The organism is Ensifer oleiphilus (assembly GCF_013371465.1).
Classification (GTDB): domain Bacteria; phylum Pseudomonadota; class Alphaproteobacteria; order Rhizobiales; family Rhizobiaceae; genus Ensifer; species Ensifer oleiphilus.
Map to the genome: position 1 here is coordinate 1 of NZ_JABWDU010000005.1, position 361,399 is coordinate 361,399.

The following is a 361,399-nucleotide window of genomic DNA, read 5'->3' on the forward strand; positions in this document are numbered from 1 at the left end:
GAAAAGCTGCGCTTCGCTATCCGCGAAGGCGGCCGTACCGTCGGCGCCGGCATCGTCGCTTCGATCGTCGAGTAATCGACGACGGGCGGAGTGGGCGGGGCGCATCGGTATGCGCCCCGGACATAGCCGCCCAGCAAGATTTAGTTGGTCGCACGGCTTGCCGACGACGCCGAAATAGTGCAAATGGCGCGCAAGCGTGATTTGCACGGTGCGTCGGCATTGTGCGAACGCGAAAGTACAGGCCGGCCACGGCCGCTCAAATAGGAAGGGGCAGGGGAAACCTTGTCCTTCCGATCTTTGAAAAATTAGCGGACTGGCCGAACATTAAACGAAGTTCAATGCGCGTTTCTCCACGGAAACCGCAATTAACATGAACAAGGATAAGTCGTATGAACGGCCAGAACATCCGCATCCGCCTCAAGGCGTTTGATCACCGGATCCTCGATGCCTCGACGCGCGAAATCGTCTCGACGGCGAAGCGCACCGGTGCCAGCGTGCGCGGTCCAGTACCGCTGCCGACGCGCATTGAAAAATTTACGGTCAACCGTTCGCCGCACGTCGACAAGAAGAGCCGCGAACAGTTCGAAATGCGTACCCACAAGCGCCTTCTCGATATCGTAGATCCGACCCCGCAGACCGTTGACGCGCTGATGAAGCTCGACCTCGCTGCCGGCGTAGACGTGGAAATTAAGCTTTAATAACAAGGAAGGTACGTGGACTTCGGTCCAACGGCTTCCAGAAACGGGCGACCCGACGTTCCGCAAGGGGCAGAGGGAGACCTTAAACAAGAGATGCGAAGGGGTTCGCCCCGTCGTTAACTCTCAAGAGGAATGAACCGATGCGTTCAGGTGTGATTGCACAGAAAGTGGGAATGACGCGCGTCTACAACGACGCCGGCGAGCATATCCCGGTAACAGTACTGCGGCTGGAAAACTGCCAGGTGGTAGCCCAGCGCACGGACGACAAGAACGGCTATACCGCTGTCCAGTTGGGCGCCGGCACTGCCAAGGTTAAGAACACGCCGAAGGCGATGCGCGGCCACTTTGCTGCCGCCAACGTCGAACCGAAGGCGAAGCTCGTCGAATTCCGCGTTTCCGCGGACAATCTGATCGACATCGGCTCCGAACTGACCGCAAACCATTTCGTTGCGGGCCAGCTCGTCGACGTAACCGGTACCACGATCGGTAAGGGCTTTGCCGGCGCCATCAAGCGCCACAACTTCGGCGGCCTTCGTGCAACGCACGGCGTCTCCGTATCGCACCGCTCGCATGGTTCGACCGGCTCCAACCAGGATCCGGGTCGCGTCTGGAAGGGCAAGCGCATGGCTGGTCATATGGGCCAGACGCGCGTCACCACGCAGAACCTCGAAGTCGTATCGACCGACGAAGATCGTGGTCTGATCCTGGTCAAGGGCGCAGTCCCCGGCTCCAAGGGTGCCTGGATCGTCGTTCGTGACGCCATCAAGTCGGGCACCCCGGAAGGCGCACCGCGCCCCGCGGCCGTGCACGCCGAAGCATCGAAGTAAGGGAGCCGAATAATGGATCTCACCGTCAAAACCCTCGAGGGCAAGGACGCGGGAAAGGTTTCCCTTTCGGACGCCATTTTCGGTCTCGAACCCCGTGAAGACATCATTGCCCGCGTCGTTCGCTGGCAGCTCGCCAAGAAGCAGCAGGGCACACACAAGGCCAAGGGCCGCGCGGAAGTTTCGCGCACCGGCGCCAAGATGTACAAGCAGAAGGGTACGGGCCGCGCCCGCCACCACTCCGCTCGCGCTCCGCAGTTCCGTGGTGGTGGTAAGGCTCATGGCCCGGTTGTTCGCAGCCACGCCCATGACCTGCCGAAGAAGGTCCGTGCACTCGGTCTTCGCCACGCTCTGTCTGCCAAGCTGAAGGCTGAAAACATCATCGTTCTCGATGATCTCGTTGCCGCAGAAGCAAAGACCAAGACCCTGGCAGGCGTTTTCGCCTCGCTCGGTCTGACCAATGCTCTGATCATCGGCGGCGCCGAAATCGAGAACAACTTCAAGCTCGCCGCTCAGAACATTCCGAATGTGGACGTTCTGCCGGTTCAGGGCATCAACGTTTACGACATTCTGCGCCGTGGCAAGCTCGTGCTTTCCAAGGCTGCCGTGGAAGCTCTGGAGGAGCGGTTCAAATGACGGATCTTCGCCACTACGACGTGATCGTGTCCCCCTCGATCACTGAAAAGTCGACGCTGGTTTCCGAACAGAACCAGATCGTCTTCAACGTCGCCAAGGGCGCTTCGAAGCCTGAAATCAAGGCTGCTGTTGAAGCTCTGTTCGGCGTCAAGGTTACGGCCGTGAACACGCTCGTCCGCAAGGGCAAGACCAAGCGCTTCCGCGGCTTTACCGGGAAGCAGAAGGACGTGAAGAAGGCGATCATCACGCTCGCCGACGGTCAGTCCATCGACGTCTCCACCGGTCTCTAACGGATAGGCCCATTAGGGTAAAAACCCAAAAGGGAACAATAAAATGGCATTGAAAAGTTTCAATCCGACGACCCCGAGCCAGCGCCAGCTGGTCATCGTTGACCGGTCCGGCCTCTACAAGGGCAAGCCGGTTAAGGCGCTGACCGAAGGTCTGCACTCCAAGGGCGGTCGCAACAACCTCGGCCGTATCACCGTTCGCTTCCAGGGCGGCGGTCACAAGCGGACCTACCGTCTGGTCGACTTCAAGCGTCGCAAGTTCGACGTCGAAGGCACCGTTGAGCGTCTGGAATATGACCCGAACCGCACCGCGTTCATCGCGCTGGTAACCTACGCCGATGGCGAACAGGCCTACATCCTCGCTCCGCAGCGTCTCGCTGCCGGCGACAAGGTCATCGCTTCGGAGAAGGCAGCCGTCGACGTCAAGCCCGGCAACACCATGCCGCTGCAGTTCATCCCGGTCGGCTCCATCATCCACAACGTGGAAATGAAGCCGGGCAAGGGTGGTCAGCTCGCTCGCTCGGCAGGCACCTACGCTCAGCTCGTTGGTCGTGACCAGGGCATGGCGATCCTTCGCCTGAACTCGGGCGAACAGCGCCTCGTGCACGGCTCTTGCCTTGCATCCATCGGTGCTGTATCGAACCCCGATCACGGCAACATCAATGACGGTAAGGCTGGTCGTTCGCGCTGGCGCGGTAAGAAGCCGCACGTTCGCGGCGTCGTCATGAACCCGGTTGACCACCCGCACGGCGGTGGTGAAGGCCGTACGTCCGGTGGTCGCCACCCGGTTACCCCTTGGGGCAAGCCGACGAAGGGCAAGCGGACGCGCTCCAACAAGTCGACCGACAAGTTCATCATGCGGTCGCGTCACCAGCGCAAGAAGTAAGAGAGGAAGTCTCAAGTGGCTCGTTCAGTATGGAAAGGTCCGTTTGTTGACGGCTATCTTCTCAAGAAGGCTGAGAAGGTTCGTGACGGCGGTCGTAACGAAGTGATCAAGATGTGGAGCCGTCGCTCCACGATCCTTCCGCAGTTCGTGGGTCTCACCTTCGGCGTCTACAACGGCAACAAGCATGTTCCCGTTTCGGTGTCAGAAGAAATGGTCGGACACAAGTTCGGTGAATTCTCTCCGACCCGGACCTATTACGGTCATGGTGCGGACAAGAAGGCAAAGAGGAAGTAACAATGGGCAAGGCAAAAGCCGAACGCCGGCTGAAGGATAATGAAGCGCAGGCAATTGCGCGCACGATCCGCGTCAGCCCCCAGAAGCTCAATCTGGTTGCCGCGATGATCCGCGGCAAGAAGGTCGAGCGCGCTCTGGCCGAACTCGAGTTCTCGCGCAAGCGGATCTCGGAAACGGTCAAGAAGACGCTTGAATCCGCGATTGCAAACGCTGAAAACAACCACGACCTCGACGTTGATTCGCTCATCGTTGCCGAGGCGTATGTTGGCAAGTCGATTGTGATGAAGCGCTTCCACGCTCGTGGTCGCGGCCGTGCATCGCGTGTTGAAAAGCCGTTCTCTCACTTGACGATCGTCGTTCGTGAAGTGGAAGCCAAAGGGGAGGCTGCATAATGGGCCAGAAGATTAATCCGATCGGTTTCCGTCTCGGCATCAACCGGACCTGGGATAGCCGTTGGTTCGCTGATAACGCGGAATACGGTCAGCTTCTTCATGAAGACCTGAAGATCCGCGCCTACCTGATGGAAGAGCTTAAGGCCGCCGGCATTGCCAAGGTCGTGATCGAACGTCCGCACAAGAAGTGCCGCGTCACGATCCACTCGGCTCGTCCGGGCCTGATCATCGGCAAGAAGGGCGCAGACATCGAAAAGCTCCGCAAGAAGCTTTCCGAAATGACCAACTCCGAAACCCACCTCAACATCGTTGAAGTGCGCAAGCCGGAAGTTGACGCAACCCTCGTTGCCCAGTCTATCGCTCAGCAGCTCGAGCGCCGCGTGGCTTTCCGCCGTGCGATGAAGCGCGCTGTTCAGTCGGCCATGCGTCTTGGCGCCGAAGGCATCAAGATCACCTGCGCCGGTCGTCTCGGTGGTGCCGAAATCGCTCGTACCGAATGGTACCGCGAAGGTCGCGTTCCGCTGCACACCCTGCGTGCGGACATCGACTACGGCACGTCTGAAGCTGAAACCGCTTTCGGTATCTGCGGCATCAAGGTCTGGATCTTCAAGGGCGAAATCCTTGAGCACGACCCGATGGCTTCCGAGCGTCGCGCGATCGAGAGTGACAGTCAGGGCGGCAGCAGCAGAGAGCGTCGTCGCGAAAACGCCTAACACGCGTGTGGCAGCCAATATCGGAGAATTAAAAAAATGTTGCAGCCAAAGCGTACGAAGTATCGCAAGCAATTCAAGGGCCGCATCAAGGGCGTAGCCAAGGGCGGATCTGATCTCGCTTTTGGTGAATTCGGCCTGAAGGCTCAAGAACCAAACCGCGTCAATGCGCGCGAGATCGAAGCGGCCCGCCGCGCGATCACCCGCCATATGAAGCGCGCCGGTCGCGTCTGGATCCGTGTGTTCCCTGACGTTCCGGTCACCGCCAAGCCTACCGAAGTCCGTATGGGTAAGGGTAAGGGCTCGGTCGAATACTGGGCATGCAAGGTCAAGCCTGGTCGTATGATGTTCGAGATCGATGGTGTCAGCGAAGAACTCGCCCGTGAGGCACTTCGTCTTGGTGCTGCCAAGCTCTCTGTCAAGACGCGCTTCGTGCAGCGTATCGCAGAGTAAGGAGTGAATCTCATGAAAGCCGCAGATGTTCGCGCTCTGAGCGCCGATCAACTCAACGAAGAGCTTGCCAAGCTGAAGAAAGAGCAGTTCAATCTGCGTTTCCAGAAGGCAACCGGCCAGCTCGAAAAGTCGTCGCGTATCGACGAAGTCCGTAAGGACATCGCACGCGTCAAAACAATTGCCCGCCAGAAGGCGGCAGAAGCCAAGGCCTAAGGACCACAAAATATGCCGAAACGCATTCTGCAGGGCACAGTCGTCAGCGACAAGAACGACAAGACCGTCGTCGTCAGGGTCGAGCGCCGCTTTGCGCACCCGATTCTCCAGAAGACCGTTCGCCGTTCGAAGAAGTACAAGGCGCACGACGAAAGCAACCAGTACAAGGTTGGTGACGTTGTTTCCATCGAGGAATGCGCGCCGATCTCCAAGGATAAGCGCTGGACGGTGGTTGCCGCCCAGGCTTGATTTCTGCGGGATTTGACCGCGAGACCCTTGCGTCTTGGGCAAATACCTGTATGAAGCACGCAATTGAAGTAAAGGAACGCTCGAGTCCGGGCGTTCTTTTGCTTTGAGATAGGCACAATAAGCCGGGCGAGGGGGTCTAGACCCAACCGGCCCGGTAACAACAAGAAGGCGACCTGACATGATTCAGATGCAAACAAACCTCGACGTGGCGGATAATTCCGGCGCACGTCGTGTCATGTGCATCAAGGTGCTGGGCGGCTCCAAGCGTAAGTACGCGTCGATCGGCGACATCATCGTCGTTTCGATCAAGGAAGCCATTCCGCGCGGCCGCGTGAAGAAGGGTGATGTCATGAAGGCTGTTGTCGTTCGCACCGCGAAAGACATCCGCCGTGCGGATGGCAGCGTCATTCGTTTTGACACAAACGCAGCCGTTCTTATCGATAACAAGAAAGAGCCGATCGGCACCCGTATCTTCGGACCGGTTCCGCGCGAACTTCGCGCCAAGAACCACATGAAGATCATCTCGCTGGCTCCGGAAGTACTCTAAGGGAGCGTTGAGAGATGCAAAAGATTCGTAAAGGCGACAAGGTCGTCGTTCTCACCGGTAAGGACAAGGGTCGTACCGGCGAAGTCGTACAGGTAATGCCGAAGGAAGATCGGGCTGTAGTGCGTGGCGTAAACATGGTGAAGCGTCACCAGCGCCAGACCCAGAGCCAGGAAGCCGGCATTATCAACAAGGAAGCCTCGATCCATCTTTCGAACATCGCGATTGCCGATCCGAAGGACGGCAAGCCGACCCGCGTCGGCTTCAAGATCGATGGCGACAAGAAGGTCCGCGTGGCCAAGCGTTCGGGAGTAGTGATCGATGGCTAAGTCCGCTTATGAGCCCCGGCTCAAGAAGGAATATGTCGAGCGTATTCGTGCGGCTATGCAGGAGAAGTTCTCCTACGCCAACGAAATGCAGATCCCGCGCCTCGACAAGATCGTCATCAACATGGGTGTTGGCGAATCGACTGCCGACTCCAAGAAGCCGACCGTCGCAGCTGCCGACCTCGCTGCGATTGCTGGCCAGAAGCCGGTAATCACCCGCGCTCGCAACTCGATCGCTGGCTTCAAGCTGCGCGAAGGCATGCCGATTGGTGCCAAGGTTACCCTGCGCGGCGTTCGGATGTATGAGTTCCTGGATCGTCTCGTGAACATCGCTCTTCCGCGCGTTCGCGACTTCCGTGGCCTCAACCCGAAGTCCTTCGATGGCCGTGGCAACTTCGCCATGGGCGTGAAGGAGCACATTGTGTTCCCTGAGATCAACTACGACAAGGTTGATCAGATGTGGGGCATGGACATCATCGTTTGCACGACGGCTACTAACGACGACGAAGCACGCGCTCTGCTCACAGAGTTCAACTTCCCGTTCCGTCAGTAATCCGTAACGACAAGCGTAAAGAAGGATAACTGTTATGGCGAAAACGAGCGCAGTTGAAAAGAACAAGCGCCGCCGCAAACTGGTTGCCGGGCAAGCCTCTAAGCGCGCCGCTCTTAAGGCAATCATCATGAACCAGTCTCTGCCGATCGAAGAGCGGTTCAAGGCAACCATCAAGCTGGCCGAACTGCCGCGTGATGGATCCAAGACCCGCATCCGCAACCGTTGTGAAGTTACGGGCCGTCCGCGCGCCTACTATCGTAAACTTCGCATGTCGCGTATTGCGCTTCGCGAACTGGGCAACTCCGGCCGCGTGCCGGGTATTGTCAAGTCGAGCTGGTAAGGAGACGGGCACATGGCAATGACTGATCCGCTGGGCGATATGCTCACCCGTATCCGTAACGGCGCGGCACGCCGCAAGTCGAGCGTTTCCACGCCGGCTTCGAAGCTCCGCGCACGTGTTCTGGATGTCCTTCAGGCTGAAGGCTACATCCGTGGATACTCTGAAGTCGTATTTGGCAACGGCAAGGCCGAGCTGAACATCGAACTGAAGTACTACGAAGGCGCTTCCGTAATCCGTGAGATCGGACGCGTTTCCAAGCCGGGCCGCCGAGTTTATGTCTCGGTTAAGTCCATTCCGCAGGTCGCGAACGGCCTCGGCATCACCATCCTTTCGACTCCGAAGGGTGTGATGGCCGATCATCAGGCACGCGAACAGAATGTTGGTGGTGAGATTCTTTGCTCCGTCTTCTAAGACGTAACATGATCTCCATAGCGAACAGACAGGTATAAAAATGTCTCGTATCGGTAAGAAGCCCGTTCAAGTTCCTGCAGGCGTCACGGCAAGCGTGGATGGCCAGAAGGTAACGGCGAAGGGCCCTAAGGGCGAACTGTTCTTTGTTGCAAACGACGAAGTATCGGTAGCGCTCGAAGACAATGCGGTTGTTGTACAGCCGCTCAACCAGAGCAAGGATGCTCGTTCGAAGTGGGGCATGTCCCGCACGATGATCGAGAACATCCTGAAGGGCGTCAAGGACGGTTACGAGCGCAAGCTCGAAATCAACGGCGTTGGTTACCGCGCGTCGCTGCAGGGCAAGAACCTGCAGCTGGCACTCGGTTTCAGCCACGACGTCGTCTACCAGACGCCGGAAGGCATCACGATCGCTGTACCGAAGCCGACGGAAATCATCGTCTCCGGCATCAACAAGCAGCAGGTCGGCCAGGTTGCAGCGGAAATCCGCGAATACCGCGGCCCCGAGCCCTACAAGGGCAAGGGCGTCAAGTATGCCGAAGAGCGGATTGTCCGCAAAGAAGGCAAGAAGAAGTAAGGATCACGCGAAATGGCTAGCAGGAAAGATACTCTTGTGCGTCGCGCCAACCGCGTGCGCCGTCAAATCAAGGCGGTCGCGAATGGCCGTCCGCGCCTGTCGGTTCATCGCTCGTCGAAGAACATCTACGTACAGGTTATCGACGACGTGGCCGGCAAGACGCTTGCGTCTGCCTCCACGCTCGACACCGATCTGCGTTCGTCTTTGAAGACGGGCGCTGACGCGGCAGCTGCTGCTGCCGTCGGCAAGCTCATCGCTGAGCGCGCCGTAAAGGCTGGCGTCAAGGACGTTGTCTTTGATCGTGGCGCCTTCATCTATCATGGCCGCATCAAGGCTCTGGCCGAAGCTGCCCGTGAAGGTGGTCTGAACTTCTGATCGGTTGCCAGGCGGGCCTTGTGCCCGCCTCGCACCTTCAAAAGTTTCCGGTCGCTTCCGATCCATGTGACGGGGGCGACTTTTGTCAATCTGCCGATTGCACCCGGAAAAGAAAAAGGAAAAGGACAATGGCACAGGAAAGAAGGGGTTCTCGCGAAGATCGCCAGAACCGCGAAGAGCGCGACAGCGAATTTGTCGACAAGCTCGTAGCAATTAACCGCGTCGCCAAGGTGGTGAAGGGCGGTCGTCGTTTCGGTTTCGCAGCGCTCGTCGTCGTTGGCGACCAGAAGGGCCGCGTTGGCTTCGGTCATGGCAAGGCGCGCGAAGTGCCGGAAGCCATCCGCAAGGCAACGGAAGCCGCCAAGCGCGATCTGATCTTCGTCCCGCTGCGTGGTGGTCGTACCCTGCATCACGACGTTCACGGCCGTCACGGCGCCGGCAAGGTGCTGCTGCGTTCGGCTAAGGCCGGTACCGGTATCATCGCTGGTGGCCCGATGCGCGCCGTCTTCGAAACGCTCGGCGTTCATGACGTCGTTGCTAAGTCGACCGGCTCGTCGAACCCCTACAACATGGTTCGCGCAACGTTCGACGCCCTAAAGAACCAGATGCACCCGAAGGACATCGCAGCTCAGCGCGGCATGAAGTACGCCACGCTCCAGGCTCGTCGTGTTTCCTCCGGCGCTGCTTCCGAAGAATAAGGGAGCTGACAGATGGCTAAGAAAGAAAACGCTGCGAAGACGGTTACCGTCGAGCAGATCGGTAGCCCCATTCGCCGTCCGGCCGTACAGCGTCAGACGCTTATCGGCCTGGGCCTCAACAAGATGCACCGGGTTCGCACGCTGGAAGACACCCCAGCTGTTCGCGGCATGATCCGGTCGGTCCAGCACCTCGTTCGCGTCGTCGACGAGAAGTGAGGGGGATAAGCTCATGAAACTGAATGAAATCAAGGACAACGAAGGCTCGACCAAGAACCGCAAGCGTCTTGGTCGCGGCATCGGCTCCGGTTCCGGCAAGACTGCCGGTCGCGGTGTAAAGGGTCAGAAGGCTCGTTCGGGCGTTGCCATCAACGGCTTCGAAGGCGGCCAGATGCCAATCTACCGTCGTCTGCCGAAGCGCGGCTTCAACAACATCTTCGCTTCGGAGTTTGTTGTCGTGTCGCTCGGCCGCATCCAGACGGCAATCGACGCCAAGAAGCTTGACGCTTCGAAGTCCGTCGATGCAGCAGCTCTCAAGGCTGCTGGCGTGATCCGTCGCGAAAAGGACGGCGTTCGCGTGCTGGCCGATGGCGAACTGAAGGCGAAGATCTCGCTCGAAGTTGCAGGCGCTTCCAAGTCGGCGATCGAAAAGATCGAAAAGGCTGGCGGCTCCATCAAGCTGCTTTCGGCTGCTGCCGAATAATATTACTGATCAACCGCCCGGGGTGCTTCACTCCGGGCGGTTTTGCTCCCATATGTGAGCCTCACGTCCGCGATGGCGAATCGCTCGCCTCGGCGGACATAGCGGAAACCACGGTGAGGCATCCGATTGCAGACACAATCGCCTCGCGTCCGGTTTTCAAGACGAAAAGTTAGTCCTTCCGGAACGGACAGGGTACTCCCGCTGATTCCGAGATTTGGTACGCGGAGAATTGCATGGCTTCTGCAGCGGAACAGCTCGCCTCGAACCTGAATTTCTCGACTTTCGCCAAGGCGGAAGATCTGAAGAAACGACTGTGGTTCACGCTTGGTGCGCTTTTGGTCTACCGTCTTGGCACCTATATCCCGCTGCCCGGCCTCAATCCGGACGCGTTTGCGCAGGCCTTCCAGGGCCAGAGCGGCGGTATCCTCGGCCTCTTCAACATGTTTTCGGGCGGTGCAGTGGAGCGCATGGCGATCTTCGCGCTCGGCATCATGCCCTATATCTCTGCCTCGATCATCGTTCAGCTGATGACCTCCGTCGTGCCGGCGCTGGAACAGCTGAAGAAGGAAGGCGAGCAGGGTCGCAAGATCATCAACCAGTACACCCGTTACGGTACGGTGCTTCTCGGCGTCATGCAGGCCTACGGCATTGCAGTCGGCCTTGAGAGCGGCAACGGCCTCGTCAACGACCCGGGCTGGTTCTTCCGCATTTCCACGGTGATCTCGCTGCTCGGCGGCACGATGTTCCTGATGTGGCTCGGCGAGCAGATCACCTCGCGCGGTATCGGCAACGGCATCTCCCTGATCATCTTCGCCGGCATCGTCGCCCATCTGCCGACGGCTCTGGCCGGAACGCTCGAACTTGGCCGCACGGGCGCACTTTCGACCCCGCTCATCCTGGCGATCATCGTCATGATCGTTGCCGTCATCGCGCTCATCGTCTTCGTCGAACGCGCCCAGCGCCGGTTGCTGATCCAGTATCCGAAGCGTCAGGTTGGCAACCGTATGTTCCAGGGCGACACCTCGCACCTGCCGCTGAAGCTGAACACCGCGGGCGTTATCCCGGCGATCTTCGCGTCGTCGCTGTTGCTGCTGCCGGCAACGCTTGCTGGCTTTGCCAACACTGCGACGCTGCCTGGCTGGGCGACGTCGATCGTCAGCGCGCTTGGTCACGGCCAGCCGCTCTACATGGTGCTCTACGGCGGCATGATCGCGTTCTTCGCCTTCTTCTATACGGCTATCGTCTTCAATCCGAAGGACACGGCCGACAATCTGAAGAAGCATGGCGGCTTCATTCCGGGCGTTCGTCCGGGCGAGCGCACCGCCGAATACATCGATTACGTCCTGACGCGCATCACCGTGCTCGGCGCGATCTATCTGATTTTCGTCTGCATCCTGCCTGAAATTCTCATCGCGCAGACTGGTGTGCCGTTCTACCTTGGTGGTACGTCGCTTTTGATTGTTGTCAGCGTTACCCTTGATACGGTAGCACAGATCCAGGGTCACCTCATTGCTCAGCAATATGAGGGGCTGATCAAGAAGTCGAAGCTGCGCGGAGGGAAGAGGGGACGATGAGACTGATTTTTTTGGGACCGCCCGGAGCTGGCAAGGGGACGCAAGCCAAGCTTCTGACGGAGAGGTACGGTATTCCGCAGCTTTCCACAGGTGACATGTTGCGGGCGGCCGTCGCCCAGGCGACAGAAGTCGGCAAGCGGGCCAAGGCCGTCATGGACGCCGGCCAGCTCGTCTCTGATGCGATCGTCAACGAGATCGTGTCGGACCGGATCGATGCCCCGGATTGTGCCAACGGCTTTATCCTCGACGGATATCCGCGCACGGTTCCGCAGGCGGTCGCTCTCGGCGAGATGCTCAAGGGCAAGGGCTTGAAGCTCGACGCCGTTATCGAGCTCAAGGTCGACGAGACGGCGCTTGTAAAGCGCATGGAGAATCGCGTAGCGGAAACCATCGCTGCGGGCGGCTCGGTCAGATCGGACGACAATCCGGAAGCCTTCAAGCGTCGGCTGACGGAATATCGCGAAAAGACCGCACCTTTGTCGGAACACTATGCCGGCACCGGTGAGCTGAAGACGGTCGATGGCATGGCCGATGTGGATGCCGTGACTGCACAGATCGAGAAGATTCTGGCTTAGACCCTGGGTCTTTGCCGAAAAGGAACCGCCGGGGAGTTGACTTTTCCGGCTGATTCCGCCAAAGACAGCGCCAACTCGCGACATGGGAGCGATCGGCGCGGTCTTCAACGAAACGAAGTCCGGGTACGGTCGTTTTTGACGTGTCTCGAACCTCAATCAACGTGCGGCTCTTGAGGTCGCGTAACGAAGCACCTATTGCCGGATGGCAACTGGAACGCAAGGAGAATAGACGTGGCACGTATCGCTGGCGTCAACATCCCGACGGCAAAGCGCGTTGTTATCGCGCTGACCTACATTCACGGGATCGGACCGAAATTCGCACAGGAAATCGTCGAGAAGGTCGGTATTCCGGCTGATCGTCGTGTGCATCAGTTGACGGATGCTGAAGTTCTTCAGATCCGCGAAACGATCGACCGCGACTACCAGGTTGAAGGTGACCTGCGTCGCGATACGTCGATGAACATCAAGCGTCTGATGGATCTGGGCTGCTACCGCGGTCTGCGCCATCGTCGCAGCCTGCCGGTGCGCGGTCAGCGTACCCACACCAATGCCCGCACCCGCAAGGGTCCGGCAAAGGCGATCGCCGGTAAGAAGAAGTAATTTCCCGAATAGGGAGATTGGGAGGCTGGCGCACGCGCCGGCCTCCTTTTGCAGTTTGGGAAGGGCGATGCCCGACCGTTGCGAAGCCGGATCGGTTTCGTGAAATGCCTGCAGGGCCGGTTCCTCCGGTCCTGGATGAAACTGAAGAAGCAGGGCAGGGGACGAAAATTCCTTTCCCGGTGGAGCCGCTGGAATTACGGCGGTGCAGAGATCTAAGAAAGGGATCCTATGGCCAAGGAAGCCACCCGCGTTCGCCGTCGCGAACGCAAGAACATCACGTCTGGCGTCGCGCACGTCAATTCGTCGTTCAACAACACCATGATCACCATCACCGACGCACAGGGCAACGCAATTGCTTGGTCGTCTGCCGGTGCCAAGGGTTTCAAGGGCTCGCGTAAGTCGACCCCGTTTGCCGCACAGATCGCCGCTGAAGACTGCGCCAAGAAGGCCCAGGAACACGGCATGAAGTCGCTTGAAGTCGAAGTTTGCGGTCCGGGTTCCGGCCGTGAATCCGCGCTTCGCGCACTGCAGGCAGCGGGCTTCATGATCACCTCGATCCGCGATGTGACCCCGATCCCGCACAACGGTTGCCGCCCGCGCAAGAAGCGCCGCGTCTGATCATTTGCGTTCAAAATGCCGGTGAGGGCGCTTCGGCGCACTCCCGGACTTCGGGGCTCGGTTGTCACGATTGGATGGTGACAACGAACGGAAGGCACAAAACATGATCCAGAAAAATTGGCAGGAACTGATCAAGCCCAACAAGGTGGAGTTCATCTCCTCGGGCCGCACCAAGGCAACGTTGGTCGCGGAACCTCTTGAACGTGGCTTTGGTCTGACGCTCGGCAACGCGCTTCGTCGCGTGCTGTTGTCGTCGCTTCGCGGTGCTGCTGTCACCGCGGTGCAGATCGACGGCGTCCTGCACGAGTTCTCCTCTATCCCGGGCGTCCGGGAAGACGTGACGGACATCGTGCTCAACATCAAGGAAATCGCCATCAAGATGGATGGCGATGACGCAAAGCGCATGGTTGTGCGCAAGCAGGGTCCGGGCGTTGTAACCGCCGGTGACATCCAGACGGTTGGCGACATCGAAATCCTCAACCCGAACCATGTGATCTGCACCCTCGACGAGGGCGCTGAAATCCGCATGGAGTTCACCGTCAACAACGGCAAGGGCTACGTTCCGGCTGACCGCAACCGTTCGGAAGATGCACCGATCGGCCTCATCCCGGTCGACAGCCTGTACTCGCCGGTCAAGAAGGTCTCGTACAAGGTGGAAAACACCCGCGAAGGCCAGGTTCTTGACTATGACAAGCTGACGATGTCCATCGAGACGGACGGCTCTGTCACCGGTGAAGATGCGATCGCTTTTGCGGCCCGCATCCTTCAGGATCAGCTGTCGGTTTTCGTCAACTTCGACGAACCGCAGAAGGAAGCAGAGGAAGAAGCAGTCACCGAGCTGGCCTTCAACCCGGCGCTTCTCAAGAAGGTCGACGAACTGGAACTTTCCGTCCGTTCGGCCAACTGCCTGAAGAACGACAACATCGTCTACATCGGCGACCTCATTCAGAAGACCGAAGCAGAAATGCTTCGCACGCCGAATTTTGGTCGCAAGTCGCTGAACGAAATCAAGGAAGTTCTCGCTTCCATGGGCCTGCACCTCGGCATGGAAGTGCCGTCCTGGCCGCCTGAGAACATCGAAGATCTCGCCAAGCGTTACGAAGACCAATACTAACCATTAGACTGCGGGCAGATGCCTGCAAGTGAAGGAGAATAGCAATGCGCCACGGTAAAGCCGGCCGCAAGCTGAATAGAACCGCCAGCCACCGCAAGGCGATGTTTGCCAACATGGCAGCCTCGCTGATCGAGCACGAGCAGATCGTTACGACTCTGCCGAAGGCTAAGGAAATCCGCCCGATCGTTGAAAAGCTCGTCACCCTCGGCAAGCGCGGCGACCTGCATGCTCGTCGTCAGGCGATCTCGCAGATCCGCGACGCCGTTGTCGTTGCCAAGCTGTTCGACACGATCGCTTCGCGTTACGCCACCCGCAACGGCGGCTACCTGCGTATCATGAAGGCTGGCTTCCGCCAGGGCGACAACGCTGCTCTTGCTGTCATCGAATTCGTTGACCGCGACACCGATGCAAAGGGTGCGAAGGACCGCGCTCGCGTCGCAGCTGAAGCTGACGCCGCAGAAGCAGCCTGATCCTTTCAGGCAAGCTGAATTGAAAGCGGCCGGGTGTTCGTCACCCGGCCGCTTTTTTATTGTGCCGTTCGGATTGGGGGCGATCGCGTATTCCTCAAATCCGATCCGATTTAAGGCCCGAATTGCTCGGCGGACTTAAAGTGCTACAGCATCCTTTGCGCGCCCGCGCGGCGCCGTAGCCTGCCGTTTGCGCTTCAGATAGGGCTTGCGCACCAGCCGCCACGCCAAAAGCGACGCGACGAGCGCGATATAGGTCATCTGTTCGAGACCGATTACCTTGACCGACATCGCAAAATGCAACGCGCCCGCCGCGGCAATGATATAGGCGAGCTTGTGCAGCTGGTTCCAGCGGCTGCCGAGACGCCGGATCGACCAGTTGTTTGATGTCAGTGCCAGCGGGATGAGCATCACCAGCCCGGCCATCCCGATGGTGATGAACGGGCGCCGGGCGATGTCGGCGATGATGGCGGGGATGTTCAAGACCTGGTCGAGCAGGAAATAGGCCAGGAAGTGCATGACGACATAGTAGAAGGCGAGCAGCCCAAGGGCACGCCGATAGCGCAGCCAGTTGATCCCCAGGAGATCGCGGATCGGGGTGATCGCCAGCGTGGCGACCAGAAAGCGCAACGCCCAGATACCCAGCAGATGCTCGAATTCCTTGACAGGATTTCCCGGAAGTTGCCCGGTGGCGCCGAGATAGAAGGCAACGAGCGCCGGACAGAGACCGAGTCCGTACAGTGCCCAGACGGACGCGGAATGGAAGCGCTTCGGTAGGGCGGGCAGTTTGGACATGCTCAGAAATTCGCTTTCAGGTCCATGCCGGCATAAAGGCCGGCGACCTCGTCCGCATAACCGTTGAACGGCAGGGTGTCGCGCCGGTTTGCACCGAAGAAGCCGCCACCCCCGATCCTGTTTTCTGTCGCCTGGCTCCAGCGCGGGTGATCGACCGCTGGGTTCACATTAGCGTAAAAGCCGTATTCATTGGGCGCCGACAGGTTCCAGGTCGAGGGCGGTGGTGTTTCCGTCAGCGAGATCCGCACGATCGACTTGATGCCCTTGAAGCCGTATTTCCAGGGTGTGACGAGCCGGATCGGCGCTCCGTTCTGGTTGGGCAATGTCTTGCCATAAACGCCGACAGACAGAATCGTCAGCGGGTGGCGGGCCTCGTCGAGCCGCAGGCCTTCGCGGTAGGGCCAGGGCAGAGGCTGGAAGAAGCCGGATTGGCCGGGCATTTGTTCCGGGCGCACCACAGTCTCGAACGAGACATATTTGGCGTTGCCGAGCGGCTCGACCTTGTCGAGGAGTGCCGCGAGTGGAAATCCGGTCCAGGGAATAACCATGGACCAGGCCTCGACGCACCGCATCCGGTAGATACGTTCCTCGAGCGGAAGGGCGAGCAATTCCTCCAGCCCGAACTCCTTCGGCTTGGCGACAAGGCCATCGACCTTCACGGTCCAGGGCGTCGGTTTGAAGGCAGCCGAATTGGCAGCAGGGTCAGCCTTGCCAGTGCCGAATTCGTAAAAATTGTTGTAGCCCGTAACGTCGGCTTCGGGCGTCAGGTCTTCATCGACGGTGTACTTGCCCTTGGGCGCGGGAAGGGCGGCCGCTTGGGCGCCTGCTGCACCCGTGCCCACGGCCAAAAGGCCGCCAGCTGTCGTTGCCAGAAATGCTCGGCGTGACAGGAAGCAGCCCTCCGGTGTGATTTCGGATGATGCGATTCTCGGTGGACGATAGGCCGGCATGATCTTTTCCGCTTTGAACGTGTGGGATTTGTCTGCTCAAACTGACCAGAGTTTCGATCACTGTGAAAGAGGCCGATAACCACGTTTTCGTGCGTTGCGCGTGATGCTACCTGATTTGCGTATGTCTTGGCGACGTTTGCCTTTTTTCCTGCGAAATCCTATCTGAACGTAGCCGCGACGAATAGGAGAATGCTTCATATGATCTTCGGTCAAAGGGCGCTTGCGACGCTCGTTCTTGCTGTCTCTCTGTCCTGTCCGGCAATCGCCCAGGACACCAAAACCGTACCGCAATCGCGCTTGGAGATGCAGCTTTCCTTCTCGCCGCTGGTCAAGCAGACGGCGAATGCTGTGGTCAATGTCTATGCTGAGCGCGTGGTCGAGCGCCGGTCGATCTTCTCGGGCGATCCCTTCTTCGAGGAGTTCTTCGGGCAGCGCATGCCGAACCGCAGCGAGAAACAATCCTCGCTCGGTTCCGGGGTGATCGTCGGCAAGAACGGCATCGTCGTCACCAACAATCACGTCATCGAAGGTGCCGACGACATCAAGGTGGCGCTGGCCGATGGCCGAGAATATCCGTGCAAGATCATGCTCAAGGACGATCGCCTCGATCTCGCGGTGCTGAAGATCCAGTCCGATGGCCCGTTCGACGTCGTTCCGATTGGCGATTCCGACGCGGTCGAGGTCGGCGACATCGTGCTGGCGATCGGCAATCCCTTCGGCGTTGGCCAGACCGTAACCAGCGGCATCGTTTCGGCGCTCGCCCGCAATCAGGTGTCGTCGGGCGATTTCGGCTTCTTCATCCAGACGGACGCTGCCATCAACCCGGGCAATTCCGGCGGTGGCCTGATCGACATGAACGGCGCGCTGATTGGCATCAATACCGCAATTTTCTCGAAAGGCGGCGGCTCTAACGGCGTCGGCTTTGCCATCCCAGCCAATCTCGTCAAGGTCTTCGTCGCATCCGCCGAAGGCGGCAATGGCTCGTTCGTGCGTCCGTTTATTGGTGCGTCTTTCGAGCCCGTGACATCGGAAGTCGCAGAAGCGCTCGGCCTTGATCGTGCGCGTGGAGCGCTCGTGACTGCCGTTGTCAACGGTGGGCCGGCCGCCTCGGCCGGGATCAAGCCGGGGCAGGTGATCACGGCCGTCAACGGTATCGCCGTCGAACATCCCGATGCCCTCGGCTATCGCTTGACCACCGTCGGCATCGGCCATGAGGCACGCGTCACGATTACCGAAAACGGCAAGCCGCACGATGTCAGTCTGAAGCTGGACCGCGCACCCGAGACATCGCCCCGCGATGAGCGTCTTATAGAGGGCCGCAATCCGTTTGCCGGTGCGGTCGTTGCCAATCTCTCGCCTCGACTGGCCGAGGAGTTGCGCCTGTCGACCTCGTTGCAGGGTGTCGTCGTTACCGAGATTAACCGTGGCTCGCCTGCCGCACGCATCGGCCTGGCGCCGAAGGATATCATCCGCTCCGTCAACGGGGCTGCAATCGACAGTTCGAAGACGCTGGAAAGCGTCATGGCCGACGGAGCCTCCTTCTGGCGCGTCGAAATTGAGCGTGACGGCCAGATCATTCGTCAGTTCTTCCGATGAGTGACCTCTTCTCCTCCTCGGAACCACCGGAAATGACCTCGGCAAGGCCGCTTGCCGATCGTCTGCGTCCACGCACGTTGTCCGAAGTCACCGGCCAGGAGCACCTGACGGGCGAGGATGGCGTGTTGACGCGAATGATCGCATCGGGATCGCTCGGTTCGATGATCTTCTGGGGCCCTCCCGGTACCGGCAAGACGACGGTCGCCCGGCTGTTGTCGGGCGAGGCGGAGTTGGCCTTTGAGCAGATCTCGGCAATCTTCTCCGGCGTTGCCGACCTCAAGAAGGTATTCGAATCGGCGCGGGCACGGCGCATGTCCGGCCGGCAGACCTTGCTTTTCGTCGACGAGATCCATCGTTTCAATCGCGCGCAGCAGGATAGTTTCCTGCCAGTCATGGAAGACGGCACGGTCATCCTGGTTGGGGCAACGACGGAGAACCCATCCTTCGAACTCAACGCCGCTCTCCTCTCGCGCGCTCGCGTGCTGACGTTCAAGCCGCATGGTGAGGAGAGCCTGCAGGAATTGCTGAAGCGCGCGGAAGAAACGGAAGGCAAGCCGCTGCCGCTCGACGCGGACGCCCGGGCAAGCCTGATCCGCATGGCCGATGGCGATGGCCGGGCATCGCTGACACTGGCCGAAGAAGTCTGGCGCGCGGCGCGGCGCGACGAGATCTTCGACGTCGAAGCGCTGCAGCGGATCGTGCAGCGGCGAGCGCCGGTCTACGACAAGGGCCAGGACGGTCACTACAATCTGATCTCGGCACTGCACAAATCGGTGCGCGGCTCCGACCCGGACGCTGCACTCTATTATCTCTGCCGGATGTTCGATGCCGGCGAGGACCCACTCTATCTTGGAAGGCGCCTCGTTCGCATGGCGGTGGAGGATATCGGCCTGGCAGATCCCCAGGCGCTGGCAATCTGCAATGCCGCCAAGGACGCGTACGACTATCTCGGCTCGCCGGAAGGGGAGCTGGCGCTCGCTCAGGCCTGCGTCTATCTCGCGACAGCGCCGAAATCGAATGGCGTCTACATGGCCTATAAGGCCGCCATGCGGGCTGCCAAGGAAAACGGTTCTCTGCTGCCTCCGAAGCATATTCTCAACGCGCCGACCAAGCTGATGAAGGGCGAGGGCTACGGCGACGGATACCGCTACGACCACGACGAGCCGGATGCTTTCTCTGGCCAAGACTATTTCCCGGAAAAGATGGGGCGTAAGATCTTCTACGATCCGCCAGAGCGCGGCTTTGAGCGCGAGATCCGCAAACGATTGGAATGGTGGGCGAAGCTGCGTCGCGAGCGAAGCTAAGCGAGAAAGGCGATTCTGTCTGAAGTGGAACCTTGGAAGCGCTCCATCTGCGTTCGCAAATATCGCCGGGCCGGAAACCGCAACATTATTAGAAATACCCAAGCATTGCCGGTCGTGCAGGGCTGGTTTGCCACGGCATATCTTGCTGTCGCCCGCGAACCGTGAGATAGAAACCGCGTTGCAGACGGCTGCACGGTACTGGATACCGAACATCCGCGGGGACGGCCTCGCTCCACTCTCAAGGAGTTTGAAATGGCCTGGTTAATCCTCTTTCTTGCCGGCATCCTCGAAATCGGCTGGGCAATCGGTCTCAAATACACTGAAGGTTTTACTCGTGTGACGCCGACGATCCTCACCGTTGGCTCGATGATAGTTAGCATCGCGCTGCTGGGCCTGGCGGTCAGAACCTTGCCGCTCGGCACGGCCTATGCTGTCTGGACGGGCATCGGCACCGTCGGCACCGTCATCCTCGGCATCGTTCTTTTCGCCGAGCCAGCCACTTTCGTCCGCCTCGGCTGCATCGCGCTGATCGTCGCCGGTATTGCGGGACTGAAGCTCTCCGCCTAACGTTACGTTCGTTAGCTGTCGTAACCGCAACGTTGCGTTTGGATTCCGACGCGCTGCTATCGCAGCGCGTCGAGAACGGCTGCCGCCGCCTGCATTTCCTGCCAGCGCAGTTCGCGGCGCTTGAACGCCTCCTCGTCCGTGCCCCAATGCTCGATCTGCCAATCCTCGTCGACATGGGCAGCCGTCCAGGCCTGTTCGGCCGTCAGCCGGCCGGACGCGAAGGCAACTGCAAGCAGAGCCGAGCCGGTCAAGGTGGTGATCGTGTGCACGCAGGTGAGGCCAAGTGGCGTCGCGAAGGCGCGCAGGCCCTCGGCATAGGCGGTGATCGCCTCTTCAGGCTGTTCCTGGTGGATCACACCCTCGGCCAGAATGAAACGGGCGCCAAGGGATTGGGCAGCCCATTCGAGCACTGGATTCCACACGGCGTTCTGCCGTCCGACGAGCCCTTCCGGGCTGGACGCGCGGTAGCAGATGAGATCGGTTCCGGCAAACCGCAAAATGTCTTCGAAGACCGAGCGCTGGTCCTTTGCCACCCCGTCGAGCGCCGTGTTGGCGATACGGGTGACCGGCATCTTGGCGGGGTCGATGACCTCGGCTTGTGCGTCCCATTCGGCCGCCAGCATTTCGGCGAGCTTGAGGGTCGGCACGGCAAGGGGATGTTTGGCCGGCGTTCGAACCGGCCGGCCGTCGAGCAGGACGCTGTGGCCGCCGTCTTCTGCCGCGCCGATGCTGACGTCCTTGTAGAAGCGCTTGGGCAGCGGCTTCAGCATCTGGATCTGCGCGCGCCGGACCGGATCCTCGTGGCTGAGCGCACCGATGAGTTCATCGCGAATATCAGGCATGATAGTGTTCCATCCACTCAATGATGTCGGCCGGCGTGCGGGCAATGTAATCTGCGCCAGCCTCGACGAGGTCGGATACGCCGGCATAGCCCCATGCAACACCGATGGCAGCGGCGCCGGCAGCCTTTGCCATCTGCATATCATAAATCGCGTCGCCGATGACCACGGTATCACGCGGATCGATCCCGGCTTCTAAGCAGCATTCCGTCACCATGGCAGGGTGCGGTTTTGAAGGGCAGTCGTCGGCGGTGCGCGAGACGAAGAACATCCGGTCGAAGCCGTGGGTCTCGGCGATATGCGTCAGGCCGCGGCGCGATTTGCCGGTGACGGCGCCGATAAGCAGCTCGTCGCGACCCGAAAGCGTCTGCATCATCGCTGCGATGCCTGGAAACAAAAGCTCCTGAAAACCCGCTTCCGCGCGGACGCCGGCAAAAATCGCCTTGTAGTGCGCCGTCATTGCCAGTGCCTGGTCGTCGACATGGTCACGTCCGAGCAGGCGGGCAATGGCGATGTCGAGCGTCAGGCCGATGATGCCCTTGGTTGCGGACAGCGCGGGCCGGTTGAGGTCGAAGGCTTTGAAGGTTCGTGCCATCACTTCATGGATGAGACCGCCGCTGTCGACCAGCGTGCCGTCGCAATCGAAAAGTGCCAGTTTCATCAGTCGTCCTCGCCAGGCTCGTTCTCTTCGAAGCCCAGCAGGTTCCAGCTTTGGACCATGTGCGGCGGCAGCGGCGCGGTCACACGCAGGCGACCACCGTCCGGATGCGGAATGTCGATATGGCGCGCGTGCAGGTGCAGACGGTTCTGCATGCCTCCGGGCAGGCTCCAGTTGGTATCGGCGTCGAAATACTTGGGATCGCCAAGGATCGGATGACCGATGTGCAAGGCGTGCACGCGCAACTGATGGGTACGACCGGTATAGGGTTCCATTTCGAGCCAGGCGAGGTTCTGGGCTGCCTGCTCGCGGATGCGGTAGTAGGAAATGGCGTGGTCGGCGCCGTCCTCGCCGTGTTTGGCGATGCGCATGCGGTCGCCGTCCGGTGTCTGTTCCTTGACCAGCCAGGTCGAGATGCGGTCTTCGCGCTTGCGCGGCACGCCCTTTACCAGGGCCCAGTAGGTCTTCTTGGTGTCGCGCTCCCGGAAGGCAGCCGTCAGCTTCTGCGCCGCGCCACGTGTACGCGCGATAACAAGCACACCAGACGTGTCGCGGTCGAGGCGGTGCACCAGACGGGGCTTCTCGCCGCGCTGGTTGGTCCAGGCCTCGAGCATCTTGTCGATGTGACGGTTGACGCCGGAGCCACCCTGAACTGCCAGACCGGCCGGCTTGTTCAGCACGATAACCTTTGCATCCTCGTGCAGCACCATGCGCGACAGCAGCTCCCCGTCCGGCGAGTGGCGAAGGTCGCGCCCGGCGATCGGGCCCGTCTTCACTTCTTTCGCATCGACGTTAAGGGGAGGGATGCGGACCGTCTGGCCCGGCTGCAACCGCGTGTCGGATTTGACGCGGCCGCCATCGACACGAATCTGGCCCGAGCGCAGCAGCTTCTGCAGCGGACCGAAACCCAGCCCGGGAAAATGTACCTTGAACCAGCGATCGAGGCGCATGCCTGCCTCGTCACCGTCCACCTGCTTGTGTTCTATGCCTGCCATCTCAGCGAACCTGCTTCCTGTTCTTTAGAGGCAGCCTTTAGACCATTGCGCGCATCAGGGCCAGCCCGGCAAAGACCGCCACGATCGAAAGCACGACGCTTGCCGCGATATAGGTGATGGCAAGTGCGGCATCACCACGTTCAAACAGCGTGATCGTATCCAGCGAGAAGGCGGAAAACGTCGTGTAGCCGCCGAGCACGCCGGTGATCAGAAACAGTCGCATCTCCGCCGAAGCGCCGAACTTGCGCATGATCAACTCGGCCAAGAAGCCGATGAGGAAGGAGCCGGTGATGTTGACGCCGAGCGTTCCCCAGGGAAAGCCCGACCCCCAACGGTGAAGCGTCCAGAGGCCAACGAGATAACGGGCCATCGACCCGATGGCACCGCCGGCGCCTACAAGCAGAAGGTTGGACATTGGATACTCCCGCTATTGCCTCAGGTTTAGGCTAGCCGCTCGGCGTGCCATTTCAGATGATCGTCCATGAAGGTCGAGATGAAATAATAGGAGTGATCGTAGCGCTCGTGCATGCGCAACGTCAGGCCAATGTCGGTTCCCTTGATCGCCTCTTCGAAAAGCCACGGCCGCAGGCCGTTGTCGAGGAAACTGTCTGCCTTGCCCTGGTCGATGAGGAACTCCGGGAAACGAGCGCCGTCCCTGACAAGTGCGCAGGCATCGTATTGCCGCCAGGCGGCCTTGTCCTCGCCGAGATATTTTTCGAAGGCGCCAATGGACCAGTCGGCCGTCGACGGTTCGACGATCGGTGCAAAGGCCGAGCAGCTGCGGAAACGGTCGGGGTTCTTGAGCGCGATGGTCATGGCGCCGTGGCCGCCCATCGAATGGCCGAAAATGCCCTGCCGGCTCATGTCGATGCGGAAGTGCTGGCTGACGAAGGCCGGCAACTCCTCGGTGACGTAGCTATACATCTGATAGTGTTCGGCCCACGGCGTCTGCGTTGCATCGAGGTAGAAGCCGGCCCCCTTGCCCATCTGCCAGTTGGTGAGTTCGTCCGGAACTTCCGTTCCGCGCGGGCTGGTGTCAGGGCAGACGACAACAAGCCCAAGCTCGGCGGCCATCCGGCGGTATTCGCCTTTTTCCATCACGTTGGCATGGGTGCAGGTGAGGCCCGAGAGATACCAGAGAACCGGCCGCGGCTCCTTGATCGCCTGCGGCGGGACGAAGACAGCAAATGTCATCTCGCCCTTGCAGGCTTCGGACTCGTGCGAGAAGACGCCCTGCATGCCGCCGAATGCGGTGTTCTGGGATAGAACTTTCATCAAATGCTCCTTGGATATCGTGGGGTCAGCCGGCGAGTTGCACGGCCGCGTTGACCGCAGCGGCGACAAGCACGGTGTTGAAGAAGAAGGAAACGATGGCGTGCATCAGGTTGATGCGCCGCATCGCCGTGGTGGTGATGGCGACATCGGATGTCTGGGCGGTCATGCCGATCACGAAGGAAAAATAGAGGAAATCATAGCCGCCCGGTTCCGGCGTCTCGGGAAAATCGAGCCCTCGCTGAGGGGTGGGAGTCTTGCCGCTGTCATCGGGCACCCAGTAAATGTGGGCGTAGTGCATCGCTGCCATCACATGAATGGTTGCCCAGCCCAAGACGACGGAGGCAAAGGCCAGGGCAAGTTCGAGCGTCGGCCCCTTGCTTTCGCCGTTGAGCGCGAAGAACAGCGAGACCAATGCCGTGGCGGCCGCTGCGAAGGTGACCAGGAAGATGACCGACTCCGGTTCGTCCGTGTTTCGCGCGTGCGTCTTGAGATGTTTGCCTGTCATCATCCGCAGCCGCCGGGCGCTCATGATCAGGTAGACGCAGAAGAAGGTGACGGCTGACACTTCGAAACTGTAGCGCGGCGCGGCGACCCACATGACCGCCAGGCTGGCAAGGGCACACGGGAACGCGGTGTAGAACGGCCAGTGCCTGAGCCTTGTCGTCGCTGTCATCGAAATGCCCTTGCGATCTATCGCGGGGTGACGCCGCGTTTCACTTTTTCGTCTGGCGTGCGAGCCGGTCAAGTGTCTCGAGGAAGGTCGAACGGTCGCGCTGCGTGAAGGCGGCGTTGTAGCCCTTGCTTTCGCCGGTCTCGCGCAGGTGTTGACCGAGGTCGCGCATGGCGGACGCCATGCCGATATTGCTCTTGTCGAAGACGCGGCCGGAAGGCCCGGTGACAAAGGCGCCGGCGGCCACGCAACGGACTGCGAGCGGAACGTCGGCGGTCACGACGATATCGCCTTCATGGGCGCGTTCGGCGATCCAGTCGTCGGCAGCGTCGAAACTCGCCGACACGATGACGTTATGGACCATCGGGTCGCGCGACGGACGCAGGCCCGAATTGGCGACGAAGGTCACTTCGAAGCCGTGGCGCTCGGCCACCTTCAGCACTTCCGCCTTCACCGGGCAAGCATCGGCATCAACATAGATCATCTTGAATCAACTTCTCAACGGGACCGAAAAAGCGCCGGAATACAATCGATTCCGGCGCCTTCCTGAATCGGATTACTAAGCAATTCCAGGAAGAGTGCGAAACGGTTTTCCGTCCGGAATTGCTCAGTTGGCGCTTAGTAGAGAACGACTGAGCGGATGCTTTCGCCGGAGTGCATCAGCTCGAAGCCCTTGTTGATGTCTTCGAGGGGCATGGTGTGGGTGATCATCGGATCGATCTCGATCTTGCCCTCCATGTACCAGTCGACGATCTTGGGCACGTCGGTGCGGCCGCGTGCGCCGCCAAAGGCGGTGCCCATCCAGCTGCGGCCGGTGACGAGCTGGAACGGGCGGGTGGAGATTTCCTGGCCGGCGCCGGCAACGCCGATGACGACAGACTTGCCCCAGCCGCGATGCGAGGCTTCGAGCGCCTGGCGCATCACCTTCGTGTTGCCGGTGCAGTCGAAGGTGTAGTCGGCGCCGCCGATCTGGTCGTCACCGCGCTTCGTCATGTTGACGAGATAGGGCACGATGTCGTCGCCGACTTCCTTGGGGTTGACGAAGTGGGTCATGCCGAAGCGCTCGCCCCAGGCCTTCTTGTCGTTGTTGAGATCGACACCGATGATCATGTCTGCGCCGGCAAGGCGCAGGCCCTGGATGACATTGAGGCCGATGCCGCCGAGACCGAAGACGATCGCGGTTGCGCCCATCTCCACCTTGGCCGTGTTGATGACGGCACCAATGCCGGTGGTGACGCCACAGCCGATGTAGCAGATCTTGTCGAAGGGAGCGTCGGGGTTGACCTTGGCAACCGCGATCTCCGGCAGCACGGTGTAATTGGCGAAGGTCGAGCAGCCCATATAGTGATGGATCTTGTCCTTGCCGATCGAGAAGCGCGAGGTGCCGTCAGGCATCAGGCCTTGTCCTTGCGTCGAGCGGATGGCGGTGCACAGGTTGGTCTTGCGCGACAGGCAGGACGGGCAGGAGCGGCACTCGGGCGTATAGAGCGGGATGACATGATCGCCTTTCTTCACCGAGGTGACGCCCGGTCCGACGTCGACGACGATGCCGGCACCCTCATGGCCGAGGATTGCCGGGAACAGACCTTCGGGATCCGCGCCCGACAGCGTGAAATCGTCGGTGTGGCAGATGCCCGTTGCCTTGACTTCGATCAGCACTTCTCCGGCCCGCGGGCCTTCGAGCTGGACGGTCATCACTTCCAGCGGCTTGCCTGCCTGAACGGCGACGGCGGCGCGTACATCCATGAATTTTCTCCCTTGGACTAACAATGATTTCGGGCGGCATCGGCGCAGCGGCCAATGTCGCCCGTTGGAATCGGCAATGAACTATCGAATAGTCTGTTGGACGCGATTGAGTTCCATCTCAAGAGCGGCAATGGCCTTGCCGGTCTGTTCGTGCAATTTCTTGACGAGCGCAAGCTGCTCGCGAAGGCTATCGCCAGAAGCGATCTTCGTCTCGTCATCAGGCGCGCGGCCCATGCCGGCGATCAACCAGGCGGGCGTGACGCCCAATACGCCGGCAAGCATGAACAGGCGGTTGGTGCGTGGCTCGGCCCGGTCGCGCTCCCAGGCGGCAACGGTTTCCACTCGGACGCCGAGCTGATCGGCGAGATCCTTGGTCGAAAGATTGGCCGCGTCACGTGCGCGCCAGATGCGTCCGCCCAGCGTATCTCCGTCGCCGGGGTCGCGCAGGCGGGCAATCATCGTTTCGGTTGACAAGCGCATGGATATCTCCTTTGCCACGGTCACGTTCAAAGGTCCCGGTTTCTGATTGGAGAAGTGAGAAGCTTCTCCTCCGGGGCGGAAGATGAAGTGAGCTTATAGGCATTCGGACCGTCGCGGACCACCCCGAAGCGGCAAAAACACGGTCAAAAGCGGCTCCGGTGACGAAATGCGCCCTTTCGCGTCGTGCTCGCATGCGTTGAAAAGCGCCGCGAACGCTCTAAGGTGGCGCATTCAAATCGGAACAAGCCATGTCCGTGCCGGCATCGACAGCAACTCCTCCCCAGAACACCGTGATGCAGGGCGTAGCCATCATGCTCTTTGCCATGGTGATCCTGCCGGGCATGGACGTGATCGCGAAGTACATGGCCGTCGTCGAGGGCATGGCGCCGGCACAGGTGACATTCTATCGGTTCTTCTTCCAGCTTGTCGCGACGCTCCCATTGCTCCTGACGATCGGGGGCCTTCGGGCGCTGCGACCGAAACGGCTCTGGCTCAATCTGCTGCGCGGCGTGCTCCTGGCGGCGGCGGCCCTGTTCTTCTTCATTTCGGTGAAATACATGCCGCTCGCCGACGTGTTCGCGATCTATTTCGTCGAGCCTTTCATTCTGACCTGCCTCTCGGCGCTGATCCTTCGCGAGAGGGTAGACTGGCGCCGTTGGCTGGCGATCGGCATCGGTTTTGCCGGTGCGATGATCGTCATCCAGCCGAGTTTCGCAGCTTTCGGTGCAACATCGCTGTTGCCGGTCGCCTGCGCCACGGTCTTTGCTTTCTATCTGCTTTTGAACCGCGCGGTCGGAATGGCCGATAGCCCTCTGACGATGCAGACGATCGCCGGCATCGGCGGAACGCTGTTCATGGTGGGTGTGATCGCGATCGGCGACGGGATGGGCGTCGCAGACTTCGAGCCGTCCTTGCCGAAGACGACGCTCGGTTGGGTGCTCGTCGTCATCCTCGGCGCGCTTTCGGGCTATGGCCACCTTCTGGTGGTCAAGGCCTTCCAGGCCGCACCGGTTTCGCTGCTGGCGCCGTTTGCCTATTTCGAGATCGTCACCGCGACGGCGCTCGGCTACCTCATTTTCGGCGACTTTCCATCGCTCTCGAAATGGCTTGGCATCGCGATCATCGTCGTGTCGGGGCTGTTCATGATCTGGCGCGAGCGTCAGGCCGGCAATCGATCCATCGAAGCGACGTGATACGGGCCGGCCTGTAGCAATCTTTGATTCAAGGGGCGTCGTTGCGGGTCGGCCCGAACACGGTCTCGAACGCATCGCGCAGGCGAATGTCCACATCCGGCATCATCACCGGTAGACCGAGATCGACGAGGCTGGTCACGCCATAGCTGCGGATGCCGCACGGCACGATGCCGCCGAAATGGTCGAGGTCCGGATCGACGTTGAGCGAAAAACCGTGAAAACTCACCCAGCGGCGCAGGCGGATGCCGATCGCCGCAATCTTGTCTTCGGCCATCGATCCGTCGGGAAGCGAAGGCTTCTCCGGTCGGCGGACCCAGACGCCGACGCGGTCCTCGCGGCGCTCGCCTTTGACGTTCATCTGATCGAGCGTTGAGATGATGACGCTTTCGAGTGCGGCGACGAAGGCACGCACATCCTGCCGACGGCGCTTGAGATCCAGCATCACGTAGACCACCCGCTGGCCTGGCCCATGATAGGTGTATTCGCCGCCGCGACCGGTCGCAAACACCGGGAAGCGGTCGGGCATGACAAGGTCGGCCGCATCGGCGCTGGTGCCCGCAGTATAAAGTGGCGGATGTTCCACCAGCCAGACGAGTTCGTCGGCAGTGCCGGCGGCAATGGCGGCCGCTTCGCGCTCCATTGTCTCGACTGCCTGTGGATAATCGACGACGTGAGGGGCGATCCGCCAGCGAACCGGGGGTGATTCCGGGGGGGCGAACATGTCCTGGCTCAGATTTTCGCGCTGCATTTCCGTCTGCGTTCCTGTTTTTACGCCTTGTACATGGGACGGCGCGAGACAAGAGTCCAGCGTTTGCAGGGTTTCGCGAGGAGGCTGTTGAAATAGTTTCTTTTCCCGTCAAATTTCTGTCGTCATGCCCTTGTGCACCCCAGGGGCTTTTGCTACATGCAGCCCCGCCGGAGCAATTCGGCGCCTACCACGATGCGGTCGTGGCGGAATTGGTAGACGCGCAGCGTTGAGGTCGCTGTGGGGCAACCCGTGGAAGTTCGAGTCTTCTCGACCGCACCAAAGAAAACCTGCTTCGGCAGGTTTTTTTGTTTTTATCCATATGCTTAGCATTGTCGTTGAGACGCATCTGCACGCTGTGTGGGCCGGACTCGCTCCCGCGGGCCTGCAGGGTCAATTCGTCTTGAGTATACGCGCCTGAACGGGTTGCTCCAAGCCTTTCAGTGAAAGCAGCCTGGTCTCGGACGCGCTCAGGAAATCCAGCACCTGCGCAGCTGTCTCGGCTGACACGAGGATTTCTCCGGCGGCGGCTTGGGATTCGAGTCTTGCGGCGAGATTGACGGTGCCGCCGATCGCGGTGAAATCGCTGCGGAAGCTTGAAAACTCACCAATCTCGACATCGCCTGTATGTATGCCGACACCAACACCGAGCCGGTAATCACGGTATTCCTTCAGATCGGAGCTCAGTCCGTCGAGTGCGTCAGCGTAATGTCGCTGAATGTCCACCGCAGCCCTGACCGCAGCACGAGCGTGGTCTCTTATCGCGATCGGAAAATTGAAGATCGCCAACAGGCCGTCGCCCATCTGCTTGTTGACGATGCCATCATGGGCCCAGATCGCCTGCGCGCATCGATCATGAAACAGGCTGACAATCTCACTCAGCTCGATCGCCTCTGTTCGCTCGGAAAGGGACGTAAACCCTCGCATATCGGCAAACAGGATCGTGGCGTGGGCGGTGATGTGGCGCTGCTTCTTGACGTAGCGAAAGGAGCGTTCGCAGATCGTGCAGATATTCGGATTCATCTTGCTTCGGGTGATGCCGAATGCCCGAAAGGGAAGGGCAAACGCCCCGCGGATCGGGATCGGCACGCGCATCTGATCCCAGCAGCCCCGGCAGATGCTGGCACTGTTGTGGGTAGGCGCAAGGGAAGATGCAGCCGTCATGTCCTGCAGTCTCGCCGCGCCGAGAAGACTTTTTGGTGGCGCGCAAACAAACGTGTAATATTCAGTTGTCTTTGGCAACTCGGAGTTTGTCTCAGTCGACGACAACATAAGGCATGACAATACACGTCCCGCTGTCCGTCGGCCGCTGCAAAGGATGTTTGAGTGCTGCTGGCACACCTTCGCCCTTGTCAGTGCATCCACATGGTTGCGGGAGAGCGGCAAATATATGTTGCTGCGGCGCCTGCACTTAGCGCGCTGCACGGACAGAGCGTCTAACCGACAGCTCCGTTCGGCGCGCTCCTCTCCCCATCAGCTGGACCGCCTCTTGTCCAGTCTTCCAAGAATTGGGTCTATTGTGCTCCAACCGGTCTCGTTTCTGTTTCGATGACCGGCGCTCGGTGAGGCGCCTTCGTCAGGCAGCGAAACTCAAGAAGGCGAGTTGCTGCTATTTGGTGGTGCCGTCGGGCGGAGCCTGTTGCGTTTGATCGACGGCAGTCGGAGCGGCACCGTTCGGTGCCAGCACGCGATCCTGCTTGTTATCAATGCTGCCGGTCTGTTCCGGTGACGGCTGAACCTGGTCGACTGCCGTCGTCCGGTCGTTATCGTTGCTTTCGCCCCAGATCGCCGCGCCACCCCAGACCAGCAGCGCCAGAAACAGGCCGACTCCGAGGATTGCCAGAACACGCACGCCCAGAGGACCTTGGCGGCTTTCGCGCGCCGTGAAGTTTTCCCGGTCTGAGTCGTGCGTCGCTGTGATGGGATCGCCCCGTTCATCCAGATATTTTGTCATCGGATGACCTCCGTTGTTGCCATCCTAAACAACGGGTTTCGAACGACAATGTTCCACCGTGAGACAAATTCATCTCGTCATCGGGCTTAAGATGCGAGTACCGAAGCGCCAAGCAAGTTGGCGATCCGGCGTCATATGTCTGTTGGCGAGAAAGCCTGGTTTCAGTTCGACCAGGTATCGGCGACACTGCGCCGCACAAGCTTATACTTATGGTCGGGCTGAACTTCGTAGGTTTCGAAGACCATCGTGCCTTGATGCATGAAGCGGTTCTGGATCATCGTGCCTGGCGGGGAGATCGTCTTGCGGGTGGGGCCGGCCTCGCCATAGGTCAAGCTCCCCGGCAACGGTTCGAGATTGGGCGTTGTGCTGTTGCATCCCGCCAATGCGAGAAGGCTGACGATAGCGACATGCGTCGGTTTCATAGGCTGGTCCTTGATTGAAAACCTGAGTGTGAATTTAGGCATGCTGACTTATGACGGGAAGAGCAGGCTTTGATGATTGCCATGCCGCCTGCTTGAATTGCACCCGCGGGCCGGTTCAGCTTCGCGCCGTTTCCCTTGTGGCCTTCTCGAACTTCTTGACGGCGCGCTCCCGCTTCAGCCGCGACAGGCGCTGCGTCCAGAATATGCCGTCCAGCTGGTCGATTTCGTGTTGGAGGCAAATCGCCATCAGGCCATCCGCATCTTCCTCGACTGCGTTGCCGTCGAGCGTCTGGTACCGGACGCGCACCGTCGCGGGGCGCTCGACGTCCTCGGAAATTCCCGGCATCGAAACGCTTCCCTCTGTATGTCTGACCATGTGGGGCGAGCGCGAAACGATCTCGGGATTGACGAAAACGCGGACACCGCTTTCACGGGTCAGTTCGATCACCGTCAGACGTTGCAGGATGCCGATATGCGGCGCAGTGATGCCAATACCCGGCGCTGCGCGCATCGTGTCGAGTAGATCGTCGGCAAGAGCCTGCAAGGCGTCGTCGAACCGGTCGACTGTCTGTGCTTCCCGGTTCAGGATAGGATCGGGAAAACGAACAAGGGGGCGGATCGCCATCGGAAGCTCCTGGGCTGCGGCCGCATAGTGCTATCCGATCGCCTGGTCGATGTCGACTGTGCGCGCACATGTGCGTTTCCCATGTATTTGCAACAGCTTGAATAAATCTGTTACCACACGCGCGACGTTGGGCCTTGTGATGTGGACCTTGGCAAGGCTTTGCGCTAGCAGGGCTCTAAGGCCCATGTCCTTGAGGAGGATGGGGCGACAACACCGGCAGTGATGTACCCTTGCCCGATCGGCGCATGGCGGCCGGGAAGTTGGCAATCGTTTCGAGGGCGCGCTCATGAGCAATACCGGCGACGACGACCGCGGTTCCGAAGAAATACCCGTCTATGACGGAGCGGACATCTATGCCGATGATGGTTCGGTGCGCTCCGACTTCCTGATGCATGTCGGTGCGGCGATTGCCGACCGCGACACGATCTATCTGCGCCAGCATGTTGCTGGCCTGCATTCGTCAGAAATGGGCGACCTGCTTGAGGCGATCCAGCCGGAGCAGCGCCTGGCACTTGTCTCCCTGCTTGGCAAGGATTTCGACCTTTCGTCTCTGACCGAAGTCGACGAAGCCATACGCCTAGACATCGTTGAGCACCTGCCCAACGAGCAGATCGCCGAGGCGCTTGGCGAGATGGATTCGGACGATGCCGTCTACATTCTCGAAGACCTCGACCAGGAGGACCAGGACGAGATCCTGGCGAAGCTGCCCTTTACCGAGCGTGTGCGCTTGCGCCGCTCTCTGGACTATCCCGAGAGCACTGCCGGCCGCCGCATGCAGACGGAGTTCGTGGCGGTGCCGCCGTTCTGGACCATCGGGCAGACGATCGATTACATGCGCGAGGACGCGGAGCTTCCGGAAAGTTTTACGCAGATCTTCGTCATCGATCCGACCTTCAAGCTTCTGGGTGCCGTCGATCTCGACAAGGTTTTGCGCTCCAAGCGCTCGATCAAGGTCGACGCCATCATGCGCGATACCAGTCACGCCATTCCGGCTGAAATGGACCAGGAAGAGGCGGCGCAGCTCTTCGAGCAATACGACCTTCTCTCCGCCGCCGTGGTCGACGACAACGGTCGACTCGTCGGGGTTCTGACCATCGACGATGTCGTCGATGTCATCCAGGAAGAGGCCGAAGAAGACTTGCTGCGTCTGAGTGGCGTCGGTGACGAGGAACTGTCGGACTCTGTCGCCGAAGCATCGCGCTCACGCGTGCCTTGGCTGTTCATCAATTCGATGACCGCTTGCATTTCCGCTTCGGTCATTGGCCTTTTCGATGCGACAATCCAGCAGATCGTTGCGCTCGCCATTCTCATGCCGATTGTCGCCGGCATGGGTGGCAATGCCGGCTCTCAGACCATGACCGTGACGGTGCGCGCGCTTGCGACCCGCGGCCTCGACATTCACAACGCGCCGCGAATCATCCGGCGCGAAGCGGGGGTGGGCCTGCTGAACGGCATGATCTTCGGCACGCTGATCGGCCTTCTGGCCGGCCTCTGGTTTCAGGACCCGAACATCGGCGGTATTATCGCCACCGCGATGCTTATCAACATGATGGCCGCGGCCCTTGCCGGCATCATGGTTCCGCTGCTTCTGGAACGTTTTGGCGCTGACCCCGCGGTGTCTTCGGCTGTGTTTGTGACGGCGATTACCGATATCACCGGCTTCTCGAGTTTTCTCGGCATTGCCACCTGGTGGTTCCACGTCACCTGACATCGCCAGTTGTTTGACTTTTACGTCAAGGTCAACGATAGTGATGGTCAGGAAATCATGGAATGGCAGCGTGAATAAGTACTATAGCATTACCGAATTGACGCGGGAATTCGGCATTTCGACCCGGACGCTGCGGTTCTATGAGGACGAGGGCCTCATCCATCCGGAGCGCCGCGGTCGAACCCGTATGTTTCGCCCCGCCGACCGTCGGCTGATCCAGGAGATTCTCCGGGGCCGGCGCATCGGTTTCACGATCGCCGAAATCCGCGAGATCATTCAGGTTTACAAGGATCCGCCCGGTGAACTCGGTCAGTTGCAACTGCTGATGAGCCGTGTCGAGGCCAAGCGCGAAGAATTGCGCCAGAAGCGCAAGGATATCGAGGATACGCTGACCGAACTCGACAATGTTGAGGAGGCGTGTTTGACGCGTCTCGCCGAGATTGGCGTTGGGACCTGATCGCGAATCTGGACAGCGCACGACGAACAAAAGGGTGGCTTTGGCCGCCTTTTTTGTTGTCTGCGAGGAACTGCGGATCAGATCCAGCGGCTCGTATGCCGGCAGTAACGCTCGAACTCGAAGCCGAAACGTGAAAGCAGATGTCGTTCTTCGTTGCGGATGGCAAAGATGGTCGTCAACATCACGGCTGCAACCGCCATCACGAAAAACCATGGATTGAGCGTGATCAGACCGAAGCCGATCATCATCAGCGTGTAGCCGAGATAGATCGGGTTGCGGGTGAAGCGAAACGGTCCGTAAGTGACGAGGCACGTGGCGCACCGATGCGGAAGCACTGCGGTATGGCGATCCAGCAGCGTCTTGACGGCCCACAGGTCGAGCCAGATTGCCGCGGCGACAAGGATGCTGCCGGAAATCCAGGGCACCCAGCCGTGGCCGTGAGCCACCGGAATGGGCGAGTATCGTGCAAGCAACAAGGCTGCAAGGGTGGCGGTCCCGTAGAGCAGGGCCGGCCATGGGAAACTCAGCGGCTTGGCACGATAGGCATTCATGTCCTAGTCCCCTGATTGCACGTCCATTGTGCATTGACCGGCGATTCGCGCAATGCGTTCATCCGTGTTGACGTTGATCTTTCCCCTGTTCAGGTCGTCGAACAGGTTCTGCTCCACCAGCTTGTCGAGGGTACATCCGCAGAAGGCGTCGCAGGGCACGGCCGGATTGCCGCGGCTGCATGCCTCCACGCAGTTGGTGCGGTAGGCTTGCCTGGGATCCGGCAGTGTCGGTGGCGAGACCAGCGAGAAGAGGAAGACCAATCCGATGAGCAGCGGCTGGTGGAGGAGGTATATGGCCAGACTGTGACGCCCCCCGAATGCCAGTGCTTTCGTCCACAGGCGCGTCCTTTCGTCGTCGACCGGGCGCTTTGAAAGGGCTGTCACGAGACGCGCATGCACCAGTTTTGCGGTGCCGAGGCCAATCAGGAAGGGGGCGAGCCACGGCAGCAGCGGCACGTAGTCGTTCGAGCGAGGGATCGTTTCGGAAAGGCCGACCCACCAGAGATAGGGGGCGTCGAAGATCGCAGAGCGCAAATAGAGCGGGGCGGCGAAGGCCGCAGCCGCAGCCGCGAACGAAACAATCGCCGGAAGGGGCAGAAAAAGAAGACCGATGAGGCTTGCCGCGGCAATCGAATGCAGGATACCGAAGAATATGAAAGTGTTGGGGAACGCAAACCAGGTCGCTATACTGATGATCGTGGCCGCTCCGGCAATCTTTGCAAACCGGCGCATGAAGGCATCGAAGCGGATCTTCGGCCGTTGCCCGAGCACGAGGCTGTAGCCCGCCAGAAACAGGAAGCTGCTGGCAATCAGCCGTGCAAACATCTTCCACCCGCCGGCGCCGGCGGTCCCGGCTGCGACATAGCCGAAGAATTCCAGATCCCAGACGAAATGATAGAGCGCCATGGCCACCAGCGCCAGGCCGCGCAGCACATCGATAAAGATGAGCCGGCGTTTGCTTCCGGTGGGCGGCTGCGGCTCAACGAGTGAGGTCATGTTGGTGTCGGACATGGTGTTCGCCATCCTGTTGGCGCAAATGAGAGTGGCAGGCCTGGCTTGCGCCAGACCGGCCTTGATTGCTTTGAAAAGAGAAGATGCGGCCGGAATTCCGTTCGGCGATATCCGCGGCGTGGCGCGCCGGCTGCTAGCGGGCGGCTTCCTGTAAAAGGGCTGCCCGCGCTTCGGAGAAGAATTGCCGGCGTGTCAGGACGAAGATGACGAAGATTGTCAGGCCGACGAAGGCATAGGGACTGATGAACCAGCCGAGATAGCCGATCGACAGGAAGATCGCCCTGAGGCCGGCATTGAAGTGCTTGGCGGCGAGCACGTTCATGCGCACGGCCCGTTCGGCCGCAACCTCGGCCGCGTGCCGGTCGCGGATCATGTCTGCCGTCATCGGTATGCCGCCCATCAGGATCGAGCAGTAGTTGAACAGGCGGTAGGACCAGCCGAACTTGAAGAAGGAATAGCCGAAGAGGCAGGTGAGCCCGGCGACCTTCAGTTCGAAGGCCGTGCGCCCGCCGTGGAACACATAGGGCATGTCGGCGAAGATCATCTGCGCCTGCTCGGTCGCACCCAGGAGCGCGAAGCAACCGCCGAGCGCAAAGATGGTCGTCGAGGCGAAGAAGGCGGTGCCGGCCTGCAGCCCGGCAATGATCTGAGTGTCGATCATTTTCAGGTCGCGGTTGAGCGAGTTGCGAATCCACCGGCCACGATGGTCGTTCATCAGCCGCGTGAGACTGATGCGTTTGAAGCCGCGCGTGCCGTCTGTCGCCCAGCTGAAGCCGGCCCACAGTAGGATGAACACGGCAAGTGCTATGTAATCTTCGAAGGTCATACACGTGTTTTTGGCATGGCTTTTGGAAATTGCAAGGCCGGCACGCCTGTGGAGAATCGGCGCCCCATCAACTAGTGTGATGAAATTGCGGCGGAATTTCTTCCGACAAAAATGCGGGAACTCCAGCGTTTGGTGCGTTGACCGGAGCGCCGATGGGGCCATGACACCTTTCTGCCATATTTGACCGTTGCGTCTTTACACTTTCTTCAGTATGCATTGCGCCATGCGCGGGCCCTTGATGTGTGGCCCGCAGCCGTTGAGAGTTTTTCGGAGACATCATGGACAATACAATACAGAAGTCTTGCTGGGGCGTGACTGCTCGCGCCGTAGCCGGTTTCGCTGGCGTTCTTGTTCTTGCTTATCTTTTCGGCGGCCTTTGATACCAAAAGTCCTCTGATTGACAGCGCGGCTTCGCAAAAGCCGCGCTGTTTTGATTCCGGGCGGTCGCATCGCCGGACCCGACGGCTGCTGGACCAGCCACCGACGCGATGTCGCACCAACGGGATCGAATGTCGGTTGATCGCCTGATCGACAGGGATAGGATGGCTTAGGGTTTGATCCTATATCTAAAGGTGAGGGTACTGCTTCGGTCCTGAGGAGAGATCGAGGTTTGTATCGACTGTGCAATCATGCATATGACAGTATCCGGCGATCGGCCGGGCGACATATGTTCAGGCTCCGGGCAGGCAATTCATGTTTCTTTCCGTCTTCGACGTCTTCAAGATCGGTATTGGTCCTTCGAGTTCGCACACGATGGGGCCGATGTCGGCCGCCAATCGCTTTCTTGAGCTGATCCTGTCCGACGAATGGCCGCGGCCGGCGCATGCGTCCGTCGCGGCCATCAAGGTCAGCCTGCACGGTTCGCTCGCCCATACCGGCATCGGCCACGGTTCGGGCCGGGCGGTTGTGCTCGGGCTTGTCGGCGAGCGTCCCGATCGTGTCGATCCCGACCGCATGGACGCGCTGATCGACGAGGTGGAACGCACGGGCCGCATCACACCACCAGGCCACCCGCCTTACGAGTTTCAGCCGAAGACCGATCTTGTGTTCGACAAGAAGGTGCCCTTGCCGGGCCACGCCAACGGCATGTCCTTCTCGGCCTTCGACAAGGACGGCCGCCTTCTGCTCAAGCGCATCTACTATTCGATCGGCGGCGGTTTCGTCGTGACCGACACGGAACTCGAAGCCATGCGCGCCTCGAAGAACAAGCCTGCCGGCGTCAAGGTGCCTTTCCCCTTCAGCAGCGCCGTTGAAATGCTCGAGATGGCTGCCCGCTCCGGCATGACGATCGCGCAGATGAAGCGGGCAAACGAAGAATGCACCATGTCGCCTCAGGAGTTGAATGAGGGCCTCGATCGCATCTGGGGCGCTATGAGCAACTGCATTGATCGCGGGCTCAGTCAGGACGGTATCATGCCCGGCGGCCTCAAGGTGCGTCGTCGTGCTCGATCCATTCATGACAAGCTGCAGGAAGAGTGGCGCTCCAACAAGATCAATCCGCTGCTCGCCAACGACTGGCTGAGCGTCTACGCCATGGCGGTCAATGAAGAGAATGCGGCCGGCGGTCGCGTGGTGACGTCGCCAACGAACGGTGCTGCAGGCGTCGTTCCGGCGACCATCCGCTATTACATGCATTTCCATGACGATGCCGACCAGGACGGCGTTCGCGACTATCTGCTGACCGCTGCCGCCATCGGCGGCATCATCAAGCACAATGCGTCGATTTCCGGAGCCGAAGTCGGCTGTCAGGGCGAGGTGGGTTCCGCCTCGGCGATGGCGGCGGCGGGCCTTGCCGCCGTCATGGGCGGTTCACCCGAGCAGATCGAGAACGCGGCGGAAATCGCGCTCGAGCATCACCTCGGCATGACCTGCGATCCGGTCGCGGGCCTGGTGCAGGTGCCGTGCATCGAGCGCAACGCGCTCGGCGCCGTCAAGGCGGTGACCGCTGCGTCCCTGGCGCTCAAGGGCGACGGTCAGCATTTCGTGCCGCTCGACGCCTGCATCGAGACGATGCGGCAGACGGGCGTCGACATGAACGAGAAGTACAAGGAAACGTCCACCGGGGGCCTTGCGGTCAACGTCGTCGAATGTTGAGTGGCGCGCGGACGATTGTGGATGAGGCTGCGCAATTCGCTTGACCGTGACGGCCGGACGGGTGTTCAAAAACTGCCATGTCTCTTCATCTCATAAAGCTCTGCGTCGGGGCGGAATCGATCGAGGATCTGCGCGAATGGGTTTCGCGCAAGGCTCTGACTGCGATTGCCGCCGGCCTTGAACCGCATTCCTACCATACCACCCGCATGGTCCCGAAACGCATGGACGAGCTGCTCGAAGGCGGCTCGCTCTATTGGGTCATCAAGGGCCAGGTGCAGGCGCGCCAGCCGCTGATTGGTATCGAAACCTTTACCGACGGCGAGGGGATCGGCCGCTGCAATCTGTTGCTCGGCCCTGAAGTCGTTGAGACCGAGCTGCAGCCGCGCCGGGCCTTCCAGGGGTGGCGCTACCTCAAGGACAATGAAGCGCCGCGCGATCTGGCGTCGCTTTCCGGTGGCGGAGCCGAGATGCCGCTTGAGCTTCGACGCGAGCTCGCCGAACTCGGCCTTCTCTAAGGAGCGATCTTTCGCATCGCTTGCTGCGCTCTTTACCTTTTTGCCCATGTCCTTTATCACCGCTACGGTTTTGCGCGGCATGCTGGGCCCAACGAAAAAGGCGGACGAAGCCGCCTTTCGATCTCAGTCTGTTCAGAGAACGCGCATCTTCAGCGGCTGGCGACGGCCGGGTGCCGTTACGTGAAGATGAATGCCTGCGCGTGGCTGCGTCGAGCGCCAGGCTCTTGCACCATGTGTCAGCAGCATGCCCACCAGATCCTTGGTCTTCGCCTTCGGACGGTTCAGACCGAGATCGGCAATGCGCATCGCTGCCTCATGCAACGGATGCAGATTGATGCGCGACGGTTTGGTCCGTCGCCCCGGCAAGGGAGTAACACCCGGAACATTCTCGTTCATTGCCATAACTAACCTCGTACGCTTTACAAAACCGAGGAGGGCGTCCGGACAAATACAAACCGGACGCCGAAACTGAATACCCGTCTACTGCTGGGCAGCCCAGCAGGAAATGCCTTTCTTCTTCAACGTCTTGCATGCGTTGATCGCTGCATTCTGGTCATCGAAGCCGCCAAAGCGGGCGCGGTAGACCTGGGCGCCGCCGTTGCTGAAGGCAACCGTAAAGGGTGTTGCCTTGCTCAGCGCCTTGCCACCCTTGTCCTTGGCATTGCCAAGCAGCGTCATGGCCTGGTCCTTGTCCGGCGTTGCACCGATCTGGATGACCCAACCCTGAGGTTGCGGAACAGGCTGCGGCTCGGCTTCGGCCGCAACCGGCTCGCGCTTGGGAACGGAATTGGTGATCTGAGCGTCGACCATCCCGGCGGATACCGGCTGGCGCGATAGCTTGATGCTCTGGGCGTCAAGCGTATTGGGAACGATTTTCGGTGAAAGCACCGGGTTGTCCGAGGCGCGCTTGGTGCCGGCATAGGCCATCTGCACGCTGTTGGTGTTTTCGCCATTGTAGCGCACGGCTGGAACCGGTCCGGTGTTCGGCAGATCGAGGCCGGCTGCGGCTGCGACCGGGCTTGCAACCGGGGTTTCCGTGACCTGTGCGACAGCGATCGGTTCTTCGGCAACCGGTGCGACCGGCGTCGGTGCGGTTTCGGCAATCAGATTTCCACCGCCGCGGCGCGAAGCGGCCGGCATGTACTTTGCCACGAGGCGGCGCATTTGCGCGTCGCGGCTGGCGCCAGAGGTGCCGCCCATGACGACGGCGACGATGCTGCGGCCTTCGAGCTGCGCGGAGGTCACCAGATTGAATCCGGAAGCGCGGGTGTAGCCGGTCTTGATGCCGTCGACGCCGCGCACATTGCCGAGCAGGCGGTTATGATTGCCGATCGTCTGCTTGCCGAAGCGGAAGCTGCGGGTGGAGAAATAATCGTAATATTGCGGAAAATGCTGGCGAAGCGCGAGGCCGAGGCGGGCCTGGTCGCGCGCAGTGGTGCGCTGCTCCGTGTTCGGCAGGCCGTTGGCGTTGCGATAGGTGGTGCGCGTCATGCCGAGCGCCCGTGCCTTGTTGGTCATCATGCGAGCGAACCGCTGCTCCGAGCCACCCAGCAATTCGCCGAGCGCCGTCGAGGCGTCGTTGGCGGAACGGGTTACGAGCGACAGGATCGCCTGCTCGACGGTAATCGACTGCCCGGCGCGCACGCCAAGCTTCGATGGCGGTTCGGCGGACGCGTTCTTGGAGAAGGGAACGGGTGTCGACTTGCTGATCCGGCCGGCCTCAAGGGCCTCGAACGCCAGATAAAGCGTCATCATCTTGGTCAGCGAGGCGGGATAGCGCAATTCGTCGGCATCCTCGCCGTAAAGAACCTTGCCGGTCTTGGCGTCGACGACGATGCCCGAATATTTCGGGTTGGCCAAAGCGGGCGCTGCGAAGGCAACCGATGCAACGGTGCCCGCAAGGACGATCCGTCCTACCATCTTTGAAAAAGCGCCGAACGGGCGTTTCGCGAGATCAAGAAAACCTGATTGGGACACTACGCTACTCTTCATTCTCATGTCATGGGTGTTGTCCGGACGCCGCCTCCGGGAACGACCGTTCCTGAGACAGTATCGGCATAGCGTTACCAATCGGTTTATGATGAATGATTGGTTTCCGGGATCGAACGCATTTGTACGGGGGCGATACCGGTGTAGCGCAATGGTGCGGCGCTGAAGCCAGCACCACACCACTTGGACGAAATCAGGGCACGATATGGCTTTTCACAAAGCCACCCACAGCATTGTCGATTTCGCGCCACTGCGGCAGCAGATTGCGGGAGAAGCGGTAAAGCACGACCAGGTCCTTGCCGACATGGATATCGCGCTGGCAGTCTGCACTGGTTGATGTCTCGTTGGCGCCGGGCTCCAGGCAGCGCACGACATAGGGTGGCTCCTTCTCTCGTTGCGCAGTGAAGAAGGTCTCGCCGGCATAACTCGATGCCGCCTTGACGTCGTGTCGCGTCAGCCCGCCGGGACCCGAGCTTGCCGTCCCGTCGAAGACCTGGGTGTAGATCGGCTCTAGTCGGCCGGACATGTCACGCGACATGGTGCTTTGCGAGATCTGCAGGAAGATCAGGGCCTCGGGACGGTTGATGTCATTGAAGAGGTGCCGGTTGTCATCGCTGTAACCCTCGAGCGCAGGCCAGGTCAGGTAGAGATCGACGCGTTCGGCGATCGAAGTCGCGCGCTGGTTTTCAAAGCGAATCACATTGGCCGGCAGCCGAAGGTGATCTTGCCCGATGAATATATCGTAGGGCGTGAGGTTCGACGTGTGGCCCGCAAGCGCGAGGTTTTCGCCGAACCAGCGCCCCGTCAGAGAAAGCGCCGCGGTTGTGGCGGCAAGCAAGGTAACGAGCGCGGCAATTTTGTAGACGAGGCGTCCTGAAAGAAGCGGGCTGAGTTCCGGCTCAGAATTCCCTTTGGAAGAGGTACTCATCGATGGGGCGTCCCGTCGCGGTTGCCGCGCGAAATGTGGCGGCAGTGGACCCTGGCAGGGTTTGCTTGCTCGACGCTGGTCGAAGATGGTTAATTTTCGATGAAGTCGACGTGCGTTGCGGTGGTGCCTGCTTGATCATCTTTCGCCGGCAGCCCGAGAACGAAAAAGGCCGGTTCCGAGGGACACGGAACCGGCCAGGGCCTGGTCTGAAACGGGGATGGAACTGACCGAAGCCCGGCAAACTGAGCGTGGCGCGGGACATCACCCAACCGCGCCACAATTCATTTCAGCGCGGCTTACTGGGTGCGGACGCTGCCGACGGCGACCGTGCGGCCATCCTGCAGCTTGACCCAGCGACCGGCATGTTCGGTCGACTGCCGCTTGAGGTAGGTGTATTCGGTATCCGACCACAGCAGCACCTTGTTGCGCATATTGTCGAGAATGAAGTCGCCGCGATCGGTGCGCACGGTCAGGACCGCGTGGCCATCGCCATTCGGCTGAAGGACGACGGTGATCAAAAGATCAGAGGCGGAGAAACCGCTCTCGATCAGTTTGCGGCGCTTCAGGAGCACGTAGTCTTCACAGTCTCCGACGCTGTCCGGATACGACCACTTTTCTTCGACGCCATGGATTTCCATGTCGGTCATCGGCGTGATCGCCTGGTTGACGTCGTAGTTGACCTCGAGAATTTTCTGCCAGCCTTCGCGAGTGAGGACCATTGGGCCGCGATCGGCTCCGTTCGAGCGGCATTCGCCCGGATTGATCTTGCAAAACTCGTAGTGGCCGATCGGCGGGTTGGTAGAGCCGGTCACAGCCATATTCGCCGGCAGGGCCAGCGCGCCTTCGATCAGGCTGCCGGTGAAAAGTGCGGCGACAGCGATCATCTTGGTGATTGTCTTGAGCATGATTGTCTCCCCGTTATGGTTCGACAATGGCACGGACATTTTTATCGCTCGCGAATATGCGAGGTAAAACAAAGTACAAATGAAATTCGTATCAGAATAAAATAAGAATAGATTTTTAGATGTATTTAAATTGAATTTGATTCAATTTTTATCGATCTTGAAACTCCGGTGATCGGTCTGGCGGATTTCGTTAATCATCCAAGGGGTTGCGGGAAGGGCGTTTTTCGGGCGCGTATCGCCGGAGGCTAGGCTGATACGGAGGCGCGCGAGGGTGGTTGGAGGCGTCCGTGAGGCGCAAATTCGCCACTTCGTATCCGGCTCGAATGCTTGATTAGAGCGTGAAATCAACGTGGAGAGCGAAAATTCCGAGAAAAAATATTTGAAAAAAGTTGTGCCGAATATCGCCAAAGAGAACATGGGATGTACTGAAATGGAGCAACGGCGCACGCAGATCGAGGCGCGCATGCCAGTTCTCCTGGTCGATTGTCGGGGGAGGCTGGCCGGAGGAACACCTTCGCCAGGCCCCAGTCCTGTCTCGGACCTAGGAACGCGGGCGGCCGAATACGATGCCGCCGATGTTGGAGTATCAGAGGAAAAGAGTTGGCGATGTCGGTGAGGTCGCGACCGAGCCTGCCGACACAGGACGAGTCGAAGCGCGCAGCGGTTTTGCTAAAGCGGCATGCGCAAGAACACGAAATCAATGCGCGATCATCGAATCCGACTGGATGTTTCCTTGGATCGTATCCGGCTCAAGGATAAGAATCTGCAGCAATTCGAAGCGTTGTAGGGGTGCGTTCTAGAGGAATTCCGTCAAGGCTTCGCGGGACTGAACACCCGAGAATTCGATGGCAACGCCTTCCTGGAAATGACGGACGATCTTGCCCTTCATGTTGCCGAGCCTGATCTGTGTGCCGATCGGCGGGCGGTTTTCAATGTCGACGGCGGCGCCGGACAGCGAAAGGTCGATGATGCGGCAGGGATATTTCGCGCCGGTATCGAGCGTCAGCTCGGTCAGCGTCTTGCGCGGTGCAAGTCGGTCATGGCGACGGTCTTCCGGGAGGCCGAGTTCGTGCTTGTTGGCAATCCATGTCAATTGCGCCGCAAGCTTCTCGCGCTTGCGTTCCGTGGCATTGAGCTGGATGACGAAGGCGTTTTCGGCGAGCCGCGACACCGTGCCTTCGAGCCGACCGACGTGATCGATGTAGGCGATGATGCGTTCGCCGGCGCGTGGGCGGGCCGGCGACAACAGAAGCACGTCACCCGGCGACATGTCGACGGCGGTGCAGTCGTATTCGTCGTGATTGGCAAGCATCAGTCGCCCGGTGAGATTCACCGAGACGCGCTGGAACGCGCCTTCCTGGTGCGGCTTCGGACCGGTATTTTGCGCTTGCTGGAACGAGAACATGATCACTCTGCATCGACGTATCTTGGCACGCGAAAGCATAGTGTGATCCGGTTAATAGAAGGTTCGCCCTGCGGTTGGTGTCGGCATCGCTCTTGGTACAGGCCGGTAGCGCTACCCGTCGCGGCCACCTTCGAAGACGCGCAAATGCTGAACCTGCCGTGTGCCCGGCTGGGACGCATCGCGCTCAACCGGTTCCTTGAGGAAAGCTGCGGTTCGGTCCGGATCGAGTACCCTGATGCCCGTGACGTCGAGGCCGGAAACGGGGGTGGCATTCAACCAGTACGGGCGCGACAGCGGTGAGAGCGAGCCAAGAATGCGGTCGCTGTGACCTTCGTTGGAAGCGAGGGGAAGGAGCAATGTTTCGGTCTCCAGCTCTCTTCCGTCTTCCGTTCGTGCGGTCGCCGAAAGCACGACGGGAACATGCTGTGTCATGACCCGCCTGCCGATCTGGAGTACTTTGCCAGCCTGGCTTCCGAGCCAAAGCGTGGCGAATTGCCGGCCGCGAAAATCGTGATCGAAGAGGGCGCAGACATGCGTGCCGGCAAGGCGAAATTTCATGCCGCCGAAATGATCCCGCTCGAGGATGAAGAGCTGGGGAAGGAGCGTTCGAATTGCAGACGGATCGATCTCGTTGCGACGTGGTAGCTCACGCTCGCCCCGGATGACGTTCCAGTACTGAAACAGCTGCGTCGATGTCTTGTTGCGCATGATGTCGTTCATTCCACTTCTGCGGCCGCCTGTGTCGATCCGGCACAAGATCGACCGCTCATTCCTGTCGTGCAGATGACAGAGCGAAATTCGTGCCACCCGGAAATTAAGGTTAACAAACGGTTTCGATTGCTGCTGACGCGCAGGGATGGCACTTGGACGGACATCACTTCACGAAGGGTTGCCTTCGGCACAGAACTTGAGCTCGAGATATTGGGGCTCGCCGACCGTTCAGTTTTTACTGGACGGTCTTTTTTTGTTTGCTTATGGCTGGGCGCGCTGTCCGGCTATGCGCAATTGCCCGACCGACGGGGTCGGATCGAGACGGATATGCGGACGGAAGAGAGCATCAGCCATGGAACGAGATCAGGCGGCAACGCCACCGGAGGCGGAACGGGAAGGAGCCGTCAATCGCACGCGTGAGCCAGCTTTCAATTTGCCGGCGGGACTGACGTGCATTCTGGTGTTTCTCGTCGCCATTCACGCGTTGCGCACCTATGTTTTCTCGGAAAGTCTCGATCGGGAAATCATCCTGAACTTTGCCTTTCTTCCGGCACGTTATGATCATCCGCTTGCCGAGCAGAGCCTGGCCTGGCTCTGGAGCCCGGTGACCTATTCGTTCCTGCATGGAAGCTGGGAACACCTGATCTTCAACATTTTCTGGATGGTTGCCTTCGGCGCGCCGGTGGTGCGGCGCATCGGCATGATGCGGCTTGCGGTTTTCTGGGTTCTTTCAGCCGCCGCTGCCGTCGCACTTCACACGGTTTTCCACTGGGGCGAGATGATCGTCGTCGTCGGTGCCTCGGGGGTGGTTTCGGGCTTTATGGGGGGCGCAGCGCGGTTCGTGTTTTCACCCAGCGGCCGCATCAGTCGCCAGTTCGCCCATCTTAACCGCCGGCTTTCCGTTATGGAGGCACTGTCCAATCGTTCCGTCGTCGTTTTCAGCGGCATCTGGTTCCTGACGAATTTTCTCGTCGGATTTGGCATGTTCACGCCGGGCGGTGCCGGCAGCGTGGCATGGGAAGCGCATATCGGCGGTTTCCTCTTCGGCTTCCTCCTGTTCGCCCTCTTCGATCCGCGGGATTGATAGCGAACCGATCCTGTTGCGATCATTGTCAGAACGCTTGATTTCCCCGGAACGCTGGCGCACCATTTGAAACGGCCGTTTTCATTCAAGGGTGATGCGGTCCGTGAAGGCCGGGTGCCGGAAGATCGATCGCGTCCCTGAGGAGCGGCGCGTCGAGCTTGCCAGCATCGGAAAGGGTATAGGTTCCACTGCCCGATTGTGCCGCACACGACAGGCCGGAACCTTCCTCGCCGACCCGGCGTTGTCGCAACGGGGAGAAGTGCGCATGTCAGTAAAAGCGATACTCAATGAAAAGGGCCGGAACGTCGTGACCGTCGGTCCTCGCATGACGGTTCAAGAGGCCGCGGTCCTTCTACGTGACAATCATATCGGTGCGGTGATCATCATCGATGCGGATGACCAGATCGCCGGCATCCTGACAGAGCGCGATATCGTCGCCGCCATCGCGAAACACGGGGCAGCCTGTCTGGACAAACCGGTTTCGGCTGTCATGTGGCAGAACGTCTATTGCTGCACCGAGGATATGTCAGTCGATACGCTGATGGAGATGATGAGCAAGTTGCGGGCACGTCATCTCCCGGTTGAAACGAACGGGCACCTGGCCGGCATCATTTCGATTGGCGACGTGATCAAGCACCACATCCGCGCCATGGAGCAGGAGGCCGAGCACATCAAGGCCTACATCGCCGGGTAATGGTAAAGGGCGGTTGCCGCCGCCCTTTCGTCACCCGCCTGCGGCACAGCCTCGAACATTCGCGCCGAGCGCGCTTTGGCCTTTCGCGGAAGATGCGGCCGGTACGGCGATCCCTGGGTCAACGCAAGTGGCTGACGCAGTCCCAGTCGTCAACGAACCAGGACTTCCTGCATGCGGCGGATTTCAGCGAGCTTGGCCTTTGCTTCCTGATAGCCGCGATCGATCGCCTCTCCGGCGCGGTGGAATTCCGAAAGGCCGATATCGTTGAGCTTCGGATGGAGTGCGAGATCCGGCGGGTCGCCTGCAAGGCGTGCGCGCGAGATCCGATCCTGGATGATGTTGAAAGCCTGAACCATGACGCTGGTCATGCCCATGCGCGCAGAATGGTGCGTCGGCTCCTTGGTGGGGGGCGCTTCGTGGGTCTCTGAACCGGCGTTGTGCTTGACGACGGCAGAGCGCCCATAGAGGTCGTAGTTGAGGTTCACCGCGACGACGAGTTGTTGTTCGTGAGCACGGCAGACGGAAACAGGGACGGGATTGACGAGCGCGCCATCCATCAACATCCGACCATTGGCCTTGATCGGCTCGAAGATCCCAGGGAGGGCGTAGGAGGCGCGGATCGCGGTGATCAGCGAGCCCTTTTCCAGCCAGACTTCATGGCCGCTATGCACTTCGGTCGCAACTGCGATGAACGGCCGGTCGAGGCTTTCGATGCTCAAGCCCTGCAGATGCTCCTGCATGCGCTTGGTCAGGCGCAGCCCACCGAACAGGCCGCCGCCGCCGATTGCGAAGTCGAGCAAGCCGGCAATACGCCGGACGGTAAGGGAGCGGGCGAACGTTTCCAGTTCGTCGAGCTTGCCGGCGAGATAACAGCCGCCGACCAGGGCGCCGATCGAAGTTCCGGCAATCATGCCGACTTCGATGCCCTCTTCGTCAAGCGCCCGGAGCACACCGATATGCGCCCAGCCACGGGCGGCACCGCCGCCAAGCGCGATGGCGATCTTTGGTGGCTTTGGCGGCACGGTGGGTTCTGATGGTGTTGTCGAGAGCGATGACCCGTCCGGGTCGGTCAGGTCGGCAATCTGGCTGCTACGCGTAAAAGTCCAGTTCAACATCCGGCACCTCCAACACCGCCGAACACTTGGCAGCGCAACACGTCCTTCAGAATGCGCGAAGGGCGTTGTGGCGCTCCATGCATTGACTCAAACTTCCGAAGATCCGATTCGATCCTGGAACCACGCAATAATTTTGAGCGCGCTTGTCTGGAGGATACCCTGCCAAGCCGGCGCTGGTGCCGGCCTTGTCCTTATTCATCGCTGAAAGACTGGCACCGTTACTCAGATTACCATCGATCCTGTCGCCGGGTGCGGCGGGTTCGATAAACGTTCGCTACAGTCTGCAATACTGCTCGGCTTGTGGCCGTTCCCGGTGGAACTGCATCCCTGGCTTAGGATTAGGCGCCCGCTGGGTTACCAAAATATAAATGCAGTATGCACCCGCCCCAAAAAGGTGCGCAATGCTTAATTTTTGTCGTAGACCTTCGAGGGGTCGAAATGCCTGATATCGTCGGTGATCGTGACGATAGTACGCCCCTGCTCGACGCAGACCGTGCGATAGAAGCAGGAGCGGCGGCCGGTGTGGCAGGTCGCGTCGTGCCCAGCGACTGAAACCTTCAGCCAGATGGCGTCCTGGTCGCAATCGGTGCGGATTTCCTTCACGGCCTGCAGGTTGCCGGAACTCTCGCCCTTCTTCCAGAGGCTCTTGCGGGAGCGGCTGTAATAGTGGGCGACGCCGGTCTCGATCGTCAATGCCAGCGCTTCGGCGTTCATGTGCGCGACCATCAGCAACTCGCCGTCGCGCGCGTCGGTAACGACGGCGGTGATCAGACCCTTCTCGTCGAAACGGGGTGTGAAGGCCGGACCGGATTCCAGTTCGGCCTTGTTGGAAGAGGGGGCGTCGAAGGTGAGCGTCATAGAAGGCTCCGTTGATTGGAGCCTTACTTGAAGCCCCGCAGCATCGTCATGAAACGGGCCTGTTCGGCCGGTTCGGTCTGGAACGTACCCGTAAATGTGGTGGTCAGTGTTGTCGAGCCTTGCTTCTGAACGCCGCGCATCGCCATGCACATATGTTCGGCTTCGATCATCACCGCCACGCCGCGTGGGGCCAGAGTTTCGTCGATCGAACGGGCGATCTGAGCCGTCATCGATTCCTGCGTCTGCAGCCGGCGGCCGTAGATATCGACGACGCGAGCGATCTTCGAAAGACCAAGCACGCGTCCGTTCGGCAGGTAGGCAACATGCGCCTTGCCGATTATCGGCACCATATGGTGTTCGCAATGGGAATAGAACGGAATGTCCTTGACCAGCACCATGTCGTCGTAGCCCGCAACCTCTTCGAAGGTCCGGCCGAGCACGTCCTCGGCAGCAAGGTCATAACCGCTGAAAAGCTCGCGATAGGACTTGGCGACGCGTGCCGGCGTATCCAGAAGGCCTTCGCGGCTCGGATCGTCACCGGCCCAGCGCAGCAGCACGCGCACGGCGTCCTCGGCTTCTTTCTGCGTCGGACGGTCGCTCGCATTGTCGAGCACGGGGAAATTCTTCACTATGGCATCCATAATGGCCTCTTTGCGCAATACGGGGATTGCTTGACGTTTTATCTTTCGGACAACTCGCCACTGGCCATTCGCCTAACCCTGCAGGCTTGGGTTCCGTCGGCGGGCTCCGGGGCTTTCTGGTCCTTGCTTAGCAGTGCAATAGACCGTCCGGCACGGTTTCCCAAACAACAGGCGACATTTGATCCTCTTGCGGAACTGTCGCCCCAACACGACATAGCATATAGTATGGTGCCATAGAGATGAAAGAGGCCGAGGGGACTGCGTCGTGCTTTTTTCCTGCCTACAGGAGAAAATCATGCGCCGATTACCCAAAACCGCGAAAAATCAGCCGGAACGCGTCACATGATGGATGACATCTATAACAATCGTATTCTCGACTTCGCCGGCAATATCCCGCGCATCGGGATCCTTGAAGATGCCGATGCCGAAGCGGTTGCCCATTCGAAACTCTGCGGCTCGAAGGTGCGGATCTGGTTGAAGATGGACGGCGACGTGATCACGGATTTTGCCCACGACGTGAAGGCGTGCGCGCTCGGGCAGGCGTCGTCGTCGATCATGGCGCGCCATGTGGTCGGGGCGCAGGCGAGCGAAATCCGTCAGGCGCGCGAGGAGATGCTGGCGATGCTGAAGGCCGACGGCGAAGGCCCCGCTGGCCGTTTCGAGGACATGCGCTTCCTGAAGCCAGTAAAGGACTACAAGGCCCGGCACGCATCGACCATGCTCACCTTCGATGCGGTCGTCGATGCGATCGCACAGATCGAGGCCAGGCGTCTGGCAACGGCCGTTTGAGCCATGTGCCGGGATCCGCATTGTGAACATCCGACAGCGGCGGTCCCCATGTCTGCGCACAGGGGACGCAATTGGGCCGGTCCCTTCCGCAAGACGCCGGGGCGTCTCGTCGGCATGGCCCTCATTCGCGCCTACCAGCTGACCCTTTCCAGCTTCATCGGCAATGCCTGCCGGCACCTGCCGACCTGCTCGGAATATGGTTATGAAGCAATCGCGCGCCATGGTTTGTGGGCAGGAGGCTGGATGACGGTTTTCCGCGTGACGCGTTGCGGCCCGGGTGGCACCCATGGTTTCGACCCGGTGCCGGAACGCCTGAAGGCCAGGCATATCTGGTATGCGCCGTGGCGCTACTGGCAGCCGCGGCCGAAAGGTGAATAAGGCGACGTCACCCTGGGGCGCAAAGGCAAGTGTCGTCGGCTTGTCGACCGCTTCTGCGACGCCAGACCTTGGCAATGAGATCAGGAGTTCGTTGAATTGAACAGCTACATCGCGCTGCTTTACAGTATCGTTCTGAGCGAAGGGCGGCGGGTTGTCATGGGGGATCTCAGAGCCATGTCTGAGCGGCTCGGTCACCGGTCGCCGCGCACGCTGGTCGCCACCGGCAACCTGCTGTTCGAAACGGACAAGGCCACCGTCAGCGATCTGGAGATTGGGCTCGAAACGGCCTTTGCCGAGACATTCGGTCGCCATGTCGACATCATTGTTCGCTCCGGCTCCGATTGGCTGAAGCTCGCCGCAGTCAATCCATTCCACGCCGAAGGAGAGGAGGACGGCACCCGCGTTCATGTTCGTGTGATGCGCCAACCGTTGTCCGGCACGGTGTCTGCGGACTTCGAGCGCTACTGCACGGCGGGCGAGCGGCTGGCGGTCGTCGACGGCGACCTCTGGGTTCATTTCACCGGTCAGGCAAGCGAATCGAAACTGCTCGGCGCCTTGACCAAAAAGCGCCTTGGGGTCGGCACGTTTCGCAACTGGAACACAGTGAAGGGGTTGGCTGCGCTGCTCCGCAGCTAGGCTCGCCTTGCCTTTACTCGGCCTCGAAAAACCTCTATCAGGCCTGCGTCAAATAGCCGGCTGAGGCCGGTCAGTCATACCACACCATACCACCCGCATTCGTTGGCGGGACTGGATAGGAGATCATGATGTCGAATCCCGTTTCCCTTACATTTCCTGATGGCTCCGTCCGCGAATACGCCCCCGGCACGACCGGGCGCGATGTCGCCGAGTCGATTTCGAAGTCGCTGGCCAAGAAGGCTGTCGCCATTGCGCTCGATGGCGAGCTGCGCGACCTGTCCGATACCATTGCTGATGGCCGCATCGAAATCGTCACCCGCGACGACAAGCGTTCGCTTGAGCTGATCCGCCACGACGCGGCACACGTGATGGCGGAAGCCGTGCAGGAGCTTTGGCCCGGCACGCAGGTGACCATCGGCCCGGTGATCGACAACGGCTTCTACTACGACTTTGCCAAGAACGAGCCCTTCACGCCCGACGACCTTCCGGCCATCGAGAAGCGCATGAAGGAGATCATCGCACGCAACAAGCCGTTCACCCGGGAAGTCTGGTCGCGCGAGAAAGCCCGCCAGGTGTTCGCCGACAAGGGCGAAGCCTACAAGGTCGAACTCGTGGACGCGATCCCGGAAGGCCAGGATCTCAAGATCTATTATCAGGGCGACTGGTTCGACCTCTGCCGCGGCCCGCATTTGGCCTCGACCGGCCAGATCGGTACGGCGTTCAAGCTGATGAAGGTGGCCGGAGCCTATTGGCGCGGCGACAGCAACAACCCGATGCTGACCCGCATCTACGGCACGGCCTGGCATACGCAGGAAGAGCTCGACCAGTACCTGCACATCCTGGCCGAGGCGGAAAAGCGTGACCACCGTCGCCTTGGCCGCGAGATGGATCTCTTCCATTTCCAGGAAGAAGGTCCGGGCGTCGTCTTCTGGCACGGCAAGGGCTGGCGTCTGTTCCAGACGCTGACAGCCTACATGCGCCGTCGGCTCGCCAATAGCTACCAGGAAGTCAACGCGCCGCAGGTGCTCGACAAGTCGCTGTGGGAAACCTCGGGCCACTGGGGCTGGTACCGCGACAACATGTTCAAGGTGACCGTTGCCGGTGATGACACCGATGACGAACGCGTCTTCGCGTTGAAGCCGATGAACTGCCCGGGTCATATCCAGATCTTCAAGCATGGCCTGAAGTCCTATCGCGAACTGCCGGTGCGACTGGCCGAGTTCGGCAACGTTCACCGCTACGAGCCGTCGGGCGCGCTGCACGGGCTGATGCGCGTGCGCGGCTTCACCCAGGACGATGCGCACGTCTTCTGCACCGACGAGCAGATGGCGACCGAGTGCCTGCGCATCAACGACCTGATCCTGTCGGTCTATGAGGACTTCGGCTTCAAGGAAGTCGTCGTCAAGCTGTCGACCCGTCCGGACAAGCGCGTCGGTTCCGATGAGCTCTGGGATCGCGCCGAAAGCGTCATGACCGACGTGCTGAAGACGATCGAAGAGCAGTCCGAAGGCCGCATCAAGACCGGCATCCTGCCGGGCGAGGGCGCGTTCTACGGTCCGAAGTTCGAATACACCTTGAAGGACGCAATCGGCCGCGAATGGCAGTGCGGCACGACGCAGGTCGACTTCAATCTGCCGGAACGCTTTGGTGCCTTCTATATCGACAAGGATTCCGAGAAGCGTCAGCCAGTGATGATCCACCGGGCGATCTGCGGTTCGATGGAACGCTTCCTCGGCATCCTGATCGAAAACTTCGCCGGCCACATGCCGCTGTGGATCTCGCCGCTGCAGGTCGTCGTCGCAACAATTACCTCGGAAGCCGACGACTATGGTCGCGAGGTCGCCGAGCTTCTGCGTGACGCCGGGCTGACCGTCGAGACCGACTTCCGCAACGAGAAGATCAACTACAAGGTCCGCGAGCATTCTGTGACCAAGGTTCCGGTCATCGTCGTTTGTGGCAAGCGCGAAGCGGAAGAACGTTCGGTCAACATCCGTCGTCTCGGATCGCAGGCCCAGACGGCGATGTCGCTCGACGAGGCGATTGCTTCGCTTTCGGCCGAAGCGACAGCGCCCGATCTCAAGCGCAAGGCGGAAAAGAAAGCCCGGGGTTAAGACCCCGGGACCTTCGCTCTGTCAGCAAACTGTCATATTAGCGGAATATCCGGATACTACAGCGCCTTGTAGCAGGCCATCCATCGGAGACTTTCGTGCAGTTCAAGGAGCTGTCCTACGCAAACGAGAATGACCGGCGCCTGAAGCGCTGGTTCATCCGCTCGATGGAAGGCTTGGCGGGTCGCAACCGATACGCCAAGCTTTATGCCAGATGGCGCTCCGACATTGTCGGCAAGAGCGACCGCATTTTCGGCGAGATGCTGCAGCTGATCGACGTGCGCCTGCGTCTTCAGGGCGAATGGCCGCCGCGCCACCTGCCGGACACGCCTCTGGTCATCGTCGCAAATCACCCCTTCGGCATCGGCGACGGCATTGCCGTTCTGGCGCTCGCCGAACAACTCGGCCGGCCGTTTCGGGTACTGATCAACAACGAGCTGTTGAAGGTGCCGGAGATGGCGCCCTATTCGCTGCCGGTGTCTTTCGAGGAAACGAAGGGAGCGCTGGCGCTGAACATGGCCACACGCCATGAGGCCGTGCGGCTCCTGAAGGAAGGCGTGACGATCGTGATCTTTCCAGCTGGCGGGGTGGCAACGGCACGGTCGGGCTGGGGCAGGGCCGAGGATCTGCCGTGGAAGATCTTTCCGGCCAAGCTGATCCAGGCGGCGCGCGCCAGCGTCATACCGATCTATTTCGAAGGGCAGAACGGCCGCATCTTCCATCTCGCGAGCAAGCTGTCGCTCACGCTGCGGATCTCGCTGCTGATCCGCGAATTCCGAAGGTTGTCGGGCACGACGATCGCAGCCCGCATCGGGCATATCCTGACATGGGAAGAGCTTTGCACGCATGGCGACCGCAAGGATCTGCTCGGTCGCATTTATGAGGCGGTGTTTTCGATGGCGCCGCCACGTCGTCGCTTTCTCAGGCGTGCCGGCTAACGTAGCGTGAGGCAATTGCCTGAACGCCAACCCTCTACCGTAAGATCAATCCTGCGCTTCCGCTGCTGCTTCCGGGCTTGCGGCGGCGCCGCCATTGGTCAACAGCACCTCGATATCGGTGTTGACGCCGGCCTTCACCGTGAAGTCGCGCTGGTAGATCTTGTTCTTGTTTCTGGCAACAGCGGTGTAGTTGCCCTCGAGAAGAACGAGCGTCGGGAACGCGCCTTCCTCCTGGTCGACGATGTCGCCGGCCGAAGTGAGGATCGACCAGCCGGTATCGGCGATGGCTTCGCCACCCGCTTCGGACACCAGCTTCAGCGTCAACTTTGCCGCCTTGTGCTGGATCGTCGCCTCGGTGAGCTTGCCGGCTTCCACCTGGATGTCGGCCGTGATCACCGCGTTTGTCGTGCCGTAGTTGGAACTGACATGGTAGGTGCCGGCGCCAAGACGGATGACGGTGCTGGGTTTCACGTCGGCGGCAATCAGCGCCCGCTCGCCATCGCCCTGGGTTTCGGAGGAGTAGATGGAGAAGCTTAGTTCGGCCGGAGGAATGCTCACATCGCTGCCGGAGACAGCATTCAGCGTCATGCCGCCGGCATCGAGCACCAGCACCTGCTTGTCGAGCGCGCCGTTTTCCGGGATGCGGATCTTGCGCGTGGCGGCTGCGCGCCCGAATGCGACGTTGACAAAGTATTCGCCTGGCACCAGGCTGAAGGCCGTTGATCCGCCTTCCGACGTTGCCAGCAGCGGCAGCTTGCCGTCGCTTCCGGGGATGGGGCTGAACACCCGCCAGGTCAGGCCCGCCTCGACTGGTTGGCCCTTGCCGGTCAGAAGCGCCTCGAGCTTCACGTCCTTCAGCGTGCCTTCCTGCGTGGGGTCGGTGGTCATCGGGCTGAAGCCGGTCAGCTTCGGCATCTTGCGCGTTTCGGATATCGACGGAAAGCTCTCGAAAGCCTCGGTGGCGTCCTGCGCCAGCGCCGCGCCGGCGGTAATGCTTGCGAGTGCGACCGCCAAACCGGTTCTGATGAAAATACGAGGGCAGGTGCGCATGAGAGCAGTTGACTTCCTGACTGGGTGACTCCACTTGAGACGCCGGTATGGCATTTTCGTGGCTGCCGGTCGGCGGCAAAATAGTGGAATTCACCCAATATGAAAACCGAAATAAAGCTCGTTGATTATCTCGCGTCCCGGCGATCCATTCCCGCTTTTCAGATGGGCGAACCAGGGCCTGACAAGGCCGAAGTCGAGGAAATGCTGACGCTCGCCTCGCGCGTGCCGGACCACGGCAAGCTCGCTCCGTGGCGGTTCATCGTTTACCGCGGCGAAGAGAGGGTGCGCATCAGCGGCGAATTGAAGACAATGGCACTCGCCAAGAAACCAGATCTTTCGGAAGAGATGATCAAGGTGGAAGAGACGCGGTTGTCGCGGGCGCCCGTGGTCGTCGCAGTCGTCAGCAAGGCGGCCCCGCACTTCAAGATCCCGGAATGGGAGCAGCAGATGTCGGCCGGTGCCGTCTGCCTCAATCTGTTGATGGCTGCCAATGCACTCGGTTACGCATCCAACTGGCTGACCGAATGGTACGCTTTCGACGAAGCGGCGTATCCGTTGCTTGGTGTCGAGCCGGGTGAAAAGGTCGCCGGCTTCATTCACATCGGCACCGCAATGGTTCCGCCTACGGAGCGTCCGCGCCCGGAGTTGGCCGAGATCGTGACCTGGGTCGGAGAAGACGCCTGATGTTCTACGATACGGCCGAAAACAGGCATGGCCTGCCGCACGATCCGTTCAAGGCCATTGTCTCGCCGCGGCCGATCGGCTGGATTGGCACCCGCGCTGCGGACGGGTCGCTGAATGTCGCACCCTATTCTTTTTTCAACGCGATAAGCGACCGGCCAAAGCTCGTGATGTTCTCGTCGAGTGGCTACAAGGACTCCGTGCGCAACATCGAGGCAACGGGTGAATTCACCGCCAGCTTCGCCAGTCGCAATCTGAGCGAGGCCGTCAACAAGACCTCGATTGCAGCGCCTCACGGCGAGAGCGAGTTTGCGATCGCCGGACTGACCCCCGTTGACGGAACGCTGGTCAAGGCGCCGTTCGTCGGCGAGGCCTATGCGGCGCTTGAATGCCGGATGACCGAGATGTTCCAGCCAAAGGGGCTCGATGGCAAGCCCTCGGACAACTACGTCGTCATTGGCCAAGTCGTCGGCATACACATTCGCGACGAGGCGATCCGCGACGGTCGTTTCGACATGGCGACTGTGCGCCCGCTCGCCCGTCTCGGCTACATGGATTATTGCGACGGCGGTGATGTGTTCCAGATGGTGCGGCCGACGCGCTGAACCGTCTTCGGTTCGGTGACAGGCTGTCGCCGATGGCGTCAGGCGTCGATTTTCAGCCATGCCGCTTGCTCCGGCGAGCGGCACACCACGGATGAAAAGCCGTCGGCGCGGCTGGCAGCAAATGCCTGTCGGACGGCAATCTCCGTCATGGCCGTCTGCGGCAGCACGTCGTAACAGGCAAGACCCGCTTCATGGGCGCGAAGAACTGTGGCGGCGCGCCCGGCGGCAACCGGCGCGGCCGTGACCTGATCCTGCCGTACCGGCAGTGGCTCGCAGCCCGTTGCCGCCGCTAGCTTTTGACCATCGAAAACAAGTCCTTCGAGACGTGGCGAACTTTCGTGAAGGGAGCAGGGTGAAAGCACGCTTTCCGGGATCGCGCCATATTCGGCAAGGATAGCAATTTTTTGCGGACGAGAACCGGTGCTTGCCTCCGCGACACGCAACATGACGTCGAGCCTCTGCACGTCCGCACGGTTCCTGCATCCGGCGAGCACGACCCCGTCAATATCGTTGCGAAGGAGCGCGAAGAGTTCGTCCTCTGTCACGCGGTTGATCGGAGGGATTCGTGCGAAGATGCGACAGGCATTTTTCACCATTCTCGCTGGCCGCGCAAGCGCGTCGCCATCAAACACGTGATCGACAATGAGGCCATCGAAGGGTCCAAGGACGGCTGACTTGACAATGGGCGCTTCAGCGCTCTGCAGCAGCAGCGGCTTCATGGTTTTGAAGCGGTTAACGGACATGGTGAACCAATCTTAAACCTTTGCCGGCTAGGCTTCCAACATCAGGTGGCTTTGGGTGTCTAGTGGGGCGTCGGTGATCATACAAGCATTTCTTCGCTGGGTGGAAACGGCGAGAACGGGCGATCGGGCTCGCGCTGCGCGCGCCCTCGGCCGCGCTTACGTCGACGCGCAGATGAACGGCATCGATCGTCAGGCAGCCGAAATGGCCATGACCTTTCTGCTCGACGATCCCTCGCCAAAGGTGCGTTCCGCCCTGGCGGACGTGCTTGCCGCATCGTCCGATGTTCCGCGCGCCATCGTTCTCGGCCTTGCCGAAGACCAGCCGGAGATCGCCTATATTGTCATTTCCCGGTCGCCGGTTCTGACGGACGATGATCTTGTCGATCTGGCGGCCCGCGGCTCTGTCGAAACGCGGGCGTTAATCGCGGCGCGTACGTTTGTTTCCCGCTCGGTCTCAGCCGCTATCGCTGAAATCGGCGGTGAAGAAGAAATGCTGATCCTGCTGGAAAACACCGGCGCGCAACTGTCGCGCCGGTCGTTGAAGCGGATCGCCGACCGCCTCGGCCATTCCGCATCCGTCCGCGACCTTTTGCTTGATCGTGCTGATCTTCCAGGTGACGCGCGGCACGCGCTTGTCGAAGAGGTTGGGGCAGCCCTTGCCGCCTTCGGCCTGGTCCAGATGGCGATAGGGACGTCACGGGTAGAGCGCATCACGCGCGAGGCGTGTGATGTCGCAGCGGTCGGCATGGCTGGCGCGCTGGCCGTGAACGAATTGCCGAATCTCGTCGCCCATCTGCGCGAGACCGGCCGTCTGACACCGGCCTTCCTGTTGCACGCACTTGTGACGGGCCGGGCGGAGTTTTTCTCGGCCGCGATCGTCGACCTCTCCGGTGTTGCGGAAAAGCGCGTCCGCTCGATCCTTTCGGGCGGCCGTATTCATTTGATCCGCGCGTTGTTCGAGAGCGCCGGTCTCGGGCGCGACGTCAGCGAAGCGTTTGCCGAAGCGGTCCTTCTTTGGCGCAAGGACGGCACGACGGGTGCTGATGATTGCCGCGCCTCCGTCTGCTCCGCGCTGCTTGCAAGCCTGCGCGGCCAAGGTGCGTCTTCGCCGGCGTGCAATGCAATGGCAGAAATTCTTGAGCGACTGGCCTTTGCCGAGCAGCGGCAATCGGCTCGCGACTATGCTCAACTGGCCGCGCGCCAGGCGGCCTGAGGTCATCTCACGGACGCTGACACTGACCGCGCGCTACCTTCTCCGGGTCTCGACGACGACATATCCGTTAATGTCGATTTCGTCTTGCTACATCAGTCCGTGAACCGTCGCGCCACCCACGAGTAGCCGTCCTCGATGTAGTGAACTGGCTTGCTGACGAGGTTCTTCAGCTTCTTGCGGTCGGGGACGGCGCCTGAAAGAAATTCCAAAGCCCGTTTCGGCAGGCCCGATTGCGTCTCGGTCGCCTCAGGCGATGGCATCTCGGGCCGTGGAAGCGGAGCGGCCACCTCCTGCTGCGGTTCGTTGGTTGCAAGGCCGGGGCCGGAACTCTCGCACACGGCAACGACCACAGGATAGTTGGCGTTGGAGAAGCGTGGCAGTTGTTTCTGCGAATCCGTATCGCACTGCGCGATTGAGGGCCATGCCCCTTCCACGGTCGAAATATATTGGCACTGGTTCACGTCGTGGTCACAGCCAAGAATGGTCATGACGATCAGGGCGGCTTTCATGGTCTGGCTGTGTCCATCTGGGGTATGGTTGTGCGTTTTCCGACGTCAACTTATGCCTGTGTGATTCTTCCGGAAATGGGGCGGTGGCTTGACTGCGCAGAAACAATTTGTTTCGTCGTGTCATTCGGATTGATGGCGCAGGTCCGGTTGTTGCGCAATTTGACGTATTGGCTCCCGATACGCCCGACCGTAGTTTCTTTCGCGAACCGCAACAGAACTCATAAACAGCCATGGATCGAAAATTGCCTGAAGTCGCGATCGCCGAAGAACCGCCGCGCCAGCCGGAAATCCTGCGCCTCCTGGAGATGTCGGACGCCTATGCTGCCTCGCTCTATCCTGCTGAAAGCAATCATCTTGTCGATGTATCGACGCTGGAGCAGCCGACCGTATCATTCTTCGTCGCCCGCTTCGATGGGGTGATCGTCGGCTGCTGCGCGCTGGTCGAAGCCGGCGATGGCACGGCGGAGATGAAGCGCATGTTCGTCGATCCGCAAGCCCGGGGGCTGAAAGTCGGCAAGCGCCTTTTGCAGACACTCGAGCAGCACGCCGTGAGCCTAGGGCTTGACGTGATCCGTCTTGAAACCGGCATTCACCAACCGGAAGCAATCGGGCTTTACAGAGATAGCGGATATGTCGAGCGTCCACCTTTCGGCGGCTATCAGCCGGACCCGCTAAGCCTGTTCATGGAGAAGATGCTGCAGGCGCCTGCTGATCTCGACGTATAAGTCTTGTCGCTTCTGACGCCACATCAGGCGCCCTTCTGCCTGCAAGCAGATGGGCTCCGCGACCAATCGGTCGATCAGATGTCGAGATTGTCGGCGAACACGGCTCGCTCCTGGATAAAGCGAAAGCGTGCGTCGGCCTTCGTACCCATCAGGTTGTCGACGGCTTCGCGCGTGCCTTCGAAATCGACATCGTCGATCTGGACCTTGAGCAACGTACGGAACTTCGGATCCATCGTCGTTTCCTTGAGCTGCGCCGGCAGCATCTCGCCAAGACCCTTGAAACGGCCGACTTCCACCTTGCCGCGTCCGTTGAATTCGGTGCGCATCAGTTCTTCGCGATGGGCATCGTCGCGCGCGTAAAGCGTCTTTGAGCCCTGGCTCAGGCGATAAAGCGGCGGCACGGCGAGATAGAGGTGACCGCCGCGGATTAGCTCAGGCATCTCCTGATAGAAGAAGGTGATCAGCAGCGAGGCGATGTGCGCGCCGTCGACGTCGGCGTCGGTCATGACGACGATGCGCTCGTAGCGAAGATCTTCTTCGCGGTATTTGCTGCGGGTGCCGCAGCCGAGCGCCTGGATCAGATCGGCGATCTGCTGGTTGGCGCCCTGCTTTTCGCGACCGGCGCTGGCGACGTTCAGGATCTTGCCGCGCAGCGGCAGGATGGCCTGGTTCGCGCGATTGCGCGCCTGCTTGGCCGAGCCGCCAGCCGAATCCCCTTCGACGATGAAAAGTTCCGCACCTTCGGCGGTGTTCTGCGAGCAGTCGGCAAGCTTGCCGGGCAGGCGCAGCTTGCGCACGGCGGTCTTGCGGTTGACTTCCTTTTCCTTGCGGCGGCGAACGCGCTCGTCGGCGCGCTCGATAACCCATTCGAGCAGCTTTGCCGCTTCCGCCGGGTTATCGGCAAGATAGTGGTCGAAGGGATCGCGCAAGGCGTTTTCGACGATGCGTTGCGCCTCTACGGTCGCCAGCTTGTCCTTCGTCTGGCCGACGAATTCCGGTTCGCGGATGAAAACCGACAGCATGCCGGCCGCTGAAATCATCACGTCATCGGTGGTGATGATCGCGGCACGTTTGTTCTGGGTCAGTTCGGCGTAGTTCTTCAGACCCTTGGTGAGGGCGATGCGGAAACCCGCCTCGTGCGTGCCGCCTTCGGGTGTCGGAATGGTGTTGCAATAGGAATGGACCTGCTGGTCGCCGCCATACCAGGTGACAGCCCATTCGAGCGAACCGTGGCCGTTCGATTTCTCGGACTTGCCGGCAAAGATTTCGCGGGTGACCGTGAATTCCTTACCGAGCGTTGCCGCCAGATAATCCTTCAGGCCGCCCGGGAAGTGGAACACCGCCCGATCCGGAATTTCGGAGCCTTCCGGCAGCAACGACGGATCGCACGACCAGCGGATTTCGACGCCACCGAAAAGATAGGCCTTCGAGCGGGCCATGCGGAACAGCCGTGCCGGCTCGAAGCGGGCGTGCGGTCCGAAGATCTGCGGATCGGGATGAAAACGGACCCGCGTTCCGCGCCGATTGTGGACGTCACCCAGTTCTTCCAGCCCACCCTGCGGTACGCCGCGCGAAAAGCGCTGGCGATAGAGCTTGCGGTTTCTGGCGACCTCGACCTCCAGATCGTCCGAAAGCGCATTCACCACGGAAACGCCGACGCCGTGCAGACCGCCCGAGGTCTCGTACGCCTTGCCGTCGAACTTGCCGCCTGCATGCAGCACCGTCATGACGACTTCGAGCGTCGACTTGCCCGGGAACTTGGGATGGTTTTCGACCGGAATGCCGCGGCCGTTGTCGGTCACCGACAGATAGCCGTCAGCATCGAGATAGACTTCGATGAAATTGGCGTGACCCGCTACCGCTTCGTCCATCGAGTTATCGATGACTTCGGCGAAGAGATGGTGCAGCGCCTTTTCGTCGGTGCCGCCGATATACATGCCCGGACGCCGACGTACCGGCTCCAGCCCCTCCAGCACCTCGATTGCCGACGCGTCATAGTCGCCGCTGTCGCTGCCTTTGGGGGCAGGGCGCGGCTCTTCACGCGGCACCGGCGCTGCGCGCGCAACAGGCGTGGCGTCCGGCACAGCGGGCTTCGGTTGTTCGGGCATTGCGGAGAAGAGGTCGTTGCTGTCGTCCATGGGGCGTCTAGATCATTCCTGTCGTGCGGAGGTGGTCAAGGCCATAGCAAGACCGTGGTCTCGTCGCCATCCCCAGTCATTCGAATCACCCGAATTCTGCCAGACTCTTGCCGATTGCGCGAACAAAAGGAGAATGGTGGCGCCGAATGCCTGCAAAATAACGCCTGAGCGTTGGCACCTATCACCAACTGTTGCGTTGGTGCCGAGCCGATGGCAAGGCTTTACGACGAACCAGGGAGCCCTTCGTTGTCCGTGTCCACAGCTCATTTTTGCTTTCGTCCGCTTTGCGCCATCGCGCTGTCTCTCGGGCTTGTTGCCGCGGCCGCTGCTTCCGCCGCGGCGCAGGTCTTGAAGCCCTACAAGGACGATCTGTTTTCCTACGGAAAAGTGCTTGAGCAGAGCGACAACGGCGATTACCGCGTCGTTGATTACCAGGAGTTGCGCGACATAAACGGGCGTGACGAAATTCCGGAGCGGCGGGTCAAGCGCGCTTTCGTTTCTCTCGGCGTCAAGGGCGAGCAAGCCAATGAGACGCTCGATGTGGGCGGGCGGCCTCTCGACGTGACACGCGTTGGCCCGGATCGCGGTGCGGCATTCAGCGTGATCTTCATCCACGGGCGGGGTGGCGACCGGCGCCTCGGCGCCAACGACTTTTCCTTCGGTGGTAACTTCAATCGCCTGAAGAACCTGGCTGTTGCCAATGGCGGCGTTTACTATGCGCCGAGCGTTCGGTCGTTCGATACGGCCGGGGCAGCGGATGTTGCCGGCTTGGTCAAACTTGCTGCCGAGCGCTCCGGAGGCCGGCCGGTCGTGCTGGCTTGCGCCTCCATGGGCAGCTTCATCTGCTGGGGTGTGGCCCGAGACGCCGGCGCCGTTGCGGCCCTTGGCGGCATGATGATCATGGGCGGCGTCGCCGATCCCGATTTCACGAAGAGTGCCGCGTTCAAGGCAAGACTGCCGATGTTTTTCAGCCACGGCAGCACGGATAGCGTCTATCCGGCCGAGAGCCAGAAGGCCCTCTATGACGCGTTGAAAGGGCAGGGATACCCGACCCGATTCGTGCTGTTTAAGACCGGTTCGCATGGAACTCCGGTTCGCATGACCGATTGGCGCGATGCCCTGAACTGGATCGGCAGCCGCTGAAGCGTAGCGTTCAACGCTTGGCATTTGTTAACCAGGCCGACAATTTCCGGGTGCAATCTGGCCGTCTGTTTCCACCTTTGAAAGTGATCGGCGCGATGATCTTCGGCAGATATTGCTGGGGTATATTTCATGGATGCGCGTACCGAAACACGGCAGGTTCCGCTGTGTGTCGACCTGGACGGCACATTGCTGGCCGCCGATACGCTATGGGAAGGCGCCGCGATCATTCTGTTGCGCAACCCGCTGATGCTTGTGCCGATGCTCATGTGGCTGTGGCGGGGCAAGGCACGCCTGAAACATGAGGTCGCCCAGCGCTCGGGCCGAAAGGCGGCGGACTGGCCGTATCGCCAGGCTGTCCTGGACCGCCTGGCAGCCGAACGCGCCGACGGACGCGAGATCGTGCTGGTGACCGGCGCGGCAGCGTCCGTCGCCCAAGACGTCGCAGCGCATGTCGGCCTCTTTTCTTCGATCATGCATTCTTCAGAGACGCTCAACATGACGAGCAGCCGAAAGCGCGACGCGCTGGTCGAACGCTTCGGCAAAGGCGGTTTCGACTATATGGGCAACAGCTGCGACGATATCGCGGTTTTCGACGTTTCGCGCCGGGCGATCGTCGTGGCACCGGACGCGGCCGCCGAGAAATGGCGCCGCAACCACGACGCGGAGAAGCTCGACACCGGCAAGGTCAGCATGCTTGTGCCGCTGAAGTCGATCCGGATCCATCAGTGGGCGAAGAACGTGCTGATCGGCGTGCCGATGATCCTCAATCACGAAGTGCTGCACCTCGATGCGCTCGTGAGCGTTATCATCGCATTCTTCGCCTTCAGCTTCCTGGCCTCCGCCGTCTATGTCATCAACGATCTCTCCGACCTGGCGAACGACCGGCGGCACGCAAAGAAGCGCAACCGGCCGCTTGCCAGCGGTCAGATGTCGGTGCCGACAGCATTGATGCTGGTCACCAGCCTGATCCTCGCCTCGGTTTCGCTGACCTTTCTGCTTCCCTGGAAATTTGCCTGCGTACTCGCTTTTTATGCCTGCGCGACGACGGCTTACACCTTCGTGCTCAAACGCAAGCTTCTTGTCGACGTCTTCACGCTTGCCGGCCTTTATACCACTCGTATCGTTGCCGGCGCCGCTGCGACCGGAACGGAGCTCTCCTTCTGGCTGGTGTCCTTTGCGATCTTCTTCTTCCTCAGCCTGGCGTTGGTGAAGCGCTACGTTGAACTGCATGAATTCGACGACAAGGACGGTGGCGCCGTTCCTGGGCGTGGCTATCTCGCGGTCGATTTCGAAATGGTCGGGCAGGCAGGTGTTGCCTCCGCCTTCACCTCGGCCCTGGTGCTTGCGCTCTATGTGCACAGCCAAGAGCTGCAGGAAATGTACACGATACCATGGGCGCTGTGGCCGCTTTGCCCGCTGGTGCTTTATATGCTGTTGCGGATCTGGATGCTTGCGCGTCGTGGCATGCTGCACGAGGATCCCGTCGTTTTCATCATGCGCGATTGGCGCAGCCAGCTGACCATGATGGTCGGCGCGTTACTTATCCTCTTCGGAGCTGTCGGGCCGCAATGAATACGCATGACTACGAAAGCTGGGGTCGGCTCGATCGTCGGCCGCGGCAGGGCATTTCGCCTGATGATTACGAAGATCGCATCGGTTCGATCGAGCCGGACGCCTTCCTGCCGTTCGGCAACGGTCGCAGCTACGGCGACAGCTGCCACAACGATCTGGGCACCCTGATCGACAATCGCCGACACGCCCGCATCCTCGCGTTCGACCCCGGCACCGGTATGATGACCTGCGAAGCGGGCGTTACCCTCGGCGATGTGTTGGCCCGCGCCATTCCCCATCGCTTCTTTCTTGCGGTGACACCAGGCACGGCTTTTGTGACGATCGGCGGCGCGCTTGCCAACGATGTTCATGGCAAGAACCATCATGCTCGCGGCACGTTCGGCAATCATGTGACCGGCTTCACGCTGCTGCGGTCCAATGGCGAGCGGCTGACGTGCACGCCGCAGGAAAACCCGGAGCTCTTTTCGGCGACCATCGGCGGCATGGGACTGACCGGCCTGATCCTGACCGTCAGTCTTCGCCTCTCAAAGGTGCCGTCGCCGCACGTGCAGCAGCATGCGATCCGCTTCGGCAATCTCGACCAATACTTCGGTCTGGTCGATCGCGCCGACGAAGAGCACGAATACTCGGTCGCCTGGATCGACCAGCTGGCAACGGGAAGACGCATGGGGCGCGGCGTTCTGCTCGCCGGCGATCATGCGGATGGCTCTTGCGAGTTTCCCGACATGCCGAAAGGCATGAAACTCTCGGTGCCGTTCTCGCCACCCTTCAACCTTCTCAATTTCGCGACGCTCAAGGCGTTCAACGAATATTATTTCCGCAAGGAGAAGTCGGGCGAAACCGTTTCGACGGTGCCGTGGACATCCTATTTCTATCCGCTCGACGCCATCGGCGCCTGGAACAGGCTTTACGGTCCCAAGGGGCTCTATCAGCACCAGAGTGTCTACCCTGTCGAACACGCGCGGGAGATCACAGCGACGCTGATGGAGACGGCGCGCGGTGCCGGGCACGCGTCCTTTCTGACCGTCCTGAAGCGTTTCGGCAATGTCGCGTCGCGCGGCATCCTGTCGTTTCCGCGGGCAGGTTTTACTTTGACGCTGGACTTCGCCAATCAAGGTGAACGGACGGTAAAGCTCTTGGACCGCCTCGATGCGATCGTTGTCGAGGCGGGCGGTGCGATCAATCCTTACAAGGATGCGCGGATGAGCCCGCAAGTCTTTGAAAAATCTTTCCCTTCCTGGCGTTCCCTGGAGGCGCTGCGCGATCCGGCGCTGACGTCGAACTTCTGGCGCCGGACGGCATTGGCTTTGCCAAAATGAGACTGCAGACAATTTTATTAAATTAAATGCGCGAACTTCACGGAATATGCGTCTCTTGCGTGTAGTTCATTTCCCGGGACTGGGAGTAAAACTATGAAATATATTCCATTCATTCTCTTCACTGTGCTGACCAATGCGGCCGCGCAGCTGATGCTGAAGCAGGGCATGATGTCGCTAGGGCCGATCTCGATGACGGCGGAGACGGCCATCGTTCGTCTGTTCCAGATCGTTTTCAATCCATGGGTTTTCGCCGGTCTCGCGACCTTCGTCATCTCCATGGCCTCGCATCTTTACGTGCTGTCGAAGGTGGAGCTCTCCTTCGCCTATCCGTTCCTGAGCCTGGCCTATGTAGCGGTGGCATTCTTCGCATACTTCATCTTCCGCGAAGACCTCAATGCGTGGCGCATCGCCGGCATCGCATTCATTTGCGTCGGAACGGTGCTGATCGCCCAGTCGGGCATGTCTTCCCATAGCGACGAAAAGCCGGCCGATGCGGCTGGTGCAAGAACAGCAGATTTCGGGAGCAAGTCATGAAGCATATTATCTTTGGTGGCGACGGGTTCGTCGGGCGGCATCTGGCACAGCGCCTCGTTCAGGACGGCGAGGACGTCGTGGTCGCCGATATCGTCAAGTCCGATCTGCCGCACTACGGCCGCGCGCGCTTCGTCCATTGCGACGTGACGCAGATGAGCGACGTCTTGAAGGTCGGTATCGGTCCGGACGACATGGTCTACAACATGGCGGCCAAGATGCTGTCGCCGTTGCAGATCCGCTCGAAGCGTTGGGACTTCTTCTGGCCGGTCAATTACTACGGGGCCGAGAACATCATGAAGGCCATGGGCGTAGCGAATGCTTCGCGTCTCGTGCAATTCACCACCGACATGATCTACGGCCACACGGTTCAGTCGCCGCAGAGCGAGGACCATCCGGCTAAGCCGCTTGGCGAATACGGAAAATCGAAGTGGGCGACAGAACAACTGGCCGTGCAATGGCGCAAGCAGGGCATGAACATCTCGATCTTCCGCCCGCGCTTGATCATCGGGCCCGGCCGCCTCGGCATTCTCGAAAAGCTGTTCAAGCTGATCGACATGAACCTACCGGTGCCGATGATCGGCTCTGGCAAGGTGCCGTACCAGTTCATCTCGGTATTCGATTGCGCCGAAGCCGCAAGGCTTGCCTGGAAGGGCGGCGTGCCCAACGAGGCCTACAACCTCGGCTCGGACAGTCCGCCTTCCGTGCGGGAGCTGCTCGGCAACCTGATCAAGCATGCCGGTTCGAAGTCCTTCCTGCTGCCGACGCCTGCCTTCGCGGTGAAGCAGACGCTGGCGCTGTTCGACCTGATCAACAAGCCGATCATGGATCCGGAGCAGTACCTGATTGCCGACGAACTGTGCGTGCGCGAGACGGGCAAGCTGAAGCATCAGCTCGGCTGGCGGCCGGAGTTCAATGACGGCGATATGCTGATTGCCGCCTATGACGAATATCGGGCCAAAAAGTCCGGTGCCACGATACAAAACGCCGCTGCCGTACCGGCCGAGTGAGGGGAATGACCATGCTGGATAGACCGAACCGCACAGCCGTCTCGGCACCGTCGCAAGAAGGCGGCGTCGCAAGGCCAGACCTGCTCACGGTCGAGCAGGCGAAAGCCATGTCGATCGGCGACATCACCACTGCTTTCAAGGATCATCTCAATCCAGGCCAGCTGCACTTCATGAAGCTGCTCGGTTTTCACAAGGTGAAGATCGAAAGCGCCGAGGGCATGTATTACACCGACCAGAACGGCCGGAAGATCCTCGATTTCTTCGGTGGCTTCGGGTCGCTCGCCTTCGGCCACAACCACCCGCGTATCCTAGAGGCGCGTCAGAAATTCCAGGACGAAAAGCGCCACGAAATCGCCATCGCCTTCATGTCTCAATATGCGGCCGCGCTCGCCAAGAACATCGCCGCCTGCTCACCCGGCGACCTCGACATGGTCTTCCTCGGATCGTCGGGATCCGAGGCGATGGAGGCGGCGGTCAAGCTTGCCGAGCGTGCCGCCGGCCCGAAGCGTCCGAAGGTCGTCTATGCGGAGAACTCCTTCCACGGGAAGACCAAGGGTGTGCTTGCCATCACCGACGGCCAGCTCTACCGCGCCGATTTCAAGCTGACCGACAACACGGTCCGTGTTCCCTTTGCCGATATCGCGGCCGTCGAGAAAGCCTTCCAGTCCGATCCGGAAATCGGCGTCATCGTGCTGGAGACGATCCAGGGCGGCGGCGGCATCATCCAGGCGCCGGCCGAATACTGGCAGCAACTTCGTGCTCTCTGTGATCGTTATGGCGTTCTGTGGGTCGCGGACGAAGTGCAATGCGGTTATGGCCGCTCGGGCCGTTTCTATGCCTTCGAACATTATGGTGTCGTGCCCGACGTTACCGCACTCGCCAAGTCGCTCGGTGCCGGTAAGGCGGCGGTTGGCGCGATGATCGCGCGCCGCGAGGTCTACATGAAGGCCTATGGCACTTCAAAGACGGCGATGATCCACGCTATGGCGACGTTCGGCGGCATGGGCGAGGCTTGCGTCACCGCGATCGAGGGCATCAATGTACTCTACGACGATCACCTGATCGATCGCGCCGCCGACAGCGGCGACTATCTGCTTGAACGCCTGCAGGCGCTTAAGGAGAAGTATCCGAAGATCATCAAGGATGTGCGCGGCAAGGGGCTGATGGTCGGCCTGGAGTTCCAGGATTTCAGCCAGACGCTGCCGATGGTGCTGCGGCCGGTCGTGTCCGTGCTTGACGACAAGCTGAAGGGCTCGCTTTCCGGCTTCATCGGTGCCTTGCTTCTGCGTGACTACGACGTGCTCGTCGCCTTTACCGAATACAATCGCAACGTCATCCGCCTTGAGCCGCCGCTGATCTGCGAGCGCGCGCATGTCGACCAGTTCATCGCCGCGCTCGACGCGCTTCTGGGCCGTGGGATCGTGCGTATCGTCAAGGACTTTGTCGGCAGCCAGATCGGCAGCTGATCGCTTTCGCAATCGATTGAAAAGGGGGCAGGGCGCTCAGTGCTTCTGCCCCTTTATGTTCATGTCGAATTCGACGACGTTGGAATAGATCGGCGTGCCGACGTCCATGCCGTAGGGCGAGCGGAAGATGCTGCCGCGGATCTTGAATGAAATCTGCCGGTTGTTCCAATCCGTCAGCTTGACGGAAAACTGTTCCTTACGGGCCTTGCCACGCGCCGTCAGCGTGCCTTCGACAGCGGCCGTATCCGGGCCGGTCTGCTTGATGCTGGTCGAGCGGAAGGTGACGGTGCGATAGGTCGCGCTGTCGAAGACCGCACTGGATTTCAGGAAATCCTCGACGCGGCTTTCGCCCGTCTCGACGCTCTCGGGGTAAAGCGTGAACTCGACCGAGGAACGGCCGATATTGGCGCCGTCGATACGGAAATTGCCGGAGAATTTGCCGAAGTCGCCGACGATGCCGCCGCCGCCGACTTGTGCGACGGTGAAATGGATGCGTGAGGCACCGGTAATGCCGTAGTTGCCTGCGGCGTCCTGGAGTTGCGGCGCATTTGCGCCGGCAATGCTTGGGCTGAACGCGACGGAGAGCGCAACGCAAAGTGCCAAAGCTGATGCTGGCGATGGTTTCGAGTTTTGCCTGATCATGGGTATTTCCTCTTGGCAACCAGCCGGTCGCCGTTGGTTTTCTGGATGTGGCCGTGAAGCTGCGGCCGCTTGGCCAACATGCGAGCCAGCACGTCATCCCGCCTGACGACGTGGTGGTAGAGTGCGGCCATGGCATGGATGAGGACGAGAGCAAGCATCGCGTAGGCCAGGATCGCGTGGGCCGATGTCCAGAACGTCTCGGCCGCCTCTGATTTCGCCATCGGAAGATGCGGGATGACGAACCAGTCGAAATAGAAGCTCGGAATGTTCAAGGTCGACGTCGACGCGACCGCCCAGCCAGCAAGGGGCACCGCCAAGGTGAGGACAATCAGCACAACATGCGTCGTTGACGATGCATGCCGTTCAAGCGGCGAAAGGCCCGCGGTCGCCTCTGGTTTCCGGTCGAAGACATGCCAGGCGGCCCGAAATGCCGCGAGAGCAAGCACGGTAAAGCCGAACGATTTGTGCCATTGGTAGAGTGAGAATTGCAACGCCGGATCAAGCGATAGTCTGCGCATGGCGAAGCCGAGCGCGATCAGGCCAAGGATCAATGCGGCGATCATCCAATGAAGGACGATCGTCACCCAGCCGAATGTCGATCTGCTGTTCCGCAGCATGGCAAGCTCCCGCGATTCCAGACAAAGTCAAAGACTTCGCTCTGGTCGCTCGGATGTGACCCGCAGGCCCTCGCTTTTATTCGCCGACGATACCGTAAATCTGCGGGCCGTTTACGTTGATGGGCGCGAAAGACGACTCATTTGCTTGTGATCAGGCCGCGGGCTGGCTGGTCTGGTCTCTGCAAAAGTCCAACCTATCGCGGGATATCCATCATGACCGAGAATAACTCGACACACCAGTTGATCCCACTCGAAAACGTGGTGTTGGAACACGCAAGCGCGGGCATCGCGCTGGGGACGGTGCGCCGGTTCGAGGAGTCCCTCGAACAGTGGCGGCTGGCCGCGCAACTGGCGGACGCAAATTTCGAGGGAGACGATCTCTATTATTGGGTCAAGGGCGGTTATGGCGCGGCTCTTCACGACGTCGGCCGTCACCGCGACAGCATCGCCGTTTCGAAGCTTGTTCGCGCTTGGACGCTTTCGCTGCGCCAGCCGCTCGCATCGTTGACCATCGCGCGTTCTTACCTGGCACTCGGCGAGGCCGAGAATGCCTATCCCCATATCCAGGACGTCCACAGACTGGTAGGCGACGAGGTGTTCAATGTGTTCGACAGGCGGTATCTGGCAGATATCCGCAGGGCGCTTGCCGCAAAGGCGTAGGTCAGGGTGCCGCGGTCATCTCCGGAGGCGCGATGCCGAGGTCGTCGGCGACGGCCTGCATCATGAGATTGCGGACCGCTGGCGGCGACAGCAGGGGGACCGGCAGCACCGCCATGCTGGAAAGGCCAATGCCGAGACCGAGGATCCGCCACGCGATCGTTTCCGGCACGGCACCTGTGCGGAATTCGCCGCCTGCAACGCCATCGGCGATGATGCCGCAGAGCAGGCGATGCCAACAGGAAACGGCCTCAGTGTAAGCCCCGGCCAACGCGATGTCGGCCTGGGCCGCCCTCCATGCCTCCGCCCAGAAGCGCATGCCGCTCTCGCGCGCGTCGTCCGTGTGATCGCTGACGAAGAGCTTGAGTGCCGACGTCGCTCCAAGCGTCGGCCGCATCTTCACGAATTCCGCCCGCGCCGCAGCCTCGTAATATCGGAAGGCCGCACATTTGAGTTCGCTTGCGGTCTTGAAGTGATGGTGGATGATGCCGTTCGCCGCCCCCATTTCGGCGGCCACCCGACGAGTCGTCATTGCGTCGAAGCCGTCCTTCAGCATGACGGCGCTGGCGGCCGCGATGATCGCCTCGCGCCGGGCGAGGCGGGTCATGTACACCATATTCAGTCTCCGGTTGTGTGCGATTGACATAGCGCAGATTTGATCATATGTCCAATTTGAGCGTTGGCTCAAATCGTTGGCGGACGATCTAAAACCGCGGCCGGCCTTTTTGGTCTGGTCCTCGTTTTCATCCATTTTATTTTTAGGAAACGCTCATGAGCGAACATGCATTGCCGTCCGATGCCGAAATTACCTTCCGCCGTATCTCGGCACTGACCGTCTGCGACGTCTGCGAACTCAGCGAAACGCTGAACGAAGAACAGCGCAACATGGTGGCCGACAACGGCACGTCGATTGCCGAAGCACATTTCTCCGAGAATGCCTGGTTTCGCGCAATCTACGCCGAGGAGACGCTCGTCGGTTTCATCATGCTGCACCAGGGATCGGATTGGGACGATGGCATCGATTGCCCCGGCGTCTACCTGTGGCGCTTCATGATCGCCCGTCCTTTTCAGGGCAAGGGTATCGGCAAGAAGGCGATCGACCTTGTCGTGCGCGACCTCAAGGCGCGCGGCATTCGCGAGCTTTACACCAGCTACGGCCTGGGCGAGGCAAGCCCGGAAGGTTTCTACACGGGACTGGGCTTTGTTCGAACAGGTGACAGCTACGGCGAAGAGCCGGAGGCCGTGCTCAAGTTTGCGGCCTGAACGAGACATCATTGGCGGCACTCGACCCGGCGTCGCCCGAAATAATTTACGAGAGAGACATGCAAAACGACCTACACGAGGCCAATCGGCTCTCATGGAATGCGGCAACCGCCGCACACAACAGCCACAAGGGTGATCAAGGCGCGTTCTTGCGCAACGGAGGCTCGACGCTCTATCCCGAAGAGATCGAACTGCTCGGCGACTTGGCCGGCCTCGATCTCTTGCATCTGCAATGCAACTCCGGCCAGGACAGTTTGAGCCTTGTCCGCCTGGGCGCCAAGGTCACCGGCGTCGATATTTCCGACGAAGCGATCGCATTTGCCACACGGCTTTCGAGCGAAAGCGGCATTGCGGCGACTTTCGAGCGCGCCGATCTTTTTCACTGGTTCGAAGGCGCTCGAGCACGCGGTGCGGTGTTCGATCGCGTCTTTGCATCCTATGGCACGATATGCTGGTTATCCGACCTCGGCCTTTGGGCTCGAGGTATCGCGTCGGTATTGAAGCCGGGCGGCCGGTTTGCCCTCATCGAGTTTCACCCGTTTGCGATGGTCTTCGATGAAACGTGGACGCCGCGCTACGACTATGCACCCCGCGAGCCGGTCTGCGAAGCAGGTGTTGGCGACTATGTCGCGGCGTCAGGCGCAGGGTTGGCTCCGAACGGCTACGAGCAGGGTGTCGTGGATTTTCGCAACCCCCACCCCTCATTCGAGTTCAATTGGGGCATAGCAGACGTCGTCCAGGCGTTGATCGACGCTGGTCTCAAGATTGAGCACTTTAGGGAATATCCCTATGCCAACGGCTGGGTCGGCTTTGAGGGGATGCGTGATAGCGGCGGCGGACGGATGCTGCCACCAGAGACTATGCCCGGCATTCCGCTGATGTACGCGATTGCGGCGACCAAGCCTGAGACAACGGCTCCGGTCAGGGCACGGTCAGAACCAATCATACGGCCCTACCGTGCCGAGGATCGTGACAGGCTGGCCGCCATCTGGCTGTCTGCCTCGCGTATCGGGCATCCTTTCCTTGGCGAAGAGCGTCTGCTGACCCAACTCGAGATGGTCCGCGACACCTATCTGCCGATGGCCGACAATTGGGTCGCAGAGGTCGATGGCCGTCCGGCGGGCTTCATCGGTCTGATCGACAGTTTTGTCGGCGGGCTGTTCGTCGATCCGGAGATCCATGGCGCCGGTATCGGCCGGGGGCTGATTGAGCACGCAGCGGCGCGGCTCGGTCATCTTGACGTCAGCGTCTATGCCGACAACGCGAGCGCTGTCGAATTCTATCGCCGTCGCGGTTTTGTCGAGACGGGCCGACAGGAAACGGACGACGAAGGATTGCCGTTCGCGGTGATCCACATGTCCCGCGCCTCCTGAGGCAACAGATAACCGCCAGGGCCGACCGTTTCGGCCCTGGCGGATTATTCCGCAGGCGATGCTTTCTTTTGCCGGTGGCATTTGCTAGGCCGCTTTCCGGAGAAAATACCTGACCCGGAGGAAATTTCATGACGCCTGACATCCGCCCGCTCGTCGCCGGAAACTGGAAGATGAACGGAACGCGCGCCTCGCTCGATCAGATCAAGGCGATGGCCGAAGGGGTCAAGGGCGATCTGTCGGGTAAGGTCGAGACGCTGATCTGCCCGCCCGCCACGCTGCTCTATGTTGCGACGGCCCTGTGCGACGACAGCCCTCTGATGATCGGCGCCCAGGATTGCCATCAGAAGCAGTCCGGCGCACACACCGGCGACGTTTCGGCCGAGATGATCGCCGATTGCTTCGGCACCCATGTGATCGTTGGCCATTCCGAGCGTCGCACCGATCATGCCGAACAGGATGGGCTGGTTCGCGCCAAAGCGGACGCCGCACATGCCGCCGAACTCATCGCCATTGTCTGCATCGGCGAAACCGGTGACGAGCGCAAGGCGGGCAAGACACTCGATGTGCTCAAGCGTCAGCTCGGCGAAAGCCTGCCTGATACCGCCACGGCGGAAAACACCGTTATCGCCTATGAGCCTGTCTGGGCCATCGGCACTGGCCTCACGCCTACGACCGCCGACGTCGAAGAGGCGCATGCTTTCATGCGCAAGGAACTGGTGTCCCGTTTCGGTGCTTCCGGGGCAAAGATGCGCATTCTCTACGGCGGTTCGGTCAAGCCGTCCAATGCCCGCGAGCTGATGGGCGTTGCCAATGTCGATGGTGCACTGATCGGCGGCGCAAGCTTGAAAGCCGAAGACTTTCTCGCCATCTACCGGGCATATGAAGATTTGACGGCCTGATTGTCCGGCACAGGCCGGGCAGGGGGTTGGAATAGCGGACAGGTTGGTATAAAGAGGCGCGAAAATTGCGCCCAGGAAACCCCGTGTCCGCGCAAGATTTGATTCGTTTGCCCAAAGGGCAGGACTGGAAGCTGATGCAGACCGTACTACTCGTCATCTATCTCATGGTCGTCGTTGCCCTGATCGGCGTCGTTCTCATTCAGCGTTCCGAAGGCGGTGGCCTCGGCATCGGCGGCGGTTCGGGCTTCATGTCCGCGCGCGGCACTGCCAATGCGCTGACCCGCACGACCGCGATCCTTGCCGCGCTGTTCTTCGTTCTGGCCCTGGCGATGGGCATCCTCGCCCGTTACCAGCCGCAGGCGACCGATATCCTCGACCGTATTCCGGGCACCAGCTCGGGCGGCGGCGTCCTCGACTCGCTCGGCGGCGGCAGCACCCAGGCACCGGCCGGTGGCGCAACGCAGCAGCCGGCGACCGGCAACGGCGCCGCAGCGCCGGCTCCCGCAACGACTGGCGAAGCTCCGGCCGGCGGTGCTGCGACAACGCAGACGCCCGCAGGCGGCGCCAACAGCAATACGGGATCGCAAGTTCCCAGCGGCCAATAAGGTCGCAATTCAGAAGAACCCGCCGGCGGATGGCACCATCCGCCGGTTTTGTTTTGTGTGAAAATCAGATTCCCTTCGAAGACGGAAAAATTCGGATAGACGAATTTTTCTGTGGCGGAATCGTTTGTTAAAAGGTATCCGGTGACTCCCATGGCGCGATATGTATTCATCACTGGCGGCGTGGTTTCCTCCCTCGGAAAAGGCATTGCTGCGGCCGCTCTTGGAGCGTTGCTGCAGGCGCGTGGCTACCGGGTGAGACTGCGCAAGCTCGACCCCTACCTCAACGTTGATCCGGGCACCATGAGCCCGACCCAACACGGCGAGGTGTTCGTCACCGACGACGGCGCCGAGACCGATCTGGATCTCGGCCACTATGAACGCTTCACGGGGCGTTCGGCGACGAAGACCGACAACATCACCACTGGCCGGATCTACAAGAACATCATCGACAAGGAACGCCGCGGCGATTATCTCGGCGCAACCGTTCAGGTGATCCCGCACGTTACCAACGAGATCAAGAACTTCGTTACCGAAGGCAACGACGACTATGATTTCGTGCTGTGCGAGATTGGCGGCACCGTCGGCGACATCGAAGCGATGCCGTTCATGGAAGCGATCCGCCAGCTCGGCAACGATCTGCCGCGCGGCACCGCGGTCTACGTCCATCTGACGCTGATGCCCTATATCCCGGCGGCTGGCGAGCTGAAGACCAAGCCGACGCAGCATTCCGTCAAGGAACTGCAGGCGCTGGGTATTCATCCCGACATCCTGCTTGTGCGTGCCGATCGTGAAATCCCGGAAGCCGAACGCCGCAAGCTGTCGCTGTTCTGCAACGTCCGCCAGTCGGCGGTTATCCAGGCGCTCGATGTTGCCTCGATCTACGACGTGCCGATCGCCTACCACAAGGAAGGCCTCGACAACGAAGTGCTGGCAGCCTTCGGCATCGAGCCGGCTCCGAAGCCGCGCATGGAAGCTTGGGAAGAAGTTGCCGATCGCATCCGCACGCCGGAAGGCGAAGTCACCATCGCGATCGTTGGCAAGTACACTGGCCTGAAGGATGCCTACAAGTCGCTGACCGAAGCGCTCTATCACGGCGGCATCGCCAACCGCGTCAAGGTCAAGCTCGAATGGATCGAGTCGGAAGTCTTCGAAAAGGAAGATCCGGCGCCGTATCTTGAAAAGGTGCACGGCATCCTGGTTCCCGGCGGTTTCGGCGAGCGCGGCTCCGAGGGCAAGATCAACGCGGCGCGCTTCGCCCGCGAACGCAAGGTGCCGTATTTCGGCATCTGCTTCGGTATGCAGATGGCCGTCGTCGAAGCGGCGCGCAATCTCGCCGGCATCGACAAGGCGTCCTCGACCGAGTTCGGCCCGACCAAGGAGCCGGTTGTCGGCCTCATGACCGAATGGGTGAAGGGTAATGAACTCCAGAAGCGTTCCGCTTCCGGCGATCTCGGCGGCACCATGCGCCTTGGCGCCTATCGCGCTTCATTAAAGGCCGGCACGAAGATTGCCGACATCTACGGTACGACCGATATCTCGGAGCGTCATCGCCACCGCTACGAGGTCAACGTCGACTACAAGCCGCAGCTTGAAACCTGCGGTCTGGTGTTCTCAGGCATGTCGCCGGATGGCATCCTGCCCGAAACGGTCGAGTACCCTGACCATCCGTGGTTCATCGGCGTCCAGTATCATCCGGAGCTGAAGTCGCGTCCGCTTGATCCACACCCGCTGTTTGCGAGCTTCGTCGAAGCAGCACTGGAACAGTCGCGCCTCGTTTGATACGTGATTTTGCTTTTAAAAGAAAACGGCCGGTCCCTTGTGACCGGCCGTTTTCGTTTCGGTATCCTGTGCGGAATGGTTACCGGCGTGACGGCTGTCCTTGCCGGCGGGAGAAGATGTAGCTGTAAAGGCTGCCGACGGCGAACGGCAGCATGAAGGCTGCGATCGTCACCACCGCGAGCAGCGGTCCGGCGTTCAGGGCCAGTGCGGCCAGCATCAGCAGGATGCCGGCTGCCATCATCAGCTTACCGGTCAGGCGATGCGTCGCCGCCCAGTTGGCTGGGTCGGCGAGCGTCCATGGCAGGCGGAGCCCGGCAAATCCATTGGGTTGCGATTTCGGCATCACGTTGCCGATGACGACGGAAAGCAGACCCATCGCGAACGCGATGACGTTGACCATCGATACGTCGAACCCGAGGCCGATAAGCACGATGACGGTTTGAATTGCCACAAAAAGCGCAAGAATGCCGATCGACGCCGCGACGACGAGATGGCGACCGGCCTGTCGTCCGGGTGCAAAGCGGTCGGCGAAAGCCATCAAAACCAGAACGACGGTTGCACCGAGCGGAGCTGTCAGCAGCGCCCGGTCGCGCGGCCAGAACGCATCCGGCTTGCCGTCGATGCCCCAATGGATCGGAAGCTCTGTGGCGGACGGGATCATGAGGTAGCCGGAAAGCGTCGTGGCGACGAGGGCGGCCGCCAAGGGCAGCAGCAGGGGAGCGCGCAGCACAGATGTCATGGCGTTTGATCCTTCTTGCCCAGAAGTCCGCTCAAGGCTTCTTCCAGGATGGACATGTTGAGATGATAGATGAGGCTCGTGCCCCGGCGTTCCACCGCGACCAGTTCTGCATCGCGTAGCTTGTTGAAGTGCACCGAAAGCGTCGGCTTGGTCAGGTCGAAATGACCGGCAAGCTCGCCGGCGCTCATCGGGCGGGTCTTCAGCAGGGTCAGAATTTGTCGGCGTACCGGGTGCGAAAGCGCTTCGAAGACGGTGTTGATCCGCATGGCCATGATCCATTGTTGGCACATAGTTAGATAGATATCTAATTAGTGTCAACACGAACAAATGAACCAGTTGAATACCGAACCGCCCGGCGCGAAAGGCGCGCTTGGCGCTTCGAGTTTCGGTCTGAAGCGCTATCGCTGATCCGCGCTTGCGAGCTTGCGCCATTGCGGGATGCGCCAGATGGTGGCCAAGCGCAACAGCCACTCCAGCGGACCATAGGCGAAGCGCTGCATCCACCAGCCGCTGAGAACGAGCTGGGCCGCGTAGACGATGAGGGCAATCGACACGGTTTCGAGCGCCGACACGCGACCCACCAGGCCGAGACCATAGCCATGGAAGATCAGCGCGCACATGAGCGATTGCAGCAGGTAGTTGGAAAGCGCGGTGCGACCGGCCGGCGCCAGCCGATCGCGCAGCCATCGGCCGCCGGTACTATCAAGGAACAGCACCATGGCGCCGACATAGGCTCCCGTCAGCAACGGCGCGGTCAAGAGCCCGATAGCGAGCCCGATGATCGCCAGCGGCGTTTCGCTCATCGCGACGCCGGTATAGGCATAGACGACGGCGCCGGGCAGGCCGACGAAGAGGCCGAGCCAAACGAGCCGCCGCAGCAGGGCGCGGTTCTCCTGCGGGCGAGACAGGATCTGCCGGCGCCCGGCAATCAGGCCGATGAGGAACATTGCGAGCGCCGATTGCGCCTGCAGCAAGCCAAGGATGACCCAGACCGACGAAAGCTCGGTCAGGTGCTGGCCGATGATCGATTGCCAATTGCCCCTGAAGGCCGCTTCCGTCGCCGCAGCCGTAGCGATGATCGTGTCCCGATCGACAGGGGGCGGTTCCATGGTCGCGACGACGCCAAGCGCGAACCACGCGAGAGCCGTACCGATCACGAGAAAGCAAGCAAGACGCCGGAGTGCGGCATCACTTCGCGTCCGCAACATCATCAGCACGACGCCGAGAACGGCGTAGGTCGTCAGGATGTCGCCGTGAAACAAAAGCACCGCATGCGCCAACCCGATCAGCCAGAGCCCCACTTGGCGCCGCAGGAGCCGCGGCACGAAGGCGTCGCCGGCCTTTTCGGCAGAGCGCATCTGGAGGGTAAAACTGTAGCCGAAGAGGAAGGAGAAGAGCAGGTAGAACTTCATTTCGAAGAACAGCGCGACGATCACGTGCACGGCGCGATCGAGACCGGTATCGAACGATGGATCCGGTAACTCCAGGCCGTAGAACGCCGACGCGAAGGCCATCGTATTCACGAGCAGGATGCCGAGCAACGCGAAGCCTCGCAGTGCATCGACCCCGTCTATGCGGTCTTGGGTGGTCATGGTTATCTCCGTAACGGCAGGCGTTTTTAAACACCTGCCGGATCCCCCTGATTCAAAACATCTCTCGGAGAACGGGTGGCTCGGTAGAGCGGTCATACGGCCGCTCCAACGATCCTTGTCGGCAGTGCGCCGCGTCAGCCGTCCATTGGTGATTAAGTTGCGTCAATTAATAAATAGAGTAATCTATCTAGTAACTAACGTTGGCGACGTCAAGGCTCTCGCCGGGCGCGGCGCCCGCGACGTGTTTAAAGGGCAGGTTTTGGAGATAGCAGTCCGCTTGAGGCCACTATTTGGCCGCGGCGTTAGCCCTCAGCCATAAGGTCTGGCGCCGGGCGCGACGCATTGCTGTAAAGGCCGCACCGATTGCGATGACGACAAGGGCGGCGAGCATCACTTCACTATCGCCGAGCCATAGCCCTTCAAAAGCGGAAACCACGGCCGCGAGCGTGATCGCCGCCATGCGGTGCTGTTTTGCCATCGGGCCGGAAAAGTCGCTCGGCGCACCATTGGCGCGTCCGAGTTCGCGCACATAGGCGGTGAGGACGGCGCAGGCGCCGGCGGCAAAGCCGAGCGCGGGCAGGCCTATGCCGTAGCCAGCGCCGACGAGAATGAAGAGGTCGGCGACGCGATCGGGAAATTCATTCCAGAACGGGCCGTCCGGAGCACCCTTGCCACCTTCGACGGCAACCATGCCGTCAAACAGATTGCAGAGCAGGCGCAATTGGCAGAACAGCGCCGCCGCGATGAAAAGCAGGGACCGAAGCCCGTCCTGGGTCTCGCTTGTCAGCCAGAAGGCAAGTCCTGCCATCGCCGCGGCGGCCATGCTCGCCTGCGATATCTGGTTGGGCGTGATCGCCATCGCTGCCAGCCGCCGGGCGATCGTCTGCGCCCAGCGGGTATTGCGGCTCGCGAGCGGCCTTCGGTCACCGGTGTCTGTCATGGTTCAATTTCCCCCGCGGCTGATCGAATAGTTGTAGGCGACCGCATAGCTGGTCGAGACCAGAAGCGGTACGGCAATGGTCTTCAGAATTTCCGGTGTACCGGTCGCCGCATGGATGGCGACGAGAATGGTCGTCGAGGCAAGGCTGGCGAGAAGCGGCGGCATCCAAAGCCGTGCGGCACCGCGGAACCGATTAGACAGCGCATCGATCGACGATTTCAGGCAAAGCGTCAGCGCGGCTGAAAGCGCACCCTGCACCAGGCCGGCGACGAGCGGCCGCGGCATAGGGTGGTGGTGGTTGGCAAAAAGTGCCCATCCGCCCATGGCGAAAAAGGCGAAAAGCACATGGACGACGCTGCTGCGAGCAACGGCGCGCAGGTGGCTGCTCATGTCAGCGACCACCAGTATCGCGTCAGATGGAAGAAGATCGGTGCCGAAAAGACGACCGAATCCAGACGGTCGATCAGGCCGCCATGCCCTTCGATCAGATGACCCCAGTCCTTTACCCCGCGGTCCCGCTTGATCGCCGACATCACCAGTCCGCCGAAGAAGCCCATCAGTGTGATGATGAGAGACATAACGCCGGCCTGAAGCGGTGTAAATGGCGTGATCCACCAGAGCGAGGTACCCAGCAGCGTGGCGCTCGCAACACCGCCGACGAAACCCTCCACTGTCTTCGACGGCGAGAGTTTCGGGGCAATTTTGGTCCGCCCGAAGAGCTTGCCCCAGACATACTGCAGCACGTCGCTCGACTGCACGACGATGACCAGGAAGGCGATCAGGAGCACGTTGCGCCCCTCGTAGCCGGGAATCTGTAGCGTCAGCAGCGCCGGCACATGCGAGGCGCAAAAGACGCAGATCATCAGGGCCCATTGAACTTCGGAGATCCGCAGCAGGAAGTTCTGCGTGTCGCCTCGCAACACCGCGATGATCGGCATTAGCAGAAAGGCATAAACGGGAATGAAGATCGCGTAGATGCCGTACTCCTCGGCCCACAGCAGATAGTAGTTGATCGGCAGAGCTAGGAAGAAGGCGGCGGCGATCGCCCAATGGTCGGCGCGTCGCGTGTTAATCAGCGTGATGAATTCGCGAAGCGCCGCAAACGAGCAGAAGGCGAAGAGCAGCAGCACCCCGACACGTCCGGCAATGAACGCAATGGCGATCAGGAAGACCATTGCCCACCACGCCTTGATGCGGGCGTTGAGGTTTTCGATCGCGCCATTGGAGCCGTCAGGCGAGAGCTTGCGCTGCAGCACATAGCCGACCGAAGAGGCGAAGAGCAGGATGCCGCCGACGCCGAGCAGCAGGGTGACCATGTCGGAAGTCGTGGTGCTCATGCGTCGTTGTCCGTCTGTGCGGGCGCGAGCGAAAGCAGTGCCGCCTGTGCCCTGGCGATGAAGTCTTCCTTGCTCTCGTCCGGTTCCACCTTGAGCGGTTCACCGAAGTTGATCGTGCAAATTAACGGGATCGGAACGAACTCGCCTTTCGGCATCACGCGGTTGAGATTGTTGATCCACACCGGAACCAGCGCCACGTCCGGCCGCTTGCGCGCGAGGTGATAGAGTCCGCTCTTGAACGGCAACAGCTTGGCCTCGGTCTGGTTGCGCGTGCCCTCGGGAAAGACGATCAGCGAGGCGCCTTCGTCGAGTGCGGATGCCATCTGCTCGACCGGATCGCTGGTGCGGGCGGCGGGATCGCGCTCGATCAGAACGGCATTGAAGACGTCGCGGCCTATGAAGGATGTGAGCTTTGACTTCAGCCAGTATTCGGCACCGGCGACAGGGCGGGCGCGTTGACGCAGCCAGGGCGGCAGCACTGCCCAGATCAGGATGAAATCGCCATGGCTGGAGTGATTGGCGAAATAGACGCTCTGCCTCGGCGGCAGGCCGGATTCGTGCCAGAGCGCGCGGGCGGCTGTCAGCGCACGGGCAAACATCATGATTGCGACCGAAGCGAGTTTGGCAAGCAAATCCCGAATCATACCGACAAGATCCCGGTTGGAAGACATCCCGTTGTTGAGGGATATCGCGCGCCTCGCGCCCGCATGCGCTCCATGCCCTGCAATGAAATGATCAATGTTGCCCCTCAAATGCGCGGCCCATGGTAACCCCAGGCTGCATCGGCCGACTTTACGCGATTGCGTCGGCTTCACAAGCGGACGACGTCGCTCCTGAGATGAAGACGTGCGGGCGGCGCAATTTCTTCGATCGGAGCAAATTTTTGGCTGTCGCAACGGAAGTGATGCGACGTCTCACCGCAGCGATTGGCCCAAAGGCAACTTCTATCGACCGTTGACCGCCTGCAACTCCGGCGCTAACTTCCATGGCTCAAGAAGAGGAGCGTCGTCCAATGCGCCAGTAATGCCCGGTGAAAACCGAATTCGCCTCAACTTCGCTCGCGAAGTGGATGGACGATGGCATTGCTCGATCCGCAACCAACGGACAGACGCCAAGGCATGTTTGCCTGCGATTTCCATTCCCCGTGAGCGGTCATGTTTGGACATGTTTCCAAGGACCGACTATGCAAGACACAACGATCAAGCTTGATATCATCGATCACAACCGCCAGGCCTGGGACAGGCAAGCAGGCGAGCAGCGCGAATGGTCAAGACCGGTGACGCCGGAACTGATCGCCGCCGCCCGTCAAGGGCAATGGCAGGCGCAACTGACGCCCGGCGATCTGCCGAAGGGATGGCTGCCCGCCATCAGCGGCAAGAAGATCCTCTGCCTGGCTTCCGCCGGGGGCCAGCAGGCGCCCATCCTGGCAGCGGCCGGTGCCGAGGTCACCGTCTTCGATATTTCAGAGCGGCAGCTCGATCAGGACAGGCTGGTGGCCGAGCGCGAGGGACTGGCACTGACCGTTGTTCGGGGCGATATGCGCGACCTCTCGGTCTTTGCCGATGGCATCTTCGATATCATATTCCATCCGATATCGAATCTTTACGTACCGGATATCCAGCCGGTCTGGCGTGAATGCCATCGGGTGCTGAAGACGGGCGGGCGGCTGCTCGCAAGCTTCTACAATCCGGTGGTTTTCGTCGGCGACCGCGACCGGAGTTATGCCGAACAAGGTCTCATTCGACCAGCCTACGCGCTTCCCTTTGTGGAGGCGGAACATCTCGCGCCCGACCTGGTGCGGTCAAAGATCGAACGGGGCGAGGCACTGGTGTTCGGGCACAGCCTGGCCGAGCAGATCGATGGCCAACTCCGGGCCGGTTTCGTGCTGGCTGGTTTCCACGAGGATCGGCAACCAGTGCCGCGCTTCCTGATCGACAGGTTCGTGCCGACGTTTATCGCCACCTGCGCCGTCAAGAGCGATCTTGATCTTCAGCGCGCTTGAGCCGACCCCGCTGTTCGGGTCGCAAAAAACGCTGATCGAATGAGAACGACCGCAGCGCCCGCCGCGACGCTGCGGTTCCCGGCCCCGCCCCTGGTGCCAAGTTACGTCGTGTTACTGTTACGTACTCGCCAAACCCGCGGATTCATTCTTTTCTGTTCTCCAGCGAAATTAGAAAGGGTCCATGCATATGCGCTCCATAGCTTTGTTGTTTGTGCCTGTGGCGATCGCCCTGCTGGGATTGTCGGGCTGTGCTACGACATCATCGAGCAATACGACCTACGCGCAGCCGCAAACTTTCGCCCCTGGACTCGGAGCCTCGAGTACGGGCAATGCCACGGCGGCGCCAGGCTACTATTGACGCTGAGGCAGTTCGGTGCCTGCTGGCAGCCGTAAATCCGCGGCGGGCTTTTCCCGGCGCGCACGGATTCTGTTTGCTGCGGATGTTTGGGGCCAGGCGGCCAATCGGCGCCATGGTCGGCAGCCGGCTTGCATTCGCCGGACAAAAGTTGCAAACAGCGGCAAACCATCAGGGAAACCGCCATGAGCCTCTCCAAGCGCACCGCCCGCCCGCTCGATCATCTCGTGCTGCCGGTGGACGCACTTGAACAGGCACGGCGCCGGCTCAATGATCTCGGCTTCACCGTGGCCGAAGATGCACGCCATCCCTTCGGCACCGAAAATGCCTGTGTCTTCTTCTCCGACGGCACCTATATCGAGCCGCTTGCCGTTGCTTCGCGCGAGGAATGCGAAGCGGCAGCCTTGGACGGCAACACCTTCGTTGCCCGCGACCAGGCATTCCGTTTCCGTCAGGGATCGCAGGGGCTGTCGGCGATCGTGCTCGGCACGCAGGACGCAGCCTCCGACCACATGCGGTTTCGCGCCAAGGGCATCTCGGGTGGCGATATGTTGGAGTTTTCGCGGCCGATGCGGCTACCTGATGGCCGGGAAGGGCTCGGATCCTTCCGGCTGGCTTTTGCCGCCGACCTGCGTTCGCCGGATTTCTTCCTGTTCAGCTGTCAGCGCGTGCGCGCGCTTCCGAGCGATCGCGGCGCGCTCGAGCGGCACGAAAACGGCGTGCTCGGCATTTCCGAGGTCGTGCTTTCCGAAACGAATCCGACCGATTTCCAGTACCTCCTGCAAGAAGCGGTCGATGAGCGCGAAGTCGAAGCGCATTCCTTCGGCATGGACATCGAGACGACCAACGCCAAGATCTCGGTCCTGAGTGCTGCTGGCATGGAGGCCTTCTTCGGCCGCTCGGTTCGCGACGCCGAGCGCGGACTGCGCGGCCGTGCCGTAGTCTTCCGCGTCGCCGATCTCGAAGTGGCGCGTGCGCTGTTTGCGCGCAACGATATCGAATTTTCAGAAATGGGCGGACGCCTCATTGTTCCCGAAATCGCGGGGCAAGGGGTGATCTTCGCGTTTGGAGCTTGATAATGGAAACGAATGCCAGAGTAGTCGTCGGTGAAGGTGCCAAGCAGGTCGTCTTCTCGCAGAAGGAGCGGCTGTCGCTGATCGCCGGCCCCTGCCAGATGGAAAGCCGCGAACATGCCTTCATGATGGCGGGGAAGCTTGCTGAACTGTGCAAGTCGCTGAATATCGGCCTCGTCTATAAATCGTCCTTCGATAAGGCGAACCGCACGTCGCTTTCCGGCAAGCGCGGCATTGGCCTCGACGCGGCGATGGAGATCTTCGCGGACCTCAAGAAGGAATTCGGTTTTCCGGTTCTGACCGACATTCACACCGAGGAACAGTGCGCTCTGGTCGCCCCGACGGTCGACATCCTGCAGATCCCGGCCTTCCTGTCGCGCCAGACCGACCTGCTGGTGGCCGCCGCCAAGACCGGCCGCACCATCAACGTCAAGAAGGGCCAGTTCCTGGCGCCTTGGGACATGAAGAACGTGCTTGCCAAGTTTACGGAGAGTGGCAACCCGAACATTCTTCTGTGCGAACGCGGCGCGTCCTTCGGTTACAACACGCTGGTGTCCGACATGCGCTCGCTGCCGATCATGGCTTCGCTCGGCGCACCCGTCGTCTTCGACGCCACGCACTCGGTGCAGCAGCCAGGCGGGCAGGGTGGTTCGACCGGTGGCCAGCGCGAGTTCGTTGAAACGCTGTCGCGCGCGGCCGTTGCCGTCGGCATCGCCGGCCTGTTCGTCGAAACTCATGAAGATCCGGACAATGCGCCTTCGGACGGCCCGAACATGGTGCATCTGAAGGACATGCCCCGGCTGCTCGAAAAGCTGCTGGCCTTTGATGCTGTTGCCAAGGGCTGATTGAGCCTCGTGAAATTTTCATGAACCCCAGTGGCGCGGTTGTTTTTACATCTTGCGCGCCATTGAAATTCCCGGGCCTTCGCTTATGACAGGCCCGACCCCACCACCGTCCTCAAGCAGGGAAGAGATCATGACTGCAATCATCGACATCATCGGCCGCGAAATTCTGGACAGCCGCGGCAACCCGACCGTCGAGGTCGACGTCTACCTGGAAGACGGAAGTTTTGGCCGCGCCGCCGTGCCGTCGGGCGCCTCGACCGGTGCGCATGAAGCGGTCGAACTGCGCGATGGTGGCACGCGTTACCTCGGCAAGGGCGTCGAGCGCGCCGTCGACGCCGTCAACGGCGAGATCTTCGAGGCGATCGGTGGCCTTGATGCGGAAAACCAGATCCAGATCGACAAGACGATGATCGAGCTTGACGGCACGGCCAACAAGTCGCGCCTCGGCGCCAACGCCATCCTCGGCGTGTCGCTTGCTGTCGCCAAGGCTGCTGCCGAAGCGTCCGGCCTGCCGCTCTATCGCTACGTCGGCGGCCCGAACGCCCACGTGCTTCCGGTTCCGATGATGAACATCATCAACGGCGGCGCCCATGCCGACAACCCGATCGACTTCCAGGAGTTCATGATCGTTCCCGTCGGCGCCGATACGCTGCGCGATGCGGTCCGCATGGGTTCGGAAGTGTTCCACACGCTAAAGAAGCAGTTGGCGGCCGATGGCCACAACACCAATGTCGGTGACGAAGGCGGCTTCGCGCCGGGTCTGGCATCGGCCCCGGCAGCCCTCGACTTCATCATGAAGTCGATCGAGAAGGCTGGCTACAAGCCGGGAGAAGACATGTTCATCGCGCTCGATTGCGCTGCGACCGAATTCTTCAAGGACGGCAAATACGTACTCGAAGGCGAAGGCCGTACGCTGGAGCCGGGCGCAATGGCCGAATACCTGGCGGAACTTGCTGCCAAGTACCCGATCTTCTCGATCGAGGACGGCATGGCGGAAGACGATTGGGACGGCTGGAAGGCCGTGACCGATCTCATCGGCAACAAGTGCCAGCTCGTCGGCGACGACCTGTTCGTCACCAACTCCGCGCGCCTGCGCGACGGCATCAAGATGGGTGTTGCCAACTCGATCCTCGTTAAGGTCAACCAGATCGGCTCGCTGTCGGAAACGCTCGACGCCGTCGAGACCGCACACAAGGCTCGCTACACCGCCGTCATGTCGCACCGTTCGGGCGAGACCGAAGACGCGACCATCGCCGACCTCGCGGTTGCCACCAACTGCGGCCAGATCAAGACCGGTTCGCTTGCCCGTTCCGACCGGCTCGCCAAGTACAACCAGCTGATCCGCATCGAAGAGCAGCTCGGCCTGCAGGCCAAGTACGCCGGCCGCTCGATCCTGCGCGGCTGATAGCCTCGCCCAATCGCTGAAAATTCGACCCGCTCACGGCTGCCGTGGGCGGGTTTTGCTTTATCCGGCCATTCATGGTCAACGGTCGGTTAATCAATGCCGGCTACTCTCACATCTGTATTGCGTATCAGGGTGTGACGGGATGTGGACACGGCATCATAAGAAACGGAAACTGGGCCGGTTGGTGCTGCCGCTGATCGCGGTCGCCTTTCTCTCCTATTTCGGCTATCATTCCATTCACGGCGGCTACGGCTTGAAGGCGACTGAACAATTCGATCGCCAGATCGTTGAGCGGCAGGCCCGGTTGGACGAGCTCACCAAGCAGCGCACGACCCTTGAAAAAGAGGTTCAGCTGATGAGCGACGGTTCGCTGGAGCGTGACATGCTGGATGAGAAAGCTCGCCTCGCGCTCAATATGTCGCGGAGCGACGAAATCGTTATTTTCCACCGCATGACGAATTAACCGAAATTCGGTTAATTGATATTTCACGTTTATTTTCAATAGCTTGCGCGGAATGCGAGCCATGCAAATATGGCATTGCTGTGGCGCTTTTCTTTCCCTATGGTAACCCTCAAAGGCTAACCATTGGGAGGAATGAATGGCTCCGCGAAAAAACGCGTCCGTCTCCAGCCGTAAGACCGCAGCAAAGCCGGCCAAGAAGGACTTGAGCGGCGGCAATATCGCCGACTTCACCAAAGAAGACGAACTGAAAGCCTACCGCGAAATGCTGCTCATTCGGCGTTTCGAGGAAAAGGCTGGCCAGCTCTACGGCATGGGCTTCATCGGCGGCTTCTGTCACCTCTACATCGGCCAGGAAGCTGTCGTCGTCGGCATGCAGATGGCATTGAAAGAGGGTGATCAGGTCATCACCGCCTACCGCGACCATGGCCACATGCTGGCCTGTGGCATGAGCGCCCGCGGCGTCATGGCCGAACTTACCGGTCGTCGCAGCGGTCTTTCCAAGGGGAAGGGCGGCTCGATGCACATGTTCTCCAAGGAAAAGCATTTTTACGGCGGCCACGGCATCGTCGGCGCCCAGGTGTCGCTCGGCACCGGTCTTGCCTTTGCCAACCGCTACCGCGGCAACGACAATGTCAGCGTCGCCTATTTCGGTGACGGTGCGGCCAACCAGGGCCAGGTCTACGAAAGCTTCAACATGGCGCAGCTGTGGAAGCTTCCGGTGATCTACGTGATCGAGAACAACCGCTACGCCATGGGTACCTCGGTCACGCGCGCCTCGGCGCAGACCGATTTCTCCAAGCGTGGCGTTTCCTTCGGCATCCCCGGTTTCCAGGTTGATGCGATGGACGTTCGTGCCGTCAAGGCTGCGGGCGACGAGGCGGTCGAGTATTGCCGTTCGGGCAAGGGCCCGATCATCCTGGAAATGCAGACCTACCGCTACCGTGGTCACTCCATGTCCGACCCGGCGAAGTATCGCTCGAAGGACGAAGTGCAGAAGATGCGGTCGGAGCACGATCCGATCGAGCAGGTGAAGGCGCGTCTGGCGGAAAAGGGCTGGGCGAGCGAGGACGAGTTGAAGCAGATCGACAAGGACGTCCGCGACATCGTCGCCGATAGCGCCGATTTTGCCCAGGCTGATCCGGAGCCGGATGTATCCGAGCTCTACACCGATATCCTGCTTTGATCCGGGGAGGCTCAAACATGCCAGTAGAAATTCTCATGCCCGCCCTTTCCCCGACGATGGAAGAAGGCACACTCTCGAAATGGCTGAAGAACGAGGGAGACAAGGTCTCCTCCGGTGACGTCATTGCCGAGATCGAGACTGACAAGGCCACCATGGAAGTGGAAGCCGTCGACGAAGGTACGATCGGCAAGCTGCTGATCGCCGCCGGCACCGAAGGCGTCAAGGTCAATACGCCGATCGCGGTCCTGCTGCAGGACGGCGAAGGCGCTGGCGATATCGCCGCACCGAAGGCGGAAGCGCCGAAGGCTGCCGCTGCAAGCGAGGCACCGGCCGCTGCCGCATCTGCGCCGGCACCGGTTGCCGCTCAGCCGAAGGTCGAAGTGGCTGCCGACCCGGCTGTCCCGGCCGGCACCGAAATGGTGACGATGACCGTGCGCGAAGCGCTGCGCGACGCCATGGCCGAAGAAATGCGCGCCAGCGACGATGTCTTCATCATGGGTGAGGAAGTCGCCGAATACCAGGGCGCCTACAAGATCACGCAAGGCCTGCTGCAGGAATTCGGTGCCCGTCGCGTCATCGACACGCCGATCACCGAGCACGGCTTTGCCGGCGTCGGCGTCGGTGCTGCCATGACGGGCCTGCGCCCTATCGTCGAATTCATGACCTTCAACTTCGCCATGCAGGCCATCGACCAGATTATCAACTCCGCCGCCAAGACGCTCTACATGTCCGGTGGCCAGATGGGCGCACCGATTGTGTTCCGTGGCCCGAGCGGTGCTGCGGCCCGCGTTGCAGCGCAGCACTCGCAGTGCTACGCCGCCTGGTACAGCCATATTCCGGGCCTCAAGGTCGTCATGCCCTACACGGCAGCCGACGCCAAGGGCCTGCTCAAGGCTGCGATCCGCGATCCGAATCCGGTCATCTTCCTCGAAAACGAGATCCTCTACGGTCAATCCTTCGAAGTGCCGAAGCTCGACGATTTCGTTCTGCCGATTGGCAAGGCCCGTATCCACAAGGTCGGCAAGGATGCCACCATCGTTTCCTTCGGCATCGGCATGACCTACGCGGTCAAGGCGGTTGCCGAGCTTGAAGCGCAGGGGATCGATGTCGAACTGATCGACCTTCGCACCATCCGCCCGATGGACCTGCCAACGGTGATCGAATCCGTCAAGAAGACCGGCCGTCTGGTCACCGTCGAGGAAGGCTATCCGCAGTCGTCCGTCGGTACCGAGATCGCGACCCGCGTCATGCAGCAGGCATTCGACTACCTTGACGCGCCGATCCTGACGATCGCCGGCAAGGATGTGCCGATGCCTTACGCCGCGAACCTCGAGAAGCTCGCGCTTCCGAACGTCGCAGAAGTCGTCGATGCGGTGAAAGCCGTTTGCTACAAATAAGGGGAGGGCCCTTCGATGCCTATCAACATCACAATGCCTGCCCTCTCCCCGACGATGGAAGAAGGCAATCTGGCCAAGTGGCTGGTCAAGGAAGGCGATAAGGTCAAGTCCGGCGACGTGATCGCCGAGATCGAGACCGACAAGGCGACGATGGAAGTCGAGGCTGTCGATGAGGGCATCGTTGCCAAGCTCGTCGTTCCCGCCGGCACCGAAGGCGTCAAGGTCAACGCGCTGATCGCCGTTCTGGCCGCCGATGGAGAAGATGTCGCCGCGGCCGCCAAGGGCGGTAACGGTGCAGCCGCAGCACCGGCGCCAGCCGAAAAGAAGGCAGAGCCGGCCGCAGCACCTGCGGCCGCCAGCGCTCCGGCACCTGCCGCAGCTCAAGCCGTGGCGGCAGCGCCGCAGGCGGCAAAGGCCGACACCGGCGCCCGCGTCTTCTCGTCGCCGCTCGCCCGCCGTCTCGCCAAGGATGCCGGCATCGATCTCTCGGCCATCGCCGGCACCGGTCCGCATGGCCGCGTGATCAAGAAGGACGTCGAGACCGCCGTTGCAGGTGGCGGTGCCAAGCCGGTAGCTGCGCCAGCAGCAGGTGCTGCAGCTTCCGCTGCCGCGCCGCTTGCAAAGGGCATGTCGGAAGACGCCGTTCTCAAGCTGTTCGAGCCCGGCTCCTACGAACTCGTGCCGCATGACGGCATGCGCAAGACGATCGCCAAGCGTCTCGTCGAATCCAAGCAGACGATCCCGCACTTCTACGTCTCGGTCGATTGCGAACTCGACGCGCTTCTGGCGCTCCGTGCCCAGCTCAATGCTGCGTCTCCTGAAAAGGACGGCAAGCCGGTCTACAAGCTCTCGGTCAACGACATGGTGATCAAGGCGCTGGCACTGGCTCTGCGCGACGTTCCGGACGCCAACGTGTCCTGGACCGACAGCAACATGGTGAAGCACAAGCATGCAGACGTTGGCGTTGCCGTGTCCATCCCGGGCGGCCTGATCACGCCGATCATCCGCCAGGCGGAGCTGAAGAGCCTGTCTGTCATCTCCAACGAGATGAAGGACCTCGGCAAGCGCGCCAAGGACCGCAAGCTGAAGCCCGAGGAATATCAGGGCGGCACCACGGCGGTCTCCAACATGGGCATGATGGGCGTCAAGGACTTCGCGGCCGTCGTCAACCCGCCGCATGCAACGATCCTTGCGGTCGGCGCCGGCGAGGAACGCGTCGTCGTCAAGAACAAGCAGATGGTTATCGCCACTGTGATGACGGTCACGCTTTCGACCGACCATCGCTGCGTCGATGGCGCGCTCGGCGCCGAGTTGCTCGGAGCCTTCAAGCGCTACATCGAAAACCCGATGGGCATGCTGGTCTGAGTTGGATAAGGACCGGCCTTCGGGTCGGTCCGTTCCTTTTCGCGCAGCCGAAGGCGGACCCGGACGATGAAAACAGTTCTCTGCTACGGTGACAGTCTGACCTGGGGCTACGACGCCACGGACGGCGGCCGCCATGCGCTTGCCGATCGCTGGCCGAGCGTCTTGCAGACGGCATTGGGCTCTGACGTCCAGATCATTGCCGAAGGCCTGAACGGCCGCACGACTGCCTATGACGATCACCTCGCCGATTGCGATCGCAACGGCGCCAAGGTGCTGCCGACCATTCTCCACAGCCACGCGCCGCTGGATCTGATCATCCTTCTGCTCGGCGCGAACGACATGAAGCCGATCATTCACGGGACCGCGTTCGGCGCCGTGAAGGGTATCGAGCGCCTCGTCAATCTGGTGCGCCGGCACGACTGGCCGGTCGAGGGTGAGGGCGGTCCGGACATCCTGATCGTCGCGCCGCCGCAGCTTTGTGAAACGGCCAACGCGGCCTTTGGTGCGATGTTTGCCGGTGGCATAGAGCAGTCGGCGATGCTGGCGCCGCTCTACCGCGATCTGGCCGACGAACTCGATTGCGGGTTCTTCGACGCGGGATCGGTTGCAAGGACGACACCGCTCGACGGCGTGCATCTGGATTGTGAAAACACCCGCGCGATCGGTCGTGGCCTCGAGCCGGTCGTTCGGATGATGCTCGGGGTCTGAGATGACGGGCGATGTGACCATCAGACCGGCGGAACCAACAGAGGCGGCGGAACTCGCGGTTCTCGTCGACATCGCCTCGCATGGTTTTGCCTCCTGGCTCTGGTCTGGTGCGGTTCTCAGCGGCGCCGCCGATACGGCGTTCGAACGCGGGCGTAACAAGCTGCGCGAGGATGTCGGCCCCGGAAACTGGCGGGATGCCGTCGTTGCCGATGTCGAGGATGAAATCGTGGGCGTGTCGATCGGCTACGGCATCGACGCATCGGCGGTGGAAATCGAAGCGAAACATGCCGTCATCGAACCGCTGCTGGCACTGCAGCGGCGGGTGGTCGGCCACTGGTTCATCGACAGTTTGGGCGTCTACCGTCACCGGCGCGGCCGCGGCATCGGACGCAGATTGATTGCACATGAAATTGCACGCGCCGGCTCGGCGCCGGTGAGCCTGATCACCGAAAGCCACAATGAAGCGGCGCAGGCGCTCTATAGGAAAAACGGCTTTACGGAGACGGATCGGGCTGAGGCCGTGCCGCTCTTCGACGGCAGCAGAAAACACGACTGGGTGCTGTTCACCCGCAAGGTCGCTTGAGACAAAGGCAGGAAACACATGGCTGAGAATTACGACGTCATTGTCATCGGTTCGGGTCCGGGGGGCTACATCGCCGCCATTCGCGCGGCACAGTTGGGTCTCAAGACCGCGGTCGTCGAGCGCGAGCACCTGGCCGGCATCTGCTCCAACTGGGGCTGCATTCCCACCAAGGCGCTGCTGCGTTCGGCCGAAGTGCTGCACTACGCCCAGCATCCGGGAAGCTACGGCATCAAGATCGAAGGTACGGTAACGCCGGACCTGAAGGCGATCGTCGCCCGCTCGCGCGGCATTGCCGAGCGCATGAACGGCGGCGTCGGCTTTCTGATGAAGAAGAACAAGGTCGACGTGATCTGGGGCGAGGCCAAGCTGACCAAGCCCGGCGAAATCGTCGTCGGCAAGTCGACGAAGCCGGCGGTGCAGCCGCAGGCGCCACTGCCTAAGAACACCAAGGGCGAAGGCACCTACACCGCCAAGCACATCATCATCGCTACCGGCGCCCGTCCGCGGGCGCTTCCCGGCATCGAGCCGGACGGCAAGCTGATCTGGACCTACTTCGAGGCGATGAAGCCCGAGGAAATGCCGAAGTCGCTGCTGGTCATGGGCTCTGGCGCCATCGGCATCGAATTCGCCTCGTTCTATCGCACCATGGGCGTGGACGTCACCGTCGTCGAGGTCATGCCGAACGTGATGCCGGTCGAAGACGCCGAGATCTCGAACATTGCCAAGAAGCAGTTCGAAAAGCAGGGCATGAAGATCCACCTCGAAGCCAAGGTGACGAAGGTCGAGAAGGGTGCGAATTCGGTCACCGCCCATGTCGAGATGAAGGACGGCAAGGTCGAAAAGATCACCGCAGACCGGATGATCTCGGCCGTTGGCGTCCAGGGCAACATCGAGAACCTCGGTCTCGAAACGCTGGGGATCAAGACCGACCGAGGCTGCATCGTCATCGATGGCTACGGCAAGACCAATGTTGCCGGCGTCTACGCGATCGGTGACGTTGCCGGCCCGCCGATGCTTGCGCACAAGGCCGAGCATGAGGCCGTAATCTGCGTCGAGAAGATCGCCGGCCTGCCGAACGTCCATCCGATGGACAAGTTGAAGATCCCGGGCTGCACCTATTGCCATCCGCAGGTGGCCTCTGTGGGTCTCACCGAGGCCAAGGCGAAGGCCGAAGGCCGCGACATCCGCGTCGGCCGCTTCCCCTTCGTTGCCAACGGCAAGGCGATTGCGCTCGGCGAAGACCAGGGCATGGTCAAGACGATCTTCGACAAGAAGACCGGCGAGCTTCTGGGCGCGCACATGGTCGGAGCCGAGGTGACCGAACTGATCCAGGGCTTCGTTGTCGCCATGAACCTGGAAACGACGGAAGAAGACCTGATGCACACGATCTTCCCGCATCCGACGATCTCGGAGACGATGAAGGAAAGCGTGCTGGACGCCTATGGGCGTGCGCTGAACGCCTGACGAGATTTGCCGCCGCCGGAACTTTTGGCCCGGTCCCGCATTGATGACGCACCTTGTCCTCAATGCACGGAGATCACCATGGCCCTGAACGGCGTCGGCATCCTGGCCGCGATCATCATCGGCGGTTTCGCTGGATGGCTCGCGGAAAAGTTCATGAAGAGCGATGTGGGGCTGTTCATGAACATAGCGCTCGGCATGATCGGTGCAGTGGTGCTGAACGTCATTCTGGCAGCCTTCGGCATGGCCTTTGCCGGCTGGCTCGCCTATCTGGTCATCGGTTTCATCGGCGCCTGCCTGTTGATCGCCGTTGGCCGCGCTGTCAAACGATAGTCTGCGACGCTTCCAGCGCTAGCGGTCGGGCTGTCGAGCAAAAGGTGGCCTGACATTTCCCGTCGAGCCATCTATATAGATCGAAAATGGGTCTGCCGGCACGAAGCCGCAGCCGCCGCGACGAGGAAGACAGTATGGTAACGGTGTTCGATGCCGTCTCTGAACGGGCGCAACGCGTCCGCCATCCGGAAAAGGCCCACAAGCCCGATACCGAGATGCTGCGCAAGCCGGAGTGGATCCGCGTCAAGGCGCCGACCTCCAAGGGCTACCAGGAAACGCGCGAACTGGTGCGCTCGCACAAGCTCGTTACGGTCTGTGAAGAAGCGGGTTGCCCGAATATCGGCGAGTGCTGGGACAAGAAGCACGCCACCTTCATGATCATGGGCGAGATCTGTACCCGCGCCTGCGCCTTCTGCAATGTCTCGACCGGCAAGCCGAATGCGCTCGACATGGCGGAACCCGAGAATGTCGCCAAGGCCGTCAAGCAGATGGGCCTCAGCCACGTCGTCATCACCTCGGTCGATCGCGACGATTTGGCCGACGGTGGCGCCGAACATTTCGAGAAGGTGATCTGGGCGATCCGTGCCGCTTCGCCGTTGACCACGATCGAAATCCTCACGCCCGACTTCTTGAAGAAGCCAGGCGCATTGGAGCGCGTTGTCGCTGCCAAGCCGGATGTGTTCAACCACAATATGGAAACGGTGCCGGGCAACTATCTCACTGTCCGTCCGGGCGCCCGTTACTTCCACTCCATTCGCCTGCTTCAGCGCGTCAAGGAACTGGATCCGACGATGTTCACCAAGTCCGGCATCATGGTCGGCCTTGGCGAAGAGCGTAACGAAGTGCTGCAGTTGATGGACGACCTGCGCACCGCCGACGTCGATTTCATGACCATCGGCCAATACCTGCAGCCGACCCGCAAGCATCACAAGGTCGAGAAGTTCGTGACCCCGGAGGAATTCAAGTCTTACGAGACGGTTGCCTATACCAAGGGCTTCCTCATGGTCGCCTCGAGCCCGCTGACCCGCTCCTCGCACCACGCCGGCGACGATTTCGCTCGCCTGCGTGCAGCTCGCGAAAAGAAGCTGGCGGCCGCGGCCGGGTAAGGCCGAGACCTTTAGGGACAACAGGAGCTCCGGCCTTAGCGCCGGAGTTTTTCGTTTGTCGACCCGTCGCTTGCGCCCTTCGGCGTCGCCTCGCGCCGGGTATTGTGCATCCGATCGATCTTGAGATTTCGATGGGGGCTGCGATACAACCGACCGTGGCTCGGGATTGTTGGACGGAATGTGTCGATGGATCAGCCAGTGGCGACCGGGAAGGTGCTCTACGTCGATGACGCCGCGGCTGCCGACCATATCCGTAACGCTCGGCGTATCCTCGTTGTCGGATGTTCCGGAGGCGGCAAGTCAACGCTTTCGCAAAAGCTCGCTCGGCACTTCAACTTGACCTACATCTCGATCGACCGCGATATCCTGTGGCTACCCGGTTGGGAGCAGCGTGATCGGGCCGAGCAACGTCAGCGCATCGTCGAGAGGATTGCCGCCGAACGCTGGGTCATGGATGGCACCGGTCCGTCCACCTTCGATCTCCGCGTGCCGAGGAGCGATGTCGTGATCTGGGTGCGGATGCCGAGGCTTCTGTGCATCTGTGGCGTCCTCACCCGCTGGCTGAAGTATTTTGGGCGCACCCGCCCAGAGATGGCGCCAGGCTGCATCGAGAAGGTTGACTGGGAATTCATCCAATTCATCTGGACCTTCGAGCGGAAATTCTCGCCGCGGATTGTCGCAGGCCTGGCAGAGCATGGCCCTGACGTGCCGGTTCTGCAGTTGAAATCGCGCGGCCAGATGCAGAGGCTTCTTGATCTTCTCGGTCTACCCCCTTAACTCCCCTCTATGCCGCACTTTGAAACGAACCATGTCGTCAAGCACACGGCCGACCAGATGTTCGATCTCGTCGCCGATGTCGAACAGTATCCGCAGTTCCTTCCGCTCTGCGAGGCGCTGACCGTGCGCTCGCGCAAGGAGAGGGATGGAAAAATCCTGCTGCTGGCCGACATGACCGTCGGCTACAAGGCGATCCGCGAGACCTTTACGACGCAGGTGCTGCTCAACAAGGCCGAGCGCGTGATCGAGGTCAAATACATCGACGGGCCGTTCAAGTATCTCGACAATCGCTGGCGTTTCGAGCCTGTGGGCGAGGGGCAATCGGCCGTGCATTTCTACATCGACTACGAGTTCAAGAGCCGCATCCTCGGAGCGTTGATGGGCTCTATGTTCGACCGCGCCTTCCGCATGTTCTCCGACGCGTTCGAAAAGCGCGCCGACAAGATCTACGCCGTCTGAGCGACTTCGCTCAGCATCTCCAGAGCCGTTCGGATGGTTGCCAGTCGGACGGCGTCGCGCCCGATATCGCCGTAGCGCATCTCGCGGTGGAGTGCCGTGCCGTTGCGGCCCGTTGCCGAAAGATGGACGAGGCCGACCGGCTTTTCCACCGATCCGCCACCCGGCCCGGCGATGCCGGTGACGGCGACGGCAAAGTCAGCCTCGGAGCGCGCGACCGCGCCGCGCGCCATTTCTATGGCCGTTTGCCTTGAAACAGCACCGTGCGCGGCAAGCGTTGCCGGATCGACGCCGAGCATCTGGATCTTGGCGTCGTTGGAATAGGTGACGAAACCGCGATCGACGACCGCCGACGATCCGGCAATTTCCGTCAGCGCACCGGCAATCAGCCCGCCGGTGCAGGATTCGGCCGTTGCCACCTTGAGGCCGCGGGCGGTGAAATCGGCAATGATCTTGCCGGCCATCGTTTGAATGTCATTCGGCCACATCGCGCGCCCCTGAGGTGTAAACCACGGTTGCGGTCGCGATTGCGGCGATACCCTCGTCGCGACCGACAAAGCCGAGCCGCTCATTCGTCGTCGCCTTGACCGAGCAACGGTCGAGATCGATGCCGAGCATGGCGGCAAGGTTCTCGCGCATCGCCTGGCGATGCGGGCCCACCTTCGGCGCCTCGGCGATCAGCGAGATGTCGGCATTGGTGATCGTGCCGCCGCGCTGGCGCACGATGTTGGCCGCATGTTCGAGGAAGATACTCGAGGCGGCACCCTTCCACTGTGGGTCGGATGGTGGAAAATGGTCGCCGATATCGCCGGCGCCGCAGGTGGCAAGCAGGGCATCGGTGAGCGCGTGCAGGGCGACATCGGCATCCGAATGGCCTGAGAGCTTCTTGGTGTGAGGGATCAGGACGCCACAAAGCGTCACGCCATCGCCTTCCACCAGCTGGTGCACGTCATAGCCATTGCCGGTGCGCACATCCGGAATGAGATAGCGCTTGAGTTTTTCGTCGGCCATGGCGATGTCCCTTTTCAGTGTGAGCTTGACGTTGTCGACCGTGCCTTCGACGAGCTTGACCGGGATGCCTGCCCATTCGGCGATCGAGGCGTCGTCGGTAAAATCCGTCCGTCCGCTGCTGGCTGCGGCCCTATGGGCGTCGAGGATGATCTTGAGGTCGAAGGTTTGCGGCGTCTGCGCCGCATGCAGATGGTTGCGCGAAACGGTTTCGGTCACTGTCCCGGCGGCATCGACGCGTTTCAGTGTGTCCGACACGGCTATCGCCGGCAGCACGGCACGCGCCCCCTCTGCCAAAGCGTTGGCGCAGCGAGACAGCAGGGCATGATCGGCAAAGGGACGCACGGCATCGTGGATCATCACGTGACGTGAGCCGGTTGCTGCTACGGCTTCAAGGCCGGCAAGAACCGATTGCTGCCGCGTCGCGCCGCCGTGCACGACGATCAACTCGCGGGCGGGTGATCGCCGGCGTGCGGCCGCCAGCAGATCCTCGTCATCGGGGTGGATCACGACCACGATCTGGCCGGCCCCGGGCCATGTCGCGAAAGTATCAAGCGTATGGGCGATAACCGGCCTGTCGCCGATGGTGCGGTACTGCTTCGGACCTTCTGCCGACTGTCCGGCGCGTTCGCCGCGCCCTGCTGCAACGATCACAATGCCGCAGGAAAGCTGTTCTTCAGGCTGCATCTTCTGTATGTGGTCCCGGATTTCGCCAATCTTCGCCGTGATGTACCGCGAAGGTCCGTGCTTTGCCAGCCGAACAGGGAAATTTGCCCGACGCTTCGAAATCACTTGGCAAGCCAGAGAACAATGTCTAAAAATAGTGCAAGAACAACATGTGCCTGAAAGATATGCATTTGCCAACTCCGGCTCTGTCATCACCGCTTCGGATCGGGAATATCGAAATCCGCAACCGGGTGGCGCTCGCCCCGATGTCTGGCGTTACGGACCTGCCGTTCCGCACCCTGGCCTGGCGCTTCGGTGCGGGGTTTGTCGTGACGGAAATGGTGGCGAGCCGTGAGTTGGTCGGTAACGCTTCCGAATCCTGGGCGAGGCTGAAGAACTCCGGCATCAAGCCGCACATCGTTCAGCTGGCCGGCCGTGAAGCGCATTGGATGGCGGAGGCGGCGAAAATCGCAGCGGCCAACGGCGCGGATATCATCGATATCAATATGGGTTGCCCGGCAAAGAAAGTGACGGGCGGCTATTCCGGCTCGGCGCTGATGCGCGATCCCGATCACGCTCTGTCGCTGGTCGAGGCGACCGTGAAGGCCGTGGATGTGCCGGTCACCCTGAAGATGCGACTTGGCTGGGACGAGAATTCAATCAACGCGCCGCTGATCGCCAGAAGGGCGCAGGACGCTGGCGTCCAGGCGATAACGGTGCATGGCCGCACGCGGATGCAATTTTACACTGGCAAAGCCGATTGGGATGCGATCCGCGCCGTGCGCGAGGTCGTCTCCGTGCCGCTCGTTGCCAATGGCGACGTCGATACGGTGGCTGATGCACAGGAGATTCTCCAGCGTTCCGGGGCCGACGCCGTCATGGCTGGGCGGTCCTCGCAGGGCCGTCCCTGGCATGTCGGCGTTCTCGCCGGTGGTGCAGGCCATCCCGAACAGGCTGAGATCGCCGACATTTTCGTGGAGCACTATGAAATGATGCTCGAATTCTACGGTGCCGACACGGGCTTGAGGCATGCACGCAAGCATGTCGGCTGGTACCTGGACCGTTTCGCATCCGACCTTTCCGGGACGGAGAAGGGGGCGATCCTGACGTCGACCGATCCTAAATCCGTCGCCGCGCGTGCCTCGGACGCCATTCGCAGTTCGCGCGCGCCCCTCTCCAGCGAAGGGATCGCGGCATGACGGACAAGCCCAGTACTCCCGAAGCCGTGACGGCAGCCAACGGGCTGTCGATGGCCGTTCTGAATGCCATTCAGAACCCGGTGATCCTCGTCGATCAGAATGGACTGGTCGCCTTTGCCAACTGGGAAGCCGAATCCTTCTTCGGCGCCAGTGCCAATCATCTCGCCCGCCACGATATCAGCGCCTTCATCCCGTTCGGCAGTCCGCTTCTGACCCTGATCGAGCAGGTGCGCGAGCGCAAGGCGCCGGTCAACGAGTATCGTGTCGATCTGAGTTCGCCGCGGCTGGGTGCCGACAAGCTGGTTGATCTCTACGTGGCACCGGTGATTTCGGAACCCGGCTCCGTGGTGGTTGTGTTCCAGGAACGGTCGATGGCCGACAAGATCGACCGTCAGCTGACCCATCGCGCGGCGGCGCGCTCCGTCACCGGCCTTGCCTCGATGCTGGCGCATGAGATCAAGAATCCGCTTTCCGGCATTCGGGGGGCGGCGCAATTGCTGGAGACCTCCGTCAACGACGAGGATCGGGCACTGACGCGGCTGATCTGCGACGAGACCGACCGGATCGTTTCGCTGGTCGATCGGATGGAAGTGTTCTCCGACGAGAGGCCGGTAGATCGCGTGCCGCTCAACATTCACTCCGTGCTCGATCACGTGAAGGCGATCGCTCGGGCTGGCTTTGCGCGCCGGATCAAGGTGACGGAGAACTACGACCCGTCGCTTCCTTCCGTCTTTGCCAACCGCGACCAACTGGTGCAGGTGTTTCTCAATCTCATCAAGAATGCGGCCGAAGCGATCGGCGACCGGCCGGAAGGCGAGATCATGCTGACGACCGCCTACAGGCCCGGTATTCGCCTTTCGGTCGCCGGGACCCGCGAGAAGATCTCGCTGCCACTGGAGTTCTGCGTGCACGACAATGGCCCGGGTGTTCCCTCCGACCTGTTGCCGCATCTGTTCGATCCGTTCATCACCACCAAGACCAACGGTTCCGGCCTTGGGCTGGCGCTGGTTGCCAAGATCATCGGCGGGCATGGCGGCATCGTCGAATGCGACAGCCAGCAGAACCGCACGACTTTCCGCGTCCTGATGCCTGCCTCCAAGGGGCAGGCGGCGGATGAAGACGACATGCCTATGACAAAAGGAAACATTGCATGACGGGTGCCACGATCCTCGTCGCGGATGACGACGCAGCCATTCGCACCGTGCTCAATCAGGCGCTGAGCCGCGCCGGCTACGACGTGCGGATCACGTCGAATGCGGCGACGCTCTGGCGCTGGATTTCCGCCGGCGACGGCGATCTGGTCGTCACCGACGTCGTCATGCCCGACGAGAATGCCTTCGACCTGCTGCCGCGCATCAAGAAGGCGCGCCCGGACCTGCCGGTTCTTGTCATGAGTGCGCAGAACACCTTCATGACGGCGATCAAGGCTTCCGAGAAAGGCGCTTACGACTACCTGCCGAAGCCGTTCGATCTCACCGAACTGATCGGCATTATCGGCCGGGCGCTGGCCGAGCCGAAGCGCCGCCCGGCAAAGATCGATGACGATTCGCAGGATGGCATGCCGCTCGTCGGCCGCTCCGCCGCGATGCAGGAAATCTACCGCGTTCTCGCCCGCCTGATGCAGACCGATCTCACGCTGATGATCACCGGCGAATCCGGCACCGGCAAGGAGCTGGTGGCCCGCGCACTGCATGACTACGGCAAGCGCCGCAACGGTCCCTTCGTAGCCATCAACATGGCGGCGATCCCGCGCGACCTGATCGAATCGGAACTGTTCGGTCACGAAAAGGGCGCCTTTACCGGTGCGCAGACACGTTCGACCGGTCGTTTCGAACAGGCCGAAGGTGGCACGCTCTTCCTCGACGAGATCGGCGACATGCCGATGGATGCGCAGACGCGGTTGTTGCGCGTGCTGCAGCAGGGCGAATATACCACCGTGGGCGGCCGCACGCCGATCCGCTCGGACGTCCGCATTGTTGCGGCAACCAACAAGGACCTGAAGCAGTCGATCAATCAGGGTCTCTTCCGCGAGGACCTGTATTACCGGCTGAATGTGGTGCCGCTGCGCCTGCCGCCGCTGCGCGACCGTGCGGAAGACATTCCCGATCTCGTCCGCCATTTCGTCCAGCAGGCCGAAAAAGAGGGCCTGGATGTCAAGCGTTTCGATCAGGAGGCGCTTGAGCTGATGAAGGCGCATCCCTGGCCGGGCAACGTGCGCGAACTCGAAAACCTCGTGCGACGGCTGACGGCGCTTTATCCACAGGACGTCATCACGCGGGAGATCATCGAAAACGAGTTGCGGTCGGAAATCCCCGACAGCCCCATCGAAAAGACGCAAGCGCGCAACGGCTCTCTTTCGATCTCGCAGGCGGTCGAGGAGAACATGCGACAATATTTTGCCAGCTTCGGAGATGCGCTTCCGCCGAGCGGTCTTTACGAACGGGTGCTCGCCGAGATGGAGTATCCACTCATCCTTGCCGCTTTGACGGCGACGCGGGGAAACCAGATCAAGGCCGCCGATCTGCTCGGCCTCAACCGCAACACGCTGCGCAAGAAGATCCGCGAACTCGGCGTCTCTGTGTATCGCAGCTCACGTACGGCTTGACTTGGTCACAACCACCGTTGCATTTTCGCCACAATACGTTGCTTGAACGTGTTATGACCGCCGAATCGAGCGGTGTTGCGCTGCTTTGCCAAGCTCTGGGGGCTGTGGCTGATACGCAACAGCTCCGATTGACGGTCCGGTCAATACCTTGACCCGGGATGTGCGTGAGAATTGCTGGTGTCGATAGACGCCGGTCGGGGGAACGTTTTTTACATGGTGGATGCAATGGCCTTGCCGCTGGGCACAGATGACGGACTGGCGGCGCACGACCGTCGTGCGTCCTTTGCCTTCCCGGGCCTCATGCTGGCGATCGGCGCACTCGTCTGCGCTACCCTGTCTCTGCTCGTTCTGCTTGGGCTGACGCCGATTCGTCTGGAGCGCAACGTTTTCATCGCCTGTGCCGCGATCAACGGCCTGTTCGTCGTCGGCCTGATCTATCTCATCGTGCGCGAAATTCTCAGGCTGCTGCGGGCGCGTCGCAAGGGGCGTGCCGCCGCGCGGCTTCATGTCCGCATCGTCGCGCTGTTTTCGATCGTCGCCATCACGCCCGCCATTCTGGTCGCAATCTTCGCCAGCATAACGCTCGATGTCGGACTTGACCGCTGGTTCTCGCTGCGCACGCAGGCGATCGTTCGGTCTTCGATCAGCGTCGCTCAGGCCTATGTTCTGGAGAATGCCAGCTATCTCCAGGGTCAGACCGTTTCGATGGCCAACGACCTTGAGCGCAACCGGCAGCTCTATAGCCTCGACCGCACCGGCTTTACCGAACTTATGACGCGCCAGGCCAGGGGGCGCGGCATGCTCGGGGCCTTCCTCGTGCGGGCAGACGGCAGCGCCATTCTGCAGGCCAACATCTCGACGGAAAAACCCCTGCCGGCCATTCCGCCGGATGCGCTCAAAAGCTCGGTTTCCGGCCAGCCGACATTGATACCGCCCGGGATTACCAATCTGGTGGGCGCTGTGATCCCGCTTGACGATATTCCCGGTACCTATCTCTACACCGTTCGCAACGTCGATCCGGAAGTGATGCGCTCGCTGCGGTTGATGGAAGAAAACACCGCCGAATATAAGACGCTTGAAGCCGGGCGCGCCTTTACGCAGATCGCTTTCGGTGTGCTCTATATCGGCTTTGCCCTGATCGTGCTGCTGGCGGCAATCTGGACCGCCATCGCCGTCGCCGACCGCATCGTTCGGCCGATCCGGCAGTTGATCGGTGCCGCCGACAGCGTTGCGGCGGGTAATCTCGATGTCGTCGTGCCGGTGCGTGCCGTCGATGGCGACGTCGGCAATCTGTCGCGTACGTTCAACAAGATGGTTTCGGAAATCCGAACCCAGCAGGAACAGATCCTGGAGGCCAAGGATGAGGTCGACCATCGGCGGCGCTTCATCGAGGCGGTTCTTTCAGGCGTCACGGCAGCGGTCATCGGCGTCGGCCGCGACCGGCAGATCACCATCGCCAATTCCTCTTCGGAAGAGTTTCTGAAGAAGACCGCGCCCGACCTGCTCGGTGCGAACCTGCGCGTGGTTGCGCCTGAAATCGAAGAAGTGCTGGTCGAAGCGGAAAGCCGCTACCGCAACAATTTCCGCAAGCAGATCAATATCATGCGCGGAGGAACCGAGCGTACGCTGAACATCCAGGTGACGCGCGAAGAAGGCGGCGAGACAAACGAGTCCTATGTCATCACCATCGACGACATCACCGACCTCGTGATTGCGCAGCGCTCGACCGCCTGGGCCGATGTGGCGCGGCGTATTGCACATGAAATCAAGAACCCGCTGACGCCGATCCAGCTTTCCGCCGAACGCCTGAAGCGTCGCTACGGCAAGCAGATCGATCAGGAGGACAGGGCCGTCTTCGATCAATGCACCGACACGATCGTAAGGCAGGTCGAGGATATCGGTCGCATGGTCGACGAGTTCTCCGCCTTTGCCCGCATGCCGAAGCCGACGAAGGAGAAGGCGGATCTTCGCGCAATTTTGAAGGACGCCGTCTTTCTGCGCGAGATGGGCAACAACCACATCAGCTTCATCCGCGAATTCGGCGACGAACCGCTCCAAGGCATGTTCGATGGCCGCATGCTCGGACAGGCATTCGGCAATATCGTCAAGAATGCCGTGGAAGCGATCGAGGCGGTACCGACGGACGCTGTCCGTGGCGAGCCTAAAGTGCTCGTGCGCGCGCAGCAGGATGGAGCCGCCGGCCGGTTTGTCGTCGATGTCATCGACAACGGCAAAGGCCTGCCGACCGAGAACCGGCATAGAATATTGGAACCGTATATGACGATGCGCGAGAAGGGCACGGGTCTCGGGCTCGCCATCGTCAAGAAGATCATTGAGGACCATGGCGGACAACTGGAATTGCACGACGCACCGGCCGATTTCGATGGCGGCGTCGGAGCAATGATCCGCGTGATCCTGCCGCCTGCCGGAGAAGCCGGGGGCGAAGACACTTTGAAGGGTAAGGGTACGAGCGATGGCCGCTGACATTCTGGTTGTGGACGATGAGGAAGACATCCGCGAGATCGTCTCCGGCATCTTGTCCGACGAAGGGCACGAAACCCGAACAGCTTTTGACAGCGACAGTGCGCTGGCGGCGATCAGCGACCGCGTGCCGCGGCTGGTCTTTCTCGACATCTGGATGCAGGGCAGCCGCCTCGACGGCCTCGCTCTGCTCGACGAGATCAAGGGGCGCCACCCCGATCTGCCGGTGGTGATGATTTCGGGTCACGGCAACATCGAAACGGCCGTCAACGCCATCAAGCGCGGCGCCTATGATTTCATCGAGAAGCCGTTCAAGGCCGACCGCCTGATCCTGATCGCCGAGCGTGCGCTCGAGAACTCCAAGCTGAAGCGCGAAGTCTCGGAGCTGAAGAAGAAGTCGGGTGATCCGGTCGAACTGATCGGAACCTCCGTTGCCGTTTCGCAGCTCCGGCAGACCGTCGAAAAGGTCGCACCGACCAACAGCCGCATCATGATCCAGGGACCGTCCGGCTCCGGCAAGGAATTGGTCGCGCGCATGATCCACCGCAAGTCGACCCGGTCGACCGGTCCGTTCGTGGCCCTGAACGCCGCAGCGATCACGCCCGACCGCATGGAGATCGCGCTTTTCGGAACCGAGGGAACGCCGGGGCAACCGCGCCGTACCGGTGCGCTGGAAGAGGCGCATAGCGGCATCCTCTATCTCGACGAAGTCGGCGAAATGCCGCGCGAAACGCAGAACAAGATCCTGCGGGTTCTCGTCGATCAGCAATTCGAGCGTGTCGGCGGCACGAAGCGCGTCAAGGTTGACGTCCGCATCATATCCTCGACGGCCTACAACCTCGAAAACATGATCTCCGAAGGCCTCTTCCGCGAGGATCTCTTCCACAGGCTCGCGGTCATCCCGGTGCGGGTGCCGGCTCTGGCCGAACGCCGCGAGGATATTCCGTTTCTTGTCGACATGTTCATGCGGCAGGTCAGCGAACAGGCGGGTATCCGTCCGCGCAAGATCGGCGACGATGCGCTTGCCGTGCTGCAGGCCCACGACTGGCCGGGCAACATTCGCCAGCTGCGCAACAACATCGAGCGGCTGATGATCCTGGCCCGCAGTGACGGTCCGGACACGCCGATCTCGGCCGACATGCTGCCGACCGAGGTTGGTGATACCTTGCCGAAGATCTCCGCGCAGGGCGACCAGCACATCATGACGCTGCCACTGCGCGAGGCTCGCGAAATGTTCGAGCGGGACTATCTGATCGCTCAGATCAACCGATTCGGCGGCAACATTTCCCGCACGGCCGAATTCGTTGGCATGGAGCGGTCGGCGCTTCACCGCAAGCTGAAGTCGCTGGGCGTTTAAGCGATAGATTCCTTCCGGCTGGCGGCCGCCTGTACCCTGGTGAAAGAACGACATGAAGGTGATCATTTGTGGTGCGGGGCAGGTCGGCTACGGCATCGCCGAACGGCTGGCCCAGGAAGACAATGACGTCTCGGTGATCGACACATCGGCGGCGCTCATTGCCAACATTACCGAAAGCCTCGATGTGCGCGGCTATGTCGGCCACGGCGCCCATCCGGATGTGCTGGCGAAAGCCGGTGCAGATCAGGCCGACATGCTGATTGCGGTCACACTGTTCGACGAGGTCAATATCGTCGCCTGCGAGGTGGCGCATGCGATCTTCAATGTGCCGACCAAGGTCGCCCGTATCCGCGCGCAGAATTATCTGGCGCCGGAATACGCCAATCTGTTTTCTCGCGAGAATGTCCCGATCGATGTGACCATTTCGCCGGAGGTCGAGGTCGGCCGAATGGTGCTGCGGCGCATCTCGTTTCCGGGTGCGACGGACGTCGTGCGCTTTGCCGACGACCGGATCGCCATGGTCGCGATCGAGTGTATGGAAGACTGCCCGGTGGTCGATACGCCGCTGCAGCAGTTGAGCGAGCTGTTTCCCGATCTGCAGGCAACGGTGACCGGCATCTTCCGCAACGGCAAGCTGATAGTGCCCCACTCGACAGATCAGTTACGGACCGGCGACCTTGCCTATGTCGTGTGCGACCGCGACCACGCGCGCCGCACGCTGGCTCTGTTCGGCCACGAGGAACAGGAAGCGCGCCGTATCGTCATTCTCGGCGGTGGCAACATCGGCTACTTCGTCGCCAAGGCGATCGAGGAAAACCAGCCGAGAACCCGCGTCAAGCTGATCGAGAACGATCGCGACCGTGCGGTGATGATGGCCGACAAGCTCAGCAACACCGTCGTTCTCAACGGTTCGGCGATGGATCAGCGCATCCTGATGCAGGCGGACGTTCAGGATGCAGACTTGGTGGTGGCGCTGACCAACAACGACCAGATCAATATCCTCGGCAGCATGATGGCAAAGCGGCTCGGCGCCAAATCGACGCTCGTTTTGATCAACGAACCGTCCTACCAGGATTTCGCTGGAACCGCCGGGGTCGACGCCTATATCAACCCGCGCGCGGTGACCATCTCGCGCGTGCTTCAGCATGTGCGCAAAGGTCGTATCCGCTCGGTCTACGCCGTCCAGAAGGGCACGGCTGAAGTGATCGAAGCGGAAGCGCTGGAAACCTCACCGCTGGTTGGAAAAGCACTGCGCGAGCTTGATCTGCCCAATGGCATTCGCATCGGCGCGCTCTACCGGGACAAGACATTCATCCGGCCGCACGGTGATACCAAGATCAAGGCCAAGGACCGTGTCGTGCTTTTTGCCGCCGCCGAGGCCGTGCGCCATGTCGAGCAGCTTTTCCGCGTCAGCATCCAGTTTTTCTGAGGTCAAAAAACGCCATGCCGAGAATTGCCTATGTCAACGGCGCCTATGTGCCGCACGCCGATGCAGCCATTCATATCGAAGATCGTGGCTACCAATTCGCGGACGGGGTCTACGAGGTCTGCGAGATCCGTCATGGCTTCATCGTCGATCTGACCCGCCATCTCGACCGCCTTGGCCGATCGCTGAGTGAACTTCGCATCGACTGGCCGATGAGCCGTGCGGCGCTGACCCACGTCATTCGCGAAGTCGTGCGCCGCAATCGCGTTCGAAACGGCCTGTTCTACATGCAGGTCACGCGCGGTGCCGCTCGCCGCGATCACGTGTTCCCGGCAAAGGGCACCGTTCCGACAATCGTGGTGACGGCGAAGCGCACCGATACGGCGGTAATCGCCAAGAAGGGTGCCGAAGGTATCGCGGCGATCACGGTACCCGAGAACCGGTGGGACCGCGTCGATATCAAGTCCGTCGGTCTGCTGCCGAACGTGTTGGCCCGCCAGAAGGCAAAGGAAGAGGGCGCCCATGAGGCGATCTTCGTTGATCCCGATGGCACGGTGAAGGAAGGCGCGGCGACCAATGTCTGGATCGTCGATCGCGACGGTGTCCTGCGCACGCGCCCGGCCGATCACGGCATCCTCAGGGGCATTACACGCACGACCCTTATGGATGTTGCAGGCCCCCTTGGCATCAAGATCGAGGAACGGGCCTTCTCAATCGACGAGATGCTCGCAGCGCGCGAGGTCTTCATCACTGCGGCAACGAGCATCTGTTTTCCGGTCGTTTCCATTGACGGCAAACCGATCGGCAACGGTCATCCAGGAAGCATAGCACAGAATATTCGTGAAGCCTTTTTCGACGTTGCGGAAAAGACATTGATTTGATACCAAACTGACAGAGGCGTCGGGGGAAGGGTACTTGTGACGCCTCTGATTGAAAAAATAGACAAAATGCACCGGCGCGCGACGCCGGCAAATAAGAAAGAATCGGCGCGATGGCGGAACGTTCTCAGAACTTGCAGGATCTTTTTCTCAATACGGTCCGCAAACAGAAGATTTCTCTGACAATTTTTCTTATCAACGGCGTCAAATTGACGGGCGTTGTCACGTCTTTTGACAATTTCTGTGTCTTGTTGCGCCGCGATGGTCATTCGCAGCTCGTCTACAAGCACGCGATCTCGACCATCATGCCGGGCCAGCCGCTGCAGATGTTCGAGAACGAAGAAGCCGCATCCTGACGGGACATAAGGCACATTACCAAACGGGATTCAAAGTCGTCGTCGATCATTCCGGAGCTTGAAACGCTCCGCGACGACATGCGCGCAGTCGTTATTGTGCCGGTCTTGAAGAAGACCGGCAGGCAGTCGGCTGACGCTCTCTCTGCGACCAGCACCCGCACCGACGAAAGTCGGCTTGAGGAGGCCACAGGCCTCGCCCGGGCGATCGACCTCAACGTCGTTCATGGTGCCATCGTATCTGTGGCGCAGCCAAAGCCGGGCACGCTGCTCGGCACCGGCAAGATCGAGGAGATCGGCCATATCCTCGTCGAACAGGATGCCGGTCTCGTCATCGTCGATCACCCGCTGACGCCGGTACAGCAGCGCAACCTGGAGAAGGAATGGAACGCCAAGGTCATCGACCGGACGGGCCTCATCCTTGAGATCTTCGGGCGCCGCGCTTCCACCAAGGAAGGCACGCTGCAGGTTGATCTCGCCCATCTCAACTATCAGAAGGGCCGGCTCGTGCGCAGCTGGACTCACCTCGAGCGTCAGCGCGGCGGTGGCGGCTTCATGGGCGGCCCCGGCGAAACCCAGATCGAAGCGGACCGGCGCTTGCTGCAGGACCGCATCGTCAAGCTCGAGCGCGAACTGGAACAGGTTCGCCGCACGCGGCAACTGCACCGCTCCAAGCGCAAGAAGGTGCCGCATCCGATCGTGGCCCTCGTCGGCTATACAAATGCCGGAAAATCGACGCTTTTCAACCGAATGACCGGAGCCGGCGTGCTGGCTGAGGACATGCTGTTTGCAACGCTCGATCCGACGTTGCGGCGGCTGAAACTGCCGCACGGCCGCATGGTGATCCTGTCCGACACGGTCGGGTTCATCTCGGACCTGCCGACTCATCTTGTCGCTGCCTTCCGTGCGACGCTTGAAGAGGTGCTTGAAGCCGACCTGATCCTGCATGTGCGCGATCTCTCCGATCCCGACAACCAGGCGCAGGCCAGTGACGTTCTGCGGATCCTCGCCGATCTCGGTATCGACGAGAAGGAAGCGGCGGCCCGGCTTGTCGAGGTCTGGAACAAGATCGACCGGCTTGAGCCTGAAGCGCGCGAAGCGCTGACCAACAAGGCTGCAAGCTCTGACAATACAGTCGCCGTGTCGGCGATTACAGGCGAAGGTGTCGATGGGCTGCTCGCGGAGATCGGTCGTCGGCTCTCCGGTGTCCTGACCGAATGCACCGTCGTTCTCGGCGTCGACCAGCTGCAGCTTCTGCCCTGGGTCTACGAACACGCCATCGTCGATGGTCGCGAGGATCTGGAGGACGGCACGGTCAGTCTCGATCTTCGCCTGACTGAGAACGAAGCCGTGGACCTGGAGCGGCGTCTCGGCAACGGGCCGAAGCCCGCTGCGGAAGACTGGTAAGACATTGCACCTGAGGCGTGGATTATCGCCTCAGGTCAGTTGCCGTTCGATGGCCTTGGCCGCCTGCCACAGCTCTTCCATGCGTTCCAGCGTCGCCGCCTCTAGCGTCTCGCCTTGAGCTTGCAACTCGTGCTCGATATGTGCAAAGCGTCGGCGGAACTTGGTATTGGTGCCGCGCAGCGCCATCTCCGGGTCGGCGCCGACATGGCGGCCGATGTTCACCACGGCAAAGATCAGGTCGCCCAGTTCGTCGGCGACCTTTGCGCGATCCTTTTCACGCAACGCTTGGCGCAACTCTCCGATCTCCTCCTCGATCTTGTCGAGGATAGGTTCCGGCTCCGACCAGTCAAAGCCGACCTTGGCGGCGCGTTCCTGCAGCTTTAGCGCCTCGACGAGTGCAGGGAAGCTGCGTTGGATCGACCCCAGATGACTGGCCGCGCCATCGTGCGGCAAGCCTCGGTTGGCGCGCCGCGCCTGACGTTCGGCCTTTTCGACCTGCTTGATCTCGTCCCACTGGGTCTTGACGGCCTGCGGAGTGTCCGCGTCCGAACGGGCAAAGACGTGCGGGTGGCGGCGGATCATCTTGGCCGTGACGGCCTCGACGACATCGCCGAAGGCGAACTCGCCGGCCTCTTCGGCCATGCGCGCATGAAACACCACCTGCAACAGCAGGTCTCCCAACTCGTCGCAAAGGTCATGCATGTCGCCGCGCTCGATCGCGTCGGCAACTTCGTAAGCTTCTTCGATCGTATAGGGCTTGATCGTCTCGAACGTCTGGACGATGTCCCAGGGGCAGCCGGTTTCCGGCTGTCGCAGCGCTTCCATGATATCGAGAAGGCCCTTGATGTCGCGTGATGGTTTCATGGGATCAGTTCAACGGAATGGCGTTGTCGCTTTTGCCCGACTGGTAACTGTCGGACAGGCGCTGATAGCGGCCGCGGATGCGAGCATCCTGGGTTGCAAGTTTCTCCTGCGTTGCCGGGTCTGCGTCCCTGGCGAGGGCTGCGATCGACGACGATTTCCAGAACGCGTTGTTCTGCGCGTAGCCGCCGGGCTCGAGCCGAAACACTTCCTTCAGGATCTTCAGGTCGTGCGGGATGGAAAAGCTGTCGCGCGAATCTTCGTGGCTGAAGAAGTAGTAGAAATTGTCAAAGCCCGCCCAGGTGATTGCCGACAGGCACATCGAGCAGGGCTCGTGCGTGGACAGGAAGATCAGGTCGTGCGTGTCCGGTTTTTCCGCCATCTCGTAGAAACGCTTGAGTGTATGCACTTCGCCGTGCCAGAGCGGATTTTCCGTCTCGTTGTTCGTCTCGGCGAGAACGAGAGAAAGATCGGACTTGCGCAGGATTGCCGCGCCAAACACCTTGTTGCCGGCGGCCACACCCTTTTCCGTCAAGGGCAGGATATCCTGTTCGATCACGTCGAGCAGCCGTTCGGCCAGTTCGGATTGCGTCATGTCTTCGGTCTCCGGCAAATGCGTTGCGGCATTTAACGGAGGTTACCCCTTGGGTGCAATGGCTGCCGACAGCAAGCATCGCACTATGCTCCCGGAGAGATTTGCTCAAAATGCTGCGTGGTCGAGCAAAACAATACGGGACCTCAAAGCCATTGAAATTTCTGTTTCTTCAATTGCTGTGGGCTATGCGGGATATTGGGCAGAGCCTGTAGAAGGAACAGATTGCAAGACCATGCCGCAGCAACTCTCCGTCTTCCCCGCATTCTTTCGCGTCGCGCAAAAGCGCGTGGCGGTATTCGGCAATGGCGACGAGGCCTTTGCCAAGGTGCGGTTGTTGCTCAACACCGAGGCCACGATCGTCGTCTATGCCGACGCGCCGGAGGCTGACTTTGCCACATTCCTGAGAGCGCGCGCGATCGAAACCGTGCGCGCCGCCTTCGCTCCGCAACAGCTTGAAGGCGCGATCCTCGTCTTTGCCGCGACCGGCGATGCAGGGCAAGATCGCGAGATCGTCGTTGCCGCGCGCGAACAGAAAATTCCGGCGAACGCCGTCGACCAGCCCGATTACTGCGATTTCTTTACGCCTGCGCTTGTCAATCGCGCCCCGGTTGCCGTTGCGATCGGCACCGAAGGCGCCGGTCCGGTGCTTGCGCAGATGATCCGCGCCCAGATCGATCAGATGCTGTCGCCGTCGCTCGGGCTTGTGGCAACGCTCGCCGCCAGCTACCGCGGTGCCGTCGATCGGCTCGTGCCGCGCGGTGTGGCGCGCCGCCAGTTTTGGCGTCGGTTCTTTCAGGGCCCGGTTGCCGACAAGGTCGCGCTTGGCGATGTCGCAGCCGCCCGCCGCGAAGCGTCCCGTCTGCTCGACACGGCACAGGCAGCCTCCGGTCACGTCTGGCTCGTCGGCGCTGGGCCGGGCGCTGAAGATTTGCTGACACTCAGGGCGCAGCGAGTGATGATGGAAGCCGATGCAATCGTCTATGATGCGCTGGTGCCGCAGGCGATCGTCGATATGGGCCGCCGCGATGCCGAGCGCCTCTCGGTCGGCAAGCGCAAGGGTTGCCACACGAAGTCGCAGGACGAGATCAACCAGTTGCTGGTGAAGCTTGCAGGCGAGGGCAAGCGCGTCGTTCGCCTGAAATCCGGTGATCCGCTTGTCTACGGTCGCGCCGGTGAAGAAATGGCCGCGCTACGCGAGGCTGATATCACCTATGAGATTGTACCGGGAATCACCTCTGCCTTTGCCGCCGCCGCTGATTTCGAATTGCCGTTGACATTGCGCGGCGTCGCCTCGTCATTGGTGTTCACCACCGGCCATGATCTAACCGGTGAAGTGTTGCCGGACTGGGCGCGCCTTGCCGTGTCCGGTGCGACCATTGCCGTCTATATGGGGCGCACCGTCGCGGCCTCGGTTGCCGGCCGATTGATGCAGGCGGGCTTGCCCGCGGAAACAACCGTGGCGGTGATCGAAAACGCCAGCCGCGCTGACCGCAGGCTGTTGCATGGCACGCTCAAGGACCTGCCGGATCTCGAGGGCCGCACCGAGCTTTCCGGACCGGTCATGGTCATCATCGGCGATGCCGTAGCAGGCGCGAATTTCGAGCGCTCCGAGCCGCTGGTGGCCGGCAAGCGCACGGCAACAATGATTGAAGCTGCCGCTGCGCGCAGCGAACAGCTTGTGAATTAAGGGAAACGTCATGGTGAACAAGGTATTGACGGCAAATCGGCTCTCGGATGGCATTTCCGTCTGGCTGGATGCCTCGGGCAACTGGGTCGAATCGCTCCAGCAGGCCTTCATTGCCCGCCATGCCGAGGCGGTCACGGCGCTCGAAGCGACAGGCAAGCTTGCCTTCGACGACAACAAGGTGGTGGATGCCAATGTCGTCGATGTCGAGGAAGTCAACGGAACGCTGCGGCCGTTGCGCATGCGTGAACGCATCCGCGCGGAAGGCCCCTCGATCCCCTATGCCGCCGGATATAATGGCCTCGCCGGCCCGAACTTTGCTGCCTGAGGAACCGACAAAACATGTACCGCTACGATGAATTCGATCATGCCTTCGTTTCCTCGCGAGTCGATCAGTTCCGCGATCAGGTCGAACGCCGCCTGAGCGGCGAGCTGGCCGAGGATGCCTTCAAGCCGCTGCGCCTGATGAACGGCGTTTACCTGCAGCTGCATGCCTACATGCTGCGCGTCGCAATCCCCTATGGCACGCTGTCCAGCCGCCAGATGCGCATGCTTGCCCATATCGCCCGCAAGTACGACCGCGGTTATGGTCACTTCACCACGCGCCAGAACATTCAGTATAACTGGCCTCGCCTTTCCGACACCCCGGATATCCTCGACGAACTGGCAAGTGTGGAGATGCATGCGCTGCAGACATCGGGCAATTGCATTCGCAACGTCACGGCTGACCATTTCGCTGGCGCGGCAGCTGATGAAGTTGCAGATCCAAGGCCTTATGCGGAAATCCTCAGACAGTGGTCGAGCGTGCATCCGGAATTCTCGTTCCTGCCACGCAAGTTCAAGATTGCCGTCACCGGCGCCGAGCGCGACCGCGCCGCGATCCAGGTGCACGACATCGGCCTGCACCTGAAGAAGGATGAGAACGGCCGCATCGGCTTTGCCGTCTATGTCGGTGGTGGACAGGGTCGCACGCCGATGATCGCCAAGAAGATCCGCGACTTCCTGCCGGAAGAAGATCTTCTGTCCTACACGACGGCGATCATGCGCGTGTACAACCTGCATGGCCGCCGCGACAACAAGTACAAGGCACGCATCAAGATCCTTGTTCACGAAACCGGCGCCGAAGAGCTTTCCCGTCAGGTCGAAGTAGAATTCGCAGCGTTAAGGGATACGGAGCTGAAGCTGCCGGAAGCCGATATCCAGGCCATCTCCACCTATTTCGCACCTCCGGCGCTGGAGCCGCGCGCGGAAGGCTGGGAGAGCCTGGCACGCTGGAAGAAGACCGATCCGGAGTTCTCGCGCTGGGTTCACCAGAACGTCCAGCCGCACAAGCATCCTGACTACGGCATGGTAACGATCTCGCTGAAGCCGATCGGCGGCATTCCGGGTGACGCGACCGACGCTCAGATGGAAGCGGTTGCCGATATCGCCGAGGAATATGCCTTCGACGAAATCCGCGTCAGCCACGAGCAGAATCTGATCCTGCCGCATGTGGCGCTGGCCGATCTGGAACCGATCTACCGGGCGCTCGTCGTTGCCGGTCTGGCGACGGCCAATGCCGGCCTGATCACCGATATCATTGCCTGTCCCGGGCTCGACTACTGCGCGCTTGCAAACGCACGCTCCATTCCGGTCGCGCAGGAAATCTCGACCCGCTTCGGCGCGCCCGAGCGCCAGGCAGAAATCGGCGAACTGAAGATCAAGATCTCCGGCTGCATCAATGCCTGCGGCCACCACCATGTCGGCCATATCGGCCTGCTCGGTGTCGAGAAGAAGGGTGCGGAACTCTATCAGATCACGCTTGGCGGTTCCGGCGACGAGAACACGTCGATCGGTGAAATCATCGGCCGTGGCTTCGAGCCGGAAAAGGTTACCGACGCGATCGAGACGATCGTCGATACCTATCTCGGACTGCGAAACGACCAGTCGGAGACGTTCCTTGCGGCGTACCGTCGTGTCGGCCCGCAACCCTTCAAGGACGCGCTTTACGGCGGCAGTGCACAGGAAGCCGCGTGAGGGGCTAAGGAACGGACATGACAAAAATCTGGAAAGAAACCGGTTTCGTCAGCGACGATCCCTGGATCATCGAAAACGAGGAAACCAAGGCCGGTTCGAACGAAAAGGCGATCCTCGGTCTCGAGGCGTTTCTCGCCAAGGTGGCTGAGACGGACGATTTTGGCTTGGGGGTTGTCGTCGCTCCGGCGGATGACGTGACCAAACTGGAGCCTCATCTCGACCGCATTGCGCTGGTTGCCGTTGCATTCCCGGCTTTCAATGACGGACGGGCATTCAGCCACGCGTCGCTGTTGCGCGCGCGGCTTGGTTTTGCAGGCGAGGTAAGGGCAGTCGGCGATGTGCTGATAGATCAGATCCCGTTGATGCTGCGTTGCGGTATCGATAGTTTCGCGGTAACCAATGGAACGGCCCTGAAGCGTCTGACGGAAGGTCGGTTGCCGGGTATCGCCAATCATTACCAGCCGACGGCGCGGCCCTCTGCAGACGCACGGTCCTATAGCTGGCGGCGTGTTTCTTGAAGGCTGTGCTGACCGCGACAGTGTGAAGCACGCCGAATTGCGCGAAAGCGATTATATTTGGAAGGGAATTCCTTCCCGTTGAGCGCGGCTTGGAATATCCACGTATTGTTGATAGACAGGGTCATCATTTACAGGACTGTAGCCACGATGAATGCTCCGGCAAAAACGCAAGATTTCGCGATCCAAGCACCCGCAGGTGTCTTCGTCGAGACGGTGACGAGCGTCACCCACTATACGGATCGGCTCTTCCGCTTCCGCATGACCCGTCCTGCGGAGTTCCGCTTCCGCTCCGGCGAATTCGCGATGATTGGTCTGATGGTCGGCGACAAACCCGTCTACCGCGCCTACTCGATCGCCAGCCCGGCCTGGGACGAGGAACTGGAATTCTTCTCGATCAAGGTTCCTGATGGCCCGTTGACGTCGCACCTGCAGGCGATCAAGCCGGGCGACAAGGTGCTGATGCGCAAGAAGCCGACCGGGACGCTTGTTCTGGATGCACTTGTTCCCGGCCGCCGGCTCTACATGTTCTCGACCGGCACCGGCATTGCGCCATTTGCCAGCCTGATCCGCCACCCGGAGACCTATGAGAAGTTCGAGGAAGTCATCCTCACGCACACCTGCCGCGACGTGGCCGAGCTGAAATACGGCTTCGATCTCGTTGACGAGATTCGCAACCACGAATTCCTGAACGAGATTGTCGGCGACAAGCTTCGCCACTATGCGACGGTGACGCGCGAGGATTACCCGTTCAAGGGCCGCGTGACCGACCTGATGGTCAACGGCAAGTTCTTCTCCGATCTCGGGCTTCCGCCGCTCGATCCGGCGATCGACCGCGGCATGATCTGCGGCTCGACGGCGATGTTGAAGGACACGAAGGAAATCCTTGAGGCTGCTGGCCTGACCGAGGGAGCCAACAACAAGCCGGCCGAGTTTGTCATTGAACGGGCTTTCGTCGGCTAACGGGCGACAAGAGACGAAACATCATCGCAGCATTTTGAAAGGCGCGTCACCAGATGCGCCTTTTTCACATCTGTGCGACGGTCGTGACCGGAGGACGAGCTATGCGTTTCCGGCAGCTCCGCTCTGATCAATCAGCGTACCGGCGGCCGGCATCAGGCACTATCGTTCCCCAGCATTTTGACATGGCGCGCGACCGTAGCCAGTCGGAGCGAGCGCACCAATAAAAGCGTCCGTGCCAGAGATGTTCCGGCGATGGCGGACCTTGCAGGGAGTGGCTGATGAGCCTTGAAACCAGAATTCGCCGCAAGTCGTTACATGACCGGATCGTCACGCCGGAGGAGGCGGCAGCCCTGATCAAGGACGGCATGACGATCGGTATGAGCGGCTTTACCAAAGCCGGCGATGCGAAAGCCGTGCCGCTGGCCATGGCGCAGCGGGCGGCCAAGGAGAAGTTTCGTATCACCCTGATGACCGGAGCTTCTCTTGGCCACGACATCGACAAGATGCTGACGGAGGCGGGCGTTCTTGCGCGCCGCCTGCCGTTCCAATCCGATCGCGTGCTGCGCGCTGCCATCAACCGCGGCGAAGTCATGTTCATCGACCAGCACCTGTCGGAAACGGTTGAACAACTCCGCTCCGGGCAGATCAGCCCGATCGACTACGCCGTTGTCGAGGCGGTTGCGATTACCGAGGACGGCGGCATCGTGCCGTCGACGTCGGTCGGCAATTCCGCAAGCTTCGCGATCCTCGCCAGGAAAGTGATTGTCGAGCTCAATCTCAGCCACAGCCCAGAGCTCGAAGGGCTGCACGACATCTACATTCCGGCCAAGCGACCGTCGCGCACGCCGATCCCGGTCGTCGCCTGCGACAGCCGCGTCGGCTCACCCTATATCCCCATAGAGCCGGACAAGATTGCAGCGATCGTCATCACCGAAAAGCAGGACAGCACTGCCCGCATCTCGCCGCCGGACGCCGAGACCATTTCGATCGCCGGGCATCTCATCGGCTTTCTTCAGGACGAAGTGCGCAAGGGTAGGCTCGACATGACGCTGAACCCGTTGCAGGCGGGTATCGGCGTCATAGCGAATTCGGTCTTGAGCGGCCTCGCCGACAGCCCGTTCCACGATCTGCGCATGTACAGCGAAGTGCTGCAGGACAGCACATTCGAGCTTTTCGAGGCCGGCAAGCTGAGCTTCGCCTCGGCTGCATCGATGACACTCAGCAGCACCTGGGCCGATCGGGTCTTCCGCAATATCCGCGCCTATAAGGACAAGGTGATCCTGCGGCCGCAGGAAGTCAGCAACCACCCGGAGATCATCCGCAGGTTGGGCGTCATCGGGATCAACACCGCGCTTGAGTTCGACATTTACGGAAACGTCAACTCGACCCATGTCGGCGGTACCGACATGATGAACGGCATCGGCGGCTCGGGCGATTTTGCCCGCAATGCGTTCCTGTCGATCTTCGTCGCCAAATCCGTTGCCAAGGGCGGAGCCATATCATCCGTGGTGCCGATGGTTTCCCATGTGGATCACACTGAACACGATGTCGATATCCTCGTCACCGAGCATGGGCTTGCCGACCTGCGCGGACTGGCGCCTCGTGAACGCGCGCCGGTCATCATCCGCAATTGTTGCCACCCGGCCTATCGCGAGCTTCTGGCGGATTATTTCAAGCGCGCGGTGGCAACGCGGGCGGGACAGACGCCGCATATCCTCGAGGAAGCCTTTGACTGGCATGTACGCCGGTTGAAGACCGGCAGCATGCTGACGGGTGCTTGAAGGGCTAATCCTGCGCCAGGTAGGTCATCAGTGATGACATGGCGGCGGCCGCGCCCTCGGCATCGGCAAGCATGATGGCGTCGATCACCGCGACGTGGCGTTCGACCGAGCCGCGCATCCTTTCGACGGAGGCGCCAGCAAACCAGATGCGCCGGGCGTGGGTCTGCAGCGGGGCGAGGGAAGCGGTCAGGAACCTGTTTGGGCAGGCCTCTTCCATCAGTTCGTCGAAGGCCTTGTCGGCGACAAGGAACCTCTCGAGATCGTCCGCACTGGCACACTGGCGCATCTCGGCGGCGCATTCCCCCATTGCTCGCCGTGCATCTGTGTCGGCGTGCTCCGCGACCAGGGCAGCTGCAAGCGGTTCCAGCATCAGACGTGTCTGCATCAGATGCAGCCGATCTTCCGGCTTGATCGTCGTTATCTGCAAGCCGACACGCGGGAGAACCTCCATCAATTCCTGCCAGGCAAGTTTCTGAATGGCTTCACGCACCGGCGTGCGGCCATGCCCGGCAAGCTCGATCAACTGTCTTTCCGTCAGCAACATGCCGGGCGGAAGCTTCAGCGTCACGATCAGTCGCTCAAGCGCGAGATAGGCGAGGTGGGCCTGGGAATGAACCGTCATGCGCACCTCTTGGCTTCTGATATATCAGAGCTTGCCATAATTTCTGGGCGATGGCAAACGAACCGAGGGCGTCTAATCAGGAAGGATTATCCTAACCGTGCCCATAGTCAGGAATCAGTAAAAGCTCTAGATTTCAATGACCTGAATAAATTTGGTCTATCGGCCGTTCCAGCCTTGAATGATGTTGACGAAGGGGAGACGGCTTGTCAGTCTCCTCTAAAAAGGACGTCAGACATCGACGTTGAGGGGCTTGGGCTAAGGTGGGTGCGTTTCTGGTCTGGTCGCTGATTGCGTTTGCGGGGCTGCTTGCCGTCCCGGCGGTCAGCCATACCAACGGACAGACGACATTCTCGCTGATGGCGTCCTCGATGGCCTTCGTCGGCATGGCAATCGCGCAGTTCATGGCGGCGCGTCCGCCCGTTATCGAACCGCTGTTCGGCGGGCTCGACCGCATCTATCACCTTCACCGCCGGATCGGCATTTGCGTGCTGGTGCTCATCCTCATCCACTATTTCCTGACGCCCGATTTCAAGGGGCTGTCGTTTCCGAGCGGCTTGAACCAGCTTGCGGCGTCTGCCGGAAAATATGCCTTCTACGCACTGGTGGCGCTGCTTGTTCTGAGCCTCGTCAAGATCATTCCGAAGACGAGGATCGAGATTCCCTACCATCTGTGGCGTTACACGCATCGGTTCATCGGGCTTTTGTTCGTGCTCGTCGCGTTCCACCAGATGTTCATCAAGCGTCCCTATGACAGCACGGCCTTGCTGGCCATCTATCTCAACGGGTTTGCGGCATTGGGGATCCTCAGCTACGCCTACACGCAGCTTCTGCCTTGGCTGAGGACACGTCGCTATGAGGTTTCCGATGTCGTCAGGCATGAAGGCGCAACGATCATTTCAGCGCGTCCGAAGTGGCGGGCACTTCGCGCCAAGCCAGGGCAATTCGGCTTCCTGCGTGTGCTGAAGACGGGTCTGCGCGAGCCGCACCCGTTCACGATCGCAGGCATCGACGGCGACGGCACGGTGCGGTTCGCCATCAAGCCGCTCGGCGACTATACCCAGGCGCTGCGCGATAGCGTCGCCGTTGGTGACGAATTGAAGCTCGAGGGGGGATATGGCCGGTTCAACCATCGCCGCGGTGCCAAGAAACAGATCTGGCTTGCGGGCGGCATTGGTGTGACGCCGTTCCTTGCCATGGCCCGGCACCTGAAAGGCGACGAGGGCCAGGACATCCACATGGTCTACTGCGTGCGCGACCGAAAGGAAGCGATCGGTCTTGAAACCTTCGAGGCACAGGCGGAAAAGCTCGGCAACTTCAGCTTCGTGCTGCACGATTCGGCCAGGGATGGACGGCTGGACGCCGCCAAGCTTGCAGCAGGCAGCCTCATTGACCCGGCCGAGGCCGACCTTTGGTTCTGCGGCCCGGCGCCGCTGAGGGAGGCGATCGTCAAGGGCTTGAAAGAGCTTGGAAAGAAGCCGCTCCGCGTGGAGTTCGAACAGTTTCAGTTTCGATAGCAGTTTAATTGAAGATTTTTCGATTGAGGGAGTACGGCCATGCGCAACCTGCGTGAAATGCGAGAGAACGTCTCGTCAAGTGCCGGCATCCGCAAGAGGAACGGATCGCTGCTGGCTGCCGGTCTGTTGGCCGCAATGCTCTGTCCCGGCGCCGCATCGGCGCGCGACGCTTTTGCCGAGGACGCCTTCTCGACCTACAAGGCGAATATCGAAAACGGCAAGTACATGTTCAACGCAGCCGGCTGTGGTGCCTGCCATGGCTCGGGCGATGAAACCGAGCTTTTGTCCGGCGGCATGGAGATGAACACGGCGATCGGAACCTTCTATGCGCCGAACATCTCGCACCATGCCAACGGTATCGGGGGCTGGAGCAATGCCCAGTTTCTCAATGCGGTGATGGTCGGGCTCGACCGCGACGGCAACAATCTCTATCCGGTCATGCCCTACACGTCCTATGGCGGGATGAAGCCGGAGGACGTGCTTGATATCAAAGCCTATGTGGAGACCTTGCCGCAGTCGGATGCGGCCTCCAAGGAACATGAGATCGCTTTTCCCTTTAGTCGGCAAACGACGATAACCCTATGGAAACGCAGCAATTTTAACGTTCCGGCCTATCAGTCGCGCGAAGAGACGCAGATGGAGCGCGGCCGCTATCTCGTTGAAAATGTTGGCGGCTGCGGCGACTGTCACACGCCGCGTACGACCACCTATGGGCTTGACCTGGAACACGCCTATCAGGGCGAGAAGGGGCTGACCGGCGCGGTCGCACCCGATATCGGCAGGGCGAAGATGGCGGGGCTTGCTGCGCCGGAGGTGTTTACCACGGGCCTCATCGATGAAGGCAAGAAGCTATCCGGCGCCCCGATCAGCGATCCCGTCATGCGGCGCATCGCCAAGGGACTTTCGGCGCTCAGCGACGACGATCGCCGCGCGATTTATGCATTTCTGTCCGATCGTGAGGTCAAGGCACCGGCGCCGGTGGCGCAGTCTGTCACGGCAGTCTGCAAGGAGACCACCGCCTCGGCTGCATTCTCTGGCGACAATGCGGCACTCGCCCAACAGGCGGATGCCTTTATCGGCAAGTACTGCCGCAACTGCCATGGTCCGGGGGAAAGTTCTCAAGGCAGCTACCCCGCAGGGGAACTGACATCGATCGCCGCCGATGCCAATTTCGTCACGCCGGGCAACGCTGCTAAATCACGCCTCTTCACCTCGGTCACGAGCGGCCGCATGCCGCTTGGCAAGCGACCGGCGGAGGAGGAGGTCAAGGTGCTCGAGGACTGGATCAATTCGCTCAGTGAAAAGAACTTGCCGCAGACGGCGGCCGCCAAGCCGGATCGATCGCGCCCGATGCTATCCTACGACCAGTTCGTCGAAGCGGCGCTCAAGGATATCTCCAAGGTCAGCGCACTCGATCGTCGGCACGTGCGCTACTTCTCTTACCGCGACCAATATAACGGCATGATGGGTTGCGAAGACGACGCCACGTTCATGAAGCGCATGGATGTGCTGGCGGGCGGCTTCAAGAAGCTGCTGAACTCCTTGTCCTATGGTCCGAAGCTTGTCGTGCCGGCGGAGGTGGACGGCACCAACGGCCTGCTCGTGCGTGTCGATCTGCGCGACCTGCAGTGGGATGCCGCCGACTATGATTTCCTGGTCCAACGCTACTTCTACGGCGTCGATCCGAAGAGTGATACCTCGCTTCAGGCGCTCTCCACCGAGACACAGACAGAGCTGCCGATCATGCGCATCGATTGGTTCATGAGCAATGGTGCCCGGCCGGAGATTTACAACAGGCTGATGAAGTTGCCGACGCATATCGGCGAGCTGGAAACGCGCTTCAAGATCGATGTGGACGACAACATAAGGCGGCGCAACGTTCTACGCGCCGGATTTGCCGATGGGTCCTCGGGTGTTTCGGACCACAACCGCATGCTTGAGCGGCACGACATGCCGTTTGGCGGATACTATTGGAAATCCTACGATTTCGCTGGTGATCTCGGCAAACAGGTGCTGAAGCGTTTTCCCCATGGGCCGAAGGAACTGGGCACACTCGATGCCGGTCTTGTGCCGTTTGAACACGATGGCGGCGAAATGATCTTTTCGCTGCCCAACGGTTTGCAGGGCTATTATCTGTCGACCGCAGCGGGAAAACAGCTCGATGTCGGGCCCACGACGATCGTCTCGTTCCGCGAGCGGCCGATCGGCAAAGGGGTCGAGATCGTCAATGCCCGATCCTGCTTCGATTGCCACGCCGATGGCATTCTGTCGAAGCGCGATCAATTGCGCGACCACATCGCCACGTCAACGCTGTTCAGCAAGGATCAGCAGGATGTGCTGCTGGCGATGTATGTGAAGCAGGAGGAACTGGATGAGGCCTATCGCAAGGATCGCGAGCGCTTCGTCGGGGCGCTGCAGAAGTTGGAAGTGACTGAACCGACACCGGACGGCGGACTACAGAGCAAGCACGCACCCGGCGACGCGGAGATCGTCACCTATTTCGCCGACAAGTATGAAGACGAACTCGACTTCGACGGTCTGGCGGCGGAATTCGACATGACGCCGCAGCAGTTTTCCGAAGCGGTCAAGCGGGTGACCGATGTGAATGTCCTGCGCCTCGGGCTGGATTGGGTCACGACGCTCGAGGCCGGCGGAACCGTTCCGCGCAACGAGGTCGAGCAGCAATATGCCCTGTTGCTGGAACCGCTCGTCCAGCGTCGCCCGCTGGATACCAGCGCAATCGTCGTTGCCGGTGCCGAGCAGCAGCCGGAGGCAATGCCGCAGTCGGTGGCTGCGGCGGTGCCGGACTACCGCAAGCAGGAGACGGCGGACGGCGGCAAGCTAAAGCTTGCCCTGAAGGTGCCGACGACGACGGCCAAGGTCGGCGACCAGCTATCCTTCGAACTCACGGTCAATCAGGCCTGCGAACTGCAGATCCTCTACGTCGAGGAGAACGGCAATGTCGAAGTCATCCCGGACGAGATGATCGGCAACACGACGCTGCAGCCCGGCGAAAGCAGGCTGATCCCGCAGCCTGGGACCGGTACGCTGACCTTCGATACGGCAGCGCCCGCCGAAACCATGCTTGCCTTCTGCCGGGTGGGCGGCTTGGCGGAGCAGAAGCTCACATTGGAGAAGGCACGCGAATATGTCGCCCAATCGAAGTTGCCGCCGACCCGCGGGCTGGCGGTCAACCTCGCCAAGAAGGCGCAGGCGGATAACGGAGCGAGCAGCGTGCAGATGGTAACGTTCGAGATCAGGGAATAGCGCTAAGGCAATGGGAAAGCTGGTTAAAAGATTGATCTTTGCTTCCGCCGTGCTGTTGCCGCTCGCCAACCAGGCCAGCGCCTGTGACGCGCTGGCCAAAGCCTCCGAGGCCCTCAACGAGGGCGACGAGGCCGGGGCACGGTCGGCTGCCGCGCAGCAGAGCACGAAAGCTTGTTCTGATACGGAGGCAGCGCTTACCCGGCGCGTGGCGGCGCTTGCGACTTTCAATCGCATTGCCAACGCGGTCGGAGGTGGCGCGCCCCTTGAAACGTTCCAAATTGAGCTTGAAGCGGTGCGCAACGATGGCGGTGGACCATGGCAGATCCTCGACGCGCTCGGGGATATCGATCGGGCGCGAAAGAAATATGAAAGCGCGGCGACCTATTACCAGCAGGCGCTTGAGGATGCGGCCAACGAGCAGCTGACCCCGGACTGGATGGCGCCGGACAATGCCTATATTCTGCGCCTCGACCGGCTTGCCTCGGAGATGCGGCTTGCTGCAGCCAGGCCGGTGAAGCTCGCGATGCGCGGCGCCTGCAAATTTTCCTATCGCGGCGTATCGATCCGTAAGAAGGCGACGCCGGTTCGCTATGTTTTCGGGACTGCCGAGTTCACGCCTGAAGGGCTGCAATCAGCAAAGGATCTGTTCGAGTGCCTGAAATCGGCAAAACCCGCGTCGATCACCCTGATTGGCCACACGGATCCGGTGGGCAGCGCAGAAGCGAACAAGACGTTGTCGCTGGCGCGTGCCGAAGCTCTCGCGCACTATCTCGTGGACGCTGGCTACAAGGGCACCTGGACCACGGTCGGCAAGGGTGAGGAAGAGCCGTTCAAGCCGGATGACCCGAGCGCTTATGACGAAGCGATGCTGCACCAATTGGATCGCCGGGTTGAAGTTGATGTGGAGAAATAGACGGTGCTTCACAAGGCTCTGATTTCGAGCGTGATCGTTGGGGTGTCGGCTCTGCCCGCCATGGCCGCCACGTCAGCGCTTGTCGTCGGCGTCGATATCTATCCACATGAAGTGAGCCTCGACGGCGCCGCCAAGGATGCGCGTGACGTGGTGCAGGCGTTGAAGACGGCGGATGTCGGCACGATCCGCGAATTCATCAACGAGCAGGCGACCAAGGGCGCGATCCGTACCGCGTGGCTGGAGCTTGTCACGGCCGCAACAACAGGCGACACGATCATCTTCACCTATGCCGGGCATGGCGCCCAGATGCCGGAGCTTGTTGCCGGCAGCGAGCCGGATGGGCTGGACGAATTTTTGGAGCTTCCGGGTTTCGATCGCAGCCGGGCCGCGGAGACGGCGAAGGAGATCATCGTCGACAATGAGCTCAATGCCTGGTTCGCCGAAGCCGAGGCCAAGGGCATCCAGGTGTTGTTCGTTTCCGACAGCTGTTACTCCGGCGGTATGAATCGGTCGATCTCCGGCAAGACGCGGCTTGCGCCGACGGTGCGGGCACAATTGCCGCCGCCATCGCAGGAGGCGGTTTCCGGCGCCGCGGTCAAAGACGAGGATCTGGCGCAGGTGACAATCCTTGCCGCATCGCTTGAGAGCCAGCCAACGCCGGAGGTGGTGATCGAAGGCGAGCCAAGGGGCGCGCTGAGCTGGAGTTTCGCCCGTGCGCTTGAGGGGGCTGCCGATCGTGATGGTGACAGTATGATCTCGCGGGTCGAGCTTGAGGATTACGTGTTTTCCAACGTCAAGCTCCAATCCGAGGCTCTGCAAGTGCCAAACTTTACGCCGCAGATTCCGCGATCAGATAGGGAAATCGTCCTGTCGTTGCCCAGAAGTGCTACGCTGGCCGCAGGCAACAGTGCTGCCGCAACTCGCCGGTCTGTAAAGCTGAAACCGGCCCGGGACATGGGGTGGACGGGCAAGCTGGCGCTCAGCGTCGATGGCGTGTCGCTGACGCTTCAGAATGTCGGTGGCAGCGGCGTCCCCTATCGATGGGATGCTGTCAGCGGCACATTCTACACGCCGAACGGCGATGTCGCGGGCGAACACGTTGCCCCCGATATGGTGCAGGGGGTGGTGGACAAGTTCATCCTCCTCGATTTCCTGAAGGCTCTCGCCGCGCAGAACCCCGGCAAAGTCTCGCTGACGCCGGCCAAGGACATCTATTCGTCAGGGGATCGCCTGAATTTCGATGCGCCGCAATCCGGATACGCGAACATGTTGGTCGTCAATCTCGCAAATACCGGGGAAGTCCAACTGCTCGATGCCCAGATCGCTGGCTCCGGCAGCCATGTGTTCAAGCTGACGGACCTGGAAGTGGTCAAGCCTTTCGGCGCCGATCATCTGGTGGTCGTCTCGACGAACGCTCCGATCGATGCGGTGGCTGCTGCCCTCGCGAGCCCTGGGGTAGACGCGTCCAGGTTTTTGCGTCTCCTGGAAGAACGGCTGGACGGAACCGACAGTGCCGTCGCGATCCAGCCGCTCTACACCCGGGAGCGCGGGCAATGAGCGTCGACATCAGGGCCTGGTCTTTGCTGTTGCCGCTTGTCGGCTTGGGGATGGGTTCGCCCGCATTGGCTGCGGACCGAGCCTTGCTGATCGGGATCGGAAGCTACCATAACCTGCCGCCCAAGCTGTTCCTGCACGGGCCGAAAAACGACCTTGTTGCCATGGAGGGGCTGCTGGCCGGCATTCTCGGCTTCGATCGTTCTGCCATTCGCGTCCTGAAGGACGGGCAGGCGACGCGCGCGACCATCCTGTCGTCGGTCGAGGAGTGGCTGATCGCGGGAACAGAACCCGGAGACCGTGCCTATCTCTACTATTCAGGTCACGGTCTCCAGGTCGCCGATATCGATGGCGACGAGGCTGACGGTTTGGATGAGGCGCTGGCGCCCTTCGATGTGGTCGCCGGGACCAAGGATTGGGACGGTGCCGTTACCGATGACGATCTCGATGCCATTCTCGACCGTTTGAAGGGCAGGGCGGTGACCCTGGTGATCGATGCGTGTCACTCGGACACGATTTCGCGGTCGCTGTCGGGGGAGGTATCCGCCGGCATCGACGGCGCCCGTTTCTTGGCGCGGCCCGAGGCGAAGCCGGTCGAACAGGCGCTGACACGTGGGCTTCGCATCGACCTTGGTGTCGTCGACAAGCCCGGCCGCGCCAAAGAGAGCGGTATCGCCGCCTGGAGTGCAAGCGCACCCTACCAGGTGGCGTGGGACGATGTGAGGCTGCCGATCGAAAGGCGCCACGGCGTTTTCACGGAAGCCTATGTCGCGGGGCAAGTGGGGGCGTCGGCAGACGCCAACGCCAATGGGCTGACCAGTAACGCCGAACTTTTCGAATATGTCGCGGCGCAATCTGCCGCTTTTTGCGCATCGCAGCAGAAATGCGAGACGCTCGACCCACAATTTGAAACGAAAGCGCAGAACCTCGGTGCCAGTGCGGTCGTTCCGGTACAGGCAGGGACTGAAGCGCCGGCACGATATCAGCCCGTTGCCGCCGATGGTGCCGCCCCGACAAGTTATCAGGTTGCAAATGCAGTCGATGCGGTCGGCGATATCGTCGGCAAGGCCGATGCTGGCGACGTGCGTATCAGCATCGACCGGCCAACCACGATGAAAGCCGGTGACGTGTTCAAGTTGACGGTCGCAAGCAAGGTTGCCGGAAGTCTCATACTTCTCGATGTCGGCGCGAATGGTGCCGCAACCCAGATCTTTCCCAATGAGTTCGCGCAGAAGATTACGCCGCTTGCCGCCAACGTGCCACTGACGTTACCGGACGAATATTATGGCTTCGACTTCGAAGCGTCGGGAGAAGGAGAGAGTGCATTCGTTGCGCTGGTGGTCAGCGACGCCGTCGATCTGGCTGACGTTGCGCCGAAAACACGAGGGCTGAAGATCGAGCTCAGTGCGCGAGAAACGCTAAGCGAAATCGTCTCGCGGCTGCAGCAGGCCTGGACTGACGACCTGGACAAACGCGGCATCCGCTGGTCGGTCGGCACGCTACGCTATCACGTCGAATGATTATTTCTGCGGCAGATCGGATAGCAAAAAGCCCGCCGGAAAGGCGGGCTTTCTGTTTGAAATCCTTAGCGATTCCTAGTGCAGGATCTGGCTGAGGAAGAGCTTCGTGCGCTCATGCTGCGGATTGTCGAAGAACTCGGCCGGCGAGTTCTGTTCGACGATCTGGCCCTGGTCCATGAAGATCACGCGGTTGGCGACCTGACGGGCAAAGCCCATTTCGTGGGTCACGCACAGCATGGTCATGCCTTCCTCGGCAAGGCCGACCATGGTGTCGAGCACTTCCTTGACCATTTCCGGGTCGAGCGCCGAGGTCGGCTCATCGAACAGCAAGATCTTCGGCTTCATGCAGAGCGAGCGGGCAATTGCCACGCGCTGCTGCTGGCCGCCCGAAAGCTGGCCCGGATACTTGTGGGCCTGCTCGGGGATCTTGACGCGCTTCAGGAAGTGCATCGCGATTTCTTCGGCCTGCTTCTTCGGCATCTTGCGGACCCAGATCGGTGCAAGCGTGCAGTTTTCGAGAATCGTCAGGTGCGGAAACAGGTTGAAGTGCTGGAACACCATGCCGACTTCGCGGCGCACTTCATCGATCTTCTTCAGATCGTTGGTGAGCTCGATGCCGTCGACGACGATCTTGCCCTTCTGGTGTTCTTCCAGCCGGTTGATGCAGCGGATCATCGTTGATTTACCGGAACCCGATGGGCCGGCAATGACGATGCGCTCGCCCTTCATCACCTTCAGGTTGATGTCACGGAGAACGTGGAAGTCTCCGTACCATTTGTTCATTCCGCTGATTTCGACCGCAACGTCAGTCGCGGATACGGTCATCTTGGAAACAGTGGCTGCATTGGCCATGCGATCTCCCCCTCTTATCGTTTATGGCTCGTGTCGAGCACGCGTTCCATGAAGCCTGAATAGCGCGACATACCGAAGCAGAAAAGCCAGAATATGAAGCCTGCGAAAATTAGCCCTGAGATCGGCGTCACCGCCGAGGCCCAGTTGGCATCCGAGAAGTTCAGCCGGACGATACCAAGAAGGTCGAACATCCCGATGATCGATACCAGTGAGGTGTCCTTGAACAGCCCGATGAAGGTGTTGACGATGCCGGGAATGACGAGTTTCAGCGCCTGCGGCAGCACGATGAGGTTCATCTTCTGCCAGTAGCTGAGGCCGAGCGAATCGGCGCCCTCGTATTGCCCCTTGCCGATCGCCTGCAGACCGCCGCGCACCACCTCGGCCATGTAGGCGGAGGCGAAGAACGACACGCCGATCAGCGCCCGCAGGAACTTGTCGAATGTCACCCCCTGCGGCAGGAACAGCGGCAACATCACGCTCGCCATGAACAGAACGGTAATGAGCGGGATGCCACGCACGACTTCGATGAAGAACGTGCAGAGCATCTTGATCACCGGCATGGTCGATCGCCGGCCGAGCGCAAGCAGGATGCCAAGTGGCAACGAGACCGCGATGCCGACGAAGGACAGCACAAGCGTCACCATGAGGCCGCCCCACAGCGGCGTCTCGACGAAGGGCAGTCCGAACCACCCGCCCGGCAGAAGGATAAGCGCCAGGATCGGCAGCACGACCAAAAGCAGGATCGCGTTGATGTTCTTGTAGGGAACCTTCGGGATCAGCATCGGCGTCAGGAACAGGACGAAGAGGATGCCGACAAGGGCGGGTCGCCAGCGCTCCTCGATCGGGTAGCGCCCGAAGAGGAACTGGTCGAACTTGGCATTGACGAAAGCCCAGCAGGCGCCGCTCCAGCCCTCCGGCTGCGAGCCGCCCTGCGCGACGGTCGCACAGACCCCACGTCCGCCGCCGGTCCAGGCGGCGTCGATGAACAGCCATTGTACGGCCGGCGGCACGAGCCAGGCGAGCACGAGCAGGCTGATGATCGTCAGAGCCGTGTCCTTCGGCGTCGCAAAGAGGTTCTTGCGAAGCCAATAGCCAAGGCCACCCGTTTGTATGGGCGCCGGTGCAGCCTCGATCATCGAGGCGCGGACAAAATTTCCCTGGTGCGAGTTCATGATCTTATCTCTCCACCAGGGCCATGCGGGCATTGAACCAGTTCATCAGCAAGGACGTCGTCAGGCTCAGCGACAGATAGACGATGATCCAGATCGACACGACCTCGATCGCCTGACCGGTCTGATTGAGAATTGTTCCGCCGACGGCAACCAGGTCGGCGTAGCCGATGGCGATCGCCAGTGACGAGTTCTTGGTCAGGTTGAGATATTGGCTGGTGAGCGGCGGAATGATGATCCGCATGGCCTGGGGTACGACGACGAGGCGCGTGGTGAGGCCGGGGCGGACGCCCAGCGCATGGGCAGCCTCGGTCTGTCCCTTCGAGACGCCACGGATGCCCGCCCGAACGATCTCGGCGATAAAGGCGGCGGTGTAGAAGGAAAGCGCCAGGAACAGCGACAGAAACTCCGGTCCGATGACCGAGCCACCGGTGAGGTTGAACTTGCCGGCAACGGGGACATCGAAGGTGATCGGCGAACCGGTTGCCAGGAAGGCAACAAGCGGCAGCCCGACGACGAGGCCGAGCACGGTCCAGAGCAGCGGGAAGCGCTGTCCGGTTGCCTCCTGCTTGATGCGCGCGTAGCGGGCCACGAAGAAGCTGGCAATGACGGCGATCACAAAGGTGTAGAAAACATACTGCGAGCCGTCGCCGAAGACCGGTTTCGGAAAAGCGATGCCGCGGTTGTTGAGAAAGATGTTGAGGGGCAGCGCGGCCGATTCGCGTGGCTGCGGAAGCACGGCGAGAACGCCGCTGTACCAGAAGAAGATGACCAGCAGCGGCGGGATGTTGCGGAACACTTCGACGTAGGCAAGCGACAGTTTCGCGATCAGCCAATTGTGCGAGAGCCGCCCGATGCCGACGACGAAGCCGATGATGGTTGCGGTGATGATGCCGGTTACTGCCACGAGCAGCGTATTGAAGAATCCGACGACCAGAGCGCGCCCATAGGTGGAATCACTCGTATAGGCGATCAAGGACTGCCCGACGTCGAAGCCGGCGCGCCCGTTTAGGAAGCCGTAGCCAGACGCGATGTTGGCGCGCTTGAGGTTCTCGATCGTGTTGTCCGCTATCCAATAGACGACGGCTACGAGAATAATGACGGTTATGACCTGGTAAAATATTCCGCGCACCTGCGGGTCGTTGATGATCGAACCGGAAGGTTTGCTCTTCTCAGGCGTAGTTGTGACGCCAATCGCCATGCAATGCCTCTTTCCCCTTGTCACCCTTTTGGGTGTTTTTATCGTTGGGATGGGGAAGCGGCGTGCCGCTCCCCCTGTCGTGTCGGGCCGACTTAGCGGACCGGAGGAGCGTACTGAATGCCGCCCTTGCTCCACAGAGCGTTGAGGCCGCGTTCGATCTTCAGCGGGCTGCCGGCGCCAATGTTACGGTCGAAGACTTCGCCGTAGTTGCCGACTGCCTTGATTATGTTGACGGCCCATTCGTTGGTCAGGCCAAGGTCGGTGCCGATCTTGCTGTCAGCTTCGACGCCGAGGAAGCGCTGGACGTCCGGGTTAGGGGACTTCTTCATCTCTTCGACGTTTGCCTGCGTGACGCCGAATTCTTCGGCCTGGATCAGCGCGTAATGGACCCAGCTGACGATATCGAACCACTGGTCGTCACCCTGGCGAACGGCCGGACCAAGCGGCTCCTTCGAGATGATTTCCGGCAGGATCATGTGATCGTCGGGCTTGGACAGCGTCAGGCGCAGCGAATAAAGGCCCGACTGGTCAGTGGTGTAGACGTCGCAACGACCGGCGTCATAGGCCGCGTTCACTTCTTCGAGCTTTTCGAAGACGACCGGGTTGTACTGCAGGTTGTTGGACTTGAAGTAGTCGGCGAGGTTGAGCTCGGTGGTGGTGCCGGTCTGTACGCAGACGGCAGCGCCGGAGAGTTCGAGTGCCGACTTCACGTTCAGGCCCTTGCGGACCATGAAGCCCTGGCCGTCATAATAGTTGACCGGGCGGAAGTTGAAGCCGAGAGCGGTGTCGCGGTTGATCGTCCAGGTGGTGTTGCGGGCGAGGACATCAACTTCGCCGGACTGAAGGGCCGGGAAACGTTCCTTGGCCGAAGTGGGCGTGTATTTTACCTTGGTGCCATCCGCGAAGATCGCGGCGGCGATCGCCTTGCAATAGTCGACGTCGAAGCCGCTCCAGTTGCCCGAAGCATCCGGTGCTGCGAAGCCGGCGAGACCGGTGTTCACGCCGCATTGGACGAAGCCCTTGGCCTTCACGTCATCGAGCGTCGCAGCCGAAGCCGCATGTGCGCCAATCCCCATGACAGCAGCGCCAACAAGGGCTGTCAGAATTCTTCTTGCCATTTTTTAGAACCTTTTTCTGTTGTCGTTAGTTCCCGTCTGCACCAGCGCGTCTCCCTGCGCGTACAGCCTCCGCCACCCTCATGGCGCGAGTGCAATCTATCTCATGCTCAAAATCCATGGGGGTCAAGAGAGCTTGCCGATTTTCTGAACTTGCGTGTGAAAAACCTGAAATAAGCCAGAAGTTTAGGCAGGTTTTGCAAGAAACGGGCAATTGCTGTGCGAAAATTCGCCAATCGTCGCTTCATTCTGCCGCAAAGTGTGTTTGTCGGATTTTGCCACTTGACCCCGGTTGTGGGGCGTTCGAAGAGTTTGGGATCGGTTTTTCAGCATCGGACACTTCAATGGCAGACAGCGGCAATGTGAACGGCAAGATGGGCATCAACACCCGTCTGGCTCATACCGGCAACAAACCCTCCGACTATTTCGGTTTCGTCAATCCGCCGGTCGTTCACGCGTCCACCGTGCTGTTTCCAAATGCCCAGACGATGGAAACGCGCGCGCAGAAATACACCTACGGCACCCGCGGCACGCCGACGACGGATGCCCTCTGCGACGCGATCAATGAGCTTGAGGGAGCGGCCGGCACGATCCTCGTTCCCTCGGGCCTTGCTGCCGTCACCGTGCCGTTCCTGGCCTACCTTTCGTCCGGTGACCACGCGCTCATCGTCGATTCGGTCTATTTCCCGACCCGCCACTTCTGTGACACGATGTTGAAGCGTCTGGGTGTCACTGTCGAATATTACGACCCGATGATCGGTGCGGCGATCGAAAGCCTGATTCGCCCGAACACGCGTCTGGTTCACACGGAAGCTCCAGGCTCCAACACGTTCGAGATGCAGGATATCCGGACGATCGCCGATGTCGCGCATCGTCATGGATGCATCGTCACCATGGACAACACGTGGGCGACACCGGTTTATTTCAAGCCGCTCGATCATGGCGTCGACGTCTCGATCCATGCCGCCACGAAGTACCCCTCGGGTCATTCTGACGTGCTGTTCGGGACGGTCTCGGCCAACGCCGCCCACTGGCCGGCGCTGACGGAAGCAATGGTCACGCTCGGCATCTGCGTTTCCCCTGATGATAGCTATCAGATCCTACGCGGGCTTCGCACCATGGGCATCCGTCTCGAGCGGCACCAGGAAAGCGCGCTGTCGCTCGCCACGTGGCTGGAGGGGCGTGACGAGGTTGCCCGCGTGCTGCATCCGGCGCTGCCGAGCTTCCCCGGCCACGACCTCTGGAAACGCGATTTTACCGGCGCGAGCGGCATCTTTTCCTTCGTGCTGCGGGCGGAAAGCCCTGATCGCTTCAGGGCCAAGGCGCACGCCTTCCTCGATGCGCTGTCGCTGTTCGGGCTTGGCTATTCCTGGGGCGGCTTCGAGAGCCTGGCGCTTCACGTCGGTCTATCGGATCGCAAGGTGGCGTTGGCGCCAACCGAAGGGCCGGTGTTGCGTCTGCAGATCGGTCTTGAGGATGTTGCCGATATTCGCCGGGATATCGAGGCAGGGCTGGCAGCGGCAAACGCTGCCTGACCGTTCCTAAAGCGCGTCACGATCTTTCAGATTCGCTTGGCGCGCTTCAGTTCTCTTTTTCACGCATGTCGTTATCGCAAAACCGCGGAACACTTTTGCGCGACATGCCTTAGTGCTCGGGAGCGCCGTAGCCGTAGAGCCAATCGAGATCGGCTGCGAGCGCTTCGGGACTTTTCATCGACAGGACGATATCCCGCCCGAGCCGGAATGGGCCGCGGGCGTGGTAGGCGAAGCGGTTGAATGCTGCGCGGCGTCGCACTTGGGCAATTCGAGGCCGGCGTTTGGCCTCGAAGGCTCTGAGGGCTCCGACGATATCGCTTGAGCCGGCGAGGCAAGCTGCAAGCTCATGCGCGTCCTCGATCGCCATGGCAGCGCCTTGTGCTGCAAATGGCGTCATCGCATGGGCGGCGTCGCCGATCAAAACAGTCTTTCGCCCATCCTGCCAAGCGCCATCCGTCACCGTGCAAAGCGGCCAATAGGTCGGCGCGTCGGCGTTTTTCAGCAGCGTCTGCAAGCCGGTGCTCCAGCCGGAAAAGGCTGCGAGGTAGTCGCGGCGGCGGTCTTCGGAATCCCTGCCGACCCAGACGCTGTCGGTTTCCTTCCCCTCGATGATCGCAACCAGATTGAAGCCGTCGATTTCTCGCAAGGGGTAGGCGACCAGATGCGCCCGCGGGCCAAGAAAGGCCGTGACGCGATCCGCCTGCAAGACGCCCGCGGCGGCAGCGCGCGTGACGGTCATGCGCCAGGCGACATTGCCTGAAAACTGGACAGTGCCAGCGCCCGGTACAGCGCCCCGCAGTCGCGACCAGATACCATCGGCGCCGATGATCAATGCTGGTGCCCGGCCGGTGATCGTGGCAGTCGCCTGCTCGGCATCTCCATCGATGCGGTGGCCGAGATGGAGGCGGCAGCGCGGTTCGGCGGTGACGGCGGCGATCAGGATCTTTTGAAGGCTTGCCCGGTGCAGAACGCCATAGGGAGCGCGCCAGCGGTCACGGGCAAAACGGCCTGAGGCCACGCGCGCAAGCGAACGCAGGGATCTTCCGTCGACAAGCGCGATTGCATCAGGCTCCGTCCAGGCGACTTCAAGCGCCTCGAGGAGACCGAGTTCACTGAGGATGCGCGACGCATTCGGAGAGAGCTGAAGTCCGGCACCGACCTCGGTGAGAGCGGCTGCCTGCTCGACAATGTCGACGTCAAACCCGCGACGCGCGAGGCTGAGCGCTGCCGTGAGCCCGCCGACACCGGCACCGACGATCGCGACCGCCGCTGACATCCGCGTTGATCAGGCTGCCTGGAACGTAAAGAGACAGCCTGGCGGGTTGGTTTCGGTCGCCTTCAGCTTCGGATTGTAGCGATAGAGCGTCGAGCAGTAGGAGCAGACCTTTTCATTGTCGTCGCCCATGTCGATGAAGATATGCGGATGGTCGTAGGGAACGGACGCGCCGGTGCACATGAATTCCTTGACGCCGATCTCGATTGCCTGGTGTCCGCCGTCATTCTGGAAATGCGGGATGCTGTGGCCGGCCATGTCATGCTCCGATGTATGCAAGTCTTTGAGGGTCGAATTTGCCGGCACCATAGTGAGCTTTGTTGCAAAAGTGTAGCGGCAAACACGCCGCACCTGTGGTTTTTGCGGGCCCGGGGTTTCCCTCTTCTAAGCGACAAATTAGGTTGCGCCAAACCGATGCCGCCTCAAGGACTAGAATGATGGATCTCAATCCGCCCCCATTTTCGCACTTCAAGCATGAGGGGCTGGATATTGCCTTCTTCGACGAAGGCGATCCCTCCGGTCAGCCGATCCTGCTCATTCACGGCTTTGCCTCGAGCGCCAACGTCAATTGGGTCTTTCCCGGCTGGCTGAAGACGCTCGGCGATGCCGGCTACCGGGTGATCGCGTTCGACAATCGCGGTCATGGCAAAAGCAGCAAGCCCTATGATCCGACGGTCTACCACCCCCAGCAGATGGCCGGCGATGCGGTCGCATTGCTCGGTCACCTCGGCATCGCCGAGGCGCATGTGATGGGCTATTCGATGGGAGCGCGCATCTCGGCGTTTCTGGCCCTGGCTCATCCCGATCGCGTGCGCTCTCTGGTGTTCGGCGGGCTCGGTATCGGCATGGTGACGGGAGTCGGCGATTGGGATCCGATCGCCGATGCGCTCGTAGCGCCGTCGCTCGACGTCGTGACACACGCGCGTGGCCGCATGTTCCGCGCCTTTGCCGACCAGACGAAGAGTGATCGTCAGGCGCTGGCCGCCTGTATCTCGACCTCGCGCGATCTGTTGACCGCCGAGGATATCGGACGCATCGATGTTCCGACGCTGATTGGCGTCGGCACCAAGGACGATATCGCCGGCTCGCCGCAGGAGCTTGCTGAGTTGATGCCGAATGCGCGTGCGCTTGATATTCCGGGCAGGGACCATATGCTTGCGGTGGGTGACCGGGTATTCAAGAAGGCGGTCCTCGAGTTCCTCGATGAGGTGGGGCGAGCTTAGGCGCGTCTACGACCTTTGGTCGAAGTGGTTCCGGGCCATTTATGTCCAGCCGGATTTCCCCTATATTGACGGCATAGACCGATAGAGAAGGAGTGCGACGATGGTCGCGACGACCGAACTTCGTCAGACGGAGCCCCTCAAGCTGATGGACCCGATCTGGAGCAGCCTGCGCGAGGAAGCGCGCCTCGCCGCCGAGCAGGATCCGATGCTGGCTGCGTTCCTCTATTCCACGGTCGTCAACCAGCACTCGCTGGAAGAAAGCGTCGTCTACCGCATCTGCGAGCGCCTCGATCATCCCGATCTGCAGGCGAACCTCTTGCGCCAGACATTTGCTGAAATGCTGGAGGATTGGCCGGAATGGGGCACGATCCTGCGCGTCGATATCCAGGCGGTTTATGATCGCGACCCGGCCTGCACCCGCTTCCTCGAGCCCGTGCTTTACTTCAAGGGTTTCCACGCGATCCAGACGCACCGTCTCGCCCATTGGCTCCTGAAGCGCGGCCGCCGGGATTTCGCGTTCTATCTGCAGAGCAGGGCATCCAGCGTCTACCAGACCGATATCAATCCGGCCGCCCGGATCGGCCGCGGCATCTTCCTCGATCACGCCACCGGCTTGGTGGTCGGCGAAACCGCTGTCATCGGCGACAACGTTTCGATCCTTCACGGCGTCACGCTTGGCGGCACCGGCAAGGAAGGCAGCGACCGTCATCCAAAGATCGCCGACGGCGTGCTGATCGGGGCAGGCGCCAAGATTCTCGGCAATATCCATATCGGCCACTGCTCGCGCATTGCCGCCGGCTCAGTGGTCCTGAAACCGGTGCCGCCAAAAACGACGGTTGCCGGCGTTCCGGCCAAGGTCGTCGGCGAAGCCGGATGTTCGGAACCGTCACGCCAGATGGACCAGATCCTGACAAGCTTCGAAATTTGAACCATCGGGAACCGGTGCGTAGCCGCTTCCGAGGGGTTTACACCCGCCAACGCAGCGTGCGAGAAGCGCCGCACATCAAAAACGGCTACGGAGAAGACATTTGAAGCCCGAAGAAATCCGCAAGCTTGAAGCCTACCTCAAGCGCACGTTCAACCAGTCGATGGTCGTCAAGGCTCGCCCGAAGAAGGACGAGTCGGCTGAAGTCTATCTCGGTGACGAATTCCTCGGCGTCGTCTTCCGCGATGAGGAAGATGGCGAACTGTCCTACAACTTCTCCATGGCGATCCTCGACATCGACCTCTAAATCGCCGATCGATCGTTTCAGGAAATGACCCGGTGGCGAGCGATCGCGCCGGGTTTTTCTATGGTTTGACGTTTTTCACGGCGCCAGGCCGAAGAATTTTGCGCATCCGGGGCACTTTTTCATCAAGCTGTTGCAAGTATTGTGCTTTATTGCACTGCACTCTCGACTTGACTTTTTGTGCAGTGCACATAAACTGAAGCCTCCAGATCAGGCCGGCACTCAAGGAGACACCCGATGTTCAACTTCGATGATGCAAACAAGAAAAGCAAGGAAGCCATTGACGTGGCTGTGAAGAGCTATTCCGCCTGGACCAAGGGCCTTCAGGCCATTGCGACCGAGGCTGCCGATTTTTCCAAGAAGTCCTTTGAAGACAGCGTTGCGCATGTAGAGAAGCTCTCCAGCGTCAAGAGCGTCGAGACGGCTTTCGAACTCCAGACCAATTTCCTGAAGTCGAGCTACGAGGGCTTCTTCGCCGAGGCGACCAAGATCGGCGAAATGTATGCCGACCTCGCCAAGGACGCCTATAAGCCGTACGAAGCGCCGGTTGCCAAGGCGACCGCAGCGGTCAAGGCCGCCGCTGCAGCGTAACGCAACGGATCATTGCCGTCATTGGAAGGCCGGTCGCCGATACAGCGACCGGCCTTTTTGCTGTTTCGCACACTTCACGGTGGATCGAAGAAAGTTGATCAATCTTATGCCTCTCCGTGCGATTATGATTGCAGTGCGTTGGTTCGGTCTTAAAATCTAGAAACGAACCATTAGATAAAGGGCAAGCACGCTGCGGCTACATCAGATGGATCCGCGGCTTGTACTAAGGAAAAGACACGAATGATCGCCATGCCGGTCCGGATGCAGCAAGGAAGCGACGACGAAGGAGGGGGAAGCAACCGCAGCACCTCCGTCATCACGCGCACCAAGCCGAAGACCAAGAAGCCGAGTTTGTATCGCGTTCTGCTTTTGAATGACGATTACACGCCAATGGAGTTTGTCATCCATATTCTGGAACGTTTTTTTCAGAAGAATCCGGAAGAGGCGACTCGCATTATGCTCCACGTCCACAATCACGGTGTGGGGGAGTGCGGCGTCTTTACGTACGAAGTCGCCGAAACGAAGGTGACGCAGGTGATGGATTTCGCCCGCCAGCATCAGCATCCGTTGCAATGCGTCATGGAAAAGAAATGAGGAACTAACGTGCCAACATTTTCGCCCAGCCTCGAAAAGGCGCTGCATCAGGCACTGACTTTTGCCAACGAGCGCCACCACGAATATGCGACGCTTGAGCATCTGCTTCTGGCATTGATCGACGATGCCGATGCAGCGGCCGTGATGGGCGCATGCAACGTCAATCTCGAGACGCTGCGCAAGACCGTGACAGACTATGTCGACAACGAACTGTCGAACCTGATCACCGGCTATGACGAGGATTCGAAGCCGACTGCCGGCTTCCAGCGCGTCATCCAGCGTGCGGTGATCCACGTTCAATCGTCCGGACGCGAGGAAGTGACGGGTGCAAACGTGCTCGTTGCGATCTTCGCCGAGCGCGAGAGCCATGCCGCCTATTTCCTGCAGGAGCAGGAAATGACGCGCTACGACGCGGTCAACTTCATTTCGCATGGCATCGGCAAACGGCCGGGAAGCTCCGAGGCACGTCCGGTGCGCGGGGCAGAGGAGCACGAATCCGAGCAGAAGCCGGCACGCGAAAACGAGGAGGCGAGCGCCAAGAAGCAGCAGGACGCGCTGACGGCCTATTGCGTCAACCTCAATGAAAAGGCGAAATCGGGCAAGATCGATCCGCTGATCGGCCGGCACGCCGAAGTCAATCGCACGATCCAGATTCTCTGCCGTCGCTCGAAAAACAATCCGCTCTATGTCGGCGATCCCGGCGTCGGAAAGACGGCAATCGCCGAAGGCCTTGCCAAGCGTATCATCGAAAAGAAGGTGCCGGAGGCGCTCCAGGACGCGACAATCTTCTCGCTCGACATGGGGACGCTGTTGGCCGGTACGCGCTATCGCGGCGATTTCGAAGAGCGCCTGAAGCAGGTCGTCAAGGAACTCGAGGACTATCCGGGCGCAGTGCTGTTCATCGACGAAATCCACACCGTCATCGGCGCCGGCGCCACCTCGGGCGGCGCTATGGATGCCTCCAACCTATTGAAGCCGGCGCTCTCGTCGGGTGCGATCCGTTGCATCGGGTCGACCACCTACAAGGAGTACCGGCAGTTCTTCGAAAAGGACCGCGCGCTCGTCCGTCGCTTCCAGAAGATCGACGTCAACGAGCCGACGATCGCCGATACGATCGAGATCATGAAGGGTCTGAAGCCTTACTTCGAGGATTATCACCACCTGAAATACTCGAACGAGGCGATCAAGGCCGCGGTCGAGCTTTCGGCTCGCTACATCAACGACCGCAAGCTGCCGGACAAGGCGATCGACGTGATCGACGAATCCGGTGCAGCGCAGATGCTGCTGCCGATCAGCAAGCGCCGCAAGCTGATCACCGAGCGCGAAATCGAAGCCACCATCGCCACCATGGCCCGCATTCCGCCGAAGACCGTCTCCAAGGACGACGAAGCGGTGCTGGCCAACCTCGAGAAGGAACTGCGCTCCGTCGTCTACGGTCAGGATCTGGCGATCGAGGCGCTGGCTTCGTCGATCAAGCTCGCCCGTGCGGGCCTGCGCGAACCGAACAAGCCGATCGGCTGCTACGTCTTCTCCGGTCCGACAGGCGTCGGCAAGACCGAAGTCGCCAAGCAGTTGGCAACGTCGCTCGGTGTCGAGCTTCTGCGCTTCGACATGTCGGAATACATGGAGCGGCACACCGTATCGCGACTGCTCGGTGCACCTCCCGGCTATGTCGGCTTCGACCAGGGCGGTCTTTTGACCGATGGCGTCGACCAGCATCCGCATTGCGTGCTGCTGCTCGACGAAATCGAAAAGGCGCATCCGGACCTGTTCAACATCCTGCTGCAGGTCATGGATCATGGCTCGCTCACGGATCACAACGGCAAGAAGATCGACTTCCGCAACGTCATCCTGATCATGACGACCAATGCCGGCGCTTCGGAAATGGCACGGGCTGCAATCGGCTTCGGCTCCTCCAAGCGTACCGGCGAGGACGAGGAAGCGCTGAACCGCCTGTTCACGCCCGAGTTCCGCAACCGTCTCGATGCGGTCATCCCGTTTGCATCGCTGCCGACGCCGGTCATCCATCAGGTGGTGCAGAAGTTCGTCATGCAGCTGGAGACCCAGCTTGCCGAACGCAATGTCACGTTCGATCTGGCGCCCGATGCCATCGCCTGGCTTGCCGACAAGGGCTACGACGAGAAGATGGGCGCGCGGCCGCTCGCACGCGTCATCCAGGAGCACATCAAGAAGCCGCTCGCCGATGAAATACTGTTCGGCAAGCTGAAGAAGGGTGGCGTCCTCAGGGTGACGATCGGCACGAAGCCGGATGGAACAAAGGGGCTGTTGCTGGATGCCGTACCGGAAACGGCGCCGATCAAGCCCAAGGCGGAAGTGACACGCCCGGCCATGAAGAGCGCCAAGCCGAAGAAGGCCGAAGAGAAGGAAGCCGTCGGCGCTGAACCCGCACCAAAGGCCAAGCCGAAGAAGGCAGCCGCCAAGGCACCTTCTGCCGCCGAAGCCAAGGACACGGGGGCGGCCAGCCCACGAAAGGGTAAGACGGTGCCGAAGGTCCCACGGAAGAAGTAGTCCTGACGGACACGATGTTTGGCGCTGCCGGATGATCTCATCCGGCAGCGTTTTTCTGAATGAAACAATCCGGAACGGCTGATGAAGATTGATGAAAACGGCCAATCGTCGGTCGTCTGGTTTCTGACTGGCATGCGCGGCCTGTTCAGCCTTCCCGCCTTTATCCTGATGTTGTCTTTCGTCGGCTTCTGTTCTCTCACGGCGCAGGCTGGAATTCCGCCGGAACAGGTCGTGTTCATGACCGGCATGGTCTGGGCGTTGCCGGCCAAGGTCATTCTCGTCAGTTCGATGATGAGTGGCGCAAGCCTGGCGGCCGCCTTCCTTGCCGTCTCGCTCTCGTCCGTCCGTCTGATGCCGATGGTCGCGGCGCTCATTCCCGAATTGCGCACGTCGAAGACGCCGACATGGCTGCTGCTGTTCCTGTCGCATTTCGTCGCGATCACCGCCTGGGTGTTTGCGATGGAGAGGGTGCAGGCGGTGCCGCGCGACAAGCGTGTCGCCTTCTTCGCCGGCTTCGGCATCACGCTGGTTGTCGCCAATATGGTGCTGGTCGGGGTCGTCTATCACTTCGTCGCGGATTTTCCGCCGATTGCTGCCGGTTGCCTGTTCTTCCTGACGCCGATCTATTTCCTCGCTTCGATCTGGCATTCGGCGCGCCATCCGGTCGTCCATATCGCGCTGCTCATCGGCCTGATCGCCGGTCCTTTGTTCTATTGGCTGGTGCCCGAATTTGACATCCTGCTTGCGGGCGTCGGCGGCGGTACGCTGGCATGGGCCGCGGAACGTCTGTGGCGTCGTCGCAAGGAGATCGATGCATGACTTGGCAGGATGGTTGGTGGGCCTACGCCTTCATCGCGATCGCCGGCTGGCTTGCAACGGACATCTGGCGCTGGCTGGGTGTCATTGCCGGAAACCGGCTGCGCGACGATTCCGAGGCGTTGAATTGGGTGAGGGCGGTGGCGACAGCGCTCGTCGCTGCGGTCATCGCCAAACTTATCCTCTATCCGACGGGCGTGCTTGAGCAATCGCCGCTCTGGCTGCGCCTGGGGTCGGTGGCGATTGGCGCAACGGCGTTCTTCCTGCTCGGTCGCAAACCGGCAATCGGTATCGTCACAACGATAGCGGCGTTGGCTTCCGGGCTGTGGTGGCTGGGCTTTTAGAGCGGGGTCCAGAAGAGTGCACCAAGGGCGCTCTAACACTCTGAGTCTAAAGAAGCATGTCCGTCTCCAGTGATTGGACTTGAAAGCCAGATGCTCCGGAGATGCGATGCAAGCCTGACGGCCGCTTGCGCGGCCGTCAGGCTTGCATTCAAAGCGCCTGGCGCACTTTCTCGGCGTTGGCCGCCAGCACTGCGCCATCTTCCATCGTGCCGGAATGCGGCTTCAGCGGAACGCCGTCGCGTCGTGGAATGACATGGAAGTGCAGGTGGAAGACGGATTGGCCGGCGGGCGCCTCGTTGAATTGCATGATCGTCACGCCGTCGGCGTCGAAGGCATCCTTGGCGGCGACGGCGATTTTCTGGACGGCGGTGATCAGTGCCGGCAGGCTCGCAGTGTCGGCATCGAGCAGGTTGCGCGAAGGTGCCTTGGGAACGACCAGCATGTGTCCCTCTGCCTGCGGCATCACGTCCATGAAGGCGATCGTCGCATCGTCCTCGTAGACGCGGTGCGACGGGATCTCGCCCCGCAGGATCTTCGCGAAGATGTTGTTGATGTCGTAAGCGCTCATTGTTTTTCCTCGTAGATTGGATCCGGCCGATGCCGAAGAGCGGTTCAATCGTCCTGGCGCTCACCTTTTCGGAAAGGGCCGTGTTCGGCAAGAAATTCGGCCGTTTCCTCCACATCCCTGCGTTCGCGAACAAGATAGTCCTGAACTGCGCGGGCAAGGCCGGGATGGCTGATATAGTGCGCCGAATGGGTCGTGACCGGCATGTAGCCGCGGGCAAGCTTGTGCTCGCCCTGCGCACCGGCCTCCACGCGCTTGAGGCCCTTTGCGATCGCGAAGTCGATTGCCTGGTGATAGCAGACTTCGAAATGCAGGAAAGGGTGGTCCTCGATGCAGCCCCAGTGACGACCATAAAGTGCGTCGCCGCCGATGAAGTTGATCGCGCCCGCAATATATCGGCCATTGCGTCGCGCCATCATCAGCACGATATCCTCGGGCATGCGCTCGCCGATCAGCGAATAGAAGGCGCGCGTCAGATACGGGCGTCCCCACTTGCGGCTGCCGGTATCCATGTAGAACGTGAAGAATTGATCCCAGATCGCTTCCGTCAGGTCGCTGCCGGTCAACCAGTCGACCGTTATTCCATTTTCGAGTGCCGCACGGCGCTCCTTCTTCAGGGCCTTGCGTTTTCTCGATGCCAGCGTTTCCAGAAAGTCGTCATGGGAGCCATAACCTTCGTTGAGGAAATGGAACTGCTGGTCGGTCCGGTGAAGGAAACCAGCCCTTTCGAAGGTCGGCATCTCCGCTTCACGCACGAAGGTCACATGCGCCGACGAGGCATCGTGCCGTCGCGCCAGTTCCTGCAAGCCCGCCGCAAGGCCCTCCTGCACGGGAGAGCCATCGTCGCCCGAAACCGTCAGCAGCCTGGGTCCGGTTGCCGGCGTGAACGGAATGGAGCCTTGAAGCTTCGGATAGTACCGGCCGCCGGCGCGCTCGAATGCATCCGCCCATCCATGGTCGAAGACATATTCACCCTGGCTGTGGTTCTTCAGATAGCAGACGAGCGCTCCGAGGAGTTCTCCGTCGGAGCCTTCCATCAGCAGATGTTGACCGAGCCAGCCGGTTTTGGCGGTGGCCGAGCCTGATTCCTCCAGCGCTGAGAGGTAGGCATGCGAGACGAACGGATTGTAGATGGCGCCGTCTCGCCCTTTCGCCGCGCCGGAAAGCATGCTCCAGCGCGCCGTCGGTATATCGGCGAAGGATTGCTCTATGCGGATGGTGACGGCGTCAGACATGAGCTCAGGAAATCAACGCCTCCCGCGGGTCGAAGCCCTCGAAGGTCATCTGGTCGGCATGGGCGTAGGTGTATTCTTCAGCCTGCCTGTCGCGAACGGTCCAGGTGATGATCGTTCGGCCGAGCGTGCGTTCCTTGGTGATGAACGAATTCGGCAGATGGCCGTAATGGTAGGAGATGAAGTCGAGGCCGAGCTGCATCGCCTCTTCGTGCACGAAGAACGTCTCCGGCCTTGCACCCTCGGCGGTCAGCCCGAGCGGGTAGGGGGCATCGAGTGCTTTCAAGTCCTTGAGCAGCCAATGGTCGAAGCTCATCAGCGCCACATGGCCCTTGTAGCCTTCGAGCGTTTCGAGCACGGCGGCAGCAAAACCCTCGTCGTCGCCTTTGCGTCCCTTGAGCTCGATGACCAGCGGCACGCGTCCTTTGATGAGCCGCAGCATCTGCGACAGCGTCGGGATCTTGTCCTTCGTGCCGCCGATCGCCATAAGGCCGAGTTCGCCGGCCGTTCGCGAGCGCACGTCGCCCTTGATGCCGCACAGGCGCTCGGTGTCGTCGTCATGGAAGACGACCGGAACGCTGTCGGCGGTGTATTGCAGGTCGCACTCGATGGCAAAGCCGGCATCGGCAGCGCGGGAAAACGCTGAAAGCGTGTTTTCCCAGACCTGCCTGTTCATGTCGTGATAGCCGCGATGGGCGATCGGCTGCGCTTTCAGCCAGGAAATATCGGTCATGCCTGGCACCCGATCACGCGATCTCGATGACGGCGTCGATCTCGACGGCGGCATTGAAGGGCAGGGCGGCCATGCCGACGGCGGCGCGCGCATGCTTGCCGGCTTCGCCAAGGACGTTGGCAAGCAGGTTCGAAGCACCGTTGAGCACAAGATGCTGTTCGATGAATTCCGGCGTGGAGGCAACAAAACCGTTGATCTTGACCAGCCGGCGGATGCGGCCGAGTTCGCCGCCGAGCGCGGATTTGGCCTGGGCGAGAATGTTGATCGCGCAGAGTTCGGCGGCGCGCTGGGCGCCAGCGACGTCGACGTCCTTGCCGACATGGCCGGTCACTGCGATCTTGCCGCCTTCCATAGGCAGCTGTCCGGAGATGTAGAGCATCGAGCCGCTGATGACGTAGGGCACATAATTTGCCGCCGGGGCTGCAGCCTGGGGAAGGGTGACGCCGAGGTCCTTGAGGCGCGTTTCGATCTCTGCGGACATGGAAAGCTCCGTTGTTGTCTTTTGTGTTAAAATCCGGCATTCAGGCCGGATCGCGGCGTCGCGACGGCATTTGATGTGATGTCGCCTCGCTTCTGCCGAAAGCTTGTTTATAGCATTGCCGGCGAGTCCAACAGGAGGAAACGGATGTTTCGTAAAGGCTTCGGTCGCGCAAGTTTGGGCAGCGCCTGCCTGGCTGTGATGACGGTTTCGGGCATCAGCGCGGCGAGCGCAAATGTCCTTGTGCCGCATCGCGCCGTCTACGACCTCGAACTCAAGGACGCCTCCGACCGATCGGGCATTTCCGGCATGTACGGTCGGATGGTGTACGAGTTCAACGGATCGGCCTGCGAGGGATATACGGTCAGTTTCCGCTTCGTGACGCAGGTCAATACCGGCGAAGAAACGCGCATGACCGACCAGCAGACGACCACCTATGAGGATATGAAGTCCGGCAACTTCCGCTTTTTGACGCGGTCGTTCACCGACGAGAAGCTCGACAAGGAAGTGCGCGGTACGGCTCATGACGACAAGACCGGTGTCAAGGTCGAGCTGACCGCGCCGGACAAGCGCGAGGTCGAGCTTGCGGCAAGCCGGTTTCCGACCGAGCATATGGTCGAGGTCATCGACCGCGCCAAGAAGGGCGAAAGCTTCTTCGAGGCACGGATCTTCGATGGATCCGATTCGGGTGACAAGACGCTGATCACCTCGACCTTCGTCGGCAAGTCGCGCAAACCGACGGCTGACGAGCCGGATGCAGGCAAGGCTGGCAAGCTCGGGACCGAGAATTACTGGCCTGTCACAATCTCCTACTTCAACGACGACAAGAGCGGCGATGCGCTGCCGATCTACCGCATGTCGTTCAAACTGTACGAAAACGGCATTACCCGCGATCTGACGATGGACTACGGCGACTTCGTGCTGAGCGGTAAGCTCGCCGACCTCGAAGTCTTCAAATCGGAAGAATGCAAGTAATCGATATGACAAAAACAGACTCCAAGTCTTGATTTGTCGGGCGGTAGCCGCTAAGGGGCTGCCCATTCCACACGTGAGGCATGGGATGTTCCGGGAGAAATCCGGATCGTTCCGCCGGTGGGCTTTTCGAAAGAAGAGCTCGACGTCTCGCGGAGGTTAAACCGGAAAAGGAGAAAAGGCATGGCATTGCCTGATTTTAGCATGCGCCAGCTGCTTGAGGCTGGTATTCACTTCGGTCACCAGACACATCGCTGGAACCCGAAGATGAAGCCCTACATCTTCGGCGATCGCAACAACGTTCACATCATCGACCTCGCACAGACCGTTCCGATGCTGTCGCGCGCACTGCAGGTCGTTAGCGACACCGTCGCCAACGGCGGCCGCGTCCTGTTCGTCGGCACCAAGCGCCAGGCTTCGGAAATCATCGCTGACGCTGCAAAGCGTTCGGCCCAGTACTACGTCAATGCTCGCTGGCTCGGCGGCATGATGACCAACTGGAAGACGATTTCGAACTCGATCCAGCGCCTGCGCAAGCTCGACGAAATCCTCGCTTCGGAAGCTTCGGGCTTCACGAAGAAGGAGCGTCTGAACCTTGAGCGCGAACGCGAAAAGCTCAACCGCGCTCTCGGCGGTATCCGCGACATGGGCGGCACGCCGGACCTGATGTTCATCATCGACACCAACAAGGAATCGATCGCAATCGACGAAGCCAAGCGTCTTGGCATCCCGGTTGTCGCCGTTATCGACTCCAACTGCGATCCGGACCAGATCGACTACCCGATCCCGGGCAACGACGACGCATCGCGTGCAATCGCTCTTTACTGCGATCTCATTGCTCGTGCAGCCATCGACGGCATTGCCCGTCAGCAGGGCGCATCGGGCCGCGATCTCGGCGCATCGGCTGAAGCTATGATCGAGCCTGCGCTCGACGAAGCCTCCGAAGCCTGATCGGACGGCGCGGCGGACATAGGATCGCCGCACCAATCTAATATCGGGACGAGGCCGTTTGGGATGAAAGATCTGAACGGCCTTGTTCTTTTCAGCGAGGGATGAAGCGGCTTTGGCCGGCGATCCGCGCCCCGGACACGACAGCGGTCGGCGCGTTCATCACGGTGTCACATTCGCAAGCCATTCCCCTGCCAAACCTCCTGGTGCCGCGCCACTTGCGGGCAGCGCGCCAGCCAAACAGACAAAGAGGCAAAAGATGAGTGTAACTGCAGCAATGGTGAAGGAACTGCGCGAAAAGACCGGCGCAGGCATGATGGATTGCAAGAAGGCGCTCGCCGAAACCAATGGCGACATGGAAGCTGCGATCGACTGGTTGCGTGCCAAGGGCATCGCCAAGGCCGACAAGAAGTCGGGCCGCACGGCTGCTGAAGGCCTCATCGGTATCGTCAGCGGCGGCGTCAAGGCTGTTGTCGTCGAAGTCAACTCCGAGACCGACTTCGTAGCCCGCAACGAAGCCTTCCAGGAACTCGTTCGCGGCGTTGCCAACGTTGCGCTCGGCACCGACGGTTCTGTCGAAGCCATTGCCAACGCCAACTACCCGGCAACCGGCAAGTCGGTCGACGACACGATCAAGGATGCGATCGCCACCATCGGCGAGAACATGACGCTCCGCCGCGCAGCCCTGCTGCAGGTCGAAGACGGCGTCGTTGCGACCTACATCCACAACGCTGCCGGCGACGGCATCGGCAAGCTCGGCGTTCTCGTTGCGCTGAAGTCGATTGGCGACAAGGAAGTTCTGTTCTCGGTCGGCCGCCAGGTCGCCATGCACATTGCTGCCACCAACCCGCTGGCCATCCGCGCCGACGAAGTCGACGCGGCTGTTGCCGAGCGCGAACGCAACGTGTTCATCGAGCAGTCGCGCGCTTCTGGCAAGCCGGACAACATCATCGAAAAGATGGTTGAAGGCCGCATGCGCAAGTTCTTCGAAGAAGTCGCCCTGCTGTCGCAGGCCTTCGTCATGAACCCGGAAATCACCGTCGGTCAGGCCATCAAGGATGCTGAAAAGCTCGCTGGCGCACCGATCGAAGTGACCGGAATGGCCCGTCTTCTGCTCGGCGAAGGCGTCGAGAAGGAAGAATCCGACTTCGCAGCCGAAGTTGCGGCTGTCGCCAAGGGCTGATTTCTTCACCCTTGTTTGGAAAACCTCAGGGCATCGCGTGACAACGCGGTGCCCTTCGTGTATCCGGCTTCGTCAATGCGCCGGACCCGCCGGAAAATGCTCCGCAGCGGTTGAAACCGAGTAGCGCACTATGTCCTTATACGCAGCGCGCCTTTTTGCGTGCACGCGTACCGATCTGTTCAGGAGCGATGATGCCGGCCGAGCCAATCTACAAGCGTGTTCTACTTAAAGCCTCCGGTGAAGCCCTGATGGGAAGCCAGGGCTTCGGCATCGACGTGGCCGTCGCCGACCGCATTGCGGCCGACATCGCCGAGGCGCGCGCCATGGGCGTCGAAGTGGGCGTCGTCGTCGGTGGCGGCAATATCTTCCGCGGCGTTGCCGTCGCGTCCAAGGGTGGCGACCGGGTGACCGGCGACCATATGGGCATGCTGGCAACCGTCATCAATGCGCTCGCGCTGGCGACGTCGCTGCGCAAGCTCGACATCGACACGGTGGTGCTCTCGGCAATCGCAATGCCTGAGATCTGCGAAAGCTTCTCGCAGCGCGCAACGCTCTACCATCTGTCGCTCGGGCGCGTGGTGATCTTTGCGGGCGGTACCGGCAATCCGTTCTTCACGACCGATTCTGCAGCCGCGCTCCGCGCAGCCGAAATGGGTGCCGAGGCGATCTTCAAGGGCACGCAGGTGGACGGCATCTATTCCGCCGACCCGAAGAAGGACCCGACAGCGACGCGCTTCGACCACCTGACCCACAGCGCCGTCCTGGAAAAGGGCCTGGCGGTGATGGACGTGGCAGCGGTGGCGCTGGCGCGCGAGAACGCCATTCCGATCGTCGTCTTCTCCATTCACGAGAAGGGCGGCTTTGCCGAAATATTGACCGGTGGCGGCCGCGCCACCATCGTCACGGACAACTAGCAGCTGCCAGACAGCTATCTGCCGATAAAAGACAGAACGGGAGTTTTCAACCATGAGTGAAGGTGTAGACCTGAAGGAACTGAAGCGTCGCATGGATGGCGCTATCTCCGCATTCAAGAGCGATATCGCATCGCTGCGCACCGGCCGTGCGTCGGCGAATGTTCTCGATCCGGTGACCGTGGAAGCCTATGGCTCGCGTGTTCCGCTCAATCAGGTGGCAAACATCACCGTGCCGGAGCCGCGCATGCTGTCCGTTTCTGTCTGGGACAAACAGATGGTCGGCGCCGTCGATCGCGGCATCCGTGAATCGAACCTCGGCCTGAACCCGATCATCGACGGCCAGAACCTGCGCATCCCGCTGCCGGAGCTCAACGAAGAGCGTCGCAAGTCGCTGGTCAAGGTTGCCCACGACTATGCCGAAAAGGCCAAGGTCGCCGTGCGGCACGTTCGTCGCGATGGCATGGACGACCTGAAAAAAGCCGAAAAGGATGGCGACATCGGGCAGGATATCAGCCGTGCTCAGTCCGAGCGGGTGCAAAAGATGACCGATGAAACGATTTCCGATATCGACCGCTTGCTCGTCGATAAGGAAAAGGAAATCATGCAGGTCTGATCTGCTCCTGATCCTTGAGTCTCCTTTCGCGGACGCCTTATGCAAAATCTCCTCCCGATCACCGTTCCGGAACACGTTGCCATCATCATGGATGGCAACGGGCGCTGGGCGAATGCGCGCGGACTTCCGCGCACGATGGGACATCGCAAGGGCGTTGAGGCGGTTCGCGACGCAGTGAAGACGGCGGCGGAAGCGGGGGTTCGCTACCTCACGCTCTTTGCGTTTTCATCGGAAAACTGGAACAGGCCGCAGGCCGAAGTGACGGATCTGATGGGCTTGCTCAAGGCCTTCATTCGCCGTGACCTCGCTGATCTGCATCGCGAAAACGTCCGCATCCGGATTATCGGAGAGCGGTCGAACCTGCGAGGCGACATCCTGCCCCTGCTGATCGAGGCCGAGGAGACGACAAGCGGAAATACCGGCATTACGCTGGTGATCGCCTTCAATTACGGTGCGCGTGACGAGTTGACGCGCGCCATGCGACGCCTGGCGACGGAAGTTGCCCAGGGACGCTTGGCTCCCGAGGATATCACGCCGGAGCGTATTGCCGCTTCGCTCGATACGGCCGGGATACCCGATCCGGATCTCATTCTTCGCACCAGCGGCGAAGAGCGGCTTTCAAACTTTCTGTTGTGGCAGGGCGCCTATTCGGAACTGCTGTTCGTTCCCGAGCTTTGGCCAGACTTCACACGCGAGACGTTCCTGTCCGCGCTCGAGAAATTCGCCTGCCGCGAGCGTCGCTTCGGCGGTCTGGCGCAGCCGACGTTAGCGGTTGGTTCGTAATGCAAACAGAACTCAAGCTTCGCATCGCTTCCGGAGTGGTGCTCGCGGCGGTCGCCCTTGGCGCGACCTGGTTCGGCGGCTTGGCCTTCCAACTGCTTTCGGTGGCAATCGCCTTGCTCGTCTACTATGAATGGTCGACGATCACCGGTCTTGCGGAACGTGATTTCCAGGGCAACGCTTTCGGCTGGCTGTCTCTGGCGATAATCGCGGCGCTCATTCTTCTCGGAAACATCGGCTACAGTCTGCCGGCCCTGCTCCTTGTCGTCGTCATATCGGTCCTCTGGGTGTCGCTCAAAAAGGGGAGCTGGTGGCTGCCGGGCGGGATTGTCTATGCCGGATTGACGGGTATATCGCTGGCCGCGCTGCGAGGCGATGACAACCCTGGGCTGGCGGCGACGTTGTTCGTCTTCGCCGTTGTTTGGGGAACCGATATTCTTGCCTATTTCGTCGGCCGCGCCCTCGGCGGACCCAAGCTGGCACCGCGCATTTCACCCGGCAAGACCTGGTCCGGTGCGATTGGCGGCACCATCTGCGGTGTTCTAGCCGGAACGGCTGCTTTTATGGCATACTTCCCGCTGCAAGACCTCCGTATCCCGATGTTGGCGCTGGTTCTCTCCGTCGCGAGCCAGATCGGGGACCTCTTCGAATCCTTCATAAAGCGCCGCTTCGGCGTCAAGGATTCGAGCCATCTCATTCCTGGGCATGGTGGGGTCATGGATCGGGTTGACGGTCTGGTCTTCGCCTGTATCGCCACGCTGGTCCTTGTCCTGATACAGTATGTCGTCAGCGATGGGCGTCAGATCGCCTTCGGTTCGGTCCTGCTCGGCCTGTAATGCCGTTCGCAGGCACTTAAGGAAAGTCCATGACATATCTGCTTGATGCCCTGCAATTCGTGACCGGCTACATCGTTCCATTCCTGCTGGTTCTGACCCTCCTGGTCTTCGTGCACGAAATGGGACACTATCTCGTCGGCCGGTGGTCGGGCATTCGTATCCTCGCGTTCTCGGTCGGCTTCGGACCGGAGCTGTTGGGCTGGACAGATAAGCATGGCACCCGGTGGAAATTCTGCGTGATACCGCTTGGCGGCTACGTCAAGTTCTACGGCGACGAGGATGCGGCCAGCACGCCGGACTACAAGCGGCTGGAGACGATCTCGCCGGAAGAAAGGGCCCAAACCTTTCTGGGGGCCAAGCTGTGGAAGCGGGCAGCGACGGTTGCCGCCGGCCCCATCGCAAATTTCATCCTCGCCATCGCGATTTTTGCCGTTCTCTTCGCCGTCTACGGGCGTTCGGTGGCAGACCCCGTCGTCGCACAGGTCAAGGAGAATAGTGCCGCGGCCAAAGCCGGCATTTTGCCCCGCGACCGGTTGATCGCCATTGACGGAACCCCGGTGGCGACGTTTGACGATGTTCGCCGTTATGTCAGCGTGCGGCCGGAACTTGAGATCAAGATCCGGATCGAGCGGGACGGTGCATTCCTGGACCTTCCCATGGTGCCGGAACGGACCGAGATTTCCGACCAGTTCGGAAACAAGATGGAGATTGGCATCATCGGCATTGTCACCGATCAGGATGCCGGCAATTTCCGTCTGGTCAGCTATGGTCCGATCGAGGCGATCGGGCAGGGTGCGCTGCAAAGCTGGCACATTGTCACCGGTACGTTCGACTATCTGGCGAATCTCGTTACCGGGCGGATGAAGGCGGATCAGCTTGGCGGCCCCATCCGTGTGGCCCAGGCTTCGGGCCAAATGGCGACACTGGGTGTTGCAGCCGTGCTGCAGCTTGCGGCTGTCCTGTCAGTTTCCATAGGATTGCTTAACCTCATGCCCGTTCCGGTGCTTGATGGCGGCCATCTGATGTTCTATGCGGTTGAGGCCTTGCGCGGGAAGCCGGTTGGAGCCGCCGCGCAGGATGTCGCCTATCGGATCGGCTTTGCCATGGTGCTGATGCTCATGGTTTTTGCCACCTGGAACGACATCTCGATGTTCTTCGGCTAGCGTTCGGCCGGGGAGTGTTTGGGCGGAAACGACGACCGATACTGTGAACGATTGGATTTCAATGGCTTGTACAGCAAGGATTTGTTTACGATAACTCGAATCTGTAGTGGCCGTTAAGCCACGGTTCGAATTGAAGTAAACAGAAATTAACGAGCTGGCTTGCTTGTATGGGAAAAGCGGGTAAAACGGCAACCGTGACCGGAGTCGGCACGAAATTGCCGCGCGACGTTGGGAAAAGGTAAGATTTGAACATGAAAGCTGGTTCAAGGTTTTTGAACGCGGTGTCTGCGTTTGCGCTATCCACGAGTATGGTGGTTTCTGGCGCTGGTGTTGGATTGCTCGCAGGCGCTTCCGTCGCAGAGGCCGCCACCATCAGTCGTGTTGAAGTTCGCGGAGCCACGCGCGTCAGCGCTGAGACGGTGCGCGCGAACATCACGATTGTTCCCGGTAAGAGCTTCAGCAATGCCGATATCGATGCTTCCGTGAAGCGTCTGTACTCGACCGGCTATTTCTCTGATGTCAGCATCAATATTGCCGGTGGGACGCTTGTCGTCACCGTCAGCGAGAATCAGCTGATCAACCAGGTTGTCTTCAACGGTAATCGGAAGATCAAGGACGACAAGCTGCAAGGCATCGTCCGCACCCAGCCGCTCGGTCCCTACAGCGAAGCAACCGTCGAAACCGATATTCAGTCGATCAAGGACGCCTACGCAGCGATCGGTCGCAGCGATATCACGGTTACGACGCAGGTTGTTCCGATTGCCGAAGGTCGTGTGAATCTTGCCTTCGTGATCAACGAAGGTGAACGTACCAAGATTTCGCAGATCAATTTCGTCGGCAACGAAGCCTACAGCGATGGTCGTCTGCAGTCGGTGATCGCGACGAAGGAATCCGGCATCTTCTCGTTCCTGACCCGCAAGGACGTTTACAACCCGGACAAGCTGCGCGCCGACGAAGAGCTGCTGCGCCAGTTCTATTTCAACCGCGGCTACGCTGACTTCCAGGTCATTTCGTCCGAGGCTACGCTGAACGAGGCGACCAACGAGTACACGGTGACGGTCACCGTCGAAGAAGGTCCGCGTTACGACTTCGGTGCGGTGACGGTGGAATCGACGGTCGAAGGTGTGGATGCTGAATCACTGAAAGGTGTTGTCCTCAGCCGCGAAGGATCGGTCTACAAGGCCAAGGATATCCAGGAAACGATGAGCGAGATTTCGAAGCGCGTCGCTTCGGCTGGCTACCCGTTTGCGCGCGTCACCCCGCGCGGTAACCGCGACCTCGGCAATCATACGATCGCAGTCGATTATCTCGTCGATCAGGGCGAGCGCGCCTATGTCGAGCGCATTGAAATCCGCGGCAATACCCGCACACGTGACTACGTTATCCGTCGCGAGTTCGATATGGGCGAAGGCGATGCCTTCAACCAGGAAATGGTAGCGCGTGCCAAGCGTCGCCTCGAGGCTCTTGGTTACTTCTCGACCGTCAACGTCTCGACGGCTCCCGGCAGCGCTGCCGACCGTGTCGTGGTTATCGTTGACGTTCAGGATCAGTCGACCGGTTCGTTCGGTATTGGTGCCGGTTACTCCGCTGGCAGCGGTGGCGGCTTCCTCGTCGAAGCCTCGATTGAAGAAAAGAACTTCCTCGGTCGCGGTCAGTACATTCGCGTCGCTGCAGGTCGCGGCGATGAGAGTCGGACTTACAACGTTTCGTTCACCGAGCCGTATTTCCTTGGTTATCGTCTGGCCGCAGGCTTCGACGTCTTCAAGAATGAAAACGACTTTGATGACGACAACTACAGCTATGAAGACCAGGGTTTCAGCCTGCGCATAGCGGCTCCGATTACCGAAAACCTGTCGACCACGCTGCGGTACAACTATACGCAGTTCGACTATAGCAGCGGTAATCTCGCAGATCTGTCGTCGCCTTACGTTCGCGCAGTTGAGGGTGGAAACTGGCTCCGTTCGTCGGTGTCGCAGTCGATCACGTACAACACGCTCGATGACGCCCAGCTGCCGCATGACGGCGTGCTTGCGACATTCACGCATGAATTTGCCGGTCTCGGCGGTGATTCTGACTTCTACAAGATGACCGGTAAGGCCAAGTGGTACTACACGGTCAACGATGAAGCGGACATCATTGCTTCGCTCGCGGGTGGTGCCGGTCATATCTTCGAAACCGGCAGCGACCTGCAAGTCTTCGACCAGTTCCAGCTGGGCAGCAACGATATTCGCGGCTTTGAGCGTAACGGTATCGGTCCGCGCGATCAAAGAACGGGCGACGCACTTGGCGGCACGACGTACTTCACAGCTTCGGCCGAGGCGACGTTCCCGCTTCCGGGTATCCCGCGTGACAGCGGTTTCCGCGGCGCGGTCTTTGCCGATGCGGGTACGCTCTATAGCAACAAGGTGGCCATGTTGCCTTCGGAAACGGTTCAGGGCAACGGTTCCTCGCTGCGTGCGTCGGTCGGTCTCGGCTTGATCTGGGCTTCGCCGTTCGGTCCGTTGCGTGTCGACTACGCCTGGCCGATCGCGAAGGAAGATTTCGACAAGGTTCAGAACCTGAAGTTCGGTATTTCCTCGTCGTTCTGATAAAGAAGCAGTCCAGAACTGCCGAAAGTTGATTGTTCTGGAGTGTCCATGGAACAGAACTGGTTTTTTCCGCCCCATAAAGGGATTCGCTTGGGTGACCTCGCGAATCAAATTGGGACGGAGTTGTCGGATGGCGCGGTTGCAGATCGCGCTATCCATTCCGTAGCTCCTGTCTATCGGGCAAAGCCCGGCGACATTTGCTATATGCTTTCGCGCAAGTACCGCGCCGAGCTGGAGACTTGCCAAGCCTCCGCGATTATCTGCGACAAGACGATCGCTCCGCTCGTGCCGCCTCATATTCCCATTCTCCTGACTGGACGTCCGCATACGGCCTTTGCCTTGGCGGGCACGCTGTTGCACGAGGTGGCGATGCGCCCGTCGCGCAATACCAGCCTTGTTGGCGTCTCGCCGGCTGCTTTCGTCGATCCGTCCGCGCGTCTGGAAGAGGGCGTTGAGGTCGAGCCGATGGCCGTAATCGGAGCCGGTGCGGAGATTGGGAGCGGCACCCGGATTGCCGCAGGCGCGGTGATCGGCCCCGGCGTTCGTATCGGCCGCGACTGCACGATCGCGGCAGGCGTTAGCGTTCTTTGCGCTCTTGTTGGCAACAACGTCATCATCCATCCCGGCGCTCGGATCGGCCAGGACGGGTTCGGCTACGCGCCGGGTCCAAAGGGTGGAATGATCAAGATCGTCCAGGTCGGGCGTGTGATCATTCAGGACCATGTTGAGATCGGTGCGAACACCACGATCGATCGCGGCACGATGGACGACACTGTCATCGGCGAAGGTACGAAGATCGACAACCTCGTGCAGGTGGGCCACAACGTCCGCATTGGTCGCTATTGCGGTATTGTCAGCCAGGTCGGTATCGCCGGCAGCACCAGAATTGGTGACGGCGTGATGATCGGCGGTGGCAGCGGCGTCAACGGCCACATCACCGTGGGCGACGGCGTGCAGATTGCCGCGATGAGCGGCGTTGCAAGCGACGTGCCTGCGGGCGAACGTTATGGCGGTATTCCAGCGCGTCCGATGCGCGATTTCCTGCGCGATGTTGCCGAAATGGCGTTGCGCGCAAGTGACAGACAGAAAAAGAAGGGTGGCACGAATGAGTGAGGCGGCAACGGTTCTGGGTACGGCGGATATTCAGGAGATCCTGAAGCTTCTCCCGCATCGCTACCCCTTCCTGCTCGTCGACCGGATCATCGAGATCGACGGCGACAATTCGGCGATTGGCATCAAGAATGTTTCGGCGAATGAGCCGCACTTCACCGGCCACTTCCCGGAAAAGCCGATCATGCCGGGCGTCTTGCTGATTGAAGGCATGGCGCAGACCGCAGGCGCGATCTGTGCGCGCAAGACCGCTTCGGGCACCAATCTCGTCTACTTCATGACCATCGACAATGCGCGGTTCCGCAAGCCCGTTGTTCCGGGCGATCGTGTCGAATTTCATGTCGTGAAGCAGAAGCAGCGCGGCAATATCTGGAAATTTCATTGTGACGCAAAAGTTGACGGGCAACTTGTCGCAGAAGCTGATATCGGCGCGATGATCGTCAGCACGGAAGACGCTTGAACATGATTGCAGCAACAGCGAAGATCCACCCTTCCTCGATCATCGAGGATGGGGCTGTGATCGGCGAGAACGTTAAGATCGGCCCGTTTTGCTACATCGGGCCGAAAGTCGTTCTCGGCGACGACATGGAGCTCAAGAGCCACGTCGTCGTGGACGGCCGGACGACGATCGGCAAGGGCTCCAAGATTTTCCCGAATGCTGTCATCGGTGGAGATTCGCAAAGCGTGCACCACAGCACGGTCGACACCATCTTGCAGATCGGCGACAACTGCACGATCCGCGAAGGTGTGACGATGAATGCAGGCACCGTCGAATACGGCGGCGCGACGATCGTCGGCAACAACAATCTGTTCCTCGCCTATTCGCACGTGGCGCATGATTGCCGCCTCGGCAACAACATCATCATGTCGAACAACGTGTTGCTGGCAGGCCATGTAACGATCGGGGACCGGGCGATCCTCGGTGGCGGCTGTGCTGTGCATCAGTTCACGCGCATCGGTCGGCAGGCGTTCATCGGTGGTCTTTCAGCCGTCAGCTACGACGTCATTCCCTACGGCATGCTCAACGGCAATCCCGGTGTTCTAAGCGGGCTCAATGTGGTGGGCATGACCCGCGCTGGCATCGAGCGTGCAACGATCCATGTGGTGCGCCGGGCTTACAAGCAGATCTTCGAAGGGCCGGAATCGGTTCGCGCCAATGCTGCCGCCATTCGCGCTGATTATGCGGACTGTGCACCGGTCGTCGAAATCCTCGATTTCATTGCAGCCGAGAGCGACAGGGCACTGTCGTCGCCAAGCCGCGGCAAGGCCTGAGCGTGACGTCGGTCGGGGCGAGCCGCGCGGCGAAAGGCGGCCGGCTCGCGATCATCGCCGGAGGCGGCGCTCTACCGCACCACGTGGCCGAGGCGGTTCGCGCCCGGGGAGAAGATCCCTATATCATCGCGCTCTCGCGCGAAGCTGAAGAGAGCGATTGGCTTGAGTTTGACCACTCCGTCCTCGCCATTGGTGACTTCTCCGCAATCAGCCGCACCTTTAGGGACGAAGGCATCGATCGTGTCGTGCTTTCCGGATGGGTTCGTCGCCGACCGGAATGGCGCGACATTCGCCCGACGCTGAAAACCCTTGCCAGGGTGCCGAGCGTTTTAAGGACACTCGTATCAGGTGGCGACGACGCGGTTCTGCGTATGGCGATGCAACTGATCGAAGCGAGCGGCGCCCACGTGATCGGCGTTCACGAGGTCGTACCAAACCTTCTCGCAGATCCAGGGCCGATCGGTGCCCTCACACCATCCGACGACGACAGGCGCGACGTAGAGGCCGGCATTGCGGCCGCCAACGCGCTTGGTCAGCTTGATGTGGGGCAGGGCGCCATCGCCGTCGGTGGCCGCGTGGTGGCGCTGGAGGGTGCTGAAGGCACCGATGCGATGCTAGAGCGCGTAGCGACACTCAAGGCGGAAGGACGGGTCTCGGCACGCCGCCGCGGGGTGCTGGTCAAGCTATGCAAGCCGGAACAGGATTTACGCGCTGATCTGCCATCGATCGGACCGTCGACAGTCGCCGGCGCCGTTGCTGCCGGGCTTGCCGGAATTGCCGTCGAAGCTGGGCGCGCCCTGGTGCTCGAGCGCGCCGAGGTGATCGAGGCCGCCAACCGGGCAGGACTGTTTGTCATCGGCGTCGAGCGCAGCGATTACCGGGGAAGGGCATGAGCGGACAGAGCTATAAACTGGCAGTGATTGCTGGCGAAGTATCGGGTGATCTGCTTGGAACAGATCTGGTACGGGCACTGCGCATCCAGTGCGGTCGTGATGTCGAGTTGGTCGGCGTCGGCGGTGACGGCCTGGAGAGTGAAGGTCTGAAATCGCTGTTCGACTATTCCGAACTGTCGATCATGGGCTTTTCGCAGGTGCTGGCGCGTCTGCCGAAGTTGATTCTGCGCATCCGGCAGACCGCAAAGGCCATTATTGCGTCGCGCCCCGATGCCCTGCTGATTATCGATAGTCCGGATTTCACCCATCGTGTGGCGCGCCGCGTGCGTGCCGCACTGCCGGATCTGCCCGTCATCAACTATGTCTGCCCGAGCGTATGGGCGTGGAAACCGGAACGCGCGCCGCGCATGCGCGGCTATGTCGACCACGTGTTGGCGGTTTTGCCGTTCGAGCCCGAGATCATGCGCAAGCTCAAGGGGCCGCCGACGACCTATATCGGCCATCGTCTGGCAACGGACGCCAATGTGCTCGCCGTTCGCGCCAGCCGGCGTGCGAAATTGCGCGAGGCGAACGGGAGCTCTGTTTCGACCTGCCTGCTTCTGCCGGGCTCTCGGTCGAGTGAAATTGGGCGACTGCTGCCGATTTTTGGGCAGATGGTGGAAGAGCTCGCGGGCCGGCATCCGGGCGTCCAGTTCCTGTTGCCAACGGTTCCTCGCCAAGAAAAACTGGTCCGCGAAATCACGTCCGGTTGGAAGGTTCAGCCGGAGATATCCGTCGGCGCTGCCGAAAAATGGGCGGCCTTCGACAAGGCGGATGCTGCAATCGCCGCTTCCGGAACAGTCATTCTTGAACTCGCGCTTGCCGGCGTTCCCGTCGTCTCCACCTATGATGCCGATTGGCTCGTGCGATTGCTGCATAGCCGCATCCGAATCTGGAGCGGGGCGCTTCCCAACCTGATCGCCGATTTCCCGATCGTGCCGGAATATTTCAACCAGAGCATTAGGCCGGGCGCCCTGACCCGCTGGGTCGAGCGGCTGTCCGCCCCGAGTGCCCAGCGCGCATCGATGCTCGACGGGTACGCGCTCGTGCAAGAGCGCATGGCGACCAGCAGACCGCCCGGCGAACTGGGCGCTCAAATCGTCCTCTCGCATATGCAGGACAAAAACGTCCGCTAGGGACCAATTTCCTTGGGCATTCGATCTTTCGATGCAGCGATCACCACAGCAACATAACAGGCCGGTACATCGTTGCGATGCTTCGGTCTCCAAATGAAAATGCCCGGTCATTTCTGACCGGGCTTTTGCAATTCCATATCAAGATCTTAGCGCTTGGAGACCGGCACGTAGTCGCGCTGGGGAGCGCCGACATAGAGCTGGCGCGGGCGGCCGATGCGCTGTTCCGGATCTTCGATCATCTCGTTCCACTGGGCGATCCAGCCGACGGTGCGGGCGAGCGCGAACAGCACGGTGAACATGGTGGTGGGGAAGCCCAGCGCCTTCAGCGTGATGCCGGAGTAGAAGTCGATGTTCGGGTAGAGCTTCTTCTCGATGAAGTATTCGTCGGTCAGCGCGATGCGCTCGAGCTCCATCGCTACTTCGAGCAGCGGATCATCCTTGTGACCGAGTTCGGCGAGCACTTCATGCGTGGTCTTCTGCATGATCTTGGCGCGCGGATCGTAGTTCTTGTAGACGCGGTGGCCGAAGCCCATCAGGCGGAACGGATCGTTCTTGTCCTTGGCCTTGGCGATGTATTCGGGAATTCGGTCGACCGAGCCGATTTCGGCCAGCATGTTGAGCGCGGCTTCGTTGGCGCCGCCGTGGGCCGGACCCCAGAGGCAGGCGATGCCGGCGGCAATGCAGGCAAACGGATTGGCACCGGACGAACCGGCAAGGCGCACGGTCGAGGTCGAGGCGTTCTGCTCATGGTCGGCATGCAGGATGAAGATCCGATCCATGGCGCGCGACAGCACCGGGTTGACCACGTATTCCTCGCAAGGCACGGCGAAGCACATGCGCAGGAAGTTGGATGCGTAGTCGAGGTCGTTCTTCGGGTAAACGAAGGGCTGGCCGATATGGTACTTGTAGGCCATCGCGGCGATCGTCGGCATCTTTGCGATCATGCGCAGCGAGGCGACCATGCGCTGGTGCGGATCCGTGATGTCGGTCGAGTCGTGATAGAAGGCAGAGAGAGCGCCGACGCAGCCGCACATGACGGCCATCGGGTGGGCGTCGCGGCGGAAGCCGGTGAAGAAGCGCGACATCTGCTCGTGCACCATGGTGTGGTGCGTGACGCGATAGTCGAAATCGGCCTTCTGCGCCTTCGTCGGCAGTTCGCCGTAAAGCAGCAGGTAGCAGACTTCAAGGAAATCGCCGTGTTCGGCAAGCTGCTCGATCGGGTAGCCGCGGTGCAGGAGCACGCCTTCATCGCCGTCGATATAGGTGATCTTGGATTCGCACGACGCCGTCGAGGTAAAGCCCGGGTCGTATGTGAACATCTTGGTCTGCTTGTAGAGCGAACCGATATCGACCACATCAGGACCGATGGACCCCGATCGCACCGGTAGCTCCGCCGACTTTCCATCGAGTGTTACGACCGCGCTTTTTTCTGTCATGGGGACCCTCCGTCTTATGGCAACGTGGCACAGAGATATGCCACGAAAATGAACGTTGCGAAGTTGCTATATGATTTATTTTCGGCTGCCAAGCTGTACGAAAGGCAAATTGTGCGATGCGAAAATGTGCATATGGCGACGCAATAATCGCACGTTAGGGCAATATGTCCAACGGGATCAATGGCGGTCAGAGCGATGGTGGGGGACCATTCCATATAGGATTGCCGCTTTTTTTGGCAGATAGCGTCCAGGTTGCGGATCTGGCGTGTTGGTTGCATCATCCACGTCGACAGTCTTCGGGGGAAAGTGCCGTACGATGAGCGAGATCGAAGTTCGGACTTCGATGCAGGATGGAAAGCACGTTGCTCCAGCGCTACCCGCGTCGGTTTTGGTCGATGGTGCGCCTGCAACGCCTGCGGACAGGCGCACCGAGCTCGTCTTTCGCCTTTTGAAGTCTCATGCAATGGCTGCGCGCGCGCGCCTGCGACCGGCTGCCATTGCTTCATCCTGGCGCAGTGCCATCGAGGAAGAGGCTGAGTTCGGCCATGGATTGGTGCTGGTTCCGGTGCTGCTTGCCGCCGGCGTGCTGACCTGGCTTTCGCTGCCTTATGACCTCGGACTTGTAAAACTTGCACTGCTGCTTTGCGTTTTCGGAATAGCCGCCTTGTCGTGCAGCAGGGCCGCGCGCGCCATTCGCCCACTGATGATCGCAGGGGCACTGTTCAGCGCAGGCATGGCGCTTGTCGCGTTCGAAACGTCGCGTCTCGATACGGTCGTGCTTGATGGCCCGGTAACGACAAATCTGCGCGGTAAAGTGTTTTCGCGCGAGAAGAATGATCGTGAGCATTGGCGCTACGGCGTTCTTATCGAGCAAACCACCAAGCCGACGCTGCGACGGGCACCGCTCAAGGTCATGGTACTGTCACGCAGCCCGCACACACCGTTGGCGATCGGAGCGACGATCGAAGGCAGGGCGCGCCTTTCCCCACCTTCGGGCCCCGCGCTACCGGGTCTCAACGATTTCGCGTTTGACGCATACTTCAGGCAGATTGGTGCGGTCGGCTATTTCTACGGTGCGCCACATAGCCCTGCGGTCGACGGTAGCGCCGCAACGGAAGACCGCTCACTTTGGGCGCGAACGGCAGAAAGTCTGGCCGCAATGCGCGCGGCGGTCGGCGAAAGGATCCGAGGGGTGATCGGTGGCGACACCGGTGCGCTTGCCGCCGCCCTGGTGACAGCCGAGGAGAGAGCGATCGGTCGCGACACCGTCGAGATGCTGCGGCAGGCGGGCCTTGCACACGTGTTGGCGATTTCCGGTCTCAACATGGTGCTTGCCGCGGGAACCTTCCTGATCGGGGCTCGAACGATCCTGAGCGCGGTTCCCGGATTGGCGCAGCGGGTGGCGATCAAGAAGATTGCCGCTGCCGGTGCGCTGGCCATGGTCTTTCTTTACATCCTGATTTCCGGCGGCGCTGTTTCCGCCGTGCGCGCGTGGATCATGATCTCGATCATGCTGGTGGCGGTGTTCTTCGATCGCATGTCGATCAGCCTGCGAAACATCGCGCTGGCCGCAATTGTCATCATCGTGATCACGCCATCTGCCGTTGCGGGGCCGGGCTTCCAGATGTCCTTTGCCGCAACGCTGGCGCTGGTTGCCGGCTACGCACGCTGGCGCGAGCGTGCTCAAGCAGATGAGCGGGCAGCCGCCGGGCGCTGGTGGGGCAGGCGGCTCGTCATGGGCTTTGTCATCGGCGTGCTTGCGACCTCCCTGATCGGCGGCCTTGCGACCTCCGTCTACTCCGCCGCCTATTTCCAGCGCCTGCCGGCCTACGGCCTGCTCGCCAACGTGCTTGCAGCGCCACTGATCAGCATTGTCATCATGCCGTTCGGCCTGTTCGCCATGTTGCTGATGCCCTTTGGTCTCGAACAGTATCCGCTTGCCGTGATGGCATGGGGGCTGGATGGCATGCTGGTGATCGCCCGCTTCGTGACGTCGCTCGACGGTGAATTTCTGACCGGCCGCATCGGGCCGCTGGCGTTCCTGCTCATTGCCTTTGGCGGCATCATCCTGTGCGTGTTGCGGACCTGGCTTGCGGCTCTGGGCGGCGTCGTGTTGCTCGTCGGTTTGATGTGTCTCGTCGTCGAGGACAGGCAGTTGCCGGCGGTTGTGGTGTCGGAGGACGGGCGTCTCGTTGGCTTGGTCACTGACACTGCCATCGCAACGAACCGGGATCGGCCCTCGGATTTCCTATTTTCACAGTGGCAGCGCGCATTGGCGGTCGAGAGCCACGTCGCTCCAATGCCAGCACTTGGGGCGGTAGCCGAAGGCCTCTATCCCGAAGCCAAACGACAATCCGGAAAGGCAACGCCGCGGGTGTTCGATCCAGCGGCCGCCGCCGCCATCCGCAAGGATATCAATGACACGCTCGGCAAAGCTTCGCCCAATGTCTTTTCATGCCGCGAGAAACAATGGTGCGTCGCCCGAAGCGATGCCGGCTGGACGGTCACGCTCATCGAAAATCCCAATCTGTTCGAGGTGCTGTGCGATCAAGCCGATCTGTTGATCGCGCCTGGAAGCTTCAACGAGCGGACCTGTTCATCCGGTCAGGCGCGGATCCTGAGTGGGCGCCTGCTGCGGTTGGCAGGGGCGATCGAGATTTTCGCCGACCCGGTCGAGGGCGGCCAGCGCGCGGCGATGCGCTTCAAGACATCGTTTACGTCGCTGCAGCGTCCCTGGGAGCGCCATCGCGCCTATGACTGGCGACGCGGCGACTTCGACGATGATCCTCCACTATTCCAAATATCGAGGTAGATCTTGAGGTTGGGTGAGCTGAAATGCGGGTGTGAAATTATTCTTGATTTATATACTCCACAAATCCTTGTGTTTCGGTCATAGTTTGTCGTAAAGAGCGGCCAATGCACGCTGAGGTGGCTCGAAATCCGGCTGCCAGTGATTTTTGTGATGGCGAAACGGACCAGTACGCGAGGAACAAGATGCCTAACCGAACCCGATCGAAGCTGAGTATTTTGGCGGCAGCGACATTGGTGCTGGCTTGCAGTGTTTCCTCAACGGTCGTCTTGGCTCAGGCCACCTCAATCGAGACAACAACCCCGGCCATCGGTCAGGTTCAGAGCGCCGAACCGGCGGCAACGGCACCGAGCAACGCAGGCGCTGCGACCCAAGGCGAGCCGCCCGTGGCTTCTAGGGCAGCAACGTCGCAGCCCGGGGTCGCTCAACCGACCGCCGGAACGCAACCGACGGAAAACGGAATTGCTGTAACCGGAGCGGATACCGGCGGACAAACCCCGCCCGTATCGGTTGATACCCCCGCAGTCGAAGCGCCGTCGGAAGTCGCCGCCAACCCCATTTTGCCGCATGATCTTTCGCCGATGGGCATGTTCCTTGCCGCCGACATGGTGGTGAAGGCCGTGATGATCGGACTTGCGCTTGCCTCGGTGATCACCTGGGCGATTTTCGTGGTCAAGACGTTCGAGCTCTTTGCCGCAAAGGCACGCCTTAGCCGTGCTGTCCGTCAACTCTCGGCTGCAAACGGATTGGCTGAGCTTAAGTCCATATTCGACGGCAGGTCGGGTCCTGCCGCGGAAATGGTTGCCGCTGCTATCGATGAGATGGTGCGTTCCGAGGCTGTGCTCGATCACGCGCCGGCGGCAGGTCTCAAGGAACGCGTCGCATCGCTGCTGACGCGCATCGAGGTTCGCGCCGGCAAGCGCATGACCAGCGGAACGGGCATTCTTGCCTCGATCGGATCCGTCGGTCCGTTCGTCGGTCTGTTCGGAACCGTCTGGGGCATCATGAACTCCTTCATCGGCATCAGCAAAGCGCAGACGACCAATCTGGCGATCGTTGCCCCCGGCATTGCAGAAGCGCTGCTGGCGACCGCAATCGGCCTCGTCGCCGCAATCCCCGCGGTTATCATCTACAACTACTTTGCTCGCTCGGTTGGCGGCTACAAGGTCGTCCTCGCTGACGCGGCAGCTGCCGTCGAACGGCTTGTCAGCCGTGATCTCGATCATCGCCTGTTGCGCAAGGCGCAACCGCGTCGCCAAGAGGGCTTCGCCCATCCGGCAGAAGCATCCATCGCAAGGATCGGGTGAGATATGGCCGGAAAGGTTAGCGATGGCGGCGGCGATCTCGACGAGAACAGCGAGATCAACGTCACCCCCTTCATCGACGTCATGCTCGTCCTGCTCATCATCTTCATGGTCGCAGCGCCGCTTGCGACCGTGGACATGAAGGTTGATCTGCCGCAGTCAGTCTCCAAACCGACGCCGCGTGACGACAAGCCGGTGTTCGTGACGCTCAGTGCCGATCTTGGTTTGGCGATCGGCAATGAGGAAACGGCTCGCGAGGAGTTTGCGGCCCAGCTTCAGCGCCTGACCGAAGGCAACACCGAGACACGCGTCCTGCTGCGTGCGGACAAGGCCGTCGATTACGGCGAGCTGATGACGGTCATGAACCTCATCCAGAACGCCGGTTATACCAAGATTGCCCTTGTTGGGCTGGAGGGAGCGCCTGGCCGCTGAGTCGGGCGGTTCCGTTCGGCTGGCGGCCGGCCGCATGTCTGGCGCATTTATCGGGTCGCGCAGTCGCCGACCCCGCTGTTTCCGGTTTCCTTTTTCCTCTGCAAGATGTCGCTGTCGCTTGAAACCGGCGGGGCGGCGATTTATGAGCTTATGGAAAGGCTGCGCATCGGCAGCCGTATGAAGAATGCGCGGTTTTCCGGGATACGGTACCGCGCCCATCCGGACACGAGGGCAGTATGATGAATTTCGAAGCGGCGCGCACCAAGATGGTGGACAATCAGATCCGGACGACGGATGTCACGTCCCATGCGATCCTGTCCGCTTTCCTCTCCGTGCCGCGCGAAGAGTTCGTGCCCGCGCGGATGAAGGAGCTTGCCTATATCGACGCCGACATCGAGCTCGACGGAACCAAGGGCGTCGGCCCGCGGTACCTGATGGAGCCGTCGCCGCTCGCCAAGCTGCTGCAGCTCGCCGAGATTTCGAAGTCGGACGTTGTGCTGGAGATCGGCTGTGGCACCGGCTACGCCTCGGCGCTGCTTTCGCTGATCGCCGGCTCGGTCGTCGCACTTGAAAGCGATGAGGTGCTTGCCGCGACGGCGACGGAGACGCTGGCCCGGCTCGGTTATGACAATGTTGCCGTCGTCACCGGCGATCTTGGCAAGGGCTATGCCGCCGAAGCGCCCTATGACGTCATCTTCGTTCATGGGTCCGTGGAGGTTCTTCCTGCTGCATTGTTCGAACAGCTGCGCAACGGCGGCCGGCTGATTGCGGTCGAAGGCTTCGGTAATGCTTCGCGTGCTAAGCTCTATGTCCATGAGCATGGGAAGACGTCCGAAAGGGCGGACTTCAACACGGCGGTCAAGCCACTTCCCGGCTTTCGCCGTGAGCAGACTTTCGTTTTTTGAGGTGCCACTTATTGAGGTATCTCAACATTTGATTGTGCTGCTAAAATAGCAATGTTGCCAATTGGCAACGAACCACCTGTTTCTTTTTGAAATGATCGTGCGCAGTATCGGTGTACAGTTGTGATCGTACCGATTCCGGGTTTCAAAGAGTGCTGAGGTAGTGATTTGCTCACCGGTGGGCGGTGTGAGCGCTTCATCGCCGTATTTAGGGCGGCGCAGTTTCGACTTCGGAATGGCGCCGCAGGAAATGGTGGGCTGGCATTGCCGCCCCGATCGGAGAGGGAAGTATGGTGTCGATTGTCCGCAAAGCAGCCTTTTGGGCTGCCGTCTCGACGAGTGTACTGCTTGCGCCGCAGGCCGTGCTGGCGGAGACGATCTTCGGCGCAATGGCCAAAGCCTATGAGAATAACCCGGACCTGAACGCCGCGCGCGCCGGTCTTCGGGCGACCGACGAAGGGGTGCCGATCGCGAAGTCCGGGTTTCGCCCCCAGGTTTCGGCGTTTGCAAACGGAACGCTTTCCACTGTCCAGAACGATGTTATTGGAAGTCGAGACTTTCACCAGGGGCAGATCGGTGTCACCGTAACCCAGATGATTTTTGACGGCTTTCAGACGTTGAACAACGTTCGCGCCGCCGAATCGAATGTCTTCGCCAACCGCGAGGGGCTTCGGGCGAACGAAATCCAAATTCTGCTGGCAGCGGCGACGTCCTACGCCAACATCGCACGCGATCAGCAGATCGTTTCCATCCGTCGACAGAACATCGCCTTCCTCAAGGAGCAGTTGAACGCGTCTCAGGCCCGCCTCGACGTCGGTGAAGGCACGCGGACTGACGTGAGTCTTGCCGAAGCGTCGCTCGCCAACGCTCAGTCGCTTCTGATCAGCGCCATCGCGCAGCTGAAGCAGAGTGAGGCTGTTTATGTTCAGATCGTCGGCGTGGCGCCGACCGGCATCAAGCAGCCGGCACCTGCCTCGAAGGGGCTTCCGCGGTCGCTCGATCAGGCTGTTGCCCTTGGGCTGCGCCAGCATCCGACCATTCTCGCCGCGCAATACAATGTCGATACGGCCGGCTTCCAGGTGAAGTCAGCTGAAGGCACGATGCTCCCCGGTGTGACTATTCAGGGACAGGTTGGGCGCACGACGGGTAATTCCGGTGACGGTGTCGTCAGCGACACGTCGAGCGTCACGGCCCGCCTGACGGTACCGATCTACCAGGGTGGTGCAGAATATGGTCAGATTCGTCGGGCCAAAGAGACCCTGGGGCAGCAGCGTATCCTGGTCGATTCGCAGCGTGCAGCCGTTCAGCAGAACGTTGTGACGGCTCATGCCCAGCTTGAGGCGGCGATTGCCCGTATCGGTGCCAACAAGACTCAGATTTCGGCCGCCAACATGGCGCTCGCCGGTGTGATCGAAGAGCGCAAGGTCGGCCAGCGCACCACGCTCGACGTCCTCGACTCGCAACAGACGGTGCTTAACGCGCAGGAACAGCTGGCAATCGCCCAGCGCGACGCGGTTGTTGCTAGCTACGGCCTGCTCGCTGCCACCGCGATTTTGAGCGTGAAGAGCCAGGGTTTGCAGGTTGCCGAATACCGTGCCGAAGAGCACTACGAGGCCGTCAAGGACAAGTGGTTCGGACTTCGAACCGTCGACGGCCGCTGATCAAGAAAACGCCTCGGGAAACCGGGGCGTTTCTGCTTCTGCCGATCAAAACAAATCTGTGCAACAATCCAAGTGTCTGATTCGCGGCGTATGTTTCGCCCGCGAACTCACTTAAGGTTTGTTTGCAATCGGCACATGCGTCGTTTCGGGACACATGCTCAGCCGCGTCAAACGGGGATAGAAATGGCACAGCTCAATGTCGCGCGTGAACCTTCGATGGATGAGATTCTCGCATCCATTCGCAAGATCATCGAGAGCAACGAGCCGGGGCAGATCGATTTCTCCTCGCAGGATCACTATGAGGACGATGCCTCCGACGAAATCGAGCTGACGATCGACAGCGAAATCGAAGCGGCGGCTTTCGGCGGGCGTGACGAGAGCCTCCAAGCGTCGAAGCCAGCAACGCCTTCAACGGCGATTGAGGTGGCCGTCATCCCTTCGGAGGCGCACTCGAACATCGCGCAGCCGCCGCTTTCCTTGGCCGATGTCGCCGCCCGGGTGCGCGCGGCCTCCGAGCGTCATACCGTGGGCTATATGGCGAAGGCGCCTGTCAACGAGGAACCGCCGCGTAACGTTCAGGATAGTCCGGTGATCACGTCGCGCATGGCAGCCGTCTCCGCACCGCCGGCGCCGGCTGGCCGTCTATCGGTGAGTGAGGCTCAGCAACCTAGCAGCGAGAGCGTCGTGGTTGAAACGCCGGTAGCGGCGCCGAAGGTGGAAGAGCCTGTGGCCGTCGCCGTTTCGGCCGGTCCGGTGGCGCTCGTCGCTGAAGAACCTGTGGTCGGGAAATCCGCGCCTGCGATCATTTCGGCCGAGGTCGGTCGTCAGGTTGCGCAGTCCTTTGACAATCTTGCCCAGGCGGTCGACCTCAGTACGCGTCGGTCGTACGATGAAATTGCCGAAGAAATGTTGCGTCCGATGCTGCAGGAGTGGCTGGACGACAACTTGCCGACCTTGGTGGAACGGCTCGTGCGGGAAGAGATCGAACGCGTCGCGCGCGGCCCCCGACGCTAATAGCTGAGCCTTTCCGACACAGGGGCCGCGGAACAGTCGCGGCCTTTTTGCGTTCGTGTTGACTTGCACCGGTCCTTCCGGTTTACAAGACGTAGACATCAATCTCCAAAATTGGCTTCAAAATGCTTGATAAGACCTACGATTCCGCATCCGTCGACCCGCGTATCGCCAAGAAGTGGGACGAAGAAAACGCGTTTCGTGCAGGTGCGGGAGCAAAGCCCGGCGCCGACAGCTTCTGTATCGTGATCCCGCCACCGAACGTGACGGGCTCGCTGCACATGGGCCATGCGCTGAACAACACGCTGCAGGACGTTCTGGTGCGGTTCGAACGCATGCGCGGCAAGGACGTGCTGTGGCAGCCGGGCATGGATCATGCCGGCATCGCCACGCAGATGGTCGTCGAGCGCAAGCTGATGGAGCAGCAACAGCATCGCCGCCAGATGGGTCGCGAAGCCTTCATCGAGAAGGTCTGGGAGTGGAAGGCCGAATCCGGCGGATTGATCTTCAATCAGCTGAAGCGTCTTGGCGCATCCTGCGACTGGTCGCGTGAGCGCTTCACCATGGACGACGGCCTGTCGGAGGCCGTGCTCGAAGTCTTCGTTTCGCTCTACAAGGAAGGCTTGATCTACAAGGACAAGCGTCTGGTCAACTGGGATCCGAAGCTGCTGACGGCGATTTCCGATCTGGAGGTCGAGCAGCACGAGATCAACGGAAACCTCTGGTACCTGCGCTACCCGCTGGAGCCGGGCGTCACCTATCAGCATCCGGTCGCATTTGACGACGACGGCAAGGCGACGGAATGGGAAACCCGCAACTATCTGGTTGTGGCCACCACGCGGCCGGAGACGATGCTTGGCGACAGCGGTATTGCCGTCAATCCGGAAGATGAACGTTACAAGCCGCTGATCGGCAAGCACGTCATCCTGCCGATCGTCGGCCGTCGCATCCCTGTGGTCGGTGACGATTATGCCGATCCGACTGCCGGAACCGGTGCCGTCAAGATCACGCCGGCGCACGACTTCAACGACTTCGACGTCGGCAAGCGTGCGAGCCTTGCTGCCATCAACATCCTGACCATCGAAGGCCGGATCACCATCAAGGACAACGAGGAGTTCCTCGAAGGCCTCAGCGATCCCGCCGCCTTGCACGGCGCGTGGGACGAACTTGAGGGCAAGGACCGCTTCGAGGCGCGCAAGATCATCGTTCGGATTTTCGAGGAAGCTGGCTTGCTCGACAAGATCGAGCCGCACAAGCACATGGTCCCGCATGGTGACCGTGGCGGTGTGCCGATCGAGCCGCGCCTGACCGAACAATGGTACGTCGATGCCAAGACGCTGGCGAAGCCCGCGATCGCATCGGTCAAGGAAGGCCGCACCAATTTCGTCCCGAAGAACTGGGAAAAGACCTATTACGAATGGATGGAAAACATCCAGCCGTGGTGCGTCTCTCGCCAGCTCTGGTGGGGACACCAGATCCCGGCCTGGTATGGTCCGGATGGTCAGGTCTTCGTCGAGAAGACCGAGGAAGAGGCGCTGCACGCCGCCATCCAGCATTATCTCGCCCACGAAGGCCCGATGAAGGCCTATGTCGAAGACCTGCTCGAGAACTTCAAGCCGGGCGAAATCCTGACCCGCGACGAGGACGTGCTCGACACCTGGTTCTCCTCGGCCCTCTGGCCGTTCTCCACGCTCGGCTGGCCGAACGAGACACCGGAACTCGAAAAATACTACCAGACCGACGTTCTCGTGACCGGTTTCGACATCATCTTCTTCTGGGTCGCGCGGATGATGATGATGGGACTTCATTTCATGAAGGATGCCGACGGCACGCCGGTCGAGCCGTTCCATACGGTCTACGTCCACGCGCTCGTTCGCGACAAGAACGGCCAGAAGATGTCGAAGTCCAAGGGCAACGTCATCGATCCCTTGGAGCTGATGGACGAATACGGCGCCGACGCGCTGCGTTTCACACTGGCGATCATGGCCGCCCAGGGACGCGACGTTAAGCTCGATACCGCCCGCATCGCCGGCTACCGCAATTTTGGAACGAAGCTCTGGAACGCCACGCGCTTCGCCCAGATGAACGGCGTCACCAACAGCGACGGCTTCATTCCCGAGGCGTCGTCGCTGACGATCAATCGTTGGATCCTGACCGAGCTTGCGCGCACGATCCGGGACGTCACCGAAGCGCTTGAGGGGTTCCGTTTCAACGAAGCGGCCGGCAGCCTTTACCGCTTTGTCTGGAATCAGTTCTGCGACTGGTATCTCGAACTGCTGAAGCCCGTCTTCAGCGGCGAAGATGAAGCGGCAAAGCGCGAATCCCAGGCCTGCGTCGCCTATGTTCTCGACGAGATCTACAAGCTGCTGCACCCGTTCATGCCTTTCATGACCGAAGAACTCTGGGATCAGACGGCGGGCGAGGGACGTGAGCGCGCCGGACTGCTCTGCCACGCGGAATGGCCGTCTGCGTCCTATGCCGACGATGCGGCCGCCGACGAGATCAACTGGTTGATCGATCTGGTGTCGGGCATCCGTTCGGTCCGCTCGGAAATGAACGTTCCGCCGGCGGCAACCGCGCCGCTGATCGTCGTCGCCGCCAATGCGCTGACGCGCGAACGGCTGGAACGTCATGCTTCGGCCATTGGCCGGCTGGCGCGTGTGGAGCATATCGATCATGCGTCCGTTGCCCCGCGCGGCAGCGCCCAGATCGTGATCGGCGAAGCGACGGCCTGCCTGCCGCTCGGCAACCTGATCGATCTCTCGGCTGAGAAGGCACGTCTTGAAAAGGCGATCTCCAAGGTCGATGTCGAGCGAGACCGTATTCTCGGCAAGCTCGCGAACGAGAAGTTCGTTGCCAACGCAAAGCCCGAACTGGTTGAAGCGGAGCGTGAGCGTCTCGTCGAGTTGGATCTGCAGAAGGAATCGCTCGGCGTCGCCTTGGCGCGGGTGGCAGAAGCTGGCTAAGCGGATCGCAAGATCTTGATTTTACACGATCCGCGGTGGAAACACCGCGGATTTGTCATTTTCTGACGGAGCATCAGGAGCGTCTGCCAAGACGATTCGGCATGTCGGGGCGGCGGCTTTCTGTCGCGCCGCCGTGGGCGTTCGTGACTGGCTTTCAAAGCCGGACATGCTCTTTTTGGTGCAAAAACCAATGTTGTTGTCGTTGAGTAACACTTTCGGATTACGTTGGAAAATATTACTAACATTAGAGACATAATCGCGATTGAGCGAAAAATCCGTTCGTTTTGCGGGGATTGTGTTCAAATGATGAGAATCTTACGTAAATTTTGCGGCAGCTATGGTCGGCTCCTCCCTGGAATGCGGCATTTGCGATTTCACGCGATCGTGAGAATACTTTTACCACAGGCGACGTGAGGTGGATTGTCGCAGAGTGAAATGCAGGGGGAGGAGCTTGATGGCTCATGAGAATTTGAAGCGGGGCGTCCTGGCGTTGGCAGCCGGAATTCTGGTTGCATCGGCGGCGCACGCTGGCGGTCTTGAACGCGGCGGTTACAATATCGACCTGCTGTTCGACCCGTCCGATTACGCAGCCGAGGCGGCGGCGACATATGTTGTCCCGCAGCGTAAACTGAAGAATGTCGTAGATACTGATACTGGCAACACGGACCTCATCGGCGGGACGTTCGGTGGGGGAAACCTGAATTACCGTCCGAATACCGTTGATGACACCGAGAGCTATTGGGTGCCTCGTGTCGGCTTCAAGGCGGGCTTGACTGACGGTATCGACTGCATGGTGGACTACTCCCAGCCTTGGGGTGCGCACACCAACCCTGGCAAAAATTGGGCCGGCGCCAACAACAATATCGAAACGAAAGTTGAAAGCGACAACTACGCGGCGACTTGTTCCTACAAGTGGGATATGGGCCCTGGTCAATTCCGCATTATTGGCGGCGTCTTCTACCAGGAAGTAAACGGCTTCAAAGAGCGGTTGGTACAGGACTATACGGGGACCGCACTGGCAGGCCTCTTTTCGGGTGTCGGCAGGCTGGAGCTCGAAGGCGATGGCTGGGGCTGGCGGACAGGTGTCGGCTATGAAATCCCTGAATATGCCCTGCGCGCGAGCCTCGTCTACAACAGTTCGGTAGACTTGGATAATCTTTCCGGGTTCATCGATCTGCGTCAGTTGGGCTTTGTCGTCCCTGGCGTCGGTCTGATTACCGGCACAAAATACGACGTAACCGGCTCGGCTTCGATGCCGGACTCGCTTGAGCTCAAGCTGCAGAGCGGGTTTGCACCGGATTGGGCTGCGTTCGGCTCAATCAAGTGGACCGATTGGAGCCAGTTGCAGGTTCTGAAGTTCTGCCCGGCCACTGTATCGCGTACGACCCCCTGCACAAGCCTTGACCTGCTTTATCGCGACGGCTGGACCATTTCGGGCGGCGTCGGACACAAGTTCAACGACCAATGGAGTGGGGCCGTCAGCCTGACCTGGGATCGTGGCACGAGCCATGGTTATGGCACCCAGACTGATACCTGGCTCTTGGGCACTGGTGTCTCGTACACTCCGACGAAGAATGTCGAGTTTCGACTGGCCGGCTCAGTCGGTATTCTGACGAGCGGCAGTTCCGGCGCCGTGACCTACCAGGGAGACGTCATCGGTGACGACGTATCGTATGACTTCGGCAATGATTTTGTCGGAGGGATTTCGACAGCACTCAAAGTAAAATTCTGATCTTCCATCGATCGGAATACTCAGGGCCCGGTTCATCGCCGGGCCTTTCTTTTTGCCTTGCGCGACATCTGTTGGTGACTGTTCCGCGCCGCGTCAATGTGACGATTCAGCAACACATTTAATGCTACAGTTTGCTAGGGTCGGACTCACGGTGAGTATGTCCATTTCCCGCCACAAACAGGGAGCAGCGATGTTGGGGACAAACGTGCAACTTGAAGATCGAGCCTGCAATGTTTGTAACGAAATGAAGTCATGTGTCGTCTTCGACGAACTGCCGCACTTCTGCGGAAATGGTCGGTTAAGGCTACACACAATGGAGTTTCATCCTGGACTGGGTGCGTCGATGTTGTCGGCGGTTTCGGTGAACAATTGAATGGCGAAGGGCTGTTCAGGCGTTTGTGTTTGCAGCGGTGATGAGTTCGGCGTGGCCGGCTGGAACGGAAGAATTAGACTGTGATGCTTGCGGGTGAACTGAAGTCTCTGAAGGTTGCGATGCTCGGCGTGTCGCTTGTGGTCAGCGGTGCTACGGCTGGTCCGGCGCGTGCCTTTGATCCGGGCACCGGGGTCAGCAAGGAATCCGGCCCGTTTGCCTTGTTCAAGTTCGGCTTCTCCGCCTACAAGAGCGGCCGCAAGGACGAAGCGGTCGAGGCCTACCGCTATGCAGCCGAGAAGGGGCATACCGGCTCCCGCTGGGCCCTTGCCAATATGTATGCCTATGGCGACGGCGTCGCTGAAAACGACCTCGAAGCCTTCAAGATCTACAGCGAGATTGCCCAGCAGGGTGTGGAGCCCGGTTCCGAGGATACGGGGTACTTCGTCAACGCACTGATCTCGCTTGCCGGCTACTATCGCCGCGGCATCCCCGACAGCCCGATCAAATCCGACATGTCTCAGGCCCGCCAGCTCTATTTCCAGGCGGCATCGACCTTCGGGGTCTCGGAGGCGCAGTTCCAGTTGGCGCGCATGCTGCTTTCGGGTGAGGGCGGCAACGTCAACGTCCAGCAGGCCAAGAAGTGGCTGAACCGCGCACGCAAGAGTGGTCATGCCGGCGCCATGGGCGTTTTCGGCAACGTCATCTTCCAGGAAGGTCAGACCATCCGCGGTCTTGCCTATATGACCGCGGCGCTCGACCAATGTTCGCCGAAGGACCGGCCGTGGCTGCAGTCGATGCAGGAGCAGGCCTTTTCTCTGGCAACCGAAGGTGATCGCCGCCAGGCAATCACCTTGTCGCAGAACATGCACACGCAGGGCGACGACGACTAAGCGTTTCCAGCGCAAGACGACCACGCGGTTCAAGCTTAAAAGCTGTCGCGGAAACGCTCTATCTTCTTGCTGTTTCGCCTTTCCTGACGGAAGCCACTAGGCGCTTTTCCTGGAAACGCTCGAAGCGCCGCCCTCGCGCAAACCTTGGCGTCAAAGTGGACGTTCGAACGCAAAATAGCCCGCGACCGGGACATGGTCGGAAGGTTTCTCCCAGGCCCGCACATGTTTTTCGATCGACGTCGAAACCAACCTGTCCGCCGCTTCCGGTGACAGCATCAGGTGATCGATGCGTATCCCGAAATTCTTCGGCCAGCATCCGGCCTGATAGTCCCAGAACGAGTAGAGCGGAACTTCATCCGTCGTCGAGCGGACGGCGTCGGTGAGGCCGAGGTTGCGCAACTGGCGGAAAGCCTGGCGGGTCTCGGGCAGGAACAGTGCATCGTTCCGCCAGACCTTGACGTCCCAGCAGTCGTGCTCCTCTGGGATGACATTGTAGTCGCCGGCAAGAATGAACGGTTCTTCAAGCTGCAGGCGCTGCTCGGCATAGGCCGCCAGGCGCTGCATCCAGCGCAGTTTGTACGGGTACTTCTCGCTGTCGACAGGGTTGCCGTTGGGCAGATAGAGCGAGCAGACGCGGATGACGCCGCCGGAGACGGAAAATACGCCTTCGATAAAGCGGGCCTGCTCGTCCGCATCGTCGCCCGGGAGGCCGCGATTGACTTCGTCCGGTTTCAGCTTGGACAGCAGCGCAACGCCATTGAAGCCTTTCTGGCCGTGCGTTTCGACGTGATAGCCGAGCGCTTCGATCTCCAGGCGCGGGAAGTTTTCGTCGACCGATTTGATTTCCTGCAGGCAGACGATGTCCGGATTCGATTCCTTCAACCATGCCAGCAGGCTGTCGATCCGCGCCTTGACGCCATTGATGTTCCAGGTGGCAATCTTCATGGCTCGAAACGCCCTTCCATCTCAGTGAATCCGCTCGGACCGCTTCTTGTAACGGCTCCGGATTCTTTTGACAAATCCGATACCTGCGGTCATTTCGTCAAGAATGCCACCATACATCCTTAGCGCGCAGCGAATTTCGGTCACTTGCGCCCAGCGCGCGCCGGCGCCGAATTGATTCCGATCGGGCGCAGGCTATAGTCCCGCTCATGATCGACCTCATCCAGAATTACTGGCCGCATTTTCTCGTCTTCCTGTCTTTCGTTCTGGGCGTGCCGGCGGCCATCCATGCTGCCATGACCAAAGACGATGTCAGGGCAGCTGCCGGCTGGGTCGGCGTCGTGCTGCTGTCGCCGATCGTTGGGGCGCTCGTCTATGGTGTTGCCGGTATCAACCGCATCCGCCGCTCGTCCATCGGCATGCAGCGTTCGCTGTTGCGTGGTCGTGGGCCGGATCAGTTCGGGCGCTTCGATGTATCCGATGCGGAAATCGGAACGCGATTCGGCCAACGGTTCGCGGCGATGAAAATCCTCGGCGACCGGGTGTCGCGACACGCAATGTCCACAGGCAACGGTGTAACCATGCTGGAAGGCGGGGACGCGGCCTATGCCGCCATGTTGCACGAGATTGCCAATGCGCGCCGCAGTATTCTGCTGGAAAGCTACATCTTCGACCGAGACGCACTGGGCTTGCGCTTCGCGGACGCGCTGATTGCGGCACGTGGGCGAGGGGTCGATGTGCGAGTGCTGATCGATGCGGTGGGCGCCCGTTACTCGGTGCCGAGCATCGTCGGTTATCTCAAGGCTGCCAGCGTGCCGACCGCCGTCTTTAACGGCAACATCATCATGGGGCTCAGATTGCCCTATGCCAATCTGCGCACGCACAGGAAGATCCTGGTTGTCGATGGCAAAGTCGCGTTTGCCGGAGGTATGAACATCCGCGCAGGCTTCACGACCGAAATCGCCGGTCCAGAGGCGGCCTATGACACCCATTTCCGCATCACCGGGCCGGTCGTCGCCGACATCTTCCAGGTTTCAGCTGAAGACTGGCAGTTTTCGACTGGCGAGCCGCTGGCAAGCGATACCTGGAAGACCGAGGCCGTGCCGCCGCCGGCAAAGACGCCAGGCATGCTGATGCGCGCCGTCCCATCAGGCCCCGACAGCACGAACGAAACCAATCACAAGATGCTGATGGGCGCCTTCTCCGTGGCGCGGAAGAACATCCGGCTGATGTCGCCCTATTTCTTGCCGGACCGGGAACTGATCAGCGCGCTTGTGACGGCCGCCCGGCGTGGCGTGGAGGTGGATATCGTCGTGCCCGCGGTCAACAATCTCCTGCTCGTCGACCGCGCCATGACGGCGCAATTCGATCAGGTGCTGAAGGGGCATTGTCGGGTGTGGCGCGCAAGGGGCGCCTTCAATCACTCGAAGCTGCTCGCCGTGGACGAGCGCTGGGCCTATGTCGGATCGACCAACCTCGACCCTCGATCGCTGCGCCTCAATTTCGAGTTCGATCTTGAGGTGCTCGACGACGTTTTTGCTCGCGCAGTCAGCAGCCGCATCGCGTCCATCTTGGATTCGGCGGAGGAAGTGACGCTGAAGGACCTGAAGGCTCAGCCCTTGACGGCGCGGCTTGCCAACCGGCTGCTCTGGCTGGGATCGCCGTATCTGTGACTGCGACGCGCACGAAGGCGCGCCGCTTACTCAGATCGAAAAACTCGTTCCGCATCCGCAGCTTGCGACAGCATTCGGATTCTTTATCTGAAAAGACTGGCCGAGCAGGTTGTCGATGAAGTCGATCTCCGAGCCCCCCATATAGACGAGCGACAGACTGTCGATCAGGACTTTGGCGCTGTCTTTTTCAAGCACTAGGTCGTCGTCATTCGCGTCGTCGACAAGATCGAACTTATAGGAGAAGCCCGAGCATCCGCCACCTTCGACGGAAACACGCATGGCATTCTTATGCCCGTCCGAGCGCAGAATGGTGGCGATCCGCTTGGCCGCTGCGTCGGAAAGGGTCACTGTTTCCTGTGTCATATTTGCCTCCTGCCGGGGTCAAGAACCGGAGAGATTCGTATTCAATTGCGCGATTTGCAGTGGCAGGTGCCGGCATGTCTTTTAATGCCGAGCGCCAAACCGTTGCTTTGGCTTGAGGAATCGGTCGATGCTTGGTGACCGCTTTCCCGTAGCTTTCACTATAGGTATGAAGGCTTGAATGTCCCGTCAATGGGACGACCACGCAGGTGTGAAATGACATTCGACAAAAATGCGCTCGGCTTCGGTTACGGTGAACATGCGCCATTCGCGTCGAATCCCTGGGCGACGCGCGGCAGGCTCTACCCGGAGGCGACAAGCCCGACGCGGTCCGATTTTCAACGCGACCGTGACCGCATCGTGCATACGACGGCTTTTCGCCGGCTGAAACACAAGACGCAGGTTTTCATCGCGGCCGATGGCGACCATTATCGCACCCGCCTGACCCACACGATCGAAGTGGCGCAGATCGCGCGCGCCCTGGCGCGGGCGTTGAAGCTTGATGAGGATCTCGCCGAAGGCGTGGCGCTCGTCCATGATTTCGGCCACACCCCGTTCGGGCATACGGGCGAGGATGCACTGCATGACATGCTCAAGCCCTATGGCGGCTTCGATCACAACGCCCAGTCGCTGCGCATCGTCACCAAGCTCGAGCGGCGCTATGCCGAGTTCGACGGCCTGAACCTCACCTGGGAAAGCCTGGAGGGGTTGGTCAAGCACAACGGGCCGCTTTTGACCCCCGGCGGGCAGGGCACGCACGGGCCGGTGCCGCAACCGATCCTGGATTATTGCGCCATTCACGATCTCGAACTCGCGAGCTTCGCGAGCCTTGAGGCGCAGGTGGCGGCCATCGCCGACGACATCGCCTACAACACCCATGATATCGATGACGGCCTGAGATCCGGCTACTTGACCTTCGAGATGCTGGAAGACGTGCCGTTTCTCGCTCGCCTGATGCGCGAGGTCAGTGACCGCTACCCCGGCTTGGAGGCAGGTCGCTTCACCCACGAGATCATGCGGCGTCAGATCACGGCCATGGTTGAGGACGTGATTGCGGTCGCGCAGGCCCGACTCGCGGATATCAGGCCAGAAAGTGCCATGGATGTCAGGCAGGCCGGTAGGGTCATGGCGACATTTTCGGACGAGATGGGTGAGACCGACAGGCAGATCAAGAGACTGTTGATGACGCGGATCTATCGCCATCCCGAAGTCATGCGGGTGCGCGAAGGTGCAGCGTCGATCGTTTGCGATCTCTACAGCGCCTTCATGGCCGACCCCTTGCTGATGCGCGAACACTATTGGATAGACCAGATCCCCGGGATGGCCGAGCCTGCACGGGCACGGCATGTCGGCGATTATCTGGCAGGCATGACGGATACCTTTGCCATCAGCGTTCACAGGCGTTTGTTTGACCATACGCCCGATTTGCGGTAGGGACGCCCCGCCCGGAGGCTTTTGGTTCACGCGAACCGGGCCTCCTTTTGAGTTTTGCACCGGCCATACTTTGCCGGGAATAGCGGACGGATCAGATGAATCTCTTCACGGACTTCGAATCAAGAATTAAGGATATTCTCGAAACGCTTGATGCCGTTCGAGAAAAGCGATCCGAGCTTGATTTCAGCCGTATCAATGTCGAGCCGCCGCGCGACCCCAGCCATGGCGATGTCGCGACCAATGCTGCGATGGTGCTTGCCAAGCCGCTGGGGATGAACCCGCGAGCTCTTGCCGACCTCATCGTCGAAAAGCTCAAGCAGGACCCCGAGGTTACGGATGTCTCCGTTGCGGGCCCCGGCTTCATCAATGTACGGCTTTCGGTTTCTTATTGGCAGAAGCTGTTGACGGGGATGGTGCGCTCGGGCGCCGACTATGGCCGCAGCACCACCGGCGCCGGCCGCAAGGTCAATGTCGAATACGTGTCGGCCAATCCGACAGGCCCGATGCATGTCGGCCATTGCCGCGGTGCCGTCGTCGGTGACGCGCTTGCCAACTTGCTGGCCTTTGCCGGCTACGAGGTGACCAAGGAATATTACATCAATGATGCCGGTTCGCAGATCGATGTCTTGGCGCGTTCGGCCTTCCTTCGCTACCGGCAGGCGCTTGGCGAGGAGATCGGCGAGATCCCGTCCGGCCTCTATCCCGGCGACTATCTCGTGCCCGTGGGCGAGGCGCTTGCCGACGAGTTCGGCACCAGCCTGCGGCTGATGCCTGAGGACAAATGGATGCCGCTCGTCAAGGAGCGCACCATCGACGCGATGATGGTCATGATCCGCGAGGATCTTGCCGCATTGAACGTCACCCATGACGTCTTCTTTTCGGAGCGGACCCTGCATGCCAATGGGGCTGCTGCGATCCGCACAGCAATCAACGACCTGACCTTCAAGGGACACGTGTACAAGGGTACGTTGCCGCCGCCGAAGGGACAGCTGCCCGAGGACTGGGAAGACCGCGAGCAGACGCTGTTCCGCTCGACCGAGGTCGGTGACGATATCGACCGGCCTTTGATCAAGTCCGATGGCAGTTATACCTACTTCGCCGCCGACGTTGCTTACTTCAAGGACAAGTTCGACCGCGGCTTTAGCGAGATGATCTATGTGCTTGGCGCCGACCACGGCGGTTACGTGAAGCGGCTGGAGGCTTTGGCCCGGGCGGTGTCTGGCGGCGCCTCGAAGCTGACCGTGCTGCTTTGCCAGTTGGTCAAGCTCTACCGTGAGGGGGAGCCGGTCAAGATGTCCAAGCGCTCGGGCGACTTCGTGACGCTACGCGACGTCGTTGACGAAGTCGGTCGCGACCCGGTGCGGTTCATGATGATCTACCGGAAGAACTCCGAGCCGCTGGATTTCGATTTTGCCAAGGTGACAGAACAGTCCAAGGACAATCCGGTCTTCTACGTGCAGTATGCCCATGCCCGTTGCCGGTCGGTTTTCCGCCAGGCGGCAGACGCGTTCCCCGATCTCGACCTGTCGTCCGTCGATCTTGCCGGCGCAATCAACGGCGCGATCGTCGATCCGGCGGAGCTACAGCTGGTGGCCAAGCTCGCAGAATATCCGCGTGTGGTCGAGGCTGCAGCACTGGCGCAGGAGCCGCATCGCATCGCGTTTTACCTGTACGATCTTGCCGCTGCCTTCCATGGACACTGGAACAAAGGTAAAGAGAATCCGGAATTACGTTTTGTTAACGATAAAAATAGAGAATTAAGTACTGCCAGACTCGGGCTGGTGCATGCTGTCGCTTCCGTACTGAAGTCGGGCCTGTCCATTACAGGCACCTCCGCACCGGAAGAAATGCGATAAGTATTGTCACCATTTTCCCACAATGCACTGGCAAGTGAATGCAGGCAATTGTGAGTGGAGAGCATGGCAGACAAACAATTCGCACGAAGCGGGCCGGCTGAATTCGATGTATTGGCAGACGATGATCCGTTGGCCGAACTCGCCCGGATCGTCGGCTACGATGCCCGGCCGGCTGTCCAGCAGTTGCAGGAGTTGCAACGCCACCAGGAGGCCGTCCGGCAGGATCCGGCGTTCGACCTCGAGGAAGAGCTTCTTCGAGAGTTCGATACCTATGACGCGCCGCGCGCGGCGAGTGTTCAGCCGGACAATGGTCCGGTTGAACATGTCGCTTCGGTAGCGCAAGAGGTTCAGCAGACTGAGCCGGCGCTTGAATTTGAGCTGTCCGAGCTTGCAGTGCCCGAATCGGCCCGGGTTGAAGAGGTGCTGGCGCTCGAGCCGGCGTATCAGCCAGCCGAGTTCGTGGAGCCATGGGCAGAGGCCATCGTTCCTTCTGGCCAGATCGACCACGCTCCTGCCGAAGTTGTAGCGTTTCCCGAAACACCTTCCGCTCCGATCGCCGATCCGGTCGCCTACGACTTCGTGTCCGAGGAGGCCGAGCCGGCCTTCGATCTGGAACATGAGCTCGAGCTCTCGCTTGGCGACGTCGATCTTTCTCCTGCGGCTGAGTTTGCGCCGGTTGAGCAGCATGTAGCGGCACCTGAGGAATGGCATGCCCCGGTCGAGGCCATTTCGTTCGACGTTTCCGATTTCAACCGTGAGACGGCGACTGAACAGGCTTCTTTGGCTGTCGAGCCAACCTTCGAAGTGGCTCCGGCTGCCGAGGGAGGCAATGCCTATGCGCTGGACAATGCGTATGCGTACGAACCGGTCGTGATCGAACCGGCCGCTCCAGTCGCGGCAGAGCCGACAACCGACAATGCTGTCGACGAGCTTCTTGCCGATATCGAGCGGTTCCCGGTGCCCGCCGCAACGGGATTGGTTGCCGCCGCGGTTCACACCCATCCCGCCGTTCATGCGCGGGCCGAACCGGTCGCAACCGGAGCTGCTCTCGTCAAGAAGAGCCCGTATCCCTTCACGCCGACTTTCAGCCGCGCCACCCCAGTCGCCTCGGCTTCCGGCGTCGGCCAGCAGCGCGCCTTTGCCGGCCCGATCGTCTCTTCGATCCCAGCTGCAGCTGCAGCCGCTGTTCCAGTGGCCGCACCGGTTGTCCCTGAGGCCGTCGTTGAGCCTGCTCGCCCGATTGTCGAGCCTGAGAACGAGCCGAGCTTCGACATCGAGAACTTCGAAATGGAGCTCTCGGATGTGGCGCTGGAAATGGAGCTTCCGGAATTCGATGCTTCTGAAGACGTGGCGACTGCCTTTCAGCAGCCTGTTTTCGCAGCCGTCGAGCCTGCTCCTCTGCAACGTGAAGAGCCCTTCGTCGCGCCGCCAATCGCAGCAGCGCCCATCGAAATCGAAGAGGCGCCTGTTGAAAGCGCCTTGCCTTTCGATCCCTCGATGATCGCTGAAGCTGATACCGGTGTCGCTCCGATCGCCGACATGGAGGTACCACAGCTGCCGGTCATCGAGACGGAAAAGCCGGTCGCCTATCCCGCCGACTATGATCTCGATATCGACGCGGAAATGGCGCAGCTCTTCGGCACGCCGGCACCATCCGCCAGGGAGACACAGGCTCGCCCCGTCGACGTTCGTGAACCTGCGCGCACTGCGCCCGCCGCCAAGCCGGCTGCATCGTTCGGCGCTGCCCCGATGGATGATTTCGACGAGTTCGAGAAGGCGATGGAAGAAGACTTCCGTCGCTCGATGGCCGAACGCCAGACCACGCCGCGCGAATCCGAGCGCGTGCAGCCGATGTCCGGCCAGGCCGAAGAGGGTGTTTATAAAGAGTACGGCTCCGGCCGCCGCTCGCAGCGCGCGATGCTGCTGGCCGCAAGCGTTGCCGGTGTCATCATTCTGGGCGGCGCGGGCGTTTATGCGTGGATGGGTGGCAGCGATGCCGCTTCGTCCGGCGAAGGCCCCAAGATCATTCTTGCCGACAAATCGCCGGTAAAGGTGGTGCCCGAGGAAAAGGGCGGGAAGACCGTGCCGAACCAGGACAAGGCCGTCTATGACCGCGTTGCCGGCGCACAGGGCACAGGCCCTCGCCAGGAGGCGCTCGTCTCTTCCACCGAGGAGCCGATGGATGTCGTCCAGCGGACGCTGACGCCGGAAAACCTGCCGAATGATAGCAGCGATGAAGCGGATGCTCTCGGCGTGACGTCGCCGAATGCGGACGAAGAGTCTGCCCGCCTACTGCCTGACGACGGTACGGCTGCGCCGGCCGATCAGGAAGAGGACAAGGCTCCCGCTGTCGCGCCGCGAAAAGTACGCACGATGATCGTTAAGCCAGATGGCACGCTCGTCGCCCGCGAGGAGCCGGTTGCCGAACCTGCGGCGGAAGTCGCCGGCAATGCTCAGCCGGTTCCGGCAACGGCTTCCGGTCAGGTTGCTGCGTCGGGCGCCGAGGGCCAGGCAACTGCCGCGGGCGCCGGCTCCGAACTTCGTGCAGCCGGCCAGGCACCGGCCGGCGCCGACCAGGTCGCACTTGCTGCCGCAAGCAACGCTACTGTCAACTCCGGCGACCAGGCACCCTTGCCGCAGACCCGCCCGGCCGAACAGGCGGCCAACGTGGCTGCAGCCGCAACGGCTGCGCGCCCGGCGGAAACGCAAGCCGCCGCCAGCGCCGCAGTGGAGACACAGCAGGTTTCCACCGCATCCGTTCCGGCTGGCACCTACTTCATCCAGGTGGCGTCGCTGCCTTCCGAGGCTGAAGCGCAGAAGTCCTACAATAGCCTTTCCAACAAGTTCGGAAGCGTTATCGGCGGTCGGGGCGTGGATATCCGCAAGGCGGAGATCGCGGGCAAGGGCACCTACTACCGTGTCCGCATCCCGGCCGGCTCGCGCGAAGAGGCCAATGCCCTTTGCTCGCGCTATAAGGGGGCAGGTGGCAGCTGCCTCGTTACCAAGTAGTCAGCGCGGGACCAGTGCTACAGGAAGGGCGCGGCAGAGATGCCGCGCCCTTCCTGTTTCAGCGTCAGTAGTCTGTGCATGACGCACACCGATGATTATTCTCGCTTCGCGGCTGGCAAGTGGCGGACTATGCTTTTCAGATGAGCGAATCAAAAGCATTTATCTCCGGCTGCAAGGGTCTTTCGCTTTCGGGCGAAGAGCGCAGCTTCTTTGGTGGCGAGCGTCCCTGGGGCTTTATCCTCTTTGGTCGCAACATCGGTGAAGAACAGCAGATTTCCGATCTGGTCGCGGCCCTGCGCGATAGCATCGGCAATCCGGATGCACCCGTGCTGATCGACCAGGAAGGCGGGCGCGTTCAGCGCATCCGGCCGCCGCTTGTCCAGCAGTACCCAAACGGTGCCGCGATCGGCGAAATCTACCGCCGCGATAGGATCGGCGGCCTGCGGGCTGCCTGGCTGATGGGGCGGCTGCACGCCTTTGATCTGATGCGCTTCGGCATCACCGTCGATTGCCTGCCGGTCCTCGACGTTCCGGTTCCCGGCAGTCACGATGTCATCGGCAATCGCGCCTATGGACACGACCCGCAGAGCGTGACGGCAATCGGCCGGGCGATGGCGGAGGGTCTGAAGTCCGGCGGCATGCTGCCGGTGATGAAGCATATGCCTGGCCACGGTCGCACCTTCGTCGATTCCCATCACAGCCTGCCTGTGGTCAGCGAGACATTCGAGGAACTCGCCAAGAGCGATTTCCTGCCTTTCATTGCCATGAAGGACGAGGTCATGGCGATGTCGGCGCACATGGTCTTTACGGCGATCGATCCGGACAATCCGGCAACGACGTCCGCCAAGGTGGTGCGTGAAATTATCCGCGGTCACATCGGTTTCGACGGGTTGTTGATGTCGGACGACGTTTCGATGAACGCGCTTGCCGGCGACATGTCGACCCGCGCGCGCAACATCATCGACGCCGGGCTTGATCTTGTCTTGCATTGTCATGGCATAATGGACGAGATGAAGGCTGTAGCGGATGTCGTCCCGGTTCTGGCCGGCGAGACATTGCGCAGGGCAAGGGCCGCAGAGGCCGCCTTCCGGAAGGCCGACGATGCAAACGAACAGGAACTGCGAGCCGAGTTCAACGGTCTGTTCGCTACTGTTTGAGGACGGGTACGGCCGGCGGGAAAGGATCGGGCTGTCGTGAGTAGTGCGGGCGAGAAACAGGGAAGATCCGGGCCGAAAGCGCCGATGGATCCCCTGTGGCAGGATGAGACCGCGGAGCGGGGGCTGCACGAAGAGGCGCTTGTCATCGACATCGCCGGCTTTGAAGGCCCGCTCGATCTGCTTCTCCATCTTGCCCGCAGCCAGCGCGTTGACCTTGCCCGTATCTCGGTGCTGGCGCTGGCCGAGCAATACATCGCCTTCGTCGAGCGTGCGCGCAGCATCCGCATCGAACTGGCTGCCGACTATCTCGTCATGGCGGCCTGGCTTGCCTATCTCAAATCGCGGCTGCTGATCCCGCAGCAGGCGAAGGACGACGGCCCGTCGGGCGAGGAGATGGCCTCGGCGCTGGCGTTCCGGCTGAAACGCCTCGAAGCGATGCGCGAGGCCGCGACCCGGCTGATCAATCGAAATCGTCTTGGTCGCGATGTCTTCGTCCGGGGCGCGCCGGAACATATCGTCACCGAGCGGAAGTCGGACTACGACGCTTCGCTTTATGATCTGCTGACGGCTTATGCGGGCTTGCGGCAACGCACGGCGATTACGCAGGTAACGATCGAAAAACGCCATGTCTGGTCGCTTGCCGATGCACGATTGATCTTGGCACGCATGATCGGTCACCTCGATGACTGGACCGCACTCGATCACTTTCTTCTGCGATACATGACGACGCCGAAAGAGCGAGCGACCGCGATCGCCAGCTCGTTTGCGGCCTCGCTCGAGATGGTGCGCGAGGGACGCCTGGAAATCCGCCAGGAGGAAGCGTTCGCACCGATCTATCTGCGGCGCGGGCCCAACCCGATCGATGCCGCAACGCTCGCCGATATGGAGGCAGCCCGTGGCTGAGCCGCAGAAATATTTGCCCCGCCTGGACGAAGAAGAGGGTGAGAACGAGGGCACACTGCTTGATCCGCGCATGGAGCAGGAAGCCGAACGAGTTGCCGAAGCGCTGGTGTTTGCCTCTGCTCAGCCGGTGTCGGAGACATACATCGCCAGCCGCCTGCCGGGCGGCACCAATGTCCCGCGCATCATGGCGCGGCTGAAGTCGTTTTACGCCAGCCGCGGCGTCAATCTGGTGCAGGTGGCCGATCACTGGGCGTTTCGGACGGCCGCCGATCTGTCCTTCGTCGTGCAGACAGACGAGCAGGAGGGGCGCAAGCTGTCGCGTGCCGCGCTCGAAGTCCTGGCGATTATCGCCTACCATCAGCCGGTTACCCGTGCGGAGATCGAAGACATTCGTGGTGTGCAGACGTCCAAGGGCACGCTCGATGTGTTGATGGAGGCGGGGTGGGTCCGCTTCCGTGGCCGCCGGCGAACGCCTGGGCGTCCGGTTACCTTCGGAACGACGCGCGATTTTCTCGACCACTTCGGCCTGGAGGAACTGCGCGATCTGCCCGGCATCGAGGAGTTGAAGGGTGCGGGGCTTCTATCCGGCCGCGTCCCATCCAACCTGCATATTCCCGTGCCGATGGGCGATGATGACCTGGCGGAAAACGAGGATCCGATCACCCAGCTCGATCTGGAAGAACTGGGGCTCTTGACTCCGAAGGGCGAAGAGGCCGATTAAAAACCTGATTGGAGATATCGGCTTTCTCCATCGAGCCTGCACCCGGCATGGTCGCTGCGGTGCCACCGGTGTCAAGGAATACGCAGCATGGTTTCAGATACGCAGCACGTGCCCGTCATGGCAACGCGACGGACGGCGGGCGTATCTTTCGCGGCGAGCCTGACATTCGAGGATATCCACCACAGCTATCATTCCAAGGAAACGATCAAGGGCGTCAGCTTGGCGGCAAAGGCCGGCGAGGTCCTATGCCTGCTCGGTCCCTCCGGTTCCGGCAAGACGACGCTGTTGCGGATTGCTGCCGGGATCGAGATGCAAAGCGCCGGACGTCTCCTGCTCAACGGGCAGGAGATTTCCGGCCCATCAGTTTTCCTGCCACCGGAAAAGCGTGGTGTCGGACTGATGTTCCAGGACTTCGCGCTGTTTCCCCACATGACCATCCGCGACAACGTTCGCTTTGGGCTGACCGCTCTCCCCAAGAGAGAGGCGTTGATCCAGGCCGATGCGGCGCTGGAGCGGGTGGGCTTGTCGCATTATGCCGACCGTTATCCCCATGTGCTTTCAGGCGGCGAGCAGCAGCGCGTCGCCCTTGCCCGCGCGCTCGCACCACGGCCGGCCGTGCTGTTGATGGACGAACCGTTTTCTGGGCTCGACTCGCGGCTCAAGGATTCGATCCGCGCCGATACGCTTGCCATCCTGCGCGAGACCCGAGCCACCGCGATCGTCGTCACGCATGATGCAGAGGAAGCGATGCGCATGGCCGACCGGATCGCTCTGCTCAAGGATGGACGCCTGGTCCAGGTCGGTACCGCCGACGAGCTTTATCGCAAGCCACGAGACCTTTTTGCCGCCGGTTTCTTCTCTGAAATCAATGTGTTCGACGCGCAAGTTCGCGACGGTCGCGTCGACACGCCGCTTGGTGGCGTGGATGCCGGCAAGTATCGCGACGGGCAGGTTCTGTCCGTAGCGGTGCGACTTTCGGGCCTGCATGTCGGCGAGCACGAGGGCGATATACAGGCACGGATCGTGTCGCGTCGTTTCATCGGCGTCGTCGAGTTGCTGGAGTTGGCTGTGCCGGGCTGCGACGGGACAGTGCGCGCTCGCATCCGGGCGGACCAATTGCCGCAAGGATTGCGCGATGTAATGCTTTCAGTTAACGAGCGGGATATATTGCTGTTTGAAAAAGATGTTCCGACATCTTAGGGTCTTTGACGAAATGAAGCTGCGCTGGTGGCGCGCCTGAAAATTGACACGCGAATAGGGCCTGAATTCGGGGAAGGCTCAGAGGGAGTAAACGCATGGGTTCCTTTAGTATCTGGCACTGGCTGATCGTTCTGGTCGTGGTGTTGTTGTTGTTCGGCCGCGGCAAGATTCCGGAACTGATGGGCGACGTTGCCAAGGGCATCAAGAGCTTCAAGAAGGGCATGAACGACGATGACGTCGCCTCTGCCGACAAGCCGCTCGACGGCAAGACTGTCGATCACAAGTCAGACGAAGTTCGCTAGAGATCGAGCACCGATAGGGCCGGGCTGGGATTTCATCCCGGCCGGTCGAACCATGGGTTTGCAGGACATATCGAATGCTTGATATCGGCTGGACCGAGCTAGTCGTCATTGCCATCGTACTGATCGTTGTTGTCGGACCGAAGGACTTGCCGCCGATGTTGCGAGCCTTTGGCCGCATGACGTCGAAGCTGCGCGGCATGGCGTCGGACTTCCGCCAGCAGTTCGATGAGGCGCTGCGTGAGGCGGACCTCGAAGATGTCCGCAAGACGATCAGCGACGCCCAAAGCCTCAATCCGGCAAATGCCCTGCGCGATGCCATGAACCCGCTGCGCCAGATCGGCAACGAGATCAAATCCGATCTCCAGAAGGCCGCATCGCCTGACAAGCCCGCCGTATCCTCTCCGGAGCCGACGGCCACGACGGTAGAGCCCGTGAGTGCTCCCGTAGTCGCTCCACTTGAGCCAAGGCCGGCAGATAGTGTTGCAGCCGCCGCGATCGGTTCTGCCAGCCGGCAGATGCAACGCGCCGAAGCGGCCGAGCCGTTAGCAAAGCCGAAGCGGACACCGAAGGCAAAGGCTGACACGGCATCCACGCCAAAGAAGGCTCCCGCCACTAAGGTTGCAGCAGCGGAGGTGGCGCCCTCCAAGGCTGCCGCAAAGAAGCCGGCGGTCAAGAAGCCGAGCAAGGCCGCAGTCGAGGCGCCGAAAGAAAAGACACAAAAGACACGCGCGGCAACGCGCAAGAAAGGTGACGCATGAGCGGCGATATCGAGGATCGGCCGCAGCCGCTGATCGAGCACTTAATCGAGCTCAGAAAGCGGCTGATGTGGGCCGTCGGCGCGTTTTTCATCGCCTTTCTCGTCTGCTTCTATTTTGCCAAGGGTCTGTTCAACCTGCTGGTTCTGCCGTTCAAGTGGGCTGTTGCCTGGGCAGGGATGGATCAACGCAATGTCGAACTGATCTATACCGCGCCGCAGGAGTTCTTCTTCACCCAGATCAAGGTGGCGATGTTCGGCGCCCTGGTGATCGCCTTTCCGGTCATCGCGTCGCAGATCTACAAGTTCGTTGCTCCTGGGCTCTACAAGAACGAGCGCGCGGCATTTCTTCCGTTCCTGATCGCTTCGCCGCTTCTGTTCCTGCTTGGCGGCGCGCTGGTCTATTTCTTCTTCACGCCGATGGTCATGTGGTTCTTCCTGGCGATGGAGCAGGGCGCTGACGAAGGCCATGTTGCCATTCAGCTTCTGCCCAAGGTTTCGGAATATCTGAGCCTGATCATGTCGCTGGTCTTTGCGTTCGGCCTCGTGTTCCAGCTGCCGGTCATCACCACGCTTCTGGCGCGTGTGGGATTTGTGACCGCGCAGGGGCTCGCCGAGAAACGCAAATACGCGATCGTGATCGCCTTCGTCGTCGCGGCTGTTCTGACGCCGCCGGACCCAGTCTCCCAGATCGGCCTTGCACTGCCGGCGATCCTTCTCTACGAAATTTCGATCCATATGGCGCGACTCGTCGAAAGGCGACGGGCAGCGGATGCGCTCCAGCGCGAGGCCGCCCAGTCGCAGGAAGAAACTTCCGAAGAGGTTGGCCCCGCCCAGGGCTGAGCATTCGACGGTTCCGCGCCGTGACCTTAAAAACGCGTGGAACGACAATGCTTGATATCAAATGGATCCGTGAGAATGCCGATGTGCTGGACGCCGCCCTGGCGAAGCGGGGCGCGGAACCATCGTCCGCATCGCTGATCGCCGTCGACGAACGTCGTCGCACAATCCTTCAGTCGCTGCAGGACATGCAGTCGCGCCGCAACACGGCGTCGAAGGATATCGGCGCGGCCATGGCACAGAAGAACAACGAGCTTGCCGAGAAGCTCAAAGCCGAAGTCGCCGAACTCAAGAGCTCCATGCCGGCGCTCGAGGAAGAGAGCCGACAGGTCGAAGCCGAACTGAACGACGCCCTGTCGCGCCTGCCCAACATTCCGCTCGATGATGTTCCAGTCGGTTCGGACGAGGCAGGAAACGTTGTCACGCGCGTCATCGGCGCCAAGCCGACCTGGAACCACCAGCCACGCGAACACTTCGAAGTCGGTGAGGCGCTGGGCCTGATGGATTTTGAAGGCGCTGCCCGCATTGCAGGCTCGCGCTTTACCATCCTGAAGGGGCAACTTGCCCGGCTCGAACGCGCGCTCGGCCAGTTCATGCTTGACCTGCACACACAGGAGCACGGTTACACGGAAGTGCAGCCGCCCCTCTTGGTCCGCGACGACGCGATGTATGGCACCGGACAGCTGCCGAAGTTCGCCGAAGACCTTTTCCGCACCACCGATGACCGCTGGCTGATCCCGACCGCCGAGGTGCCGCTGACCAACATCGTTCGGGAGCAGATTCTCGACGGCGAAAAACTCCCGCTGCGCTTTACTGCGCTCACGCCGTCTTTCCGTTCTGAGGCCGGTTCTTCGGGCCGCGACACGCGTGGCATGCTGCGCCAGCATCAGTTCAACAAGGTCGAACTCGTGTCGATCACCGATGCGGAGACATCCGTTGCCGAGCATGAGCGCATGACCGCCTGTGCCGAAGAGGTGTTGAAGCGCCTCGGGCTGCACTATCGCGTCATGACGCTCTGCACTGGCGACATGGGGTTTGGCGCTCGCAAGACCTATGATCTCGAAGTCTGGCTGCCGGGACAGGATACCTATCGCGAGATCTCGTCCTGCTCGGTCTGCGGCGATTTCCAGGCGCGGCGCATGAACGCGCGCTACCGCAACAAGGAAGACAAGGGCACCAAATTCGTTCACTCGCTGAACGGTTCCGGCGTCGCCGTCGGCCGGGCCTTGATTGCCGTTATCGAAAATTATCTGAACGCCGATGGATCGGTTTCGGTGCCGGATGTCCTGCTTCCCTATATGGGCGGGCTGACGCGCATCGAAAAAGCTGCCTGACGGGAAAGAAGTCGCAATGCGGATACTGCTGACAAACGATGACGGCATCCACGCCGAGGGCCTCGCGGTCCTCGAGCGGATTGCGAGGACAATCTCCGATGATGTCTGGGTGGTGGCGCCCGAAGCGGATCAGAGTGGTCTTGCCCATTCGCTGACACTGTCGGAGCCGCTGCGCTTGCGCCAAATCTCCGAGAAGCGTTTTGCACTGAGAGGCACGCCGACGGATTGCGTCATCATGGCTGTGCGCAAGGTGCTGGACCGCAAGCCGGATCTCGTGCTGTCGGGTGTCAATATCGGCGCAAACATGGCTGACGACGTCACCTATTCCGGCACCGTCGCCGGTGCGATCGAGGGAACGCTGCAGGGGATTCGCTCCATGGCGCTCAGCCAGGCCTACAGCCACGTCGTCGGCGAGGCGGTTGCCTGGGACGTCGTCGAGCGCCATGCGCCTGCGTTGATCCGAAATCTGCTGGCGGTTGACCTGCCGGATGGAACGCTGCTCAACCTCAACTTCCCGAAATGTTCTGCCGACGCTGTCGCCGGCACCGAGGTGACCTCGCAAGGCAAGCTCGATTTCGGCTTGACGATCGACGAGCGTTCCGACGGTCGTGGCTTTCCGTACTTCTGGCTGCGCTTCGGCGAGCGCTTTGGCGATTTCCGCGCCGGTACCGATATTCACGCCCTTCGGGAAAACCGGATCTCGGTGACGCCGCTGAAGCTTGATCTGACCGATTACACTGTGCAGGATCGGTTAGCGCGAGCGTTGAGCGAAGGGGCCGTCGATTGAGCGGACGTGTTTCGGAACAGGAAGGCTTTGCGGCGATGGTCCTGCGGCTTCGCGGTGAGGGCATCAGCAACCAGAGCCTGCTGAACGCGGTCGAGCAGACGCAACGCGGCCATTTCACACCTCCGCAATTCCAGGCGGACGCTTACTCCCAGCGAACGATCCCGCTCGATTGCGGTTCGTTCATGGAAGGATATGACTTCGCCGTCCGGCTGTTGCACTGCCTCAATCTCAAGTCCGGCCAGCGTATTCTGGAAGTCGGCACCGGTAGCGGCTTTACCGCCGCGGTGATGGGGCGCATTGCCGAGCGCGTGCTGACGATCGATCGCTATCAGACGCTCGTCGCCACCGCCCAGAAGAACCTGGAAAAATCAGGCGTTCGCAACGTCATCGTCCGCCAGGCCGATGGCAGCGCGGGGGTGCCGGGCGAAGGCACGTTCGACCGCATCCTGATTACCGCTGCTTTCAACAGCCTGCCGCGCATGTTCTCCGACCACCTTGTTTCCGGAGGAACGTTGGTGGTTCCCATCATGATGAGCGAAACGCATTGCCGGGTGGTTCGTGTCAGCCGCACAGGCAGCCGTTTCGACCGCGAGGATCTGTTCGACGCGCCTTACATTCCGATCGTGATGCAGCTGGCGTCTTACCTCTAAGCCGTTGACCGCGTGAGCGGATCGATGCGGCAAATTGATCGATGCGGCCAAGGGGCTGCCGGCCTCAAAGACGTTCTGCGCGCGACCCTCATCGCATTCCTGCCGGGGGATTGGCTTGCTGTGCGGCGCGGCAAGGCCACGGATTGTGATGTATCGACGAGAGCTGCGCGTTAGAGCGCGGACCGGAGATGATCGCCCTGGCGGCCTGACGCTTGGGTAGGCGATCGCTCAATCGGTCATTGGTTAACGAAATCCTAATCTCTCCAGTTTCGCGCAAGCTTCGCGCCATACGCCTGCGGCTGCACGAAAGGTTTGGCCTTGCGAGTCGCTGAATTTCTATGCGGTTCGGAAAGGTGATCTGGTCGTGCGGTTGACGGAGACGGCACATGCAGATCGCGAACAGGCTGACGGCTGCCACATCAGGCGACGGATTGGGCAATCTTGCCGGTCGTGCGGCTGGACAATCCGGTGCGGGTGGCAAGGACGAAAGTGCCGCGCAGGCCATGCAGGCCACCTTCTTCGATCCGACGCCGCGCATTTCGCTTTCCGCCGATGCGCTGCTCTACCTCAGCCAGAACAGGAAGTCCTCCGATGGGCAGCCCGCACTGACGCGCGACGAATGGAACAACCGCTTGTCGCCGCAACTTGCCTTGCGAGAGTACCAGGCCTTTGGAAAGTTTCTCGAGACTGGCGACCATCGCGGCTACTACAAGGGTTTTATCGAGTATTACGATGGCCTGCGATCGGAAGACCAGAACAGCCTGCGCTATTTCGGGACACGTGAGGCGGCTGTCGCCGGGCTACGCTCGCTCGAATACGAGCAGGCAAGTGGCCTTGAGGGCGAGACCACCTTCCAGACGCTGGTGAGTGTGCTTCTCGAGGAAGACAAGACCGCTCTGTCGGAAGTGCCGGCGGTACCGGCGGGGCGACAGATCTTTGCCTGGGATCTGACAAGCATCAGCTATGAGGACGAGCCAACCGAGCGGCGTGCCGTCTCGGAGATCGAGCGCCTTTATTCCGAACTGATCTAGGTTCACTGTGCGCTCGTTGGCGCGCCGTGCATCCGTTCTATGGTTAGCATTCTGTCAAACTAGGCCTTTGGTGGTGCCGACCTTAACCACGCGGTAACTCTAATACGCTTTAATAAACCCACATCGAGTTGCGTTCGGAGTGGGTAAGCGTCATGCGTCAGTTTGTATCTCCCAAGGTTGGAAAGTCCACGATCCGCCTGTGTGCAGCGGTCCTGCTGGCAGGTGTTGCCACCGGCTGCAGCTCCGACGCCAGCCGTTTCGACGGTTTGTTCTCGCGGTCGGACGCCTTGACCACCAACTCAATCCAGAGAAATACGACGCCGGTCCCGCGCGGCGATGTCGCGAACGGCCAGATGGCGGTCGTTTCACCGACTGACACGCGCAACTCGGCGCTCGGGCAGCCCTACCCATCGGCAAACGGCGCCTATGATCCGGTCAATACGTCATCGACGCCGATGTCAACCGCGCGTGCTGCCTCGACGCCGATGAACGTTCAGCGTTCGACGCTCGCTGATCCGACGGCAACCGCCAGCCGTGGTGTCGATCCGCAACCATTCCCGGCCGCCCGCCAGGTCGAGCAGGCGTCTGCAGCCACACGGCAGGCGTTGCCGACCGCTGTCAACGACACGGCGAGCAAGAGTGGCTGGACGACGCAGAACGCGCCTTCGGTCATGGTTCGCCAGGGTGACAGCGTTGCCATTCTCTCCAAGCGTTTCGGCGTTCCCGAAAAGGAAATCCTGAAGGCCAACGGTTTGAAGACCGCCGGCCAGGTGGAACCGGGGCAGCGCCTCGTCATCCCAACCTTCGGTGTCGCGAGCAGCGCGGCGAAGGCTGCCGCCTCCAATACGCTCACTGATGTTGACGGCAACAAGCGGCAGCCGTCGCCCTTGCCGACCGACCAGCGCGACGTCGCGATCCTGCCTGGCCAGTCGCAGTCCCGCGACAAGAGCGAAGGCAAGACCGATGTGGCTGCAGGCAAGGTCGCGTCGACGGGCGAGGGAAGTGGCGATGGTTCCTACACCGTCAAGCCGGGCGACTCGCTCAACCGCATTGCCAAGGCAACGGGTGTTTCAGTCGGGGCGCTCAAGCAGGCCAACGGCCTTACGGCAGAATCGATCCGCGTCGGCCAGACTTTGAAAGTGCCGGGTGCCGCAGGCGCTGCCACCGATCAGGTCAAGACGGCTTCCGTTCCGAAGAAGGCCGAAGGCCAAGTGGCCTCACTCGACAAGAGCAAGCCGGCTGAGTACCAGCCGCCGGTGGCCAAGCAGAGCGTATCCGAAGTCGCCAGCAAGAATCCCGACGTTGACGAGGAATCGCCGAAGTCGACGGGCATCAGCAAGTATCGCTGGCCGGTTCGCGGTGCAGTTGTTGCCGGCTATGGCGCCAATGTCGATGGCAACCGCAACGACGGCATCAATATCTCCGTGCCCGAGGGCACGCCGATCAAGGCTGCCGAAAACGGTGTGGTCATCTACTCCGGCAGCAGCCTCAAGGAATTGGGCAACGCCGTCCTCATTCGTCACGACGATGGCACTGTCACCGTCTACGGCAACGCGTCCGAACTGAAGGTCCAGCGCGGCCAGAAGGTTCAGCGCGGCCAGACCCTTGCCGCTTCCGGCATGACCGGTCGTGCAAGCCAGCCGCAGGTGCACTTCGAAGTGCGCAAGAACGCCAGCGCCGTGAACCCGGCAACCTTCCTGGAATAGGCGGCTCAGCCGTCCAACCGGTGGCGCAGGCGACCGGCCAGATCCTGAATGAACTGCCAGGCGACGCGGCCGGACCTTGCTCCCCGCGTCGTCGACCATTCCAGCGCATCGGCGTGCAAGACATCCTTCTCGACCGCAATGCCATAGTGGGCCGCATAGCCGTCGATCATCGCCAGGTAGTCGTCCTGGCTGCATTTGTGGAAACCGAGCCACAGGCCAAAACGATCCGAAAGCGACACTTTCTCCTCGACAGCCTCCGACGGGTTGATGGCGGTCGATTGTTCGTTTTCCATCATGTGTCGCGGCAGGAGATGGCGTCGGTTCGATGTTGCGTAGAGCAGCACGTTGGTGGGGCGCCCTTCGACACCGCCGTCGAGCACGGCTTTCAGCGACTTGTAGGACGTGTCGTCGTGGTCGAAGGAAAGATCGTCGCAGAAGACGATCACCGGCACCGGGGCCGTTTTCAGGATCTCCATCAATGCCGGCAGCGTGGCGATGTCCTCGCGATGAACTTCCACCAGCTTGACGGCAACGCCCGTATCGCGGGCGACCTGGGCATGCACGGATTTGACGAGCGAGGATTTTCCCATGCCGCGCGCGCCCCAGAGGAGCACGTTGTTTGCCGGATAACCTTCGGCAAAGCGCAGTGTGTTGTCGACCAGGATGTCGCGCACATGGTCGACGCCGGTGATGAGCGACAATTCGATACGGTTCGGCCTCTTGACCGGCTGCAGATGATGGCTTGCCGGTGCCCAGACGAAGCATTCGGCCGCGTCCCAATCGTTGGCAGCAGCAGCGGGGCCGGCGATGCGCTCGATCGCCGCGGAAAGCTTCTGCATTTCCTTGATGAGCACGTCGATCTTTGTTTCACCCATCGGTCCATCTCCGCTTGCTGAATCAGTCACTTGGCTTCGGTTTAACCGGGTAGCACGCAGGTTTGCGCTGGAAAAGGCCGCACCGGGCCGGAGGGGGGGTTCTCCTCTTGCGGAATTTATGTCAGAGGCACTTGAACGGATACGGGTGCCGTCGCTTTGCATTGCGGCTGCGCGCCCTTATATTCCGGCCGATTTGGCGCGGAGGAACCGCCGCATATTTTGAACTCAAGGAGTGATCGATGTTCATTACCGAAGCTTTTGCGCAGACAGCCGCCGCCCCAACGACCGGCGGTGCGGACATTCTCATGTCGATTCTGCCTTTCCTGCTGATCTTTGTCGTCATGTATTTCCTCATCATTCGTCCGCAGCGCGCTCAGATGAAGCGCCGCGAAGAACTGCTGAAGAACATCCGTCGCGGTGATCAGGTCGTGACGGGCGGCGGCATCGTCGGCAAGGTAACGAAGGTTGTCGACGACAGCGAACTGGAAGTCGAAATCGCCGAAGGCGTCAAGATCCGCGTCATTCGCGGCGGCGTATCGGAAGTTCGCGTCAAGGGCGAACCCGTAAAGGAATAATTGCAGTCCAGCCACATCCGGGAGCATCCGGGAACGGAGCGTTTGAGGCATGTCCAATTTGAAGCCGTTGAAGAGCGCTCTTGTTTGGCTGGCAGTGCTTTTGGGCATCGCTTTTGCGATGCCGAACTTCCTGACGAAGGAACAGGCTGGTGTCCTGCCTTCGTGGCTCCCGCATCGCCAGGTGGCGTTGGGGCTCGATCTCCAGGGTGGCTCCCACTTCATGTTGCAGGCATCGCGCGAGGACATCCTCGCCGAGCGGCTTGAAGCGGCGACAAATGATGTCGGCAAAGCGCTACGCGATGCCGACATCGCCTATATCGGCCTGTCGGGCGAGGGGCAGTCGATCTCGCTGCGGGTCCGTGATCGGGCCAAATTGCCGGCCGCGCGTGCCGCACTTGCTCCGCTCATGGTTCCGGTGGAAACCGGTGGACTGGTCAACGACGAAGTCACAGAACTTGCTTTCGACAGCGCCGAGGAAGACGATTTGATCCGCCTTCGCCTGAGCGACGAAGGCATCGACTACCGCATGTCGCAGGCGTTGGGACAGACGATGGATGTCGTTCGACGTCGGATCGCCGAAGTTGGCGTGGCAGAACCTCTGCTTCAGCGCCGAGGCGATGACCGGTTGATCGTTCAGGTGCCGGGTCTGGCGGATCCACAGCGCCTAAAGGATCTGCTCAGCCAGCGCGCCCGCATTTCCTTTCAGATGTTGAACGTGACCGTGCCCGTGCAGCAGGCCGTCGATGCGCAGCCGCCGGCCGGCCACGAAGTTCTGTATTCCTTCGACGATCCGCCGATCCCCTATCTCATCGAGAAAGCCCCGCTGCTGTCGGGTGAAGATTTCACCGGCGCGGAACCGCAGATCGACGCGACAAGCGCCGAGGCATCGGTTGCCATCAAGCTGACACCCGCGGCCACCGGTCGTGTCGCCGCCCTTCAGGCAAAGGGCGCCGACCAGAAGGTTGCGATCGTTCTCGACGATCAGGTCGTCGCGACACCAACGATTGGCAACGCCGTCAAGGGCGATACCGCAATCATTGCCGCCGATCTGCCGGAGGAAGGCGCCGGCGATCTCGCAGCGCTCGTGAGGACCGGACCGCTGCCGGCGACCTTGACGGTCGTTGAAGAGAGGACTGTCGGTCCAGGCGTCGGCGATGATGCGATCGGCGACGGTCTTAAGGCCGGCTTCGTCGCCGCCGTTGCCGTCGCTGCATCGATGGTCTTTTTCTACGGTGTCTTCGGCATCTTCGCCGTTGCTGCCCTGGCGGTGAACCTCATCCTGATCATCGCAGTCCTTTCAATAACCGGCGCCACGCTGACATTGCCGGGCATAGCCGCAATCATTTTGACCATTGGCGTTGCCGTCGACTCCAACGTGTTGATCTACGAGCGGATTCGCGAAGAGGCGCGGGGTGGACAGCCTCTGGTCCAATCGGTCAACAAGGGCTTTGCGCGTGCCTTCAGCAGCCTTTTCGATGCCAATTTGACGATGCTGATCGCAGGGGCGATCCTCTTCTACCTCGGGTCTGGTCCAGTGCGCGGCTTTGCTGTCACGCTGGCGATCGGTAGCTTCACGACGCTGTTTACCGCCTACACGGTCACACGCCGGATCGCCAAGGCGTGGCTGCGCGGCTGGAAGGCGCAGCATCTGCCGAAGGGTATCCGCACCGGACGCTTCAGCGATCTCGACATCCGCTTCATGGCGATCCGCAACCCTGTCTTCATCGTCATGGCGGCGCTGTCGGTTGCTTCCGTCCTGCTTCTTGGCACTCTCGGTCTCAACCTGGGTGTCGACTTCAAGGGCGGCTCGATCATCGAGCTCGAAAGCAAGGGCGGAAACGTCGATATAGCCGACCTGCGCGTGCGGCTTGACGAGTTGAACCTGGGCGAAGTGCAGGTGCAGCATCTGGGGTCGGGCAACGGCGTCCTGGTGCGCGTGCCGTCGCAGGAAGCCGGCGACAACGCCGAGCAGACGGCGATCGGCGTCATTCGGGCGGAACTCAGTGACGAGTATGCCTTCAAACGCGTCGAGGTTGTCGGACCGGTGGTGTCGGGCGAACTGACCCGTGCGGGAACGATCGGTCTTGCCGTCTCCTTCGCCGCGATCTTGCTCTATGTCTGGCTGCGTTTCGAGTGGCGCTTCGCGCTCGGCGCGATTGTCGCGACCCTGCACGATGTACTGCTGACGATCGGTTTCCTTGTGGTGACCGGCATCGAGTTCAATCTCGGCAGCATCGCCGCCGTCCTGACCATCATCGGCTATTCCCTGAACGATACCGTCGTCATCTATGACCGCATCCGCGAGAACCTCGGCCGCTACAGGAAGATGCCGCTCTCGGTGCTGATCGACGCTTCGATCAACCAGACACTGTCCCGCACGATCCTGACGGCGCTGACGACGCTGCTGGCGCTGACGGCGCTCTACCTCTTCGGTGGTGGTCTTATCCGCTCTTTCAGCGTCACCCTCTTGTTTGGCGTGATCGTCGGCACGATCTCTTCGATCTATATCGCTGGTCCGATCCTCATTCTCTTCCGAAAGCGGACGGACCATTTCCAGGGCGGGGAGAACGCCCCCGGCCCAGGCGCCGGGGCGGCGCAAACGGCAAAGGGTTCAGTCTGAAATGCCAAGGGGTATCGAGATCCGCGAAGCGCATTTTCCGGGGCGCGCCCCGATCGATGCCTATGGCAATGGCGGTTTCCGCTTTGCCGACATGTCGCACCGCGGTTCCGTGCTGATGCTGCCTTCGGGCGTCTATGCATGGGATGTTGCAGAGGGCGATCCGCTGGCGGTTGAAAAGTTCCAGCGCGTCCTGGACGAGGCGCGCGATATCGAAGTGCTGCTCGTCGGCACCGGCCGTGACATCCGCCCACTGCCGGGCGAGTTGAAGATCGCCCTGCGTGCGCTGAACATCTCGTCCGATCCGATGAGCACAGGGGCTGCCGTTAGAACCTACAATGTGATGCTGGCCGAAGCGCGCGCGGTTGCCGTCGCGCTGATTGCCGTCTGATCGCGGCCAGGGAAGACTTGCGTGCAAGAAATCGATACCCAGATCCTGAGCGACCTCAGGGACAATGACCGTGACCGCTACCTTGCCTGCCTGCTGGCGCCTGCAGCCAGTCAGTCGTCGCTTGCTGCCCTCTACGCGTTCAACGCCGAACTTGCCCGTATCCGTGAGCTGGTCCATGAGCCGATCCCGGGCGAGATTCGCATGCAATGGTGGCGGGAGTTGCTGGAAAACGAAGATGCAACAGGTGAGGGGCACCCGCTCGCGCGTGCGCTGCTCGACTGCATTCGTAAGCACCGACTTCCCATCACGGTGTTTCAGAACATGATCGACGCCCGGATCTTCGATCTCTACGATGATCCGATGGAAGACCGGGCGGCATTCGAAGGTTACGCCGGTGAGACTGCATCGGCGCTGATCCAGCTGTCCTGCCTTGTTCTTGATCCGCAAAATGCAGCGAAGTCCGCCGAGGCGGCCGGCCACGCCGGCGTCGCGCAGGCGGTGGCGGGTGTGCTGCTGCTGCTGCCGCAGCATTGCCGCCGAGGGCAGGTCTACCTACCGGCCGAGCTTCTGCGGGCAACCGGCCTCGACAGGGAAACGCTGCTCGTCGGGGAGGATCAAGAGGCGATCGGAAGGGCGGTCAGGGCGTTTGCGGGCTACGGTCGGGACCACCTAACCAAGGCGCGTGCCCGGCTCGATACGATCGCGCCCGGCAATTTCGCCGGCTTTGTTCCCCTGGCACTCGCCGAGCCGATCTTCGACCGTGCCGAGACCGTCGGCGCGGGGGTGTTGCGCGATCCGATCAGGCCGGCGCAGTGGCGTCGGCAATGGTGGATGTGGTGGGCGAGCAGGCGTAGGCGGTTCTAAGTGGCCCGAGCGGGCATCAGAGGGCGCAGCATATGGTCAAATTGGCACAAGGCTCGCACCGTATAGAGGCAGTTTATCGGCTTCTTGCCCACTGAAGGGGTGCCCGTCTGATGCTCTGGCTGCTTTTGATCATCGTCGTCATTCTTGCCGGCTCGTTCTACATGTGGATGAACGCGCGGGCGGAACGGGATTGGAATGACCCGGATGCCGGCTCGGCGATGGTCGAGTTCGGGCGGGCCTTTCCGGACGAGGCGATTCGTGCCCTTCATTCGACCGCGGACCGCAAGGCGATCTTCCTGCGACTGCATGACGGCAAGGCCGGTTTCATCCAATCACATGGAACGCATTATGTTTGCCACGTCATTCAGCCGGGCAAGGTCCGGGTCAACAGTTCCGAAAGCGGCCATGGGTTGATCGTTCATTTCCCCGATTTCGCCTATCTCGACAATGCGTTCGAATTTCATAACGCCGGTGAGGCGGCTGAAGTCTCGCTGTGGCTGCTTGGCAGCTTCAGCCCGAAATCGGAATTCGCCGTCGATGAGGCGGACGTCCCATCGCCAGCGAAAGCGGGCGAATAATGAACACCTGGCGGCAGCCATCGCTGCCGACGGTCCTGATCAGTGAAAGCCTGCGAAAGTAAGAGGCCCGCAAACCGGCGTTGATCCGGATTGCAGGCCAATTGCCTGGTGGCCGATTACCTGTTCAACCAGGCGGCACAGTCGCTCAATGCGCGCGCAGCAGTCGCCTGCTTCTTTGCCGCAGCCTTTTCCTTGCCGCGGAAACGCTTTACGCCTTCGGGCTTGGTGATGGCGCCGGGATCCAGCGGTGGGAACAGCCCGAAATTGACATTCATCGGCTGGAACGAGCGTTTGCCGGGTTCGTCGTCGGAAACGATGTGGCCGCCAGTGATATGGTTGAGCAGTGCGCCGAAGGCGGTCGTTGCCGGTGGCGCGGCCAAAGCTTCACCCTTGCGTTCCGCTGCAGCGAACCGACCGGCCAGCAGGCCGATGCTCGCACTTTCGACATAGCCTTCGCAGCCGGTGATCTGGCCGGCAAAGCGCAGACCGGGTCGCGACTTGAGCGTCAGTGTTCCGTCGAGCAATGTGGGCGAGTTGATATAGGTGTTGCGGTGCAGGCCGCCGAGGCGGGCGAATTCGGCGCTCTCGAGGCCCGGGATCATGCGGAAGACCTCCGCCTGCGCGGCGTACTTCAATTTGGTCTGAAAGCCGACCATGTTGTAGAGCGTGCCAAGCGCATTGTCCTGGCGCAGCTGGACGACGGCATAGGCCTTGACCGTCGGGTTGTGGGCGTTGGTGAGGCCCATCGGCTTCATCGGCCCGTAGCGCAGCGTCTCGCGCCCGCGCTCCGCCATCACCTCGATCGGCAGGCAGCCGTCGAAATAGGGCGTGCCTTCCCATTCCTTGAAGCCGGTCTTATCGCCGGCTACGAGCGCGTCGATGAAGGCGTTGTACTGCTCCTCGTTCATCGGGCAGTTGATATAGTCCTTGCCGGTGCCACCGGGACCCACCTTGTCGTAGCGCGATTGATACCAGCAGATGTCCATGTCGATCGTCTCGGTGTAGACGATTGGTGCGATGGCGTCGAAGAAGGCGAGCGCATCGGCGCCGGTTTCATGGCGGATCGATTCGGCAAGGTCAGGGGCAGTCAGCGGGCCGGTTGCGACGACTGCAAGGTCCCATTCTTTCGGCGGCAAGCCACGGATTTCTTCGCGCACCACGGTGATGAGCGGGTGTGCGGCAATTGCCGTGGTGACGGCATCGGAGAAGCCGTCGCGGTCAACGGCAAGCGCGCCGCCCGCCGGCACCTGGTTGGCATCGGCCGCCTTCATGATCAGCGAGCCGGCAAGACGCATTTCAGCATGCAGTACGCCGACTGCGTTGCTGGTCGCGTCGTCGGAGCGGAACGAATTCGAACAGACGAGTTCGGCAAGGCCGTCCGTCTTGTGCGCGTCGGTGCCGCGCACGCCGCGCATCTCGTGCAGCACGACCGGGACGCCAGCCTCGGCGATCTGCCAGGCGGCTTCAGACCCGGCAAGGCCGCCGCCGATGACATGGATGGGAGAATGGGAAGAGGTGTCTTTGCTCATGGCCGGTTTCCTACCATGCTCGCCCCGTCGTTCCAACCGTCGTTGCTACCGCCACAAACGAAAACGGCGCCCGAAGGCGCCGTCTTGGAAGTCTGGTCGCTCGATCCGATTAACGGAAAGAGCGCGAAGCAATGTTGCGGATATCGTAGCGGGTGATGCCGATATCATTGAGAGCGTGGTTCGACAGGTTGCCGAGCTCGCTGACGGTGCGGCGGTAGTTGATCCAGCTTTTTGCGATACGAATCGGGTTCATGACTTTTTCCTCGAAGAGCGGTTTGTCGCGACAGCCATCTGTCTGCGTCGTTGAGGTTCTTATACGCTTGTCTAATTAGAAGGTGGAGTGCAAAGAAAATGCATCTGCTATGCATTTGTGCAGTGCATCGCCACATTGCTGGGCAGGAATTGGGGCCGCTCGAAAATACGCCACTGCTTAACGATTGATTAAAAAGTGGAGGGTGTCTCGTTAAAAATCTGGAATCGTGTGATTTTTGGACTGATATCAGGGTACGTCGCCGGCACTTTTTTCGGCAAACCGCGACAAGATTGCTGGTCCAGAGCAGCTCCTGGTCTATGTTTAACCTTCGCAGTTGCGAAGAGAACTCGTTAAGCAATTCGCCAACGAAAAACGCCCCCCGGAGTGAACCGGAGGGCGTTGGTAATGTCCGGCGCGCTGCGCGAAGCAGCGCTCCTGGAGATTACTTGATGGCCTGGCGTGCAACGTATGCGATATCGCCGCGGCCGATGCCGAGGTCGCTCAGTTCACGGTCGCTCATGCGGCCGAGTTCGTTGCAGGTCTGACGATACTTGCGCCAATTGTTGAAAGAGCGTGCGAGGTTCATGATCCTATCCTTTCTAGGGTCGTTTGCCAGCGCTTATCTCTCGGCTGGCCGTCATCTGATGACCCGGAATATAATCGTTTTGAGCAGAAGTTACAGAGATAATGCTGCATCGCACCCATGCAGCACTTGCAAGCCTCGTTTCGGCCGATGCGCCGGCGTCGTGCTTCGATGGCAGCTCAGGATGCCATGCGTATGGCTGGAAACGGAGAGATGAGATGCTGGCTGAATCAAACAACGCCCGCTGGGGGAGGAGATCCAGCGAGCGTCGTTTTGTTCTGATCGGCAACTGGGAGGAGGAGTGCTGCCGATCCAAATCGAGGGGCGCTGGGAGGAGGAGTGCGCCGCCCCGATCGATGAGTTGAAGATAGTTTAGTCTGCTGAAATTGTGTAGATCAAATGCCTCATGGCACCTATGCGCAGAATGCATATCTCTAGGCGGAATCGGCAAGGAAGTGCGTAAGCATTGTGCAAATGCCTCTGTTGACGCGACAAACCGATAAGGGGAGGCTGAAACGAATAACGCCCGCTGGGGGAGGAGGTCCAGCGAGCGTCATTGAAAGTGATTGGCAACTGGGAGGAGGAGTGTTGCCAATCGTATCGGAGGGGCGCTGGGAGGAGGAGTGCGCCGCTCCGAATTCCATCGAACTTTCGTTCGGGTCTTTCCCGGTTTCCCAGGGGTGGCTGACCATCGCCGCTGGCGTCCGTTTGGCTGTTTGCCTTCGTTCGCCTCTGATGATTTGAATATAGGGTCTTTAAATCGATTTGTGCAGTGCAATATCCGCATGGAAGATATGCGCATCGTGCAAGCCATTGGATCTGGGCGGACTGAGTGTCGATCCCATCGATGGACTGGTTGTGTTTTTTCGCCATTGCGTGATTAGTTGAGCGCGATGATTTCTTGTCTTCAAGGGCAGGCGGTCGAAGGAAGTGGGGCAGCATGTATCGCGGTCGTCTGGAAAAGGACTTCAAGCATTGGGTCGGCATGGGACTTCTGCCGGAGGCGTCGGCGCGACAGATGCTGGCGGAATATGATGGTCGCGAATCCACCTTTCGAGCTGGACGCGTTCTGTTGGTGCTTGCCGCCCTCTTGCTCTCGGCTTCGATCCTGCTGCTTGTCGCCGCCAACTGGGAGGCATTGCCACGTCTTGCCCGCCTTATCGGTATCGTCGCGTTGATATGGGGGTTTCATTTTGCTGGCGCATTCCTTCTGCGGCGGGGAAATGGCGGCCTGGCTGCGGCGGCTCTGGTGCTGGCGGCGATGTCCTTTGGCGCCGGCATCGCGCTTGTCGGGCAGATGTATCATCTCTCCGGGGATGCCGCCGACGCGCTCCTGCTCTGGATCGCTGGGGCATGCGTAACTGCACTCGCCTTTCGCTCGGCCGCTGTCACGACCGTGTGCGGTGGGCTGGCCTGGGCCTATTTCCTGACGGTGCTGTCCGAAAACGGACTTGGTGAAATCGTCGAGTGGCAAACCTGGATTGTCCCGGCACTTGCCATCCTCGTGGTCATCCTAGTGCGCCTGACGGACGCCGGTCGCGCCCGTCACCTGGCTTACCTGCTGGTGGTGGCGTGGCTCATCTGGCTCTATATCGAGAATTCGTCCCTCGGTTTTGCCGGCACATTGGCTGTCGGCGGCATTGTGGCCTTCCTCGCGGCAGCCATGCCCGGTTCACCGCTTCGTCCCATGGCGCTCGAGGCCGGTTCGGCGCCGGCATTCTATTCCTTTGCCCTCGCGCTCATCGGTTTCTCTGTGTTGCAGTTTGAAGCGGTCGGGTTGTTCACGGAAGTTGCCGCCGGTGCGGCCGTGCTGATCGTCGCTCTGCTTGGGATAGCGCTCGCCGGCGCGCAGAACGGAGCCGTTCGCTATCTCGGTTATGCGGCCTTTGCCGGTGAGCTTCTCTATCTCGCTTTCGAGACGCTCGGCTCGATGCTTGGAACCTCCGGCTTCTTCCTGATTTCCGGCCTGCTGGTGGCAGTAATCGCCTGGCTGGTGATCCGGATCGAGGGCCGATTGATGCGAGCGGGACGCGAGGAGGTTTCGCCATGAATGATCTCTCCACAAAGCGCCGCTGGCTGCCGCCGCTCGTCGCCGCGCTGATCGCGGCCGTTCTGCAGACGGCAGCGCTGGGCTACATGGTCGAAAGCCGGGCATCGATCCTGAGGAACGGCAAGGAAGTCCTGCTCAAGACAGTGCCGGTCGATCCGAGAGATCTGCTGCGCGGTGACTATGTCATCCTCAGCTATGACATTTCTTCACTGCCGCCTGAACTCTTCAAGGGCGGTTTGCCGAAGGCGCCGCAGGAGGTGACGGTTTTCGTGCGCCTTGCCAAGCAGCCGGACGGCTTCTGGAGCGCATCCGAAGCATCCTTCACGGAGCTTGCGCCAACGGACGACAGCGTCGTGCTTCAATCGCAGCCCTTCACTTACTACCCTTCGTCGAGCGAAATCCCGTCACCGATCAATGTCGCCTACGGTATCGAGCGATTCTATGTTCCTGAAGGTGAGGGACGGGTGCTGGAGCAGGCGCGCAATGCCGAAGCACTTTCGGTGAACGTACGCGTCAATGATGCCGGGCGAGCGCAGATCAGGCAGATCGCAGTAGAAGGTACGCCTGTCTACGAGGAGCCGCTCTATTAGCGGCTCTCAGCGGGACCAAATCGTTCTATGTGGGTAATCGTATTTTCCCTTTGATCCCGTCAAAACGAGTGATATAGAGACGCCGCGCTCGGGAAAGCCCTGAACCTCAGCATGCCCTTTGTATCCGCGGTGTTTCCGTTGGTTGGTCTTGCGGGAATACGCTCAGTCGGTGCGATTGTCTGAACGCGGGTATGGTGAAATTGGTAGACACGCCAGATTTAGGTTCTGGTGCCGCAAGGCGTGGGAGTTCAAGTCTCTCTACCCGCACCAGGACAGTGATCGCACCAAAAGACCGGATTCTGCGTAGATGAAGGGGGCTGGAGTGCCATTTTGCTTGCAAAACGGTTACGGAACTGCGTAAAGCCACTCCCGGCAAATGGATCGGCTCACGTGCTCGCCAGACCTTTCTAAGGGGAAGAGCACAGTCAACGTGAAATGAAGGTTTGAACATGCAGGTTATCGAAACGCTCGCTCAAGGGCTGAAGCGCGAACTCAAGGTCGTTATCCCGGCCAAGGACATGGAAGCTCGGATGAACGAGCGCCTGGCCGAAGTGAAGGACCGTGTTAAGATCAACGGCTTCCGTCCGGGCAAGGTGCCGTTCGCGCATCTCAAGAAGGTCTATGGCAAGTCGATCATGGCTGATCTCGTCAACGAGATCGTCCGCGAAAAGCCGACTGAGATCCTTTCTGGCCGTGGCGAGAAGTCGGCGACCCAGCCGGAAATCGCGATGACCGAGGACGAGTCCGAAGCCGACAAGATCCTCAACGCCGAGGCTGACCTCGAGTTCACCGTCGCTTACGAAATCATCCCGGCGATCGAACTCAAGGACGTCAGCGGCATCAAGGTGACGCGCGAAGTCGTCGAGATCGCTGAAGACGAAGTCAACGAGCAGATCCTGCGTATCGCTGAAAGCGCCCGCACCTACGAGACGAAGAAGGGCAAGGCCGCCAACGGCGACCGCGTCACCATCGACTACCTCGGCAAGGTTGACGGCGAAGCCTTCGACGGCGGCAAGGACGAAGATGCTGAGCTCGTTCTCGGCTCCAACCGCTTCATCCCGGGCTTCGAAGAGCAGCTCGTCGGCGTCAAGGCTGGCGACGAAAAGACCATCACCGTGACGTTCCCGGCCGATTACCCAGCAGCGAACCTCGCTGGCAAGGAAGCCACCTTCGACATTACCGTCAAGGACGTCGCTTCGGCCCAGGACATCGAAATCAACGACGAACTGGCCACCAAGCTCGGTCTCGAATCGGCTGACAAGCTGAAGGAAATCGTTCGCGGCCAGATCGAGAGCCAGTATGGCTCGCTGACCCGCCAGAAGGTGAAGCGTCAGATCCTCGACCAGCTCGACGAACTCTACCAGTTCGACACACCGGAGCGCCTCGTCGAAGCCGAATTCGAAAACATCTGGCGCCAGATCAACACCGACCTGCAGCAGGCCGGCAAGACCTTCGCTGACGAAGAAACCACCGAAGAAGAAGCGCGCGGCGAATACCGCAAGCTCGCTGAGCGCCGCGTTCGTCTCGGCCTCGTTCTCTCGGAAATCGGCGAAAAGGCCGGCGTTCAGGTCAGCGACGACGAACTGCAGCGTTCGCTGTTCGAACAGCTCCGCCAGTTCCCGGGCCAGGAAAAGCAGATCCTAGACTACTTCAAGAACACCCCCGGCGCCGCCGCTTCGCTGCGCGCTCCGCTGTTCGAAGAGAAGGTCGTCGATCACCTGCTCTCCGAGATCTCGGTAACCGACAAGACGGTTTCCAAGGAAGAGCTGACGGCTGACGACGAAGAGACCGAAGGCAAGTCTGCCAAGAAGGCTCCGGCCAAGAAGAAGGCCGCTGCCAAGGCTGACGCTGCTGAAGGCGAAGAAGCTGCAGCTCCGAAGAAGAAGGCCCCGGCCAAGAAGAAGGCTGCTGACGACAGCGCCGAGTAATCGTTTCTTCGATTGCCTGAAAATCAGAGGCCCTGCCGTTCTACGGCAGGGCCTTTTCAATTCTGCAGATGGTTGGGCGCGGGCGGCAGAAACGCGATTTTGCCTACCGGAGATCCAGCAGCAGGGCGCGGTGATCCGAGACTTCAGGCTGTGCCACGACGTCGAAACCAACGACCTCGACATCGGGTGTCGCCAGCATGTAGTCGGCGAAGCGCCCCGGCTTTCCATAGTACGATGTACGTGTGTCGGTATGGCCGCGACCCGTCACGAGATCGGCGAGGCCGAGATTGCCAAGGATCGTGAAGGTGTCGCTATCGGGCAGAAGATTGAAATCGCCGCAGACAACCAGCCTTTCGTTGCCGGGCCACACACGACCTATCAATTGCACCAGGGCATCCGCCTGGGCCTGCCGTTCAGGCGTGTCGCCCTTGCCGTTCTCCGCCCGCAGGCCGTGCATTTGCGCGATGGTGATGGAAGAGCCGCCCTCATAGTCGAAGATCCGGAGGCAATGGGCATTCCGCGCACGCGGATGTTCGCCCCAGCCATCAGGTGAAAATTCTCCGTGGACGAAGGTGAGCGCCTGGCTAATGACCGGAAGGGATTTGCGCACGAACGTGGCCAAGCCGAACTCGGCATGAACCATGCGGTTGCCATCGTGAAGCTCGCCTCTCGACGTCGGGCAGAAATAGCCGTCGTGATCAGGCAGGGCTGCCCGTATCTCGTCAAAAAGGTTGGCACGCTGCGGCAGTTCGACGTCGCGGTCGCGGTAAAGCAACCAGTCGGACGTCGTTTCGGGTGAACGGACGACCTCCTGAAGGCACAGAACGTCGGCATTCGCCTCGACGAGATACGGGATCAGCGGTGCATGCAGCTTGCCGCCCCAGACATTGAGGGAAAGGATACGCAGTGCCATGGTCAAACACTCGCCGGAATAAGCCGCCGTGAGATGCGCTGTGCTCTCCGGCGGGGCATGAAAACCAGGATCTGGGGCCGATGTCTTGATGATGCGACCAAGCCTGCGGCCCTGAGAAGGTCAGGACTGCAAGGCTAGCTGATTCGTGGTGTTTTGTTCGAGACCGGTTGGCTGACCGCGTGGATTTTCACGCCGTCGTCTTGATCTCGCCCATGCGGTTCCAAGCGTCCAGCCCGGCGATCTTGTAGGCCTCGGCCAGCGTCGGGTAGTTGAAGGTATTCTCGACGAAGTATTCGACGGTGCCCTTGAGATTGAGCACGGCCTGGCCGATGTGAACCAGCTCTGTCGCGCCTTCGCCGATGATGTGTACGCCGAGCAGGCGGCGCGTCTTCAACGAAAATATCATCTTCAACAGCCCGGAATCGAGACCCATGATGTGACCGCGCGACGTCTCGCGGAAGCGCGCCATGCCGCATTCGTAGGGAATGCCGCGATCCTTGACCTCTTCTTCGGAAAGGCCGCAGGTGGAGATTTCCGGCACGGCGTAGATGCCGTAAGGGAAGTACTTCTGCGGCTCCATGGCGATCGCGCCAACGGCAACGCGAGCCGCGATGCGGCCCTGTTCCATTGACGTCGAGGCAAGGCTTGGAAAGCCGACCACGTCGCCGGCGGCATAGATGTTAGGCACGGAGGTCTGGAAGGTTTCCGGATTGACCTTGAGGCGCCCGCGGCTGTCGGCTTCGAGGCCCGCAGCGGAAAGATTGAGCGTGTCGGTGGCACCCATGCGGCCGGCGGCAAAGAGCACCATATCGCTCGTGATCCGGCGGCCGTTGTCGAGCGTCAGCAACACCTTGCCGTTGTCGAGCCGCTCGACGGTGTCGGCCTTCTGCCCGAGATGCAGCTTCATGTTGCGGTCGCGCAGCTGGTAGATGAAATCCTCGACGATCTCCTTGTCGATGAAGTCGAGCATTGTCGTTTTCGGGTCGATTACCGTCACTTGCGTGTCGAGCGCGCTGAAGATCGTCGCATATTCGATGCCGACGACGCCGGCGCCGATGACCACGAGCGAGCGCGGTAGCTCCGAGATGTCGAGCAGTTCGTCGCTGTCGAGCACGGTCTTGCCGTCGAAGGGCATGTAGTCCGGGCGAAACGGCTTGGTGCCGACGGCCAGCATGATGCTGGTTCCGGAAACGAGCTGGGTCTCGCCGTCATCCTTGACGACCTCGAGCGTGGTCGGGTTGACGAAGCTTGCTTTGCCGCGCATCTGCTGCACCCGGTTGCGGGCAAACTGATGTTCGAGAACTTCGACTTCGTGATTGAGCGTGATGATCAGCCGCTGGCGCAGGTCGTCCGCGCTGATCTCTTCCTTGACGCGGTAGGACCGCCCGTAAAAGCCGCGCTCGCGCCAGCCAGACAGATTAAGCGCAGTCTCGCGCAGTGTCTTCGAAGGGATCGTGCCCGTGTGGACGGAAACGCCGCCGACGCGTTTGCCCTGTTCGATGACGAGAACCTTCTTGCCGAGCTTGGCGGCCTGGATGGCGCCGCGGCGGCCTGCAGGTCCGCTTCCGACGACGATGAGATCGAACTGGTTCATGGGCATTTCCGTCAAAAAGGGAGAATCGTTGTGCGCTGCGAAAAGTGTCGCTCGCATGCGTCTATACCGTCAATCGCACAGTTTGATGAAGTGGTTTTCGACTTTGAAACCTGTTGGGTGCGAATATCAGCAAATACGCGTATGCTCGACGGTCCAATGGCATACCGGTCCATGAAATTCTTGCGAGCATGGGAGGTTTTCTATGGCGCTGGACCTGACGAACGAAAGATCGGCCAATTCGCAGACGGCGGACGCGCCGCATGCTGAAGTGCGGCAGGGGGTGATCGCCGCGGCAGTTTACGAAAACGGCGTGCGTATCCAGGACATTCACGTGGAAGACGCCGGCAAATGGCGAAGCCGCCCCGGCACCGTCATCTGGATCGGTCTCCACGAACCGGATGCGGTGTTGCTAAAGCAGGTGCAGCGAGAGTTCGATCTGCATGATCTTGCGATCGAGGATGCCTGCAAGGCGCATCAGCGTCCGAAGCTGGAGATCTACGGCGAATCGGTTTTCATCGTCGCCCGCACCGCCCATATGGTCGGAGATGAAATCGCCTTCGGCGAAACGCACCTCTTTGTTGGCCGGGGCTACGTCGTTTCCGTTCGCCACGGGCCCTCGACCTCCTACATGGCCGTGCGCCAACGGTGCGAGGCATCACCGGCAGCTCTAGCCCATGGCGAAAACTACATCCTCTACTCGATCCTCGATTTTATCGTCGACAACTACATGCCGGTCATCGAGGCGATTCACGAGGAGGTCGAACGACTCGAGGACCGCTTGCTTCGTCGGCGGCTGGAAAAGGAGGATATCGAACGGCTCTACCTGCTCCGGCGCAATTTGCTCAGGCTCCGAAATGCGGCCGTACCCTTGGTCGACGTCTGCCGACGACACGAACATATCGATTTGCCCGGCATGGAGGCGGCACTGCAGCCTCTGTTTCGCGATGTGACCGACCATGTCCGCCGTGTGCAGGAAGATATCGATGCCTTGCGTGAGGTTCTGGCCTTTACCTTTGAAGCGAGCCTGATGATGGGGCAGTCGGAGCAGACGGAGATTTCGCGCAAGCTGGCCTCCTGGGCGGCCATTCTGGCGGTGCCGACGGCAATAGCCGGCATTTACGGGATGAACTTCGACGATATGCCCGAGCTGAAATTCCGCTACGGCTACTTCGTCGTACTTGCGGTGATCATCGGGCTCTGCCTGACGCTCTTTCGCTTCTTCCGACGCGCCAGATGGCTTTGAAGGCCGGTTGCGCGGCTAGAACAGGCGCAGCCCTTTCAGGCTGACATGGCCATCCTTGCCGATGATGATGTGATCATGCACCGCGATGCCGAGCGGTTTGGCCGTCTCGACGATCAGCTTGGTCATGTCGATGTCCGCCCGCGACGGTGTCGGATCACCCGAGGGATGGTTATGCGCTAGGATAAGCGCTGTCGCCGATAGTTCGAGCGCACGCTTGACGACCTCGCGCGGATAGACCGGCGTGTGGTCGATCGTGCCGGTCTGCTGAACCTCGTCGGCGATCAGCGCATTGCGCTTGTCGAGAAACAGGATGCGAAACTGTCGCAACGCTTTGATTTGATTTGCTGGCGTCCCTGACGCTCCAAAAACCCAAGCGGCAACAACTACATATAGAGAGTATTTGGCCTTTGTCGGGTCAAAATACTATATTTAGTGCTGCGCCTTGACGCTCTCGAGCGCTTCACGGTTAATGTGTTTACGAACTTCACAATTCACCATCACCAGCCGACCGGCGTCTTCGCCGGCGAGAGGAGACCTGCGCCTATGGATCTGCATGCTCTGAAATTCGAGAAGGCCAGCGACAATTGGAAGCTTTTATCCGTCGACCGAGTGACCGCAGCCGAAATCCAACCAGACGACGCTCGCATTTTTGTTGCGCGTGAATGCGACATCGATTGGGTCTCGGCTGCCGTGGAAGCCTCGCTGAACAAGGAGGGCGGCCGATGAGCAAGGCTGAAACACGTCCTGTTCGCGGATACGGCTTGATGCTTTACAGCGACGGCAATCGAGAAGTCTGCGGGTTCCTCGACGGCTCTCCGGTTCTTGTTCCTGCCCGCGTCGAACGTGATGGGAATAGGCGCCGCTTTCGCTTCTCCGAGGGCGCCCATCTGCTTCGCAATCTGGGCGATGTTTTCTGCCCAGACATGGCAATTGCAGGGTTCGTTCGCGAGGCGATTAACGAGAAGCTGGAACGTGACTGCGAAGCTGCGAACGCTTTCCGCATCACCGGCACAAAGGTTTCGAGGCGAAATCGATATCTCTTCGTGCGTGTCGACGTGTTCATTCTTAAGACGGGTGAATCCAACGACTTCACCTTCGTCCTAGAGGCGCCCAGCCTTGACGTGCAGGAGGACGGCCAGCGCGAGTTCGGTCAATTAGTGAAGGCGGTCGGACTGACAGAAGTCGAAGATAGCGACGAGCTCGTAGGCCGAACGGCGACGTTTGAGCGCCACGGCGAAGTTGTCGCCTTCAAGACCTGGGCCGCCTGAGATGCAGGTGCTTAACCTGAAACCCGCTGCCAATCCTGGCGGCGGCGCGATGAAGCTCATCGCGCAGTTCGATCTCGCGCTCTCGGGTGATGTTCGTATCTACGGCCTGAAACTCATGCAAACGCCAAGTGGTCAGCACATCGTGTACGCGCCGAATGGCAACGGAGGCAGACGCCTCGCCACATTCTCGCCGACGCTGGCGACAGCGATCACCCAAGCCGCAATTTGCGAAATCAAGGGGCATGATACCGCCGATGGCACCACTTCCAAAAACTGAACCGACAGCCACCCCGTCTTTCGACGAGGCCGCGATCCGCGCGCACGTCGAGATGCTGCACCGCTTGGCTCATGGAATGAATGGCAAGTTCGTGGTTTCGACCTTCTTCGCCAATCCGACAGGCGAAGATAAGGCCGGAGGCATCATCAGCCACCACCCCGTCAGTGACGTGGAAGGCATGGTAGACGCCATCATGGCGCACGCTTCTACACCCAATGCCAACTGCTACGTATGCCCGAACCTTATGCGGACGTCGCTCGAGCGCGGCAAAAAGGGCGCAGAGGCGGACGTCCTTGCTGTGTTGGCGCTGGTTGCCGACCTTGACGATGATACCGGCCGATCAGGTACCATGCCGATCGAGCCCAGCTGCGTCGTTGAGAGCTCGCCCGGCAATTACCAGTGCTTTCTGCTGTTGGATCGACCACTGACATCCGACGAGGCGAAGCCGCTTGCGAAGGCCCTGAAACACGCTGCCAATGCAGATCACTGCACCGTCGACCTGTCGCACGTCTGGCGGGTGCCTGGTGGCTTGAATTGGCCAAACGCGAAGAAGCTCGCACGCGGTCGTCCGCCTGAACCGGCCGCGGTCGCAATCGCCGAGGCGTGGGATGGTTCGCTAATTGACGTTGATGAACTTCGGACCACGCTGGCCCCCTGGTCCGGCAAGGAAAGCGGTTCTGGACAGTTGGTGACACTCGGTGAGTTGCCGTCGGTCAGTGACATCGAGATCTCCGAAACAGCGGCTGCGATGCTTGCAGCCGACGACGTTGGCGACAGGAGCGAGCACGCCGCGCGCATCGTCGAACAGTTGGCGTTCGATGGCTTGACCGCTGAGCAAGCTTGTTCGGCCTTCTTGGCGGCCCCTGGTAACTGGTTCCGGCGTTACGACACCAAGGATCCGGTCAAGGACTTTGAACGTATGTGGCCGAAATTCGGAGCTCCGCATGCCGAGGAGCGCGAAGCGGCAAGTCGGGTTTCTTCTAGCCTGATGGCTAAGTTCGCCACAAAGAACCAGTTTCCCGCGGCTGCCAACGACAACGTGCCGGCTGCTGTGGAATCTCCGCGTCCTGTTGATCCATGGGCACAGCGGAAGCACCCTTCGTTACCGACCGGCCTGCTACCGAAGATCATCGAGGAGTACGCCGCTTCGCAGGCGGAGATTATGGGGGTAGACGCTGGCGGGATCGCTGCTGCTGCCCTGGCGGTGTGTGCGGCGGCTATTCCGGACACGATCACCCTGCGCGTCAAGCGACACGACGATTGGGAGGAATCTGCGCGACTATGGGTGGCGTTGATCGGCAATCCGAGTGCTAAGAAGTCTCCCATCATCAGCGCTGCGACAAGGCCGCTGCGAGCAATCGACGACGACATGGTGCGCAAGTACCTCGATGAAAAGAGGGCGTACGACGCGCTCGACAAGGCCGGCAAGAGCGATAAGTCGGCACCAAGGCAGATACGCGTCCGCATAGAGGATGTGACCGTGGAGGCGGCGCAGGAGGTTTTGCGGGATAGCCGCAACGGCGTGCTTTTGATCCGCGACGAGCTGTCAGGCTGGTTTGGCTCGATGGAGAAGTATGGATCTAGCAAGGGCGCGGCTGCAGATCGGAGCTTCTGGCTGCAAGCGTTCAACGGCGGAAGTTATAGCGTCAATCGTGTCGGGCGGGGCGTCGTTGCTATCGACAATCTTTCGGTATCCATGCTGGGAGGCATTCAGCCCGAGCCTATTAGGCGCATTGCTGCGGATGCGGCTGACGATGGCTTATTGCAGCGACTTTTCCCGATTTGTCTCGGTCAGTCTTCCGTCGGGCTCGACGTCCCGCCGTCAGCAGCTGTTGGGCAATATTCTGGTCTCGTGCGTCGGCTTCATGAGCTGCAGCGCCCGTTTCAGGGGTCGCTAAAGGAAGTGCCGTTGAAGTTCGACGGTGCGGCCCAAGACCTTCGCCAGGAACTATCAGAGCGTCATCACGAGATGCAGGGAACTTGGGAAATTCTCAATAAGAAACTTGCTGCGCACATTGGCAAGTTTGACGGCCTGTTCGCCCGTCTCTGTGTTGTGTTCCACTGTATAGAATCGTCGTCGCCGCGTCCGTCGTCCGTCATCACACATGACACCGCAAAACGTGCCGCTGACTTTTTACACGATTTCTTGTTTCCGCATTCGCTCGCCTTCTACCAGAACATTCTCGGCTTGTCGGATCGCCACGACGCCGTGTTGGCAACGGCAGGATGGATTCTCGCCCATCAGCCCCAGAAGATTACCGTACGCGACGTTCGCCGCGGCGATCGGACAATGCGGGAAATGGACGTTGACCAGGCCGAAGAGGTGCTTCGCAAACTTGACGCTATGTCATGGGTCGAGCCCTTGCAGTCCCTACGTCGAGACTCGGTGACGTACGCTGTTAATCCGGCAGTGTTTGAGGACTTCGCGCAGCGAGCCGAAAAGGAGAAGGCTCGGCGGGAGCGAGTGCGGGACCTGATCGCGTCTTCATAGCGCGCCAGTGGCACCAAGCGTCCCTTGCGCGCGCAGCAACACGACAGAAATCAATCTCTTTTTCATATCCCACCGCCCTGTTGGTACCGCGCGTACACAAGGGCCAGTTGGGGACACTTTAAAACTCGGAAGGAGGAACAATTGCTATTCCCAACAGCAGCAACCCAGGAAGCGAACTCGTGAACGTCGCTTCGTTCTTAATGCGGAACCCGCGCCAAAAACGCGAGGATCTCGGCGACTACGTTCTCCGCGTAGTTCTTGAATCTCTTCAGGAGAAAGACGCGAGGGTGAGGGCAGAGCTGGTCGATGAAGCTCTATCGTTCTACCGGGGCCGGATCGTCGACAGCGTTGAGGAGGCCGCCGAAGAGAGAGCTGGCTCTGAAAAGCGCAGATTGGAAGCGCAACTGGCTGAGCTGAAGGCCAAACATCAGACGCTCGAAGCCACGCATCAGCGCCTCGTCACTTCCTATCCCACGTCGGTGCCCGTGCGTGAGGCAGAGGAGGCCAGGCTGGGTGCCTACCGGTTGGCTCGGGAGAGGGCGGCCCTTCTGGCGGAATATCCACCAGGCACACCAACCATGATGTCTGAGGATATCCGCGAGAAAGTCAAAGATCCAAAACCCAAGTGGGCAAAGTCATGAGCGCCAGCCAGAATAAAGGAGATTGCGACTTGAACAAAGCAGCACAAAAGCCGGTGATTCACCGAGACCTGTCGAAATTATCCGAGCTCTTGGCCGCAGGTCGCCAGGTCGCCGCAAACGACAACGAACCACAGCGAAAGAAGAGGCCCTACCGCCATCGCGGCACGCTTCCAGCGCTGCGTTGGCTTTTCGACAATCATCCGGACCTCGCCCCTGCGCTGGCGTCTGCGCTGCCAAAACCGGATACGAACTGGTCACCAGACGCCATCGACAACGATCAAAAGATCCGACCGACCATCGGCGAGTTGATGAAGGCGGCCAGTGACGCATTTCGCGTCTATGTCCGAGACGGCGCTCGCCACGTCGGAGCCGGGCTGGCGATGGAGATGGACGATGACATCGAGCACATAACCTTCGGCTCGATGAAGTTCCGCGACGGCCGATTGGTCGAATGGGCGCGAACAAAAAAAGGCCACAAGCTGAGGCCGGTGGATCGCATCGCGGTCGGGGAAAGCGAAAATACGCATGGGAATCCCGAGCGCTACCTCAAGACAAAAGCGACCGCTCAATCTCCGATGCACGCTTCGTCGTTGCCGCGTAACGTGTCTGACCGGCCAGTGCTGCCGCCCATGTTCGACCCGCAAGCGGGTGTCGAAGCAAATCGGGAGCTTCTCCGTAGCCTTGGTGTCGATGGATCCGTTAAGTTCGACGATCTTCCGATTACGGCGACCAAATGCGAGACAGCAGTCGCCAAAGGTGCCGCATTTTTAGGAGGAGTGTCGCGCCCTAGCGGAAATTCTTCTGCTGGCGCGCAGGCATGGGAAGCGCCAGAGGAGGCGAAAGGCGAAGTCGTCGAGGTTATCGAAGAAGTGGCGGCCCGAGGCACGTTGAAATCGATCGGTCTGCGGCTTGGCTATTCGGAGAACTACGCCGACAGGGCGGGGAAGGCGGCGCTGGTCGAGGCGGCTCGAGTGCTTGCCGCCGCAAACGACAATAAAAAATATGAGGCAAATGTGCCAAATCGTGCAGGGTTGTGAGGTATATATACAGAAGACATTGAAGGCCGCCTCGCGCGGCCTTCTTTCATTGTGGCGCCGAATTTGAGCGGACGGTTCACCTCGCTATCAATGCCGGGACTGCCACATACTCTTACGCCGCAATCCGCCGAGCCGCCTTGTCGGCGTTCTTTCGGTCGTCTCCGTATTGGTCGAGGATCGTCTGCGCGTCCTCGATTTCAATTCGGTGCTTCTTTGCAAAAGCCTTGACGTCGTTAAGAGGCGTTGCCGCCGTTGTTTTTTCGCTCAAATCAATCTCCTGGAAAAGGTCGCGCGCATTACAAGCCCATTGAGGGTGCGCTGCCGACTGGATCCATATGTGGGGATTGGATGACCGGATGTCCAGAGCACAGCGGCTCGTCAATCGTTACCCCATCTCCTGGCGCTCTCCTCCTCTGGCGACGGGTGATCGTGCGCCGGGCTCCCTTAAGTAGTCGGGCCTTTCCTTGTTGTTCAAAAATACAAGCCAGCCAACGATAACTACTTGATTGAGAAGAGGAAATTGGCCTGACCGCCGCTAACGCGCATTCAAGTCCCCTATAACGGGGAAGCTGTTTTACACTCAGGCCCACTTCGGTGGGCCTTTTTCTTGAGACCTATGTGTCTCCCCGGTTTCATTGCCGGGTAACTATTGCTATGGCGCGCCTCCTCTCGCGACATGGCGATCGTGCGGCTACCTCCCTTCGGGTTGAGGTAGCCGCTCTTTGTTATTGCGCCGGCGTTGTTGTCGACGGCTGCGTTGTGGAGGGTTGGGTCGTCGACGGCTGAGTAGTTGATGGCTGGGTAGACGGCGCCGTCGTCGTCGGCTCGGTGGTCGACGGGGTCGTAGTCGACGGTGCAGTTGTGGTGGTCGACGGTGCGGTTGTAGTCGGCTCTGTCGTCGACGGCTGCGTCGTTGTAGACGGAGTTGTTGCCGGCTCAGTAGTGGTCGCCGGCGGGGTTGCCGTTTCTGTTGTCGCTTCCTTCTTTGGCATTAGAAGGACAACCAGGACAATGACCGCCGCGGCAGCAACGATTGCGATTATGGCGTTTCGACTCATGATTCACTCCTCTTGGATGCATCCGACTCGCGAATTGTACCACTGCAACCAGAACCGGAGATGAACAGGCTATCGGCGCTTGAGCCACGGCTCTCGTGTGCGCCGGGCTCCCTTCGGGTCGAGGTAGCCGCTTTTCGTTTTCATGATACAAGATTTGTAGCCGACGCTGCGTCGTAAAATCTATTTGACGACTCCGTCATTTCAACCCATATATGTGACTAGTCGGCTGATGGACGCGACTTGGCCTCTATGGGGCCTTGCCTGACGCTGGCTTGAGGCGAAAGCCTCTCTTGGCGAAAGCCAGGTGGCGGTGAGAAATACACCAATCAAAAGAGGTCGTGCGAAAGCGCGGCCTTTTTTGTTGTTCTGTTTCGAAATGAATCGGGCGGGGCAATGTCGCGAACCCCGCCCGATGTCCAACCCACTCCTCTTCAGCGTAAGATACGCTTAATTTCGTGGTGGCGGTGAGTGTGGGATTTGAACCCACGGGACCCGCGAAAGTCCGCCGATTTTTCAGGTCGGTGCAATAGACCGCTCTGCCAACCCACCGTTGCGAATATAAATGGCAGCTTGATTACGGTTTTGCAATGGTGCCGCGCACGACTTGTCTGAGTTGTCCCTAGTCATTTCATGCAGGCAATCAAATCACGCACATGACCAAGCTATCAACGCTTAAGCCTCGCCTCTCATCCGCATCGCATACCATCTCCAAGGCAGAGATGGTCACGTGCGATGTAGTCGCCTATGCCGCGTAAGCCACCATCATTCAAGCCAACCACACAGCGCACCAAGGTCGAGCGCAAACGCGAAGCTGACCGCAGGCGCCACAGTGAGCCATGGCGAGCATGGTATGGCACGGCTAGATGGCAGGCGTTGCGCGAGGCCCAGCTATCTGCCCATCCTATCTGCGTGATGTGTCTGGACAACGATGAGACCATCACCTCAGCCGAAGTATGTGACCACCTCACGCCACATCGAGGAGATGAGGTGCTGTTCTGGTCTGGACCGTTCCAGTCCCTTTGCTCTGCTTGTCACAACGGCAGGAAGCAACGCGAAGAGCGCATGCATTCAATACGAATAGACATCAATGATATCAATGCCTTGCTCGAGTGATGGGAGGGGCGACCCGCATCGCCCCCTCGGTCGGCTGCCTTACCGGCGGCCTAAGCAATTTTTCCCGTCCGCAAAATTTGAAATTTGGAGATGGCACCATGGCAAGGCCGAGGAAGCCGACGGCTGCCCTCGAGTTGAAGGGTGCCTACAAGAAGGATCCGCAGCGAAAAGCCGAGCGGAAGGACGAGCCTAAGCCGTCCGGTGCTGTCGGGCTTGCGCCTGATTTCTTCGACGCTGATGAGCGGCTGATTTGGGATGATCTGGCGGGGTTTGGCTTTTGGCTGACTGACGCGGATCGGCTCATGCTCGAGATCGCCGTCAAGCTCATGTCCATGTTCCGGAAAGGAACGTTGGACGGCGGGGGTATATCCAAGCTGATCACCGCGCTTTCGAAATTGGGTTTCAGCCCGACCGATCGCAGCAAGGTCCAGGCGCCAGGCGCCAAGGAGCCTGAAGCGGATCCATTCGCAGACTTTAAGTGAGATCATGGAAATCGATGTCGAGAAGCATCCGCACGTCGCGGCAGGATATTCCTATGCCTTAGACGTGGTTGCTGGCCGCATATCGGCTTGCGAGTACGTCAAGCAGGCTTGCCAGAGACAGTTGGATGACTTGGCAAGGGCCGCTGAAGGGTGGGCCTACTATTTCGATCACGATGCCGCGCAGAAGGTCTGCACGTTCACATGCTTTCTGCCGCACATCAAAGGCCCGCTGGCCGGCCAGAACCTGACGCTCGAGCCGTGGCAGTCTTTCATCCTCACTACCGCATTCGGCTGGCTGCGCCACGATAATGGCAAGCGCCGCTATCGGCGAGCATACACCGAGGTGCCGAGGGGCAACGGCAAGACGACCCTTTCGGACGGCCCCGCGCTCTATTGCGGCTTCGGCGAGAAGGAAGGCGGCGCGGAAGTCTATTCCGCGGCACGAACGCGTGACCAGGCGAAGGTAGCCTTTGCGGCAGCGCAGGCAATGCTACGGCGCGCCACCGGACTGCGGAACGCCCTTGGCATAGACGTTGAGGCGCACCGCATCATTCAGATGCGATCGAATAGTTATTTCGAAGCCCTATCGGCCGACGCTGACTCGCTCGACGGTAAGAACGTCCACTTTGCACTTATCGACGAGTTGCACGCCCACCGCGATCGTAGCGTTTATGACGCTATCGAGACCGGCGCAGGCAAGCGCAACCAGTCGATGGTCTGGGCCATTACGACGGCCGGCGCTGACAAGACGGGCATTTGCTACGAGCATCGTGCCTACACGATCAATCTGCTGAAGAAGACCGCCGAAGACGACACGTACTTTGGCATCATCTACACGATCGACAAGGACGACGACTGGACGGAAGAGTCGACGTGGCGGAAGGCCAATCCGAATTATGGTATTTCGGTCGAGCCGGAGCACGTAGCCGCCCTGTGCCGCAAGGCGATGTCGTCGCCAGCTTCGCAGGCGAACTTTCTGACCAAGCATTTGAACGTCTGGATCCAGACGAACGAAGCGCTTTACGACATGCGAGCATGGGATAGATGCTTCGACGAGGATCTCGATATCGAGGACTTCGCTGGTCATCCGTGCCGCGTGGCTGTGGACTTGGCGTCAAAGGTAGATATCGCGGCCGTCGTTGCTTTGTTTGAGCGCGATGGCAAGATCTACCCGTTCGCCAAGTTTTACGTCCCGGAACAAGCAATTCTTGAGAGCCGGAATGACTCCTACAAAGGGTGGGAGGCGGAAGGCAAGTTGATCGCGACGCCAGGTGACGTGATCGACATCGACCGCATTGAGGCCGACATCATCGACTTATCAACGCGGTTCGAGGTTCTCGAGATCGCGTATGACCCATGGCAGGCGCAACAGATGGCCAACCATCTTGTTGAGCAGGGAGCGAACGCTGTCGAGTACCGACAGACGGTCCAGAACTTCTCGGAGCCAACCAAGGAATTGGACGCGCTTATGCGCTCCAACAAATTGGCACACAACTCCGGCCCGCGGGACCCGCTGTCGTGGATGATCGGCAACGTTGTCGGCCATTACGACGCGAAAGAGAACGTCTACCCGCGCAAAGAACGGCCAGAGAACAAGATCGACGGCGCGATTGCCCTCATCATGGTTCTCGGGTTGCACCTGCGTGCGTCCGGCGGAGTGCAAGCTCCATCTCCATGGGAAAATCCCGAATTCAGAATTGCCGTCGTGTGACGGCGGCAAGGTGGTTTGATGTTTGGATTTACGACGACCCGCTCCGCTGAAAAGCGGGTCGCGGAGGCGGTTGCGGAAACGCGAGCCAGCCTAGAGAGCCCAAGCGTTCCGTTGTCTGACGTCGGCGCATGGCGCGCGCTGATGGACGACTGGCACGGAGTTGCCGGCGTTACCGTCACTCACGAAACGGCGCTCGAGGTGCCGGCCGTGTGGTGCGCCATCAACTTCATCGCGAACACGATCGCCAGCCTTCCGTTGCAGGTCTACAAAAAGAGCGGGGATGGGCGGGATACAGCCGAATCTGATCCGCTATACGGCATCCTGCACGACGCTCCGAATGACGAATTGACGTCGTTCATGTGGCGCAAGGGCATGATGATCAGCGTTCTGCTGCGTGGCCGCGGCGTTTCGTTCATTGAACGGAATAAGGCTGGCCGGGTGATGAACATCTGGCCGCTGGACGCCGACAATCTGACGATCGAACGCAAGAACGGCCGCAAGCTTTACCACTACAAGGACGGCGCGCGGGAAGTCACCTACACCGCAAGCGAAGTGATCGACCTGACCTTCATGCTGAAGCCAGACGGCGTGTCTCACGTTGACCCGGTATCAAAGCTGAAAGGGGCGGTTGGCCTTGCGCTAGCGCTTGACGAGTACGCTCGCAAGTTCTTTACCAACGGTGGCGTGCCGCCTCTGGCGTTGTATGGCCCTATGCCATCGCCTGCAGCCGCGACGAGGGCGTCACAAGACGTCGAGAAAGCGGTGCGAGACGCCAACGCCGAGCGCCGAAACGTCATGATCATGCCGACAGGGCATGAACTGAAGCCTGTAGGCGTCGATCCCGACAAATCCCAGATGGAAGAGGCTCGCCGATTCCAAGTAGAGGAAATTGCCCGCATTTACGGGATTCCTCCAGTCTTCTTGCAGGATCTTACCCACGGCACGTTTTCAAACACGGAGCAGCAGGACCTTAATCTGGTCAAGCACCTGATCTCGCAGTGGGTGAAGGCTTGGGAGCAGGAACTGAACCTGAAACTGTTCAGCGCGCGTAATCGCACGAAGTTTTGCGAATTCAACCTCGATGGCCTCCAACGGGGAGATTTCAAGACCCGCATGGATGGATATGCCAAGGGGATCCAGAACGCGATCTACACACCAGATGAGGTGCGTGGGATGGAGAACTGGCCGAAGCACGGCGGCGAGGCTGAGAAGCTGCATATCCAGGGCGCTACCGTGCCTCTCGGCATGCAATCGACGACTGCTGCGCAACCGGCGCCTGCGAACTACAACAACGAAGATGAGGCACAGGCCGCATGAGCAAGATTGAAAAGCGTGGCGGCACGCTTGGCGTAGAGACGCGTGCCGCAGATGAAAAGCGAACGCTTGTCGGATATGCGGCCGTCTTCGATTCGCCGACTGATATTTCCGGGTGGTGGACGGAGCGAATTGCTCCTGGCGCCTTCGCCGCTGCGATCGGCGGTGATGTCCGAGCCCTTGTCGACCACGATATGGGCCGCGTGATCGGTCGCACTAAGAGCGGAACGCTGCGGCTAGCGGAAGACTCCAAGGGGCTCGCCGTCGAAATCGACATTCCGAACACCACCGACGGCAACGACCTTTGGGAGCTTGTCGAGCGAGGTGATTTGTCAGGGATGAGCTTCGGATTCTCTGTGACGAAGCAGTCGTGGGATGAGACCGTCGACCCGCCGCTGCGCACCATTGAGGCCGTCGATCTTTTCGAGGTATCGGCGGTCGCATGGCCGGCCTACGACGACACCGAAATCGGCAAGCGAGCACTGGCTGAATGGCGGTCGGCAAATCCTGCCACGCCGGCACCAGAAGAAATTACAGATCCGGCGGCAGCGCCGGTAACGAAGGCGAACCTTACCAGGGCACGCCTCAAAATGGATCTTGAACTCAAGGTCCGCAGCACGCGCTGACCAGCGCTGTCACCCACCAAAACCACCACCACACTGAGCTCGCTTTCGCGGGCTCTCTTCGTTTGGAGACGACATGTCCAAGATTACCGAATTGCGCGAAAAGCAGCAGAAGCTTGTAGCCGATGCCCGCGCACTGCTTGCCGACATCAAAGACGACACTGCCGAAGCGCGCGTTGCTGAGCTTGAAACCCAGCACGATGCCGCAATGGCGGAATATGACCGACTCGAGGCTCGCATCAAGCGCGAAGAAGGCCTGGAAGAGCGCGAGCGTGAGCTCAATGCAGCCGACGAACGTCGGCCGATCGGCGAAGACCGGTCTGTGCAGGGCGGTCGACAGGAAAACCTCGACGAAGCGCGCGCCACAGCGTTCCGCAGCTATCTGCGGCATGGTCTTGAGGACATGCCCGCGGAACAGCGGAAGATAGTGCGGGAGATGCGTGCTCAGGGCGTTGGAACTGATTCCAAGGGCGGGTACCTGGTCCCTGAAGGCTTTATGGCCGAGTTGGTCAAGTCGCTGAAGGCATGGGGCCCGATGCTTGATCCGGGCGTTACACGCGTGCTCACGACCACCTCCGGCAATTCGATCCCTTGGCCGACGATGGACGACACCTCTAACGAGGGCTCACTCATCGGGGAAAACACGCAGGTTTCGGAGAGCGAAGTCGCTTTTGGCACCAAAACCCTCGAAGCGTACAAGTACACCTCCGGCGTCGTCCTGGTCTCTGCCGAACTGCTGCAGGATTCGGCTATCGATGTGGAGCAGACAGTACGTTCGACCATGGGCGAGCGCATTGGCCGTATTGGCAATCGCCACCTAACCGTAGGCGACGGCTCAGCGAAGCCGACCGGCATTGTCACGGCAGCAACGGCGCTGACCGGTGTCGCTGCTGCCGCGGCCATCACGTTTGACAATCTGATCGACCTTTTCCACGCCGTCGATCCAGCTTACCGTGACGATCCGTCCGTCCGATGGATGTTCAACGACGGCACGCTGAAGTCGCTGCGCAAGCTCCGTGACGCCGAGGATCGGTACGTCTGGCAGCCTGCAGACATGAGAACGGGCGCGCCGGCCACTATTCTCGACAAGCCGTACAGCATCAACCAGGCGATGGCTGGTGTTGGCGCCTCGAACAAGTCCGTCGCATTCGGTGCATTCAACCGCTACGTCGTTCGCATGGTTCGCGAGTTCGCGATCCGGCGCCTTGTTGAGCGCTATGCCGACTTCGATCAGACCGGCTTCATCGGGTTCACTCGTCTTGATGGTGAGCTGCTAGACGTCGCTGCGGTGAAAACGCTGCAGCACGCCGCATCCTAATTAACAGGAGGGGAGGCTTCGGCCTCCCTACGCCCATGAAAATCAAAGTTTTGTCGAGCCTGGCTGGCGAGGCCTTCTCGTATCGCCGTGGCGACGTCGTGGAGCTCAATATCTTTAAAGAGCAGGTTGGCACCGGTTGGGAAGTTCTTGTCGAACTCGTCGAAGACGATGCGCCGCCGGCCGTTACCCCATCTAAGGCTCGCAAGAAATGAACGAGTGGACACGGCTGGTTAGAACGGTTGCGCCGGCAGGACCGGCCGTGACCCTTGCAGAGGCCAAGCGCCATCTGCGCGTTTTCCATGACGATGATGACGCCGACATAACGTCTATTGTCGCCGCCGCGGAGGCGGTGATCGAAGGTCCAAACGGCATCGGCATAGCATTGCTGCAGCAGACGTGGCGGCTGTCGCTGGATCGTTTCCCCTGCGAGATCATCGTGCCGCTTGGACCGGTGATCGGCGTCACGTCAGTGACGTATCGCGACAGCGATGGCGTCGAGCAAACGGTGGGCGGCCTTCGTTACGATCTTGACCAGCAGCCGTTCCGAATTTGGCCTGCCCGAAACACTTCGTGGCCGTCGGTCATTTGCGAGCCAGGCGGAGTGAAGGTCACGTTTGAATGTGGCCACGAGTTGCTGCCGCAGGATCTTCGTTGGGCGCTCCTACTCTTGGTGGGCCATTTCTACGAAAACCGCGAAGCCGTGGCAGACGGCGGCTCTTCTGAGTTGCCGCTGGGTGTCGCATCAATTCTTGAACGCTACAGAGTCGGCCGGGTCGCATAAACCTAAGGAATTCCAATGGATATCTCTATTACATCCAGTGCTGTAGTCGCCGGAAGCAACGCAACGCGCGACATCGGAACAGCCGGCGAGACGATCGTGGCCGGCAAGGCCATTTACCTCGACGCAGCCACCAGCAAGTGGATGCTGTCGGACAACAACGGCACCGGCACTCGCCAGGTGCACGGCATCGCCCTCAACGGCGCGTCGCTGAACCAACCTGTTTCGATGATCAAGTCTGGCGACCTCACGGTCGGCTCGGTTTTGACCGCCGGCACGGATTACTGGTTGTCGGCAACCGCAGGCGGCATTTGCCCCCGCGCCGATCTCGCCACCGGCATGGACACGATTCAGATCGGCGTTGCGAAGAGCGCTACCGTGCTGACCGTCGCTGTCGTTGATCCGGGTGTGACTCTCTGATGCCGTGGGTGAAGTTCACGGCTGACCATAACTGGGTACAGCCTGCCTTCACCGTGGCCTATAAGTCGGGCATGCACCTGAACGTCACCCGCGCTTGCGCTGATGAAGCTATCGAGCGCGGTGTCGCTGTGAGAACGGCGGCGCCGAAGCGGGAGAAGGCGGATGGCAAAACGTAGCGGCGCCGGTAGCCTCAACAGCGTTGTCGTCTTCCGAAAGCGGGTCGACGTCGAGGATGAATATGGCAATCCCGTAGGCGGTGGATGGCAAGACCAGTTTGAGACTGCGGCGCGCTTGGCGCCAAGGTTTGGCGGATCCGAAGGTGTAACGGCCGCGCGTTTGGAGGCGAAGCAGCCTTACAATCTCACGGTACGGTCCGAACTTAGAACACGCGGTGTCGAAACCACGTGGCAGGTCTACGATAAGCGTGGCGGAACGAACCCTGCTGGCGAGCCAAGGCGAACCTTCAACATCAAGACGATTACAAATCCGGACGAGCGGAATGCATATCTGGAAATGTTGGTCGTTGAGGGCGAGGCGAGTTGATGGCGCTGAAGGCGAAGATTTTGGGGCGCGAGGCGCTTACCAAGAAGCTGAATGCACTCGCGCCGAAAGTCGAAGCCGAAGTTGCCGTCGTGAAATTGCAAGTCATGCAAGACGCCGCCGAGAGGATTTCAGCGAACGCGCCAACAGGCGCCACGCTCAATTACATGGAAAGCATTGAGGCGGACTACATCAAAAATCGTCCGCACCAAGAGCTGATCGGCATTGAAGAGACCAAAGACCCGTCTGCTGCGGCTGTTTTCGCGCCGTTTATTTGGCGTTTCTTGGAGTGGGGCACTGCTCCACACAGCACTGCAAAAGGCGGCGGCACTGTGGCCGGCAAGAAAGCCGCTCTGTCGAGTGGCGTGGCAATGCACCCCGGAACTGCGGCGCAACCCCACATTTTTCATGTGTGGCGAGCAATGCGGAAGAAGGCAAAGGAGCGGGTTAACCGCGCCGTAAGCAAGGCTGTCAGGCTTTCGATGGGGAAGAAATAAAATGTCTGCACCTGACCATGAGCTTGTCGGCCTAATTGCCGCCAAGCTCCGTATCACGCCCTCTGTGACTGCACTTGTCGGAAATCGTACCCTCTACAAAGCCGACGAGAACACGATCGTTCCGTACATCACCATGGGTGACGCGACGGTACGGCGCGATGATGCAACCTGTATTCGAAGCTCCGAAATCGACATCACCATCCATGTTTGGACGGGTGGCGGCAATCCGCTGCAGGATGCGCGAGCGGTCGCTTATGCGGTATCCGAGGCGCTGCACGATGCACCAATCGCCCTCACCAACCACCTGCTTGTCAATCTCCGCCACACCGCGACGCGCGCATTTTACGACGTCGACGATGTGACGGGTCACGCTGTCATCGAATTTGTCGCCAGCGTCGAGCGAACCGCAGCCTAAGCGGATCCACAAACACCACCAGAACCAACACGCCTGGCCATGTGCCGGGTTTTTTGTCTTTAAAGGAACCTACACATGTCCCAGCAACTCGGTCGTCTGCTTCTCATCCAGATCGGCGACGGCGCTGATCCAGGCCCGGAAACTTTCAACAACCTTTGCGGCCTGAAGACGCGCAGCTTCAATCTGTCGGCCAGCGAAATCGACACCACGATCCCGTCGTGCACTAATCCCGGCGATGAGGTGCAGAAGACTTCGCGCCCCGGCATGGTCAACCGCACCTTTACCGGCTCCGGCGCGTTCGTCTCGTCTGTTGCGATGACGGCATTCATGGACAAGGTCATCAACGCGACCGTGTTCAATGCCAAGGTCATCGTTCCCGGTCTCGGCACGTTCACCGGCCCATTCTTCGTCACCGACTTCGAGGCGAGCGGCGACATGGAGAACAACATGGAGTTCAGCGCCACGTTCGTTCCTGGCGACTCGCTCACCTTCGTTGCGGCGTAATCCATGGCTGAACCTGTAAACGGTGCACGCGGCGAAGTTTCGCTGATTATCGATGGAGTCGAGCTAGTCATCGCCGCCACGATGGGCGGCCTTGCTGCTGTGTCGACGCGGCTCAACTGCAAATCGATGTCGGATCTGTTTCTTCGGCTTTCATCGGTTGAAATAGCTGCGACCATCGCGGCGATCGAACTACTGACCGTCCGCGGCGACGTCAGAGCGGCTCTGTCGCGGCTGAACCTCAAGCACTTCGGTGATTGCGCGGCAGCCTTTGAGGCTGCGCTGTCGGCTCATCTTGGTGATGACGAGGGAAACGCCGAAGCCGTCGGAGCGGAGACGGCGAGCCCGACGACCTAAACGTCGTTCTCCGGCGGTGGATGAAGACGTCTCACAAGATCGGTTGGCGGGTCTCCGAGTTCTGGCAATCGACGATGGTCGAGTTCTTTGACTGCATCGAGGCTCAAAACGAGATGGCCGACGAGGGTAGTGATACCGGCGCGCCATCTGGCTCAGAGATGAACCGACTGATCGCCGAGTACGGCCGATAATGATCAACAGAAGCCCGCCTCGAGCGGGCTTTTTCATGCCCACAGGATGGCTGGCTGATGGTAGACAAAACAGACGATCTGGTTATTTCCATTAGCACAGACGTCGCCACCCTGCGGCGAAGCCTCAAGAAGATTGAGGCCGCCGTCGGAGAGACGAGCAACGTCGCGGTCAAAAGGTTCGATCGGCTCGGCAAGGATATCGACCGCTCAACGACCAAGGCGCTTGCCAAGGTCGAAAGCGCGTATTCCAGCCTCGGTCGCAAGATCGCAGGCGTGTTTGCGGTCATCGGTTCAGCGCGCGGAACGCAGCAGCTAATCGATTCCGCCATCAGCATTCAGAACGCCTTGAAGGTGGCTGGCGTCGAGGGCGAGAACCTCAAGAAGGTCTATGACTCGCTCTTTGCGTCGGCGCAGAAGAACGCCGCGCCCATCGAGTCGCTCGTCTCGCTTTACAGCCGGCTGGCACTTTCGCAGAAAGAACTCGGCGTTTCCCAGCAAGAACTGCTGAACTTTACCGACAAGATTTCTCTTGCATTGCGCGTTGGCGGCACGACCGCGGCGCAGGCCAGTGGCGCTCTCCTGCAGTTGAGCCAGGCGCTCGGTGGCGGAACGGTTCGCGCCGAAGAATTCAACTCTATTCTTGAGGGCGCGCCTACCATTGTGCAGGCCGTTGCCGTCGGCTTGAAAGAGGCGGGCGGTTCGGTTTCTCAGCTTCGCAAGCTGATGATCGACGGCAAGGTTTCCAGCCAGGCATTCTTCCGTGCTTTTGAAGCCGGGTCCGGCACGCTGGAAGACAGGGTCTCCGGAGCAGAGTCGACCATTTCACAGCGCCTTGTCAGGCTGCAGAACGTTCTGGTCGATGCCGCCGGCAAGTTCAACGAATCTACGAAAGCCGGCGAGGTCTTCGGAACGGCTATTGATGATCTTGCCAAAGACATCAACGACATCAATTTCGACAGCCTGATTGAGCAGATTCAGGGCGTCGTCAAGGCATTGAACGACGGCTACACCGACCTGCAGGATTGGTCGAAAGCTTTCGGCGAGGCCACAGGACTGAATAATATCGGTCGGTATCTCGCTGGACCGACTGGCACGAACGACGTTTTCGCTGGCACTCCACTTGCGGGCTCGTTCGTCATCAAGTCGCTCGACACTCCGGAACAGCGCGCTCTTGCGCTGACCGAGAAGCGGCTCGAGATCGAAAAGAAGATCGAGGAGTTGCGTGGTCAGATTGACCCTGCCAACCAGCTCGGTGCACCGCTTGTTCAGGTTCTCAAAGGTCAGATTGCTGACCTGCAAGCAGAACTGGCTGCCCTTCCGAAAATGGAAGAGGTGGCGGCTAAGCCTGCCTTCAAGTATCCGCGGCGCCCGGTATCGCTGACGCCTCGCACGATTAAGCCAATCTCCATCGACAACTACAAGGTGGAGAGCGACAAGGAAGACAAGAAGGCTGAAACGGCGGCAAAGCGTGCGAAGGCAGCATACGACTCGCTGATTAAGTCGGCAGACGATCGCATTGGGCAGCTAAAGCTCGAGACCGACCTTCTTGGTCAGTTTGGCGTCGCCACAGACGCGGCCCGCTTCCGCTTGGAGTTGCTACAGCAGTCTGAGGACAAGGGCCGCTCACTCAACGCCGCCCAACGGCAAGAAATAGAGCAGAAGGTTGCCGCCTACGAGAAGTACTCGCAGGCTCTTGCCGAAGCGAAACTGCAGCAGGACATGCTCGACGCCAACCGCATGGCTGGCTTGTCGAAGATCGACCAAAACATCATCGAGACGCAGCGCGGGCGCGGCCTTCCGGAAGACGTTAATAGCGCGTCCGGTCGTGCGCTCAGGCAGCAGATCAACAGAGAAGCGCTGGCCGGTGATGTTAGCTCATTCCTGTCGGAATTCAGCGGCGGCCTTCTGGAGGGCGGAAAGTCTCTCGGCGAGGCGTTCGCTGACGCTGTGAAAAATGCAGCCGCTGACGCAATGCAGAAGTCTCTGGACTCGCTGTTTTCGCAGATCGGCAATGCACTGGCCTCGGCTGTGTTCGGCCCCGTAGCAGGCGGCACGACGGGGAGTATTGCCAGTTCGGCGCTATCTGCCTTCCCGGCTGCTCCATCGTCGCTTGCTTCCGCTTTCGTCGCGCCCGTTGGTGCAGTAACGCGCGGAGCACTACCAGCGGCCGGAACTTCTAAGACGGGCATCGGCCTATCGACGATCAGCACGGCAGGCGGCCTGACGGCGGATGTGAACGCCAAGTTCGCTTCGCAGTTCCAGTCACTTGTCAACGACCTCGAGGCCACAGGATACCAGATCAAGTCGATCGGCGGCTACAATCACCGCAATATCGCCGGGACGAATAAGCTCTCGAACCACGCCTATGGCAATGCGATCGATATCAACCCGCAAGCCAATCCGATGGGGCGGAACCTTGTCACCGACATGCCGACTGGTGTCAGCGCCATCGCGGCACGCAACGGCTTCAATTGGGGCGGTGATTGGAAGTCGAAGAAGGACGCCATGCATTTCGAGATCTCGCAGGCCAAGTCGGCAGGCGAGGCGCTCGAGAAGTTGGCAGGGGCCTCTACCGAAACGACCAAGGGGCTTAGCAGCCTTGCAACTAACCTGACTTCGGCCGGCGGTGGTGGCGGCTCGTCCTGGCTGTCGTTCCTATCAGGGACGGCATTCTCTGGTTCCAAGCAGCTAGCGGCAAGCGGCGGCATCGGCCTGTTCGACAAGGGCGGCTATACCGGCGCGGGCGGCAAGTACACACCGGCAGGCATCGTCCACAAGGGTGAATACGTCTTCGACGCTGCCGCAACCAGCCGCATTGGAGTTCCGACGCTGGAGCGGCTTCGTGGCTATGCCAACGGCGGTCTTGTCGGAGCACCTCGCGCACCAAGGCTGAACGGTCGGCCTTCCCCAGCAAACAGCAACGCACAGCCCGGCATTCTGCAGGTGCACGTAAGTGGCGCCAGCGGTGACGACCACGTGCGCACGCTTGTGAAGCAGGGCGTGGGCGAGGCTTTGGCTGCGCAGAACAAGAACATGGAGCGCGGCGGCTTTGGCACGATGCAAGCGCGCTACGGCAACCAGAAGGGCTGACAATGGCTGTTTACATCAATCAGCCCACACTGGCGGCCAACTTCCTGGCCCCGGCGCGGACCTCCTATGACGTGACTGGGTCGTCGATCGACGGTGGCCGCAATGGCGTAGGCGAGGGGCAGACAATCGAGATGAGCGGTGGCGGTATCGTCACCGCCGTCTACGAAGACTGCAAAATCAAAGACCCTGAGCACTATGAGTACGTAAACTGGCTAGGAGCTCGCCTTAACGGCGGGTTCCGGTTCATCAACGTGCCGATTATCACAGACTGGTTTGGGCCGTTTCCGAAGATCGGGCGCTTGCCGACTCCGATCGTCAGCGGCATTCCGCATTCGGATGGTTCTTACTTCGACGACGGCTCTGGTTATAGCCAGGCCACCGTCTGGGGTGAGATCACCGAGGCGGCGTCACTGAATGCCGGCGTCATTCGCCTGAAGGTCTACGGGCTTTCTCGGCCGCTTCGTTGGTCGGATTGGTTTTCGATCTACCATCCGACGAAAGGCTGGCGAGCCTACCGCTATTGGGAGGTTCTCGACGCGACGGGTGGCTCAGACGGCGCGGGCGCCTTCACCGAGTACCAACTGGCCATCGCGCCACCGTTGCGGGAAGCCGTGACGGTCGGAACGCGTGTCGAGTTCGCTCGGCCAATGTTCGTGGCGAAGTTCAAGTCGGAATTCACGCTGCCGTCGGTCGTCGAGGCGTTCTTTGTGACGCAACAGGCCATTCAGTTTGTCGAGGCGTTCTGATGGGCTGGGTTCCGGACAACGTCATCGACGAACTGCGTGGTAGCCACCAGCTAGGCATCTTCCTGCGCATCGCCACTGATCCTGCGCTGCATATGTGGTTCGGAATCAACGATATACCGGCGAATTTTGACAGCATAGATCCAGATGGCACCGTCTACCTTGGCGGCGGCAAGCTGGTCGGCGTTCCTACGCTCGAGGTGCTGGTCAACGGCACGGCCGATAGCGTGGAATTCACGCTGTCAGGAATCGACGCGACGACGGCCACCAAGACGATCGACAGCCTGCCGGTTGTTCGGGGCGCAGCGGTGCAGATGGGCATCACGACGCTGGACCAATACTTCCAGCCGATGAGCGACATCATCCCGATCTGGACCGGCACGGCGTCTCACGTCGGCGAGCAATCGCCGGCAACGCCTAGCGGCCAGTCGGTGACGTTGACGCTTTCTCTGGCTGTTGTGGCCGGAGAGGCGACACGGTCGAGACCGGCCCGCACGCTTTGGTCGTCCGCTCACCAGAAGGCGATTTCGTCGAGCGACAAGTTCTGTGACGAGACAGCCCGATTGGCGCGTGGCGTCCAGCCGACGTGGACGCTCGGCTACTAGCCCGCACTCGGCGGCAAGGAAACAAGATGACACTGCAGGAATTTGCGGCCCTGCCTCACCGTTTCAGGTGGGGCGGGATGGGTGGTGACGACTGCACGACGTTCTGCGCCACCTGGCTGCAGGAGAGCATCGGCATCGATCCGGCCGCCAGCTACCGCGGCACCTATTCCACGGCAAAGGGCGCTCACGACATCCTGACACGCGCTGGAGGCGTTGTCGCCTTCGCAGCCAAGACACTGGAGCCGATCGGCTTCAAGCGCATCCAACACCCGCAAGACGGCGACGTCGGCGTGGTCAAGGCGATTGCCGGCATGGACGGCACCATCAGCGAGATCTGCGCAATCAAGTTCGGCCCGCTTTGGATGATGCTTGGGCCGTCCGGCGTCATTGCGAAACAGATGAATCACGTTGCAGCATGGAGGTTTACGGGGTGAGTTTACACCATCGCATGATGCTGCAGCGGTACGGCCTTGGTCACTCGACCTCGCTTTACAGCACAGTTCTCTTTGACCCAATTTTCACGCCATTGTTTACCGCGGTGCTCGGCACTGGCGGCATCACCATTGGCGCTTCGACTATCACATACGCGTCTATCGCCTCGGCTATCGCCACCACGGCATTGTCGATCGGCATTCAGATGCTCATGGCGCCAAAGCCGCCTAAGCCTGAAGCCGCCAAGCTGCCTCTGACACAGGCCATTCCTTACCGGATCTGGGGCGTAGGCAGGACTCGGATGGCCGGTGCTTACATGCTCTGGGAGTCCAGCGGCCCGAACCTCCATGCAGTGCAGGCGATCGCTGGTCACCGCATCAAATCGTTCAACCGCTACTGGCTGCATGACGATGAGGTGACTCTGTCAGGCGGAACCGCTTATTCGCCAACCGGTCGCTACGGCGTCAATGTTGGCATCCAGACACGGCTGGGGCTGCCCACCGAAACTGCATACGCCCCGGCCGTAGCTGCATTTTCCGGGTCTGGCTTGTGGACTGTCGACCATCGAGGAGACGGTCAGGCCTCGACTTACATGTACGCCAGCGCAACGCGCCAGAAGGATCAGCAAAAGCTCTTCCCATACGGCGTGCCGTCGCTCTCTGTCGAAGCCGACTTGGCGCTGTGCTGGGATTTCCGCGATCCTGCGCAAAGCCCGACCAACCCAAGCACATGGCAGTGGACGCGCAATGCCGCGGTGATTATCGCCTGGCATCTATGCTTCAACGAATTTGGTTTTGGCCTCGACTATACCAAGGCGCTTTTGCCGGTTCTCGATCTCTGGATCGAGGAAGCCAACATCTGCGACGAAGACGTCGCAAGGGCGGGTGGCGGCACAGAGAAGCGCTACGAGTGCAACGGCTATGACACCACCGAGAACGGGCCGAAGTCGGGCCTGAACGCCATGCTGGCGGCCTGTGATGGGCATCTGGTGGCGAGGGGCGACGGAGCTCGCATCCTGACCGTTGGCAAGTTCCGCGAAAGCCGCTGCGTCACGTTGTCAGATCGCGATATCGTCGGCCACAACATTCAATACGACGTGCTTTTCGAGGATGAGTGCAATCGCCTCATTCCGAAGTTCACGTATCCGGCCACCGCCTACACCACGTCAGACACCGACTATTTCGAGGATGTCGACGCCCAACTTGAGGCTGGACGCATTCTTGCGGAGGAGGCCGAGTATCAATGGGTCCACCAATGGCGGCAGGCCCGCCGGCTCGGCAAGCGCGACTGGTTGCGGCTTCGTCAGAAGGTGAAGGGCAGCATCGACGTTCGCCTGTCCGGGATCAACGCGGTTTATTCGCGCTGGGTCAGGCTTGATACGCCGCTACGGCTGTCGCGACTCAACGGCAAGGTAATTGAAAACCGTCGGTCTATCCTCGCGCTCACGCGCGGTGGGTTCTCGATGGACATCGTTCAGCATCCAGACAACATCGACGCGTGGAACCCTGCGGTTGATGAGGGCGTGCAGCCTCCAGTGCCGAATGAGCCGGATCCTACCGGCATCGTCACGCCGGTCATCAATCTGGTGCAGGCAAAGGCGAACGGCGGCTCGGTTTATATCCGTGTCGTGATTATCGACCCTAGTGACGCCAGCCTGACGCCGGTTGTCCAATACCGCGTTGCAGATATCGGTGCTGGCGTGCCGGGTGCGTGGGTTCAGCAGAGCTTTCCGGATGCGGCTCCAGAGATTGGCTACATCAACTTGAACACCAACACTGTTCCGGTGAACCAAGATCTCGAAGTGCAGGTCGCGTTCACCAGCGCAGGCGGCGCTTACTCGGCGTGGTCCACGACGGAAGACGTTACCTCGACGGCAGATCCGACGCCTCCGGCCGCTGTTACTGGGGTGTCTGTCACGCCTGGCTCTGGCACTGCGACGTTCAATTGGACGGCCCCAAATAGCGCCAACTATGCCGGCGCCAAGATCTATTGGAACACGGTCAACACCTTCGGCACGGCAACGTACCTCAGCCCACCGGAGTACGGCGCGCCGAGCTCCACAGACAGTGCCTCGCGCACGATATCGTCCGGCACACGCTACGCCTGGATCGTTTCAATCAACAGTTCCGGCATCGAGGGCACGCCCGTAGCAACGGGCAGTTTCATCGTCACCTGACGCGCGCCGAATGCCGACCACCAAACACCTCTAAGCCCTGCCGTTCGGCGGGGTTTTTCTTTTCAGGAGAGCCACGTGGCATTTTCCCCGAACGCACAGACCGTCTATGCGGATGGCCCCGCTGGGTCTCCGCAGCAGCCGGCAAAGTCCGAAATCCGCAAGCTGCTGAAGCAGTATGAGAATGTCATTGAAGCCTTCCTCTCCAACGGCGGGCTAATTTTTGCTTCTCTGTCTGCCCTCAGCGCCGACCTTGCCCACGGCGCCAACTCTATGGCGTGGGTGCTGGGCGACGCGACCGTTGCCAACAACGGCATTTACCGCAAGATTGGCGCGAGCGGCACTGGTTCGTGGACTCGCGTTGCTGACCTGCCGTTCTCGTTCATCATCGCATCGGACGTTGGTGCGGGCACGGCGAACGCGATTCAGGCCACGACGTCTATCCCCGTCTCGAGTTCGGCGCTCGTCTGGACGAACGTTTTTGAGGCTAACACTTCTTCGCCTGTCACCATCAGCTTCAACGGTGGCTCGGCGCTGACGATGAAGACCAATAGCGGCAATAACGTTGCTGCGGGTGGCCTTGTCGCCGGCATGATCGTCATGGGCATCGTGTCGGATTCGACGTTCCGGCTCGTCAGCGACCAGGCAAGTGCCGCGATTGTTGCGGCGGCGGAAGGTTTCGCCAATGCGGCGGCGGCCTCGGCTACTGCGGCAGCGGCTTCCGCAGCGGGAGTCAACCTTCCAACTGCTGTTGCCGGCACCTATCTGCGACAGAAGCTGGACACGACAGGGTATGAGACGCGCACTGCGGCGCAAGTCGCGTCGGACATCAACGTCCAGCAACGCAACATTGATGGCGGCTTTACGATGGCAGCCACATCCACGACGCAGGCATGGGACAACGGTCTCTACGGAGGTGGGTTTTTCGCTGCTCATCGCCTCTCTAGTACGGATCCGGCGGCCAATGGCGGATCGCGCGGGACCCTAGCAATAGATCGGAAAGTTCAGGGCAGTGGGTCCAATGGCCCGGCATTCGCAGACGTTGCTTTCTATGCGTCGGTGTCGAAAACGGGCTACTACACGAACTCAAACCAGGGCGAAATTGACGGCGGAATGATCTTCGTCGGCCAAGGCGCGCTTGGAGACGCGGGCGGGCTTCTGATCGATCTTGAGAAGGTTGGCGGTTCCACGGGGGCCGGCGTAGGGCTTGAAACTGCCGTCAAGAAAATCGATACCGCTGGCGCTACCGTTCAGCGCGTTCAGTCCATTGTCAATTTTGGTGTAGAAAGCCCCGGCGGCCCGTCTATTAGCACTGGGTACGGATATTGGACGGAGGTGCAGGTCGGTGGCGTTTACTCGGCCTTCCACGCTGACCAGTCAAAGGCCTCCACAGGTGCTCTCTGGCAGAACCTAATGACGTTCTGTGAGGACCGGGACGCCGCCAAAATGATCTACCGGATCGATGGGTCCGGCCACGTCCTGACAAAGCCAGGAACGCAAGGTTCGCCAGCCTACAGTTTCCTGCTCGACCCTGACACCGGCATATACAACCTTGGCGCAAACATGCTTGCGTTTTCGACGCAAGGTGCGGTTAGGGGGTATTTCTCAAACAGCGGGCTGGTGCCTGGGGCGGACAACGCATATTCGCTGGGAGCGGCGTCAACCGGACGCTGGGCCAACATTTACTCCGTCAACGCTGTGACCGTAGGCTCTGACAAAAGGCTGAAGGACAACATTATTGACAGCCCGCTTGGGTTGGAGTTCATCGAAGCTCTTCGAGCCGTCGCTTACAACTTGAAGGTCGGCGGGACCGAGATCGAATACGTTGATGACTTCGAGGAGATCGAAGAGCAAGAAACGGTCGAAGGCGAAATCATTCGTGAAGAGCGGTACTTCGACGGGGACAAGGAAGTCATCATCCAGCACAACGAACGTGGGCCAGTTCTTGTTTGGCTGGATCCGGTGCAGGCGACAGACCCTCAGACGGGAGAACTTTTATTCCGTGATGTGCAAGTTCCTCGCCTGGATGACGATGGCCTGCCGATCGTCAAAGTTGTTCCGCGTGAGCCGTCGCGGGTACGGTCTGAGACTGGCGAGATTGTCGAAATTTCGGGGCAGCCAGAAGTTATCCCCGTTACGGACACTGTCCGCGAGCCGGTGATGCGCGCCGTTCCCAAGATGAAGACCGTTCGCAAGCCGGTCACGAAGCCTGTCGAGGTGTCGCGGACCGGTCGTCGGCAGCATTTCGGGTTGATCGCCCAGGAGGTGCAAGAGGCTCTGCAAGGCGTCGACTTTGGCGGCCATGTGATAGACGACATGTCCGACCCCGACAGCCTTCAGTCTCTGCGCTATGAGCAGTTCGTGCCCATCCTTATAAAGGCGGTGCAGGAGCTAAGCGCTCGAGTGAAGGAGCTGGAATCGATGTCTACTCAGCCGCCACCCGCAACGCTGGATCAGCAATGGAGGTAATGTAGGCGCGCGAGTTGCTGCAATCCGCCTGCTTGCGCTTCTCAACGTCACAAAGCCATTCGTCAGTCGATGGCCTCTCTACCGGGATGTAGGGGAAAAAGCGCTCTGCTTGCAGCTTGATCACAACGTCCGGTCGGTACTGCTCTTCAAGGTCGAGCAGGAAATCAGGGCAATGTACTGCGAGAGTCTCTGAAAATATCTCGGTCAGGAATGGGAGGGGCTCCATAAGAAAGCTGTCGTGCAAAATCAATGCGCGACCGCTTCCTCTGCAGCAGGTGAAGTGCTGAATGAAGCCTTCGTTCGCGACGTCCCCATGAAAGTGCAAGACTGACTGTCGGTTGCGCACCTCAACTCTTGGCAGGCGCCGTGGTGGCAAATTCACAAGCGAAGCAAGATCACCTTGAGAGGGCGCAACCGCGATCCTCCGATCAATTGATTTCAGTGCCTCTAGCTCTTCATCCCACCCGAAATAGCAGAATGCCTCTTCTAGGTAGATCAAGGCTCCCGTCACGCTCCAGTGGCTCTCGTCGACATCGTAGTGGCGGTACTGACATGTGTGGTCGCACAGGATGTTGTGGTTGAAGTACGTCGATGCCGACCATTGAGTGTTTGCCATAAATAGATTTGCGGGCGTCTTGCCGTGCATCTCGTAGATTTCAGGCGATGGCAGATAGTCTCGGCACCCCGTCTCTTTGTTAGGCGCGATCAAGTGGATGTAACGGCCAGCGCGGGCTTTTGCTCGTTCATCAGCGGATTTGTGTGACGAGGCGATCGATTCAAACCGTTCGTGAGTCATGAACGGTATCCCGGCTGTCTGAAGCTGCACGTTGTTCGTGTCGTTGTCGAGAAAGAGATGTCCCTTTCTGCCCCGCAGTACCTTCGTCATCACCCACTCCCGTCTCCTAGACGGGATGTAACCCTAAGTCGTATTTTGAGTCCATACACCGGGTGAGGCGGTAATGCCCTCGCAAGGCTAGCGGCGAGCTAGTGCCCGGCGCCTATTTTCTACAACAAGGTGAACGACATGGCTCGGCAAACCCTTCCGGTCGCTCTCGAACTCGTATTCGGGGATGAAGGCACTTATCATGGCGTGGAGTGTTGGAAATGTTGAATGAGCTGGTATAGGTGTCGCGTCTGTGAATTCGAACGCTCAGACAAGGCCTCTTCACCTGATTATAAGGAGAAGGGGCCTTTTGCGTCTCAGAGCGCCCCTGTGACGACCTGCGTCGCGACCGCGACCAGGAGACCCGCCAAGGCGACAGCGGTTCCAAATCTCGCCACCCTCATCCGGCGCCGGCGCGCGCCATCCCAATCATATCTCATCGATCTGCGCATCTGCACCTCATTGAACCAGTCGCAGACCGACGCACTCGATGAGCTGAACGGCGTCGTCTTCCATCCCCTGGCACAGCTCATCGTACTGGGAGATCAGATCTCGCCGGACTCTCCGCGCACGCAACTCGTCACGTTTCACGACTGCACGACCATAGTTTTCCAGGAGATCGCGTAAAAGGGCAAGTTTAAGGTGGGCCAGATACCGCCGATGATTTGGCAGTCGGACCATCATTCGAGCGCGGCCGATCCTCTCGTAATCCATGTTCCACCTATGACCCCAGTCGCCGCGACGTGATCGCCGCGACGAAAGATTGGCGTTTCCAACCCTAATTTAGCAAAAAGGTTCCAACCATGAATGAACGACGCATCAACGCGGCGGGCCTTTCGCTCGTCAAGCAGTGGGAGGGCCTGAAAACGAAGGCCTACCAGGACGTCGCCGGCGTCTGGACCATCGGCTACGGCCATACCAGCGCCGCCGGCGAGCCAGTAGTTAAGCCTGGCATGGCTATCACCGAATCCAAGGCCGAAGAGATCCTGCGCGCCGACCTCGCTGTTTTTGAGGAACGCGTCGCGCGCCTCGTCAAGGTGCCGCTGAACGATAACCAGCACGCTGCACTTGTCTCTTTCGACTTCAACACCGGCAAACTTCACTCATCGACCCTGCTCAAGAAGCTGAACGCTGGCAACTATGACGCAGTGCCGGCCGAACTGATGAAGTGGGTCCATGCTGGCGGCAAGCGAGTGAAGGGCCTCGTCAACCGGCGAACTGCCGAAGGCGCGCTCTGGGGCAAGGGCGTCGCGGCGCCAACGCCAACCGCACCCGGCTTCTGGGCCGCACTCGGCCGCTTCCTGCTCGCGCTGATCAAGGGGGGCAAGAAATGACCACAGGACAAATGTCACCCTTCATACGCATCGCCCTCTACATGATTGCAGGCTGGCTATACGGCTCCGGCTACATCGGCGAGGAAGTCAGGTCGCTGATCACCGAAGATCCTGCCGTTGCCGCCTCTATCGAGGCAGGCATTGCTGCCGCTATCGGCGCCATTCCTGTGGCGTGGTGGCAGTGGGCGAGGAAGGCGGGGCATCCGACATGATGCTTACCGCGTTCTTCGGAGGGCTCTGGTCCCGCATCACGGGTTGGCTGGCTCCGGTCGGCGTAGCGCTCGCGATCGTCGCGGGTGCTTTTCTCTATGGACGCTCCAGCGGCAAGGCTGACGCCAAGGCGGAGCAAGCTAAAGCAAACGCGAAAGCCATAAAAAGGGCGAGGGGCGTCGAAGATGAAGTTCAAAACATGGGGGGCGGCGATATTGATCGCGCTCTCGGTAAGTGGCTGCGTGACGGCCGGTAGCTATTGCGACATTGCGCGCGCCGTTCGGCCATCCGTCGAAGACAAGATGACGGAAGGCACCAAGAGGCAGATCCTGGCGGAGAACTTCAAGTTGGAGAAGCTTTGCGGGGTGAGGGCGTGACCATAACCGCTGAACTGGTAGGATTCATGGTGATGGTCTTCGGAGCTGTTTCCGGCGTTTGGTGGCGGATTGAAAGTAAGGTCAAGGTCGCCGAGGACAAGGCAGACAAGGTAGCCGCCGACCTCGCCGCAGAGAAACTGCACACGGCCCAGACGTACATCACCAAGCAGGGCATGCGGGAGGCCACGGAAAGCATCATGGAGGCGATCAGCGGCGTTAAGACCGCGGTGGACCATATGACGCTGCGCGTTGACCGTATCGTCGAGAATCAGGCGAAGCCGCGGACAACGCGGACAGGGTGAGTATTCGCCGCCACGCCATTTGTAGTGGAGATTAGAAGCATAGAATCAGGTACGCTCCTCTCAGGTTGTCACTGGGAGGAGCATTTTGACGATCTGCATTGGAGTCAAGGCGAACGAGTGCATCGTCTTTGTCGCTGATAGCGCGACGACACTTGCATCCGTTGACGGCGCTGGTTCGCCAGCTGTCACCCGAGTGTACAATCACGCCGACAAAGTTTTCAATCTATTCCGAGGTCAACCTGTTTGCGCAATGACTTGCGGTTTAGGTAACTTCGGCACGGAGTCGATCGCCACAATTGCTAAAGGAATTCGCCAGCGACTAATGTCGGGCGAGACGACAATCAGCGCTGAAAACTATACGATTGAGAGTGTCATTAGGTTCTCCTTCGAGGTCTTTCTGGCGAAGTTTAATGCACTCGACGAAAAGATCGCGAAAGCGTCGAGTTTTGAATTCTTCGTTGGAGGGTATTCCCACAACAATGGTGGGAACGAGATCTGGAAGTTCGCGTTCATTCAGGGCAATGTCGTCGAACCCCAGTGCATCTCAGGTGTTGATGACTGCGGCATTATATGGGCTGGCCAGCCGGAAGCATGCGTGCGACTGGTCCTGGGGATCTCGTCTCAGACTTACGAGGTCCTGAAAAGTGCCGGTTTGGATGACGCGCAAGCTTCACAACTGGTTCATAACTTAAGGCAGGCGTCAGAGGCGCCTTTACTGGAGCCGTCAATGCCAGTTATCGATGCCATCCGATTGGGAGAGTTCTTGGCCCAGACGACATCATCGTTTGTCAGGTTCCTTCCAGGCGCGGATACAGTCGGCGGTGATCTGGATATTGCGACGGTTACGAAATATGAGGGCTTCCGTTGGATAAAGAGGAAGCACTTTTACCCACGGGATCTGAATGGAGAGACAGATCATGTCAGCTGATACGAAGAAGTCCGTGAAACTGGAGTCGCAGCCCGTCAAGGCCATCTCCATGCCGGAGTATCGTTTTCAGGACTATGTCACGACTGAGCACTTTTCGTCGATTGACCGCTCGCGCAACGATGATCGAGATGGGGCGATTGACCTGAGAGGCGTAACGCTCAACCTCTCTTAAAAACAACCAGCCACCCACACCAAGGCCCGCTACCCTAATCGGTGGCGGGCCTTTTTTTGTTTTATTGGAGCCCGTTGCGGCGCGGCAGTGCGGATGCGGAGTGTTTACACACTCTGGATTTTGGCGAGCCATAGGCTATCGGGATTAAAAGGCATCCTGGATCCCTTGTTCACCAGCACGGTTCCGTCGTTTGAGCATGCAAATGCGACCCAGCCCCCAGGTCCACCATTAGACCATTCATCTGTCTCCCACGCGACCTTGCCCATACCGTCCATCATTCCAAAACGGAACCATATATCGGGGCCAAGCTTCGTCTGAGCATGCATCTCCAGCACGATCTGGCTGTCGAGTAGCGAGACTGGGTGTATGGTGTAGTAATTTCGAGCCTTGCCGATTTTTTCAGACTCGTTCCAGAAAATCTCGTGAGATTGGGAGTCAATCCGCCCGGACCGGCAATACCAGCGGTCGGAGAATAGAAAATCAGTCGCGTGGATCTGAACAAGATAATCGAGGTTATTCAGGCCAAGAGTGGGAAAGCCACCGCCTTCAACTTTGTTCGCGCTGCTCCATTTGATCGTCAGGTTGCTACGGTCTAGATCTCCGACTTGCGCGTTGATGTTTGACATGGCTGTCATGTGTTCTGACCAAACCGCGACGGTTCGTGGAGATCGACGCGCACTGCGGATCTGCCCCGCCATGCTGTAGTCGTTGAATAGAAGCGGCTTATTCCAATGAATTCGCCGGTTTACTTCAACCATCCCGACTATGTAGTGGGATTTTTGGCTGTCAGAATTTTCACTGTAGAAAACAATCACTGTGCCGAAGTTGTCGATCGAGACAGAATGTACGGAGGTTTTTTTTAGCCCTTCCACTACCACTCCATGCGATAGCATCGTGATCGAGTTCTTTTCCGGAACCACCTTGCCGAGCACCCACAAGATTTTACCTTCTTCCACCCGGACAAAAATGGCCGTGTGGTCGTCATTCATGTCGAGAATATTGCCGTATGGAAAGGGATCCGCTAGGGGCTGATCTGCCCAAACAAGGAAATTCACAGCTACCGCTCCGTTCGCTTGTAGTTGCATTCAGCGGTAGCGTTAGCCAGCCTGAAGATCAACTGTGGGTCGACAGTGCGGTTAATTTAGTTCAGGCGCAGGGGGACTCTTGTTCAAACATGGGAACCTTCACTCCTTCCCATCCAGCAAGATGCGCAGCGTCCGGATCATGTCTGCCGCATCGAGCAACGCCGCCTTGATTTGCTCGTCGGTCCGCTTGTCGATCGCAGCGGCAGTCGTCTGAAGGTCTATCACGGCATCGGCTTCCGTGTTGCTGCTGGGTATGCCGGCCTGGTCACGCATTTCACGGATGGTGACGACCGCACGCTCGAGCAGCCGGCGCTTTTCAAATGTCGTTAGGTGTTGGGACTGGTTCGCGGCCCAGATTAGTTCGGCGACGAAGGATGTGACGGCGGACATGACTGGGAGCGTACAACGCTGCTGTGCAGCGTCAATGTGGGGCAGACGGCTTGTGCCACGTGGCCTCAGATGCAAGCTCTATGTATCGCCCGATCGACCAGAGGTAATCCGTAATCTCCTGCCTGAGGGCGTCTTCGTCGCCGTACTTTTCACTGATGCGGGCAACCTCGTTGAGGTCCGCGTTGCTGGGTTGCATGTCGCCGGCGACATAGGTGTAGCGGCCGACGGCGCAGATATCGCAACCGGCTGCTATCATCTCATCGACGAAATCCTTCACCTCACTTGCCTTCATTTTCTTGCGTTGGGGCATTCCTGTGTTCCTCCGTGGCGAGATCAAGCAGGTGTAAAGCACCGCGCCAAGTTGCGATATTGTAGGATTCGCCTAGGAAGATTTCGGGGTACGGCGGGAGACCAGTGTATGCCTCAGCGAGGGCGGGACTACTATACGCGGCCGAGCCAGCATTGGCGGCTTTCCGTCAGAACTCTCCGACGTCGACGTTCGGAAGTTTCCCAGGGATGTTGGCGGCCACATTCACCAGCATGAGCGGCTCGACGCTGTAGCTGGCGTAGCAGGGCACTTGAGAGACATCTACCTCGAGCCCCATTTTCGCGGCGAACTTCACCGCCGCGTTGAACTCGCGCATGGCGTCACGCAAACGCTCCTGCGCCTCGCGTTGGTCTCGGGTGTGGGGGAATTCTAGAATATCCATGTCCGATTCCTTCAGAGCATTCGGCAGCGACGGCCGGATGGCAGCACACGAAAGCGGCCGTAAAGCCTGCAATCCATCTCTTCACAATAGCAGCGCCTCTTGGGTGGTGGCCGGCGCTGCTACCTGAACGATCTTCAGCTTGTCGTCGGGCAGGGGGCGCTGCAGGGCATAGGCTTCTGACCACGGAGCGGTCAGCCACGTCTGTACCTCGTCCCGTGTGGTCAGGAGCACAGGCATCGCTTTCTGGTGGATCGGCGCAACGACGCCATTCGGTTCCGTCGTTAGAAACGCGAAGAGGTCTATCGTGACGAGCCCATCCTTGATCTTTCGAACGCTGGTCCAGTCCTTCACCCAAATGCCGGCGAAGAACATCAGCGGCTCGTCACCTGTGCTCGCGAACCATGCGTTGGGCGTGCGGCCGCCTTCGACCTTGCTTGCCGGATCCGGTTCGGCGAAACGGGTTACCGGAACGACACAGCGGTTCCCGACTTCCAGCCAACGCTTCCAGTGCTTGCTGGAGGTGTTGCGAACGTTTGTGGTGCCGCCGTCGGGCTCCATTTTCAGGAGTTCGTCGAAGTTGACTTCTTTGCCCTTGGCGCGAAGTTTATCGGCACGCTTCGTGGCTGCGTCGAGCTGCGCTTTGCTCGATGAAGGCATACCCCAACGCACCATGGCGAGTTCGCGCCGGTCCTCGTTGTTGCGGATGATGGGCGCGAAGCGATCGGGGTAAATGTCGACTGACGGCTCGAGGTTGCCGACCAGGTCGTGGGTGATCGAAATGAAATCACGGATGGCTTGCTGGTTGGTGGTCAAATTATAGAGATTGCACATCGCCTTTGCTCACCTTCAGTAGAAGTCGTCTTTCCACACTGGTCTAGGCACCATCTTGATCCTCACCAGCTTACGGATCTGGAGCTTTCCAGTGTCGGCGCCCCATGGCAACTCAAATTGCGCCCGCAGATAGTCCTTGTGTTTGCATACATCGCACCGAAAGTGGCGCGCGATTTCGTCGATCGGCACGTCGCCGCAGAGCTTCAGCAGGTCGCTGCAGCGGTATCGGCGTGTGATACGACAATACATGCAGTCAATTCTGACGATTTGGCGGGTCTCCTCGGCCTTGCTCAGGGTGTGCATGCGTTGACGACGGGTTAGACCATTCTGTTCCGGCATGGCGTCACGCGGTGGGTTGGGCGCTCTCGTCGACGGATGGCCGCCAGCCGCGCGTAAAGCCCAAGCTCATCGAAATTTCGGCTAGGGCAAGCTGTTCGCGGAGACGTCGGCAATCGTTAAGAAGCGTCTGGATAGTCGCGATCGCATCACCGTCGTGCCAGGCGAGGGCGGCTGCTAGTTCATCGGTTTCGGGTAGGGACTGAACGGCGGACATGGCTTCTCCTTCTCCGCTGGGGCGGAGTGTATCGCTATTGTGCTGGGAGGCGGCCGCAACGCCGTGAATGTTCTTATTATGTTCTGGTTTGGTGGGGAGTCAAGCCTTTCGAACCAACGTCACGCAGGCAGTAGTCCTTCAGCCGTCAACCTCTCCTCAATTTTTGAAACAAGGCGAGTGGTCATGTCTTCGGCCCTATCAACTTGCGCTTTCGTGACACCCCTGGCCAACACTTCACCATGCGCGATCGCGCCCCGAAGCGTAACAAACTCATCTAGCCTTGTGATCACCTGCTCGTTTGAGCAGCGATGCCATAACCAGTTTCTCTCGACAGAGGCGATCCCCAGAATATCTTGAAACAGAGATCTCACTTGGTTCGATTTCGGCGTGTTGAGCTCAGCGGCTCTCGCTTCAGCCAACGAGCGTGCCACCTCCTTCCATCCATTTCCGGTCACATTCTCCCAAGTTCGCTCGTCGTCAGCTTTCCGGATGTGTTTGTGGACCATCCGCCTTATCGGCGCGAGAAGTGCCTGGGGTGTTTCCGCTGCAGTGATATTTCTGTCCGCGCACTCAAGCGCGACTACTTCGACGTACGTTTCCCACGACGCACAAAGCAGGACGATTGCAGATTTGTTGAGCGACGCCAATGAGGCCGCCCGTCGACCCCGTGCAACTCCTCCCGCATCCGCGTGAAACTGCCGGAGGTTGTCGACGTCTTGGAGAGCTCTGAGATAGGCGGAGAATGCTAAGGACATAGTGGATGTTCATCAGTCTGGGAGGCTAAGGGCCGATGAAAAAAGTGGGTGGACTGGCGAAATCTGGGCGCCTTACTGCTACTTACACCCCTTCGCCTTCAGCGAAGACTCGATAGCCGTCACCTTGCCCTTCGACACAGCAACCTGACCTTCCTTGTCGCCGCCGAACGTGCTGGACATGGGCACACCAATCAGAAAGACGCCCATGGCGTCGCCAGTTGCTGCGTCGTGCTGCTGCTTGGACAGGCTTGAGAGAACTGCGCGCTCTTTAATCAGTTCCTGTGCGAGGCCTTGGCAGCTCTGGTTCGAATAGGCAGCCATCGGAATATCGACAGGCACGATCGCATCCGGACGCTTGGCGCACGAAGAAGCAGCCAGCACAGTGACCAGCGCGAAATAACGGACTTTCATGAATTCCCCTCAGCTTTTACTAAAATACCCCGCACAGACGTAAGCACGCGGTTTTGCGCGCGGGAAGGGGACGATATCCAGAGTTGCTGTTTTTGGGGTTCAATCCACGGTTTTGTGACGATCGATGGTGCCTATAAAATATCCCAGCCGCTCTCCCACCAACGCGCCTGATCGCCGACAGCCTGTGCACACTTCCTAGCGTCGGCACGTGCCTCTTTTTTTGTTTTGTAGAAGCGCTTGCGGCCACTCTCAAGATGCTCGACTAGCCAACGTTCCTTGCGGCCGTACGCACGCGGTAAGCCAGTGGCCTGACCATCCCAGACAACGAACTTACCATTCGGCTGCTCGTCGACGAGTTCAACAAACCCGGGGTCACGAAGTGATGGAGCGAACATTCCGATTCCGCTTGTCGCGTGAACGTGGCGGCAAGCTGCCCCACGGTCGAGAAAGGCGCAACCGCGACTTTGGAGGGGTAATATCGGTAGCCGCACATCATCTTAACAGCGGCACAAACGTCGGCGCTGTCCACGCGCCGATCGCAACCAACCCCAACACAAACGCGAGCACGACAGCAAGCCGGCCGGACGCGGATGCCTCGAACAGCCTCCCGAGCTTGAACATCAGTTTGTCAGGGTGGTTCATCGACGGTCCTTTCACCAATGGAATTGATGTGGAATCGCCCTGCGGTATGCGCCTCTGCGGGTCAAGTGCTGCTAAGGGGGATCAGCGCCGGAGCTGAGCCCCTCGGCACATCACCGCTTTTTCTCTAACTCCTCCATCGCTCTCATCCTCGCCAGTCGAGCCTCACGCTTCTTGCGCATCGTCTCTTTCCGCTCAGGTGTCCAATACGCAGGATCCTTCATCTTGTGGCTGATGCGCTTGGATTTCGGGAGATCGGGCGGCGGGACGGGTTCATACTGAGGCGGTGCAGCGGGGATCACGGCACCTTTCCATGTTCTGTGGAAATCCTCGCGATAAATCGCGCGGACCGTAAGGTCCAATTCACAGAAGTGATCTTCATGAAACTGATCAACGACCAAGACCCAGAAGCACCCGTCGTCTCCTCCATTGTCGACGAGGCGCAGGTCTGCCAGGTAGCGTTGCTCGACTTGATAAACGCCGAGTCCTTCATCGTCTAAATGGAGTGTGAGGCGGTCCCCGATCGACGGAACGACGTTCTTGAGGTGCCGAAGCGACAGACGGTCGTGGTCGAAGTACCCATCTCCGCTTCTCATCAGAACGACAATTTCATCACGCACTGTTTCGTCGACCATCCTTAAGCCGCCATCCAAACCTGGTTCAGAATCCGCGCCGCCAGGGCGGCCTTATCCTCCGGCAGGAACCTGCCGTAATGGCTGCGGATCATCTCTGGAGTGTCTTGGATCGCGTAGCTCGCCTGCTCGTAGGAACCGGTCTTCTTCAAGATGTGGGTGGCCAGGACGTCGCGCACGTTATGGGGCCCATGAGGCAGCAAGCCCTTGATTGCTCCACGGCCGGTATATGGATTGTAGATGCCGTAACGCTGAATGGTGAGACGCCAGACTTCGTAAAACGATGAACTGTCATATGCCGCGTCTTTGGTGTTCGACTTCGTCGTCTTGACGAAGAAGGTTCCCGAATCTTTGATCTCACCAATGAGCGCTGCTCTGTGTCGGCTCACGTAGGCGTCGATGTAATGGTAGAGGTCCAGGAGGTCGGGCAACACCAGGCGGAATGGCTTCTGACCGAAAAACGATGAGCTTGCGTTTTTGAACGCGTTGGCGGGGATCAACACTTCCCAGCCGTTCTCTCGATCGCTCCAACGTAGCTCACCGCATTTCAAATCCTCTAAGCGGCGTTCGGTGGTTGGAAGTCGGCCTCGAGGACATACGAGCATTTGCCGCAGATTTTTCTGCCTGAGACCTAGATGCAGGCCCAGCCGCAGCAGGAGGAACGACCGCACGGCTTCTGCCGCGGCTCGCGGATGCCTTTTCTCATCGGGCATCCGAGCGAGGATCTCGTCGGTGATTTTTCGGTACTCCGAGAGCGGGCTATCGGTTTCAAGCACACACATGATCGGTTCGAACGGATCGCGATGGACCCGCGCGACGCGTTGAATTTCTTTCAAGCGGTTGGTGAGGTGACGATAGAAATTGTCGCAGTAGCCATGCCAATCACTGGACGCAGCCGTGGTTTCGGATTCGGAGATAAGCCCTGGTACGGGGCGAACCCGCATAAGCAACTCGGGGTGCTGCCGAAGCCAGCCCGTCTCCTTGCGCGTCAGGGCAAGAGCGATGGACAGCATGTTCACTTCCCAGGTCGTATAAAACCCTCGGCGACGCTCGCGCCAGCGCAGGTACCAATCCCAAACGCCAGGAAACGCGAGCAGGCCGAATGTCAGCCGCTCAAAAGGAAGGCCGTAGCCCCGCACACCCTCGTCCGGCGATGCAGAGAGGGCGCCGAACATCAATCCGAGGTGTTCGATCTTTTGCGCAGCAGTCTCCTCGCCCCAAACGCCATTTCGCTGGAAACCCAAATCAGTGAGCGTGGTCGTCTTGAACCGGACAAGACTTTCCATCTCGGCCGCCAAGCTTGCGGGTGCATCGAGGCTACCCGAAAGAAGGTCAGGGTCGACGGTGTTCGGGTCCTCGTCTTCGATATCCCAAACCGGTGAAACCGAACGGCCGGTCAGGGCAGGGAACCGAATCGCATAGCGCTGCTTAATCGCTGCCGCTTGGAAGCGGCGGTATTCCGTCGTGCCGCTGATGATGACGCGCCGGACCCACTCGATGATTTCCTCTCGCTTCTCAAAAGGAAGAGAGTTGAAGTCGTCGGGCAGGTGCCAAGCCATCCGACGGCGTTCGGCATCCCCAATTTCGTCACCGACATCGTGGCCCTTAGTCGCACGCATAGGGTTAGGCAGCTTGCTCTTGAAGTAGCCCGCAGGCAGACGATACCGGCGCTCTATTCGCCCGAGTATCTCCAGGCTCTGGACGCTTCTCGGTGGCTTTTCACCGTTGAACCAGACGACGATCGTTTTGCGATTGAATGTTTCGCCTGGGCGGATGATAGCGCGATGCAGGTACCAGCACGTGTCGCCGTGGCGGCGCATATGAAGCTGCAGCGCTTCGGCGAACGTTGAGGGATCATCCCAATCGTCGAACAGAGGTTCTGGGAATTCGACAATCGGCCGCGGCTTCTGCCCGCGCTTCTGTCGGGCGTCTGCGGATTCAGTTAGAGCTTCGGCATGCGCCTTTGCGGCGGAGCGTTTTGGCTTGGGCTTCTGGGTCGTCTGTTTCGTCACGTGGGGCGCCTATAGCGATTCTTGGGAGGCGCGGTGCATGATCTATCTGGCGATGTGCGTCAACAGTCGAGAGAGGCGAATTTTGACAAATTTGTAGAACAATATCAATGAGGTACTTGGTTTCTTGCTCGGCGCGGCGACGTCAATGCACCGATGGATCAACTTCGAAAAATGATCTGAGCCCGTCCCGCGCGACAGTCGCCAGAAACTCGTTGAAAGCTTCCTCATCGGTCGGAAACGGCTCTTCCCAGGTCGTGAGGTCGTCATTTTCGGAGATGACTTCTAGTGACCAGCCTCCATCGGCTCCAGCCGGCCGAAAGATATCGACGAGAACGGTAATCCCATCGTCCGTGAACTCGCCCGCTAGTTCGGAGTGTTCAAGTTTAGGCTTTTTGGCCATCATTCAGTTCCTTGTCCAAACTTATCGCGCAGACGAACGCCTGGGCCCCCTGACGTCGTTTCGCCGTCGGACAGGAAGATGACGTCCCGCTCAAGGACTGCCTGAAGCGCGTCAAGCGTCGACTGCTTCGCGTCGGCTCCGTTCTCTATGCGAGTGATGGTGTTGGCCGTGACGCCCGCAAGTTCAGCGAGCTCCCTCACGCCCAGGCCAACAGCAGCGCGGGCCATTTTCAGTTGAATAGCTTTCATATTGGTACCCTGTACAAACACGTGTTGACACAGAACCAGAATCGGCTATTGTGTCGGTACAGTGTACAAACACACTGCTACGAAAGCAACATGAGGAGACCAAACATGACCAACGTTCGCAGATTAAGACCGATGCCGGCGATCGCCGTCGAACACGATGAGGGGAAAAGATTAAGACAGGCCGGCGGCGAGGCCGGATTAAGCAAAAAGGTGAAGGGCGCCGATGACGGCCGCCCGCACCATCCCTGGCGGAGTGAAGTATACGATCTGCAAATGATGGCCAAGATCGCAGTCACGCTCGTTGATGAAGTCTTCCGGAACATCCTAGCGATGGAAGATCTTCACGAGACCCAGTTCCGCGACCAGCTTGGGTTTGACGAGCTTTGTTTCCAGGTTCACGCCATGAGGAACGCTGCAGAAGCCCTGCAGGCCAACTAGTTTCCGGCCGTACCTCCGGCCCTTTGCCCCTGAGCGCCACTAGGCGACGGGGCCTTTTATCAAGACCCCCGCGGGGGCGATTGCCGCGTGAACCGGCGATCGGGCGGGCGGTCGCGTGTCACAGGCGCGGCCGCTCGCTACCTAATACCAGTGGCCAGCGCGATCACCACCTGCGCCAACACAAGCAGCGCGCTGGCCGGTCTCTACCGATTCTTCTGCTTGATGCCGGTCGGAACGTATTGGCGGGGTGGGAATTCTCGAAATTCCACCCCCCTTTCCGTGAAGTTGATGCCGGCGCTAGCCAGTTCATTCATGATCACGAAGAGCGACGCTTCGTGCGGATCGCGCTTATCGCCTTCAAGGTCGGCGATCGTCGAGCGGCTGACGTTCGCACCTTCTGCCAGATAACCTTGCGACCATCCTAGGAGGGCGCGGGCTGCGCGGACCTGTGCCGCAAGAAGAGACCCATCAGACATTTGGACCCATTTCAGACATTTTGCTTGACTTATTTGTAAAGTTATCCTACAAAATGACTGATACAGGACGTTTGGTTTGATGTCTAGGCCTACCAACACGAAGAGGAGAATACATGACCGATATCCAGACACCGAAATTGCCCCCCGAAGCCGCTACCGCCAATAACGATGAGGCGCTTGTTGCCTCCATTCTCAAGCAGCAGTTTGATACTCTACGGCCGCTTCTGACCGACCTGTGCGATCAGAAGGTGAACCTCAAAAACATGAAAGAGGAAGAGTACACCTTCACGTTCACCGCCGAGGAGGGCGAAGCATTGGTGCACGGCCTAGTACGGGCAATCGACGCGCTCGAGACAATGAGCATCCGCGAACAAAGCCGAGTCTTTGTGGTCGCCTGATGCGCACCGCCGCCAACGACAACTCGCCTCTGTATCTTTCTGAGGCCTCTATAGCCGCTCGCGTTCTAGGCCCGAAATCCAAGACCCAATGGGCGGCCCTTGCCGCAGTTTGGGAGAAAGATGGGTTGCCACGCATCGATCCGATGACGGGTTGCCGCTACTGGCCGGCCGTTCGTGAGTTTCTCGATCGGCGCCACGGCTTGGGGCGGCGCTTTCTTCCAACTGCCGCCGACGGAGTGGAGAACTGGAATTGACAGACGCACCTGGTCTCAAGCGCAAAACCAATAAAGACGGGACAGTCCGAGAATACTGGATGGCTCGTGCCGACTTGGCAAAGCGTGGATATCGACCTTCGAGCATCCGGCTTCACTACCCAGACACGCCCGAAGGTCGACTGCAACTTGCGTCGCGATGTCAGATACTGCAGGCGGAGATGCTCGCGTGGGCGGCCAACGGTGGTGCTTCGGCGCCAGGCTACGACGGTACAATTAGGAGTGTCTCCAGGCTCTTCCAAGTCAATGAAGACTCGCCACTTCAGACGATGAAGTGGAACAGCCGCATCAACTTCGTGAAGTCGCTCACGATCATTGAAGCAACCGTTGGGTCGCGGCAAATCGGAAACCTTCTTGGTCCGGATTTCAAGCGATGGCACGCGTCTTGGGGATCTCCAAAGTCGGATAATAGAGCTCCACGGCCATGGCGTGCGAAACACACTATGGACGCCCTACGGCAGATCATCGGTTATGGGGTAACGCTCGGGTACGAGGATTGCGTGCGTGCGGACGTCATCCTGTCGAAGATCCGGTTCAAGACACCTCCTGCACGAGAATCCATTCTGACCGACGAGCATGTCGCGGCTGTCCGCGCCAAAGCTCACGAATTGGGGTGGCACTCGATCGCTCTTGCGACCGCGCTGCAGTTCTCGCTCACGATGCGTCAGAAGGACGTAATCGGTGAGTGGGAGCCAATAAGCTCTGTAGAAGGGGGCATTCGCCATAAAGACACGATCTGGGTCAACGGCCTGCTTTGGACTGACATCGACGAAGATTTTGTGCTCAGGAAGAAGCATGTGAAAACCGGCTTCAAAGTTCAGCACGACCTAAAACTACATCCCGCGGTCCTTGAAGAGATCGCGGCTGTTCCGGCAGAGCGTCGCGTTGGTCCGATGATTATCGCCGAGACGACCGGTGAACCTTACAAGCATCGAAACTTTACACAACGTTGGAGGAACATCGCCAATAAAGCCGGCGTGCCCACGGCCGTTTGGAACATGGACGCTCGAGCGGGCGCCATTACCGAGGCATACGATTTGGGCGCGGCGGAAACAGACGTCATGAAGTCAGCGGGCCACAAGAACCGACAAACGAGCGCGCGGTATAACCGAGGCACACTTGAGCAGACGAGCCGCGTGGCCAAGATGCGCATGACGAAACGTAGCGAGAACACAGAGTAGGGGACGTCGGAGGGACGTTTGGGGGACGTTTCAGCTAATCAGTTGAAACGTAAGCGAAAAAGGAAAGGTGAAAACAGGATGCGAAACTGTTCTTTGGTCTCGTATGCCATCGCCGCATGGCAATACTCGATAACGGCCGACCAGGACGACAGGATATGCTTCTTGCGCAGGTCACTTTTCAGCGTCCGGTGGCCGATCGTTGAGACGAGCTTCAGGTCGAGCGCTACCGCTTCGCCGACACCCTTGACTTCCTGCAGCAGTGCGAGAGGCGCGCCGAACACGCCGGCGAGCGTGCCGAAACGGGCAAGCAACGCCTTGGCGATCGGCTTGGTGTCCTTTCGCGGGATCAGCCGAAACAGGAGCATTTCGAGGATTTCATAGTCGGCAAGCGCGGTATCGCCGTGCTCGCGATACCGGGTGCGTAACCGGTCGCGGTGGCCAAGGTAATGCGCCTCCGCCGTCACAGAATCCGTGTCGGGTAAAGATGGAGCCTGCGGCAGGAGATCTGCAAAAAACGATCGTTCATCCGCCGGCTGCGTCGCATCGCCTGCGGATGAACGGGCGTTTTTCTTCATGCGGCGCCCATGGCGGCCATATCAGGCTTGAAGAGCCCGGCCGGTGAGAGGGTAAAGATCTCGCAGCCGTCCGCCGTCACGCCAACCGTATGTTCGTATTGCGCCGAGAGAGACCGGTCGCGAGTGACCGCCGTCCAACCATCGGCGAGCACTTTCACATGCGGGCGACCGAGATTGATCATCGGTTCGATGGTGAAGATCATGCCTTCGCGCAGTTCTGGCCCTTCGTTGGCGCGGCCATAATGCAGGATATTCGGTGCATCGTGGAAAAGCCGGCCGACGCCATGTCCGCAGAAGTCACGCACGACGGAGCAGCGTTCGGCTTCCGCATAGACCTGGATCGCTTCGCCAATGGCGCCGGTGCGCGCGCCGGGGCGCACGGCTGCAATGCCGCGCATCAGACACTCATGCGTCACGTCGAGAAGCCGCTCGGCGGCACGTTTGATCTCGCCGACCGGATACATGCGGCTGGAATCGCCGTGCCAACCGTCGATCACATAGGTGACGTCGATGTTGACGATATCGCCGTCGCGAAGCGGCTTGTCGTTGGGAATGCCGTGGCAGACCACGTGGTTGATCGAAGTGCAGGAGGATTTCGTATAGCCGCGGTAGTTCAGCGTTGCGGGGAGCGCGCCGTTGTCCATGCCGAATTCGAAGACGAAGCGATCGATCTCTTCGGTTGTCACACCCGGTCGCACCCGCGACACCAGCTCGTCGAGGCAACGCGCCGTCACCTGACAGGCCTTGCGCATGCCTTCAAACCCCTCCGGCCCGTAGAGGCGGATGACGCCGGTGTTTTTGTAGGGCGAAGACCCCGCCTCGATGTAAGTCACCATTCCAGAACTTTCAGTTGTTTCCTGTCTGATTTCATAATGCAGCAGGGGCGGCCTCGTCCACTCCCGCGCACCATGAGGAATTGAGTGCGCGATTCCGAGCTCAGTATTTCGGCGTGCGGCGCTTTTCCTGGCTCGTCATCAAGCCTACCGCGGAACAATGCCTGCGCCTATCCGTAGATTGTTGCAGGTTGGCAGCATCACTCAGGCTGAGGTGCAAAGAGTGGCGACATTCGCGTCGTCGACGGCGATCAGGCCGATGGGCGCGATCTCCGTCGGCGATATCAGGCATTTCACCGCATAGGCCTCGACACCGCGCGCCATGGCGCGATCGAAGGCTGCGGCATATGCGGGGTCATAGTCGCGGCAGATCCTCAGGCTGTCACAATCACTGCGTTGCACGAGGTAGACCATGATCGCGCGATGGCCGGCTTCAACCATGTCGCCCAGTTCTTCCAGGTGTTTTGCGCCGCGCGTGGTGGGACTGTCGGGAAACTCGGCCACGCCGCGGGTCCGGCTGAAATGCACGTTCTTGACCTCGACATAGGCGGAGCCGCGGACCGGATCGCTGAGCAGGATATCGATGCGCGAATTGCGCCCGTACTTCTGCTCGCGAGAAAGCGACTGGTAACGATGGAGATCGGAAATCAAACCGAGGCGAATGGCTTCTTCCGCCAGGCGGTTGGGCAGGCCGGTGTTGATGCCGACGAGCGTATCGTCGGCCTCCACGATCTCCAGCATCTGCCGGTACTTTCGTGTCGGGCTGTCATGTTCCGACATCCAGATCCGCGAACCCGGCGTCGTCAGCCCGCGCATCGAGCCGGTGTTGGGGCATGAGCCGGTCAATGCTGTGCCGTCCGGAAGGGTGGCGTCGAAAAGGAAGCGCTTGTAGCGTTGCACAAGTGTCGCGGGCACCAACGGCCGATCGAAGGTCAAGATTGATTTCCGTCTGTTCGTCAGGCGCGGGCGCGCACGTAAGAGCCGGGTGCTTCTTCCAGCGTGTTGAGCGTGCCACCGGGCTTGCGCGCAGGCACGCGCTTCTTGTCGAGCTTTTCGATCCACTGATGCCAATGCGGCCACCAGGACCCAGGCGTTTCCTTGGCCGTCTTGACCCAGTCGTCGAACTCTCCTTTGGGAGGGCCGCCTGTCCAGAACTGATATTTGCCTTTGTCCGGCGGATTGACGACGCCGGCGATGTGGCCGGATCCGGAAAGGACATAGGTGACCTTGCCGCCGAACGACGAGGAGCCGACGAAGACGGACCGCGGAGGAGCGATATGATCTTCCTTCGTTGCGAGGTTGTAGATCGGAATCTTGACGTCGCCGAGCGACACCTGCTTGCCGGCCAGTATCATCTCGCCCTTCGACAGGCGGTTCTCCAGGTAGCAGTTGCGCAGGTAGAACGAGTGGTTGGCCGCCGGCATCCGGGTCGAATCGGAGTTCCAGTAGAGCAGGTCGAAGGGCAGGGGCTCCTGGCCCTTGAGGTAGTTGTTGACGAAGTAGGGCCAGATCAGCTCGGAGGCACGCAGCATGTTGAACGCCGTCGCCATCTTCGAACCGTCGAGATAACCAGTCGCCCGCATTCCCACTTCCATCTGGCTGATCTGGTCTTCATCGACGAAGACCTTGAGATCGCCGGCATGGGTGAAATCCACCTGCGTGGTAAACAGCGTCGCCGAGCGGATGCGTTCGTCGCCTTCGGCAGCGTGTAGCGCAAGCGTTGCGGCCAGCAGTGTTCCGCCGACGCAATAGCCGATGGCATTGACCTCCCGCTCGCCGGTCGCCTGTTCGACCGTGTCGAGCGCAAAGCCGATGCCTTCGCGCGCATAGGCTTCCCAATCCTTGGCCGCGTGCCGCTCGTCCGGGTTGACCCAGGAAATGACGAAGACGGTGTGCCCTTGGTCGACCGCCCACTTGATGAAGGATTTTTGTGGGTTGAGATCAAGGACGTAGAACTTGTTGATCCAGGGCGGGCAGATCAACAGGGGGTGCTTGAGGACAGTTTCCGTCGAAGCTTCGTACTGGATGACCTGACAGACGTCGCTCTGCGCGACGACCTTGCCGGGGGTGATGGCTATGTTTTCGCCGATGGCGAATTTGCTGGTATCGGTCTGGCGCATCTTCAGATCGCCCCGACCGGCAACCACATCCTCGGCAAACATCTGCATGCCCTTGACCAGATTGGCGCCGCTGGTCGCCACTGTTTCCCGGTAGAGCTGCGGATTGGTGGTGACGAAATTGGTCGGCGAGAGCGCGCTCGAGATCTGCCGGACATAGAAGGCAGCCTTGTGCTTGGTGTGATCGTCGAGGCCCTCGGCGTCGCGCACCATCTTGTCGGCCCAGTCCGACGTGATGAAATAGGCTTGCCGGACGAAGTCGAAAAACGGGTTCTTGACCCAGTCCTCATCGGTGAAGCGCTTGTCGGCGCGCTGCAGGCTGGCGGGATCGATGGCAGCCGCATCGCCGGACATGCGATGGAGTGTCCGAGACCACATTTCGAAGAAGCTGCCCATGAGATGGGTCTGTGCTTCCAGCGTCCGGCGCGGATCGGAAAGCCAGTACTCGGAAACCCTCGACAGCGTCTTGACCATGTCGGTGACGGGCTCGGCAAAGACGTCGGATTTCTCGCCGGTTTCGCGCGGCGCAAGCCAGGCGGAAGCCGCCTTGCCAAGCTGTTCCATAGCGCGGGCAAGGTTGACCGCGAGGCCTTCCGGATCCTTGACGATGTAGGGTTCAACGGACTTCGGGTCGAAGCCAGCAAAGCCGTCCTTGCCGGCGTGGCCTTCGGCATTCCTGTCTGCTGTCACCCGGTTTCCTCCACAGCATCTTGTTTGTTTTGTATTTTTACATTCTGCCCGAAAATGATTACAAGGGCTAGCGCATCGTCGCGCCACGATAACAGAGGTCTTTGTCAGTATGCTCGCCGTCGGAAAACAGCGCTCCATCACCTGGGTTGCCGGGATCATTCTCCTCGGCACGCTCGCGGGCTGCAACACCCAGAAGACCCCGTTCGAAAACTATCCCTCCGTCTACGGTCAGAAGCCGGCGGCGACGCAGCAGATGACCAATGAGGAAGCCGCCGATATGCAGGCGCGGTTGAGCTCGCTCGGTGCCGCGCGCAAATCCGGTTCCATCTCCGAAGCTGAGTATCAGCGTCGCATGAAGGAAATGCGTGCGCTTGCCGAAGACCACGGCTCCGACACGCTGAAACAGATCGCGAATTAGCACTTGCGTTTCGGGTGATTTGGACGCAAAGCGTTCAATGGCCGCAGTGACGGCCGTTCACCAAAGCGCATGTTTTCGCGACGGCCAACCGCTGGCGGAGACGTGCGCCAAACGAGGTTTGGAGATGGAAGAGTTTCACAAAGTCCGGCGTTTGCCGCCTTATGTTTTCGAACAGGTCAACCGTTTGAAAGCAAGCGCGCGAGCGGCCGGTGCTGACATCATCGACCTCGGCATGGGCAATCCGGATCTTCCCACTCCACAGTCGATTGTCGACAAGCTCTGCGAGGCCGTTCAGGACCCGCGCACGCATCGTTATTCGTCGTCGAAGGGCATTCCCGGGCTGCGTCGTGCCCAGGCCGCCTATTACGCCCGCCGCTTCGGCGTCAAATTGAACGCGGACACCCAGGTCGTTGCCACCCTTGGATCCAAGGAAGGCTTCGCCAATATGGCGCAGGCGATCACAGCACCTGGCGACGTGATCCTGTGCCCCAATCCGACCTACCCGATCCATGCCTTCGGCTTCCTGATGGCAGGCGGCGTCATCCGCTCGATCTCGGTCGAGCCCGACGAGAGCTTCTTCGGACCACTGGAGCGCGCCGTTCGCCATTCGATCCCGAAACCGCTGGCGCTGATCCTCAACTATCCGTCGAACCCGACGGCGCAGGTGGCAACGCTCGACTTCTACAAGGACGTGGTCGCATTCGCGAAGAAGCACGACATCATCGTGCTGTCGGATCTCGCTTATTCCGAGATCTACTTCAACGATGCTCCGCCGCCATCGGTCCTGGAAGTTCCGGGTGCGATCGACTGCACGGTCGAATTCACCTCGATGTCGAAGACCTTCTCCATGCCCGGCTGGCGCATGGGCTTTGCCGTTGGCAACGAGCGGCTGATCGCAGCATTGACGCGGGTGAAGTCCTATCTCGACTACGGTGCGTTCACGCCGATCCAGGTTGCCGCCACCCAGGCGCTCAACGGTGACGGCAGCGACATCGCCGAAGTCCGCAACATCTACAAGCGTCGTCGCGATGTGATGGTCGAAAGTTTCGGCAAGGCCGGTTTCGAGGTGCCGCCGCCGGCAGCCACGATGTTTGCCTGGGCGAAGATCCCTGAGAAGTTCCGCCATCTCGGATCGCTCGAGTTCTCCAAGCTGCTCGTCGAAAAGGCCGATGTGGCCGTGGCACCTGGCATCGGCTTTGGCGAGCAGGGCGACGACTACGTACGTCTGGCACTCGTGGAAAACGAACACCGGATTCGCCAGGCGGCCCGCAACATCAAGAAATTCCTCTCCACGGCTGACGAGACGATGCACAACGTCATCTCGCTCAACGCGCATCGGTAAAAGACGGGGGCGTGCGGCGAGCACGCCCCTTCCACCACGGCCCCGCCGTTCTGGCGGGGCGCCTTCACATGTTAGGAAATGGCTATGGCAGATGCCCTCAAAATTGGCATTGCGGGCTTGGGTACCGTCGGTGCCTCGCTCGTGCGGATCCTCCAGGATCGTCGCGAGATGCTGGCAACGACATGTGGCAGGGCAATCGAGATTACAGCAGTCACGGCGCGTGACCGCTCCAAGGATCGTGGCGTCGATCTTTCCAACGCGACCTGGTTCGAGGACGCGGTTTCGCTCGCTGCCAATGCCGATATCGATGTTTTCATCGAGCTGATGGGCGGCTCCGGCGATCCGGCCTATGCCGCCGTCAAGACGGCGCTTGGCCGTGGCATCCATGTCGTCACCGCCAACAAGGCGCTGCTGGCAGCCCACGGCATCGAGCTTGCAGCGATCGCGGAGAACAAGGGCGCGCTGCTCAACTACGAAGCGGCCGTGGCCGGTGGCATTCCGGTCATCAAGGCCCTGCGCGAATCCATGACCGGCAACACGATCTCGCGCGTCTATGGGATCATGAACGGCACCTGCAACTACATCCTGACCAAGATGGAAAAGGAAGGGCTGTCCTTCGAGGCCTGCCTGAAGGAAGCCCAGCGGCTCGGATATGCCGAGGCTGACCCGGCTTTCGACATCGAAGGCAATGATACGGCGCACAAGCTGTCGATCCTGACGAGCCTTGCCTTCGGCACTGCAATTGCTGCTGACGACATCTACCTCGAAGGCATCACCAACATTTCCATCGACGATATCAATGCCGCGGCCGATCTCGGATACCGGATCAAGCTTCTTGGTGTCGCCCAACGCACCGAAAGCGGCATCGAGCAGCGCGTGCATCCGACGATGGTCCCCTATGATTCGGTGATCGCCCAGGTCGACGGCGTCACCAATGCGGTGGCGATCGAATCGGATATTCTCGGCGAGTTGCTGATGGTCGGCCCCGGTGCCGGCGGCAACGCTACGGCATCCGCCGTTCTCGGTGATGTCGCCGATATCGCCAAGAGCCGCCCGGGTGCCCAGCATGTGCCGGCATTCGGTCGTCCGACCAATGCGCTGCTGCCCTACAAGCGCGCCCAGATCCAGAGCCATGAAGGCGGTTATTTCATCCGCCTGAAGGTCGTCGATCGAACCGGCGTGTTCGCAAGCATCGCATCGCGCATGGCCGAAAACGGCATTTCGCTGGAATCGATCATGCAGCATTCCAAGCATCCGAAAGAATCGGACGAGCCGCAGACGATCATTCTCGTGACGCACGCGACCGCCGAGCATTCGGTGCGCGATGCGATCGTGGCGATCAAGAGTGAAGGCTATCTGGTCGGTGAACCGCAGGTAATCCGCATCGAGCGGCCGAAGGCGGCCTGATTCCCGGCAAAACTGTTGAGAAAGGGCCCCATCGATCACTGGCATCGGTGGGGCCTTTTTTATGCCGGGTTTTGCTGGCGCGCGTCGTTCGCTAAGAACGAGAAGATTTTGGACGGATGAGCAGTATGGAAGAACCGGTAGATCCGATACAGCGAGCATTCCTGGGCGTGGAACGATCGATCAGCGGTCAACGCTGGGTGTCGCGTCTCGATCAGGCCGGCCAGAACCGGGCGCTGGCGATCAGCCAGGTCCACGGCTATTCCGATCTGATCGGCCGGGTGCTGGCCGGACGTGGCGTTTCGCTCGACGATGCCGCAACCTTCCTCGACCCGACGCTTCGCGCGCTGATGCCCGACCCGGACACCTTGACCGATTGCCGCAAGGCGGCAGAACGCCTGTCGTTGGCGATTTCCCGGCGCGAGAAGGTGGTCGTCTTTGGCGATTATGATGTCGATGGCGCAGCGTCGTCGGCGCTCATGGCGCGCTTTCTCGCGCATTTCGGGCTCGAAGTCGAGATCTATATCCCCGACCGGATATTCGAAGGCTACGGCCCCAATCCGCAGGCGATCGAGCAACTGATCGACAACGGGGCGAAGCTGATCGTCACCGTCGACTGTGGCTCGACCAGCCATGAATCACTGGCCGTCGCCGCGAAGCGCGGCATCGACGTCGTCGTCATCGACCACCACCAGGTTGGCGCGACGCTGCCGCCGTGCCATGCGCTCGTTAACCCCAACCGGGAGGACGATCTCTCCGGCCAGGGACACCTTTGCGCGGCCGGCGTCGTCTATCTCGTTCTCGTCAACGCGGTGCGCGTGCTGCGCGCCACCGGTGACGCGCGCGTCGCATCCTTCGATCTGCTGGCGCAGCTCGATCTCGTGGCGCTTGCGACGGTGTGTGACGTGGTGCCGCTAAAGGGGCTCAATCGCGCCTATGTCGTCAAGGGACTGATTGCAGCGCGACACATGGGCAATGTCGGGCTGGCGGCGCTATTGCGCAAGGCGGCCATCGGTGGTCCGGTGACGCCTTATCATCTCGGCTTTCTGGTCGGACCGCGCATCAATGCCGGCGGACGCATCGGTGACGCGGCGCTTGGTAGTCGCCTCCTGACGATGGAGGACAGCGCTGCCGCGGAAACGATCGCAGCTCGGCTCGACGAGCTCAACCGCGAACGGCAGGCAATGGAAGCCGCGATGCTGGCCGAGGCGGAAGCGGAAGTTCTGGCCGAATACGGGACGGGCGAGGGTGCCTCTGTGATCGTGACGGCGCGAGAGAACTGGCACCCGGGCATCGTCGGGCTGATTGCAGCAAGGATCAAGGAAAAGTTCCGCCGTCCAACCTTTGCCATTGCCTTTGATCCGAATGGTCGCGGCACGGGATCAGGCCGGTCGATCGCCGGCTTCGATATGGGCAAGATGGTTCGTGCCGCCGTCGATGGCGGATTGTTGGTGAAGGGCGGCGGCCATGCAATGGCGGCCGGCTTGACGGTCGAGCGGCCAAACCTCGGCCGGTTGCGGCAATTCTTTGAGGAGAAAGCCGAGGCGGCTGTCCGTGATCTCGTTGCGGTGCAGACGCTCAAGGTCGATGGTGCGCTGGGTGCGTCGGGCGCAACATTGGAACTGATCGATCTCTTGGAGCAGGCGGGCCCCTATGGCTCCGCCCATCCACAGCCTGTCTTTGCCTTCCCGTCGCATCGGCTGCGCGACTGCCGTCAGGTCGGGGCCAACCACATCAAGGTGACGCTTGAGGGCCAGGATGGCAGTCGCCTCGACGGCATCGCTTTCCGGGCAGTGGAAACGCCGCTCGGCGACTTCCTGTTTGCCAGCCGCGGTGCATCGATCCACGTTGCCGGCTCGGTTTCAGCCGATCTCTGGCAGGGCCAGCGTCGCGTCCAGCTGCGCGTCAGTGATGCTGCCAAGGCATTCTAGCCGGCAAACCTGCGCGCGAACCTCGATTTCTCTCGATCTGTGGTGCGGCTTGAACGGAACTGTTTCCGCAGGCACGACTCTGCTTGTGAGCCGTGAGGGTACGGCATGGCAGGCGAGGGAGCACTTTGTTTGCCGGGATTGGAATGCGGACGTTTCCGGCCCCGTGATGGCGGGCAGACCAAATCGCAACAATGTCCGGGAAGGGTCACAGTGGCACGCCCTAGGGGAGTCGAACCCCTCTTCCCAGAATGAAAATCTGGTGTCCTAACCGATAGACGAAGGGCGCACTTGCTGTGTGGGCGTCTTATAGTCAGCACTCTTTCCGGCTGCAAGCGCTAATGTTGATATTTTCAAGGTTTTTCTGTGAAAAATGCCGGAAGAATCAAGGGCTAAGAATGCGGCGCTCATCGTCGAAGCGAAGAGGCGGGCGGTCGCCGCAACCGGGCTAAATCGGAAATAAGTGTGGTGGGGAAGTGGATCACAGTGGCACGCCCTAGGGGAGTCGAACCCCTCTTCCCAGAATGAAAATCTGGTGTCCTAACCGATAGACGAAGGGCGCACTTGCTGTGTGCGCGCCTTATAGTCAGCGCCATTGTAGACTGCAAGCGCTAATCTGGAAATTCGCGTGCTTTTCCTGTGAAAAAAATCGGAAACCCTGTGGTGCGCTTGCTGTGTCAAGGAGGGGGCTTCGACGAGCGCACATCGGGTTCTCGACGCAAAACCCGCCGGTCTCGAACAAGGAAATCATGTAGGGGGAGAGGATCACAGTGGCACGCCCTAGGGGAGTCGAACCCCTCTTCCCAGAATGAAAATCTGGTGTCCTAACCGATAGACGAAGGGCGCACTTGCTGTGTGGGCGTCTTATAGTCAGGCGTTTTGATCACCGCAAGCGGCAATTTTCATTTTTCTGTAAAAAATGCACAGGTTGGGGAAAAATACAGAGCGCCTGTGGATTAACTCATGGAAACAAAGGCTTGCGTTCAGCCCTTGCCGCGGCGGCAGCGCCAGTTCCAGTCGCGCTGGGCGCCAATGTCGATATGGACCGATTCCGTATGACAGTAGGTACCGACACCGCCTCGCCCGGGAATGCTGCGTAGAAAATCGGCCAATTCCCATTTGCTGACGCCCTGGACCTGAATGTCGGCTGCTTCGCAGCGCGTATGCAGCGACTGCTTGGCGCGGTTGACCTTGATCGGGCGCAGTCCCGACGTCACCATGACTTGTCGGCCGTAATGCGTTTCGACCTGCTTCAGCATCTGCATCAGCTCGGGCTTGAAACAGCCCGCATCCACCTTTTCGGTCTGCAGAATAAGGCCGCTTGGCGCGAGCCGAGCAAGGCCGGAAAGCGATGCGACCTGAACCGGTGCGTCCTCTTCGTCAGCCGCATGGTCTTCATGTGCGACGCTGAACAGCGGGCTCATCTTGACGCCGGGCAGGCTGCTATAGGCAAGCGACGCCATCTGCGGTTGGCTGGCGTTGCTTGTGGTGATGGTCTTCTTTTCGGCCGGCTGGGCTGCCCGCGCCGTCTCCTGCTGCTGCTTGTCTTTGCGCTTTCCAGCAAAGAGGCTCGCAAGCGTCCAAGCCTTGGGAACCTCTTTCTTATTGTTTTCGCTGCTCTTGTCGTCTGGAGATATCGTTGCGGCCTGAGCCAGGTCGGTTGCTGGCTGTGCCTGCTCTGCGGCCTGCACCGGCTGCAGCACACGTGACGTCTTGCCGCCGATGGCGGCCTGCGCGCTCAAAGGCAGCGGCACCGAGGCGGGAAGGGTGGTTCCTTCCGGGGCGGCGTAAGCCATCACGGCCGTATCGGAAGGCGCACCGTCGGTCTCGTTCAGGGCGCCCTGCTTGGGTTGGATGATCGGTTGGGTTTGTGGTTGTGGTTGCAGCTGTGCCGGGCTGGTGCCGAAGAGACTGTTCGTCGTTGCGTTCACGGTCGGCTGGGCGGCGCCTGTCGCAGGGATCGAGCCCGTTGCCTGCGGCTGAGCGCCCCCGGTTGCCGCCTGTGCGCCAGCTGTCGGAGCCTGGCCGTAGATGCTGGAAGAGGCTGCACGCAAAGCCGTGCTCTGCATGGCGAGCGGTCCGCCTTGCTGCGCGGGATCTTGCCCTGGAGCGAGGGTGCCATTGGCTTGCGCTGCCTGCGGACTGCTGCCGACAGCCGACACCTGGGCGTCGCGAACCGCAGCGCCAGCCTGGGACGAATCGGCGACCTGCAGCGATTCCTGCGTTTGCTCGACCGTCAGCGCATTTGCCGCTTCACTATCGGCGACAGCAGAGACGCACCCGCCTAGGGCGAACAGTGAAACAGATATCGCGGCTGCGCGGCTGATAGACGACAGCAGCGCCCTCTTCGTTTCCCGATGTTGCAACGTCCTATCCCCGCTCTCCGTGCATGGTCGATGAGATCGTCACCTTTCCATGCATTAAGTCCCAGTTCCGAAACATCGCTCAGAACAAACAAACACGAATTTCGCGCAGCGGGCCAAACGGATCGCTGCGGGAAGGATTAGGCCAAATACAGTCAAGGAGCCATCGCCACGAGCCATCGCGGATAGGACCCCGTATCAACGTTTCGCGCGGAAAGTTACTGAACGATACGTGATTTGTAAACTGGCGCTAACCTTGAGCCCACATGCGCCCAGCATGCGAAGGCCCGGTGTCGGTGCCGGGCCTCGGATCATTCATCATTTCCTGGGATCCGCGACTCGACTGTGCGAAGCCGGAATTGCCGGCTGCAGACATCAATCATCGGCGGCTAGAATTGTGCGAGGCTTACCAGGCGCCGGTGTTGGCCATGGAGGCCCAGGGCTCCTGAGCCGGCAGGTTGTCGCCCTTCTGCAGGATCTCGATCGAAATGCCGTCGGGCGAGCGCACGAAGGCCATGTGTCCGTCGCGCGGCGGGCGGTTGATGGTCACGCCGTTGTCCATCAGACGCTGGCAAAAGCCGTAAATGTCGTCCACCTCATAAGCTAGGTGACCGAAGTTGCGCCCGCCTGTATAATCCTCGCTATCCCAATTGTAGGTAAGTTCGAGGCAGGGGGACAATTCGCCCTTTGCCCGGTCCAGATCGCCGGGAGCGGCCAGGAAGACGAGCGTAAACCGGCCCTTTTCGTTCTCATAGCGGCGGATTTCGCTGAGGCCGAAGAGCGTGCAGTAGAATTTCAAGGCGTCGTCCAGATTTTTGACGCGAACCATCGTGTGCAGATAACGCATTGCAATGTCCCTGTTTCGAAGAAGATGGCGTATACTTATCTGCCAGCAAGCCAGAGGCAAGGCTGTGTCCGTACATTTGACCTGGGCCAAAATACGCCGAGGGTCTTGCGCATCAGCGGCGGGACGATGTTATTCTGGTCAATAAGAATCAGTTAACCGTAGTCAGTAGTCGCGCGTAAACGAGGGGCTGGGAGAGAATGGCGGATAGGACATCTTCAAAAGACGTCATGCAGGATGACGACTTTGGCAGCGACGCCCTCGACCTCGTCGAAATCACCGGCGTGATCAAATGGTTCGATGTCGCCAAGGGCTTCGGCTTCATCGTGCCTGACAACGGCATGCAAGACGTGCTGGTGCACGTGACCTGCCTCAGGCGCGACGGTTATCAGACGGTGCTGGAAGGTGCCCGGGTCGTGGCGCTCATCCAGAAGCGCGACCGTGGCTATCAGGCCTTCCGGATTCTATCGATGGATCAGTCGACTGCCATTCATCCTTCGCAGCTGCCGCCGATCAGGACCCACGTGCAGGTCACACCGACGAGCGGTCTTGAGCGCGTGCTGGTCAAGTGGTTCAACCGAACCAAGGGCTTCGGCTTCCTGACGCGCGGTGAAGGTACGGAGGATATCTTCGTTCACATGGAAACGCTTCGTCGTTTCGGCCTGACGGAGCTGCGCCCCGGACAGGTGGTTCTGGTGCGCTTCGGCGACGGTGAAAAGGGTTTGATGGCGGCGGAGATCCACCCAGATGGCCCAACGCCGACGAGCCGCTCGCACTAATGACGATGGTTCGAACCTTTTCTGCAAGAAGCGCCGCCATGGCGCTTTTTTTGTCGCTCGTATTGTTTGCCGTTGCCGCGCTTGCGGACGTTACGTTCACGACCGACAGGATGCGGCTGGTGACAGCCGACAACAAGAGCCACGAGCTGACGGTCGAACTCGCCATCGACGCGGATCAGCGGGAGCAGGGGCTGATGTTTCGCCGTTCGATGGCGCCCGATCACGGAATGCTGTTTGATTTCGGCGAAACGCGCCGTGTCATGATGTGGATGAAAAACACTCATCTGGCACTCGACATGCTGTTTGCCGACAAGAGAGGTGTCGTTCGCACGGTCCATGAGAATGCGGTGCCATTCTCCGAGGCGATCATCGATTCGCGCGTGCCGGTGGCGTTCGTGCTGGAACTCAACGCCGGCACCGTCAAGCGGCTGGGCATCAAGCCAGGCGACCGGCTGGAAGGCGCTCGAATCGGCGGCAATTGATCGACCGCATCAAAGCCCTGATCTCATCCCGCCCGGCTGATCCGATGATTTGATTTGGCAGCGCATCTTATTATTCTCGCCCTGTAGCGAGCCTTTTCGGCAGACGCGCCCTACATATGTTGGTAATCTTTCTATCGGACCAACAGGAGCATCTGTGATGATCAGGCATGTGCTTGTTGCAATCTTTGCCGCTGCCGCTTTTGCGCCGGCTGCGTCGGCTGCTGATCTGACCGAAAACCTTGAGCCTGCACCGCTGGTGGAAGCCGCGCCCACCTTCGTGTGGACCGGCGGTTATGTCGGTCTGCAAGGAGGCGGCGGTTGGCTCAATGGCGATTTCAGCGCTGCAGGTGCAAGCGCTTCGCAGGATTTCAACGGCGGCCTTCTCGGCGCATTTGCGGGCTTCAACTATCAGCAAGGCGACTGGGTCTACGGTATCGAGGGCGATGTCAGCTACAATTGGAACGACAAGACCTTTGATATCTTCGGCGCTGCTCCGGAGGTTGGAACCGATGTGTCCGGCTCCGTCCGCGGCCGTCTCGGCTACACTGTCAACGACAAGGCGTTGCTCTATGCGACGGGCGGCTGGGCGATTACGCGCGGCTTCGTCGACGTGCCGGGGGCTTCCAAGGAAAAGGAAACCTTCAATGGTTGGACGATCGGCGCCGGCGTCGACTACGCCTTCACCGACAGCCTGTTCGGCCGGGCCGAGTACCGATACAACGACTATGGCGACAAGGACATCGGCGGCGTCAATGTCGACCTCGACCAGCATCAATTCACGGTCGGCATCGGCGTGAAGTTCTGAGGAGAACTGCTGCGTGTTTCCTTAAGTCGTAGCCGGTTTACGGATAAAAACATGCCGCAATTCAAAATGCGACAGCGACCTTTGCGCGCCTAGAAGACTCGCGGTGCTGCAGGGGGAAGGAAGGCTCCGATGGCTTCGCAACCCTCTTCGCGGTGGGGACATCCGCACCATTCACGCCCAGACCGCCGCCGACGCCTCACGCAATCCCTGGCTAAGGTCCGGCGCGGCTGAGGATCGCATTGCGATCGGCTTCGCTTGCAAGGTCGATGGTGACGCGCATTTCGTCCTTCACCGGCCGTCGCAACGCGTTCTTGCCCGATGGTGTCATGGAAATGCGCCCAGTCTGTTCAAGCACGGCGATCCGTTTGCGTGACAGGCCGAGTTCCATCGAGAGCAGCCTCTCCGTTCTGAGCATTGTTTTCATTTCCAGGTTGAGAGCGATCTCCAGGTGCTGGGCTGGTTCGACTGCCGCCTTCAGAATCGTCTTTCGCAAACGGAACTCGGCGAATTCTTCGACACGCCCCGCATCCCGGCGCAATCCGTCGATATCGAAGGCGACTTTCTCGATCCAGCCGTCATCGTTGTTCTGCAGCGCGTGCAGCGTCGCCTGGTCGATATCGCCGACATGTCGCCGCTCGAAGATGGGACGGTTCCAGGTGCTGTCGCAACTGCCGCAGCGATAGATCAGCCAGGCGTCCAACCGCCGGCCATTGGCATTGAGGCGCGTCTTGCCGCTCGTCTGGAATGGCCGCGTCGTTCGGCAGCGATTGCAGGCGAGCCAGGGACGTGGCGCGATTGTCGGCGTGATGGTCCATTGGACCAGGACTGTGTGAGACATGTCGTCTGGTTCTTCCGATTGGAAGTCCATCAAGACGACGGTTTGAGCACCCGTTCAGGGGACGCGGTCTGGCAGCGTTTTGGTGATGGTTCGATCCGCACGAAGTTTCATGCAGCGACAGGTCGGCAATGCCATTCCGGTCTCGAACCGTCACCTCGACGAACGCATTGAAATGCGATCCGACAGCGATGATCGCTATCGGGTGTGCGTGGTGAAACAAGCGAGACCGGGGTTTACAAAGGCAAAGCAGAACTCCAGGAAAGACAGCGTGGTTTGCTGCGCAACCGTCCTAGCCGAATATCTTTGCTACGGGAAGTAGCGGTCGCGAAAATGGTCGCGTTTTCGGATTTTGGCCATGAGCGCGAAGCGTTACGCCACGCGATGCTGCAGCCTGAAAATGGCTAGTGAGCCGCTTTGGCTCTCGCCAATCCGTGCTCGATCAACAGGCCGACAAGCTCTGGATAGGGGATGCCGCTTGCGGCCATCGCCTTCGGGTACATGCTGATATCGGTAAAGCCCGGCATGGTGTTGACCTCGTTGATCACCGCGCTCATATCGGCACGAACAAAAAAGTCGACGCGAGCGAGCCCTTCGCAGCCAAGCGCGATGAACGCTTTTTCGGCCATATCCCGCAAGCGTTGCGTGACCTCATCTGGCAAGACTGCCGGCACGCTGATTGCGGCGCCATCTTCGTCGATGTATTTTGCCTCGTAGGTGTAAAAACCGTGGCTGGCATTGGCTGCGATCTCGCCCGGAACGGAAACCATCAAGGCTCCGTCCGGCCTTTCGAGCACGGCACACTCGATTTCCCGTGCCTTTACGAACTCTTCGATCAGAACCTTCGTATCGAACTTGAAGCCTTCGTCGAGCGCGTCTCGCAGTTCTTCGGCCGAGCGCGCTTTGCTGACCCCGACCGACGACCCCTGCCGCGCAGGTTTGACGAACACCGTCTGTCCGAGCGCGGCCGCTATGTCCTCATAGGCTGGACGTTGGCCGGGTCGGACGGTGACAGAGCGGGCAACCGGCAGTCCCGCTTCGCGCAGCAGTCGCTTGGTCATGTCCTTGTCGATGGCGTTCGCTGATCCGAGGATGCCGCAGCCGACCAATGGAATGTTGCAAGCCTGCGCGAGACCCTGCGTCGACCCATCCTCGCCATGCAATCCGTGCAGGACGGGAAACAGGATATCGATTGCTGGCGGATGAGCCGCCTGCGCAGGCGCGTCGAATGCGAGCAGGCGACCGCGCCCGCCGGGAACCAGGCAAACCTTGGTGCCTGAATAGGCCATGGCGGCGGGCAGGGTGCCTTGTACCGTTTCTATCAACAGCCATTGACCGGTCCGGTCGATGAGGATCGGCACGACCTCGTATGTGTTCGGGTCTATGGCCTTCACGACGTTACGCGCCGAAAGAATGGAAACGTCATGCTCTGAGGATTGGCCGCCGAAGAGCACGCCGACACGCAATCTTGAGGTCATGAAAGGTCCTTTCTCTGAAGGGGAAACAGTCTATCGACTCAGTTGTACCCGACCAATTGCAACCGAATTGAGATGCTTCCAGCCGCGCTCTATGCGCTGGGCGTTCGCCGAACCGCTGAGCCGGCAGTACCGCGCTGAGCGTCGGAAGGCATGTTGCTCCTCAAGCCGGGCATCGCCGCGCGTCCCTTCAGGCGCCGACGGCCGCTGCAGCGCATGGAATCATTGCGCGGCTTTGGCCTTGAAACTGAGACGTTGGCGTCAGCTGCGAGCCAATTGTTATGCGCCAACTCGATCAGGGCTTCCGCGGGCTGCTCGGGCGCCCAGCCAGCCGCTGGGACCAAGGCAAAAGAGCATCAAATTTGCCACATTGAACCGCACTGATTTGTGGAACGGTTTCAGCGATCAGGCGTTACTCTTGCCAGGCAGCGTAAGCCCGCGGGCGGAGGCTGCCTGTATCTCGTAAGGCGGGGCTGAAAACCCGCCGGAGATGGGAGCAACGCCATGAAAATTTCCACGAAGATGTCATGGGTCGCATTTGTCATCACCCTTGCTGGGACTACGGTGCCGGCTTTTGCCGAGAACGACTATTATGAGCCGGTACCCGGCGGCGTCTATGTTGATCCCATGCCGATGGGCAGCGTGTACGTGGAGCCGGTGCCGCTCTACGGTGCATACGGTTACTATCGTCCCCCGGCGCTGACCTTGGGTGACGAAAGGGAACGCTACACGAACGAGTACATGGGTGGTGGTGAAGGTGACTACTACCAGGGGATCGCGCATCCGCCGTCAGTTCCCTGAGCGTCCGATCGTTCAGCGTAACGAAACCAGAGTTGTGATCTACCGCCAGCCGAGAGCCGGCAATGCTGATGCAAGATCGACGGTCTTGTGCGTTGTAGTCGGCGCCCAACCAGTCTCGGACGGCCACTCTGCCGGAGCGCCGAGGCGACTAACGGCTCTTGAACTGATTGCGCAGCGCGCCTCGGCAAAATCTACCGGCGACCTGTACGGGATTTTTCCGGGAATATTCGGGTGATTCTCGGGAGCCTGATTCCGGGACGTCCTGGCTTGTGTCATTCTCTGACGAATCCGAGTCCAGAAAAATTTGCGATTCCATGGATGTCCGACCTGAGAGATAGGTGACGTTTTGTACCTAAGACATGGGTAACACTTTTCGCTTTGCGGGAGGTGTTGATGCCGTGGAGAGAGACTTCGGTTATGGAGGAACGTCTACGCTTTGTCGCCCGTCTGCTTGAGGGCGAAGGGATGAGCGATGTGTGCCGGGAGTTCGGCATCTCGCGTAAAACCGGATACAAGATTTTCAACCGCTACAAGGATGACGGTCTGGAGGCACTGACGGATCGGTCGCGGCGTCCGGTTCGATATGCCAACCAGTTGCAGGCTCAGGTCGAGGCGCTGATCGTGTCTTCGAAGAAGGACAAGCCGCATTGGGGAGCGCGCAAGATCAGGGAGTTGCTGGTCCGCAGGCTTGCCGGCGACATGCGCATCCCCTCGACGAGTACCGTGCATGCCATCCTCGATCGCCACGGGTTGGTTACCCATGCCCGCAGGCGTTGCCGCAGCAAGGCCGAAGGCACGGCGCTTTCACATCCGCTTGCGCCGAACGAACTCTGGTGTGTTGATTTCAAGGGCGAGTTCAAGCTCGGCAACGGTCGCTACCGTTACCCTTTGACGGTCACCGACCAGGCCTCGCGCTAGCTGCTTGCCTGCGAGGCTTTCGAATCGACGAAGGAAGCCGCCGTCTTCGAGGCCTTTCGCCGGCTGTTTGCCGAGCGTGGCCTGCCGAACGCGATCAGAAGCGACAACGGCGTCCCCTTCGCCAGTCCGAACGGCCTCTATAATCTGTCGAAGCTCTCTGTCTGGTGGTTGAGGCTCGGCATTGCCATCGAGCGCATCAGGCCGGGCCACCCGCAACAGAACGGCCGGCACGAACGCATGCATCTGACACTCAAAAAGGAAGCCACGCGCCCGCCCCAGACGAACATGCTGCAGCAGCAGGCCCGTTTCGACAGCTTCCTCAACGAATTCAATAGGGAACGTCCGCATGAGGCACTGGCCATGAAGAGCCCGGCAGACGTCTATTCCGCATCGTCCAAAGCCTATACCGGCCTGCCTGACATCGACTACCCTTTCCACGACAGGGACGCGCTTGTCACCAATTGCGGACGCATCTGCATGTACCGAAAGAAGATCAACATCTCGATCGTCATGGCAGGCCAGAGACTGGGAATAAAAGAAGTCGATGACGGCATTTGGCTCGTCAGCTTCATGCACTATGATCTCGGATATATCGACCTGGAACAGAGGACTTTGCAAACCATCGACAACCCGTTCGGCACGAGGTTGTCACCCATGTCTTAGGTACAAATTGGTACCTATGTCTCCGGTATGGACACAGGAGGTAGGTGGCGACCCCTGCAGGATTCGAACCTGCGACAACCTGCTTAGAAGGCAGGTGCTCTATCCAACTGAGCTAAGGGGCCGTTGCGGGCAGGGCCCGTCGAAAACGGCTCGAGGACCTCAATGGGTCCAGGGCTGCATCCGGCTGAAACGGAAATTGTCCGGGTAGGACACAGTCTTGCGGGTCGCCTCCTTCGGGGCGATGACGCGGTACTCGATGCCGTTGCGCTCGGCATAGGCGATGGCCTGCTCCGCGCTTTCGAAAGTCAGTCGCAACTGCTGCAGCGTATCGCCCGAGCTGGTATAGCCCATGACCGGGTCGATGGTGCGCGGCTTTTCCTGATCAAACTCCAGCAGCCACAGATTCGTCTTGGCTTTGCCAGACTGCATGGCGGTCTTTGCTGGACGGTAGATCTTTGCGGACATGGTCTCGAACGGCTCCATTATTTCGCTGCTGAAGCGTTTTCTCACCCCAACATGCGTCATCCCATAGCGCAGAATGATTTAAAACGGAATGACTTTCAGACGGATAAATCTGGCTTTTCGCCCGTATTCTGTCAGCGGTTATCGATGGGGTGCCGGCGCCGAGGTGGCTAATGGCGTCGCTGAGCCCGACGATCGTGGTACAACAGATGCCGAAAGCGTCCGCAGACCGGCGCATACCAATGCTGCAGTCGACGAATAGATAAATATTTTCGGGGATTTAGTTGGTCGGAGTGGAGAGATTCGAACTCCCGACCCTCTGGTCCCAAACCAGATGCGCTACCAGACTGCGCTACACTCCGTGCCAACGGCGCCGGAGATACACGCTTCACCCACGCCCTGCAACATGTAATTTCATGCCGGGCGAGCTTCCGGGGAAAATGTCACGCGCTTATGGGATGCCCGCGTGGCCAATATGCCGGAAATTCAGGCTTTCGCGCCCGATTTCTCATTTTCATTTAGTAATCCCTAAACTCTATGCGGTAGAGGCGCGACGACGAACAACCAGTCCGAGCCGGATCCATGACCGCCCAACTTGACCTCGCAACTGTGCTGCTGCCTCACAAATCGTCCTTCCTGGTCGGCGCGCTGTGCTTTCTTTACCTCCGGTGGCAATCGCCCCGGAATGAGGGGCTGGGGATTCTTGCAATCGGGTTTCTTTTTCTCGCCTTGGCATCCACGCTGGCAGGATATGGCGAGCAGAAGCTGCTGCCGGCATTTCTGTGGACGCTTTCGAGTTTTACGCTCGGCCTTACCGGCTACGCTCTCTTCTGGATCGGGCTAAGCCGCCTCAGTGGTCAAAGGCGGCAACGAACCGATTGGCTGGCGCTTGCTATTCCTTTGACGGGGGCGGTTGTCGGCTTGATCACGCATTTCCACGTCGTCAACTATGCACGCGCAACCGCCTTCAACACCGGTGCTTTCCTCTTTCTCGCCGCCTCCGCCTTCAAAGTCGTCTGGGACCGCAGGGATGAGCCGTTGCCGGTACGGGCAATCTTTGCGGCGTCTCTGGCGGTCGGCGCCGCCCTCTGCCTTGCCGTCGTGGTTGGTCTGCTCAAGCCGGCATTTCTGCCGGTCACCACGACCTACGCCTTCTTTCTGCTGATCATCAGCCACTTCGCCATCGCGCTCTTTGCGTTGGTGCTCGTCAAGGAGCGTGCGGAGGCGGCGCTGCGGCGGACGGCCGATACGGACATGCTGACTGGGGTGGGGAATCGCCGATGGTTCCTGTCGCAGTTGCCACGCTACGGCTTCGAGGGCGACGCCCTTGCGGTTATGGACCTCGACTTCTTCAAGCGCATCAATGACCGATTTGGCCACCAGGCAGGTGATAAAGCGCTGATCGCCTTTGCCGAAACGGTGCGCGCAAACCTGCGTTCGACCGATTGTTTCGCCCGGCTCGGAGGCGAAGAATTCGGGCTCTACCTCCCGAAAACGAACGAAGTACAGGCAAAGGCCATCGTCGAACGGCTCCGCCTTGCAATCGAACAACTGGATATCCGTTTCGATGGTCATCGCGTTGCTCTCAGCGTCAGCATCGGCGTTGTCGCCGGCCGGCGCGGGGAACGTAGCTCGGAGGAACTTTTCAGCATGGCCGATGCCGCGCTCTACCAGGCGAAGGACGCCGGCCGTAACTGCGTCGTCGCCTATGCCTCGCCACCGGCGTCGTTTGCGACGAACATATCAAGTGCTCGGACAGGTTGAGATCATTGCCAGGCGGCAACGATCTGCCTGCCTGTGAGCGTCAGCGCTTCTGCGCGGGTGTCAGTAACGCCCTTGCTCCCGGTCTCGTTCAAGGTCGTGGATAAAAAAAACGGGCCGGCGGAAATGCATCCATCCGGCCCGTTCCGGCAATCTCGCGGAAAGGGGAACGTCTCTGCGCGGGGCTGCAGCGCCGCGCGAAGGGAGATCGATTGCCACCTGATAATGCCTGAATGCCGCTTGCCCAATTGACATTTTACGCCAAAGATTTGACATTTCGCGCATGGATGGCGCAGAGAAAATACAATCTGTGATCGATATCGTGGTTGTCGTTCTGCCAGAATCGTCAATCATGTCGCTGGCTTCTGTGCTCGATCCGATGCGCGCTGCCAATCGGGTCTCGGGTCGCCAGGTCTTTCGCTGGCGGCTGTTGTCGGGGGACGGTCAGCCAGTCACCCTGACATGTGGCATCCCGATTGCCGTCGACGGCAAGTTCGCCTTGCCGCTCGAAGGCGATGTCCTGCTGGCGATCGGTGGCTTCAATCTCGACAGGCATGTCGGAAGCAGGTTTATCGCGACGCTTCAGGAGTGCGCCCGCCATTTTGACGTTGTGGCCGGTATCGAATCGGGTTGCTGGCTGCTCGGCCGCTCGGGTCTCCTCAACGGCCGCAAGGCGACAGCCCACTGGGAAGAGCTGGAAGATTTCAGCCAGGCATTCCCGGCATTGACGGTGCTGGGTGATCGCTTCGTCACCGATGGAAAATTCTGGACCTCCGGCGGCGCATCGCCGACTTTCGACATGATGCTGCATCTCATCACCCAACGGCTCGGCTCCGCCTTGGCGCTCGATGTCGCCAGCATCTTTGTCTACGACCAGACCCACAGCGCGACGGACGTTCAGCCGGTGGTCTCTCTCGGGCGGATGGAGACCCTTGATCCCGGTCTGGCGGGGGCGATCCGCCTTATGGAGCGCACGCTCGAACGGCCTCTCACCGTTTCTGCGCTCGCACGTCGCCTGTCCGTGTCGCAGCGAAAGCTGGAGTCTCTGTTTTCAAAGGGCCTTTCGACCAGCCCCGGCGCCTATTACCTGCGCCTGCGCCTTCAGGTCGCCCATCGGCTTGTGCGCGATTCGGGCAGCCCGATCCGCGAGATCGCGCTTCGCTGCGGCTTCGACAGCCTCTCGGCCTTTTCTCGCGCCTACAGCCGCGAATATGGAACGAGCCCGTTGAAAATGCGCGGCAGGCATCGTGGCGCGGTTGCGATATCGCAACGCGGCGAGGGGGGCTGAAAGGTGGTGAGTGCGCCTGATCCTTCGCTAGCGATTGCTATGCTTGGAGGTCGCGCAATCGGACACCTGGTCTGCTGTCATTGGCAGCGGGCTTCGTACCGGCGGCCATAGCGATCACGATAGATACAATAGCCTTGGCGATCCTGGGAACGACCAATCAGGTTACCCATGAGCCCCCCGGCCACAGCGCCGATAGCCGCACCGCCCCAGCTGTCGCTGACCACTCCCCCGATAAGGGCGCCGGTACCCGCGCCGATTACGGTCCCTTTCTCTGTCTGAGTGCAGGACGCGAGGGTCGCAATCATTCCAATCGCAATGATAAGGTTTTTCATGCTTTCATCCCTTTGCTCGATGTTAATCTGGACTATCTCGATGGGAGTCTTTGCATTCACGCTACGTAACGCAGCATCTACGTAATGCGCGTAATTGTCGATAGTGGCGATTCGTGAAGGGATTCGGCGCGCGGTCTCATGCGGGGGAACGCTGGAATGTCCGCTGGCGGCGTCAGCACTCGCCGACGCTACGCTGCCGAAGATCAGTGCGGTCAGCCGGCATTCGCTGCGCGTGAACATAACACCCTGAACATCATCTCGCAGGTTGGTTCCGGAGCAGCAGGATCGAGAGCAACGAGCCGCTGGGCGCCAAGATCGGTCGCGTATGGAAGTTGGATGCGATCGCCACGATCCTTGCGCATCACCGTGCCACCCGAATGCAGAGCAATTCAGGCAAGGTCATCTCGGAGGGGCTCGGTCGCCTGTTCGTTCATCCGACAAAGAGTTGAATGTCGGAAAAGTCGCAAAAGGTCGGGTAAGAAAGTCGAAAAAACGCAGATAATTCAATGGGAATAAGATTTAAGTGGTGAGCGCGCAGGGATTCGAACCCTGGACCTACTGATTAAAAGTCAGTTGCTCTACCGGCTGAGCTACGCGCTCCCTGGCCGCGGCGGTTGAGCCCGGCGGAAGTGGGCGGACATATGCACTTGAGCTTCCCGCCGGTCAACCCAAAAATTTCGGCTTTCGTGAAGAAATGGTGCATGGCGCAATGATCGCCAAAAGGTGATTGGTATCGTCGGGGTCATGCGGCTATGGAATGGCCCAAATACCGCATGCCGGAGTTCTTGCCGTTGTCGATTGCCGATATTTCGATCTGGACCGCCATTCTCGCTGGCGCTCTGTCCTTCCTTTCGCCCTGTGTCCTGCCGCTTGTGCCGCCCTATCTCTGCTATATGGCGGGTGTTTCGGTCGATCAGTTTCGAAGCGGCGAGGCGGTTTCGGCGCGCAGCACAAGGCGCGCCGTTCTGCCTGCGGCGCTTCTGTTCACGCTCGGTTTCGCGACCGTGTTCGTGTCGCTTGGTGCCGGCGCATCCTCGATCGGCCTGCTCTTGCGCCAGCACATGGATCTCCTGTCGCGCATTGGCGGCGTGGTGATCATCATCATGGGGCTGCATTTCCTCGGCGTGTTCAAGATCGGCCTGCTTGCGCGCGAGGCGCGGTTCCAAGGTGGAGGCAAGCCGGCGACGCTGTCGGGCGCCTATATCATGGGCCTTGCCTTCGCCTTCGGCTGGACGCCATGCATTGGCCCGGTGCTCGGCACGATCCTCGGCGTTGCAGCTGCACGCGACACGGTCACGGACGGCGCCATGCTCCTGGCGGTTTATTCTCTCGGACTTGCGATACCGTTCTGGATTGCGGCCGGTTTCTCCGGTGCGTTCATGCGCTTTCTCCTGCGGTTCCGCCGCCATCTGGGCCTCGTCGAAAAGCTGATGGGCGCGCTACTGGTTCTGGCGGGCCTGGCCTTTCTGTTCGGCTTCATCAGCTCCGTCGCCATCTGGTTCCAGCAGACCTTCCCGATTCTGATGAAGATCGGCTAAGCCGGACCGCTTACCGGGATCGCCTTTGCCGATTGCGGCTCAACCTATGGGAATCGATCGGGTTGATGCTATTGGGTTGAATGGGCCCAATTGCGCGGCAGCGCGAACGTTGCGCTTGAACGGCGCCTGTCGCAGCGGCTGGGCACTGGGTGGGGATCTGTTCCCGCTCAGCGGATCGCATGCGCGTGGTCGGGGAGTGGCATGACGGAAATTGCTGGTCTGGTACTGCCGTTCTTCGGGCTGATTTTTCTCGGTTATCTCACTGCCCGTTTCGTCGAGCATCCCGGCGAGGCGATGGGGTGGCTGAACACCTTCATCATCTATCTCGCTTTGCCGGCGTTGTTCTTCAAGCTGGTGTCGCGAACGCCGATCGAACAGCTGACGCGCGCCGATTTCATCCTGACGAGCGTCGGCGCGACCTACGTCGTCTTTTCGCTGATCTTTATTGTCGGCCTTTACGTTCGGCGCAACTCCGTCGGCGAAGCGACCATCCAGGGCTTCGCGGCCGCCTATGGCAATATTGGTTACATGGGACCTGGGCTTGCCTTGCTGGCGCTGGGCGACGCCGCGGCGGTGCCGGTGGCGCTGATCTTCTGCTTCGAAAATGCGGCGCATTTCACCGTGGCGCCGGCGATGATGGCGCTTTCGGGCGGGCGAAAGCAAAATCCCGCGGCGCTCGCTGTCGGGATTGCCCGCAAGATCATCCTGCACCCATTCATTCTGTCGACGCTCGCCGGCGTGGTGGCGGCATTCTTCGCCGCCCAGCCGCCGTTGCCCGTGCAGCGCTTGATCGACTATCTGGCGCAGGCGGCAGCCCCTTGTGCGCTGTTTGCCATGGGTGTCACGCTGGCGCTGCGGCCAGTCAAGCGCATCCCGGTGGAGATCGGATATATCGTGCCGGCCAAGCTGATCCTGCACCCGGTATTGGTGTTCACGGCGCTCAGCCTGACGGGCAGCTATGATCCGGTCTGGGTGCAGACGGCCGTCCTTCTGGCAGCCTTGCCGACCGCGACCAACGTCTTTGTCATCGGCCATCAGTATGGTGTCTGGCAGGAGCGTGCCTCGGCGACGATCCTGATCACCACGCTTCTTTCGGTCGCAACCGTGACCGGGCTGCTCTATCTGATCCGCTCAGGCGCTCTTCCGGCCGATCTTTTCCCGTAGGCCGTCCTTCAGTGCGTGCAACGCGCTGCCCGGGTGCACGCCTTCGCGCATCAAGAGGCTGCGCAGCGGTCCTGCAGCCGAGAGGATGTGCAGCCCGACGGCGCGCAGCGCCTGTATCGGCAGGAAGCCCGACAGCAGCGACCGGTTGAGGAGGTCGACGCTGGCCGTGCGGCTGAGGATGTCGGGGCGGCGACGGCTGTCGAATCTGTCGCCGATATCACCCGGAAGATTGTCGTCCGTTTTTGCACCGATCAGATCGACCAGCGTCATTGCATCGCGAAGGCTCAAGTTGAGGCCCTGGGCGCCGATCGGCGGGAACGCGTGCGCCGCTTCGCCGACAAGCGCGACGCGGCCCTTGCCGAAGCGATGGGCGCTCATGCCGGATAGAGGGAAGGATTGCGGCGCAGCCTCGACGGTGACCTTGCCGAAGATCGACTGCATCCGGTCTTCGACGGCGCGAGACAGTGTGGGGAGGTCGAGCGCCAGGGTGTTTGCGGCATCTTCGGGCTTGCGCACCCAGACGAGGCTCGAGCGATTGCCGGGCAGGGGCACCTGGGTGAAGGGGCCGCTCTCGGTGTGAAATTCGGTCGACGTGTCCTGGTGCGGAAGTTCGTGCGCAAAGTTGAGGACGACGGCGGTCTGCGGATAGGACCAGGTGCTGACGGCGATCTTGGCCGCTTCGCGCACCGGCGAACGGCGACCATCGGCGCCGACGAGCAGATCGGCCGTGATATCGCGTCCGTCATCCAGCGAAACCCGCGCCTTCTCGTCGGAGAGGTCGAAATCGACCGCCGACATCGTCAGGCGGTCGAGCGTTGCTGTTTCGGAGGCGCGCTGGCGCAGGATATCGAGGAAGGGGGCATTTGGAATGTTATAGCCGAAAGCCGCAAGTCCCACTTCCGAGGCACGAAAGTTCACGGTCGGCGCGCGCAGCAGACGGTTGGTGCCATCAAGAATGCGCATCGTCGACAGCGGCGCCGTCAGCGGCTGAACCTTGTCCCAGAGGCTCAGCTTCTTCAGATACTCGATCGACTGGTCCATCAGCGCGGTCGTCCGTCCGTCGGACGATACGGGCTCCGGCCCGATCAGCGCAACGCGGTAGCCAGCCTCGGCAAGCGCGATCGCTGCCAGGGAACCCGCGAGACCGGCGCCGACGACGGCAATGTCGTAATGTTCCATGATGGGAAGAACCCTTTTGCTCGCGCCATAAAGCGCCTGCTGCTTTCATCTCGATCTTACTTCTAGTCCTCGGCAAGTGCGAAATAAATGGGTTGAATCAGCGCAGAAGCAATTTGGAAGTGTCCACAGAACAATCTTCACCGGACAAAGTGATTGCTTGAATTTTGCTGGCGATACGTTGCAAAGGGTGCATATTACGCGCAATGCGCCGCCAAAGCGGTTGGGGTGGGGTCACAGCCCCGTCTGGCGAAGTGCACAAGGGGATAGGCGGCGTTCGCAGATGAAGTTTTTCAACTATAAAAGAGTCCCTTACGCTGAGATTCGCGCCTTCTCCGTGCACATACTGACCGCTTCCGGGTCGTTTCTCGCATTTCTCGGCGTCGTTGCTGCGGCCGAACACCGCTTCGTCGATATGTTCTGGTGGCTGGGCCTGGCCTTGCTAGTGGACGGTATCGACGGTCCGATCGCCCGGAAGGTGCGGGTCAAGGAAGTGCTGCCCAATTGGTCTGGCGACACGCTCGACAACGTCATCGACTATGTCACCTACGTGCTCTTGCCGGCTTTTGCGCTCTATCAGAGCGGCATGATCGGCGAGCCGTGGTCCTTCGTGGCCGCGGGTGCGATCGTTGTCTCGAGCGCGATCTACTACGCCGACATGGGCATGAAGACCGACGAGTATTTCTTCTCGGGCTTTCCTGTCGTCTGGAACATGGTGGTCTTTACGCTCTTCGTTGTCCAGGCGAGCGAATTGACCGCCTCTATCGTCGTTTTCGTGTCGGTTGTGCTGACCTTCCTGCCGATCAACTTCCTGCATCCGGTGCGCGTCCAGCGGCTGCGGGCGCTCAATCTCGGCGTCTTTTTTGTCTGGTCGGCGCTCAGCATGTACGCGCTGCTGCTGCATTTCGTGACGCCGGCCTGGGTGGTGACCGGTGTTCTTGCAACAGGCATCTATCTCTACGTGATCGGTTTCGTCCTGCAGATCTTCCCCAAGCTCGGCCGGACCTAGGAGCTCCTCGATGGCACAGGCAATTGTCGTACGCGAACTCGGTGGACCTGAAGTCCTGAAGCTGGAGGGCGTGACGCTCTCGCCGCCGGGGCCGGGCGAAGTGCAGATCCGCCAGGTGGCTGTCGGGCTCAACTTCATCGACGTCTATTTCCGCACCGGGCTCTACAAGTCCGCCTCGGGCCTGCCCTTTATTCCCGGCAAGGAAGGGGCTGGGATCGTGACGGCTGTTGGTGATGGCGTCAGCCTTTTGGGCGTCGGCGATCGGGTGGCCTATGCTTCCTCGGATGGCGCCTATTCCAGCGAACGCAACGTCGAAGCCTCGCAACTGGTCAAGGTGCCTGACGGCATCTCGCTCGAGACGGCAGCTGCGATGATGCTCAAGGGCATGACCGCGCAATATCTGCTCAACCAGACCTTCCAGGTAGGCCCGGAAACGACGTTGCTCTTCCATGCGGCCGCCGGCGGCGTCGGCTTGATTGCCGGCCAGTGGGCAAAGGCCCTCGGCGCAACCGTCATCGGCACGGCCGGATCTCAGGAAAAGATCGATCTGGCGCTTGCCCATGGCTACGACCACGTCATCAATTACCGCACCGACGATTTCGTCGCCCGGGTCAAGGAACTGACCGACGGCAGGGGTGTCGATGTCGTTTATGATTCGGTCGGCAAGGATACCTATCCTGCCTCGCTCGATTGCCTGAAATCGCGCGGCCTTTGGGTGAGCTTCGGCAACTCGTCCGGGCCGGTCGATGCCTTCAGCATTGGCATTCTGGCGCAGAAGGGATCGCTATTTGCGACGCGTCCGACACTCTTCGGTTATGTGTCGACGCGACCTGCGCTTGAAGCGTGTGCAAAGTCCCTCTTTGATATTGTGCAAAGCAACAAAGTGCGTATCAATATAAATCAGACTTATCCGCTTGCAGACGCCGGTCGCGCGCATACGGATCTGGAGACAAGAAAAACGAGTGGAACAACACTGCTGATTCCTTGATCGAGGCCTTAAGGCGGACGGGGATCGACAGAGGGGAAAAGAGGGCAGCGTGCCTGTTGAGGGAGCAACTGCGAACAGTCCGTTGTTGACTGTGAGCAACCTGACGAAATTGTTCGGCTCGTTTGCAGCCTGCAATGACATCAACCTGCAGATAGACCAGGGCGAAATTCACGCCCTTCTCGGCGAAAACGGCGCCGGAAAATCGACGCTGGTGAAGATGCTGTTCGGCGTCCTCGCACCGACGGCGGGCGAGATCGTGTGGCAGGGGCGCAGTGTGCGCATTGCTAGCCCCGCGGCCGCGCGCAAGCTCGGCATCGGCATGGTCTTTCAGCATTTTTCGCTGTTCGAAGCCTTGACCGTCGCTGAGAACATCGCCCTGTCGATGGACGGCAACATATCGCTCGCGAAGGTCGCTGAAGAAGCTTCGCGTCTGTCCCACGCCTATGGCCTGCCACTCGATCCGAAGGCGCACGTGGCCGATCTTTCCGTCGGCGAGCGCCAGCGCATCGAGATCGTCCGTGCACTGTTGCAGAACCCGCGCCTGATCATTCTCGACGAGCCGACCTCGGTGCTGACGCCGCAGGAAGCCGATCGCTTGTTCGAGACCCTCAACAAGCTCAAGGCGGAAGGACGCTCGGTCCTCTACATCAGCCACCGGCTGGAGGAAGTGCAGCGCATCTGCGACCGCGCAACCGTGCTTCGCCATGGCAAGGTCACAGGTGCTTGCGACCCGAAGGCCGAGACGCCGGCGTCTTTGGCGCGCATGATGGTCGGAAGCGACGTAGCGGCCGTTACCGCCGAAGGAACCAGCACCAAGGGTGACGTGCAGCTGGAGGCGCGGCATCTTTCCGTGTCCGCACGCACGCCATTCGCCGTCTCTCTCAAGAACATCTGTCTCAAGGTGCGTGCCGGTGAAGTGCTGGCGATTGCCGGGGTGGCGGGCAACGGCCAGGGCGAGCTTTTCGATGCGCTTTCCGGTGAATACCCGGTTGCCGACGATGCGGCCGTCCAGATCAGGCAGAAGCCGGTTGGTAACAGGAACATCAATGCGCGACGGCTGATGGGCGCCGGTTTCGTTCCGGAAGAGCGTCACGGTCATGCCGCCGTTTCGGCCATGCCGCTCTCCGACAATCTCTTGCTGGCCCGAAGCCGATCCGATGCCAAAGCCTTTCTCGGTGGCGGGTTCCTCAAAATCATCCGCCGAGACGCGGTCGCCACGGCGACCAAGCGCATCTCCGAAGCGATGGACGTGCGCAAGAGCGGGGAAGACCCACCGGCAGGTTCGCTTTCGGGCGGTAACCTGCAGAAATTCATCGTTGGTCGTGAACTCGACCGCCAGCCGGCAGTGCTGATCGTCAACCAGCCGACCTGGGGGGTGGATGCAGGGGCTGCCAGTCGGATCCGGCAGGCGCTCGTCGACCTCGCCAAGGCAGGGTCCGCGGTGCTGGTGATCAGCCAGGATCTCGATGAGATCTTCGAGGTGGCAACCGAAATCGCGGTAATCAGCGAAGGGCGGCTCTCCGATCCCTATCCGGCACGCGAGCTTTCGCGTGAAAAGATCGGTCTGCTGATGGGCGGCATGTACGGCAAGACGGAAGGCACGGGGGCTGTGCATGCGCATTGAACTGGAAAAACGGGCCAAGATTTCGACGCTGTTTTCGATCCTGTCTCCGTTTATCGCCTTCCTGCTGATGATCATCTTCGGCGGCATCATGTTTGCGCTTCTCGGCAAGAACCCGGTCACAGCGCTCTACAGCTTCTTCGTCGAGCCTTTGAGCGAGGTCTGGTCGCTGCATGAACTGGCGATCAAGGCCGCACCGCTGATCCTGATCGCCGTCGGCCTCTCCGTCTGTTTCCGGTCGAACAACTGGAATATCGGCGCCGAAGGGCAGTTCATCATGGGGGCTATCGCCGGCTCCATCCTGCCGGTTGTGTTCTACGACTGGCAGTCGCCTCTGGTGCTGCCGCTGATGATGCTGATGGGCATGCTGGGTGGCGCGCTGTTTGCCGCCATTCCCGCCTTCCTCAAGGCGCACATGAATACCAACGAGATCCTGACGAGCCTGATGCTGGTCTATGTCGCCCAGCTGTTTCTCGATTGGCTCGTGCGTGGACCCTGGCGCAACCCGGGTGGCATGAACTTTCCGGAGACGCGCACCTTTGCGGCGGATGCAATCCTGCCGGAAATGATCGCATCGGGGCGCACGCACTGGGGCTTTGCCTTCGCTATCATCGCGGCGATCCTCGTCTGGTTCATGATGCGCTACACGCTGAAGGGTTTCGAGATCTCGGTTCTCGGCCAGTCCGAGCGGGCAGGGCGCTTTGCCGGCTTCTCGTCCCGGCGGATGATCTGGTTTTCGATGCTTTTGTCTGGTGCGCTTGCCGGTCTTGCCGGTATTTCCGAAGTCAGCGGCGCGATCCAGCAGTTGCGCCCGGTGATCTCGCCCGGTTATGGCTTCACGGCGATCATCGTGGCGTTTCTCGGCCGCCTCAATCCACTTGGCATTATTGCTGCCGGTCTCGTTCTGGCGCTGACCTATCTTGGCGGTGAGGCGGCCCAGCTGTCGCTCGGCGTTTCGGACAAGGTTACCCGCGTTTTCCAGGGCCTGCTCCTGTTCTTCGTGCTCTCCTGCGACACGCTCATTCACTATCGCATCCGGCTGGTTTGGTACCGGTTCACTGCGTCAGATCTGGACGGGAGCCGCTGATGGGCATTGTCGAAGCCATATTGCTGAGCGTCATCACCGCCGCGACGCCGCTCGTCATTGCCGCTCTCGGCGAGCTGGTCACGGAACGCTCCGGCGTGCTCAACCTCGGTGTCGAAGGCATGATGGTCATGGGCGCCGTCAGCGCCTTTGCCGCCACCCAGATCACCGGTTCGCCCTATCTCGGGATATTGGCCGGCATCGCCTGCGGCGCCGTGTTCTCCCAGCTCTTTGCATTCCTGACCCTGACGCTTGTTGCCAACCAGGTGGCGACGGGTCTGGCGCTGACGCTGCTTGGCCTCGGTGCTTCAGGCATGCTCGGCGAGAGTTTCCTCGGCATACAGGGCATCAAATTGCAGCCGATCGCCATCCCGGTGCTGGCGGATATCCCGGTCATTGGGCCACTGCTGTTCCGGCAGGACATCATTTTCTATCTGTCGATCGCGCTGGTCGCTGGTGTGCACTGGTTCCTGTTCAAAAGCCGGGCCGGCCTGAAGCTGCGCGCCGTCGGGGACAGCCATGCGTCGGCCCATGCCCTTGGCGTCAACGTCATCAGGACGCGCTATCTCGCGGTGATGTTCGGTGGCGCCTGTGCAGGCCTGGCGGGCGCTCAGCTGTCGCTCGTCTACACGCCGCAGTGGGTGGAGAACATGTCGGCCGGGCGCGGCTGGATCGCGCTTGCGCTGGTGGTGTTTTCGTCATGGCGTCCGTGGCGGCTCATCGCCGGTGGTTACCTCTTCGGCGCCGTATCCATCAGCCAGCTTCACGCGCAGGCCTTCGGTCTCGGCATTCCCTCGCAGCTTCTGTCGTCGCTTCCCTATCTCGCGACGATCATCGTCCTCATTCTCATTTCACATAACCGGCGCACGACCCTGATCAACACGCCGGCATCGCTCGGTAAGCCGTTTGTGCCAGATCGGTGACAATAACAATCCAGACGGACGTTTCTCAAACCGACAGAGGTCAAGAAAATGAAAAAACTACTGCTCGCTCTCGCAAGCACAGCCGCCGTCATCGGCTTTGCCAGTGCTGCCGCCGCCCAGGAAAAGGCCAAGGTCTGCTTCGTCTATGTCGGTTCGAAGACCGACGGCGGCTGGACCCAGGCACACGATATCGGCCGTCTGGAGCTGGAAAAGGCGCTCGGTGACAAGATCGAGACGCAGTTCCTCGAAAGCGTTCCGGAAGGCCCGGATGCCGAGCGTGCGATCGAGCGTCTGGCCCGTTCCGGCTGTGGTCTGATCTACACGACGTCCTTCGGCTTCATGGACGCAACGATCAAGATCGCCCAGAAGTTCCCGGACGTGAAGTTCGAACACGCAACCGGCTACAAGACCGCGCCGAACGTCGCGACCTACAACAGTCGCTTCTATGAAGGCCGCTACATCCAGGGCGTGATTGCCGCCAAGATGTCCGAAAAGGGCGTTGCCGGTTACATCGCGTCGTTCCCTATCCCTGAAGTGGTCATGGGCATCAATTCCTTCGTCATCGGCGCGCGCTCGGTCAACCCCGACTTCAAGATCAAGGTCGTATGGGCGAATACCTGGTTTGACCCGGGCAAGGAAGCCGATGCCGCCAAGGCGCTCGTCGACCAGGGCGTCGATATCCTGACCCAGCACACCGACACGACTGCGCCGATGCAGGTTGCCGCGGAGCGCGGTATCAAGGCCTTCGGCCAGGCTTCGGACATGATTGCCGCCGGTCCGAAGACCCAGCTCACCGCGATCGTCGATACCTGGGGCGCATACTACATCAAGCGCACGCAGGCCTTCCTGGATGGCAAGTGGGAAACCACGTCGAGCTGGGACGGCCTGAAGGATGGCATCCTGACGATGGCGCCATACACCAACATGCCTGACGACGTGAAGAAGCTGGCCGAGGAGACCGAGGCCAAGATCAAGTCCGGCGAGCTGAAGCCGTTCACTGGTCCTCTGAAGAAGCAGGACGGCAGCGAGTGGCTGGCGGCGGGCGCATCGTCGGATGACGGTACGCTGCTGGGCATGAACTTCTACGTCGAAGGCGTCGACGATCAGCTGCCGAAGTAAACCCGATCGTAAGATCGAGACTAAGTGCAAACCCCGCCGCCAAGGCGGGGTTTGTCGTTCTCGTCGGCTGAACGCGAGACCCCGCGGCGGCCCGTCTGCAACTGTGAACTGGTGTTGTTCTCCTCGCGGAGACTGATGCAATTCATGGTCGTGAGGGCCGATTTCAACACTAGTGCAGCCTGCCTGCATTTCGTGTAATGCTCTGAGGAATCGGTTGGCCGTTTAGGTGCCCGCCCGTCCAGTTCTCGGGGATGAGGGGATTGACGGCGAACCGCATGTTGAGGCGCCGCATCCGGCGCTGTCAGGCAAGGGAGTGCCTGGAGGAGGTGGGTTGAACAGGAGTTTGCTGGAGACGGTCCTTTCCGGGACGCGGAAGCGCACCAGTCATGCGCATGTGGTCGACCATCTCGGCAAGGCGATCGTTTCAGGCGAGTTCCCGATCGGATCGATCTTGCCTGGAGATCCGGAGCTTGCAGCGCGCTTCAAGGTGTCGCGCACGGTTCTTCGCGAAGCCATGAAGACGCTTGCCGCCAAGGGCCTCGTCGTTCCGCGCGCCCGCATCGGCACGCGCGTCACGCCCCGAAACGACTGGAACCTCTTCGACAACGATATCCTGACCTGGCATTTCGAATGCGGCGTGGACGAGGCGTTCCTCTACCATCTGAGCGAAGTGCGTCTGGCCTTCGAACCGCATGCAGCGGCCCTTGCGGCAAGGAACGCGTCCGACGCCGAGATCAGCCGCATGATGCGCCTGGCCGTGGCCATGGGCGAAGCCGGCCACACGGCGGAAAGCCTTGCCTATGCCGACCTGAAATTTCATCTGTCGATCGCCGAGGCTTCAGGAAATCCGTTCATGCGCACCGTCGGCGGCCTGATCGAGGCGGCGCTCGTCGGCATCTTCAAGCTGAGTTCTCCGGTTGCCGAAAAGGGTGGCGTCGACGAAGTCGCTCGCAATCACATCCGGATCGTCGAAGAAATCGGCCGCCGCGACGAAGCGGGCGCGCGTGCTGCCATGGAAAATGTCATCAAGATCGGACGCGAGCGCGTGCGTGGTGCCCTCCGGTCGAGCGAAAGCTGAGCCGGTGTGTCTAAAAGAAGCGACTTAGGCCGGGTATTTCCTCGCGAAATACGGGTGAAGCGCATTTGGTGACACGGATTTCGAGACTTGCGCTTGCTCGGATCGTCCGCTGGCCTTATTTGGTGAACGGTCGCTCTCGATTGGGCGACTTTTCGTCAACGGTGACCTGGAGACCATGTCCGAATTTTTTGTCATTTTCGTCCTGCTTTTGATCAACGCATTTTTTGCTCTCTCGGAAATGGCAATCGTCTCGGCAAGCAAGCCATTGCTTCGCCAGATGGCAAAACAGGGAAATCTCCGCGCCGATGCGGCACTGAAGCTGGCGGAAGATCCCGGCAAGTTTCTTTCCACCGTCCAGGTGGGCATCACTTTGGTCGGCACGCTCGCCGGCGCCTATGGTGGCGCGACCATCGCAGCCAAGTTCGCGCCGTTCTTCGACAGCATCGCCTGGATCAACCCCTACGGCCATCCGGTCGCCGTCGCGATCGTGGTCACACTGATCACATTCCTCTCCGTCGTTATCGGCGAGTTGATCCCCAAGCAGCTGGCACTGAAGAATTCGGAGGGCTTCGCGATGTTCGTCGCCCGGCCGATGACGCTTTTGTCGCGCATCGTGGCGCCGGTCGTCTATCTCTTCGAAACCTCCGCTGCCCTGATGATGCGTCTGCTCGGCATCCGCCCCGATGACCCGGACCATGTGACCGAAGAGGAAGTTCACGCGATCATGGCTGAGGGCGTGGAAAGCGGTGCGATCGAAAAGTCGGAGCACGAGATGCTTCGCCGCATCATCCGCCTCGGCGACCGCAACGTGAAGTCGATCATGACGCACCGCACCGAGATGAGCTTCATCGACATCAACGACAGCCTGGAGACCATCGGCGAGAAGATCCGCCAATATGGTCACTCCCGTTATCCCGTCGTCGACGGACCGAGTGGCGACGTTATCGGCGCGGTTCTGGCCAAGGAAATCCTTAACGCGCCGACGTCGGTTCCGCTCGACGTGCGCAAATATGTGCGCGAGATCCACACTCTGCCGGAAACAGCGTCCTGCCTGAAGGCGCTCGATGCCTTCAAGTCGTCAAGCATCAACATGGCGATGATCGTCGACGAATACGGCAGCACCGAAGGCATCATCACCATCGCTGATATCCTCGAGGCGATCGTCGGCGTTTTGCCATCGAACTATGACGATCTGGAGCATGCGCTGATCCGCCAGCGCGAGGATGGCACCTACCTGGTCGACGGACGCACGCCGATCGATGAAATCCACCTGACCATCGGCATCGAAGGCATCGATGCCGACGGAAACTTTGAAACGATAGCGGGCTTTCTGGTTCAGCAGCTGCGCAAGACGCCGGAAGAGGGCGATATCGCGATTGCCCATGGATATCGCTTCGAGGTGATCGACATGGATTCCCGTCGCATTGACAAGATCCTCGTCAGCCGCTGCGAGAGCACCGCTGCCTGATGTGCCGATGAGGACGCGGCGCCGCTTGGGCGTCGCGGGCCAGACATTTGTTACTGGCGTTATGGCTGATGCAGTCGTCGTTCGGGAAAAGCGGATAGGCTGAAAAAGCAAAAGGTCGGGCAATACCCGACCTTTCCCTCAAATCATCACGGCGCCTGCTAGTACATCCGTAGTCATTCGCCTTGAGCGATGATTGAATAATTGCGTTATTAAAGAGTTACTGTGTCGGGCATATGACAATCCCGCCACAAATATTCCTTGTGTCCGATGCGCTGCAATGAATACGATGTCCGGCGCGTCGAGTGCATGCAACATGTCGTGCGACCGCGCAGACGGAGCTATCTGAGCCGGAGGACCTGGCAGCGCGAGCCTGCGGGCGCCTCTTCGGCGTTCGGCGCGCGAACGATCAGGCAATCGGACTGTGCGAACACCTTCATCATCGACGAATCCTGCCGCGGGAAGGGATGGGCCAAAAGGGAACCGTGCCCATCTTTCGAAAGCCGCGCACGCACATAGTCCTGGCGCTTGTCGTTGGCAGGCAAGGGCGAGGCGAGGCGGGCGGTGGTAAGACGGTCGCGCGCCGCCAGGCTCGCCAGCTTTCGGGTCAGGGGCTCGAGAAATAGGAGCGCGCAAACGAGGCTGGACACAGGATTGCCGGGCAGGCCGAGCACAGCCATGCCGTCGAGCTGCCCGACCATCAGGGGCTTTCCGGGCCGCATGGCGATGCGCCAGAAATCGAGTGTCATACCGTTTGCAAGCAATGTCGACTGAACGAGATCATGATCGCCGACGGAGGCGCCGCCAAGGGTGACGAGTACGTCAGCTTCCGCGAGCCTTGCCTGTTCTACGGCCGTTGAAATCGCCCGGCTGTTGTCCGGGACGATGCCGAGGTCGAGGACATCGGCCCCATTGTCGCGCGCGATGGCAGCAACACCGAAGGTATTGGAGGCTATGATCTGATCGGCGCCGGGTACGCTGCCGGGTGTTAGCAATTCGTCACCGGTGGCAAGTATCGCTATCAAAGGCTTCTTGAAGACCGGCAGGGTCGCATGGTTCATGCCGGCGGCGACAGTCAGCCGGCCGGCATCCAGCACGTCGCCCGCATGCAACACCGTCTCGCCGGCTGCAAAATCCTGGCCGGACAACCTGATATGCCGCCCCTTGCCGGGTGCAAACGAGGTGCGAATTCTGCTATCCGCAAGCTGCTCGGTGTCTTCCTGGATAATGACGGTATCGGCGCCCACAGGAAGCGGCGCTCCGGTAAAGATGCGAACGGCCTGCCCGGCCTTTACTTCCCCACCGAAGCCATGGCCTGCAGCGGATTGGCCGATGACGCCGAGTTCGGCGCCGACGGCGCTGACATCTTCGTGACGCACGGCATAACCATCCATCGCGGAATTGTCGAAGGCGGGGTGGGTGACGCGCGCAGCGACATCCTTCGCCAGGACACGACCGAGGCCGTCATGCAGGCCGATCTCTTCGATTGCCTGCCGCGGGCTGGCACTTCCGAGGATCCTTTCAAGCGCATCTTCGACGGAAAGCAGCGACATCGTCCGTCAGGCTCCCCGACGCTGGTAGTCGCCCGATCGTCCGCCGGATTTGCTGACGAGCTGGATACCGCCGATCTCCATCTCCCGGTCGGCAGCCTTCGCCATGTCGTAGATCGTCAGGCAGGCGATGCTGACGGCGGTCAGCGCCTCCATCTCGACGCCGGTCTTGCCGGTCAGCTTGGCGAGCGCTTCGACCCGCAAGCCCGGAAGCGCCGGATCCGGCACAATGTCCACCGACACCTTGCTCAGCATCAGCGGGTGGCAGAGCGGGATCAGGTTAGATGTCTGCTTGGCGGCCATGATGCCTGCAAGTCGCGCCGTGCCGATGACATCGCCCTTCTTGGCGTCGCCTTCAAGAATCAGGGCAAGCGTTTCAGGGCGCATGCGCACGTGGCCCTCGGCCGTTGCAGTGCGCACGGTTTCGGCCTTGTCGCCGACATCGACCATGTTTGCTTCGCCGCTGCTGTCGAGGTGCGTGAGCGTGGTCTTGCCCATCATTCCGCCGCCAGCACGCTTTCGGAGCCGGTCAGGAGTGCGCGTGTTGCCGTCTCGACATCGCTCTTGCGCATCAGGCTTTCTCCAACGAGGAAAGTTGTGATGCCGCTCAATTCCAGGCGCTTGCAGTCGTCATGGGTGAAGATTCCGCTTTCGCCGACGAGCAGCCGATCGGACGGAACCATCGATGCCAGCTGTTCTGAAACGGCGAGATCGACGTCGAATGTTCGCAGATTGCGATTGTTGATGCCGACCAGCGGCGAGGCAAGCTTGAGCGCCCGCTCCATCTCTTCGGCGTCGTGCACCTCGATGAGAACGTCCATGCCGAGAGAAAAGGCAGAATCCTCCAGGCGCCGGGCGTCGTCGTCGCTGAGCGAAGCCATGATCAGCAGGATGCAGTCCGCACCCCAGGCGCGCGCCTCGAGCACCTGATAGGTGTCGAACATGAAGTCCTTGCGCAAGGCCGGAAGCGCGCAGGCCGCACGGGCAGCCTCAAGAAATGCCGGAGCCCCTTGGAAGCTCGGGCCGTCGGTCAGTACGGAAAGACAGGCGGCACCGCCAGCCTCATAGGCCTTCGCCAGGGCTGGCGGATCGAAATCGGGGCGGATCAGGCCCTTCGACGGGCTCGCCTTCTTGATTTCGGCGATCAGGCCGAAGCGGCCCTCTTTCTGGCGCGCAGCCAACGCCGCATGGAACCCGCGCGGAGCGGACTGATCGGTAATGCGGGCCTTCAGGTCTTCGATCGACGTTTGCGATTTGGCCGCGGCGATCTCGTCGCGCTTATAGGCTTCGATCTTGCGCAGGATGTCCGTCATGTTGCTTTCCTATCTCACGCAGCGTTCGAAACGCTGACCAGGCGCAGCAGCGCTGCCTTGGCACTGCCGCTTGCGAGCGATTGGCGGGCGAGCGTCATGCCTTCACCAAGATTTGCAGCCTTGCCGGCAATCATCAGCGATGCGGCCGCATTGGCAAGCGAAATGTCCCTGTAGGCGTTTTCAGCGCCATCGAGCACAGCCTGGAGCGCAACGGCATTGTGGGCGCCGTCGCCGCCCTTCAAGGCGTCGAGGGTGACCGTCTGCAGGCCGAAGTCTTCAGGCGTGAGGTTGAAGGCGCTGATCTTGCCGTTTTCAAGAGCGGCAACCTGCGTTGTGCCGGTGGTGGTGATCTCGTCGAGACCTTCGCCATGCACGACCCAGACATTTTCGGATCCGAGGTCGCGCAGCACCTCCGCCAGCGGCTGCACCCATTGCGGCGCGTAGACGCCAACCAGTTGCCGCTTGACGCCGGCGGGATTGGAGAGCGGGCCGAGCAGGTTGAAGATCGTGCGGGTTCCGAGTTCGACGCGCGTCGGGCCGACATGACGCATGGCGGAATGATGCTGCTGGGCAAACATGAAGCCGACACCGGCTTCGCTTATGCAGCGCGAAATTGCCTCAGGGCCGATATCGAGCTTGACGCCAAGGCAGGACAGCGCGTCGGCCGTTCCGGACTTGGAGCTCAGCGCGCGGTTGCCATGCTTGGCGACAGGTACGCCCGCGCCCGCAACGATCAGCGAGGCGAGGGTCGAGATATTGTAGGTGCCGGCGCCATCGCCACCAGTGCCGACGATATCGACGGCATTGGCCGGAGCATCGACCGGAAGCATGCGGGCGCGCATGGCGGCAACCGCGCCGACGATTTCGTCGACGGTTTCACCACGGACGCGAAGAGCCATCAGGAAGCCGCCGATCTGCGATGGCGTCGCCGCACCCGACATGATGATCTCGAAAGCCGCTCGTGCGTCTTCGCGGTTGAGTGCCTCGCCGGCGGCGACTTTGGCGACAAACGGTTTCAGATCACTCATCGGTTGTTTTCCTTGCCGCTTATCTCTGTGCCAAAGCCGTTTCGGCAAGCGTCTGATTGATCGAAACACCGTAGGCCGCCTGCAGGGTCGAGACCATCTGGTCAAGAATGTCGTCGCCGCTGGCACGGGCCATGGCCTGGATCTGGCGGCTGTCGTCTTCGAGCGCGTCGGTCGGGCCGCTGTTCTCGATTGCGGTTACCTTCAGAAGGATCTGGCCGTCACCACCGATACCGGCAGCGTTGGCAACGTGACCGTCCGGACCGCTGAAGGCGGCAGCGACGGCGGCCGGGCTCAGGGCCGCATCCGACGTCGACCGGGTCAATCCGGCCTTCGTTTCGACGGCAAGCCCAAGTTCCGTCGCGATATCGGCGAGTGTCGCGCCCTTTTCGATACGCTGCTTCAACTCTGTGGCCTTCGTGGCGAGAGCCGCGCGCTGCTGCTCTGCGGTCCAGTCCGCAGCCACTTCGTCGCGTGCTTCGTCGAGCGTGCGATCACGTGCCGGAACCACTTCGTCGAGGTCGAACCAGACGTAGCCGTCACGGCCGATGTTCACCGGCAACGTCTCGTCACCCATCTGGGCCTTGAAAACTTCCTGCAGCAGTGCGTTCGGCTCTGGCAGCCCGGCGACATCATCGCCGTTCATGTCCTTGCCGGTTGCGTCGATACCATCGACGGTCGCAACCTTCAGCTTGAGGGTCTCAGCCAGGTCCTTGAGCGAGGCGCCGGAAGCGCGCTCGTCCTCGATCTTGTCGTGAAGGCCGATGATTTCGTTCTGCGCGTTGGAAAGGGCGATCTCCTTGCGCAGTTCTTCCTTCACCTCATCGAAGCTGCGAACCGTTTCCGCGCGGATGTTCGTTGCGCGCAGGATCACCGGTCCGAAGGCGCCATCGATGACAGGCGACGTGCCACCATTGGCGGCGATCGCAAAGGCGGCTTCACCGATCTTTGGGTCCGGAACGTTTGCAGCGGTGAACTCACCCAGCAAAACGTCGGCAGGTGTCTTGCCTTCGGCTTTGACGAGGTCATCGTAGGAGGTGCCGGCGGCAAGCTTGGCTGCCGCAGCGTCCGCTGCCTCACGCGACGGGAAGGCGAGTTGTTCAATCGTGCGCACGGCTTCGGTGCGGAAATGGTCCTTCCGCTTGTCGTAGTCGGCGCGAACGTCGGCATCGACCACGGTCGTCACGTCGGCGATATCCTCGGGGGCGAGCTTCAGATAGGTGATCTTGCGGTATTCCGGCGCGCGGTAGTTTGCCTTGCGGCTGTCGTACCAGGGGGCAAGAACGTCATCGCCCGGCGCCTTGACCGGATCGATATTGGCATTGGACAGGAGGATGTAGTCGATCGAGCGCTTTTCGTGACGGTAGGACGCGATCGCGTCGCTGAGCACTTTCGGCGCGACATAACCGTCGGACATCGCGTCGACGATCTGCGAGCGCACGGCGACCTGGCTGCGGTTGTTGATGTAGTCTTGTTCGCGAAGGCCGGCGTTGCGCAGAACGCTGGAGAACGTCAGGCGATCGAACTGGCCGTTGACGCTATGGAAGGCCGGATCTTCGGCGATGAGCTTGGCCAGCCGGTCTTCCGAAAGGCCGAGGTTCATGTCGCCGGCGAGCTGATCGAGGGCTGCACCCGCAACAAGCTGAGAATAGACCTGCTGCTCGATGCCGAACGCCTTTGCCTGCTGCGGCGTCAGGCGGGTTCCGAGCTGGCGCGAAACGAGCGCGAGCTGACGCTCGTAAGCGAGACGGAAGTCAGGGGCCTTGACCTTGACGTCACCGACGACGACGACGGCATCCGACTGGTTCGCGATCATCGATGTCGATGCGCCCCACACCATGAATGACAGCACGAGAATGACGAGCAGGCCTTTGACGACCCAGGTCTGGGCGGCTTTTCTCAGGAATTCGAGCATGGGGGCAGAAACCTCGTTGCAGTGCGGTGGCTGTTGGCCAAACGAGTTCGTTCCTTAAAACAAACGAAACAGGAAATGAAGGGCGCAATGGCGCAAATTGCGCGCCACCCGCAGATCACGGCAAATCAAGTGATTCGTACGAACTTCGGGCCGTCGGCAGCCGAGAGGCTCGGGCGAGCTGTTTGCGATGCTGATAGCGATCGATGCGAAGACGCGAATGACAAAATTGGCGTCGGATTTGTTAGCCGGCAACAGAAATTTGGCCGTCATACTTGGGAATTCGCCGTCGCTGGATTGAGATCGAAAACACTTCGGAACTATGGTTGTGTGTATCGGGCGGGGCGACTCATGCGGCCTCCGTGGAAAGACATGCCATGCAATCGACAATCGTTATGGTCAATTTGTTTGGAGCGGTGGCGCTGCTGCTGTTCGGCCTTTCCCTGGTCAAGGAAGGGGTCACGCGCGCCTTCGGGGCGAAGCTGCGGGCCGGCCTTGCTCGGGGCACGAGCGGACCGACGCGATCGTTCCTGACGGGGCTGTTCGCCACCCTTGCCCTGCAGAGCTCCACCGCAACGGCTCTGATGACCGCGTCCTTCGTGGAAAAGGGGCTGATCCGCTCACGCATGGCGCAGATCGTCTTGCTCGGCGCCAATGTAGGCACGGCAGTCACCGCCTGGATCGTGGCGACCGGCATCGAATGGCTGTCGCCGATGATCATTCTGGTCGGTGTGATACTGCATCGCGTCAGCCGGTCGAACGCGCGACAGGGCCTCGGCGCGGCTTTCGTTGGCATCGGCCTGATGTTGCTGTCGCTGCATCTGCTTGGCCTTGCGACCGAGCCGATGCGCGAATCGGCGGCGCTGGCCGCATTTCTCGGCATGCTCGACAGTGCCTGGCCGGTGGCCTTGATCATATCGGCGGGTCTTGCCTTCGCATCGTCCTCCAGCCTTGCAGTGGTGATGCTGGTGCTCTCGCTTTCTGCCGCCGGCGTACTCTCCGTCGGGCTGACGGTGGCGCTGGTGCTCGGCGCCAATCTCGGGGGCGCGATCCCGCCTGTGATGGCAACACTGTCTTCGGCGCCGTCGGCCCGACGCGTGACGCTCGGCAACCTGGTGGTTCGCGCTATCGGCTGTCTGATCGCGCTGCCTCTGACCGGTGCCAGCGTCGAGTTCCTGCAAAGCTTGCCTTTGCCGAAACAGAACCTGCCGGTGGACATCCATCTGGCGTTCAATCTTGCCATGGCCATCCTTGCCTGGCCGTTTGCCGGGCTCCTGTCGCGGCTGATGACCCGCTTCATTCCCGACAGCGAGACCGACGAAACCGGTCCGCGCTATCTCGACGAGAACGTCCTGCACACGCCGGTCATGGCCCTTTCGGGCGCGACGCGCGAAGTGCTGCGCGTCGGCGACCTGATCGAGATGATGCTGATCCGCGCCCAGACGGCTTTCAACAACAACGAACTTTCCGAGATCCGCGATGTCGGCAAATTCGAGAAGCAGGTCGATCTGCTGCAGCAGGAGGTGAAGATCTTCCTGTCTCGCCTGGGTCGTGATGGCCTGAGCCCGGAAGATGGGCGTCGCTCGATCGTCATCATCGACTATGCGATCAATCTCGAGCACATGGGCGATATCATCGAGAAGGGTCTGTGCGAACAGATCGGCAAGAAGGTCAACAACGGCCTGAAATTCTCCGAAGACGGCTATCAGGAACTCAAAAGTCTGTTCGACCTGACGATCGACAATCTGCGCGTCGCCCAGACGATTTTCGTCACACGCAACGCCGATCTCGCCCGGCAATTGATCGAGGTGAAGGTCAATGTTCGGCACATGGAAAAGCGCTCGGCCGAACGTCATATCGAGCGGCTGCGCGACGGACGGCTCGAAAGCCTGCAGACGAGTTCGCTGCATCTCGACATGCTGCGCGACTTGAAGCGCATCAACGCCCATATCGCCTCGGTCGCCTATCCGATCCTCGAGGAAAACGGGCTTCTGACCGAGAGCCGCTTGCGGCCGCAGGCGTAACCGTTACGAACCTGCGGCCGTTTCGCCAGGCCGCAGGCCGTTGCGGACGAATGCGTCGTAGCATGGCGTCAGTTTGATGCGCGTGTGGCCGGTCTCAAGGCTCGGCAGGTAGAGTGCCAAAAGCGTCCTGTTGACGTTCGTCGTCGGGCAGGTTGGCACGAGTGCGATATCGACGGCGGCGACAGCCGCGCGCACGCTTTCGTCCGGCGGCGGAATGGCGCGGAAAGGATCTGCGCCGATGGCGACGCGCCTTGGCGCGTGGCGATCCATCAGCCAGGGAAACGGATTGGCGAAGTCGATGTTGAAGATCGTGTCGAAGCGAACGCCATTGGCATTCTCATAGGCGCGCAGTGCATCGATCGCATTATCGACATTCGCCAACCAACCCGTTTGAAAGTCGAAGTCGCTATAGAGCAGGAATGAAGGCAACTCACCTTCATCCGCCAGGGCCTCGAAGGCGCCCGGCTCGGTGATGTAGATGTTGCGCATTCGCCCGGCCCGCACGGCGAGGATCGGGCGGACGTTGACGGCCCCCATGGTTTTCAGGTTGCGGCTTTCGATCCTGATATTGTTGACGGCGCCGATCCAGGCGCGTGCACTCTTCTGGACAACGATAGTCACCGGTGGAAGTGCGGCAGCGATGGCGAGCAGCCAAACCGCGATTGTCAGCTGCTTAGGCTTGCCCTTCGTGGCGTAGTCGAGAGCGATCCGCAGAAGCAATGGATAGAGGAAGATGAAAGCCTGGCTGCCGGTGTTTTGGCTCTCGAACAGGATGCCTGCCACGACAAAGGTGCCAAGCCAGAAGAAATCCTGATCGAAAATCCTGCCGAGAGCCGCGATCGAAGGCCGCCGGCATGCATCCTTCAGTAGCGCGACGAAAGAAGGCCGGTCGGCAAAGAACAGGGTGAGGCAGAGAACGCCTGCCGGCAGCAGCAGACCGGAATTCAGCGATGCGGCCTGTAGCAGGCGCGTCAGCAGGATCCCGTCATTAACGTCGAGCAGTGCAAGAATGTCGCCTATATAGGCCGACACTGCGCCGAGCGACAGTTCGATAACGGCAAGAATGCCAAAGAAGATCAAGGCTGCGGCGACCGCTGAGCGCAGGCTGAACCGTCCGGCAGCAAACGCGGTCAAGCAGAGGATGACGCCGGCGACGGCTCCCGTGACCTTTACGAAGAAAAGCGCGATCATAGCGCCGGCGGCAACTGCGATGAGGATGCGTGGATTGCGGACGTAGATGAGCGCTGCGGCCAGCACATAAAGAAGCTGGCACACCTGGCGATTGTAGATGCCGAACCCATCCGACCCCGGATAGGGGTAGAAGTCGCCGGTGTTGAACGGGAAGATGGAAAAGAGAAGGAAGGGCAACAGAATGGCGTAGGCCAGTGGTCGCGAACGCTTCTGGAGGTCGAACGTGACCAGGCCGATCAACGGCCCGGTGACGGTGAGAAGGCACCAGCTGGCCAGCAACAGGGGGTGGCCGCTCGGAAAGACCGACTGCAAGCCCGCGAAGAGATAGTAGCCCAGCGCACCGACCGGTGCGAAGAAGTCGACCGATGGAATCTGGCCGTCGCCAAGCCGGTTGGCGGCGTCGAGATAGAGATAGTGATCCCAGAACATTGGCCCTATCGGCTGCGGGATCGTGACGGTCAGAAGCAACGAGAGCAGGACAAGCGCCAGAGCGAGTGCCGCGAGTGGCGAGCGGACGGCAGCCACAATGGTATTGACCGGCTTTACCGCTGCGTCGAGATCGGTGCTGACATGCATTGCTGCTTCTCTCCCCGGGGGAGCGATGCACGCGCATGGGTTGTCGGGGCAGGCTCCGCTTCTCCTTATGCCATCATCGGGTTTTAAGCGGGTTAACGGGACGTGATTGTGCGAGTTATGCTTCCCGCAATATGTTGCTGATACACGAGGGTCGAATCGGGCGACCCGTTTGGCCCTTCAAGAAAAAGACCAAGGAGATCATTGGATGGAACGGAGTTGCCTGGCGATTGTACTGGCTGCGGGTGAAAGCACGCGGATGAAATCGTCGATGTCGAAGGTGCTGCATCCGGTGGCCGGTCGGCCGATGATCGCCCATGTGGTTGCAGCGCTTTCGTGTGCCGCGATCTCCGACGTGGCTCTCGTTGTCGGTCGTGACGCTGATGCCGTTTCGAGCGCGGCCGCGATCGGTGGCGTATCGATCGCCTCGTTTCTCCAGAAGGAGCGCCTCGGCACAGGGCATGCGGTTCTCGCGGCGCGCGAAGCAATATCCAAGGGATTTGACGACATCCTGGTCATCTTCGGCGATACGCCGCTGATCACGCCTGAGCCGCTCAAGGCGGCACGCGACGGCCTGGCCGCCGGCAACGATGTCGTCGTCATCGGTTTCGAAGCTGCCGACCCTTCCGGCTATGGCCGGCTGATCGTCGAGGACGGTGCGCTGGTCGCGATCCGCGAGCACAAGGATGCGACCGAGGAAGAACGCCGTATCACCTATTGCAACGGCGGCCTGATGGCGATCAATGGCAGCAAGGCGATCGATCTGCTCGACCGCATCGGCAACGACAACGTCAAGGGCGAGTACTACCTGACCGACCTGGTCGAGATCGTGCGGGCGATCGGCGGCCGCGCCATTGCCGTCGAAGCGCCCGAGGAAGAGCTGACCGGCTGCAATACCCGCGCCGAACTTGCCTATATAGAACGGCTCTGGCAGGAGCGCCGCCGTCACGAACTGATGTTGTCGGGGGTGTCGATGATCGCGCCGGAGACCGTTTTCCTCGCCTGGGACACCGAGCTGCAACAGGACGTGCTGATCGAACCGAATGTCGTGTTCGGCCCAGGCGTTCGCGTCGAGAGCGGCGCCATCATCCACGCGTTCTCGCATCTTGAGGGCGCGACGGTGCGGGCCGGCGCGACTGTCGGTCCCTACGCGCGCCTGCGGCCCGGTGCCGATCTCGGAGAGAAGTCGAAGGTCGGCAATTTCTGCGAGGTCAAGAAGGCGGAAATCGGGGCAGGCGCCAAGGTCAACCACCTGACCTATATCGGTGATGCCTTCGTGGGTGCCGGAACCAACATCGGTGCGGGCACGATCACCTGCAACTATGACGGCGTGAACAAGCATGAAACCCGTATCGGCGAGAATGCCTTTGTCGGCTCGAATTCTTCGCTGGTGGCGCCGGTGAAGATCGGCGACGGCGCGCTGGTTGCCTCCGGCAGCGTCATCACCGAGGATGTGCCGGCCGATGCCGTTGCCTTCGGCCGCGCGCGCCAGGAGATCAAGCCGGGCAGGGCACGCGTCCTGCGTGAGCGCTACGAGGCGTTGAAGGCTGCGAAAAAGGCGGCCAAGGCGGCCGGTTAGGTTGCGCGTTAAATACTGAAACCGAAAGTGAAATCGGGGCGGATTGCCTCGTCCGGCAAATGCGTTACCAAGGCAACGCGCCGGGCGGGACTTCCGCCCTGTCGATTGGGGCGTCGAAACGGCGCGGGACGAATTCGGAGACGACTATGTGCGGAATTGTTGGCATCGTTGGGAACCAGGCGGTCTCGGAGCGACTGGTCGATGCGTTGAAGCGGCTCGAATACCGCGGCTATGATTCGGCCGGCGTCGCGACCATCCATGCCGGCGTGCTGGAGCGCCGCCGTGCCGAAGGCAAGCTGGTCAATCTGGAGACACGCCTGCGTGAAGAACCGCTCGCAGGCACGATCGGCATTGCCCACACCCGCTGGGCGACGCATGGCGCCCCGACTGAGCGCAATGCGCACCCGCATTTTACCGACGGTGTTGCCGTGGTTCACAACGGCATCATCGAGAACTTCTCCGAGCTGAAGGACGAACTGATCGCCGGCGGCGCCAAGTTCGAGACGCAGACCGACACCGAAGTCGTGGCGCATCTCCTGGCAAAGTTTCGTCGCGACGGCCTTGGTCGGCGCGAGGCCATGCATGCGATGCTGAAGCGGGTGACCGGCGCCTACGCGCTGGCCGTCCTCTTCCAGGACGATCCCTCGACCATCATGGCTGCCCGCAACGGCCCGCCGCTGGCGATCGGCCATGGCAAGGGCGAGATGTTCTTAGGCTCCGACGCGATCGCGTTGTCGCCCTTTACCAACGAGATCACCTATCTGGTCGATGGCGACTGGGCGGTGATCGGTGTCAATGGCGCCCATATCTTCGATCTCACGGGCAATGCCGTCGATCGCCCGAGACAGATCTCGATGGCGGCCGCCTACATGATCGACAAGGGCAATCACCGGCACTTCATGGAAAAGGAGATCTATGAGCAGCCCGAGGTGATCTCCCATGCGCTCGGCCACTACATCGACTTTGCCGAAAACCGGGTGAAGGCGGCCACGGGTGCGATCGACTTTGCTGGCGTACCCAGCCTCGCGATCTCTGCCTGCGGCACCGCCTATCTCGCCGGTCTCGTCGGCAAGTACTGGTTCGAACGTTACGCCCGCCTGCCGGTCGAAATCGACGTCGCTTCCGAGTTCCGCTACCGCGAAATCCCACTGTCGGCGCAGTCGGCGGCGCTGTTCATCTCGCAGTCGGGCGAAACCGCCGATACGCTGGCGTCGCTTCGCTACTGCAAGGATCACGGACTGAAGATCGGTGCGGTCGTCAACACCCGCGAATCGACCATCGCGCGCGAATCCGATGCCGTCTTTCCGATTCTTGCCGGGCCCGAGATCGGGGTCGCCTCGACCAAGGCGTTCACCTGCCAGCTGGCGGTGCTGGCGGCGCTTTCGATCGGCGCCGGCCGGGCCCGAGGCACGGTTTCTGCCGATGAGGAGCAGGCGCTCGTTCGTCACCTCACGGAAATGCCGCGGATCATGGGCCAGGTGCTGAACGCCATCCAGCCGAAGATCGAGATGCTGTCACGCGAGCTGTCGAAGTGCCGGGACGTGCTTTACCTCGGTCGTGGCACCAGCTTCCCGCTGGCGATGGAAGGTGCGCTGAAACTCAAGGAAATCTCGTACATCCACGCCGAAGGTTATGCCGCCGGCGAGCTGAAGCACGGGCCGATCGCGTTGATCGACGAAAACATGCCCGTCATCGTCATCGCCCCGCATGACCGCTTCTACGAGAAGACCGTGTCGAACATGCAGGAAGTGGCAGCTCGCGGTGGCCGCATCATCCTGATCACGGACGAGAAGGGCGCAGCCGCTTCGAAGCTCGAGACGATGGCGACGATCGTGCTGCCGAACGTCGACGAGATCATCGCGCCGATGATCTTCTCACTACCGATCCAACTGCTCGCCTATCACACCGCCGTGTTCATGGGCACCGATGTCGACCAGCCCCGTAACCTCGCAAAGTCGGTCACGGTCGAATGATCACCATCCGGTCGGAAAGAGTGGGCGACGAGCAGGCGATCCACGATGTGACGGCCGCCGCCTTCAAGGATCACCCGCACAGCGACCAGAGCGAACCGTTCATCATCGAGCGCCTTCGGGATCAAGGCGCTCTGTCGCTCTCGCTCGTAGCCGAAGACGAAGGCCACATCGTCGGCCACGTCGCCTTCTCGCCGGTGACACTGACGCCGCCGGTGACCGGCTGGTTCGGGCTCGGTCCCGTCGCCGTTTTGCCCGACCATCAGACGAAGGGCGTCGGCAGCCGGCTGATCCGCGAGGGGCTCGCAATGCTTTCCGGCGACGGCGCGGCTGGCTGCGTGGTCATGGGTGACCCCGACTATTACCAAAAGTTCAGATTCGGACACGAATCTTCACTTGTATTCCCGGGTTGTGCGCCGCAATATTTCATGGCGCTGGCCTTCTCCGGCGCAGTGCCTGAAGGCACTGTTGCCTATCATCCGGCTTTCGGCGCCGAGTGAGGTTTAAACGGACGAGGCATGAGCGAAAATTCGAAGAGCGGCTATATCGCGACCCGGTTGCGGAACTATTTCCTCACGGGGCTGATCATCTGCGCGCCGCTGGCGATTACCGTCTGGTTGGTTCGCACCTTCATCGAATGGGCCGATGGATGGGTGAAGCCCTATCTTCCGAATTTCTATAACCCCGACACCTATTCGCCGGTGGCGATACCCGGTTTCGGGCTTCTGGTCGCGCTCATTGTCATCACGCTGGTCGGATTCCTCACCGCCAATCTGGTCGGGCGCTCGATCGTTGCCTTCGGCGAATCCCTTGTCAGCCGGACGCCACTGGTTCGCACCATCTACAAATCGCTGAAGCAGATATTCCAGACGGTGCTGCAGGAGCAGTCGTCCTCGTTCAAGAAGGCAGGCCTGATCGAGTATCCGAGCCCCGGCCTCTGGTCGCTCGTCTTCATCGCCACGGACGTCAAAGGCGAGGTCGCCGCCAAATTCTCTGAGCGTGGTATGGACATGGTGACGGTGTTCCTGCCACCGACGCCGATCCCGACAGCCGGCTTCCTTTTGTTCGTTCCCCGCGACAAGATCATCCCGCTTGAAATGAGCGCCGAGGATGCGGCCAAGCTTTTGATTTCCGGCGGCCTCGTTGCACCGGATTACAAGCCGCTCGCCAACGCGCCGCCGCGCAAGATTGCCCAGCAGAAGTCTGCCTGACGTCATTGTCTTCACGCGTTTCCTGCCAGAAAACCGCTTCGCATTTTTCCTGGAAATGCGTTAGCCGGCGCGCAGGAAGCGGATCGCTTCGTCGCGACGGTGCAGATAGAGCAGGGTCCTCAACGCCTCGCCGCGTGGTGACGTCAGGTCAGGATCTCGCTCGATCATATAGGCCGCATCCTTGCGGGCGATCTCGAGCAGGTCCCCATGCGCTTCGAGACTGGCGATGCGAAAGCCCGGTGTCCCGGATTGCCGCGTTCCCAGCAATTCGCCTTCGCCCCGCAGTTTCAGGTCCTCCTCGGCGATCAGAAATCCGTCCTCGCTGTCGCGCAGGATCGAAAGCCGCGCCCGACCGGTCTCCCCGAGCGGGCTCTTGTAGAGCAGGATGCAGGTCGAGGCCTCGTCGCCACGTCCGACCCGGCCACGCAACTGGTGCAATTGCGCCAGGCCGAAGCGTTCCGCATGTTCGATCACCATGATCGTGGCATCCGGCACGTCGACGCCGACTTCGACGACCGTGGTGGCGACGAGCAGCCGGATCTCGCCATTCTTGAAGGCGAGCATGACGGCGTCTTTTTCCGCCCCGTTCATGCGGCCATGCACAAGGCCGACATCCCTGCCAAAGCGTTTGGAGAGACCCTGGTAGCGCTCGTCCGCCGACATGACGTCGATCGCTTCGGATTCTTCGACGAGCGGGCAGATCCAGTAGGCCTTCTTGCCTTCCTTGAGCGCCGCAGCCAGACGATCGACGATCTCGTCGGTCCGCTCAGTGGGGATGGCGACCGTCTGGATCGGTTTTCGCCCCGCCGGCTTTTCCGTCAGCTTGGAAACATCCATGTCGCCGAAGGCGGCGAGCACCAGCGTGCGCGGGATCGGTGTGGCGGTCATCACCAGCATATGGGGCGAGATGCCCTTGGCAGTCAGGCGCAGGCGCTGATGGACGCCGAAACGGTGCTGCTCGTCGACGACCGCAAGGGTGAGTTCCCTATAGCTCACGGTGTCCTGGAAAAGGGCATGGGTGCCGACCACGATCCGCGTCTCGCCGGAGGCGATGCGTTCCAGGATCGCATCTCGCTCCTTGCCCTTGGTGCGCCCGGTCAGAACATCCATGGTGATGCCCGCAGGAGCTGCCATTTTCGCCAGCGTGGCGAAATGCTGCCGCGCAAGGATTTCCGTCGGGGCCATGAGCACGGCCTGGCCGCCCGATTCGACCGCCGCCAGCATTGCCATCAGCGCGACCATGGTCTTGCCGGAGCCGACGTCACCCTGCAGCAGGCGAAGCATCCGCTCGTCCCCGGCCATGTCCTTGAGGATGTCGGCAATCGCGGTCGATTGGCTCGCCGTCAGCGAGAAGGGCAACGCCGAGATAACAGGGCTGGAGAGCTTGCCTGTCGCATGCACCGGCGTGCCGGCTACCTTTCGGAGACGCTGGCGAACGAGGGCGAGAGAGAGCTGGCCGGCAAGGAATTCGTCATAGGCGAGACGCCGACGCGCCGGCGCCTGCGGGTCGATGTCCGTGGCGTCGCGCGGCTCGTGCAGGGCACGAAAGCTGTCGGCTGCACTTTGGAAGCCCTGCTTGCCTGCAAGTGTTTCGTCAATCCACTCGGGCATCTCAGGGACGCGGGCAACCGCCGCTTCGATCGATTTGCGCAGGATGCGGGCGGATAGCCCGGCCGTCAGCCCGTAGACCGGTTCGACAAGCGGCAAGTTTTCCGCCTCGCTCGCCTTGACCATATAGTCCGGGTGAACCATCGACGGCCGGCCGTTGAACCAGTCGACCTTGCCGCTGACGATCACGGTCTCGTCGACCGGCAGTGATTTTTCCAGCCAATTGCCTTTGACACGGAAGAAGGTAAGCGCCAGTTCCCCGGTGTCGTCATGCAGGAAGATGCGGTAGGGCAGGTTCTGCTTGCCCGGCGGTGGTGGCTGATGGCGATCGACGCGGCCGGTGATCGTCACGACGACGCCCTGTGGGGCATTGGCGATCCCAGGCTGCTGCCGCCGATCGATCAGCGAATGCGGGGCGTGGAAAACCAGGTCGACGACCCGGCAGTCTTCGATGGTTTCCCGGCCAAGAAGTCGGGCATACAGCTCGCCGATCTTCGGCCCGATGCCGGGCAAAGTGTTGAGCGGTGAAAAGAGCGGGTCGAGCAGGGCAGGGCGCATGGCGATGAAATTGCGACGACAATTCGGAGTTTGGCAAGGCTGACAATCACCTATTCAGCGTTTATAGAGCCCATGGACACAAACCGTACCCCCGCGGACGGCAGGAAGGAAACCCCATGACTGGCATTTCACGCACCAGCGCTGATCTCGATCCGCGTCGTCGCCGGATCCTGTTTCGCGCCTGGCACCGCGGCATTCGCGAGATGGACCTCATTCTCGGACAATTCGCCGAAGCAGAATTATCCAGCTTGTCGGAGGCCGAGTTGGACGAGCTTGAGATCATCATGGCCGAGGAAGACAACGACCTTGTCAAATGGTTCATCGGCGAGCAGCCGGTGCCCGAGCGTTACCAGACGCCGATGTTTACACGCATCGCCGCCTACCGTCCCGATTTCGAGCGGCTCCCCGAAGAGATGAAGTAGATCGATGCTGGCTGGCCTTGACCCGAAGAAGATTGTAGCGGCAACGCGTGAAGTCACGATTGGCCCGGTTCCTTCAGGCGCTGAGGCGCTGGTACTGGCGGATCTCGCCCGTGCCGGTACGCCGGTTGCCTATATTCTGTCCGACGGCCAGCGGATCGCCGATCTGGAGCAGGTTTTGGGCTTCGTCGCCCCCGACATTCCGGTGCTGACGCTGCCCGGTTGGGATTGCCTTCCTTATGACCGGGTATCCCCAAGTGCCGACACGTCGGCCCGCAGGCTTGCGGCGCTCAGCGCCCTGATCGCCCACCGCAAGAAGCCGCATGCCGCCATCGTGCTTGTAACGGTCAATGCGGCTCTGCAGAAGATTTCGCCGCAGGACGTGATCGAGAGCCTCGCCTTCTCGGCGCGTCCCGGCAACCAGGTTCGCATGGACGACGTCGCAGCGCGTCTGGAGCGCAATGGCTTCGAGCGCGTGGCGACCGTGCGCGAAGTCGGCGAATATGCCGTGCGCGGCGGCATCCTCGATGTCTTCGTTCCTGGCAGTGGCGATCCGTTGCGGCTCGATTTCTTCGGCGATACGCTGGAGACGATCCGCTCCTTCGATCCGGCCAGCCAGCGCACGACCGGCCAGGTACGCTCCCTCGATCTCAATCCGATGAGCGAAGTGTCGCTGACGCCGGAAACGATCAGCCACTTCCGCACGCGATATCTATCGCTGTTCGGCGCCACGACCCGTGATGATGCGCTCTATCAGGCCGTCTCCGAAGGGCGCCGTTATGCGGGCATGGAGCATTGGCTGCCGCTCTTCTACGATCGTCTCGAGACCGTGTTCGACTATCTCGCTGGCTTTCGCATCGTTACTGATCATGTGGCGCGCGAGGCCGCAGCGGAACGGTCGAAGCTCATTCTCGATTACTACGATGCCCGCCACACGGCGGCATCGCCCGGCAAGTCGCTGGCGACCCAGGGCACGCCCTATAAGCCGGTGCCGCCGGAATTCCTGTATCTGAACTCTGAAGGATTCGCGGCCGCACTCGCTGAGCGCAACGCCGTTCGCCTTACGCCCTTCAGCGAGCAGGAGGGAGAAGCCCGCCAGGTCGTGACCGTCGATGCGCGTCAGGGCGTGCGCTGGGCAAAGACGGCCGCTGAGGGCGAAGCTGAAAGCGATCGCGTCAACGTCTTCGACCAGGCGGTGAAGTACATCGCCGAGAAGCGGTCCAAGGGCTCAAAGGTTATCGTCTCCGGCTGGAGCGAGGGCTCCCTCGACCGCTTGCTGCAGGTGCTTGTGGAGCACGGTCTCGGCAACATCCGCCAGATCAAGGCGATGGCCGACATCAAGACCCTGAAGCCGGGGGAAGCGGCGTCTGCTGTTCTCAGCATCGAGGCCGGCTTCGAGACGGGGGATCTCGTCGTTATCGGCGAGCAGGACATTCTCGGCGACCGCATGGTGCGCCGGTCCAAGCGGCGCAAGCGCGGCGCCGATTTCATTGCCGAGGTCGCCGGTCTCGACGAAGGCAGCTACGTCGTGCACGCCGAACACGGTATCGGCCGGTTCGTGGGGCTGCGCACGATCGAGGCGGTCGGTGCACCGCACGATTGCCTCGAGCTCGTCTATGCCGACAACGCCAAGCTCTTCCTGCCGGTCGAAAACATCGAACTCCTGTCGCGCTACGGCTCTGAGGGGACGGATGCGATCCTCGACAAGCTCGGTGGCGTCGCCTGGCAAGCCCGCAAGGCAAAGCTCAAGAAGCGCCTGCTAGACATGGCGGGTGGCCTCATCCGTATCGCTGCCGAGCGCCACACCCGGCACGCTCACGTCCTGGTGGCTCAGGATGGCGTCTATGACGAATTCGTCGCGCGCTTCCCCTATGACGAGACCGAGGACCAGCTGAATTCGATCGACGCCGTGCGCGAGGATCTCGGCAGCGGTCGGCCGATGGACCGCCTCGTTTGCGGCGACGTCGGCTTCGGCAAGACGGAGGTTGCGTTGCGCGCGGCCTTCATCGCCGCCATGAATGGGGTCCAGGTCGCCGTTGTCGTGCCCACGACGCTGCTTGCGCGGCAGCATTTCAAGACGTTCACCGAACGGTTCCGCGGCCTGCCAATCCGCATCCAGCAGGCTTCGCGCCTTGTTGGTTCCAAGGAACTGGCGCTGACCAAAAAGGAAGTGGCCGAGGGCAAGACCGACGTCGTGGTCGGCACCCACGCCTTGCTCGGAACGTCGGTCAACTTCGCCAATCTCGGCCTGCTCATCATCGACGAGGAGCAGCATTTCGGCGTCAAACACAAGGAACGGCTGAAGGACCTGAAGTCGGACGTGCATGTGCTGACACTGTCGGCGACACCGATTCCTCGTACTCTGCAGTTGGCGTTGACGGGTGTGCGCGAGCTGTCGCTGATCACCACGCCGCCTGTTGACCGCATGGCGGTGCGTACATTTATCTCACCGTTCGATGCGCTGGTGATCCGTGAGACCTTGATGCGCGAGCATTATCGCGGCGGCCAGAGTTTCTATGTCTGCCCGCGCCTCAGCGACCTCTCGGAGATCCACGATTTCCTGAAGTCAGACGTGCCGGAGTTGAAGGTCGCTGTCGCCCACGGCCAGATGCCCGCGACCGAACTCGAAGACATCATGAACGCCTTCTATGAGGGGCGTTACGATGTGCTGCTATCGACGACCATTGTCGAATCCGGTCTCGATGTACCAACGGCCAACACCCTGATCGTGCATCGCGCTGACATGTTCGGCCTGGCACAGCTCTACCAGCTGCGCGGCCGCGTCGGGCGGTCGAAGGTGCGTGCCTTTGCGCTGTTTACGCTACCGGTTAACAAGACGCTGACGGCAACCGCCGAGCGGCGGCTGAAGGTGCTGCAGTCGCTCGACACACTCGGCGCCGGCTTCCAGCTGGCAAGCCACGACCTCGACATCCGCGGAGCCGGCAATCTGCTCGGAGAAGAACAGTCCGGCCATATCAAGGAAGTCGGCTTCGAACTCTATCAGCAGATGCTCGAAGAGGCCGTCGCCGAACTCAAGGGCGAGGAAGAGGTTCACGATACCGGCTGGTCGCCGCAGATCTCCGTCGGCACCCCGGTGATGATCCCGGAACACTACGTGCCGGACCTGCATCTTCGACTTGGCCTTTACCGCCGCCTGGGCGAACTGACGGATCTCAAGGAAATCGACGGCTTCGGCGCGGAGATGATCGACCGCTTCGGCCCGCTGCCGATCGAGGTGCAGCACCTCTTGAAGATCGTCTATATCAAGTCGCTCTGCCGCACAGCCAATGTCGAAAAGCTCGATGCCGGGCCGAAGGGTGTGGTCGTGCAGCTGCGCAACAGGGAGTTTCCGAACCCGGCAGCACTTGTCGGCTATATCGCCAAGCAGGGCACCCAGGCGAAGATCCGGGCGGATCACAGCATCTTCTTCCAGCGCGAGCTGGTGACGCCGGAAAAGCGCCTCTCGGGCGCGGCGATGGTGATGACGCAACTGGCAGGGTTGGCGAAGCAGGCTTAGTCGCCTTCGCGCCGCCGTTTTTGGGTGGCGGCGCGAGAAGACTTTCCGTATTGTTTCAGATCGGCGCAATGCGCCGGTAGGCGCGCTGGATAACGTCTTAGATCAATGTCATCCGGGGGATTATGCCGTGGCTTTCATCTGCGCGATTTCGCGCAGCGCATTGCTGAGCACGTCGACCGATTGCGCACCCATAACGGCATATTGCCCGTCGATGATGAAACAGGGTACGCCGGTCACACCCATCTCGCGCGCCATGCCGATCTCTTCTTTGACGGCATCCTTGTCGGCATCCGAGTTGAGGAGCGCTGCGATGACAGGGCGGTCGAGCCCGGCCTCTTCAGCGATGTCGAGCAGCACCGCGTGATCGCCGACATTGCGGCCTTCCTCGAAGTTGGCCTTGAAGAGTCGGCTGACGACGGCCGACTGCGCCATGTCTCCATGGGTTGCCGCCCATCGAATGAGCCGGTGCGCGTCGAGCGTGTTCGGGCTGATCTTCACCGCATCGAAATCGAACGCGATACCATCGGCATTGCCGAGCGCGTTCAACGTTTCATGTGCCCGGTCGACTGCTGCCTGACCGCCGAGCTTGGCGGCGAGGTGCTGCTTGTGGTCCACACCTTCAGGCGGCAGGTCGGGGTTAAGCTGGTAGGGGCGCCACTGCACTGCGACCTGCAGCTCCGCGCCGACATTGGCGATCGCCTGGTCGAGCCTTGCCTTGCCGAGATAGCACCAAGGGCAGACGACGTCGGAGACGATATCTATGCTGACGGTTTGCATGATGCGGGGTGCCTTTCCTCTTGGACAAAGCTGCGAGATAAGCCGGTTTCCACCGGCTTTCAATGCGTTACCAAAAGGGAACCATCCCTTTACTGTACGTTCTCATCCCACCATGCCGGCAGCTGATAGCCGTAGAGTGGGACCGCCGCCGGCCGACCGATATGCTTGCGCCGGGCGACCCATTGAGCATCCAGGTGGTAGAGAGGCACCAGATAGGAATTGTTGACCAGCAAGCGGTCGTGGGCGCGAACGGCCGCAGTGAAGTCCTCTGTCGTTCTGGCCTGCAAGATGTTTTCGACCATTCGGTCGACATCCTTGTCTGCAACGCCTGCGAAGTTGTCACTTCCCTGGCGATCGCGCGATTGTGACGTCCAGCGCCCGACCTGCTCGATGCCGGGCGAGAGCGTGGATGGGAACGACTTGATGATGACGTCGTAGTCGAAGGATTGGCTGCGTTGCTGATATTGCGAATCGTCGACCGTGCGCACCGAGACCTTGATGCCGAGCGGTGCGAGGAAGCGCTGGTACGCGAGGGCGATTTTCTCCTGGCCGGCATTCTGGCTCATGATCTCGAAGGCGAGCGGCGCACCGTTGGCGTCGACCATCTTGCCGTCCTTGATCTGATAGCCGGCCTCGCGCAACAGCGAGACGGCCACGCGCAGCACGTTGCGGTCGCGCCCCGACGCATCTGTTACTGGCAACCGATAGGTGCCGTCGAGGATCGCTGGATTGATGTGCTCGCGTGCATCGCCGATCAAACCGAGTTCGCGGTCATCTGCAGCGGCACCGAGAAACGAGAGCGTCGAGTTCTGCCAGTAGCTCTGGGTGCGGGTGTAGGCGCTGTCGAACAGGTTCTTGTTGACCCACTCGAAGTCGAAGACCAGCGCCAGGCCCTGGCGCAGTTTGAGATTGTCGAACATCGGCTTGCGCGTGTTGAAGACAATGCCGAGCATGCCGGAGGGCGTCTTCGGCGTGAACGTCTCCTTGACGACGTCACCGGAGCGAACCGCAGGAAAGTCGTAGCCGCGCGCCCATTTGGTGGCGCTGCCCTCGGGATAGATGTCGATCTCGCCCTTCTTGAAGGCTTCGAACAGCGAATTCTCCTGCAGGAAGTACTCGACGGAGATCTCGTCGTAATTGTCGAAGCCGACTTTGGAAGGAAGGGTCTTTGCCCAATAGTCCGGGTTGCGGCGGTAGACGATGCGTTCGCCGGGCTTTACCTCGGCAACGCGATAAGGGCCTGAACCAAGCGGGGCTTTAAGTGTTGTCTGGTCAAACGTCGCCACATCGGTCGCGTGTTTCGGCAGGACCGGAGAGAGCCCAAGCAGCAGCGGCAGTTCGCGATCGGCGTCTTCGGTGAAGGTGAAACGGACGCTGAGATCGCCGACCTTCTCGAGCTTGGCCACCTTCGCCATGCGGTTGGCAAAGGGCACGCGCCCCTTGTCGCGCATCAGTTCGAAGGTGAAGATAACGTCGTCTGCCGTTACCGGCTGCCCGTCGGCCCAGCGCGCGGCCGGATTGATATTGAACTGAATGAACGTCCGATCGTCGTCCCATTCTACCGACTGGGCGAGCAGACCGTACATCGTGAAGGGTTCGTCGCGGGAGCGCTGCATCAGTGATTCGTAGACGAGATTGCCGTATTCCGGATCCCACATACCGCGCGCTGTCGTGCGCATGCTCTTCAGGATGAACGGATTGAGACTGTCGAAGGTCCCGACCACGCCGTAGGAGATCTTGCCGCCCTTCTTCACATCGGGATTGACGTAGGGGAAATGCTTGTAGTCCGCTGGCAGTGCGGGCTCTCCATGCATCGAAATGGCGTGCACGGGAGCGGCTATCGCGGCATCGCCAAATGCGGTTGCGGCCAACAGGATGGCCAGACCGGAAAGAATTGTGCGCAACGTTATCTCCAGTGAAGTGGCAAATGGCCGATTCCCGGCACGTTACCAACGCCGGTCGACAATTCCAACCGACGCTATACCCAAATTCCGGCGGGCAAGAGGTCAAAAAAGAGCAAGAAACACTGGATAAACCGCACGAGCCAATGTAACAGGTGTTTCCGGAAACGGGGTCATGCATTTGCCTTATTTGGCCAACAGGACAACGGCGGCTGACGATACTCACCTGCGGAACGAATTGTTCCGTTACCGGATTTCAGGAGACGGAATCACAATGATCTTCAAGTCGAACTTCACCAAACGTGCGGGACTGGCAACGCTGGCGCTCTCTGTAGCAGCTGCGGGTGTCCCGGGCGTTGCATCTGCCCAGCAGGCAGGTGGCAAGCCCCCGCAGGGTTGGTTCAAGGTCTGCACCAAGCAGGAAGACAACGATGTCTGCATCGTTCAGAACCTGTTGACGGCAAACAACGGTCAGCTCCTGACCGCAGTTGGCCTCATCACCGTATCGGGCAAGGTCAACCGCAAGGTTCTGCAGGTTTCCGTGCCGTCTGCGCGGCTGATCCCGACCGGCGTCCAGATGCAGATCGACGGCGGCAAGCCGGTTAAGCTCGACTACGCCATCTGCATGCCGGACAAGTGCGTGGCTGAAGCTCCGCTGTCTGACCAGCTGATCGCAAGCCTGAAGAAGGGCAACGAGGTGGTCTTCACCTCCGTCAACTTCCAGCGCGCGCCGAACCCGATCAAGATGGGTCTTGAAGGCTTTACTGGGATTTTCGACGGCGAGCCGATCGAGCAGTCGCAGCTTGAAGAGCGTCAGCGCCTTCTGCAGGAAGAAATGCAGAAGAAGGCCGAAGACGCGCGCAAGAAGCTTGAAGACGCCCAGAAGGCCGCCAAGCAGAACTAAGCGCTTCGGCACTTTCGAGAATTAAAGAAACGCCCGGACGATGTCCGGGCGTTTTTCATTTTGGCGAGTGCCCACCGCTCGGTTGCTAGTGGCGGAACGTTACCTTGGGCTTGTAATGGCCGATATCGTCCTTTTCGAACAGGGCGTCGACCTGGGCGTGGCGTATCGGCCGATCGCTCTCGTCAGACACCAGGTTCTGCTCGGACACATAGGCGACATACTCGCTGTCGTCGTTCTCGGCGAACAGGTGGTAGAAGGGCTGATCCTTGCTTGGGCGGATCTCCTGCGGAATGGCATTCCACCATTCCTCGGTGTTTGCGTATTCCGGATCGACGTCGAAGACGACGCCGCGGAACGGGAAAACCCGATGGCGAACCACCTGTCCGATCTCGAATTTCGCGTTTCTCTGTTTCATGACGCAACACATCCTTTCAAGGGATTATCTGGGTTGCCAAACCCAAAACATCAATAGGGTGTCATGCACGGCTTCGTGTACGCCTTCCTAGCCTTCCTGTTTCTTGAGGCAGCGTGGCCCAAAAAAAGCAAGCCGGCGAGGGTCCCTTGAACCCCGCCGGCTTGCCGCGTCGCTTGCGGACCGGGCGCGGCATCCGCCGCCCGGCCCATCGGTCTTAGACCGAGTAGTACATGTCGTACTCGACCGGGTGCGGGGTCATTTCGTAACGCATGACTTCCTGCATCTTCAGTTCGATGAAGGAGTCGATCTGATCGTCGTCGAACACGCCGCCGGCGGTCAGGTACTTGCGATCCTTGTCGAGGCTTTCGAGCGCTTCGCGCAGCGAGCCGCAGACGGTCGGGATCTTCTTCAGTTCCTTCGGCGGCAGGTCATAGAGGTCCTTGTCCATGGCCTTGCCCGGATGCAGCTTGTTCTTGATGCCGTCGAGGCCGGCCATCAGCATGGCTGCGAAGGCGAGGTAGGGGTTGGCGGTCGGGTCCGGGAAGCGGACTTCGACGCGCTTGGCCTTCGGGTTGGTGCCGAACGGAATGCGGCACGAAGCCGAACGGTTGCGTGCGGAGTAGGCAAGTAGGACCGGGGCTTCATAGCCCGGGACGAGACGCTTGTAGGAGTTCGTCGACGGGTTGGTGAAGGCGTTCAGCGACTTGGCATGCTTGATGATGCCGCCGATGAAGTAGAGGCACGATTCCGACAGGCCTGCATATTCGTCGCCGGCGAAGGTCGGCTTGCCGTCCTTCCAGATCGACAGGTGCACGTGCATGCCCGAGCCGTTGTCGCCGAAGATCGGCTTCGGCATGAAGGTTGCCGTCTTGCCGTAGGCGTTAGCGACCTGATGCACGACGTATTTGTAGATCTGCATCTTGTCGGCATTGCGGACCAGCGCGTCGAACTTTACGCCGAGTTCGTGCTGGGCAGCAGCGACTTCATGGTGATGCTTTTCGACCGTGACGCCCATTTCGGACAGAACCGTCAGCATCTCGGAGCGCATGTCCTGGCAGCTGTCGATCGGCGGAACCGGGAAGTAGCCGCCCTTGACGCGCGGACGGTGGCCGAGGTTGCCGGTCTCGTAGTCGGTGTCGTCGTTGGACGGCAGTTCCGAGGAGTCGAGCTTGAAGCCGGTGTTGTACGGATCAGCCTTGTACTTGACGTCGTCGAAGACGAAGAATTCGGCTTCCGGACCGACAAAGACGGTATCGCCGATGCCCGATGCCTTGAGATAGGCTTCAGCCTTCTTCGCCGTGCCGCGCGGGTCGCGGTTGTAGGCTTCGCCCGAAACCGGATCGAGAATGTCGCAGATGATGACCATCGTCGACTGCGCGAAGAACGGGTCCATATGCGCTGTTTCCGGGTCGGGCATCAGCACCATGTCGGACTCGTTGATGGCCTTCCAGCCGCCAATCGAGGAGCCGTCGAACATGACGCCATCGGCGAACATGTCTTCGTCGACACAGACGACATCCATCGTTACGTGCTGCAGCTTGCCCTTGGGGTCGGTAAAGCGCAGGTCGACGAACTTGACGTCGTTGTCCTTGATTTGCTTCAGAATATCGCTTGCAGTCGTCATTTTCCGTAATTCCCTGTGTGAGATGACGAGGTTTTAAGGTGAAAGGGCCGGGCGGCCCTTGAGGATCAGATGGCGTCGAGGCCCGTTTCGCCGGTACGAATTCGGATGACTTCCTCCACGTTGGAAACGAAAATCTTTCCGTCGCCAATCCGGCCGGTTTGGGCAGCATTGCGGATCGCCTCGATGACGGCCTCCGCGTTTTCGTCCGCCAGCACCACTTCGACCTTTACCTTGGGCAGGAAGTCCACGACGTATTCAGCGCCGCGATACAGCTCCGTGTGACCCTTCTGTCGACCGAAGCCCTTTGCTTCCGTGACGGTAATGCCCTGCAGGCCGACTTCCTGAAGGGCTTCCTTCACTTCGTCGAGCTTGAAGGGCTTTATGATCGCTTCGATCTTTTTCATGAGAAAATGTCTCTCCGCTTCTCCCTTTAAAGCAGGATCATGCCCGCTCACTGGTCAATATGCACGTTGCATGCCAGTTTTTCTGCAAAATGATTGCCGAGCAGCAAAATTTCTTGGGATTGAGCAATGGCGGCTGCATTCCATGCCTTTGGCTTCGGCCGATCTGCCTATTTTTTGTAAGGTTTCTGCGCAGGTTGTTCGGTTTGGATGGAGGGTCGTGGCATATGCCCTGGAAAAGCACGTTATTTGAGCAACAAATATGTGCAAATGCATAAGTTGTGGGCAGTCCGGTGTCGGTGGATACCACTTGCCGCAGGCTGATGGACGGGGGTATGTCTGGACCATGCACTCTTCTCTTCGTGATCTGTTGATTACCCCGGCCGAAATGGCCGCAATGGACCTCGCAGCTGCGCGATCGGGGATCGACAGCTTCCTGTTGATGCGCAGCGCCGGGTTGGCTGTCGCTGCGGCTGCGCTCCGGCGTTTCCCGCAGGCACAGCGTTATGCCGTTCTGTGCGGCCCCGGCAACAATGGTGGTGACGGCTATGTCGCGGCCTCGGCGCTTGTCGAGAGCGGTGCGAACGTCGCCGTCTTTGCCTTCGGTGATCCAGCCGCACTTTCCGGCGACGCCGCCCGTGCACGGCAGCTGTGGAATGGCACGATAGATCCCCTTGCTTCCTTCTTGCCGCAGCCTGCAGATGCCATCGTCGATGCACTCTTCGGCGCAGGCCTTTCGCGCGATCTACCGGAGCCGGTGGTTGAAACGATCGATCGGATCAACGGGAGGGACTTGCCCATCATTGCCGTCGACCTGCCGACCGGCGTTGACGGGCGGACGGGGCAGATCTGCGGTGCGGCATTCGCTGCGAGCCATACGGTCACCTTCATGGCAAAGAAGCCGGGCCATCTGCTGCTTCCGGGCCGTTCGCTTTGCGGCGCTCTCGACGTCTTCGACATCGGTATTCCGGCCCGTATCGTGCTCGCGGGAGGGAAGGGGCTGCGCGTCAACACGCCGGCGCTCTGGTCCGACCATGCGGCAAGGCTCGATGCATCGAGCCATAAATTTCGTCGCGGTCATCTCGTCGTCTTCTCGGGAGGGCCGCAGGCGACGGGTGCCGCGCGGCTTTCAGCAGCCGCCGGTCTCGCTGCCGGGGCGGGCCTGGTCACGGTGGCATCACCGACGTCGGCGCTCGACATCAATGCTGGGCATCTGACCGCCGTCATGCTGAAGGCGATAGACGATCCGCCGGGGCTCGAGCGCTGGCTGGAAGACAGCCGACTTGGCGCATTTGTGCTTGGCCCGGGATTTGGCGTTGGTGAGCGCGCGCGCGCTTTTGCGCTTGCGCTTTGCGACCGCGCGCTGGTTCTCGATGCCGACGGCATTACGTCGTTTCAGCAGCACCGGTCGCAGTTGTTCGCCCGACTCGCGGCGGCACCGGGCAGGGCGGTGATGACGCCGCATGAGGGCGAGTTTGCCAGGTTATTCCCCGAGATTGCCCGAGACGAAAACCGATCGAAGATCGAGAAGGCGCAATCCGCGGCTCAGATCAGCCATGCGACGATCGTCTACAAGGGTGCCGATACGGTGATCGCCAGCCCGGACGGGAAGGTTGCCGTCAACGCCAACGCCCCGCCGTCACTGGCGACAGCCGGATCCGGAGACGTGCTTGCAGGCATTATCGGCGCGCATCTGGCGCAGGGCATGCCAGCGTTCGAGGCTGCTGCCGCCGGTGTCTGGCGCCATGGTACGGCCGGAGCGAAGGCTGGGCCGGGGTTGACAGCCGAAACGCTGGTGGCGTCCATACCGCCACTCGGCTAAAGCCACATCGTCCTTCGAGCGTGAAAAAACACCTTCGACTCGTTACTGCGCCGCGCGTCAAACATGACGCGCGGCGCAGTAACGAATTGGATTCGCAGCATAAATTTCCCGTAAATCGATTCCGTCTGAAGGAATTATGCAAGCAACGAGTGAAGACGGCGTACGGGACCTTATCGGATCAGCCGCGCGTGCCCTTGGCGATCGGCTCCTGATAGGTGAAGCCCAGATCCCACGGGAAGTAAATCCAGGTGTCCTGGCTCACTTCGGTGACGAAGGTGTCGACCATGGGCCGACCCTTTGGCTTTGCGTAGACGGCGGCAAAATGCGCCTTCGGCAGCATGGCGCGAACTTCGGCCGCGGTCTTGCCGGTATCGGTCAGGTCGTCGATGATCAGTACGCCTTCGCCGCCATCCTTGGCGATTTCAGGCGCGATGCCCTTCAGCACCTTCATCTGACCCTGCGTGTCATAATCGTGGTAGGAGGCGATGCAGACCGTCTCGATCATGCGGATGTTGAGCTCGCGGCAAATGATCGCCGCCGGCACGAGGCCGCCGCGGGTGATGCACACCATGGCGCGCCATTCCTGCCCCTGATCTGCCAGCCGCCAGGCAAGCGCACGCGCGTCGCGGTGGAACTGATCCCAAGAAACGGGGAAGGCTTTATCGGGCAGGGACATTGATGGGCTCCGGCTTGTCTGGACGAGGTAAAGGCGAAGCATCCGGCAGATCGGGCAGGCGCAGACGCTTCATCCTGATTTGCCGACATGCAATAGCGGCAATGACGGCCGATGCGCAAGAGCTTCGCATCCTTGCCATACCCGCCGCGCGCACGCTCCGGCGGTCAGGCTTTAACGCGCGACGCCGTAATCGCATCGATCATCGCCTGCACGTCGGCGGCTGCGGCCGACAGAGCCTGCGGATCGCGCGCCCTAACGACGATATCGGTTGAGAAAACCTTGCCGTCGAATTTGGGGTAGGAGCCGATGCTGGTCTCCGGGTGGTTCTTCTGCACCGCCGTCAGCGGTGTACCGATATCGCCTTCGCCATAGGGAGAGCGTACCGATTGCGAGAGCAGCGGCGTGCCGGTCTGCAAGTCCGGCATGATCGCATCGAGCATCGCCTGAAACACCTGCGGCACCCCGGCCATCACGTGCACGTTGCCGATGGCAAATCCCGGTGCCGTGGAGACCGGATTGGGGATCAGTCGCGATCCCTGAGGCATGCGCGCCATCCGCTTGCGTGCGTCCGAAAACTCCATGCCGCGGCGTTCGTACATCGCGGCGAGCAACGCCATGGCTCGCTCGTCATAGATGCAATCGACGCCGAAGGCTTTCGACACGGCGTCGGCCGTTATGTCGTCATGGGTCGGGCCGATCCCACCGGAGGTGAAGATGTAATCGTAGCGCGTGCGCAGGGCGTTGATGGCTTCGGCGATCGAGGCTTCCTCGTCGGGCACGATACGGACCTCGCGCAGATCGATGCCGACCATCGTCATCATGTCGGCGAGATGGCCGATGTTCTTGTCCTTGGTTCTGCCGGATAACAGTTCGTCGCCGATGGCGACCATGGCGGCAGTAACGATCTTTGGGCTGCTCATTGGCGATCCTGCTTATGTGAGGCGATTGTTCAGTAGCATCTCGTGATTGTTCGAGAATTGAGAACGCTCTGTTGACCGTGTGGCTTCTGGCAACCGGACGCTTTTTGATAAATCCTGCACGCGACGGTAATCAAGCGGAATTGCCTGAATCCAAAGGAGCATTTATGGCCAAGGTTCTCGTTCTCTACTATTCGGCATATGGGCACATCGAAACGATGGCCTACGCAGTGGCGGAAGGCGCCAAGTCGGCAGGAGCCGACGTCGTGGTGAAGCGCGTTCCTGAGTTGGTGCCGGAAGACGTTGCCAAGGCATCGTACTACAAGGTGGATCAGGCAGCACCGATTGCAACTGTCGACGAACTGGCGGATTACGACGCCATCATTTTTGGCGCCGGCACGCGCTACGGCACGGTCGCCTCGCAGATGCGTAACTTCATCGACCAGACGGGCGCGCTTTGGGCCCAGGGCAAGCTGGTCGGCAAGGTCGGTTCAGTGTTCACGTCGTCGGCGACGCAGCACGGCGGCCAGGAATCGACCATTCTCGGCTTTATCCCAACCCTGATGCACCACGGCATGGTCGTCGTCGGTCTTCCCTATGCCTTCCAGGGCCAGATGGGTCTTGAGGAAATAAAGGGCGGTTCGCCCTACGGTGCATCGACCATCACCGGCGGTGACGGTGCACGCCAACCTTCGGCGATCGAGCTTGATGCAGCTCGCTATCAGGGTGCGCACGTCGCCAAGATCGCCACGAAGCTGTCGGCCTAAGCCACGGAAAAGTCTTGAAAGATCGCAAAGAAAGCGGCCATCGCAAAGGGCCGCTTTCTCGTTTTGTAACAACCTGTCACATTCTGATTCGCGAAAGTGGCCTATTGGCCTGTTCCTGTGTTACTATCCGCCGCGTTCGGCATGAGAATGCCATTGGCGAGGAGGAATATTGGGCCGTGCGGCAACGGTCCGCGGAAGGCGGAATCGCCTTTCGGAGTGCAGGGAGAGAAGCATGGCGCGCATCACGTACTCCATCGTTCCCCATGACGGCGGTTGGGCCTACAAGGCAGCCGACGCCTTTTCGGAACCCTTTCCCAGCCGAGAACTGGCGCTGGCGGCCGCCAAGGCCGCGGCAGCCGAACAACAGGTCGGCGGCGACGACGAGGATATCAGTTTCCAGGACGAAAAAGGGAACTGGCACTTCGAGCATACCGACGGCGGTGATCGACCTGAGGCAACCGTCGAAGACGGTTGACAGATTTTTCGGACGATTGAGCGGTCCGTTCCATATCAGCATCTGCAAGAGTATTGCGTCCACTGCGTCGGCATTAGCGGAGGATTTTCAATGCAGCATTATAGCGTTCAGATCTTCACCTGGACCGCCCGCAACGGCGTGCAACAGGTCGGATCAGCAATCGAAGTCGATGCCCTCAATCCGAAGGCTGCAGCCGTCTCGCTGCTGGGCCTGCGGTTGGAGGACAAGGGAGCCTGCACGAAACTGGCGGTCAGGGTGTGGCACGACGATACGCACATGGCCGAATGCGACTGCTTCTACTACCACTGAGCGGCAAATCGATCCCAAGCGACGTTGCACAAGTCGTTCGTTGAACGGGGGTGTGGCCTGTCGTGCGCGGAAAATCGCCAGCAGATCATGACTTGGTGCGGGCGGCGGGGCTCGAACCCGCACAGCCGAAGCCGAGAGATTTTAAGTCTCTTGCGTCTACCAGTTTCGCCACGCCCGCACTGAGTGTTTTCAGTACCTTGCGCTCCTCTGTTTTGGAAGGCCCGTATAACCTATTTTTCGGTGATGGCTTCAGACATCGTAACGTCGATGTGCCGCCCTGTGGCGGGCATATGCAAAGAGGTTGGGCAGGGCCTTGCCCACGGTGGCAAACGCGCGCGCTTTGGAGAACGATCAGGAGGACGTGCGGGCGGCCAGAGCCGCCCTTCCGTATCTTAGGAACGCGATTTTTTGCTTGCCGGGCTTGGGGCGTTGATCCGGTTACCCGAAGTGCTGATTTGCAGATCGCGACTCCGCCCAGCGGCCAGTTCAATCTCGTTCTTTGCCTTAGCCAGGGCTGAATTTTCGACCGGTGCCGACGGTGCAGCGGCAAAGGCAGAGCTTGCAAATGCGAGCGAGGCCAGCGCAACAATGATGATTTTCATTGGTAGTCTTCTTGGTTCGAACCCGGCGCACTAGTGTTAGCAAGCGGGGAGCCTTGGCGTAGAACGGTCGGTCATCCAGAGACATACGGCAGATGCCGTACTTCGACCGTGTCGAGGCGGCGAAAGTCAGGGAATGGTTACGAAACGCTTGAGCAGATGATGCAAATCGCGTTCGACGTGATCAACGGGTGAAGATCAGAAGTTGGTGGTGATGCTGTGGTTATACATCCGGCTCTGTTCCGCTTTCTTGGCGGCAAGGGGCACCACGACAATGAAAGCAACGAGAGCGAGAATGAAAGCCGGTCCAGGAAGTGCCACCAGAGATTTCCCCGATTTATGATTGTCCCCACTATTCGGGAATTAGGCTTAATTGAAGCTGAATGAAGCCTGTCGAAATGCTGTCGAGAAGGGAAAATAGTGCCCTGACGTGCCGACGGAATAGCCGCGCCGCTTGTCATTCTTCATGGGTGGTCGGGTGGTTGTCGTTTCTTGAGCACGGGATCCGGAAGGAAGAGTTTCGACGGGCAGCGACGTTTCCGAACGATATCCAAGATGATCGCGACAACGCCCGTACATGCTGCAGCGTCGCTGCTTTCACCAATTGTTCTTCCCTCAAATGGGGTAGCGGGAGAGGAATAGACCGGGTTCGTACTATGGATGTTCGCCCCTCGTTCGACATGTTTTAGGTGTCGCTTGAGAGTGGGCGCGACCAATTTTCAGCTTCGGTGTCGATTAAGTTTCGGCGCACTGGCGGCTGAAGATGGATCGACATCTCGAAATCCGGTGGTGAACAGACCAAGCGGAGCACTCGTCGTATTTGCCTTGAAAGCAATGCGCAAAGTCTGGTCATGATGGCAAGGTACGGCCCGTTGGGCGCCGGAAAGCCCACTAACCGCCCGTAAGCTCTTCGGGCGTTGCGACGATCGCTGAATTTCCCAAAGCGCCATCGGCGTACTTGAAGGCAAGTATGCTCATGACGGAGGCGACTATGACCAACAGGATGATTCGCATTCTTATGTTTCCGGTTCTTTGCTCAGTCTAGCAACCCCCGTGGAGGCTCGTTGTTCCAATTCGGCGCTCTACGATCCGCCTTGGGTCACCTCGACCCGATGCCAGAATCAGACGCTCGGCGCCACGGTACCCGATAGCGCCGCGCGTCTTACCAGGCGAGTAAAGCATGCTGTCGCTTGCCCGTGCCGGCAGACGTTGGATTATTCGTGGATGGGAATGCCTGCCTCACGCGCGGCATCGATGAAGGCCTGACGGGCGGTTTCGGCGGATTGCTTGCCCTCGATCACCGCCGCACATGTATCAAGCGCCCGCGTCAGGACCGCACTGTCTTCGATCGGCCAGTCTTCGATCATTGCCCAGGATGCTTCGGTCGTATTCGAGATGGTTGTAAATTTCCCCGGCCCCTCCAGGGCCAGGGTTACGGGCTTGTCCCAATTCTCGGCCATGTCGGTCACCTCAATTTCAGTTGGTGGCGGCCCTTAGCACAGATCCCGGCGATTCCGCGAGCAATGCGATCGATGCTTATGTTGCCGCGGCGTCGAGCCATCCGCACCGCAATTTCCCTCACGCAACCGCATGGGCGAACGTTGCCCCAACATCGACGGGAGCGGCCCTTTTGCGTTCCCTACGATGGCTGACGCTTCGATCGTGAGAAATAGAAGATTGCGCCCGCGATCAAGGCACCAAGGCCGTAGGTGAAAAATGCCTGAAAGTATGGAGTGCCCGACGCCAGAAAATAGAGCGTCGGCGCAACGAACATCATGATCGTCAAGCCGATAAGGCGAGAGGCAAAGATGCTCATGTCCGAGAGTTTCCTGATAATCCACCCGATCAAGATGCTGGTGAATGTCATGACTATGATGGCTCCGATGAGTTGGGCCATGCTGGTCCTCCATCAAGTTTCCCTCAGGGCTCCTGCACATTTCTCGATTCTGCAAAAGAGCAATCGCTCTCGCGGCCAACAATTGATGGTTGCGTTGACGTGCCTGTTGGTGTCGGGCTGCTGCCTGGGCATGTGCTTGCTGCCACTTCGTTTGTGGCGAGCCTGCTACTCGCCCAGTGTCTGCAACACGTCCGGCAGTCCACCGAGATCGATAATCTCGCGAAAACGCGGATGGCTGTCCGGCTTGTCGTGATGTTCGAACGCCCAGGTGAGGGCATGCGGCACATAGATTCCCCAGCTGCCGGCGTCGAGCGCGGGCACAATATCGGATTTCAGCGAGTTGCCGACCATCAGGCTTTTTGATGGGCCGTCGCCGTGGTGTCTGAAAATGCGATCATAGGTGGCGACGGTTTTGTCGCTGACGATCTCGACCGCGTTGAAATAGTCGCCGAGCCCGGAGGCGGCGAGCTTGCGCTCCTGGTCGAAAAGGTCACCCTTGGTGATAATCACCAGCCGGAAAGTGCCATGAAGAGCCTCGAGCGTTTCCTTGACATGCGGCAGCGGCTCGACCGGGTGGATCAGCATTTCGCGCCCTGCGGCGATAATCTCTGCAATGACCGATGACGGCACCCGCCCGTCCGTGACCTCGACGGCTGTCTCGATCATCGACAACACGAACCCCTTGATGCCGAAGCCGTAGAGGCCGAGGTTGCGCTTTTCCGCGGCCAGAAGCCGTGCTGGCAGGTTTTCCGTGTCGGCGTGGTCCTTGAGCAAGTCAGTGAAGCGCGCCTCGGTCAGGCGAAAGAACTGTTCGTTTTGCCAAAGCGTATCGTCGGCATCGAAGCCGATTGTCGTAATGCTGTCGGGCATTGTCTCACTGTCCGGCGATCTTGAACGGCTGATCGATCGTCGCCGTCTTGCCGCTATTGATATCGTTGAAGTGGAAGCGCAGCACGTAGTCGCCTGCCGGAGCTCCGGAAACATCGATTGTCAGGGTCGAATAGATTTCCTGGTTCCTGAGGTAGCCGGTGAAGGTGAAATCGCCGAATGCCTTCTGGCCGGCGAGGACCTTGCCGGCGGGATTGAGGATATCGAAATCGACGGTGAAGCGTGTTTCCAGCTTATCTTTGACAGACGCTTGCTTCCAGGTCAGTCCGACTGGCTCGATATAGGAAACGATGGCTTCCCCTGTCTTGAAGACCGTTCCGTCCTTCGGTTCATACATCGCGTAGCCGGCCGGTTCCTTGCTGATGAAGACGGCTTTGCCGATGGAAAAGGGCAGGGTCTGTGAAAAGTCGCCGACTGCCTGCCGCAGGAGTTCTCGCGCCTTGGCCGGGTCGCCGGAGGTTGCCAGTTGTTCCGCCTTGGTGGCTGCCTCGACGAGCGGTCCGGCCATTGTCTCGATGCTTATGCTGAGCATGCTTGCGGCGGTCAGCACCGCCAGCAGTGACCGATGTATCGCCATGACGCCCCCCTTTGTCCGGTTGATCCGACTTTCGGCATTTGCAGCATCGAGTCAAGACGATAGGGCCGGCGCGGCGATGGTCAATGTTTCCAGAAGATCGGCGTCAGGATAACGAGCACTGTCAGCACTTCCAGACGACCAAGCAGCATCATCAGCGATAGAAGATAAAGCTCGGGATCCTGGAGCGTCGAAAAATTGCCGGCCGGGCCGATCAGGCTGCCAAGGCCAGGGCCGACATTGGAAAGGCAGGTGATCACCGCCGACGTCGCGGTAATGAAGTCGTATCCGAGTGCACCCATGCCGAGACTGCCCAGCACCCACAGCAGGATATAGGTGGTGAAGAAAAGGAAGATGGCGCGCTGCGTATCGGCATCAACAGTGTTGTTGCCGTAGCGCACGGCATAGACCGCATTGGGATAGATGAGTTTGTTGAGGCCGGAGCCAATCGCGTTGAAGAGGACGACGAAGCGATAGGCCTTGATGCCGCCTGCGGTCGATCCGGAGCAGCCGCCCATGAAAGTGGCGATGAAGGCGACCATCACGACGAACGGTCCCCACAGACTATAGTCCTCGCTGGCATAGCCGCTGGTCGACAGGATCGACGTGATGTTGAAGAAGGAATGGGCGAGCGCCAGGTGAAATTCGACGCCATTGGCAAGGCGATGATAGATCGCGACTGCGATCGAGAACGCCGAGAGGTATCCGAGGAAGACGATGATCTGAGGGTCGCGCAGCGCGTCGAGGCGGCCACGCACGACGAGCACGATCAGGATCGAGAACGGCAGGCTGCAGAGCGCCATGAAGAACGTCGCGGTCCACAGGAGCGGGATGCTGCCGAAATAGGCGAAGGATGCGTCATGGGTGGAAAACCCGCCCGTCGCCACCGTCGACATCGCATGGTTGATGGCGTCGAACCGGTTCATGCCCGTCATGTTGTAGCCGATCGTACAGAGGATCGTGATCGAGACATAGATGAGCAGGAAGGCGCGGCTGAAGCTTGCAAGCCGCGCGAACGGCTTGTCGCTGGTGTCGGAGGATTCCATTTTGAAGAACGACATGCCACCCACCCGGAGGTAAGGGATGATGAACAGGCCGAGCACGACGATGCCGATGCCGCCGAGCCAGCACAAGAGCGAGCGCCAGACGAGCAACCCGGGCGGCGCATCGTCGAGCCCGACAATGACGGTCGAGCCGGTGGTGGTGATGGCGGAGACGGATTCGAACAGAGCCTGCGCGAAGTCGAGCTTCAGCGAAGACAGCCAAAGCGGGATGGCGCCGACGACCGAAAACACCGCCCAGAGAAGATTGACCAGCAGAAACCCGAACTTCTTCGAAAACGGCGGCGGTCCCATCCGCGTTGCCATGAACGTCGCTGCCGACAGGCCGCCTACCATGAAGGCGGAGACGGCAAAGATCTGCCAGTCCGCATGGCCATAATAGAGATCGACCATCGCAGGCACGAGCATCGCCAGCGAGAGGTACAGGCCGAGTATCGCCGCAATATGCACGGCGTGCCGGATCAGGGTTGCGTTCAAGCGTTCGATTTCCTGGAATGAAACTTCGTGATCTGGCGAGGCGCGAGGCGGCAACATTGTCCCCCGCCGGGCGATTCGTGTCAAAGCGATGGCCTCAGGCGCTGCAATGTGCAATAGCGGCTGCCATCGGCAAACTCAATGGATGACCTCACGTGACGAAGCAGGACGTTGACAACGCAACCACGGCGATGCGCGATATTTTTCCGGCCACGCCGCTGCAATTGAACGAGCATCTGAGCGGCCGCTACGGCGCCAACATCTTCCTTAAACGTGAGGATCTTTCGCCGGTTCGCTCCTACAAGATCAGGGGCGCCTTCAATTTCTTCCGCAAGGTGCTTGGCGCCGGCGCTACAGGCAAGACCTTCGTATGTGCCTCGGCCGGCAACCACGCCCAGGGCTTTGCCTTCGTCTGCCGCCACTTCAGTGTCCCCGGGGTCGTGTTCATGCCCGTGACCACGCCGCAGCAGAAGATCGACAAGACCCGCATGTTCGGCGGCGAGTTCATCACCATCCGTCTCGTCGGCGACATTTTCGACCAATGCTACAAGGCGGCCCGCGACCATGTCGAAACGATCGATGGCGTCATGGTGCCGCCGTTCGATCACCTCGACATCATCGAGGGACAGGCAACCGTTGCCGCTGAAATCGCCGAGCAACTGCCCGAAGGCGTCAGGCCGGATCTTGTCGTGCTTCCCGTCGGCGGCGGCGGTCTGTCGGCCGGTGTCACCGGCTATCTGAAGGACGAGGTCGCCGCTGACCATTTCGTCTTCTGCGAACCATCCGGCGCGCCGAGCCTCAGGCAAAGCCTTGAAACCGGCAGTCTCGTCACGCTCGACCAGGTCGATAACTTCGTCGATGGCGCAGCGGTCGGGCGGATCGGTGATTTGAATTTCGCAGCGTTGCGGCGCTTCTCGGCCGACCAGGTCATGCTGTTGCCGGAAAACGCAATCTGCATGACGATCATCGATATGTTGAATGTCGAAGGCGTCGTGCTCGAGCCCGCAGGCGCGCTGTCGATCACGGCGCTGGAAGCGATAGGGCGCGACAAGCTGGATGGCAAGACCGTCGTCGCGGTCGTATCCGGCGGAAATTTCGACTTCGAGCGGCTGCCCGACGTCAAGGAACGGGCTATGCGGCACGCAGGGCTCAAGAAATACTTCATCCTCCGCATGGCGCAGCGTCCGGGCGCCTTGCGCGACTTCCTCAACCTGCTCGGAGATGAGGACGATATCTCCCGCTTCGAGTATCTGAAGAAGTCGGCCCGCAATTTCGGCTCGATCCTTATCGGCATCGAGACCAGGCATGCGGAGAATTTCCCGATCCTGAAGTCGCGGTTCGACGCCGCCGGCCTGCGTTATCAGGACATCACCGAGAACGAGATCCTGTCCAATCTGATCATCTGACGGTTGGTGGACCGGAAGTAAAGCCAGAGTGTCAACTCGACACTTTGGCTTTGACAGCTTTCGCCGTCGCGTCTAAGTCTTGCTCATGGCATCATTTTTCTCAAAACTGTTCGGCCGTTCCGGCTCCACCGAAAACGAAGCTCAGAGCGCATCGGGCAAGACCGAAGCGTATGCGGAATGCACGATCCGCGCGACGCCGATGCGTGAGGGCTCGCAGTTTCGCCTGGCCGGCAGCATAGAGAAGACGGTCTCAGAGGGCGGCGTTCTCGTGCGCAGCTTTATCCGCGCCGATCTGTTTACCTCCGAGCAGGATGCGATCGACGCGACGTTCCGCAAGGGACGCCAGATCATCGACCAGACCGGACCGTCGCTTTTCGCCGATGACGCCCCTTCGCGGCAGGTCTGATTCCAAGTTGTAGACCGTCGGCCTCGTTTCCCGACAAATGAAGACAATACAGTCTGTTGTCGCTGATAGATCATGTTGATCGTCAGAGTCTCGCGCCCATTTCAACCGGATAGCCACTCGCCGCTCCCGCATGAGCGTTGACGTGTTCGGCCAGCAGCGAAACGCAGGTTTCGCGCTGGTGAGAATGTGCCCCCGTCTTGCGGGGGCACATTGGATCAGAGCTTGGGATCAGAGCTTGATGCGGAAACGGGCAAATCCATCAGCCGCTTCGCCGGCATCCTCGATCGTCACGCCCTTGACCTCCGACAGGAACTGTCGCGCCTTCGGCCCACTGTCGAAGGTGACGCTGGTATTGGCGAGCGGAACGAAGGTCCAGTTGGCATCTGCCGCCGGATTGATGGTTCCCTGGTCGATGATGTAGCGCACCACGACGTCGCGGTTGGTGTCCGGTGCCACAAAGACCACCTTGTCGGCAGCGATGTCGGGGAAATGGCCGCCGCCACCGGCGCGATAGTTGTTTGTCGCAACGACAAATTTCTGCGCTGGTTCAATCGGTTGGCCATTGAAGCTCAAGTTCTTGATGCGATTGGCCGATGGGTTGATCTCGTTACCGTCCTTGTCGAACTTCGGCGGCTCGGAAAGGTCGATCTGATAGGTGACGCCGTCGATGACATCGAAGTTGTAGGACGGGAAGTCGCCGTTGATCAGTGCGACGTCCGTGGCCCCGGCCTCGACCTGGTTGAAGATGCCGGCGGACATCTCCAGCCAGTTGCGCACCTGCTCGCCGGTGATGACGACGGCTTGCACAGTGTTCGGATAAAGGTAGAGGTCTGCCACGTTCTTGATGGCGATGTCACCAGCCGGAACGTCGGTGTAATAGTCGGCGCCTCCACGGCCGCCGGCCTTGAACGGCGCTGCCGCCGAAAGCACGGGCAGGTCCTTATGCTCCGTGTCCTTCAGCATGTCCTTGATGTACCAGGTCTGCGCCTGGCTGACGACCTGGACCGACGGGTCGTCGGCGACCAACGCGAAATAGGAGTAGAGCGGCACCGCGCTCTTGCCGACCGGCGTGCGGACATAGGCAAGTGTTGCCTCGTGCTCCTTTTGCGCCGCCGCCAGAACCTCCGGCTTGTCGGCGACCTCGGCGATCACCTTCTTTTCCTCGCGCCGATAGATCGGGCGCGCTTCACTTGTGGAACTGACGACGCGCCAGGCGCCGCCTTCGCGTTCGATGAGCAGATCGATCAGGCCGAGATGCGAACCCCAGAAGCCGCCCATGACGCCGGGCTTGCCCGAAATCAGCCCCTTGGCATTGTCTACGCCGGCAATCTTGTCGAACTTCGGACCGGGGAAGTCGAGGTGGCTATGGCCAGTGACGATGGCGTCGATGCCATCGACCGCAGCCAGCGGTACGGAGGCGTTTTCCAGATTTTCGGCGTAGTCCTGCTGGCCGATCCCAGAGTGAGAAAGCGCGATGACGATATCGGCACCTTCCTCCCGCATCTGCGGAACCCAGGCTTGCGCTGCCTTTACGATATCGCGGGCATTGGCCTTGCCCTCCAGGTGCTTCGCATCCCAGCTCATGATCTGTGGCGGCACGAAACCGATGAGCCCGACGCGGATCGCATGCTCGGTGCCTGCACCGTCCTTCACCTTGCGGTCGAGAATGACATAGGGTTTGAGGAACAGTTGATCCTGGCGGGCATCGGCGGCAAGCGCGCCCTTCGTCAGGTTGGCGCAGACGAGCGGGAAGTTGGCGCCGTTCAGCACCTTGAACATGAAATCGAGGCCATAGTTGAATTCGTGGTTGCCGAGCGTGCCGCAGTCGTAGCCGAGCACGTTCATCGCCGCGATAACAGGATGGATGTCGCCATCCTTCATGCCGCGCTGATAGGCGATGTAGTCGCCCATCGGATTTCCCTGCAGGAAGTCACCGTTATCGACCAGGATGGAGTTGGTTGCTTCTGCCCGGATGGCGTCGACGATGGAAGCCGTGCGCGCAAGCCCCAGCGTGTCGTTCGGCTTGTCGCTGTAGTAGTCGTAGGGGAAGACGTGAACGTGGAGATCCGTGGTTTCCATTATGCGCAGGTGCGCCTGGTTGGCCGCCGCACGCGCCGAAAAAGGATGAAGCATCACGAGGGCCGAGGAGGCGACGACGCCCGACAGAAGCGAGCGGCGCGAGAGGTTGAACGGGGATGTCGTCGATTGCATGCGTGCCCTCCGTTGATGGATGTCATTGCAGTTCGGTTGATTGCAATCCGCGGTTTCGTCTTGTGAATGCGAACCACGGTGGGTTGGTCGCGACTATGCCGCAAAGGCAACACTTCGCAAAGCAGTTGATTCTCGCATGCCGATTCCGTGCAGACCGTCGGCAAGGTAGAGTTTTCTTTAAGCTTTCGGCCTAACGGTTTGCGTGGCGAAACCGGAAATTTTCCTCACGAGCATGCCCAACGCCAATCTCATTCTTTTCATCGGCGAAGCGCTGGTCTACGTCACGGCGATGATCTGGCTGTTGCAGCTCCGTGCCCGGCTGGGTCTCGGGGTCTTCGTCGCTGCATTGGGTGTGATGCATTTCATCGAGACCTATCTGGCGGCGGTCTTTTACGTGCAATTGCCGTTCGGCATCGTCTCGCCGGGGTCGGTCGTGCTTTTCTCCGGAAAGCTCATGATTATCCTGCTGCTGTATGTGAAGGAGGATGCGGCGACCGTCCGCCAGCCGATCTACGGCCTGCTTGCCGGCAACTTCCTCACGGTCGTCCTCAGCCTTCTGCTGCGCCAGCACCAAACGGTTTCGATCGTCTCAGGGCGCTCGGCCGACATCGGCTTCATCGACGAAATGGGCGTTCTGATGGTGTGGGGGACGCTGATTCTGTACCTCGACACCCTGCTGATTATCCTGCTCTACGAGCGTCTCGGTAAATGGCTGCGCCGCTTCGTAACCGTCCGGTTCCTGATCTGCGGCCTTGTGATCCTCAGCTTCGATCAGTTGGCATTCTTTGCTGCCCTGCATTGGCTGAACGATGCGCCCACCGAAGTGCTGTGGGGCGGATGGATCGCCAAGATGCTGGCCGCCACGTTCTACGCCATCGCGATTGGCGTTTACCTCAATGTTTCGCGCCATCCTTTCCTTGCGATGTCTGACCGGCCGCTCGGCGACATCTTCAACGATCTGACCTTCCGTGAGCGCTACGAAGACCTGCTCTCGCGCTCTGGCCAGGACACGCTGACGGGATGCCTCGACCGCAGCCGTTTCGACATCGAAGGCCCGCAAATGCTGCGTGCCGCTGTGGCCTCGAAGGCTCCAGTCAGCCTGTTGATCATCGACGTCGATCACTTTAAAGGCGTCAACGACCGCTTCGGCCACCAGGAAGGTGACCGCATCCTGCAGAAGCTGGTGGAGGTGATGAAGGCGAACCTGCGCGAGGGCGACCGGTTGTTTCGCTACGGCGGCGAGGAGTTCGTCGTCTTGTGTCCGGGATTGTCGCATGCCGACGCGTTGAAGCATGCCGAGACTATCCGGCTGGCCGTATCCGCCGGTGTGTTCACCCCCGACAATGCGCCTGTAACCGCCAGCATCGGCTTGTCCTCCACTCCTGACGATGGCGCAGCGATCGCACACCTTTTGTCCGAGGCCGATCTCAGGCTCTATGCGGCAAAGGGAGGTGGCCGCGATTGTGTCGTCGGCCGCTAGCGCTACGGGTCATATCCCGACGTTTGGCCGGTCGATGACTTCCCGCAGCGAGAAGCTGGAGTTGATCTTGACCACATGGGGCAGGGCCGAGAGCCAGTCCCGATGGATGCGCTCGTAGTCCTGAAGGTCCTTGGCCGCGACCCGGAGAATATAGTCGTATTCGCCCGACATCAGGTAACAGACGAGAACATTGGGACAGAGCTTCACCGCCGCCTCGAACTCGGTCAGCGTCTTGGCAAATTGTCCCGATAGCGAAATGTGCACGATGACCATGATCTGGTAGTCGAGCGCCTTGTGGGCGAGGCGGGCATGATAACCGCTGATGGTGCCGGATTTCTCCAGGATATCGACCCGTCTTGAGCATGCCGATGGCGACAACCCGACCTTGGCGGCGAGATCTGCATTGGAAATCCGACCGTTCTGCTGAAGAATGCGCAGAATCGCATGATCGATGGCATCAAGTTCACTCATTCGTGTTTTCCATCAATAGTCCGATCATCTACGCAATGTTCTTCGAAATTGATGCCTTCGCAAGGGCATCTTTGCAAGGACATTCGTTTCGCTGCGTGTTTTGCTGGGTGCGCGTCAATGAGGCGAAATTGCCCACAACAGGAGAGGAACGCTCGATGCGTGTCGGTTGCCCGAAGGAAATCAAAAACCATGAATACCGTGTAGGCCTGACCCCCGGGTCGGTACGTGAATATGTCGCTCACGGCCACGAGGTTATCGTTGAGACCAAGGCAGGAGCGGGGATCGGCGCGGATGACGATACCTACCGCGCCGCTGGCGCGAAGATCGTCGCGACGGCAAAGGATGTGTTCGAAAAATCGGACATGATCGTCAAGGTCAAGGAGCCGCAGCCATCCGAATGGGTGCAACTGCGCGAAGGCCAGATTCTCTACACCTATTTGCATCTGGCTCCGGATCCGGAGCAGACCAAGGGCCTGATCAATTCGGGCGTGACTGCCATCGCCTACGAAACCGTCACCGACGAGCGTGGTGGTCTGCCGCTTCTGGCGCCGATGTCGGAAGTCGCGGGTCGCCTCGCCATTCAGGCCGGTGCAACATCATTGCAGAAGGCCAATGGCGGCCGCGGCATTCTGCTGGGCGGCGTGCCCGGCGTGCTTCCCGCCAAGGTCGCGATCATCGGCGGCGGCGTCGTTGGCCTGCACGCGGCCAGAATGGCGGCCGGACTTGGCGCCGATGTCAGCATTCTAGACCGCTCAATCCCGCGCCTGCGGCAGCTGGACGATATCTTTGGCGGCCGCGTTCATACACGCTTTTCCACGATCGATGCACTTGAGGATGAAGTGTTCTCCGCCGATCTCGTCATCGGTGCCGTCCTCATTCCGGGCGCTGCCGCACCGAAACTCGTGACGCGTGAAATGCTCACGGGCATGAAGAAGGGCGCGGTCATCGTCGATGTCGCGATCGACCAGGGCGGCTGCTTCGAGACATCGCACGCAACCTCCCATTCCGATCCGACCTACGAGGTCGAAGGGATCGTGCACTACTGCGTCGCCAATATGCCCGGCGCTGTTCCGGTCACATCGGCGCATGCGCTCAACAATGCGACGCTGTATTACGGCCTGCAATTGGCCGATCGCGGCCTGAAGGCCATTGCTGAAGATCGCCACCTGCGTGCGGGCCTCAACATCCACCGCGGACGTGTGACCAACGCGCCCGTTGCCGAGGCGCTCGGCTACGATGCCTATGCGCCGGAAGCGGTGCTCAACGTCGCCTGATAGCCCTCACGGCGTCGGTCCGGCTTTAGTCGGACCGACGCTTCAGGCGTTTTCGATCCTGCACTGATAACAATTGTTCCGCGCCGATCGCACATGCACGCTTGCCACCTCAGGCATGGCGAGCAGGTCGCGAGCGCGGGATTCGAGCTGTTCGGTCGGAATCACTCCGCCGGTGCCATAGACAATGCGTTCGTTGCTGCCATAGCCGCGCAGCAGATAGTCCTTGCTCGTTGTCAGGATCGGCGGTTGTGCCTGACCGCCATAGGCGGGGCATTCGTCGGCGTGCATGAAAACCGGACCGGTCTCCGCGTAGGGTTGCAGCGACGTGAAAGGCCGCAGCGCAAAGACCAGATAGGCGTCGCCGGCCTCCACGTTGCGAAGGCAATGCCGGCAAGGAACGCCATCGCCATCGGATATCTGTCGTTCCGGCAGGTTGCCATAGGCATCCGTTCCGCCTTGTCTCAGGCTTGTGGCCTGATCGGTCGGCATTGGAATATAGCGTAGGGACATGGTGCATCTCCAGATCGATTGGGATCATTCGATACACACAGTGCTCCGACCGAAGCGGCGGCGACACCCGGAACTTGCGCCTGAGGAGACGTCAGAGGTTCTTGGCGAAGGCCAGCAGCTCTTCGTCCGTTAGTGGTTCGATCGTCGCTTCGCGGGTCGCGACCGGCGAGAAGCCGAATTGCTGATAGAGCTGGAGCGCGCGCGGGTGATCGAGATTGTTCGTCGTCACCGTCACCTTGCTCGGATTCAGGGTCCAGGCGGCAAACAGCGTCTGCAGCAGGAACCATTTGCCGAGGCCAAGCCCAAGCGCATGCTCCATCAGCCCGAAATTGGTAAGTTCGACGACGTCGTCCTCGGCCTGGTGAAGCTCGAAGAAGCCGGCAGGCGCACCGTTCATATAGAGCACGGTGACGCTTGTGCTTTTGTCGGCAAGCAGTGCGGCCAATTTGTCATCGCTCATGCGGATGCGATCGGCCCAGTGCCAGCGCTTGCCGACGCGCAGATAGAGGAACCGATAATAATTGAGCGGGATGTCCGACACGCGAAGGATCGCCGTCTGGATGTTGACCGGCATCGGCAAGCTCTGCTTGGGCGGTGCGGTCATTTCCAGTTCGGTGACATGGGCGGTCAATGAGGCGAGCTTGGGAGGGCGCATGATATCACTCGCTGCCGGTCACGACTGTCGTATCCGCACGCCCGCCCCATTCCGACCAGGAGCCGTCGTAGAGCGTGTTGTCGGTATGACCGAGGGAATGTAGCGCCAGCGTGATGATCGCCGCCGTAACGCCCGAGCCGCAGGTCGTTACCACGGGCTTGGAAAGGTCGACGCCGGCGTCGGCAAACGTCTTGCGCAGCGTCTCGAGATCCTTGAACTTGCCGTTCTCTGAAAAAGTGGTGGATGGCAGGCTGTGCGCACCCGGCATGTGCCCCGAGCGCATTCCTGCGCGCGGCTCAGCTTCCACGCCGAGAAAGCGTCCCGCGCCTCTCGCATCGGCAATCTGGATCGTGCCTGAGTTGACGATGTCTTTCATGCGCTCGAATGACGTCACTGCTTCGGGCGTGAACGCGACATTGAACGTAACAGGCGTAGGCGAGGGAACGTTAGTTGTGACCGGGCGTCCTTCCTTCTTCCAGCCGTCCATGCCGCCATCGAGCACGTAGACGTCCTTTGCACCCATGATGCGTAGCATCCACCAAACCCGCGGCGCGGTCATGATACCCGGGCCGTCATAGACGACGATCGTATCGGTCTCGCTGACGCCGAGTGCGCCGACAGCCTTGGCGAAGGCCTCGGGCGTCGGCAGCGTGTGCGGCAGACCGCTGGTGTGGTCGGCGATCGCATCCTGGTCGAAGAACACGGCGCCAGGGATATGGCCAGCATCATATTCCGCTTTCGGATTTCGGTTCTGGGCGGGCAGGTACCAGGCGGCATCGAGAATGCGGACGGAGGGGTCGTCGAGCCGCTGTTGCAGCCAGTCCGGAGAAACGACGAAAGCGCTTTTGTTGTTGTTGTTGGTCATGGTCGTATCTCCTGTTCAGATTGCCTGGCGGTCGTCTGCAGTCCCGAAGCGGATGCGGAAGCGACGGTTTTCCTTGCCCTTCTTCTCGATCTTGGCGATGTGGATCGCGCCGACCTCCTGGGTTTCCGACACATGCGTGCCGCCGCAAGGCTGGCTGTCGATCGCCGAATTCTCGCCGATGCAGACAAGGCTGACGCGGCCGAGCCCGACGGGCGGACGTACATTCTTAGATTTGACGATGCCGGGGTTGGACGCGAGCTCCTCGTCGGTGATCCACTGCAGATAGACCGGGTGATTCTCGTCGATGAGTTTCTGGAGCGCCGCCGTCACCTCGTCCTTGTCGATCGTTTCGCTCATGTCGAAATCGACGCGACTTTCGTCCTCGCCGACGGCAGCGCCCGTGATCGGGAAGGGGCAGACGACGGAAAGCAGATGGCAGGCCGTGTGCATGCGCATCAGCCGGTAACGGCGCGGCCAGTCGATATGCAGGACGAGCTTTTCACCGACGGCTGGAGCGGGCTGTCCCTCCGCCGGCATGTGGATGATGACGTCCTTGGTGGCGCCGTGGCGGGCAACCGCGATGTCGATGCGGCTGCCGTCGCTGCGCTCCAGGAAGCCGCTATCGCCAGGCTGTCCGCCCGACGTGGCATAAAAGCAGGTCTGATCAAGCTCGATCCCGCCATCCTCCAGAATTCCGGTGACACTTGCTTCGCAAGTCGAGAGATAGAAATCTTCGCGGAAGAGGGCAGTCACGGTCTTGGTCATCGCAAATCTTATCCGACTGATTCGTATGGAACGGTGATGCTTGAAGATCCCTTCAACCAGGCCGGAACAGGCAGGCCCTTCGAGGCCAGGAAGTCCGGGTTGAAGAGTTTCGATTGATAGCGGTTACCATAGTCGCAAAGGATCGTCACGATCGTATGTCCCGGGCCGAGCTCCTTGGCGAGCCGGACAGCGCCTGCGATGTTGATGCCCGTCGAGCCACCGACGCAGATGCCTTCGCGCTCGATCAGGTCGAAGACCAGCGGTACGGCTTCGGAATCGGGGATCTGATAGGAGAAATCGGGCGTGAAGCCTTCGAGATTGGCGGTAATGCGGCCCTGGCCGATACCTTCGGTGATGGAGCTTCCGCTCGCCTTCAACTCGCCATGTGCGTAGTAATTGTAGAGTGCGGCACCATCCGGATCGGCAAGGCCGATCTTGATGGCGGGGTTTTTCGCCCGCAGGCCTTGTGCCACGCCGGCAAGCGTGCCGCCGGAGCCGACCGCGCAGATGAAACCGTCGACCTTGCCGTCCGTATCCCGCCAGATTTCGGGCGCAGTCGTCGCGATGTGCGCGTCACGGTTGGCGACATTGTCGAACTGGTTGGCCCAGATCGCGCCGTTCGGCTCCGTCTTGGCGAGTTCTGCGGCCAGGCGCCCGGAGATCTTCACGTAATTGTTCGGGTTCTTGTAGGGCACCGCCGGCACTTCGACGAGCTCGGCGCCAAGAAGGCGCAAGGCATCCTTCTTCTCCTGGCTCTGGGTTTCCGGAATGACGATGACGGTTCGATAGCCGAGCGCCTGGGCGACAAGCGCCAGGCCGATGCCGGTATTGCCGGCCGTGCCTTCGACGATAACGCCGCCCGGCTTCAATTGCCCCGCCTTTTCCGCCTCGCGGATGATCCAGAGTGCGGCGCGATCTTTCACCGACTGTCCCGGATTGAGAAACTCCGCCTTGCCGAGGATGGTGCAGCCGGTCGCGTCGGAAACGGTCTTCAGCCGGATCAGGGGCGTATTGCCGATTGCTTCAAGAACGGACGGAAGAATGGCCATTTGCAGAACCTCGTGCTTGAGAACGACCCCCGAAGCGGGCCGCGTTACCGAAGAAAAACGCCGAGTGGCCGGCGAACATTGAGAACGACGCCGGATCGCCGAAATATTGGCGTGTTTTCGGCTCAGCCTGCTTCCCAGGCAAGAAATAGCGTTTCACCGCTGCCCTGTCCCGAACAAAAAACGTCTTCAAGGGGAAAGCTTAGGGTTGAGGCAGCTCTGGGTGTGCGCTGGATATTGGAGGGGGTTGGTCTGGGCCGGGGTGTCAGGTTTCTCGGCCCCTTGAGTTGAGCGTGCACCGGGTGGGTGCGTGCCGAGGTATGGGCAATGAGTATGCACAAGATGAATTCCGAGCATGGGCTGGCCTGGGTAACGGGCGCGAGTACGGGAATAGGCCGAGCGCTGGCTCTGCGGTTGGTTCGCGGCGGATATTCGGTTGTCGTGACATCAAGAAATCACGCCAAACTGGTGGCCTTGCAACAGGAAGCTGCTCCTGACGGTCGCATCATCGTTCTCGACGGCGATGTCACCGACCCTCAGGACATGGAGCGTGTGCTCGCGTCGATCGAATACGACCATGGCGATCTGTCGCTGGCCGTATTTGCTGCGGATGTGACGGTGCCCGTTCGAGGCGACGACCTGCATCGCGAGGCGTTCGAGCGTAGCTTTGCGGTCAACGTTAACGGGGTCGTCAACTGTCTGTTGCCGGCCGTGGCCCACATGAAGTCGAGGGGGCATGGCCATATCGCCGTCATGTCGGGAGCGGCCGGTTATGGCGGCTTGCCGGGCAACGCCGCCTATGGTGCGACGAAGGCGGCTCTCATTAACATGGCGGAGAGCCTGAAGTTGGACCTGGACCGGATCGGGATTCGCCTGCAAGTCATCAGCCTGGGGCTCGTCGAGGCGAGCGGATCGTCTCGTCTTGGGTTTCCAGCCGCCGGCGTGGTCAACGTTGACGAGGCCGCCGAGCATATCGTTGCAGGTTTGAAGTCGACACATTTCGAAATCAACTTGTCGAAACGCACGAACGCCGTGGCAAGACTGTCACGATGGCTGCCCTACGGTGCATACTTCGCGCTGGTCGACCGGTTGACGCGCCAAGGCGTAGCACCGGCAGTGGCGACGACGAAACACGCCAGCGCCGAGAACCGGCCGCATCAGGCCGTGTGAAGCACCAGCACTGCGCCGAAGATGAGCGCGAGGCCGACCCAGCCGATCGGCTTGAGCTTCTGGCCGAAAAGCAGGCGGCCACAGATCGCCGTGCCGAAAATTCCGGTTGCGCCGAGAACCGCATAGGCGATGGCAAGTTCCATGCCCTTGACGGCTTCAGCGAGGAAGGCAAAGGCGGCAAGCACGAGAACGATGGAAAGTACTCCCCATCCGCGGCGCGCAAAGCCATTGGATTTGGTCGAGGCCAGATTGGCGGCGATGTCGAGAATGCCCGCGATGACGGCAAAGACGAAGTAGATGCTAGGCGCGCTCATCGACGGCTCCTTCGGTGGCCGGTGCTTCCTCTTCGCGGTGTTCGCCGGCATTGACGAGCAGGATACCGGCGACCGCCATCGACAGGCCCAGCATTTCCCGGCCGGTCAGAACGTGGCCGAACACGAACACCGAAACGAGCGTGATGATCGCGACGCCTGATCCCTCCCAGATGGCATAGGCAACGCCGACTGAGATGGTCTTCACGGCCTTTGCCAGGAAGACGTAGGAAAGCGCGATGGAGACGTACATCACCACGTGGCCGACGTAGGAGCCACTGGCCGATGCGGCCTTCATCGCCGTCAGGCCCGCCACTTCGGTTGCGATGGCGAGCGCCAGGAAAAACCATGCAAGACGCATGAGGAACCTTCAAGAAGAGATCTGGATCGGTTGCCTCATAGGCGTTGTCGCGCGAACGGTAAAGCCTGCAGGTGGATCGGTCTATTCGAAGACGATTTGCCGGACATCGATGTTTCGCGCGCGGAAACCGGCTTCGCAGTAGTAGAAGTAGAATTCCCACAGCCGCTTGAAGCGCAGATCGAAGCCCAGCGGCTCGATCTTGTTCCAGACAGACCAGAAGCGTTGCCGCCATTCACTGAGTGTGCGGGCATAGTCGCTACCGAACCCGAAATCGTTGATCATGCGCAGGCCGACATTGCGCCCGAGGTCGACCAGATGCTCGCGTGTCGGCAGCATTCCTCCCGGGAACACATATTTCTGAATGAAGTCCGGATTGGATCGGTATTCCTCATAGGCTTCGGGCTTGATGGTGATGATCTGGAGGCCGGCTTTGCCGCCGGGCTTCAGGCACCGCTTCAGTTGAGAAAAATAGGTCGACCAGAATCTTTCCCCGACGGCCTCGAACATTTCGATCGACACGATCCGGTCGTATCGTCCGGTTTCCTCCCGATAGTCTTGGAACTTCAGCTCGACACGATCGGCAATCCCGGCCTTGTGCATGCGCTCTCGGGCAAATGTGAGCTGCTCGCGGCTGATGGTCAGGCCCGTGACCTTGCAGCCGATCTCGGTTGCGGCAAATTCGGCAAAACCGCCCCAGCCGCACCCGATCTCGAGCACGTGGTCGCCCGGACGCAGATTGGTGGCTTCGGCCAGCGCCCGGTATTTGGCGGCCTGGGCTGCCTGCAGATCGTTTGCGCCACTGGCGTAGAGCGCCGACGAATAGGTCATGCTCGGGTCGAGCCATTCGCGGTAGAAGGCGTTGCCGAGGTCGTAATGGGCGGAGATGTTGCGCTCAGCGCCCGTCTTGGTATTGGCATTGCGCCAGTGGAGGAACTTTTCCACGAGCCGCATCAGGCCGCGCGCACGGTTCGGGAAGCGGTTGCCTATGTCAGCATTGACAAGGAAAAGCTCGAGAAAGGCGCCGACATCGGGGCTGTCCCAGTCACCGTCGATATAGCTTTCCGCAGCGCCGATGGTGCCGCCGGTGATGGCCCGGTGCGGGAGGTTCCAGTTGTGCAGAGTGACAGTGGCGCACGGTCCCGCCACCTTTCCCTTGACCAGCAGTCGGCGGCCATTGGGCAGAGCGAGCGCCAGTGCGCCCGCCTCAAGGTGAACGAGGCCGCGAAGAACCACCTGGGCCTTGAGCGGAAGGTCCTTCAGCACCCGTGAGAGATTCTCATTCGAAAGCAGCTCGGCGTTGTCGAAATCGGCAAAGCAGGCTTCAGTATCATGCATAAACCACCCTCCGGCAATCGTTGCATCCGTAACGTGAGCCTAGCGATAATCCTGTCTGAGGCCAACCACGGATTTGTACCGGCGGTGGTGCGGTTGTAGCGATTTTTAGGTGGCGTTCCTGATTTCCTGAAACGCGGCCAGTGCACGGTCGCGCGCAAATGCATGATCGATAATGGGGGCTGGGTAGGTCATCCCAAGCGCAATGCCGGCAGCATCAAGTGCGGGTTGGGGTGCCTGGAACGGGCGATGAATGTAGCGCGCGTCGAGATCGGCCAGTTCGGGAACGAATCGCTTCACATAGTCCCCATTCGGATCGAATTTCTCCCCCTGAAGCACGGGATTGAAAATACGGAAGAATGGCGAAGCGTCGGCGCCGGAACCGGCCACCCACTGCCAGCTGGCGGCGTTCGAAGCCGGGTCAGCATCCACCAGCGTGTCCCGAAACCAGGCCTCTCCGCGGCGCCAGTCGATCAGCAGGTCCTTGATCAGGAAGGAGGCAGCGATCATCCTGACGCGATTGTGCATATAGCCGTGGCGCCAGAGTTGCCGCATGCCGGCGTCGACGATCGGGTAGCCCGTGAGGCCCTTTGTCCACCGCTCGAAGTGGTCGTCGTTGTCCAACCAGCGAAAGCCATCGAAGCGACGATCGAGATTCCGACGCCCCAGGTCAGGATTGTGAAACAGCAGATTGTAGGAAAATTCGCGCCATGCGAGTTCCTTGCGGAAGGTGACGATATCGTCGACCGGTGTGTCCTTCAGGCCACGCGTGGCGTGCCAGATCTGCGTCGGCGAGATTTCGCCGAAGGCAAGGTGCGGCGAGAGCAGGGATGTGCCGGCATCCGCCGGCACATCCCTGGCGGTCTTGTAGCCGTCGAGCGTGTCTTCGATGAATTTCTGCAAGCGGTCCGCAGCCCCGTCCTCACCCGGTGTCCAGATGTCGGTGAAGCTCGACGCCCAATTCGGTTGCGTCGGCAGGAGGTTCCATCGTTCAAGGTCTTCGGACGCAGGCCAGCGCTCTGGCGCGGCTATTCTTTCGGGCGGATCGATCGGTGCCGGCGGCTCGCCGCTTGCTTCGAGCGCGCGCCAGAACGGCGTAAACACGCGATAGGGGCCACCGGTCTTGTTGAACAGGCGGGTTGGTTCGTGAAGCAACTGGCCGGCAAAGCTGTTGACGGTAAAGCCGCGATCCACGAGCGCCTTCTTTAACGGCGCATCCGTCGCCGTTCCGTTCGGATCATAGCGGCGATTCCAGAAGATGGTGGCGCTGCCTGTTTCCCGCGAAATATCGGCGATGACATCAAGCGGATCGCCGGAGCGAAAAACAAGATCCGATCCGATCCGCTGCAGTGATTCCCGAAACGCCAACAGGGAATGGTGCAGCCACCATCGCTGCGCATCGCCGAGCGGCCCGTTGCCGCTGTCGGCTGGCTCGCGAATGTAGAGGGGAATCACCGCTGCGCCATCGGCTGCTGCGGCTGCAAGGGCATGGTGGTCGGCAAGCCTGAGGTCTTTGCGAAACCAGACTAGAATGGGCGATGACGAATTCGCGCGCATGACATCTCGGGGCGTGGGTAAGGTGGATTCTGCGCCACCATAGCCGCAAAATGAAAAAGAGCCATTCGGGCGCCTGTGGTCCGAAAAGTAACCAAAATGTGACCAAAGAAGCGAGGTGGGAGAGCGAACGGCAAAGGGCGGAGCACCCATATGTCTGAGAAGCCTTTGATATCCCTAAATGAAAAGGGCCGCTCCTTTCGGAACGACCCTTTAGAAACTGGCTCCCCGGGCCGGATTCGAACCGGCGACCTGTCGATTAACAGTCGAATGCTCTACCGCTGAGCTACCAGGGATCATCTGCAGTCTTTTCTGCAGAAGTTCTGCGCGGTTTGTGTCCTGCAGAAGTGAGGCTGCTAATACAAATGCTTTTCCGATTTGCCAAGCGGTTTTTTCAAAAAAAGTGAGAAGTTTTGTTGCGAGCCTGTGGAGAAGTCCCCAATTGTGGGAAACGCAGGCGGATAGGGAATGATGAATAAAAACAGAAAACAGACGCATTTCGGCATAGACCCCCACACCCGGCAGATCGTTCTGGGCAAGTGGCGCCTGGCGCTTCCGGAATCACCGCTGCTGCGCATGCTTGTCGGCGGCTTGCTGATTTTCGGCGGCTTTCTCGGCTTCCTGCCGGTGCTCGGCTTCTGGATGGTGCCCCTGGGGTTGCTCATCCTCTCGCATGACATTCCCGCGGTTCGCCGTCGCCGCCGCCGGTTCGCGGTCTGGTGGGCACGCCGGCGTGGCCGTGCGGGCTCTTCAAGGGAGCCGTGACCTTTCGCCTGCCGCCCAATGCTTCGAGCGAGTGCGAAAATCCTGAAAGCCGATTCCGATGTGGGGATGATGCGGTCATGCGCGCACTGTGTCAGTGCGTGTTCACCGATTCCACCGGGTGGCGGCAGGTGAGATAACGGGTCGGCTGATTCTCAAAATCTTCCGTCAGCAACATCTTGGCTCTGTCCGAACAGTGTGCGGTATCCGGTCGTGGTCGACGGGACAGGCGAGGCTCCACATTCCCTCCCTGAATCCTAGGGACGTTGCTGGTGGACCTCCGCAATCAAGTGGCCGCTGAAAACCATTCGGCAACGGATCGCCAGCATAATGCCGGCCGGATCAAGGATGAGGCGGAATGGGTAAAGCCACAACGAGCCGTGGGCGTCGCCGCGGCAGCCGGACAAAGAAACAGGGCGGCATGCTGCCGTGGTATCTCGCCGCTGTGCTGACGGTCGGTGGCGTGGTTGCCTACGATCACCGTGGACAATTGCGCGATCTGCCGGTCATTTCAGGTATATTCGCATCAGCCCCCAAGGCCACAACGACATCCAGGCCAGACGATAGGCCGAAGACGGTGGCGCGTGCGGCCGCACCTCCGGCCGCAAACAGGACAAAGACTGTCGATGGTCCAGTACCGGCAGTCAATGTCGGCTTGGCCGCGCCGACCCCGGTCGAACGGCCTGTGGTGCAGCCGGCTGCGCTCCAGCCCCAGGCGAATCAATTCTATTTCTGCGGTATCCGCAACGACAACTGCGTCATCGACGGCGCAACCTTCCGTTATCGCGGCGAACTGATCCGCGTCGCCGATATCGACGCGCCGAGAACCAAGCAGGCGGGTTGCGATGGCGAGCGTGCACGCGGCTTCTACGCCAAGCAGAGATTGCGCGAATTGTTGAACGCCGGAGATTTCAGACTGATCGAAGCGATCGGCAGAGACGATGACAAGGCCAGCGAAAAACTGCGCGTCGTGATGCGCGACGGCCATTCGCTCGGAAGCATTCTCGTCTCGGAAGGGCTTGTGCGGCCGTGGAAGGGGCGATCGACGCCGTGGTGCTAGGCGGATAGAAAAACTTCCGAAAGTCGGGGGGCGAACTGGCACTATGCCTCCAGCCGTCGGTGATGTGATACGCAACACTCTTCAAGCAAGCGGAATATCGCCGTCATCGAGCGGCAGAGAAAGACGGCCGCTTCGTCTTGGCTAGTAAAAACCTGTGAGACGGCATTTCTGCCGATGTGAGTGCCTCGCAACCCTTGATGCCAGTGCCCCGATCCCAAGTGGGCACAGGATTGGCCCTGCAAATCGCCCGTCTTGTTGTTCCACTAGGGGCGGCGAGGGCCGGCTGGACAATGCGTTCTTCCTTAAAGAGAGGACAGTGCTCTCCGCTCTGAGGCGAAGAAGCGTATCTCGAGTGAGGTTCAACCGCTTTTAGAAGCGATGAGTCGAATCGAGACAGACTGTCTGCTTCCCGGAACTGGAGCGGGCACCAGATCTGTTTTTCCGAGAAGCGCTTTAAATATAAAGCTTTAGGTGTGTTTTGGAGGCCTCGCCCGGAATTGAACCGGGGTACAAGGATTTGCAGTCCTCTGCGTCACCACTCCGCCACGAGGCCTCACCGACTGAGATTATCAAGTCGTGGCGAGCGTTTAGAATGAATATAGAAAGAGTGCAAGAGGGTTCATTCTGAATGCGATCCTTTTTTCATTCTGAACAAGCGTTTCCATTCCGTTCTGTGGATGACTGTTGCAGTTCCCGGCCCTGAGACGCAGTCACGTCCCGCCTTGGGCGTTGGGAGAATGCCAACTTCCCCACGCCCCGACACTGATTTCTCGGCTGCCCCAACCGTCGCCTGTAAGGGCGGACGGCAACAGTGATGCTGCGATGGTGCCGTTACCAACTAGCGCGCACTTTTCCGCATGGTTTGGCTGCTGCCTTGAACGCGCCAGTCACTTTGCCGCAATGAATTTCAGTGTTCCCGCCAGCCTTGGCCCGATCAAACCCTTGGTGTCGAGCGGGTGATTGATGCCGTCGTTGACAGGCAGTTCTTCGAAATCGAACGGGCTGACGCCCTGGAGGCACGCGGCGTTGACGCCGTAGAAGTCCGGGTTCGCGCGCGGCTTGTGAAACGCATAGATCCCGCATTTCGAGCAGAAGTAATGTTCTGCGGCCTTTGTGTTGAACTGGTACTTGGTGAGAGCCTCGCCTCCTGAAAGAACCGTGACGCCGTCCTTGTCGGCGGAGACGGCAACCGCCCCCTTCAACTGACAGTAGGAGCAGGTACAGCGGCGAGCGGTATGAAGACCGTTTTTCAGTTTTACATTGAAACGAACCGTCCCACAGTGGCAGGCTCCGTCCAGGTCCTGAACGTCGAGATTCATGCAGCCATCCCTCTGATTTTGAAGCGCATTGAACGTCTTCCATATGGGGCGGATTGCGCATGCTCAAGTGTATTCGTGCGCCGACTCATTCTTGAGGGCGGTCTTGCCATCCGCCGCTCCGTTAAGTCGGCGATCTCGGCCGGGAACGTTGCGCGCCGCGAGGTCTGCGAAGCCCCCCGCGAGGTTCCACAAGACATGACGCCGCCCCAGCGGCGCCACGGTCGATGTCTTACGGTGGAGGCTATCTGCGAGCAGAAAGCGCTTGATTGAGCATCGAGCGCCCCCTTCACGTTGAGGGTGTTTCCGATGAATGGCTTGGACGATCATGGGGCGGGGGCTCTCGGGTCTCAAATTACCGATGAAGCAAATTTCAACCGTTGCTTGCCCCTCCCTCAGCAACCACTGGCTCTGGAGGCTGGCGGCAATGCGACGCGCTGTCGCCGATCGGAATCCGCCGCTCGTTACCGCGTCAGCAATGTGTGTGGCCTGCTCAATTCTCCTGAACGGAAACGCCGTCCTCGCCAATCTTGATCTCGACACCGGCAGGTTTCGTTTCTTCGCGATAAGCATAGACGCCGAGACCGATGACAGCGACGGCGAGCACGGCGATGACGAGATAAAGGCTATTACGGTTCATTCAGCAGTTCCTCACTTGGTTAGGCAAATGCGTAACTAGGCTGCCATTGTCGAAAGGCAACGGTGCGATCGTCAGGTTCAAGGCAGCCCATGGTTCGAGTAAGGATCGGATGCGGTCTCAATTCTTATACGGTCTATGAGATTGCACCCGTACCCTTTACGCCCGATGCGCTGACCCATGCCCCCGATGGGAGAGCGACCATCGCTCCAAATCCGATACATGATCGAACCGCCATTATTCCACGCTGCTGGTCGCGCCGTGACGATACCAAGTCGCCTGTCGATTCCAGCGTTTGCCGGTGGGGCCGGCTTCGCCGGTGGGGCCAAGATCTGGGCGCGTCTGGCGCAGTTGTGGCGAAGTCTGCTTGGTGTTGCTTCGCCGCCAAGGACGCTCGCTTTTCATAGGTAGCCCGCCGTGCGCGTGCGCGTCACGCGTTTGCGCAGCCAAGAATCGTGCGCGCATCTGACGTGCCGGCGACATGCCCCGAAATGGTGATGCCGCCCGTATTGTCAGTACAAAGATTATTGTCTCTAGACGGCATCAGGAATGAATATTCCAGCGATGCTACCCGTAAAGGTAGCGTCAAACAAAACCAACAATGGAGGAAATGACATAAAATGAAATTTAAGATCGCCCTGGCTGCTCTTACCATTTTTACCGCAACGACGGCTACCGCAAGCGCTGAGGATCTCGTCTTTCAGCTGAAGAACAAGACGAAAGCCGTTTTGACGAACTTCTATACGTCTCCGGTGGGCGTCGACCAGTGGGAAGACGATGTCTTCGGGCGGCAGGTGCTTAATCCGGGCGAGAGCATGGAAATTACCATCGCCGACGGCCGCGATGTCTGCAAATACGACATGCGCTTCGAATTCGAGGAAGGCTCCGGTCTCGATACGACCGAAGACACGCAGGACCTCTGCGAGTTGGGCGAGTACTCCATACACGAATAAGAATTGTCGAGCGCATCAAACGCTCGACCAGACCACCTCCGTCTCGCTACACCTTGGGTGGCGAGACGTTCAAGCACAAGACGGCCTGTCCAGCAGGAAGCAGCAAGCGTGATCCTGCTTAGTGATAGCGGCGGATCAAGCCGACGAGCTTGCCCTGTATCTTGACGCGGTCGGGGCCGAAGATGCGTGTCTCGTAGGCCGGATTGGCCGCCTCGAGCGCAATCGACGCGCCTTTGCGCCGGAAGCGCTTCAACGTCGCTTCCTCGTCATCGACAAGCGCGACGATGATGTCGCCGGGGTTGGCCGTCGTGGCATTGCGGATGATCACCGTGTCGCCATCGAAGATGCCGGCCTCGATCATCGAGTCACCCTTCACTTCAAGGGCATAGTGCTCGCCACTCCCGATCATATCGAGCGGCACGGTAATATCGTGCGTGTTGTTCTGTATCGCCGAGATCGGTACGCCGGCGGCAATGCGGCCCATGACCGGAACCGAGACGGAGCTGTTGTCTGCCACCGGCGGCGCTTTTGCGGCAGCCGGAGCGGGGGCAGGAGGTTTGCCGAGGCTTCCCTCGATGACGCTTGGTGAAAATCCGCGACGCGGCTGAGCGCTTCCCGCGTAAGCTTCCGGCAGCTTGATGACCTCAAGCGCTCGGGCGCGGTTGGGCAGGCGTCGAATGAAACCGCGTTCCTCGAGCGCCGTAATCAGCCGGTGAATGCCCGACTTCGATGCCAGGTCGAGTGCATCCTTCATCTCGTCGAAGGATGGTGGAACACCGGACTCCTTCATGCGTTCGTGGATGAAAAGAAGCAATTCCTGTTGCTTGCGGGTCAGCATGGCAAGTCGCTCCAGAGGCGTGAAACAAATCAAGAACAGACACTATCTGTTCCATATGTGTTCCGCAAGTGCCTAAAATTCCGTGAATGTTGTATCAATCGTGCGCCTATCTGCTGCCTCGATGCTGGGCATGCCATGCGGAGCTGCTATGCCTCGCGCTTTTCACGGAATGAGGGTGCAATGAAAAAGCTGATTCGGATCCTGTTGACGATCGTCATCGCAACGACTGCCGTCCTCGGGTTTCGCTGGTATCAATATGTCGATAACAGGCAGAGCCCGTTCGATGAAGTCGGTATCGCATTGAATGCGGTGATGCCGGGTCCGGTCCGCCAGTGGGGTTGTGACCGGCTAAAGCTCACTTTTGGCAACGAACTGCCGCCGCACGGGTGCGCCACCAGCGACGGCAGCGCGTGGAAATAGATCGGCAATAAGCAGTTGCAAGGCGGGCATCAAAGAAGGAGAGGGCGTTTCAAGCCGGCTGCGTTGCAGAACAGGCGTCCTCGAATTCCTTTACGGTCTCTGCCGAGTTGTCCTCCGGCAGCACGGCATCAGCCGCGTCGGTCGCCACCGGCGTGTCCCCTTGATAGACGAACGACTGGATATAATAGGCGATCGAGCCTTTCCAGACATTCCGGCCGTCGATCTGCTGGCAGGGGATGGCCGATTCGAAGTCGGTTTGCAGGTCGTCGACCGTGGTCGCGCTGAGGGCGATGTGGGGCGATGCGATAATCGAGGCGATAAGCAGGGCTGCAAGCACGGTGAACGTCCGCTGGATCGGGGTGATGCCGGTAGTGTGGTTAACGATGTGAACCGTGCTTTCGTTCCTAAGTCCAGCAAGCATGCCGCGCAGGGCGTCGTGTTCAACAGTTCTTTGCGAAAGACGATGACGGCTCTTCAAGCTGTGGCAGGGAAGACACGAAGATTGGCAGGAAGAGCGAGAGTTTCGGGGCGTTTCTTGCTCCCCGGCATTGACCTCAAGCGCCACGGCTGGCGGCAACATCGATCTTGGCGGCCGCGATTGGGGGACTATTGGCAAGCGCCCGCCGCCAGCAGTGTTCCTTTTGTCAGCGGGAAGGTTCACGAGCCGGTTAGATGTGCTTCTAAGCCGGCATCATTTCTTGTTTCTTGTCGCGGGACCAGTCGGCCGGGAGGTGCGGAGACGTGCACATCCGGCTCAACTGGCCACTGATAAAACGTTCAGGCGTCTTTGGTTATCGAGGTTGGAGCGGCTACCTTACTTTTTGTCCTTCTTGCCCAAAGAGAAGCTGCTGCCTGCAAGCTTCACCTGTGAGCCTTCTGGCGTAACGGCGGCTTTGACGGTCTTGTCCTTTTTGGGCTTTCTAACCTCGCGGTTGCTGCGCACTTGACCTTTTGCCATGATCGTCTCCTTGGAAAGGTGTGCCGGGGAACCCTCTTGGGTCCCGAATGACCGGTGATCCAGCCTGCACTGATACCGCCTCAAGTCAATGATGACGCAGATGGATCATCGGTTTCGGCTGCACGATGCTGCGTAGCGCGCCGATATCCGGGCGATGGAGGCGGTTCAGTCGCATCGATCACTTGCCGCTATTTCCCTGGGATGCTGTCGAGGGGCCGATGACCGCCGCGACCTCGGTAATCCTGTTGGCCGGAAATCCGCCGCGCTCGGCGTGCTCGCGAATGACATCGGCACTCGGCGCCTCGTGGACGCAATAGATCTTGTCGCCGGCGACATAACTGGTGATCCAGGTATATGGCACGCCAAGATCGGCGACGACTGCGTTGGATTTTGCCGAGATAGCGCAGAGATCGTCCTGGCTGAGCTTGTCGGCGCCGGGCACGTCGCGTTCTATGATGAAGGTTGGCATCACTGAGTTCCTTGACTGCTGAATGGCGATATATCAAGAAGCTCTAATCAAGTGGGGGCTGGCGGTTTCGGTTTCAAGGCGCGTGACGGCGAATTCGCCGGATATGCGGGCAGCCGTTTCAGGTGCGTAGAACGTCCTGCCTCTGCGGAGTATCTTGAGTGTTCGCAACCCAGTAGAAAGGGTGAGTTGCTCCCGGACCAGCTTTGGCGGAAGAGGCGAGGTTTTGCCTGAAGCCAAGAAAAGCGACCGCATTGGCGCCGTCACGCTCGGCGCAAATGGGTTGCCGATTGGCTATCGCGACTCAGTAGCTGAGGCGGAAGCCGCCGGGACTTGCTGCTGACGGATCAGGTACCGGCGACGGTCCTTGCCATTGGGCGTAGGTCGTGTTGGCGTCACCGGTGCTTGCGCAGCCGGACAGCGTCAGAGCAGCAAGAAAAGCGGCTGTCGTCAGATATTTAAGAGGCATGGTTTTCTCCAGTTGTGGGAGATTGCCCAGGCCTCGATGGGCCGGAATCAGACTTTCCCTCAATTCATCCGGGATGGCAAGCGGACCTGGCGGCCGGGTTCCGAATGCGTGCATGAATACCGGCGCGACGGCAGGTCGTGCGTGTGTAAAAGGGGCAATCGGAAACCGCTCGAGCATGCGCGTTGCGATTGAGCTCGACTTCGAATGGCAAGAAATGAGACAGCGGATGGCGGAGGAGGTGGGATTCGAACCCACGGTACGCTTTCACGCACGCCGGTTTTCAAGACCGGTGCCTTAAACCGCTCGGCCACTCCTCCGGGCAGGGCGTTATTGCGCGAAGGCTTGTCACTTTGCAAGATTTAACATGCGTCGGCGGCAAGATTTTCTGAGCGCGTCAGCTTGTCCTTCTGTCTCGATAACCATTCGTAAACCATAACTGGAGATTTCGGGCGGCCGACTGTCCGCCGGTTCGCAATTTTGCCTTGTTGCTGTCATGATTAATCGACTGTTCCGTTTCGGGACGCCGAGATTTCCGCTTGGGGGCAAGAGTGGAAGGTTTCGAGTACGGCTTGTTCGAATGATGTTGTGGGACAGATGACATCCAGTAAAAATGCGGCATATCTGATCAAGGGACTGCGCCTTGCGGCGGTTCCCGTGCTTTGCGCAACGCTTGTGGCGTGCGGATCGACGTCCAGTATCAAGAAGAGCAAGCCGAGGAGCAAAGAATACTTTGCCGAGTCGGTTTATGGTGTGAAGGCGAGCCCCCGTGTCGCCACCGGCAAGAATATCCCGAAGGGCGGCGGTCGGTTTCAGGTCGGTAAAGCCTATCAGGTCAAGGGCAAGTGGTATCAGCCCAAGGAAGATTTCGGCTACAACAAGACCGGCGTCGCCTCCTGGTATGGTTCCGCTTTCCATGGACGCCTGACTGCAAATGGCGAGGTCTACGACAAGCTCCATCTTTCGGCGGCCCACCCGACATTCCCGTTGCCGAGCTATGCCCGCGTCACCAATACCGAAAACGGCACCTCCGTGATCGTTCGGGTGAACGATCGAGGCCCCTATGAATATGGCCGGATCATCGACGTATCCTCGAAGACGGCGGATCTGCTCGACATCAAGCAGAAGGGCAGTGCCAAGGTTCGTGTGCAATATGTCGGTCGGGCACCGCTCGAAGGCAACGACATGCCCTATCTCATGGCGTCCTACGTCAAGAAGGGCGACCGTAGCCCCGGCGTCATGCCCGAAGGCCAGATTGCCACCGGCGTGATGGTTGCCTCGAATGAGCCGATGCGAAATCAGCTCGGCACGCTCACCATCCCGCCCAAATCGTCTCTTGATACAAGCAGCGCGGTGACAGCCCTTGCTGCACCTGTTCCGCAGTTTTCCGCTCCGCAGTCGCTGGAAGAATTCGTGATGCTGCCGGAGATCGGGCCTATCCCGCGCGAGCGGCCGGAATACATTCCGTTGCCGGACGGCAACATGGCCTATGCGGCTGCCTATGTGGAAGTGCGGGTGAGCGATGCCAAGTCGCCGTTTGACGCGATCATGGTCGAGACCAATCCGCTTACGCCCGAATCCATCGTTGCCCATGCCAAGCGTGAAGGCAGAACCGGCTCGATCCGGTAGATCGTGACGTTGTGCCATTCTGACGACGCTGCTATGCCCAATGGGAAACCGGAGTTTCCCATGCGCTTGAAGATGCTTTCGGTCGTGTTTGGTTGCGCGGCGTTGCTTGCGGGCGCTGCTGGGGCCCAGACGCCACAGGCGGCGTTCGACACCAAGGCCAAACAGATCCTGCTGGTTGATGCCGAAACCGGCACCGTCCTATTTTCCCGCGACGAGAACGAGCCTGTTCCACCCGCCTCGCTTGCGAAGTTGATGACAATGGAAGTCGTCGCCGAGGCGATCGCCAAGGGTGAACTGTCGGCCGAAACTGTCTTCGAGGTTTCGGAACATGCCTGGCGCACCGGCGGCGCGCCTTCGGGCACATCGACGATGTTTGCTGCGTTGAAGTCACGCGTCCGCGTGGCCGATCTGCTGCAGGGTGTGGCCGTTCAGCTTGCCAATGATGCCTGCATCATCCTTGGCGAGGGGATGGCTGGCAATGAAGCCGCCTTTGCCGAAAAGATGACGGCCCGTGCCCGCGTGCTCGGCATGCCGATAGCAACCTTCCGCAATGCAACCGGTCTACCGGATCCGCAGAACCAGATCACCATGAGCGAACTGGTGGCTTTGACCCGTCATCTGCACGAGGCGCACCCCGATCTCTATCGGCTGTACGCGCAGCCGGAGTTCGAGTGGAACAAGATCCTTCAACGCAACAAGAACCCGTTGCTTGCGGCCAATGTCGGGGTCGATGGCGTGGCGACGGGATTTGCGGAAGGCTACGGCTTTTCGCTGGCTGCATCGATGCAGCGCGGCGATCGCCGCGTCTATCTCGCGATGGGGGGCCTTGAGACCGACAAGGAGCGCACCGAGGAAAGCCGCAAGGTGCTCGATTGGGCAATGACGGCTTTCGAAAAGCGGCGGATCTTTGCCGATGGCGAAGCGATCGGCGAAGCCAGCATCTACGGTGGTGCGGCCCCGCATGTGGCGCTGGTCGCCGGCGGGCCGGTCGATGTGCTGTTGCCGGTCAACAACCCGGAACGCCTGACTGCCCGCGTCGTTTACAAATGGCCGCTGCGCGCTCCCGTCGAAGCGGGGGCCGAAGTCGGCGTCGTTCGACTTTGGAACGGCGAAAAGCTGTTGCGCGAGGTGCCCGTCAAGACCGCCGAGGCTGTGGGGCAGGGCACCTTGGCGAGCCGCGCTCTCGACGCGCTCCAGGAACTGCTCTTCTTCTGGCTGTAACAAAACTGGTCCCAGTGGTTTCATCGGTTGGGCCAATCGGCTAAACAGGGCCAAATCGCATGCCGATATAGGAAAGCACTGTGTCGCTGGCAAAAGGTCTGTTTGTAACATTCGAGGGCGGGGAAGGGGCCGGCAAGTCGACCCAGTTGCGCCTGCTCGCCGATTCTCTGCGATCGCTGGGTCATGAAGTGCTGACGACGCGCGAGCCTGGCGGATCTGTCGGGGCCGAGGCGGTGCGCCACGTGTTGCTTTCGGGGGCTGCCGAAGCCTTTGGCGTGCGGATGGAGGCAATCCTGTTTGCCGCGGCGCGCAGCGATCATGTCGAAGAGGTCATCCGACCCGCACTTTCCCGGGGAACGATCGTGCTTTGCGACCGGTTCATGGACTCGTCCCGCGTCTACCAGGGCATCACCGGCAATCTGGAGCCGGCCTTCGTCGAGACGCTTGAGCGCGTTGCGATCAACGGTGTAGTACCCGATCGAACCGTTATTTTTGATTTGCCGGCGACGATCGGCCTCGATCGTGCCCAGCGCCGCGCGGGCGATGACAGCCCGGACCGTTTCGAGAAGGAAGAGCTGGAGACGCACGAGAAGCGCCGCGAGGCTTTCCTCGACATCGCAAAGGCCGATCCGAACAGGTGTCGCATCGTCGACGCGACGCAATCTGCCGAGGCGATTGCCGCCGAGATTCTCGGTCTCCTTGAAAACCTGCTCGCAAACGCCGAAATGTCCGAGCCTACATCCACAGGTTCCGCACCATGACGACAGAAGCACCCGGTGTGCTCGAAGGGGCAATTGCCCCGGTCCAGAACGACCGGCTGTTTGGCCATGAGCAGGCGGAAGCGTTTCTGGCGCAGAGCTACCGATCGGGCAAGGGGCACCATGCCATCCTGATCGAAGGACCGGAGGGGATCGGTAAGGCAACGCTTGCGTTTCGGTTCGCCAGCCACATCCTCAATCACCCGGATCCGGCGACCGCGCCCGAAAGTCTTGGGGATCCCGACCCTGCGTCGATCGTCGGCCGGCAACTGGCCTCGGGCGCATCGCACAATCTTCTGCATCTGACACGGCCGGTCGACGAGAAGACGGGCAGGGTCAAGGGCGCGATCACGGTGGACGAAGTGCGAAGGGCCGGCAAGTTCTTCTCCCAGACATCGGGCACCGGCAACTGGCGTATCGTCATCATCGACCCGGCCGACGATCTCAACCGCAACGCCGCCAACGCCATCCTCAAAATTCTCGAGGAGCCCCCGAGACGGTCGCTGTTCCTGGTGCTGACACATGCGCCGGGTAAGCTGTTGCCGACGATCCGTTCGCGTTGCCTGCCGTTGCGGTTGAAGCCGCTGGAGCCGTCGGCGCTGCGCCAGGCGCTCGACCATCTCGGCTTCGATCTTGAGAGCGAGAATGCAAATCGCATTCTCGCCTCGGCAAATGGTAGCGTCGCGGAGGCGCTGAAGCTTATCAATTACGGCGGTCTGGAGATTGCCGCAACCTTCGAGGGCATCCTCCAAGGGCAGGGGCCGGCGATCCGCAAGGACATGCACAAGCTTGCCGACGTTCTCTCGGCAAAGGACAGCGAAACAATCTTCGATTTCTTCACGTCGCTGCTGACCGGTCGGCTCATGCGCGAGGCCCGCGATGCGGCCGTTGCCGGCGATATCATGCGCGCCGAACGTTTTGCCCGGCTTTCGGCCGCGACCGGCGAGCGTCTCACGGTCAGCGACGCCTATAATCTCGATCGCAAGCAGACCATTCTTTCGCTGCTGGATGACGTCAAGGCGGCGCTATAGCTCGACCTGAAACTTCCATTTGCGTTTGATCGCCGCGACGAGATCGAGATCGTGATGGTGGGCGAAAAGCAGCACATGGCCCAGCAGGTCTGCAGCCTCGTCCGCCATATCGGTTTGGATTTCGTCTTCTGACTTTCCATGCCGCCTGCCGCGGCCGGTGCGCTTGTTCCACGCCTGGGTCAGTTCACCGATTTCCTCCTGCATCTTCAGGATAAACCAGTCGGCATCCCGCTCGATGCCGTTGTCTTCTGCATAGCGGGCAGACGCTGCTTCAAATTGACGTGCAAGACGGCGCAACATGGCGAATCTCTTATACTTGTTTCTGTTTTGTTCTAGGTTTTCGCTCGGCTCGGCACAAGCGAGCATGTCGGCCGCCCAGCACTTTCTGTGCTGCCTTTTCTCCCATCTCCCGGTTCCTTCCTTGCGGCGTATGCGCTAAGAGCGTCGGTAGCTTCATCCGAGATAGATTGACCGCGCCTATGAGAGACACGTCCCCCTTTTACATCACCACTGCGATTTCCTACCCGAACGGCAAGCCGCATATCGGCCACGCCTATGAGTTGATCGCCACGGATGCGATGGCGCGCTACCAGCGCCTGGACGGACGCGATGTCTTTTTCTTAACCGGTACCGACGAACACGGCCAGAAGATGCAGCAGACGGCACGCCGGGAAGGTGTGACTCCGCAGGAGCTTGCCGATCGGAATTCCTCGGAGTTCCAGAAGATGGCGGTGCTGCTGAACGCATCGAATGACGACTTCATCCGCACCACCGAAAAGCGGCACCACGAGGCGTCGCAAGACATATGGGTTCGCATGGGCGAGGCGGGTGATCTTTACAAGGATTCCTATGCCGGCTGGTACTCCGTGCGCGACGAAGCCTACTATCAGGAAAACGAAACGGAGTTGCGCGCCGATGGTGTGCGCTACGGTCCGCAGGGCACGCCGGTCGAATGGGTCGAGGAGCAGAGCTACTTCTTCAAACTGTCGGAGTACCAGGACAAGCTTCTGAAGCACTACGAGGAGAACCCGGATTTCATCGGCCCGGCCGAGCGCCGCAACGAGGTGATCTCCTTCGTCAAATCAGGCCTCAAGGACCTGTCGGTTTCACGCACCACCTTCGATTGGGGCATCAAGGTGCCGAACGATCCGGGTCACGTCATGTACGTCTGGGTGGACGCGCTCACCAACTACATTACCGCAACTGGCTACCTCGACAATCCGCAGGGTCCGCGGGCAAAGTTCTGGCCGGCGAACATTCACATCATCGGTAAGGACATCATCCGCTTCCATGCGGTCTATTGGCCCGCTTTCCTGATGTCGGCTGGCCTGCCGCTGCCCAAGCGCGTCTTCGCGCATGGTTTCTTGCTCAACAAGGGCGAGAAGATGTCGAAGTCGCTCGGCAACGTCGTCGATCCCTTCAATCTGGTCGAGCATTTCGGCCTCGATCAGATCCGCTATTTCTTCCTGCGCGAGGTTTCCTTCGGTCAGGACGGAAGCTACAGCGAGGAGGGGATCGCAACCCGAATCAACTCCGATCTCGCCAATGGTATCGGTAACCTCGCCAGCCGCTCGCTTTCGATGATCGTCAAGAACTGCGACGGCCAGATTCCGGTGTGCGGTGCGCTGACCGACGAAGACAAGGCGATGCTGGCCGCCGCCGACGCGCTGTTGGAAATTACCCGCGACGAAATGGGCAAGCAGATGATCCACCGCGCGCTTGCCGCGATCATCGCAGTCGTTTCGGAGACCGATCGCTACTTTGCCGGTCAGGAACCTTGGGCCTTGAAGAAGACCGATCCGGCGCGTATGGCAACGGTGCTTTACGTGACCGCAGAGGTCGTGCGCCAGATCGCCATCTTGCTGCAGCCTTTCATGCCGGAATCGTCCGCAAAACTGCTCGACCTCGTGGCGGCCCCGGCCGACAAGCGTGACTTTGCGGCATTGGGTGAGGCGGGTCGTCTTGTCTCCGGAACGCCACTTGAAGCGCCCAAGCCTGTGTTCCCGCGATACATCGCGCCGGAAGCGCAATAAGGCACGATCAGCATGCTTATCGATACCCATTGTCATCTGGATTTCCCCGACTTCGAAGCCGAGCGCGACGCGATCATCGAGCGTGCGCGCGCGGCCGGCGTCGGCCAGATGATCACGATCTCCACCCGCGTGAAGCGCTTCGATACGATCCTTGCGATCGCCGAGGCGTATCCGAACGTCTTCTGTTCCGTCGGCACGCATCCGCACAATGCGGATGAGGAACTCGATATCACGGCGGACGATCTCGTCCGGCTTTCGGCGCATCCGAAGGTGGTGGCGATCGGCGAGGCAGGTCTCGACTATTTCTACGACAACGCCCCCCGCGACGCCCAGGCCGAAGGCCTGCGTCGCCACATAGCTGCGGCGCGCGAAACCGGTCTGCCGCTCGTCATTCACAGCCGCTCGGCCGACGATGATATGGCGGCGATCCTTACCGAGGAGACGGGGAAGGGCGCCTTCCCTTTTCTTCTGCACTGCTTCTCATCGGGGCCGGAACTGGCGCGCATCGGCGTCGAGCTCGGCGGGTACGTCTCCTTCTCTGGGATTCTGACCTTCCCGAAGTCGGAGGAATTGCGCGAGATCGCCAAGACCGTTCCGCATGACCGGATGATCGTCGAGACGGACGCGCCTTATCTTGCGCCAAAGCCGTTCCGCGGCAAGCGCAACGAGCCGGCTTACGTGGCGCACACGGCGGAGATACTGGCAGACACGATCGGCGTATCGAAGGACGAGATTGCAGAGATCACGACGGAAAACGCGTTCCGCATCTTCTCCAAGATGCCGAGGCTCTGACGTGGCATTCAGGCGCGCTTTCACCATTCTCGGCTGCGGGTCGTCGCCTGGTGTGCCGCGCATCACCGGTGACTGGGGTGCCTGCGATCCCGAAAACCCGAAGAACCGTCGCATGCGTGCGGCCTTGCTGGTGGAGCAGATCGCGCCGGATGGCGGCAAGACGACGGTGGTCATCGATACCGGTCCGGACTTTCGTGCGCAGATGGTGGCGACCAATGTCCGCCACATCGATGCCGTGCTCTACACGCATTCGCACGCCGATCATCTGCATGGGATCGATGATCTGCGCGGTTTTGTCATTGAAAACAAGAAGCGCATACCGATCTGGGCCGACGCCTTTACGATGGGCCGGATCCGCGAAGGGTTTCACTATTGCCTGGAATCACCGCCCGGAAGCGGTTATCCGCCGATCGTCGACGGCCACGTCATCGCTCAAGATCTGTCACCGGTAGTCATTACAGGCGCCGGTGGGCCGATTGCTTTCCAGCCGCTGATGCAATTTCACGGCAATACTCATTCGCTCGGATTTCGTGTCGGCGATTTTGCCTATTGCAGCGATGTCAGCGACTTTCCGCAAGAAACGATCGGAAGGCTGGCCGACCTCGACCTGCTGGTGCTCGATACGCTGCAATACAAGTTTCACCCCAGCCACCTGTCGCTGGTACAGTCGCTCGGCTGGATCGAGCGGCTTCGCCCGAAGCGTGCCGTGTTGACACATATGCACGTGCCGCTCGACTACGACACCGTCCAAGGCGAAACGCCTGACCATGTGGAGCCGGCATATGATCTGATGCGGCTCGAGTTTGAGGTCGACGTCACGGTACTCGGCGATGGCTGAACTTCGCAATCTTCGAAATTTCTAATATACCGACTTACTTTGAAAAATACGGCGCCAGGTTCTTGCGAATGCGCTCCAGCACAGTGCCGCCCGACAGGTTCGGAACGAACGTCCTTCCGGTGATCTTTTCGTAGGCTTCGATGTAGACAGCCGATGTCTGCTCGACGAGTTCCTGCGGGATTGCCGGGATGGGATCCTTGTAGGGGTCGCAGCGCTCGGTTACCCATGCGCGTACGAAGTCCTTGTCGAAGCTTTTCGGGCGTTCGCCGGCTTCAAAGCTCTGCTGATAGCTGTCGGCGATCCAGTACCGGCTGCTGTCGGGCGTATGGATTTCATCGGCGAGGATGATGGTGCCATCCTTGTCGGTACCGAATTCATACTTCGTGTCGACGAGGATGAGGCCGCGCTCGGCGGCGCGCGCCTGGCCGCGGGCAAACAGCGAGAGCGCGTAGCTCCACACGGTATCGAGCTGCTCTCGCGTCAGCAGGCCTTGCTCGAGAATTTCGTCCACCGACAGCGGCTCGTCGTGGCCGCCGTCGAAGGCCTTGCTGGTCGGCGTGATGATAGCCTGTGGAAGCTTCTGATTGTCGCGCATTCCATCTGGAAGACGGATGCCATACATCTCCCGTTCGCCGTTGCGATACTTCGTCAGGATGGATGTGCTCGTGGTTCCGGCGAGATAGCCGCGCACGACGATTTCGACCGGCAGGATATCGAGCCGCTTGCCGATGACGACATTCGGGTCGGGATAGCTGATCACATGGTTCGGGCAGATGTCGGCGGTTTCTTCGAACCAGTAGCGTGCAGTCTGCGTCAGCACATGGCCCTTGTGTGGAACGGACGTCAGGATGATGTCGAAGGCGCTGAGCCGGTCTGTCGCGATGATGATACGTTCACCACCGGGAAGATCATAGTTTTCACGCACCTTGCCATTGTAGCGGTTTGGCAGTTCCGGAATGAAAGCATCTGAAAGAACGCGCAATTCGCTCATCGCATGGGGCCTTGCAAAACGAGGTTTCGTGGTGAACGACTAACCAGTCGGCACCGGCTGGGTCAAGCCAAGAGTGGGCGCAACATGCCCACAAACCAGTATTCTGGGCGCATCTACAAGTTCCATAATCTATCTTATCTGATCTTTCCATGTAGCGGCTATTTAGTAATGCGACAGTTGGGCCAGTTAGAGATGCGACAGTCTCGCCTCTCGACGCACTGGTCAA

General features: G+C 60.3%; 370 protein-coding genes, 13 tRNA genes and 4 pseudogenes. 239 read left to right on the plus strand and 148 right to left on the minus strand.

Annotated features, from left to right (window positions below; genetic code table 11):
* From HT585_RS19475 to rplQ, 28 genes are all read left to right on the plus strand, one after another.
* Positions 1-75 (plus strand): EF-Tu C-terminal domain-related protein (locus tag HT585_RS19475; RefSeq protein WP_130520932.1); only part of this gene is annotated, 75 nt, incomplete at its 5' end.
* A 314-nt stretch (positions 76-389) separates the two neighbouring features.
* Positions 390-698 (plus strand): 30S ribosomal protein S10, encoded by a 309-nt coding sequence (rpsJ, locus tag HT585_RS19480; protein ID WP_003507767.1) that lies wholly within the window; start codon positions 390-392, stop codon positions 696-698.
* Positions 699-838: 140 nt separating this feature from the next.
* The gene (gene rplC / locus HT585_RS19485) at positions 839-1,525 is read left to right on the plus strand and encodes a 50S ribosomal protein L3 (protein ID WP_176354540.1); all 687 of its coding nucleotides are present in this window, start codon (positions 839-841) and stop codon (positions 1,523-1,525) included.
* A gap of 12 nt (positions 1,526-1,537) precedes the next feature.
* Positions 1,538-2,158: a 50S ribosomal protein L4 gene (gene rplD, locus HT585_RS19490; protein WP_025426665.1), complete on the plus strand. Its 621-nt coding sequence runs from the start codon at positions 1,538-1,540 to the stop codon at positions 2,156-2,158.
* Positions 2,155-2,448 carry a 50S ribosomal protein L23 gene (locus tag HT585_RS19495; RefSeq protein WP_025426666.1) on the plus strand — a complete coding sequence of 98 codons (294 nt, stop codon included), beginning with the start codon at positions 2,155-2,157 and terminating at the stop codon, positions 2,446-2,448. Before rplD ends, HT585_RS19495 begins: the two co-directional genes overlap by 4 nt.
* A gap of 43 nt (positions 2,449-2,491) precedes the next feature.
* Positions 2,492-3,331, plus strand: coding sequence for a 50S ribosomal protein L2 (rplB, locus tag HT585_RS19500; protein ID WP_025426667.1), 840 nt, complete (start codon positions 2,492-2,494; stop codon positions 3,329-3,331).
* 15 nt (positions 3,332-3,346) lie between these two features.
* Entirely contained in the window at positions 3,347-3,625 is a 279-nt protein-coding gene (gene rpsS / locus HT585_RS19505) for a 30S ribosomal protein S19 (RefSeq protein WP_025426668.1), read from the plus strand.
* Positions 3,626-3,627: 2 nt separating this feature from the next.
* Positions 3,628-4,017: a 50S ribosomal protein L22 gene (rplV, locus tag HT585_RS19510; protein WP_025426669.1), complete on the plus strand. Its 390-nt coding sequence runs from the start codon at positions 3,628-3,630 to the stop codon at positions 4,015-4,017.
* Positions 4,017-4,730, plus strand: a complete 714-nt coding sequence (rpsC, locus tag HT585_RS19515; RefSeq protein ID WP_176354541.1) for a 30S ribosomal protein S3 — start codon at positions 4,017-4,019, stop codon at positions 4,728-4,730. Before rplV ends, rpsC begins: the two co-directional genes overlap by 1 nt.
* A 36-nt stretch (positions 4,731-4,766) precedes the next feature.
* The gene (gene rplP, locus HT585_RS19520; RefSeq protein WP_011975175.1) at positions 4,767-5,180 is read left to right on the plus strand and encodes a 50S ribosomal protein L16; all 414 of its coding nucleotides are present in this window, start codon (positions 4,767-4,769) and stop codon (positions 5,178-5,180) included.
* 12 nt (positions 5,181-5,192) lie between these two features.
* On the plus strand, positions 5,193-5,393 hold the full coding sequence (gene rpmC / locus HT585_RS19525; protein ID WP_025426672.1) for a 50S ribosomal protein L29: 201 nt from the start codon (positions 5,193-5,195) through the stop codon (positions 5,391-5,393).
* A 12-nt stretch (positions 5,394-5,405) separates the two neighbouring features.
* Positions 5,406-5,642, plus strand: a complete 237-nt coding sequence (rpsQ, locus tag HT585_RS19530; RefSeq protein WP_077498424.1) for a 30S ribosomal protein S17 — start codon at positions 5,406-5,408, stop codon at positions 5,640-5,642.
* Between the two features lie 178 nt (positions 5,643-5,820).
* Entirely contained in the window at positions 5,821-6,189 is a 369-nt protein-coding gene (rplN, locus tag HT585_RS19535; protein WP_003536525.1) for a 50S ribosomal protein L14, read from the plus strand.
* Between the two features lie 14 nt (positions 6,190-6,203).
* Positions 6,204-6,515 carry a 50S ribosomal protein L24 gene (gene rplX, locus HT585_RS19540; protein ID WP_025426674.1) on the plus strand — a complete coding sequence of 104 codons (312 nt, stop codon included), beginning with the start codon at positions 6,204-6,206 and terminating at the stop codon, positions 6,513-6,515.
* Positions 6,508-7,065, plus strand: coding sequence for a 50S ribosomal protein L5 (rplE, locus tag HT585_RS19545; protein WP_176354542.1), 558 nt, complete (start codon positions 6,508-6,510; stop codon positions 7,063-7,065). Before rplX ends, rplE begins: the two co-directional genes overlap by 8 nt.
* 34 nt (positions 7,066-7,099) lie before the next feature.
* Positions 7,100-7,405 (plus strand): 30S ribosomal protein S14, encoded by a 306-nt coding sequence (gene rpsN, locus HT585_RS19550; protein ID WP_025426676.1) that lies wholly within the window; start codon positions 7,100-7,102, stop codon positions 7,403-7,405.
* Between the two features lie 12 nt (positions 7,406-7,417).
* Complete coding sequence (gene rpsH / locus HT585_RS19555) at positions 7,418-7,816, plus strand: 30S ribosomal protein S8 (protein WP_025426677.1); 399 nt, start codon at positions 7,418-7,420, stop codon at positions 7,814-7,816.
* A gap of 40 nt (positions 7,817-7,856) precedes the next feature.
* The gene (gene rplF / locus HT585_RS19560) at positions 7,857-8,390 is read left to right on the plus strand and encodes a 50S ribosomal protein L6 (RefSeq protein WP_053247116.1); all 534 of its coding nucleotides are present in this window, start codon (positions 7,857-7,859) and stop codon (positions 8,388-8,390) included.
* A gap of 12 nt (positions 8,391-8,402) precedes the next feature.
* On the plus strand, positions 8,403-8,765 hold the full coding sequence (rplR, locus tag HT585_RS19565) for a 50S ribosomal protein L18 (protein ID WP_025426679.1): 363 nt from the start codon (positions 8,403-8,405) through the stop codon (positions 8,763-8,765).
* 128 nt (positions 8,766-8,893) lie between these two features.
* Positions 8,894-9,463: a 30S ribosomal protein S5 gene (rpsE, locus tag HT585_RS19570; RefSeq protein ID WP_025426680.1), complete on the plus strand. Its 570-nt coding sequence runs from the start codon at positions 8,894-8,896 to the stop codon at positions 9,461-9,463.
* A gap of 12 nt (positions 9,464-9,475) precedes the next feature.
* Positions 9,476-9,679 (plus strand): 50S ribosomal protein L30, encoded by a 204-nt coding sequence (rpmD, locus tag HT585_RS19575; RefSeq protein WP_025426681.1) that lies wholly within the window; start codon positions 9,476-9,478, stop codon positions 9,677-9,679.
* A gap of 13 nt (positions 9,680-9,692) precedes the next feature.
* On the plus strand, positions 9,693-10,163 hold the full coding sequence (gene rplO / locus HT585_RS19580) for a 50S ribosomal protein L15 (RefSeq protein ID WP_115420480.1): 471 nt from the start codon (positions 9,693-9,695) through the stop codon (positions 10,161-10,163).
* A gap of 233 nt (positions 10,164-10,396) precedes the next feature.
* Entirely contained in the window at positions 10,397-11,737 is a 1,341-nt protein-coding gene (gene secY / locus HT585_RS19585; RefSeq protein ID WP_176354543.1) for a preprotein translocase subunit SecY, read from the plus strand.
* Entirely contained in the window at positions 11,734-12,312 is a 579-nt protein-coding gene (locus HT585_RS19590; protein ID WP_176354544.1) for an adenylate kinase, read from the plus strand. Before secY ends, HT585_RS19590 begins: the two co-directional genes overlap by 4 nt.
* Before the next feature lie 231 nt (positions 12,313-12,543).
* Positions 12,544-12,912, plus strand: coding sequence for a 30S ribosomal protein S13 (gene rpsM / locus HT585_RS19595; RefSeq protein WP_025426685.1), 369 nt, complete (start codon positions 12,544-12,546; stop codon positions 12,910-12,912).
* 228 nt (positions 12,913-13,140) lie between these two features.
* A complete protein-coding gene (rpsK, locus tag HT585_RS19600; RefSeq protein WP_003536496.1) occupies positions 13,141-13,530 on the plus strand; it encodes a 30S ribosomal protein S11 in 390 nt (129 codons plus the stop codon).
* A 103-nt stretch (positions 13,531-13,633) separates the two neighbouring features.
* Complete coding sequence (locus HT585_RS19605; protein WP_025426686.1) at positions 13,634-14,644, plus strand: DNA-directed RNA polymerase subunit alpha; 1,011 nt, start codon at positions 13,634-13,636, stop codon at positions 14,642-14,644.
* A 44-nt stretch (positions 14,645-14,688) separates the two neighbouring features.
* Positions 14,689-15,114: a 50S ribosomal protein L17 gene (gene rplQ, locus HT585_RS19610; RefSeq protein WP_077498418.1), complete on the plus strand. Its 426-nt coding sequence runs from the start codon at positions 14,689-14,691 to the stop codon at positions 15,112-15,114.
* Positions 15,115-15,249: 135 nt separating this feature from the next.
* Here rplQ and msrQ read toward each other — a convergent pair whose 3' ends face one another.
* Both msrQ and msrP read right to left on the minus strand, forming a co-directional pair.
* Positions 15,250-15,906, minus strand: coding sequence for a protein-methionine-sulfoxide reductase heme-binding subunit MsrQ (gene msrQ / locus HT585_RS19615; protein WP_176354545.1), 657 nt, complete (start codon positions 15,904-15,906; stop codon positions 15,250-15,252).
* A 2-nt stretch (positions 15,907-15,908) separates the two neighbouring features.
* Positions 15,909-16,856: a protein-methionine-sulfoxide reductase catalytic subunit MsrP gene (gene msrP, locus HT585_RS19620; protein WP_176354546.1), complete on the minus strand. Its 948-nt coding sequence runs from the start codon at positions 16,854-16,856 to the stop codon at positions 15,909-15,911.
* 198 nt (positions 16,857-17,054) lie between these two features.
* Here msrP and HT585_RS19625 point away from each other — a divergent pair, with 198 nt between their 5' ends.
* From HT585_RS19625 to sugE, 3 genes are all read left to right on the plus strand, one after another.
* The gene (locus HT585_RS19625) at positions 17,055-18,452 is read left to right on the plus strand and encodes a DegQ family serine endoprotease (protein WP_176354547.1); all 1,398 of its coding nucleotides are present in this window, start codon (positions 17,055-17,057) and stop codon (positions 18,450-18,452) included.
* On the plus strand, positions 18,449-19,756 hold the full coding sequence (locus tag HT585_RS19630) for a replication-associated recombination protein A (RefSeq protein ID WP_176354548.1): 1,308 nt from the start codon (positions 18,449-18,451) through the stop codon (positions 19,754-19,756). Before HT585_RS19625 ends, HT585_RS19630 begins: the two co-directional genes overlap by 4 nt.
* 252 nt (positions 19,757-20,008) lie before the next feature.
* Entirely contained in the window at positions 20,009-20,323 is a 315-nt protein-coding gene (gene sugE, locus HT585_RS19635; RefSeq protein ID WP_176354549.1) for a quaternary ammonium compound efflux SMR transporter SugE, read from the plus strand.
* Between the two features lie 56 nt (positions 20,324-20,379).
* On the opposite strand, the gene HT585_RS19640 is transcribed toward sugE, so the two are convergent.
* From HT585_RS19640 to HT585_RS19680, 9 genes are all read right to left on the minus strand, one after another.
* Positions 20,380-21,165 carry an ATP12 family chaperone protein gene (locus HT585_RS19640; protein WP_176354550.1) on the minus strand — a complete coding sequence of 262 codons (786 nt, stop codon included), beginning with the start codon at positions 21,163-21,165 and terminating at the stop codon, positions 20,380-20,382.
* The gene (locus HT585_RS19645; protein WP_176354551.1) at positions 21,158-21,823 is read right to left on the minus strand and encodes an HAD-IA family hydrolase; all 666 of its coding nucleotides are present in this window, start codon (positions 21,821-21,823) and stop codon (positions 21,158-21,160) included. The genes HT585_RS19640 and HT585_RS19645 overlap by 8 nt, the downstream gene beginning before the upstream one ends.
* A complete protein-coding gene (locus HT585_RS19650; protein ID WP_176354552.1) occupies positions 21,823-22,815 on the minus strand; it encodes an RluA family pseudouridine synthase in 993 nt (330 codons plus the stop codon). The genes HT585_RS19645 and HT585_RS19650 overlap by 1 nt, the downstream gene beginning before the upstream one ends.
* A gap of 37 nt (positions 22,816-22,852) precedes the next feature.
* The gene (crcB, locus tag HT585_RS19655) at positions 22,853-23,230 is read right to left on the minus strand and encodes a fluoride efflux transporter CrcB (protein WP_176354553.1); all 378 of its coding nucleotides are present in this window, start codon (positions 23,228-23,230) and stop codon (positions 22,853-22,855) included.
* A 26-nt stretch (positions 23,231-23,256) separates the two neighbouring features.
* Entirely contained in the window at positions 23,257-24,090 is an 834-nt protein-coding gene (gene fghA, locus HT585_RS19660) for an S-formylglutathione hydrolase (RefSeq protein WP_176354554.1), read from the minus strand.
* A 25-nt stretch (positions 24,091-24,115) separates the two neighbouring features.
* A complete protein-coding gene (locus HT585_RS19665) occupies positions 24,116-24,763 on the minus strand; it encodes a DUF1345 domain-containing protein (protein WP_176354555.1) in 648 nt (215 codons plus the stop codon).
* 40 nt (positions 24,764-24,803) lie between these two features.
* Entirely contained in the window at positions 24,804-25,244 is a 441-nt protein-coding gene (locus HT585_RS19670; protein ID WP_077498406.1) for a YaiI/YqxD family protein, read from the minus strand.
* A 134-nt stretch (positions 25,245-25,378) separates the two neighbouring features.
* Complete coding sequence (locus HT585_RS19675; RefSeq protein WP_176354556.1) at positions 25,379-26,506, minus strand: S-(hydroxymethyl)glutathione dehydrogenase/class III alcohol dehydrogenase; 1,128 nt, start codon at positions 26,504-26,506, stop codon at positions 25,379-25,381.
* An 81-nt stretch (positions 26,507-26,587) separates the two neighbouring features.
* Positions 26,588-26,986 carry a helix-turn-helix domain-containing protein gene (locus tag HT585_RS19680; protein WP_176354557.1) on the minus strand — a complete coding sequence of 133 codons (399 nt, stop codon included), beginning with the start codon at positions 26,984-26,986 and terminating at the stop codon, positions 26,588-26,590.
* 248 nt (positions 26,987-27,234) lie between these two features.
* On the opposite strand from HT585_RS19680, the gene HT585_RS19685 reads away from it, so the two are divergent.
* The gene (locus HT585_RS19685; RefSeq protein ID WP_246707822.1) at positions 27,235-28,179 is read left to right on the plus strand and encodes a DMT family transporter; all 945 of its coding nucleotides are present in this window, start codon (positions 27,235-27,237) and stop codon (positions 28,177-28,179) included.
* Between the two features lie 28 nt (positions 28,180-28,207).
* Here HT585_RS19685 and lipB read toward each other — a convergent pair whose 3' ends face one another.
* Positions 28,208-28,927, minus strand: a complete 720-nt coding sequence (gene lipB, locus HT585_RS19690; RefSeq protein ID WP_176354558.1) for a lipoyl(octanoyl) transferase LipB — start codon at positions 28,925-28,927, stop codon at positions 28,208-28,210.
* A gap of 194 nt (positions 28,928-29,121) precedes the next feature.
* Here lipB and HT585_RS19695 point away from each other — a divergent pair.
* Positions 29,122-29,206 (plus strand) — tRNA-Leu (locus tag HT585_RS19695).
* Between the two features lie 111 nt (positions 29,207-29,317).
* On the opposite strand, the gene HT585_RS19700 is transcribed toward HT585_RS19695, so the two are convergent.
* From HT585_RS19700 to HT585_RS19715, 4 genes are all read right to left on the minus strand, one after another.
* Positions 29,318-30,088, minus strand: a complete 771-nt coding sequence (locus HT585_RS19700; RefSeq protein ID WP_176354559.1) for an adenylate/guanylate cyclase domain-containing protein — start codon at positions 30,086-30,088, stop codon at positions 29,318-29,320.
* Positions 30,089-30,533: 445 nt separating this feature from the next.
* Positions 30,534-30,878, minus strand: a complete 345-nt coding sequence (locus HT585_RS19705) for a hypothetical protein (RefSeq protein WP_176354561.1) — start codon at positions 30,876-30,878, stop codon at positions 30,534-30,536.
* A 161-nt stretch (positions 30,879-31,039) separates the two neighbouring features.
* Positions 31,040-31,300: a hypothetical protein gene (locus HT585_RS19710; RefSeq protein ID WP_176354562.1), complete on the minus strand. Its 261-nt coding sequence runs from the start codon at positions 31,298-31,300 to the stop codon at positions 31,040-31,042.
* Positions 31,301-31,415: 115 nt separating this feature from the next.
* Positions 31,416-31,925: a peptide deformylase gene (locus tag HT585_RS19715; protein WP_176354564.1), complete on the minus strand. Its 510-nt coding sequence runs from the start codon at positions 31,923-31,925 to the stop codon at positions 31,416-31,418.
* Between the two features lie 286 nt (positions 31,926-32,211).
* Between HT585_RS19715 and mgtE the strand changes: the two genes are divergently transcribed.
* Entirely contained in the window at positions 32,212-33,633 is a 1,422-nt protein-coding gene (gene mgtE, locus HT585_RS19720; RefSeq protein ID WP_176354565.1) for a magnesium transporter, read from the plus strand.
* 70 nt (positions 33,634-33,703) lie between these two features.
* The gene (locus HT585_RS19725) at positions 33,704-34,090 is read left to right on the plus strand and encodes a MerR family transcriptional regulator (RefSeq protein ID WP_025426710.1); all 387 of its coding nucleotides are present in this window, start codon (positions 33,704-33,706) and stop codon (positions 34,088-34,090) included.
* Positions 34,091-34,167: 77 nt separating this feature from the next.
* Here the strand turns inward: HT585_RS19725 and HT585_RS19730 are convergent, their stop codons facing one another.
* Both HT585_RS19730 and HT585_RS19735 read right to left on the minus strand, forming a co-directional pair.
* Complete coding sequence (locus tag HT585_RS19730) at positions 34,168-34,641, minus strand: methyltransferase family protein (protein WP_173419758.1); 474 nt, start codon at positions 34,639-34,641, stop codon at positions 34,168-34,170.
* Between the two features lie 3 nt (positions 34,642-34,644).
* Positions 34,645-35,652: a heparan-alpha-glucosaminide N-acetyltransferase gene (locus HT585_RS19735; RefSeq protein ID WP_176354567.1), complete on the minus strand. Its 1,008-nt coding sequence runs from the start codon at positions 35,650-35,652 to the stop codon at positions 34,645-34,647.
* Here HT585_RS19735 and HT585_RS19740 point away from each other — a divergent pair.
* The gene (locus tag HT585_RS19740) at positions 35,651-35,806 is read left to right on the plus strand and encodes a hypothetical protein (protein ID WP_176354568.1); all 156 of its coding nucleotides are present in this window, start codon (positions 35,651-35,653) and stop codon (positions 35,804-35,806) included. The genes HT585_RS19735 and HT585_RS19740 overlap by 2 nt on opposite strands.
* Here HT585_RS19740 and HT585_RS19745 read toward each other — a convergent pair.
* Positions 35,786-36,478: a DUF599 domain-containing protein gene (locus HT585_RS19745; protein ID WP_176354569.1), complete on the minus strand. Its 693-nt coding sequence runs from the start codon at positions 36,476-36,478 to the stop codon at positions 35,786-35,788. The two genes, HT585_RS19740 and HT585_RS19745, sit on opposite strands and share 21 nt — an antisense overlap.
* 693 nt (positions 36,479-37,171) lie before the next feature.
* On the opposite strand from HT585_RS19745, the gene HT585_RS19750 reads away from it, so the two are divergent.
* Both HT585_RS19750 and HT585_RS19755 read left to right on the plus strand, forming a co-directional pair.
* Complete coding sequence (locus HT585_RS19750; protein ID WP_176354570.1) at positions 37,172-38,572, plus strand: L-serine ammonia-lyase; 1,401 nt, start codon at positions 37,172-37,174, stop codon at positions 38,570-38,572.
* A 77-nt stretch (positions 38,573-38,649) separates the two neighbouring features.
* The gene (locus tag HT585_RS19755; protein ID WP_176354571.1) at positions 38,650-39,087 is read left to right on the plus strand and encodes a DUF1489 family protein; all 438 of its coding nucleotides are present in this window, start codon (positions 38,650-38,652) and stop codon (positions 39,085-39,087) included.
* Positions 39,088-39,219: 132 nt separating this feature from the next.
* Here HT585_RS19755 and HT585_RS19760 read toward each other — a convergent pair whose 3' ends face one another.
* From HT585_RS19760 to HT585_RS19790, 7 genes are all read right to left on the minus strand, one after another.
* Positions 39,220-39,489, minus strand: a complete 270-nt coding sequence (locus tag HT585_RS19760; protein WP_176354572.1) for a hypothetical protein — start codon at positions 39,487-39,489, stop codon at positions 39,220-39,222.
* Between the two features lie 78 nt (positions 39,490-39,567).
* Positions 39,568-41,085 carry an SPOR domain-containing protein gene (locus HT585_RS19765; RefSeq protein ID WP_176354573.1) on the minus strand — a complete coding sequence of 506 codons (1,518 nt, stop codon included), beginning with the start codon at positions 41,083-41,085 and terminating at the stop codon, positions 39,568-39,570.
* A gap of 184 nt (positions 41,086-41,269) precedes the next feature.
* On the minus strand, positions 41,270-42,004 hold the full coding sequence (locus HT585_RS19770; RefSeq protein WP_176354574.1) for a hypothetical protein: 735 nt from the start codon (positions 42,002-42,004) through the stop codon (positions 41,270-41,272).
* Between the two features lie 296 nt (positions 42,005-42,300).
* Positions 42,301-42,909, minus strand: a complete 609-nt coding sequence (locus HT585_RS19775; protein ID WP_176354575.1) for a transglutaminase-like cysteine peptidase — start codon at positions 42,907-42,909, stop codon at positions 42,301-42,303.
* Positions 42,910-43,050: 141 nt separating this feature from the next.
* Positions 43,051-43,374: a hypothetical protein gene (locus HT585_RS19780; RefSeq protein ID WP_176354576.1), complete on the minus strand. Its 324-nt coding sequence runs from the start codon at positions 43,372-43,374 to the stop codon at positions 43,051-43,053.
* Between the two features lie 331 nt (positions 43,375-43,705).
* Positions 43,706-44,314, minus strand: a complete 609-nt coding sequence (locus tag HT585_RS19785) for a PilZ domain-containing protein (protein WP_176354577.1) — start codon at positions 44,312-44,314, stop codon at positions 43,706-43,708.
* Positions 44,315-44,425: 111 nt separating this feature from the next.
* Positions 44,426-45,034: a PAS domain-containing protein gene (locus tag HT585_RS19790; RefSeq protein ID WP_176354578.1), complete on the minus strand. Its 609-nt coding sequence runs from the start codon at positions 45,032-45,034 to the stop codon at positions 44,426-44,428.
* A 343-nt stretch (positions 45,035-45,377) separates the two neighbouring features.
* Between HT585_RS19790 and HT585_RS19795 the strand changes: the two genes are divergently transcribed.
* Positions 45,378-46,109: a rhomboid family intramembrane serine protease gene (locus HT585_RS19795; protein WP_176354579.1), complete on the plus strand. Its 732-nt coding sequence runs from the start codon at positions 45,378-45,380 to the stop codon at positions 46,107-46,109.
* 265 nt (positions 46,110-46,374) lie between these two features.
* Entirely contained in the window at positions 46,375-46,803 is a 429-nt protein-coding gene (locus tag HT585_RS19800; protein WP_176354580.1) for a CBS domain-containing protein, read from the plus strand.
* A gap of 149 nt (positions 46,804-46,952) precedes the next feature.
* Here the strand turns inward: HT585_RS19800 and HT585_RS19805 are convergent, their stop codons facing one another.
* The 3 genes from HT585_RS19805 to folE form a co-directional block, all read right to left on the minus strand.
* Entirely contained in the window at positions 46,953-47,918 is a 966-nt protein-coding gene (locus HT585_RS19805) for a patatin-like phospholipase family protein (RefSeq protein WP_176354581.1), read from the minus strand.
* A 405-nt stretch (positions 47,919-48,323) separates the two neighbouring features.
* Positions 48,324-48,776, minus strand: a complete 453-nt coding sequence (hisI, locus tag HT585_RS19810) for a phosphoribosyl-AMP cyclohydrolase (protein ID WP_176354582.1) — start codon at positions 48,774-48,776, stop codon at positions 48,324-48,326.
* A gap of 23 nt (positions 48,777-48,799) precedes the next feature.
* The gene (gene folE / locus HT585_RS19815) at positions 48,800-49,417 is read right to left on the minus strand and encodes a GTP cyclohydrolase I FolE (protein WP_077498381.1); all 618 of its coding nucleotides are present in this window, start codon (positions 49,415-49,417) and stop codon (positions 48,800-48,802) included.
* A gap of 342 nt (positions 49,418-49,759) precedes the next feature.
* Here folE and HT585_RS19820 point away from each other — a divergent pair, with 342 nt between their 5' ends.
* The 5 genes from HT585_RS19820 (at position 49,760) to HT585_RS19840 (ending at position 54,266) form a co-directional block, all read left to right on the plus strand.
* Positions 49,760-50,206 carry an iron-sulfur cluster assembly scaffold protein gene (locus tag HT585_RS19820; RefSeq protein WP_176354583.1) on the plus strand — a complete coding sequence of 149 codons (447 nt, stop codon included), beginning with the start codon at positions 49,760-49,762 and terminating at the stop codon, positions 50,204-50,206.
* A gap of 3 nt (positions 50,207-50,209) precedes the next feature.
* Complete coding sequence (gene yidD, locus HT585_RS19825) at positions 50,210-50,584, plus strand: membrane protein insertion efficiency factor YidD (protein WP_176354584.1); 375 nt, start codon at positions 50,210-50,212, stop codon at positions 50,582-50,584.
* A 96-nt stretch (positions 50,585-50,680) separates the two neighbouring features.
* Positions 50,681-51,220 (plus strand): DUF1697 domain-containing protein, encoded by a 540-nt coding sequence (locus HT585_RS19830; RefSeq protein ID WP_176354585.1) that lies wholly within the window; start codon positions 50,681-50,683, stop codon positions 51,218-51,220.
* A gap of 128 nt (positions 51,221-51,348) precedes the next feature.
* Positions 51,349-53,331, plus strand: a complete 1,983-nt coding sequence (gene thrS / locus HT585_RS19835; RefSeq protein WP_176354586.1) for a threonine--tRNA ligase — start codon at positions 51,349-51,351, stop codon at positions 53,329-53,331.
* Between the two features lie 95 nt (positions 53,332-53,426).
* Positions 53,427-54,266, plus strand: a complete 840-nt coding sequence (locus HT585_RS19840) for a 1-acyl-sn-glycerol-3-phosphate acyltransferase (protein ID WP_176354587.1) — start codon at positions 53,427-53,429, stop codon at positions 54,264-54,266.
* Between the two features lie 45 nt (positions 54,267-54,311).
* Here HT585_RS19840 and HT585_RS19845 read toward each other — a convergent pair whose 3' ends face one another.
* Positions 54,312-55,316 carry a hypothetical protein gene (locus tag HT585_RS19845; protein ID WP_176354588.1) on the minus strand — a complete coding sequence of 335 codons (1,005 nt, stop codon included), beginning with the start codon at positions 55,314-55,316 and terminating at the stop codon, positions 54,312-54,314.
* 99 nt (positions 55,317-55,415) lie between these two features.
* Between HT585_RS19845 and HT585_RS19850 the strand changes: the two genes are divergently transcribed.
* Positions 55,416-56,000: a nitroreductase family protein gene (locus HT585_RS19850; RefSeq protein WP_176354589.1), complete on the plus strand. Its 585-nt coding sequence runs from the start codon at positions 55,416-55,418 to the stop codon at positions 55,998-56,000.
* Positions 56,000-56,602, plus strand: coding sequence for a flavin reductase family protein (locus tag HT585_RS19855; protein ID WP_176354590.1), 603 nt, complete (start codon positions 56,000-56,002; stop codon positions 56,600-56,602). The genes HT585_RS19850 and HT585_RS19855 overlap by 1 nt, the downstream gene beginning before the upstream one ends.
* A 38-nt stretch (positions 56,603-56,640) precedes the next feature.
* Here HT585_RS19855 and HT585_RS19860 read toward each other — a convergent pair whose 3' ends face one another.
* Positions 56,641-57,345, minus strand: coding sequence for an aldolase (locus HT585_RS19860; RefSeq protein ID WP_176354591.1), 705 nt, complete (start codon positions 57,343-57,345; stop codon positions 56,641-56,643).
* A 73-nt stretch (positions 57,346-57,418) separates the two neighbouring features.
* Between HT585_RS19860 and HT585_RS19865 the strand changes: the two genes are divergently transcribed.
* A complete protein-coding gene (locus tag HT585_RS19865; RefSeq protein WP_176354592.1) occupies positions 57,419-58,558 on the plus strand; it encodes a DUF2336 domain-containing protein in 1,140 nt (379 codons plus the stop codon).
* 92 nt (positions 58,559-58,650) lie between these two features.
* Here the strand turns inward: HT585_RS19865 and HT585_RS19870 are convergent, their stop codons facing one another.
* Positions 58,651-59,067, minus strand: coding sequence for a hypothetical protein (locus tag HT585_RS19870; protein ID WP_176354593.1), 417 nt, complete (start codon positions 59,065-59,067; stop codon positions 58,651-58,653).
* A gap of 242 nt (positions 59,068-59,309) precedes the next feature.
* Here HT585_RS19870 and HT585_RS19875 point away from each other — a divergent pair, with 242 nt between their 5' ends.
* The gene (locus HT585_RS19875; protein ID WP_176354594.1) at positions 59,310-59,792 is read left to right on the plus strand and encodes a GNAT family N-acetyltransferase; all 483 of its coding nucleotides are present in this window, start codon (positions 59,310-59,312) and stop codon (positions 59,790-59,792) included.
* 74 nt (positions 59,793-59,866) lie between these two features.
* Here the strand turns inward: HT585_RS19875 and parE are convergent, their stop codons facing one another.
* A complete protein-coding gene (gene parE, locus HT585_RS19880) occupies positions 59,867-61,930 on the minus strand; it encodes a DNA topoisomerase IV subunit B (RefSeq protein ID WP_176354595.1) in 2,064 nt (687 codons plus the stop codon).
* A 210-nt stretch (positions 61,931-62,140) separates the two neighbouring features.
* Between parE and HT585_RS19885 the strand changes: the two genes are divergently transcribed.
* From HT585_RS19885 to HT585_RS19910, 6 genes are all read left to right on the plus strand, one after another.
* Positions 62,141-63,073 (plus strand): alpha/beta hydrolase, encoded by a 933-nt coding sequence (locus HT585_RS19885; RefSeq protein WP_176354596.1) that lies wholly within the window; start codon positions 62,141-62,143, stop codon positions 63,071-63,073.
* 129 nt (positions 63,074-63,202) lie between these two features.
* Complete coding sequence (locus tag HT585_RS19890; RefSeq protein ID WP_176354597.1) at positions 63,203-64,645, plus strand: UbiA family prenyltransferase; 1,443 nt, start codon at positions 63,203-63,205, stop codon at positions 64,643-64,645.
* Positions 64,642-65,964 (plus strand): FAD-binding oxidoreductase, encoded by a 1,323-nt coding sequence (locus HT585_RS19895; RefSeq protein WP_176354598.1) that lies wholly within the window; start codon positions 64,642-64,644, stop codon positions 65,962-65,964. Before HT585_RS19890 ends, HT585_RS19895 begins: the two co-directional genes overlap by 4 nt.
* 93 nt (positions 65,965-66,057) lie before the next feature.
* Positions 66,058-66,498 (plus strand): EamA family transporter, encoded by a 441-nt coding sequence (locus tag HT585_RS19900; protein WP_176354599.1) that lies wholly within the window; start codon positions 66,058-66,060, stop codon positions 66,496-66,498.
* Positions 66,495-67,505, plus strand: coding sequence for an NAD-dependent epimerase/dehydratase family protein (locus tag HT585_RS19905; RefSeq protein WP_176354600.1), 1,011 nt, complete (start codon positions 66,495-66,497; stop codon positions 67,503-67,505). Before HT585_RS19900 ends, HT585_RS19905 begins: the two co-directional genes overlap by 4 nt.
* Positions 67,506-67,516: 11 nt before the next feature.
* Positions 67,517-68,971: an aspartate aminotransferase family protein gene (locus HT585_RS19910; protein WP_425513766.1), complete on the plus strand. Its 1,455-nt coding sequence runs from the start codon at positions 67,517-67,519 to the stop codon at positions 68,969-68,971.
* Between the two features lie 36 nt (positions 68,972-69,007).
* Here HT585_RS19910 and HT585_RS19915 read toward each other — a convergent pair whose 3' ends face one another.
* Complete coding sequence (locus HT585_RS19915; protein ID WP_425513770.1) at positions 69,008-69,610, minus strand: YceI family protein; 603 nt, start codon at positions 69,608-69,610, stop codon at positions 69,008-69,010.
* Positions 69,610-70,230: a cytochrome b gene (locus tag HT585_RS19920; RefSeq protein ID WP_176354603.1), complete on the minus strand. Its 621-nt coding sequence runs from the start codon at positions 70,228-70,230 to the stop codon at positions 69,610-69,612. Before HT585_RS19920 ends, HT585_RS19915 begins: the two co-directional genes overlap by 1 nt.
* Before the next feature lie 213 nt (positions 70,231-70,443).
* On the opposite strand from HT585_RS19920, the gene HT585_RS19925 reads away from it, so the two are divergent.
* A complete protein-coding gene (locus tag HT585_RS19925) occupies positions 70,444-70,890 on the plus strand; it encodes a hypothetical protein (protein ID WP_176354604.1) in 447 nt (148 codons plus the stop codon).
* A 1-nt stretch (position 70,891) separates the two neighbouring features.
* On the opposite strand, the gene HT585_RS19930 is transcribed toward HT585_RS19925, so the two are convergent.
* A complete protein-coding gene (locus tag HT585_RS19930) occupies positions 70,892-71,503 on the minus strand; it encodes a TetR family transcriptional regulator C-terminal domain-containing protein (protein ID WP_176354605.1) in 612 nt (203 codons plus the stop codon).
* Positions 71,504-71,658: 155 nt separating this feature from the next.
* On the opposite strand from HT585_RS19930, the gene HT585_RS19935 reads away from it, so the two are divergent.
* The 5 genes from HT585_RS19935 to pyrG all read left to right on the plus strand — a co-directional run bounded on the left by HT585_RS19935 (position 71,659) and on the right by pyrG (position 76,806).
* Positions 71,659-72,150 carry a GNAT family N-acetyltransferase gene (locus HT585_RS19935; RefSeq protein WP_176354606.1) on the plus strand — a complete coding sequence of 164 codons (492 nt, stop codon included), beginning with the start codon at positions 71,659-71,661 and terminating at the stop codon, positions 72,148-72,150.
* A 59-nt stretch (positions 72,151-72,209) separates the two neighbouring features.
* Positions 72,210-73,523, plus strand: a complete 1,314-nt coding sequence (locus HT585_RS32210; RefSeq protein WP_210270494.1) for a GNAT family N-acetyltransferase — start codon at positions 72,210-72,212, stop codon at positions 73,521-73,523.
* Between the two features lie 128 nt (positions 73,524-73,651).
* Complete coding sequence (tpiA, locus tag HT585_RS19950; protein WP_176354607.1) at positions 73,652-74,422, plus strand: triose-phosphate isomerase; 771 nt, start codon at positions 73,652-73,654, stop codon at positions 74,420-74,422.
* 134 nt (positions 74,423-74,556) lie between these two features.
* Positions 74,557-75,027, plus strand: a complete 471-nt coding sequence (gene secG, locus HT585_RS19955; protein ID WP_176354608.1) for a preprotein translocase subunit SecG — start codon at positions 74,557-74,559, stop codon at positions 75,025-75,027.
* 141 nt (positions 75,028-75,168) lie between these two features.
* Complete coding sequence (pyrG, locus tag HT585_RS19960; RefSeq protein ID WP_343214052.1) at positions 75,169-76,806, plus strand: CTP synthase; 1,638 nt, start codon at positions 75,169-75,171, stop codon at positions 76,804-76,806.
* 79 nt (positions 76,807-76,885) lie between these two features.
* Here pyrG and HT585_RS19965 read toward each other — a convergent pair whose 3' ends face one another.
* The 7 genes from HT585_RS19965 to HT585_RS19995 form a co-directional block, all read right to left on the minus strand.
* Entirely contained in the window at positions 76,886-77,545 is a 660-nt protein-coding gene (locus HT585_RS19965) for an SdpI family protein (protein ID WP_176354610.1), read from the minus strand.
* Positions 77,542-77,811, minus strand: coding sequence for a metalloregulator ArsR/SmtB family transcription factor (locus HT585_RS19970; protein WP_210270495.1), 270 nt, complete (start codon positions 77,809-77,811; stop codon positions 77,542-77,544). Before HT585_RS19970 ends, HT585_RS19965 begins: the two co-directional genes overlap by 4 nt.
* 132 nt (positions 77,812-77,943) lie before the next feature.
* Entirely contained in the window at positions 77,944-79,137 is a 1,194-nt protein-coding gene (locus tag HT585_RS19975) for a DUF418 domain-containing protein (protein ID WP_176354611.1), read from the minus strand.
* A gap of 286 nt (positions 79,138-79,423) precedes the next feature.
* A complete protein-coding gene (locus HT585_RS19980; protein ID WP_176354612.1) occupies positions 79,424-80,077 on the minus strand; it encodes a CDP-alcohol phosphatidyltransferase family protein in 654 nt (217 codons plus the stop codon).
* Between the two features lie 3 nt (positions 80,078-80,080).
* On the minus strand, positions 80,081-80,467 hold the full coding sequence (locus tag HT585_RS19985) for a hypothetical protein (RefSeq protein WP_176354613.1): 387 nt from the start codon (positions 80,465-80,467) through the stop codon (positions 80,081-80,083).
* The gene (locus HT585_RS19990; RefSeq protein WP_176354614.1) at positions 80,464-81,414 is read right to left on the minus strand and encodes a phosphatidate cytidylyltransferase; all 951 of its coding nucleotides are present in this window, start codon (positions 81,412-81,414) and stop codon (positions 80,464-80,466) included. The genes HT585_RS19985 and HT585_RS19990 overlap by 4 nt, the downstream gene beginning before the upstream one ends.
* Positions 81,411-82,058 carry a lysophospholipid acyltransferase family protein gene (locus HT585_RS19995; protein WP_210270496.1) on the minus strand — a complete coding sequence of 216 codons (648 nt, stop codon included), beginning with the start codon at positions 82,056-82,058 and terminating at the stop codon, positions 81,411-81,413. The genes HT585_RS19990 and HT585_RS19995 overlap by 4 nt, the downstream gene beginning before the upstream one ends.
* Before the next feature lie 539 nt (positions 82,059-82,597).
* On the opposite strand from HT585_RS19995, the gene HT585_RS20000 reads away from it, so the two are divergent.
* The 15 genes from HT585_RS20000 (at position 82,598) to HT585_RS20070 (ending at position 96,929) form a co-directional block, all read left to right on the plus strand.
* Positions 82,598-83,416, plus strand: a complete 819-nt coding sequence (locus HT585_RS20000) for a class I SAM-dependent methyltransferase (protein ID WP_176354615.1) — start codon at positions 82,598-82,600, stop codon at positions 83,414-83,416.
* Positions 83,417-83,956: 540 nt separating this feature from the next.
* Positions 83,957-84,847, plus strand: a complete 891-nt coding sequence (locus tag HT585_RS20005) for a VOC family protein (protein ID WP_176354616.1) — start codon at positions 83,957-83,959, stop codon at positions 84,845-84,847.
* On the plus strand, positions 84,847-85,689 hold the full coding sequence (kdsA, locus tag HT585_RS20010) for a 3-deoxy-8-phosphooctulonate synthase (RefSeq protein ID WP_176354838.1): 843 nt from the start codon (positions 84,847-84,849) through the stop codon (positions 85,687-85,689). The genes HT585_RS20005 and kdsA overlap by 1 nt, the downstream gene beginning before the upstream one ends.
* Before the next feature lie 130 nt (positions 85,690-85,819).
* Positions 85,820-87,094: a phosphopyruvate hydratase gene (gene eno, locus HT585_RS20015; protein WP_176354617.1), complete on the plus strand. Its 1,275-nt coding sequence runs from the start codon at positions 85,820-85,822 to the stop codon at positions 87,092-87,094.
* 142 nt (positions 87,095-87,236) lie between these two features.
* Complete coding sequence (locus tag HT585_RS20020; RefSeq protein ID WP_173419805.1) at positions 87,237-87,557, plus strand: FtsB family cell division protein; 321 nt, start codon at positions 87,237-87,239, stop codon at positions 87,555-87,557.
* Positions 87,558-87,693: 136 nt separating this feature from the next.
* Positions 87,694-88,740, plus strand: coding sequence for a pyruvate dehydrogenase (acetyl-transferring) E1 component subunit alpha (pdhA, locus tag HT585_RS20025; protein WP_077498343.1), 1,047 nt, complete (start codon positions 87,694-87,696; stop codon positions 88,738-88,740).
* A gap of 17 nt (positions 88,741-88,757) precedes the next feature.
* Complete coding sequence (locus HT585_RS20030; RefSeq protein ID WP_176354618.1) at positions 88,758-90,137, plus strand: pyruvate dehydrogenase complex E1 component subunit beta; 1,380 nt, start codon at positions 88,758-88,760, stop codon at positions 90,135-90,137.
* Between the two features lie 33 nt (positions 90,138-90,170).
* Complete coding sequence (locus tag HT585_RS20035; RefSeq protein WP_425513771.1) at positions 90,171-91,502, plus strand: pyruvate dehydrogenase complex dihydrolipoamide acetyltransferase; 1,332 nt, start codon at positions 90,171-90,173, stop codon at positions 91,500-91,502.
* Positions 91,503-91,568: 66 nt separating this feature from the next.
* Positions 91,569-92,210, plus strand: coding sequence for an SGNH/GDSL hydrolase family protein (locus HT585_RS20040; RefSeq protein ID WP_176354620.1), 642 nt, complete (start codon positions 91,569-91,571; stop codon positions 92,208-92,210).
* Position 92,211: 1 nt separating this feature from the next.
* Positions 92,212-92,793, plus strand: a complete 582-nt coding sequence (locus HT585_RS20045; protein WP_176354621.1) for a GNAT family N-acetyltransferase — start codon at positions 92,212-92,214, stop codon at positions 92,791-92,793.
* Positions 92,794-92,811: 18 nt separating this feature from the next.
* Entirely contained in the window at positions 92,812-94,257 is a 1,446-nt protein-coding gene (gene lpdA, locus HT585_RS20050; protein ID WP_176354622.1) for a dihydrolipoyl dehydrogenase, read from the plus strand.
* Between the two features lie 78 nt (positions 94,258-94,335).
* Complete coding sequence (locus HT585_RS20055) at positions 94,336-94,587, plus strand: GlsB/YeaQ/YmgE family stress response membrane protein (protein ID WP_176354623.1); 252 nt, start codon at positions 94,336-94,338, stop codon at positions 94,585-94,587.
* Between the two features lie 134 nt (positions 94,588-94,721).
* A complete protein-coding gene (gene lipA / locus HT585_RS20060; RefSeq protein ID WP_176354624.1) occupies positions 94,722-95,693 on the plus strand; it encodes a lipoyl synthase in 972 nt (323 codons plus the stop codon).
* A 186-nt stretch (positions 95,694-95,879) separates the two neighbouring features.
* A complete protein-coding gene (locus tag HT585_RS20065) occupies positions 95,880-96,470 on the plus strand; it encodes a P-loop NTPase family protein (protein ID WP_176354625.1) in 591 nt (196 codons plus the stop codon).
* A gap of 9 nt (positions 96,471-96,479) precedes the next feature.
* Positions 96,480-96,929, plus strand: coding sequence for a type II toxin-antitoxin system RatA family toxin (locus HT585_RS20070; RefSeq protein WP_176354626.1), 450 nt, complete (start codon positions 96,480-96,482; stop codon positions 96,927-96,929).
* Here the strand turns inward: HT585_RS20070 and HT585_RS20075 are convergent.
* Together HT585_RS20075 and HT585_RS20080 are read right to left on the minus strand one after the other, a co-directional pair.
* A complete protein-coding gene (locus HT585_RS20075; RefSeq protein ID WP_176354627.1) occupies positions 96,917-97,414 on the minus strand; it encodes a CinA family protein in 498 nt (165 codons plus the stop codon). The genes HT585_RS20070 and HT585_RS20075 overlap by 13 nt on opposite strands.
* Positions 97,401-98,621 carry a bifunctional 2-C-methyl-D-erythritol 4-phosphate cytidylyltransferase/2-C-methyl-D-erythritol 2,4-cyclodiphosphate synthase gene (locus HT585_RS20080; RefSeq protein ID WP_176354628.1) on the minus strand — a complete coding sequence of 407 codons (1,221 nt, stop codon included), beginning with the start codon at positions 98,619-98,621 and terminating at the stop codon, positions 97,401-97,403. The genes HT585_RS20075 and HT585_RS20080 overlap by 14 nt, the downstream gene beginning before the upstream one ends.
* Before the next feature lie 149 nt (positions 98,622-98,770).
* Here HT585_RS20080 and dusB point away from each other — a divergent pair, with 149 nt between their 5' ends.
* The 9 genes from dusB to hflX all read left to right on the plus strand — a co-directional run bounded on the left by dusB (position 98,771) and on the right by hflX (position 110,306).
* On the plus strand, positions 98,771-99,799 hold the full coding sequence (gene dusB, locus HT585_RS20085; RefSeq protein ID WP_176354629.1) for a tRNA dihydrouridine synthase DusB: 1,029 nt from the start codon (positions 98,771-98,773) through the stop codon (positions 99,797-99,799).
* Positions 99,796-100,953, plus strand: coding sequence for a two-component system sensor histidine kinase NtrB (locus HT585_RS20090; protein ID WP_176354630.1), 1,158 nt, complete (start codon positions 99,796-99,798; stop codon positions 100,951-100,953). Before dusB ends, HT585_RS20090 begins: the two co-directional genes overlap by 4 nt.
* Positions 100,950-102,404 (plus strand): nitrogen regulation protein NR(I), encoded by a 1,455-nt coding sequence (gene ntrC / locus HT585_RS20095; RefSeq protein WP_077498331.1) that lies wholly within the window; start codon positions 100,950-100,952, stop codon positions 102,402-102,404. Before HT585_RS20090 ends, ntrC begins: the two co-directional genes overlap by 4 nt.
* Positions 102,405-102,617: 213 nt before the next feature.
* Entirely contained in the window at positions 102,618-104,888 is a 2,271-nt protein-coding gene (locus tag HT585_RS20100; RefSeq protein WP_176354631.1) for a sensor histidine kinase NtrY-like, read from the plus strand.
* Positions 104,878-106,242, plus strand: a complete 1,365-nt coding sequence (ntrX, locus tag HT585_RS20105) for a two-component system response regulator NtrX (protein ID WP_176354632.1) — start codon at positions 104,878-104,880, stop codon at positions 106,240-106,242. Before HT585_RS20100 ends, ntrX begins: the two co-directional genes overlap by 11 nt.
* A 52-nt stretch (positions 106,243-106,294) precedes the next feature.
* Complete coding sequence (gene trkA, locus HT585_RS20110) at positions 106,295-107,671, plus strand: Trk system potassium transporter TrkA (protein ID WP_176354633.1); 1,377 nt, start codon at positions 106,295-106,297, stop codon at positions 107,669-107,671.
* Positions 107,672-107,685: 14 nt separating this feature from the next.
* Complete coding sequence (locus HT585_RS20115; protein ID WP_176354634.1) at positions 107,686-108,549, plus strand: D-amino-acid transaminase; 864 nt, start codon at positions 107,686-107,688, stop codon at positions 108,547-108,549.
* 110 nt (positions 108,550-108,659) lie between these two features.
* Complete coding sequence (hfq, locus tag HT585_RS20120; protein ID WP_003535434.1) at positions 108,660-108,902, plus strand: RNA chaperone Hfq; 243 nt, start codon at positions 108,660-108,662, stop codon at positions 108,900-108,902.
* Between the two features lie 78 nt (positions 108,903-108,980).
* The gene (gene hflX / locus HT585_RS20125; protein ID WP_176354635.1) at positions 108,981-110,306 is read left to right on the plus strand and encodes a GTPase HflX; all 1,326 of its coding nucleotides are present in this window, start codon (positions 108,981-108,983) and stop codon (positions 110,304-110,306) included.
* 30 nt (positions 110,307-110,336) lie between these two features.
* On the opposite strand, the gene mazG is transcribed toward hflX, so the two are convergent.
* On the minus strand, positions 110,337-111,170 hold the full coding sequence (gene mazG, locus HT585_RS20130; protein WP_176354636.1) for a nucleoside triphosphate pyrophosphohydrolase: 834 nt from the start codon (positions 111,168-111,170) through the stop codon (positions 110,337-110,339).
* A 4-nt stretch (positions 111,171-111,174) separates the two neighbouring features.
* Complete coding sequence (locus HT585_RS20135; RefSeq protein ID WP_176354637.1) at positions 111,175-111,762, minus strand: deaminase; 588 nt, start codon at positions 111,760-111,762, stop codon at positions 111,175-111,177.
* A gap of 232 nt (positions 111,763-111,994) precedes the next feature.
* Here HT585_RS20135 and cysG point away from each other — a divergent pair, with 232 nt between their 5' ends.
* The 6 genes from cysG to scpC all read left to right on the plus strand — a co-directional run bounded on the left by cysG (position 111,995) and on the right by scpC (position 118,721).
* Positions 111,995-113,449 (plus strand): siroheme synthase CysG, encoded by a 1,455-nt coding sequence (gene cysG, locus HT585_RS20140; RefSeq protein WP_176354638.1) that lies wholly within the window; start codon positions 111,995-111,997, stop codon positions 113,447-113,449.
* A gap of 10 nt (positions 113,450-113,459) precedes the next feature.
* Positions 113,460-113,774 (plus strand): DUF2849 domain-containing protein, encoded by a 315-nt coding sequence (locus HT585_RS20145; protein ID WP_176354639.1) that lies wholly within the window; start codon positions 113,460-113,462, stop codon positions 113,772-113,774.
* A 14-nt stretch (positions 113,775-113,788) separates the two neighbouring features.
* Entirely contained in the window at positions 113,789-115,462 is a 1,674-nt protein-coding gene (locus tag HT585_RS20150; protein WP_176354640.1) for a nitrite/sulfite reductase, read from the plus strand.
* A gap of 17 nt (positions 115,463-115,479) precedes the next feature.
* Positions 115,480-115,980: a DUF934 domain-containing protein gene (locus tag HT585_RS20155; RefSeq protein ID WP_176354641.1), complete on the plus strand. Its 501-nt coding sequence runs from the start codon at positions 115,480-115,482 to the stop codon at positions 115,978-115,980.
* A 147-nt stretch (positions 115,981-116,127) separates the two neighbouring features.
* Positions 116,128-116,940, plus strand: coding sequence for a ferredoxin--NADP reductase (locus HT585_RS20160; protein ID WP_176354642.1), 813 nt, complete (start codon positions 116,128-116,130; stop codon positions 116,938-116,940).
* Positions 116,941-117,218: 278 nt separating this feature from the next.
* A complete protein-coding gene (gene scpC / locus HT585_RS20165) occupies positions 117,219-118,721 on the plus strand; it encodes a succinyl-CoA:acetate CoA-transferase ScpC (RefSeq protein ID WP_176354643.1) in 1,503 nt (500 codons plus the stop codon).
* A gap of 4 nt (positions 118,722-118,725) precedes the next feature.
* Here scpC and HT585_RS20170 read toward each other — a convergent pair whose 3' ends face one another.
* Entirely contained in the window at positions 118,726-119,343 is a 618-nt protein-coding gene (locus tag HT585_RS20170) for a GntR family transcriptional regulator (protein ID WP_176354644.1), read from the minus strand.
* A 260-nt stretch (positions 119,344-119,603) separates the two neighbouring features.
* On the opposite strand from HT585_RS20170, the gene HT585_RS20175 reads away from it, so the two are divergent.
* From HT585_RS20175 to HT585_RS20195, 5 genes are read left to right on the plus strand one after another with little or no spacing between them, the layout of a single operon-like run.
* A complete protein-coding gene (locus tag HT585_RS20175; protein ID WP_176354645.1) occupies positions 119,604-120,857 on the plus strand; it encodes a ferric reductase-like transmembrane domain-containing protein in 1,254 nt (417 codons plus the stop codon).
* 39 nt (positions 120,858-120,896) lie between these two features.
* Positions 120,897-124,124 (plus strand): c-type cytochrome, encoded by a 3,228-nt coding sequence (locus HT585_RS20180; RefSeq protein WP_176354646.1) that lies wholly within the window; start codon positions 120,897-120,899, stop codon positions 124,122-124,124.
* Between the two features lie 31 nt (positions 124,125-124,155).
* Positions 124,156-125,037 carry an OmpA family protein gene (locus HT585_RS20185; protein ID WP_176354647.1) on the plus strand — a complete coding sequence of 294 codons (882 nt, stop codon included), beginning with the start codon at positions 124,156-124,158 and terminating at the stop codon, positions 125,035-125,037.
* Positions 125,038-125,040: 3 nt separating this feature from the next.
* A complete protein-coding gene (locus HT585_RS20190; RefSeq protein ID WP_176354648.1) occupies positions 125,041-126,594 on the plus strand; it encodes a caspase family protein in 1,554 nt (517 codons plus the stop codon).
* A complete protein-coding gene (locus HT585_RS20195) occupies positions 126,591-128,111 on the plus strand; it encodes a caspase family protein (RefSeq protein WP_176354649.1) in 1,521 nt (506 codons plus the stop codon). Before HT585_RS20190 ends, HT585_RS20195 begins: the two co-directional genes overlap by 4 nt.
* A 75-nt stretch (positions 128,112-128,186) precedes the next feature.
* Here HT585_RS20195 and HT585_RS20200 read toward each other — a convergent pair whose 3' ends face one another.
* The 4 genes from HT585_RS20200 to HT585_RS20215 all read right to left on the minus strand — a co-directional run bounded on the left by HT585_RS20200 (position 128,187) and on the right by HT585_RS20215 (position 132,451).
* Positions 128,187-128,963, minus strand: coding sequence for an amino acid ABC transporter ATP-binding protein (locus HT585_RS20200; protein WP_077498313.1), 777 nt, complete (start codon positions 128,961-128,963; stop codon positions 128,187-128,189).
* 14 nt (positions 128,964-128,977) lie between these two features.
* A complete protein-coding gene (locus tag HT585_RS20205) occupies positions 128,978-130,135 on the minus strand; it encodes an amino acid ABC transporter permease (protein WP_176354650.1) in 1,158 nt (385 codons plus the stop codon).
* Between the two features lie 4 nt (positions 130,136-130,139).
* Positions 130,140-131,333, minus strand: a complete 1,194-nt coding sequence (locus HT585_RS20210; RefSeq protein WP_176354651.1) for an amino acid ABC transporter permease — start codon at positions 131,331-131,333, stop codon at positions 130,140-130,142.
* 92 nt (positions 131,334-131,425) lie between these two features.
* Complete coding sequence (locus tag HT585_RS20215; RefSeq protein WP_176354652.1) at positions 131,426-132,451, minus strand: amino acid ABC transporter substrate-binding protein; 1,026 nt, start codon at positions 132,449-132,451, stop codon at positions 131,426-131,428.
* Between the two features lie 341 nt (positions 132,452-132,792).
* On the opposite strand from HT585_RS20215, the gene HT585_RS20220 reads away from it, so the two are divergent.
* A complete protein-coding gene (locus HT585_RS20220) occupies positions 132,793-133,983 on the plus strand; it encodes a cystathionine beta-lyase (RefSeq protein WP_176354653.1) in 1,191 nt (396 codons plus the stop codon).
* 109 nt (positions 133,984-134,092) lie between these two features.
* Here HT585_RS20220 and HT585_RS20225 read toward each other — a convergent pair whose 3' ends face one another.
* The gene (locus HT585_RS20225; RefSeq protein ID WP_176354654.1) at positions 134,093-135,259 is read right to left on the minus strand and encodes an FAD-dependent monooxygenase; all 1,167 of its coding nucleotides are present in this window, start codon (positions 135,257-135,259) and stop codon (positions 134,093-134,095) included.
* 9 nt (positions 135,260-135,268) lie between these two features.
* The gene (locus HT585_RS20230) at positions 135,269-135,514 is read right to left on the minus strand and encodes a zinc-finger domain-containing protein (protein WP_053247284.1); all 246 of its coding nucleotides are present in this window, start codon (positions 135,512-135,514) and stop codon (positions 135,269-135,271) included.
* A 179-nt stretch (positions 135,515-135,693) separates the two neighbouring features.
* Here HT585_RS20230 and HT585_RS20235 point away from each other — a divergent pair, with 179 nt between their 5' ends.
* From HT585_RS20235 to HT585_RS20270, 8 genes are all read left to right on the plus strand, one after another.
* Entirely contained in the window at positions 135,694-136,479 is a 786-nt protein-coding gene (locus HT585_RS20235) for an alpha/beta fold hydrolase (protein ID WP_176354655.1), read from the plus strand.
* A 100-nt stretch (positions 136,480-136,579) separates the two neighbouring features.
* Complete coding sequence (cysE, locus tag HT585_RS20240) at positions 136,580-137,407, plus strand: serine O-acetyltransferase (RefSeq protein ID WP_176354656.1); 828 nt, start codon at positions 136,580-136,582, stop codon at positions 137,405-137,407.
* A gap of 100 nt (positions 137,408-137,507) precedes the next feature.
* Positions 137,508-137,711: a DUF3126 family protein gene (locus HT585_RS20245; RefSeq protein WP_003535016.1), complete on the plus strand. Its 204-nt coding sequence runs from the start codon at positions 137,508-137,510 to the stop codon at positions 137,709-137,711.
* Between the two features lie 234 nt (positions 137,712-137,945).
* Positions 137,946-138,299: a phasin family protein gene (locus HT585_RS20250; protein WP_025426808.1), complete on the plus strand. Its 354-nt coding sequence runs from the start codon at positions 137,946-137,948 to the stop codon at positions 138,297-138,299.
* A 240-nt stretch (positions 138,300-138,539) separates the two neighbouring features.
* On the plus strand, positions 138,540-138,893 hold the full coding sequence (gene clpS / locus HT585_RS20255; protein WP_025426809.1) for an ATP-dependent Clp protease adapter ClpS: 354 nt from the start codon (positions 138,540-138,542) through the stop codon (positions 138,891-138,893).
* Positions 138,894-138,902: 9 nt separating this feature from the next.
* Positions 138,903-141,422 (plus strand): ATP-dependent Clp protease ATP-binding subunit ClpA, encoded by a 2,520-nt coding sequence (clpA, locus tag HT585_RS20260; protein ID WP_176354657.1) that lies wholly within the window; start codon positions 138,903-138,905, stop codon positions 141,420-141,422.
* A gap of 81 nt (positions 141,423-141,503) precedes the next feature.
* Complete coding sequence (locus tag HT585_RS20265; RefSeq protein ID WP_176354658.1) at positions 141,504-142,241, plus strand: AzlC family ABC transporter permease; 738 nt, start codon at positions 141,504-141,506, stop codon at positions 142,239-142,241.
* Positions 142,238-142,582, plus strand: coding sequence for an AzlD domain-containing protein (locus HT585_RS20270; protein WP_176354659.1), 345 nt, complete (start codon positions 142,238-142,240; stop codon positions 142,580-142,582). The genes HT585_RS20265 and HT585_RS20270 overlap by 4 nt, the downstream gene beginning before the upstream one ends.
* Positions 142,583-142,730: 148 nt before the next feature.
* Here HT585_RS20270 and HT585_RS20275 read toward each other — a convergent pair whose 3' ends face one another.
* The 4 genes from HT585_RS20275 to HT585_RS20290 are packed head-to-tail and all read right to left on the minus strand — an operon-like array spanning position 142,731 to position 145,593.
* Positions 142,731-143,150 (minus strand): HIT family protein, encoded by a 420-nt coding sequence (locus HT585_RS20275; RefSeq protein ID WP_176354660.1) that lies wholly within the window; start codon positions 143,148-143,150, stop codon positions 142,731-142,733.
* Positions 143,151-143,194: 44 nt separating this feature from the next.
* A complete protein-coding gene (locus HT585_RS20280; protein WP_176354661.1) occupies positions 143,195-144,382 on the minus strand; it encodes a GNAT family N-acetyltransferase in 1,188 nt (395 codons plus the stop codon).
* Positions 144,383-144,386: 4 nt separating this feature from the next.
* Positions 144,387-145,112, minus strand: a complete 726-nt coding sequence (locus tag HT585_RS20285) for a glycerophosphodiester phosphodiesterase (RefSeq protein ID WP_176354662.1) — start codon at positions 145,110-145,112, stop codon at positions 144,387-144,389.
* A 13-nt stretch (positions 145,113-145,125) separates the two neighbouring features.
* A complete protein-coding gene (locus HT585_RS20290) occupies positions 145,126-145,593 on the minus strand; it encodes a RidA family protein (RefSeq protein WP_176354663.1) in 468 nt (155 codons plus the stop codon).
* Positions 145,594-145,737: 144 nt separating this feature from the next.
* On the opposite strand from HT585_RS20290, the gene HT585_RS20295 reads away from it, so the two are divergent.
* The 14 genes from HT585_RS20295 (at position 145,738) to HT585_RS20360 (ending at position 160,037) form a co-directional block, all read left to right on the plus strand.
* A complete protein-coding gene (locus tag HT585_RS20295; protein WP_176354664.1) occupies positions 145,738-146,565 on the plus strand; it encodes a cell envelope integrity EipB family protein in 828 nt (275 codons plus the stop codon).
* 180 nt (positions 146,566-146,745) lie between these two features.
* Complete coding sequence (gene rpsB, locus HT585_RS20300) at positions 146,746-147,513, plus strand: 30S ribosomal protein S2 (RefSeq protein WP_077498297.1); 768 nt, start codon at positions 146,746-146,748, stop codon at positions 147,511-147,513.
* A 256-nt stretch (positions 147,514-147,769) separates the two neighbouring features.
* On the plus strand, positions 147,770-148,693 hold the full coding sequence (tsf, locus tag HT585_RS20305) for a translation elongation factor Ts (protein WP_173419851.1): 924 nt from the start codon (positions 147,770-147,772) through the stop codon (positions 148,691-148,693).
* Between the two features lie 191 nt (positions 148,694-148,884).
* The gene (gene pyrH, locus HT585_RS20310; protein WP_173419852.1) at positions 148,885-149,607 is read left to right on the plus strand and encodes a UMP kinase; all 723 of its coding nucleotides are present in this window, start codon (positions 148,885-148,887) and stop codon (positions 149,605-149,607) included.
* 52 nt (positions 149,608-149,659) lie between these two features.
* Positions 149,660-150,220 (plus strand): ribosome recycling factor, encoded by a 561-nt coding sequence (gene frr, locus HT585_RS20315; protein ID WP_025426821.1) that lies wholly within the window; start codon positions 149,660-149,662, stop codon positions 150,218-150,220.
* Between the two features lie 39 nt (positions 150,221-150,259).
* Positions 150,260-151,003: an isoprenyl transferase gene (locus tag HT585_RS20320; RefSeq protein ID WP_077498294.1), complete on the plus strand. Its 744-nt coding sequence runs from the start codon at positions 150,260-150,262 to the stop codon at positions 151,001-151,003.
* Positions 151,003-151,836 carry a phosphatidate cytidylyltransferase gene (locus HT585_RS20325; RefSeq protein ID WP_176354665.1) on the plus strand — a complete coding sequence of 278 codons (834 nt, stop codon included), beginning with the start codon at positions 151,003-151,005 and terminating at the stop codon, positions 151,834-151,836. The genes HT585_RS20320 and HT585_RS20325 overlap by 1 nt, the downstream gene beginning before the upstream one ends.
* A gap of 29 nt (positions 151,837-151,865) precedes the next feature.
* A complete protein-coding gene (gene rseP, locus HT585_RS20330) occupies positions 151,866-152,999 on the plus strand; it encodes an RIP metalloprotease RseP (protein ID WP_176354666.1) in 1,134 nt (377 codons plus the stop codon).
* Positions 153,000-153,250: 251 nt separating this feature from the next.
* On the plus strand, positions 153,251-155,587 hold the full coding sequence (bamA, locus tag HT585_RS20335; RefSeq protein ID WP_176354667.1) for an outer membrane protein assembly factor BamA: 2,337 nt from the start codon (positions 153,251-153,253) through the stop codon (positions 155,585-155,587).
* A gap of 48 nt (positions 155,588-155,635) precedes the next feature.
* A complete protein-coding gene (lpxD, locus tag HT585_RS20340; protein WP_176354668.1) occupies positions 155,636-156,700 on the plus strand; it encodes a UDP-3-O-(3-hydroxymyristoyl)glucosamine N-acyltransferase in 1,065 nt (354 codons plus the stop codon).
* Positions 156,693-157,157, plus strand: coding sequence for a 3-hydroxyacyl-ACP dehydratase FabZ (gene fabZ, locus HT585_RS20345; protein WP_025426827.1), 465 nt, complete (start codon positions 156,693-156,695; stop codon positions 157,155-157,157). Before lpxD ends, fabZ begins: the two co-directional genes overlap by 8 nt.
* Positions 157,158-157,159: 2 nt before the next feature.
* A complete protein-coding gene (gene lpxA / locus HT585_RS20350) occupies positions 157,160-157,969 on the plus strand; it encodes an acyl-ACP--UDP-N-acetylglucosamine O-acyltransferase (protein WP_425513767.1) in 810 nt (269 codons plus the stop codon).
* A 2-nt stretch (positions 157,970-157,971) separates the two neighbouring features.
* Positions 157,972-158,862, plus strand: coding sequence for a UDP-2,3-diacylglucosamine diphosphatase LpxI domain-containing protein (locus HT585_RS20355; RefSeq protein ID WP_176354670.1), 891 nt, complete (start codon positions 157,972-157,974; stop codon positions 158,860-158,862).
* The gene (locus HT585_RS20360; RefSeq protein WP_176354671.1) at positions 158,859-160,037 is read left to right on the plus strand and encodes a lipid-A-disaccharide synthase; all 1,179 of its coding nucleotides are present in this window, start codon (positions 158,859-158,861) and stop codon (positions 160,035-160,037) included. The genes HT585_RS20355 and HT585_RS20360 overlap by 4 nt, the downstream gene beginning before the upstream one ends.
* A 146-nt stretch (positions 160,038-160,183) precedes the next feature.
* Here HT585_RS20360 and gltA read toward each other — a convergent pair whose 3' ends face one another.
* Entirely contained in the window at positions 160,184-161,473 is a 1,290-nt protein-coding gene (gltA, locus tag HT585_RS20365) for a citrate synthase (protein WP_176354672.1), read from the minus strand.
* A gap of 316 nt (positions 161,474-161,789) precedes the next feature.
* Between gltA and HT585_RS20370 the strand changes: the two genes are divergently transcribed.
* The 9 genes from HT585_RS20370 (at position 161,790) to exoR (ending at position 175,553) form a co-directional block, all read left to right on the plus strand.
* Complete coding sequence (locus HT585_RS20370) at positions 161,790-164,285, plus strand: ComEC/Rec2 family competence protein (protein WP_176354673.1); 2,496 nt, start codon at positions 161,790-161,792, stop codon at positions 164,283-164,285.
* Between the two features lie 182 nt (positions 164,286-164,467).
* The gene (gene exbB / locus HT585_RS20375) at positions 164,468-165,589 is read left to right on the plus strand and encodes a tonB-system energizer ExbB (RefSeq protein ID WP_425513768.1); all 1,122 of its coding nucleotides are present in this window, start codon (positions 164,468-164,470) and stop codon (positions 165,587-165,589) included.
* Positions 165,590-165,592: 3 nt separating this feature from the next.
* Entirely contained in the window at positions 165,593-166,018 is a 426-nt protein-coding gene (gene exbD, locus HT585_RS20380; RefSeq protein ID WP_176354675.1) for a TonB system transport protein ExbD, read from the plus strand.
* 239 nt (positions 166,019-166,257) lie between these two features.
* On the plus strand, positions 166,258-166,923 hold the full coding sequence (locus tag HT585_RS20385; protein ID WP_176354839.1) for a protein-L-isoaspartate O-methyltransferase family protein: 666 nt from the start codon (positions 166,258-166,260) through the stop codon (positions 166,921-166,923).
* A gap of 287 nt (positions 166,924-167,210) precedes the next feature.
* A complete protein-coding gene (locus HT585_RS20390) occupies positions 167,211-168,581 on the plus strand; it encodes a TolC family outer membrane protein (RefSeq protein ID WP_176354676.1) in 1,371 nt (456 codons plus the stop codon).
* A 183-nt stretch (positions 168,582-168,764) separates the two neighbouring features.
* Entirely contained in the window at positions 168,765-169,595 is an 831-nt protein-coding gene (locus HT585_RS20395; RefSeq protein WP_176354677.1) for a PopZ family protein, read from the plus strand.
* A 122-nt stretch (positions 169,596-169,717) separates the two neighbouring features.
* Entirely contained in the window at positions 169,718-172,558 is a 2,841-nt protein-coding gene (locus HT585_RS20400) for a valine--tRNA ligase (RefSeq protein WP_176354678.1), read from the plus strand.
* 454 nt (positions 172,559-173,012) lie between these two features.
* On the plus strand, positions 173,013-174,290 hold the full coding sequence (locus HT585_RS20405; RefSeq protein WP_176354679.1) for an outer membrane protein transport protein: 1,278 nt from the start codon (positions 173,013-173,015) through the stop codon (positions 174,288-174,290).
* A 456-nt stretch (positions 174,291-174,746) separates the two neighbouring features.
* Positions 174,747-175,553 carry an exopolysaccharide production regulator ExoR gene (gene exoR / locus HT585_RS20410; protein ID WP_176354680.1) on the plus strand — a complete coding sequence of 269 codons (807 nt, stop codon included), beginning with the start codon at positions 174,747-174,749 and terminating at the stop codon, positions 175,551-175,553.
* A gap of 150 nt (positions 175,554-175,703) precedes the next feature.
* On the opposite strand, the gene xth is transcribed toward exoR, so the two are convergent.
* Positions 175,704-176,498, minus strand: a complete 795-nt coding sequence (gene xth, locus HT585_RS20415) for an exodeoxyribonuclease III (RefSeq protein WP_176354681.1) — start codon at positions 176,496-176,498, stop codon at positions 175,704-175,706.
* A gap of 206 nt (positions 176,499-176,704) precedes the next feature.
* Between xth and HT585_RS20420 the strand changes: the two genes are divergently transcribed.
* A complete protein-coding gene (locus HT585_RS20420) occupies positions 176,705-178,168 on the plus strand; it encodes a phospholipase D-like domain-containing protein (protein ID WP_176354682.1) in 1,464 nt (487 codons plus the stop codon).
* Between the two features lie 30 nt (positions 178,169-178,198).
* Here HT585_RS20420 and erpA read toward each other — a convergent pair whose 3' ends face one another.
* Positions 178,199-178,531, minus strand: a complete 333-nt coding sequence (gene erpA, locus HT585_RS20425; RefSeq protein ID WP_176354683.1) for an iron-sulfur cluster insertion protein ErpA — start codon at positions 178,529-178,531, stop codon at positions 178,199-178,201.
* 213 nt (positions 178,532-178,744) lie between these two features.
* Here erpA and HT585_RS20430 point away from each other — a divergent pair, with 213 nt between their 5' ends.
* The 15 genes from HT585_RS20430 to HT585_RS20500 all read left to right on the plus strand — a co-directional run bounded on the left by HT585_RS20430 (position 178,745) and on the right by HT585_RS20500 (position 196,212).
* Positions 178,745-179,962, plus strand: a complete 1,218-nt coding sequence (locus HT585_RS20430) for a deoxyguanosinetriphosphate triphosphohydrolase (protein WP_176354684.1) — start codon at positions 178,745-178,747, stop codon at positions 179,960-179,962.
* 95 nt (positions 179,963-180,057) lie between these two features.
* A complete protein-coding gene (argS, locus tag HT585_RS20435) occupies positions 180,058-181,818 on the plus strand; it encodes an arginine--tRNA ligase (RefSeq protein ID WP_176354685.1) in 1,761 nt (586 codons plus the stop codon).
* A 63-nt stretch (positions 181,819-181,881) separates the two neighbouring features.
* Positions 181,882-184,827: an SPOR domain-containing protein gene (locus HT585_RS20440; RefSeq protein WP_176354686.1), complete on the plus strand. Its 2,946-nt coding sequence runs from the start codon at positions 181,882-181,884 to the stop codon at positions 184,825-184,827.
* A gap of 140 nt (positions 184,828-184,967) precedes the next feature.
* A complete protein-coding gene (gene nagZ / locus HT585_RS20445; RefSeq protein WP_176354687.1) occupies positions 184,968-185,984 on the plus strand; it encodes a beta-N-acetylhexosaminidase in 1,017 nt (338 codons plus the stop codon).
* A gap of 84 nt (positions 185,985-186,068) precedes the next feature.
* Positions 186,069-186,887, plus strand: coding sequence for a segregation and condensation protein A (locus HT585_RS20450; RefSeq protein WP_077498269.1), 819 nt, complete (start codon positions 186,069-186,071; stop codon positions 186,885-186,887).
* A complete protein-coding gene (gene scpB / locus HT585_RS20455; protein WP_176354688.1) occupies positions 186,880-187,608 on the plus strand; it encodes an SMC-Scp complex subunit ScpB in 729 nt (242 codons plus the stop codon). The genes HT585_RS20450 and scpB overlap by 8 nt, the downstream gene beginning before the upstream one ends.
* An 87-nt stretch (positions 187,609-187,695) precedes the next feature.
* Positions 187,696-188,808: an ABC transporter ATP-binding protein gene (locus HT585_RS20460; RefSeq protein ID WP_176354689.1), complete on the plus strand. Its 1,113-nt coding sequence runs from the start codon at positions 187,696-187,698 to the stop codon at positions 188,806-188,808.
* A gap of 95 nt (positions 188,809-188,903) precedes the next feature.
* A complete protein-coding gene (locus HT585_RS20465; RefSeq protein ID WP_025426854.1) occupies positions 188,904-189,110 on the plus strand; it encodes a twin-arginine translocase TatA/TatE family subunit in 207 nt (68 codons plus the stop codon).
* 74 nt (positions 189,111-189,184) lie between these two features.
* Positions 189,185-189,868 carry a Sec-independent protein translocase protein TatB gene (gene tatB, locus HT585_RS20470; protein WP_176354690.1) on the plus strand — a complete coding sequence of 228 codons (684 nt, stop codon included), beginning with the start codon at positions 189,185-189,187 and terminating at the stop codon, positions 189,866-189,868.
* Complete coding sequence (tatC, locus tag HT585_RS20475) at positions 189,865-190,707, plus strand: twin-arginine translocase subunit TatC (protein WP_176354691.1); 843 nt, start codon at positions 189,865-189,867, stop codon at positions 190,705-190,707. The genes tatB and tatC overlap by 4 nt, the downstream gene beginning before the upstream one ends.
* 47 nt (positions 190,708-190,754) lie before the next feature.
* Entirely contained in the window at positions 190,755-192,038 is a 1,284-nt protein-coding gene (gene serS, locus HT585_RS20480) for a serine--tRNA ligase (protein ID WP_176354692.1), read from the plus strand.
* A gap of 16 nt (positions 192,039-192,054) precedes the next feature.
* Complete coding sequence (gene surE, locus HT585_RS20485; RefSeq protein WP_176354693.1) at positions 192,055-192,825, plus strand: 5'/3'-nucleotidase SurE; 771 nt, start codon at positions 192,055-192,057, stop codon at positions 192,823-192,825.
* Positions 192,822-193,475, plus strand: coding sequence for a protein-L-isoaspartate(D-aspartate) O-methyltransferase (locus HT585_RS20490; protein WP_176354694.1), 654 nt, complete (start codon positions 192,822-192,824; stop codon positions 193,473-193,475). The genes surE and HT585_RS20490 overlap by 4 nt, the downstream gene beginning before the upstream one ends.
* A 386-nt stretch (positions 193,476-193,861) precedes the next feature.
* A complete protein-coding gene (locus tag HT585_RS20495) occupies positions 193,862-194,506 on the plus strand; it encodes a biotin biosynthesis protein BioC (RefSeq protein ID WP_176354695.1) in 645 nt (214 codons plus the stop codon).
* Between the two features lie 152 nt (positions 194,507-194,658).
* Entirely contained in the window at positions 194,659-196,212 is a 1,554-nt protein-coding gene (locus tag HT585_RS20500; RefSeq protein ID WP_176354696.1) for a peptidoglycan DD-metalloendopeptidase family protein, read from the plus strand.
* A gap of 5 nt (positions 196,213-196,217) precedes the next feature.
* Here the strand turns inward: HT585_RS20500 and HT585_RS20505 are convergent, their stop codons facing one another.
* Positions 196,218-197,087 (minus strand): ATP-binding protein, encoded by an 870-nt coding sequence (locus HT585_RS20505; protein WP_176354697.1) that lies wholly within the window; start codon positions 197,085-197,087, stop codon positions 196,218-196,220.
* Between the two features lie 239 nt (positions 197,088-197,326).
* Between HT585_RS20505 and yajC the strand changes: the two genes are divergently transcribed.
* The 5 genes from yajC (at position 197,327) to HT585_RS20530 (ending at position 202,112) form a co-directional block, all read left to right on the plus strand.
* Entirely contained in the window at positions 197,327-197,662 is a 336-nt protein-coding gene (gene yajC, locus HT585_RS20510; protein WP_176354698.1) for a preprotein translocase subunit YajC, read from the plus strand.
* 49 nt (positions 197,663-197,711) lie between these two features.
* Complete coding sequence (gene secDF, locus HT585_RS20515) at positions 197,712-200,282, plus strand: protein translocase subunit SecDF (protein WP_176354699.1); 2,571 nt, start codon at positions 197,712-197,714, stop codon at positions 200,280-200,282.
* Between the two features lies 1 nt (position 200,283).
* Positions 200,284-200,670, plus strand: a complete 387-nt coding sequence (locus HT585_RS20520) for an Mth938-like domain-containing protein (protein ID WP_176354700.1) — start codon at positions 200,284-200,286, stop codon at positions 200,668-200,670.
* A gap of 21 nt (positions 200,671-200,691) precedes the next feature.
* Complete coding sequence (locus tag HT585_RS20525) at positions 200,692-201,534, plus strand: squalene/phytoene synthase family protein (RefSeq protein WP_176354701.1); 843 nt, start codon at positions 200,692-200,694, stop codon at positions 201,532-201,534.
* 110 nt (positions 201,535-201,644) lie between these two features.
* Complete coding sequence (locus HT585_RS20530) at positions 201,645-202,112, plus strand: hypothetical protein (RefSeq protein ID WP_176354702.1); 468 nt, start codon at positions 201,645-201,647, stop codon at positions 202,110-202,112.
* A 116-nt stretch (positions 202,113-202,228) separates the two neighbouring features.
* On the opposite strand, the gene trmFO is transcribed toward HT585_RS20530, so the two are convergent.
* The 3 genes from trmFO to HT585_RS20545 all read right to left on the minus strand — a co-directional run bounded on the left by trmFO (position 202,229) and on the right by HT585_RS20545 (position 204,480).
* The gene (gene trmFO, locus HT585_RS20535; RefSeq protein WP_176354703.1) at positions 202,229-203,641 is read right to left on the minus strand and encodes a methylenetetrahydrofolate--tRNA-(uracil(54)-C(5))-methyltransferase (FADH(2)-oxidizing) TrmFO; all 1,413 of its coding nucleotides are present in this window, start codon (positions 203,639-203,641) and stop codon (positions 202,229-202,231) included.
* A gap of 109 nt (positions 203,642-203,750) precedes the next feature.
* Complete coding sequence (locus HT585_RS20540; RefSeq protein ID WP_065781539.1) at positions 203,751-203,894, minus strand: DUF1127 domain-containing protein; 144 nt, start codon at positions 203,892-203,894, stop codon at positions 203,751-203,753.
* A gap of 442 nt (positions 203,895-204,336) precedes the next feature.
* Positions 204,337-204,480 carry a DUF1127 domain-containing protein gene (locus HT585_RS20545; protein ID WP_065781538.1) on the minus strand — a complete coding sequence of 48 codons (144 nt, stop codon included), beginning with the start codon at positions 204,478-204,480 and terminating at the stop codon, positions 204,337-204,339.
* 937 nt (positions 204,481-205,417) lie between these two features.
* Between HT585_RS20545 and HT585_RS20550 the strand changes: the two genes are divergently transcribed.
* The 4 genes from HT585_RS20550 (at position 205,418) to tig (ending at position 209,045) form a co-directional block, all read left to right on the plus strand.
* Positions 205,418-206,527, plus strand: a complete 1,110-nt coding sequence (locus HT585_RS20550; protein WP_176354704.1) for a DUF2157 domain-containing protein — start codon at positions 205,418-205,420, stop codon at positions 206,525-206,527.
* Entirely contained in the window at positions 206,524-207,117 is a 594-nt protein-coding gene (locus tag HT585_RS20555; protein WP_176354705.1) for a GDYXXLXY domain-containing protein, read from the plus strand. Before HT585_RS20550 ends, HT585_RS20555 begins: the two co-directional genes overlap by 4 nt.
* 185 nt (positions 207,118-207,302) lie before the next feature.
* Positions 207,303-207,387: transfer RNA gene (locus HT585_RS20560), tRNA-Leu, on the plus strand.
* A gap of 179 nt (positions 207,388-207,566) precedes the next feature.
* Positions 207,567-209,045 carry a trigger factor gene (gene tig, locus HT585_RS20565; RefSeq protein WP_176354706.1) on the plus strand — a complete coding sequence of 493 codons (1,479 nt, stop codon included), beginning with the start codon at positions 207,567-207,569 and terminating at the stop codon, positions 209,043-209,045.
* 103 nt (positions 209,046-209,148) lie between these two features.
* On the opposite strand, the gene HT585_RS20570 is transcribed toward tig, so the two are convergent.
* On the minus strand, positions 209,149-209,958 hold the full coding sequence (locus HT585_RS20570; protein ID WP_176354707.1) for an endonuclease/exonuclease/phosphatase family protein: 810 nt from the start codon (positions 209,956-209,958) through the stop codon (positions 209,149-209,151).
* Between the two features lie 187 nt (positions 209,959-210,145).
* Positions 210,146-211,552 carry a Si-specific NAD(P)(+) transhydrogenase gene (gene sthA / locus HT585_RS20575; RefSeq protein WP_176354708.1) on the minus strand — a complete coding sequence of 469 codons (1,407 nt, stop codon included), beginning with the start codon at positions 211,550-211,552 and terminating at the stop codon, positions 210,146-210,148.
* Between the two features lie 202 nt (positions 211,553-211,754).
* Between sthA and HT585_RS20580 the strand changes: the two genes are divergently transcribed.
* On the plus strand, positions 211,755-212,795 hold the full coding sequence (locus tag HT585_RS20580) for a magnesium and cobalt transport protein CorA (RefSeq protein WP_176354709.1): 1,041 nt from the start codon (positions 211,755-211,757) through the stop codon (positions 212,793-212,795).
* A gap of 15 nt (positions 212,796-212,810) precedes the next feature.
* On the opposite strand, the pseudogene HT585_RS20585 reads toward HT585_RS20580, so the two are convergent.
* Positions 212,811-213,116, minus strand: a pseudogene (locus tag HT585_RS20585) (JAB domain-containing protein); the annotation flags it as partial.
* A 111-nt stretch (positions 213,117-213,227) separates the two neighbouring features.
* On the opposite strand from HT585_RS20585, the gene HT585_RS20590 reads away from it, so the two are divergent.
* The 6 genes from HT585_RS20590 (at position 213,228) to HT585_RS20615 (ending at position 218,509) form a co-directional block, all read left to right on the plus strand.
* Positions 213,228-213,521 (plus strand): hypothetical protein, encoded by a 294-nt coding sequence (locus tag HT585_RS20590; RefSeq protein ID WP_176354710.1) that lies wholly within the window; start codon positions 213,228-213,230, stop codon positions 213,519-213,521.
* Positions 213,518-214,063 (plus strand): hypothetical protein, encoded by a 546-nt coding sequence (locus HT585_RS20595; protein WP_176354711.1) that lies wholly within the window; start codon positions 213,518-213,520, stop codon positions 214,061-214,063. The genes HT585_RS20590 and HT585_RS20595 overlap by 4 nt, the downstream gene beginning before the upstream one ends.
* Before the next feature lies 1 nt (position 214,064).
* On the plus strand, positions 214,065-214,340 hold the full coding sequence (locus tag HT585_RS20600; protein ID WP_176354712.1) for a hypothetical protein: 276 nt from the start codon (positions 214,065-214,067) through the stop codon (positions 214,338-214,340).
* On the plus strand, positions 214,318-216,831 hold the full coding sequence (locus HT585_RS20605; protein WP_176354713.1) for a DUF3987 domain-containing protein: 2,514 nt from the start codon (positions 214,318-214,320) through the stop codon (positions 216,829-216,831). Before HT585_RS20600 ends, HT585_RS20605 begins: the two co-directional genes overlap by 23 nt.
* Before the next feature lie 179 nt (positions 216,832-217,010).
* The gene (locus HT585_RS20610; protein ID WP_176354714.1) at positions 217,011-217,472 is read left to right on the plus strand and encodes a hypothetical protein; all 462 of its coding nucleotides are present in this window, start codon (positions 217,011-217,013) and stop codon (positions 217,470-217,472) included.
* Positions 217,473-217,501: 29 nt separating this feature from the next.
* Positions 217,502-218,509: a hypothetical protein gene (locus tag HT585_RS20615; RefSeq protein ID WP_176354715.1), complete on the plus strand. Its 1,008-nt coding sequence runs from the start codon at positions 217,502-217,504 to the stop codon at positions 218,507-218,509.
* A gap of 112 nt (positions 218,510-218,621) precedes the next feature.
* Here HT585_RS20615 and HT585_RS20620 read toward each other — a convergent pair whose 3' ends face one another.
* Together HT585_RS20620 and HT585_RS20625 are read right to left on the minus strand one after the other, a co-directional pair.
* On the minus strand, positions 218,622-218,777 hold the full coding sequence (locus tag HT585_RS20620) for a hypothetical protein (protein ID WP_176354716.1): 156 nt from the start codon (positions 218,775-218,777) through the stop codon (positions 218,622-218,624).
* Positions 218,778-220,026: 1,249 nt separating this feature from the next.
* A tRNA-Phe gene (locus HT585_RS20625) sits at positions 220,027-220,116 on the minus strand.
* Between the two features lie 662 nt (positions 220,117-220,778).
* Between HT585_RS20625 and HT585_RS20630 the strand changes: the two genes are divergently transcribed.
* The 20 genes from HT585_RS20630 (at position 220,779) to HT585_RS31605 (ending at position 239,339) form a co-directional block, all read left to right on the plus strand.
* Positions 220,779-221,162, plus strand: a complete 384-nt coding sequence (locus HT585_RS20630; RefSeq protein ID WP_113568733.1) for a hypothetical protein — start codon at positions 220,779-220,781, stop codon at positions 221,160-221,162.
* A 4-nt stretch (positions 221,163-221,166) separates the two neighbouring features.
* Positions 221,167-222,873 (plus strand): terminase large subunit, encoded by a 1,707-nt coding sequence (locus HT585_RS20635; protein WP_176354717.1) that lies wholly within the window; start codon positions 221,167-221,169, stop codon positions 222,871-222,873.
* A gap of 18 nt (positions 222,874-222,891) precedes the next feature.
* On the plus strand, positions 222,892-224,190 hold the full coding sequence (locus HT585_RS20640; protein ID WP_176354718.1) for a phage portal protein: 1,299 nt from the start codon (positions 222,892-222,894) through the stop codon (positions 224,188-224,190).
* A complete protein-coding gene (locus tag HT585_RS20645; RefSeq protein ID WP_176354719.1) occupies positions 224,187-224,813 on the plus strand; it encodes an HK97 family phage prohead protease in 627 nt (208 codons plus the stop codon). Before HT585_RS20640 ends, HT585_RS20645 begins: the two co-directional genes overlap by 4 nt.
* 73 nt (positions 224,814-224,886) lie before the next feature.
* Positions 224,887-226,128 (plus strand): phage major capsid protein, encoded by a 1,242-nt coding sequence (locus HT585_RS20650; protein ID WP_176354720.1) that lies wholly within the window; start codon positions 224,887-224,889, stop codon positions 226,126-226,128.
* Between the two features lie 35 nt (positions 226,129-226,163).
* A complete protein-coding gene (locus HT585_RS20655; RefSeq protein ID WP_176354721.1) occupies positions 226,164-226,340 on the plus strand; it encodes a hypothetical protein in 177 nt (58 codons plus the stop codon).
* Positions 226,337-226,909, plus strand: coding sequence for a head-tail connector protein (locus HT585_RS20660; RefSeq protein ID WP_246707824.1), 573 nt, complete (start codon positions 226,337-226,339; stop codon positions 226,907-226,909). The genes HT585_RS20655 and HT585_RS20660 overlap by 4 nt, the downstream gene beginning before the upstream one ends.
* Positions 226,910-226,924: 15 nt before the next feature.
* On the plus strand, positions 226,925-227,326 hold the full coding sequence (locus HT585_RS20665) for a hypothetical protein (protein ID WP_176354723.1): 402 nt from the start codon (positions 226,925-226,927) through the stop codon (positions 227,324-227,326).
* 162 nt (positions 227,327-227,488) lie between these two features.
* Positions 227,489-227,869: a head-tail adaptor protein gene (locus HT585_RS20670; protein WP_176354724.1), complete on the plus strand. Its 381-nt coding sequence runs from the start codon at positions 227,489-227,491 to the stop codon at positions 227,867-227,869.
* A complete protein-coding gene (locus HT585_RS20675) occupies positions 227,869-228,363 on the plus strand; it encodes an HK97 gp10 family phage protein (protein WP_176354725.1) in 495 nt (164 codons plus the stop codon). Before HT585_RS20670 ends, HT585_RS20675 begins: the two co-directional genes overlap by 1 nt.
* A gap of 1 nt (position 228,364) precedes the next feature.
* Complete coding sequence (locus HT585_RS20680; RefSeq protein ID WP_176354726.1) at positions 228,365-228,778, plus strand: DUF3168 domain-containing protein; 414 nt, start codon at positions 228,365-228,367, stop codon at positions 228,776-228,778.
* A 75-nt stretch (positions 228,779-228,853) separates the two neighbouring features.
* Positions 228,854-229,282, plus strand: a complete 429-nt coding sequence (locus tag HT585_RS20685) for a phage tail tube protein (RefSeq protein WP_176354727.1) — start codon at positions 228,854-228,856, stop codon at positions 229,280-229,282.
* 3 nt (positions 229,283-229,285) lie between these two features.
* Positions 229,286-229,636 (plus strand): hypothetical protein, encoded by a 351-nt coding sequence (locus HT585_RS20690; RefSeq protein ID WP_176354728.1) that lies wholly within the window; start codon positions 229,286-229,288, stop codon positions 229,634-229,636.
* 20 nt (positions 229,637-229,656) lie between these two features.
* Positions 229,657-229,827 carry a phage tail assembly chaperone gene (locus HT585_RS20695; protein ID WP_176354729.1) on the plus strand — a complete coding sequence of 57 codons (171 nt, stop codon included), beginning with the start codon at positions 229,657-229,659 and terminating at the stop codon, positions 229,825-229,827.
* A 273-nt stretch (positions 229,828-230,100) separates the two neighbouring features.
* A complete protein-coding gene (locus HT585_RS20700; protein WP_176354730.1) occupies positions 230,101-232,917 on the plus strand; it encodes a tape measure protein in 2,817 nt (938 codons plus the stop codon).
* Between the two features lie 2 nt (positions 232,918-232,919).
* A complete protein-coding gene (locus HT585_RS20705) occupies positions 232,920-233,663 on the plus strand; it encodes a hypothetical protein (RefSeq protein WP_176354731.1) in 744 nt (247 codons plus the stop codon).
* On the plus strand, positions 233,663-234,265 hold the full coding sequence (locus HT585_RS20710; RefSeq protein ID WP_176354732.1) for a hypothetical protein: 603 nt from the start codon (positions 233,663-233,665) through the stop codon (positions 234,263-234,265). Before HT585_RS20705 ends, HT585_RS20710 begins: the two co-directional genes overlap by 1 nt.
* Before the next feature lie 26 nt (positions 234,266-234,291).
* The gene (locus HT585_RS20715; protein ID WP_176354733.1) at positions 234,292-234,699 is read left to right on the plus strand and encodes a DUF6950 family protein; all 408 of its coding nucleotides are present in this window, start codon (positions 234,292-234,294) and stop codon (positions 234,697-234,699) included.
* Entirely contained in the window at positions 234,696-236,873 is a 2,178-nt protein-coding gene (locus tag HT585_RS20720) for a phage tail protein (protein ID WP_176354734.1), read from the plus strand. The genes HT585_RS20715 and HT585_RS20720 overlap by 4 nt, the downstream gene beginning before the upstream one ends.
* Before the next feature lie 75 nt (positions 236,874-236,948).
* On the plus strand, positions 236,949-239,339 hold the full coding sequence (locus tag HT585_RS31605; protein ID WP_210270500.1) for a tail fiber domain-containing protein: 2,391 nt from the start codon (positions 236,949-236,951) through the stop codon (positions 239,337-239,339).
* On the opposite strand, the gene HT585_RS20730 is transcribed toward HT585_RS31605, so the two are convergent.
* Complete coding sequence (locus HT585_RS20730) at positions 239,296-240,225, minus strand: alginate O-acetyltransferase AlgX-related protein (protein WP_176354735.1); 930 nt, start codon at positions 240,223-240,225, stop codon at positions 239,296-239,298. The genes HT585_RS31605 and HT585_RS20730 overlap by 44 nt on opposite strands.
* Positions 240,226-240,552: 327 nt before the next feature.
* Here HT585_RS20730 and HT585_RS20735 point away from each other — a divergent pair, with 327 nt between their 5' ends.
* The 7 genes and pseudogenes from HT585_RS20735 (at position 240,553) to HT585_RS20765 (ending at position 243,545) form a co-directional block, all read left to right on the plus strand.
* Complete coding sequence (locus HT585_RS20735) at positions 240,553-240,849, plus strand: hypothetical protein (RefSeq protein WP_176354736.1); 297 nt, start codon at positions 240,553-240,555, stop codon at positions 240,847-240,849.
* Between the two features lie 176 nt (positions 240,850-241,025).
* Positions 241,026-241,469: pseudogene (locus HT585_RS20740) on the plus strand (lysozyme); the annotation flags it as partial.
* A gap of 83 nt (positions 241,470-241,552) precedes the next feature.
* The gene (locus HT585_RS20745; RefSeq protein WP_176354738.1) at positions 241,553-241,768 is read left to right on the plus strand and encodes a Pam3-gp28 family putative phage holin; all 216 of its coding nucleotides are present in this window, start codon (positions 241,553-241,555) and stop codon (positions 241,766-241,768) included.
* Between the two features lie 183 nt (positions 241,769-241,951).
* Positions 241,952-242,143, plus strand: a complete 192-nt coding sequence (locus tag HT585_RS20750) for a hypothetical protein (RefSeq protein ID WP_176354539.1) — start codon at positions 241,952-241,954, stop codon at positions 242,141-242,143.
* Between the two features lie 2 nt (positions 242,144-242,145).
* The gene (locus tag HT585_RS20755) at positions 242,146-242,445 is read left to right on the plus strand and encodes a hypothetical protein (protein ID WP_425513772.1); all 300 of its coding nucleotides are present in this window, start codon (positions 242,146-242,148) and stop codon (positions 242,443-242,445) included.
* An 85-nt stretch (positions 242,446-242,530) separates the two neighbouring features.
* Positions 242,531-243,373 (plus strand): hypothetical protein, encoded by an 843-nt coding sequence (locus HT585_RS20760; protein ID WP_176354739.1) that lies wholly within the window; start codon positions 242,531-242,533, stop codon positions 243,371-243,373.
* On the plus strand, positions 243,363-243,545 hold the full coding sequence (locus HT585_RS20765) for a hypothetical protein (protein ID WP_176354740.1): 183 nt from the start codon (positions 243,363-243,365) through the stop codon (positions 243,543-243,545). The genes HT585_RS20760 and HT585_RS20765 overlap by 11 nt, the downstream gene beginning before the upstream one ends.
* 104 nt (positions 243,546-243,649) lie before the next feature.
* Here HT585_RS20765 and HT585_RS20770 read toward each other — a convergent pair whose 3' ends face one another.
* From HT585_RS20770 to HT585_RS20835, 14 genes are all read right to left on the minus strand, one after another.
* On the minus strand, positions 243,650-244,600 hold the full coding sequence (locus tag HT585_RS20770; RefSeq protein ID WP_176354741.1) for a hypothetical protein: 951 nt from the start codon (positions 244,598-244,600) through the stop codon (positions 243,650-243,652).
* A gap of 129 nt (positions 244,601-244,729) precedes the next feature.
* Positions 244,730-245,020: a hypothetical protein gene (locus HT585_RS20775; protein WP_176354742.1), complete on the minus strand. Its 291-nt coding sequence runs from the start codon at positions 245,018-245,020 to the stop codon at positions 244,730-244,732.
* Between the two features lie 31 nt (positions 245,021-245,051).
* Positions 245,052-245,330 carry a hypothetical protein gene (locus HT585_RS20780; RefSeq protein WP_176354743.1) on the minus strand — a complete coding sequence of 93 codons (279 nt, stop codon included), beginning with the start codon at positions 245,328-245,330 and terminating at the stop codon, positions 245,052-245,054.
* 166 nt (positions 245,331-245,496) lie between these two features.
* The gene (locus tag HT585_RS20785; protein WP_176354744.1) at positions 245,497-245,730 is read right to left on the minus strand and encodes a hypothetical protein; all 234 of its coding nucleotides are present in this window, start codon (positions 245,728-245,730) and stop codon (positions 245,497-245,499) included.
* 81 nt (positions 245,731-245,811) lie between these two features.
* Positions 245,812-246,561: an SOS response-associated peptidase gene (locus tag HT585_RS20790; protein WP_176354745.1), complete on the minus strand. Its 750-nt coding sequence runs from the start codon at positions 246,559-246,561 to the stop codon at positions 245,812-245,814.
* Positions 246,562-246,576: 15 nt separating this feature from the next.
* Complete coding sequence (locus HT585_RS20795; RefSeq protein ID WP_176354746.1) at positions 246,577-246,900, minus strand: hypothetical protein; 324 nt, start codon at positions 246,898-246,900, stop codon at positions 246,577-246,579.
* 4 nt (positions 246,901-246,904) lie between these two features.
* Positions 246,905-247,114: a hypothetical protein gene (locus HT585_RS20800; protein ID WP_176354747.1), complete on the minus strand. Its 210-nt coding sequence runs from the start codon at positions 247,112-247,114 to the stop codon at positions 246,905-246,907.
* A 119-nt stretch (positions 247,115-247,233) separates the two neighbouring features.
* The gene (locus HT585_RS20805; protein ID WP_176354748.1) at positions 247,234-247,761 is read right to left on the minus strand and encodes a HEPN domain-containing protein; all 528 of its coding nucleotides are present in this window, start codon (positions 247,759-247,761) and stop codon (positions 247,234-247,236) included.
* Positions 247,762-247,947: 186 nt separating this feature from the next.
* Positions 247,948-248,280: a hypothetical protein gene (locus HT585_RS20810; protein ID WP_176354749.1), complete on the minus strand. Its 333-nt coding sequence runs from the start codon at positions 248,278-248,280 to the stop codon at positions 247,948-247,950.
* A 131-nt stretch (positions 248,281-248,411) separates the two neighbouring features.
* Positions 248,412-248,675 (minus strand): hypothetical protein, encoded by a 264-nt coding sequence (locus HT585_RS20815; protein ID WP_176354750.1) that lies wholly within the window; start codon positions 248,673-248,675, stop codon positions 248,412-248,414.
* Positions 248,676-249,032: 357 nt separating this feature from the next.
* A complete protein-coding gene (locus tag HT585_RS20820; protein ID WP_176354751.1) occupies positions 249,033-249,554 on the minus strand; it encodes a hypothetical protein in 522 nt (173 codons plus the stop codon).
* Between the two features lie 2 nt (positions 249,555-249,556).
* Positions 249,557-251,563 (minus strand): hypothetical protein, encoded by a 2,007-nt coding sequence (locus tag HT585_RS20825; RefSeq protein ID WP_343214058.1) that lies wholly within the window; start codon positions 251,561-251,563, stop codon positions 249,557-249,559.
* Positions 251,564-251,705: 142 nt separating this feature from the next.
* Positions 251,706-251,963, minus strand: coding sequence for a hypothetical protein (locus HT585_RS20830; protein WP_176354843.1), 258 nt, complete (start codon positions 251,961-251,963; stop codon positions 251,706-251,708).
* Positions 251,963-252,211, minus strand: coding sequence for a helix-turn-helix domain-containing protein (locus HT585_RS20835; RefSeq protein WP_176354752.1), 249 nt, complete (start codon positions 252,209-252,211; stop codon positions 251,963-251,965). The genes HT585_RS20830 and HT585_RS20835 overlap by 1 nt, the downstream gene beginning before the upstream one ends.
* A gap of 105 nt (positions 252,212-252,316) precedes the next feature.
* Here HT585_RS20835 and HT585_RS20840 point away from each other — a divergent pair, with 105 nt between their 5' ends.
* Positions 252,317-252,649: a hypothetical protein gene (locus HT585_RS20840; protein WP_176354753.1), complete on the plus strand. Its 333-nt coding sequence runs from the start codon at positions 252,317-252,319 to the stop codon at positions 252,647-252,649.
* A 203-nt stretch (positions 252,650-252,852) separates the two neighbouring features.
* On the opposite strand, the gene HT585_RS20845 is transcribed toward HT585_RS20840, so the two are convergent.
* The gene (locus HT585_RS20845) at positions 252,853-253,125 is read right to left on the minus strand and encodes a helix-turn-helix transcriptional regulator (protein ID WP_176354754.1); all 273 of its coding nucleotides are present in this window, start codon (positions 253,123-253,125) and stop codon (positions 252,853-252,855) included.
* Between the two features lie 113 nt (positions 253,126-253,238).
* Between HT585_RS20845 and HT585_RS20850 the strand changes: the two genes are divergently transcribed.
* Positions 253,239-253,523 (plus strand): hypothetical protein, encoded by a 285-nt coding sequence (locus tag HT585_RS20850; protein WP_176354755.1) that lies wholly within the window; start codon positions 253,239-253,241, stop codon positions 253,521-253,523.
* A 250-nt stretch (positions 253,524-253,773) separates the two neighbouring features.
* Positions 253,774-254,976, plus strand: coding sequence for a site-specific integrase (locus HT585_RS20855; RefSeq protein WP_176354756.1), 1,203 nt, complete (start codon positions 253,774-253,776; stop codon positions 254,974-254,976).
* Positions 254,977-255,047: 71 nt separating this feature from the next.
* Here HT585_RS20855 and HT585_RS20860 read toward each other — a convergent pair.
* The 4 genes and pseudogenes from HT585_RS20860 to phaC form a co-directional block, all read right to left on the minus strand.
* Positions 255,048-255,551: pseudogene (locus HT585_RS20860) on the minus strand (JAB domain-containing protein); the annotation flags it as partial.
* Positions 255,548-256,387, minus strand: a complete 840-nt coding sequence (map, locus tag HT585_RS20865; RefSeq protein WP_176354757.1) for a type I methionyl aminopeptidase — start codon at positions 256,385-256,387, stop codon at positions 255,548-255,550. The gene map and the pseudogene HT585_RS20860, both read right to left, overlap by 4 nt.
* Before the next feature lie 201 nt (positions 256,388-256,588).
* Positions 256,589-257,320: a DNA/RNA nuclease SfsA gene (gene sfsA, locus HT585_RS20870; RefSeq protein ID WP_176354758.1), complete on the minus strand. Its 732-nt coding sequence runs from the start codon at positions 257,318-257,320 to the stop codon at positions 256,589-256,591.
* Positions 257,321-257,340: 20 nt separating this feature from the next.
* Positions 257,341-259,191 (minus strand): poly(3-hydroxyalkanoate) polymerase subunit PhaC, encoded by a 1,851-nt coding sequence (phaC, locus tag HT585_RS20875; RefSeq protein ID WP_343214060.1) that lies wholly within the window; start codon positions 259,189-259,191, stop codon positions 257,341-257,343.
* Between the two features lie 109 nt (positions 259,192-259,300).
* Between phaC and HT585_RS20880 the strand changes: the two genes are divergently transcribed.
* The 4 genes from HT585_RS20880 to recJ all read left to right on the plus strand — a co-directional run bounded on the left by HT585_RS20880 (position 259,301) and on the right by recJ (position 264,286).
* Positions 259,301-259,609, plus strand: a complete 309-nt coding sequence (locus HT585_RS20880; RefSeq protein ID WP_176354760.1) for an SHOCT domain-containing protein — start codon at positions 259,301-259,303, stop codon at positions 259,607-259,609.
* A 124-nt stretch (positions 259,610-259,733) separates the two neighbouring features.
* Positions 259,734-260,951 carry an LL-diaminopimelate aminotransferase gene (locus tag HT585_RS20885; protein WP_176354761.1) on the plus strand — a complete coding sequence of 406 codons (1,218 nt, stop codon included), beginning with the start codon at positions 259,734-259,736 and terminating at the stop codon, positions 260,949-260,951.
* 84 nt (positions 260,952-261,035) lie between these two features.
* The gene (locus HT585_RS20890; protein WP_176354762.1) at positions 261,036-262,358 is read left to right on the plus strand and encodes a homoserine dehydrogenase; all 1,323 of its coding nucleotides are present in this window, start codon (positions 261,036-261,038) and stop codon (positions 262,356-262,358) included.
* Between the two features lie 125 nt (positions 262,359-262,483).
* Positions 262,484-264,286 (plus strand): single-stranded-DNA-specific exonuclease RecJ, encoded by a 1,803-nt coding sequence (gene recJ / locus HT585_RS20895; RefSeq protein ID WP_176354763.1) that lies wholly within the window; start codon positions 262,484-262,486, stop codon positions 264,284-264,286.
* A gap of 211 nt (positions 264,287-264,497) precedes the next feature.
* On the opposite strand, the gene HT585_RS20900 is transcribed toward recJ, so the two are convergent.
* From HT585_RS20900 to HT585_RS20920, 5 genes are all read right to left on the minus strand, one after another.
* A tRNA-Glu gene (locus tag HT585_RS20900) sits at positions 264,498-264,572 on the minus strand.
* Between the two features lie 198 nt (positions 264,573-264,770).
* Positions 264,771-264,845: transfer RNA gene (locus tag HT585_RS20905), tRNA-Glu, on the minus strand.
* A 209-nt stretch (positions 264,846-265,054) separates the two neighbouring features.
* A tRNA-Glu gene (locus HT585_RS20910) sits at positions 265,055-265,129 on the minus strand.
* Positions 265,130-265,266: 137 nt separating this feature from the next.
* The gene (locus HT585_RS20915) at positions 265,267-266,649 is read right to left on the minus strand and encodes a YcbK family protein (RefSeq protein WP_176354764.1); all 1,383 of its coding nucleotides are present in this window, start codon (positions 266,647-266,649) and stop codon (positions 265,267-265,269) included.
* A gap of 403 nt (positions 266,650-267,052) precedes the next feature.
* The gene (locus HT585_RS20920; RefSeq protein ID WP_176354765.1) at positions 267,053-267,493 is read right to left on the minus strand and encodes a VOC family protein; all 441 of its coding nucleotides are present in this window, start codon (positions 267,491-267,493) and stop codon (positions 267,053-267,055) included.
* 197 nt (positions 267,494-267,690) lie between these two features.
* Here HT585_RS20920 and HT585_RS20925 point away from each other — a divergent pair, with 197 nt between their 5' ends.
* The 3 genes from HT585_RS20925 (at position 267,691) to HT585_RS20935 (ending at position 269,556) form a co-directional block, all read left to right on the plus strand.
* Entirely contained in the window at positions 267,691-268,269 is a 579-nt protein-coding gene (locus tag HT585_RS20925) for a cold-shock protein (RefSeq protein ID WP_077498237.1), read from the plus strand.
* Positions 268,269-268,751: a DUF192 domain-containing protein gene (locus HT585_RS20930; RefSeq protein WP_176354766.1), complete on the plus strand. Its 483-nt coding sequence runs from the start codon at positions 268,269-268,271 to the stop codon at positions 268,749-268,751. Before HT585_RS20925 ends, HT585_RS20930 begins: the two co-directional genes overlap by 1 nt.
* Before the next feature lie 157 nt (positions 268,752-268,908).
* Positions 268,909-269,556, plus strand: a complete 648-nt coding sequence (locus HT585_RS20935) for an outer membrane protein (protein ID WP_173419907.1) — start codon at positions 268,909-268,911, stop codon at positions 269,554-269,556.
* Between the two features lie 211 nt (positions 269,557-269,767).
* On the opposite strand, the gene HT585_RS20940 is transcribed toward HT585_RS20935, so the two are convergent.
* The gene (locus tag HT585_RS20940) at positions 269,768-270,394 is read right to left on the minus strand and encodes a DUF1062 domain-containing protein (RefSeq protein WP_176354767.1); all 627 of its coding nucleotides are present in this window, start codon (positions 270,392-270,394) and stop codon (positions 269,768-269,770) included.
* Between the two features lie 401 nt (positions 270,395-270,795).
* Complete coding sequence (locus HT585_RS20945) at positions 270,796-271,869, minus strand: D-alanine--D-alanine ligase family protein (protein WP_176354768.1); 1,074 nt, start codon at positions 271,867-271,869, stop codon at positions 270,796-270,798.
* Between the two features lie 501 nt (positions 271,870-272,370).
* Between HT585_RS20945 and HT585_RS20950 the strand changes: the two genes are divergently transcribed.
* Entirely contained in the window at positions 272,371-272,667 is a 297-nt protein-coding gene (locus HT585_RS20950) for a hypothetical protein (protein ID WP_176354769.1), read from the plus strand.
* 393 nt (positions 272,668-273,060) lie between these two features.
* Positions 273,061-274,248 (plus strand): annotated as a pseudogene (locus HT585_RS20955) (IS481 family transposase).
* Positions 274,249-274,293: 45 nt separating this feature from the next.
* Here the strand turns inward: HT585_RS20955 and HT585_RS20960 are convergent.
* From HT585_RS20960 to HT585_RS20970, 3 genes are all read right to left on the minus strand, one after another.
* Positions 274,294-274,370: transfer RNA gene (locus HT585_RS20960), tRNA-Arg, on the minus strand.
* A gap of 37 nt (positions 274,371-274,407) precedes the next feature.
* Positions 274,408-274,713 (minus strand): ETC complex I subunit, encoded by a 306-nt coding sequence (locus HT585_RS20965; RefSeq protein WP_065781518.1) that lies wholly within the window; start codon positions 274,711-274,713, stop codon positions 274,408-274,410.
* 282 nt (positions 274,714-274,995) lie between these two features.
* Positions 274,996-275,072: transfer RNA gene (locus HT585_RS20970), tRNA-Pro, on the minus strand.
* A 220-nt stretch (positions 275,073-275,292) separates the two neighbouring features.
* On the opposite strand from HT585_RS20970, the gene HT585_RS20975 reads away from it, so the two are divergent.
* Both HT585_RS20975 and HT585_RS20980 read left to right on the plus strand, forming a co-directional pair.
* Positions 275,293-276,474 (plus strand): GGDEF domain-containing protein, encoded by a 1,182-nt coding sequence (locus tag HT585_RS20975; protein WP_176354770.1) that lies wholly within the window; start codon positions 275,293-275,295, stop codon positions 276,472-276,474.
* Positions 276,475-276,754: 280 nt separating this feature from the next.
* Positions 276,755-277,759, plus strand: coding sequence for a GlxA family transcriptional regulator (locus HT585_RS20980; protein WP_176354771.1), 1,005 nt, complete (start codon positions 276,755-276,757; stop codon positions 277,757-277,759).
* A 77-nt stretch (positions 277,760-277,836) separates the two neighbouring features.
* On the opposite strand, the gene HT585_RS20985 is transcribed toward HT585_RS20980, so the two are convergent.
* Together HT585_RS20985 and HT585_RS20990 are read right to left on the minus strand one after the other, a co-directional pair.
* Positions 277,837-278,091: a glycine zipper domain-containing protein gene (locus HT585_RS20985; RefSeq protein WP_176354844.1), complete on the minus strand. Its 255-nt coding sequence runs from the start codon at positions 278,089-278,091 to the stop codon at positions 277,837-277,839.
* A gap of 524 nt (positions 278,092-278,615) precedes the next feature.
* A tRNA-Lys gene (locus tag HT585_RS20990) sits at positions 278,616-278,691 on the minus strand.
* Positions 278,692-278,882: 191 nt separating this feature from the next.
* Here HT585_RS20990 and HT585_RS20995 point away from each other — a divergent pair.
* Both HT585_RS20995 and HT585_RS21000 read left to right on the plus strand, forming a co-directional pair.
* Entirely contained in the window at positions 278,883-279,629 is a 747-nt protein-coding gene (locus HT585_RS20995; RefSeq protein WP_053247663.1) for a cytochrome c biogenesis CcdA family protein, read from the plus strand.
* Between the two features lie 201 nt (positions 279,630-279,830).
* On the plus strand, positions 279,831-280,793 hold the full coding sequence (locus HT585_RS21000) for an AEC family transporter (protein ID WP_176354772.1): 963 nt from the start codon (positions 279,831-279,833) through the stop codon (positions 280,791-280,793).
* On the opposite strand, the gene HT585_RS21005 is transcribed toward HT585_RS21000, so the two are convergent.
* Positions 280,761-281,972, minus strand: a complete 1,212-nt coding sequence (locus HT585_RS21005) for a UbiH/UbiF family hydroxylase (protein ID WP_176354773.1) — start codon at positions 281,970-281,972, stop codon at positions 280,761-280,763. The genes HT585_RS21000 and HT585_RS21005 overlap by 33 nt on opposite strands.
* Positions 281,973-282,252: 280 nt before the next feature.
* Here HT585_RS21005 and pcsA point away from each other — a divergent pair, with 280 nt between their 5' ends.
* The 8 genes from pcsA (at position 282,253) to HT585_RS21045 (ending at position 291,259) form a co-directional block, all read left to right on the plus strand.
* The gene (gene pcsA / locus HT585_RS21010) at positions 282,253-282,978 is read left to right on the plus strand and encodes a phosphatidylcholine synthase (RefSeq protein ID WP_176354774.1); all 726 of its coding nucleotides are present in this window, start codon (positions 282,253-282,255) and stop codon (positions 282,976-282,978) included.
* Between the two features lie 10 nt (positions 282,979-282,988).
* On the plus strand, positions 282,989-283,966 hold the full coding sequence (locus HT585_RS21015) for a quinone oxidoreductase family protein (RefSeq protein ID WP_176354775.1): 978 nt from the start codon (positions 282,989-282,991) through the stop codon (positions 283,964-283,966).
* Positions 283,967-284,015: 49 nt separating this feature from the next.
* Positions 284,016-285,590 (plus strand): ATP-binding cassette domain-containing protein, encoded by a 1,575-nt coding sequence (locus HT585_RS21020; protein ID WP_176354776.1) that lies wholly within the window; start codon positions 284,016-284,018, stop codon positions 285,588-285,590.
* Positions 285,580-286,674, plus strand: coding sequence for an ABC transporter permease (locus HT585_RS21025; protein ID WP_176354777.1), 1,095 nt, complete (start codon positions 285,580-285,582; stop codon positions 286,672-286,674). The genes HT585_RS21020 and HT585_RS21025 overlap by 11 nt, the downstream gene beginning before the upstream one ends.
* A complete protein-coding gene (locus HT585_RS21030; protein WP_176354778.1) occupies positions 286,674-287,594 on the plus strand; it encodes an ABC transporter permease in 921 nt (306 codons plus the stop codon). Before HT585_RS21025 ends, HT585_RS21030 begins: the two co-directional genes overlap by 1 nt.
* A 48-nt stretch (positions 287,595-287,642) precedes the next feature.
* Positions 287,643-288,713, plus strand: coding sequence for a BMP family ABC transporter substrate-binding protein (locus tag HT585_RS21035; protein WP_176354779.1), 1,071 nt, complete (start codon positions 287,643-287,645; stop codon positions 288,711-288,713).
* 331 nt (positions 288,714-289,044) lie between these two features.
* Positions 289,045-289,791, plus strand: coding sequence for a FadR/GntR family transcriptional regulator (locus tag HT585_RS21040; RefSeq protein ID WP_176354780.1), 747 nt, complete (start codon positions 289,045-289,047; stop codon positions 289,789-289,791).
* 175 nt (positions 289,792-289,966) lie between these two features.
* The gene (locus HT585_RS21045; protein ID WP_176354781.1) at positions 289,967-291,259 is read left to right on the plus strand and encodes a hemolysin family protein; all 1,293 of its coding nucleotides are present in this window, start codon (positions 289,967-289,969) and stop codon (positions 291,257-291,259) included.
* Positions 291,260-291,597: 338 nt separating this feature from the next.
* Here the strand turns inward: HT585_RS21045 and HT585_RS21050 are convergent, their stop codons facing one another.
* The 5 genes from HT585_RS21050 to HT585_RS21070 are packed head-to-tail and all read right to left on the minus strand — an operon-like array spanning position 291,598 to position 297,059.
* Positions 291,598-292,809, minus strand: coding sequence for a molybdopterin molybdotransferase MoeA (locus tag HT585_RS21050; RefSeq protein ID WP_176354782.1), 1,212 nt, complete (start codon positions 292,807-292,809; stop codon positions 291,598-291,600).
* A 6-nt stretch (positions 292,810-292,815) separates the two neighbouring features.
* Positions 292,816-293,304, minus strand: coding sequence for a cyclic pyranopterin monophosphate synthase MoaC (gene moaC, locus HT585_RS21055; RefSeq protein WP_176354845.1), 489 nt, complete (start codon positions 293,302-293,304; stop codon positions 292,816-292,818).
* On the minus strand, positions 293,304-294,119 hold the full coding sequence (gene trpC / locus HT585_RS21060) for an indole-3-glycerol phosphate synthase TrpC (RefSeq protein WP_176354783.1): 816 nt from the start codon (positions 294,117-294,119) through the stop codon (positions 293,304-293,306). Before trpC ends, moaC begins: the two co-directional genes overlap by 1 nt.
* Before the next feature lie 14 nt (positions 294,120-294,133).
* Positions 294,134-295,147 carry an anthranilate phosphoribosyltransferase gene (trpD, locus tag HT585_RS21065; RefSeq protein ID WP_176354784.1) on the minus strand — a complete coding sequence of 338 codons (1,014 nt, stop codon included), beginning with the start codon at positions 295,145-295,147 and terminating at the stop codon, positions 294,134-294,136.
* 19 nt (positions 295,148-295,166) lie between these two features.
* Positions 295,167-297,059 carry a peptidylprolyl isomerase gene (locus HT585_RS21070; protein ID WP_176354785.1) on the minus strand — a complete coding sequence of 631 codons (1,893 nt, stop codon included), beginning with the start codon at positions 297,057-297,059 and terminating at the stop codon, positions 295,167-295,169.
* A 374-nt stretch (positions 297,060-297,433) separates the two neighbouring features.
* Between HT585_RS21070 and HT585_RS21075 the strand changes: the two genes are divergently transcribed.
* Complete coding sequence (locus tag HT585_RS21075; protein WP_176354786.1) at positions 297,434-299,080, plus strand: Na/Pi cotransporter family protein; 1,647 nt, start codon at positions 297,434-297,436, stop codon at positions 299,078-299,080.
* A 3-nt stretch (positions 299,081-299,083) separates the two neighbouring features.
* Here the strand turns inward: HT585_RS21075 and HT585_RS21080 are convergent, their stop codons facing one another.
* Positions 299,084-300,847, minus strand: coding sequence for a hypothetical protein (locus HT585_RS21080; protein ID WP_210270502.1), 1,764 nt, complete (start codon positions 300,845-300,847; stop codon positions 299,084-299,086).
* A gap of 205 nt (positions 300,848-301,052) precedes the next feature.
* Between HT585_RS21080 and glmU the strand changes: the two genes are divergently transcribed.
* The 4 genes from glmU (at position 301,053) to HT585_RS21100 (ending at position 305,604) form a co-directional block, all read left to right on the plus strand.
* Positions 301,053-302,423 (plus strand): bifunctional UDP-N-acetylglucosamine diphosphorylase/glucosamine-1-phosphate N-acetyltransferase GlmU, encoded by a 1,371-nt coding sequence (gene glmU / locus HT585_RS21085; protein ID WP_176354787.1) that lies wholly within the window; start codon positions 301,053-301,055, stop codon positions 302,421-302,423.
* Positions 302,424-302,569: 146 nt separating this feature from the next.
* Positions 302,570-304,396 carry a glutamine--fructose-6-phosphate transaminase (isomerizing) gene (gene glmS / locus HT585_RS21090; protein WP_176354788.1) on the plus strand — a complete coding sequence of 609 codons (1,827 nt, stop codon included), beginning with the start codon at positions 302,570-302,572 and terminating at the stop codon, positions 304,394-304,396.
* Complete coding sequence (locus HT585_RS21095; RefSeq protein WP_176354847.1) at positions 304,396-304,893, plus strand: GNAT family N-acetyltransferase; 498 nt, start codon at positions 304,396-304,398, stop codon at positions 304,891-304,893. Before glmS ends, HT585_RS21095 begins: the two co-directional genes overlap by 1 nt.
* A gap of 18 nt (positions 304,894-304,911) precedes the next feature.
* Positions 304,912-305,604, plus strand: a complete 693-nt coding sequence (locus HT585_RS21100; RefSeq protein ID WP_176354789.1) for a DUF502 domain-containing protein — start codon at positions 304,912-304,914, stop codon at positions 305,602-305,604.
* Positions 305,605-305,664: 60 nt separating this feature from the next.
* Here the strand turns inward: HT585_RS21100 and recG are convergent, their stop codons facing one another.
* A complete protein-coding gene (gene recG, locus HT585_RS21105) occupies positions 305,665-307,770 on the minus strand; it encodes an ATP-dependent DNA helicase RecG (RefSeq protein ID WP_176354790.1) in 2,106 nt (701 codons plus the stop codon).
* Between the two features lie 116 nt (positions 307,771-307,886).
* Here recG and HT585_RS21110 point away from each other — a divergent pair, with 116 nt between their 5' ends.
* Both HT585_RS21110 and mfd read left to right on the plus strand, forming a co-directional pair.
* Entirely contained in the window at positions 307,887-308,192 is a 306-nt protein-coding gene (locus tag HT585_RS21110; RefSeq protein ID WP_176354791.1) for an FAD assembly factor SdhE, read from the plus strand.
* A gap of 4 nt (positions 308,193-308,196) precedes the next feature.
* Positions 308,197-311,706 carry a transcription-repair coupling factor gene (gene mfd / locus HT585_RS21115; protein ID WP_176354792.1) on the plus strand — a complete coding sequence of 1,170 codons (3,510 nt, stop codon included), beginning with the start codon at positions 308,197-308,199 and terminating at the stop codon, positions 311,704-311,706.
* 120 nt (positions 311,707-311,826) lie between these two features.
* On the opposite strand, the gene HT585_RS21120 is transcribed toward mfd, so the two are convergent.
* Together HT585_RS21120 and HT585_RS21125 are read right to left on the minus strand one after the other, a co-directional pair.
* Positions 311,827-312,483 (minus strand): DsbA family oxidoreductase, encoded by a 657-nt coding sequence (locus HT585_RS21120; RefSeq protein WP_176354793.1) that lies wholly within the window; start codon positions 312,481-312,483, stop codon positions 311,827-311,829.
* A gap of 89 nt (positions 312,484-312,572) precedes the next feature.
* Positions 312,573-314,387 carry an extracellular solute-binding protein gene (locus HT585_RS21125; protein ID WP_176354794.1) on the minus strand — a complete coding sequence of 605 codons (1,815 nt, stop codon included), beginning with the start codon at positions 314,385-314,387 and terminating at the stop codon, positions 312,573-312,575.
* Positions 314,388-314,658: 271 nt separating this feature from the next.
* On the opposite strand from HT585_RS21125, the gene HT585_RS21130 reads away from it, so the two are divergent.
* Entirely contained in the window at positions 314,659-315,288 is a 630-nt protein-coding gene (locus HT585_RS21130; protein ID WP_077503503.1) for an invasion associated locus B family protein, read from the plus strand.
* An 85-nt stretch (positions 315,289-315,373) separates the two neighbouring features.
* On the opposite strand, the gene hspQ is transcribed toward HT585_RS21130, so the two are convergent.
* The 3 genes from hspQ to HT585_RS21145 all read right to left on the minus strand — a co-directional run bounded on the left by hspQ (position 315,374) and on the right by HT585_RS21145 (position 317,731).
* Positions 315,374-315,703 (minus strand): heat shock protein HspQ, encoded by a 330-nt coding sequence (hspQ, locus tag HT585_RS21135; RefSeq protein WP_025427014.1) that lies wholly within the window; start codon positions 315,701-315,703, stop codon positions 315,374-315,376.
* Between the two features lie 214 nt (positions 315,704-315,917).
* Positions 315,918-317,327, minus strand: a complete 1,410-nt coding sequence (glnA, locus tag HT585_RS21140; protein WP_025427015.1) for a type I glutamate--ammonia ligase — start codon at positions 317,325-317,327, stop codon at positions 315,918-315,920.
* A 65-nt stretch (positions 317,328-317,392) separates the two neighbouring features.
* Entirely contained in the window at positions 317,393-317,731 is a 339-nt protein-coding gene (locus HT585_RS21145) for a P-II family nitrogen regulator (protein WP_003528058.1), read from the minus strand.
* Between the two features lie 343 nt (positions 317,732-318,074).
* On the opposite strand from HT585_RS21145, the gene HT585_RS21150 reads away from it, so the two are divergent.
* The gene (locus HT585_RS21150; RefSeq protein WP_176354795.1) at positions 318,075-319,550 is read left to right on the plus strand and encodes an NAD(P)H-hydrate dehydratase; all 1,476 of its coding nucleotides are present in this window, start codon (positions 318,075-318,077) and stop codon (positions 319,548-319,550) included.
* Positions 319,551-319,728: 178 nt separating this feature from the next.
* On the opposite strand, the gene gpt is transcribed toward HT585_RS21150, so the two are convergent.
* Together gpt and HT585_RS21160 are read right to left on the minus strand one after the other, a co-directional pair.
* Entirely contained in the window at positions 319,729-320,226 is a 498-nt protein-coding gene (gpt, locus tag HT585_RS21155) for a xanthine phosphoribosyltransferase (RefSeq protein ID WP_025427018.1), read from the minus strand.
* Positions 320,227-320,390: 164 nt separating this feature from the next.
* Positions 320,391-321,146 carry a competence/damage-inducible protein A gene (locus HT585_RS21160; protein ID WP_176354796.1) on the minus strand — a complete coding sequence of 252 codons (756 nt, stop codon included), beginning with the start codon at positions 321,144-321,146 and terminating at the stop codon, positions 320,391-320,393.
* Between the two features lie 164 nt (positions 321,147-321,310).
* Between HT585_RS21160 and wrbA the strand changes: the two genes are divergently transcribed.
* From wrbA to HT585_RS21175, 3 genes are all read left to right on the plus strand, one after another.
* Positions 321,311-321,910 carry an NAD(P)H:quinone oxidoreductase type IV gene (gene wrbA, locus HT585_RS21165; RefSeq protein ID WP_176354797.1) on the plus strand — a complete coding sequence of 200 codons (600 nt, stop codon included), beginning with the start codon at positions 321,311-321,313 and terminating at the stop codon, positions 321,908-321,910.
* 232 nt (positions 321,911-322,142) lie between these two features.
* Positions 322,143-322,385: a DUF2188 domain-containing protein gene (locus tag HT585_RS21170; RefSeq protein WP_176354798.1), complete on the plus strand. Its 243-nt coding sequence runs from the start codon at positions 322,143-322,145 to the stop codon at positions 322,383-322,385.
* 90 nt (positions 322,386-322,475) lie between these two features.
* Positions 322,476-322,694: a hypothetical protein gene (locus HT585_RS21175; protein ID WP_077503508.1), complete on the plus strand. Its 219-nt coding sequence runs from the start codon at positions 322,476-322,478 to the stop codon at positions 322,692-322,694.
* 93 nt (positions 322,695-322,787) lie between these two features.
* Here the strand turns inward: HT585_RS21175 and HT585_RS21180 are convergent.
* From HT585_RS21180 to HT585_RS21210, 8 genes are all read right to left on the minus strand, one after another.
* Positions 322,788-322,872: transfer RNA gene (locus HT585_RS21180), tRNA-Leu, on the minus strand.
* A 214-nt stretch (positions 322,873-323,086) separates the two neighbouring features.
* Positions 323,087-323,296: a hypothetical protein gene (locus tag HT585_RS21185; protein WP_176354799.1), complete on the minus strand. Its 210-nt coding sequence runs from the start codon at positions 323,294-323,296 to the stop codon at positions 323,087-323,089.
* Between the two features lie 195 nt (positions 323,297-323,491).
* A complete protein-coding gene (locus tag HT585_RS32115) occupies positions 323,492-323,614 on the minus strand; it encodes a hypothetical protein (protein WP_280938658.1) in 123 nt (40 codons plus the stop codon).
* Between the two features lie 893 nt (positions 323,615-324,507).
* On the minus strand, positions 324,508-324,753 hold the full coding sequence (locus HT585_RS21190) for a DUF982 domain-containing protein (RefSeq protein WP_176354848.1): 246 nt from the start codon (positions 324,751-324,753) through the stop codon (positions 324,508-324,510).
* 179 nt (positions 324,754-324,932) lie between these two features.
* The gene (locus tag HT585_RS21195) at positions 324,933-325,190 is read right to left on the minus strand and encodes a hypothetical protein (RefSeq protein ID WP_176354800.1); all 258 of its coding nucleotides are present in this window, start codon (positions 325,188-325,190) and stop codon (positions 324,933-324,935) included.
* A gap of 165 nt (positions 325,191-325,355) precedes the next feature.
* Positions 325,356-326,060 carry an HAD family hydrolase gene (locus HT585_RS21200; protein ID WP_176354801.1) on the minus strand — a complete coding sequence of 235 codons (705 nt, stop codon included), beginning with the start codon at positions 326,058-326,060 and terminating at the stop codon, positions 325,356-325,358.
* 4 nt (positions 326,061-326,064) lie between these two features.
* Complete coding sequence (locus tag HT585_RS21205; protein ID WP_176354802.1) at positions 326,065-326,655, minus strand: hypothetical protein; 591 nt, start codon at positions 326,653-326,655, stop codon at positions 326,065-326,067.
* An 80-nt stretch (positions 326,656-326,735) separates the two neighbouring features.
* On the minus strand, positions 326,736-328,190 hold the full coding sequence (locus HT585_RS21210; protein ID WP_176354803.1) for a TrkH family potassium uptake protein: 1,455 nt from the start codon (positions 328,188-328,190) through the stop codon (positions 326,736-326,738).
* Between the two features lie 152 nt (positions 328,191-328,342).
* Between HT585_RS21210 and ilvA the strand changes: the two genes are divergently transcribed.
* The gene (gene ilvA, locus HT585_RS21215) at positions 328,343-329,593 is read left to right on the plus strand and encodes a threonine ammonia-lyase (RefSeq protein ID WP_176354804.1); all 1,251 of its coding nucleotides are present in this window, start codon (positions 328,343-328,345) and stop codon (positions 329,591-329,593) included.
* 85 nt (positions 329,594-329,678) lie between these two features.
* Complete coding sequence (locus HT585_RS21220; protein WP_176354805.1) at positions 329,679-329,999, plus strand: HlyU family transcriptional regulator; 321 nt, start codon at positions 329,679-329,681, stop codon at positions 329,997-329,999.
* Positions 330,000-330,227: 228 nt separating this feature from the next.
* Here the strand turns inward: HT585_RS21220 and HT585_RS21225 are convergent, their stop codons facing one another.
* Complete coding sequence (locus tag HT585_RS21225) at positions 330,228-332,210, minus strand: bifunctional 2',3'-cyclic-nucleotide 2'-phosphodiesterase/3'-nucleotidase (RefSeq protein WP_176354806.1); 1,983 nt, start codon at positions 332,208-332,210, stop codon at positions 330,228-330,230.
* Positions 332,211-332,442: 232 nt separating this feature from the next.
* Between HT585_RS21225 and HT585_RS21230 the strand changes: the two genes are divergently transcribed.
* Positions 332,443-333,690 (plus strand): GGDEF domain-containing protein, encoded by a 1,248-nt coding sequence (locus tag HT585_RS21230; protein ID WP_176354807.1) that lies wholly within the window; start codon positions 332,443-332,445, stop codon positions 333,688-333,690.
* Between the two features lie 9 nt (positions 333,691-333,699).
* Here HT585_RS21230 and HT585_RS21235 read toward each other — a convergent pair whose 3' ends face one another.
* Entirely contained in the window at positions 333,700-334,161 is a 462-nt protein-coding gene (locus tag HT585_RS21235) for an Lrp/AsnC family transcriptional regulator (protein WP_077503517.1), read from the minus strand.
* 155 nt (positions 334,162-334,316) lie between these two features.
* Between HT585_RS21235 and ald the strand changes: the two genes are divergently transcribed.
* The gene (gene ald / locus HT585_RS21240; protein ID WP_176354808.1) at positions 334,317-335,435 is read left to right on the plus strand and encodes an alanine dehydrogenase; all 1,119 of its coding nucleotides are present in this window, start codon (positions 334,317-334,319) and stop codon (positions 335,433-335,435) included.
* 42 nt (positions 335,436-335,477) lie between these two features.
* On the opposite strand, the gene HT585_RS21245 is transcribed toward ald, so the two are convergent.
* From HT585_RS21245 to HT585_RS21265, 5 genes are all read right to left on the minus strand, one after another.
* On the minus strand, positions 335,478-335,945 hold the full coding sequence (locus HT585_RS21245; RefSeq protein ID WP_176354809.1) for a DUF1203 domain-containing protein: 468 nt from the start codon (positions 335,943-335,945) through the stop codon (positions 335,478-335,480).
* Between the two features lie 91 nt (positions 335,946-336,036).
* Positions 336,037-336,600 carry a GNAT family N-acetyltransferase gene (locus HT585_RS21250; protein WP_176354810.1) on the minus strand — a complete coding sequence of 188 codons (564 nt, stop codon included), beginning with the start codon at positions 336,598-336,600 and terminating at the stop codon, positions 336,037-336,039.
* Between the two features lie 4 nt (positions 336,601-336,604).
* Complete coding sequence (gene sseA, locus HT585_RS21255) at positions 336,605-337,465, minus strand: 3-mercaptopyruvate sulfurtransferase (protein ID WP_176354811.1); 861 nt, start codon at positions 337,463-337,465, stop codon at positions 336,605-336,607.
* Positions 337,466-337,480: 15 nt separating this feature from the next.
* A complete protein-coding gene (locus tag HT585_RS21260) occupies positions 337,481-338,230 on the minus strand; it encodes an alanyl-tRNA editing protein (RefSeq protein ID WP_176354812.1) in 750 nt (249 codons plus the stop codon).
* An 8-nt stretch (positions 338,231-338,238) separates the two neighbouring features.
* Positions 338,239-339,279, minus strand: a complete 1,041-nt coding sequence (locus HT585_RS21265; RefSeq protein WP_176354813.1) for a cysteine synthase A — start codon at positions 339,277-339,279, stop codon at positions 338,239-338,241.
* 324 nt (positions 339,280-339,603) lie between these two features.
* Between HT585_RS21265 and HT585_RS21270 the strand changes: the two genes are divergently transcribed.
* Positions 339,604-340,446 carry an SDR family NAD(P)-dependent oxidoreductase gene (locus HT585_RS21270; RefSeq protein ID WP_176354814.1) on the plus strand — a complete coding sequence of 281 codons (843 nt, stop codon included), beginning with the start codon at positions 339,604-339,606 and terminating at the stop codon, positions 340,444-340,446.
* On the opposite strand, the gene HT585_RS21275 is transcribed toward HT585_RS21270, so the two are convergent.
* The 5 genes from HT585_RS21275 to HT585_RS21295 form a co-directional block, all read right to left on the minus strand.
* The gene (locus HT585_RS21275; protein WP_176354815.1) at positions 340,434-340,760 is read right to left on the minus strand and encodes an SMR family transporter; all 327 of its coding nucleotides are present in this window, start codon (positions 340,758-340,760) and stop codon (positions 340,434-340,436) included. The two genes, HT585_RS21270 and HT585_RS21275, sit on opposite strands and share 13 nt — an antisense overlap.
* Positions 340,747-341,118 (minus strand): SMR family transporter, encoded by a 372-nt coding sequence (locus HT585_RS21280; RefSeq protein ID WP_176354816.1) that lies wholly within the window; start codon positions 341,116-341,118, stop codon positions 340,747-340,749. The genes HT585_RS21275 and HT585_RS21280 overlap by 14 nt, the downstream gene beginning before the upstream one ends.
* Positions 341,119-341,199: 81 nt before the next feature.
* A complete protein-coding gene (locus HT585_RS21285) occupies positions 341,200-342,453 on the minus strand; it encodes an SAM-dependent methyltransferase (protein ID WP_176354817.1) in 1,254 nt (417 codons plus the stop codon).
* Positions 342,454-342,558: 105 nt separating this feature from the next.
* On the minus strand, positions 342,559-344,007 hold the full coding sequence (locus HT585_RS21290; protein ID WP_176354818.1) for a cryptochrome/photolyase family protein: 1,449 nt from the start codon (positions 344,005-344,007) through the stop codon (positions 342,559-342,561).
* 218 nt (positions 344,008-344,225) lie between these two features.
* A tRNA-Asn gene (locus HT585_RS21295) sits at positions 344,226-344,300 on the minus strand.
* A 172-nt stretch (positions 344,301-344,472) separates the two neighbouring features.
* Here HT585_RS21295 and HT585_RS21300 point away from each other — a divergent pair.
* Both HT585_RS21300 and HT585_RS21305 read left to right on the plus strand, forming a co-directional pair.
* A complete protein-coding gene (locus tag HT585_RS21300; RefSeq protein ID WP_425513769.1) occupies positions 344,473-344,769 on the plus strand; it encodes a hypothetical protein in 297 nt (98 codons plus the stop codon).
* A gap of 355 nt (positions 344,770-345,124) precedes the next feature.
* Positions 345,125-345,826, plus strand: coding sequence for a thermonuclease family protein (locus HT585_RS21305; protein ID WP_246707826.1), 702 nt, complete (start codon positions 345,125-345,127; stop codon positions 345,824-345,826).
* Between the two features lie 479 nt (positions 345,827-346,305).
* On the opposite strand, the gene HT585_RS21310 is transcribed toward HT585_RS21305, so the two are convergent.
* The 3 genes from HT585_RS21310 to HT585_RS21320 form a co-directional block, all read right to left on the minus strand.
* Positions 346,306-346,379: transfer RNA gene (locus HT585_RS21310), tRNA-Cys, on the minus strand.
* A gap of 334 nt (positions 346,380-346,713) precedes the next feature.
* Complete coding sequence (locus HT585_RS21315; protein ID WP_176354819.1) at positions 346,714-347,145, minus strand: GFA family protein; 432 nt, start codon at positions 347,143-347,145, stop codon at positions 346,714-346,716.
* 490 nt (positions 347,146-347,635) lie between these two features.
* Positions 347,636-347,782, minus strand: coding sequence for a hypothetical protein (locus tag HT585_RS21320; RefSeq protein ID WP_176354820.1), 147 nt, complete (start codon positions 347,780-347,782; stop codon positions 347,636-347,638).
* A gap of 617 nt (positions 347,783-348,399) precedes the next feature.
* On the opposite strand from HT585_RS21320, the gene HT585_RS21325 reads away from it, so the two are divergent.
* The gene (locus tag HT585_RS21325; RefSeq protein ID WP_176354821.1) at positions 348,400-348,732 is read left to right on the plus strand and encodes a hypothetical protein; all 333 of its coding nucleotides are present in this window, start codon (positions 348,400-348,402) and stop codon (positions 348,730-348,732) included.
* A gap of 118 nt (positions 348,733-348,850) precedes the next feature.
* Here HT585_RS21325 and lexA read toward each other — a convergent pair whose 3' ends face one another.
* The gene (lexA, locus tag HT585_RS21330; protein ID WP_176354822.1) at positions 348,851-349,570 is read right to left on the minus strand and encodes a transcriptional repressor LexA; all 720 of its coding nucleotides are present in this window, start codon (positions 349,568-349,570) and stop codon (positions 348,851-348,853) included.
* Positions 349,571-349,750: 180 nt separating this feature from the next.
* Between lexA and HT585_RS21335 the strand changes: the two genes are divergently transcribed.
* Positions 349,751-349,990 (plus strand): hypothetical protein, encoded by a 240-nt coding sequence (locus HT585_RS21335; protein WP_176354823.1) that lies wholly within the window; start codon positions 349,751-349,753, stop codon positions 349,988-349,990.
* A 49-nt stretch (positions 349,991-350,039) separates the two neighbouring features.
* Here the strand turns inward: HT585_RS21335 and HT585_RS21340 are convergent, their stop codons facing one another.
* The 5 genes from HT585_RS21340 to HT585_RS21360 form a co-directional block, all read right to left on the minus strand.
* The gene (locus tag HT585_RS21340) at positions 350,040-350,411 is read right to left on the minus strand and encodes a hypothetical protein (protein WP_246707827.1); all 372 of its coding nucleotides are present in this window, start codon (positions 350,409-350,411) and stop codon (positions 350,040-350,042) included.
* Between the two features lie 393 nt (positions 350,412-350,804).
* Positions 350,805-350,948, minus strand: a complete 144-nt coding sequence (locus HT585_RS21345; RefSeq protein WP_171986879.1) for a hypothetical protein — start codon at positions 350,946-350,948, stop codon at positions 350,805-350,807.
* A gap of 178 nt (positions 350,949-351,126) precedes the next feature.
* On the minus strand, positions 351,127-351,417 hold the full coding sequence (locus tag HT585_RS21350; RefSeq protein WP_176354824.1) for a DUF4242 domain-containing protein: 291 nt from the start codon (positions 351,415-351,417) through the stop codon (positions 351,127-351,129).
* A 301-nt stretch (positions 351,418-351,718) separates the two neighbouring features.
* Positions 351,719-351,883, minus strand: a complete 165-nt coding sequence (locus tag HT585_RS21355) for a hypothetical protein (protein WP_176354825.1) — start codon at positions 351,881-351,883, stop codon at positions 351,719-351,721.
* A 227-nt stretch (positions 351,884-352,110) separates the two neighbouring features.
* Positions 352,111-352,200, minus strand: a tRNA-Ser gene (locus HT585_RS21360).
* A gap of 277 nt (positions 352,201-352,477) precedes the next feature.
* On the opposite strand from HT585_RS21360, the gene HT585_RS21365 reads away from it, so the two are divergent.
* The 4 genes from HT585_RS21365 to HT585_RS21380 all read left to right on the plus strand — a co-directional run bounded on the left by HT585_RS21365 (position 352,478) and on the right by HT585_RS21380 (position 356,519).
* A complete protein-coding gene (locus HT585_RS21365) occupies positions 352,478-353,509 on the plus strand; it encodes a septal ring lytic transglycosylase RlpA family protein (RefSeq protein WP_176354826.1) in 1,032 nt (343 codons plus the stop codon).
* A gap of 60 nt (positions 353,510-353,569) precedes the next feature.
* The gene (locus HT585_RS21370; protein ID WP_176354827.1) at positions 353,570-354,730 is read left to right on the plus strand and encodes a D-alanyl-D-alanine carboxypeptidase family protein; all 1,161 of its coding nucleotides are present in this window, start codon (positions 353,570-353,572) and stop codon (positions 354,728-354,730) included.
* Between the two features lie 80 nt (positions 354,731-354,810).
* Positions 354,811-355,491 (plus strand): dTMP kinase, encoded by a 681-nt coding sequence (gene tmk, locus HT585_RS21375; RefSeq protein WP_176354828.1) that lies wholly within the window; start codon positions 354,811-354,813, stop codon positions 355,489-355,491.
* A complete protein-coding gene (locus HT585_RS21380) occupies positions 355,488-356,519 on the plus strand; it encodes a DNA polymerase III subunit delta' (RefSeq protein WP_176354829.1) in 1,032 nt (343 codons plus the stop codon). Before tmk ends, HT585_RS21380 begins: the two co-directional genes overlap by 4 nt.
* Here the strand turns inward: HT585_RS21380 and HT585_RS21385 are convergent.
* Positions 356,514-356,819 (minus strand): pyrophosphohydrolase domain-containing protein, encoded by a 306-nt coding sequence (locus HT585_RS21385; protein WP_176354830.1) that lies wholly within the window; start codon positions 356,817-356,819, stop codon positions 356,514-356,516. The genes HT585_RS21380 and HT585_RS21385 overlap by 6 nt on opposite strands.
* A gap of 179 nt (positions 356,820-356,998) precedes the next feature.
* Here HT585_RS21385 and metG point away from each other — a divergent pair, with 179 nt between their 5' ends.
* Genes metG through HT585_RS21400 form a run of 3 tightly spaced genes read left to right on the plus strand, consistent with a single transcriptional unit; the run spans position 356,999 to position 360,182 of the window.
* Positions 356,999-358,552, plus strand: a complete 1,554-nt coding sequence (gene metG / locus HT585_RS21390) for a methionine--tRNA ligase (protein WP_176354831.1) — start codon at positions 356,999-357,001, stop codon at positions 358,550-358,552.
* A 12-nt stretch (positions 358,553-358,564) separates the two neighbouring features.
* On the plus strand, positions 358,565-359,344 hold the full coding sequence (locus HT585_RS21395; RefSeq protein ID WP_176354832.1) for a TatD family hydrolase: 780 nt from the start codon (positions 358,565-358,567) through the stop codon (positions 359,342-359,344).
* 1 nt (position 359,345) lies between these two features.
* A complete protein-coding gene (locus HT585_RS21400; protein ID WP_176354833.1) occupies positions 359,346-360,182 on the plus strand; it encodes an MBL fold metallo-hydrolase in 837 nt (278 codons plus the stop codon).
* A gap of 34 nt (positions 360,183-360,216) precedes the next feature.
* On the opposite strand, the gene HT585_RS21405 is transcribed toward HT585_RS21400, so the two are convergent.
* On the minus strand, positions 360,217-361,164 hold the full coding sequence (locus HT585_RS21405; protein WP_176354852.1) for a phosphoribosylaminoimidazolesuccinocarboxamide synthase: 948 nt from the start codon (positions 361,162-361,164) through the stop codon (positions 360,217-360,219).
* Positions 361,165-361,399: the final 235 nt, after the last annotated feature.

Coding starts and splice junctions, on each gene's coding strand:
- rpsJ (WP_003507767.1), top strand. CDS start 390: ATGAACGGCCAGAACATCCGCATCCGCCTCAAGGCGTTTGATCACCGG.
- rplC (WP_176354540.1), top strand. CDS start 839: ATGCGTTCAGGTGTGATTGCACAGAAAGTGGGAATGACGCGCGTCTAC.
- rplD (WP_025426665.1), top strand. CDS start 1,538: ATGGATCTCACCGTCAAAACCCTCGAGGGCAAGGACGCGGGAAAGGTT.
- HT585_RS19495 (WP_025426666.1), top strand. CDS start 2,155: ATGACGGATCTTCGCCACTACGACGTGATCGTGTCCCCCTCGATCACT.
- rplB (WP_025426667.1), top strand. CDS start 2,492: ATGGCATTGAAAAGTTTCAATCCGACGACCCCGAGCCAGCGCCAGCTG.
- rplV (WP_025426669.1), top strand. CDS start 3,628: ATGGGCAAGGCAAAAGCCGAACGCCGGCTGAAGGATAATGAAGCGCAG.
- rpsC (WP_176354541.1), top strand. CDS start 4,017: ATGGGCCAGAAGATTAATCCGATCGGTTTCCGTCTCGGCATCAACCGG.
- rplP (WP_011975175.1), top strand. CDS start 4,767: ATGTTGCAGCCAAAGCGTACGAAGTATCGCAAGCAATTCAAGGGCCGC.
- rpmC (WP_025426672.1), top strand. CDS start 5,193: ATGAAAGCCGCAGATGTTCGCGCTCTGAGCGCCGATCAACTCAACGAA.
- rpsQ (WP_077498424.1), top strand. CDS start 5,406: ATGCCGAAACGCATTCTGCAGGGCACAGTCGTCAGCGACAAGAACGAC.
- rplN (WP_003536525.1), top strand. CDS start 5,821: ATGATTCAGATGCAAACAAACCTCGACGTGGCGGATAATTCCGGCGCA.
- rplX (WP_025426674.1), top strand. CDS start 6,204: ATGCAAAAGATTCGTAAAGGCGACAAGGTCGTCGTTCTCACCGGTAAG.
- rplE (WP_176354542.1), top strand. CDS start 6,508: ATGGCTAAGTCCGCTTATGAGCCCCGGCTCAAGAAGGAATATGTCGAG.
- rpsN (WP_025426676.1), top strand. CDS start 7,100: ATGGCGAAAACGAGCGCAGTTGAAAAGAACAAGCGCCGCCGCAAACTG.
- rpsH (WP_025426677.1), top strand. CDS start 7,418: ATGGCAATGACTGATCCGCTGGGCGATATGCTCACCCGTATCCGTAAC.
- rplF (WP_053247116.1), top strand. CDS start 7,857: ATGTCTCGTATCGGTAAGAAGCCCGTTCAAGTTCCTGCAGGCGTCACG.
- rplR (WP_025426679.1), top strand. CDS start 8,403: ATGGCTAGCAGGAAAGATACTCTTGTGCGTCGCGCCAACCGCGTGCGC.
- rpsE (WP_025426680.1), top strand. CDS start 8,894: ATGGCACAGGAAAGAAGGGGTTCTCGCGAAGATCGCCAGAACCGCGAA.
- rpmD (WP_025426681.1), top strand. CDS start 9,476: ATGGCTAAGAAAGAAAACGCTGCGAAGACGGTTACCGTCGAGCAGATC.
- rplO (WP_115420480.1), top strand. CDS start 9,693: ATGAAACTGAATGAAATCAAGGACAACGAAGGCTCGACCAAGAACCGC.
- secY (WP_176354543.1), top strand. CDS start 10,397: ATGGCTTCTGCAGCGGAACAGCTCGCCTCGAACCTGAATTTCTCGACT.
- HT585_RS19590 (WP_176354544.1), top strand. CDS start 11,734: ATGAGACTGATTTTTTTGGGACCGCCCGGAGCTGGCAAGGGGACGCAA.
- rpsK (WP_003536496.1), top strand. CDS start 13,141: ATGGCCAAGGAAGCCACCCGCGTTCGCCGTCGCGAACGCAAGAACATC.
- HT585_RS19605 (WP_025426686.1), top strand. CDS start 13,634: ATGATCCAGAAAAATTGGCAGGAACTGATCAAGCCCAACAAGGTGGAG.
- rplQ (WP_077498418.1), top strand. CDS start 14,689: ATGCGCCACGGTAAAGCCGGCCGCAAGCTGAATAGAACCGCCAGCCAC.
- msrQ (WP_176354545.1), bottom strand. CDS start 15,906: ATGTCCAAACTGCCCGCCCTACCGAAGCGCTTCCATTCCGCGTCCGTC.
- msrP (WP_176354546.1), bottom strand. CDS start 16,856: ATGCCGGCCTATCGTCCACCGAGAATCGCATCATCCGAAATCACACCG.
- HT585_RS19625 (WP_176354547.1), top strand. CDS start 17,055: ATGATCTTCGGTCAAAGGGCGCTTGCGACGCTCGTTCTTGCTGTCTCT.
- HT585_RS19630 (WP_176354548.1), top strand. CDS start 18,449: ATGAGTGACCTCTTCTCCTCCTCGGAACCACCGGAAATGACCTCGGCA.
- sugE (WP_176354549.1), top strand. CDS start 20,009: ATGGCCTGGTTAATCCTCTTTCTTGCCGGCATCCTCGAAATCGGCTGG.
- HT585_RS19640 (WP_176354550.1), bottom strand. CDS start 21,165: ATGCCTGATATTCGCGATGAACTCATCGGTGCGCTCAGCCACGAGGAT.
- HT585_RS19645 (WP_176354551.1), bottom strand. CDS start 21,823: ATGAAACTGGCACTTTTCGATTGCGACGGCACGCTGGTCGACAGCGGC.
- HT585_RS19650 (WP_176354552.1), bottom strand. CDS start 22,815: ATGGCAGGCATAGAACACAAGCAGGTGGACGGTGACGAGGCAGGCATG.
- crcB (WP_176354553.1), bottom strand. CDS start 23,230: ATGTCCAACCTTCTGCTTGTAGGCGCCGGCGGTGCCATCGGGTCGATG.
- fghA (WP_176354554.1), bottom strand. CDS start 24,090: ATGAAAGTTCTATCCCAGAACACCGCATTCGGCGGCATGCAGGGCGTC.
- HT585_RS19665 (WP_176354555.1), bottom strand. CDS start 24,763: ATGACAGCGACGACAAGGCTCAGGCACTGGCCGTTCTACACCGCGTTC.
- HT585_RS19670 (WP_077498406.1), bottom strand. CDS start 25,244: ATGATCTATGTTGATGCCGATGCTTGCCCGGTGAAGGCGGAAGTGCTG.
- HT585_RS19675 (WP_176354556.1), bottom strand. CDS start 26,506: ATGGATGTACGCGCCGCCGTCGCCGTTCAGGCAGGCAAGCCGCTGGAA.
- HT585_RS19680 (WP_176354557.1), bottom strand. CDS start 26,986: ATGCGCTTGTCAACCGAAACGATGATTGCCCGCCTGCGCGACCCCGGC.
- HT585_RS19685 (WP_246707822.1), top strand. CDS start 27,235: ATGTCCGTGCCGGCATCGACAGCAACTCCTCCCCAGAACACCGTGATG.
- lipB (WP_176354558.1), bottom strand. CDS start 28,927: ATGCAGCGCGAAAATCTGAGCCAGGACATGTTCGCCCCCCCGGAATCA.
- HT585_RS19700 (WP_176354559.1), bottom strand. CDS start 30,088: ATGACGGCTGCATCTTCCCTTGCGCCTACCCACAACAGTGCCAGCATC.
- HT585_RS19705 (WP_176354561.1), bottom strand. CDS start 30,878: ATGACAAAATATCTGGATGAACGGGGCGATCCCATCACAGCGACGCAC.
- HT585_RS19710 (WP_176354562.1), bottom strand. CDS start 31,300: ATGAAACCGACGCATGTCGCTATCGTCAGCCTTCTCGCATTGGCGGGA.
- HT585_RS19715 (WP_176354564.1), bottom strand. CDS start 31,925: ATGGCGATCCGCCCCCTTGTTCGTTTTCCCGATCCTATCCTGAACCGG.
- mgtE (WP_176354565.1), top strand. CDS start 32,212: ATGAGCAATACCGGCGACGACGACCGCGGTTCCGAAGAAATACCCGTC.
- HT585_RS19730 (WP_173419758.1), bottom strand. CDS start 34,641: ATGAATGCCTATCGTGCCAAGCCGCTGAGTTTCCCATGGCCGGCCCTG.
- HT585_RS19740 (WP_176354568.1), top strand. CDS start 35,651: ATGGTGTTCGCCATCCTGTTGGCGCAAATGAGAGTGGCAGGCCTGGCT.
- HT585_RS19735 (WP_176354567.1), bottom strand. CDS start 35,652: ATGTCCGACACCAACATGACCTCACTCGTTGAGCCGCAGCCGCCCACC.
- HT585_RS19745 (WP_176354569.1), bottom strand. CDS start 36,478: ATGACCTTCGAAGATTACATAGCACTTGCCGTGTTCATCCTACTGTGG.
- HT585_RS19750 (WP_176354570.1), top strand. CDS start 37,172: ATGTTTCTTTCCGTCTTCGACGTCTTCAAGATCGGTATTGGTCCTTCG.
- HT585_RS19755 (WP_176354571.1), top strand. CDS start 38,650: ATGTCTCTTCATCTCATAAAGCTCTGCGTCGGGGCGGAATCGATCGAG.
- HT585_RS19760 (WP_176354572.1), bottom strand. CDS start 39,489: ATGGCAATGAACGAGAATGTTCCGGGTGTTACTCCCTTGCCGGGGCGA.
- HT585_RS19765 (WP_176354573.1), bottom strand. CDS start 41,085: ATGAGAATGAAGAGTAGCGTAGTGTCCCAATCAGGTTTTCTTGATCTC.
- HT585_RS19770 (WP_176354574.1), bottom strand. CDS start 42,004: ATGAGTACCTCTTCCAAAGGGAATTCTGAGCCGGAACTCAGCCCGCTT.
- HT585_RS19775 (WP_176354575.1), bottom strand. CDS start 42,909: ATGCTCAAGACAATCACCAAGATGATCGCTGTCGCCGCACTTTTCACC.
- HT585_RS19780 (WP_176354576.1), bottom strand. CDS start 43,374: ATGCGCGCCTCGATCTGCGTGCGCCGTTGCTCCATTTCAGTACATCCC.
- HT585_RS19785 (WP_176354577.1), bottom strand. CDS start 44,314: ATGTTCTCGTTCCAGCAAGCGCAAAATACCGGTCCGAAGCCGCACCAG.
- HT585_RS19790 (WP_176354578.1), bottom strand. CDS start 45,034: ATGAACGACATCATGCGCAACAAGACATCGACGCAGCTGTTTCAGTAC.
- HT585_RS19795 (WP_176354579.1), top strand. CDS start 45,378: ATGGAACGAGATCAGGCGGCAACGCCACCGGAGGCGGAACGGGAAGGA.
- HT585_RS19800 (WP_176354580.1), top strand. CDS start 46,375: ATGTCAGTAAAAGCGATACTCAATGAAAAGGGCCGGAACGTCGTGACC.
- HT585_RS19805 (WP_176354581.1), bottom strand. CDS start 47,918: ATGTTGAACTGGACTTTTACGCGTAGCAGCCAGATTGCCGACCTGACC.
- hisI (WP_176354582.1), bottom strand. CDS start 48,776: ATGACGCTCACCTTCGACGCCCCCTCTTCCAACAAGGCCGAACTGGAA.
- folE (WP_077498381.1), bottom strand. CDS start 49,417: ATGGATGCCATAGTGAAGAATTTCCCCGTGCTCGACAATGCGAGCGAC.
- HT585_RS19820 (WP_176354583.1), top strand. CDS start 49,760: ATGATGGATGACATCTATAACAATCGTATTCTCGACTTCGCCGGCAAT.
- yidD (WP_176354584.1), top strand. CDS start 50,210: ATGTGCCGGGATCCGCATTGTGAACATCCGACAGCGGCGGTCCCCATG.
- thrS (WP_176354586.1), top strand. CDS start 51,349: ATGTCGAATCCCGTTTCCCTTACATTTCCTGATGGCTCCGTCCGCGAA.
- HT585_RS19845 (WP_176354588.1), bottom strand. CDS start 55,316: ATGCGCACCTGCCCTCGTATTTTCATCAGAACCGGTTTGGCGGTCGCA.
- HT585_RS19850 (WP_176354589.1), top strand. CDS start 55,416: ATGAAAACCGAAATAAAGCTCGTTGATTATCTCGCGTCCCGGCGATCC.
- HT585_RS19855 (WP_176354590.1), top strand. CDS start 56,000: ATGTTCTACGATACGGCCGAAAACAGGCATGGCCTGCCGCACGATCCG.
- HT585_RS19860 (WP_176354591.1), bottom strand. CDS start 57,345: ATGTCCGTTAACCGCTTCAAAACCATGAAGCCGCTGCTGCTGCAGAGC.
- HT585_RS19870 (WP_176354593.1), bottom strand. CDS start 59,067: ATGAAAGCCGCCCTGATCGTCATGACCATTCTTGGCTGTGACCACGAC.
- parE (WP_176354595.1), bottom strand. CDS start 61,930: ATGGACGACAGCAACGACCTCTTCTCCGCAATGCCCGAACAACCGAAG.
- HT585_RS19885 (WP_176354596.1), top strand. CDS start 62,141: ATGGCAAGGCTTTACGACGAACCAGGGAGCCCTTCGTTGTCCGTGTCC.
- HT585_RS19890 (WP_176354597.1), top strand. CDS start 63,203: ATGGATGCGCGTACCGAAACACGGCAGGTTCCGCTGTGTGTCGACCTG.
- HT585_RS19895 (WP_176354598.1), top strand. CDS start 64,642: ATGAATACGCATGACTACGAAAGCTGGGGTCGGCTCGATCGTCGGCCG.
- HT585_RS19900 (WP_176354599.1), top strand. CDS start 66,058: ATGAAATATATTCCATTCATTCTCTTCACTGTGCTGACCAATGCGGCC.
- HT585_RS19905 (WP_176354600.1), top strand. CDS start 66,495: ATGAAGCATATTATCTTTGGTGGCGACGGGTTCGTCGGGCGGCATCTG.
- HT585_RS19910 (WP_425513766.1), top strand. CDS start 67,517: ATGCTGGATAGACCGAACCGCACAGCCGTCTCGGCACCGTCGCAAGAA.
- HT585_RS19920 (WP_176354603.1), bottom strand. CDS start 70,230: ATGCTGCGGAACAGCAGATCGACATTCGGCTGGGTGACGATCGTCCTT.
- HT585_RS19925 (WP_176354604.1), top strand. CDS start 70,444: ATGACCGAGAATAACTCGACACACCAGTTGATCCCACTCGAAAACGTG.
- HT585_RS19930 (WP_176354605.1), bottom strand. CDS start 71,503: ATGGTGTACATGACCCGCCTCGCCCGGCGCGAGGCGATCATCGCGGCC.
- HT585_RS19935 (WP_176354606.1), top strand. CDS start 71,659: ATGAGCGAACATGCATTGCCGTCCGATGCCGAAATTACCTTCCGCCGT.
- HT585_RS32210 (WP_210270494.1), top strand. CDS start 72,210: ATGCAAAACGACCTACACGAGGCCAATCGGCTCTCATGGAATGCGGCA.
- tpiA (WP_176354607.1), top strand. CDS start 73,652: ATGACGCCTGACATCCGCCCGCTCGTCGCCGGAAACTGGAAGATGAAC.
- secG (WP_176354608.1), top strand. CDS start 74,557: ATGCAGACCGTACTACTCGTCATCTATCTCATGGTCGTCGTTGCCCTG.
- HT585_RS19965 (WP_176354610.1), bottom strand. CDS start 77,545: ATGACATCTGTGCTGCGCGCTCCCCTGCTGCTGCCCTTGGCGGCCGCC.
- HT585_RS19970 (WP_210270495.1), bottom strand. CDS start 77,811: ATGCGGATCAACACCGTCTTCGAAGCGCTTTCGCACCCGGTACGCCGA.
- HT585_RS19975 (WP_176354611.1), bottom strand. CDS start 79,137: ATGACCACCCAAGACCGCATAGACGGGGTCGATGCACTGCGAGGCTTC.
- HT585_RS19980 (WP_176354612.1), bottom strand. CDS start 80,077: ATGACAGACACCGGTGACCGAAGGCCGCTCGCGAGCCGCAATACCCGC.
- HT585_RS19985 (WP_176354613.1), bottom strand. CDS start 80,467: ATGAGCAGCCACCTGCGCGCCGTTGCTCGCAGCAGCGTCGTCCATGTG.
- HT585_RS19990 (WP_176354614.1), bottom strand. CDS start 81,414: ATGAGCACCACGACTTCCGACATGGTCACCCTGCTGCTCGGCGTCGGC.
- HT585_RS19995 (WP_210270496.1), bottom strand. CDS start 82,058: ATGATTCGGGATTTGCTTGCCAAACTCGCTTCGGTCGCAATCATGATG.
- HT585_RS20000 (WP_176354615.1), top strand. CDS start 82,598: ATGCAAGACACAACGATCAAGCTTGATATCATCGATCACAACCGCCAG.
- HT585_RS20005 (WP_176354616.1), top strand. CDS start 83,957: ATGAGCCTCTCCAAGCGCACCGCCCGCCCGCTCGATCATCTCGTGCTG.
- eno (WP_176354617.1), top strand. CDS start 85,820: ATGACTGCAATCATCGACATCATCGGCCGCGAAATTCTGGACAGCCGC.
- HT585_RS20020 (WP_173419805.1), top strand. CDS start 87,237: ATGTGGACACGGCATCATAAGAAACGGAAACTGGGCCGGTTGGTGCTG.
- pdhA (WP_077498343.1), top strand. CDS start 87,694: ATGGCTCCGCGAAAAAACGCGTCCGTCTCCAGCCGTAAGACCGCAGCA.
- HT585_RS20030 (WP_176354618.1), top strand. CDS start 88,758: ATGCCAGTAGAAATTCTCATGCCCGCCCTTTCCCCGACGATGGAAGAA.
- HT585_RS20035 (WP_425513771.1), top strand. CDS start 90,171: ATGCCTGCCCTCTCCCCGACGATGGAAGAAGGCAATCTGGCCAAGTGG.
- HT585_RS20040 (WP_176354620.1), top strand. CDS start 91,569: ATGAAAACAGTTCTCTGCTACGGTGACAGTCTGACCTGGGGCTACGAC.
- HT585_RS20045 (WP_176354621.1), top strand. CDS start 92,212: ATGACGGGCGATGTGACCATCAGACCGGCGGAACCAACAGAGGCGGCG.
- lpdA (WP_176354622.1), top strand. CDS start 92,812: ATGGCTGAGAATTACGACGTCATTGTCATCGGTTCGGGTCCGGGGGGC.
- HT585_RS20055 (WP_176354623.1), top strand. CDS start 94,336: ATGGCCCTGAACGGCGTCGGCATCCTGGCCGCGATCATCATCGGCGGT.
- lipA (WP_176354624.1), top strand. CDS start 94,722: ATGGTAACGGTGTTCGATGCCGTCTCTGAACGGGCGCAACGCGTCCGC.
- HT585_RS20065 (WP_176354625.1), top strand. CDS start 95,880: ATGGATCAGCCAGTGGCGACCGGGAAGGTGCTCTACGTCGATGACGCC.
- HT585_RS20070 (WP_176354626.1), top strand. CDS start 96,480: ATGCCGCACTTTGAAACGAACCATGTCGTCAAGCACACGGCCGACCAG.
- HT585_RS20075 (WP_176354627.1), bottom strand. CDS start 97,414: ATGTGGCCGAATGACATTCAAACGATGGCCGGCAAGATCATTGCCGAT.
- HT585_RS20080 (WP_176354628.1), bottom strand. CDS start 98,621: ATGCAGCCTGAAGAACAGCTTTCCTGCGGCATTGTGATCGTTGCAGCA.
- dusB (WP_176354629.1), top strand. CDS start 98,771: ATGTGCCTGAAAGATATGCATTTGCCAACTCCGGCTCTGTCATCACCG.
- HT585_RS20090 (WP_176354630.1), top strand. CDS start 99,796: ATGACGGACAAGCCCAGTACTCCCGAAGCCGTGACGGCAGCCAACGGG.
- ntrC (WP_077498331.1), top strand. CDS start 100,950: ATGACGGGTGCCACGATCCTCGTCGCGGATGACGACGCAGCCATTCGC.
- HT585_RS20100 (WP_176354631.1), top strand. CDS start 102,618: ATGGTGGATGCAATGGCCTTGCCGCTGGGCACAGATGACGGACTGGCG.
- ntrX (WP_176354632.1), top strand. CDS start 104,878: ATGGCCGCTGACATTCTGGTTGTGGACGATGAGGAAGACATCCGCGAG.
- trkA (WP_176354633.1), top strand. CDS start 106,295: ATGAAGGTGATCATTTGTGGTGCGGGGCAGGTCGGCTACGGCATCGCC.
- HT585_RS20115 (WP_176354634.1), top strand. CDS start 107,686: ATGCCGAGAATTGCCTATGTCAACGGCGCCTATGTGCCGCACGCCGAT.
- hfq (WP_003535434.1), top strand. CDS start 108,660: ATGGCGGAACGTTCTCAGAACTTGCAGGATCTTTTTCTCAATACGGTC.
- hflX (WP_176354635.1), top strand. CDS start 108,981: ATGCGCGCAGTCGTTATTGTGCCGGTCTTGAAGAAGACCGGCAGGCAG.
- mazG (WP_176354636.1), bottom strand. CDS start 111,170: ATGAAACCATCACGCGACATCAAGGGCCTTCTCGATATCATGGAAGCG.
- HT585_RS20135 (WP_176354637.1), bottom strand. CDS start 111,762: ATGACGCAATCCGAACTGGCCGAACGGCTGCTCGACGTGATCGAACAG.
- cysG (WP_176354638.1), top strand. CDS start 111,995: ATGCCGCAGCAACTCTCCGTCTTCCCCGCATTCTTTCGCGTCGCGCAA.
- HT585_RS20145 (WP_176354639.1), top strand. CDS start 113,460: ATGGTGAACAAGGTATTGACGGCAAATCGGCTCTCGGATGGCATTTCC.
- HT585_RS20150 (WP_176354640.1), top strand. CDS start 113,789: ATGTACCGCTACGATGAATTCGATCATGCCTTCGTTTCCTCGCGAGTC.
- HT585_RS20155 (WP_176354641.1), top strand. CDS start 115,480: ATGACAAAAATCTGGAAAGAAACCGGTTTCGTCAGCGACGATCCCTGG.
- HT585_RS20160 (WP_176354642.1), top strand. CDS start 116,128: ATGAATGCTCCGGCAAAAACGCAAGATTTCGCGATCCAAGCACCCGCA.
- scpC (WP_176354643.1), top strand. CDS start 117,219: ATGAGCCTTGAAACCAGAATTCGCCGCAAGTCGTTACATGACCGGATC.
- HT585_RS20170 (WP_176354644.1), bottom strand. CDS start 119,343: ATGACGGTTCATTCCCAGGCCCACCTCGCCTATCTCGCGCTTGAGCGA.
- HT585_RS20180 (WP_176354646.1), top strand. CDS start 120,897: ATGCGCAACCTGCGTGAAATGCGAGAGAACGTCTCGTCAAGTGCCGGC.
- HT585_RS20195 (WP_176354649.1), top strand. CDS start 126,591: ATGAGCGTCGACATCAGGGCCTGGTCTTTGCTGTTGCCGCTTGTCGGC.
- HT585_RS20200 (WP_077498313.1), bottom strand. CDS start 128,963: ATGGCCAATGCAGCCACTGTTTCCAAGATGACCGTATCCGCGACTGAC.
- HT585_RS20205 (WP_176354650.1), bottom strand. CDS start 130,135: ATGAACTCGCACCAGGGAAATTTTGTCCGCGCCTCGATGATCGAGGCT.
- HT585_RS20210 (WP_176354651.1), bottom strand. CDS start 131,333: ATGGCGATTGGCGTCACAACTACGCCTGAGAAGAGCAAACCTTCCGGT.
- HT585_RS20215 (WP_176354652.1), bottom strand. CDS start 132,451: ATGGCAAGAAGAATTCTGACAGCCCTTGTTGGCGCTGCTGTCATGGGG.
- HT585_RS20220 (WP_176354653.1), top strand. CDS start 132,793: ATGGCAGACAGCGGCAATGTGAACGGCAAGATGGGCATCAACACCCGT.
- HT585_RS20225 (WP_176354654.1), bottom strand. CDS start 135,259: ATGTCAGCGGCGGTCGCGATCGTCGGTGCCGGTGTCGGCGGGCTCACG.
- HT585_RS20230 (WP_053247284.1), bottom strand. CDS start 135,514: ATGGCCGGCCACAGCATCCCGCATTTCCAGAATGACGGCGGACACCAG.
- HT585_RS20235 (WP_176354655.1), top strand. CDS start 135,694: ATGGATCTCAATCCGCCCCCATTTTCGCACTTCAAGCATGAGGGGCTG.
- cysE (WP_176354656.1), top strand. CDS start 136,580: ATGGTCGCGACGACCGAACTTCGTCAGACGGAGCCCCTCAAGCTGATG.
- HT585_RS20250 (WP_025426808.1), top strand. CDS start 137,946: ATGTTCAACTTCGATGATGCAAACAAGAAAAGCAAGGAAGCCATTGAC.
- clpS (WP_025426809.1), top strand. CDS start 138,540: ATGATCGCCATGCCGGTCCGGATGCAGCAAGGAAGCGACGACGAAGGA.
- HT585_RS20265 (WP_176354658.1), top strand. CDS start 141,504: ATGAAGATTGATGAAAACGGCCAATCGTCGGTCGTCTGGTTTCTGACT.
- HT585_RS20270 (WP_176354659.1), top strand. CDS start 142,238: ATGACTTGGCAGGATGGTTGGTGGGCCTACGCCTTCATCGCGATCGCC.
- HT585_RS20275 (WP_176354660.1), bottom strand. CDS start 143,150: ATGAGCGCTTACGACATCAACAACATCTTCGCGAAGATCCTGCGGGGC.
- HT585_RS20280 (WP_176354661.1), bottom strand. CDS start 144,382: ATGTCTGACGCCGTCACCATCCGCATAGAGCAATCCTTCGCCGATATA.
- HT585_RS20285 (WP_176354662.1), bottom strand. CDS start 145,112: ATGACCGATATTTCCTGGCTGAAAGCGCAGCCGATCGCCCATCGCGGC.
- HT585_RS20290 (WP_176354663.1), bottom strand. CDS start 145,593: ATGTCCGCAGAGATCGAAACGCGCCTCAAGGACCTCGGCGTCACCCTT.
- HT585_RS20295 (WP_176354664.1), top strand. CDS start 145,738: ATGTTTCGTAAAGGCTTCGGTCGCGCAAGTTTGGGCAGCGCCTGCCTG.
- rpsB (WP_077498297.1), top strand. CDS start 146,746: ATGGCATTGCCTGATTTTAGCATGCGCCAGCTGCTTGAGGCTGGTATT.
- tsf (WP_173419851.1), top strand. CDS start 147,770: ATGAGTGTAACTGCAGCAATGGTGAAGGAACTGCGCGAAAAGACCGGC.
- pyrH (WP_173419852.1), top strand. CDS start 148,885: ATGCCGGCCGAGCCAATCTACAAGCGTGTTCTACTTAAAGCCTCCGGT.
- frr (WP_025426821.1), top strand. CDS start 149,660: ATGAGTGAAGGTGTAGACCTGAAGGAACTGAAGCGTCGCATGGATGGC.
- HT585_RS20320 (WP_077498294.1), top strand. CDS start 150,260: ATGCAAAATCTCCTCCCGATCACCGTTCCGGAACACGTTGCCATCATC.
- HT585_RS20325 (WP_176354665.1), top strand. CDS start 151,003: ATGCAAACAGAACTCAAGCTTCGCATCGCTTCCGGAGTGGTGCTCGCG.
- rseP (WP_176354666.1), top strand. CDS start 151,866: ATGACATATCTGCTTGATGCCCTGCAATTCGTGACCGGCTACATCGTT.
- bamA (WP_176354667.1), top strand. CDS start 153,251: ATGAAAGCTGGTTCAAGGTTTTTGAACGCGGTGTCTGCGTTTGCGCTA.
- lpxD (WP_176354668.1), top strand. CDS start 155,636: ATGGAACAGAACTGGTTTTTTCCGCCCCATAAAGGGATTCGCTTGGGT.
- fabZ (WP_025426827.1), top strand. CDS start 156,693: ATGAGTGAGGCGGCAACGGTTCTGGGTACGGCGGATATTCAGGAGATC.
- lpxA (WP_425513767.1), top strand. CDS start 157,160: ATGATTGCAGCAACAGCGAAGATCCACCCTTCCTCGATCATCGAGGAT.
- HT585_RS20360 (WP_176354671.1), top strand. CDS start 158,859: ATGAGCGGACAGAGCTATAAACTGGCAGTGATTGCTGGCGAAGTATCG.
- gltA (WP_176354672.1), bottom strand. CDS start 161,473: ATGACAGAAAAAAGCGCGGTCGTAACACTCGATGGAAAGTCGGCGGAG.
- HT585_RS20370 (WP_176354673.1), top strand. CDS start 161,790: ATGAGCGAGATCGAAGTTCGGACTTCGATGCAGGATGGAAAGCACGTT.
- exbB (WP_425513768.1), top strand. CDS start 164,468: ATGCCTAACCGAACCCGATCGAAGCTGAGTATTTTGGCGGCAGCGACA.
- exbD (WP_176354675.1), top strand. CDS start 165,593: ATGGCCGGAAAGGTTAGCGATGGCGGCGGCGATCTCGACGAGAACAGC.
- HT585_RS20385 (WP_176354839.1), top strand. CDS start 166,258: ATGAATTTCGAAGCGGCGCGCACCAAGATGGTGGACAATCAGATCCGG.
- HT585_RS20390 (WP_176354676.1), top strand. CDS start 167,211: ATGGTGTCGATTGTCCGCAAAGCAGCCTTTTGGGCTGCCGTCTCGACG.
- HT585_RS20395 (WP_176354677.1), top strand. CDS start 168,765: ATGGCACAGCTCAATGTCGCGCGTGAACCTTCGATGGATGAGATTCTC.
- HT585_RS20400 (WP_176354678.1), top strand. CDS start 169,718: ATGCTTGATAAGACCTACGATTCCGCATCCGTCGACCCGCGTATCGCC.
- HT585_RS20405 (WP_176354679.1), top strand. CDS start 173,013: ATGGCTCATGAGAATTTGAAGCGGGGCGTCCTGGCGTTGGCAGCCGGA.
- exoR (WP_176354680.1), top strand. CDS start 174,747: ATGCTTGCGGGTGAACTGAAGTCTCTGAAGGTTGCGATGCTCGGCGTG.
- xth (WP_176354681.1), bottom strand. CDS start 176,498: ATGAAGATTGCCACCTGGAACATCAATGGCGTCAAGGCGCGGATCGAC.
- HT585_RS20420 (WP_176354682.1), top strand. CDS start 176,705: ATGATCGACCTCATCCAGAATTACTGGCCGCATTTTCTCGTCTTCCTG.
- erpA (WP_176354683.1), bottom strand. CDS start 178,531: ATGACACAGGAAACAGTGACCCTTTCCGACGCAGCGGCCAAGCGGATC.
- HT585_RS20430 (WP_176354684.1), top strand. CDS start 178,745: ATGACATTCGACAAAAATGCGCTCGGCTTCGGTTACGGTGAACATGCG.
- argS (WP_176354685.1), top strand. CDS start 180,058: ATGAATCTCTTCACGGACTTCGAATCAAGAATTAAGGATATTCTCGAA.
- HT585_RS20440 (WP_176354686.1), top strand. CDS start 181,882: ATGGCAGACAAACAATTCGCACGAAGCGGGCCGGCTGAATTCGATGTA.
- nagZ (WP_176354687.1), top strand. CDS start 184,968: ATGAGCGAATCAAAAGCATTTATCTCCGGCTGCAAGGGTCTTTCGCTT.
- HT585_RS20450 (WP_077498269.1), top strand. CDS start 186,069: ATGGATCCCCTGTGGCAGGATGAGACCGCGGAGCGGGGGCTGCACGAA.
- HT585_RS20460 (WP_176354689.1), top strand. CDS start 187,696: ATGGTTTCAGATACGCAGCACGTGCCCGTCATGGCAACGCGACGGACG.
- HT585_RS20465 (WP_025426854.1), top strand. CDS start 188,904: ATGGGTTCCTTTAGTATCTGGCACTGGCTGATCGTTCTGGTCGTGGTG.
- tatB (WP_176354690.1), top strand. CDS start 189,185: ATGCTTGATATCGGCTGGACCGAGCTAGTCGTCATTGCCATCGTACTG.
- tatC (WP_176354691.1), top strand. CDS start 189,865: ATGAGCGGCGATATCGAGGATCGGCCGCAGCCGCTGATCGAGCACTTA.
- serS (WP_176354692.1), top strand. CDS start 190,755: ATGCTTGATATCAAATGGATCCGTGAGAATGCCGATGTGCTGGACGCC.
- surE (WP_176354693.1), top strand. CDS start 192,055: ATGCGGATACTGCTGACAAACGATGACGGCATCCACGCCGAGGGCCTC.
- HT585_RS20495 (WP_176354695.1), top strand. CDS start 193,862: ATGCAGATCGCGAACAGGCTGACGGCTGCCACATCAGGCGACGGATTG.
- HT585_RS20500 (WP_176354696.1), top strand. CDS start 194,659: ATGCGTCAGTTTGTATCTCCCAAGGTTGGAAAGTCCACGATCCGCCTG.
- HT585_RS20505 (WP_176354697.1), bottom strand. CDS start 197,087: ATGGGTGAAACAAAGATCGACGTGCTCATCAAGGAAATGCAGAAGCTT.
- yajC (WP_176354698.1), top strand. CDS start 197,327: ATGTTCATTACCGAAGCTTTTGCGCAGACAGCCGCCGCCCCAACGACC.
- secDF (WP_176354699.1), top strand. CDS start 197,712: ATGTCCAATTTGAAGCCGTTGAAGAGCGCTCTTGTTTGGCTGGCAGTG.
- HT585_RS20520 (WP_176354700.1), top strand. CDS start 200,284: ATGCCAAGGGGTATCGAGATCCGCGAAGCGCATTTTCCGGGGCGCGCC.
- HT585_RS20530 (WP_176354702.1), top strand. CDS start 201,645: ATGCTCTGGCTGCTTTTGATCATCGTCGTCATTCTTGCCGGCTCGTTC.
- trmFO (WP_176354703.1), bottom strand. CDS start 203,641: ATGAGCAAAGACACCTCTTCCCATTCTCCCATCCATGTCATCGGCGGC.
- HT585_RS20540 (WP_065781539.1), bottom strand. CDS start 203,894: ATGAACCCGATTCGTATCGCAAAAAGCTGGATCAACTACCGCCGCACC.
- HT585_RS20545 (WP_065781538.1), bottom strand. CDS start 204,480: ATGAACCTCGCACGCTCTTTCAACAATTGGCGCAAGTATCGTCAGACC.
- HT585_RS20550 (WP_176354704.1), top strand. CDS start 205,418: ATGTATCGCGGTCGTCTGGAAAAGGACTTCAAGCATTGGGTCGGCATG.
- HT585_RS20555 (WP_176354705.1), top strand. CDS start 206,524: ATGAATGATCTCTCCACAAAGCGCCGCTGGCTGCCGCCGCTCGTCGCC.
- tig (WP_176354706.1), top strand. CDS start 207,567: ATGCAGGTTATCGAAACGCTCGCTCAAGGGCTGAAGCGCGAACTCAAG.
- HT585_RS20570 (WP_176354707.1), bottom strand. CDS start 209,958: ATGGCACTGCGTATCCTTTCCCTCAATGTCTGGGGCGGCAAGCTGCAT.
- sthA (WP_176354708.1), bottom strand. CDS start 211,552: ATGAACCAGTTCGATCTCATCGTCGTCGGAAGCGGACCTGCAGGCCGC.
- HT585_RS20580 (WP_176354709.1), top strand. CDS start 211,755: ATGGCGCTGGACCTGACGAACGAAAGATCGGCCAATTCGCAGACGGCG.
- HT585_RS20595 (WP_176354711.1), top strand. CDS start 213,518: ATGAGCAAGGCTGAAACACGTCCTGTTCGCGGATACGGCTTGATGCTT.
- HT585_RS20600 (WP_176354712.1), top strand. CDS start 214,065: ATGCAGGTGCTTAACCTGAAACCCGCTGCCAATCCTGGCGGCGGCGCG.
- HT585_RS20605 (WP_176354713.1), top strand. CDS start 214,318: ATGGCACCACTTCCAAAAACTGAACCGACAGCCACCCCGTCTTTCGAC.
- HT585_RS20630 (WP_113568733.1), top strand. CDS start 220,779: ATGGCAAGGCCGAGGAAGCCGACGGCTGCCCTCGAGTTGAAGGGTGCC.
- HT585_RS20635 (WP_176354717.1), top strand. CDS start 221,167: ATGGAAATCGATGTCGAGAAGCATCCGCACGTCGCGGCAGGATATTCC.
- HT585_RS20640 (WP_176354718.1), top strand. CDS start 222,892: ATGTTTGGATTTACGACGACCCGCTCCGCTGAAAAGCGGGTCGCGGAG.
- HT585_RS20645 (WP_176354719.1), top strand. CDS start 224,187: ATGAGCAAGATTGAAAAGCGTGGCGGCACGCTTGGCGTAGAGACGCGT.
- HT585_RS20650 (WP_176354720.1), top strand. CDS start 224,887: ATGTCCAAGATTACCGAATTGCGCGAAAAGCAGCAGAAGCTTGTAGCC.
- HT585_RS20655 (WP_176354721.1), top strand. CDS start 226,164: ATGAAAATCAAAGTTTTGTCGAGCCTGGCTGGCGAGGCCTTCTCGTAT.
- HT585_RS20660 (WP_246707824.1), top strand. CDS start 226,337: ATGAACGAGTGGACACGGCTGGTTAGAACGGTTGCGCCGGCAGGACCG.
- HT585_RS20665 (WP_176354723.1), top strand. CDS start 226,925: ATGGATATCTCTATTACATCCAGTGCTGTAGTCGCCGGAAGCAACGCA.
- HT585_RS20670 (WP_176354724.1), top strand. CDS start 227,489: ATGGCAAAACGTAGCGGCGCCGGTAGCCTCAACAGCGTTGTCGTCTTC.
- HT585_RS20675 (WP_176354725.1), top strand. CDS start 227,869: ATGGCGCTGAAGGCGAAGATTTTGGGGCGCGAGGCGCTTACCAAGAAG.
- HT585_RS20680 (WP_176354726.1), top strand. CDS start 228,365: ATGTCTGCACCTGACCATGAGCTTGTCGGCCTAATTGCCGCCAAGCTC.
- HT585_RS20685 (WP_176354727.1), top strand. CDS start 228,854: ATGTCCCAGCAACTCGGTCGTCTGCTTCTCATCCAGATCGGCGACGGC.
- HT585_RS20690 (WP_176354728.1), top strand. CDS start 229,286: ATGGCTGAACCTGTAAACGGTGCACGCGGCGAAGTTTCGCTGATTATC.
- HT585_RS20695 (WP_176354729.1), top strand. CDS start 229,657: ATGAAGACGTCTCACAAGATCGGTTGGCGGGTCTCCGAGTTCTGGCAA.
- HT585_RS20705 (WP_176354731.1), top strand. CDS start 232,920: ATGGCTGTTTACATCAATCAGCCCACACTGGCGGCCAACTTCCTGGCC.
- HT585_RS20710 (WP_176354732.1), top strand. CDS start 233,663: ATGGGCTGGGTTCCGGACAACGTCATCGACGAACTGCGTGGTAGCCAC.
- HT585_RS20715 (WP_176354733.1), top strand. CDS start 234,292: ATGACACTGCAGGAATTTGCGGCCCTGCCTCACCGTTTCAGGTGGGGC.
- HT585_RS20730 (WP_176354735.1), bottom strand. CDS start 240,225: ATGACGAAGGTACTGCGGGGCAGAAAGGGACATCTCTTTCTCGACAAC.
- HT585_RS20745 (WP_176354738.1), top strand. CDS start 241,553: ATGACCACAGGACAAATGTCACCCTTCATACGCATCGCCCTCTACATG.
- HT585_RS20750 (WP_176354539.1), top strand. CDS start 241,952: ATGAAGTTCAAAACATGGGGGGCGGCGATATTGATCGCGCTCTCGGTA.
- HT585_RS20765 (WP_176354740.1), top strand. CDS start 243,363: ATGTCAGCTGATACGAAGAAGTCCGTGAAACTGGAGTCGCAGCCCGTC.
- HT585_RS20775 (WP_176354742.1), bottom strand. CDS start 245,020: ATGTCCGCCGTCACATCCTTCGTCGCCGAACTAATCTGGGCCGCGAAC.
- HT585_RS20780 (WP_176354743.1), bottom strand. CDS start 245,330: ATGCCCCAACGCAAGAAAATGAAGGCAAGTGAGGTGAAGGATTTCGTC.
- HT585_RS20785 (WP_176354744.1), bottom strand. CDS start 245,730: ATGGATATTCTAGAATTCCCCCACACCCGAGACCAACGCGAGGCGCAG.
- HT585_RS20790 (WP_176354745.1), bottom strand. CDS start 246,561: ATGTGCAATCTCTATAATTTGACCACCAACCAGCAAGCCATCCGTGAT.
- HT585_RS20795 (WP_176354746.1), bottom strand. CDS start 246,900: ATGCCGGAACAGAATGGTCTAACCCGTCGTCAACGCATGCACACCCTG.
- HT585_RS20800 (WP_176354747.1), bottom strand. CDS start 247,114: ATGTCCGCCGTTCAGTCCCTACCCGAAACCGATGAACTAGCAGCCGCC.
- HT585_RS20810 (WP_176354749.1), bottom strand. CDS start 248,280: ATGAAAGTCCGTTATTTCGCGCTGGTCACTGTGCTGGCTGCTTCTTCG.
- HT585_RS20815 (WP_176354750.1), bottom strand. CDS start 248,675: ATGTTCGCTCCATCACTTCGTGACCCCGGGTTTGTTGAACTCGTCGAC.
- HT585_RS20820 (WP_176354751.1), bottom strand. CDS start 249,554: ATGGTCGACGAAACAGTGCGTGATGAAATTGTCGTTCTGATGAGAAGC.
- HT585_RS20830 (WP_176354843.1), bottom strand. CDS start 251,963: ATGGCCAAAAAGCCTAAACTTGAACACTCCGAACTAGCGGGCGAGTTC.
- HT585_RS20835 (WP_176354752.1), bottom strand. CDS start 252,211: ATGAAAGCTATTCAACTGAAAATGGCCCGCGCTGCTGTTGGCCTGGGC.
- HT585_RS20840 (WP_176354753.1), top strand. CDS start 252,317: ATGACCAACGTTCGCAGATTAAGACCGATGCCGGCGATCGCCGTCGAA.
- HT585_RS20845 (WP_176354754.1), bottom strand. CDS start 253,125: ATGTCTGATGGGTCTCTTCTTGCGGCACAGGTCCGCGCAGCCCGCGCC.
- HT585_RS20850 (WP_176354755.1), top strand. CDS start 253,239: ATGACCGATATCCAGACACCGAAATTGCCCCCCGAAGCCGCTACCGCC.
- map (WP_176354757.1), bottom strand. CDS start 256,387: ATGGTGACTTACATCGAGGCGGGGTCTTCGCCCTACAAAAACACCGGC.
- HT585_RS20880 (WP_176354760.1), top strand. CDS start 259,301: ATGCTCGCCGTCGGAAAACAGCGCTCCATCACCTGGGTTGCCGGGATC.
- HT585_RS20885 (WP_176354761.1), top strand. CDS start 259,734: ATGGAAGAGTTTCACAAAGTCCGGCGTTTGCCGCCTTATGTTTTCGAA.
- HT585_RS20890 (WP_176354762.1), top strand. CDS start 261,036: ATGGCAGATGCCCTCAAAATTGGCATTGCGGGCTTGGGTACCGTCGGT.
- recJ (WP_176354763.1), top strand. CDS start 262,484: ATGGAAGAACCGGTAGATCCGATACAGCGAGCATTCCTGGGCGTGGAA.
- HT585_RS20920 (WP_176354765.1), bottom strand. CDS start 267,493: ATGCGTTATCTGCACACGATGGTTCGCGTCAAAAATCTGGACGACGCC.
- HT585_RS20925 (WP_077498237.1), top strand. CDS start 267,691: ATGGCGGATAGGACATCTTCAAAAGACGTCATGCAGGATGACGACTTT.
- HT585_RS20930 (WP_176354766.1), top strand. CDS start 268,269: ATGACGATGGTTCGAACCTTTTCTGCAAGAAGCGCCGCCATGGCGCTT.
- HT585_RS20935 (WP_173419907.1), top strand. CDS start 268,909: ATGATCAGGCATGTGCTTGTTGCAATCTTTGCCGCTGCCGCTTTTGCG.
- HT585_RS20940 (WP_176354767.1), bottom strand. CDS start 270,394: ATGTCTCACACAGTCCTGGTCCAATGGACCATCACGCCGACAATCGCG.
- HT585_RS20945 (WP_176354768.1), bottom strand. CDS start 271,869: ATGACCTCAAGATTGCGTGTCGGCGTGCTCTTCGGCGGCCAATCCTCA.
- HT585_RS20950 (WP_176354769.1), top strand. CDS start 272,371: ATGAAAATTTCCACGAAGATGTCATGGGTCGCATTTGTCATCACCCTT.
- HT585_RS20965 (WP_065781518.1), bottom strand. CDS start 274,713: ATGTCCGCAAAGATCTACCGTCCAGCAAAGACCGCCATGCAGTCTGGC.
- HT585_RS20975 (WP_176354770.1), top strand. CDS start 275,293: ATGACCGCCCAACTTGACCTCGCAACTGTGCTGCTGCCTCACAAATCG.
- HT585_RS20980 (WP_176354771.1), top strand. CDS start 276,755: ATGGATGGCGCAGAGAAAATACAATCTGTGATCGATATCGTGGTTGTC.
- HT585_RS20985 (WP_176354844.1), bottom strand. CDS start 278,091: ATGAAAAACCTTATCATTGCGATTGGAATGATTGCGACCCTCGCGTCC.
- HT585_RS21000 (WP_176354772.1), top strand. CDS start 279,831: ATGACGGAAATTGCTGGTCTGGTACTGCCGTTCTTCGGGCTGATTTTT.
- HT585_RS21005 (WP_176354773.1), bottom strand. CDS start 281,972: ATGGAACATTACGACATTGCCGTCGTCGGCGCCGGTCTCGCGGGTTCC.
- pcsA (WP_176354774.1), top strand. CDS start 282,253: ATGAAGTTTTTCAACTATAAAAGAGTCCCTTACGCTGAGATTCGCGCC.
- HT585_RS21015 (WP_176354775.1), top strand. CDS start 282,989: ATGGCACAGGCAATTGTCGTACGCGAACTCGGTGGACCTGAAGTCCTG.
- HT585_RS21025 (WP_176354777.1), top strand. CDS start 285,580: ATGCGCATTGAACTGGAAAAACGGGCCAAGATTTCGACGCTGTTTTCG.
- HT585_RS21030 (WP_176354778.1), top strand. CDS start 286,674: ATGGGCATTGTCGAAGCCATATTGCTGAGCGTCATCACCGCCGCGACG.
- HT585_RS21035 (WP_176354779.1), top strand. CDS start 287,643: ATGAAAAAACTACTGCTCGCTCTCGCAAGCACAGCCGCCGTCATCGGC.
- HT585_RS21045 (WP_176354781.1), top strand. CDS start 289,967: ATGTCCGAATTTTTTGTCATTTTCGTCCTGCTTTTGATCAACGCATTT.
- HT585_RS21050 (WP_176354782.1), bottom strand. CDS start 292,809: ATGTCGCTGCTTTCCGTCGAAGATGCGCTTGAAAGGATCCTCGGAAGT.
- moaC (WP_176354845.1), bottom strand. CDS start 293,304: ATGGGCAAGACCACGCTCACGCACCTCGACAGCAGCGGCGAAGCAAAC.
- trpC (WP_176354783.1), bottom strand. CDS start 294,119: ATGACGGACATCCTGCGCAAGATCGAAGCCTATAAGCGCGACGAGATC.
- trpD (WP_176354784.1), bottom strand. CDS start 295,147: ATGAGTGATCTGAAACCGTTTGTCGCCAAAGTCGCCGCCGGCGAGGCA.
- HT585_RS21070 (WP_176354785.1), bottom strand. CDS start 297,059: ATGCTCGAATTCCTGAGAAAAGCCGCCCAGACCTGGGTCGTCAAAGGC.
- HT585_RS21075 (WP_176354786.1), top strand. CDS start 297,434: ATGCAATCGACAATCGTTATGGTCAATTTGTTTGGAGCGGTGGCGCTG.
- HT585_RS21080 (WP_210270502.1), bottom strand. CDS start 300,847: ATGCATGTCAGCACCGATCTCGACGCAGCGGTAAAGCCGGTCAATACC.
- glmU (WP_176354787.1), top strand. CDS start 301,053: ATGGAACGGAGTTGCCTGGCGATTGTACTGGCTGCGGGTGAAAGCACG.
- glmS (WP_176354788.1), top strand. CDS start 302,570: ATGTGCGGAATTGTTGGCATCGTTGGGAACCAGGCGGTCTCGGAGCGA.
- HT585_RS21100 (WP_176354789.1), top strand. CDS start 304,912: ATGAGCGAAAATTCGAAGAGCGGCTATATCGCGACCCGGTTGCGGAAC.
- recG (WP_176354790.1), bottom strand. CDS start 307,770: ATGCGCCCTGCCCTGCTCGACCCGCTCTTTTCACCGCTCAACACTTTG.
- HT585_RS21110 (WP_176354791.1), top strand. CDS start 307,887: ATGACTGGCATTTCACGCACCAGCGCTGATCTCGATCCGCGTCGTCGC.
- mfd (WP_176354792.1), top strand. CDS start 308,197: ATGCTGGCTGGCCTTGACCCGAAGAAGATTGTAGCGGCAACGCGTGAA.
- HT585_RS21120 (WP_176354793.1), bottom strand. CDS start 312,483: ATGCAAACCGTCAGCATAGATATCGTCTCCGACGTCGTCTGCCCTTGG.
- HT585_RS21130 (WP_077503503.1), top strand. CDS start 314,659: ATGATCTTCAAGTCGAACTTCACCAAACGTGCGGGACTGGCAACGCTG.
- hspQ (WP_025427014.1), bottom strand. CDS start 315,703: ATGAAACAGAGAAACGCGAAATTCGAGATCGGACAGGTGGTTCGCCAT.
- glnA (WP_025427015.1), bottom strand. CDS start 317,327: ATGACGACTGCAAGCGATATTCTGAAGCAAATCAAGGACAACGACGTC.
- HT585_RS21145 (WP_003528058.1), bottom strand. CDS start 317,731: ATGAAAAAGATCGAAGCGATCATAAAGCCCTTCAAGCTCGACGAAGTG.
- HT585_RS21150 (WP_176354795.1), top strand. CDS start 318,075: ATGCACTCTTCTCTTCGTGATCTGTTGATTACCCCGGCCGAAATGGCC.
- gpt (WP_025427018.1), bottom strand. CDS start 320,226: ATGTCCCTGCCCGATAAAGCCTTCCCCGTTTCTTGGGATCAGTTCCAC.
- HT585_RS21160 (WP_176354796.1), bottom strand. CDS start 321,146: ATGAGCAGCCCAAAGATCGTTACTGCCGCCATGGTCGCCATCGGCGAC.
- wrbA (WP_176354797.1), top strand. CDS start 321,311: ATGGCCAAGGTTCTCGTTCTCTACTATTCGGCATATGGGCACATCGAA.
- HT585_RS21170 (WP_176354798.1), top strand. CDS start 322,143: ATGGCGCGCATCACGTACTCCATCGTTCCCCATGACGGCGGTTGGGCC.
- HT585_RS21175 (WP_077503508.1), top strand. CDS start 322,476: ATGCAGCATTATAGCGTTCAGATCTTCACCTGGACCGCCCGCAACGGC.
- HT585_RS21185 (WP_176354799.1), bottom strand. CDS start 323,296: ATGAAAATCATCATTGTTGCGCTGGCCTCGCTCGCATTTGCAAGCTCT.
- HT585_RS21190 (WP_176354848.1), bottom strand. CDS start 324,753: ATGGCCGAGAATTGGGACAAGCCCGTAACCCTGGCCCTGGAGGGGCCG.
- HT585_RS21195 (WP_176354800.1), bottom strand. CDS start 325,190: ATGGCCCAACTCATCGGAGCCATCATAGTCATGACATTCACCAGCATC.
- HT585_RS21200 (WP_176354801.1), bottom strand. CDS start 326,060: ATGCCCGACAGCATTACGACAATCGGCTTCGATGCCGACGATACGCTT.
- HT585_RS21205 (WP_176354802.1), bottom strand. CDS start 326,655: ATGGCGATACATCGGTCACTGCTGGCGGTGCTGACCGCCGCAAGCATG.
- HT585_RS21220 (WP_176354805.1), top strand. CDS start 329,679: ATGGCATCATTTTTCTCAAAACTGTTCGGCCGTTCCGGCTCCACCGAA.
- HT585_RS21225 (WP_176354806.1), bottom strand. CDS start 332,210: ATGCAATCGACGACATCCCCGTTCAACCTCTCGCGCCGCTCGCTTCTG.
- HT585_RS21230 (WP_176354807.1), top strand. CDS start 332,443: ATGCCCAACGCCAATCTCATTCTTTTCATCGGCGAAGCGCTGGTCTAC.
- HT585_RS21235 (WP_077503517.1), bottom strand. CDS start 334,161: ATGAGTGAACTTGATGCCATCGATCATGCGATTCTGCGCATTCTTCAG.
- ald (WP_176354808.1), top strand. CDS start 334,317: ATGCGTGTCGGTTGCCCGAAGGAAATCAAAAACCATGAATACCGTGTA.
- HT585_RS21245 (WP_176354809.1), bottom strand. CDS start 335,945: ATGTCCCTACGCTATATTCCAATGCCGACCGATCAGGCCACAAGCCTG.
- HT585_RS21250 (WP_176354810.1), bottom strand. CDS start 336,600: ATGCGCCCTCCCAAGCTCGCCTCATTGACCGCCCATGTCACCGAACTG.
- sseA (WP_176354811.1), bottom strand. CDS start 337,465: ATGACCAACAACAACAACAAAAGCGCTTTCGTCGTTTCTCCGGACTGG.
- HT585_RS21260 (WP_176354812.1), bottom strand. CDS start 338,230: ATGACCAAGACCGTGACTGCCCTCTTCCGCGAAGATTTCTATCTCTCG.
- HT585_RS21265 (WP_176354813.1), bottom strand. CDS start 339,279: ATGGCCATTCTTCCGTCCGTTCTTGAAGCAATCGGCAATACGCCCCTG.
- HT585_RS21270 (WP_176354814.1), top strand. CDS start 339,604: ATGAGTATGCACAAGATGAATTCCGAGCATGGGCTGGCCTGGGTAACG.
- HT585_RS21275 (WP_176354815.1), bottom strand. CDS start 340,760: ATGAGCGCGCCTAGCATCTACTTCGTCTTTGCCGTCATCGCGGGCATT.
- HT585_RS21280 (WP_176354816.1), bottom strand. CDS start 341,118: ATGCGTCTTGCATGGTTTTTCCTGGCGCTCGCCATCGCAACCGAAGTG.
- HT585_RS21285 (WP_176354817.1), bottom strand. CDS start 342,453: ATGCATGATACTGAAGCCTGCTTTGCCGATTTCGACAACGCCGAGCTG.
- HT585_RS21290 (WP_176354818.1), bottom strand. CDS start 344,007: ATGCGCGCGAATTCGTCATCGCCCATTCTAGTCTGGTTTCGCAAAGAC.
- HT585_RS21300 (WP_425513769.1), top strand. CDS start 344,473: ATGATGAATAAAAACAGAAAACAGACGCATTTCGGCATAGACCCCCAC.
- HT585_RS21305 (WP_246707826.1), top strand. CDS start 345,125: ATGGGTAAAGCCACAACGAGCCGTGGGCGTCGCCGCGGCAGCCGGACA.
- HT585_RS21315 (WP_176354819.1), bottom strand. CDS start 347,145: ATGAATCTCGACGTTCAGGACCTGGACGGAGCCTGCCACTGTGGGACG.
- HT585_RS21320 (WP_176354820.1), bottom strand. CDS start 347,782: ATGAACCGTAATAGCCTTTATCTCGTCATCGCCGTGCTCGCCGTCGCT.
- HT585_RS21325 (WP_176354821.1), top strand. CDS start 348,400: ATGAAATTTAAGATCGCCCTGGCTGCTCTTACCATTTTTACCGCAACG.
- lexA (WP_176354822.1), bottom strand. CDS start 349,570: ATGCTGACCCGCAAGCAACAGGAATTGCTTCTTTTCATCCACGAACGC.
- HT585_RS21335 (WP_176354823.1), top strand. CDS start 349,751: ATGAAAAAGCTGATTCGGATCCTGTTGACGATCGTCATCGCAACGACT.
- HT585_RS21340 (WP_246707827.1), bottom strand. CDS start 350,411: ATGCTTGCTGGACTTAGGAACGAAAGCACGGTTCACATCGTTAACCAC.
- HT585_RS21345 (WP_171986879.1), bottom strand. CDS start 350,948: ATGGCAAAAGGTCAAGTGCGCAGCAACCGCGAGGTTAGAAAGCCCAAA.
- HT585_RS21350 (WP_176354824.1), bottom strand. CDS start 351,417: ATGCCAACCTTCATCATAGAACGCGACGTGCCCGGCGCCGACAAGCTC.
- HT585_RS21355 (WP_176354825.1), bottom strand. CDS start 351,883: ATGCCTCTTAAATATCTGACGACAGCCGCTTTTCTTGCTGCTCTGACG.
- HT585_RS21365 (WP_176354826.1), top strand. CDS start 352,478: ATGACATCCAGTAAAAATGCGGCATATCTGATCAAGGGACTGCGCCTT.
- HT585_RS21370 (WP_176354827.1), top strand. CDS start 353,570: ATGCGCTTGAAGATGCTTTCGGTCGTGTTTGGTTGCGCGGCGTTGCTT.
- HT585_RS21380 (WP_176354829.1), top strand. CDS start 355,488: ATGACGACAGAAGCACCCGGTGTGCTCGAAGGGGCAATTGCCCCGGTC.
- HT585_RS21385 (WP_176354830.1), bottom strand. CDS start 356,819: ATGTTGCGCCGTCTTGCACGTCAATTTGAAGCAGCGTCTGCCCGCTAT.
- metG (WP_176354831.1), top strand. CDS start 356,999: ATGAGAGACACGTCCCCCTTTTACATCACCACTGCGATTTCCTACCCG.
- HT585_RS21395 (WP_176354832.1), top strand. CDS start 358,565: ATGCTTATCGATACCCATTGTCATCTGGATTTCCCCGACTTCGAAGCC.